This window comes from Bdellovibrionales bacterium, assembly GCA_018266295.1.
Taxonomy (GTDB): domain Bacteria; phylum Bdellovibrionota; class Bdellovibrionia; order Bdellovibrionales; family Bdellovibrionaceae; genus JACMRP01.
This window is the reverse complement of the sequence record JAFEAQ010000019.1, coordinates 114,906-448,368: the sequence shown is the minus strand read 5'-3', so window position 1 is coordinate 448,368 and position 333,463 is coordinate 114,906. Positions and strand designations below refer to the sequence as shown.

The following is a 333,463-nucleotide window of genomic DNA, read 5'->3' as shown; positions in this document are numbered from 1 at the left end:
TATAACACAGGTTTTTAGAGTGAATTTCCGAGCTCAAGCCTAACGCGAATCATATCACTCATCAAAGAGCGTAATCCCTTCGCCCCGAAGAGATCTCTTGCAGAAATCAAAATCCAAAGCCCCACGTAAAATCTCCCCGCATAAGCGAAGCCAAGCACCCCAAAAAACCACGTCAATACTAAATTCAACAATTCGTATTCCGGACGAAGATATGTGGCTTGGGGGTATTCGGAGGCTCGGGCGAATATGCACGCGGGCCGCGGGCACCTAGGAGCTAGCGTTGGGCAACGGCTGGAAACTTCTTAGTTTCTAGCCATGCTCGGAATTCGTTGATGACTTGCTCTGACGTTGTCGGAGCAACTTCGGCGCGGAATTTGTCCTTCTTTTGGTCTTCCGCTAAGAAACAGGTGAATTCAAACATCTTTTCTGGCGTGTTCAACACAACCGTGAAGTAGCCCGCCACCCAGTCCGGCAACTTGTCTTCAAAACAAAAGCCGCCCTCGGACATATCCAATGTACTCGTCGAAAAGGTGTTTGAACCAACAACGATTTCCACCGGCACTTTGGCTTCGTAACGGGTAAATTTACGCGCAATCAGTTCACGCTTCTGCACGCCCACCGTGACCATGCGGACCTGCGTGATTTCGTGATCGTCTTCCTGAGTGATTTGCGGCACCGCCGGCAATTCGCCGTGGGCACTGTCTTTATAGCCAAACAGATCGTGGCATTCAGGTTCGCTGAGCGGCTTCCACTCGGTCCAATTCTCGTGGTGCGCCCAGCTCACTTTCACTTCTGCGTCCGTCATCGACGCCACCAAAAGCTGGCACTCCCGCATGCTCAAGCCTGCGAGAGTCCAAGATTTCAGTGGGTTATGAATGGCCCAAGGCCGGCGAACGAAGAGCGAAAACATATATCATACTATTTGTTAACGCAGTTCTGGTGCATATAGCCTTCAGGGCTATTCACTTGCACCCACACACCTTGCTGGCCAGTGATGCTCACATTAGAGCCCTTCTTAGCCACGCCCACTTGCTTACCAGTTTCAGGTTTTGTACGAACCACACAGTCTTTAACCAATGTTTTCGTGCTTGCACCCGTGCTACCTGTCGCAGATTTTTTAATCGCCGCGATACCAGACACGTTCAAACCCGCTGTCTCAGCTCTGATTTTTGCAGTTTCCAACATTGATTTTTCAGTTTCAGCCTCTGCTTTTGCCGTATCGACGCGGATAGAGTGCTCATCCGCCTTTGACTTTGCCTTTTCGAGGGCCTCTTCGATAGCTTCACGTTCTTTTTTAGCTTTTTCAGCTTCAGCTTTTAAACGAGCAAGCTCAGCATCGGCCTTTGTTGATTGAGCTTCGAACTCAGCAACAGCCTTTTTAGCTTTACCAGTTTCGAAAGTCGCTTCAGCAGTGGCTTTTTGCAACTCAGCTTTAGACTTCTCGAGATCTGTTTTAGATTTTGCAAATGCCGCACGAGCTTTTTCTTCGTTAGCCTTTGCTTCGTCAGCTTTTTTCTTTTCTTCTTCCAAAGACGACTTAATTTTCGCAAAAGATTCGGCCGCGGCCTTTTGATCTTCTTCCAACTTCTTTACAGAAGCGTCAGCTTGAGCATGAGCTGCTTGGTTTTTCTTAATGTCAGCCTCCGCGCGAGCTTTGTCAGCCTCGATACGAGCCATTTCAGCTTTTACACGGGCCTCAGTCGCTTTACCTTGAGCAACTGCTTTTTGCGTATTTAATTGAGTCTTAGCCATTTCAGCTTCAGTTTGTTTCAACTTCAACTTAGCATCTTCAAGTTCTTTCGTCGCTTTAGCTGCTTCGTCCATGGCTTTTTGGCCTTCTTTTTCAGAATCTTTCGCTTTTGAAGCAACGTCTTCAGAAGACTTCACAGCCGCTTTACGTTTTTCAATAGCTTGTTCTTTAGCCGCTTTCGCTTGAGCTACTTTTTCTTGAGCCGCTTTAATACGAGCTTCAGCCTGAGCTTGTTGTTGCTCAGCTTGCTTTTGTTGCTTTTCGTTTTCCGCAGTCTCTTGCTTTGCACGCGCTACTTCACGCTCAGCTTCGGCTTGTTCTTTTTTCGCATTTGCTTCTGCAGAACGAGCTTTTTCTAGAGCGGCTTTAGCCTCCGCACGGGCTTTATCAAGTCTTTTTCTCTCTTCCTCTGCTCTTCTTTTTGCTTCAGCGGCATCAGCTTTTGCGCTTTCTGCGTCGGTCGCAGCTTCTTCAGCATCTACCTGGGCTGAATCAACAGACTTCGCATGTGCTGAAGTCATAAGACTTGTGGAAGCAAGCAATGCAATTACTAACAACAGTGGTTTCAACGTCCCCATGGCGGTTCCTCCTTAAATATAAAATCTAACACTTGGCGTATCGGTCAGAGACCTTTGCAAATTAACTGGATTGAGGTCGCGCTCAGCGTTTCTTTCTGGAACAAACAACAGCTCATCGAAACAGTGTTTCAAAGTGAGAACTGTCAGTTGCTCCTCACACAGATGTCAAAAGGCTAGACTGGTTTTTAGTCCCAGTTCCGTCGTGGTTCACTTAGCGTGGCCCCGTTTCTGCACCATAATAAATTGAACGTTTACGTTTTTTTCTTTTCATTGTGGGGGGAACTCAATGAATGCACGGAAGAACAGTAAGTTAATGCCTGCTTTGACGGTGATGGTGCTCGGCGGATTGATGACCTTTGGTTATCAAAACTGTTCGCGAGCGAAATTCACCATCGATGAAGCAGCTAAGGCAGAAGCTTTAGGCAAGGAAGGCGTCTTTGGCACTACTCCAGGAGATGACGGGAATGTCGCGGGGGTTCGTCCGGGCGATGACTCCAACACCGGAGGTAAAACTCCACCAAAAGGTGACGACTCGAGTGTCGGAGGAAAAAATCCTCAAGGGAACGATTCCAACACACCAAAAACAAACGTGCCTGTGAATTTCTCATTTGAATGTTCCAACATGCACAGCGATGCGGCCGGCGGTAACGTTTTGACTGCTGCTGCGTTGAAAATCGTGATCGTTGATAAAACGAATAAAGTTGTTTGCGAACTCAGCGGCGACTTTAAGTCTCAGATCCTAAATACTAAAAAAGTCAGCTTCACTCCGTGCCCAGAGCTCCCAGCTGGAAAATACGAAGCTCATATTATGGATGCCACCGCTTCTTCTTCGGCTTTCATTTCGAAGGAGTTCACTCAAAGCGATATCCAGTTCACGAAAAATGCTGACGGCACTTACACAACGAGCAGCAAGAAGATCGCAATCCTTTACGATTTCAACAAGCAAAACAGCCAGTACAGCAGCGTGAATAAGAAATATGGCAATACCAGCACAGATGCGACACAAGCAAATTGTGACAGCCGCGTATCTCCGCTCATCGTGAGCATGAACTCAGAGTCTCGCGGCATCCAGCTGACTTCACCACTTGATGGTATTCAGTTCGATATCCTCGGCGAGAATTCATTCCCGAGGGCTCATGATAAGAAGCAGATTTCTTGGCTGACTCCAGAAGATCAAGAATACTACTTCATCGTACTCCCTAACAAACAAGGTCGCGTCTTGGGTATTGACGAAATGTTTGGTGATAACACCAAAGGCCCAGATGGTAAGTTTGCTGCTAACGGTTATGCAGCATTGGCAAAATATGATGACGACAAAGACGGTTTGATCACAGAGGATGATGCGATCTTCAGCGAACTTCGCCTGTGGAAAGATAGCAACCGTGACGGCGTTGCGGATCCAAACGAGCTCTATACACTCCAAGAAAAAGGCCTTACTGTGATCGACCTTCATTATGACAAACGTTATAAAGAAACGGATCAGTACGGTAACCAGACTCTCATGAAGTCTGTGGTAAAAACAGAGGACGGAAAACTGCACCTCGTGTTCGACCTCTGGTTCCGTTACCTCAACATCACCAAATAGGCGATGCTGATAACAAGGAGATGTGTCGAAGTTTAGCTTAACTTAAAAACATACTGCGGATAGAAACCAACGGAGCCCAAGGGCTCCGTTTTTTTTGGTGCCAGGCCCTCTTTCCGGACTCATCGCAACAAGAAACAGGGCCTGGCACCTGTTGTGACCGCCAAAAGGGGCACCGTCAAAAGGCTCTACACCGCAGGAGCGAATATATCCGTCCCCGACCCTCCGAAGGGCTGGCACCGCCATTGCTCTATAGATAAGTACCCCCCCATGGCGACTAGGCCCTCCCCCCCCACCTGGTCGCCGTTTTTTTTTGTCCAGCTTTTATTCCTCGACTGTCTCCCGAAAACAAAAAACCTTAAACTAGATTCATGCATAAGCTCTTTCACCGCTTCTTTCTCGTTGCCGCTCTGACAGCCATCTCCATGAATGCCAAAGCCCTGCAGGTCATGATCGACCCTGGCCACGGCGGAGTGGATTCAGGGACGTATCATTCTGGATTGAAAGAGAAGGATCTCGTTCTGAAAGTGGCCGGTTATTTAAAAACCCTGCTCGCCGACAACCCGCAATTCAGCGTCCAAATGACCCGGGAAAAAGATCAGCACCTGTCACTCCCCGAGCGCGTGAAAAAAGCCGAGACCGCGCAAGCAGATCTGTTCATCAGTCTGCACGCGAACTCAAACCCCGATCGTCGCGTAAAAGGGACCGAGCTCTATTTTCAGAACTCGCTACCCCCCGATGAAGAAAGCTTGATGCTTGCGGATCAGGAAAATCAGGCCGAGAAATCGGGAGCCGACGGCAAAACCCACTCTGCTGCTGCAGAAGCCCCTTCCAAAAAAGGGGATATCATGGCGATCGTGGATGATCTGCATCGCCAATATCGCGCCAAGAGCAGCTTGAAAATGACCCAACTGCTGTCGACGGATTGGCCTCATTCGGCGATCCGCCAAGCCCCGTTCTATGTGGTTTCAAAAACCACCATGCCTTCTGTGCTCGTGGAAGTGGGCTTCTTAAGCCATCCTGAGGAATCTCAGAAGCTAAACACGGTTAAATACCAGCAAGAAATTGCCCAGAAAATCTACAAAGCCGTTCTTCAATACAAAGAAATGATGGACAAAATTGAGGGCCAAGCACTAGAGTAAGTCCTTTCATTTCAAAGGATGTCTCATGCGCGCTCACGGCCGTCTGCCCCATCAATTACGCCCAGTAAAAATCACGTCCAACGTTTCTGAATACGCCGAAGGTTCTGCCTTGGTGGAGTTCGGTAGAACCCGCGTTCTCTGCACGGCAAGCTACGAAGCAAAAGCTCCGCAATGGCTTGTCGGTTCTGGCGAAGGCTGGATCACGGCAGAGTACGGCATGTTGCCGCGTTCAACTCACCAACGTATGAAGCGTGATAAAACTTTGAACGGCGGACGCACGCAAGAAATTTCACGCCTGATCGGCCGTTCTCTGCGCGCGGCCGTGGATTTGAAACTCATGGGCGAAAAACAAATCACCATCGACTGTGACGTGATCAACGCGGACGGAGGCACGCGCACGGCTTCTGTGACTGGCGGCTTTGTGGCGCTCGCGCTCGCACTTAAAAAGTTACACGGTCTCAGCGAAATCAAGAATATGCCCTTGATCAATTACGTCGCTGCCATCAGCGTCGGCATTCAAGGCAGCGACATCTTGCTGGATCTTGATTATGACGAAGATTCTGCCATCGGAACAGATATGAATTTTGTGATGACAGACAAAGGCCACTTCGTAGAGGTTCAAGGAACCGCCGAAGACGTTCCATTCACTCGCGAGCAATTGAACGCGATGATGGATGTCGCACAGAAAGGCTGCTTCGAACTTTTCAAAGTCCAAGAAGAAATCGTCGGTCCTATTTTTAAACGCACTCAAATCAGCGGAATGTAATTGTCATGGAATTGTGGATCGCAACCGGCAATAAAGGCAAAGTCACTGAATACAAACTCGGCTTGAAAGAGTTGGCAGAATTAAAAATCTTCACTCAAGCCGACATCCCTTCTTTCACTCCCCGCCCTGAAGACGGCAAGACGTTTCTTGAAAATGCGCAGATCAAAGCGCGCACACTCAAGGCCGTTAAGACCGGCGTATGGGTTTTGGGCGAAGACTCTGGCCTTGAAGTCGAAGGACTCAACAATCTTCCAGGCATTCACTCGGCACGTTATGCGGGCCCAAAAGCCTCTGACAGTGAAAATATCGCGAAGCTTTTGAAGATGATGACAATTCGCCCAATGGCGAATCGTAATGCGAGGTTTGTTTGCTCGACTGTGGTTTTTACTCCCGACGGTGCCGAATGGCACTTCGAAGGCGTGATGAAAGGCACTATCTCCCAAAAACCTGTGGGACAATTGGGCTTTGGCTATGATCCTGTGTTCATTCCAGAGGGACAAAAGCAAACCCTCGCGGAGTTAGGCCCTGGATATAAAAATCAACACTCTCACAGAGCGCAAGCCCTGAAAGCCTTTCTGGAAAAGCTAAAGGCCTAGATTCAAGGAAACCTCGAACTAAACAGTGACTTCACTCTGCGGTTCGATAACCTTCTCGTATGAGACTACTTCCAGCTCTTACACTCACGCTGTTGGCCTCTTTGTCATGGGGTAAGGACGACCCCGCTGACAAAATTTACTTCGGCATCAATAGCAATTACTCAATGCCGCTCGTTGAGATTCAAAATCCACTCCACAAGCCCGAGGTAGAGCGCGGTCTTTTGAAAGATCTTGGCGAAGCCATTGCCGCGGAAATGAAACTAAAGACAACATGGATCTTGCTGCCAAAAAATCGTGTGGCTCCGAGTTTGCTTTCTGGCGATATCGATATCATCTGCCACATTCACGAAATCTGGCAGCCCGCAATCCGTAACGATGTTTTGTGGACCTCTGAACTCTATCCCAGCGTCAACGTGATCGTATCGGCCAGCAAAAAAACGATTCAAAAATTGAAAGACCTCCACGGTGAGCGCGTCGGCACCGTCGTCAACTTTATCTACCATGATTTAGAGTCTGAATTTTAAAGCGGCGAAATCACCCGCGAAGATGGCGCCAGCAATCAAAGCAATATTCAGAAACTCATCCATGGCCGGCTTGATTACATCGTGATGTCAGACCTCGAATACGATTATTTCAGCCATATCTACCCAATTCTAAAAGAGTCCGAGTTGCAAATGGATCGCGTTCGCACCAAATGTGCAGTCTCAAAAAAGTCCAAATTGCCTCTTACTCAGATTAATCGCGCGATTGAGAACATTAAAAAGAACGGAACTTATCAAAAAATCCTCAAGAACTACACCGATGCTCGTTGATTTCGCTCGCTAAAGCTGCGTTTCAAACATGAGTGAAAAAAAATTATATCTCCGTCATTCAGTGACGGTACAACTTCACCACCCCTTTTCTCGGTTTTTACCAAAGATCGCTCCGAACGAAGAGCTCCGTAACTTGCTGAAACACCGCTAGAATTACTTTCCATAAACTGTTCTAAAATTATAATCAGAAACTCTCTAGTCTGGCATGGACAAGCATTCGTTCATCGTTTTGCCTAATGCGAGCGTAGGTGACTTTGAAAATGACCGAAAGGGCCTACAGAAAGTCGCGAGGAACAACTATGAGCTTAAAGATAAAGATGATTTTAGCATGTTTGACCATCACCGCGACCGGCCTTGTCGTTGCTTTGGTCGGATCCTATTCAGTAAACTCTGTGACAGATTCCTACAGTCCGATTGCCAAACAAAGTCTGCCACTCGTAAAAACCCTCGGCGACCTCCGCGGGGAATTTCGCGAGCTCCGTATTCAGGTGCGAAGCATTGCCTTCATCGGCACCGAGAAAAAAGATGTCGAGCACTACACTGCGGCCGCCCTTCGCCAAGCAGAACAGGTCGCGCGCCTGTTAAAATATTATGAAGAAGTCGATCTTTCAGCGAAGGACCGCGCCAGCTATAAAGAACTGCAAGCAGCTTGGAAGGACTTCTCTGCTTTCGGTGCCGAGCTCATCGGTAAATCTAAAGATTACGAACAAAATCAGACCGAGATCGTTCGCATGATCCGTGAAGTTTGCCCCGCCAAAGCCGACGTCTTTTACAAAGCGCTCCGGACCGAGACGGAATTGCAACTGGCTCAAGTCACAGCCAACACCAATAAAGCCATTGAAAATGAAAACATGGCGCGTGTGCTGATGCTCACTTTCAGTGTGATATCTGTACTTTTGGCGCTGGTGATCGCTTATGTTTTCTCTCAACGTCTTTCAGATTCAATTACGAAAATTGCGGCTCGCCTTGCAGAAGCCAACACTCAGGTCACAAGTTCCATGGACGTAATGACCAGCTCCGGAAATAGTTTGGTGTCATCATCGACTCAGGCGGCATCGACCCTGCAAGACACCGTGGCTTCGCTGGAAATGCTTTCAGCAATGGTGAAAGTTAATTCTGACAATGCCAAAGAAGCTGCTTCGATTTCCATGAACTCGAAAGACTCCGCTGAAAAAGGCGAAAAAGAAATCAAGGCTCTGATTCAGTCGATGAACGAGATCTCAGAATCTTCGAAGCGGATCGAAGCTATTATCACCGTGATTGACGACATCGCCTTTCAAACAAACCTGCTCGCACTCAATGCTGCTGTTGAGGCCGCGCGCGCCGGCGATCATGGCAAAGGTTTCGCCGTGGTGGCGGAGGCCGTCCGCGCCCTTGCTCAACGCAGTGCCTTGGCGGCGAAGGACATCTCGGGCCTGATTAAGGAATCGGTGCAAAAAATCTCTCAAGGGAGCCAAATCGCCGACCGCTCCGGGATGGTGCTAAATGCCATCGTCGGTTCGGTGAATAAGGTCTCAGAACTCAATAACGAGATCTCGACGGGCTCTTCGGAACAGGCCAATGACATTCAGCAGATCAGCAAGGCCATGTTTCAGCTCGATCAGTCCTCCCAAGAGAACGCCTCGTCAGCCCAAAAAATCGCCACAGAGTCCAATGAGGTCAATACTCTAGCCCTCGATGCGCTGGAACTGAGCCGAGAGCTCAACCAGATCATTCTGGGAGATCAAAAGGCCGCGTAAAAAATCGGCATTTCACTCCGAAAAGTGGACAAAGCTCCCACCCCTTGCTAGCCTCCTGGGGCGCAACTGAAGTTGCTTCCTGCGCAAACGCACTTTTAACTCAGGAGACTACGAGTGATGAAGGGCCTAAAAATCTTTTCGGGGAATTCCCACCCCCAACTAGCCAAAAAAGTGGCCGAAGCAGCCGGTGTTGAACTTGGATATTCCCAGGTAAGCTCGTTTGCCGATGGCGAAGTACAAATCGAGATCCATGAAAGCGTCCGCGGTCAGAACGTGTTTATCGTTCAAAGCACCTGCCCGCCTGTGAACCAGAGCTACATGGAACTTTTTATCATGGTGGATGCGCTCAAGCGTGCCTCTGCCGCCCAGATCACGGCCGTGATTCCTTATTTCGGATACGCCCGCCAAGATCGTAAGGTGGCTCCCCGGGCGCCGATCTCTGCCAAACTGATGGCGGATCTGCTGACCACCGCCGGCGTGAACCGCGTGGTTTCCGTGGACCTCCATGCCACCCAGATCCAGGGCTTCTTTAACAGCCCGGTGGACCATCTTTTTGCCATTCCAACCCTGGCCCGCGCTTGGCGTGAGCAGCTGGGAACAGGCTCTGATTTTGTTGCGGTGAGTCCTGACGCCGGAGGGGTCGAAAGAGCCCGTGCCTTTGCTAAGAGAATTGAGAGTTCACTGGCCATTATCGATAAACGCCGGTCCGGCCCGAACGAGGCAAAAGCTTTGCACCTTATCGGGGATGTTTCGGGCAAAACCGCTGTGATTATCGATGACATGATTGATACGGCTGGAACCCTTACACAAGGGGTTGACAGCCTTATTAAGAATGGGGCAAAACGTGTCTTCGCCGTTGCAACGCATCCGGTATTATCGGGCCCAGCGATCGCCCGATTGAAAGAAAGCCCTATCGAAAAGGTTTGGGTGACAGACACGATTCCGCTGTCTGAAGCCGCCAAAGCTTGTGGCAAGTTTGAAGTCGTCTCCGTAGCACCTTTGCTCGCAGAAGCCATCAAACGCATCCACGGCAACGATTCGGTAAGCTCGCTCTTTGATTAAGTAACAAGTGACCAGTATCCAAACGGAGATGGGTCTAACAGAAGGAAGATGAAATGAAACAAAGAATTGAACTCACTATGGAAGCTCGCGAAACTGGTAAACACAACAGCCGTGCACTCCGCAATGCTGCTAAAGTTCCAGGCGTTATCTATGGTGCAGTTGAGAACACAAACGTGTTCGTCGATGTTCGTGATGTTTTGAAATACAACACACGCGCTTACGAGAATGCTCTTTTCAACGTAAAAAGCTCTATCAACAAAGCTAACGGCAAAGTGGTTTTGATCAAGTCAGTAGACGTTCACCCTTTGACTCGCCGTCCAGTTCACGTTGATTTCTTCGCTCTTGATATGACTAAAACTGTCCGCGTAAACGTAGAAGTTCGTTTGGAAGGTAAACCAATCGGTTTGTCTGAAGGCGGTTTGTTGAACGTTGTTCAACGTCAAATCGAGATCGAATGTTTGCCAACTGAAATCCCAGATTTCTTCACTGCAGACGTTTCTAACTTGGGCGTAGGCGATGCTCTTCACGTGTCTGACTTGAACGTAGGTAACGTTAAAGTTATCTCTCGTCCAGAAGACACAATCGCGGTTGTTGCGGTTCAAGAAGAAGAAGCAGCAACTCCAGCAGCGGCAGCAGCTCCGGCAGCAGGCGCAGCGGCTCCTGCAGCAGCAGCTCCGGCAGCGGGTGCAGCGAAACCTGCAGCTCCAGCGAAAAAATAATTGGTCTCATCGACCTACTCAAAAAGCGGCTTAAGGCCGCTTTTTTTGTTTGTGATTTTGAGTTTTGTGGCTCACTTCGTTTTGTGGCTTGATCGCCCAGTAAGGGAAACAGCGAAGGCCATCCGTCCATGAGAACGGGGCCAGACGACCATCGTGGTCGCCTGGGAATGAAGACTGAAGACAAGTACTAAACTCTGCAAATGTCTTCAGATACAGAAACCTGACGGCACGGACGGCCGGCAGGAAGCGGAGCTCGAGGCGGAAGCCTCGATTATCAGGATGTAGAAAGAAGTTCGGAGACAATACAAATGTGGCTCATCGTCGGCCTAGGAAATCCAGGAAATCAATATGCCCTCACCCGGCATAATATTGGCTTTATGGGCGTGGATTACATGCTCAAAGGTTTGGGCAATCCCCCACAGAAAAATCAATTCAAAGCCGAGATCTTTCAAACCAAGATCGGCGAGCATCCAGTTATTTTTTGTAAGCCGCAAACTTTTATGAATCTCTCGGGCGAATCCGTGCAGCCCCTGATGGGCTTTTATAAGATCGCCATGGATCATCTCATCGTTATGCACGATGAGATCGATCAGCCGTTTGGCCAAATGAAAATCCAGAAGAACCGCGGGCACGGCGGCCATAACGGTATTAAAAGCATTTCCGGTTTGTTGGGCTCTGCCGACTACATTCGCCTCCGTTTAGGCGTGGGTCGCCCCGAGAACCCCAATATCCCAGTGGCTGATTACGTATTGAATAAATTCACCCAAGATGAGTTCGCGAAAATGCCGGATTTCCTTAATAAAGCGGGCGATGCGGTTGAAAGCATCATCTATGACGGGATCCAAAAAGCTTCGACGAAGTTTAATTCTTAGGGTAAGGTAGTTTTTTAATTTTTATTGGCGCAGTCCAGTTGCGGCCGTCCCGGCCTCCACCTCCTGCGCCGGAGGCGCACACATGGCACTTCAAGTTGGTATTGTTGGTTTACCGAACGTAGGTAAAAGTACTCTTTTCAACGCCCTCACGTCTGCAAAGGCCGAGGCTGCGAACTACCCGTTCTGTACAATCGATCCTAACGTCGGCGTTGTAACAGTTCCAGATCCACGCATGGATAAAATCTGTGGTTTCGTAAAACCTCAAAGCATTGTTCCAACAACGATGGAGTTCGTAGACATCGCCGGTATCGTAAAAGGTGCCAGCCAAGGTGAAGGCCTCGGCAATCAGTTCTTGAGCCACATCCGCTCAACAGACGCGATCGTTCACGTGGTTCGTTGCTTCGACGACCCAAATATCATCCACGTATCTGGTTCTGTTGATCCAGTTCGCGACATGGAAATCATCAACACAGAATTGATGCTTGCTGATTTGGACTCTGCTGAAAAACGCGTTAAGCGCGTTGAGAAAACGGCAAAGACCGGCACTGATAAGAAAATCAAAATGGAATACGAAGTGGCTCGCAAAGTTGTTGAAGCCCTTGGTAAAGGTTTGCCAGCTCGCTCAGTAGCGATTGATGATCAAGAAGCTCCTTTCTTGAAAGAGATGCACTTGCTCACTGCTAAGCCGCAATTGTATGCGATGAACGTGTCTGACGCGGATTTCGCAGCCGGCGGCAATGATTGGACTCGCGCTGTTGAAAAACGCGCCGCTGAAGAGGGTAACACAACGATCTTGATCTGTTCTGCAATGGAAGCTGAGATTGCTCAGTTGCCAAAAGAAGAGCGCAAAGATTTCTTGGATGCTCTCGGCGCTGAAGAGCCGGGATTGAATCGTTTGATCCGCGAAGCTTACAAATTGTTGGGCTTGCAGACTTACTTCACAGCGGGTGAAAAAGAAGTGCGTGCATGGACGATCCGTGCCGGCATGAAAGCTCCGCAAGCAGCCGGCGTGATTCACACGGACTTCGAACGCGGTTTCATCAAAGCTGAAACTTATCACTGCGAAGATCTCTTCACTTTGAAGAGTGAGCAAGCCGTAAAAGACGCGGGCAAGTACCGTGTCGAAGGAAAAGAGTACGTCGTGAAAGACGGCGACATCTTGTTCTTCAAATTCAACGTTTAGTTTCTAAAAAAACCCCGGCAAAACCGGGGTTTTTCTTTTCTCTCTAGCAAATGCCTTTCTCTGCTCCATCGTGAACCATGAACTCAGAGTTCGTCCGCGGTTTCACAAAGACCACTATTTCACAGGTCCTTCGGCGCTTTTTGAGAATTGAAATTGTGACGAAAAAGAACTTCGATACCCTGAATAGAGTGAAGTTCACCATACGTTTCTTTATCTTTTCACTCCTCTTTTGCTGTGCTGCTGATGTGAGTTACTCCCACATTATACCATTTGCCTTTTTTCGCGTGCCACCGCCGGTGCTGAACTGGGATTTCACGGCAATGAGCTCGCTGCCTTCGACATTGACGTTTACACGCACTTCGACGGCGACCTACTTTGATAGTTCGGGGGTGATGCAAACCGCTGCGGCGGGCACTCCCCGCTTTGATTATGATCCGACGACGCTGCAGCCACGCGGGCTTTTGCTAGAACCTGCGGCAACAAATATCAACGTCTGCAGCGAAAACATTGATCTTGCGACTTGCTGGAACACCGAAGGCGCAACACCCATGCTGGTTGCAAAAGACGTTGCAGTCGCACCGGATGGAACGATGACAGCCGATCGTTTGACTCAGCAAGGGGATTCATGGACCTATGGAACTCTGCCGACAACCTCCGCCAACACCTCCTATGTTTTTAGCGTTTATGTGAAATCTCTCAGCACCAATGGCACGATTCGCCTCGCGATGCAAGAGGCCACGGGAGCTTATCAGCTCTGGGTGACTCAGGATGTGAACGTCACGACAAACTGGACACGGGTTTATATCACAGGACAGAAAACGAACAGCAACGTGATGCGCTTTATGATTTATATGGGGAGTGGGCATCTTTCGCAAATCTACGCCTGGGGCGCTCAAGCAGAACTAGGCACTATGCCCACCAGCTATATTAAGGTTCCGAGCACTTCGCCCGTCACTCGCAATGCCGAGACGCTGATCTTCAACTCACTGGCGTGGCTGGATGGCACACAAGGCACGCTGTTTGCGGAGTACATGAATACGCGTAATGAAAGCAGCGCCACGTACCGCGTGCTGGGGCTCTTTGCAACTAATGTCTCTGGAACTTTTGCGCAGAACTCGATTGAGATTTCTGATAACAACACCACCGTCACAAGTGGCGTCACCGTCGGTAGCACTTCGCAGTTCAGCCCCGGTGGTGCGATCACAACGGCGGGAACTGTGAACCGCCAGGCCATCACTTACAAAGCCAATTCGTTCACAAGCTCCATCAATCGTGGGGCGATCACGACAGATACTTCAGGCACGCTTCCGACGATCAACTATGGCTATATAGGTTCACAGCCCGACGGTAATCAACGAAGCCGCTACATTCGCAAAATTCAATATTACAATTCAACCGTGCAAGCGGCCCATTTGATGGGGCTCTAAGGCGGAAAGATTCTACTCGGTCCCATGGGGCCTTATTTACAAGCACTCGGACTTGGTCTAAATTCTCCGTCATGAAATACCTCATCAGTCTTTTCATTTTTGTGACTCTGTCGGCCCAAGCTCAAACCACCAAGCCCGTTCTCATTAGCGGCTTTGATGACGTTCTTCGCCAGGCCGAAAACACGGGCCTCACGAAGTCTGCGGTGAAGATTCTTGAAAAAGATAAAACCTTTGCCGGCATGCCTGAGCTCTATCAAGCGATCACCAGCGACGAGACCACTCCTGTAAAATTCACGCTTGTGAGCGGTATTGCAACCTGGTTTGAAGGACGCATCCGTGGCTTTCTAAAAGAATCGCAGTATCCCACGGCGGACTTGGCTTTGCGTAACTGGATCACCGAGTGGTCGATTGAAAAATTCAAAGTAAAACACCTTGAAAAAATTCTGGCCGCTCACCCGGGCCGTCACTTCATCGTGATTTTTGATAACTCCGAGCCAAGCCTTGAAATCGCTGAAACTATTCGCGCGCAATATGGCGATAAGATCTCGCCGGTGTATTTGCACGAAGTTCTTTTCCGCGCTGAGCGCCCCGGCACTGTGAATTACATCACAGCCATGGATATCGCGCTGAATGAACATCAGTACGGCCGCCTGACTGCTGCCAATGTCGAGAAAGTGGCTCAAGCGATTCTTGCTGAGAAAGACGCGGAACTCATTATTCCGGAATATGCTTACTGCCCGACTCAATACGATGCTTGCAGCAAGGCTCCTCGTGAACTCTCAGCCACCTGTGCGCAGGTTCAGACTAAAATCATCGAGATTTGTAAGAATAGAAAAAACAACTAAGGCCGGCGGTTCTGCGCGGCCTCGCAGCCCATGAGCTCGCCTTGGGCGATGTTCTCATAGTAGTCGCTCCAATTTGCAGGCGGCGGATTCATCAACGACTGATCGCTATAAACGAAGCGGCTTGCCACATATACTTTATAAGTGCCTGGCGCTCCGACAAATTTCTCGAGCCACTGCTTGAGATGGACCGGCTGGCTTTGCGTGGACGGATCTAAGATCACCCACTGCGCATGTTCATCAAGCACCGCGGGCGCCACGTGAAACTCCCAGTGAACCGGGCCATATTTCGGCGAATTATAATTAAGATCACCAAGAACGAAGATCTTGGCATTCAGGACTCTTCGCGCTGCCATCCACTCAGACATCAGATAGGCCCGTGAGTGACAGCAATCTTTTGGATACATAAAGGGCAAATTCGAAAGCTGGAGCCATGAAAATAGCGTGCGACTTCCAACCGAGGACATCCTTGAAACCTTGAGCGTATCGCCTAGATGGTCTTTAACTCTGGACTCGCCGATGGGGCTTGCTTTTAAGGGTTGATTCGATGGCACAAAGAGATCGCCATAGTCAGGGATTTCATCCCGGTAAGCCCGGGCCTGTGAGAAACCAATCAGAATGAACATCAAGAGCAGAGCGCGTTTCATCAATAAAAGTCTGATGCATATTCTAAGCCATAGCAATCAGAGACTTTATGACACTCCGGTCTTAACTTCATTCAGCGACACTACTTCATTGCGCCGCTAAAGAAGGCCATCGCAAGGCAGGCAAACCAACCCATCCCATTCATCCCCGTCACATCACAGCCCTTTTTGACGTTATTAACAGTGGTGTTGTTCACCAATGTGGTGCTCTGGTTGATGGTGTTATTTACCACCTGAGTGATTTGATTGTTAATGATCGTCACGGCCGCGTCCGCAGCCGCATCCGTGTCGGTATAGCAGCCGTTCACCTTGCCGTTAGCGTCTAAGAGAACCCGGATCGGGAAAGCCCGTGTGAAGGTCTTGCCGCCGTAGCTGGTTTTAACCCGCTCGCCTGAAACGATGAGGTTCCCCATAGTGACGGCGCCTTTGGAGTTCGCCGGTAAACTGCCTTTCACGCTTTGAAAGTTCGTCCAATCCTGAGACTCGATATGAAAGCCCAGGCCGGTGATTTTAAGGCTCCGGTTGCCAATCGTATCGCCGACACTCAACATCGGGCGACCATTGCTATCTATGACAGTATTGAAGTTATCAATCCCCATGATGCTATTAAGTGCGTTCACTGCGGTGTTCGTAACTCCGCCGAGAACACTCATCACAGGATTCAGCAAAAATCCGTATTTATTTGGATCAAGCAATTGAATCTGTTTGTCTTTGAAGTTCTGCTCACAACCGGGCTTCAGACTGAGCTGCATTTGCAGCTGACGAGCCATTTCGATTTCTTCGAATTTGGATTCGGAGTAATTGGTGGCGTTGATAGAATCCTTCATCATCTGCGCGAGAGCCATAGAAATGACTGCAACAATTCCGAGCGCCACTAATGTTTCAATGAGGCTGATGCCTCGCTGATTTGAAATAACATTCATGCTTCCCCCGAGGCTTTATTGTAATAAACAAAAAAAGATCTCTCAAATTTCACGAAGCGAAAACGCCCGAAACGAGTCGAAAATATAACGAGCATCTCGTTTTGGAATGTCTTGCTGACCCGAGGAAACAGAAAATAAAAAAGCCCCGGTGTGTTGCCGGGGCTTTTTGGTATAGATTTTTTTTCTGACTGACTATTTCGCGTTTTGATTAATCCAAGTCACGGCTTCGCTGACCTTGCTGTAAACGCCTGGCTTGTTCGCACGAGCGCAGCCCTCACCCCAGCTCACAACACCGATCAAGTAGACTTTGTGATCGTCAGCAGTCGCGACCAAGGGGCCGCCGCTGTCGCCTTGGCAAGAATCTTTACCACCTTGAGCATAACCCGCACAAAGCATACGATCAGTGATGCCACCACCGTAGTTTTTATTGCAGACAGCCTGTGGAACCAAAGGCACTTCTACTTTTTGCAAACGAGCCGGCAATGTTTGGTTCGTTTCTTTCGTTGCACCCCAGCCAGCAACCGTCGCCATGATTTCTGGACCGCTTGCAGGAACTGCGATATCAGCAGTGTTCAAATCAACGGGCTGATAACGAGAGTTTTGGCTGAGCTCGATCAATGCGTAATCGAAATCTGTTGTTGATTCATTGTACTTTGGATGACGGATGATTCTTTTTGGCTTGATGATCTCGGCATTGCGAGTGTCATTCAAGTTGTGCAAACCGATAACCACTTTACCGACACCGTCTGCTACGCAATGACCCGCCGTCAAAACCCAGTTCTGACGAATCAAAGAACCACCACAGAAGTGACCCATACTGTCTTGCAAAGACACGATGAACGGAAACTCACCCATGGAAGCTTCAACGCCACCCACGATTTTAGTTTCAAGTTGACCTGCGAACGCGAGATTGGATGCGAAAAGCATCGCTACAATACTGACATAAATTTTCATAGAAAATTCCCCCCGAGAAATAGCTTTCTAAAGTCTGGGGAGTTGCTCAATTCATTTGCAAATTTCTAAACAAAGGTCGAGCTAAAGAGTGGTGTCGTTTCTAGTCCACTTCCTGCAAAAACTTTTCTGGTGGGCGATTATGGAAGATAAGATGGAAGGCAAGGACCGTTAGAAACAAAACTAAAGCCGGGAGCAGCAGCAAGTGCGGGAACTGAGAAAGAGATCTCCACCCTTCTTGCAAAAGAATTCCCCAGCTGACTTGCGGCGCCTGCAAGCCATAGCCCGCAAAGCTAATCATGCTCTCGTACAGAATACTTGCCGGGATTTGCATCACGAAAAGAGTGAGCAGCGTGCTCTGCATGTTCGGCAGAATGTGCTTTTGGAAAATACGCAAAGGCGTCGCCCCTAAGGCGCGGGCGGCTTCGACGTAGTTTAATGCTTTGATCTGCTTTGTCTGCCCACGAGTGATCTTAGCAACATTAAACCAGTGCACCAGTGAGATCGACAGGGTCAGCGCCAAAAGAGTTCGCAGATTAAAGTCGCCGACCTCAAAAAGGCCTTGCAAGAACAAACACAGCAGCGACACGAGCAAAAAGCTTGGAATCGCCTGCAGGACATCCAAGCAGCGAATGAGAAGCCTTTCGCTGAAGCCCTCAAACCACCCGGCCATTGCGCCAAAGGCAATTCCTAAAAGCATCGTCAGACCGCTTGAGAAAACCGCAACAAAGAGTGAAACCCGGGCGCCATAGAAGACTCTGGTAAAAAGATCGCGACCGAGGGAATCCGTGCCAAACCAGTGATGGGCCCCCGGCGGCATCAGGATGCTCTCGGTGTCTTGATGATCAAAGCGCACGCCGCTGATCTGCTCAGCGAACATCGCGAGGATGATCATTGCTAAAAGAAAGCCAAGGCCGACGTGACGCGAGCGAATCTTCATCGCTGCCCCCGGATTCTTGGATCGGCCCACATCGCCATCACATCAAACACATTCGTCAGCACAATCATGCTTGAGCCATAGAGAAGGACCAAACCCATCACAACCGGATAGTCGCGCAGGTTGAGGCTCTCGACGAATTGCTGGCCAAGGCCGGGAACCGAGAAAAGAACCTCCACCAGGAACGAGCCTGAGATCAAGCCGACAATCAGCGGCCCACTCATTGAAAGAACCGGCATCAAGGAGTTCTTATAGGCATGGCCGGTCAGAATTTGAAACTTTGAAAGGCCCTTTGCTTTTGCCGTGCGAATGAAATCAAGCTGCAAAGTTTCTTGCAAGGAATTATCCAGCAGCATGTGCAGCTGCGCCCAAGGACGGATGCTCAAGGTCAGAACCGGTAAAATATAATGCAACGGACTTGAAAGAAACGCCGTCGGCAGCAGGTTGAGGTAAAACCCGAAGAAATAAATCAGCACCGGCCCCAGGAATAACGACGGCAATGAAATCGCAAGAATATTCAACGAGCCAATCCCGCGACTCAGTAAAGAGTACTTGTTTGCCGAAGTCAGAAAGGTCGTTGCAAAAGCCAAGAGATATGAAACCAGAATCGCCAGCACATTGAGGACGACCGTTTGCGAAAAGCCCTGTGACAGAATTTCACCCACAGTCTTCCCGCCTTGGTGCATAGAGCTGCCGAGATCACCCTTAAGAAGGCTTTTAAAATAAGCAAGGAACTGAGTCCCGACCGGCTGATCGAGGGCCCAGGTGCGAATCAGATTTTCTTTTACTTGGGGATTTAGAGAGACCTCATCATCGAAAGGCCCCCCCGGCATGGCATGAAGAAACAAGAAGCTAACAAAAACCAATGCTAACAGAGCCGTGAGAGTTTCAACGAGCTTACGCAGTATATGAACTCTCACGTCCCCACTAGATGTCATCCCATGATTCCTTTTGTACCATTTGGCCGTCGGTCTTAAATGGTACAGGATCTACGAGATAAGCAAAGAGATCTTTTTTATTTCCGTAAAGTTGTGAGTACACGTAGCAGTTAGAAACAACTTTCTTCACGTAGTTACGGGTTTCCAAGAAAGGAATGTGCTCAATGAACTCATCCGTCTCAAGGTGGCCGAAAGACGCAAGCCAATTCTTCACTCTGTGAGGGCCGGCGTTGTAACCCGCCGCCACGAGTGGAATCGTGTTATCAAACTTCGTCATCAGGCGCGCAAGATAACGGCTGCCCATTTTGATCGCCGCACTTGGTTCAAGCAACTGACGAGGCTGGAAGTCCTTATCACCAAGCAAATTAGCCACACGATAACCTGTGAACGGCATCACCTGCATCAGGCCCAAAGCCCCCACCGGCGAGATCGCATCTTTGCGGTACTGGCTTTCTGCGCGCATGATCCCCCATACAAGCTCACTCGGAACCGAGAAGTCTTTCGAGTAGCGGTCGACATACTGAGAGAACGCCTTTGGATAAGCAAACTCCCAGAAGTTACGACCCACATCGACGCCATTAGAACGTTGGCCTGAAAAGTAAACTTGGCCAATATACGAAGAGCGATGGTAGTAGCCGACAGAATTGTATTCCGTCATCAAAGACTTCATGAAGTCCTTGTTGCGGGTCTTCTTTTCAATATCGTAAAGATCCCACTTCGCCCAGTCCTCAAGACCGACTTGCATCAGGTCGCGGGCTTTTTCAAAGCGCTTCACCAGTAATGGATTTGCGCCAACTTCTTTATTGAGTTCTTCATCAGCAACATCGACTTGCTTATCGTCCGTGCCGTCCGCCGTATCGGTGGCTTCAGACTCCTCAGAGTCCCCTCTGAGTTCTTGCATTACGAGCCCCTCTTCGGTCTCAGAATCGAGCGAGCCCATTGGCGGCATTGCTTGATCGTCGACCGAAGGAATCATGAATTCACTCGCCGGCATTCTTGAAACCCAGCGCATGGATACGTCTTGAACCGAGCCGCGGTTTGCAACCTTGGGCTGCATCGACTGCATCTTCTTCAAACGGTACTGAGCCGCGATGGAGTAGTAACCCATCAATGGATCGCGAGCGAGTTTTTCAAAGTTTACTTTTGCTTGATCGAATTTTTCCTGACGATATAGACTCATCGCCATCCAGTAAGTCATACGATCCGCCGGATAACGAACGCGATGACGGCGGCCACGGCCTTTTTCAGACTGAAGCTGCGCAAACGCTTTGTATGCACCTTGGTAATCGCCTTTAAGATATTTAATCCAAGCTAGCTGCCATTTTGCATCTATGTTCAATGCCGAGTTCGGATACACCTTCATGAACTCTTTAAAGCGGCGAGCAGCTCCGTCGTAATCCTGGAATTGGTAGCTTAAAAACGCCGACTGATAAAGAGCTTCTTTGGCCTGCTTCGCACGCGGGCTCATCTTGTAAGCCGCGTAATAAGAACCCACAGCCGCTTGCACTTCACCGGCGCGGGCGGACACGGACGCAAAGCTCATTAAATAACCGAAGTTATTTTTCTTTGCTTCGTAGTATGGTTTTAACAAGTTGTAAGCTTTTGTGAGCTCTCCTTGTTGGGCAAAGAACTGAGCCTGAACTTGGTCTGCCAAATACGGATCTTCTTTGTTGAGGCGCTCGCGGATACCGTTGATTTCATCTTGGGCTTTTTTATCGTAACCGGCAAAGATCAAATAACGGATGCGAGTTTTGAAATCATCAAGCTCTGAAGGACATTGGCTTGGCTTCTCGCCGATTTTATTTTCAGCAAGATCAAAACCCCAGTCCTGAACTTTTGGATACGTTGGATAGCGCTCGTAAAGCTTTTCGGCCCACTTGCACATTTGTTTGTGACTGCCGCCGCCCTGCTCTGCCAAAGCCATGAAATAAAGAACTTCAGGATACTCTTCGGTGCCGCGAGTTCGCTTTTCGATTTTTTGGAAGTTGGCTTTAGCTTCTTTATAATTGCCGTGCTGAAGCGCGATTTGGCCAAGCATTGAAATCGAATCGATTTTCAGTTTCGCGTTCGGCGAAAGCGTGTCAACGCGTTTGAACTCGGCCTGAGCTTCGGCATATTTTTTCAAATTGAAGTACGCCATGCCTTTATAGAAATACCCATACTCTTCGAGGTTGGATTTTCCTTTCAAAGCAGCATCAAAAGCAGTGATCGCTTTTTCGTAGTCACCGGCGTTGTAGTAAAGCATTGCGAGTGTGTACGGCAAAAGTTTTTGATCTTCTCCGGTCGGATTTTTTTGCAACTCTTTTTGCACGAGCTCGATGGCTTCGGTTTGTTTGCCATTCTGCTTAAGCTCGCGGATTTTTGCCTGGAGCTCCGGGCCTGCGAGTGCCGCGGAACTTGCAAGAACCACCGCAGTACCAACGAGAATGCTTGAGAGAGAGTTTGAGAATCTGCTTCCTGAGGGATTTTTCGTTTTGGCAGTCTGTTTAAGCAAGGGCTCCTCCTGAGACCTTAAATATTTGTAATGCACCTTAAATAATGATACCGAATAATCATGGCAAAATCGAAGAGCAAAACACTTTATGTCTGTCAAAATTGCGGGGCGCAACGTACGCGTTGGGAAGGTAAATGTACCGACTGCGGAGCCTGGAATACTTTCGTAGAAGAAATCCAGGCCCCCGAAGCCAAAACCAGGGGCTGGTCTGTCGGCAGCGATGAGCGCGCGACGGTGTCATCGAAGCCGGTTTCCCTAGACCAAAGACTTGAGGAGATGCATCTGACTCGTTTCGATACGGGTTATGGCGAATTAAACCGGGTTTTAGGCGGTGGTTTAGCAAAAGGCAGCTTCGTTTTGTTGGGCGGATCTCCTGGCGTGGGCAAAAGTACTTTGCTTTTGCAAATGGCCGGAGGACTGGCTGAACACAAAAGCCGTGTTCTTTACATTTCCGGCGAAGAAAGTGTTGCACAGACTGGATCCCGTGCTCACAGATTGGGCATCAAATCTCCTTTGATTGAGATCGGCAGCGAAAGCAACCTGCATACGATTATGGAATTGGCTCGCCACAAAAAGCCGGATGTGTTGGTCGTCGACTCGATTCAGACCGTTTATCTTTCCGACCTTCAGGCCGCTCCCGGGTCCGTGTCACAAGTGCGTGAGTGCGCGGGGCATCTGATGGGCCTTGCTAAACAAGAAAACATCACGGTCATCCTGATTGGTCACGTCACAAAAGATGGCAGCATCGCGGGACCAAAAGTTTTGGAACACATGGTGGACTGCGTGTTGTCTTTTGACGGTGACGCTTCTTACAACTTCCGTTTACTCCGCTCCCTAAAAAATCGCTTCGGCGCGGCCCAAGAGCTCGGCGTATTTCAGATGAACGCCAAAGGACTTGAGGAAGTTTCGAATCCCTCAGAGCTTTTCCTCGAGGAACGCGGCAACCAATTGATTGGTTCTGCAGTTTTTGCATCGATGGAAGGGACAAGACCGCTTTTGTGCGAGGTTCAGGCGTTAACGCTCTCAAGTCCGATGGCGATGCCACGTCGAACAGCCCTTGGAATCGACGTGAACCGCTTGCACCTGCTCACCGCGGTCCTAGACCGACACCTTGACATTCGCCTCAGCCACAGTGACATTTTTATTAATGTGGTTGGAGGACTGAAGCTGGTTGAACCGGCGGCGGACTTGGCAGTGGCAGCTGCGATTCTTTCGACGGAAGGCCGTAAAGAGCTTGATGCGAAAACGGTGTTCTTCGGAGAGATCGGATTGACCGGCGAAGTTCGCGGAGTTTCATTCGTGGAAACACGTTTGAAAGAAGCCGATAAACTGGGATTCACTCATTTTGTACTTCCCTTCTCCAACAAGCGTCACTTAGGAGATTTCAAAATCTCTAAGGATAAAAAAGTGAGCTACATACGCAACGTGCACGAACTTCAGAAGCTGATATAGAACGTAGGAGGGAAGCTTCAAATGTCGACGGAAACAATTGCAACCAGTGGAACAGCCATTGTTCGCGAAACCTATGCGCCTAATGACTTTATTTTTTTCGAGGGCGATATCGAAAGCCACTTCTACATCGTAGAAACTGGCCAAGTGAAAATCTTTACTAAAAACAAACTCGGTAAGCGCATCGACATCATGACCGTCGAAGAGGGCGAGTCCTTCGGTGAGTTCGCGCTGCTTGATAACAAACCCCGTTCGGCTTCTGCACAAGCGATCACAGAGACTTCTGTGATTAAAGTCTCTGCCGAAGGGTATGAGCAGTTGTTGTCGGAGCTTCCGGTATGGGCCGCTTGTATGATGAAGTCTTTCGTGGTTCGTCTTAAAAACATGACTGATCAATTGCGTGCAAGCGATCAGTTCCTTGAGCGTCAGAAATAGGAATCAATATGAAGAAAATGATTTTCACATTGGCTTTGCTTCCTTCTTTCTCTTTTGCGGCCACAGAGACTTACAAAATCAATAGCGATCTCAGTATCAACGGCAAGTACGTTGCAACCGTAAAGATCATCACCAACGCGGGCGAAGAAGCGATGGTCACGCAAAAAGGCGACGATGGCCGCGAGACTTTCATCGCCGTGACTCCGAGTGAAGGCCAAGGCCAAATCAAAGGGCGCAAAGCAATTTTGATGAAATTCATCGTGGGTGTGATTGAAAACGGCGAGCGTAAAGTTCTAGGCCAGCCGCAAATCATGACGGCTGAAAACAGCAAAGCCGAAGTTGCCGTCGGCCGCCCTGGGGACGTGAAAGATTCATTCAGCTTGAGCGTTGTTGCAGAACGCGAATAACTACTGAACCGAATAAAGAATTTCTGCATCAAGAGGGATATTTTTACCTCCCTCTTGAATCTTTAAGGGTGTGCGGCCCTTAAAGTAAACGAGCCTTTTTCCCTCATAACTAAATTCGAGACGAATCGGATCGACCAGCATCGCGATCAAGAAATTAGCCGGCCTCATTTGAACCACTAAAACTTTTTGCCCGCCACGTGAGCTGTCCGCCTCTTTCTTAAATTCAAACGAGACTGGTTTTTCGAGCTCAAGCACACTCAAATGAGCCTTGACCGTCTTTCCTTCAATCAGAGTCTGCCAGTGTTTGACAATGAAGAGTTCAATCATCGGTCCATTGATAAAGTCTTCAGCCATCTCGACAGAATTTTCGCTGGTTTTATCCCTAGAGCCGTCGCCCTTCAGCTTAAAACTTTGATAAGTGGCTTTCTTTGCTTGAACGGCTAAATCCCAGGCTTGAGAAGTTTGTAGCTGAGTGACTTTTTGAGAAACCAAGGTCCCTTCTTTCACCACCACCACTTCTGTCATCATGATCTGGCCTTTGGCATCTTCAATGCGCGCGTTGGAAGTGAAAGACTCCGGACCGTTTTTTTCAATTTGAGTGGTTTGAGTGTACAGAGGCTTTTGCTCCGTCTGGCCAATGGGAAATAAGCGAGACACAATCGTTTCACTGGCCGACCAAACCGTCGCCGAAATAGAGAGCAAAAAAGAAATGATCAACGAATAGAATTTCATTTCGGGCTCCGTATTTTTTGCGCTTTATCGATTAAATATTTCATCACAAAGCGTGTGATAAGGACGATGAACGGAGCCACCACAATCCACGCAAGAATGGCCTGAAGCCCTGCCCATCCGTAGTCGGCCAGAAACTTTCCAGGACTAGCCCAGAATTCAGCGATCATCGTTTGAGGGTTGACTGAGACCGCCGGCACCCGGCAAATCCACGCCCCCAACTTTAGAAAAAATGGAATCAACAGAAGCTGGAGTGGCGCTAACGCATAGTTAATCACTTGAAGTGCAGGTTGATTCAATTTCAAAACAACACCCGCGAGAAAACAAAGCAAAGTGGTCGCGCCGAGAGTCGGAAAAACTGCAATAGCTGCTCCGACGGCAATAGTGAGAGCCAAAGCCTGGGGGCTTGTACCCTGGCGAAGTTGATCCTGCAAAAAAGTCTGCACTCGTTTCATCATCAATGAGGGTCCTTTTTCGGAAACCATGGGACAAACATTGAAGTTGTTTGCTGATAACGACGGTACTCCTCACCGCGTTTTTTCAAAGCAGCGGCCTCCGATGGTGGTACTCCAGTGACCTTCAAGAGCAAAAATAAAATAATCAAAGGCGCATAGACAGTGTAATAAGCGCCGGCAGCACCGATTGCAAAGAGGTAAAATCCCCACCACACACAGCTTTCAAAAAAATAATTCGGGTGACGCGAGTAACGCCAGAGCCCCACTTGGCAGGTTTTATTTTTATTCTCGGGATTCTGCTTAAATTTCTGTGCTTGAGCGTCTGCGATGCTTTCGCCGATCAAAGACAAGCAAATCAATAAAAACCCGGCGATCTCAACACCGCTTAAAGAGCCTATGTCCGACCGAAAGACTTCTAAAAAAGGAATCGCCAACAAAACAACACTCAAAGCCTGATATTGAAAGAATAAAAAGAACCGCGCCGGTGCGTGCTTTCCGTACTCAGCCCGGAGCTGCTGATACCGAGAGTCCTCCACCGGATGATGACTGCGAATCCGGCGTGTTAGAAAAATGGCTAAGCGCAAACTCCAAATTCCCACGGCAAAAAGCATGAGAGTTTTCCGTAGCAGCAACCCGGGCTGAGTCAGGGCAAAAAACAATGCGATGATGGCAAAAGATCCTGCCCAGGCAGCATCGACAATGCTGTAGTTATCCCAGCGCTTCGCCAATAGCCAAGTGACAGACATTACCACCAGCATTAATACAACTGCGGCGACAATCGACAGTGAGAAATCCATCTGAACCTCCTATCTTTTCACGAATCGGTAATGAGATACGCCCCATTCTCTTCCCTGACGATAGCCAAAGAGCTCCGCGCAAGACATAAAGAATACTCTCCAGCGTTCCAGCCAGCGTGAAGCTTCGTTTTCGCCATAGACCTTTTTAAAGATTTCCAGAATTTGGCCCCTATGCAGATCCATATTCCGTAACCACGCTTCAGAAGTCTTCTGATAATGCCGACCACTCCAAGCCCATTCGTCCTCAAGAAGGAGATGTTTTTGAAAGCGAGTCAGAAGATGGTGGCTCGGCATTTGCCCGCCGGTGAAAAAATATCTTCCCATCCAGTTATCCTCACCCTCGACGTCAAAGGGGTAAGCATGCTGACGGTGAGAAAAAATATGAACAAACATTTTGCCGCCGGGCTTAAGCCAACCGCTGATTTTTTCAAAAAGGGCTTCGTAGTTGCGAACATGTTCAAGCATTTCAATACTCACCACCCGATCAAAGGTGGATTCCCAACCTTGACCGGCGAAAACGCTGATATCACCAGTCACGACTTGGATATTCATAAACCCACGCCGCTGAGCTTCGGCCATGATAAACTCCCGCTGCGATGAAGAGTTTGAAAGTGCTTTTATATTCGCATTCGGGAACATTTCAGCCAGTTTCAAAGTCATCGAGCCCCAGCCACAGCCCAAATCAAGGATGCTCATACCGTCTTCGATCTCGGCCCGTTGAATGGAAATTTCTAAAGCTTGATCTTCAGACTCGGCGAGACTTTGGCAGTTTTCAGGCCAGAAGCCGGAACTATATTTGCGCCGTGGTCCCAGAACAAGATTATAAAACTCAGCTGGGATTTCATAGTGCTGCTGATTGGCCTTCTGAGTAGCAAAGGCAATGGCCGACTGCTTGAGTTCTTGAATGTAACGAGAATCCCTCTCTTGTTCCTGTTCGGGATTGTCACTGGCAAGACTCTTGAGGCGCGTGTGACAGAGATGACGAATTCCCCAACGAATGCAAGACTGAGGTAACAATCCCCTCTCCATTAAATCGATAAAAAATCCGAGAACCATACAACATCCCCCTTTTATTTACTTTTGCAAATGATAGTGACCGACATTGATTCGCCCCGCGCGGAAGGCTCCTTCACAATAAGAAAGGTACAAGCGCCAGAGACGCATGAAATGATCATCAAATCCCAGTGCGCGGACGTCTTGTTCTTTGTCGTTGAAGCTTTGAAGCCACCGGTTCAGAGTCTCGGCATAAGAAAGACCAAACTCAAAGGGCGCTGCCACTTTCAGACCGCTGTTCCCTCCGTAGGAGTTAAACACCTTAGGCGCCAAAAGCATTCCTCCCGGGAAAATATAGCGCTGGATAAAGTCCGTTTTTTCGCGGTAATTATCAAAGAGAGAATCTTGAATGGTGATGGACTGAATCATCGCCTGCCCTCCTGATTTTAAAGAGGCCGACACTTTATCAAAAAAAGTTTTCCAGTAAGTCTCACCGACGGCTTCGATCATTTCAATAGAAACAATCTTGTCAAACCGGCCTTCGATATCGCGATAGTCTTGCTGGCGAAGCTCAACTTGTCCTTCAAGGCCTTTGCGCGCGATCATCTCACGGTTGTGCTTAGCCTGAGCCGGTGAATTCATCACCGCCGTGACCTTACACCCCGTGCGTTCGACTGCTCGACTGAAAAACCCACCCCAACCGCAACCGATCTCCAGAATATGATCTCCGGCATTAATTCCCAGCTGATCAATAATGCGATCGTATTTCTGCAGTTGCGCCACCGTTAAATCTTGATCGGCCTCCGTATATAGCGCCGATGAGTACGTCATGGTTGGATCGAGCCAAAGTTTATAGAATTCATTTCCTAAATCATAGTGAGCCATGATGTTGCGTTTAGCTCCGTCACGGCTATTGCGAGTCAAGACCCGGCGGAAGCGATCGGCCAAAGTTCCATACCATGTCCCATGGATGAATCTGGCAAGGTCCTGATCATTGCGACAAGCCCACTGAACCAGCTGGCTGACGTCGCTCACGACAAGACGGCCCGAGATGATCGTCTCCGCAAGGCCAAGATCCCCTTTATCAACCATTTCATCAAAAACTTGCCAGTCACGGGCCTCGACAGAGACTTCCGGAAGTCCCGCGCCAAAAATGTCTTGGGTGCCGTCTGGGAAAACCACGCGCACGGTACCGCCTTTGGTATTTTTTAAAAGCCTTAAAAAAAGTCTGGCCTTAATTGAAAGACTTTTCATGTGATCTCCTTGGTCGGGGGTTCTGGTTTTGAAAAGAATGAAACTCGTTTGCACCATAGCTTCAGTGCCTGCCAATGAATGCGTAAGACCACAAGCGGGGTCATCCAGCCATAGCGCCATAGCAATGAAAACAGAGTCTGCTTGGCCTGTGGTTTAAGATTTCCTTTAATCCATGTGATCAGGCGAATCTTGCCGGCTTCTGAGAAATAAACAATATCAACCCGTGATTTCTCTCCGGTGAATTGAAAGCGAAACTCATAGTATCCATCCACGGGGTAAAAGGGACTGACGTGAAAAACTTTTTCAGCGCGCAGCCACTGAAATGGATGAATCATTTCTCCAGGCTTATACAGCCAGTAAAAATGTCGTTCGCCAAATGTATTGTTAACCTCAACAAGAACGGCCTCGAGCTCTCCGTTTCTTTTACAGAACCAGAAGCTCACGGGATTAAAAACATAGCCGAACATTCGTGGGCACGTTTGCAGCCAAACTTCTTCAACCTCATATTTGCAATGAATCTTTAAAAACTCGCGAATTCCTCGATCGAAAGACTCAGCCTGGCCGTCTAAATAGTCCCTGGCTCGCAGGCCGAGGACCCGATGAAATCTTTGGCGTAATTCTGAGGATATCGACTCTTCATCCCGACAACAGAAAAGATAATTAAAAATCGGATATCGGAATCCATTTTCTTTGATTCCTAAGCGGGAATGCCCCACATGACCGTGCAAGAAAAAAGCTTGGCTCATAACCGTTCCCACCACTGTGGCTGAATGCCGAAAAGCTCTGCCACTCGGACCGCACTTAAGAGGCCGTCTTCATGAAATCCATAGCGAGTCCATGCACCCGCAAAATAAACGCCCCCTTGCCCTTGAATTTCCGGCAATAAAGTCTGTGCTTCAATCGCTTTTTGATCAAACTGTGGATGAGCATAATCAAATTCACCCAGGGGTTGATGAATTTCTTTCCGTGGATTCAAGGTGACAAAATAGTTCTCAGGCGTGCCCAAAGGCTGGAGCTTATTAATAAAATAAGTCAGAGATACGGCCTCATGCTCTTCTTGGGGTGGAGCACTTAGAACATTCCACGAAGACCAACACTTCTTTCTTTCAGGCATAAAGCTTTCATCCTGATGAAGGATGGTGCGATTGTTCTGAGTTTGAACTGCGCTCAAAACCTTTCGTTCAAGCGGGCTCTGACCACGCAAAATCCTGCTGGTGACCGGAGCGTGAGTGGCAAAAACCACCGCATCAAAGTTCAGGCTCTCGCCACCGACTCGAACCTGCACTCCCTGAGACTGTCTTTGCACCTCAGACACAGCTACGCCAGTGTGAATAAATGGAATCTTCGCGGCAACTTTTTGGACATATTCAATCGAGCCGCCTTTGACGGTTCGCCATACCGGGCGTTCGTTGATTTGCAAAAGCCGGTGATTAATAAAGAAAGCTAAGAAGGTAGAAGCCGGGAAACTTTCCATCCCTTTCTCTGGAGTCGACCAGATTGCCGCACCGATGGGTAAGAGATAATCTTTACGGAAAGCTTCGCTATACTTTCCACGCTTCAGAAGTTCACCGAGGGACCAACCGAGCTGCTGGGCCTGACGAAGATTTTCTTCGGATTCACGGTGAAAGCGTAAAATATCCGCCAGCATTTGTAAGAAGCGCGGACGCAAAAGATTTCTTCGTTGAGCAAAGACCGTGTCGAGGTTCGTGCCCGCCCACTCAAGGCCCTGGTATAGGGAACGAACCGCCAAGGACATGTCTGATTCAACAGTTTCAACTTGCAGCTCTTTAAAGAACGAACGCAAATGTGGGTAAGTCAGATCATTATAGACCAAAAATCCCGTATCCACAGGAACTTTTCCGGCCTGCACGCTTTGTACTTGCACGGTGTGAGCGTGTCCGCCGAGACGGTTTTCCGACTCAAAAAGATGCACTTCGTGTTTCTGGCTCAGAATCCACGCACTGCCAAGACCACTGATTCCCCCGCCGATCACCGCTATTTTCACGATTCACCTCGCCCGTAAGGGAGTTATATGATGTGACTGATATTGTATAGAATTTTCTATACAAAACCAAGTCCGTGATTTATTATTAGAAATATGTCGAGTCGGCCCAAAGAATTTTTCTCTATACGACAGCTTATTGAGATCACTGGACTTTCCGAGTTCACCTTGCGTGGCTGGGAAAACCGTTACCAGGCCTTTAACCCTCAAAGAACTGACACGGGCCGCCGCCTTTACACTTTGCAAGATATTGAAAAAGCCCGGCTCTTGGATGAACTCAGCACAAAGGGCCATCGCATCGGCGATATTGCGGGTCTTTCTTTAAAGGAACTTAAAGCCCTTGTTCCAGAGACCGAAACTTTGTCTTCCAGCAACGAAGAGCGTGTTCAAGATGGTTTTTTAAAAACCGTCATGGGAAAAGCTCAGCTTTTTTTGTGGGATGAAATCAAAGATCTTTTAGACAAAAAAAGAAGTGCTATGAAGGCCGAGCCGTTTATCCAACAAACATTGATGCCCTTAGTGGGTCACATGGGTTACCTGGTGGGCGAGGGTCAATTTACCGTAGCGCAAGAGCATATTCTTTCAGCCCTCGTCAAAGAGCAGCTTGTGCTGATGCGTGCAAAATCTCGCAAAGCAAAATCAGAATCCCGTCTGGTGATGACAACTCCCGAGGGAGATCTACATGATATGGGGATTGTGATCTCTGCAACCCTTGCCGCCGAGAATTCAGTGAAGACTCTTTTTTTGGGCCCTAGCACTCCGAAGATGGACCTGTGCGAGAGCTGCATTCGCTATAAGGCCACTCACCTTCTTCTTGCAAGCACGGTTTCAGAAAAAGAAGGTGCAAAAGAAAGTCTTTACTCCTATGTGAATTTTCTCGACAAGAATTTGCCAAAGAAAGTTCACATTCTTATTGCTGGCCGGAACACTTTTGAGTTTAAAGCTAAATTGGAGCGACCCGTGACATATTTGAAGTCCATGGAAGAGTATATTGCTTACCTTAAGCAGCTTGAATAAGGAGGTTTTATGAAAAATCTCAAAGTCCTCTGTTCACTTTTGTGTCTGATTTTTTTACTGGGAGGTTGCGAAACCATGAAACACACCGAACCGCTCAAAACAGTGAGTTATGTCGACATTCCGAAATTTATGGGGCCATGGTTTGTGATTGCCAATATTCCGACCTTTGTTGAAAAGGGCGCGACCAATGCGGTGGAGGCTTACACTTGGAACGAGAAGGAAAAGCGCATTGATGTCGATTTTCACTATCGCAAAGATCACCCGGGTGGAGAACTTAAAAGCTATCCCCAGAAGGCATGGATCTACGATGAAAAAACCAACGCCGAGTGGAGAGTTCAGCCGTGGTGGCCGCTCAAATTTGCCTATCTCGTGATTGATTTAGCCCCGGATTATTCTTACACCGTGATCGGCGTACCAAGCCGAAACTACGTCTGGATCATGGCACGTGGTAAAACTCTGCCGCCCGAAACTTTAGACGCCATCTATAAAAAACTTGAAGCCATGGGATATGACATTAATAAAATCCAAAAGGTGCCTCAGTCTTAAGAGCAGAAGCGAAAGACACTATGGAAAAATTCAAACAAAAAAGCAAAGTCGAATGGCTATGGCTCGGTAAGCCGGTTTCGGGCACCGTCGAAGAAGTCTATACGGAGTCCGTGACCAAGGAAATCAAAGGTAAAAAAATCACCCGTCATGGAACTTTAGAAAAACCGGCCTATCTGGTCCGTTCAGAGGCCGGCAATCTGGCACTGAAATTGGCCACCGAACTTCGCAGCCCGAAGGCCACGAAGAAGTTCGACATCAAACTTTTTAAGTAGGGACTATTTGCAAGAACGTCTTGAAACCACGTCACTGTTTGTCGAGTCTGATTTTCCAGGATCAGATTCACAGCGAGTCAGACGGTAGTAATCACACACTTGCTGCATATCGCGACGAGCATCGTAAGAATCACCACCGCGGCCTTCGAACTTCGCAATGCGTCCGTAAACATCATAGCCTGTGCCGTACACAACCACGTCGGTTGCTGTGCAAGTTTCAATGCACTCACCGTGTTTCTTCAAGCACTCACCGCAGCTGCCGTGCCCGCCCCAGTGCTCTTCCCAGCCCTTGTCGGTTGCTGAGCAAGAAATTTTCTGATTGCCACGGTTTGAGAACGGATAGCTCAAGTACACCACTTCTGGCGGAGTCGGCGTTGGTGGAGGTGGTGGTGGCGGCGGAGTTGGTTGTGGGTAGTATGGCGGTGGCTGAGGCGATGAAGGCGGAGCTGGGTTCAAAGAACCGGAGCTATCTTGCGGAATCACCGCCGAGATTTTAGGTGCACCATCTTCCGAAGCCACGCGCAAGCGCAAATCTGCAACGGCACCGAAAGATTCTGCTTGAACATCGACAGCGATGATCAAGTCATTGCGATTAATATATTCAGAGACCGCGCTCTTCCCGGCTGGGATCACAGCGGTCTCCTGCAAGTTATAAAGCGGAATGCTCGCCATGGATGCAGTCACGATGGCGGCGTCATGGATTTTGGCTTTCGCCGAAAGAACATCAATGGAAACACGAGAAAGCGAAATCGGACTAGCTAAGTAAGCACGATAAAGTTGGCCACCAGATTTACGCGTCACTTGATTGATGCGGGCTGAACCTTCAAGCGCAGCCAAGGAAGGGTTACTTGCCACCAGCGACGAAAGCGCCAGTGCCGCTGCCAAAACTCTTTTGGTAGTTGTTAACATTCTACGATCCTTTACTTTGGAGCCAAAACGGCTGGTTAAACTCACCGTTTTTCTCTAAAGCAAGTTCCGTGCTCACCGAAACAGGCGCAGATTGGCTCTAAATGACAGGATCAGCAAAGCGCGTGATGTAATTGCAGCGCTGGCAGAGTTTTTCAACGAGTTTATTATCTCGGAAGCCTTTGAGGATTTTTGTGGAACGCTCGTTTGCAAGAATATCTGTGATCGGCGCTTCTTTCACATTGCCGAGCGGAATCTTGCCTTCTTTATCAAGACAGCATGGCACCACCGTGCCGTCGGCGAGAATTCCGAAATGACTTGAAAGTCCGTAACAAGTACCGCGGCCACCAAGCAAAGGTAGATCGAGGGCGGGCCATGTGAACTCGGTATCAAAGTGCAAGTGCAAGCGGTTCTTGATGCGCACACTTTTATTTTGGCGCACATCAATCTGGCGATTGAATTCATAATTAAAGTGCTGGCACACGCGTTCGAGCATCGAGCGGTTCTGCGCCCCGACTCCGACCGGAGCTTCGAGATTCCACAGGCGGTAGTTGATGTACAACTCGGGACGCTCAACAAAAGCGCGTTCGGTGAATTTAAAAATCTTGCCGAGATAAATGCTTGGATCTTTATCGCCGTAATTATCGTGAAAACTATGCAGCGAGAAATTAACTTGGCGGATGATGGGATTTAGTAACAGCTCTTCGCGAACGGTGTTGAGGAGAACTCCGTTGGTCACGAAAAACACCGGCACTTGAAAGCGTTCGCAGACTGTCAGGAACTCGGCAAGCTTTGGGTGAACTAAGGGATCGCCCATCAGGTGCAGGGTCACTTGTTCTGTCAGAGGGGCTACTTGCTCGATGATCGAGGTAAACATCTCAATACTCATCATGGCCTTCTCTCGCTCCACGGGGGGACAGAAGCTGCACTGAAGATTGCAGATATTGCCGATTTCGATGTTTACCTTATTGAATTTTCCCACAGGCCCGAGATTAGCGCCTGTGGCGGATTTTGGCGAGGACTATTTATGAGGCCTAAAGCGTTTTAGACCAATACTGCCCGTTGAGTTTTTTTCCAAAGCTTGTGTGCTTTTCCTCTTTCTCTAAAACAAAGCCTTCAGCTTCATAGATTTTTCGGGCTGAAGTCAGAATATCATTCGTCCACAAGGTGACTTGCTTATAGCCGCAGCTTTTGGCAAAGCGAATGCATTCTTGAACTAAACGGGATCCCAACCCAAGGCCGCGCGCCATCGGATCGACAAGCAGAATTCGAAGCTTTGCTGTTTTAGCGTCCTCTTTTACTAAAAAGACGCAGCCTAAGCGCAGTCCTCGGGCCTCTGCAATCCATGCCCTCTCAAACTTTGGATCATTTTTTTGCGCAAACCGGCTGGCGATGTCAGCCACTAGAAATTCGAAGTCGATAGTCCAGCCATACTCAGCCGCATAGATCTCGCCATGGCGAGAAATAACCCAGCCAAGGTCGCCGGGTTTTAAATCACGAATTTGTACTTCGGAAATATCGATTTTCTGTTTTGGATCTAAAATGAGTTGCGCGGCTGCCAAATGCTGATTCAGTTCAGAACGCTGAAAGGGCGAAAGGTGCTGCAAGACTTCTTCGGTTCTCTCAATAGAAATTCCGTCGATCTTTTCAAAAAGCTGCGAGCCCTTCTCGGTCAGGCTGAGCCACTTTTCCCGGGTGTCTTCGGTGCCTTGATGCTCGGTTAATATCTTTCTCTTTTTCAAAGAAGCCAGAGCTCGGCTGAGATATCCTTTATCCAAACTTAGCAAACCCAGCAGATCCTTCGAGCGAAGCTGTTGATGCTGAGCGAGCTCATACACAATCCGGGATTCCGTCAGGTTTAACGATGGATCATAGGGCTTTTCATTGAGGATTCCGAGTTTATCCGTGTAGCTACGGCTGAAACTGCGGATCGTAAAGACGTTCTTTTGCAGGTTCTTTTTCATGCGACCTGTGTAATCAACATAGTTGCTTTTGTCAACTATGTTGATTCAACCTGCCAAAGCGGCCTGGATACCGTTTATTTACATCTCGGAATCAAAGACTCTTGGAGATCGTCGCCACCGTCGCCGATGGAAGACAGGATCAGGATCGATTCTCCTTGGCCCTTCCAGTTTTTCCAGAGATCAGAGCCATTTAAGAAATCCTGAGTGTCTGAATCAGTGAGGTCTGTGTTTTCGTCAATCGCCGTCGCCGTTTGCTTGTACTTCAACGCAAACATATTGAGCTGGTCGGAGTAACCGATATCGATCAAGCTTCTGATCGCGTCTGGCACTTCCGTTGGGTTGCCGGTGTAGCAAGTTTTCGATTGAGCGGTGTCGATTTCCGTCGGGAAGAGACCTGTAACGAAGCTCATTTCATTGGGATCTTCACCCAAAGATTGCAGGATCTGAGCGAGCTTCTTTTGAGCAGCATCAAAGGTCTGATAACCAGTGTCTGCGGTGATATCGAGTGATTCCGGGAAGCCTTGGATGCCTTTAGCTGCGAGCTTGGCATTGAGGGCTGCGACAGGAACATTCTTATCGCTACGGCCGTCATTCAAGAGCAATGGAACGCGGAGAGTGGCCGCCGCGAAAACCTGAGTACTAAATAAAACCGTGGTAAGGACAAGACCGAGTTTTTTCATAAAAACCTCATTTGTGAGTGAGCTAGTTATAAGCGCTCTAGCGAGAGATTACCGAAAAAAGCGACATCCGCACCCAATCCTAACGATTTTCCCCGGCGAACAGGCGCTTTAATTCAGGAACGTCTACTGTATAGACGAATGTGGAATGGGAGTGAAATGAATAGGAGGAGGGTTATTATGCGGCGGGGGAATGAGGCATCTCGCGATTTGCCTCATCTTCGTCCGATGCCTTCATGAATAACTACAAAAACTCTCTCGACGGTATTTGTATTGATTATGCTGAGCGCAGAGCACCTGCAGGTTTGAAAGATCATTGCTTCCCCCAGCCCATTGAGGCCGCCTATGATCCACCTGCAAAAAGCGCTTACTCCCACAGACTTTACCCGAGCTAGGATCTCTAAACTGACAACAAGCCTGGCGAGCAAAAACTGACTTTTTCACAGCCTGAGTCAGCGGTTTTCCAACCACCGTGGCGGTTGTAGAATCGGCTTTTAGGACACATTGAGCAGGCGCTCTCTTCCTCAGAGCGGTCCTACGAGTGATTTCTTTTTGCGCTAGGTAGCTGAATACCTGACTCCAGTTTTTATCTGGAACTGCGTGCGAAATTAAATTCCGAGCATGAGTCAAAATCTCCATCTGTTCTTTAGTGAGGTGAATGGTTAAAGTCACAGACTCATCCGCATGATGTCTTTGCTTACATACAGTCGTGATGGGAATAGAAAGTTTCTGGTTCAGGATCACTTGCGTTTGCTCTTGGGTGGTATTTTCAATAAGAGCAATAAGCTCAGTCTTTTCCTGAGTATCCATCTTTCTCTCTTGAGTTTTTTGCACCACTCTCACTGCCTGCTGTACTTTCGAGAGCTGAGAAAGGTTAATAGCGCCGCTTTCAATTTTTACCGCCACCTCAGGCACTTCCCGCAAAAGCCTTGCAGACTCTATTCTCCTCACTGCTGCCGAAGGGCTATAGCCAAATTCTTTAACCAAAAATTCATAAAGACTTGGATAGGCCTTCTCCAAATAAAGGCGTCGCGTATCAATTTCCGCAATACACTCTAAAACCAGATGAGTGATTTTCCTTTCAGTTTGCACAAGTTTATTAAAGCGCAAAAGCAACTCTGAATTTGAAAGGTGATTCACTCTAAAAGATCTTTGCATACATTACCTCCGTAGCGGATGTAAAATTTCAGAGGTAATCTACCACGGGTTTTTGAGATTGAATTTTAGGTTTTTTCTATTAGACAAGTGCTATTCAGAGCAAGATCTTGAAGGTGGCTAAAACGCGTTTATCTCCTCTGAGAACCGCGATCAGGTCTTTCGCACCATCCATCACAAGGAGGAAATCAAAACGCAATTTATGCAGATTGAAAGAGCCAAAAATAGGCTGCAAGAGAATTTTTCTTCTAATACGAAAATAAAAAAACGAGTTCTTTTCAGAACTCGTTTTCAAATTGTGAATTCAAAACTCAAGAAAAAGTCCTAAGCCTTCTTCACCGCTTTTTCCCAGCGATCAAGACGCGTCTTACGATCCTTCGCCGCCATTTCGACTTTGAAAGCTCTATCGCTCTTCCAGATCTTTTTGATTTCATTCACATCTTTCCAGAATCCAACACCGAGACCCGCAAGATACGCGGCACCGATCGCCGTGCTTTCGACGATCTGTGGGCGCACCACTTCCGTCGCCGAATAGTCAGCCTGCATCTGCATCAATAAGTTATTCGCCGAAGCACCACCGTCCACTTTGATAGAACGCAACTTCTTACCAAGATCCTTTTGCATTGCCGTCAAGATGTCGACATTCTGCAAAGCCATCGCTTCCAACGTCGCGCGCGCGACATGCGCCTTCGTCGTACCGCGGGTCAAACCCCACAACACGCCACGGGCCTCTGGGTTCCAATGTGGCGCACCCAAGCCTGTCAGTGCCGGTACGAACTCGACGCCTTCACTACTTGGCACTGAAGCCGCAAGTTGCTCCACTTCCGAACTATGCTGAAAGAATTGCAAACCATCGCGCAGCCACTGAACCGCAGCTCCGCAGATGAAAGCTCCGCCCTCTACAGCGTAAGTCATTTTTTGATCACGCAGTTTCCACGCAATCGTCGTGAGCAATCGTGATTTCGATGCCACGGGCTTCGAACCAGTATTGAGCAAAATAAAGCTGCCCGTGCCGAAGGTACATTTCACATCGCCCGCATCAAAACAAGTCTGTCCAAACAAGGCCGCTTGCTGATCACCCGCAATACCCGCGACAGGGATTCCATCTGGAATCACATCAAGGCCCTTCGTCACACCGAATTCACCGCTTGAAGGCGCGATCTCTGGCAACAAAGACTCTGGAACTTCGAAGAGCTTCAGCAATTCGTCGTCCCACCAGCCCGTGTGAATATTCATTAGCATCGTGCGCGAAGCATTGCTGACATCCGTCTTGTGCGACTCGCCGCCCGTAAGACGCCACAGCAAGAACGTATCAATCGTGCCCGCCGCAAGTTCACCCTTGCGAGCACGCTCTTTGGCGCCTGGGACGTTTTTTAAGATCCATTGGATCTTTGTCGCTGAGAAATACGGATCGATCACTAGGCCCGTTTTCTTGTTGATGACTTTTTCTTTATTATTACGTTTCAATTTCTCACAAACGTCCTGCGTCCGACGACATTGCCACACGATGGCGTTGTAAATCGGCTTGCCGGTTTTGCGATCCCACACAACCACGGTTTCTCTTTGATTCGTAATGCCGATTGCGGCAATCTGATCCCCGCGAATGCGAGTCTGCTCCATGGTTTTCTTCAGAGTATTGAGCGTTGTCTTCCAGATATCTTCAGGGTCATGCTCGACCCAACCCGGTTGCGGGAATATTTGGCGGAAATCTTCGTTCTGCTGACCGACGAGACCTCCGGCTTGGTTCACAATCGCTGTACGCGTGCTAGTTGTACCTTGATCAATGGAAATGATATAACGAGACATAGACAAACTCCCTGGGCACCAACCATCATGATAAATTTTTTTAGGAAACCCAACGAAAAAGTTTTTAATCTGAAGAATCTCGATCGGGATGTGTTGCTCTTTCGCGTTCTTCCGCGTTGGCTGATGGAGCTCGTCCGTAAATATTTCCGCTTGGAAATCGAGGGCCTAGAGAACATACCCCGCAAAGGACCTGTGATTGTCGCCCCCAACCACTCGGGCTATATGGGAATTGATGCGGCACTTCTTGCGCACATCCTCGCACAGAACGCCAAGCGCATTCCCCGCGTCCTCACCCATCATTTCTGGTTCTTGACGAAGACCACCGCCCTGCCCGCACAGAAAATGGGCTTTACCGAAGCCACTTACAGCAACGGCGTAGCGGAGCTAAAAAAGAGCCATTTGATCGTGATCTTTCCAGAGGGCGAAGCTGGCAACTTTAAACCGACACAAAAGATGTACGAGCTGCAAGAGTTCCGTCGCGGTTTTGTGCGCATGGCTTTAGAAACCGGCGCCCCCATTGTTCCATGTCTGGTGATCGGCGCTGAAGAAAGTCAAATCAACTTGAGCCAGCTTAAGCTCACCAAATTTTTAAAAGGCCTGGTGATTCCACTGCCACTCAATGTAGTACCACTGCCGGTGAAATGGAAAATTATTTTTCTTGAGCCCATTCAGCTTCCGTACGGCAAGAAAGCCACGACGGATATGAATCTCATCCGCGATATTTGCGATGAAATCCAGGAAAAAATGCAAGCCGCTCTTCACAACGAGCTTCGCAAAAGAAAGTCTTTGTTCTAATCCCCATCCGTCATGATATCAGCCAAGTGGTGAATTCTGACTTGCACAGGAGGAGCCGCCTTCTGAGTTTTCTTTCGTGGCGGAATCATCACTCGCGCCGTAGGGTCTGCGTGCTGTATCAGTCCGAGCTGATCCATAATTTCAACTTTACCGGACATAGCAGGAACTTGATCCAAACGATCGTCAGCGAAACTAATACCCGTAATAAGAAGTGCAATAACAACTAAAGTTACGATCCGCATAGGAACCCCCTTTTGAGAGCTTCCTAGATAAGACGAGTTTCGACGGTGAATCCTCTCGTCCCAAGATGACCTACTTAAAAGTGCATCGATTTGAGATGACGTTATCTTCCACTATTCCTTAGTTTCTCAAATGATTCGCTTAGAATCAAAACACCCTTCCATAATTGTTTTTTGCTGGTGCCATTATGCTTGGCAAATGAACGCACACTCACGAGAATTCTGGAAGTGATTCCACCATTGTTTCATTGATTCAACAAAAGGCCCTTTGCTAGAAAATGAACGTCGACAAAATTTGTCGCACTCAACACCAACCAAGGGGAACATGTGAAAAAATCTTTCTTAGCCGTTTTCTTGTTCGTGACAGCAATGAGCGGAGGCGCTTTCGCTTTCGACGCTTTCCGCCCACCTCATCATGGTCCGCATCGTCCACCACCTCCTCCTCCACCGCCACATCACCCGCACCATCCAATTCACGGCCCAGGCCATGGCCCGATCATGCCAGGCCCACATCACGGTCGCTAGAAAGCAAAAAACCCCGATCACTCGGGGTTTTTCTTTATTCACGAAGAACTTGAAAGTCCGTTTCTGTGGTTAAATACTTTGCATGAAGACGCCGATACATTCGTAAGCAAAACTGGCGCGCAGGTTCTGAAAAATACTCCGCTATCAGAATTGATATTACGAGAGTTATTCCCCACACCAAAAAGAAGAAAATGTCCACTGCTCCTTTAAAGAAGTCTGTGGAATTCAACTCTGGAAAAACATAGTGTGTCGTCAATTGAATCACTACAATGTGAAGCAAATAGATTTCATAGCAATAAAGGCCCATTACCCGCATCAACCGAGAGAACCATCCTGTATACATTTTAGAGTCTCCTTGAGGAGCCGCGGAAAGAATGAACAGTACAACCATTGGACCGAAGACACTTGAGCCCCACACTTCCCACTCACGATCATGATGAGAAATGTAAAATATGATCATGCAGATAAGTGCAAAAATATTTAACCAGGGCTTTTGCATCTTCGTCTTAAATTTCGGAAATCTATTCTGAAAGATCGCAGCGAGAGAGCCAAAGGCAAGCATATCAAAACAACTAAAATACCCAAAGAAGGTTTCAGGATAAGATGTTTGATACCTGTGAACTAGTGCATACACAACAAGGCCAATTAGCGATGCAACCAGCACTGCCAGTTTTCTAGTAATTTTTGCGAGAATAGGAAAGCCCACATAGAAAGCCTCCTCTATAGACAGAGACCACAAAACTCCGAGCCCAAGTCCGGTGACGGACGGGCTCCAATAGAGATTCAGACGCATTGTGACTGCACCCACAAAAATTTCCCATGCGGCAAACTTATCGAGGTTCTGAATCTGAAATCCCGGCTCATCAAGATAGTACAGTAACAAATTCACACCTACTAAAAGCAATAAGGGCGGAGCTATTCGTGCAAAGCGAGAGCTATAAAAATCGTCAAACTTGATCAGAGAAAGATCTTGAAAACGAGCCAATGACCTACTTGTGATTAAATAACCTGAGATGACAAAGAATGCAGAAACTCCGAGATAGCCATTTCTTGCAAAATACCCCCAATATGCAAAAGAAAAGACTCTGGGAACCCCTGGAACTTCTGACGTATAATACATTCCGAAGTGAAGCAGAACGACAACGAAAATTGAAAGACCGCGGAGGAAATCGATAGCAGGATTTCGTCTTTCAATTCCAAAATTTATACGTGTGAGAATATTACGTATCACAATTACATTATCCAATGAGTGGACAATGCAACTCAATGTTTACAAACAAGAATATGTATATATCTAGACTTAAACCTTAAAACCGGTTCGGATTCAACACACCCATATCAACGAACGGCGTTTTATTTTCAACCACATCCGCAACGAGTAAGCCCGTGCCCGATCCACTTTGCAGGCCGAGCATTTGATGCCCTACTGCCAGCACAAGGTTATTGATCCGGTCATGACGGCCGATCAATGGCACACCGTCTGGCGTGCATGGACGAAGTCCCGCCCAGAGCTCTTGCACTTGCAACTCTTCCGGCAGATGCAGGAATTCACGGGCGCCACGCTTGATGTTTTCAACGCGCTTTTGGGTGATAGAGAAATCCTGATCGACGAGCTCCAAAGTCCCGGCAATGCGCAACGTGTTTTGGCGAGGCGTGATCGCGATCTTTTTTTCAACCAGCATCATCGGATACTGCGGTTGCTTTTCAAGTTTCGGAACGATCATCGCATAACCCTTGCCACCCAAAATCGGCACGCGAAGGCGCAGCATCTTTGCCATGCTCTTCGACCAGCTGCCGGTGGCGACGATGACTTGCTTTGCATGGATCTCGCCTGCCGAAGTTAGAACTTTTTCGATCTTGCCGTTATTCACAACCATGTCGTGAAGTTCGGTGTTTTCTAAAATCTCACCACCGTGGCTGCGGATTTCTTGCGCCATCGCTTGCACAACCAAGAAAGGCTCCGCCATCGCTTCGTGCGAGAAGTATACGCCACCCAAGAGCGGCGCCTTCAAGGCCGGCTCCATCGCTTGAATGTCATCGCTATTTAAAACTTTTCCCGGCACGCCGAGGTTTTTCACATAATTGAGTTCTTCGACGGCAGAAGCCACACCAGCTTCCGTACGGCTGACCATCAAGAGGCCTTTTTGTTCAAAGCGGATCTCGGGATATTTCTGCCCGAGCTTCTGGTATTCTTCGAGGCTCTTTTGCGACAACACCACCAAGCACTCCACCGCGCGGCGGGCTTGTGTTTCGTTCATGGCTTTAAGAAAGCTCATCATCCACGAAGCCAAGTCCCACGAGAAAGAGGGCTTAATATACAGCGGACTTTGCGGGTCCATCAGCCATTTCATAGATTTTAAAAGCATGCCCGGCATCGGCAGAGGCATCGCAAAACACGGAGTCATCCAGCCTGCGTTTCCGTAAGAACAACCTTTGCCGACGGTGCCTTTATCGATGACACAAACCTTTGCGCCACGACGAGAGAGCTCCGCACCAATAGAGCTGCCGATGATGCCAGCTCCGACAATCAAGATATCCACTTGTTTTATTTGCATGACTTTATTTGATGAAGTTTCCGGCGGAAAAACAAGGCCTATTTCATAACAATGCATTTCCAGTTTACCGCCGTCATCGTGCAGGCACTGGTATTATTATTACAACCCACCCGGATGGTGATGCTACCCGCGGTTGCAAAGGCACTCCATTGGACTTTAGAATTTGGATCTGCGCTCGGTGAACACTGGACCAAGTCCCCGGCGTTCACATTCGCCGCCGTAATCGCCGTGCAGTTGGCCGTTTGATTTGCCGTCACCGAAGTTCCACAACTTAAACTAGAAGCTGTGAAGTAAAGATCCGGAATATCCACAACCCAGTTTGTGCCATCATATACAGCCGTCACAAAGCTGCCAGAGACCAAGTCTCCTGCCGACACGGCCACACCACGACGTTTGCTGAAAAGACTCTTTGCGCCGGTGCCATCGACGTTCAATGTCGCCGCTCCAGTGTTGGTTGTATGAAACTTAAAGCTGACCATGGTGCCCGCAACCGGTCCTGTGGCAATGCCCACTGTGTTCGTCAGAACATACGCGGTCCCACTCCCCGTGGTTGCCAGAGCCACTCGCGAAGAGGCCTGGCGTGCGACCCCGGTCAAATTTCCAGTGACGTTGCCAGTGAGGTTCGCACTCAGAGTTCCTGTCACCGTCAGTGTGCCGCCGATCGTAGCATTATTAGTGACTGCTAAAGCAGTGCCTGCTCCTGTTAAAGCCACGGAGGTAATATCGGTGTTGGCACCTTTTGCAGCCGCATTCAAATTCCCCCGAGCAGTGGCTGCATCGGCAAGATCTGAAAGATTATTCGCTGATTGTGCAAACGCAGTTGCTGTCATTGTCGCCGAAGTTCCAAGGCCGCTGACATCCGCCGTTGTCAGTGTCACAGCCCCTGTACGGCCTGCCACACTCGTCACCGGCGCACTGGCCGGAGTTCCCCAAGTCCCATCACCTTTCAAATACTGAGTGGCAACACCGGAAGTATTCACGGTGGCAAGTGAGCCCAAGCCCAAAGCCGCTCTTGCAGCCGCCGCCGTCGTTGCTCCCGTACCCCCATTGGCTAAGGCCACGGTGCCGGTCACATTACCTGCCGTCGTTGCTGTCGTCGCCGTTGTTGCATTCGTCGCATTGGTGGCATTGGTGGCTGTCACCGCAGTGAGTGCCGAATTCGCAGCATTCGCATACATCGCCATGGGTGAAGAGACGATATCAATCCCCGCGAACGTGGCATCATCCGCGCCGCCAAAGCCGTCTTTCAAGATATCAACCACCACATCAAAGGTGAAAGTATCTGTGTTCGCCGTATGTGAAAACACCGACGGGCTCAACGCCGCTGTTAAAGAGTCACAATTCGCATTGCCAGATAACACCACATTGAAAACACCATTCACCACCGGCACTGACGAAGAAGATGTCTGGCACCAAACCTCTGTCGTTCCGCGCTTCACAATAAAGCGCATCGGAAAACCAGCTGTATCATTCAAAGCCGTCGTACCTTGTTTCAGATAACCTTGTACCACTGCGCGATTATTAAAATACTGCGCTGATGCAGACTGAGCGGCGAAAATAAAAGTTAAAAGAAAAAAGAATTTACTCATGCACAACTCCCATTACGAAGCCCGTATCCATGGTATAGCCCGTATTTCCCGTCGACGTGGTTTTCTTAGCTGCGATATTCGTCATAACGACGGTGCCATTGGTGGTTTGCTTACCAGCTGCAACAACCTCAAAACCCGTGTTGGGATAGCGCGGATGTCCGTAGCCCAAGGTTTTCGTGGCCGTCATTGCCGCCACTGACACAGTCAATGGCGAGCGAATCGCCTTGCCGTCTTTGTCATAGGCCGTGATCGTGATCGCCGCCGCCACTCCAGGCGACATACACGCCGTAAAAGAAAAACTGCCTCCCGAAAAACTCGAAGTCGCATCCACACCCGTCATCACAAGATTAAAAACTTTTTCAGGATTGTAGCCGCCGGAGAAGACGACCTCCATCGTGTTCCCCGTGCAAGTCCCGGTCGCAGCATCGGCAAAGATCGCCTGAGTCACCAGGTACGGTGGCATCAACTCTTCTTTCTGACCATTGAGCGTGTAAGTGATGCTCACCCAATACGGCACGATCTGCGCCAGCAGATCTTCAGGATGAGGATTTTTCCCCGTCCCGGCTCCGCACCCAGCCATCATCATAGACATTGAAAAAAGACAAACAAACCGACGCCAAAACATATAAACTTTTATCGGCCGGAAAAGATTTCTTAACAGGCCGGGAGTGCAAATTTGAGAAACTCCAAATCCTACGTCGGGGAATTTCTACGACGAAGAGCCGGGTCTTTGTTCGATTTTTTATAACTAATTAGATTTGTCAGGAAGATCGCTGCCGATCTCTTTGAGAATATCATCCCATTTTTTAATAAGAACTCCCGGAGAGTCCGGGTCGCGACGCACGAGTTCCTTCGTGATCAAGGCCGCCACCGCCACAGCGATGACGAGGAGTAAAACGTACTCCACCACCACTTGACCGCGTCTGTTTGTCAGGGATTTTGTTTTCATTGAATTAAGCTTCGTGCTGAAGCTCAGAGACCGCTTTGAGAGAAGGTTTCCAATTTTGAATCGCTAAACCGATGGTTTCAACCAAAAGATCGAGATGATTGTCTTCCAAAGGGCCTCGAAGGCCCACAACCACATCTTCATTCCACTTTTCTAAAGCCAGTGGATGAGCCGTTTGATTTTGACTTTCAAAAGACATGAGGAAGCTTTCTTCAGAAGGATAAACCATCACAAGGATATTTGCGCCGGTGGCCTTTGAAATCTCTTTAGCGCGCGCCACTTCGTTATTCAGCTTCTGTTGGATCATGAAGTAGATCTTCAATGCCAAAGATTCGTGGAATTGAGCAAAATAGATACGAATCGGTCCGTCGAAGATGGCTGAATTGAAAGCCGGGTTAAAAAACTTCGACTGCATCAAAGTAGAATAAGACGACTTCATGATTATTTTTCCCCTCTAGAAATATCTTTCAATTTCTAAGACTAGGAATACTTGGTTCCCTTTTTCAAACCTTTTTTAAGAATCTTAAATTTTAGGAATCAATGCGTTATTTAGTTCTGTTAAGAATTCTAAAAGATCTTGTTTCCACTCTGGTAGACCAAGGTCGGGGAACGCTCGCCGATGGAGTAAAACAACTGCCGCCAGTCAGAATCGATGCACATAAAATCAGCACTCTTGCCAAGCTCCAAAGAACCGACCTCAGATTGCAGATTGAGCGCATAAGCGCCGCCCACCGTGTAGGCCGCGATCACTTCAGGCAGAGTCATCTTCATTTCTAAGCGCGCCAGCAGCCCCACCAGGTTCACATCCTGCGTGGGAGAGGTCCCCGGGTTGAAGTCCGTCGCCAAGGCCACGCGCGCACCGCTATCAATCAACTCACGCGCCGGTGGATATTTACATCTCATATATAAGTCTGCCGCCGGCAACAAAACACAAGTCACCTGTGACTTGGCAAGTTTCTGAATCTGCGCATTCCCAATCTGAATCAAGTGATCGCCCGACAGAGCTCCCAACTCCACACCAAGATCAGCTCCACCACTGAGAGTGAGCTGATCGGCGTGCATGAGAACTTGAAAACCCAAGGATTGAGCTGCTTTTAAAAACTCGCGGGAGTCGTCTTTATCGAAGAAACCGTTTTCGACATAGATATCGACGCGATTTGAAAGCTTCTGCTTTTTCACCTGAGGCAGAACTTTTTCTTTCAAAAAATCCAGATAAGCCTTGTAAGAGTCAAACTCGGGAGGTTTTGCGTGCGCGCCCAAGAAGGTCGTCACAATCCGCGGGCCTGCAAGCGACTTTGCCACCTTTAAAACTTTCAATTCGTTTTTTTCATCCAACGCATAGCCTGACTTGATTTCAAGAGTCGTCACACCTTGACCGGCAAAGATATCCGCGCGCTTTTGCGAAAGCACTTTCATCTGCGCTACGGGCATTGCACGGGTTTGCTTCATCGTTGAAAGAATGCCGCCGCCTTTTTTTGCGATTTCTTGATAGCTCACACCATTATTGCGAAGCTCAAACTCAGCCGCACGGCTGCCGGCAAAAACCAAATGAGTATGACACTCGACAAGGCCCGGTAAAACGGTCCTGCCTTTTGCGGAAATTTCTTTAAGTTTCTTCTTGGCTAAATCTTTAGGAATTTTCTTGTGAGGACCGATCCAGGCGATACGGCCCTTCTCAATATACATCGCTTGCTGTTGCGCAATTCCCAGATCAGACTCGGTGACCTTGCGGCCTTCCTTTGCCATCGCTGGGGCTAGGGTCAATAACTCGCTGATATTTGTCACAAGTAGATTTGCCATAGGTTTTTTGTAGCCCCATGGCAAAACCCTGGCAACTCTTAAATCTCAAAATCCCGCGAGTCCGTCAGTTTGTTGGCAAAGCCTAAATCCACAGAAGGCTCCCGGTTCACCGAAGTGCTTTCCTCGGCTTCGATCGGTGCGCCCTCTTTTTCTTTTTCAATAAGCGCATTGCGTGGGAAGACCAGCACAGGGCACGGAGCCGCGCGCACGACGTTACGGGCGATACTGCCGAGGAGCGCGACCTTAATCGGCCCACTCTGCCCTTCCATGATGATGAGATCGGAACCTGTGGTCGTCGCTTGACGGCAAATCAGATCGTCGACTTGCTCACCGACGGTTTCGATGAGAATTTCGCATAGCACGCCTTCAGACTTCGCCCAATCGGCCCAGTTCTGCGCACGCTTCTTTTGATGATCCGCTTGAATGCGCAAGAAGTCTTCGAGCGAAACCATTTCACCTTCAACACCGTAAAGCGAAGGATAGTACCCCGAATCCATCACGATACGCGCCGGCATCGGCACTGCATGATAAATCGTGACAGACGCGTTCATTTGTTTTGCCGCTGACACTGTTCTGCGAAAAACTTCCCGCGCATAATCGCCGAACTCCGTCGGAAAAAGAATTTTACTAAACTGCGGCTCCATTTTAATCCCGGCCCCGATCACCAAGACAGGCACTGAGGAGTGAACCAGCAAGGTCTCAGCAAAACTTCCTAAGAAGAACCGATCAAGGCCTTTTCGCCCGTGACTGCTGACAATAATCATATCGGCGTGTTGCTTACTAGCGTAATCCAGCAGTGTTTCAACCGCCGCCGCCGTTGAAGCCAAAGGTTCCACCAGAATCTTCGGAGTCAGAATGTGCGGAAAGCCGGTCGTGAGCAGCACCTCTTCGAGGTGCACGCGCAGGTTTTGTTGAAACTCGCGCATCCATTCGGTGCTGTAATCCACCGGCCAGTTCATTTCTGTCGAGCCCAGCACAAACACCGGCTCGATTTGCGCGTAAGTCTTATTCTGGAAGACCCCCAGGACCCTTGCTGCTTTCTCCTGAAGGTCTTCTTTTTCTTCAAAAGCATCAATGGACCAGATTATTTTTTTCATTTTAAATCGATCGTTCAACATAGGTCTCTCCGTTGTTATATAACTTTGATTTCTTGAAACTCCGTGAGATGCAGTTTTGGCAGCAGTACCCTAAGGACGCCGTCATCAAAATGAGCTGTGATCTTGTTGGTATCGATATTGTCTGGAATGGTGAAGCTTCGTTGAAACTTCCCGTGTGCGCGCTCGTAGTAACTTTCATTGTCGGCATGGGTGGCGCGTCGGCGTTCGCCGGAGATTCGCAATTGACTGCCACTCAAGTCAATACGGACCTCGTTGCTTTTCAAGCCAGGAATATCCACTGTGATCAGAAACATCGTTTCTGATTCTTCAACATCGACATCGGGGATAAAGGCGCTCAGAGCTTCGTTCTCATGCTCAGCGAGTTCTCGTTGATGATCGAAGTAGGCTTTTTCAAAGCGATTAAAAAAATCATCAAAGCGTGCCAGGATTTTGTGACTGCCCGAACTGCTACGCCCGGAGCGAATCGTGGGCATGTATCTCATAAGAACCCCCAAGCAAAAGCACAGCTTTTAACACTGTTATTCTACGGGTGACTTATGACTAAGAATGGGAGGAATTAAGAAGATATTGCGAAAAAAAACACGGCCCTGACGAAACAACATACAACTTCAACATCCGTATACCACTGAAACCGTATCCAACTTCCGCTTGAACATCTACTCTGCTGACAGGGCCGTAACCTAAAACAACACCAAGGAGACAGTCACAGTATGCCTGTCTCTTCCGAATGAAACTAGCGAAAAAACACAACGCGAACGTTACTCTTATTCATGTTAAGAAACTTTGTTATCGAACGAAGTGCGATAATGTGATTGTAGCAAATAGGAGACGATTTCTGTCACTTGTAGGTGCAATAAAGAGGCTGTTGTTTAGAATCTTTAACACTTATTTTGCAACGCCGAGGTACGCGGCCTTCACTTCGGGATTGGTCAGCAGATCTTGCGCGGGTCCCTCGAGGCGTATGAGCCCTTGCTCTAACACGTAACCACGATCAGCAACACTGAGCGCACGATATGCCAGTTGCTCAACGAGCAGGATTGAGACCTCTTTGCGCGCTTTGATTCTTTCGATGACATGAAAGACCTCATCAATAATCACCGGAGCTAATCCCATGGAAGGCTCATCCAGCATCAAAATTCGTGGCTTCAACATCAGCGCCCGGCCAATCGCAAGCATCTGCTGCTCGCCACCGGAAAGAGTTCCCGCAAGTTGCTTTTGGCGCTCTTTGAGTTTTGGAAAGATCGTAAAAATCTCTTCAATTGTTTGTTGGATCTCTTTCATTTTCTCTTTTTTGGTGCGGATGTAAGCGCCCAAAACAAGATTGTCGTAAACAGACTGTTGCGCAAAGACGTGCCGAGCTTCTGGGCAATGCGCAAGCCCCCACTCAACTCTTTTGTGGGGTGGGATTTCTGCAACAGATTTACCAAACAGAGCGACAGTTCCCTCGCGCGGAGTGACAAGTCCAGAGATGGATCTAAGCAGAGAAGTCTTTCCGGCCCCATTGGCCCCAATCAGTGCGACCAATTCTCCGGGCTGAACCCAGAGTGAAACTCCTTTGAGCGCCTGAATGCCGCCGTAGTTTACAATCAGATTTTTAACCTCCAGCATGCTCGGCTCCTTCTTTTCCTAAGTAAGCCTGAATCACGAGGGGATTTTTCTGAACCTCGCGAGGAGAACCCCCGGCGATTTTTTTGCCGAAATCCAGTACGGTGATTTCATCTGAAATCTGCATCATCATCTCCATATGATGTTCAATCAAAAGAACCGCCATGCCTTCTTGTTTCACTTTCATGATCACAGAATTGAACTCCTGGATCTCTTTCGAAGTAAGTCCCGCCGCCGGCTCATCAAGCAACAGTAACTTCGGCCGCAAGGCTAGCGCACGGGCGATCTCAAGCCGTCGGGCCTGCCCATAGGCAAGATTCTTGGCTTTCTCTTCCGCCAAGTGCGCGATGCCGACAAACTCAAGCCATTTGTAAGCTTCCGCTTGATAGCGCAGTTCTTCTTTACGCACCTTCGGAAGCCCCAACAAAATCGCCCAGAGACTGGAGCGATAGTGGTTATGCAAACCAACAAGCACATTTTCAAGCACCGTCAGATCGCCAAAGAGTTGCAAGTTCTGAAATGTGCGAGCCACTCCCAAAAGCGAACGCCGGTGAGGGCTCACCTTGTTCACGCTTTCACCAAAGACCAGCACCTGCCCCTGCGTCGGCGTATAGATGCCAGTGATGAGATTCACAGTCGTCGACTTTCCTGAGCCATTCGGACCCATGAGTCCGTGAATCGTCCCGGGACTGACGACAAGATCGAGCTTATTTACGGCGACGAGTCCGCCGAAGCGCATTTCAAGGGCCGTGAGCTTCAGAGGCTCTTTGCCTTTTTCGGCTTTTTCCTGATTAAAAAGCTGCACGCCTTGGCCGAGCTCTTTGAGTTTTTCGAAATCATAATGAGTGCGAAACCCGGGCCAGCGCTTTTCTAATTTCAAGCGAATGAGACCCGCAATCCCCGCCGGCAAAAAGAAGAGCGCCAGCAAAAGCAATATGCCAAACACCATCAAGCGATAATCTTTAAACCACGTAAAGAGATCCGGTAAAATCACCACGAGGGACATCCCGATAAAGTTCCCCAGCGTTGAGCGAACCCCGCCAAAGATCAACGCCATCAACGCAAGAATCGAAAAATCGAGATTAAATGTATTGGGTGCAATATAGTTATCTAAATGAGTAAAGAGTGCACCGGCAAGCCCTGCGATACTGGCCGATAAAACAAACGCCGCAATTTTGAAATAAAACCGACTCACTCCGCAGCTCTCAGCGGCTATGCTGCTGTACTTAATGGCTTCAAAAGCGCGGCCCCAGAAACTGCGTGCCAGATTGCGCTTAAAGTACATCACTAAAAGCAAACACGGATAGATCAGCCAGATAAAATAATTCCCGCCCAGCGATAAGCCACCGACGGAAAGGTTCGACATCTGAATGCCCTTCGTACCATTCGTCAGCAGTTCTTGCTCATTAATCACTGTATGAATAATGATTCCGTAAGCAATGGTGGTCACAGCAAGATAGGGTCCCGAAGCTTTTAGTGAGGGAAACCCCAGTAAGAAACCGAAAAATCCCGCAGCAACAATAGCCGCCATCATCGAAAGCCAAAAAGGCCATTCATAAAATGTCGTGATCGAGCCGCCTTGATTATCCGCCGCCCGCGCACTCAGAATCGCCATCGTGTAAGCGCCCACGGCAAAAAGGCCCGCGTGACCGATGGAAATATCACCGATGTAACCCGTTACCAAATCCAGCGACACAACCAAGATGGTATAAATAATAATCCGCCCGAGAATGCCATGGACGTAGTACTCGTTATCAACGAAGACCGGTAACAGCAGCGGCAAAAGATACAGAATGCACTTCAACAAGGTCAGCAGCTTCGGATTCATGTCTACACCTTTTTGATGACCTTTCTGCCGAAGAGGCCGCTGGGTTTTACAAGGATCACAAGAATCAGCAAAATGAATCCCGGCAGCTCTTTATAACCACTCGAAATATACCGGGCCGTCAGAAATTCTGAGATTCCCAAAATCAATCCGCCAACGACAAGTCCCTTACCGGATTCAAGACCGCCGATGATCGAAACCGCATACGCCTTGATCCCAATTCCCGTTCCCATCGAAGCCGACACGAAGGTCAGCGGCGCAATCAAAAGACCCGCCATCGTCGCAATGCAGCCACTCATCATAAAAGAGATCCGAACCACTTGGCGCTGGGGAATTCCCATCAGCATCGCGGTCTCTTTGTCCTCGCTGACGGCTTGGATAGCTTTTCCGTAGATCGTGTACTTTTTAAAAGCCTCGATACTAAAAACAATCAGTGTTGCCACCACGACCGTTAGAATTTCCTGAGGATAAATACCCACCCCCGCAAAGCGAAGCGGATCATCTCCCAACGGCGAAGGAAAGCGGTAATCCCCCGTGGACCAGAGCTGCTCAGCGCCGTTACGGATAATAATCCCGAAAGCAAGCGTCGCAAGCACCCAGGTGTATTCTGATTTGAGTTTGAGCGAAGGCTCCACCGCAAAGGAGTGAACGGCAGCTCCGGCAATCACACCGGCAACGAGGACTGCGATGATCGGAACAATGTAAGGTGTTCCAATCAGTGCGCCAGATCTAATATCAACATAGCAGGAAAATCCCACCACGCCGCCTAACATGATAATATTGCCGAGAGAGAAGTTAATCGTTTTTGAAGTTGAGAAGGTCAGATTGTAGCCAAAGGCAATGAGGGCATAGATAATGCCAAACACACTGCCTGTGACTAAGATCTGGAGAATCTCTGTCATAGCGGACTACTTTTTATCCGCTTGAATAACGTTTCCGTCCTTCACCATTCCGAGCATCACGTTGGCCTCTTTAATCGCTTCGTGGTCCGTTGCAGAGAACGGCTTATTGTAAGTGCCTGTGATGCCTTCGTAGGTCCCGTTCAGGTTCTCAAGGGCGTCCTTGATCTTTTTACCGTCGGTACTGCCTGCTTGCGTGATCGCCAACTTTAAGAGATACATAGAGTCATAGCCTTGCGCTGCTGAAACGGCGGAGGTGATTGGCGACTCGTTGAATTTCTTTTTGTAATCTTCAATGAATTTTTTCTGTTTTTCGGTCGTTGCGGCCGCTTCAATAAATGTTTGAGGCATTTTCGTGCCGTCGCCGTTTTTACCGGCATTCGTGATGTAGTTAGACATTGCCAGCGTCCAGCTGCCGATCATCTCAGGCTTCCAGCCGATACGCACCATCGAATTTGACACCGCCGCAAGCTCAGGGCCGATGCCGTAAGCCAAAATCACATCGGCCTTTGCCGCTTTAGCCTCTTGAAGCTGAGCGCTCATATCTGTGTCTTTGATTTTAAACTTTCCGACATACACGGGTTTTACATTGGCTGCGGCAAGGGCATTTTCCATTTTCTCGCGCCCGTTCTGACCGTAGTTCGTGTCATCGCAAAGCAGGGCGGGCCTCTTATAGCCGCGCTTTAAAGCTTCGTTCACGATCACCTTGGATTGGATGTCATCATTCGCAGCGATGCGAAAGACGTAGTTCTCTTTGCCACCGGCGAAGAGTTCATTCACCTTGGCGCCGGCGCTGACATTGATAATCTGAGGCACTTTCTTTTGGTTCGGGTACTGAGTGCTGGCATCGGCAACGCCGGTGTTGATAGGACCAAGCACCGCGACGACGTTTTCTTTATCGAGGAACTCTTGCATGATCTGGCCGCCGCGCTCGTTCTTGGCCTCATCATCGCGGTCCACCATGACGACTTTTTTACCCAGGATGCCGCCGCTGGCGTTGATTTCATCGGTCGCAAGTTGCACGCCATTTCGCATGGACAGTCCCATCGGAGCCGAACCACCCGAGAACGGACCATATACGCCTATTTTAATTTCATCTGATTTTTTAGTGCAGCCAAGCAGAGAGAGTACGACAAGGCTTGAAAGCAAGATTCCTAATTTCATCGAATCCTCCAGAGTTGCTTATTTGCTCTAGAGTTTTCGTGGGGGCCTTCTTAAAGTCAAAGTGCTTCGTAGAACAGAACGGAACCCCTGCAGCTTAACATTGCAAATGGAAAAACCGCAGAAGGTTCCTAGATAGAATCTTCTTACTTGGAATCAGCGATCGTATGACCGCTGCCAGAGTTCTGACTGGTCTTTTGTGACTTATTATTCTTATTGTTGAATTTGAAAGTATACTCGACAACCGATTTTTTAAACTTATCCCCGCGGGCGTCGCTAAAGTCAAAGTTTGCGGCCGCGCGCTTAATGCAATCGCGGATCGCGAGATCACCGATATCGGTTGAAGTGATTTTCGCTTCTTGAACTTTCCCCATCGGAGAAACCATCCAGCGCAAAGTCACATGCGTCCCACGGAAGTTCTTATTATTACGTGTAATGCACGACTTCACCATGCTGGCACCCTCGGCCAGCTCTTTACGAATGGCTTTTTGACGGCGTTGGTTGTCCAAAGCGAGTTTCTCCGCATCCGTCATTGTCTGGTCCGGAGTCAGAAGTGACGGCTCTGCCTGGTTCATTTCGATTTTCATCACCGTGTTGGCTTTGTCGGTATTGGCAACCGGTGCTTTCACCTGGTTGTCCTGAAAGGACGAATCCAGCTCGTCGACTTCGTACGGATGATTCTCGGCCTGAGTCAGTCCAAGATCTAAATCCTCACCGGCGTAGGATGCTAAGGCCGCAAAGAACATCAGAAAATAAAGTGCGAATTTCATGATGACCCCCGTGTGCGTTTAATACCTCCTCAATATAACTGAGAAATCCGGAGCAACAGGTGCGTATTTATGGGAATTTTCGCAGTCGCTGTGGAATCCTCCTAATGCTAGTCAGCCGTTGAACGACTCGACACCCGTCAACGGGAACAACAGGACCCGATCTCACATCGGGACGGGCTCAGAGTCATGTCCGTGAACACAACCCACATTCGACAGTGCTCACTCCCTTTTTGTATTTGGAAGCACGCTGCGCTTATAAAGATATGCTTGCAGGAAAGAGCTTTCCTAGATTTGATATCGGGCAATAACAACGGAGGTTCTCAATGAAAGCTATGTTGGCTTTGGCTCTTACATTCGCAGCGGTTTCTGCTCAGGCAAGATGGTTCATGGACAGTCACTACGGTAAGTTGACTCAACATGGAGCAAGCTACTCTTGTGATTTCACTAACAAGTCCAATAGTCCTTTGGATATGAAGTATGTTGAATTCACTTTCGTGCGCGTTGGCGGTCACGGTGATGCTGATTTCACAGTGACAAACCGTATTGATAAATTGGTTGGCCCTGGCCAGTCTATTTCTACATCTGTACGTCCGAACTTCGCACAGTCTGGCTACGTTTGCCGCTACATCTCTAGAAACTAGTTTTCTGCGAGCCCAAGGTTCATTCATGCCCTGGGCTCTATTCTTCACTGCTCCCTTTTTTTCGAAGTCTATACCCGAGAGCTTCTCGTCATTGGCTTGCTACTTTCTCTAAGGTCCTTGAATATTTTCACCAAAAAATATGAGAGAGTCCCGCGTTCAACACATTGTCTTGTTTACATTCGTTTCAAAGGCTAACTTTCGCCTATGCAAATAATCAATTTTCGAAAGGAACTTTTAATGAAGAACTTCATCGTGTTCACAACAGTCGTTTTATCAGGCTTTTCTGCATTGGCTGGGATTCCTTCAGATTTACAGGACCTCATCCCCTCTGGCAAAAATACCGCTTCACTGTCGGGCAAAACCCAAGACAACAAACCTTGCCAAGTGGAGCTTAGCGCAAGCAATACCAGCTTCAGCGCGGCCCTTTCGGTCTTAAAATCCAATGGCGATTTAGACTCTCGACGCTCAGGTGCATTCCAGATTGGCTTCGGCTATACTCTGCAGAGTATCTCAAGCCAAAATAATATCGTCTCAGCTGTTTCTTTTCATAAGGCAGAAGAACAATACTCAAGCGATGCCCGCACTACTTTGCACGTAGCAAAGAATCAAGGGGCCATTCAAGCTGTTCAAGTTATCGTTGAAGAAAAAGGCTTCTTCAAATTTAAGACTGTCATCAAAGAGACTTGCTCTATCAAATAGACTCGCTGCGGGAGCTGAGTAACTATCTCAGCTCCTTCGCCAAGGCTCGGCTTAAATCCATGCACTTCGTATCCAGCGCACTCATGAACTGCCGGCCTTTATGGATCAGGGCAATTTCGCAGCCGTGCTTAAAACCAGCGGTTGATATTTTTTTGAGCGTATTCTGAATCATAAAATCCGGCACAAGACAGGTCCCCGACAGTGTTTGTGCGAGCTTCAAAGCCAGCGTCCAACTTTCAACTTCAATATGCCGCTTTATTTTCTTATTCTTTGCCGCCAAATACCTGCGAGCCGTCGCCACTTCGGGGCGATCTTCAGTGGTGATCAGCAAATCCGAGAACTCCCCGCTCTTTGAGGCAAAAAGGAATTGGCCTTTGTAAATGACTTCCCTTTCAAGCCGGGAATCATCGACATTGTCGATCACAAGCCCCAGGCGGATTTCATCTTCGTGCAAAAGATGGCGAATGCGTAAAGAGGGACCGACTTTGATTTTTGCTGTCTCAAGCCCCTCGAGAGTTTTCAAAACCGGCGTCAGAAAAGTATCAGCCAAACTTGCCGAGCAGCCGACTTTAATGCTGCCCGAGTCTTGGACTTCCTTAGAAAAGACATTTTCCATTTGCTGAAAAGCGCCCTTGGCATAGCGATAGAAGTTCTCGCCGTTTTTTGTGAGCTGAAAGAGCTTTTTCTCATGAGTGACGAGCGCAAACCCCGCCCAGTCTTCGAGACGCTGGATGGCCTTACTGACCGCGGGCCTAGAAACGTGATTGATCTCCGCCGACCTTGTCAGGCTTTTGCTCTCAACCGCATCAATGAAATACTTTAGATAGGCTAGGTTCAGATTCTCAAGCTTCATAGTAACTATTAGTTACTCATATATCAGTTATAAGTCACTTTATTTATGCCTGTTTTTTAGCTAAGATGGCTTTAAACAAAGGAGAGATCTTGAAAACTGCACTGCTTATGACTTTCATCCTGTTTCCCGCTTTAACGTGGGCCTCTCAGGTTACATATACCAACACTCGTGTGCCGTTTTCATGCAATGACAGCGCCTCATTTGAGATCGCAAAAGACTCTCTGGCGAATTCTTGTAAAGAACAGGGACTGGTACTGACAGGTGCGTCTTCAACAACGTGTGAAGATGCCGGTGGCGACGGCGGCTATGTAGAATATTATGCCGTGACGTACGTGGGAACTTGCGAAACCGCGCAAGCAGCGGCTACTCGATAAGATTGCCGGCTTCCGCCCCGGGGACCCGCCGCAAACACCAGCTCGCCGCAGTTTTCAATGGCGGCAAAGAGTTTGCGCTGTTTTTCCGAGGCGAAGGTGGAAGCCATTACTTGGCTTTCCCTTGGTTGGCGACCGCGTCCATCGCAGCTTTGACTTCTTCTGGATCGCCGACGAACTCTTTTTTGAGAACTTTGAAGTCTTTGTCGAGTTCGTAGACCATCGGAATGCCTGTCGGCATATTGACGCCCATGATCTCATCAGGGGTCATGTTTTCTAAGTGCTGCATCAAGGCTCGGAGAGAGTTTCCGTGGGCCACGATCAGAACTTTTTTGCCGGCTTTGATTTCAGGAGCGATGGTGTTTTTCCAAAGCGGCAAGAAACGAGCAACGGTGTCTTTCAAAGATTCCCCGCTCGGAAGCTCATTTGCTGGAACGCCTTTGTAACGTGGATCGTGTGAAGGATGACGAGGATCGTTTTTATCCATTGGTGGAGGTGGAGTGTCATAGCTACGGCGCCAAATTTTAACCTGCTCTTCGCCGTGTTTTGCGGCAGTCTCAGCCTTGTTTAGCCCTTGCAGAGCGCCATAGTGACGCTCGTTGAGACGCCACTCTTTGTGGACAGGAAGCCACACTTGGTCCACCTGATTAAGGACATAATCAAGAGTGTGAATCGCTCGCTTCAACACGCTGGTGTAAGCAACGTCGAATTTGAAGCCTTTTTCCTTGAGAGCATTGCCGCCTTTTAGTGCTTCAGCTCGACCTTTTTCAGAAAGATCGACGTCTTGCCAGCCCGTAAAGCGGTTTTCTTGATTCCATTGACTCTCGCCGTGGCGAATTAGCACCAGTTTGTACATTCACATCTCCCTTGCGTGGTCCGAAAGTTGAGGGGTCTAAAAGTTTAGGAAAACTTTGCCTCAAAAAGAGCATCTACTTTAGTCTCCCTTCAGGCGTTATACCGGTTCTCCTTTGACTGAAAAAGGATTATCATAAGGGGGTTCGGTGTTCATCAAAAGCTTTGATTTTTGCCACGCATTAGTCAGTGACGACGACTGAAGATTTTGAAAAAACATTGTTCATCAATACGCCCAACAAAAGGAACCGCCGTGAACCTTGCAAGTCGCGCTAATTTAGAAATCATTGAGGATCTCTACAAACAGTTCAAATCCAATCCGGAAAGTGTCGGTCAAGACTGGCAGTATTTCTTCCAAGGTTTGGAGTTCGCTCAAGATGGCAGCCTCGGTCTTTCTGAGAAAGAACTCGATGTTTACCACTTGATCACTGCTTACCGTAACTACGGTCACTTCGAAGCACAGCTCGATCCACTCACGAACACTCCGTCTCCATCGGATCAGTTGGCTTTGACTCGTTTCAATCTTTCTGACAAAGACCTGGAACAGAAATTCCAGATCGGTAAAATCATCGGCAAACCAAACGCTTCTTTGCGTGAGATCATCGCTCACCTTCGCGCTTGCTACTGCGGCAAGATCAGCGTTCAGGTGGCAGAAGCTCTTCCAGAAGTTCGCAACTGGTTCATCAAAGAATTCGAAGCTTCTCAGTTCAAACTCACAAACGAAGAGAAAAAAGCCACTTTCACTTCTTTAAACCGTACAGAGTCTTTGGAAAAATTCATTCACACTCGGTACGTTGGAACGAAGCGCTTCTCGATCGAAGGTGCTGACGGCATGATGCCAATGCTTGAAACATTGGTTCAACGTGGCACTGGTTTGAAAGTGCAAGAAGTGATGATCGGTATGGCCCATCGTGGTCGCGTGAACGTTCTTGCAAACTTCATGGGTAAAGCGACAGAGTACATCTTTGCTGACTTCAACGGTCCGACAGAACTGGCAGTTCCAATTGATGATTTCGACGGCGACGTAAAATACCATTTGGGTTACGTTGCACAAAAAGACACTCCGAACGGCAAATGCCAAGTGACTTTGGCGTTCAACCCCTCTCACTTAGAAGCGGTGAACCCAGTTGTTTTGGGAATGGCTCGCGCAGCTCAACGTCGTCGCAAGGACACCAAAGAGCGCAAATCCGTGATCCCAGTTTTGATTCACGGGGACGCGGCGTTCTCTTCTCAAGGCGTGAACCTTGAGACTTTCCAAATGTCCCAAGTCAAAGGCTACACGGTGGGCGGTACGATCCATATCGTTGTCGACAACCAGGTGGGCTTCACCACAAATCCAGAAAACGGCCGTTCTTCTCACTATGCTTCTGACACGGCAAAAGTTTTGGCAACTCCGGTGATCCACGTGAATGGCGACGACACTGAAGCTTGCGTGCGCGCGATGGATATCGCTCTTCGCTTCCGTCAAGAAAGCGGCCGCGATATCGTCGTGAACATGATCTGCTACCGCAGATTCGGTCACAACGAAGGGGACGAACCTGCATTCACTCAGCCGTTGATGTATGACATTATTAAAAAGCACCCGACTCTCCGTGAAATCTACGGAAAGCAATTGATCCGTGAAAACGTGATCGATCAGAAATTCTACGACGATTCTTTCCAAGAACGTATGGATGCTCTTCAAAAAGTTTACGAAGAAACTAAAAAGACTCCGCCGAAAATCCAGCCATTCAAATTCGAGGGTTTCTGGAAAGGCTTGCGCAAAGGTTCTGGCGACGATCTTTTGAAACCAGTAAACACGAAAGTGGATATCAAAGTTTTGAAAGATGTCGGTACAAAACTTGGTGAATACCCTGCGACCTTCACTCCGCATCCAAAACTCATTAAACTTCTTGAAACTCGCAAAGCCATGGCTGCGGGTAAAGAGCCTATCGACTGGGGCATGGGTGAACTCTTGGCTTACGGTTCTCTGCTCTCTGAAGGCACTTCGGTGCGCTTGACAGGTCAGGACTGCGTACGCGGTACATTCACTCACCGTCATGCGGGTTTGTATGATGTAAAAACAAATGAATCTTACTTTGCTCTTGATCAAATCAACGGCGATAAAGTGGAGTTCTGTGTTTATGACTCTATCTTGTCTGAGTACGCGGTTCTTGGTTACGAGTACGGCAATGCGATCTGCGACCCTACATTCCTGACTTTGTGGGAAGCTCAGTTCGGTGACTTCGCCAACGGCGCGCAAATCATCATCGATCAGTTCCTGACTTCTGGCGAATCAAAATGGCAACAGATGTGCGGCTTGGTACTTCTCCTTCCTCACGGATATGAAGGCCAAGGCCCTGAGCATAGCTCAGCTCGCATGGAACGCTTCCTCCAGCTTTGCGCTCAGAACAACATGCAGGTTGTGAACCTTACAACTCCGGCGCAGATCTTCCATGCTCTTCGCCGTCAAATGAAGCGGGACTTCCGTAAGCCGCTCATCGTGATGAGTCCTAAGAAATTGCTCCGTTATCCAAAAGCAGTTTCAACTTTGGAAGACCTGGCAAACGGCCAATTCCAAGAGGTGATTCCTGACACAGTCGACAAGTCGAAAGTAGACACTGTCGTATTTGTCAGCGGTAAGCTGTATTATGATTTGCTCGAAGAACGCGAAAAGAACAAAAAAGAAAACGTGGCTTTGGTTCGCTTGGAACAGGTCTACCCGTTCCCAGCAAAACAAGTTGCGGACGTGCTGAAGTCTTATCCGAAGTTGACGACACTCATCTGGTCTCAGGAAGAGCCAAAAAATATGGGCTCTTACCAGAACGTGTACTTCAAGTTCTTCGAAGTCTTGGCACAAGAAGGTCTGACAATAGATTTCAAATACGTTGGCCGCCCAGAGCGCTCTTCGCCAGCGACAGGATCTATCTACAGACACCAAGTTGAACAAAACGAAATTATTCAAGGATGCTTTAAGGGGTAACAACTATGAAAATCGATTTAAAAATTCCCACTGTTGGTGAATCTATCAGTGAAGCTACAATCGGTAGCTGGACTAAAAAAGACGGCGAATTCGTCAAGCGCAATGAAATCTTGATGATGATCGAGACCGACAAGGCCAGCGTTGAAGTTGTTGCCGAAAACGACGGTGTTCTTCACATCGCGACTCCTGCAGGCCAAACCGTGAAAATCGGTGCGGTTGTTGGTTACATCGATACAGATGCCAAACCGACTGCAAGTGCGAACGTGAGCGCGGCGGCTTCTGCAGCGGCAGCGGCTTTCGATAAGCCAGCAGCTCCGCCGACAACGCCTCCACCGTCTGCGACGCCACAAGCTCCAGCGGGTGCTTCTTCTCAACATTTGTCACCTGCTGTAAACCGCATCGTGACGGAAAAAGGTTTGGATCCTTCAACGATCGCTGGCACTGGCAAAGACGGCCGCCTGACAAAAGGTGATGTGTTATTTGCTTCTCCTGGCGCGGGCGCGGCTCCAGCTGTTGCTACTCCAGCACCGGCTCCGGCTGCAAAAGAAGCGAAAGCTCCTGCGGCTCCAACAGTAGTTCCAGTTCCTCGCGGTCCCTCTAAGCAGGGCGATAAAAAACTCGTTCCTATGACAACGATCCGTAAGCGTATCGCTGAAAAGTTGGTTCAAGCTCAGCACACAGCTGCTTTGCTCACGACTTTCAACGAAATCGATATGTCTAAGGCAACGGAGCTTCGCGCGAAGTACAAAGACAAATTCAAAGAAAAATACGGCGTGAACTTGGGTTTCAACGGCTTCTTCGTGAAAGCAGCGGTTGAAGCACTCAAAGAATTCCCTGCTGTGAATGCATGGATCACTGGCGGCGATATCGAGTTCCATAACTACTACAATATCGGTATCGCGGTATCGACTGAAAAAGGCTTGATGGTTCCAAATATCAAGGACGCTGATAACTTGTCACTTGCAGGTGTTGAGCTTGCAATCCGTGATTTGGCAACAAAAGGCCGTGACGGCAAGATCTCTATTGATGATCTCAATGGCGGTACTTTCTCAATCACAAACGGTGGCGTCTTCGGTTCTTTGATGTCGACTCCGATTTTGAACGCTCCTCAGAGTGCGATCCTTGGCTTGCATAAAATCCAAGACCGCCCTGTTGCGATCAATGGGAAGGTTGAAGTTCGTCCAATGATGTACGTGGCTTTGACTTACGATCACAGAATTATCGATGGCAAAGAAGCTGTGAGTTTCCTCGTTCGTATCAAAGAGAACGTTGAAGATCCAGAGCGCCTCTTGCTTGAAGTATAAGGCTCGAAGTCTAAAAAAAACTTCAAAAAGCCCGGTGATGAACCGGGCTTTTTTATTTACGCACAGCTATTTCGAAAAAAGCCCGTACAAATATTTATGAATAAAATAGGCTACACCCAGGAGAACGAGGCCAGAGCTATAGCAGACCCAGAACGACAGCTTCAAACGCTCTGACAGCAAGAATGGGATAAAAAATAACAGCGATGCCGGCACCGCGATGAACACGCTTTTCGCGAGTTCTACTCCATTGCCACTATCCCCGCTTTGAATTTGTGTCAGAGCTAAAACCAACAATGTTGAAATTGGCAGAGAAATCACAAAGCCGGCAAGACTCGGCGAATTTTTCGCCAGCCACACACAGAAACTAATCACACCCGCAGAAATAATCATATTCACGATAAAAGGCATGAGCGAGCTTCGAATTCTGAATCCCCAAAGTCAATTATGAATAGAATCTGCATGAGTTGCGCCGCAACAAGAAACAGGGCCTGGCACCTAGGGGTGGAGCTCTGGTTCGGCGGGGGGCTGTTGCATCAGGCGAAGGACTTCGCGGTCTGGGACCTGAGGAAATTCAACGTACCATTCACCGACGCCATAAAAATGAAAGGGCGTTTTTAAACAGATCACGCCGTCAGAGGCTTTCTCGAGTTCTTCAATGCTTGCCACAGGGGCTACAGGGGCCGCCACGATGATTTTCTCAGGATTTTGCGCCCGCAGTAAATGAATTGCCGCCAGCAATGTGGCTCCTGTCGCAATGCCGTCATCGATCAGAATCAAGGTGCGTCCCGCAACCGGGATCGCCGGGCGCGAGCCGCGCAAACGCCGCGCTTGCGTGCGAACCTCTTCGCTTTTCTCATCGGAAAGTTCCTTGAGGGCCGCGGTTTTAATTCCGAGCAGACTGACAATCCGGCTATTGAGCCAAGGCCTGCCGTCTTCACAAATAGCCCCGATCGCAAGCTCCGGATTCGTCGGAGCTCCGATCTTTTTCACAAACATCAAATCCAAATCCGCCCCCAGCCGCCGAGAGACCTCGACAGCCACAGGAACACCGCCTCGCGGAATCGCGAGAATCAGCGGGTTGTCTTTTTTAAAAACCAACAACTGCTCTGCAAGCAGCTGCCCGGCTTCTTTGCGGTTTTGAAAACGATCCATATCTTCCTAAGTCAAAGGGCCCTTTAGGGCCCTTCTCATTTAGTGTTTTTCTTTCTCTTTTGTTTTTTCTTCGGTTTTCACAGTTTTTTCTCTGTGTAAGAAACGATCAATCAAACCTTGGGGCTGACCCGATTGAACCTTGATCTCTTGAGAACCTTTAACCTCTGTTTTTGGTAAGACAATTCTCAGAACGCCATCTTCGAAATTCGCTTCAATTTTACTCGCATCCACATTCTCAGGCAGCGTAAAGCTACGAGAGAATCTGCCAGAAGAGCGTTCATAATAGCCCTCCTCTTTGATCTCACGCTTACGCTCACCGCTCACGCGAAGCATATTGCCATTCAAATCAATTTTTAAATCTTCTTTTTTAACGCCTGGAATATCCGCGGATACCAAGAACATTTCGTCGTTCTCTTCGACATCCACGGACGGAGAAAAATCCGTTCGCTCCAGGTCCTTCTCTAAACGCTCAAGACCGCGGCCTTGAAAGATATCTCTGTCCCAGTCGTTGAAAAATTCATTGAATCGGGACATCAGATCACGACGATCTTGAAATGGTGAAAGTTCACGGCGATTTCTTTGGATTGGGGTACGCATAATGACTCCTTAGATGAGTTATGTTTTGTATGGTCCCAATACTTTCCGTAAGGCGTTTGAATCGCAGATTGTTTTATTATGAATTGTAAGTGAAAATTCGTTCGTAAAACCGTCCAAGGATGACAAAGAACAATCTAACGCTTTTGGGAAAGCGTGAGTTCCAGCATTTTCGCCAAAGGACCGATCTCTAGAGCCGGATCTTCATTCGCGGCACTGATCAGCAAATCCACTTTAGGGAAGTACCGAATGACTATTTTACTCTCGAGAAACTCACAGTTTTCAGGTGCTGACGTGACAGAATGACGGCGACACATGACCGGACGGTTTTCATAAATTCGGCAAGCGCCTTCGTGATTCAGAAACACACATTTGTTGATTTCATTGCGCATGCCCTTACGCCACTCAGGATCTTGCAAGGCTCTTTGACTTTGCTGCTGCAGGCGATCGCGATCAATCGACATCCCATCTTCAATCAGGTGCTTTAACACTTCAGCCTCATAGCTGGTGATTTCGACTTCCATATGACAACACGCCGAACATCCTTTTGCGCAGCTCACTGGAATGTCCGAGCCTTCGGCGATCTCGGCATCAACAAGCTCTTGCAGCTTCAGGGCGCGCATCACACCAGGAGAGCTTTCTGAGAGTGCATGCGAAGCATTTTGCAGCTCTTCATGCAGATTCTCAAGAAACTGTTCAAAGATCTCCGTCGCCAGTTGTTCTTCGTAATCAAGAATGAACTTCTTCAAAGAGCGTGTGAGCTTTGTGTGTTGATTAAAGAACGTCGTCTTTGTCACAGGTTATTTCGGCTTCGCTGAAGCTGTGCAAGCTGACATCGGCAAATCTGAGAACACATACGGCCCCGTGCCCGCGACGACGGTTTTTGTTTGCCCCTCGATCGTCAGTTCGAACGTCACTTCGGAAAGATCTTTAAGGTTTGAATTGATCACGACAACCGCGAGACCGCCTTGGTCCGTTTGTGTGATGCCCTTATCGATATTCGTGGTTGGCGCCTTTCCTTTGATTCTCCAGGTAACATTTTTAAACTTCGCCGGGATCTCGCCCACAACTCCCGCGCCAGAACACCCAAAGGACCAGCGAAGATCATTGGTAAAATTCATTCCCGGTTCCGAGTTCTTCATGAATCCACCAGAACCTGTCAGACGGCTTTGGGTTGGATAAAATCCAGGGCCATTTTCCTGAGCCGGCCATGAATTTCCCAACTGGGGGCGCAGGTGCATGCCGCGCTCTCGTTCACGCTGGATTTGGTCTTGTTCTTGGCGTGTTTCTGCAATGACACGTTTTTCTTCCTGCGCGTGCACGACGGGACTTAAAAGCGAAAGAAGCAAAATCAAACGAAGCATTTCAAACTCCTAGTACAGTAAATACTTTTTGCGGGTCTTCGCCCACGCCTGCTCGTCTTTTTTTAGAGCCTTATCAAGGTCTGCCGGTTTTGCGTTGGGATTCTCGATCCATTCACGCAGCTCGGGACCACCGTTAATCACGTCAAAAGCAAGCTTCCCGACAGTGTATTCGTAAGCAAAATCACGATAGAGATTGTACTTCGGATAAAGCTCACGAATGCACTTCATCATCAATGCGATTATTCGGTAAGGCTTGAACTGCTCATGTTTGTACTCCGGTAAATCCGTATGAAACATGAAACCATGACAGAGTTTTTTCTCGTGCTTATGGAAAGTCGGCTCAAAATAACATTCACGAAGCACAACCCCCTTGAGCCATTGCGGAGCTTTCTTCTGCATGAGCTTTAACACTGCTGCATAGTCCACATCACTGGCACCGACTTGTTCGAGAGCACGCGTGGTTCCGCGGCCTTCGCTTAAGGTGGTGCCTTCGATCATCACAGTGCCCGGGTAAGCGCGTGCCATATTCAAAGTCGGCGCATTCGGTGACGGATTCACCCACGAGCGATCCATCGGCCAGCCAAAGCCCGGTTTCTTATCTGGGCTATAGCCTTTCATTTTGATGATCTTTAAATCCACATCGAGATTGAACCGATCTTTGTAATATAAAGCCATTTCGCCACAAGTAAGACCATGGCGCATCGGAAACTCCGCAGCGCCGACGAAAGATTCCCAGCCCGGGCGCAAAGAATAACCCTCAATCGGGCGCCCCGCAGGATTCGGGCGATCCAGAACGATGATTTGCTTTTTGTACTTCGCACATTCTTGCATCACATAAAGCAAGGTCGTGATGAAGGTGTAAATACGGCAGCCAAGATCCTGCAGATCAAAAAGGACGACGTCGAAAGTTTCCATCATCTTTGGACTGGGCATGCGCACTTCGCCGTACAGTGAAAACACCGGAATCTTGTACTCCGGGTGTAAGAAGTCCGAGCTCTCAATCATGTTGTCTTGTTTTTCGCCCTTCACGCCGTGCTGAGGACCAAACGCCGAAGCAAGACCGATCTTTTGGTGAAGCACATCAAAGCTGTGGCGAAGTTTACTGTCGACACTCGCCGGATGGCAAACAAGCGCCACGCGTTTTTTCTTGAGACTTTGAACTACCTTTTTGTCCTCTAAGAGAACTTCCAAACCCATTTTCATTGTTATGATCCTCGTTGCAGAATAAAGCTTTCAGATAGATGGAAATCCGGTTTCGGTCCTTTGTGCGCGACTGCATAGTAATGTTTAATGCCAGACTTTTCTTGCAAGATCGCAGTGAGGCCCGCTTGGAATTTCGTCGCACCACTTTTGTTTTCAAAGCGCACGATCAAGTGTTTTTGCTCAGAGTTCCAGCTCATCGCTTTCAAAACAAAATCCGCTGTGGCCTTGGGAGGCTGCGGCTCGCGATAAGCGGTAAACTCATAGCCATTCCATGCCGGATTCAGAGCAAAGTTGAATTCGTAGTACTTCGCCTGCCCTGAGGGTTGCAAAAAAGCCTCAAAACAGGTCGCTTGCCAGAGCCCGTCTTGGCGCGCCACTTGCGATCGGCTCCACGCAGCCGTCGTTTTAGGCAGTTCGAAGAGCCCTTGAGGGTCTTTCAAACTAAACTCGAGCACAAGCTCTGGGCCCGTGAGGTGAATATCAGCCTCCAAAGAGAAGGAAGCCTTGTCATTTGCATTGTAAGAAATCAGTTTTTGCACACTCAAAAGTCTAACAAGAGCCTGTGGGCTTGGGAACAGGATTTGAGTTGAGGCCTAGGTCCCGTCGAGGCCGAAAAACCCGTCTCCCCACAAGTCTGTAATGCGAAGCTTCCCGCGTGCCAAAGGGGTGCAAATAGCGTATACCGGAAAGGTAATCTTCACTCTAAAAAGGGAACTACTTATGTCGGACTCTACTCAATTTGATCTTGTCGTTATCGGTTCTGGTCCTGGTGGCTATGTCGGTGCTATCCGTGCTGCACAGTTGGGATTCAAAGTAGCAGTGATCGAAAAAGACAAAACCTTCGGCGGCACATGCTTGAACGTCGGTTGCATCCCTTCTAAAGCGTTGCTTGAAAGCTCTGAGCACTATGAAGCTGCTCAGCACGATTTCGCTGGCCACGGTATCAAGCTCAGCAAAGTGGAACTTGATTTGCCGACGATGATGGCTCGTAAAGACAAAGTGGTAAAACAAAACACCGAAGGTATCGCTTTCTTGTTTAAGAAAAACAAGATCACCTCTTTCCAAGGCTTCGGTAAAATCTTGAAGGCCGGTTCTGTTGAAGTGACAGCGGCGGATGGTTCAAAGCAAGTCCTCACAACAAAATTCATCATGATCGCCACAGGTTCTGTTCCTGTGGAATTGCCATTCTTGAAATTCGACGAGCAGAAAATTGTTTCTAACACCGGCGCCTTGGCTCTTTCAAAAGTTCCAAAGACGATGATCGTTGTCGGTGGCGGCGTGATCGGGCTTGAGCTTGGTTCTGTATGGCAACGCCTCGGTTCTGAAGTGACAGTGATCGAGTACGCAGATCGTCTCGGCGGTGCGATGGACCAAGATTGCATGAGCGTTCTTAAGAAGAACATGGAAAAAGAGGGCGTGAAATTCTTGCTTTCGACAAAAGTCACGGGCTCAAAATCTTCTGACAAAGGCGTTGAAGTGACTTACGAAGCTTTGGCTGACGGTAAATCACAAACAATGACCACAGACGTGGTGCTTGTAGCGACGGGCCGTAAGGCCTTCTCGACAGGTCTTGGTTGCGAAGAAGTTGGCATCCAAAAAGATCCACAAGGCCGCATCGTGATTGATAAGCATTACCAAACAACCGTTCCAGGCATCTTCGCCATCGGTGACGTTGTTGCCGGCCCGATGCTTGCCCACAAAGCAGAAGAAGAAGGCGTTGCCCTTGCCGAAATGCTTGCTGGCAAAGCGGGTCACGTGAACTACGACACGGTTCCAGGTATCATCTACACTCATCCTGAAATCGCTTCTGTCGGTTTGACTGAAGAGCAATGCAAAGCTCAAGGCATCGAATACGCTGTTGGTAAATTCCCATTCTTGGCAAACGGTCGCGCCCGCGCGAAAGGTTTCACCGAAGGTTTCGTGAAAATCATCGCTGACAAACGCACCGACAGAATTTTGGGCGCGCACTTAGTGGGCCCAGGCGTTTCTGAGCTGATTCATGAAGTCGTTGTGTGCATGGAATTCGGCGGCAGCAGCGAAGATCTCGCAAGATCCTTCCACGCCCACCCGACTCTGAGCGAAGCGGTTCGTGAAGCGGCTTTGGCTGTGGAAAAACGCCAACGTCAGATGTAATTGCGGATCCCCGCGAAATAAAAAATGCGCTGATTTTTTTAAGTCAGCGCATTTCTAAAATTATTTAAGCTAGTTTAAAAGTGATTTAGATCCCCTAGTGCCTTACTGTGCCTAGATTTTCCTTCGGAGAAAGACCTTTCAACGTCTCTGGTGATGGTTCCCCGTTTTTTAACCAAGCAAGAGCCGCTGCCATATCATTGTAAAATACTTTGACGTCACCTTCGCCAAAGGCAAGCCGAGCCAGATAAGCTAAGCGCGTATTTGGAACGACCACTGCACGACGTAGGTGAACTGATGAGACCTGCTCATCCAATTTCCACTGGGCAATAGGCACTTCGACTTGGGGAGTTTCCATTTCAAGGCAGTCATGGAGGATCAAACCCTGTTCCGTGTCCTTGACGAGATTGAGAATTCGCTCCTGGCATTCCTTGAGGAGAGCCTCCGTCGGAACTCCGCGCATTCGCGCAATAATAACCCCACCAACCGGTTCAATCCAAAGCTGATCTTTCATCTGGCCTCCTCACTATCTACCGCAAAAAAAGATAGCGAAGTCCACGGATCTGATCAACAAAGAAATAGTTTACGGCCACAGGGCTGTTTTTAGAATCCTAGGTAGGGATACCATTTTTGGAATTGGTCCGCTGAGAATTCTTGGCCCGTCATGAGAGGCCAGTGGTATAAGAAATAAATCAAAGACAATCCTGCCCAGAGAACTAAAAAGCTCTGGGCTTTTTTATTCGTGAGCACTCCTCGTTTGACGAAAACGTCAACACCAGCAACCAGTGCCAGCGCGAGGAATACAGAGGTCGGTAAGAAATAATAGTAATAAGTCACTGGCCTTGCAGCGATCGCCCATACCAGCCATGGTGCGACTGCCATTGCTGGCAACCATGCATTCACACTATTGAGTTTGAAACGATTTTTCGCAGCCACGAAAACACAGGCGGCCACACCGAGCCAGCCCGTCCAAATTACAAACGGATTTCCGAAAATCATGACACCCAAGAATTTTCCAGACTCGTGGGCTTCATTCGGCAAAACCGCGAGCCACATCGGGTGCGTGTCGAAAGTCCATTCCCACCACTGCGATGTACGCTCCATGATGTCGCTCTGGTAAACCTCGGGGTAATGGAAAGCCCACATGGCCTGATGCTGACTCCACACCGACATGTCTGATTTCAGCAACAAGAACGGCGCAAAGTAATAGAGCACTACACACAGAGCAAAAAATCCCCACTGCGAAAGACTGAACCTTCTCAGCCACACTCCCCCGCCAACGCAGAGGACGATTGGCACCAACGCCGACCACTTCGCTGCGAGGGCGAGTCCGAATAGTGCTCCTGGTATCATTAGTGCCTGGATTGCAGAAATCTTTTTGCCATAGATACGGTACATGAAAAAAGTGAACGCAATAAAGCTAAGACCGAAGGTGAAAATCTCCAGCAGAGCGAGGCGCGACAGAGTAAAGAAAAGCCCATTCGTGAAAACCAACAACACCGCGACCCAAGCGCTCAACGGACTCGCAAATAATAAAACCAAGTAATAGACCGCGACCAGCGTGGCAGCTCCCATCACAACACTCGCAAGGCGCCAGCCCCAGGACGTGTCGCCAACCGCAGCCATACTCACGGCCACGAGTTCTTTTGCGACTGGTGGATGCTGAAAATTTGGATCTTTGCCCGTTTCATGAATGCTGCGAGCGGCAGGGACATAAAACTGCTCATCGAAAATCAGGCGCGAAGGCCGATCGAGAAAAAGAGCCAACGCCAAAAATGAAAAAACAAAGATGATCGCCGCATTCCGAAGATTCAAGCTGCACTCCGCTGATAACTCCAGTATGAAAGAGGCCCTCGCGAGAGTGTATCAAAATGGGACAGCACCTAGCCCATTCGGAACACATTCGTCCCCATGTCGACCCCCTGAACAGCGAAGAGCGTAAATGCGCCCGCCCTTTTTCACCCAACCTGAGATGCATTCAGGAGCCGCTGAGCCCCTAGGGGCCTGGCATAGTCCTTGTTATAAATGATTATTGTCCCGGAAAATAAGTGATTTAGCTCCAGTAGAGAAACTGGAGAACAAGACAAAGGATGAAAAGTAATACAAAACCCGCTTTAGTCCACATGCAGGTATTATCGTTTGAAATTTTGAATTTCTTAACGGTTTTTTAACTGCCCGGACCAAAGAGTTTACCGAGTCTTTGCTTCGATCAGGAATCTCAGTCAAGACTCAAAAATGGCTCAAGTAAAATCACAGTGGACAAGGACTCGAACAAGTAATTAAGTACTCTGCCAAAGGAGCAGCTTATGAAAATCAAAAACCTTTTTACTTCCGTTCTATTGTCCATGGCAATCTTTGCCCCTAGTGCAAAAGCTGAAGTGTGGACTGCAGTGAATGAATGGAATGACCAATGGGAAAAAGGCTACGCAGAGTGGGTTGCTAAGAACTGGACTGCCGATTTCTTCGCTCGTCAGACGCTCCCAAACGGCCAGGCAAATCCATACTATGGACTCCGCGCAGATTGCGCTGACACCGTGTACTCGATGCGCTTAATTTACTCTTACGAGAACAAACTTCCTTTTGCCTTTCAGGACCCGACAACTCGCAAGCGCTCGCTGATCACCAACAAAATGCAACGCTGGGATAAATATTCCGACGAGCTTCGCCGTTTGAAAAATTACCTCGTGTATGTTTTCAATATCGTGAGTACGCACTCTTTGCCGAACGATACTTATCCAGTGGCGATTAGTCGTGATACCATTCATTCCGGCGGCTTAATCCGCACGACGGAAGTCAATCACCACTCTTGGACGATTAAAGAAATCCAGGCGATCGGCGTTCCACATTTGATCTTTAACTCGACCGTAGGCCGTCAGTCCGGCTTCGGTTTGCAAGAGCGCGTTTCTTGGCCAAACCCTGCGTGGGTTTTCGAAGGCAACTTCACGCCTGAAAGCGAAGCGGGCTTCCGTTACTGGAGACCGATTGAGTTCATCAATCTTCCGGCGTGGCAAGTTCCCGGCTACAGCGAAGAGCAATTCGCGATTCCATTAGACGTGTGGCAGAAGACCGTTCAAAAGAAACTTGCACTGCGTGAAGAGACCGAAGATCAAATGATGCGTCGTCTTTCTCAGACAGTGTGCGAAGCGACTAAAAACCGCATTACTTCAGTGAACGATGGAGTTAATTTCCTCCGTAGCATGCCTGAAGGCGCTTGTATGGATTTTAGCAATTACGATACTTACTCGACGCCGAACCGCGACCACCGTTTATTCGATGATATTGCGGCCCTTCGCCGCGCGTATAAGGATATCCTTAAAAGTGGACATGAAAATGCTTTGACCGACGATATGAAAATTCAGTTGAATAAGGTATTCCCATTTATTCAGCTTTCGGCAAAGGAAGAGACGGATAGAATGCAAGCCTCTCAATTAGATGGCTCCTCTTGGTGTGCTATTGAGTATGCTCCGGGTAAGAAAATCGATCTTGCTGAAGTGAAACGCAGAATCTTCGCTGGTCGTTTTTCAAACAACCCGATGGACGACGTGGAATACCGCTGGGGTTCCCTGGCTGGTCCTTCACAACGCGCACAAGCTTGCCAAAGCTGGGATATTTGGAAACCAGATTTGAAACAGGCAGACTAAAACTATGGATAAAAATAAGCAAATCCGCTGGGGCCTCATTATAGTGACTCTCTTTTTCGTAGGCCTTGCGGTGGACCACTTCTTTCTGCACATTCTCTTTCAAGAAAAGTTGAAAGAGCAGCAGAGACAAGAGGAAGTCATTCCAACGACTGAAAAGCCGGAGGCTCTCAAATTAGAAACTCACCCGTCTTCTCCGACGGCTGTTCAACTGGAAGATTCGCAATCAACCGCAGGATCCCAGGCTGGGTTTCAAGAAAAGGCCACGGCCTGTATGGGGCCGGAGCTTGGTAAAAGTGCGACTCCGGATGATCTCGTGAGTGAGCTTGAGAAAACCAACCCGGTGGTGAAAAGCCAGTTTCAGCTTGAGAACACTCACATTCAGCTCCCCGATGGCAGCCAGCGCCGCTTGCACATGATCATTGCGGATAATACGAATCATAAAAACGCCCGTGAACTTCGTTACTATAAAATGGATGCGGATGGCTTGCCTGAACGTATCGATCTGAAGCCGGAGCAGACTTACAATCCAAAGCCTGAGTTTGTTCAGTCCCTGATCAGCCAAGGCACGATCATTTATCATGAAACAAAAGACACCAAGACTTTGAAGGACGGCACGAGCATGGTTCTGACAAAGATTAACGACAAGGTGTTTGAGTTCCAAATTTTCAATCCCGGTGGCAAAACCCTTTCTTGCCGCGAGATGGCCTGCCTCTGCCGCTAATCAGGTGCCAGGCCCTGTTTCTTGTCGCCATGTTCCCAGAAAGAGGACCTGGCACTTTCCAAAATTTAAGACTTGTCCGTCCTAGATTCCGGAATCCGCCGGAGTCCCGGACAGTTTAATTCGATCTGAGGTCCGAAACCTGTGGTATCGGCCTTGCTTTAGTGGGCTCCCGTCAACTTTGAATAGGGGGACTCATGAAAAGAATGATAGGCACTCTCGTGCTTCTATTAAGTCAGCAAAGCCTGGCCGGACTCGGAAACTGCCCGGCCCACGCACTGGCTGATCAAAAAGACCGCCGTATGATTGAATTCCTGCAAGAGATGCAGGGCCGCTATCAACTCGGCAGCTGTTACGTGGAAATTCAAACTTGTAACATGAACGGCGGCGAAGAAGAAAATCGCGAGAACATCGTCGCTGACATGCTCATCGTCGATAAAGACGGTTTTGAAAGATATATTCCGTTCTATGTTCCTGAGTTTAAAAGCTCAAAGACCCGCCAGATCGAAATGCAAAACGCTCGCATGCTTCACTATAAATTCCAAGACACTAATTACGATCAAGCCACTGGCCACGATGAGCGCTGGGCTGTGGAATTCGTAAAGACCTCTGATTTGAAAAAGCTGGAATATATTGAGGTCGGCTACAGCAGCGAAATGCAAAGAGCCAAGAAGATCGCGAAGAAATGGATCATCTGCGGTACCGAACGCGAAAACGAAGTCAACGGCCATCCAGTCAAACACAAAATCAAATCCTGGATGCATCTACTTTATAACTAAAACTTAAAAATACTTTAAGGAGAATACTACATGAAAAAACTAATTTTAGGCACGGCCATCGCATTGTCTACAATGCCAAAAGCTTATGCCGGTCCTGAAGAAGGTCAGTTCGCGGTTCTTAAAACTGAAAAAGCTTGTGACATCAATGTTCCGCAAGGTCTTAGCAAATCACAAGTGTACTTCAGTAAGGACTGCAGCACGGCTTTCATTTTGCCACCACAGCAGATCTCGGCGATTATCTCTGCCCCAGTAATGCTTGCAGGCTCTGACAATGGTTTCTGTACGGCTCTGGATCAACAATCCGCTTCGCTTGCGAACTATCGCTCTAAAATCACAAGCCTCGAAAACCAAGTTGAAGCGGCTGTCGCTAAGCTCGGTAATGCCAACGCCGAACAACAAAAAGCTCTTGAAGCTCAGATTAAAGAAGCCCGCCTTCAGATCGACAAATACAAAAAAGAAATTCGCGGTATCTTTAAGCCTTATGACGACATGGCTGCGGTTCGCGTAAAGTATTCTCTGGCTAACAATGTGATGAACAGTGTGCTTGCTTTCCAAACGGCGAACCTTGTTCCAGGTCAAAACACCGGCGCAACTTATCCGGTTCGTTTTATGCCGGCGCAGCTTGCTGATTCAACGCTGGTTATTTCTAATCCAGATGCCGGTAGCTACGCGGGCCGCGCGGTTTTGAAAGTGAACTTCCCTGGTTACAAACCCGCCTCAACAAATGTGGCATCAGAAGATCCCAACGCGACTTACGTTTCAATGGGTGGCGGCTTGAGCGGGATCGTAGACATCTCAACCTCGGTTTACTGCCGCAATAGACAAAAAACAGCCAACATCAACGACATCATCTCTCAGTCGGTGGCGATTAACATGTACTACAATGTGAAAGTGCAAACCGGTATCAAGCTTTTCGTTGATGCGAAAATCAAAACAGCGGACTTCCTCAGAAATATCAGCAGCGTGATTCAAAAAGGCAAATTCCAGCGCCGCGAATTCACTGAAGATGTTATCACCGGCGGTCTTGAAGGCAGCATCAACATCTCTTTAGATGACAAAGGTAAAGAGTATGACTTGATGAGCCTGATGACAAACACTGAAGACGGCGAAGTCAGTCCGGTTTCTGCCTTGGTTGCTAAAGTGATCAAAAACTACTTTGAACGCGCCGAAGACAAGTTAAAGCAAATGGGTATCTTCTCGGACGACCCGGCCCCTCGCGCGAAAGAAGTTGCGAATGGATCTGAGGACGTGGTTGTTGGCCAACGCCGTGTTTGCCACAGCAACTCTGGCTTCTTGGGTATCGGCGCAAGCTCGAGCTGCAGTACGCAGCCAATCATCGTGCAAATGGACCGCGACGGTGTCAGCCAATTGGCGCAAAACCAAGCGGATAACTCTTACATCGAAGAACAAATCTTGTTTGAGACAAACCAAACAAGCACTGTTCTGCACTCTTCAACCTTTGTGTACTAATGAACGGAGCTTAGAATGAAAACCACTCTTATTATTTCAACATTCCTTGTCAGCTCGGCCGCTTTTGCGACCGACTGGCAAAACCTGATCGACCTTGCTCCGAACTTGAAAAAAGAAACGATGACACTGGATAGCGGCGGCTACATCAAGGCGGACGTCGTGAAACTTCCGAGCGGACAGTATCGCTTCTTGGGTTTTAATACTTTTTTAGCTGCTAAAAGACCGGTTCTAACTGTCGAAGCCGACGGCAAAGATACGAATGACCTTTGCCAAAACGCGGTCTTCCTCGATAAAAAATTTAAGGCCCAACTTGTAGTTCAAACCAATCCGTTGATCACAAACAATAAGCCTCTTTTTGGCCCGGATATGAACAGCTTTGAAAACCCTGTGACGATCGGCCCAGCAAAGATCACCTTCGATAAAAAAGGGGCCGTTTGGTCTATCAATGACGTCGATGCGATTTCAAAGTCCAAAGGCCGTTTGCTCACGGACTACTACGAAGAGATCATGAATGCTCAATTGCAGCAATCTGCCGATGGTGTTTTGCGTATGGATCTTTCTAACATGAATGCATTTGCCTGCGACCTGATGCAAGGAAAGCTTGTTTTCAGTGTCACTCGCACGGCGGAATTCGAACCGGGCATGCCTGCGAAAGAAACGTGGTTGGCGCTGGATCAGTTCACTTCCATCTTTCAATCTTTCTGGAGATTGCAGCCCCAAGTTGTGGACGCACGCTTAAGCCAAAAACAGAATGAGCTTGCTGAAGCAGTGACTTTGGGTGTGATTGCTCGCACGAAAGTAACCGGTGAAGAGATTTTGAAATCCCCTTCCCGCCTGCAGAAGTTTTTGGCGTCTGTGAAAATGGACGCCAAAGGATTAAGCCCGACGCAAAAAGCAGCGGTTCGTTCTACGGAAGTCACTGACAACTGGATGCAGAACACCGAATTCACAAAGCCAGCGGCCGCGACCGTCAAGCAGAACCTGACTGTCGGCAGCGATCCTGTTTATTCAAACTTCAAGGACTAATATGAAAACGCTTTCGCAACTTCTAGTGCTTTGCTTGATTTTTACTGCCTGTGCTCAACCCGGCAAAGACACTTCTTCGCCGGCAGCTCCCGTTCCTCCGGTATCGTCTGACGATATTGACTACAACGCAGGTCTTTTAAGTCAAACTTACGCGACCTGGAAAAGCGAAACCGCAGCACTTGCTTGGAAAGAATCGGATCCTCACGCCTACGAACTGGCGGAGGCTTACATCTTAGGCCTCCGTGGTCCGAAGTATTTGGGCCCCACCCGACCGGCAACTCTGCTTTGGCTTTTAGAAAATTTTAAAACCCTTCAAAACCCTGCGCCGGATAGCTCTGAAATGAAGGCACTGGCAAAGGCCTATATCAATAAGGATCTAAATCTATGAAACACTGGGCTCTCTTTTCAATTTTGCTTTCCGGCTCAGCCATGGCGGCAGGGCCTCAGTTCTCAACCACTTGTGAGGTTGCAAAGGACGTTCGCGTTCCCGGCAATAGCCAGGGCTTCTTTATGAGCTCTGACTGCAAAACAATTTTTGTTCTGCCGCCAGCCCAAGGCACGGAGACGGTTACAGGTCGTACCAGCGGGAACTTAGATCGTTGCCAAGAAGTACGCACGCTGAATAAATCTTTGGGTGAGATCAATAAACAAATTCAAACCGCGATCAAAGGTAAAATCGAAGACGCTGTGCTGACGGATCTCTATAAAAGAAGAAAACAGCTTCTGTCTGAATACGGTGATCTTTCAAACACGCTTGGGGCCTCTGTTGAAATCAATTTCGACATGGCCGTGGATGCGAACTTGCAAAAATTCCGTCAATACAATGACGGACTTGGTGTGAACATCGTTCCTGTTTCATTGAAAGAGCTTAAACTTAAATGGAATCAGAAGCCTGATCAGGATCCCGATATGCGTGTTGCATTCAATCAGGATTTGCCTGTGGCAGATGCCAACAATATCGGCTCCGGCAGCTTCTCAGCTCGTTTGGACTTGAGTCTTTTTGGCGCCTGTCCGCTTCGTGATCCCTTCACCAAAGAAATGCCGGAGCGTATTCGTGCCAGCGACCTTGCAGGCCTCGTGACTCCGAATGTGTCTTACAAATATGAAGTCGGCGCGAACTACACTTATGTGGCTCGTTATAATCGCGGTGCTTTAGCAAGAAAAATCCGCGAGAGCTCGTCTTCCGGTGGATTCTTTAAAACCAGCACCTCTTCTTCGTTGATTGAAACAGCGGAATCGACCGGCTGGTTCAGTCTTGAAATGAAGTGTGATGACTCCCGCGTTTGCGATCAGGCAAAGACTGAAACCGCTTTGCAGATCAAACAACGTTTGATGCAAGAAGTTCTCGATGGAATTGCTTTGGCAAAGTTTGGTGTGCCGATGGCACCGGTTGAGTCCGGAACTCCAGGTAAGAATGGAGCTTCGACGGCGGCCGATGGCCTTCGTAAGTGTGCTCATCCTTACTGTCAGGCTGGCGCGGTTATTTTGGATATCGCTTCGGCCACTTTCGGTGGCAGCTCGAAAACGGATACCTACATTTCAACCAATGATCATGTGTCTGAAGAACGCGTGGACGTAACAACTCCGGTCGCATTCTCTGGCATCATGGGCTTTGGCAAGTAAGAGGACGACGGCGATGAAAGCAATTCTTTTCATGCTGAGTATCTTATTGGGGGCGCAGGCCATGGCAGAAAACATCGTGGGTGGTTTGATTGGTCAAACCGCCCAAGTTGTCGGCGAAACCGGCACTCCGACGAGCTGCCGTCTGTACCGCAAACGTGTTGAGCAATTTCTTCAGCGCGTGAATGAAGCGGCTGTTGCGGCCGCAGTCCATGAAGACCGTGTTAGCTTGAATGACACTCGCCGCGTTCTGGATCTTCTTCAACGCGCTGATGTGCCACTGGAGCTTTTGAAAGAAAACATTGTTTGGACTTTGGATTTCGATACTCGCGCGGCCATGCCATTCTTTGAGCAGCCTCCGGTTTTGGTTGAAATCAATTCGACGTACTTGCAATGGCAGACAGATCAAGGGCTGTTCCCGGATCACATGGCTCTAACTATGAAACCTGACATGAGTGTCGCTCGTTTGACCTACAAAATGACTTACATGGAGGCTTGCTTGGCCCCGGTGAATGTCGCTCTCCGATTGACGAATGACCATGGAGACACCCTCACGATGCAGGCCCAGCTGAATCGTAACTTGCTGTGACTTCGTGGCATAAACATTGCTAATTTAAGTAGGATAAACAAAAACGAAGTCAGAATGACTCTATCTCTTTGAAAAAGGATTCTCATCTCTCATACGTGGGAGCTGAGGACTAGAACCGCTATGTTAAGAATATCCTCTAAGAATGCTTTGAAAAAATATTCAATCGCCCTGCTTTTTTTTACTACGGCTGCATTCGCGGTTGCGACAACGGACTGGCAGAAGCTCGCTGAAATCGCCCCTTACTCAAAAAATGTTCAATTGAAGCTCGATAAAGACGGACACATTACTGCGTACGCCCTGAAAATGCCGAATGGGCACTACCGCTTAATCCGCTTCCTCGATTACATGGCGCCGTTGAAGCCACGAATCTACATCGAGAATTACCAAGGGCCAGACTCTGTGGCCAAGCTCTGCAAAGAATCCACTGAAAACGGTAAAACATTTAAAGCAAAAATGAAGTTTACGGTGGATGCCTGGGCCCATAACCAAGCATCTTTGCAGAACATGATTTTTGATAATCCTTTTAGTTTCACCCCAGTTCATGTGGACTTTGAAAACACGAAACTAAAATACAGCCGTATTCCAGGACGCCCCGACTATGATCGCCCCTTTGCTTGGGAGGTTTTGGACTACTACCATGATCTTCTGAATACCGAAGCTGCGAAACCAAATCAAGTTCAGGCCTCTATCGATTTATCTGATAAAAACGGCTTTGCTTGCGACATTATGACCGGAGGGCTGGCGATTAAGATCACTCAACAGGCGCTCTATGAAACCGGTGCGCCGAGAAGATCCGATTGGCTCAACACGACTGAGTATCTTGAATTACTTAAAATCTATTGGCAAACAGAGCCTCTCTTTTTCAATGACTCAGCAAATGTCAGCGCGGAGGATCGCGCATTTATTTTGGGCTACAAATCCTCACTGGATTTTGCAAATCTCGTTAAAGGAAAACCCACACGTCTCTCGCGCCTGATGGAATCTTTGACTGTTAATATCGACAAGCTCAAAACACTCTCGCAGGATCAATGGACGACTTTGAATACGGAAGATAACAGAACTATGACTGCGGAATTCTCGGTCCCTAATCAACGCAATGAAAAGCAAGATCTTGTTATTCTAGAAGCCTATGATGGAATCGCCATCCGCCCCATGAGCGAGGAGCAGTAATCCATGAAACAACTCTTGATTCTTTTAATTTTATCTTTTGTATTCGCGGCTTGTACAAGCTCCACAAGTTCAACATCTGCGGATCCGACAGCTCATGGGCAGGACAATCCACCGGCGGGTCCCACACCTTCTCAGCGACTCGCGGAAGAGCTAACAAAAACTCTCGCGTCCAGCTACGCAATTTGGCAGGAGTCAGTCAAAGCTGAAAGTACGAATCTTGAAATGGACTATTTGCTAGGATTTGCACTCAGACAGTTAAGATATATGGGCGAGCCGGAAAAGCTCTTGATGGTGCGAGCAGATTTCAAAAATCGCCAGGGCCCTCAGTCTGAAAAAGACTTCTTGCCGCTGGCGAAAAAGATTTTAGAAAAGAACTAAACCCAAAGGCTCTTAACACCGCGTTCGCGAGCCACCGCAACCGCGTCTTCGTAGCCGGCGTCGACGTGACGGAAAACACCCATTGCCGGATCGGCAGTCAAGACGCGCTCGAGGCGCGCCGCTGCTTCCGGGGTTCCGTCAGCAACGATCACTTGTCCCGCATGCTGGCTGTAACCCATGCCCACACCACCGCCGTGATGCAAGCTCACCCAAGTCGCGCCGCAAGCCGTGTTCACCATGGCGTTCAGCAAGGCCCAGTCACTCACAGCATCCGAGCCATCTTTCATCGCTTCAGTTTCGCGGTTTGGACTTGCCACAGAGCCACAATCCAAGTGGTCACGGCCGATCACGATCGGCGCTTTCACTTTGCCTTCAGCAACGAGTTTATTAAACATGAGACCCGCTTTTGCGCGCTCGCCGTATTCGAGCCAGCAAATACGTGCCGGCAAACCTTGGAAGGCAATGCGCTCTTCGGCCATATCCAGCCAACGGAGAAGATCTTTCTTGTGCGGAAAGAGTTCGCGCATGGCTTGGTCTGTCACTTTGATATCATTTGGATCGCCTGACAAAGCCACCCAGCGGAATGGACCGCTGCCTTTACAGAAAAGTGGACGGATGTAAGCTGGAACGAAGCCTGGATAGTCAAACGCATTTTCAACCCCGGCTTCCTGCGCACGGGCACGGAGGTTGTTACCGTAGTCAAACGTGATTGCGCCTTTGTCTTTCATCTTCAGCATGCCACGCACGTGTTTTGCCATTGATGCGTAAGCTGCTGCCAAATAAGCTTTTTGATCTTTCTTACGGAACTCTGCTGCGGTTTCTACAGTGTAACCTTCAGGAATGTAACCCACGAGTGGATCGTGCGCCGACGTTTGATCCGTCAACAGATCAGGAGTGTAGTTTTTCTCGATCAGCTGCCAGATCACGGTCGCCATATTGCCTTGAACGGCGATGGATTTTGCTTCGCCTGCCGCCGTATATTTTTTGATTCTCGCCAATGCATCGTCGAGGTCCGTTGCGACTTCGTCGATGTACTTTGTTTCAAGACGTTTTTGAATACGAGTCGGATCGATCTCTACCGCGAGCACGCAGGCACCGGCGAACACACCCGCAAGAGGTTGCGCTCCGCCCATACCGCCCAAACCCGCTGTCAGGATCGTGCGGCCTTTGAGGCTCCCGCCAAAATGTTGTCGACCCGCTTCGACGAAAGTTTCGTACGTACCTTGGATGATGCCTTGAGTGCCGATGTAGATCCATGAGCCCGCCGTCATTTGGCCGTACATCATGAGACCTTTTTTATCGAGCTCATTGAAAACTTCCCACGTCGCCCATTTCGGAACGAGGTTAGAGTTCGCAAGCAAAACACGCGGAGCATCTTCGTGCGTTTTCAAAATACCGATGGGCTTACCGGATTGAACCAGCAACGTTTCGTTGTTTTCGAGAGTTTTCAAAGCTTCCAAAATTTTATCGAAGCTCTCCCAGTTACGTGCTGCTTTACCGATCCCGCCATAGACAACAAGATCTTCGGGACGCTCAGCCACCACAGGGTCCAAGTTGTTTTGGATCATGCGGTAAGCAGCCTCTTGCAGCCAGCCTTTGCAAACAAGTTTATTACCAGTAGGTGCGCGCACCACGCGGGATTGTGACATGGGAATTTCCTCCGATTAGGAGGAGAAAATACGGAGTAAAAACTCACTTTTCAAGAAGTACGGAGGCCTTTAAACAGTGCGCCGCAACAAGAAACAGGACCTGGCACTTTTTAGCTGCCGAAAACAAACGGATATGTGACGGGGAAGGTCTTTCCTTCCTCGGCTGGAGGGAATGTCCAATTGATGACCCGCTCAGTAACACAGCCTTCGAGAGCTTGATCTTTCGAGGTATTGTCCTTGATCGTCAGATTTTGCACAGCCCCTTTATCGTCGATATCCCATTGAGCCGTGACTTTGCCCTTTGTCGCCATGCCCTCGATGATCAAATCGGTGTAGCACTTTTGCACTTCAGTGAGGTGGCTCTTCACCACTTGCTTCACGGCATTGAGATTTAATTTCTCAGGACCTGCGGATTCTTTTTTTGTTTTGGCGGAGGCTTCTAGGCTTAAACTGGAAATACAAAGAAGTAGACTCGAGAAGAAAAGGAGCCTCTTTAAAATTCCTTTTTTCATAAGACACCATCCTGTGGATATTATACAACAGGACCGCATCGCCCCCTACGAGAAAATGAATTGCCGATTTTTTGAACAGTATTTCAACGAAAAACTGGACTCCGCTTCCTTACGAAAGCCCAGCCTCTATGTTCCCGTGGACACTATGGAAATCAGACCACAATGGAATCTAAGACTTTTTGAAAATGTGAAATTGATAGACACCTGTTCCATCGATTTTCTGAGCCCATAAATCTTTATCTCGGCAGTCCTGCCAGCCCTTCAAATCCGGAGCCGTTGGCGCGCGCATGAACGAACGAATCACCATCTGTGATCCGGATTTCGTTTCCGCGTGCAGACGCTGTAAAATCTGATTGGCGTCTTCTTGCGGAAGGTAAGAAATCGTGTCCGACAGCGAGATAAAATCGTAGTTCTTTTTCGGCAAATGCTCGAGCAGATTTCCGAGCAAGTAATTCACTTTTGTCGGCGCCGTTTTGACTCGCTCAAACACATGCTGATGTGCCTCGAGGGGAAGACCCTCTTCGTAGGCGATTTTTCCGAGGAAAAGAATCTGCATGAAATAGTTTTTACGAACGAGTTGCGTCCGGAAAATACGGTCGAATTCCTGAGTGACAAACTCCCAGGGAGCACGCGCTTCGGTTTTTGCCTCACTGCGGCCGCTGAAGTGGCCCTTGTAGAGGAATTTATTAAATACATATTCACTGGCCGCCACGCGAATGAAACTCTTCCAACGGACGTGAGGCCAGTACTTTTCATACAACTCAACTTGTTCCGCGAGAGACTGAGCTTCAAAAACTTTTGAGAAATCGCATTTAAGAACTTCACGGAAAAGAAACCCCAACTTTTGGAAGTGAGATTCCCAACGTCCTAGCAAAATGAATCCGCGCGGGGCCCAGCCGGCACTGCGTTCACTCCAGTATTTTTTCGCCTCGGGGCTGAGCGGAACTTTTTCGAAAACCGCTTTACGATCATCACCTTCTTGTGGACTCGACTGAAGCGCCCCACGATAGCCCATCAGGAAGAGATACTCTTCGTAACTCAGGACTTTCATCGCCTCAAAACGCAATTCACAGAGATAATTCTGACTCACCGACATATCAACAACGTCGAGTTCTTTCGGATGTTTGGCAATGAGAGGCATGCAACGCGCACCCGATCCCGCGATACTGAAAACTCGGGACACTTTTTCTGGCAATAAGTCGAACTCAACACGGGTGTCTTCATTGGCCAACGTATAGTTTAAATCCGAAAAATACTCTTGAGCCACAAGGGTGTCCTTTCTAAGGTCAGATAAGGCAATTTCATAGTGATCTAGTCCACGATCTTGCCTATAATACTCTAACGAGAGAATTTTGAAAAAGCATCTCGGAGAAAGACCAGATTCATGAGTTTGCGTGCACTTCTTGTCACGTCGCGAGTGACTTTTGTACCGGAGAATTACAATCAGCTTGTCTGCGGACTTGCTGAGGCTCCGCATATTGTCGGCTGCATGATCATCGACAACCGCGATTGGAAAATGGTTCTTCAAGGTTTGGCCTTGGTGCTGACCGGCGCCGGCCCACGCATGGGCCTGCAGCTTTTGAAAAACTACTTCAACGATCTTCTTTCTCATAAAGAATCAGCCTACACGGGTCATTCTAAAAAATTCTTTATCGTTGATGATCTCAACTCTGAAGAGGCTCTCGAGATTCTTCGTCGCGAAAATATTGATTTGATTCTGAATGCGCGCACTCGCACGTTCTTTAAGAAAAAACTTTTGGCGACTCCCCGCTTGGGTTGTATCAATATCCACCATGGGCTGCTTCCAGACCAACGAGGACTCATGTGCGACTTCTGGGCGCACTTGGAAAAAACACCTTCCGGCTTTTCGATTCACCAAATGACTTCAAAGCTCGATGCCGGAGCGATTCTGAAGGTGGTCGAAGTGAAAACCGCAAAGACCGACTATCTTGAGTCGATCTATCATGGCTCAAAGCAAGAGGTTCTTGCCGCGAAAGAGGTTCTCGCGGATATCGCCCAGGCCGGAGCCGTCACTGGAATGGAAAATAATAAAACAGAGAAAACCATTTACCGCTCAAACCCTACGATCTTGGATTTCTTTAAGCTTAAATTCAAAGGGACGAAAATATGAAAACCATTATTGCCCTGCACGGAAACCCCGGTTCTCCGGCCGACTGGAACATTTTACGCGACAAAATCGGTTCACAATTCCAATTCAAAGCGGTCGACGCTTACAGCGATGGCTGGAAACAAGAAGTCACTCGCGGAAGTGACAAGAAAATCATCGTGGCCCACTCGTGGGGCTCTTATTTGATTTTGAAAAATCTAAAAGAGCTTAAAAACCACATCGAAAAAGTAATTTTGGTGGCTCCCTATGTAAAACCCGAGCGCACACTTTCGGGACTCGCGACGACTTTGCTGAAAATGCCAGGCCTTGGCGATACTTTGATTAAATCCAACCACAAAAAAGCTAAAGACGCTTTTGTCAGTGACCTGATTCACCCAAATACGCTGAAAGACCTTCCTTACTTTCAGACTTTGCACAATCACTTTCAAGACTGGACGGTTTGGCAAAAGACGGTCGTCAACAAAATCAAAATGCAAGACAACCCATGGCGTGAAGCGGACATCACCGATGTTCCACTCACCGTTTTGTACGGAGAGCTTGATAAGATCTCTAGTAACGAGATCCAAACTGCCGTGCTGGGTAAATACCCACAGGCGAAGATGAAAACCATTCCTGCGACGGGCCACGGACTCCTCTGGAGCCACCCTGAGAAGATTATTTCTGAAATTTCCGCTGAAGGAGCCACTGTGAGCACTAGCAATCAAAAAATCGGTTACTACCCTGGAAGTGATGAACGTAACAACGTCATTAACTACATGGAAAAGCATTTGCGGGAGTTCCCGGACCGCGTCGCTCTTCGCTGGGCCAACCGTGAATCCATGGCCCAATGGGACGGTTCACCGAAAACTCCGATTAAACACGATGAGATCTCTTACAAAAACTTTGCCGCCAGAATTAATTCTTTTGCCCAAGGACTGCTGGATATCGGTATTCAAAAAGGTGATCGCGTGATCATCTTCTTGCCGATGAGCCTTGATATGTACACGGCGATGTTCGCGGTTCAGCGTATCGGCGCGATTGCCGTGTTCTTGGATTCTTGGGCGCGCAGCCACCACTTGGGAGCTTCTGCCGAATGCGTGGGCCCGAAAGCGATGATTAGTTTCCAGCAGGCTTTTGCGCTCGTCGATCAAGTTCCAGAATTTAAATCAATGCCCATCCGTGTTCTCTACGGCCCGGGTGACAAGTGCACTCACCGCTTCCCTGAATTATTGAAACCAACGGCTTCGCCGATTGCCTCGGTTGAAAGTGAGTTCACAGCTTTGATTACTTTCACAACTGGTTCTACAGGGAAGCCAAAAGGCGCCAACCGCACTCATCGTTTCTTGTCGGCTCAGCATCACGCGCTTTCTCACGTCATTCCTTACACAGAGAAAGACAAAGACATGCCGGCATTTCCGATCTTCAGTTTGAACAACTTGGCAAGCGGTGTGACGACGATCTTGCCAGCGGTTGATTTGGCGGCCCCTTCCGAGCGCGACTCGGCGATCTTGGCTTGTCAGATTATCAATGAAGGCATCAATTGCACGACACTTTCACCGAGCATGCTTGTGGGCTTAGCTCGTTACTGCAAAGAAAACGGCATTAAACTTGATAAGCTCCGCCGAGTTGTTACAGGCGGCGCACCGATTTCTAAAGATGACGTTAAGAACTTCTATGAGATCGCACCCCAAACAGATCTTTGGATCCTGTACGGTTCGACAGAGGCAGAACCGATGGCTCACATCGAAGGCCGCGACATGCTGAAAGAGAATCCTTCAGCGGATCCTGAGATCATCGAGGAAGGCGTGAATGTAGGTCATATCAGCGAAGATATCGATTACAAATTTATCCGTATTAAAGACGGTCCGGTTGAGCTCAAAGGCTCTTCTTGGTCACAAATCGAAGTTCCCAATGGCGAAGTGGGTGAATTCATCTGTACGGGGGACCACGTTTGCCGTGATTATTACAATAATACCGACGCGTTTAAGACCACTAAAATTATGGACGGTCAAAACCGCGTTTGGCATAGAACCGGTGATTTGGCTTATATCGACTCTAAGAAAGATCTTTGGATCGTCGGCCGCACGAACAACGCGATTGAGCGTGGTGGTAAGTACTACTTCCCGGTTCGCGCCGAGGTCTTGCTGAAGCGTATGCCGTTTGCTTATCGTTGCGCGTTCCTTGGTATGGATGACAAATCCCTCGGCCAAGCGACTTATGCATGTGTGGAGCTGAAAGCTGACATCGACAAAGCGACTTTTGATTTTGAAGCGGCAAAAAAAGAAATCAACCGTGTTTTTGCCAAGAACAAAATCCCGGTAGATCAAATCAAGTTCGTCAAAGCGGTTCCAATGGATCCTCGCCATCACTCGAAAGTGGAATACAAAGTTTTGCGTGATCAACTGAAAGACCCGGGAGCGATCATTGCGTAACTGGCTGATTCTCATCAAAGAGCGTTTTAGTCCCGGAAGTTACCTTCCGATGATTTTCATTTTTACTCTGGCAAACGGCCTGTACTTGTCGAAGGCCGCGAGCTACACCTTCGACACCGGCCGTTTTATTTGCGTGCTGATGTTGATGCTGAGCTTTTTCTTTCGTATGCGCTGCTTTGATGAAATCAAAGACTACGAAGTGGATCTGAAAGTAAACCCCACCCGCCCCCTGGCCCGCGGAGTGCTGACTGTGCCGCAAGTTAAAAAGGGCCTCTTCTGGATGATCCTTTTTGAAGTGGTCCTTGCAGCCTTCTTGGGTTTCTGGCCGTTCTTAATCCATGTGATGGCCATTGGTTACAGTTTGCTGATGTACGAAGAGTTCTTTATCGGCGATATCCTGAGACCTCACTTGACCACTTATGCCGTGACTCACACCTTCGTCAGCGTTCTTTTAGGAGTTTCCGCAGCCACCGCGATCGTGAACTTCAATCCTCAAAAAATTCAATTCGCAGATGTTTGTTTCTTCTTGATGAACTGGTGTTTCTTTAATTTGTTTGAATTTGCCCGTAAAACCTTCGCACCGAACGAGGAACGCCCGCATGTTCCTAGCTATAGCAATATCTTTAATCCTAAAGGTGCTTGGTTGCTGTCGTGGTCGCAGGTTCTGATCGGCATTATCCTTTCTTGGGTCGCGCTCAGCAATCACTCGCGCTTTTATTGGCTGATTGCCGGGGCTGTCCTTTATACTTTAATGAGCGTTGGCTATGCGCTGAATCCCCAATTGAAGATGGCTAAAATCTTCCGTGACGGCACCGGGGTTTATCTGCTTTTACATTACGTTCTAATCTGTTTTGTGATGGGAGCTTAAGATGCTTGTAACGAAAAACTCCACGCACTTCTTTGCCAAAAATGAATCCGGCGGTAAGGGCTTTAACCTGTACTTGATGACGAAAGCCGGGATCCCCGTGCCTGAGTGGGTGGTTTTTGGCCGTCGCTACTTCCAAGATTTTGTGAAGAGTGCCGGCATCCATCAAGATCTTTACCAGTTGGTAGAAAAGTTCGTTCACGGCCATATCACTGCCAAAGAGGCCGAAGCCGCAATTGAAAAACTCTTCGCCGATAGCAATACAACCGCCATGCTGTCTTCGAGCATCGATCAGGCGTTGCAAATGCTGGGAGCTGATAAAATCTTTTCTGTGCGCTCTTCGGCGGCGGACGAAGACGGTCTTTCGCACTCCTTTGCCGGCCAGCTCTCTAGTTTCTTGTACGTCAATGGCAAAGAAGACATTTTAAGGTACATTAAAAAGTGCTGGGCTTCAGCGTTCTCTGAGCGTGGTCTTATTTACCGTAAAGAAAACAAGATCGATCCGCACAAGATTTCGGTTTCAGTGGTTCTTCAACGCATGATTGATCCGGAAAAATCCGGTGTGATGTTTACCTGCGATCCTGTGACCGGCAAGCTTGATAACTATGTAGTGTCCTCTGTGTATGGCGTTGGTGAAGGCCTTGTCTCAGGCGCTCTGGATGCGGATTCTTACTGGTTGCACCAGCACACCGGTGATCTTGTGAAATCTGAGATCATCGAAAAGAAAGAGATGATGAAGAAATCAAGCTCTGGCCACTGCAGCTTGCATCCTGTGTCCGCAGAGCTCGTCCTTCAACCGTCTTTAAATGACAAAGAACTGCGTGGTTTATATAAGCTCGGTCATTTGATTCATGAACAGTATCACCGTCCACAAGATATCGAGTGGGCGATTGAAAACGGTACGTTTTATATTCTGCAAACACGTCCTGTGACAAACTTGAAATCAGACCTGGTTGGTTATCCGAATCTTTGGGACAACTCCAATATCATCGAATCATACGGTGGTTTGACGTCACCGTTGAGCTTTAGCTTCGCGCTCAGAAACTATAAAGCCGTTTACGTTCAGTTCTGTGAAGTTTTGGGCGTGCCGAATGAAATCATCAAGGACATGGATTCTTATCTCAGCTACATGTTGGGAAGTATCGATGGCCGCGTTTATTACAATCTCTTTAACTGGTACAAACTGGTCGGTGTTCTTCCGGGCTTTAAACAGAACCGCGAGTTCATGGAAACCATGATGGGCGTTTCTGAAGGCCTGACGGATGAAATCGCAAATCGTATTAAACCCCATCCGTCTTGGGACACTTTCACGGGCAAACTCCGTAAAATGGTGACGGGCTTTAACTTTATTAAGTATCACTTCACGATCCAAACGGTGGTGGATGACTTCCTAAAGACCTTCCACCGCGACTACGACAAGTACCGTGCGATGCCGCTGGCAAGCATGCGCGGAGATCAGCTCCTCCGCGTGTACTTGGATGTCGAGCGCAATATGCTCGGCCGTTGGAAAGCACCGATCATCAATGATTTCCTTTGCATGGTTCACTTCGGTCTTTTACGTAAGCTCACGACCACGTGGTTGTCAGAATTGGATTCGACCATCCAGAATGACTTGCTTGCGGGTGAAGGCGGGCTTGAAAGTGCGGAGCCGACGAAAGCTTTGCTACGTTTAGCCGCGGAGGCGATCAAAGATGCGGATCTGAAGCGAATCATCGAAACCACAGATCCAAAAGATGGCCTCGAAGCCTTGAATCAATCGAAGCACCGCAATTTCTATAATATGGTTCTCGACTATCTCGATCGTTTCGGTTTCCGCTGCATGAGTGAGATGAAGCTCGAAGAAATTGATTTGCTAACCGACCCGTCTTACTTATTTGTCTGCCTGAAAAACTACCTAAAGGCCGGCAAAGTGGAAGTCCACGATGATTCTCGTGAGAAATCTCTGCGTGCGGCCTCTGAAAAGAAAGTCGAAGAACATCTCTCGGGAGTGCGTAAAAAGATTTACTTCTGGGTTCTCAAGCACGCCCGCAAGGCCGTGAAGAATCGTGAAAACACCCGTTTTGCTCGGACACGTATTTATGGAATTGCCCGCACGATCTTCCAAAATATCGGCGAAGATTTGGCGAATCTTGGCGCTCTTCAAAACGGTCGCGATATTTTCTGGCTCACCATTGAAGAGGTCTTCGGGATCTATAATGGAACATTGCCCTCTTACAATCTTCAGGCCTTTGTAAATTTGCGCAAAGCGGATTACGCGAAGTTTACAGAGGACACAGATCCACGCATTATGACTCGCGGAGCGGTGTACTGGAACAATCCTTTCGTGAAAGAAGAGGAAGTTTCAATGACGATTGCTGAAGGCGAAGACTGCGATCTGAAGGGATTACCGTGCTGCCCGGGTGTTCTCGAAGGAACTGTGAAAGTGATTTTGAATCCAACAGATAATCTGGATCTCAACGGCGAAATTCTCGTAACAGCGAGAACAGATCCAGGATGGGTCCCACTCTACCCGGCCATTTCTGGGTTGCTTGTGGAACGCGGAAGTTTACTTTCACACTCCGCCATCGTCGCCCGTGAAATGGCAATTCCTGCCATCGTCAGCATTCCCGGTCTGACAAAGACTTTGAAGACGGGCATGCGCATTCGTATGGATGGCAAAGCCGGTACCATTAAAATTTTGGAGTAATTTAGGAGCGTGTGAATTGCATGTGATGATGTTGTTCACACGCCGAAATATTTTTCCGTGAATCCTGAAATGCAAATCGCGTTTCAATGTTTGATTGCACTTTCAACAACACAGCTTCGCAAACAATCGAAACAAGGAATAAGCTCTCCCTTAACCTAACAAGGAGGGTTTTCCAATGAAGAAGTTATTAGTACTCGCACTAACGCTTGCATGTGGTATTGGCTTCACACACAAAGCAGAAGCAGCGGAGGCCGGCGGACCTCTCTGGGTTTGTCAGATCGGTTTCAAAGGTGAAGCAAAAGGTTTCAAAGTTCTCTTCGGCAAATATAAATTCGAAGCTGCCGGTAATATGAACTGCGTAAGCATCCTCGGGCACACAGTTCACTATCCTGTGTGGCTCACCATGAATGCATTGCCGCTTTCACCGGGCGTCGCAATCGGTAAATATAAAGTCTACGGTCAGTCCGGAGAGATTTCTCTGTTTAACTGCGATCCAGATGAATTGCTCGGCAAATATATGATTGGACAAGCTCATGCGACTATTCTTGGCGGCGTTGGTGCAATTACAGCTGTGAAATTGGGCAATCCTCAATTAGCTCTGGCACTTTCTATCAACGTGCAAAAAGGTTTCGGCTTTGACCTCTCTGTCAATCAACTGAGAATCACTCTTCGCGACGACAGCAACCCAGTTCAACCAGACTAAGTTTTATTTTCAGCAACGCTCCTTCATTTACTGAGGGAGCGTTGCTATTCACGGATCGTGATGGATCAGAATCCAAAAATACTTTTTGCAAACTGAAATGAGAACAGCAAAGCTAGGTCAACGTCTTAGACTGCATTTCAAAAAAGGTGTTAATGGATTACCGCCGTTTTTTAAAAGAAGAACTTTATAAGCGACAACAAAAAAACCGTGCCTACTCCATGCGAGCCTTTTCGCGGGATATCGGCATTGCCTCTTCTCGCCTGAGCGAAATCCTGCATGGCAAAGTCGGTCTTTCCGAAAAGAAAGCCGCTGCTTTGGCGGAGCGCCTTGAGCTCGATGAAGCAACGAAACATCTTTTTATCGACATGGTTGAAAGTGAACATTCACGTAGCGCTGTAGTGCGTGCCGCGGCAGAAATTCGCGTGAAGGCTCGTTTCATAGAGGCTCCCGTGCTTAAAGAAGGCGAAATGGATTTGCTCAACGAATGGCATCACCTGGCCGTTCTGGAACTCCTTTTGCTTGAAAACCTCGAGCACTCTATTCCCGCCTTTGCCCATAAGTTGCAATTGCCAGAAGAAGCTGTTGAAAAAAGCATCCATCAGCTGACAGAAATGGGATTCCTCAAGCGCGAAGGTTCACGCTGGATCGCGACTGAGCCAGATTCGACAACAACCCGAGAAACTCCTTCAGAGACCATCCGCAAATTTCATGCGCAGATGCTCGGGAAAGCTCAAGAAGCTCTTCACCACGATTCGGTGGAGAAGCGCGAGTTTTCTTCGATGGTCTTTGCGATGAACTCAAATCAGCTCGCCTATGCCAAAGAAAGACTGCGTGAATTTCGCAGAAGCCTGGTAAAGGAGCTCGAAAGCATCCCGGGGAAAGATAAAGTTTATTGCCTATCATTAAATATGTTCTCACTCACGGAGGAAATTTCGGAATGAAATGGATTTTGACTGCCACTTTTCTATGTCTGCTTGGACTGCAAAGCTACGCGGCCCGTGAAGTACAAAATGGCGGCGGTGGTATCAGTATTAATGGCTCTTACCTTACTTACTACTCCGCCACCGGCAAGACTCTCCGTCAACCGGTAGAAGCTTCACAGAACATCCCGGGTCTCGATCTTTTACTTCGTGAAATAGTCTCTTTGCCTCTTTCCACCGCTGCAAAGAGCGATATTCTTAATGTCATCGACAATTCGCCTTATCATCAGTACTACCGCCTCCAAGGAGATCTCGATCTAGAAATTCGTAAGGAAATTGTGAGCGAATATTCACGCTTGTATAAGATCCCTCAAGAACAAGTAGTTATTTTTGCCGTAACGAATGATCAAGAAAAAGCCACGGTCCTTTTGCCGGAGTTCTATACTCTGCGCACGGCCGAGCAATCAGCGATCTTAATGCATGAGTCTTTGTGGCTTTCCGCGACGTTTACGACTTATAATGATGTTGTCGATGGGGAACAAATCACTCAAGCTTACTTGGAAAATAAAAGCAGTCCTGACAAGTTTTATGCGTTCCTCGGAGTTCTGAATAAAATCCGCACCGACCGTTTCTTGACTCTGAAAGCGTCTCTTGCTTTTGATCTTCAGAATCAAAGATTTCCGGCGCCTGTGATGGCTTCGAAAAAGATGCTAGCTAAAGATTTCTTTGGCGAGAATTTTATGAAAAGCATCATTTGTACCAATGCAGGCGCATTGGACTCTTTCAAACGCATCAGCCGCGAGCTGTATTTTGAGATGCGCTTTAACTATACTCAAAAGCAAAATTCGCTTTTTTATAGGGCCCTCGCTGATGAACTTTCTCAGCCGCTTTATAGCATTTGGGCAAATTGGACCGAGCCCGGTCTCTGCGATCGGAATAATCCAGAAAAACTGATCAAAGATCTTTATATTGATTTCGGCGCTGCTCAAAATTTTGAAGACATCTTTGCCCTGCCGCTTTCAAACAGCAAAGGCAAACTCATCGGCTATTTTTCATTCTAACTTTTTGCGCGCAGGCGCGAAAGTGCAAGAGATCGAGTGAGCTCGATCTCTTTATCTGAGACGATGCCCATATGGCCCTGAATAGCAGCGAGTTCCACGCCATGCTTACGGGCCATTTTGTAGATGCCCTTTACTTTATTCCACTCAATATCGCGGCCCATGGTGAAAGACTCAAACTGTCCTTCGAGTGCAAGTAACGCCGTTTCAGCTAAGCACGCATAAACCGCTTTACCTGGAAGACCCAAGTCACAGTTGATTTGCGCCGGACCCGGCAGAAGCACTTCACCGGATTCAATAATCAAAACATCCGGGCGCTTCTTGGCGTCTTCTTTATCAAAATCCAGCGGACGAGAACAGTCACAAACCACACAGCCCGGTTTTAATCTCATGACATCAATGATCTTCTGATCAAACGCCGATGTGGCTGTCACCAGCGCATCTGCTTGACCGGCCAGTTCATTCGCATCCGTCGCCGTCAGGATTTCACAGCGTGGCGCTAGTTGACGAATCTCTGCAGCCAACTCATCCAAACGGTTTTGGCGAGGCGCCACCAAGCACACTTTCTTAAACGTCAAAGCCAAGAGTTTTGCAGACACTTTGCCAATAGAACCCGTGGCACCGATGACCATGGCCATCCCGTCGACCAAGCCTGTATTCGGGTCGCTCTTAACAAGGTTCATTTTTTTAACGACTTCAGCTAAAGCCCACAGCGTCGCACTCGCACTAAGACTGTTGCCTGTGGTCACAGGAATTGGCGAATTGCGATTGATCGTCACACCCGCATCACCCACGACTTTCGTGTAAGCTCCAAGACCAATGATCTTTGCTCCACGGTTCGCGGCATCGTAGCAGATCTTTTCGATTTTCGCGTAGGTGACCTCGGGATCTTCTTCCTTCAAAACCTTTGGCGTCGAGAAAAGACCATAGATCAAACCATTTACTTCGCGGCCTGTTTCTTTACTGATCACATGCTGAATATTGCCGTAAATAATCGGCGGAGCCTTTGAGACAATACGATCAAAAGGATCGTTGAATTTCTTAGGCATATTATGAAGCAGATTCAAGCCTGGAATACGCAATAAATCGCGATGGGAAAGTGCATGAATCACGAACGCAAAGTCCGGTTCTTTTTTCTTCAATAAAACATTTTTTACACGATTAATACCATGAGAGATCTTCGCTTGCGTCGACGTACGATGACTGACCGTGTACTGACGAGTCATCTGACGGACCTCTGTGCGTGGGTTAATCAGCTGTTCCCACTCAGGCACCGACAATGGCGCCGTCTTACCGTGCACTAGGCGCAGGGTCGCATCCAAGACAGAGTAATTCATATACGGACTCATCTTGTACTCTTCCGGGAAGAGATTAATCACAGAGCGCGGACCGTATTTTTGCGCTTCTTTTTCCGCTGCCGGATGATGAGACCAAACAATCAGGTCCTTTCCGCGAACAAATTCCACCGCGGAATCAAAGAGCAATAAGAAAGGATAGTCGCTGGCCACATACTGAACTTTTTCAACTTGTGAGGCCAAAACCGAGCGTCCCATTTTCTGAATCTGCGTTTCCGCAAGCGGAGTGTTGTTACGCAGATCTTTAAAATTCGCCACATTCAGCGCGAGCTTTGAGAACGCCATCAAACCCGGTACCGGAGCCTTAATCATCAAGGGCAAACCCAGCATCGAGTACGCATCCCCGATGAAGACTTTTCCAGGATAGGACTTACGCAAGAACTCTTCGAGTTCCGTGCTGAGCATCGCCGCCGGGAAGAAGACGCCTTCTTCCGGGCTGATTTTGCCGGATTCAATCAACTTAATAATAGAATTCAGATTTGAAATTTCGCGAAGGCCTGTACCGTCGCACAAAGGCACAGAGCTAGGCATCCCCATAATCTCAAGATACTGGCGATGCACGTAGGTTTTTTCGTCGAGTTTAATCACCGGCGGCAGGCTGCTGAGGGCAAAAGCATCGACATCCGTGCGCAGGTCTTGAATGAGTTTTTTTACAAGATCCACCGAGAAATTCACGCCAAAGCGCTGAACTTCAAAACGGTGTCCCGCATATTCATAGCTAAAAGAATCATCCCAGTGAGAGCGTCCGAAACTAATCTCAGCGATTCGAAATGTACTCATTGTAACCTCGCCAGAAAGATTTTTCGTAACTGTCAAACTCAGGACACCAGCCTTCACCAAGTACATCGCAGGTCGAGGCCGAGTCATACTTCGGGAACATCAAAAGATAATTCAATTGCTCTTCAGGGAACTTCACGGCCCACTTCGATACCTTTGTCAGCAAGGTCTTCGGCACGCGATTCACGAATGTAATTCCACGATGTGGAATAAAAAGATGCTTCAGAGTTTTGAGATATAAATCCCGAGCGATCAAACCCTCTTTTGGAGTGACATGAAAACTTTGATAACCAAAAGCCTCCGTCTCTTGCGACCACTTGGCAAAGCCTGCAACGGCTTCGGCAGCTTTATCCACCGGCACCAGTGGAAGACGGCCCAGTTTCTTACCCGGCAACGGGAAAGACGCCGGAAAACTTTCAATAAATTTACGAACTCGCTCCAGAGCTTGGGGCGCGTGATATGGTCCATCGATACGTTCGATCTTGCCATCGGTCGTATCACCGACAAGCACACCTAAGCGCATATTAATGCACAGTTTGAAATGCTGAGATTGATTCAGGATCATTTGCTCGCCCAGGGCCTTGCTTTCAGAGTAAGGATCCGGAAAAGGGCGGCTAAAATTTAAATCAAACGGACGAACCACCTTCAGGGGCGAATTCACCGCCGCCGCCACCGAGCTTGCGTTCATGAAAACCGGGATTTGCAATTCCCGCGCGATTTTCAGAGCAGTCCCCGTTGCCACCACATTCTGCTGGAAAGCATCCATGTGACTGGCGCCAAGATCATACAAACCGGCTAGGTGAATAAAGATATCGTAGTTTTTCTTTTTAAGAACTTCGAGATCCAAGCCCGCGTTCCAGCGAGTCAGATCACCGCGCACCTCTGCCTTTGCCGAGCGCGAAATCACATCGACGTCAGCAAACTCACGCAGCTTTGGCAAAACTTGTTTGCCAAGGAAGCCCGTTCCACCTGTCAGCAAGATTTTTACTTTTCCCATGCTGGAGAGCCCACGACGACGGGAAGGCCTTTGTGGAGGCATTTTACGGATAATTCAGCCACGTCTTTAAAAAGGATCTCGCCATCGCCAAAGAAAGTGATCGGACGGCTCGGATTTTTAGAGCGGACTTTGAATTCAGTGATTTCATAGGAAGTGAAACGGTCCGACTGGCTGACGGTTCCGTTTCTTAAATGCAAGAATGAAGAAAGATGTTCGCGAACGCGGCGGCCTTCGGCCAACAGCAAGTTCACAGTGCCATCCGTATTGGAAGTAAATGGTGCCGGTAAGAATTTATTGCCGATGCTCGGTTGATTGTTCACAAGTACGATCGGTGCGTTGGTTGCAAATTTCTTATCGCCTGGAAGTTCGAACTCAAGCTCCCAGCCGTTTGGATCCCAAGTACGTAGAGCTTCAGCCACCATCAACGAGTAAACGCCGGGGCCGATTTTTTTGATCAGTTGGTAACTGTTTTTAGCAATCGATTTGAAGAAGCCGGCGGTTTGCGGGCAGTTCGCTACTTTTTGCAAACTGAAACGCACTTGGTTGGCCAAATCCGCTGTCATCGCAGGAATCCCGAGGCCTCCGTTTGTCAGCATGAACGCTTTTTTATCGCCAGAAGAAATTTGAATGATGTCGATGTTGCGAACAGAACCTTCAAGAATATTACGAACCGCTTGATCGATACGGCGGCTGATGCCGATTTCGTGAGCCAAGTCATTCGCTGTTCCCGAGCGCACAACCGCGATCGGTGGAATTTTTGTCAGGTCCTCTTCCGCGCGAACAAGGTATTGCAGGCACGTGTTAACCGTACCGTCGCCACCACAAATCAGGAAAAAGTCGGTTTTATGAGCGAGCTCTTCGCACAGGAACTGGTCCATCTCTTCGAGAGTCTTTGCCTTCGAGAAAACCAAATCGCAGCGAAAAAGAGCCGAACGGATCTTTTCCTCGATCAGACCTGGATTTACGGACCCTGCTTTCGGGTTGATGACAACGGAAACTCTCACTGGACACATCCTTCCATAAGGATTATTAGCAATCAATATTCCAGTACTCAAGCCACCCTGCTACACTCTGGCCCTCTCTTAGAGCTCCTAGACCGTCCATAGTTTAGACAAAGGCCCCAGAGTGGCTCTAAAATCCTCGAATATCTGTTCGAAATGCTCAATTAGACAGGTTGTTCGTCGGGAGCATACTTAGAGGTGTCTCAAGATGAGATTCTTTCTAAAACTATCATAATTTCAATAAGATCACTTAAACAAATCTCCACAATTCACCGAAAAGATCTCTAGTGGAGTCGGTTTAATGCTATCAAGAACGTGGGTGAACATTCAGGTCTTTGCATTTGCAATGCTTTTTCAAAGCATCGCGTTTGCGTCGCCGTTGACCTTCAACGTTGATGGCGTGATCTCCGACTCTAGCAATCAACCTCTCGAATCAGCCAGCGTCACTTTCCGAGTCGACGTTCAAGACTCCACCGGCACTTGCACTCTCTATCGCGAAGAATTCCCTGTCAGCATGACCGGCTCCAACGGGTATTTCTCTCTCGTGATTGGGAAACAAACAAACATGGTTCCCAGCGGCGGAACTCTCGACAAAGTTTTCTCGAACGATGGCTCGACCATCACAGGCAGCAGCTGTACTTACACGCCATCTTCCAAAACCGAAACTCGTAAGATCGTCGTGTCGTTCAACGACGGCACTACTCAACAACTTTTCAGCAGCCAGGATATTCAATCCGTTCCTTACGCGATTGAAGCGGGTCAGGCTCACCGCCTGACCACGGCGCTCAGCGGTGACGTCAGCGGCACGCAGACGGCTGTCGTTGTTGATAAAATCAAAGGCGTCCCTGTCGACATGACCGGAGCCACCAGCGGAAAAATTCTGAAATACCAAAGCGGCACTTTCGTGATTGCCGATGACCTCGTGGGCACAGGACTGACTTCACTCAATGGCCTGACAACCACGACGCAAACTTTCGGCGCTGTCGATACCGGCAACTCGGTGACAGCTCCCGCTTGGAATTCTGCCACTAGCACGCACACTCTGAAAATCCCGATGGCTTCAGGCACAGGCGTCACAGCCGGTCTGATCAGCAATACGGAATACGCGACTTTTCTGAATCGCATCACGAGCCTGACTGGCGACGTGACTGCCTCTGGCACAGGTGCTGTGAATGTCACGATCGGCGTCGGTAAAGTGACGTCATCCAACATCCTTGACGGCACGATCATCGCAAACGACATGGACTTCACTGGCACAAATGCCGCAACCACCGGCGTGGTTTTGAAAGATGCCTCTGGCAAATTCATGAATCTCACTTGTGCAACGACGTCGGAAGTTCTGACTTGGACCGCAACAGGCTGGGCTTGCCAAGCACCGGCTGCCACCGGCATCACCAGCCTGAATGGCCAAACCGGCACGGCTCAAAACCTCGCGGCGGCTGCGTCTGGCACTGCCACCGCTTTGAACTACACTTTTGCAGCAAACACACACACATTGAACATCCCGATGGCGAGCACGGCTTCGGTGACTGCGGGTCTCGTCAGCAACACCGATTATGTTTCATTCAATAGTCGCTTACCATTGAGTGGCGGCACGATGTCCGGTGCCATCAACATGAATAGCAACAACATCCTCAACGCCGGCAACATCGTTATGGTGCCTGGCGGATATTTAACTCTACCAAACACGACGGCAGCAAGCTCAACGGCGGGCCAAGTTTGGTATGACGGCGGCGTGATCAAGTACTATGACGGCTCTGCGGTGAAAACTCTCGGCACTTCCGGTGGCGGCATCTTGAGCTTCAATGGCCTCACAGGTTCAACCCAAACTCTAGCGGTCAATACGACGGGCACCGATCCTGCGTTTACCTCAACCGGCACGACGCACACATTGAATATTCCGCTCGCAGGCAACGCCGGAGCCAACGCCGGTTTAATCAGCAATACGGATTATTTGTTCTTAAAATCCCGCCAAGCAAATACACTGGGTGCGGGTCAAGTATGGGTTGGTAATGCTTCTGGTTTCGCTGAAGCCATGACCCTGTCGAATGATATTTCTTCGATCACCAGTGCGGGTGCCGTCACTGTCACCAGAACAACCACCGGTCAGTCGAATAAGATCTTGGGCCTTGATGGCTCCGGCGTCGGGACAATGGCGGGACTAGCGCTCGTGAATAGCGGCGCCGTGACCCTTCAAGCCTCAACGGCCTCTAATAGCTATACTTTGAAACTTCCTGCGACGGCGCCGACGGGAACACAAATTATGCAAGTGGATGCGACAGGAACTCTGAGCTGGATTCCGACTCCTTCGCTTTCACTTCCTGCCTTATCGCAAGGTAAAATCTGGATCGGTAATGCAGCCAACGGGTTGCAAGCTCAGACCATCGGAGGAGACGCCACCATCGACTCTTCGGGCGTTCTGTCTTTGAAAAATACCGGCACGGCAGGAACCTACTTTAAAGTCGCAACCGATGCTCAAGGCCGCGTGACTTCAGGAAGCGCCCTTCTTTCAGCCGACGTCGTATCCGCATTGGGTTTCACACCAACGGCGGGAACAACGGCTTATGTGAATGGCGGAAATTTATTTGGTGCCGCCGCGACAATTGGTCTGAATGATAATTACGCTTTGGGATTCAAGACAAACGGTGCAATTCAAATGACCATTGCCAGCGGTGGAAATGTTGGTATTGGAACCACCGCGCCAGCTTACACCTTGGATCTAGGCTCAAAAACAGACGCGATTCGTCTGCCTTCGGGTGCGGATGCGGCTCGTCCGACAAATGCGGCGGGTCTGATTCGCTACAACACGACATCAAATGTTGTCGAATACAACAACGGCTCTGGATGGAACTCCGTGCAGCCATCTTTGGGTTATACACCGGTCAATAAAGCCGGCGATGTGATGAATGGCGATCTTTCGATGGCCGCCGGTAAATATATCGGCCTCGGTTCAACTAGCACTGCCGGAACAGTGGCCGGTCAAATGTGGTACGACGCCGGTCTCATTAAATATTGGGACGGCTCTGCCACAAAAACTCTCGGAGTTGCAGGCGCTGGAATCACTAGTTTTAACGGTGCGACAGTAAACACACAAACTCTCGCCATCGGCTCAACCGGCAACCTGCCAAGCTGGTCAAGCAACACTAGCACGGGCACTCATACGCTGAATATTCCAATGGCTTCTGCTTCTGGCACTGTCACTGCAGGTCTTCTCAGCAATGCTGATTACGTCTCAATGATGGGTAAGCAAAGCTCTGTGCTTGCTTCTGGCCAACTCTGGGTTGGTAATGCCTCAGGAGCTGCAGAAGCTCGCACACTTTCAGGTGATGTGTTTTCTGTTTCCAATGCAGGCCTCGTAACAATTGATAAGACAACAACCGGAGCTTCGAATAAAATCTTGAGTCTTGATGGCTCTGGTGTTGCTAACGTTAAAGGTTTGAATGTTCAGACCGGCTCAGGCAGTGTTACTCTGCAAACAGCAGGTGCCTTCACGAACTACGTACTGACATTGCCAAATACTGCAGGTTCAGCAAACCAAGTGATGGCTACTGACGGTGCTGGCAACCTATCTTGGGTTACTCCCCTATCTTCTTCAACTGGCTTCGTTAACGGCGGTAACTCCTTTGCGGGCAATGCGACCATTGGCTTAAAAGACAACTACAACTTGAACTTCGCAACAAACAACACGACTCGAATGACGCTGACAAACAGTGGTAACCTTGGAATTGGCACCACAAACCCAGGTACCTACAAAACCCTTATCCAAGGAACTGCTAACACCAATATACTTGGTGCGACTGATGGCACTGCGGCTGCTGCAATTTTTATCGACAACACCATTAGCGGAGGCCCCCAAGTCCAGTTCGGTTCCGTCACGAATCATCACATCGGGTTCTTTACAAACAATGGCACCCCGACGATGACTCTGAGTACGGGTGGAAATGTTGGTATTGGGACAGGGATTCCAAATTACGCTCTGGACATGACTGGCCGAACGGATGCAATTCGTCTGCCTTCGGGTACGACGGCGCAGCAGCCTGGGGTTGCTGCGGGCTTATTCCGATATAATACCTCTAACAACTTAGTTGAGTACACCAATGGCTCGACGTGGAATTCCCTCGTAGACTATGGTTCAAATCAAACAATCACTGGAAATAAGATATTCAATGGTGCGACGACTATTTCAAATGGTGTTTTTGCCAATACGAGCATTGCATCTGGCGCAGGCGCAACTGTAATAAGTGCTGGAAATGGCAATATCGCCGCAGGTGGTGGAGGAACGAGTTTATCCGGCGGCGGTCAGATTTATGCCGGTGCTTACTCTTCAACTACTAATACTATCGACTTTAATAAAGGGAACACGCAGATTACCAGCTATGACTGTTCTGCCTCGATAAACCTTTTAAATATGCAATCAGGTGGTAACTACACGGTGGTTGTCACCGGCGCTACGACGACAAAGTGTACATTTCAGGATGCTGGATCTACTTTGGCTGATGGAGTATTTTCTCCAATCAACGGCACTCGGACTGCGAGTTCAACAACAGTGTATCGATTCGTTAAAGCCGGCACTTCCGTATACGTCGATTGGGGCACACTCGGACTGTCCAACACGGCTAACGCCTTCGTCAATGGCGGCAACAGCTTCGGAGCCAATGCTACGATAGGTTTAATTGATACGTACAGTTTGAACTTTATGACTGGTGCGACCTCTCGCATGACGATCAACTCTGCAGGTAACATTGGTATCGGCACCGCGTCCCCGTCCTACTCAATGGACTTCAATGGTAAGACTGACGCCATTCGTCTGCCTGCAGGGACAACCGCCCAACAGCCTACCAGCACTGCCGGCTTGATCCGCTATAACACGACGAATAGTAATGTGGAGTTCAACAACGGCACTACCTGGACGGCTCTTGCTGCAGCCGGCGCAGGCATCACTTCATTAAATGGATTAACGAGTGCTTCTCAGACATTTGCAACGCCTGGCACATCCGGCAATGCTCCCTCTTGGTCCTTCGCGACCTCAACTCACACGCTGAACATCCCGATGGCTTCAGCTTCGGGCACAGTGACAGCCGGCTTGCTCAGCAATGCAGACTACGTAACCTTCAATAATAAAATGAGCACCTCACTGACTGGCGGTCAGATCTGGGTTGGTAGCGCCTCTAACGTCGCTCAAGCAACGTCTTTGGGTGGTGATATTTCTTCTGTATCTAACACCGGCTCTGTAACAATCAATAAAACAACAACAGGCCAATCCAATAAAATCTTAAGCCTTGATGGTTCGGGTATTGGTACAATGACGGGCTTAAGTCTTGTCAACTCCGGCACGGTGACTCTGCAAGCACAAGCGGCTTCTAGCAGTTACGTCTTGAGATTGCCGGCTTCAACTCCGGCAGCCAATCAAATCATGGTTTCTGATGCCTCAGGAAATCTGAGCTGGTCCGCAAATCCATCACTCGGTTATACTCCGGTGAACAAAATCGGCGATACGATGACCGGCACGCTTGAAGTTGCTGGAAATATTCAAACGAATACCGGTCAGATGTATGCTTCTCAATACATTGTAAGCACAGGCGCCACGGTCGATTTTAATAACGGTAACGTCCAAGTCGTTCAATCGCCAGGATCTTCAAGCTTAACATTGAACAACATGAAAGATGGCGGCTCTTACACATTGATTATTACCGACACGACGGCTCGCCAGTACACCTTTGCTAATTGTACAAATTCAAAATATGTACCGGCGAATGATGTAACCACTGCTGGTTCACAATCTATTTATACGATTTTAAAAGTGACTGTCGGAGGCTCGGCCTACTGCTACATCACTTGGGTGACTGGATTCTAACCATGAGAGCATTGGTTTTCTTATCACTGCTGCTCGTGTTTTCCTCTGCCAAAGCCGGCTACTACAATCTCGGCGCAATGATTCAAGGACCACGACTCGTCTTCAGCACAATGCCCTCTATGACCGCCATCACTGGCGCCGCCTTCACCATTCAACCGAGTGTCTCTGTTGTAAAACCTGACGGCAGCCTGGTAAGCACTGCATCCGATGCGATCACTCTGACTGCGTATTCAGATCCGCGCTGTACAACAGCCGCATCAAGCAGTCTCAGCATCCCGACCAATCCTAAATCCGCAACTTCAGGGACAGCGACATTTTCTCTTGTCAGTTATAATTACGCCGAAAAAATCTATATTAAAGCCACCGCACCCGGGAAAAAACCCGTTTGCTCTCCGGCGATAATTGTCTCAATGCCTGTATCTCCCTCACCGACGGCTTCCCAATTTAAGCTCGCGATTCTTGGGCCCACGGCTCTGCCAACAAGTGTCTGTACGGCTTACAATATCGCCTTAAGAGATCAGTTTGATGGTGTTGTTACACCGACAAGCACCCTCAGTGTCAAACTCTCCGGTGTCGGCTCAGGATCTTTTTACAGCGATAGTGGTTGCAGCACGACGATAACCTCGACCTCTATTGCTGCAAGCACAAGCCAGACGACGGTGTATTACAAAAATGCAATGGCACAAACATTCGTTCTTCAGGCTAGCGATAGTGCAAGTCAAGTGGTGGACGGATCTTTGTTGGTCACAGCAACCGCCTATAAACTCACTCTCACCGGCCCGCAAACCGCCGATAATGGTTCCACTTGCGCTGGTCCTTATACAATTAATTACCTGACGGCGGCCGGATCCACTGCGGGCGTTACGAACGTAGATATTAACTATGGTGCCACCGGCACTCTTTATTCAAATAGCGGCTGTACGACGACCATTTCTGGTACGGGACCCGTTGCAACCAACGCGTCGGGATTAGCAACATTTTATTATAAAGGTCCGGCAACCGTGCCGACGGACCCGGTTATTTTCACGGTCTCGACAAGCGGAGCTTCTTCAGCCTCACTGGCCGTTGGTATTTCTACTGGCACAGTCACAAAGCTGAGCTTGTTCGGATCTTTGAGTCCGACAACAAGCCGCTGTACGACTTATACAGTTTATACTCAGGATGCTTCATCCAACAATCAACCGGTCACTTCAGCGACGGCTGTCACACTGACAAAAACAGGCAGCACTATTTTATATTCAGACAAAGGGTGCAAAATGACGATCGCAGCCTTGTCGATTCCAGCCGGTTCAAATCAGGCGACATTCTACTTGAAGGACACCGTCGCCGAGTCAGTCACGTTGACCGCGCAGGCGTCGGGTCTCACACAATCACAACTCACTCTCACCGTGAGTGCGGGATCCACTCCGGCAGTAGTCGCTGGTTCTAATCACGCCTGTGCTCTTCTTTCTGATCAAACCGTGAAGTGCTGGGGTTCCAATGGTTCAGGCCAACTCGGAAATGGCACTTACGTGGACTCGAGTGTCCCAGTGATGGTCTCGGGTTTAACCGGTGTTACCGCCATCGCCGCCGGAGGTGATCACACCTGCGCGGTGACTTCGGGCACTGTGAAATGCTGGGGCGCGAATACTTATGGCCAGCTCGGAAATGGAACAACAACGACGTCACCAACTCCGGTGGCCGTTTCAACGATTACCGGGATTACAGGTATTTCAATAGGTCTCTATCACAGTTGTGCTATTTCCTCATCCGGTGGTTACTGTTGGGGAATGGGCAGCAGCGGACAGCTTGGCAATGGCGGCACGACCAACTCGTCAACTCCCGTCACGGTCACTTCGTTAGGAACTGCCACAGCGCTCGCCGCCGGAGACAATCACACCTGTGCCATCGTCTCAAGCAGTGTCAAGTGCTGGGGGTCCGGAAGCAGCGGACAAATCGGCAATGGCAGTACTTCCAATGCAACCACTCCAACCGCAGTGACTTCATCAACGGGTGCAACGGCGATCGGATCCGGTTCAAGCCACTCTTGCATGATTGCAAGTTCGACTATGAAATGCTGGGGAGGCAACTCCAAAGGACAAATTGGTGACGGTTCGACCAGCAATATCACCTCGCCGAGTGGATCTCTTGCCGTCACTTCACCGATTGGCCTTTCTTTGGGCTGGGCTCACACCTGCGCCATACTCTCTACGAAGGCGATGAAGTGCTGGGGGCTCAATGCTTCAGGCCAGCTTGGCAACAATACAATGACGGACTCCACCGTCCCCATAGATGTGAGCGGTATTACAACAGCTTCCTCAATTGCTGCCGGTGGTGATAGCAGCAATGGTTTTACTTGTGCGCTTCTGACAGATCAAACAATTCAATGCTGGGGAAATAATAGCTCGGGTCAGCTCGGTAACGGCTACAATATCAACGTCCCTGTCCCTGCGTCTATTTCAAACCCTACTTCGATTTCAAACATCAGCCCAGGCAGTGGTTTCACCTGCGCAGCCTTAACAGATAAAACCGTGAAATGTTGGGGGGTCAACGGCAACGGGCAACTCGGCAATGGAACACTCGTCGCGACAGCTATACCTGGTACAGTTCCTGGAATTACCACGGCAACCTACGTATCTTCAGGAGCAAGTTTCGCGTGTGCACTGCTGAGTTCAAAGGCCATCAAGTGCTGGGGATACAACGCTTTTGGCCAGCTAGGGAACAACTCCACAACCCAGTCCCCAACTCCTGTTGATGTCAGCGGTATCTCAACCGCTATCGCCATTGCGACGGGTTCGAATCATGCTTGTGCTCTTTTGGCCAATCAAACCGTGAAATGCTGGGGCTCCGGCACCAATGGTCAGCTAGGAAATGCCGCTTCAGCGAACTCAAGCATTCCAGTCGATGTCTCAGGTATCACAAATGCAATCGCTATTGTTACAGGTGGCAATCACTCTTGCGCTCTCTTATCGAATCAAACTGTGAAATGCTGGGGCATCAACAGCTTGAATCAGCTCGGCGACGGCACGGCCACCACTGCGAACTCACCTGTCAGTGTCAGCTCACTTTCAGGAGTTGTCGCCATATCATCAAATGCCCTCAGCAATCACACCTGTGTGCTGATGCCGAATCAAACTCTCAAATGCTGGGGCTACAACGTCACCTATCAGCTTGGCAATGGACTGACAACCAGCGCTCCGGTGCCTTCAGATGTCTTAAACATTTCAAACGCCATAGCCGTTTCAACCGGTGGCTCCCACACCTGTGCATTGCTTTCTGATAAAACCATCAAATGTTGGGGACTGAACTCAAATGGTCAACTCGGCCTCGGTCATACTAACAATTCACCGGTACCCGCCAGCGCTTTGAGTGCGACAACCTTCAATGTCCTCTCTACGGGCCCGGCGAATACTTGCGGAATTCAAGCCGATCAAACTGCGAAATGCTGGGGATCTAACTCTTACAATCAAACGGGAGTGAGCAATTTGACTCCGGGCTATGTGTTAAATATTCCGAACTAGCGATCCCAGTTTTTTTTCGTAGTGTCTAAGCTTTTGACAGCTGTTCAGAGTTCCGCAAAGTGTTGAAATTGTTCGCGATAACAACAATAGTCAACGTATCTTATAGATCCATAAACCAAAACATATTAGCGAAATTAGGTCTGTGTACGATATTCTTTTATTATTCCGGGGGGAATGAATGAAGTCTACACTTGCAATCGCATCTCTGTTTTTCTTTGGCCTTATCTCACAACAATCTTTCGCACAAACTACCACGACACTCACTTTCGATACCATCGCTGATGATGTGGCAATCACTAATCAGTATTCCGCACAAGGTGTGAGTGTTTCTGGAGCCAACGCAATCAATGCTGCGGTTCTCGGCTTTGCGTCTCATTCTGGGACACAAGTCGCCTACGCACCTAACGGTCTGATGAATATGTCTCTTTCGATTGCCAATGTGAAAACGGTTTCAGCCTATGTAACGGGGCCACAAGACGTCGGCATCTATGCTTATGACGTGAGTAACAACCTCGTGGGCCAGGCCGTCTTACCTGCAAATGCACCGGCAAATACTTTGCTCTCGGTGACTTCATCAGGGGCGGCTATTACAAAAATCTCCATTCATGATGGCGGCGCTAGCTTCGCTATCGACGACCTCTCCTTTACGACAGCAGCACCAACAGTGCCAGCTTGTCGCAGTAAGGATCAAGCACTCTATGATGCTGTGAATGCTCTTTCGAGCAGCGCCTTCGTTTGCTCTAAATCCGCAGCAAGCAATAAATCTACAATTCTTAAAAAGATCGCAGATTTTGAAAAGCTACGAGCAGCGGCTGCCGGCCAAAAGAAATTGCTGACAGCAATGCAAGACATTCAAAAAGAAGTGAAGTCCGATATCAAAGCAGCTAATGCGAAAGCAATTCTGCAGCAAATCGACGATCTCATTGCACTGATTAAATCAAACGGTTGTTAACAAATACTGACTCTTAATTCGGAGGGAACATGACAGCACCATTTGGAAAGACTGTAACTGTTGTAAAGAGCCATTGGATGAAGGCTCTCCGATTGACCAGCATTGTGCTAGTGGGGCTTTTCGCTCAAGGATCTCTAGCACAAACCACAACCACATTGAATTTTGATTCTCTCGGAGAGGATGCGCCGATTACATCGCAATATAGTGCGCAAGGAGTGTCGTTTTCTGGAGCAAATTCAGTAACGGCGGCGACACTCGGATTTACCGCTAAGTCCGGTGCGAAAGTCGCGTACGCGCCTTCTGGACTTATCACTTTATCGGTCAGTATAGCAGACGTTAAAACCGTTTCTGCCTATGTGACAGGCCCTGTGAACGTAGGAATTTTTGCGTACGACTCTGCCGACAATCTTTTGGGTCAGGCATTGCTACCCGCAAACGCCCCTGCTAATACATTGCTTTCGGTGACTTCTTCAGGAGCTCCGATCGCTAAAGTGGCCATTCATGATGGTGGTGCATCCTTCGCGATCGACGACCTGTCCTTCACAACGGCTGCACCGGTGCCGCAAGTGCCTTCATGCCGTGCTGCCAGCGAAAGCCTTTACAATATGATTTCGGCTCTCCCGGCTTCGGCTTACATCAGAGCAAAAACAGCGACCCTCGATCGCATTCGTTTGCTTGCTGAAGTCGTAGCCTATGAGTTGCTTCGTACTTCGAACAAAGCAACCCAAAAAACGTTGCAAGCCGCTCTGGTTGTTATTCAAGCAGACGTTGTGCTGAGCATCCAGCCAGCAAGTCGCACGGCGATTGTAAGCCAACTGACCTTGATGAATAGTTATGTAAAAAACAACTCTTGCCAATAAGGAGAGCAAGATTCAAAAACAAAAAGGCCCCACCGGGGCCTTTTTTTATTTCTGTGTCTTGTAGTTTTTTTGGAAGGTCGCAAACTTCAGAGTCACACTCTGACAATCCGCGAACTGCTTTAAGTCCATGAGAGCATAAGTTAAAATGTACTTATTGCCCCGCTGATAATCGAAATCATCGATGTTCGGGCTAAATTTCTTCAATACCACCCGCTGATTGCCTTGAACTCGCTGCCAGTAGATCTCCATCGTATATTTGTGATCTCCCGTATTCTTGCAATCTTTGGGATAGAGCCGCACCTGCTCCAATGTAAAATAAAATGTGCCGTCCTCGTCAGGTGCGTATTTAAAACTAAAATAAGCGCGCTCACCTTCAGAAACTCCCAAGTTCATAATATTCATGAACTCGGATTCATCTTGAGTGGGCCGTTGAAAGATCAGATCTCGCGTTCCTTCAACGATTTTTGCAGGCGACGGCTTTGGCGAATTCGGATTGTTGCTTTGCTGACCGCCGGAACCGTTGTCTCGAGCCGCTTTGGATTTGCCATTGTCACATCCAGAGAGTGACGCCAGCAAACCCAGCACTAATAGAAACTGAAAACATCTCATATCTCTATGAGACTTTCAGCTTTGCCCTTTGGCAAGTTTTATCTCTTCGAGATTCGCTTTGCTGTTCTTTGCGTCAAACGCATGGGCTTACCAACTTTTTGAATACCAGGAGGTTGCCACTCCCCACTCAAAGCCGCTTGCTTCGGCCAGTAAAGTCTCATCATCAAATTAAATTCGCCCTTAGGAGCCGGCAGCCAGTTTGCCGCTTTCGCTTTTCCAGGGTTTGCGTTTTGAATCAAAAGACTGATCGAGCCATCTTTATTCTTTTTAAGCTTATCGCGACTGCTGATCGCATAACGATGCATTTGATTGGCTACCAAGCCCTGCTTGGAATCATACATCGTCACAGACCAAAACCCATTCACCGGCGGCATATTGCCCTTTGAGAATGTCAGAATGTATTTATGAGCACCGCTCAGACGTGAGCCATTCGCATCCACGTGCGCAGTTGGGTAAATCGCATCTTCCGGCAGATTGGCGCCAAGACCAAAATAGGCAACACCGGCACGGTTTTCATAATCCGTTCCGTAGTCGCCGACGCCCTCATGCATCACCCAGCCATTCACCATACGGCCCGGAGTATTTTTCGCCAGATCTTGAACACGTTTATAACCGCCACGAACTGCTTCATCCAAAGAATTACGGATATCAGCAGGCAAACTGTCGTAATCGACGGTATGACCAGGACTCACTCCGATCTTTGCGAGCTTCGCCAACATCGGCGCATCAGCCGCCGCCGGAGGATTATCCTTCATCAACTGACTAAGCTTCATAAAGAATGTTTTTGCATCCAACGACTCGACCGTCGCATTGGCACTGGTTTGCAACTTCATTTTTACTTCCTCAACTGGTTCACCTTTCTCTGGGGCCGCTGCTGCCGAAGTATAACTGCGATCAAACTGACTCAGAGGAATCAAACGATAGCGATCTTGAATTGCGTGAACGACTTCCAAATCCTTCGCCCCTTTGGTGTATGTTCTGCCAATGATCCAAACCATATTAGTTGGCGCTTGAATTCGGCGTAAGTTCGCCGGAAGCTGACCATCCCAATGAGGACCGACCAAGGCAAACTCCTCAGCCCCGGTGCCTGTCGTGCGGGTCCCCGGCGTTGAGATCACATTGGTCCAAGCGTCCAAAATTTCTAACATGTAAAAACGATTGCCGACCGCCGGCACCGTTAGCACCAGAGGCTCTTTGCTAAGATCCAGCCAAGCTGTCGAGTAGAGAGTATCTACGTTGGGACTGACGACCTCACGAAACTCGGGCTTTGGAAATTGGCGTAGATGAGTGAATTGATTGAGCGTGCCCTTGTGCGGACTCGGGCTATCGGGGTTAATCAGAATATCTTTCGTCGCATCCATAACGACAAGCGGATAACCATAGACAACACCCTCTTGCACGAGGTTACGAAGTTCTTCTGGCTTTAGCTGAGTAAAGAGTTTTTTCTCAGCATCTTTTTGCGCCTGAACGGCGGCGTCTTTACGAGCTTGTTCTTCAGCCGCCGCTTTCTTTTGCTGTTCTGCATTTCTTTTTTCGGCAGAGGAACATGCCGCCAGAGTGGCGGCTAAAACAAATGACGAAACCAATAACGACGATCTAGAAATCATATCGAAACCCCTCTTCGTGTTTTGTTGAGTGGTTCAACTTTCTTACAAACACGGAAGGGTTCAAGATGTATAAAGACAAAATGGCGGGTTAAGATTTAAAAAGATAAGGGACGTAAAACGCCCGTCACAAAAAATCGCGACAGGCGTTCAAATTCAATTACCACTCAAGCTCACCCACAGCTGACTTTGCAGCCGCGAGGATTTCGTTTCGAGTGATCATATTTCTAATAGCTTCAACATCTTTGGCGAAGTAACGGTCTTCTTTTGCAAACGGCACTGTCTTACGAATCTGATCGTAAGCCGCTTTCACCGCTGCACTTGGTTTCAACGGCGCCAGCAAATCAAGGGCTTGGCACGCGGAAAGCATTTCCATCGCCACGACGTTTTCAGCATTGCGCAGAATCTTTTCAAATTTACGAGCCGCAATCGTTCCCATGGAAACGTGATCTTCTTTTTCAGCCGATGTCGGAATAGAGTCCACAGAGGCCGGATGTGCCAAAACTTTGTTTTCACTGACTAGCGACGCCGCCGCCACTTGCACGATCATGTGGCCTGAATTCAAACCACCGTTCGGAGTCAAGAACGCCGGCAATTCGCTCATCTGATGAGAGATCATTTTAGAAATACGGCACTCACTAATGCTTGCTTGCGAAGAGATCGCAATCCCCGCGAAATCCATCGCGTGGGCCACGGGCATTCCGTGGAAGTTCCCGCACGAAAGGACCTTATTGTCGTCTGCAAACACCAGAGGATTATCTGTGCTGGAGTTTGCTTCGGTTTCAAGAACTTTTACAACATAGCGAAGAGCATCCTTAGCCGCACCATGAACCGCCGGCATACAACGAAGGCTGTAAGCATCCTGGACGCGGTGATCTTCAGACAAATGGCTCTGACCGATTTCACTCATTTCACCCGCGAGCTTTAGCAAATTGCGGGCTGTTTTTGATTCGCCTGGATGAGGACGTGTCGCACTGATGAGTGGATCAAACGGCTTACGTGACCCACGCAGGCCTTCCAAAGACATCGCTCCGGCAAGATCGGCCATCCACAACAGGCGACGGGCTTCCCAAGCCGCAAGCAAACCAACAGACGTCATCACCTGACAGCCGTTGATCATCGAAAGACCTTCTTTGGCTTTCAAATCCAGAGGCTGCATTTTCTTTTCAGCCAAAACTTTTTGCACCGGAACGCTTTGACCATTCTGCCACACTTCGCCTTCACCGATGATTGCCAAAGCCAAATGCGAAAGCGGAGCTAAGTCACCGCTCGCTCCCACAGATCCTTGGGATGGAATCACAGGTACGATGTCGTTATTCAAGAATTCCAAGATTTTGTCGACAACCGCGGGACGGATACCGCTATGACCGCGGGCCAAAGCATTGGCACGCAAAACCATCATCGCGCGGGATTGAATTTTCGTGAACGGCTCGCCGATCCCCATAGAGTGGGAACGGATCAAGTTTCTTTGCAATTGCTCGATCTCAGAATCAGAAATACGCACTGAAGAAAAGGCTCCGAAACCGGTGTTCACGCCGTACATCACTTCGCCGTTTTTAATGCGGCCTTCGATGTAGTCACGGCTCTTTTGCATGGCTGCGCGGGCGCCAGCACCCAGCTCGGCCTTGATTTCAGAGTTATTGGCAATTTCGTATAGATTTTCGAGGGTGATTGACTCACCAGTTAGAACGAGTGTTTTCATTCCTGGGAACCTAGCAAAAAAAGCCCCTGAAAGGCACGCTGGAACCTCAGAGAATGCCTCGCGTTACGCGAGGACTTCGACGGAACTTCCCGGAGTAATGCGACCGGTGTTTTCTGGAATCCACAAAACACCGAAGTTCACTTTATTGCCGTCGCGACGATAGCTCGACAGAGTTTTCAAAGGCTCTGGAGTTGGTGACTCGCCGGTCTTTTGGTCTATCGTGATGATCTTGCAGCGAGAGCATTTCTTTGGCTGAGCAAAGGTCACCTCACCAATGCGAATGCGCTGCCATTGATCTTCTTCGAAAGCGGCACTGCCCGTAAAAACGATGTTACCGCGAAAGCGCTCTATCCCCACAGGAGTTGCCAGTTTAGAATTCAAATCTTCGAGCGATTTCGTGTTGAGCAATAACAAAGGTCGGCCATCGGCAAAGCGCACTTCCGGATGCCAGTCGGTTTGTGAAGCACCAGACTCTTGCTGCCAAGGAACCATGCGTTTTGATGTCGGCGTGTAGCGCACCAAATGGCAATTCACACCGAGGTACTGAGACAATGCTTGCGAAAATAAATCCGGCTCCAGGGCGGCTTCGACTTCGTCGTTCCAGACTTTCACACGGATCATACGCTTAAAGGAATTGCTTTTAGGAACCACAAAGAACTGCTTGCCGATCCCAATGCTGAGGCCTGAATCATTCACCAGCACTTGCACCGTCGCAAGCTTCGGCACAGTTCGCTGAGTCAGGAAGCCGCCATTTTCATCAACGAGCATCCACTGACGGTCGCCTTCGGGACCTTCCAAGGTGATATTCATCTCTTTCACAGGCTGCCCTTGGCAGGATTTGATCGGATAAATATTCAACTCTTGAACGGTTCCGGCGAATGTCACTTCTTAGGTCCTTGTTTTTTATTCTGTTGAGCCAGTTTTCTGCGCTTGAAAAAACTTTGTCGCTTTTGCGGTTTTCCGTCTCCGCCTTGACCACTTGCTTGTTGACCGCCGGGGCCTTTGCCGCCCCCACCGCCACCTTTGCGTCTTCGTCCACCAGGTCTGCCACCTGAACCGCCACCGCGGCCACCATGGTGCTGTCCCTGTTTTTCGATCGCCGCTTTGGCTTTACCGACGCTCATCACAGAAGCCGATGCACTCGCATCGGAATGGAAGGGGTGATCCTCGACAACCGTCACTTTTTGGCGAGTCGTTTTCTCAATCGCGTAGAGATATGATTTCTCTTCCGCTGTACAGAAGGCAATAGATTTTCCTTCAGCACCGGCCCGCGCCGTGCGGCCGATACGATGGACGTAGCTGTCCGGTAAATGCGGAAGCTCGAAGTTAATCACATGGGTGATGCCATCGATATCCAAGCCACGGGCGGCAATGTCCGTCGCCACAAGGACACGAACTTTACCGCTGCGGAAATCTTCAAGAGCGCGCTGACGAGCTCCTTGAGATTTATCACCGTGAATACCCGCTGCTTGAACTCCCTGTTTCGTGAGTTTATCAACGATACGATTCGCTCCATGCTTCATCTGCATAAACACAAGGACTTTGAAAAGACTGTTATCCTCAAGAAGGTGCATCAGAAGATCAAACTTCTTCGCTTTCTCGACAAACATCACGGACTGATCAATCTTCTCAGCCGTTGTCGCCTGCGGAGTCACTTCAACTTTCAAGGGTTCGTACAAAATGCGGGTCGCAAGCTCTTGCACTTCTTTCGGCATGGTTGCTGAGAAGAACAAGTTATGACGCTTTCTCGGAAGAAGCGGCAAAATGCGTTTAATATCTTGAATGAAGCCCATGTCCAACATACGGTCGGCTTCATCCAAAACGAAGATCTCAATCTTATCGAGGCGCAAGTGCTTTTGATGGAAAAGATCCATCAATCGCCCCGGAGTCGCCACGAGCACATCCACGCCCCCGGCAAGATCACGGACTTGGTTGCCTTGCCCCACGCCGCCAAAAATCACGGCGTGCTTAAGCTTTAAGTGCTTGCTGTAGGTTTCAAGATTTTGGTGGATCTGAATCGCCAGCTCACGCGTCGGCGTCAGAATCAAAGTACGGGGGCATTTAGGTTCACGGCGAATGTGGTTTTTAGCCAAAAGCTGCAGAATCGGCAGACAGAAGGCCGCCGTTTTTCCTGTTCCCGTTTGGGCCACGCCCAAAAGATCGCGGCCCTCAAGGATCAAAGGAATCGCCTGGGATTGAATGGGAGTCGGAGTTTCATACCCAGCTTCTTTGAGTGCGAATTGAAGCGGGGCAACGAGTGGGAGGTCGGTAAATTTAGTCATTGTGTAATCTTGTAACAAGTCCCCATCGGGCTTTCAAGGAAAAGACCTCCGTGATATAGACGCCGGATGAAATTTTCCTGGTTTTTCGCCATTTTAGGGGCGGTTTTGTTTATCGTATTGGTCGTGATGCTAGAGTTGGGAGTTTGGAAATGAAATTTATTCTGTCGTTGATGCTATTGATGACTCCCCTCATGGCTGCCGCTGATTGCCTGCCTTCTTCTCAGGCGGATGAGTTCTTTAAAACCTTCAAAGTTTTTAAATGGTCCCGCGAACAAGCAAGCTATGTTCCGGTTCGCGGCATTGCCAATCTCTGTGATAACAACGACCTCAGCGTGCGTATCGCAAAAGCTGTTCAGTTCATGAATGGCCTCAATAGCCAGCAAGATCCAAAGTCTCCTTCGGTGGTCACCCGCGAAGGAGCTGGCCATTACTTCACAAAACGCATCGCTCGTATCGTGATCGAACCTAAGAACGGCTTCGGCTGCCCATCGGGCGTGATTGCCTATGTCTTCCGCGGCGAAAAAGACATCATGCACATCTGCACGGAAGGCGTCACTGGCATGGACTCCCCGCTGATGATGAGCTGGGTGCTTGTCCACGAAGCCCGCCACACCGAGGGCTACAGCCACGTTCACTGCACCCATGGACTCTACTTAAACTCTGACAACGACCACACCAGCACCGGCAGCTGTGATGATAGTTACGAAACTCAAGGCTCTTACGGAGTGGCTGCAGGATTCTTAGCTGAAGTTCTGCGCACGACAAAAGATCCCGTGCAAAAACAAGCGGCGCGCTCACAGTATGTGGTCGACCTCATTCAGCGATTTAATAAATTACCATTAGATATCAAACCAGGCTTCGTTGCCCATAACGAAAACGGCGAAGTTTCATTCTATGACGGCGCTAACAAAAGCACTCTGTTTGTGACCAGCACGAAGGCTTTCCTGACTTCGCGCCAAGATCTGCCGACGGTTTTTGATCCGGCTGGCAGCGTGAAGAGTTACTACTTCAACAAAATCATGCAAGACACTCCGGGCGGCTATGCCCGTGACTATGCCGAAAAGTACGCCCCTTCTCAGCGCGAAAGCCTGCGCGACACTTACTATGGCACGGCTCACGATTACAGCTGTTTGCTGTTTGATACAAAACTTCGCTGTGGTGATAACTACGCCGCAGATCCAGATATCGATGTCCCAATCAGCATCCGCCCCGTCCAGTTCTTGCTGACTTCGAAATCCGAGTTCGTTGAAAACAACGTGCTCTATGTTGTCGGCGATGACGGCTATGTCTACCCACTCCCGAAAGACTGGAAGAGTTTCAAAGATTGGTCTAAGAGCGGCCAGCTCGTGCGCAGTTCAAAGCAGTACAATCTCTTGAGCCTTGCCAATATCACCGGCGACTTAGAATACGCCGTGACTTTCGAAGGTCAGCTCGTCAAGCGCGCAAAGCTCCTCAGAACATGGGCTCCGCTGCGCGAATACAAGGGCGAGAAGATTCAGAAGATCGTGGCGCCTTTCTTCTGGTCGAAGACACTGGACGGGATTTAGCTTCCTGCGGTCCGTCCAGGCCGTCAGTTTCTTGTCACCTAAGGACCCTTTAGAACGAATCGTCTATAAGACGACCCGGTCGTATAATAGACCATTTGATGGGAAGACTCTTTAATCAATCCTTCAATTGAAGTACTTGTCTTCTGTCTTCATTCCCAGACCTACATCCCATTACTTTTCAACTTGCAGAACGCACTTAATCGGCAGGTGGTCCGAGCCTAAATCCGTCAGGCGCTCACGCTCGACGATGGAGAAACTGTTTGAGACCAAGCAGTGATCGATGCGGATCCCCAACAGCGAAAATAGATTCACCGACAGCGCAGGCCAGGTGTTCGCCCATGGCGAAATCCCCGCGGTGTCACGCAGGCCCGTGTTTTTCACAAGCTTCAAAAAACGATGCGATGTCGGCGTGGTATTTAAGTCGCCCACCACAATGGCCGGAAACTGCTTGTCATGAATCTTCTCTGAAAGCTCGCCTAAAATCGCTTCGTGTGCGTTTGCCAATTGCGGAGCAAATGGCGGTGGCGCATGCAAAGCATAGAGTAAGAACTCGTCACCCACAGGACGTTTGATTTTAAGTTCATACTGCTGAAAGCTGCCACCTTCGGACTCAAAAGATTTGTTTTCAGTGATTTCCCAGCGACTTAACACCGCCATACCGAATGGAGAGTTTTCCAAATGCGTCGCCTGATAGGGATATTGGGATTTGAGTTGCTCCAGTAACGGCTCAAAGTGCAAACCTGCCTCGAGTAAAACAACGACGTCGAACTCTCCGGCGTGAACCGGCAGCCAGTTTTTCAGAACTTCGACATTTCCTGAAGTGTTAAATTCAAAAATACGCACGCGTTCGGATTCCTTCGGAATCTTCACCATCGGCGCACGGCGATCGACTACATTGGCCAGCATGATGCAGGCATAGATAAACGCAATCAACGCGATGTAGGTGTTATTTTTCTGCTTCTTAACACGGTAAAAGATCGCTAGCAGCAAGGCCAAAACCGCATATTGCAACATAAAGTGAGAGAACAGATCCAAAAACCACTGACTCTCTCCGAGAGCGGAAAGTCCCATACAAAGAACTAAAAGTGCTAAGAGGATATTGGCGATCTTCATTCTTTCAAATTATACCTTCAAAGATTCGATAGCTTTTTTGTAATCATTGCGGAAAACGTAGCTCCCCGCAACTAAGACATCGGCGTCTTTGCAATACGCCAGCGTTTTTTCATTCACGCCGCCATCGACTTCGATCAGATATTTCAAACCACGACGTTCGCGCTCTTCGCGCAAAGCTTTCATCTTTTCAACTTGATCCATCATGAAGCTCTGTCCGCCGAAGCCCGGCTCGACCGTCATCACCAACACCAAATCGCATTCACCCAAATAAGGCATAATTTCACTCAGTGGTGTGCCCGGACGCAGAGTAATCCCCGCCTTTGCACCCAGCGAACGGATCTTGCGTAGAACCTCGTGTGGTTTCTCAGTCGCTTCCACGTGAATTGTTAAATAATCACTGCCCGCTTTGACGAAGTCTTCGACATAGCGCTCAGGTTTTTCAATCATCAAGTGAACATCCAAGGGAAGTGAACTGACTTTTTTAAGAGACTCAACAACAGGAATTCCAATGGTCAGATTCGGAACGAAATGGCCATCCATCACATCGACGTGCACCCAATCGGCTCCGGCCACCGAGATTGCTTTCAATTCTTTTTCAAGGTTAGCAAAATCAGCTGACAGGATACTTGGGGCAACGAGCTTAGACACCGATGAAATCTCCCTTTTTGAGCGGATGACCTTTTAAGAAATCACTGACTTTCATACGATTGCGCGATTCCGGCTGAACTTCAAAGATATTTAGAATTCCGCCGCCACATTGCACAGAAATGTATTCGTCATTGGCATCGTGGATAAAGCCGGCCTCAGGATGAGAACCGCTTTTTTCACTGACACGCGTTTTATGCAACTTCAATTTCTTACCACCGAGCCAAGTATAAGTCCCCGGGCCCATGGTCAAGGCGCGAATCTTGTTATGGATTTCCACCGCTGGCAGCATCCATTTGATCTCACTCTCGGCTTTGTCGATCTTGTGAGCGTAAGTGACTTGCGCTTCATCTTGCGGATGCGGCACCAAGTTGCCACGCACATAATCCATCAATTCCACGCGCAAAAGATCCGCCCCCAACACTGCGAGCTTATCGTGCAACTCCATCGCCGTGATTTCATCGTCTAAAGCCACACGACGAATACCGATGATATCACCGGCATCCAATTTTTTAACCATCTTCTGCAGAGTCACGCCGGACTCTTTATCGCCGGCTTCAATGCCCCGTTGAATAGGAGCCGCTCCACGCCAGCGCGGCAGAATACTGCCGTGCACATTCACAGCGCCATACGGAAACATGTCCAAGAATTCCTGAGTGAGGATTTGGCCAAAGGCCACAACGACAGCGACTTCAGCTCCCCAAGAGCGGATTTCATCAAGGCGTTGCGGATTTTTTTTCAGGGATTCAGGAGTGATCACATGCATGCCATGATTCATGGCGAGCATTTTGACTGGCGAAGGAGTGAGTTGCATTTTGCGGCCGGCAGGACGATCCGGCTGTGTCACCACACCGACGACTTCAAAATGATCGTCGTCGATGAGGGCCTTGAGGGAAGTCACGGCAAATTCCGGAGTTCCTAAGAAGCAAACGCGAACCTTGCTCACACTTTAACGCTTTCTTTTTCATCTTCGGTCTCAACTTCCTCGTCGGCGCCTTCTTCTTGATCATCGTCAGCCTTCGGAGTTGGGTAACCGTGTTTCTTGATTTGGTTTTTAATTTTATTGCCCTTGATAAAGCTCAAATGGTCGATGAACAAAGTTCCTTCCAAATGATCCATCTCATGCTGCATGCAGATCGCGAGCAAACCATCGGCTTTCACCAAGATCTCTTCACCCTTTTCATTCAAAGCCTTGATTTCAACGTAATTGTAGCGCTCAACAGTTTCATAGTAGCCAGGAACGCTCAAGCACCCTTCGTCGAAAGTTGTTTTACCTTCGCCTTTAACGATCACAGGATTGATCAAAACCAAAGGTTGAGTCACAGATTTTTCAAGCTCTGTCATTTCATCGTAGTTATAACGGCGGCCTTCTTTATCGCGAGGACGCGTGTCGATCACGAGCATACGAATCAACTCACCGATTTGCGGAGCCGCCAAACCGATGCCGCGCGCGTGGTACATAGTTTCCAACATGTCTTTCGCAAGCTGAGCATGCTTTTCAGTGACTTTGTCGACAGGTTTACAAACTTCACGCAAACGAGGATCTGGGAATTTCAAAATTTCGAGGACCATGATGACGACCTCCGAGAGTCAGATAGCATTATACACCAAAGGGTGCCTTTTTGCACCGCATCTTTGATGCTAAATAGCGGTAATACCTCATTATCTTTTAAGCCGCAACAGAAAGAAATATGCGAGACCAGCCATCAATAGGTTAGGAGCCCATGCCGCCACAATCGGGTTGAAATGACCGTGGGTTCCGAGGGTTAAACTGGAGCTTAACAAAATCCAGTAGGCAAAAACCAACAAGATGACAATACCGAAATTCGCCATCGTCCCGCCGGAACGGGCTTTACCGACGCTAAAAGGAATGCCCAAAAGACACATCACGAGTCCGGCAAACGCATAGCTAAACTTCGAGTGATAATCGACCTCGTAACGAACGGTATCGAGCCCCGCCTCTTTATTGCGCTCAATAAACCGAGCCAATTCCGACTGACTGAGAGTATCAGAGGTCTGTCCGGTGGACTGCAGATCCTGAGCATCCTCCCCCATGGCGATCTTCTTGGTTTTGAACTGACTGGTCAGAGGAAAGCTCGAATTGCCGGTGAACAAGGTGACGGAGCCATCAAATAACGTCCACGTTTGCTGCCCGAGCTCTACCCGGTCCGCGGTAATCATCTGGAGCAAATCCCACTCGGGGCTAAAGAAGTACAAGGTCAGACTCTGCGCTTTGTCGCCCTGGGCACTCAAAGTTTTGATATTGAAAATGGCGTTTTTCGAACGGTACCAAATCTTATTGGTCTTCACGACCGAGTACATCGACGGCTTCTTTTCGATGTCGTTATAGAGAATGTAGTTCTTCTTGCGGTTCATGGTCGGACCTAAGCGGTCCATCGCGAAGAACGCCACCCCCGAAATCACCATCACCCAAATCAACAGCGGCAAAGTGATCCGAAACAAACTCATCCCCGCTGCAAACAGAGCGACAAGCTCGTTGGCTTTATTCATGGCCGAAATCGCGAGAATCACCCCCAACAAACAGGCGATCGGCAGCAATTTATTGAAGATCTCGGGAACGTAGTACAGATAGTAATTTGCAAGAACCGTAAGGCTCAGATCCTTGTGACTAACCATGGTGCTCATGGCATCGACCGCCAAAAAAATAGTCACGAAGACAAGGCTGCCACCAATAAAAGAAACCCAGAATAAGCCAGAGACGTAGCGGTCGATACGATTCATAAAACTATTATTGTTGACTCAAGTCTAAATTCCTACTTTACTTTCATTATGGCTTTACGCGTCTTACTAGCGGATGAGAGTTCTACAATTAAACGAGTTATGCAACTGGCCCTCCAAGATTTTGGAGTGGAGGTGAAAGCCGTTCCTGTGGGTCTCGATGTTCTGCCGGTCGCCAAAACTTTCCAACCTGACATTGTGTTTGCCGATGTTCTTTTAGTGAAAAGAAATGGCTACGAAGTTTGTGCGGACTTGAAAGCCGATGCCGAGACGCAATCGGTGCCTGTTGTTCTGATGTGGAGCAGCTTCATGGAAGTCGACGAAGCAAAGCTCAATCAATCCGCTCCGGATGCCCGTCTTGAAAAGCCTTTCGACGCTGAAGCTCTCCGCCAACTGGTTCAGGATTTAGTTCCAAAAACTCAAAGCAATCCGATCAGCTCGTACTTGCAGTTCCCAAAAATGCCAGAGTTCAAAGAGACGCCGCCGTCACAGGCTTCGGCGCCTAAGGCGGCTTCAACAGGTGCTCCTACGGGGGCGCCAAAAAACGCGATCCCAACAAAGCCGCAAGCCAAGTTGCCGGACTCCGCACCTGTGAATTTTGACAACTTCGACCCGAACGGCCTGGAAAATGATGATGTTTTCAGCATTCCGGAAGAGAGCACGAACTCCGGCATTACTCGCACGGGTCATGCATTGCCAATGGTCGACAATCCGGATGTAAACCCTGATGAGGAAGAATTCGCAGTCGTTGCGGATGATGAAGAGTTTGCGTCTGTTCCGCTAAACTCTTCTCAGCAAAAAGACCAACTCGAAGATGACGGTTGGCAACGCCAAGATATTAAAAAGTTCAAAATCGACATGCCTGTTGAGGCCGTGTCTTCTCCGAATTTCACCAACGACGACGATTTTGCTAAAAAATTCGTCATTCCACAGGATGATATTGATAACGCCCATGTGGAAGTTGAAGGTGAATTCGAAGAAATCCACTTTGGCGACGATTTGGCAGCGACCAAGGTAGCCCCACTCCCGCCAAAATATGCCGACGATCTTAAACGCCTTTCTACTGAGGCGATGGAAAAAGTTCACACTAAGGCCTCTCCCAAGAAGGCCCCTGCCGTTCCAGCTACGGGTGCTGCCGGCGATGCGGAGATGATTGAGCGAGTCATTCGTGAAGAAGCTCGAGAAGTCATTGAAAGTATCTGCTGGAAAGTGATACCAGAGATAGCTGAAAGAATCGTTCGCGAAGAGATCAATAAGATCCTCCGCGACGTCGAAAAATCAAACTAGTTTTTGGTTTGAAAACAGCTCCCATTTTGTGAAAAAGAGGTTTGTATGACACTCCTTGATTTGATCCGTGCTGCGATCAAAGAAGACATGCCATCTGGCGATGTCACAACCGAAGCTTTGGCTTTAAAGCCCCGTCATGGCCGTGCTCGCTTAAAAGCAAAGGAAGACATCGTGCTTTCTGGCGCCATGGCCTTTGAACAAACAATGTTGAGCCTTGAGCCGAACTCGAAAGTGAAATGGCACTTCGAAGAAGGCGAACAAATCTTGAAAGGCCAAATCCTCTGCACCATCGAGGGCGACCTCGTTCAGATCTTGAAAGCAGAGCGCGTGGCTTTGAACTTCCTTGGCCATCTTTCTGGGATTGCGACATTCACCCGCCGTTTCGTGAAAGCGCTTGAAGGCACTCGCACCAAGGTTTTGGATACTCGTAAAACCACTCCGGGATTCCGCGAGCTTGAAAAGAAAGCCGTTCTTCACGGTGGCGGCGTGAATCACCGCATGAATCTGTCCACAGCGATCTTGATCAAAGACAACCACATTTCTGTGATGGGCGGCCTGGCTGAAGCCGTCAGCCGCGTGCGTGAGCACAGCCAGCTGCCGATCGAAGTGGAAGCCCGTACTTTGGATGAAGTGAAAAAAGCCGTAGAGCAAAAAGTTCGCCGCATCCTTCTCGACAACATGGATAACGATATGCTCAAAAAAGCCCGTGAGCTTGTGCCTGCTGAGATCGAAACAGAAGCCAGCGGCAATATGACTCTGGACCGCGTTCGCTCTGTCGCTGACATCGGTATTGATTTCGTTTCTGTGGGCGCTTTGACTCACTCTGCACCTTGTGCCGACGTGAGCCTGGTCTTTGACTGGGAGGACTAATGCAGGACTCTCCGGTCACAGACATCCGCCTCGGAGATGTCACGCAGAAGTGGGCCGCGAATAATCATATTTACGTTCACTACGAAACGGCGATGACCAGCACGAGCGATCTTGCGAAGGCGAAAGCTTTCGACGAATCGCTGCTGGAAGAAGCTCTTTGCGTTTTTCTGACGGATCATCAAACGGCGGGCCGAGGCCGCGGTAAAAACATCTGGGTCGATTCGAAGCCCGGCAGTACGTTACTAAGCTCTTGGAGCTACCTGCTGAACGCAAAACCACAGCCGACAACTTCATGCCTTGTGGGACTTGCGGTGTACCGCGCGCTTTCAACGACGTGGCCTTTTCTGGCTTGGAATATCAAAGCACCTAATGACATCTACATCGGTGATAAAAAAGTTGCCGGCATTTTGCTTGAATCCGTTATTCAAGGTGACGAAGTGCGTGTGATCATCGGCCTGGGCGTCAATGTTTTATCATCACCATCCGAAGTCACAACCTCAGGTTCGATTCTCGAAAGCTTGCCACCGGGAGTGCCTCTTCTCGGTCAGGATTGGACGGCCTGCTTGGATCGCCTGCTGTTTGAAATGACCGATGCAATTTCTCATTGCGAAGATTCTCTTTCTCCGTCAGATCAGTATTCACTGTTAATGGCGCTGAACGAACATCCATTACTGGAAGAGTCTTACATTGGCCTCGAGCCCAACGGAACATTGCGCACGCAAAGCGGTCAAAAAATCAACTGGTGGGAGCTTTAAGATGGCAACGACGATCACTCCGTTTCCGGATATTGGCCTCAATATTCCTGACTTCAGCCTGAACTCAGTCGAAGGCAAGGCTTACTCACTCAAAGATTTCGGCCAAGGAACTCCACTGGTTGTGATGTTCATCTGTAACCACTGCCCGTATGTGCAAGCGGTGGAAGAACGTCTCATTCAATTGGGCCATGACCTCAAAGCGCTCAAAATTCCGGTGATTGCAATCTGCTCGAACGATGAAGAAACTTATCCAGAGGACAGCCTCGCGAATCTCAAAAAGCGTGCTGAAGAAAAAAACTATCCGTTCGTTTATCTGCACGATAAAACGCAGGAGGTGGCAAAGAAGTTCGGCGCCTTGTGCACTCCGGATTTCTTCGTCTATGATAAAAACCATCAACTTGCTTACCGCGGCCGCCTGGATGATTCCTGGAAAGACGCAAGCAAAGTAAAAAAACGTGAACTGTATGAAGCCGTAAAAATCCTCGCTGCGGGACAACAGGCTCCACAACAACAGACTCCTTCAATGGGCTGTTCAATTAAGTGGTTGTAATATGAAATTATTAAGAAGTTTTTTAGTCGCTGTTTTGCTCGTTGTTGTCACTATCGCCGTATGGTTGTTCTATTACCTTGGTGCTTTCAAATCCGTCGACATCACTGAAACCGAGCGCGGTCCGATGAAAATGATCTACAAAGATCACACGGGTTCTTATCACAAAATCGTGACTGTGATTGAAGACGTTGAAAAGTGGGCGAAGTCGAAAAACATCGACTGCTCAGAATCCTTCGGCGAATACATTGATGATGCGAACGTGGTTGAAGAAGCGCGCCTCAGAAGTCGCGGTGGCTGCATCGTCAAAGACATTCCGGCAAATCTTCCGGAAGGATTTAAATCCCGCGAAATTCCGCTGCGCAAATATGTTCAGGCAGTGTTTGAAGGCTCGCCAGGTATCGGACCGATTAAGGTGTATCCGAAGGCCGAGACTTATTTGAAAGACCGTCAATGGGCCTTAGATGGCGCCGTCATCGAGATCTACGTGATCCACTCAGAAAAAGCGATGACGACGACGTATTTGTTCCCGTACGCGATTCCTGCAGCGCCGGCAACTCCGGCAGCCGCAACACCCGACTCTTCTCCTGCCCAAAAATAAGAACTAACGGCGAATCGTTCACCTCTTAGCTACATAAGTGTCTTCGTTCGCCCAGTACCAGTTGGGCGAAGGCCGTCCGTCCATGTGAACGGGGCCTTCCGACCATCGTGGTCGGAAGGGAATGAAGACTGAATACAAGTACTGGTTTGATATTTCGGACAGAGAGTCTTCAGGACAAATGGTTTATAAGACGAGTGTATCGTATTATAGACGATTCGCCTTAGCGAGATATGAACATGAGGTTGGAGGAATCCTAAATCTACAGGACCCTGACGGCCTGGACGGCCGGCAGGAAGCGGGGTTCGGGGCGGAAGCCCCGAATATCAGGATGTAGGAAGAGGTGCTGAGCCACCACCAGCCAGCGAAAATCAGTTACGGCAAGAAACCATCAACGCTTCGTCCACCGTCGCGTAGTAAGTAGAAAACTCTGAAGCTTCGGTCGCGGGCAAAGAGCGGCCTGAAGACAATGTCACATCCGTCAAAGGCAAGCGCACAGAAACGCCGATACGACCCGCCGTGTTCTCACAGGTAAAAGCCACAACGCCAAAATCTTTTGTGCCAAGAACTTTAAAGTCTTTTTGTTCGCAGTTCAAAGTCACGGCTGCAACAGAACGTGCGCCAGCATCTGTGAGCTGAACGAAGTTACAGGCAACGAGTGTCGGTTGGGAAGTGAACGCCGAAGCGTAAGAAGCTGCCAAAGAGGCCAAAACAAAGATCATTTTTTTCATGAAAAACCCCAGTTGTTTTAATGAGGACTTATTTCTAAGCCCTCATTAAAAACTCCACAAGGGGTCAACAGCCGATCAAGTAAATTATTCCCCCGGCTGTCGCAAAGAGGCCTCTAACGCCGGTTGTACCCAGACGATTGCGGGCGACGCCCTTCAGTTGTCGACCCTGTGGTCGTACAGGCTGTAAATACCGTTATTGCCAGTAAAAATAGTGAAACTCGAAAGATGACAGACTCTGTAACCGTCATAAAACCCCCTATCAAAAAGACAGAGGGGGTGTCGTAAAAGGTTAACTCGTTACAGTCTAGTTTTAGACCGGAGTTTCATTCAAAACCAGCCAGTACAGGCCCAACTGCTGAATTGCGGTCGTGAACTGATTCATATCCACGGGCTTACAGATGTAGCTGTTCGCCCCGAGTTTATAACCATTCAACAAGTCTTTTTCTTCGCGTGAAGATGTCAGAATCACCACCGGCAAGGATTTCGTCGAGTCTGTTTCGCGGATCTTTTTAAGCACCTCTAGACCGTTGATTTTTGGCAACTTCAAATCCAGCAGCACAACCTGTGGACGCTGAGACACATCACGGCCGACGTAAGCGCCCTGAGCAAAGAGGTAATCCAAGGCCTCTGCACCATCGCGCACCACTTGAATGTCATTGCTAATATTGCCCTTACGAAGCGCGCGCACCGTAAGATCCTCGTCATCTTTGTTATCTTCGACAAGCAAAATGTATTTTGATTTCTTCAGTGAATCCGGCATGTGTGATCTCCTTTATGAGCCTAATGTAAAATAAAATGTGGCACCCTGATGAACCGCACCTTCCGCCCAGACTTCGCCCCCATGGAGGTGAGCGATTCGGCGAACCGTCGCAAGACCGACGCCGGTGCCTTTAAATTCCACCTCGGTGTGGAGGCGCTGAAAAGTTCCAAACAGTTTCTCGGCATAGGCCATATCAAAGCCCGCACCGTCGTCGCGAATAAAAAAAACGGTCTGCCCGTTTCTAACGAGCGAGCCAACGTGAATATGGGCGAGCTCTCTTTTAGATGTAAACTTCCAGGCGTTGGCTAAAAGATTCTGCATCAGTGCACCGATCAAATCGACATCTCCACGCACTTTCATTTGCGGTTCAATCACAACCTCGACCCGACGCTCAGGCTCAGCAACTCGGAGCTCTGAAATCACCTGTTCGGCCAAGACTGCCAAATCGACGTCTTCACGGCGCACCTGACGACGCGAGATTCTGGATAAATCTAAAATGCCGTCAATCAAGCGAGCCATGCGATCTGAGGCAGCGATAATTCGGCTCAGATACCCACGGCCGGTTTCGTCGAGTTTATCTTTGTAGTCCTCAATAAGGATATTACTGAATCCCGCCATCGCCCGCAGAGGGGCCCGCAAGTCATGGGATACCGAGTACGAAAAAGATTCGAGCTCTTTATTCACCACTTCAATTTCATGCAGTTTGCCTTCAAGCGTTTTATTCAAGTGGCGAACCTCTTCTTCTACCCGGCTGCGTTTTAAACTGTTACGCATGTACAAGTTCAAACATGCCAACAGTAATATCGTCGCAAGCAAACTGCCGACAGTGATGGAACTAATCGTTTTCGCCGTTTGACGGCGGTTTTCGTCCTTCTGCTCAGACAACAATCGCAACTGATCGTCTTTGATAAACTGCGTGCGCTCGCGAATAATAGACATGGCATTGCGCCCGACATCTGAACGAACAACTTTGTTGGCCGCGGCAAGGCCTTGGGCTTTACGCCAAACAATTGTCTCTCCGAGTTCATGCAGCTTTACTGCCGCAGAGTCCTCGATGGTTTTAAAGGCTTCGCTGTACTGGGGGTTTTGATGAATCCATTCTCGCAAATCGTTGCGGGCCTGCTCGAAGTCCTCGGATCCATCAAAATACGGATCAAGATATTCATCTTGGCCCGTCAGCAAAAATCCGCGCTGCCCAGACTCTGCGTTCAACAAACCCATCATCAGGCGATCAAGCTCTTCGATATGCGCCTGAGTTTCAGCGACATCTTGAATGGTGCGGATCAGGCTATTCAAACTCTGGCTGGTCGCAATCCCCGCGACAATAAACACAGAGAACACCACCAACAGACTGGCATACAACGGGCGTTCGCGGACTGTATTCTTGTCCTGCCAAAACCGAATCGGTGACTGCCAATGAAATCCAAAGGGCGGATCTGTGCTGATAAGCCCTATGTACATCACGGTGAACATCGTCGCCGTCGCCGCAGACATCTTTAGAAAAACCGGCATTTCATACAACGACGAAGCTCCATAAGCGTAAGCTCCGAGCATCAACACCGCGATCGCAAGCACAAATAAAGAAATAAATGATTTTAAAACTCCAAATCGTGGTTTCGCGAAATCAGCGATAAACCAAAAACCCGATAAGAAAAAACTCAGCGCAGTCGCCGGAGCCATCAGACTTTTGTATTCAACGCCCATTTCCTTGGCCGCGTCCTTGAAAATCAAAATATCGACGGGAATTTCCAAGTGCAGAAGGTGGCGACCTAATATAATTGCGCTCGTGAGTAACACGGTGCCGGAGAGGCCAAGAATAACGCCCTCCTTACCTACTCCGGTCCGCTGGAGAGGACGTGGCATTATCAGCATCAAAATGCCAATGCAAAAGAAGTTTAGCGCAGATAGCGGCGCAACAGGGGGCCAAGCTTCTTTAATCGTAATGAGAGCCGATATATGTAGCGACCATCCTAAAAAAATGATCACGGATACAAAAATTAAAAAACAACCCGCAAAACGACGAAATGCGACGGAGGGAGGACGAGGGACCGCTTCTGCTTCATCTTGAAAACTATTTTTATTATTTGTTTGAGGCAACCTTGATTCTCCCATCCTGCTGTGTATAAACTATCGATGTTTATATTTCAATTGGAAAGCGTGAAAAGTGTCTGAATCATTGAAAGTACTAATAGTCGAAGACTCACTCGATGATTGCGATTTACTCGTGCGAGAGCTGAAAAAAGAATTCTCTCCCGTCGATTATCGTCGCATTGATACTCGCGAAGCCATGCTGGAATGTCTTAAGGAAACTTGGGACATCGTCCTCTCCGACTTTTCAATGCCTAACTTTTCAGGTATGGCTGCCCTTGAAACACTGAAGTCGACCGGAATCGATATTCCTCTGATTATTGTCTCTGGAACTATCGGCGAAGAAGCCGCCGTGGACCTCATGCGCGCCGGCGCCAGTGATTATGTTCTCAAAAGTAAAACAAGTCGTTTGATGCACGCGATTCGCCGCGAACTCCAAGCCAAACAAAAACGCAGGCGCTTGCACGACGCTGAAGAACAGCTTCGTCATATGCAGAAAATGGAGGCCGTCGGCCAGCTTGCCGGCGGAGTCGCTCACGATTTTAACAATATGCTTTCTGTTGTGCAGATTTACTGTCGCAAATTGAAAGAATTCGACAATCCGCAAGTGAACTACTACGTCGACAAAATCCTCGGCGTGCAAAACCGCTCGGTGTCTCTGACCAAGCAGTTATTGGTTTTTAGCCGCAAACAAACTGGAACTGCGAGTGTGATCAATGTCAGTCACGTTCTGCAAGATATGCAAGACATGTTGCAAAGACTGGTCGGCGAATCCGTCGAGCTCGGACTTGATGCCTTCAATGACTTGTTCAACGTTAAAGCGGACCGCGGACAAATTGAACAAGTCATCATGAATCTTGCTGTAAATGCCCGCGATGCGATGCCTGACGGTGGGCGCATGTGCTTTTCAACCTCTAATATTCATTTTGCCGAGCCGCAACTTATAGGCGCGGAATTTCTGACTGGGAACTACATTGTCCTTGAAGCCACCGATACCGGTCATGGTATGACCAAAGAAATCCTGAACCGCATCTTTGAGCCCTTCTTCACGACCAAGTCGGCGAAAGACGGCACCGGGCTGGGGCTCTCCATCATCTACGGAATTATTCGACAAAGTAACGGAGAAATTGCAGTGTCCAGCGAAGTAGGCCGCGGTACGACTTTCAAAATTTATCTACCAGAAACCCTCGAGCGCGAGCAGCCACAAAGCCTGCCCGTCAAAACTGAAACCAGCAACGGCGGCAAAGAAACCATCTTGCTGGTTGAAGACAATTTCGAATTGCGTTCACTTTTTGTCGAGACTCTCGAAGCCAAAGGCTACGATGTGATAGAGGCCTCTGATGGCGTCGCTGCTTTGCAAGTGCTCGAGAAAAATCCTAAAAACATTCACCTTGTTATTACTGACATGGTGATGCCAAAGATCGGCGGACGCGAACTCTATCGCCGCGCTTCGCAACTCGATAAAGATATTAAATTCATCTACATGTCGGGCTACTTCGAGGACGCCTCGGTCACCGATGCGAGATCGCTTGAAAGTTTCTATTACTTGCAAAAACCATTTTCAGAAGAAGCCCTCCTCGAAAAGGTTCGCAAAGTTTTAGATTCTTAAAACGTCCCGCCACCGCTTAAAATAAGCGACGTCTGTGTTTCTTCGTTCGGCAAATCCCGGCCAAAGCGATCTTGGCGGTCTTGCATGTAATAGAACTGCTTCACGGCCCCGCCCACATATAGGCTTGCAAGTTTCAATGTCACACCCGCCTCTAAGAAGCCGGCGCTGGAATCACGTGTCGCAAAGCGGGCTCCCGGCGCCGCATACAGCTGCACTCCAAAGTTCGATCCCGGCTTGATCAGATTCATCTCACCGCGAATGGACGTATCCAAGCCAAAGATCGAATCGTAATTATTGCCAAAGCGGGTAAAGAGAGCATTTCGCCACGCTAGCCACTGGTTCTGATGCCAGTTGGCGCCGATTTGAATCTCGGTGTAATTGCCGAGCTGATCCGTCCCCACAGCCGCGCCCACATCGTAAGTCCATCGCGCGGTGGTCACAGGAACGACCCAACTGCTAGTCCCTTGAGCTGCCGCATTCGCTGCAAAGCCGCTTAAAATCAACATAAAAAGGTATTTTCCCATAGGAAAAGTATTCGCGCCGCCACGGCGAATAACAAGTGACGATTTCGTCGCCTGTCCGAAGCTCGGACCAGCCCATTTTATTTGCAATCCAAAAAAGGACGTTTTAAAAATTTATTAAGCAACCAGGAGGGAACATGAAGTCCATCATCATCACGCTTTTGTTATTGGGCACACAAGCCCATGCACAAATGAAAACACCATTTGATACACTCCGCGAGGCCTTTATCAACGCCAGCGAACCGGCAAAGATTCAGGATTTTGACGAAGGCACTTGGGATAATTGTATTTTCTCAGATGTTGCGAGCCCCATGATGACCCGTCAGACAAAAGTTCGCACCTTGCAATACATGACAAACGGAAATAACGGTCCGTTATTCCCTGGGGGCGGTGATTACCGTATCGATGTTTTCAATGATTACAGTTTAAATAACAACATCGTGTCTTTCTTTCAGCACTCTGTTGTTCAAGATGGCCCAACGGAAATTAAGCAAATCATCGATGGTCCACCGTGGAGAAGAATGAATGTCTACGGCCGTATCGACGAAACCAACGATCCAATGTTGTTGTTCTACGTTGAAGTGAGCGACTACTATGGCCCTATGGCGCCAATGTACCCGCGCGTGTATGGCTACTGCTGGAATAATGCTCCCAGCAGCAACAACCCGCCTCTGCCGATTCCGCCAAATCCAAACTAGTTATTGGATTTCGTACTGAGCCGTTACGTCGACGCGGACTTTCACTTGGCCAGCCATGACCTCTGTGTTAGCTCCGCCGCCGGCATCGAACGCCATTGCTTTCATCATTCCACGCACCGGCATCGGTGGGGTTGAAGAGTTCACACCGTGACTGAGCATAGAGACTCCCTTGATGCGCACACCCGCTGCTTTCGCCAGTTCATCCGCCTTTGCGCGGCCGTTCTTCACAGCATCCGCTAACGCCGACAATTCGATTTGCTGACGTTTATCCGTGTCCCAGTTGATCGAGTTCACATTCGTACCCGATTCGTTCTTAGAAGCTGAAGAAACCACCGCATCTAAAAAAGCACCGAGGTCTTCAGTTTTATGCAAAGTGACTTTCATGATTTGCAAAGCGCGGAAGCCGACCATTTTATTTTGCTGAGTTTTCTGATCGTAAACGTACTCCGGGTTCAAAGAATAAGTATCCGTTTGAATGTCTTCTTTTTTGACCTTGAACGCTTCAAAGTTCTTTTTCACCTTTTGAAATTCAGCGGCGTTCAAAGACTGCGCCTGTTTTGCGGAGTTTGCTTTACTCCAAACTTCGATATTCAAAGTCACCATATTTGGCTCAACCGCTTTTTCGGCAAAGCTAGAGACGATGATGAGTTTATCATCCGCGTATGAAGAGACCGACGCGAGAAATGCAAAAAGAAGAAGAAATTTGTTCATGAAAACCTCCGAGTCTCGATTGTAAACATTGGAGATATGCCCTCGACAATCCCTTTGTTCATTCTTTTTGCCCTCGAGGCCTCAGCTTCGATTTACAGTGTCCTCATCGATCACCGCGAAGCGTATTAGATATGCATGGTGTATTGTGGGTCCGGCAGCGCCTGGCCTTTAAAAAGATGACGGAGCTTGTCCTCTTGCCCGCCAGTAATAGACATCTCAACAGCGCGCCCTCCATGCTCCGTCATGGCTTTTATCAATGGGGCCGTATTGTTATTTCGGACATGCAGAAAGAGCACTGAGTTGCGTGGCGACACTTCGGTTGTCATCGTACTAATAAAGTTTTGGTCGAGGGAAATTTCTTGCAAGGTCCTTTGCACGGTATCGTTCACCGGATGCTGCGGATGAAAGAAAATTATGCCGATGAGCGCTGGCAAGAAAAGACCACTCGTGCTTCCCACTAGCGGCACTGTCATAGCTTGCTCGAACTTGATTTTACCGTTGTCTTTGACTTCGACCTCGGTGAGGTCGATCAAATCCACTAAACCCGCATTTTTCATGCGGCGAACTTCGGCGTAAATCTCAGCCGGGATTTGTGTATCTGCGTATATTAAAGCAATGACCTTAGACATAAATTCCCCCATTGCTTATCTTAAAAATGAGATGTCCCAGGAATGTCCTCGAAAGATGAAGATACGTTCATATTCACAACTAGTTTTAGGCAATAAAAAACCCGTACAGCTTTCGCGGTACGGGTCTTAAATCTGATATTACTATCAAGAACTACGCTTTGTTCGCAGCGCGGATCAAGTTCAAGGCAGAACCTGCTTTGAACCAGTTGATCTGTTCAGCGATGTAGCTGTGTTTCAACTCGATGGTCTCTTTAGAGCCATCTTTATGTTTGATTTCCATTTTGATGTTCTTACCTGGAGCCATCGCCGCCAAGTCCAACAATGAAACGTGATCGTCTTCTTTGATTTTGTCGTAGTCCGCAGGATTTGCGAACGTCAACGCCAACACACCTTGCTTTTTCAAGTTCGTCTCGTGGATACGAGCAAAAGACTTCGTGATCACCGCAGTACAACCCAAGAATCTTGGAGACATCGCCGCGTGCTCACGAGAAGAACCTTCACCGTAGTTTTCATCACCGATGATCACCCAGCCCTTGTGAGCTTTTTGATATTCACGAGCGATTTTCGCAAACTCTTGACCTGTTTGACCAGTGAGTTGGTTTTTACCTTTACCGATTTCGCCTGTGAAAGCGTTATCCGCACCCAAAAGCATGTTGTTAGAGATATTGTCCAAGTGACCACGGTATTTCAACCAAGGACCGCCCGGGCTGATATGATCTGTCGTGCACTTACCTTTTGCTTTCGCCACAACCAATTGATCTACGAAGTCTTTGCCATCCCACTTAGTGAACGGTTGCAATAATTGCAAACGATCTGACGTTGGGCTCACAGCGACTTTTGCTTCGCGACCTTGAGGTTTTTGGTAACCTTCAGTGTCTGGCACGAAACCTTTAGCTGGAAGCTCAGGAGCCTCAGGCGCTTTCAATTTGATTTTGCCTTTTGGAGTTTCAAGCTCTTCCGTCATTGGATTGAAATCCAAACGACCTGCCAAGCCCAAAGCCATCACCAACTCAGGAGAGCCGATGAATGCCAAAGTCTCTGCATTTGAGTCATTGCGACCGCGGAAGTTACGGTTGAAAGAAGTCACGATGGTGTTCTTCTCGCCGTTTTTCACGTCGTCACGTTTCCATTGACCGATACAAGGACCGCAGGCATTCGCCAATACAGTCGCGCCCACTTGATTGAGGACCGCCATTTGGCCGTCACGCTCAATTGTGTTTTGGATTTGTGTTGAACCAGGGCTTACCAAGAAGGGTTGTTGCATCTTAGTGCCGTTGTCCAAAGCTTGTTTTGCTACGAAAGTGGCACGACCGATATCTTCGTAAGAAGAGTTCGTGCATGAACCAACAAGTGCTGAAGACAATTTTGTCGGCCAGCCTTTTTCTTTCGCTTCTTTTGCAATCGCAGAAATCGGACGAGCGATATCTGGAGAGTGAGGACCCACCAAGTGTGGCTCGAGAGCTGTCAAATCGATTTCGTAAACTTCGTCGTAGAATTTTTTAGGATCCGCGAACACTTCCGCATCGGCAGTGATGAGGTCGATGTTTTGATCAGCAACCGCTGCCAACTCTGCACGCGCTGTAGAGCTCAAGTAAGCTTTCATGCGCTCATCGTATGGGAACACAGAGCAAGTCGCACCGAGCTCAGCACCCATGTTACAGATCGTTGCTTTACCAGTACAAGAGATCGATTTAGTGCCTTCACCGAAGTACTCAACGATTTTGTCAGTGCCGCCTTTAACTGTGAGCATTCCGCAAAGTTTCAAGATCACGTCTTTTGCAGAAGTCCAGCCGTTCATTTTACCTTTCAAATGAACACCGATAAGTTTTGGATTTTTAACTTCCCATGCAAGACCTGACATCACGTCAGAAGCATCAGAGCCACCCACACCGATCGCACACATGCCTAAGCCACCCGCATTTGGAGTGTGAGAATCCGTCCCGATCATCAAACCACCTGGGAACGCGTAGTTCTCAAGGATGACTTGGTGAATGATACCAGCGCCTGGTTTCCAGAAGCCGATGTTGTAACGAGAAGTTGAAGTCGCGAGGAAGTTGAAAACTTCTTCGTTCACTTTGTTCGAAGCAGCCATGTCTTCTGCTTTACCGTGGTAAGCTTGGATCAAGTGATCGCAGTGAACTGTTGAAGGAACTGCGGCTTCATCTTTACCAGCAAGCATAAATTGCAAAAGCGCCATTTGCGCTGTCGCATCCTGCATCGCTACGCGGTCTGGACGAAGTTGCAAGAACGAAGAACCGCGAACGAGTTCTTGGTTTTGCGGATCATCCAAGTGACCGAAGACAATTTTTTCAGCCAAAGTCAGAGGACGGTTCAAACGCTTGCGAACGATCGCCAAACGTTCTTTAGATTTTGCATACACATTTTTGACCATCTCAGGAGTGGTCTCGATTTTTGCTGACATGATGAGCCTCATTTCAATGATTTTTTTAGCGAATTCATCTTAATGAAAATCAGCTGAAAGCTCAATCCTTAGCAGGACTTACGCAATCCGTCGAGGCTCAAAACCCCACCTTAGACATAGTTTTGATATTCAGCGATAGCCCCAATAATGTGATAGAGCGAGCTCGCCTTGGCATTTTCGCCCTTAAACGACTTATCCTCGGCCATACGGTCAAGCCACAAACCTCGCACAGGAGTCTCGAAGAATAGAGTTAATGCTTCCATAGCTTCGGTGGCCTCCGGAAAAGCACCACGGTCCGCAGCACACTTAATGCGCTCACACTGAGTCCAAAAACGCGAAGACTTGGTCTTTGGACTGAAGTCACTCCAGAGCTCGTCGTACACGACTTTGCGCTCAGGACAGACGCCGAATTTCTCTGACAACTCAAAAAGCTTCCCACGGACGCGGCCGAGATCCACACCCGTGAGCTTTTCGTACTTCGACATGAGCCACGACCACTCATAGTGGTGACCAGGCTCCAGCACCGAGCCACGCTCTTGCAGCACCGGCGACCACAGGCCGTCGAAGTGCTCGCTCAACCCGCCCGTCTTGGCATCGATGAATTTCGTCAGACACAAATCCAGAATCGGCTCCGCGAGATTTCTCCAGAGAGGATCTTGGCTCACGGTCATCCACGCAATCGCCGCTTCAAACAAGTGCATCAGGGGATTGGCTTCGTACATCACGCCCGCAGAACTCAGTTCAGTAAATCCACCTTGCGGTAACGAGCGCTCTGAATTCAAATAATTCACCAACGCTTTGGCCCGTTCTTCAAGTTCCGGCACCGGATTCATCGCATAGCTATGCGCAAGACCAAACAGTGCAAAGGCCTGACCGTACAAATCCGGAGTTCTATTTTCAGGAAGACCTTTTGGCGAAACCGAATGAATGAAAGCACCCGATGGCAACGAGTAGTGATTCAGCAAAAATTCCGTCGCGCGCGCAATGATATCTTGAGTGCGTTTTTTCTCGATGAGACCCAAATCACAAGCAGTACGGAGACTGTAAATCTGGCGAGCTTGCACCATCGCCCGGCGAGGCAAATCAAGAGGCGACCCGTCTGCGAAAGAGAGAGCTTCAATAAAGCCGCCGTTGGACGCATCAATGCCTTTTGCCAACCAAAGAGGCAGAACATCATTTTTTAACCACTGAGTTGCTTTCATTCCACCAAACTCGGCGAAATCAAAGCGCTCGTCAAGAGGGAGTGCTAAATCCTAGCGGAAATCACTGAAATCGTCGCCGAAGTCAGAATCTGGCATTGGCGGCGGTGGAGGTGGGAAGTCACCGAAGTCCGGAGCCGGTGGCATCGCATCGTTATGGAAGCTCGGCGCTGACGGAGCACCGAAGCCATTGTTCCCGCCACTGAAACCAGAGTCCATATGAGGAGCTGACTTCGCACGCGGGAAAGACGCGATCGCACTGGCATGAAGCTTTTTAAGATCTTTACGGAGTTGAGGGCAATTGGCAGGCTTTTCCATCACTTTGAAAAAGTCTTTGGCGGTCACGAGTCTCATTTCGTAGGCGGCTTGAAGATCTTGAAAAGCGGATTTGGTTTGTCTGTCGCCATCGATGCATTTCATCGATTGAGCATCTGAAAGCTTCGCCTGGGCCATGGCTCCGGCAAACATCAGCGTCATACCAATCATCAGCTTTTTCATACGGACCTCCAACAACGGACTAGTGATTCCGCGGATGTGTGGAGCAAATTAAGTGCTATCCCCAAATAAAGCAAATGCCTTTTCAGCGACCAAAGGGTGTCTAAATTTGGGACATGTGACGAAAAAATGCATTGTTTTACGCACCTTGGAGCATCCGGCGGGCTATAAGGCCCCCTCAAAACACGGCATTTTGGCCATAGAATTGCAAACGGACCCAAGCATGAAAACAGCGCTTTTTTGCTTCATTTCGTCTTTATTGCTTTTAACCCAGGCTTTCGCGAGCTCACCCGCTCCGGAGACCACGTCCCTCTTTAGCCATAAAGTCGGCTCTGCGTCCCTGTATGACCGCTTAAAAGATCAAGGCGTCCCTGAAGAGGCCATTTCGCGCAGTTTCGTGTTCCTGGATGCCTATGCCGGCAAAAGTCTCATCGTCGATAAGAAGATCCGTCCGAAAGGTGCGCCCGCCTACATGACCCGCGGCCCGATCACCATCCAAAGCAAGTATGCGGCAATTATCGATTACTCGCGCCCGTCGACTTCAAAGAGACTCTACTTAATCGACCTCTCAACCGGACAAGTTGAAAAGTTCTATGTGGCCCACGGTCGTAACTCCGGCACTCTCGTGCCGACGGAGTTTTCAAATATCAACATGTCAAAGATGACCTCCCTGGGAATCATGGTGGGGGGCGATACCTATGTTGGTGGCCACGGCCGCTCGATGAATCTCTATGGCCTTGAGCCCACCAACAGTCTCACTGCCGAGCGTGACATCGTCATGCACGGTGCGGATTACGTGTCTGATAGATTTATTGAGACCAACGGTCGCCTGGGTCTGAGCTGGGGTTGCCCGGCAGTGGAACCACGAGCTCTGCCGAAGCTGATTGAGACTCTGAGCAACGGTTCCATGATCTATCACTACTATCCAGGCCTTGAAAAAATCGCCGGTGAAAATCCTTTGCGTCAGGAATTCGCTCCGGTCCCTGAAAATTCTGCATTCCCAATGATGGATTTGCCAGGCGAAGAAGAGGATTTCCAAGCCCACCGCAAATAAGAACGACCTGAACCCCGGAACGGCCCGACATAAGCAATTCTTATGGGACCGATCCAAACAATCGTCTTCACTTCATTCTGCTTTCTTGATGAAACAGATGACGGGAGAGGGAGGGGTTCATGACAAAATCACTTTTAACATCAACGCTACTAGCGAGTGTTCTGGCGCTCACAGCTTGCTCTAAGATGCATGCGACTGGGGACGAAGTTCTCAGTGGTGATCAGTCCGAACAAACAAGCGGCATCGTCGGCGGTTCTGCTGTTGCTGCCACGGAAGACATCGCAAAGATCACAGTGCAAATCTTTACTCTGCAAACAACGGTGGATCAAAACGGTCAGGTCAAAGTTGCAGGCATCGCGGGTTGCACGGGCTCATTGCTTGCTAACAACATCGTTCTGACAGCAGCTCACTGTACAGCTGCAAATCCAAATTATATCTTCTTGTACTTCTCGTCGAAGTCGGCGGATCTGAAAACACTTTCGTTGAAAGATCCTCTCGTTCGTCGGGTGGTCGGCGGCAAAGTCGGCAGCGCGTGGCCGAAACTGACTCAGAATCAACAATCCGATTGGGGTGATATCGCTCTCTTACGCTTCGAAGGGGGACTTCCAGAGGGATATCAGCTAGCGCAGCTTCTACCTAAGGAACAGGAGCTGAAGGCCCAGCAGACCGTTACTCTTGCAGGTTTCGGTCTGACTGATGGCGTCCACAATGTCCAAACGGACAAGCTTCTCAAAGTGGATATTCCAATCGCAGATCCGAACTACAGCCGCAGCGAAATGCTGGTCGACTCTGGTAATGGCAAAGGCCCTTGCCACGGAGACTCCGGCGGTCCTGCTTACGTGACGATCAATGGCCAGCACTACGTTGCCGGCACAACAAGCCGCGCGGATAGCAAAACGGATCCTCTCGGACAATGTATCGGCGACACTGTCTACACGAAGGTGCAACCATACTTAACTTGGATTGCAAATTCGATGAAAGCCTTGCAGTCACCGACTTTCAAGCCCGCAGCGATTCCACAACCACGCGGCGGCTAAAGCTTCGGTCTTAAAAAAACAAAAACCCGGGTCTCCCCGGGTTTTTTTATTTTTACGACTTCTGCCGACTAAACGTAAGAGCCGCGTTTGATCTTTTCGAGAATGATCTTCTCGGTTTTGATTGGATCTTTTGGATCGACAGAGAAATAGCTCTGTTGCTCGCAACGAATTTTCTCTTTGATCAAGAAGCGCAGAATATCCGCCAAGTCTTTGTTCTTCTTATCCAAGAAGAACGGATCGTTTTCTAAAACGTCTTTGGCTTTTTTCAAAGCGCGCGCTTCCGCAGGATCTGATTCCTTCACTTTGTAGTGAGGAAGATCGTATTTTTTGATATCTTCTGGCAATACGCCCAAGAATCTTACATTCGGAGCCGAGAAATCGGCATTACGAATCAAAGAGGCTGCAGAACCCGCTTTCAGCGTACGATAGATGTTTTGCATCGTGTACGCATCGAGATCTCCGAAGAAGTACATCGGAACATCGAGCTGCTCTTGGATCAATTTACACCAACCGCGAACACCGTTTGATGGAACCCCTTGGGCACCCATCAAGATACAGTTGTTACGCTTAGTGAAACCCATCGTCGCCAATGTATTCGCCGTACCTTCTGACTCGATCACCAAGCAGAAATCGATTTTCTTCTTAGCTTTCAATTTCAAAGACTGTGGTTTGTTCTTTGGCTGGAATGGCGAAGTTCCGAGCGTCGAAAGATCGATCACCGCTTTGTCCCCGTCTGCCAAAGTCTCAGTCACAATCAATTGCTGAGAGTAAGTCTGTCCACCGCGGTCATTGGCGAAGCAGTTCAATTCTTCACGATACACTTCAAGCATATCGCCGATGAAATCGATGATCGCATCAGACTCAGGTTGATCTTCGAAATCCAAAGGTTTCAGCTTTGAGTTTCCTTTAATCAAACCTTTTGCCATGTAATAAAGCTCACGCTTCGTATTCACGGCTTCGATTTTCAAGTTGTTCAACAGGATTTCCAAGATGAACACAACACGCGCCAATTTTTGCACGGAAGAAACGTTCAACTCAGTACGAACCACTTTATCACCCGGAGTGAGGTAGCCCACTTTTGGATTGTAAAGCGAGTTATCCAAAGAAGTTTTCACCGCTTCCAACACTGGGCGCTTAGAGTTTTCTAAGTCTTTCAGCATTTTTTCCGCGAGAAGTGCCGCTTCTTTAGGGATATCAATTTTCAGTTCACGAACGGCCATTAACTTAGCCATTATTTACCACCCTTCTTTGTACCCGCTTTTTTGGTAGTAGCTTTTTTTGTCGTGCCTTGCGGTTTTTCTTGGCCCTCAGACTCCTCACTCAGGTCTTCTGAAGAAATCACATCTACTTCGATATCTTCTTCATCATCATGAGCGATGCCTTTTTGGCGTTCTTTTTTCTTTTGAGCGAGCAATTTGCTCTCTGCTTCTTCGAGATCTGCGATCGCTGCCTCAGAATCACGGCCGAGGAGCTTTTTCAAACCCTCTTCGGCTCTCTTCTTACGAGCTTCATTCGCGCCAACCATACGAGCCAAGTGCTCTACCAAGATTGGACCGAACTGCTCGATGTGAGCGAGTTTTCTCTCGAGGTCTGCTTCTTTGAACTCTTTTTTGATATGACGAGAAAGCTTTTGGCCGGCTTGGATCAATGCCAAGCGGATTTCGGCGACGAGCTCCTCAGACGCATCAATGGTTTCTTTCGAAGCATTCTTAAACTTAATGAACGGAGAAACGACAGAAACTGCAAAGATGTAAGGCCCCAATGGCAAGCTGTCTTTCGGCTGGGCAAGACCGTACGTTTTCCAGTTTACGGATTCAATCGCCCATGTGATCGCACAACCCGATTTATCGAATTGCAGCGGAACGCGGTTGGCGAAACGAAGCAATTGCACCGGAGAATCGGCTTCGGTTTGGCGGGTTTTGAAACGTGCCAACGCAACTTCAACAACAACAGGCTTAAAGTCACAAATGGTTGGCTTACGAGTCACAACCGCAAAGAAGTCGATTTCACCCAGACGCAAAATAGATTTAGACAAAGACTCTTCGCCCACAGTCAAAACAGACTTCGTCGAAGGAGCCATCAATTCCGTTGCTTGCACAGCTTGGAAAACTTTTTTGAAGTCTTCTTCGCTCAAAGATGTCAGAGGTTTTTCAACCAAAGCCTTTGGTAGACCGTTTTTCACGAAGTCTTTGATCGACTGATCAGAGATACGAGAAAAGCCGGTTTTCAGGAATTTCGATACAGACACTTTACCGAACAAAGTCGCATGAGTGATGAACTCACCGAGTTTGAACGTATGAGGATGCGGCAATGTCGCCTCAGGCAACTGAGGAACTTCATTGCTCACGCGCGTGACCGTGACGAAGTCGTTTTCTTGCAACTTATAAGTGATGGTCATGTGCGGATTAACGAGCACAGTTCCTTCAATATAAGTCACGAGACCGCCGTCACCATTCATTTGGATACGGCCATCAAGCAAGAACTCGACGCGAGTTCCGTGCGCACGATCCCAATCCATCGTTTCTTTATTCTTAAGAACACCGGTGTTGGATTTGATATCCACGTCGACTTGCGCCGACACAGCTTTACGCATCGATTTTGTTTTTGAAATGACCTGAACACCACGTGCATTGGTCATCTGCGCCCATGTTGTCGCCGCAGAGATACCAATACCCTGTTGACCGCGAGAACATTGCCCACGACCGAATTTAGAAGAGGCTAAATACTCACCGTAAACCTTCGCGAGGTCATCGGCTTCGATACCAGGTCCGTTGTCTTCGACAACGATTTTAATCAGATCCGTGTTCTTCGTTGAGCCAGTTCCTACTTTCGTAACTTCAACCAGAAGATCTGGTAAAATTCCTGAGGATTCACAGGCATCCAAGGAGTTATCGACGGCCTCTTTCAAAGTCGTTAAAACGGCTTTCAAAGGGGACGAAAAACCCACCTGCTGCAGGTTTTTTGCAAAGTATTCCGCTGTACTGCTTTTGGTAATTTTACTCACAGCAACTATATTCCTTTGATTTCAATAGGTTATATCTAAGATCAACAGACGATCTCGAGACGATATATTTCTAGGTTAAGCCTATTGCGGGGTGTTAAAGCAAGACTTTTGAAGGGTTGGCTGGTTTTTTGGGCATGCACCGCGTCCTAATCGATGTCGTCGTCCGAACGCTTTTTGGTCTCTTCGGCGATGTTTTCCATGGTGAGCTCAACCGACATTTTGTACCCTTTTTTAGAGTTACACTCCTTACAAGAAGGTACGCAATTCTTCTTGTTGGACTTTCCGCCACGAGCAATCGGAATCAAATGATCCATCGTCAGCTCTGAGGACTTGAACTGACCCTGGCAGTGATAGCAAATCCCCGGTCCTACTTGCTGGCGCCACCATTGAGATTGGCGCAACTCGCGGGCCTTTGCTTTTTCACGTTTTTGATGTTCCGCACTTGCGGCCTGAAAGAAAATGTTCATATTGATGGAAGCTTTATACCACAAGGAGACCCTATGGCCAAAATAGAAGTTGCAACACTCGCAGGCGGCTGCTTTTGGGGCATGGAAGATTTACTGAGAAAACTTCCGGGGGTTCTAAACACAGATGTCGGATACACTGGCGGCACGACCTCCAATGCGACCTATGAGCAAGTTAAAACCGGGAAAACCGGCCACGCTGAGGCAATTCAAATCGAATTTGATCCTGAAACCCTCAGCTATGAGAAGCTCTTACTGTATTTCTTCAGAATCCACGATCCGACGACTGAAGATCAGCAAGGCAATGATATCGGCAGTCAGTATCGCTCAGCGATTTTCTATCACACTGAAAGTCAGCGTGAGACGGCAGAAAAAGTCATCGAGCGCATTGAAACTTCGCATGCTTGGAAACATCCGCTGGCAACTGAGATCGAGCCGTTTGAAAAATTCTGGCGCGCCGAGGATTATCATCAAGATTATTTAGAAAAACATCCCAATGGCTATACTTGCCATTTCGAGCGCAATATCGAGTTTTAGCGACTTCCCGGCGTTTGAAGAAAACATCCATCCATGATGGAGCTGTCCTTGATATAATTGAAGGCACAGCGAAGGAGTTCTTCTATGATGAATTCCACTATCATGGTTTTGGTGTATCCCACTGAGAAAATCGCCGACGACGTCATGGACACCGTCAAGCACTTGCAAAGCAGGGGTCTGATTGAGATCGAAGACGCCTGCGTCGTTGTCAAAGACTCCTCTGGGCGAATTAAAATTCATCAAAGCCACAATTTACCCCTCTTGGCGGCTGCCGGGGGCGCGGTTTTAGGGACTCTGGTGGGTCTGTTATTTGCCGCTCCTTATGTCGGCGCCGCTGTGGGCGCTACGGCTGGGATCATGGGCGGAACGCTCGCAGACATCGGTGTTGATGATGACTTCATGGCCAGCGTGGGCAACGAGATGAAAGCCGGCACTTCTGCTTTATTTTTACTACTGCATCATATAACGATCGACAAAGCGATTCCCGACCTGGCTAGACACGGTGGACGTATTTTGCACACATCGTTTTCGAAAGCCCAAGAAGAGCGCGTCAAGAAGATGTTTGAAAGCAACGCCCACCTTGGACAATAAATCCGAAAAATTCAAAGAGCGATTCTAGTATCGAGTCGACGACAACGACGTTGAACCATCGCTAGAGACGACTGTCACCATCATATCGGCGTAGCCCCCCATGGATTCGATGCGCAGATCAATCGCGATGATGTCTTCGTAGATGTTCAGAATCTCGGACGCTCTTCTTGATGAGAACGTGCCTGTGCCGCTCAGTTCGCGCACTTGGTAACGGGCTCCACTACGAGTTGTTACGTAAGCTTCGTGAATTTGCGCCGAATAGCTGAGCATCTGTGTTTGGATGTAATCAATGCGAATTGGGTAATTCAGCGTGATACGGTGCCATTCACCACCCGCACGGCGAGTGATCTGATTCAACACAATGCTACTCTCGTTGTGAGTAGATGGTGGTGGGTTATACACTGGAGGCGGATTGTAAGGCGGCCGATACGGTGGATTGTATGGAGGGTTGTGACGCGGCGGCGGATTATACGGCGGGCGCGGCTGTGGACCTGGGCGATAGCCACCACCATGGCGATCATCGCCATTGTTGCAACGAGGATTGCGAGGGTCACGACGGCACTCATCCTCTCCGCCACCGCCCGGGCCTGGGCGAACTGGCCCTGGGCCGCGATCGCCACCACGCTCGGGACCACCGCCACCTCTTCCTCCGCCACCGTATGATGGACCCGGATAAGGTGCTGGGCGACCGCCCATTTGAGCTTGAGCGATGCCACTCACTAACAAACTAAGAACAACAAAACTTTGAAGTAATTTTTGACCAGACATGATGGCTCCTTTTTCTTGAATGCTAAGAAACCAGTTCAACATTCATGCCCGCTCTCTATGAGTCACTCTGACACCAAATTGCGTTGCACAAAATTTTGAATTACAAGGACTTCACTCTGCTCTACTCCAGAAACACTGCGTATCCGCAACTTCCCAGAGCCTTTCAAAGAAAGTATTTCCTTCGGTTTCATTTGTTCAAAAACCTCAGGCCCATGAATCATCACATGTCCACTGACCGCGATAAAATCATAGATATAGTTTTTTTGCACTTGAACATGCCGCCACTTCCGCGGCGAAAGCCTCACAAAAAAAATCTTCGGCGACTCTGAAAACTCTTTAGAAAACTTAAGATCCTCTTTCTCGATAACGGCCCTGCGCATCTCCGCCTTAATCTGAATGCCCTTGGGCACATCCTCACAAAGCACAGCCACCTTCACCCCAAAAAAGTTTGCCAACGTAATTAAAGTCTCAAAAGAGGTTTTTCCAAAACCACGCTCAATATGGCTAATTTGATCTATTGACAGCCCCGTTTTTTCGGCCAATTCGCCTTGAGTAAGGCGATGTGTATGGCGCATTTCCATTACATTCCAAGCCAACACTCGAAAAAACTGCGAGTTTATCTGCAATTCACTCATATTCATACGATCTAAGTGAGGTGAATTTCGAGAGCCTTGATTCATAGGTCCTTCCAACCAAATGGTATAATATACGAATGGGTCGTATATTATACCATTTGCAAGAAAGGACCCCTGCTATAGGGAGAGTGTATTTAAATCTAGCCTTCGAATTGCCCGGGGCTCGGCCGCGAAAGTTCGCAGCTCGTCCAAATTGCCAGAAGAACCTTTATTTGCCGCTTGGGTAGTAGAGGCGGTTGTCCCACATGCCTTCGTTGAAGTATTGGGCGGCGGCTTTGACTCGGTTTTCGAGATTCAATTTGTGGTCCGCTGGCTCTGTGAGTGGGTGCTTTTCGAAAGAGTCTGTGATGGCGTACATTTTCATGTCGGCGCCCACCAGCCAATCAATGAAATAATCTTTGTCAGCAATGAAGTAGCGGCCATCCAAGTACATTGTGGCTGTGCGCTCGCCCGGAATAAACACAGAGCGTGCGAGGTAGTTCACCTCTTTGGTGTTTTCAATTCCCAAGAAATCCATCACCGATGGCAAGACGTCGATTTGTTGCACGACTTGGTCGCGATCGATTTCTTTGGGCCACTCGTAACCCGGATGGAAGAAAATCAACGGCACACGGAAGCGCGAAATTTCGTTTTCGTTTTCAGGCCGGTAATTAAAACCCGTGTGATCGGCCGTGATTACGAATAAAGTGTCTTTGTACCACGGAGACTTCTCGGCCTCTTCGAAGAATCTCTGCAATGCATAGTCGGAGTACGCGACGCTTTCCAAAATTTCGTGCGGGCCCTTAGGAAATTTGCCTTTGTACTGATCCGGAATGCGGTACGGATTGTGCGAACTCAATGTGAAAACCGAGGCAAAGAACGGCGGCTTCATCTCATCGAGTTTAGCCTTCATGAACTGCAAGAAAGGTTCGTCGAAAATGCCCCACGTTCCGTCGTTGTCTACCGGGTTTGGATACTCGTTGGCACCGTAGTATTTTTCAAAGCCGGCACTTTTGGCAAAGACGTCAAAATACATCGTGCCGTTGTTGCCGCCATGGAAAAACGCCGTCGGGTATTTTTGCGCCGTCAGCACGCTGCCAAGACCTACGAAATAGTTGGAAGAAAAGTGCGAAGAAATAAACGGTTCATTCATCATCGCCGGAATCCCGGCTGTCACCGCGGCAACCCCTTCGATCGATCTGCGAGCATTGGCAAAACCATTCTTAAAAAACAACCCTTTGTGAGTCAAAGAATCCAGAAATGGAGTAAAGCCTTTGCCGCCATTCACTTCACCCATGTATTCAAGGCTGAAGCTTTCAAGAATAATCACGACCACGTTTTGTGGGGTTTTCAGGCGATGTCCTTCCAGTAAGGAGGGGCCTTTCACCGAGCCATTGAGGTGGCTGAGCATTTCATTGCGGTCTGAAAAGTACACTTCGTGGGACAGCGTTTCGGCTCCGTAGCTTTTTACAAAGGTGAACGTTGAGTTCAAAACAAGGTTGTTCAGAATCGGTGCCGCAAATACGTGCGCGTTCACGATATTCATCGGCTTTTTCTGAAGGCCCCCGCGAAGTCCAATCACAACCAACGCCAGCACCACAAAAACACCGGCGGCGTAGTAAGGAATTTCGCGTTTGCCCGAGAGTAAATAAACACGCTGGGACGGACGGCGCAGGATTTTCCAGCCGAACCAAAGCACCAGGAACATCACCGAAAAGTTAATCAGTGCCAAGTGCCAATAAGAGGCCAAAATATTGCCAACCTTGCTGTCCATTTCGCCGACGACAAACAAAGCATCATAGGAAAAACGGCGCCCCACAAAATTGATAAACTCCGAATCCCCGAGGTTCATCATCATGAAAAGAAAGAAAAAAGGAGCCCACATCCAGAAAGCGACGGTCTCCCACAGGCGATGACGCTTTTCAGACCATGGCCAGAAGCTCCAGAGAATCAGCGGTGTCAGACTCATGCAAATGGCTGAAATATCGAAGCGAAACCCCAGCAAAAAAGCCCAGAGAATGTCGGCGGTTTCCTTTGAGCGGTAGTGCGCCCAGTTCCAAACCAGGAACTCGAGCCTCGCAAAAAGGTAAAAACCCAACGAGAGGGCCGCTAAACCCAAAAGCTTCTCAAAACGACGTAAAAATTCAGCCATTCCCAGGTCTTACCCCTCTGGAAGCCAGCTGTCACCTCTCAGTTAGCACTTGCGCCAAAACTAGTGCTCTGGTATCCCTTTCCCCTATGACATCACAAGAAATGAAAGACCGTTTAACCACCGCTTATCCTGATGGAACCATTGACGTTGTCGATTTGACTGGTACTGAAGACCATTGGGAAGTGTTCGTTGAAAGTGCGAAATTCGCGGGACTAAACCGCATTCAACAACATCAACATGTTATGGCTGTTTTTGGACCGGAGCTTAAAACCGGCGAAGTCCATGCACTTTCAATCAAAACTAAAGTAAAATCTTAATCTGTGAGCCGAAAGCTCGGAGGAATATAAATGTCTACTACTCATGAACGTATTGAAAAACTTTTGAACGATAACAAGATCGTGCTTTTCATGAAAGGCACTCAAAGCTTCCCTATGTGCGGTTTCTCTTCTCGCGCATGCGCTATCTTGCAAGACATCGGCGTGCAATTCCACGACGTGAACGTGCTTGAAGACGAAGAAATCCGTCAAGGCATCAAAGAATACGGCAACTGGCCGACAATCCCGCAACTTTACATCAACAAGCAACTTGTTGGCGGCAGCGATATCATGATGGAAATGTATCAAAGCGGCGAACTTCAAGAGATGTTGAAAAACTAATGAGATGTAACGTCGCCCTCTGGGACCGCATTATCCGCTTTTTCGTTGGCGTGGTGCTTTTCACCTACGCCATTGCGGGCGGTCCTATTTGGGCGTTCGGCGGCGTGTATTTTATCTTTACCGCGGCCTGGGGCTTCTGCCCGATCTACGCGACTCTGAAAATTCGCACTCTGCGCGAAGAAAAAAGAGCTCCCCGAATCAATCCTTTTGAGGAACAATCTTAAAAGACGGTTTTTCAAAACCGGTCATCGTAGGAAAGGATTCCAACAAGATGAGCATGCTTCCAGAACTTTCGACACTTTTGCCGGCTGACCAAATCAAGACGGATTCCGATTCTCTCAAATACTACGGCAAGGACTGGACCACTTACTTCGATATCAACGCTTCGGCGATCCTATTCCCTCGTTCTACGGACGATGTGGCTAAAATCGTGCGCTGGGCGCGCAAACACAAAATCGCTTTGGTTCCTTCTGGCGGCCGCACAGGTCTCAGTGGCGCTGCGGTGGCAACCAAAGGCGAAGTGGTGGTTTCTTTCGAGCAAATGAATCAGATCAAAGACTTCAGCCCGACCGACCAAACTGTGGTCTGCCAAGCTGGCGTTGTGACCGAAGCTTTGCAACAATTTGCGACTTCTAAAAACCTCTACTACCCGGTCGACTTCGCAGCGACGGGCTCTTCACATATTGGCGGTAACATTGCGACCAATGCCGGCGGGATCAAAGTTCTTCGCTATGGTCTGACTCGTGAGTGGATCGCGGGTTTGAAAGTTGTCACTGGTACTGGCGATATTCTGGAACTCAATAATGGCCTCGTGAAAAATGCGACGGGCCTCGATCTTCGTCATCTTTTTATTGGCAGCGAAGGGATGCTTGGTTTTGTGACTGAGTGTACGATCCGTTTGGCTCCGCCGCCGCCGCCACTCAAAGTGATGGTTTTGGGTGTGCCAAACCTTGATGCTGTGATGAAGATCTTTGCGCAGTTTAAAATGAAAACCACGGTTGTGGCTTTTGAGATGTTCTCGGATAAAGCACTCAAGCGCGTGATGGAAAACACCGGTCTACCGCGTCCGTTTGAAACCGATACTCCGTTTTATGTTTTGGCTGAAGTGGAAGGCCGCTCTGAACAAGACGAAGCTCAAGCGCTTGAAGTGTTTGAGAAGTGCTTGCTTGAAGGCTGGGTTGCTGACGGCGTGATTAGCCAGTCTGAAACTCAGGCGACAAATTTCTGGCGCCTGCGTGAAGATATCAGCGAGTCCCTCGCGAAGTTCTCTCCGTATAAGAACGACATTTCTGTGGCGATCTCGCAAGTACCTGCTTTCATGAATGAGCTTGACGGAATTTTATCGAAATCATACCCAACGTGGGAAGTGGTTTGGTTCGGTCACATTGGTGACGGAAACCTGCACATCAATATCCTGCGCCCTGAAGGCATGACGAAAGAAGAATTCGTTAAAGAATGCCGCAAGGTCGACGTACTGGTATTTGAAGCGATCATGAAGCACAAAGGTTCGATCTCGGCCGAGCACGGTGTGGGTCTGACGAAGAAGCCATTCTTGCGCTTCACCCGCTCGCAGGCTGAAATCGATATGATGAAAGGGATCAAGAAAGTCTTCGATCCGGATAACATCATGAACCCAGGTAAAGTGATCGACCTCTAAACCTTTCGGAGGCCCTATGAAATTGACTCTGTTGGCGGTTTTTCTTTTTAGCGTGACTGCATCGGCGCAAAATATTACGCCGGGCCTTTGGAAAGCAAAGACCAAGATCACTCTGGGGGGTATGTCGATGCCGCTTTTTGATGTCGATGATTGCATCAGCCCCGCTGAAGCCAAAGACATCAAAAAATACATTCAAGAAAATCTGATTCCTGAAACTCAGTGCACGGTGAAGACCTGGGATTATAAAAAGCCCGACCTCAAAGTCACCCTGACTTGCGAAAACAACCAGTACAAAGCTAAAGGCAATCTCAGCGGCAAAGTCACCGATAAAGAGTTTAAAATCGGCGGCACTCTGCAAGGCACCCACGTTGTGATGGGTGATATCAGCGTAGGCGTTGATTACGACGGCAAGTACACGAAAGCCTGCAAATAGCTGAAAGACCCCGAATGAAGAAAGTCCCTAAGAAATACCAACCGCGCGGATTCAATATTATTCACGAAGATATCGATCTTATCGTGGGGAATAAAGCTCCGGGCGCGTTGACTGTCGCTGCGAAATGGAATCGTGATGAGACCATTCACAGCGCGCTGAACCAGTACGTGCGCAAAGGCAATCCCCGTGCGACAAAATCCGTGTACGTGGTTCATCGCCTGGATCAAGCGACTTCGGGGGTTTTAGTTTTTGCAAAGACCGAAGAGGTCATGCACTTTCTAAAAGACAACTGGAAATCAACGATTAAGAATTACTACGCCATCGTTCACGGCAAAATGCCAAAAAAGAGTGGCACGATTGAAAGCTATCTCGAAGAAGACGAAAACTACGTCGTTCACTCGAGCAAAGACAGCGACAAGGGCAAGCTTGCGATCACAGAATACGAAGTTTTGAAAGAAACCGAGCAATTCAGTCTTCTGAAAATCAACTTACTCACTGGTAAGAAAAACCAGATCCGTGTTCATCTTGCCGGCGAAGGTCACCCGATCGTGGGCGATACCAAGTACGGCAAAGCCAATGACAAGCATAAAGATCTGCGCCTGCACTCAGCGGTCTTAGAATTCACCCATCCGTTTAATAAAAAACGCATGCGCTTCACCGCTCCGGTGCCGGCTTATTTTAAAACTCTCATCGACTACAATTATTAGTGATTCAGCGGGCGCTGCGGATGAATATCCGGAATGCCTTCCGCAAATACCTCGATCATCTTGCGATTAAACGCAGGAATGTCGGCGGGTTTACGGCTTGTGACTAAGCCTTCGTCTGAGACCACTTCTTTATCGACCCAAGTAGCTCCCGCATTCAGAAGATCCGTTTTAATAGAGCGCCACGAAGTCAGAGTTTTACCGGCAACGAGTCCGGTTTCGATCAAGACGGCCGGAGCATGGCAGATCGCTGCAACAGGTTTGGCGTTATGAAAAAAGCCTTCAATGAATTCAATGACATTTTCATCGCAGCGAAGTTTGTCAGGATTCATAACACCGCCAGGAATCATCAGTGCATCAAACTGATCGCTGTCAGATTCACTGACGAGGGCATCGACTTTGATGCTCTTTCCCCAGTTTCCTTCGTGCCAGCCTTTGATTTCACCGCCGTGCAGGCTGACGACCGTGACCTCTGCTCCCGCTTCGATCAGCGCTTTTCTTGGTTCAAAAAGTTCGGACTGTTCAAAACCGTCCGTCGAAAGAATTGCGATTTTCTTGCCGTTGAGTTTTTTTGCCATGATGTCACCTCTGGCCCCAGGTTAAAAGTGCCTCTTGAAGCTTGCATGAATAATCTGTGAGGAAGCCTAAATATGTCGAAAATCAATCGCCGGTGGTGGCGCGGAATTCGCCTTGTTGAGAGCGTTCTTGCTCTTCCATGACTAGGCGGGAGATTTCGCCTTTGAGCTTGTTAAAAGACATGTCGGCGGGATCGCGCGGATGTGGCAGGTCGACCATGATGTCTTTTTTAATGGTGCCCGGTCGGTAGGTCATCACCACGATTCTGTCTGCTAAATAAATCGACTCTTCCATGCTGTGGGTGACGAAGATCACGGTCTTTTTATTTTCTTGCCAGATTTTTAGGATTTCATCTTGCAGACTACGACGAGTGAGCGCATCGAGGGCGCCGAAAGGTTCGTCCATCAGCATGATGGGTGGGTCGAGTGCCAAAACTCTGGCGATGGCTACGCGCTGGCGCATTCCGCCCGACAAGTCTTTTGGGAATCTGTCTCGGAATTCTGTCAGCTTGAGTGTTGCGAGTAAGCGGTCCACTGTTTTTTGGATTTCGCTCTCGTTTGTCTTCTTTAATCGCAGACCGAAAGAGATATTATCTTCGACCGTCATCCACGGGAAGAGCGCGTATTCTTGAAAGACCATGCCGCGATCTGGGCCCGGATGAGTCACGGGCTTACCGCTGACTTTGATTTCACCCGTTGTCGGCGATGAAAATCCAGCGATGCCGTTTAATAATGTGCTTTTCCCGCAGCCCGAGGGGCCCAGCAAGCAGACGAATTGGCCGGCGGGGATTTCTAAGTTGATATCACGAAGAGCGACAACGTCTTTCCCCTGCCCTCGGAATGTTTTTGAAACGTTTTTGACTTCAACGTTGGCTGCCATAGTTATTCCATTCCTCTATTCTAATCCACGGTGCCAACGCAGTAAGTAGTTATTGATTTTATCGACGACGAAATCAATCGCCAGACCCAAAAGTCCGATCGTGAACATCCCTGCAATGATTTTATCTGACCAAAAATACTCTCGAGCTTCGAGGATGCGATAACCAAGACCGTTATTCACGGCAATCATCTCTGCGACAATCATACAGATGAAACCCGTACCGATGCCGATACGAATGCCGCTCAAAATATAGGGCATCGCTGCCGGCACAATCACTTTCACAAACATAGTAAAAGGCCTTGCACCCATGTTAAGGGCGGCGCGAATGTAGATGCTGTCAACCGAACGCACTCCAACGATGGTGTTCATCAGAATCGGAAAAAAGGCGCCGAGTGCAATCAAAAAAACAGCCGGCGGATTCCCCAAGCCAAACCACAAAATCGCCAGTGGAATATAGGCAATCGGCGGAATCGGCCGCAGCACTTGCACGAGGGGATTCATGTAATCATAAACGCGGCGGCTTTCGCCCATCACTAAGCCCAATGGCAGCGCGAGCCCTCCGCCGATCAGTACTCCGACCAGCACGCGATAGAAGCTGGCCCAAAGATCATGTGGCAATTCACCTGAAAAAAACCACTGCCAATACGGCCCGCTCTCGGCAGTGTACGGCTCTAGCGGCTTGAGGTATTGAATCCATTTTGTGATCACAGCCCACGGTGACGGTAAGACTTGAACATTGAGCCACCCGGCATCGGAAACTCCTTGCCAGATTAGCACCACTAACAGCGGCACCCACACACCTTTTAGGCGGCCCAGAGTTTCTTTCAAGTGTCCTCCGTTATTTGATATTCAAAGCCTTCTTCGCGTCGTTCAAAAGATCGAGCTTCACCCAGTCGGTGGCTTTCGGTGGTTTCTCCATGCGGCCGACGCCGTATTTTTGCATCATGTCCGTTGTGATCTGAATATGCTCCGGGGTGATATCGTACGTATAAGGCGAATTGCCGATGGCATCCTTGAAATCCTGCGGAGTGATTTGGCCTTTAAACATTTTTTCAATCACATACTTTTCAGCAACCTCGGGTTTTTCGATGAAGGTTTTTGTCGCTTCAACAAAGCACTGCATGAATTTCTCAGCCACGGCTTTACGGGTGTTGTACATTTTCTCGGTGATCACAAGCGCGCGGATCGGTTCGCCCATCGGCGTGTTGTAGGGCTTCATAAGCTCTTTCCCCCAGCCTTTGTTGATGGCCTGCGAGGATTGGGGTTCCGACTGAACCATGGCATCGATGTTTTTAGATTGCAGTGCCTGATTCAAATCAGCAAATGCCATGTAGACGATCTGCACGTCTTTTCCGGGTTTATCTGACCAAGTTAGATTTTCTTTTGAAAGCTCCGCGAGCAGTAATAATTCCTGAGCGCCGCCGCGGGCGACGCCGACTTTTTTACCTTTGAAATCTTTGATGGACTTAATCGGCAGATCCGGGCGAATGACAACGCGGGCTCCGCCTTTGGCAAAACCGGCCACAGCATAGATCGGCACACCACTCGCGCGGCCAGCGATCGCGGCATCCGCGGCACTGGCTGCCGCATCGATTTCACCGGCGATGATCGCCGGCATAATATCGATGCCTTTGGGGAACACGCGCTCTTGGACTTTTAGACCGTACTTACCGCAGATCTCTGTCATGTAACTGATAGCTCCGTAGTGCGCGAACTTCAGATTTCCGACACGGACGACTTCATCGGCGGCATAAGTTTGAATGGAAAGGCCCAAAAGAACAGCAAATATAAAGATCACTTTTGCCATAAAAAGAACTCCCTTGAGGACTTTATCAGACCCCCGGGAAACCCGTAGAGCAAGTCCTCAAGGCTGCTTTTGGCAAATGGCAATGACGTTGGAAGATTTAGTAAACGACCCGCGTGCGGATGCTGCGACTGAGTTTTTGGATATCATCCGCGAGCTGCTGAGCGTGCGGTGAGCTCAGATCCATGACCATGTAACCGATCTTGTCGTCGGTCGATAAATACTGTGCTTCGATGTTCGCACCTTCGCGCGAGATAATGCCGTTGATTTCACCCAAGACACCCGGCTCATTGCGATGGACATTCAAAATACGAGAAGTCCCTTGCTTCACCGGCAAATCTACGTTCGGAAAATTCACGGCGCCACTGCTTGAACCGATTTTCAAATAACGGCGGAAGCTTTCAGCCACTTCGATGCCGATGGCGAACTGGGCTTCTTCCGTGCTGCCGCCGATGTGCGGAGTTAGGATCACATTCGGAAGATTCTGCAATGGAGTCACGAACTTCACTTTGTTTGAAGCTGGCTCTTCGGGGAAAACGTCAATCGCGCAACCCGCGATGTGTTTAGATTTCAGGGCCTCAACGAGGTCTTCGATCACAACCACCGTGCCGCGGCTGGCATTGATGAGATGCGCCCCTTTTTTCATGTGCTTAAATTGTTTTGCACCCATCATGTCTTTGGTTTGCGGAGTCTCAGGAACATGCAAGCTGACAAAGTCAGAAACTTTTAAAAGTTCATCTAAAGAAGACTTCGCCTGGGCATTTCCGAGGGGGAGCTTCTTCACCACGTCATAAAATACTACACGCATCCCTAAGTCTTCAGCAAGGATGCTCACCTGACTGCCGATGTGGCCGTAGCCGACAATGCCCAATGTTTTGCCGCGCACTTCGCGCGAACCGTCGGCGCTCTTCATCCACTCTCCGCGATGGGCGAGTGTATTGCGATCCCCAAGCTGACGAGACAGCGCGATCATTTCAGCAATCACGAGCTCGGCCACGCTTCGCGTGTTGGAGTGAGGCGCATTGAAAACCGGAATGCCCTCTTTGCGAGCGGCTTTCAAATCAACTTGATTGGTGCCGATGCAAAAAGCCCCGATCGTGAAAAGATGCGGATTATTTTCTAAAACTTTGGCGGTGAGTTCCGTCTTTGAGCGGATGCCAAGAACTTGATACTGAGGCAGAACTTTCAGAAGCTCTTCTTCGGAAGGGGCATAAGAGATCAAATCGACTTTGAAGCCCTCTTCTTCCAATCGTTCTTTGGCAACTTGGTGAATATTTTCGACTAACAGGATTTTCAATGAATTTGAGCTCATAGAGTAGACTCCTAGCTAAAAAGTCTACTCGATTTTCTGAGTTTTACCAGGCCTTAAGACCTTGGGAAGTGTTTTTATATTTCTTCCCCTGCTCAAGTCGAGGATCGCGCTCAATTAAAAAGCGCAAATAGTAAGCAGCATCGCTCGGCGCACTGTCTGGGATCGCATGAGCAGAATCCGGGAGCCAAATAAGACTTCCTTGAGAGCGAGAATCCGTCCCGTCAAAGGCCGCAACTTGATCTTTAAACGCTCCCTCCTCGTCTTCTTGAGCAACGAAGTAGTGAACTGAATTCGGCGCCAATTTGCTGAATTTATATGTTTTCAAGTCAAAGTCACGAACCGCACGCACGAGGAAATACAAGCTTTCGCGGTACGTATCTGGGATCGCTGCCAAATGCTCCGGCACGCGGTCTTCTGTCACGCGGTCACGCAAGTAGGTGCCATAAATTTGGCGATAGGCGTACTCGTAGAAGTAGGGTCCCCACATCATCTTCACCCACATCAGATTCCAATCAAGCCACTGCCCTTGTGGTTGGTACTTCTCGAGCGGCACCACGAGTGGCGCCATAAAGACGACTTCATCAACACTCGCCGGATATTGTTCGGCGAAGGTCGCTGCGATGTGCGCGCCATAGGAAAGACCGACGAGGATCACTTTGTCGTTGATGCCGGTTTTCGCGAGAAGTTCATGCAATTCATCAGCAAAGTCCTTGCGCTCAAGGCCCGTTTTGAAGAAAGCCGGCTGCTGAGAAGATTGTTCGGCCTCGCGAGCCAGAGTCAGATCTTGGCCGCGGAAATAGTAATGGAAAATGCCATAGCCTTGAGCGATGAGCTTTTTATCGAGATCGCCCCAGCGCTCGATTTCATACACAAGACCGTTGGTGAAAACAATCCAAGGCTTGCCCTTTTGGGGCTTGACGTACTCGACGTATCTTTCGACACCGTCATCAAGCTTGATGAATGTGCTTTGGGGCCCTTTTGCAGAAGCCGCCAAACAAGTAACGGAACAAAAAAGAAGGCTGACAAGAAAGTAAATTGTTTTCATACGAGGGTCCTACCATAACGTCATGCAAAACAGGTAGCCAAATCTCTGTTTGAAAGAGATGCTTTCAGAATGAAAAGTACTAGAGCATTTCATCTATTGGTCGTTGATGATGATTCCTTAATTCACCAGGCTCTGAAGCTGTGCGTTCCCGCGCCGTGGAAGATTGTTTCTGTATCGAAAAAGGAACTCGTTCCGTACACAAACTTCTTCCACGCAGCGATGGTTGACATGCATCTAACTCCGGGAAGCAACGAGCCTGAAGGTGTTCAAGTCATCGAAAAGTTGATGAAGCACAATGCTCAGCTCGAAGTCGTCGCGATGTCCGGAGATCTCAATCGCGAGACCATGGAGCAATGTTTGAAAGTCGGCGCGCAGAGATTTCTCGCAAAGCCGCTTCTCGCTGAAGAAGTAAAACTCGTGCTTGATAAAATCGAAGCTTACTGGAGCATCCGCAATCTCGATACAGCCGGTAAGAACATCGCGTGGGTTGGCGTGAGCTCAGCTGCGCAAAAAATCAGAAAGCGCATCGCCGATCTGAAGGGCGAAAGCAACACGATCCTCATCGAGGGTGAAACCGGTTGCGGTAAAGAAGTCGCGGCACGTCTCTTAAATCAGCAAGAAGACGAGCGTCCGTTCATCACCGTGAATATTTCCAGCATTCCTGAAAATCTTTTTGAATCAGAACTCTTCGGTCATACGAAAGGTTCATTCACAGGTGCGGATCAAAACAAAATCGGCCTTGCAGAAGCCGCTCACGGTGGGGACTTGTTCCTCGATGAGATCGAGGCATTGCCACTGACTCAACAAGTGAAGCTTCTTCGTTTCTTAGAGTCCGGCGAAGTTCGTAAAGTCGGCTCTAAAGACGTCACTCACGTGCAAACACGCGTGATCGTGGCGAGCAATCAGCCGCTGAAAAAACTGGTGGCTGAGGGTAAATTCCGCGAAGACTTATACTTCCGTCTTTCAAGTCAGCGTATTGAGCTGCCACCATTAAGAGATCGCAAAGAAGATATCGCAGAGCTTGCGAGAAACTTCCTTGAAATGGAACGCCCGAAGCGCAACAAGCAATTCACTGATGACGGCTTAAAAGCACTCGAAGCTTACAACTGGCCCGGCAACGTGCGCGAACTGAAACGCGTGTGCGAGCAGATCAGTCTGGTATCGCCATTGCCATTTATCCGCGAAGACGACGTCGAGAATCTTTTAAATCCGGGAGCTGCGAAAGCCAAAACGGAATACTTAAGCCCGGCGTTTAAAGACATCGACTTCTCGAAAGGTTTGAACTTCTTGGTTGAAGAATTCGAAGCCAATCTTATCCGCGCGTGCTTGAAAGCGCACAAGGATGTCGAGGAGGCTTCGAAGGTTTTCAAAGTTTCGCGCTCGAACCTGTATAAGAAAATCAAAGACTACAACATCGATGAGGACGCATTATGATCGGCACATCCTGGTCCAGCCCTGTCTATCAGCAAACAGTGATCATCGTCTTGAGCATCATCTTCGGCTCGGGCTTGATCGTGTACTTCCTGAGACAACAGAACTATTACTTCACTTCGAGCTGGGCGAGTATTAAGAGCTGGCTCATTGTCGCTCCGGTGTTATTTATTTTGATGGGTCTTCCGGATCCATTCCCACTCCTCGTCCTTACGGCGATTGCGATTATGGGCGCAAAGGTTTTCTTTCAGCTCATGGGGATGTTCCACCGCAGTTATTTTGTTTTAATCTGCTATGCCGGGATCGCAGCTCTGGGAGTGTGCGCGTACTTTAATCGTGTGGATATCTACAACGTCATGCCGATGGCAGTCCTCGGTGTCTCGTGCTTAGTTCCGATGTTTAGAAATAACTATAAGCGCATGATTCAGTACATTTCGCTGACTCTTCTGGGATTTATCTTCCTTGGCTGGTCGTTCATGCACTTGGGTTTGATCATGCATCTTGAGAACGGTATTTACCAAGTTATCTACCTCATCATCCTGACTGAGTTCTGCGATAACACGAACTTGGCGCTGGGAAGATATTTCGGAAAATTCAAACTCTTTCCGAAATTGAATCCGCGCCGTACGCTTGGTGGTTTAGGGATTTCGATCTTGCTAACTCTCGTCCTTGCCGGAGCAATGCGCTTCTTGTTGCCGGATCGTTCAGACAAGTACTGGCTGACGGCAGGCTTAATCGCGTCGCTCGGTGGCTTTATCGGTGACCTAGTGATGAGTGTGATCAGAAAAGACGCGGGAGTAAAAATCGTAGGTCCCTTCATTATTGGCCGTGGTGACTTCTTATCGCGCATGGATAGATTGATCTTTGTGGCTCCGATTTACTTTTACGTGATGCTTGCATTACCGGATATTTCATTATGAAGGATTGGAAGTACGAAAACGAACAGTGGACGAAGCTACCGACTTATTTAAAGCACTTGCCACTCTTCACCAGACATATCGACTTGTTTAGCGCTTTCTGGCGCTATGTTTGGAGTATTTTCCTTAAAGACATCGCTTTTAAGTTTTACATCCGCCTCAAAGTCACCGGCGGCAGTTTCGCGCAAATTTACAAAGAACACCCCCGCCTGATTGTGATTTCAAATCATGCGAGTCACTTAGACGCGGTTTCGGTGGCGGCTTCCATCCCCCGCCGTTATTGGCTCGATCTGTACATCGCAGCGGCGAAGGATTACTTTTTCACGAATCCTCTTTTCACGTTCTTCTCAAAGCACTGTTTAGGGGCGATTCCGATTGACCGTAAAGACCGCCGTGGCGAGGCCATTAACCTCATTATCAAGCTCCTGAACGAGCTTCCACGCATGTGGCTGATTATCTTTCCTGAGGGCACAAGATCGAAGACAGGCAAGATTCAGGAGTTTAAACGCGGTATCAGCATCTTTGCTGAGCGCACGAAGACGCCGATTTTGTTTTTATACCTTGAAGGCAATGCGGATTTGTGGCCGAAGGGGAATTTGCTGCCAAAACCTGGTAAGCTAGTAATCCATGTAGGACCTGTTCATCCTCCGGCTGATATCAAGACCGTGTTTGCGGCTTACAAAGCGTGGGTGATGACGATCAATCCTGATGCATTCCCGGCGGCAAATGAAGAACAAGCACCGGGGGAGGCAAGCAATGACGACCCAACATTTGAAGCTTAAAATCGGCGCCTATGAAGTCTGCCCGATTCCGACAGGAATCTTCGGGCTCGACGGCGGCGCGATGTTTGGAACCGTACCCAAAGTTCTGTGGGAAAAAACCAACCCGCCGGATGAGAAGAACCGCATCCAGATGGAAGCTCGCGGTTTGCTGCTAAAATCCCGCGGTAACAATATTCTCATCGACACCGGCAATGGTGGCGACTTCGTCACCAAGTACGGTGACAAGCTCGGACCGAAATTCGCTGAGATGTACAACATCGATGACAGTGGACCGAGTTTGCTAAAATCACTCAAAGCGCATGGCCTCAATCCCGAGGACATCGATCATGTGATTCTGACTCACCTGCATTTTGACCATGCCGGCGGCGCCACCACAGAGCGCGATCACAAACTTGTACCGACCTTTCCGAAGGCAAAGTACTACGTTCAGCAGGCAAACCTCGAGACCGCAAGTACGCCGAATCTGCGCGAACGTGCCAGCTACTACCCGGCGAACTTTCAGCCGTTGATTGATAACAATCAGCTCGTGATTTTGAAGGGACCTACGGAAAATCTTCTTCCGGGAATTTCAACGCTGATCTCGAATGGTCATACGCAGGGACAGCAGATGGTGAAAGTTTCCGACGGAAAAACGACACTGCTCTACTGTGGCGACGTCGTCCCCACCAGCACGCACGTGAAAATCCCGTGGCTCATGGGCTATGATCTGCATCCGCTCGTGTTGATGGAAGAAAAACAAAAGTACTTGTCTGAGGCCGCAGACCATAACTGGTACTTGTTCTTCGAACACGATCCGTACTGTGATTCCGCACTGATTGAGAAAAAGGGCGCTGACTTTGCAGTCAAGGAACGATACTGGTTATAGGATGAAGATTAAGTTTCGCACACTTTCGCGCATGTACTCTCGCCGCCTCTATTACATGGGGAAGGATTTGATGTACCAACTGCGCGACGGAGAAATCCAGTTGGTGGCAGCGAGCTTGTCGTTTTCGACTCTGTTGTCTGTGGTGCCCTTTCTTTCGGTGATCCTGGCGACTTTTAAATTCTTGGGCGGCGATGATATTCTGTACTCGCGAGTTGAAAACTTGCTGCTACTTTATTTCAAGGAAGCGGCGGGGGCTGAGTTCACGCTGGTAATTAAGACTGCGATTCGCAACATTCACGCCGGCGGCCTCGGCTTTATCGGTGCTACGTTCTTAGTGATCACGAGCTTTCGCCTGATGCATGATATGGAGTTCGGGATTCACCGCGTGTGGAATCAGCGCAATACGCGCCCTCTTCTGAAGCGCTTCTTTATTTACTTTTTCTTGGTGATCATCCTGCCTGTTTTCTTGGCAATTTACGTGGGTTTTACGACTCTGGTGCGCATGGAGTTCGGCAAGCAGTTCCTGCCGGGCACAGCGACGGGAGTCAGTACGCTGATTCTGGTGTTGTATTTGGTCTATAAGTACGTGCCGGATCTGAAGGTCAAAGCCAAGTCCGCGTTCTTTTCGGCGTTGCTCGCGGCCTCGGGCCTGTGGGTGGTTCAGAACACATTTACCTGGGTGACAGTGAAATTTTTCCGTATCAGCAACATCTACGGGAGTTTCGCGGCCGTGCCGATCTTCCTGATCTGGGTTCTGACCGTGTGGTACGTGATTTTAGGGGGCGTTGCCATCTGCGCTTCGACCCAAAGACGGCAGCTACTGGAAGATGAGGCTGAAAACACTGGGGTTTTGTAGCCTGCGGCACCTGGTTTTCCCCTTGACTTAGAGCGTCCCAATTCTTAAAACCAATGGGCTATTCATACCGTGGTGCTGTAGCTCAGCTGGATAGAGCAATTGCCTTCTAAGCAATAGGTCGCACGTTCGAGTCGTGCCAGCATCACCAATTTTCCCTCTTCCCAAATACTCAGACAGTCCTCGCTCAATGTTGGTTCGTTGTGGCTTCGCATGCGCTTTTCGTTCGCTGCGGAACTCGCATTTGGGAAGAGGGAAAATTGTGCACCGGGTGGGTGCGCCGTGGGTGCCGGTGGACTTGTTTAGTGGCTGGTGTTAGATCCCGGTTATGAAACAGACTTTTTTCTTTTTTACTTTCTTTGTCGCTGGTGTCTTTGCTCATGCCGCTCCCTATGCTCTTGTTAATATGGGGCCCGAGTTTAAAACTTTTGTTGGTCAGTACCGTAATTCTTCTTCGGACGAGAAGTGGGCTGGGTGGAAAGCGTTTGAGAGTAAATACCCAGTCTATTTTGATGTTGGACTTTGTCCGGCTTCGGATTCTGGTTGTGAGCTGAAGAAAAAGACTCGGCTTGATATGTTATTTACTGAGATGCCTAAGTTTGAATCTCAGATGTGGGATCTGTTTGATCGTGCCGATGCGTTGACGGCGGTTCAGTTTGGGCGCTTTAAAAATGCTTTTCCTGATCTCCAAGAAGATACTCCGATTGTTTTTATGCCTTCTCTGCTTTCATTTAATGGCAAAGGTGTCGACCTTCCTAATGGCAAAGCGGCGCTTTTGATTGGGGTGGATTTTACGTCAATGCGTGGCCATGATTTGGATGTGCTGTTCTCGCATGAGTTTTTTCATGTCTATCAGTTCGCGAAGCTTCAAGGTAAAGAGAAGTTTGTCACCATGTCTTCGCCACTGTGGTTTGAAGGATTTGCGACTTGGATTAGTACTTACTTAAATCCAAATGCTTCCGAGGCTGCCGTACTTATGAATACGGAGCTTGCAGATTACTGTGTTACTCCTGGAAACATAAAAAAAATGGCTCAGGAATATCTCGGTTTGTATCTAGTCGGCCATGACGATCAAAAATACTCAGATACTTATAAAGAGTGGTTCACAGCTAGTGGCACTATTCAACCCCAACGACGTGGCTATTGCTTGGGGCTCGCAGTGATACGTGAAGTGATGAAAACAAAAAGCTTGGCTGAGGTCACAGGTTTAGACGAAAAAGGCTTTAACCCTCTGGTGGCTAAAGCCCTCGCCGATTTAGCAAAATAACAAGTCTATTACTTAGCGCAGCTGAATTTTGATGAGCCCAATGTCACGAGGCCCAGTCCTTTTGCTTTTGTTGCAGCTCTGACTTCGACCAGCTCGCGGCCATCATATTTCAACTGAATGGCACTGAGGATCTTAACACCTTTGAAGGGGTTGTCCCCTGGGATGTCATTGGAATCCAAATTAAAGGTCTCTCCGCTGCCCAAAAGATCATTGCTGTGAGTGAATAAACCAAATGCTGCCGGATCATTTGCTGGAAAAATCTCACGACCGCCATCCGGGCGCATTTCCGTTTTAGGTCTGACACTACTGCCTACGTCCGCTAGGATTTGAAAAACTTCTGAAGCTCCGGTGAGTTGAACGTCAATCAGCTTATCGCCATCACGGGTGATAGAAACAGCGCAAGGCTTACCATCAAGACCTGTTCCCTGTATGCTTTGCTTTACAGTGCCGGCAAAAGATTGCGCTGAAATCAAAAGTACGAAAAAAATCATCTTTTTCATAAATGCCTCCTACGTTTACTAACGAAATAAAAATCTAGTGATAAAGCGCACGCAATTTCTGGATGAGCTCCGTGCTGTCCACTTTAGGAACAATTGTTTCACTCCAGATTTTTGTGCTGCCACGTTTGAAGGTGTCGACGATCACGCCTTTGTCTTCATCGAAACTAAAAGACGATGAAAGGAAGGAAGCCTCAGGGCATGATGCGACGACAGGGCCGTGGCCACGAGGACCTTCCAACAGCGCCAGCATCACTTTGTAGTCATTCACTAAAGAGAACGTATTTAAATCCGTCAAAAGGAGGTATTGCTCCTCGCCCGGAGTTGAAGCACCCTCATCAATAGAAACTTGAGTCAAAGCAAATGGGCACTGGCCAGTTGTTTTGAGGATATTCGCCAATGGAATCTTCATTTGTTTTACCAAGATTTCGCTATCAATAAATCCGCTGCGAATCGGTTCAACATACACCGTGTAATCGTGGAAGGGATCAAATGCGGCCGCGATACCGCGGATTTCGCCGTACATCGCTGCGGCGATGTCTTCATCTTTCGCGGCATCCATGGCTGCTTTTAACTTGAGAATTTTTGCCAGAAACTGTTTCACGTAGGTCGCGTAAGATCCATTCTCAGAGATCAGATCCAGGGCTTTTTGTCGGCTGTCGACAGTAAAGCCATTCGACGGAACAGCACTGGCTGTGTAGACATTGGAATTCAATACGAAATAGGCGGCCTTTTTATAGAAGGTCTTAAAGGCTCCATTCGGCTGCCCGTATTGATCTGCGATGGCATTTAAACGAGCGGCATATTGCATGCGAGTATCGCTGGGATGTTTAAGTTGCTCGCCCAAAGTGGCCGAGTCTTTCGCGTTTTGAGCGATAAAATTCTGCGCACTTTCGATGATAAAACCCACACGTCTATCACGCTCTGCCTGCGGAATATGATTCGCATCATCCGTAAGGCTTTGGCTAATCGGCAATGGATCCAGGGAATAGCTCCCTGCAAAGGCTACCGAGGCATTTAAAACCGAAAGAAAAATGAATAAACTCGTTTTGGCAGATTTCATAAGATCTCCTCCGGCAAACCTTCTATCAAAACCCGTGCCCGCCCTGTATTGATTCTTAATCACTATTGGCGGCCCCAGCCCGCCTATGTTTTGAGCACAGAGCTGAATTTGTCCCTGCTAAAAATGGATTTTTGGGAGCACCCCATTACTCTTAAAACTGGTTTTCGAGGATATTGATTTTCAGCGTTGGAATCATCTTACGAGGCAATGGCTTCGTGATTTGGGCTGATTTATTGACGTAGGAATTGAAAATCTGTTCCATGTTTTTTACGACGTCGGCGTCGTTGATCAGGAAGCCGTTTTCGACGTCTTGAATGAAACTGCGGCGGCTCAAATTGACCGAGCCAATCATGGCCTTTGTGCTATCAACCAAAATAAATTTTGAATGCAGAATCGAGTCTTCCTTCCACTCGTAGATCTTTGCCTTTTGGTAAAGCGTATTGATGCTCTCTTTGTTCGCCTCTTCATAAAGCTCCGACTGAGTGTCGCCTTTGAGTACTACGCGGGTTTGGATTTGGACATCGACTCCCCGTTTTGCTGCGCGCTCGATCGCCGCTGTGACTGCCGGAAGGGGCCTCAGATACGGACTGGATATTTTGATCGAAGTTTTGGCTGAGTCGATGAGTTTCACGTACTCTTTTTCAAGGGCATGATCATCGACGTACGGAACCGAGATAAAATGCTGAAACGTATCCTCAGTCGGTGCTTGGCTCGGCTGACACCCTTGATTCGTCGAGAACGGCACCATCTTTTGAGTCTTCTTATCACGCGAAATAAAGCGCTGCAGATGAGCCGCTGTCGATTCTGCTAGTTCCTTTGATGTGACTTTCGCTTCGAAATCATTCCAATGAACAAAGTCATCGTCTTTACCCGGGCCATATTGCACAAGCTGCGGAAAGCGCGAGTGATCCGGCAATGTTTTATAAAGAAAGAAATTCCAAACGCGAAATCCGTGGCGCAGGTGATGCTTGCGATCACTCGTAATGCCAAAGGCGATGTGGATACGATTACCAATAACGCCACCAAAGCGGGCGGTAAAGCCGATCCGAATCCTGTTCAAGATCATGGCTTCATGTATAGCCGCAGTTTCGAAGATCTCGACGGCCACATCTGGGAATCGGTGTGGATGGATATGAGTGCCGCACCTCCACCGCAATAGCTAAAAACCACCGAGTCTTCAGAGGGAGCGCTGCAGGTTTGCAGCGCTTTTTCTTTTTGTGGTAGCACCTCGCTAGGAGTCCGGAAAGACTCAGCAACAGCGGTTTTCCTGTCGCTTTCATTCTCAAATTGAAACCGGGATGGCCGCAAACGACCTCTTGGACGCCATCAACAAACCGATATGTACCGTGTATTGAGGTCGTCCGTGAAACATCTAGAGAGTCAGAGTGGATTCAGCTTGATTATGGCATTAATGGCTATCGCCGTCGTCGGCGCTTTGTCGATGACCATGATGACTATCTTTAGAACTTTCAATGCACAGTCACGGCACTTTAATTCGATGGTGGGAACTCGCGCGCTGTTATCGACGCTGCAAGGAATTGTCGCTTATCCGAATTTATGTATCGCGAACCTTGCCGACTCGTCGAAGAACTTTAGCCCCACGCAAGCTGCCACTGAAGACGGAGTTCCCATCAGCCTTTATATGGGTGGCGGCCCCACGGGACTCAAAGCTCAAGCCGGAAGTTTTCTGATGAGCTACGATGTATCGATTGAAGCGCTGACGTACAGAAACGCGCACTCTATCGGGACAGATCCAGCGGCTCCGGGCAATACGCTTTATTCCGGTGAGTTGGTTTTGCGGTTAAAAAAAAATGGCCCGAATTCGGAAGTGGCCGGAGGAACATCTCTCAGAGAACGCAGCGTTGGCACGATGACAGTGTCTGTAAATCCGGCGACGAACACCATCACCGGCTGCTATGCGCTCACAGACGCGCGGCAATCTTGTGTTGAGGTCGGCGGCGTCTACGATGATACGAGTTATCCGAAATGCAAAATGCCCTACCCTTGTGCGGGCATACCCAACGCCGTTTTTCTTGGTTACTCGAGTACGGGATCTCCGCAATGTCAGACGATGGCACAAGTCGTAGGATCTATTTGTCCTGCGGGTCAGTACATTGTTTCGAATGGTTCTGGGAGCGTGAGTTGCAAAACTCCTTGAGGAAATCTTCCGAGTATCAATGAGACAAAAGAGTGGAGAAATTTCCATTTTCGAAAACAACAGAATATAATTTATATATATGAACGTAGCTCGAGAGTTTTCTAAAAAAATATTCAGCAATCAACGGGGGCAAAGTCTTGTCTCTGTGATCACGGCCATTCCGGTGGTTGTGGTGGTCTCTTTGGCGGTCGGCACGATGGTGCATGCGACCTATAATGAGGTCTATCGCTTTAAAGTCAGAAGCGAAGCAAACTCTCTTCAGCAAGATCTGCGTACGACGCTAGACTCGCGCGCTTCCTGTGCGTCAAGCTTAGCGGGCGCAAGTCAGTTTAATAGCACCGATGCCGCGTCGTCTGAGGGCATGGATATGACCTATAACCTGCCTGATGGCACGGTGGTTGGCTCAAATGTGATTCTGCCTAAGTACGGGATCCGCGTGAACTCCTTAAAGTTTAAAGCCTTCACCAGCGGTGGCATGGACTTCGCGAATGACCCGCGGATTCCGGGCAATCAATTGCAATATGGTGAGCTCATGATCCGCACTGAGGATCTGAATAGTGATTCTAAAATTGCCTACCGCGATCAATCCCTGGGGGGCGTGGTGCTGTCGGTGGACTCTGACGGCGGGATCTCTCGTTGTTTTCTTTTAGATCAGGGCTTTGATATGTGTACTGAGTCCGGCGGTACACCGGATGCGAGTGGTAACTGCGTGTTGCCGTCGCTCTGCCCGCTTGGCAAACTCTATAGCGGCCTCGATAGCTCGGGGAATCCGATTTGTGTGGCTCCGGCGACGTTGATTGCGAACTCCTGTCCTGCGGGTATGTTGCTCGTGTCTAATGGCGCCGGCAATGCTTCGTGTGTGGTGGCGCCAACGCCGACTCCGGCTCCGACGCCAACTCCGGTACCGAGTCCTTCGCCGACTCCAACACCGACCATCACTCCGGTGGTGTCGCCAACTCCGACCGTGACACCAACAGTGACGCCGTTTGCAACACCCACGGTCACTCCGACGGTTTCTCCGACGGTGACACCGACGGTGACTCCGTTGCCAACGGCGACGCCGACGCCGGTTCCGACACCAACTCCGTCGCCGACTCCGACACCGGGGCCGCTAGATCCGCAGATTATTTATACGCAACAGCAGCTCGCGTATGCTTCCAGCGGCATGAGCATTAAGTGCAAAAACTTCTTAAGCGTTACGACGCCGATAGATTACACAGCGACGAACGACGTAATTTTATCAGGAGCGAAAACTCACTACGTGCTGAATTCAGCCCGCAACTTTACCGCCGACGGCGTGGGTGCGGTGGATGTAACGGTGAATAGCGCGATCAACGTGCCGCTGTTGAAGGGCGCGACGGACTTCTTTATTCGCACGCAGTATTTAGATACGATGTTCTCGGGCGGCGATAAGTTCTTGTACGTGCTTAAAAATATCAAAGTGATTAATACGAGTGCCGGCCCGATCTGCGCAACGGCGGAAACGATCGAGCTGATGGACGGCATCGCCGGCAACCACCAAATCATCGCCAAGAGCATCGGCATGATCGATGGCGGTACTGGAAGTTTGGCTATCTACGGTGCGACGGTGAACACGGTGAAAAACTATACGGGCGATCTTTGCCTGTTTAATGGGGCGAAGATCTTGAACTTGGTGAGCGCACCGCTGGCGAAAGTCAGGACGGATTGCCCATAACTAACAGGCCGAGCCCATTCCAACCTAGACAGCGTTACGAAATTTAAGTATCGTCGCCTCTATATGCAAGAGATCTCAAAAGACGGCTTTCTTCTGACGACGGATAAATCCAAATTATCGCTAGATACGATTTGCGGTTTTCTAGCCCGCAGCCACTGGGCTGCGAATCGCAAGCGTTCGACGGTGGCCAAGAGCATCGAAAATTCTTTATGTTACGGAGTTTTCTTTAATGGTCGCCAGGTGGCTTTTGCGCGGCTTGTGACGGACTACAGCACTTACGCTTATCTCTGCGATGTTTTTGTCGACGAAGAGTTTCGCGGCCAGGGACTTTCGAAGTGGATGATGGAAGCGATCATGAGCAATCCCGAGCTTTCGGAGCTGCGACGCTTTACTCTATTCACAAAAGATGCCCACGGTTTGTATGCGAAGTTTGGCTTTCAGCCACTCTCAGCAGAAGAAAATCGCCGATTTATGTCGATCCTAAAAGAAGGCGTCTAGGCCTGATTGCCCTTAAGGCTAGCTGCACTCAATTCCTAGTAGGCTTCAAAAAATGATTATGACATCCTCAATGATGAAGAGGTGTCTTATGTTTATGAAGCTTGTAACCGCTGCTTTTTTAATCACTCCCTGCTTAGCTTGGTCGCAGACTGAGTACACAGTTCGCGAAGGCGATACGCTGTTGAAAATCGCGGATCGGTCTTTGGGGAGTACGGATAAAAAAGATCCCCGTCGTTATGAGTATGCGAAGAATTTAGTTAAATTAAATCCAAAGCTGAAAAATCCAAATGCTCTCGTGCCGGGTCAGACGATTCTGTTACCTGGCGATGCTCCTTCGATGAAGGAGGCGGCGGTGAAGGAAACGGCACCGGCAAACGAAAAGGTCGGTTCGTTGAAACCTGTTGCTGCCGCAGCGGCAGTGATCGCAGCGAAGCCTGAACCGCACGTAGCGGCACCGGCAGCGCCGGCGGCTCCCCTGCCTGCACCATCACCTTCAGCGGAAGTAAAACCTGAAGCCGCGGCTAAAGAAGCTCCAGAAAAGAAAGAAGAGCATGCAAAAGAAGCGCATTCTGCAGAGGCTGCTCACCATAATTTCATTTTCGTTCAGCCGCGCTATCAAAGCGTGAAGCTAACGTCTGAAGATGAAGCAAATCACACGGAAGCGACGATGAAATCCAACAGCAGCGTGGGTTTTGATTTGCAATACGGTAAGATCATCAACGAGCGCTGGCATTTACTTTTTCAAGCGGGCCTGACAAGCACGCGGTTTGGCGAAATCGAAGACGGTGCGGGTACGAACGTAGGTCACAAGTCTGAAACATTGAAATCATTTGGGGTGGGCGTGGCTTACGAGGCGACTCCGAGCCTGCATGTGGATTTAATGGCGTTGTACACGGAACAGAGCTTCTTGCTGCCGGAAGCGACTTTGGGCGAATACAGGCTGGAAGCGATTGCCTTTCCGGGGGTGGAGCTCAATATCTCTTGGGACATTTACTCAGGAGCAAGAAACATCGTGGGTCTGTCTGTGATTGGCGAGTACCTGGGCAATGCCACGAAGGACGGTGTTGAGTACAAATCAGCGCTGGAGCCTTACGGAGCTCTGTACTGGAAATCGAACCTTGGAGCGGATCGCGTGAACTACAAGGTGACTTTGACTTACAAGCACGGCCACCAGGAGACGAGCGTGAACAAGAAGAAGGAAGATGTTGGTACTGTGGGCGTGGGGTTTTATTTTTAGGGGTTTAGTACGTTTTGGGAGTTTCAAGAAAGTCTCGGGATATCCTGGGGCTTTTTATTTCTCTAAGAGTAGGTTTACCCACAGGCCTTAGCATTTACCACAGCCACAAAACGGTCATAAGAAAGTTAGAAAGAAGAATTACTTTCTACTTACTCAACTTTTGCTCTCGCCAACCAATTTTAACCCTCAATCTGCAGGTCTAATTTTTTTAACTATTCTTTGCCAGTCGTCTATTTAAATGTTTTTATAAATAACATTTTATCTACAAAAAGGCGCCGAGGTATCATCGTATGTGGTATGAAGATAGAGAAGAGATGTTGGGAATCACCAACAATAAAACCATATTAAGGTATATGCCAGCAGATAAGGTTATATATCTGCTTCGATACAAAAAACTTTATCTTCCCACAGCAGTAAAATACGAAGATTCTGATTTGAATGAAGCAAGATTCTCCCGATCTTATGTAAACGTCGTAAGAAATTGGTTCCGAAAATCATTTAAGGACGACGATAGTACTGACTTATTCTTTACATCTACAATTTCAAATCTTCTTGCGGCAAGAGAAGTTTCATTTATTTCATGTTGGACACATAAAGATAAAGAAGATGCTAAGCTGTGGGAATACTTTGCAAATGATTTCTCTGGTGTTGCAATTTATTCGACCATCCAAAAGGTAAATGAAGAACTTTTCAATTTCTGCGAAGAAAATTCCCCATTTGATGTCAGATCTAACGCCGTTACATATGACCGAGAAAATGCGCACACATATATTGATGGCGCCAATGAAGTCGACGACTATCACCTCCCTTTCTTCTTTTTAGATGGCGACAGCGATCCCGATACCGACTTTGAACATGAGCAAGAATATCGTTTTATTTTGTATAATGCCGAAGAACTTCAAAAGACATCTGAACGCCTGTTTGTTACCGATTCCGTGAGTTTTGACGGGAATCATATTAATATTAGTAAGTTTCGGAGAAGGGTTAATACTAAAAAACAAAGAGGAAAATCTATTAAAGTTCCTGTAGATCTATCAAATCTACTAATCAAAATTTCTCTAGGATCAAGGATATCAAAAAAGAATGAGAAAATAATAAGGAGACTTATAGAGAGAAACTGTCCCAATGTGTTAATAGTAAAATCTAAATGTTTACCTAAAGCTTGAAAAAAAATCATCCTGTCCGAGGACTATACTTCAGCAAAGCCTTACTTTTTGAATAGCAAATGCTATTGGAGACTTTAGTGAGTTTACCAAATTCTCGTTACAAATATTCTACCTATATAATTGCTTTTCTAGACGTCTTAGGCTTTCGCGAGATGATACAGGAAAATCAGGATGAAAAAATAAATCAGTATTTTAAAATTTCAAAAACTGTAACAGCACGCTTAAGAGAAATCTATATTAAAAAAGATATTCAGTTTATTAGTTTCAGCGATAGTATCGTTGCTTTTATGAAAATGGACTCATCAAAGCGCTCGCAAGGGAATCAAATTAAAACGAAAGAATTTCTTATTGCACTTTCCCTTTTACAAGCAGAACTTGCTTTATATAATGTTTGGCTACGAGGTGGCGTTAGTGTCGGCGAAATGACTTTTAATGAAGAAAGTCGTACTATATTTGGTCCAGGTTTTATTCGAGCATATGATTTGGAAACCAAACACGCAAAATTTCCACGAATTATTTTAGATCAAAATATAATTTCTTACCTAAACTTTGATAGTGCGCATAGTTTAATTCAAAAAATTAATCAACCTACGGGATCTTGGAATCATAGAGTGCTTTTTCATTGGAGACAGAATCTAAGCAAGTTCGGATCATTTCAAAAAGACTACCCGCTATTCGTAGACTACCTTTCACAATATTTTAGTCATGAGAATTATACAAAGCTGGAAGTAATTGCACACAACCTAAATGAAGCGTCACAAAAAAATCCTATTGCGTATGAGAAATTTCGTTGGGTTGCCGATTATCTTGCCGTCTCTAATAAAATGGCAAAGGCATTTGGCCCTACCATAGAGGAAATTAGTAATGATGATCTTTCAAATAAACTTGAAAGATTCTAATTTCGTATATGAACTATGCTAGAATTTCTTTTCCACCGCATAGGTGTAATCAGCATTTGTCTAGACTCAATAGTAATTCTCTCTTTTTTGGATACATACTATTTTAAATTTTTCTTAAATAACACCTTATTACCTTAGGCATGCTTACTAAGCATCTAGAGACTAGTGCCTAGACCAAATTCTGGTTGAATGGCTTTTTCTGATCGATTACTCCCTAAGGCAACTAATCTTAGTTTAAGATTAAACTATATTTATTTATTGCAGTAGTTCAAACTAAAGTACAAGCTAAGGAACCATATGAGTTTTCAAAACTTAGAGGCTGAATTCAAAAAAATTGAGACTCAAATACCGACAGTAGAATCAGACCTTCCATTTTATGCATTTGAAAGAATCAAAAGTAATTCACTAAACGAACAATCATCTGCAAATCAAGAAAGTAAAATCTTAGACGGCCCCTTGCAACTAGTTACACAGAAGAAAAGTTTACGACTAGAATTCAAGAGGCCGGCATATATTCACACCATTAACCTCCATAACAAAGGCGCTCTCGGAACCCGCCGAGTACAAATAATTTATTACGGCTGCGATCCAAGCAAAAGAAATTCAGAATTTAAAACTATAAATCCGTTTAAGGAACAAAAAGAGATAGTCGTTAATGGGGTAGTTGTCGCAATCGAAATCAACACGACTAAACCTTTAGCTGAGATCATTAGCGAGATTGAAATACATGGCGACCTAAACTTTGACCCTTCTGACTTTCAAGATAAACTTTCAAACTATTTTCAAAACCTGTCGACTTCTATACAAGCATTCAGAAAGAACTTGTCCCAAGCACTAGTGCTCACAAATTCAGGCGTGAATCTGGAAAATAATATTTCCGGATTAAAGACCGAAGAGGGGCGCCTGCATAAAATTAATGAAGATTTATCGAGCAAAAAACAAGAATTAGAATCTAATCTTGAAGAGCTGATGAAGAAAAATGAATCTCTTAATACAAACTTAAATAGCTTAAGAGGAGAATATCAGGCACTAGACAATAATATTAATAATTTAAAGTCAGAAATTGCAACAAAACAAGACGAGAAATATAGAGCTCAAATTGACCTAGACAACATCTTAAATAAAAAAAATTTCTATAACTCGACACTTGAAGGATTTAAAAGTGAAACTCGGAAAAATTTTGCAATTAATTTAGCACTTTCACTTCTCCTAATTGGCCTCGCAAAAGTACTATGTCAAGGTGCTATGACGTATTATGAGCATGCACTTGAGCAAATACAAAATACTACAGAACCTCATCAACTGTATACAATCACAGCGCTACGACTTGGGGCAGGGGCTATATTTTTAACCGCATTTTACTGGCTGTTCGAACTTATAAAAAATACTGTCAAAAATACGCTAAACTTAGTAACCGACACCAGGAATATTGAGGCAAAATTAATTCTTGCCAGAAATACCGCTGAAACGGTGCTCAAAGGCGAGCCTGACTCTGAGAAAAGAAATTACGCTTCTTTTCTCTCATTTGTAGTTTTAAAGAACCATTTTATGAATATGTCCTTTGAATCGCTATCTTATGACCTAGAGATAGATGCAAACACCTTAGACAAAGTCGCCCCAGTATTGCCAGAAAAATTTGGTATTAAAGATATAATTAGTAGTGTAACAACAATAAGCAAAAAATCCTCGCAATCAGCCGAAGAGACCATCAACTAGATGCAATCATATAAAACAGGTAGAATAATTTCAGATCGCGAGAGTCATAATGCTTGGGATTGGCTCGAAACTTATCGAAGTGTACCATATGTTACAAACCTTCTAATGAAATGGCACTCAGTCCCCAAGAATCAAAAAGGAAACGTTCAAAAGCAAGCTGAACAAATCCGGTATTGCATTCAACAAGCCAAAGAATATAGAGATGCATCAAAAACAGTCAGCTTGGCTACCAAGCCATTATTGCTCTACTACTCATGCATGTGCCTAGCACTCGCTGAGATATTGGTGAAACAGGATGGCACCAGTAGCCTAGATGTCGCGCGAGAAAGTCACAGACATCACGGACTACTATTTTCCGAAAATATACAAAAACAGCTAACAGTCGAAGAGAAGTTTTCAAGTATTAGAGCAAAACCCATGATTAAAGACGGTGCTAGAATGGGTACCTTTGAACTTTGGAGACGCACTGCTCAATACGCTTCTCTGATAGGTCTGCATACTACACAATATCATGATACTAATGTCTCCAATAAGAGTACTGAAGTGCTCCTAACCGGCTCCAATATTTCTGACTTCCCATTACAAGGCCTAACTTTACTAGAATGCTTTACCCATTTACCATGGCTGCAAAGAGAATTATCAACGTACAACATTAGTGGAAAGGTTGTACGTGGAGTTGTAATCCAGGAAACTAGCGTTCTCCCAAATGATAACTTCAATTCGCGCTTAAAGTTTATCACGCATCCAACAACTACAGCACTATTGTGGGAAGTGTTTGATCATTTCAAAATCGAACCTTGGGCATGGAAGCAAGTAGATATAAGCGAATCTCCTGCGGGGGGCTTCGTGGTAACTATCAATGGTGGCAAAGGAGTCTCTCCACAATTGTCGGTCCCAGAATGTTTTCAAAAGTCGGTAAGTGAAGTCGGATTTCTTCCGCCATTTTGCCTAAATGAATTTGGTACTATATATGTAAGCTTGTACATAATTGGAAACTTAGCTCGGTATTTTCCTGATAAGTGGATTTTAGAAATAGAATCGTCCAGCGAGTTTTCAGTATTAATTAAATCGTTTCTAAACAACATTGAAGATCGCATGGCCCTCCTAACATTGGGAGAATTGTCCAATAGTGTATACGCAATATCAGATTAGTAAGAGCGTAGTTACAGTGCGTATAATGATCCTATTGTGATATTAACACCCCGCCCCCACACCCCACTCCCGGCATTGACCTTGACTCTACGTCAACCCCCAGTCTTAACTCGGAGGCAATGATGAAGGACTGGATTACTATCGGACAACTGGCTAAGAAGACCGGGCTCACCGCGCGGGCTATTCGCTTTTATGAAGCTAAGGGCTTACTCAAATCGCATTCTAGAGGCGATAATGATTACCGCTTTTACTCGAAGTCCGAAGTGACCCAAGCCGAGAGAATTAAAAACTTCAAAGACTTTGGATTCACCCTCGGCGAAATCGCTGAGCTGTTGGCGCAGGACCCCACTCTCACCACAGAGAATCTTCAGAATTCCTTGAAGAAGAAATTGAAAGCGCTCAAAGCCGATCACGTGCAGGCGGCGGCGCGGATTCAAAAGCTCGAAGCCCTCATTGCCTCCTTAAACACTGCTCACAAACTCAGTGAGCCACAAAGGAGGATCATCATGGAAGAGCTTGTCACCCAAGCAAAGCAAAAGATAAAAGCCCGCGGCGTCGCCGTCTCGGGAGACCTTGAACGCAACCTGCGCCACGAACTCAAGGCCGCCGAAAGCACCCACTTCACAAAAATGATGGAGCTGCTCGATATCATCAAAGACGTCGCCGACGAAATGGGCACCACGATCGGCCCAGGCCGCGGTCCCGCAGCCGGTAGCTTGCTGCTTTATTCAAAAGGTTTTAATCACAATTACTCCCAGCAGTTTGATCTGCTGCCGGAACTCTTTTTCCATGCCGTGAAGCCACTCATCTGGGTCGATGTGGCCTACGATGAGGGCCCTGAGTTTTTAAACCACCTGCTAAAGAGAACAACGCTCGAAGAACTGCGTGAAGCAAAGATCTTTATTTTCCAATGCCCCTTCCTGAGCGTGATGGCCCAAGTTGAAAAACAAGTGGGGCCTATTAACTACGATGCAATCCCTGATCACGACACGCGCGTCCTTTCAAGCTTCGTCAAAGGCCAAGTGGAACAGATCTTCTTATTTGATGCTCCGGAAAAATCCATCATGCATGCAAACTCTGCATTGGAATTCTGGCAAAAAGAGAACGAAGTAAAACGCGCGATCTGGAAGCAGCTAGAAACATACAAGGTCAAAGATGCAGAAGACATTTTAAACCTCTGCACACTTGCCTATCCCATCGGGAATAAGATCGCGATGTTGGAAGAGTATGTAAACCACGAAAAGCTCGTTCCAAGCGCTAAGAAGCTGCCTGTGCAGATTCAAAAGATCTTGGCGAAGACAAAGGGTCTTCTGATGTACCGCGAAGACTTTATCCGTATCTTACAAGTCTACTTGGACTGGTCAGTTTCAGAATGCAATCAGTTCTACTCTTTTAAAAATGGCCGATTGAAAGAATTCCCACGAGCGGAAGAATATGAAAAACATGTTCCTGCAGAAATTCGAGAATTACTAGACACTGAAGCTAAATCCGTGTTCCTGAAGAGCCATATGGTCTGCATGTGGTGGTTTATCAAGCGCAGTGCTGTGATGAATTCGCTTTATCCGAAGGAATACCGCGCGGCTTTAAAGGACTGGGAAGACAATCACCACTCCGCTTGGTCGGATCTCGGATTTATCGATAAAGATTTTAGACCGTTGGCTTTGTATTTCTAATTGCATGGGCTCCTCTATTTGAGGAGCCCAATAATGTCTATTACTCTCTCGGAAAATCATTAATAACTTCTACTAGTTCATTCTTGGCCTTACCAATAGCATCTAGCGGGTCTTTACTTGACCACCAACCCCTTTCGGTAAAATCAGCTATATCTCTCCAAATCGCCTTACCGCTATTGTTGTGTCCCATACAAACGCTGCCAGTCACTTCAATAATCCAATCCTCAGAGTTCAAAATGGATGGGTCATTAAAATCATAATAGTCAACACCATCAAAATTATTGCCACCATAATTTAATTTCATGGTCGTATTTACTCGCACATTTCCTACGACAGTGTCATGCGATAGGTTATTCAGGCGCTCACTCAAGTCTTTCATATGATTTTCAAAAACCTTCTTAGCCCCCATCAAAATTCTCTTTCGATGCTGAAACGACAGGACTCCCTCAAAATTTTCAGCCAATTGGAAAATATTTTGAACCATCTTCCAAACTTTTGAATTTGCGTCATCAAATTCTTTATCATCCGCGTAACATGAGACATCTAATAAATTTTCGGCCTCAAACTCAACTAACTCAATAAGGCCATCGAAAACTCCTCTCGGAATTGCCAGTGTCTCAGATAGAAATTCTTTTCTATGAACATTGATAATATTTTCTTTAGGTATATGAACCGAGAATGTCTCTTGGCCAGGTGGGACAGAAATTGTAGAATCAATCAAAGTCCAATATGAAGTTTTTGTTTTAAGGTCAACGGCAACCAAAAGAACAGGAATTCTGAATCGACTCCAATACACCAAATGAGGTTCGTCTACTGGCACCTTTATATTATCTAAGTTTTTAATTTCCTCCGAAGTCTTTACCTGCACCTTAGCTAATACCGCTTTACTATGATTTTTTTCATCTAGTATTTCAATTTCGCCATCAATTCCAATGTCAGATTCAGGCTGGGGACGATAAATCCAACCAATATCATTGAAAATTGTCGATTTTAAATGCGCTTCGCCTTTTGCTCCAATATGTGATTTCTTCGGATAATACATTTCAAACCTCTTAAGGAGTACGTCTATTTATAATAAAAGAAGCAACAGATGATAGCTCTGGAAACAATGACAGTTGATGAACACCAACATTTTCTAATTCGAAAAGCAATTTAGCTCTCAGCCATTTCAGCGAACTACTTCTGACCGGCTCTAGAACTATTTTTCTATATTTAATAGATTTGGATTCAAAGTACTTTTCAAGGCAATCTTCATAATGACCATGTAGTGTAAACGCACCACTTTGAGCAATTATTCTTGGATTTGTATACCTAACATATGTAGCAATTGGATACTTCCCAGCTTCATTGAACGAAGGCTTTTTCTCTATCAGATGCTTAACAGCTCCTTCAATTCTTAGACTTTCAGGAAGCCAAGGAAATAATCTAGAACCCCAAGCAAGCTGGATATTGTCATCGTCAATTGATTTAAGGTTTAAAGCATACGGATCAATAATCCATATCGTAGGAAAATCTTGCGGACTCTCACCGTCCTTTAGGGCGAAGTAGAGCGCAACTAAGCTGCTTTCAGTCCAATCCAAGAGCCTCGTTGGCAAGCCATAGTGCTGCATTAATGCTAGCCAATCCCAGCCATCCAAGTTCTCTCGCTCAAGGAAGTTATTTGACAGCTGAAAAAATTCGATAATTGGAGACTTTTCATCGCGTTTAAGATGCTTATTGGACCTTCGATAGATTCCAGGTACCAAACCGAGTTTATCTGATCTTTGGCCGCGAAACCACAGTGGCGATTTGGTCGCGAATTTACCAGCTTTTGAAATTATCTCTAGGTATTGGGACAAACTATTTATTTTATGCCTATATTCCATAGCAATTTTCGCCGCCTTGCCGATTTACTAAAAACATGTGAGGACAATTTATTTTATTGCCAATAACTCCAAAAACAAGAAAATATTTATAATATATGAAGACGCTGAAATACGAAGACCTCATAGTTTGGGAAACACGCTTACCACGCAAATCTCAATGCAATGCCGTCGGCTTTGATCACAGACCGAATCCTTTAATTGTTGGGAATATGGTTATCTATGATTCTTTCTCACCGGGTAGGCTCATCGCTCTGGACAAAAAGAATGGCAATTTGCTTTGGAAGATAAAACTTAACTATCTTGGTGGACATAACATTGTTTGCCATCAAGGGCTCCTTTACTCAGGAACATCACAGGAAGTTTTATGTATCAATCCAAAGAACGGAAAAGTTATTTGGCAGTTCGCTCCCTATGGCCTATCTTATGAACATTTTTACTCCGGATATACTCTTGATAACGGAAGATTGTACTTAGGCGATCGCAAAGGCTTCCTATATTGCCTCAATGCTAAGACCGGCGAAGTTCTATGGAAACAGCAGACAGGATCTGGCAATAGAAATCAACTTAACGCAACTCCAATAATCGATGGGAGTTTAATTTACGCTGTAAATATTTGTTACAAGCTCTCAGTTTTCAATAAGAACACAGGAGCAAAAATATGGGACTGCAAAGTAAAGGACGGCAGCATCTACCCACCAACTATCACAAAAGAGTGTATCTATATTCAAAGCGATGAAGGACTAACAACCCTTTCAAAAAAGAAAAGACAAGTTGTAGCCAGAGAAAAATTCAAAGGGTTTAAGATAAGCGGCTTTATCGTTATTGGTAAGAACAAATTTCTTCTGGTCTCAAAGAAGGATAGAAAAGATGACAAAATAACTTATATCGCCGAGTACAGAGAAGGAAAGCTCATCAACAAAATAAAACTCGGTGAATATATATTTCGCCTAGGAGAGGTTGACAGAGATCTCTTCTCTATTGTTGGCTTTCACGATATCTTTCTTTACTCATCTAAGAAGAAGAAAATGGTATTAAATATTAAATGGGATAAAAAAAATAAAAGATTTCCATGGCCTAACACTCCTTCTTTTGAAGGAAATAAAATGTATATCGCAGAATTCACTGGTTATGCCTCGGTCCTTAAACTACCTTTTGCTATTAAGTGAGATAACATCTTACAGTCTTCTATTTCTATTGCACTCGAATTGTGGAAACAATACGATATTTACTCCGACTTACTAAAACAAGTTGCCTACAGGAGTCCGTGTGAAGCTTTCGAATGTTTTCATCGTGTGTTTTTCATTTTTAACTCTCGTCAGTTGTACTCGTATTGAAACAGGGGAAGTTGGTGTTCGGATTGGCTTTGATAAACAAATCAGCCCCGGAGAACTTCTTCCAGGAAGCTTCAACCAGACGATCATCGGAAGTGTTCTCACCTTTCCAGTCAAAGATGTGAGTGTGCGTGTTGAAGATATGACTCCCCTTGCAAAAGATAACAGTACTATGAAGGACTTTGATGCCATGGTTGTCTATAGCATCAATCCTCAATCCGTTAGTGAATTGTATGTTTCGAAAAACAGATCCTTTCACTCCGAGCACGACGGCGACATCTATTTGATGTATAACTATATCCATCAAACTGCGCGCAATGCGATCTATAAGTCAGCCCGTAAGTATGATGCCCTTGATATGAATGACAATCGTCAAGCTATTGAAACTGAAGTTAAAGACTTGATGATTCATAGCTTAGCTGAAGAAAAGCTCGACACTGCCATCAACATCAGTCAAGTTCTGGTCCGCGTGATCTTGCCTGCAGACTCTGTCGTTGCCTCAGCCAACGAACTCGTTAGAGCAAAGAATGAATACAAGCAAAAAGAAGTCGAAGTACAAACAGCCAAAAAAGAAGCTGAGCGTATTGCTGCTCTTAACGCCAACAAAGGTGCTATTGAATATATGTCAGCAATGGCAAACATGAAGGTAGCTGAAGCTATTGCTAATGGAAAAGTTCACACCATCGTTGTTCCTATGGACTTTAAAGGAATGCTCAACGTCGGAAAATAGAAACATCTGTCTGCTTGGTTTTGCTAGCAAGAGCTTTAGACCTCTTGCTCTATACTTTTAAAAAATGAGAAGGCTGCGAAATTTGCACAGCCTTCTTTTTTTGAACAGTTAACTCTTTTCGCTCGCGCTAAAGAAAGTCTAGATTCATACACAAGAAATTGTTTTATATAGTCTCAGAAATTCCTCCAAGATAATTTCGTCTCCACAACAAATTCCAAGGAGGAATAAAATGAATAGATTGTGGATATTGGGCATGGTGCTCACAACAGGAGTAGTTGCATCAGCACAAATGGCAGCAAACGGATTGGGACTAGTGGCGCCAACCTCAGATGCACTGGCAAATATTTCTCAGCCTCAAACTGGCGAAATCGTTTTCAACAATTCAGATTCAACATTCTACGGAAATGCCGGAACCGTCGCTTCTCCAACATGGGTTGCGTTTGCAGGCTCGGGTGTAAAAGTAGCTCCATTAACTACACGGTACACTTCTGGTAGCGGAACTCATACCTTGACTGGCTCACCGCTCTATATCCGCATACGCATGGTGGGTGGCGGTGCTGGAGGAAATGGCTCCGCAGTAGCTAGCGGTGGATCAAACGGTGGCGCAGGTGGTGGTGGTGGAACTACCACCTTTGGATCTCAACTCATCGCTGACGGCGGTAATGCAGGCAATACGGGCGGTAATACTTTCGCTAATAGTCCGGGAACAGCAACTTGCGGAACAATTACGGACTGTAAAGCCACACGTGGCGGATATGGTGCCGGCGTTAGCTACCAATCCGCAAACAATGAATATTCAGGCGGCGGCATGGGAGGAGTTTCTCCATTTGGTGGAGCAGGCTCTGGCGGTTCTAATGGTGCCGGCTCTTCTGCAGCTGCCAACACCGGATCTGGTGGCGGCGGCGGTGGTGGCCCATCTAGCGCGACTGGTTCAGTTGGTGGCCCAGGAGGATCTTCTGGTGGCTATGTCGAAGCTACTATTGCAAGCCCAGCTTCATCTTACACTTACTCCGTAGGAGCAGGCGGTTCAGGTGGTTCTGCGGGCACAAGCGGCTACGCAGGCGGCGCTGGAGGAAGTGGCTACATCGAAGTTACTGAGTACTATCAGTAGCAACGAAAGGGCTGCGAACTACGCAGCCTTTTTTATTTTAACTAAACGACTACAAGAGAAAATAAGAATAGAAAAGCCAGGAAAAATGTTAAGAAAAATACTTTCTTTAAAGAAGATCTGCCTTTTCGCCAGTCAACAATCAACATGACTATCATCACAATGATAATTAAGAAAGGGGCAAGTCTCGCAGGAAGAGTTTCCCAGAAAGCATGGGGTGGCCGGGGTAGGCCCTTCATCGTAGCTCTCATCCGCGCACTCTCTGCACCTAATGTAAGAGCTTTAAGATTAAATCCGAGAAAAAATAGAAGGAAGTATGTTAGATAGAATTTCATAATATTAGTTTTTGTTCTTACTCGTCCAAGACGGCATTATATTACTTATTTTACAACGACCGGGACAAATACGAGATTAAAACTATTATGTTCCGGAATATTAAAGTAAATCACTTTCCCATCGATCTTAGTTGGATTGATTTCCTTCCACCCTTGAGTATTTTCATCAAAGGCCAAGATCAACACTTTGCTCTTCTTGAGGTCGATCTCATTCCATTTACGACCATTCTTGAACTCCCAGTCTTTTACTGGGATGGGTATGCCTGAACCTTCTCTAGGAAGATTTGTCTTAGCTAAGAGTTTGAACTCAACGCCTTTCCATGTGGAAAGGTTCTCAATATTAAATCGGGTCAAAGCGCCCAAAAGAATGAACTTTTCTGTGTCGACCTCTGTATCAATTCTTGTTGGAACTATCGTGATATGAGATTTCTCACTTGTGCTTTTACTAGGAATAAAAACACCGGCCATATCAATTTCAGTGACGGGCATCTTGGCTTCGATATTTTGATCGATTTTTGAACTTATCTCTTTAATGAATCCATACTTTTCAGCAGAGCAGCAAAAAACACTAATAGTTTTTTCTTCGGCGGTTTTCTTTCCATCATGCACTGAAAACTTGAGCTTGCTTTCACCATTTAAAGCTAATTCACTCTGATCAAAGGTCAGCTTAAACTTTCCGTCTTTAGCAATTTTAGCGGAAACTGATTTCCCATCGCCGGTACCGACAGAAAGAATAACCAGTTTAATATTAGAATCGGCAAATTTTTTCTCTACAGAACCGCTTACTACGATATCTTTTTTTCCTTCACTTCCTGAAAGCCATTGATTGTTTGATAAGGTATCGATGCGAATCTCAGCATTGGCTGCATTTAAAAGAAAAAAAGAAAGCATCATTATAACTATACGCACCTTATTCTCTCTTTTCTGCTTAGTCGGATCTTAGTTCATCGACGAGGATTTTAAATCTTCTTGCTCTATGCATTAAAAAAACCGAAAGATCTGTGAAATTTTCACTGCCTTAACCTTTTGAAAACCGCTCAGAAGGAATTCTTACATTGGCTCGACTCGATTTCACACTCAAAATACAAGTTATGACCAGCCTTTATTTGATCTTCGTTCGTTCCAACACGAATTTTTTTACCATCATTTAGATACTCGAATGCCTTCCCCGAACCGTCTACCGGAAACTTTTTAAAATAAGGCCAATGCATACTCTTTCCTTGGCAAGATCCATTTGGCTCCACCAGAGCTTTTAATCCTTCACTCTGAGTGGGAAACTTCCCACAATCTTTCTTGTATGCAACCAAAGCAGATTCCAACTGCTCCAAAATAATAACGGTTGCTTTTTTTTCTTGGCGAGGCTCCATTGGGCCTCGCTGAGTCATAGCTCTTGTACCAATGAGAAGTACTAATATTAAGAATATGCCACCAATGTATTTTTTCACACTAAAAAACCTTTCACTTCATTGAACCGGGTGATGGGCAACCAGGAGATTTCCTGAGCTGATTGTAAAAATCCATGTATTTTTTCGCATAATCTAAAGCTTGATTGTCTAGCCCTTTGTGAATAGCACCAGTGTCATACTCACCGGCTTTTATAGTTGCTAATACGTCTTGATAAAGCTGAAGAGTAGAGTCCGAATAGCTTTGTCCCGTGTGCAACGCCTCATGAAATACAACTTGAAGTAGCGCTTCCGCACTTGAATTCGATAACGAACCACTATTCATATCGAAAACTTCAGAAATTGTGATTGTTTTTGTCACCGGATCATATTCGCCAAGAGTACCAGGCTCCAACTCGCCAGTCACAAATTTTACCCCTTTTAATTTACTTCCCATAGCAGTCTGAACAATCTTAATTGCAGAATTAATATCATCTTTGTTTAATCCTTGCGGATCAATGAAATTTATTGGATCGTTTGAAACATACCCATATAAATTCGAATCGCCACCTTCAAAGCCAATCGGATCTTTACTTAAGAATCTCCCAGCCAAAGGATCATACTGACGAGCACGATAATAGTACTTTCCAGATTCAATATCGTACTCGCGACCGGTATATCCGTACACCACTGGTTCTGAGTGACGGTTTATCGAATTAACAACTGAGAAACTTGCTCCAAATGGCGTATAAGCTCGAGCACCAGCAGCTGCGGTTGAATTCAATACGGAACCTTGATGATCGGCTTGATATGCTTTACTACTATTAGAGCTTACCTCTCCAAGGTGCTCATCCATGCCAGCATCGGCACCTTGACGATCTAGGTACAGCGATAAATCACCATCTCCAGCCTTCGCCATTAAGATCTGCTCACGATTACCCAGATACAAATAGCTCTGGATGAAACTAGAGGCTACTTTACCCTTAGCTTTGATCTGAATCTTCTTAGCCACCCGTCTTCCCAAAGCATCAAAGAAGTACTGCGCAGACTGACCGCGGATACGGTTGACGTTGTCGTGATCATGATTACAGAAATCCGAGTGACGATGATTGTCGTCAAAGTCATCATCGTTCGGAGTCGCGCCAAGAACTCGTTCGAAACCCGACAACTTGCCATCGACCCGGTAAGTGAATCTGTCCTGATAAGTTCTATTCACGTCAGTCTCCGCAACCAAATTACCACTACCCTCCGCATCCGAAGCAAATGAGTGCAGTTGATCCGCCAATATTTGGTTCGTAGCGAACTGTCCTTGGCCTGTGAAAGAGTCAAAGGTGTGGTTGCCGTTAAGATCGTATTGCAAAGCCTGACTAATCCCGCCGCGGAGTCCGTTTGCTGAAATCAAACGGTCTGCTTCATCATACGCATAAGTCAAACTGCCTGAGTTATGACGGCGTTCAGTGATATTTCCGTTGAGATTATAGGCCAATGATTCATTTAACTCTGCCGCGTTGTCGCGGTAAGCAAGGCTTGTTAACTGATTGGCAATGTCATAGCTAAATTTAGTAACCAGGCGGTCATCAGCATAAACAGCTGACTTGCGGCCGTAAGAATCATAGCTCAATGCAAACTCTAAATCATTGCCACTGAGAACTCCGCGCATATGCTGCATACGTCCCGCGCTGTCGTAATCAGCGACAACAAACGGATTTTTACCTTTTTGAGCAATGGATGCGATATCAGCACTCTGTGCCGCCGAGATAGCATATTCACCCTCGATCAAACTAAGAGGATTACCCGCTTGAGCAGCTTTTTGCGAGAACGCTACGAGGCTATAAGGAGGCAGAGCCTCATTGTTAAACTCATTCAGCGCAACCCCGTTATAAGCGGATTTTAACTGCTCTGGTAAAAGCTGACTTTGATAAGCAAAGTTTGAACTATCTTGCACTTCAAGTACGGTGCCATTCTTTTCCTTCTTCATTACACGGGAAATCAAGCGTCCCATAACGTCATATTTGAATTCACGCACGCTTAATACCGCCGCTGAACCCTGCAAGCCCGAGGATTCACGCACGACTCTGCCCGCGGCATCGTACTGATACTTGATTTCTTTTAATGTCGACGTTGACGAACCATCACTGTTGGTGATCGTCACAGGCTCTAAGCTCTGAACGACACGGCCGTTGCCGTCGCGTGTGTAAGTCGTGCGGTTGCCGACAGCGTCTGTCAATGCAATCAGATCGCCACGCATATTGTATTCATATCGTGTGACGGCACCAATCGCAGACACCTTTCTTACAAGTCTATTGCGAGAATCGTATTCAAGGGTTGTCACACGTCCCATAGGATCTGTGATTGATGTTGGTCTATCATTCTGACGACAGCCAAGGTTGGCAAAGCCATAACCATACTTAGTAATGCGTCCCAGGGAATCTGTCACAGAGCTAATACGATCGCGATCGTCCCAGGTATATTTTGTGATTTGTGAAGTCACACCATCAGTCACTGTTCTTGATACGAGGCGATCACCAGCATCGTAAACATTGATGACGCTTGGACCTGCGGAGTCGTCAACGCGGGTCACGCGATCCAAATTATCGTACTGAATAGACAGTACGCGGCCTGAGCTGAACTTACGACGAACCAAGCGGTGGCGTGAATCGTAAGTGCGTGTTTCAGGATTACGGGAGTCGAAAACTCTTGTCAGCAAACCATCGGCATCAGTCTGGTTAGCAAAGCTGCCGCGATCATTCGTAAATTGAATAGCATGGCCAAATTTATCGTAGGCCATCGAGAGGCTTAAAAGCTTGCTGCCATCCGAACGTTGAATCTTAAGCACATCGCCCTTAGCCGAATCAATCGTGTAATTGAGCGGAGAGCCCGCAAGCGGCGCAATAGACTGCAGCTTATCAAAAGTCGCATCGTACGTCATCGTCGTTGGCTGGAGATCATTCGGACGTTGGAGACTGATCATGTTTCCACGTGCATCGTACTGCATCTGTGTCACATAGCCGAGCTCATCGATTTTTTGTGCAAGCTGATTGGAGTTATCCCAAACTTGCGCAATTCGTCCACCGTCAGCCGCCATAATCTCAGTGAGACGGAAATTACTGTCAAAACGGTAGTCCGTCGACTCACCATCGGTATCAAGAACGCGGGTATTAATATCACCTAGGAATGGCGAGTAGAAATAACTGCGATGGGCATTCCCCGGCTCGACCTGCTCAAAGACTTTACCATTATCATAGTATGAGAAATTAATTTTTCTTCCGAGGGGGTCCGTCAATACTGACATAAGACCGTTGGCCAAAGTACCTACTTGGCCTTGATTGTACTCATAGGTGTAACTTCTTCCGGTAAAGTCAGTTGATTTCGAAAGCTTACCATCAGCCCCGTAAGTGTAAGTATAGACGAAGTTCTCACGTTCACGGAGAATCTGAATTACACGGTTTTGCGCATCGTAAGTAAAGCTCACTCCACCAGTAAATGAGTTATAGATGCGCGAGAGCAATTGATTGGAGCCATAGCTGAGAACAATTTTTTCGCCATGAGGATCGGTAATTTGCGTGAGACTACCAAAAGGAGCCGCATTCGAGCGAGAGAACGTAAGTACGACGCCGCCTTTTTTGCGAAGTTCGTAGCGGTCACTAAATTCACTCAAAGTCGCAAACTGTCCCGGAGGAAGAGTAAAGCTTCCGTTAGAACTTTTTTGATAAATCCACGAACCCCCGTTTTCATCAAGCCAGAAGACGCTTCCAGCTGGATACTTCGCCGGGTTTGCGAGGTACATGTGTGTTCGCCAGTTGTCATGCCAGTTTGGACCAAGCACTTTGCTTGCCACAAATGGGCGCGCAAGGTAGGTGCGTTGATAAACGATATTCGTTTCAGGTGTACGACCCATCAGTTTAAAGTCAGTCAATTGATGCCACATAGCCCCTGTGCCCACGTCAACGGGACTCGGACAAGTGGCCCCAGTATTGTCAGATGGAGAACCCTGCCCATCACCTGCCGGTGCATCTGATGCTAAAGTTGGAGATGCAGCATTTGATCCGCCTCCGGCTGTAACAATTGACGAACCACCAGAGGTTGATCCTTCACTAGAGGTGCCGGCTGACACCACTGCTGTATTTGCCGCAGCCAAAGTTTGATCTGGCGCCAATAGATCAAGGTTTTGTTGATCTGATGGCAAAGGCGCTGGCAAGTCTGAGCCTGCAGCTGCTTGGGTGTACTGAGTGATAAAGACATGGTGATAGTCACTTGGTGTATCCGTTGCAAGCACAATGGCAACACCCACCCAACCCGAAGGCAAAGTGAGTGAATCCGTTAAACTGTACATCCTCTTATTCGTGTTGATGTAGCTATCTAAGAAATCTACCTGCTCAAGCATGCCTGGGCCAAGTTGTGCGATGATGCTTGGACGATTGGCCGTCGTCAGTGGCACATTTTTAATAAATTTATATGAACCCGGTGTCTGCGCGTTGATCTCAGAGGCTTTTTGTAAAACGCGGATTGCAGACATTGAAGGCACGCCGTAAAGTTCTTCCCAAACCTCGGCCTCAACTCCAGAAGCTGTTAATGCAAGATCATTACGTGCCTGCATAAAGTTTTGGTAATTAGCAAGGCTAGCATAGTCACCGGCGGCAGGATAATCGCGGAATTGCCCTGACTCGTCGATATACACTCCTGATGGAATCACGCCAAGAGCACGATCGCCAGCAGCAATGACACGGGAAACAGCACTAGATGCCGTAAACGCATACATACCTGTGCCGCCTGTTGCTCGAAGGCGGTGCATGTCCCGTTCAGATTCACCGTTACGTAGCATATTCATCTGAGCAGCCAAACGCAAAAGACCCGTCATGATTTCTTGGCGTCTTGTTGCTGGATTTGCTCTTAAAGCTTGAATGCGCTGAACTTCGCGGTTGATTTCGGCTTGGTTCACAGGCGACATAAAGCGATTTATGACTTGCACTTGACCTGCACGTCCTTGCCATTTGCGGAAATCTACAGACTTATAGTATTTCTCTGGGTCACGGAAATAGTGAATGTAATCATAGGCATCTTTGAAAGCCATCGGTGTTGACGCAAGGATCTGATCGCCGAGGCGAATTTGCAGATTGCCATCAGCCTGACTGCTACTTTGGCCAATGACACCTGTCGTATGTGAAATAGCCAATGGCAGATCACGAATTTTTGGTGAAGGCATTTTTACTCTTAATAAAGAGTAAGTGGTATCGCCCTCATGACCCAAACGAAGTTCTGAAAAGTACTGATAGCTATTTGGAATACTGTTTGCTTGCTCATAAATGCAAGGCTGGCGGACTCCGGGTAGGTTTTGTAGCAGCTTACTAGAAGCCGGCACAATCATCGCACCGTTATCGATAATACCGATATCTGAAAGGCTCGCATTTGCGCCAAGCACACCACGGACAGCACTATTTCCACGGCGCATAAGCTCATCAGTTAAACTATAGTTTTTAACATAGAGTCCGTTGGCATCCGGTAAGAAAAGCCATTCGTTAGTCGAATCACCAATCGGAATCTGAGTGATTTTGCCAAGGCTTAAATCATGTGGCAAAGACATTGGATCCAATTGCAACCATTTGCCGTCGATGTAGGCGCGCACCCACACTTGCGGCAAGTGATAAATGTTTTGTCCATTTTCGCTGTGAGCGATGCGATTTAAATCAAAGTTGCCATTGGAGTCTTGGAAATACTCAGCCAGAAGCTCATGAAACGCCCAGTAAATTGGCTTATCACCAACAACATGAAACACACTGTTGGTATCATGGCTATTAAGGAAGACTTCACCCATCACATAGTGGGCCGGAATATTTTTAGCGCGTAACAAAGCAATCAGAAGCGTCGCTTTATCAGCAGACGAACCGGTTCCAGATTGAATAACCTGGGTCGCAGTTTGTGTCGCACCAAAATGCGGGATAAATTGAATTTGATCACGGACAAACGCAAACACGGCCTCTGGCGAGCTGAGTTGTTGTGCTGCTGCCATGACCTCGGTACTTCGCTCAGTATAGAGGTCGCTTCCCGTCAACGCTTCACCTGTTGGCGATGGATCAACAAGGTTTACAGGTGTACAAGTTACTGTCGCTATAGCCGCAGCCTGAGCAGCTGCAGGAACAACTGGTGGAGGGTTAAACAGCGCTTTTCCGCGAAACTTTCCTCCTCCGTAACTATACGAACTTCCATGCCACTCATCTTTTTTCGATCCCTCAAGTCCTGGCACAACTTTAAAATCAAGTATAGCCGGTAATACGGCCATCTTTTCTGAACTTGAAATATTTGAAGCCAGCGTTACTGCTTGCTTAGCAAGATCGAGCAATTCAGGTTTGACAGCTTTAGCTAATTTAGGTTGGCGAGAAATCGCATCTATGGCCGCCTTAAGACTTGCTGATGTAGACCGAACCGTCGCGACCGCGAGAGTTTTCGCATTCGCATCTGTCGCATTCTGAGCTGTACGATATTTTTCGCCGAACTCCATCACCTTCGCCAGCAACATCGCATTTGGATCATGCGCCGCTTGCGACTGAAGCGTCGGCATTAAGCCTTGAATAAATTTAGCATCTTCCGGCTTGAGGATCGGCTGATGTCTTAACGCATTCTCAGGTGAGTTTGACGCCAAAACTTTGGAGTCCACAGGCGTTGCATATTTGGCCTGATAAACCATAAATGCGCCACCGCCAATGGTCGCTGCTGCCATGAATGCGAGACTGGTTTTAGTTGAAGATAAGGAGATTACTTTGTGCAAGATCGTACGTGCCACGGTTGCATCCTCTTTATAGATAAGATCAAACTTAATTTGTTTAACTTATCGGAGGGTGCTGCCCAGACTAAAGTTATATTGTTTAACTTGATTTACTCAATGTTTTCCTGATTTCAAAAATTCTAAGGACACGATCGAGCATCCATCATCTTAGAAAGATGTTCGATGATTAATGATGCGATGATTTTACATCGTGTCTTTCTGAAACGAAGGTATAAATACATTTTTTCTTTTGGCAAAATTATGGCATCGGAGTCTTAGTTTTTTCGATGAGGACTTTAGAACAATGATTTCATACTTACAAAGAGAAATGGCCGTGATTTTTTCACGGCCTTATTTTTTGAACTAGTCTTCTTTAGTACCAACTTCGCCGGTGTAAGGATTCACATTTCCTTTGTGTGACCAGTTATCAAGTTTTGTATTGTTAGGCGCTGATCGTTCGTGCGGAGCTACGTAGGTTCCGTCTTTCTTTGTATATCCGTTCACATGAACTGACCTCGGGTTTGAATACGAATGGGAATATGAGGACGCGCTGCTGTGATGCCCGCCACCACCGCGAGCGTTTGCCTCCACAGTCACTCCAAATACCATAGCGGAAGCAAGAATGGACCTTACTAAAAATCTACTCATAAATTTACCATCTCCCATCAATAAGTTGTTAGGTTGCTGCATACATATAATAAGAGACTAAAACCTAATGAACTATGGAATTAGAAATTCGTATCAAACTAATACGTATTTATAAAGATTTGGACGTTCTTCTCAAGAAAATACTAATATGAAAGATGCAATGAAAAGCATCCTCTCAGAGCCCATCTACATAGCTACACTCGTTATGGCCGGCATTACCTGCTTGGTTGTTTTCACCACATATCCACACAGTCCTTTACGCGAGGAGCCCGCAAGAAAGCCTGAGCCACAGAAATTTGACTTCCTGGATCGACCTGACGTCGCTGACAAATTGGAAATGTATTTTAATACTAGGCATTGATAAATCCGTTCATTCTTGTAACGATGTAACGGATGAAATCTACAACTTCACTAGAAAAACAACTCACCGAACGCTTCTTCCGCTATCTAGCCGTGAGCTCACAGAGCGATGACAACATCGCTAACCTCCCAAGCACCCCGGGTCAGCAAAAGCTCGCGGAACTTCTCGCGGAAGAACTCAAAGCTCTCGGGCTCAAAGACATCAAGATCGACCAACACGCTACCGTCACCGCCGTTAAGCCCGGAACTAAAAAAGGCGGCCCCCGTATTGGGTTCATCACCCACATCGATACCGTCGACGTGGGCCTTAGTCCCCATATTCATCCGCAGATCCTTACCTTCACCGGTGACGACGTTTGCCTGAATCAAAAAGAAAACATCTGGCTGCGCGTTTCCGAACATCCTGAGATCCTTCCCTATAAAGGTCAGCAAATCATTTTCAGTGACGGCACCAGCGTCCTCGGCGCTGACAACAAAGCCGCCGTCACCGTCGTTATGACCTTGCTTGCGAATCTGCGCAACGACCAGGAATACGGCGATATCGTCGTTGCCTTTGTCCCCGATGAAGAGATTGGACTACTCGGAGCTAAAGCTCTGGATCTTGCGCGCTTTGATGTGGATTTTGCCTATACCATTGATTGCTGCGAACTCGGTGAAGTGGTTTATGAAAACTTCAATGCCGCCACCGCCGATATGACTTTCACCGGTGTCACCGCACATCCTATGTCCGCCAAAGGTGTCTTAGTAAATCCGATCCTGATGGCGCAAGATTTTATCAGTCACTTTGACCGCTCGGAAACCCCCGAAAACACCGCCGGCCGCGAAGGCTATATCTGGTTCAATGGCATGAACGCCACTCAACAAGAAGCCAAGCTGACCGCTTCTATTCGTGATTTTGATCTCAAAAGCTTTGCTGCACGAAAAAAGAAAATCGAAGAAGTTACAAAGACCATCGCCGCCAAATATCCGACAGCGCAAGTTTCAACGAAAATCACCGATACCTATAGCAATATCAGCAGCGCCATCGGCGAAGATCGCCGAGCCATTGATTTGATTTTTGCCGGCCTTAAAGAAATCGGTGTCGAACCGAAAGTCATTCCCATGCGCGGTGGCACCGACGGCGCCGCCCTTTCTGCAAAGGGCATCTTAACGCCTAACTACTTCACCGGCGCTCTGAATTTTCATTCGAAGTATGAGTTTCTGCCACTTCAATCTTTTGTGAAGTCCTACGAGTTGACAGAGAAAATTTGCCTGCTGGCTGCAAATCTGAATTAAGGATTCACAATAGAATTGGCAAACGTCGTTTTACGCAAATCCAGCTGATGCTGAACAAAATAAAGCTTATCCGCAAACGGACTTGGCGTCAGTGCTGACGTCAATACGATTTCGCCGAGGATAAATCTCTTCTTCGCTTCGGTCTCTGCAATCACATAGTACATGCGATCGTTTGGCTTTAACGATGTCAGCTTGTAACGGAAATCCGTTTCCACTTTGCCTGGCTTATAAGGAGCAGAACTTGTGACCGCGGCTTTACGAGCCGCTGGCAAGTTGTCTAATGCCGGCTTAAACACCAAACGCCATGGACGCTTCTGTGCTGCTGGCTCCACGGCGTGGCCCTTGCTGTCTGTTTGCGCGAGACTCTGAATCGAAATCACAAACGGATGCGGGCCCGCGTTTGAGTGTGGATCGATTTTATCCAGCGGAATCCCCGTCACATCCGGAATCACCTGGAAGAATCTCTTTCCAACAAGGTTCATCACATAGTGGTTCACGGCATTTCTGTCGTATCTATCCATCATTTGTTTTTTCTCTGCCCCCTCAGCGGTATTGAAACCTGACGGCGCGTGCTTTGAAAAGTCCGGAGAGAATTCGTATTTGAAATAATTCTGATCCGATCCTTGCCCTGCAAGAGATTCCATGGCAACGAGGTCGACGCTGCGCTGACCATCGATCAGGAACTTTAAACCCAATCCCGGAATGAACTCGAGCAATAAAGATTTGTTTCCGACTTCGATGGTTTCAGCGACTGGATTTGCCACAGACACTCTGAGGAGGAGCGGAATGCCGTTTTCATTTCCTTGAGGTTGCAATAAACCCGTAAACGGATTTGCCGTTTCGCCCGTCACTTTATCATTCGCATCGAGAGTTTTTAGTTTTGGGTAAACCACCATGCGCGCTGTTGCGAGGGATCCCAACGCATGAACCTTTTTTGCCGCCGGTTCTTCAAAGAGCTCGCACTTTCTTGAGAAGGTCGTGCGCAGGCTTTTATAGCCCACGGAATCATTTACTGCCGGCACAAGGAACTTCACTGTAGCTTGAACAGCTTCTGTCGCAAATCCCAAACGGTGTTGTGGATAGAATGCTTCGCGAACATACTTTTCATTCGCTCCGTCCTGCCCTTGGGTCACACCGTCGACGGTGACAGAAGAAATCGCCGGGCTTTTACTTTGGGTGGCCACTTCGTTAATGGATCGGCGCTGATAATCTAAAAAAAGATTTTGCTTGGCTTCTCCTGTAAGAGAGCTTGGCACTTCACACCCAGGTTCGCTCGCAGCTCCACTTGCCACTTGGCGCTCGGAGTTGGTGTCTGTTGTCGTTGCAACTTTTGAAGTCGTACACGCTAAACACATTGCCGAAAGAGTCAGAATCGCACCCGCACCAAGTCTCATGGACGTCTCCGTTTTCAGTGAAGTTCTTTTAATAAATTAGCACCAAGAAAACCCTTTCGCCTGATATATTTCGAAGCCTGGGCGTTGGTCTCTAACACCTGAAAGCCTTGATCGAAATCGCTACGCAAAACCGGACCGGCGATAAGAACGATCGGAAATGATCGGTAATTCAGTTTTTTTTCCGCAGACGTTGCAAGCACTTACAAGTCGTCGAAACAAGTCCAGTGTCATTTTGATTTTCCACTTGAGATCTGTTTTGGACGAAGTCGGAACGACGCCCTAGTCTTTATTTATTAAAAATAAGTAAGGACTACTAATGGCGAATCGGCGCGAATTTTTGGCTAGATTTTTACAGACGTTTTTATTGTTTCTCTTCCCGGAGAAAATTTTCGCACAACTCATCCCCTTTGCATTCTTCAAAAAATACACTCCACCTGTGACGCTTTGGGGCTGGGCCGCTAATGCGACCGGCGTGCTGGGGGATGGGACGACCACCGATGTGGCTGCGCCAAAACAAATCGGCACTGACGGCAACTGGCGCGATATTTCGACCGGAACAACAACTACTCTGGCCATTAAAGAGCCCGGCACTCTGTGGAGCTGGGGCGCCAACGACGTCGGTCAATTGGGCGCCGGCACCTCCGGCGCTGCGACCTATCGAAGTTCTCCAGTGCAAGTGGGAACTGCCACCGACTGGAGCGCGATCTCGCTCGGGGCTTACAATTGCCTCGCCCTAAAAACCGATGGCTCGCTGTGGTCGTGGGGCGGTGGTACCGATGGAGCCCTGGGGTTTGGCAACTCAACGGCGAAAAGCACTCCCACTCAACTTGGAACAGACACGGACTGGGCCACAATTCGCAGCGCTTATCATAATTGCTTCGCGATAAAAACCAACGGCACTCTCTGGTCCTGGGGTTTGAACGACACAGGTCAACTTGGTTCTGGCACAACGGCAGCGCGCAGTTCTCCGGTTCAAGTCGGAGCCCTCACCGACTGGGCCCAGATTTCCAGCTGCGGAGCTCGTGCTTTCGGAATCAAGACCGATGGCACGCTGTGGGCGTGGGGAGAAAATGGCCGTGGTTCGTTAGGACTGGGCGATATCGCACATCGCAGCTCGCCCGTGCAAGTCGGCGCAGGAACGTGGCTGAAAGTTTCCGCTGGCGTCAGTCACACTCTGGGCATCATGTCGAATGGGACACTGTGGGCTTGGGGTGCCAACGGCAGCGGCCAGCTCGGCACTGGCAACGTGATCAACCGCAGCTCGCCTGTTCAGGTGGGAACAGCGACGGATTGGAAAGAGGTCGCTGGCAGCGAAGGCAACACCTTTGCAATAAAAACCACCGGCACTCTGTGGGGCTGGGGCATTAACTCCTCCGGAGAACTTGGCTATGGTGACACAAACAATAAAAGTTCGCCTGTCCAAATTGGCAGTGCCACGAATTGGAAGAAAATGGATGCCGCAGCATTGGACACGCATATTCTTGCGATCCAAGCATAGTCCGGCGACAATAAATCCATGGCAAAAAAGAATCCCCAAATCGATGCATACATTAAAAAATCACCGGACTTCGCAAAGCCGATCTTAAAGCACCTGCGCAAGGTGATTCATAAAACCTGTCCTCAAGTCGTTGAAGAGATGAAATGGAACTCTCCGTTTTATCTTTATCAAGGACGCATTCTTTGCGCGACGATGGCTTTTAAAAAGCACTGCGCCGTGGTGTTCTGGAAAACTCCGCTGATCGTAAAGAAAAAAGGGGCTAAGGCCAAAGCGCACATGAAACACATGCGCAAGATGACGATGGTCGAAGATCTTTTGCCCGATAAAGAATTTGCCGAATACTTAAAGCTTGCGATGCATTTCAATGAGCCGACGACGAAGCTCCCGCCGCGCGAGAAACGCACCACCGTCGTAAAGCCGCCAAATGATTTAATGGATTCCTTACGGGCAAATCCAACGGCGCTTAAAAATTTCAATGCTTTTACGCCTTCTAAACGCAAAGACTATATCTATTGGATCTTGAGCGCGAAAACAGACCCAACTCGCGAAGCGCGCATCGAGACTTCCATCGATTGGATCAGCGAAGGCAAATCGCGCAATTGGAAATACGAAATGACCAAGAAAAAGAAGAAATGATTATTTAAATTCCCGAATCTTAAGGGCCTGAGCTTCATTCGGGCCTTCACCGCTGCCAAAAAGACGCGGATCTTCCACCAAGCGCCCCAGCAGATCTTCCATATCGTCTTCGCTAAAAGGCGCCGAGGCCAGAGCCGCCAGCAACGGCAATGCCGTCTCTGCCGAGTACTTACAATTCACAAAATGAGCCAGCAATCGCTCCGACGCCACGTCGGTGTGCTCAAAATGAAGTTCCGCCTCGGCAAGCTCCATCAGCTGTTCATAGTTTTTAAACCATTCCGTCTCTGAATGGCGTTGATACACCTGATCTAAAATAAACTCGGCCATCCCCTCATTCAAGCTGTAGGCGCCGCCGGAAATCTCCTCGCAAAGATTCATCTGCAGCGAAAGATCCGTTTGATCCAGGAGCTGACTCAGGAACTTCATCCCTGTCGTAGGATTTTGTCCCATCAAATACTGAAAGTAATAAAGCGACTTAACGAGTCCGCCGGAAATCGATCGCTTCTGAATCGCCAGGCCGTTTGGAAAGTAATTCCATTGACGCAAAGACGGCTCATTAATCGTCTTTACACAGAGTGTGACCGTGGGATTTTCCAAGTGAATCACTCGATGCGTGAGATCTTTTCCCGGCGCAATGGTGCGCACATCCCCCGGGAACAGTAAACTCATTTCTGGTGTGCCCAGTTCCGTCTGCTCTGTATCCGGTGCGTATGTTTTTAAAGTCTTTGGTTTAAAATCCTCTTGCAGCGATTTTCCGTGCAGAACTTTGAAGGCTCCGCGGAATCCATGGCTATGAATGGAGGTGTCGAAGTTGAGCCAAATATAAATATCAACAACGAAGCGGCCATTATTGAAAACCGTCACCGGAGGTTGGCCGAAAGTATTATGCACATTGATCTGCTCAGGCAGAGGCTTGGTCTGCAATAACCACTCAGACAGAGCCTTATCAAACTCATCTTTCGAGAGACGGTATTTGAAATCCTTCAGCGCTGTGGTGGCTATTTCGGGAAAAGCTGCCAAGCTGTGAGCGGCTTTGCTCCATTGGGCTTCAACATCCGTGGCGAGGTCTGCAAAGATTTTCATTCAGGCGGCACTCTTTGTCAGGCGATCGTACTCTTCTTGGACTTCTTTATAAAAGACCTGAAACACCTGTTGGGCGGCCGTGACTTTGCCCGCATCCATCACCGGCGGCGTGGCCCGGCAGCCGGCTTCGATCTCGGCAAATTGAGCAGAAAGGCCCGCAGCCCCCAGTGAAGCACAGGTGGACTTCAATGAATGAGAATAATGACGGGTTTTAGCGACATCTCCGGCGGCTGAGGCCGCAAGAAGCCCTTGCATATGGGTCGTTGACGCTGTGAGGACCGTGCTCAACAATTCTGTAAAGAAGCCCTCAGAGCCTTCTGCTTTTTCGAATTCACGAAGACCCTCCCAAACGGATTTATCGATAACCGGTGTTTTCATTAAGCCGCCTTCTGCTTCTGGGTCCACTTCATCAAAACCGCTTGCAGTGCATTGGGTGTAATTGGTTTTGAGATGTAATCATTCATTCCCACTTTCAAACACTGTTCGCGATCACCATCCATCGCGTTCGCGGTCATGGCAATGATGGTGATCTGCGGATTCGGCAGAGTTTTACTTGCACGAATCGCCAGGGTCGCTTCATAGCCGTCCATGATCGGCATCTGACAGTCCATTAAAATCAGGTCATAAGGACGCTCATTCAAAGCATCCAGAGCTTCCTTACCGCTCGCAACGGCATCGGCATGGAAACCCATGTGTTTGACGAGTTTCAAACTGATCATTTGATTCACCGGATTGTCTTCGGCAATCAGAATACGGATATTCGTATCGACCTTCAGGGGTCTCACGCTGTCGGCTGCTGAGTGCAGATCCTGAGGTTTTACACCGGCTTTAAAGCGGACCGTAAACCAGAAGTTCGAACCTTCGCCTTCACGGCTTTCAACACCGATGGTACCGCCCATGCGCTCTGCCAGTCTTTTAGAAATCGAAAGACCCAAACCGGTGCCACCGAACTTTCGTTTCGTCGAAGAATCTGCCTGATGGAATTCAGTAAAAAGCTGCGGCAAGAGCTTTGCCGGAATACCGATCCCCGAGTCCTTAATGGAGAATTTCAATTCTGCCACATCGGCATTTTCGTGCTCGCAAACGGCCTTAATACTCACGGCCCCTTTGTTCGTAAACTTGATCGCATTTCCGATCAAGTTATTCAAAATCTGGCGCAGGCGGTACGGATCCCCTTTCACATAAAGCGGAAGCTTTTTATCAATATCTAGATGGAGCTCAATCCCCTTCATCTGCGCGCCGTAGCGGAAGGACTTTGTCACGTCCTGCAAAGTGCTGACGATATCAAAATCGAGTTCTTCCATTTCCAACTTGCCGGCTTCGATCTTCGAAAAATCGAGAATGTCATTTACGAGGGATAAGAGCGAATCACCCGACTGTTGCAGTGTGCGCGTCAAATCAGATTGCTCCTCCGACAGCGGGGTTTTCATCAGCAAGTGAGTCATGCCGAGAATGCCGTTGAGCGGGGTGCGAATTTCGTGACTCATATTTGCCAAGAACTGAGCTTTGACCTTCGAAGCCGCTTCGGCTTCTTCTTTGGCCTTGTTCTTTTCGGCAAACTCGTGCGCACGGCCCAGAGTCGCCGAAAGCAAACTCATCATCAGTTCCAAAGAACGCTTCTGAGCTTCGCCGAAACGATGGGCTTCTGAGGCCGCCACTTTCAGAACCCCGATACTTTGATTATTATGAGAAATCGGCGCCACCATCATCGAGCGCACATTCGTCTTGCGGCAGGCCTCGCGGTTTACACGTGCGTCGCTTTCAGTGTCGTAGCATATTAAAAGGCGGTCCTGCGCAAAGGCCAAGCCCGAGAAGCTGCCTTGCATTTTAATTCTTAAACCGTGATGAGGTTTTCCGAGACCACTGGCAAAGCGATAAACCAATTCGTCGCCTTCAAGCATTTCGATGATCGCACCATCGGCCGAGGTCAGCTGCGCGGCCTCGCGAACGATGAGCTCCATGATCTCTTTGGTTTCAAGTCCAGCCATCCCGAGACGGTTTTGCATGCGATTGATGGCTTTTAAGTTTTCACTCTGCGCTTCAAGCTGAACATTGCTTTCTTTCAGCTCGCCTTCCACCCGCATGCGGCGGCGGTGGGCCATCTGAACCAAGAAGATTGCAATCACAAAAAAGCAGATCGAAGCAAAACTGCTGGCAAGGACGATCTCCATATGAATACGCAGAACCTTGCTCGTTTCAATATTCAGCCCGGCGACGATATCCATCTGCGTGCGTTCCATTTCGCTGATGATCTCACGAATTCTTTCCATCAGGGTCGCGCCACGGTCCGTCTGAACGATCTTCTTGGCTGCTTCAAAACCTTTCGTCCGACGGGCTTCAACCGCATCATTCAGCTCATTGAGCTTCATTTCAATAAGCGGTTCCAGCGCCATCAAACGACCGACTTGATCTGGCTGTGATTTTAAACTTTCTTTGAGGCGTTGAATTTGGTTCGGTATGCTAAACTGAGCCGATTCATAGGGTGTCAGATATGTTTCTCGGCCGGTAATGATATAACCACGTTCGCCGGTTTCAGCATCCTTAATTTTGGAATGCAGAGTTTCAAGCTCCACCACTGCTTGGCGCGCGCGGGCCCGCTCTCCGGTGCGTTCTTCGATATGACGGATTGAAAGTTGCGAATACAGACTGGAACCAACCACGAGACTCGTAATTAGTAACAGAATAAAAGAGCTCACCCAGTGGCTCTGTGTTGCGATCTTGCGAATGTTCTTTTCCAACTTCTAACTCCGCTATTTGACTCTGCTTCTTTTCGGTTTAAAGCTGTCGTGATTTAAGTTGGAATGGGCTCAAGAAAGGCCTTTCTAGTCCTTACGCGGGTCCTGCTTTTTTGCCTCCCAGACCTGGCCTTTGGGTGATTCCACAAACCCAGCCTCGAGTTTTCGAAAAAATCCGTCGAAAAAAAAGTTGAGGGAAGAGCATGAACACCCATCGTATTCTTTTAGTTGAAGACTCCGCGGACGTTCAAGTGATCGTCGCGGCGGCGTTGAAAAGAAAATTCGATCTGAAGATCGTTTCGACGGTTGCCGAGGCTTTGCAAGAACTTGCAAAGCAAACCTATTCCTTGCTCATTTTGGATGTCGAGCTGCCTGACGGCGACGGCTTTAAAATCTGCGCACAAATCAAACTCGAAGAACGCCATCGCAACACTTCCGTGATTTTTCTGTCCGGCCGCGGTCAAACAACAGACAAGGTGATGGGCCTGACTTTGGGCGCTGACGATTATATCGTAAAACCCATTGATCCTTTGGAATTCCAAGCCCGCGTTGAAGCTCGCCTGCGCAATGTGAGTCATTCGCTTGAACACAACGACGTCCTCCGTGTGGGCCCGTTCCGCCTTCAAGCCCTGCAACAGAAAATCTTCCTCGTCACAGACACGGGGGAAACGGATCTCGAATTAAAAACGATGGAGTTCAAACTCTTTTCGTACCTGCTTCGACACGAAGACCAAGTCTTGAGCCGCGAGCAGCTTTTAGATGCCGTGTGGGGCCAGGCTGCAAATGTCACCGACAGAACTGTGGATACTCATATCTACACGATTCGCCAGAAGCTCAAAACCTATTCAGGTTGCATCCAATCCGTGCCGCGCGCAGGATACAGATTCACGAGCAAACCAGAGACTTCGAAGAAAGCTGCTTAAGCGGCGACTACATACAAATCTTATTCAGCTTGTCTTCAGGAAACTCGTCAAAAGGTTGCATGCCGAGGTCTTTGATCGTTTTACCGCTGCCGCGCAGAACTTGATACTGAAGCTCGCCGCCCCACTTGAGTGTCACGCCGGGATCGATTTCGTAAATCGGATCCTTCACCGCTTCAGCAAGCGGAATGAATTCAACGCCTTTCTTTTCGTAGTTCGTGAGCATTTGATCTAGCACTTGAATGTCCAAAGCTCCGACGTGCATCAAGAGAATGTGGGGAATTTGTTTTTTGAAAACCTTCTTCGACACTTCTTCGGAGTGCAACATATTGTCCGTGGCATTTTGTAAGTAAGACTCTTTCAGCCACTCGATGGATTTCTTATCGTTCTTTTCCAGGCAGCGTGCGTAGGGGTTGTTCCAAGCCCAGTCATTGAAGTCGATAGTCACTTGCGCGATCTTGTAACCCTTCTCTTTAAGATGAGCGCGAACTGCATTGCGCTTTTCTAGGGTATCGCCTTCGTGCAAGTTCGGATAACGGAAGTACTTCCAATCTGCTTTGCCGCTGACGCCTTTTAAGTACTCGTCATTCAAATCAATCGCCTTGATGAAAACGTCTGCCGGATTCTTATTCAGGCTCGGATGATCCCAGGTGTGATTCCCCAAAGTATAACCGGCGTCCTGCCACACCTTGATGGCTTTAAGTGAATCCTCGGAGTCATCACCGCGGCCTTTGTTCACGAAGGCGTAGACCCCCGGGACTTTGTGCTTTTTCAGAATATCGACGTACTGTTTAGCGATTTCATAGCGAGTCATGCCCTTTGGAAGATTTCCATGCGCCGGAATATCATCCACCGTGATCGCGATTTTAATTGCCGCCTGCGCGTTTAAAGAAAAAACCACCGCCAAAAATAGAACAAACTGTTTCATCATGACCTTCCTTGGAATATTCAGCCTAGTCTGAACAAACTTCCCGATCAATCACACTCTGCAGCGGCCTTATCTGTTTTCCAGTGTTTCACGAATTTCTCACTCAGTGAAACATTGCTTTCCCCGCCGTTCCTGTTAGTTTCTGGGTATCGGGAGTTATCGTGAAAAAAAATAAGCTGTATGCACGCATCTGGAGATGGCATTTCTATGCGGGCCTTCTCGTCATTCCTTTTATGCTCATTCTGGCCGTCACTGGCAGCATTTACTTGTTTAAGCCGCAGCTCGATCCTTTGGTTTATCCGCAACTCTTAAAAGTAGCACCCGCCACGAACACACTCGCTGATTCTGAAATTGTGCAGAAAGCCAAAGCCGCTTACCCGTCTGCCACGGTTGAAAGTTATTTTGCGCCCGCGACAACTGAAAGCAGCGCTGCGATCGGCATGTCGGACTTGGGTCAGAAATTCAATGTCTACGTCAATCCTCACGACGGCCAAGTGCTCGGCATGCGCGATGAAGCGAGCTACTACCAAAACGTGGTTAAGAAAATCCACGGCGAACTTCTCGCTGGCACGATCGGCGATCGCCTGGTTGAAACCGTCGCATGCTGGGGTTTGATTTTGATTTGCAGTGGCCTTTACCTGTGGTGGCCTCGCGGTCAGAAATTCTGGGGAGTTTGGTTGCCACGCTGGAATGGCGGCTCGCGCATTTTCTGGCGCGACCTTCACGCCTGCCTCGGGTTATACACGGCGATCCTTATTAGTTTCCTCATTATCACCGGCCTACCATGGACCGGCTTCTGGGGTGAGCGCTACGCGAAGGTTTGGAATAGCTTTCCACCCCACGCATTTGCTTCAACTCCTGAATCCAAGATGCTGACAGCAGAACTGAATAAGGGCCAAGAGCAAATGGTTCCGTGGGCCGCAGAAACGGCGCCAATGCCGACATCGGCTCATGTGCATGAGAAGTCCGTGAAGAGTGCCTCAGCAAATCAAATCAGCATTGATCGCGTCACAGAAATTGCGCGCAAAGAAAATCTGCCGGGTGGATATAAAATCGCCTACCCTCAGGATGAAATGGGAGTCTTCACTTTGTCCTCGTTCCCCGGCGATCCTCGCCTGGAAAGAACGATTCACATCGATCAATACAGCGGCACTGTCGTCGAAGAAGTCAGCTATGCCGACTACAATCTTTTTGCAAAAACGGTTGAATACGGAATTTCATTACATCAAGGATTGGTCTTTGGCTGGCTCAATCAGTTGCTCGCACTGATTGCGTGCTTAGCACTCATCGGACTTTGCGTGAGTGGCACCGTGATGTGGTGGCGCCGTCGCCCCAAGGGTGGCCTCGGAGCACCTCGCAAAGTCGAGGGCCGAAGCCCCCTGGTGATTCTTGCCATTATGGCGATCTTTGCAATCGCACTTCCGATGGTCGGCTTATCACTGATTGCTGTTTTGGTCGCGGATTTCGCTGTGACGAATATCACCACCTAGGTAAGACGTCCTTGCAAACACGGTGGAGCCGTGAATCGCCGCCACGAGCAAAATCCATTGCAATGGTTTAAACCATTTTTGTTTCTTGCGGGCAGCCCACTCAGTGGCGATCGCTAAAACTGCGATCAAGATACTAGAGCGGAAAGCCCAGTCCGCCGCTTCCTCATGGGGTTTAATAAAGACCTTCACACCGGCATCGAGGGTTTTAAGAATATCTTCAGCCTGTTCGCCCGTCTCCATCGCGATCCAACCGAAAATGCCGGCGATCACAAAAAGTGCCACCGCAAGAACTCGAAGGTCGGCTGATTTTCGTATCATCGAAAAGATCAAAGCCGCGACTCCGATAAAGATACAGAAAAGAGAAACATGGTTTACAAGCAAATGCAGATGTGCGCCGTTCATAAATACTCCCTTTGAGAGTATCGTATCCAAACCAAACGGCGCGGGCAAGCTTTCCCGCTAGAACTTCACATACCATTGCATGGGTGCATTCACTGAGCTTGAAGGTTCCTTGTAAACGAGCATACCCGTCGTGAAGTACACGACCCCGCCGATTCCTGCGATCACCGGAGTATTCCAATCCGGAATCCCCACGCGAGACGAGCTCAAGCAAGCCAGCTTGCCGGAGTAACGAATGGTTGAAACGCAGCTTTCATAAAAACCGTCGATGCCCGGGGCAAAACCTCCGGGAGGCAATCGGACTTTGACCTGCGCCCCTTCTTCGATGTAACCGATCAAGGTATTCACGTTACTGAATGTCGGAGCCCCGCCCGCGGTGTGAGAATATGCCATATGCCAACGGCCGTCTTTCATGCAGGCATCTTTGCTTGGCCAGCCTTTGGCGGCGAAGTCAGCGCAGTTCTCGGACCACACGCCTTGCTGCGATCCATGAGCGACTTCAGAAGCGCGGCTGCAGGCCGTGATATTACCACCTGGATCAGTTGCAATTTGCAACGGGATGCTGCGATTGAAATACAGATTGTAGCCCGTACTGCCTTTCAAGCTCATCTTCACCGAACCCAAATAACGATTGGCACCGAGAGTGTTATCAGCACTCAAAACAATCGACTCGACCTGAAGAACGTTTTGATATTTCTTGCCGGCCGTAATGATCTCATTATTGCCAAGCGTTCCCGCCGGAGTCACGTCCTTGAAGACGACGTTTTTATCAATGGTTGCTGGCAAGGAGCCGGCAATTTTTTTACCTTTAAAATGAAGTGCGCAGTAATCAGGATCTCCGAGCATTCCCGAGACCAGCCCCGAGATATCTTCAGCAAGAGCCACGTTGCGCATATGAGACATGCCATCGATGCCCCCTGTGACGGTGGCAGCAATCGCTAGAGCCACCACTGAGACTATACCTACACCCACCAAAACAGACGCAAGAGAGAATCCGGCATTCGATTTAAAGCCGCGCATGACAATCCCCTTTTGAAACTTATCGAGAGTTCCACGTACAAACTTATCGGAGACCGCACCAAAGTGAGCAAGCAGCCAAGTCTCATAGAGCGAAGATGGCTAAAAATATGTTCCCAGTTCGGAGTCTTAAAAAAATGAAACCGCCCGCGTCCAAAAAAGGGATAAGGACACGGGCGATGGTTGAATATATTAAAATAGTACTAAGCGGCTTCTTGAATTTCCTCAAGACGGTCTGAGACAAATGCCGACTTCACATCCACTAACAAAACCACATGCTGCTCTAGTTTGCCGACACCTTTGACAAGGTTTCCGGTGTTGGTGCTTGTTAGGCCCGGAGTCTCAGAAATCTGCTCCGCTGCAAGATCAATCACCTCTTTAACAGAGTCGACGACGATTCCCACTTGGCCTGACAGCGTGTCGATCACAATAATGCAACTCTCTTTTGTGATCTCCTGCTCTTCCATGCCGAACTTAACTCTTAAGTTCACGACCGGAATGATTTTTCCACGGAGATTCATTACGCCCTTCACGGATTCAGGCGCGTGAGGGACCGGAGTCACCTCGCCGTGCTGATTAATCTCGCGAACATCGCCAATCGGAATACCAAACAACTCGGATCTTAATTGAAACGTCAGATACTGTCCCATCTTAAAACCCGCTCGCATCACCGATCTTGCCGCGGGGATCGCCATCTTCGTCAAAAGGGATCTTTGCCGCTGCCGATTCCGGAGCCGGTTTTTTCTTATGCGGAATCACCTTAGCCATCGACGCCGATTTGCGCTTCTGAGATGGACCGGCAATCACCGCGTCCACATCGTCTGAGGAGCCACCGATAACGATCTTATTCAGATCGACCGTCAACGAGTGAGTCTTTACTGCCAAATTGCTAATCTCGCCCGCCGTTGCCGCAATTTCTTCGGCTGAAGCGGCGTTGCCTTGACCTGCTTGATCGAGCTGACTCATAGCCTTATTAATTTGCTCAATTCCTGTCGCCTGCTCATGGCTTGCAGACGCAATCTCGTTATTGAGATCGGAAACCTTCTTAATAGACTGAACGATATTTGACAACGTCGTACCGCTGCGATCCGCAATCACGCTGCCGGATTCAACTTGCGACACGGATTCTTTGATCAATGCTGAAATATCTTTTGCCGAAGACGCACTTCTTTGCGCCAGCGAGCGAACGGCTTCTGCAACAACCGCAAAACCTTTTCCTTGCTCACCGGCCCGAGCTGCTTCTACTGCCGCATTCAATGCCAACAAGTTCGTCTGGAAAGCAAGATCGTCGATCACAGAAGTGATTTCTTCGATCTTCTTAGAAGACATTGAAATGTCTTGCATAGATTTAATCAGGCTCTGAATTTCTTGAGCACCTGTTTCAGCCGACTGGCATGAAGACTGCGCCAACGCGGCCGCTTGTCTTGCATTGTCGGAACCCATTTTCACCATTGAAGTCATCTCTTCTAAAGAAGCCACGGTCTCTTCCAAAGAAGCTGCCGCCTCTGTTGAAGACGAAGAAAGTGTATTGCCGGCTTCGTTCAGTTGTTCTACGGAAGAAGCCACATCACGAGCGGCATCCGCCAGACGCTGAGAAACCGCACTCACACTTGATGACACAGTTTGTGCCAGCCACAGTAAAATACTGAAAATAAAGAGCGATGCACATGTTGATACCAGGACCACTGTGGTTGTCACTTGGCGGCGAGTATCAATAGCCTCTACAGACTGAATTTTTGCCTGCTCGCGATAAAGTGTAATCACATCCACCATGAATTTTTGAGCTGCGGTGCCGTCTTTAGCAAACGGGCCGGTCAACAGGCCCTTAGCCTGTACCGTCTTTGCATGATCCTTAGCATCTAGAAGATCTACGATTTCGCCCATGATTTTTGCCGTAGCCTCAATCGCCGGCTTACCCGCGGTTTGAAGCTCGATCTCTTTTTGAAGTGAAGGAGCCTTTAAGTAATTTTCATATTGTCTTTGAAAATCGCCATAGGCAGTTTTTGCCTCCGCAACATACTCTTCTCTGACCTTCGAGCTCTCTTCCTCGCCCATAGCTTGCACTGATCTAAAACCAAAACGATTACGCGCGTTTCGCATGGCTCCGATGCTGTCAAGATTTGGTATAAGACTGTCATGTGCAGTCGAGATAATCTCTGCATCTTTGTTGAATCCTTGATTAGCAGTTACAAAGAGGATTCCAAAACCAATTAGCGGAAGAACCGCCGCGAATAAAAGTTTGCCTTTAATCCCTTTGAACCAAGATGCTTTCACTTCCCTAGACATTTTTCTTTTCTCCCTCGTTTAAAATTCATCATCACTAAAAGAATCGGCAAGCTTTTCGGTCGTACAATTTTCACCAATAGAGGGTCCGTGAAATTTCACGCTGCAAATGATCCTTTGTTTTTGCAGCACTCATCCCGCAATGTGCTTATAAATTAAATTTTTATGAATTTGATATTGGACCAGATTTTTCTAAGTGGCCTATTCGATTTGAAAGTTTTGACGATACTACTGTATACTCAACACAAGTAATGCAAATGACGAAAGTAGATGTCTAAAAATCGCCATAAGCCTTTCTTTTTAGTAAAGCTCCAAGACCTATTCAGACACCGAAAAGAAAAAAATAAACATTATTCTCTCAGACAATATGCCCAGTTTTTGAATCTTAATTCAGGAACTCTCTCTGCCATTCTCAGTGGCAAGCGAACCATTCCTTCGCGCAAAGTGGAGACAATCATTAAGAAGCTCGCCCTCTCCGAAGCGGAGAGCAAATTATTTTTATCAAGCCTGACGATCGCCCAAAAATTCAAAGAAGCCTACTTTGAAATCTCGCCGGATACCCACGGTCATCTCTACGAAGAGCTGGAGTATTTTATAATTCTATCTCTTTTTAAAAGAAGCGGCTTTAAAGCTTGCCGGCAAACCATTTCCCAAAAGACCGGAATCGGTATCGACAAGATGGAAAAGTATATTAACGAGCTGCTCGTCGTTGGGTTTTTACAAGTGACCGAGGACGGCCGACTTCAGCGCTCCTCTAATCCTATTCATGTGGTTCAAGAGGGACACTCACCCTCTCTTCGCGTGAATCACCGGAACAATCTGAAAATGTCCCTCGAGAACTTAGAAAAGTTATCCGCCGAAGAGTATGAGTACTCTCACGTGACTCTTCATCTAGACCAAGAAGGGTTTGAGTCTTTAAGAAAGGACTTGCGCCTGGTACGAGATAGAATCAAAGACCGGAAACAATCCGACGAAGAAGGACACCTTTATCGCGTCGCGATTCAGATCTTTCCGATTGCAAAAAAATTAATCTAACTCGCTCCACCACTCGCTGTTGCGATAGCTGTCACCGACAGCCACAATTTCGCCAAGCTTTGGTGTGACGATGTTCACACCGCGCTCCTTTGAAAGTCTCAGCAACTCATCCACAGGATGGCGCCAAGAATGGAGCGACAGAACAAACATGCCCCAGTGAATGGGAAAGAATCTTTTTGCTTTTAAATCAAAATATGCCTGCACGGATTCCTCCGGCAGTTGGTGAACCGCGCGCCACTTTTGGTTGTACTGACCGTTTTCGATGAAGGCGATGTCAAACGGACCGTACTTATCGCCGATGGCTTTAAAGTGCGTGTCGTATCCTGAGTCGCCGCTAAAGTAAATATTGTGCTGCTGATTGCGGATCACCCACGAAGCCCACAGAGTTTTATTGCCGTCAGAGACTCCCCGACCCGAGAAATGCTGAGCCGGCGTCGCAATAAATTCAACACCGTCCATGATTTTACTCTGCCACCAGTCAAGTTCGGTGATACTTTCGGCTTTAACGCCCCATCCGCGAAGATGCGAACCCACACCGAGGGGCATGATAAATTTCGGATTCTTTTTTGCAAAGAACTTCATTGTCTCCATGTCGAGGTGATCATAGTGATCATGGGAAATCAGAACGATATCAATCGGCGGCAATTCTTCCAGCTGCAAGACCGGCGGCTGAAAGCGTTTCACCATAAAGCCCACCGGCGAAGCACTGCCAGAAAATACCGGATCGACGAGAATAATTTTACCTGAGAAATTCAGCATGAACGTCGAATGACCAAACCAAATGACTTTGACTTGCTCCGAGGCCTTAAGAAACTCCGTCAAATCCGGTTTTACCTCCGGCAACGGTTTTGCGGGTGTACGCGCTTCGCCTTCAAACAGCCACTCTTTGATCGTGGCAAAATTAAAAGCCTCTTTGCGCATTTGCTCGAGAACCTGTGGCAAACGATTCACAAAGCGTCGTTCTTGGTGATTGTATTGCGGAGAAGTTTTAAATTTTTCAACTTGTTCTTGATCAGGACTGGAACCAAACACCGGCAACATAGAATGGACCTCTGGAGAACTTTTCTGCTAAGGACTCAATCTATCAATGGCCTAAGGGTAAGTCACGATCATATAGCCATTCCCGCCGGCAGTCCCGGTACAGGAGTTGCCGGAGTTTGCTGGACCTCCGGCCGCATTGCCATCCGCCTGCGCACTGTTGCCTGGAGTTGCACCAGACCCCGCGGTGCTAGTCGTGCAAGCAGCACCACTGCAACTGCAAGCTCCGCCGCCGCCATCCACGGCACCGGAGCTATCGACTCCACCACCACCACCGCCGCCAAATTTTCCAGCGCCACCATTATAGCCACCGCCGGCTCCGCCCGATCCGCCAGCTCCAGTACCGCCACCGGCCGATCCCGCCGCGCGACGACCGCCGCCTTTTCCGCCGTTGAATGAACTTGTCACTCCGACACCTGCGGGGCCACCTGAACCACCGACGGTGCAATTAGAGCCACCGCTTGCAATAAAGACATTGTAGACCGTGCTCGGGGTTTGCCCCGAGAAAGTTTGATAGGCGTAACCACCACCACCGCCCGTGGCTGACGTGCCGCTGGCTTTTCCACTGCCGGCACCGCCGCCGCCCCACGCCTGCACCTTAAAAGAGGTGCAGCTCACCGGCAGAGTGAATGTCGCCGCACTCCCAGTATATGTAAACGTCTGCGAACCCGGATTGCATATCGGCGTCCGCCAAAATGTGAAGGGGATCATGTGTGCGTGTGTCGTCCGGTGAGCAAAGAGAACAATGAGAAAATGAGAGAGGACTTTTAAATTGCAAAAATGAAATTTTGCGAAGTAATAAAAATACCTGTGCATTATATAAATAGTCGGTTGTAGAGAGTCCGTGCTCAAGCATTAGCACGTGGAGCTGGCTCTATTCTCAGTCCCAAGTAAATGTGGAACCGTTCCTTTCAAACAAACTTCAAGTTTAGATCAGTCGATCTCCTCCGAAAATTTCCGAGCGCACGTGCCGCAAAAATGCGGCGGGTAGAATTTTTTTCGTCGCTGATTAAACACGGTCTACGCTGCGAAGATACGACGTTTTTTTTCTCTGCATATGCGCGCATTGGGCTGGTCCGTTTCGAATGCCTGCAAACGCTTGGTGAACGCTTTAAAACGCGTTTTGGAGAGGGACTCAACGATACTTAAAGAATTTTTTAAGCCCAGCGCACGCTTTTTAAAACTTATTTCTCGAACACGGCTCTTTGGTGCTATCGTTCCTACACAGACGAAGAGGCTCCCATGAATTATACTGTCATCACAGAAAAAGAACTCGCACCACTACTCTCTGAACAGCGCAGTGAACTCAGTGGCTTTGACTTTAATGAACTCAATTTGACGGACGCTTCACTGAAGGGTGCTGTCTTTCTCGACTGCAAGTTCACGAACTGCAATCTTGCCAACGTCCCGATGACCAACATCGTGCTTCGCAATGTCTTATTTGAAAACTGCAATGTGATGGGAATTAACTGGATCGAAGTGCGCGCTAACGGCGACTATCATTTTTCGGGCTGCAAACTCGACTATGCTTGCTTTCAGTCCGTAGATCTTCGTGGAATGAGGTTTGAAAACTGCTCGATCCGCGAAGCCGATTTCTCGGGCGCGAATCTTTCAAAAGCGAGCTTTCGCTCATCGACTCTTTCAGGAACTTCGTTCGCAAATTCAAATCTTGAAAAAGCGGACTTCCGCGGCGCCCGTCACTACTTCATTGATCCAAAATTTGCCAAATTGAAAGAGGCCAAGTTCTCATTTCCCGAAGCCGTGGCTCTGATTGAAGCCCTCGGCGTCGAGGTTGAGTATTAACGGCAGCTCACTGCTGAGAAGCGAACAACGTCCGCCAACTTCAAAGACTGCTTCGTGCTCGCCACGATGAAAGCACCTTCACCGATGTTTGCGATCGACTTCAAGTACTGAGGTGCTGAAGCGTCGACTTTCTTGGCTGAGTAATACACGCTGTTTAAAGTAATACGCTCTGGTGCAAGGTCTTTAATAGAAGCCGCATCCGGAATCACGTCATGGGCATTCTTGTAATCCGTTGCATGGCCGTCAGAGACCATCACAACTGCATAAGTCGTGTTGTCATTCATATGCTGCTCAAGATCCGCCGCGATGATGTTCTTCGCCATTCTGAGAGCCGCTTTGTACGGAGTGTTGCCGCCGTCCTGAGTGCTCAAGAAAGATCTAAAGCCTTCAGAAACCACCGCTCTGTCATTCGAGAAGCCAGGCTCGCCGTTGACTTTGATTTTTGCAACGGACGTTGTTCCTTTAAAGAGAGTCAAACCATAGAAGAAGTTTGGCTTATTCACGTTCTCAGTAATGAACTGACGAAGAGTGCTCGTACGCCATTCTTTCGCAGGATCGCTTGGCAGTGAACCGTTGGCTCCGAAGTTTGAGCCCGAACCGTCGACCACGAAAAGAACTTTCACGTTGTTCGTCGTTTTCACGTTCGCAGCCTTGCAAACGCCATCCGTTGGTGCCGGCACAGGGCCACGATCACGTGGAATGTCAGGAGTCTTCGGACCTTGCGGCGGCAAGGATTCAGGGCCTTCGCCTCTGCCGAGAGTCTGAGCTTGGCCATTGCTAGGGTTGTTCGGCTCAAGACGAGCGCGATTACAGTTCACCAGCAAAGTGACAGCTAAGATAAGTCCCAAGGGACCGAAGATGGTTTTCATAAAGCCTCCTGTGGCCTTTGATAAAAAATGACGACCAAGAGGCTTATGCAAAGACCATGGGAGCTAATAGCGAACCAATGGGACCTGAGGGACGTCCCGATCACACTTCGCTGGACAAGTCTGTAATTCTTTCCGGGCCTGCCGGATCGGAAAAGTGCCGACTTTGCAGGCACTTATAATTATCAAGACATTCTAAAGATCGTACTAAGCGTTTGACCCTCGTCCCTGGCACGCTAAACTAAAAATTATGGGGTTAAAAAAGCAAATTCTATTTTTGGATGACGACACCTCGTTTCTGGAGAAACTCTCATTCTCTCTCGAGCCTTTCTATAGTGTGGTAAAAGCTCATTCGATCCAAGATGCGCAAACCGCTTTAGCTCATGAAAAAGTCGATGCCATTGTTCTGGATTACTATTTGGGCCTTGGTGAAAACGGCCATGACTTTCTCGATTACCTCCATGAGAACTACAACACTCCGCCTGTGATTGTGATTTCGGGCCAAGTGGACCTGCCGATGACCATTGGTTTTCTAAAACGCCAGGTGCAGGACTTTCTTGAAAAACCATTTACTCTGACGGAGCTTCTGGTTTCGCTTGAAAAAGTCTTGTCGCCGAAAAAAGCCGGTGGGGTTTTGGGTTTTGAAATTGATATGAACACCCGCAAGGTCACCGTCGATGATCAGGAGATCGTCCTCACACCAACAGAGTTTGAGATTTTGAACTATTTTATTCTTCATCGCGGTCAGAGAGTTCAGCGCGCAGAAATTGTGAGTCACATATGGGGCCGCAAGCAAGTCAGCCCGAATGCTTTTGACACGCATTTGTTAAATTTGAAAAAGAAACTTCCTCCCTTTGCTCAACACCTGACATCAGTCTACGGATCCGGCTATTGCTATGAACCTTAAAAATATATCCTTCGTTACGATCGCAGCGCTCTTGCATGCGGTCGTTGCGATTCTGACAGCATTTACAGAAATGTCGCGCGTCTATCCGCCTTACCAGGAATTCTATTTCTGGGTGAAAATCGCCTATGGCGTTTTTAGTCTTGGTCAGGTGATATATTTTCATAAACGCGGCCTGAGTGATCTATCTGCGGCGATTTTATTCATCAATATGGTCACCTACTGCTGGATCATGATTTGGTTCGCCCCAGTCTATGAGGTCGCCTACTTCCAGTGCGCCGTCGGATGCTCATTCTTAAAACTGAGACGCGCTTGGATTTTTCCACTCATCTATGGCGTTGGACTTTTAGGTTATTTCGTCACCTACCTCATTCAAGACAACATGGGCTGGACACTTCCTCCGATTGAGCGAGCCGATTGGTATCTCATCATGGCGGTGTTCTTCTTGCTTTCATGGTGCATTCAAAAATACGCAATCGGCGCTGTACAGGTTCAACAAGATAGGCTCAGTCGGTTTAGCCTCATCGGGCGCGAGGCAACCCGCCTTACTCATGATATTAAGGGCCTGCTCTCGTCCCCTATTTTGGTGATTGAGTCTTTACGCAATAAAGACCGCAGGCTTTCCCTTGAGGACTATGAAAATCAAATGGTACTTCTTGCTGAAGATATGGAGAACGTCCGTGATGTTCTAAAATCCATTCAGCGCCTGGTTTCTGTCGAAGACCGCGTCAGCGAAGTGGACGTCAACGAAACCCTGCAAGGATCTCTGAAAATATTTTCACGAAGGCTTTCAAAAGTAAAACTCACTCTTCCGGAGCCAAGAATCATCACGGCTCATCCGGATCGCCTTCACTCATTGTTTTTTAATTTAATTCTAAATTCCATCGAAGCTTTTGAAAGAAAATCGGTTTCGGACCCCGTGATCGAGATGAGCTGGAGCGAAAACGTCTTCGTCTTTTCTGACAACGCCGGGGGCTTTGAAAGCACCGCTAAAGACGCTCCGAAATCCAGTAAAGGCTGGGGCTCGGGGCTTGGCCTTGATATCGTAAAAACCGACCTTGCCAAGATGAATGCGAATCTGGAAGTCAAATCCGAGCCCCCAAGGACTCGGATTCAAATTCGCTTCAGAAATATTTAGTAAACCGGACTGATCAAAGTCGCAGAACCCACACTCGCCCAATTCGTAGCGCTTGATGTGAGCGTATTTGGAATACCTGTGACCGTGATCGAAGACGTCGCCATGCTACCACAAGAACCCGGTGAAGAAGCGCCCGTCGTCGCGTTTAAGCATGAGTCGGTCGTGCCGTCGTTAAACTGGATCACGTTCTGGGTCTTGCTGCCGACAGCTTTGTAAGTTGCGCCACCAGAAGCCAAAACGATTTCGAAAGTGTCACCGTCGTTTGTTTTAAACCAAGCCGCATAGTTCGTACCGCTACTTTTTACGATCATTAAAATACGGATGTGATTCGTTGTACCCTTTTCAAACCAAGAATTGAGCTGAGTCGTGCCGTCTTTTCCGATCACGCGTGCTACCAGTGGATTCGCATCCGTGCCAGCACCACATGCAACGTCAGCTTGAATAGTTGCTGTGTTGCTTGACGCGATTTCAGCAGACAATGCCTTTGCCATCGCCGTTGTCGTAAAGTCAGATGGAGCTGTTGCCGAAGACGCCGCCGTTTTCGCATTGTAAACCACACCATTTGCCGAAGTCTGACCAGAGAAAGAAAGCGAAATATCATCGCAGCTTTCCGCACCGGCATTCGCAACACCTGTTTCGATGATGTTGATAATGTTATTCAATGCAGGGATCATCTGCTGATTGAAAGCATCATAGAAAGTCACTGCGTCTGAGACCGACAGAGTCGTGATCGGTTTTGTGATCGCGCTCAAAGAGCCTCCACCAATGCAGGCAGCGCCGGAACAAGACATCTTTCTTGATTGAAGCATGCTTGTTGAAGTCGTGCTGCCACCAGAACCGGAGCCGCCTCCACTTGAGCAAGCAACGACTGCTGCTGTTGCAATACCAACAAAACCCAAACCTACGAAATTCATTTTCCCCATTTTTTCTCCTCCTCGTTGAGAACAAAATAAGGGTACGAAGAGAAGGGCTCAAAAAAAACTCAATACATTTTCAATTAAGTCTAGGTTCTGACTTTGTCCTAGTGAATGGTCCTGTGCTTTGCTTATTCGCGGAGTTCCACCTTCTGGCAGAAGGCGCTCGGAAGCTTGGTGAGCTTAAAGACATCGTCACCGCCCGGAGTCGGCGGCAGCATCACGCCATCATCTTCACCCTCACCCCCGCAACCGCCTTGGATGATGAAGCCATTGTTTGTGAGCTGCAGACGTCCGTCACTCAGCAGACTTAACTTTGCCGAGCCGCCATCGCACTCACCGAAGCAGTCATCGTTCTGATCGCAGAAAAGCATCGCGCGATAATTCTTGTAACGATTCTTTACGCCTTTCAGAGTGATCTCGATATTCAGAATATTCTGATTGTATTGAGTATCTTTTTCGAGCTTCGCCTGGATCTTTTGGACCGTTTGCTTCGGGTGGGCTTTCATCACAACATCACTGTACTCACGCCCATAGCACAAGGGCTGGTCGCCGGTAACTTTATCAAAGACCGAAGCGGCCGAAGCCGCCATAGGAAAGACAAATAAGAAGAAGATACTTAAACGTGCAGCCATGGGGCCCCCTAGTAACTATTATATATATCACCCAGTCCTCAACATTATCCCGTGAATTTCCTGTTCTCATGATAACCCGTGAGCCCCCCGCCTTTTTTTTGTTTGCCATGCTCCATGATCGGGCGTAAGACCTCTTCCGATGCGCAGTGCTTGGTTTATAATTTTATTACTAATTCCATTTTCGTCTTTCGCAAAGACCCGCATCGCGTTTTTAGAAAACTACGATAGCCGCGGCAATCTCGTGCAATACGAACCCGGCGGACGCTTCTCGCACTCTGCGGTTCAATTTGATGACATCGGTGATAAGTGGCTCAATGCCTACCCTGGCGAAGGGGTTGCGATCATTTCTCTGAGTGAGCTCCAACATCGCGGCGTGATCGCTGAGATCGTTGAGACTCCGCAAACGATTCGCATGTCTCAAGTGCAGCCTTATATGGGACTGCCATTTGATTTCTGGTATTCATGGACTGATGACGCGATTTACTGTTCTGAGCTCATTGGCAAGCTTCTGGGGATTCCCCCGCATCCTATGAGAATTAATCGCGCTGTCTGGCCGAAAAACTACTGGCAGCTCGAAGGAAAACCGGGTCTTTCTCCGGACTCCCTCTACGAATGGGCGCGTTCACAAAAGTAGCAAACTACTCGTGGAATTCCTCGATGGAGTTGTCGTCGCGGATATCGAGTTTAAAATCAAGACTCACAAACATCGCCGCTTCGATCACACCAGGAATACAATGCTCTGACATCGACTCATTGAAGGCTTCTTCGTTAGAATCCACCAAGTCCCAATCCAGTTCACAGGTGCTCGTATCAAACGCCGCCTGCTGGTACACCACGCGGTAGGCGATTAACTTTTTAGTCTTTTTATCGAAAGTCTTTTCGACAGAATTGATTTGAATCTTTGAGCCCGGAGCCAGCGAGTAAGAACCTTCCAAAATAGTATCAGCCCAGATGTAAGACGCTTCGACGGCCTTCTGCAAAATTTTTGCCTGCATGTCGGCTGGGATTATTCTTAAGTCCATCTCTTGCAGCGTGTACTGCTGCTTTCCGAGAATGTCGTAGATATTCGCGACGAAGCTGTCCTGAGCTGCTAACGCGTTAAAAGAAAAAACTGTGAAGAGGATAAAACTAAAGAGTCTCATACAATGCTCCTTGCATGAGACTCTTCTAGGGCCCTGGGCCGCAAAAGTAAACTGCATGTCCTATATTTATATATGCATGCAATGTATGTCGGCCTTAGCGGTTGCTCGAGATCATCGCTTCGGTCTCGACGTCTTCCTCGATGATCTCCTCTTCAGGAGCGTCCGAGCCGCCGAGATCGTTTAATTCGTCTTTGAGACGCAAAAACTTTAAGGCAAGCTCTTCGCGGTCCTCAAGTTCCGAGTGATCGCGGAAATTCGGAAGTAAATCAGACTCTTCTTCCTCGATGTGGTTTTCAACCAGGTCTGCTAAAACTTTTACACGCGCGGACCACAAATCATCATCGTCCTCAGTGCGTTTGATCTCTTCAACCAGCTGATCGGCAAGTCCATGCTCGACGTCGCCTTCAAAACCGAGCTCGCGGATTTCTTCGTCGCCCTTCATGAAGTCGTACATCGTGCGCTCTTCAGGTTTTGCATGCAAAGTCAGTAAGCGCGCGAACTTCTCAAAAGCCTCTTGACGGTCTTCGAGGTCGTGCTGCCCGACATTTTTCATCACCTTGATAAGGTCCTTCAACGGTCTGTGATCATCAAGAATCAAATCGATAATGTCTGAGTTTTTATCTTGAACAACGATCTGCGCCTTCTTCGCCATCACCTTCGTTGTTTTAGGACTGCTGAGAGTGGCTTTCTTTTTTGCCACCATTTTCGGCGCAGCCACTTTTGGCTTAGCCATTTTAGCTACTGACTTCGCCGAAGCGGATTTTGCTTTCACCGCTGTTTTAGATTTCTTGATGGGTGCTGCTTGTTTTTTTGTTTTTACTTTTGCTTTAGCCATGATGTTCTCCTTCACGGGCCGGTTTTTGTCCGTTGTCGATGGTAATTGCAAACCAACTGATTTAAATTTCGGTTTTAAGATTTTTTGGTAACTTCAGTTTGAAAGTCTCTTACTCAAGTCCCGCGGCCCTCTCGGCACTCTGTCGGGATTCTTTACCGAGTCCCAAGCTGGCTTGTGCCACCGAAAGATTATGCCAAGCTTCCATCGACTCCGGATGACGGCGCACACTTTCTGTGAGGAGCTGCAGGGCTTCTTTCGCTCTGCCATGGCTATAGGCTATGTTCGCAAGGCCAATTCCCGAAACCAAACTCTCTGGCCAGCGCCGCAGAATCGCCCGATAAGCTTTCTCCGCTTCCGTGGTTTTACCAAGGCTTTCGAGGGCGGAGGCCGCTTTGCTTTGCTCATACTCGCTGGCACTGGCTGCGAGCTCTCCGGGTTTAAGAAGAACCACGCCCCAGTAATCGGCGAGCATCCAAGATCGTTCAAAGCGTCGCAGATCCCAGCGTTTAAAGGCCTCAGGCCCGGAGTGCATCGTCACCGTCTGTGTGTTGAGGTCGTAACCAAATACCAAAGCGTAATGCCATTGCGGCAGCCACGAAAGCGCCAGGTTTTCAAAGACAATCACCGGATGGCCAGCAGTGACTTCTGCCAGTAAGGACTCCATGCCTTGAATTTTCACTGTCATGAAGCCTTGGCGGCGCCCGGCACTGATCATGTCCTCTTGCAAAGTTCCTTTGAGGCCCGGAGTATAAACCAGCGGCCCGACCTCTTCGGGAGTTGTCGTCTGCCCTTGGCTACTTAACGCCATAGCAAGAGTTGCCGGGCCACAATAACCGGCGGTTTGCTGCAGAAACGGCACGCCCTCTATCTGATGAGCCCTCGGCAAATTTCTAGGGGCTGATAGTATCGAGTCACTCTGTGGAGTGGTACTGGCGCACGCAATAAGCGTCAACGCCAGTAAGAGGAAAAAAATCTTTTGCATTGGTTCTACAGACGTTTCACCAAGAAGATGATGAGAACCACCAATAAAATAGTGATCAAGATATCACCACCGGCACGGGCTTCTTTTACTTGCCCCGCTAGTTGGCGAAGCTCAGGCTCCGAAAGACTCGCAAGGCGCGACGAAACTTCGTCCGGAGAAACCCCGCGCTCAATCATCGCTTGCTTCACGTCTTCACGTTTCAAGAAATTTTCAACTTCATTCTGAGCTTGGGTGCGATCCATCTTTTCAACCACTGTGTGAGTGGAGATCATCTGCGGAATTCCCGCAGCCAACGTCGGTACATCGCTCATAATGGTACTCATAAAGATGCAGCAGGAAACAGTGAACGGTCTTGAGAACTTCATAGTTGGACTCCTCCATGTTGAAACACAGCCAGAGTCAAAAATAACACCGAGTTGCGAGAACTTTTATTCGGTGATGTGCTTTTTTAACGATATTTGTTTTTCTACAAAAGAATCTCGTCGCCGCTAAGCGGGTTCACTGGGGCTTTGCGTTCCTTCAGCGCCTTCTTCCACATGGCTTTCGATGGCTTTCTTTGCAACAGCGCCAGTGATGCCGACCCATTCTGGTAAGAAGAACATCAGTACGACATAGACCAGAATCGAGGCCAAAGAGACGGCGATAATTCCTACTATAATCCAGCTGTCCATAAGTTCCCTGCCTTTGGGAAAAGGATACTCTGGGCGGATGATTCTTAAAAGAGACCGACTTCGTCAAAAATAGCACAAACTTCCCGTTTTTTCGTATTTTTGGCTTATTTATGCTATTATGAGGCAGGAGAAACATCATGCCTTCACGGAATACGCAAAAGCTTTACCCTATGCAGGACTTTGGCATCGTCACGAGTCTCAAGACGACTCTGCGGGTGCAGCGCTTTGCCGATCGCCTGACTCCGCTGATTCCCTTTCCGCATAAGCATAACTTTTATCATCTTCTGGTGGTGACGGCAGGAGCCGGCTGGCACGAAATCGACTTTGCTCGTTACCCGCTTGAACGCGGGCGCATCTATCTGATGAAGCCGGCGCAAGTGCATTCCTGGCAGCTTGAAAAGGGCGCGCAGGGTTATGTCATTGAGTTTGAAGAAGAGCTGTTTAAAATCCATCCGTCGTTTGCGGGAAAAATTCAAAATCTTTTTCAGACACTCCCCGACAGTTTTCAAATCACTGATAAAAAAGAATTTTCAGAATTGGCGGATCTTTGCGAAAGCCTTTTAAAAGAATACGAAACCAAAGCCACGGACTATGAGCTTGTCACGAGCCTGGAATTATTTAATTTTCTGATTCGCCTCTCCCGCGTGAAAAATCTCAAACTGAAGGAGCCGCCAGCCGTAGAATCCTTTGGCGAGCGCTTCGAAGCCTTGATTGAAAATCACTACACCAAACATCACGACGTCGAGTTCTATGCGGGAAAGCTCCATATCAGCGCCAAAGCCCTGACCATGAAAATGACCCGCCTGTCGGGAAAATCTGCGCGCACCCTCATTCAAGAGCGCCTGATCCTCGAGGCCCGCCGCCTGCTGGCTTATTCCGAAATGCCCATCACCGAAATCGCAGCTCACCTGGGCTTTGAAGACGCAAATTACTTCTCGCGCTTCTTCAGACTCAAAACGAAGCGCTCTCCGGGAGCCTTCCGCAAAAAAGCCAAAGACCTCGCTTAGCGCGTTTTCTTGCTGCGCGGTTTTGGCGAAAGACAGTTTTTCACAAGCTGTTCCCACACCGCGCGGGCCACTGGGCCCATGGGTTTGTGTTTAAGGCGCATGATATGCAGATCCAAAACAAACGGCTTCAGTTGATCATCGTGGATTTGAATGAGTTCGCCTTTTTTTAGGGCGCCAGCGACTTCATTCTGTGCGAGACGTCCCCAACCAAAGCCATTCATGATCATTCGGTGTTTCAACGAGTGATCCGTCACAAAGCACTTGCGCGAATCCGACATCACGCCTTTTGAATCCCGCTTCATCGGATCTTTGCGGCCCTCGGCCTGCTGAACGACGACTTGCGGAAACTGCTTCAGCCACGCGTAGTTCACCTTGCCCGCGCCCTTGGCCAGAGATTTCGCTATCACCGGAATCATTTCAATCTTATCAAAGGCCATGCTCTCGATGTCGTCGTTATCCGCAGCTTTGGTGGACACTGCAAAGTCCGCCTCACCAGAGAGGAGCAGATCATAACCGCCACTCATAATCTCTGAACGGAAAGTCACTTCCGTTGGATGTTTGCTCATCACAGTCTCGATAAACACACCTTCAATCGCTTCGAAGCGTGCGAGGGGGTCGAGAACGATCGTCAGAAAGGGCTCCACTTTCTTGGCGCCCAACTCCTGTCCGACGGTTTGCAATTCGCGGAATGTGAAAAGACATTGCTTTGCCCAGTTGTAGAAGATCAATCCTTCGGGTGTTAGCTTCGGCCGGTACTCTTCGCGATTAAAGAGCTGCAAATCAAATTCCTCTTCGAGCTTCTTGATGGCAACGCTCAGACTTGGTTGCGTTTTATAAAGGGCCTCGGAGGCCGCCTTAAAGCTGCCTTTTTCCACAATCATTTCAAGGGTTTCAAGCTGGTCGATGGTCACTGTCAGGTCTCACAAACTATATAAATTTGTATTATAATGTTGATATATTAATAATAATTTTCTTTAAAGGCAATAAGTTCGATACTGTATTCACTGAGGCACATAGAGAAAGGAACAAGTTATGATGTTAGTCAGAAAATCAAACGAGCGTGGTCTTGCAGAACATGGATGGTTAAAATCCCGCCATACTTTCTCATTCGCAGAATACTACGACCCAAAATTCATGGGCTTTGGACCGTTGCGTGTTATTAACGAAGACCGCATTCGTGGCGGCACTGGATTCGACACTCATCCTCACCGTGACATGGAGATTATTTCATACGTGATTTCCGGGGGACTTAAACACAAAGACTCCATGGGCAATGAAGCTGTGATCAAACCGGGCGAAGTGCAACGCATGAGCGCCGGCACCGGCGTCAGACACTCTGAGTACAACGAGAAAGACGGCGAAGAGGCTCACTTCTTCCAAATCTGGATTATGCCCGATAAACAAGGCGTAGAACCTGGCTATGGACAAAAGTCTTTTGAGAAAGAATTAAATTCTCAAAAACTCGTGCACGTGATTTCGCCGAATGGTTCAGACGGCTCTATCAGCATTCATCAAGATGCGAATATGTATATCTCGCGCTTGAAAAAATCTGAAAGCCTCGACTTCGCGGTAAAACCAGAGAGAAAACTTTGGATTCAATTGGTCAAAGGCTCTGTGCGAGTCAATGGCGAAGAGATCCAAACAGGCGACGCGATCGCCGCGAAAGACATCGCCAACGCGGCTATCACGGCCAGCGAAGATTCAGAAATGATTCTTTTTGACCTGCCTTAGTGTCTGTAAAGGCAATGCCTCTTACTTCGGAAAGAGCGTCACGCCCGAGAGCTTCTGAATGTCGGCCACCGTGGACTTGTATTGTTCCCAGTCATTGGAACGACCGCCACGCTGGTCTTCTGCAGAGCTCTTACAAAGAGCATCTTGGTTTTGGTCAGGACGGCTGCCATCTTCGAGCAGATTCGGCATGATCACCGCAATCGTTTCGGTCTGATCGGTGATGTCAGCTGGAGTCTGACCTTGATCTAAAAGCACGATCACTTTGAAATTCTTAGATGGAACCTGAATATCATTGTTAGGACCGATCTTGCCAAAATCCTGATCGTAAATCGGGCCGGCAACGATGTAGGCAATCTTGCCTTCTTTATGAACGAGGTCTCGCGTGTGTTGTTCAAGATGCATCCACACCACGCGATTCAAGTATGGCGTCTGCGGCAGCATATTGCTCATCATGAAAGTGGCTTCGTTGTCTTGAGTCGTTTCAGAGCGATCTGCAGACGGCGTCTGGTGACCGCGATCGTAACAGCTGCCAAAATACTCTCTCGGTTTGACTGCGTGCTCGCCAGGTCCATCCTTTAGCAGATATTTTTCCAAATCACTGTCGGCAGTAAATTTATCCGTGCGGCCGACATTACCAAGTTCTGTATTGTCTACTCGCCACGCAACCCAGTTCGGATTGCGGCGTTTCTTGTTGTAAGAGATGACGTATTGATTGCGCGAGATAATGATTTCAGATTCGTTGGTGGTCGGTGGGTTGATGGCGATGTTGGGATTCTTTTTGAGATTTACATCGCCAATGATCGTCTCAACTTTTGCAATCGAGACACTGACAACGAAGAACGAAAAGAAGACACTTAGAAGTAGCCCTGCTCTCTTCTCACTTTTGCGCATCATAAATCCCCCTCTAGATTTACTAAGCTCGTTGAGACCGTCTTGGGAGCGATCTCTGCAAAAGGCTAGCTGTCATTTATCGCAAGCGCAAGATTTCTATTTTCAAAGCAAAGGCTCTGTGTCACTTATCTGGCATGAGAAAATTTTAATAATCATTACAGCAGGATTACTTGCTGTTTCGGACGCTTTGTCCCCTCTTGGACCAAACCTTAAATGTAATTAATATGCAAAGGAGGCCCTGAGGCCCGCGTCATTCCTAGGTAACTCCCGGCAGCGGACGCCGCCGGAACGGGGATGCTCGCCATGAAACGACTATCGCCCTTTATAATTTTTTTAGAACGTCATCGACAGATCAAGGTGGCTGCGATCGTACTTCGTCGGAGCTACATCAATAGCGTTTTCATTGTTATAGACCGTGTATTGCATCGTTACTTTCTTTGTGAACTTGTAAGCAAGACTCCATACTTGACCGCGGCTTGAAGTGACTCCGCCGCCAAAATCCGAATCCGTGAAAAGTCCGACAACCGCGTCCTTCTGAACCTCTTCGTAGCTCCAAGTAAAGGCCCAGGCTTTATATCCAAGTTGCACGCCGTAAGTGTGAGCCACGTTCAGCGCATCGGCATCGGTATTTTCAAGGCGCTCAAAGAAAGCAGTCACGTCCACCGTGCCTACTTTCTTTTTCACTTCGAGGAACTCCTGTTGAATATCGAAGTTCGTCGGGTAGTTGCCGTTAATATCTAGTGTGTTGCCGTTGGCTTTACCACTGGCCGTGATGTTCGTTGGCGGAATGTCTTTAAGACCTGTAAACGCAAAGCTTCCATAGCCGACAGTCACCGTCCAGTCATTTGGCTTCCACAAAAGACCGAGCTGGCCGCCGTTGAGCATATTGTCGGTTTTCTCTTCGCCGAACTGGTCGTCATAGTTTTCGCGAATCCAAAACGCGCCCCCTTGAACAAAGAAATCCAATTCCCTCTCGATGAGACCGACGCTGTACTTTGCAGCCAATCCTTCGGGAGTCACATCGCGATCCAGCAGCATTTGATTTTTGCCGGCATAGATAAACGGCTGTGGCATCTTACCGCCATAAAAATCTAAATCCTTGATCGCCATGTAATCAAAATACGCGAGGTCTACACCGATGGTCCGACGAGGCATCCCCGGTGCTTTCTCATCGCCCAGAGTCTGATTGCCGCTGGTTGCTCCACTGCCCGTCATGAGTCTCAGTGTGGCTTTGAGATTATCTTCGACCTGGGCGTTCAATCCAAGGCGCGCTTGCAAACGTTCCAAATCGCGCTCTTGCTTGGGTTCTTGAGTCTCGGACTGATGGCGGTAACGAAGATCGCCAAAGACCTTGATAGACTCAATCCCCGTTGCTGCCGGGACAGGAGCTGGAGCAGGAGCCGCCGTTGGTGCCGGTGTTGGCAACGGAATAGTTAAGTTGGTTGCAGGTTCAGAGGTCGGGGTTTGTGCAAAAGCCAGTGACGAAGTCTGTCCCAAAATCACGATCAGAGACGTCGTTAGAATTTTTGCAGTCATAGTTGCTCCTAAAGATAAAAGTGCGCGACCAGCCACGCTTTGGTCTGATACTCATCAAGCTCTGCCGAATCTTTTTGCTTCGAGAGGCTGCCTGACAGAGTAAAGTTTGGAAACGGAAAGTAATAAGCCTCAAGGCCGTAAGATTCCAGATGCGGATCTGTCTTCTGCGTGTCTGAATTCGAGTACTGTTGAAAGAGCGCGACCTGCAGACCCGTCGTCCACTCGTAACTAAATTTAAATAAATCCAAGAAACCCGTTGAACCGTCCGGCATGTGTAAACGGTCCAATTGAATCAATGTCGTGACCTTTTCATTCCAACCAATCAAGGCAAAGAGGCCTTCGAAAGATTGCTTCGTATCAACGCCTGCTTGGGTCAGAGTCGAGCGATATATATTCACGCCGCCGCGCGAATTCTTACCGAAAACTTTGGAGGCCTGAAGAATATAACCTTTTTCAGGTACATACTCGTTAAACTGCGCTCGCTGGAAAAGCACCGTGCCGGTCACTTGGTATTGCTCGTCGGTCCAAGTTCCCTCAAGCGCCACACGTTCTTGCCCCGGGTTAAAGGCAAGGCCTTTGCGAGTCACAAAGTTATGCTCCGGAATCTGAATACCATAAGCCGGAAAGAATCGGCCGGCGCGTATAAAGCTCACTTGCGAGCCGCCCCAGTTTTCTTGGTACTGAATCCACAGGCGTGGAGAATAAATAAAATCCTTCCACGTCGCATCGGCTTTTGAAGGCTCAAAACGCCCGACCGAGGCATAGAGCTTCACTTTTTCTTCGAAAAGTTTCACGAGCGCATCAATATCAATCTGCATGATGACGAACTGCGCTTTAGAAGCCACTGAACTTTCTGAGAAGGCTTGTAAGAAGCGCGCGCTGGCTCCAAGGTTCAGCCATTCCGGCGTTTCGATCTCGAGATATTTTTTTTCAGACTCTGAAGATTTGAAAATCGAATCATTGCGGCTCAGGAGTTCTTTACCCAGCTCACGCCCGTAAAGAGTCAGCATATCGCCACCCTGCGGGCTGTTGTGGCAGGCCATGCAGTTCACATAACCATGGCGAACCATCTCTGGATACGCTTCTGCGACCAAAGACGACAGAACCAGAACGACAAAAACAAAAAACTTCACTCAGGCATCCCTTGTGAGATCCACTTCATCAACGCTTGCTTATGGGAATCCGACATTGCAGCATAGGGCTCCAACGGCATCGTCTGTTTGACGATGGTGGATTCAAAAATGCTGTTAATATTTTTTCTAACTGCTTCCAAGGACTGAAGATCCAACCCTGCGTCAGGCTTGGCGCCGGAATGACAATCCAAACAACTCGAGGCAAAGACCTGATCACGGATCACAAGCCAAGTGATCGGACCCTTGATGGGCGGAGAAACTTTCGCGCCCATGTTTCTTTCAGGTGCGCCGGCTTCAATCCAGGCTTTTAGCAGTTCTAGCTGACTCTGTGGCAAACCTGCTTCTGGCATATCGCGCTTTTCGACCGCGCGGTAATAGATCGCGTTCATGCTGGCGCGGACCTGCTGATAGGTTTCAAGATTCAAGCCCCCTTTGCTGCCCCCCGCAGAAGAATGGCAGCGCAGGCATTGGGGACCCAATATAGAAACTTGAACACTGGCATAATCCAAACTCGAAAGAAGGCTCAAATCATTCACGCTGCTGTCTTTAACCGGAGCTTCGCCATGCACCCGATTGTAGTTGCAGGCGCTCAGCAAGGTTATCAATAGAGGAACAAACAGCAACTTTCTCATGATCTAAAACTTCTCCACATCCGTCGTGGTTGTCACCTCGACTTGATCTGCAACCGTGATTCCAGCAAATGCCGGCACATTGATTGCGAAGTCAGAAAGTTTCAAAGGAAATTTAGCATTCACGGAATACCCGCCACCCGCCGAAGCCGGCTTGACGGTGAACTCGCCCTGCACAGGCTTTTGAACTCCATGCATATCCAGCACCGCAAAGAAAGTGGCTTTTGTCTCTGGATTTTTCTGCAAATCCTCTTTGACGAGATAAATATCTTTAAGATTCAGAGTTGCGGTTTGGAATTTCTCGACCTCGAGGTATTTTTCTTTCATGTGGCGATCGCGCAGTGAAATTCCAGTCGCGTAACTTTTCATATCGACCTTCAAAGCACCGCTGATGACAATATTCTTGCCCTCTTCACGAGTTTGCAGACTGCCTTCAGGCCCTTCGCCTTTGCCTTCGATGCGAATGGCACTGGGGTTCCCGATCGCCAAGAACTGCGAGTTGCCTTTATCTTTGGCAAAGTTGACCGCAGCAAATCCCGGTTTCAAAGGCGCAACAATAAATAGTGCCGTCATCAAAATCCACTGTCTCATGGGTTCTCCTTTTTCGGATAAAGCACTTCACATTGATCATTGCCCGGATGGTTCACACCCATGGACATGTCTTTTAAATAATAGAAAATCGCCGAGCCGACGTTAAAGGACGCGCGATCCAGCCACTCTTCGACTTTTTCCGGGTGCAGGGCCTTATTGGTGTTTGGATCAAACGCCAAACCCGGATCGTCCTTCTGCAAGTTGTTCACGAAACAGATTTTGCTAAAGACTTCGTGATCCATGAAAATCGGCGACGATGTTTTATTCGTCGAAATCTGATTCAAGCACTTGTCACGCATTTGATTGAGCATCTGCGCCCCATGCTTACCTAAGAAACTTGAAAGCTCCGGCGGGAACTGCACGCGCGTTCCTTCCATCGCCATCCAGAACAAGTACTGAGGCGCATAGTTCTTGCCGTCAGCATCAAACGTCTTAAGATTCTCACCCTTGTTGCCAAACATGCCGTGAAGCAAATCCGCCACACGCACTTTACCACCCGACCACTGCAGGATGCCGCGGGCCAGGGATGAGTTCCCATCCGCATTGGCTCCGTGGCACTTCATGCAAGATGTGCGGAAATACCAAGAGCCCGGAGTTGTGTAATACACTTCGCCGTAAGGGCGCTTCGGCTGATCACCCTTCATCATCCAAGGTCGACGGCCATCCGCTGCGAGATCTTTATTCGGGAACTCGCAAATGTCTTTTTTATTCCAGTAGCCAACCGCGACTTCTTCGTTAATTGCCTTCTGCAACTCGGGAGTGAGTTCCAAATTTTTAAATGTCGAAGGCATTCCTGCCGCCGGATCATTCCAGTCAGGACGGCGCGGAACATAGGCATCACTTGTCACTGTTGTAAAATCCTGATCGATCCATTTAAACTCAGGTTCTTTTTTGCAGTTTGGTTCGTAATCTAGCGCCGCCTGATCGCTTTCAAAACTGCGAATCCATTTGCCCACAAGGCGAAGCGCGCGGCAGTCTGGGCCGCCTGGCGTATTCATCGGCATCTGGCTCGTGAGCCCCAACTGCTGAGAACTGTCGGAAATTTTTCTCCAGATGTGGCTTTCATCCAGCGTGCCGTTTTGATGGACCAACAAGCGTGTCGGAATCTGCGTCGAGCGCACTTTGGTGTTAAAGCCAAAGATCGATCCTGCTGTCAGATTCAGAGTCACACCATTTTCTTTGGTGAATGCCAAACCATTCGGGTTATGACAATGAGCACAGTTCCCGGCCATATAACCTGAAGCGCGCAGTTCATGCTCATTGCGAGCACGGCTGGTCCCCATGCTTTCAAGCACCGGCCAGTCTTTTTCTGCCGGAGAGTTCTCGATCAAACCGTACTTTTGAAAACGCTCGACCTGATTGATTTCATTCATCACCGTCGGAGTTTCGCGACCACCTTCACCAAAACCACGGCGATGCAATTGCAATGGACTGAAGCCAAGAACAAAGTTCTGGCCCTCAGAACCCATGTGACAATCAATACAGCGCTGACTGCCCGGGATCGCGTAGTCGCGGGTTTTCTTTTCAACTTCATCAACCGTGAGCTTAAACACAGTGTCTTTGAACGGAGTTCCATCGCGGTACGGAGTTTCTACGAGGGTGGCGCTTTGCTCGCTCTCGTCCCATTTGTAAGTCCCGAAAAGACTTTGGTTCCAAGGCTTACGCACAACAATGATACGTGTTTCAACCCGGCGATAACGGAGACGGCCGTTCGCCATTTTGACTTTTTTGTAGAAGAACTTATAAAGACGCGTGTTCTCAGGCATTTCAAAGAAGTTTTTGCCCTCAGCGTATTTCGCTGTCTGACGAACAAGTTTGAGTCCGTCAATTTTCATTGGGAAATGAATCCAACGGCCTTTGCTATTATTATCAGCCCACAGTGGATATTCCACCGAGTAAGCCACAGTCCCCTTCTTCGCCAGCTCATAGGCATCGAGCGAGAAAAGATCTGTATCCGCCAAACTCTGCGGGAGTTTTTCCATATTCGCGAATTCGCGGTCTTTCAGGTAATCAAAACCGATGATGTCGGCATTCGGAGTGCAATTGCCGTTTTCACTGCCGCGGAACGAAGGTTTCTTCGGCGTTGGAGCCGGCGCATTCGGATCTAACGAAAAACTGCCGTTCGGTTTACCGGCGTTGATCCATGCTTGGACTTGATCGCCGAGCGCCCAGAAAGTTTCAGGACGTTTTGCACGGCGGTCTTCAGGAGGCATACGTTTTTTCGGATCGCTGTGGTGAGTGTACTCTACGACTTTGTCGGCGATTTCGAAAAGTCCTGGATAAAACTGATTCTTGCCACCGATAGTGCGTATTTCACCTTGGTAAGAATCGATGTAAGTGAATCCTCCGCTATTTGCCGGCGCCTGATGGCAACCCATGCACGCAGAGTTGAGGGAATCTTTCATATCAGAGAAACTGATGCGCCCGTCTCCTTTACCGCCGTTGTATTCAATCTCATCGTAGCTGTAAGTCTTCTCACTCGATGGGCATTGCATAGCGCGGAGGGCGGAGTCCTCGCTCGGAGAATACTTTCCTCCGCAAGAACTGAGCAGGAGCGCAAACAGGCACAGGCCGGCATATTCTGCCAGCCTGTTAGAAGTTTTGATGAAGCAAGGGGAAACAAGCTTCTTCATATTCTATTAATCCAAAGTTACGAAATCGTGGTCTTGAACGATTGGATCCAAGAAAGAACGATCCAAAAGCTGTTCTAACAATTGAGCTTCAACAGCGTTCGGAGTGCGAGCACCGGTCGCTTCATAGATGAACAATGAACGAGCTAGTGGGTAAGTTTTATTACGGATCGTAGCCACAGTTGGTTGAACGTAAGCATTGCCTGCTTTAGAAACGCCCAACTCACGGTTTTTATCAGTTTTACCGCTCAAACCAGCGTAGCCAACAGCATCCGCATCGACACCTGTTTTTTCAGCGATATCAGCAGTTTCAGCGAGTACAGTGACACAAGCACCGAAGTTTTTAACACCAACAAGGTTTTTGAAAGTGTCCGTCGTGCCTGATTCGTCGTTACGACGGAAAGCGTGGATCGCACCGCTCTTACCAGAACCTGGAACTTGGGCCCAAGAAGTGATTTCGCAAGTGAAGATCTTAGCCAAAGTTGTCAAATCTACGCCTGCAGTCGCGTTAGCACTGTTCACGAAGATAGAGATACCATCCAAAGCCACCGCGTGAGCAACCGGAATCACACCAGCAGCTTGCAATTGAGCTACAACCTCTGGCTTCATTTCACGAGACATTGCCGTGATACCGATTTCGCCGTTAGCGAAAGCTTTTTCACCAACAGATGAACCTCCGCCAACATAACCGATAGCTTGGTCCATGCCAGCTGCGATGATCGCATCTGTCATAACGCCGCCCATAGTGTCTGAGCCGGAAATGAGTTGTTTTGATTGAGCGAAAGATACAGAAGAAATGAGCAATGTTGCCACTGCCAACATATTCAGTTTCATGGGTTGACTCCTTAGTATTCTGAAACATTCCAGAATTAAATTTGAGCCAACTTTAAATACGAAACTTCCTAAATAGCACGTTGTGGTTTCTACAGAGTTTTGTCAGAGAATCATTTAGACTCTAGGTGCCACCCGGGCTTCCGACTTTGCGCTCAAGATCCAATAGCGCCTGTTTTGCAGGCAATCCTCCCGCGTAACCCCCAAGAGTTCCATCCGAAGCAATCACCCTGTGGCATGGAACGATAATGCTGATCGGATTTCTACCGTTCGCTGTGCCAACGGCGCGAACTCCTTTGGTTTTAAGGCTGCCGGCGATTTTCTTATAGGACGTGGTTTTGCCGTACGGAATTTTCGCGAGCTCTTTCCACACCTTCGATTGAAACTCAGTCCCTTCCACATCGAGCGGAATAGCGAAAGAGGTTCTTTTTCCGTCGAAGTACTCAGTGATTTCACGGATCGTTTGGCGCAGGAATTCCGCCTGCGGAGTTTTTTCACCGATGTCCTTAATATATGGAGCGGCTTGCTCTTTCCAGATCAGGGCTTTCAATCCCTTTTCAGAAGCCACAAGATAGATATCACCGATTTGGGTTTTCATTTTCCATTGAGCGAGTTGGTTTTTCATTTTGTGCCTCCTTTGGGTTTCTTAAGAGTTCCGGTATATGAGCGCCACAAGAGCGATGCCACATAACCGCGCCACGGGCTCATTTTATTAATGACCTCTTCGGGATGAAGTTCCAAAGCTCGCGCCAGAATCAAATCACTTCCCGGGAAGGTGTCGGTGCTCCTCAGAGCTTTCAATGCAATATAGTTTGCCGTCCACGGTCCGATTCCACGCAGATCCAGGAGCTTTTTCATGAACTCGTTCACATCTTGAGTCGGCTCAAGAGAAACTCTGCCCTCGGCGATGGCCCGAGCAAACTCTTTGAGAGTCTGTTTGCGAATGCCCGTGGTTTTGAGTGTGGTTAAATCTGCCGCAAGGATTTGTTCCGCCGTCGGAAAAAGCTTTACGTTTCGTCCTTCGCGAACCACGCCGGAATCCGTACCGGCGAGCTCAATCAGATCATGCACAAGTGCGCGTCCCCGCTCGATACTGACAAGCTGCCCGAGGATCGCGGCAATCGAAACTTCAAACGGATCCCAACCCGACGGCAGGCGAATGCCCGGAAACTTTTTAAGTAATTTTTTAATTTCTGGATCGGCTTCCAGCGCGTTGGCAATCACGACGGGATCCGAATCTAAATCAAACATCCCTCGCACACGCGAGACAATGTGTTGAATTTTTGCAGTGTCCGGAAAATCGATTTCAATAATCAGCGCCGCTTGCTCCGCGTCGTTGGCAATACTCACCTGTCCCGTCTTGCCATCCATCGCAATCAGGCGATGCATCTTTCCGTCACTGAACCACTCGAGGTCGCCCATGCGATGATTCTCATAGGACGTCATGAGCCCGGCAAAATCAAACGGCGGTCTGTAAGGTAAAGAGATCTTCAATGCCCCCTCCGTTTTTGATTTATGTCGGCGCACTTCGCTGGGTGATTTTTTAAAACGCTCTTTGAAGGCGTCGTTAAAACGGCGGATCGAAGAAAATCCCGCACCAAAGGCGACCTCGGTCACCGGCAACGATGTTTCTACTAAAAGTTTGCGTGCCAGATTCAGGCGGTTTTCAAACGCCAGCTGCTTCGGAGTTTTGCCGATCTCATCGACGAAAAGTCTTCGCAGATGACGAGCACTCACGCCGAAAAGTCCCGCAAACGCATCTTCGTCAAAGTTCACCGCTTGCTCGGTGTGCAGAACCTTCACTGCGCGCTGAACCACCGCCGATGTCCCGATCCAGGCCGGCGACTGCGGCGCACTCTCGGGACGGCAGCGCAAACAAGGGCGATAGCCCGCCTTTTCGGCCGCAAGATGATTAGCAAAGAACTCCACGTTTTCGCGCTTTGGCTTTGCCGGGCAAATCGGCCGGCAATAGATCCCTGTCGTCTTCACACCGATGAAGAACTTGCCATCGAATCGATGGTCTCGGGCGAGCATTGCTTTATAGTAGATGTCCTCTTTTGCCATGGCCCGACTATAGCGCTTTTTCGGTCTTTTACTAGCCATTTTCGGACATCATCATAGCTATTGCCACCTTCAACGATTAAATCTATATTTGTGGCATGTTACGAAATCTTTTGTTTTTCAGTTTATTGAGCCTTTCCGGCGCCGCAAGCTTTGCCGCGGTGGACTTGCACATGCATCTGACCATCGATGTGCCACTCTCGCCGTTTTATTCGGGAAGCTTGAATGAAACTGTGCGTGCCAAAGACTGGGATTCGCGTTTCAAATCAAAGCTCGATTACGACACGCTTGAGAAGTCAGACTTAAAACTGATTGTGGCTGTGATCTATATCAATCCCATCTGGGGCGATATCGAAAAGCAGTTCGATGCACAAATGGCCGAGATTCAAAAATTCTGTGAACTCCATCCGCAATGGAAGATCGTCAAAGAGCCTCGCGAAGCGCAGGAAGAAATCGCCAAAGGGAATAAAGTTTTTGTAATTTCGTCTGAAGGCGGCTGGTTCTTTAAAGAAAAGGAGCTTTTTGATAAGCTCATGCAAAAATACAATGTTCGCATTTTGACGCCTTTACACTTTAGCGATCTGGGCCGTCGTATCGGAAAAGCGGCAAAACAAAAGGGTCTCTTTTCGCCGATCCAGGCGATCCTTGATTTCTTTAGCTCGAATAAATACGAAGGTCTTACGCCGATGGGCGAAGATCTGATTCAGTATCTGCTCGACAAAAAAATCTGGATCGATCTCAGCCACTCTTCCCAGCCGGTGATTGATCAGTTTTTAAAAATCCGCCCGAAAGGCTATCCGATTCTGATGACTCACACGGTGATGAAGAAGTACTACGGCACTGAGCGCGGCATCGACGAGAGCTTGCTAAAAATAATCGGCGAAGAAAATGGCGCTGTAGGGTTGCTCCCGTCAGCAGAGATGCTTACTGGCACTCCGACCAAAGATACAAACTGCGAAGAGGACAATCCCTACCTCGTTCAATGGAAAGAAGTCGTCGCCATTGCCGGAGCTAAGAACGTGTTTTTAGGTTCAGACTTGAATTCGCCGATTAAGGGACTTCCACCGGCTAAGAGTGGCTGCCCGGTTTTTGCTGAGGGGCTTACGACCGCGGCGGATTTGAAAACGCTTGCGACCGTTCAGGATAAGGACGCTGTTGGCAATTTCTTAAAAGAATGGGAGCTTGTTCGCCCCTCCCAGAATTAGATCACTTGATATTTCGCAGCCGTTTCTTTTTGTGGATCTGCTGGGAGCCCAGACCTTGGTCTCAGCGATAAAACTGTGTTATAGTCAAATTCATGGATAATCTGTCCCGTCGCGAAATCGAGTTTATTGAATCTGCCGCAAAATTTTTGGAGCACCCGAGCTTCATGATCCGAGCAGCAAATGCTGTGGGAAAACCTTTAGAACTCGCACAAAAAGCGCTGCCACAAAAAGTTCAAGAGAAGATCTCTGAAGCCGTTCAGAAATCTCTGCATAAAACTTTAGATATTTCCATTTCAACTCTTCCCCCTGTCGAACGTGAAGAGCTGCCACGCCGGCCACTCACCCAAGGAAAAGGTCATGCGGCGGCGGCCGCAGTCACCGGTGCCCTGGGCGGTTTTTTTGGACCGCTGGCCCTTGCGGTGGAACTCCCGGTGACAACAGGAATTATGTTTCGCTCGATTGCTAACATTGCCCGGAGCTTCGGTGAAGATTTGAATGATCCCGATGTGCGCATGGAGTGCCTGCAGATTTTTGCAATGGGATCACAACAAAGCTCCGCCGACGATGCGATGAAGTCCGCATATATTTCACAGCGAATCGCCTTTAACTCTTTTATCAAAAGCACTTCTGAAAAAGGGGCCGCCGCTCTGCTGACCCGTCTTGTTGCGAGTGTCGCTTCAAAGTATGAAGTCGTCGTTGCCGAAAAGTTCGTGATTGAGTCTTTGCCGTTTCTCGGTGCCGCAGGAGGCGCCGTCATTAACACGGCCTTTACCAATTATTTCAACGAAACAGCCTACTATCATTTTGGGCTTCGCTATCTCGAAAGAAAGTACGGAATTGAAAATGTGCAAAAGATCTATTTAGAGAAAATTCGTTGAGTGTTTGTTGATTTTCTCTGTTCAATAAGCGTCTCGAACAGGACTCTTAAACGAATCAATATTTGAAAAAGCCCAAAAATCCTCAAGGACCTCACTTTTATCAAGTACTTATCCGAAAAGAAATCGTCACCAGGTTAACGGAGGATAAGTTCATGAAGATGTTCCAAACACTCAAAGGCCGATTAATTCTTATCTGCGCTTTACTTTCACTGGCTCTCATAATTGTAGGATTAACTGGTTATATTACACTCCAGACCGTCTCTGAAAATTACAGTCATGTGGCGGAGATCAATCTTCCAAATGCGAACACGCTGCAAGAAATGTCGGTCTCAACCGGCAACGTCATCCGTCAAGTGATCCGCATGGGCTACTCTGACATCAGCGAAGATGAAACCAAACATCTTTTAGAAAAATTCGAAGAATACAGCAAACGCTATTCAGAGGCTGACAAAAGATATCAGGACGTCCCTTTTGTAGAGGGTGAATCAGCTCTGTACGATCAAGTTGCTAAAAACTGGGAGCTGACTCTCAAATCAGGCCGCGAGGCCATGAATGCACGCCTTGCCGGCAACCTCGCTGATTTTAAAAAAATTCTCGATGGTGACTTCCGCACCAATTACAATACTCACGGCAAAGCCCTGGAAACTTTGATTCAATTTCAAAATGACCAAGCACGTACATGGTCGGGCAAAGCCCAAACTACAAAAAGCTTGGCGCAAAAATTATTGGCTGGTATCAGTCTGATCGGTTTATTCCTAGGGGCCCTCGTCGGCTATCTGATCTCTGCGAGTCTGCAAAAAGATCTTCGTCAAATTGCAACGGCCGTTGCCGAATCCAAAGAGAGTGTTTCACACGCCAGTGAGCAACTCAATGCCGCAAGCCAACAGCTCGCAAACAGCTCAACAGAAGCCGCCGCTTCGCTCGAAGAAACCGTTGCTTCCATTGAAGAACTCACCAGCATGGTCAAATTGAATGCCGGCAATGCCACTGAAGCCAGTCGCCTTTCGCAGCAAAGCCAGGACACCGCGGTTCGTGGCAACCAGGAAATGGAGCAGCTCATTGTCGCTATGGATGGGATCAACAGTTCGTCGAAAAAAATCCAAGAGATCATTTCCGTTATCGACGACATCGCCTTCCAGACAAATCTGCTGGCACTGAACGCGGCGGTTGAAGCTGCCCGCGCCGGAGAGCAAGGCAAAGGCTTTGCCGTCGTTGCCGATGCCGTCAGAACCCTCGCTCAAAAATCAGCCATTGCCGCGAAGGAGATTTCAGCCCTTATCAATGAATCCGTTTCACAGGTCGAAAAAGGCACTGAAATCGCCGACCGCAGCGGTCAATCGCTCAAAGACATTATGAAGTCGGTCAAAACCATGACGGATCTGAATGCCGGGATCTCCTCGGCCTCAACAGAACAGTCCCAAGGAATTAGTCAGATTTCGCAATCGATGAATCAATTGGATCAGGCCACGCAAAGTAACGCTGCTTCCGCGGAAGAAGCCGCGGCCTCCTCCGAAACATTGCTCCGTCAAGCAAAGAGCTTAGCGGAACAAGTGGAACATTTGCGTAATCTCGTTGGCTGATTTTTAGACACCTCAGTACATATTTCATAGGGGCTGCGGCCCCCATAAAAATCCCCACAATATCCCCGTCATTTTGTGATATACCAAGGGCTCTTTATATAACCCAATGGAGCTCTTCAATGAAATCTGCAATCATCAGCCTTTTGATGCTTTCTTCTGTCGCAGCCAGTGCGAACTGCCTTGGCGAAGCTCAAATCTCCGCTAAAGTAAAAGACGTTAAATCTTGTGTGGCAACTTTAGACCCGCAAAGCATCCGTCACTACGCTGAAAACATCACCTGCCCGCTTTCTTTGAATGATGTTTTGAACCAAGGCATCCAAGACTGCACACTGCGCGCAGGTGATACTGTCAGCGGCGTGATCGTGTTGACTGACGACGGTAAAATCATCCGCGATTAACACTCACTCGAGGGATGCTCTGATGAAAATGCGCGCGCTTTCACTGACACTTGCAGCACTGATGACTTGCCAGTTCCCAGTTTGGGCGCAAAGCTCACGCACAGACGGCATTGGTGATCAGCAAATTGCGCTTGCTCAGCAAGAGATGGCGATCATTCGCCATGATCTTGAGCGCCTCAAAGCATCTCTGACTGAAACCGAAACAGCCCTTCGTGATAAACAATCTCAGTGGCGCGTTTCAAACATCCTGTCTGTCGGTACGGCCACCGTCGGTCTGAGTTTGGCTGCTTTAACAGCGACTTCTACGCTCACAAGCGGCAAGGTGAAGTGGACGATCGTGACAGTGAATGCGGCTCTTTCTGCGGTTGCGGGTTACATCGACTACCGTGAAACTAAGTATCTGCCGACGGATGCGGCTGACCGCGCTGTTATTAAAGCCCGCCAAGAAATCATGGCAGCCCGTGCTTCAGGTGATGATGGCAGCACAGAGGCTTTGGATCAGCTGGATCAGTCTCTTGAATCTATTCAAACCGCTTTGAATGACTACCGCAAACACCAAACCGTGAACCGCCGTATCCATCTCGCCGGAACGATCTCACAGACGGCAGGAACCGCTATGAGCATCGGCCTTGCGCTGGGTGTGGTTCGTCAAGCGACCCTCAGCCGCCTTCTGATGGCTTCAGGTAACATCGCTACGATCCTCCAGGCACTGACTCCGGCGAAGACGGAACAGGTCCTTGCTGAGATCGCTCAGACACGCGAGGCTGTCAATACTGCTCTCGAAAACCTTTGATTTAGGATCAAGCGCAATCTCAAAGCGAGACTAGACCTCGCTCCCGTGGGATCTGCTTCTGAAATTCCACATTCTCAGTTATCATATATGTATGTTTCGGGTGGGGATTGTTACTTCTATTTTTATAGCGATTTCAGCCATCGCATTTAATAACTGCTCTTCGACGGGTTTTAACCTCGCCGAAAATGCCATCAACTCCGCAAGCTCTCTTTGCCGAACCAAAATCATCGCTTCCGCAAAAGCCGAAATTTTTAATGGCGGCGCTCTTTGTGAAAACGCCGCAAACTATGCCTGCGATCTGCGCCACTTCCGTAAAGGTGTCGGCACGGCCCGCTCGCAAGAAAAGACCTGCACCAATATCGCGGGCCTTGGCGAAACATGTGTGCCGGTTTCGGTTTACAACTTCGATACCAGTGCTCAACAGCAGACAGCTGATGCCAGTGAGCTTGTCGAAGGCGGAGCCTACAACCGCGACGAGGTCAGCTGTATCAATACTCAAATCATCAGCCAGCAAGTGCCTGTGGTCCAAGAAGAAGGCTCCACGGTGGCTGAAGCTCTCGAACGAAGTATCGCGAGCTGCCGTCAAAGGAGCCGCCAATGAAAATGATCATTCTGTCTTTGCTGTTGGTGAGCTCTGTGGCTGGTGCGCACTCTCGTTTGAAACCTTCCACTGGAATTAACACCCGCTCCACTGATCCTGGCGTGAAAACCGGTCCGTGCGGCGGTTATGCGAAAGTCACTCCCGCGGTTTTGACCAGCGGTCAAACTTTGACTGTGACTTGGGAAGAGACCATTCACCACCCTGGCCGCTTCGAGTTTTATTTCTCTCCCGCGGGCGAAGCAAACTTCCAATTGCTAAAGACTGTGGAAAATACTCAGAATGACAACAATGTGCCTCACCAATACAGCACAACAGTGACACTCCCAAATGTCACTTGTGATGGCTGTACATTTCAAATGATTCAAGTGATGACAGAAAATCCGGCGGCCCCAACGAATTACTATTCGTGCGCGGATATGCAGCTGAAAGCCGCAGGCACGGCGACACCGGCGCCAACAGCCACTCCTGTTGCGTGCCCTTAGTTATCGTTATCGGCACGAACCTTGGCCATGTCGACTTCTTTGGCCTTGGTAATAATTTGCTCTAGAATTTCTTCCGAGACCGAACCTGGCTGAAGCAGGATCAAATCCTGTTCTTTGATCACTGCAATCGTTGGAATCGAGCGAATCTCAAAAGCTGCCGCGAGCTCTTGCTCAATATCGGTATTCACCTTAACGAATTTTACATCGGGATGGCGAGCTGCCACCATTTCAAAGATCGGTCCGAAGCGCTTGCAGGGCCCACACCACTCCGCCCAGAAATCAAAAATAACAATTTGGTTTTTTTCGATCGTTTCTTGGATATTTTGGCGAGTAGCATCGATGACATTCATGGGGCACCTCTTAGTTCTCTATTATAGGCCTTGTTCTTAGCGAAATCAATGGAGCCTGTTCCTTGTCATGCCTCACAGAGAGGTTGAATCACAATGATAATCCTGATGTATTTCCGCAGCTTAACTCTGCAAAACTTGTCCCCAGCGGCAAAGCGAGCGAGCCTTCACATTCATCGAGATCAAGGGGGAAACAATGTTGAAACTATTCTTCTCTATGACTGCTTTTGTGTTCTTAGCAAGCAACGCTCACGCCGAGGTTCAGGCGATGCTGACTGACGGGCAAATCATCCAACTGATGCTGACAGCGGATCAATCACAAATCGATGCCGGCCTTGCCGCCCGCGATCAAAGCAGTAACTCCGATATTTCTGATTACTCCGAAGATTCCATTCTGGCATTTACAACCAACATGAATGAAGTCAATAAACTGCAAATCAGCAACGGCCTTAAACTAGAAGACAGTGAAGCCAACAAAGCTTTGAAAGATGAAACAGATAAAAGTCTGCAAGATCTGAAATCGCAAAAAGGGGTGACGTTCGATAAATCCTACGTCGACGGCCAAGTAGAAATGCTACAGAAATTCGTCGAGGCCATGGATCTGTCGCTCATTCCACAGGCGAAAAAAGTGGACCTCAAAAAGTTTCTTCAAGAATCCCGCAAGGCCCTCGAACAGCAGTTAAATAATGCCAAGGCTCTTCAGGCTGGACTTGTGAAAGCCTCTCCTCGGCGCTAGCATGAGGTATGCGGATTTCACGGCAGATTCTTGCCCTCATCACTTTGTTCTGTTTGTTCTTTGAGCTCTGTGAGCCATCGACGAACTTTATCCGCACCTCTCCGGTTTCCCAGCAGCAGCAACAAGATCACGACCATGGGCCGAGCCTTAAATCCATGGAGACCCATGCGGCGCAAATCGTCGTCAGTTTTCACTTCGAGTTCACTCCGGTTTACGACATTGTTTATTTCAGTCATATTCAAAGCATCGATTTAGACGAATACAGCAACTCCATATTTCAGCCTCCCAAAGCAGCCTAAGTACGAATTTCTATTCTGTATTTAGAATCACTATTGCTGAGGAGGATCTATGGCGAATCCCATCGTCATCTCTGGAAACTATCAAAATGGACAAATGTTTTTTAAAATGACTTTGCAAAACGGCGTAAAACACGGCCCGTTCTGCATCTATCACGAAAATGGTCAGATCATGATGGAGAGCTATTGGCAAAATGGCTGTCTCGAAGGCCCTACGATATTTCGAGACACACAAGGAAATATCGAGCAAGAGGCTCATTTTGCAGCGGGATTATTGCTGAAACCAAATTGAGATTTCTCAAGCAAAGACTGTTCAGTTCTTGAAAGTCCACTTCTGAAACTGCTCCGTCTCAATGAGACTAGGTTAAGACCTTTGTCGTGTCCTCCGAAAAGTATAGTAGCAGGAGAGAATATGACAAAACAGGCACAATCATTGATGATCGTTGTCGCGGTATTGGTTTCTAGCATTGGATGCGTTCAACTCACTCACCGCATGGGCCGGCCGAGTGTCACCGGCTTTGCTGACTCGCGCAAAGGCATTGCTGAGACTCAGTTCCGCTACAAAGTGGCGACCTTGAACTTAGACCGTTTTGTGCGGAAAGAACTCTTGGGCCCAGAGTCGCCACCGGATTACTACCTCCAGGCCTTCGATCAGCTACAAAAAATCGAAATCAAAGGCGTCACCGGTTTTCAGGAATTCAATCGCTTGCAGAGTATTCTGAACAGCTATCATTCCCAGCGCCTGGCCCTCGGGATGAAAGCCCGCCAAAAAACACCTTTGCAGATGCACCGCTTTTTAGCGGGCCTGAAACTCCACGAAGATCAAGTCGCCGAACTCCAATCGGAGTGCTTTTCTCTGTTGCAGCAAAAGCAAGACCATCAAGTTGCTTTTTTGTTTGCGACCGACTCACCCTAAGTTTTAAACTTTGAGGGTGACGTCGGGCTTTTCTGAGCCCGCAGGAAAGGCAGTTATGGCAAAGACCCGCCGTTGGGTGATTAAAGCTGGTAGTAAAATGGTTTGCGACGGGGGGCCTCTTCTGATGCGCGCATGGATGCAGCAAGTGGCCATGCTGCGCAAACGCTATGGTGTTGAAGTGATCTGGGTTACTTCTGGTGCCATTGCCTGGGCCGTGGCTCGCACAGAGTTTCATAAAGCCAAACGCACTCTTCCACAAAAACAGGCCTTGAGCGCCATCGGTCAACCACTGGTGATGGATCAGTATAACTTGGCCCTGCAATCAGCGAATCTTTTAGGCTCGCAAGTTCTGCTCACCGCAGGCGATATGAAAGATCCGGTTCGCAGCAAGAACTTGCAAAATACTTTGACCGAGCTTTTGAGATGGAAAGTGATTCCTATCTTGAACGAGAATGATGCCGTCGCAACTGAAGAGATTAAGTTCGGTGATAATGACTCACTCGCCTCAAAAGTGGCGATCATGATGAAGGCCGAACGTTTGGTTTTGATGACGGACGTGGATGGCCTTTTTGACTCGGATCCGAATAAGAATCCAAAAGCAGAGCTGATTCCTTATCGCAAGAAAATCACGAAGGCAGAATTCGGTCTTGCCGACCGCAAAGCGATTTCAAAAGTCGGTACGGGCGGCATGTATTCCAAACTTCTCGCGGCCGATGCTGCGAACAAAGCAAACATCACGACACACCTTGTGCGTGGAGATGCGCCAAACAACTTGCTGCAAATTGCCACAGGCATTGCCGTCGGCACACAATTCGGAGGCCGTCATGAACTCGCAAAATGAGGAAATGCTTAAAGGCCTTCGCGCCGCCGCGCGCACTCAGCGCAAACTCAGCTCGGCGGAAAAGAATAAAGCCCTTCTGAAAATTGCCGAGAACCTTGGGAAGCATTCCAGCGACATTATCACCGCAAATAAAAAAGATCTGCAGGCATTGCCAGCAGATACAGCGGCGGCTTTCCGTGACCGCCTGACTCTGACAACAGAGCGTATTGACGGGATGATCGAAAGCTTGAAACAGGTCGCAGCCCTTCCCGACCCTGTCGGTGAAGTGATCGATAGTCAGATTTTAAAGAACGGTTTAAAGCTCAATAAAATCCGCGCGCCTCTCGGCGTGATATTCATGATCTTTGAATCGCGTCCGAATGTGATCCTCGAAGCTTTTTCCCTGGCATTTAAATCCGGCAATGTGATCCTGCTTCGTGGTGGATCGGAATCCCGCCACAGCAGCGAAGCCATTTACAAGCTGATGCGCGATAGCCTGCAAGGCTTTGCCAACATGCCCTTTCACGGTCTTGAAGATTACGATCGCGGCCTGATCGAAGAACTTCTGAAACGCAAAGACATGATCGATATCGTGGTTCCCCGTGGCGGCGACAAGCTCATCGACTTTGTTCAGCGCACGGCCCTCATGCCGATTATCAAGAACGACCGCGGCCTCTGTCACACTTACGTTGAAGAAGACGCGGATCTTGAAATGGCCGTAAAAATCGTAACGAACGCCAAAACTCAACGCCCGGGCGTGTGCAACGCGCTTGAAACAGTCCTAGTTCACGAGAAGGTCGCAGCGAAGTTCTTGCCGATGCTTTACAAAGCGACCGAACCAAAACATCTGCAATGGCACGTGGACGAAGCCTCGCTGGGAATTTTAAAGGGCGAGGGCCGCGTAACTCCGGCAAAAACGGCCGACTGGGATACAGAGTATCTGGATCTGATCATGAACTGCAAAGTGGTGAAGAATCTCGATGAGGCTCTCGCACATATTGATCAGCATGGCTCAAAACATTCTGAAGCCATCGTGACAAAATCCGAAGCCAAGGCCCGTCTCTTCCAACAAGAGATCGACGCCGCCGCAGTTTACTGGAATGCCTCAACGCGCTTTACAGACGGCTTCGAATTCGGCCTAGGCGGCGAGCTCGGCATCAGCACGCAGAAGCTCCACGTCCGCGGCCCCGTAGGCCTGCGTGAGCTCACAAGCCCGCGCTGGCTCATCGACGGCACCGGCCAAACCCGCGGCTAAAAGTAATAATGCCCCAACAACCACGAAACGGTGTTGTAAGCATTGATTTCAGCAACTTCGCTGTAATCGACTTCGGCCATCAATTCAAAGTGCGGGCGCGGATACCACAACACTCCTAAGCCCGTGCTATTCACACGCGTCCGAAGCTGCGTGAAATCCAAGTACGAAAACTGATGCAATAAATAAGAATGGAAACCCTTGGTCCATTCGTACTGAAGGCGGCTGTAAGTCACAGCCCCTTTCTGCGAGCTCTTCGTCGGACTCTCGGTGACCTTTTCCTGGTAATCGTATTCACCAAGGAAAATCCACTTCGCATTGAAAGCCCAAAGAATCTGCGGGCCCAAAAGGTACCTATGAGTTTTCGCAGTATCGTTCTTTAAATACGCAAAACTTCCCATCAGCTTATGGGTATCACCCAAGTTGTAAGCCATTTGGAAAGAGGCTCCGCTCTCAAGATCCACATTGCGGTTGTCTTTGCGGCCGAAGCTCAAAGCGCCGATGAAATTCCATTGCTCACCAATCGTGCCGGCGTCGATGTTATAAGTTTCTTGGCCTTGGTCAAAACCCAGGTTGCGTTTGATGAAGGACGTGTGATCCGGAATATTCAGACCATAGGGTAAAAGGTATTTCCCTGCACGGGTGTAAGATTCCTCGGTTGGGTTGTACATCGCATAGTAAGTATGAGCAACAAACTCGCCCTTTCCTGGTGCCCCATCCGGTCCACCTTGCACCCCTAAGCTTTGCACGTACCAGAACTTACCGAAATTCAGACCGAAGTCGAAATCCGTCTGCATCGGAAAAGCCGAGGTCGCCGTGGCCTGCGCATTGTCGACATAAGTTTGAATCAATCGGATATCACCGCCGATTTTAAGCCACGCCGGAGGCTCCGGCAAAAAACCGTGACCTGGAAGCTCTTCTTTTGGAGCCGCCCAAGTACTGAGTGCCTCCGAGGAAATAGAGCGGCCATAATCTGTCAGAAGGCGCCCTCCATTCGGAGCCACGTGACAGGCTGTACAGTTCACATACCCCAAGCGAATCATTTCTGGAAAAGCATTGGCCGATGCCGCAGCAAGTATGATCAATAACCAAAAAACTACGCGAACTACTTGCATGTCCAGTCAAGCTCCACGGTGTTTTCAACTTTGTCAGCCACTTTAATTCCGAGGTAAACCGGAATCTCGATACCGTAATCACTGATATTAGAATCAAAATGTACTTTGCTATTACCCGTGCCCGCTTTTGAAGTCAGATCGAAATCACCTTTCACTGGTTTTTCAACGCCGTGAAGTTTGAGAGTTCCTTCAAACGGAACTTTCTCGGTCTTGATGTCTTCTTTGCAAGGATCTTGCGCTAAAGTCACCGGCTTCAAATCAAGCTCTGCGTTTTTGAATTTACCCGTCTCGAGGTATTTTTCTTTCATGTGATTGTCGCGAAGATCAATGCCCGTGTTCAAAGAATCCAAGTTGAAGGTCAATTTGCCTGTGACGGTTTTATCTTTCACCTGTAATTCGCTTTTGAGGTCATCACCTTTACCACGAATTTTGATCGCGCTCGGTTTACCAACAGCGAGGAACTCCACATGACCTTTTGTGGTTTGCACAGTCGCCGCTTGAGCGCCGGCAAATCCAAGAAGTGTCATTACTGCCAATACTGTTTTCATAGCTTAGTCCTTTGCTCCGTTAAGAATCCAAATTCGAATCGCTTCTTTTTCTTGCTCTGACAATGTCATGCCTGTTTTCGCAGGCGGCATTGTTTTCTTATCCTGGCGAGTGATCGCGATGTAAATGTCACTCTCTTCAGGTTTGCCAGCTTTGACCAGCAGATTCGCCTCGTCAATGACGTAAGCACGATCTGTCAGCGGATAGTCCTCCGCCTTTTCACCGGCCTGATGGCACTTGACACATTTCGGTTCAAGAATGTTTTTAGAAATCGAATCCCACGTCGGATCAACAATCACCGGATTCACAACCGGCGTCGGTGTAACCACAGGAGTTGGCGTCACAACTGGTGTTGGCTCAACAACGGGAGTAGGAGTTGGTACAGGCTCTGAAGCTGCGTCTTTCGGTGCACCGGCATCAATCCACAGTTTCAGAACGTTTTGCTCGAATGCTCCCAAAGGACCGCCTGCGCGGCGCGGAGGCATTGATTTTTCAACAAGTGCATCGTTCTCAACATCTGTGAGATGCGCGATCACGTTCTCGTAAGTTTCAAGATTAACGTCGCCCTTGTTACCGCCGGCAGAACTATGGCAGCGGACACATTTCGGCTGAAAGACTTTCGCATTCACGAAAGCATAATCAATCGCCGCCGGAATGACAGTGCTGCCATCTTCCGTTGGTTGGAGTTTCGACTTATAGGAGTTGCAGCCTGCCATGGTAAGCGCTGCGAACAGGATCAGAATTAACGGTCGCATGGACCCTCCCCGCTCAAAGGCTGAGCATTTATACATAAAGGATCTTGCCAGTGTCATTTGGATTCTTCCACAAAGGTCCCCTTAGAAAAAATGACGGGATTTGAGGGGCTCTAGATTCCTCTTTCTTAATATAAAAAATATAAGATTTTCCACCGCTTGCAATTAGCTTTCATTTGACCGAACCCGCCGCTAAAACCAATGACATTCCTCGGGTCCTTGACTACTTAAAAACCACTTTAGGGGGGATTCCTATGACGAAACTCAGTCTCATCATCGCGGGCTTCATTTTCATGCCGTTGGTCTCTACGGCCGATGTCGCTTGTCCGTTGGGAGCCAAAGAGGATCACCTCACCATCAACCGTGTGATGAGAAACTTCGGTCGTTTCATCATGTATGCTGACGGTGTTTGCGTGAAGGCACAAAACCCTTGGGAAAAAGATCACATCACAGATCAAGAAATCACAGAAGCCATCGGCAAAATGGATCTCGTCGTCGCCTGTGCTGAAGCAGTCTTGAAAGACCCGACAGGCGATGTCCTTCCGGGCAAACTTTTGTTAATGAAAGATGAAAAAGAAAAAGCGGAACTCGTTGATGACTACGTTTATTTTATGACGGACTTCAAAGACGCCGTGATCGAGTACCGCGAGTTGTTCAAAAAGCTGCTCACGCAGAAAGCTGCGGACAGAAACTATGACGAAGTCAATACGAAGCGCCAAGAAGTGGATGCTCTCGTTGAGCGCGCTCACAAGAAATTATAATCAAAATCATTAGGAGATTTAGACTATGCGTAAGTTTTTTGCTCTCACATTGATGACACTGACTATGGTAACGACTGCTGCTTTCGCACAAGATGCTGGGCCAGCAGCTGGCAGCCTAAAACACAACATGAAAGAAGCGGGCACTCTCTTCAAGGCGATCGGCGCAACAATCGCCGACACGACAAAGAACGCGGACAACGCACAACGTGCGGGCCAAATGGCGGATTTGTTCAAACTCGCTTTGAACCAAACTCCGGACCATCTCAGCGAAATCCCAGAAGCTCAGCGCGCAGAAGCTTTGAAAGGTTACCAAGAAATGATCCAAAAAGTGATCGACCACTCCCTGGCGTTGCAACAAGCTTTTTTGAACAACGACAACGCAACAGCAGCGACAATCTACAAAGAAATGAAAGAGCTCAAGTCCGACGGCCACGATCAGTACGATCCGTAGTCTTAGACTTAGACTAAAGCGAAAAAGCGAAGCCCACAAAGCTTCGCTTTTTTTATGCCTGCGGGGGGCTGGCGTCGGAGTCTGTACTGGCTCCGCAGTTCTTCCTACATCCTGATAATCGAGGCGTCTGCCTCGAGCTCCGCTTCCTGCCGGCCGTCCAGGCCGTCAGGTTCCCGTACATTAGGACCCTTTAGAGCGAATCGTCTATAAGACGACCCGGTCGTATAATAGACCATTTGATGGAAAGACTCTTTGCAATCAAGCCTTCAATTCGAGTACTTGCCTTTAAGGCTTCATTCCCTCCTGAGCACGATGCTCAGGAGGCCCCGTTCTCATGGACGGATGGCCGTCGTGCTATCCTCGACTGGGCGAACGTGCTCAGAAAGGGGCGCAAACCACCTACCGAGACTGCAATTCCGCCATCGCCTTACGGAGCATCCCTCGGAAAGCCTTCATCTCATCCCCCTGAAAGCCGGAAAAGATTTTGTGATCGAGAGCTTCGAACTCCTCAACATGGCGTTCGTAGAATCGCTCGCCTTTGGCAGTAATCGAAACTAAGTGGGAACGTTTATCCTCAGGATTATCGCGCTTCTTCAGATATTCCAAATCCAGCAGAGCCTGCACCACGCCCACCATCGTCGCGCGGTCGATCCACAAAGCATTGCAGATCTGCTGCTGGGTCATTGCTCCCTCGCGTGCGAGGACGCGCAGAACGAGGAAATGGCGAGCCTTCACCGGGTCATCGCCGAAGAACTCTTCGAAGGTTTCTTGGACGTATTGGGCGAGCTTGTAGACCATGAAGCCTGAATAGCTCATAGCACTTTCCGAGGGTTGACCGCGGTACATGCTACAGGTTTTTTTAACAGGCTCTTTGGACATTAATGGGCTCCTTCTGCTCCGGCGCCACCGGCACCGACCTTGTCACACAACAAAATTAAAACAGAGCTGAGGGCTAAGGCAACTGCTACAAATAAAAAACAATCGTTAAAGCTCATAACATTTGCCTGCTTTCGAACAGTCACGTCCAAAGCAGCGATCGCCTTCTGGCTCGCAGTGGCCGCATCGAAGCCCTTTGACACGAACAACGCCTTCATCATCGCCAAGCGCTCTTGGGTTTCGTGCGAATAGATCGTAACCCCTTCGACAAGTTTCGCTGAATGAAACTTCTCTCGCAGACTCATGAGTGTTCCCAAAATCGCAATCCCCACCGAACCACCCAAGTTACGGAGCATATTGAATAAGCCCGATGCCGAGCCTGCCTGCTCACGCTTGATCAGACCGTTGGTGATGGTCGAAAGCGGGACCATCAACAGCGGCTGCCCCATGGCGCGCACGATCTGTGACCACATCAGCTGATCATAACCAAATTGGGCTGTCATATGACTATTCATAAAACAGCTAATACCAAAGATGTTGATTCCCGCAAAAGCCAGCCAACGGCCGTCAAAGCGCGCGAGCAACTTCGGCACAAACGGAATGATAAAGAGCTGAGGTAAACCCGCCCACATCATGGTCTTTCCGATATCCACCGAGTTGTACCCTTGAATCGTCGACAAGTACAAAGGCAGCAAGTAAAGAGCGCCGTACATCGCGAGACCCACGACGAAATTCACCAAGCAACCAAACCCGAAGTTCTTTTGCCTGAGCAGACGCAAATTGATAAACGGATTCTTGATCGTCATTTCGATAATCAAGAAAGCGACAATAAAAATCACCGACAAGAACGCCAAGATCACTATGGTTGAATCGTTGAACCAGTCCTTGCGCTCCCCTTCTTCTAAGAAGATCGTCAGCGACGACAGACCGATCGTCATCGTCAAAATCCCCCAGCGATCGAGGGTCTTAAACAGATGCAAATTCTTTGGCTCTTTATCGATGCCGTAAAAGATCGCCGCCATCAGGAAAATCCCCGGCAGCAAGTTCATATAGAACACCACAGACCAGTGGAAAGCTTGTGTCAGATAACCACCCACAGTCGGGCCGATGGCTGGCGCAAATGTCGCTGTCACCGCAAACAACGCCATCCCCACCGTGCGTTTTGACGGCGGCATCGACAAGATCACTTGGAACGCGAGCGGAATCAGCGCTCCCCCCGTCACCCCTTGCAGAGCGCGGAAGATAATCATGCTTTCTAAGTTCCACGAAAGCGCGCAGCACACAGAGAACACCAAAAACAAAGCAGAGGTCCACGTTAAGTAAGTACGGAGTGAAAACACCCGGGTCAGCCAACCGCTGATCGGAATGATCACAATCTCGGCGACAAGATACGCAGTTGAAATCCACGAGGCTTCTTCGATGGTGGCTCCAAGACCGCCGGTGATTTCTTTAATGGAAGCATTGGTAATCTGAATATCGAGGACCGCCATGAAGGCGCCGAGAATGGCGCCAAACACCGCCACCCAAGCGCGAAAGGTCATCTGCTGTTCTTGATGTTTGGTTTCCATAGAAACCTCTACCAGGTTTTAACTGTGACTTCGGTGGACATCCCTGAAACAAGACGGTCTTCGCATCCTTTCAAAGACTCTTTATCGATCACGATCTTCACCGGAATCCGCTGAACGATTTTCGTGAAATTACCGGTCGCATTGTCAGGAGGCAAAAGAGAGAATGTGGAGCCCGAGCCCGGCGCAATACTCTCGACGTGGCCTTCGAACTCATGACCCGAGATCGCGTCGACTTTGATTTCCACTTTTTGACCAGGACGGATGTGCGCGATCTGGCTTTCTTTAAAGTTGGCCTCAATCCAAGGCTCCGGCTCAACCAGCGCCATCAATGCCTGGCCGCCTTGAATAAGTTCTCCAGTTTCCACACTTCGTTTACCGATCTTGCCGTCTTCTGACGCGCGGATCGAAGTGTATTCCAATTGCAGCTGAGCTTTTTGCAACTCGGCCTCGGCAACAAGGGCCGCGGCTTCGTATTGGTCAAAAACCGGGCGCTCGGTCGGACTCAAGTTTCCGTAACCTTGGAAACGACCGATGTCCTTGTGGGTTTTACTGTAGTTTGCCTGAGCGGCTTTCACCTGAACCTCGTAGTCACGAGGATCGAGCTTTACAAGGATGTCGCCCTTCTTGACCAATTGGTTGTCGTTCACAAGGATTTCTTGCACGGTGCCAGTGATGCGAGAACTCACCACGTGGACATGGGACTTCACGAAGGAGTCATCGGTGCTTTCCGTCCAAAACATATGGTAGGCGCCGCGAGCGAGCAGCAAAATAAAGAGAACGCTCCCAACCTGGATCAAGCGTTTCTGTTTCGGCGTCGGATTGAACTTACCCAACGGGCTATTTAGCAGCTTTTGCCCGAGGGGGCTGTTTTTAACTTTCTGCAACAAGGAGTTTTGACGAATGAAGGCGAAGGGACTTAGGAAAGTGGAATTAGTGAGAACAGCTTTCACAGGAAACCTCTGGATGAATATTGTTTGTTATACAAACAATCTCGCAAAAGTTCAATCTGTAATAATTACGCGACGCTTTTAGGCTTTAAACTCCCGCTAAATGATTCTAGCCTTATCGCACATCAAGGAGAACCCTATGAAGACTATCTTTTCAGCTCTGACATTGGCTTTGGCTCTAACTGCTGTCACAACAGCTCATGCTTCCGACAGAAAGATCGGCAACGTGATCGCGGTTGAGCGCACGATCGACGACGTTTACCAATCATGTGTTGATCAATTGAAAGACGTTAAGGGCGATGGCTCTTTTGCTTCATGCAAATTCGACGCTAAAAAAACCAACGCCGATTTCACTCAAGGCACGCAAAGAGTTCTGACTCTTTGGAAAGACGGCTGCGAAGTGGAAGGTTCTGCAATGAACGGAACAGTACTTGTGACTTTCCAAGCTACTGGCGCAAAAGCGACTCTAGACGATTCTAAAGCTTGCTTACGTAAAGCAATCGATGGCAACCAAACCAAAGACAGCTTCAAGTTCATCGTTTACACAGTTGAGTAAATTGACGGAGTCAGACCTAGGTCTATAACCGCTCTGTCACGGCAGAGACGTTTAGCCTGAAAGCCCGGCACAGCTTATCCTAAAAACCTCACGGAGGATTTCAGGATGAAGCTTTTTGTGACCGGGCTTTTGTTTTTTTCGAGCCTTCAATCTCACGCACTCACTCCCGACTGGAGTGAGAAAGCGGCCCCTCAAGGACCCAACCCTTATCAAATTTCAACAAATGATTTTACACCGGTTCGCGATGCGGGAAAAATTCACGCGCAAATTTATCCTGTCGGCATCACCGGGATTCTTCCACCCTACGAACCGATTCGCCATCTCATTGAAGACAAATCTCCGAATCCGCTCCGCGAGTTTCTGAATACACTTTTCCGCTCCGCTTCCGGTTACGAGTCTATGGATGATTTTTTGAAAGATCTCGGTTTGCATGAATATCCAAAAGCATCCGACCAAGGAGTTTACTCTGTTCCCTACCCGGATGGCATCCGACCTGATTACCGCATGGGTTTTGGAGCTATCGACAGTTCCATGGGCGTCGGTTTTAGCTTTAGCTGCGCCGCCTGCCACTCTTCAAATCTTTTTGGCAAAACCGTTTTGGGCCTGACCAACCGCTTTCCGAAAGCCAATGAGTTTTTCATTAAAGCAAAGAGCGCCTCTGAATTGATTCAACCGACGTTCTTCAAACTCTACACAGGGGCCACCAGTGGTGAGACGGAGATGATCAAGATCTTCAAGAAGAATATGCACTCTGTCGGCCTCAAGCAGCCGCTGGCTCTGGGCTTAGATACGTCGCTTGCGCAAGTCAGTCTGTCGCTCAATCACCGCAATCCCGATGCATACGCATCCTTTAGCGATCGCTTCGCCAATAATCCCCGCCCTGATGCTATTTTAGACCGCAATCCGGCAGATTCAAAACCTGCGGTGTGGTGGAATGTGAAATACAAAAACCGCTGGCTCTCGGATGGCTCGGTGGTGAGTGGCAATCCGATTTTTACAAATCTTTTGTGGAATGAAATCGGCCGCGGAACTGATCTTGTGCAACTCGAATCTTGGTTACAGCAGAATGAGAAAACAGTTCAAGAAATCACAACTGCTGTGTTCTCATCAGAAGCCCCTCGTTATACGGACTTCTTCCCCGCGAGCAAAATCGATTTGTCTTTAGCAAAACAAGGTGAGCAGATTTTTAACAATACCTGTGCCCGCTGCCACGGAAATTATGACAAAGCCTGGAGCCTGCCGAACGCGGATCAGCTTTCACCGGAAGAAAAGCTTCGCACTGTGAACGTGCGCTATAAAGCACAAACGCAGGTCAAAGATGTCGGCACAGATCCTTACCGCTATCGCGGCATGAAGTCGCTCGAGCAACTCAATAATCTCGCGATTTCTAAAAAGAACGGCATTTTGATTCGCGCGCAACAAGGCTACGTGCCACCACCTCTCGTCGGGATCTGGGCCCGCTGGCCGTACTTCCACAATAACTCTGTCCCAAGTCTGTGTGCCGTTCTGACGGCGGCGAAGGATCGTCCAAAGTTTTATTACTCCGGCGAAGCTCAGGATCAGGAAAAAGATTTTGATTCTGAATGCAATGGCTACCCGCTGGGCAATGCAACTCCGGACGCGTGGAAAACTTCAGAGCACCTGTATGACACGCGCAAAGCCGGAATGGGAAATATGGGACATGATGAGGACATCTTCCTCGAGAATGGCAAAGAGCTCCTTCTGCCGGAGCAGAAAAGAGCTCTTATCCAGTTTCTGCAGACTTTGTAAGATCTAGAGTCCGTTCAAGAGATCTTGCAAAGCTGTTTGGTCTTTCACTCCGTGGAACTTCAAGTCCACACGACGATTTTGTTGCATATCTTCTGGCAACAATGATTTGTAAAGAGGATTTTCCGCGCCCTTCCAGCTGGTTTGAATTTTACTAGCTGGCAAGCCGCCGGCTTCCAAAGTTTTAGCTACTTCTTTAGCTCTGTCTCTGGAAACTTTCATATTTACTGCTCTACCACCTGTTTGGTCGGCAAAACCGATGACCTCCACTTTATCAAAAAGATCCGATCTGTCTTTCAAAGCAGCACCTACTTTTTGTACAAACTCTTCATTGGTTCCTTGGAAGGAAGCATGGCCTGTATCAAACTGCATGCGCGCATCGTTTCTGAAAGTGATCGCATTGTTTGCTGGATCCGTTTCAATCACACGACGAGAGTTCGCAACAGTCGCACCTGCAGCGGCAGCAGCGGCCTCTTGACCCGTGAGATCGGATCTCATGCTATCACTACTTGTCGTCGCAGCGACATCGCTTGCAGGCATTTCTGCTTCAGTCACTTCTGGCGCTTTCTGTTCGGAACCAAAGCCCCATTGCAGATCCAAAGAAACCGTATTGATGGTCGCATTTGGAATGCTCAAGTCAGTGAGGGCCTTAATACCCACACGGAACATATTAGAGCCCTTCACTGGGAACTCTTTTAAGAGTTGCAGACCACCAAAGCTTGTCCACGTAGGGTCCGTAGATCCCATACGGTTACCGCCGCCGATATACGCATCGACAATAGGACCGATTTGCCAACGGCTTGTTGAGTTGTATCTCCATGCCGTCTCAGCAATACCACCCGAAATGAAGTTATCTTGTGTATCTGATTTTTGCGTAAAACTGTTTGCCATGAAACCAAGACCGAAATCGAAGACACTGTGTCTGCCTTCACTAAAATAAGAACCTAAAAGTTTTAAATCTCCCGGAACACCTTCCGTCTTCAAAGTATCGTCAGGTGACATGTAACCACCCGCTAAGCCGATAAAGGGGAACCAGCCAACGGGGTCATTCACATTCATATGTGTTGGTTTTGGTGCCGCCATTTTTGAGGTCTGAGATTCATCCTGTGCCATCGCTATCGAAGCTATCAAACTCACAATCGTGAGCGAAGCTGCCATCGTTTTTTTGACCATAAAGCCTCCCTTTGGAATGGCTTTATTTATAACCAAGACCTGTGGAGGCGCCGTGAGGAAGTTGTGAAAATATTAAGATTTACTTTTAAATACAAAAGAAAAAACCCAGAGCGGACCGATGAACAAAAACTGCAGATCTTCGAAAAATGATGGCTTCTTACCTTCAATCTTATGTCCAATGAATTGGCCGATCCATGCAATAACGAAAATAGCCAGATTTGGCCAGAAAACAGTTCCGGCGTGCTCACTCCAAAGCGTGAGTATGACAAAAGACACTGCCAATTGAAAGAGCATCAACAAAGAGGCCTTCACACCCAAGCGGACATAGAACATCATTCCTAAAATCGCGAAAACGTACGACAGCCGTAAGTCCATCACCTTCCAATCCCAAAGCATTCCGAGCACACTAAAAAATATTAGCGGCACACAGATCTTATGAAAAATCTGATTGGTTCTATTTTGGTGACTGACGGCGTACTGATCGAGCCATTGTTCGAGTGTCTTCATGCTTTCATTATATAGAAGTGGGGGTTTACTTTGACAAGAGTTTAAAACAGGCTCTTAATAATCCACTGAGGACGCCATGAAACCCATCCTTGTACTGCTCTGCTTATTATTGGCCTCTAGCTCCGCCCTGTGCCAGAAGATGGAGACTCTGAAAATCGCGATCTACGATTTTCGTCCGCATGTTTTTGTGGACGCCGGAGAAACTGTCCCGACAGGGGCTGCCATTGAATTTTTAACTGAGACTCTGGACATCGATGGACAATATCAAATTCAATGGGTGGTTTCGCCGTTTTCACGGTTTCTCGCGGATATGAAGTCAGGCAAAGCTGACATGGGAATTTTTTTAGCTAAAACCCCGGACCGCGAACAAAGCTTTCGTTACTCTGATCATTCCATCTTCACGACGGACTCTGGTATTATTTTACCAAAAGACGTGGCGTTCACAGATCTTAAGAGCATCAAAGGACAAGTTCTCGGACACACGCAGGGCTCTGTGGAGCCGGACTACTTCAAGGGTACGGAAATCAAATTTGACCGCCTCAGTGGCGAAGATGTGATTGAAAGAAACTTGCGCCGCTTGAAACTTCACCGCATTGATGGCGTCTATGTTCCGACTTTTTCCAATGGAGAGTTCCTTTTAAAGAAATTGTCGATGGAAGATCAATTTAAAATCGTGAAAATACCGAACACTTCGCTTGAGCTCTACTTTGTGTTCCGCAAAGACATCGATGCGAAAACCTTCACCACTATTAACGATCTTTTGAATAAGCATCGGACCGCCTACACGGCACTACTGGAAAAATTCATGAGCCAGCAGAAGACGGCCGCAGTAAAACCCGGACCTAAGTAATATCTCAAATTGAGACTCAACCATCCCCCCTGAAAAGCCGATAAGTTTCGGGTAAGAAGACAACCTTAACAAAGGGGTATTTACAATGGGTTTTAACCAACAATATGATGTGCCGGGACTTTTTGATTTCCTCACAAACACTCCAGAGTCTGGCCTCAGAAAAATGCTGGTTGACGGCAAAACCTTCACGAATGAGCACTTCGGTCTCATGATGAAAGTTGTGCGCGCTTGTGACGAAGCTAAATTCTGCGATCACGCGGAAAAAGCCGATTTCCCAAAAGTGAAATTCGGTCCTGCTGAAATTAAACTCAAAGAAAAATTCTGGGGCGACTGCTTTAACTGCTTATCAGCTAAAGGCCTTTTGAATCCAGCGCAGAAGAAGCACGCTGCTTAATTGCCGTGTTTGCCTATCTCGCTTTTGAAAATTTCAGCGACGAGCTCGCAACCGAGCTCAAAAATAAGAAGGCGATCTCAGATCGCCTTTTTGTTTCCGAGACTCTCCAGAAATGCATCTGGGCGCAGGTCATTTGGTATGACTGCGAGATCCTCGAGATCGAGTCCGTCGGCGACGCTGTGAAAGCGTTGAAAGCCCGTGGCAAATGGTGGGCCCTCTATTCTTTTGATCACCACCGCCGCGCTCAACTTGTTCAAGATCAACTGCCGAAATATAAAATGCCGCCAATGAAGTTCCTCGGCGAAGTTCCGACGCAGCCAATGGGCGCGTGGACGATGATTGAGAAAAATAAAATCCTGGTCGCGGCAAAGACCTCGAGTCCTTTTCCGCTGGGTGAAATTCATTTTGATGAAGACAAAGAGACTCCGCCTTCGCGTGCCTATCTTAAACTGTGGGAGGCTTTGACGGTTGAAAAAACTCTGCCGGCGAAGGGTTCTCTATGTATGGATCTCGGCAGCTGCCCTGGGGGATGGACCTGGGTTCTGCAACAGGCCGGCGCCCGTGTGATCAGCGTCGATAAAGCGCCGCTGGATCCAAAGATCGCGCGCCTTCCGAACATTGAATACCGTAAGAAAGACGCCTTTGCTTTGAAGCCTGAAGAGATCGGCCCGATCGACTGGCTCTTTTCAGATATTATTTGCTACCCACCTCGCCTGCTCGAGCTTGTGCAGGAGTGGCGTGCGAGTGGCCTCTGCAAAAACTTTGTCTGCACGATTAAATTCCAAGGTGAAACCGACTGGGATACGATGGCGAAGTTCCTCGAAATCCCCGGCTCGCGCATTGTGCACCTTTTCGCGAACAAACACGAAGTCACCTGGATATTGACGCAATCCGCTTAACTTGAAATTTACCTAGAGTCCCATTAGTCTGGGATCCTTCTTTCCGGATCCGAGCGCGGGTGGTGGAATTGGTAGACACGTAGGTCTCAGAAGCCTATGGGAGAAATCCTGTGGGGGTTCAAGTCCCCCCTCGCGCACCAAATATAAAAATAATTCTATTAGAAATGTTCATCTGGACCCGTAGCCAAATTCTTTCACTCCAGAAAGTAGTATATATATCGCGGCTTCCTGCTATCATTTCTGAATGGATGGAATTGTCTCTCAGGATTTTATGATTACGAACGAAGACTCAAAACTTCGTCTGTTCCTCAGAAATAAGCACCTACAAAACATGAAATCTTTCTCGGCGGATAAAACTGTTCTTTATGTTCATGGGACCACTCAACCGTCAGAGGCGATCTTTGATTTGCCGATCGATGACGTGTCTTTTGCCGATCATCTTGCCAGCGAAGGTTATGATGTTTGGTATTTGAATATCCGCGGCTATGGTCGATCCGAGGCGCCCAAAGTGGTTAAGAAGTATTTCGCCACAACGGACGAAGCTTTGAGCGATCTGAAGTGCACAATCAAGCACATTTTTAAACTACGCAAGATTAAAAAAATCAATCTGATGGGCTGGTCCTGGGGAACAATCATCATCGGCGCCTATGCTGCGGAAAACCCAAAACAAGTTTCAAGATTGGTCCTTATGGGTGCCCCCTGGGTCACGAAAAAAGCGGATCATGACGAAAAACTTGATGGCAAATTCTGGCAAGAATGGACTGCCGGAGAAATGCTTCAGAAACTTCGTAGTGGCGCTCCTCCGGGATCAAAAAATTTCTCTCGCGCTACACGCATTGCCTGGGAAAAAGCCCTCGTCAAAAGCCAGCCTGAAGCCGCGAAGCAATCACCGGTAAAATTTCGCTCTCCTACCGGAGTGCTCTTTGATGCCGCGAAGTTTTGGCGTAACGGAATTGCCTACTATGACCCGGCAAAAATCCTCGCGAAGGTACTGATCTGCTGTGGAGCCTGGGATATGAACGCGCATATCTTTGAATCACAAGACTTGCTGGATAAAATGACCCATGCCGCGGCAAAAGAGCTGCGCGGCATTCCAAAGTCCACTCATATGATGCAAATTGAAGCCAACCGCGCCGTTTTATTTCACTACGTCCAAAACTTTTTAGAGTCTTAGCCGTTACTTTACCGTGTATATCACCGAAACGCAGGTATCACCCAGCTGACGTATTTCTTTGATCTTGAACGCAGTGTCCGTTCTACGCGCAAACATTTTTTTTCCCTCGTTGAGGAAAACTGAAACAGTTTGAACATTCATTTCATCAAGTAAGCCATGATCAAAAAATTGACCGACGAGGTCTCCTCCGCCCATGAGCCAAACATTTCGTCCATTCGCGAGCTTCACAAGCTCCTGGTGACGAGTGACGACATCGCCTTGAACAAATCGGATGTCGGCTCCTGGAAAGGCCGGAAATTTTCTATGAGTGAAAACAAAGCAAGGAACGGAGTAAGGCCACGATTCCTTCACATTATCAAGAAGCCATTGATAGGTTCCCGCCCCCATGGCAATGGATCCCACCGTCTTAACAAACTCGTCGATAAAACTGATATCCGTCGGACCATTTTTGAAAAGCCACTCCAGAGAGTGGTTATTATCAGCAATGTATCCATCCAAACTCGCGGCAGTGAAGTAAATGGTTTTCATACAACAAGCTTAACAGTTAAATTCCCGACATGAAAGAGCCATTTGGAGCCGAAACTCCCGGATTCCCATCAGGCATTTTGCCGACAACGAATTTCGAGAACGGATAAAGAGGATGCGGAACCGGACCCGGAGTGATCTCCCAGACGCCCCCGGCCTTTCTCTTGACGATCACGTGCACACCCAACTCCGAATAAAAACATCCCATTCCGCCGACCGGCGGAGTTTCAAGACTGATAGAAGGCCCCGCTCCAGGAAAACTCAAACTGCTTGTGCAACTCACAGGACCGCTCGGTGGTGGCGGCGGCGGCGGAATGACGACGGCCGTTGGATCTGTCGGTGGAATGGACGGCGGTGGCCCTCCGATCGGTGAACAGATAGCGCCCCCTGCCCCGTTAGATACCAGGAACTGATTCGCAGGACAGCTTTCCGCTACGAGCGAGTCCAAGCCTTTACAAATAGCATTACCAAAACCGTCGAATCCAGAGAGCAACTGATTCATGCACGGACTTCCGGCATAGCAATAGGTCTTTCCACCTGTCGCATATAAGTGCCCGCCGACGGCACCACATAAATCATAGGTGTCGTCCAAAATAAAACAGCGTGAGATTCGACGATTGGGATCAACCGACAGAACAAGCCCGCTCAAAATTTGCGGAGCGTTCTTAACTTCCGCGCCGTTACTGATTTTCGAAGTCTCGATCACCGCCAAACCATATTGCAATGTATTGCCGGAGATGAGCGGATCCTGCATGTAATTCACCCCCTCAGGCAAAACTCGGTACGTGAGTGAATCCACGCGAAGGCCATACTTGGTGAGAACTGCCCCCGTCTGCGCGACATCACTCCCCTCATCCAACGAAAAGGCCAGTTGCAGCTTTCCAACCCCGGCAAGACTTGGATTATAATTGCGAGTCGAGTTTTGCAAATGCGACGAACACGTCGCCGGAGTCAAAAAAGAATTTCGTAAAAAATCCTGTGCCATGAGGCTTTCGCTCTTCGCTTTGAGGCCCTGAAATTTTTCAAATAATTCCTGAAGCGCCACGGACATACCAAAGACGATCAACAACGCCAAAGGGATCACGACTATCATTTCCATCAAAGTTGAACCACGTTGACTCGAGAGCCGCATACATTCTCCTTCTAGAGACTTTGGCAGCGAGCTGTTCCATCTCCATTGGAAACCAAGTAAGTATTTGCAGGACATGTTTGTCCGATCAGCTGAGCCGCCGTATAACAATTGGGACTGCCATCAGTTTGATAACCCATAAAAACTTTGCCGCTACCAGAACCGCAAGGATACGGAAGTTTGCATTGAGGACTTCCGCCTGGAGTATAAGTGCCGCCCATATCCGTACAGGCCTGCTTTGCCCCCGAGATCGCGTAGCAGCTCGTGATTGCGTTGGTTGAAGGGTTCACCGAAAGCACCATGGTGCCGATGATTTTCTTTTTCATGTCAGAGCCCCCCAGATAGCCGTTCGGATCTCCTACTTTTGTCATGGTAATAAAGAGGGAGCCGGAATAAAGTTGATTCCCCGGTGTGGCCGTATCCGGCGAGGGCGGACCTAATGTGCGAAACCGTAACAAATTAATACGAAGACCATATGCAGGAAGAGTCGTGCCGTCCGAAAGCACTCCAAGAACGTTGCCGCCGAGGAAGGCGAGCTTCATTCCATCATCGCTATCGGCTTCCGTAGGAATATATGTCAAGGTGCTAGGTTGAAGACTTGCCTTACAAAGGTTCGGATACGCAATAACACCCGTGAGGATGTTCACCACTCCACGGCTATTAGAAAGAGCATTCACGTTAGCACCATAACGGAACATCGACTGAGACAGTCCCGCAATGATCAGAGCCAACACGCTGACAGAAGCAATTCCGATGACGACAGTAATTAAACCGAAGCCGCCATTATTGCGTGCAAATACACACCCCATACTAAACAATATAGAATAGTTGTCCGCACCAAACAATTCAGCGGCCTCAGTATTAGACTCAACATGAGATGTTGCCCAAAAATTTTGTTGCCCAAGGATAACGTTATTGGCAATGACCGCTCTTTATTCGATTCAGAGCAGTTTTATTCTCTCGAAAACTAGTTCTCGAGGTTGTGTTCGCGCTCTGGAAATCCGTCTTCATCTTCTTCATCGACATAGGCATTCACTTCATTTTTGAAAACTTGCACCGGCAGAGCAAAGCCAATGCCTTCTTGTGTAAACTTCTCGATCATTGAGAACAAAATTTCTTGCTGGAGATTCATATAGATTTGGTAATCGGAGTTATTAACCCAAAAGATTGTCTCAAATGTCAGCATCGAATTTCCATATTCAGATAAATGGGAACGCTCAAATGTCAGATCCTGCATACTTTTGATCTTATCTTCAAACCACTTCGGAAGCGTTTTCAATTTATCCAAGGGCGTATCATAAGCGACATTGATCTTGAGAGCCACACGTCTCTTCCACATGCGTTTAAAATTCTTTACCCGACTTTCAAGAAGATCTTTATTGGCAAAGATCAGCTCTTCTCCCGTCAGGCTGCGAACTCGCGTGGTCTTAATACCGATATTTTCAACGGTCCCTTGATCATTTCCCACCACGATGTAGTCGCCGACCACAAAAGGCTTATCCAACACAATCGAAAGAGAGGCAAATAAATCTCCGAGGATATTCTGAGCAGCCAAGGCGATAGCGACACCGCCGATACCAAGACCTGCCAGCAAGGCTCCGATATCAACACCGAGATTACTGAGGCAAATTAAAAAAAGGGCGACAAAGAAGAACGCATTCATTGTCGTTGAAATTAACTTCATAGCGGAAGCACTGCTTGCATCCGCCTTCACGCGTCTTTCAATGTAACTGCCTTCCCAGAACTTTAGAGCGTCGCGGCCCCAGATGCCAACCTGGAGAGTTGTTAAGATTACGACGAAAGATCGTAACGCTTTTACTAGCGATGGGTCCGGCGTAGCAAAAGATGACAAACCGTAAAAGATCCAAATAAAAATAGCAAAAGACTTTGTATCAGCCAGGCCCAGAGCTAAAGCGTCGTCCAACTTTATGGCTGTCGAGTGGGCATACTTCTGCCATCTCTTTCCGAGAGTATGCACAATGGTTTTCACCAGGATCGTCAGTAGCAAAGTCCCGGCGAAAACAGCAATCCAAGCAAAAAGAGGCCGATTTTCGGTGATCAGCGGATCATTTAAGAGATCTTTCACAGAAATTCTCCTCTTCAAGGGTCGTTTCACCTGTTTGTCGGCTGTACTGAATCAGCGCGCGGAAGAAAGGCGCCACCTCTTCCTGACTGCGAAGACGGAAACGGGCCTCAGTTTTTTCTCGGCCAATTTTAACCGAAGCTCCGGTATCGCCGAGAACTCTAAACATATCTTCATCCGTTTTATCGTCGCCGAGGCAAAGACAGGTATAAGTGTTTTCGGTGTCCGTCTGTAAAAGCCAACGGAGCAAAGAGCCCTTGTTACACTCAATAGCCCGGGCCTCGACGATTTTAGCGCCCATCATAATAGTCACCGGTTCATTGGATAGTCCGACTCGCAACTCATCGGCCAGTTTTCGGGCCTGAAATTCCGCGAAATCTTCGGGCGACTCGCGATAATGCCAGACAAGAGAAGCCTCTTTGGTCTCTAAGAAAGAAAGAGGTACTTTTTCACAGTATGATTCCATTGCCTTCTTCACGTTTCCATACCACGCATTAATATCGGAGGTGACGCGACTTTCCCATTCTCCTTCGGGCTTTTTGAAATAAGCTCCATGTTCTGCTGACAAGAAAACCGGCATGCCGCTAAACTGACTGTCGAGAAATTCTCTGGAGCGGCCACTGAGCACATAGACCTCCATATATTCACAGAGCTGCAACAAGAGAGCTTTCGTCTCTTTCATCAGCAGAGCCCGACCCGGTGTCCGGGCCAGTGCCACGACAGTGCCGTCGTAGTCGAGCACCATGCGCAATTTTTTGCCTTTGATGTACTTTGTGAATGAATGCGGCCACAAAGACGGGTCTGCCGCCAACAGCTCCACGCGACGAAGCACCACGGACTTATCAACGGCTTCAAGATCATCCAAGAAAGCTTCCGCCCATTTGGTCGCCGAATAGCGGAGTAAAATGTCCTGCGAGTGGTGCAACCTTTCATAGCGTTCTTCCTCACTCATCGTATACGCGCGATAAATGGCGTCGGCGATGGCATCTACGTCCCATGGATTAATGATCAAAGCATCACCGAGTAAAGAAGCCGCCCCCGCGAATTCGCTTAAAATCAAAACTCCCGGAGTTTTGAGGTCCTGCGCAAGCACATATTCCATCGCCACTAAATTCATGCCGTCGCGTTTGCTTGTAACGAGAACGGCATCTGCGCGACGATACAGCGCGAGCAACTCTGTTTCAGGAACCGAGCGATAAATATATTGAACCGGAGAATAATTAGGGCCGCCGAATTGACCATTGATTGCGCCGACCAAGCGATCGACGACTTTCTTAAGGTTCTTGTAAGCAGGCACACGTTCGCGTGTCGGGACTGCGACTTGCAACAAGGTGATTTTACCAATGAGGTCAGGGTACTTTTTAAAAGTCTGCTGTAGCCCTAACAGCTTGAGGTCGAGTCCTTTGGTGTAGTCAAGCCGATCCACGCCCAGAAGCATATACGGAGCGACGCTTTGCTCGCGGTACTGCTGAGCTTGCGCCACAACCTCTTCATGCTCGGCTTTCTTCAGATAGCCTTCGGTATCGATACTGATCGGATAAACACCGAGATTTACTGTGTGTCCTTCCATCTCCGCTTTAAAGAGCGACGACTCAATGCCGAGAATCGCCTTTAAACAAACATCGAAGTGGCGAAGATAAGAATGCTCATGAAAGCCAATTAGATCACATTGCACAAGAGAGGACAGAATTTCTTCTCGCACCGGCAGCTGACGGAACAGTTCTGCACTTGGAAATGGGATATGTAAGAAAAAGCCAATCTTGAGCTGTGGTTTCAAGTGACGCAAAAATTTCGGCAATAACATAAAATGAAAGTCATGGACCCATACCGTGTCACCCGGGTTCGCTACGCGAGCAACACCTTCTGCCATTTTTAAGTTGGCTTCGACATATGCGAGCCAATTGTCCCGATCGAAATTGGCGAAGTGTCCTTCATAGTGGAAAAGCGGCCAAAGAATATCATTTGAAAAACCATCGTAGTATTTTTCATAGATGTCTTTCGATAGCTGAATAGGATAGCACTGTAAATTCTCGACGTGTTTGGAGGCTTCTTCCTGAATTTTTTTAGCCGCCTTCGGATCGCTTTCAAAACCTACCCACGCAAATGGCTCATGGAGACTCACTCCTAGCAACGCCGACACCAAACCACCACTGCCACGCTTAAGGTCTCCTGTTTTAGGATCTATGCTAAAAGGCAATCTATTACTCACAAAAATTCTTTTAGTGTTTGGCATCAGGGTTTCCTTCTGTATACTACGGAGGTCTTATCAACTCACCCCACGAAGCCAAAAAGGTTTACGAATGAATAATCATCGTTATGACATGGGGCTGATCGGCAATTGTGCTTATTCAGCACTCATTGATAAAAATGCAAATGTGCAGTGGCTATGTTGGCCACGCTTCGACTCTAGTTTCATCTTTGGAGGACTCCTCGATCAAGGCAAGGCGGGTCATTTTAAAATTTGTCCCTCGACAAAAAACTACACATCAACGCAAAGATATCTCGACAACACAAATGTGCTAGTCACGCGCTTTGAGAGTCCTGAGGGCGTTTTCGAGGTTATTGATTTTGCTCCGAGATTTTTACTTTTCGAGCGTCAGCATAAACCCCTTATGCTCTTTAGAAAAATAAAAAAAATTTTAGGTTCCCCAAGGATTCTTGTCGACTGCAGTCCCGTGGGAGATTACGGAAAATTAACACCTTTGCATATGCAAGGAAGCAATCACATCCGTTACGAGGGACTTGAACAGCCTGTGCGTTTGACGACGAACGCTTCACTCACCTATTTGGTTGAGAAACGTGATTTTGCTCTCAGTGAAGATCTTTATTTTGTCCTTTCTTGGGGAATTCCTCTGGAAGGTCCCCTCGAAAGCACCTTTGAAGAATTTCTCAGCAGAACAACACGCTACTGGATGAAGTGGGTTGAGTCTTGTACGCTGCCAAGTATTTTTCAAAAAGAAGTGATTCGTTCCGCACTGACCCTGAAGCTCCATCAGTATGAAGACACCGGGGCAATCATCGCCTCTTGCACGACGAGCTTACCGGAAATTCCGGGTGAAGGACGCAACTGGGATTATCGCTTTTGTTGGCTACGTGATACCTACTATACAATTTCGGCACTGAACTCCCTCGGTCACTTTGATGAGATGGAGCGGTACGCGCACTTTATTGAAAACCTAAATCTCGATCAGCTTGAAAGCCTGCAACCAGTCTACCGCATTGATGGATCACCGGAGATGACCGAAATCGAATTGCCCATGGAAGGTTATCTTGGCAATCAGCCTGTGCGCATCGGCAACCAGGCCGCTTCACAAATTCAGCACGATGCCTATGGGCAAGTGCTTTTGGCGCTCTACAGCCTTTACACTGACGAACGCCTGATTGATCGTCATGTTCGCTCTTCAACACAAATGATGAAGCGGGTTCTAAAGTATTTAGAGAAAACGATGGAAGAGCCAGACAACGGCGTCTGGGAATTCCGCGGAAAACGCGCCGTCCATGCTTATACTCTGCTCTTTCACTGGGCCGGAAGTGCGGCGATTCTTAAAATCGCCCGCAAAATCGGTGATGGCGACCTCGAAGCCCGCGCGCTCAAAAGCCGCGACCACGCGGCAAGCTTGCTTGAAAGCTGCTACGATTCAGAGAAGAAAGCTTACACTCAAGCGATCGGCTCTAAGGACCTTGATGCAAGTATGCTTCAAATGATTACTCTGGGTTTTCTGATCGATCATCCTCTCGAAAGATCCATGGGACATCTCGCAGCCATCGAAAAGGAACTCGAGCTCAGTCCGGGCTTTTTACTCCGCTATCGCCATCAAGATGATTTTGGCCTGCAAAAGTCGGCCTTCCTGGTTTGCAGTTTCTGGCATATCGAAGCTCTGGCCTCGCTCGGTCTGGGCGATCGCGCCGAAGAGCTGTTTAAACGAGTTCTGGTCGCCCAGAACCACCTTGGCCTGATGAGCGAAGACTACGATCTTGAAACCGGCAGCCAATGGGGGAACTTTCCGCAGACTTACAGTCATGTCGGACTCATCAACTGTGCTTTTGCCATTGATAGGGCCCGTCGCAAACCCGGCTTTTTGTAAACTGGTGAAAGCGCTTCGATTCCCGTTGGAACCATGCTATGGTCACGCTCCTTAAAGGACGTGGCCATGAAGCAAACTCAAATCGTAAAAATCCTTGCAGCCGAATTCGGAACTGTCGATGTGAATGAGTTAAACAAACTCTTTCGTCAAAAAGACGCACCCAAAACTAAGTACCGCCTTTCTGGAGAAAATCTCGGCCACATCGGTGTGACCGGCTTGATTAAAATGATCACCACTGACGGTGTGAAAGTGATCGGCGAGACCCGCACGACGCTTGTTCGTTTTGATGATATCGAAGGCTTCGCCAAAGCAAAGCCTCGCTCAGAGCGCGCCGTTCACACCAGCCCTAAAAAGAAAGTCACCGCAGTAAAGAAAAGCGCTTTAGAAGAAGCCCTTGAAGACGATGACGAAGATGATGGCGATTACAGCGACCTTCTTCCAGAGGTGGTCACTGTGCCGAAAAAGAAACGCCGCCCGGTAAAACCTATTGGTAAGTCCGGCAGCAAATTCATCCCAAAAGAAAAGAAGTAACCGTCTCAAACCGAGACGCCGTGTTTTCCCTGGGTGCCTAGCAAGAAACGGCAACCCGGGACGTTCTGCCCTTTCAATTCCCTCTTAAAAGCTCCTCATCTGGTATATCCCTTGCTCTGTTTAAGTCGCAGAAATGAGGTCAAGCATGAGAGCTTCCAAACTATTTTCAGTGCTTTTCACTTCGGTCCTGACAGCAACAGTTTCTTCCGCATCGGCGGCCCAATACTGTGCTGCGATTCGCGGTAACGGTGAGCTGATGCCGGCGCACTGGGGTGCAATGTCGAGTATCGTTGAAGAGCAAGGCCTTCCAGCAGCGATGGCCGGTGGAAGTTCAGCCAGTATCACGATGTTCCTGCTCGAAAGTATTTCTCTAAATCCCCTGGCCCAAACCAATAGTGAGCGAGCGCTCTTAATTAAGTCTTTCCAAGGCTACCTCGAGGCCCTGACACAAACTCCCGAAGGCAAAGCAATTCAAGCCCTGCTCGCGGATAAAGGTGCCTTCCAAGCACTACTGACGACGGCACCTAAAATAGAAGATGCTATCAAAAGTCCAGCAGCGAAAGCCTTGCTGCTAAAACATCTCTCTCAATTGCAAACCCTGATGAACTCAAACGACCTTAAAGAAGTCATTAATCCTGAGTTCATTCTTTACGTGCAAAGAACAGCGAAACTGGCGATGCAACAAGACGCTGCGGTGATGCCTCTTTTGAGCTATCGTAGCAGCCAGATTTCCCAGGCGATTCAAAACTTTGGCAAGTTTGATGCGCAAACTGATAAAACTCTTTTTGTCCGCCCTGGTTTAATTGATTTTAAAAAGCTCGCATCGATCCTCGGTCAAATGGGCAATTTCTATGCGAATTACAATAACGAATCCGGCAAAGGGCCCCAGATCGAGCAACGCATGAAGGACTTCTTAAAAGCCTGTACGCCCGGTTCGCAAAACCTCTCTTGGCGTGAACTCAATGAAAAGCGTCCTCAATGTCGTCAACTCATTGGCAGCGCAGCTTTGATGTATCGTGAATCCGCTGCCCGTGGCAAAAATCGTGTCGATGAAAACGTCGGCGCTTACATTCCGGCATTCCCGACGACTTCCGTCTTAACCGGTGCCGCCGTTGAGCAGTTCACGAAACTCTACATCGACTATCAAACGACCACCGACGAAAATTTCGGTGATTTCTCTGTGAATCCAGAGGACCTACATTTCGGTTACTGGGGTAAAGATGACGGTCTTACAAAAATTGAAAATCAATTCAAGACAGTTTCAGAATATAAGAACGATAGAAAATCTCAGAAATTTATGTCTTTAGGTGAAAGCGCGTGGATAAATGTGATTTCAACTTCTCCGGCAGAGCCAGGTCTTTCTCGCATCCAAGCCTTATCACGCACGCAGCTCTCGGCGGGCGGCTGGAGCGACTTGCATCCGGTTCTTGTTCTGAAAGCTTTCGGCTGTGACAATATTGTTTATGTCACTCGCAAAGGGGAAGAGTCGAAGTTTGCCCAAGGGACCTTCCGTCGCCTCACGCAAGCCGATGATAAAACGATGGATCAGTTCTATAGTATCGCAAATCCGCAGAGCTCGATCATGCTTTCACAGAAGAATGCGACAAAGATCAAATGTACTGATTGGAATAGCTTTGACGTGACGAAAGACCTTAACGGCCTGGTGGAAGAATCGATGAGAGCTCCCCTCATCGATCCGCCAAATTGTAAATAGTTAGAACTTAAACTGTAGCTCGAGGCCCCAGAACCCACTCTTTTCGATATTCGGGCCCGAGCCATAGCTGCGCTGACGCACAACCCAGTTGGCGCGCGCATCTTGAACAACCTTCTTGCCAAACACATTATTAATCTCATCGCTAATAGCGCCCATTGGGTTCATAACGATCATTAAGAAAGAACCAAATTTTTTTGAGCCCAGAACTTTTCCGTCGTTTGCGCGGATCCTCATTTCTGTGCGATAGAAGATCTCGCCCATAATCGATCCAATGACCGGTGTAATGATCAAATCCTGAATCGAAGGAACTTCCGCAAAGGCTTCAACACCGTATTCCCAGAAGAATGTCGACATCACAACCGAATAGCCAAAGGAGCCCCAAGGCCCTAAACCTGAATGGCGGGCAATTTGATAATAAGCCGCACCCGAGTAAGGATGGCCGATGAAGTTAATAGCCCAATCGTCTTTATCGACGACGGGACCTGCCTTCACGTTGTCGCGCCAGTTCTTACCGAGATTCTTCATTTTACTTTTATCCCACTTGGACACGCTCTCTGGCATCATATATAGAATGCCCGCGACCCCCACTGCCGCCAAAGAAGCATTGCGTGTGCTGGTATAAATGTTTCTTTCTGAAGATTTCAGCCGACTAATGTCGATTTCACGACGCCATTCAGTTTCATTGGATGGGCTTAAAATCACAACACTCGTCAGTGGATTCTGTGGATCTTGATCACAAAGTCTGCGCGGATCGTTCACTCCCATCATAGGTGACGACTCGAGCTGCTTTTGAATGAGTAAGCAAGACTCTTGGTCCCGCGTATCGATGGTAATCACCTGGCCTTTGGCCATTCCCGAAGCACGGCTTCTTTCGGTTTCGATTTCACGGTTGATTCGTTCGATGTCTTTACGTGTGTAGTAACGACCGTAAGGATTTTCAATCGCCTCCTGAACAGGATCCGGCGTCGGCGAAGGCTGAAAAGCCCACTCAAAGGCATGAGCCTGAATGGACGAGATCAGGAGAGCGGCAACTAAAAGTGAAGGGCGCAATTTCATATCAGTTTTCTCCAGAATATAGGTGAACGATTCTTATAGCAGAGAGCGCTCGATTTTTCAGGGGGAGCATAAGGGAACTTGGAAAGACTTCTTACTTGTCAAAAATTTGGACAGTTCAGAGCTTTCCATTCTTGAGCTAACGCCACATACGCAGATTTGGCGGCAGCACTTCAAGATCAACAACTTTCACTTTTTTATCTAAGCGACGCACTTCTTCAGAAACTCTATGGCGATGACAATCAGACGCATCGGCTTCAAAACATAAAAGACAGGTGTTCTTTTCCCGGAGAAGTTTTCTGATAAGATTTATGTCCTTACGCTCTTTCGGCAGAATCTTTTTCACGTAGTCTTGAAACATTTTATTCCGGGTTATGAGCTTGGCCTTGGCTTTGTGGCGCCACTCCACCGGCACTCCCAGACTCGGCAGGTGAAGATACTCGATTCCCTTCTCCGAAAGATTCTGAGCCAAGCGGTTCTTAGAGAAACCTTTCTTTCGGCTCACAGGATTTTTCCTGACATCGACGACGATCTCGATGTCTTTCTTGGCTAGAAACTCGACAAATTGATCTATGCTTGTGCTTTCATAACCGACCGTAAAAAGCTTCATACGAAAACGCTAACAAAAAAAGGACGCCGGAGCGTCCTTTTCAGATCTTATTTCAGAAATTTGCCAAAAGCCGGTTTATGCCGCGGCATTTATCTTCTCAGGCAGGCTGCGAAGATTTTTCTGCGCCATTTCTTCTGGCGGTATAGCATGCTCCGTCTTGGCGCTGGCTCCCTTAATAGTTTCTTCCAGCAAAATCACCACGTTCGAAAGAGATTGAGCTTGAGCTGAGAGCTCTTCGGCGGCTGCCGCCGCCTCCTCAGAAGAGGCTGCATTCACCTGCGTCGTTTGATCAAGCTGATTTAGCGCTTTACTGATCTGAGCAATGCCGTTGGATTGTTCCTCACTTGCGGACGCGATCTCGTTATTCAACTGAACGACCTTTTTCACTGAATCAAGAATTTCAGCAAGCACGGCGCCACTCTGATTGGCTTGAGAGCTCCCCACTTCAATCTTTGTGACACTGCCCTTGATAAGGCCCGCGATGTCTTTAGCTGCAGACGCGCTTCTTTGCGCCAAAGCACGGACTGCATCTGCAACCACGGCGAAGCCTTTACCCTGCTCACCGGCACGAGCTGCCTCAACCGCGGCATTCAGCGCCAGCAAATTTGTTTGGAATGCGATATCATCAATAACATTGATAATTTCTTCAATCTTTTTGGAGTCCGAAGAGATCTCATTCATCGAGGTCACAAGATCTCGGATCTCTTTTTCACCACGAGCCGCCACGGCGCCCGTTGAATTTGAAAGCTCCGCGGCTTGGCGGGCATTCTCAGAATTTACTTTCACCATAGACGTCAGCTCTTCGACCGAAGCAACAGTTTCCTCCAATGACGAAGCCTGCTCTGTAGACGCTTGAGCCAGACCTTGAGAAGCAGACGAAATCTGCTGGGCCGCCAAGTTCACCTGATCGCCATTGTGGCTGAGGTCAGTGACAACGCGGTTAATAGTGCGACTGAGCTTCACAAGAACTATCGCCGCCAAAGTAATACCAAATAAGATCGAGAACAAACTGATCGCCATCACGAGGCTGCGTGAGCTCAGATAGAGCTCGTGTGCTTCTTTGGCTTCACGGTCCATGACTTTCTGATTGCGATCGGTCGTACTAAGAATGTACTTTTCGGCCTCTGCCCGGAGACCTTTGGTCACACTACGGCTCAGTTCAATGGCTTTGGCATCGTCGCCGTTCCAAGCATGAGCCTGAACTTCTTCTGATTTTTTGAACCAAGCCTCATAAGTTTCGAGGAACTTCGTGATCTCTTCTTTGCCAAGTTCAGTAGAAATGGCATGGAGATCCGCACAGAGTTTCTTCACTTCCTCATGACGTTTGTCCATGAGATTGCGGACTTGTTGCATGCTCTCTTTCGTGTCTTCGAGAATAAATGTCTTTTCATTCATTAACTGCAGATAAAATAGTGATTTAATTTCAAGTGCTATAGCTAATCGAGCAGCATTTTTTCCAACAATATCATTTAATGCATCGTTGATGGAACTCATGCGCGATAAACCCAGATAAGAAATAAAAACCATTGTGGAAACCAAAACAGCGACAACAACGCTGATCTTGAGATTCAAACTCCACTTCCCCATACGCCCCCTTTTGCGTCCAGTGAATCGGACGACACTCTATCGGTTGACCGCACAAGTACTTTAAACAAATTTGGCAGATATACTAAAGCAAAAACAATTTATGATGTAGTTCCGCATAGATAAGAAAGCTGTGTACAAAAAATTCTATAGGAACGTCCTATATATTGGACGCGATGAACTTAAAATTACGTTTATAATTTGAACACTATGAAAAAACTCAAGGCACGTGACAACCGCAACCAGAAATATCTTCTTGATCTTGGGAAACGCATTCAAACTGCCATTATCTTGGCTGGATATGCTTCAGTGTATGACTTTTGGATTCATTGCTGTGAAGAGAATGGCATTGCACGATCGACATTGAACTATATCGTTGCCGGACAAACAGACCCTAAGATCACGACCTTAAGAACCATCGCTGAATGTTTGGGGGTTTCTATCACTCAGCTACTTGGTTAAGAATCTGTCTGCCGGTTGATAAATTAATAGCAGTTAAGACTGATCCCACGTTTGCGATAGGACGATGTCAATGTTACTGATTCTACGCCTTCAGCAGTTGAATAGTTAGCACCTGCATGAATACCCGCATAATAGTTCCCATCCACTTCGCTCACAAAAACTTTGAAATCACCAAAATTCTTGTCCATTACATATGAAGCGATATCAGCACCTTCGATCACTCGCGGAGTTAGAATTTCCGTAGAACGAGTTTCTCCAGAAAGCGTGGTTAAAACGACATCGCATTTTTTTTGTGTAGCAAATGCTGGAACAACCCCGAAGAAGACAACGAATGGAAGAAAAAATTTCATTTGAATCCTCACTTTTTTGATGGGACCTCTTATACACAGCTTGTCATAATATTAAAAATGGATTATATATATTTTAATTATAATTTTTTATTATTATGGCAAACGAACCGAATATCTATCATCTCAAGTACTTTAAAACAGCCGCCGAGCTCGGTGGCATTGCGGCTGCCGCCAAAAAGCTCGGCGTCAGTCAGCCGGCGATCAGCCAGGCGATCCGCAAGCTTGAGGAAGTTTTACAATGTGAGCTGATGATTCACACCAGGAACCGCTTCAAACTCACGGAAGAGGGCAAGCTCCTGGTGAAGAAGGCGGCAGATCTTGAGAGCTTTCTCGAGAATCTCAAGAATGATCTTCGCGGATTGCAAAGCGAGCCCACAGGCCCGCTAACGATTGCGACGTCTTCCAGTGTGGCTTTCTATCTTCTTCCGGCCCTGCTTCGTAAGCTCACGGATAAGTATCCAAAGGTTCTGCCCAGTGTTCAGATCGGCAACACGCAGGAAATTGTCACTAAAGTGAAAGCCGGTGAATGCGAGGTCGGTATTCTTTTTGATGACGGGAGCCCCCTTGCGCTTGAGAAGAAAATCCTTCACCGAGGCAACTTTCGCTGCTTAATCGCTGAGGATCTCTCGGTAAAATCCGAGGAAGGCTTTTTAGTCACCCGCGAAAGCCCCGGAGTTTTCGATTTGCAAAAAGCTTATCGCAAGCACAGCGGCAAAGAGGCCGCTATTCGCATGGAGATTGAAAACTGGGAGGTGATCGCAGAAATGGCCCGCCTGGGTCATGGCATTGCTTTTCTGCCCGACTTCATCGCGAGCCGCCAAGCCGGTACCAAAATCATTGCCTCTATGAATGCCTGGGCCCAAAAGGTCGATTATCGCCTCTGCCAAGTCCATCAAGGAAGTCACCAGCTTTCAAACGTAGCTCAGATTTTCATCAAAGAACTATCCACTAACTCATTTCAGTAAAGAAAAAAGCTCTGTCAGCTTTTCCCAACGGCGATTATTTTCATCTGAAGCAATCGCGGTCTGCAGAGCTTGAGGCTCAGCCACCAAAAACACCAGCTCTTTCCCACGAGTCACCGCGGTATAAATCAGGTGCCGCTGCGCCAAAGGCAAATGCTCCGAGGTTATAACCACAATCACCGCACGATACTCCGATCCCTGGGACTTATGAATGGATATTGCATACGCTAAGGTCAGGCGATCCAGTTCTTCAAAATCAAAACGAATGCGTCGGTCATCGAACTCTATATCTAGATACTGCTCGAGATGATGGATCGTTCGAATAAAACCAATATCGCCATTAAAGAGATTCTTTTTATAGTCATTCTTGATGACCATCACTTTGTCACCCACAGCGAAGTTTTGCTCAAACCCCAGAATACTGCCCGAAGCTTTGTCCGCATCAGTGTAGAGTTTCTGCAACTCTTGATTAAGCTTCTGCGTTCCCAGAGCTCCCGTATTCAGAGGCACTAGAATCTGCACCTGCTTCATGTCGGTAATGCCATATTCTGTCGGAATCACACGCGTCGCGAGGTCAAAAACCATGCGCTTTGCTTCCTCGCTGCCATGAACCGGAAGGTAATTGAAATCGGAATCGAGGCCGTCCCCTTTGAGAGGCATCTCACCTATATTGATTCTTTGGGCATTGATTTTAATAAGACTCTTCTCGCTCTGTCTGAAAATCTCTTTCAGGCGAACAACCGTAAATTTCTCGGAGTCGATCATACTCTGAAGAATATTTCCTGCGCCGACGGGCGGAATCTGGTCCGCATCGCCAACTAAAATCAAAGCGCAGTGATCAGGAAGAGCTTCCAGCAGATGATGCATTAGTGCGATATCCACCATTGAAATCTCGTCGACCAGAACAAGATCCACATCCAAAGGGTTTTCCCGATTGTAGGCGAACTCTCCCGTCAGACCGTTAAGTTTGAGCAGACGATGAATCGTCTGCGCCGGCTGCCCGGTGGTTTCTTCAAGTCTTTTTGCGGCTCTTCCCGTCGGCGTACAAAGCGCAAACTTTAAAAACTGGGTTTGCAGAATCGTTGTTAACGCCCGCACCAGGGTGGTTTTTCCCGTTCCTGGCCCACCGGTAATCACCGTCAACGGCGAAGACAGCGCGGTCTCAATGGCCTCTTTTTGTAATGGCGCCAACTGTAAATTCAAAATGTTCTGAGACCAGGTCAAAACTTTTTCAAGATTAAGCCAGCCCCAGGGAGTGTCTTTGTATTGAAAGGCCTTCAACATCTGGGCGACTTCTTGTTCCAGTCTCCAGACATCATGCAGATAGATACACGGAACTCGGCCAATGGTATCTTCTACAAATTTCTTTTCGATGAGCTCTATCTCAAGAGCACTCTCTAAAGCTTCACGAGGACAATTCAATTTTAAAACAGCTTCCTCTAAAAGTTTCGTTTCAGGATAGGCGCAGTGGCCATGCTTGTAATATTCTTGTAACATATCCCCTAAGGCGCAGCGCAGACGTTCTTCGGATTCAATCGAAAATCCGCGGCGAAGAGCATAGGCATCTACGAGATCAAAACTGAGTCCTCGTTCGCGAGCCAAAGCATAAGGGTTTCTAACAAAATTTTCCTGCGCCTCAGCCCCAAAGAGAGGCCATAGCAGCTCGGCCCATTCCAGCGGCAAGTGCTCTGCAAAAAGAAACTTTTTAAACTTGTCCAAAGATTTAAATTTTTCCCAAGCTTCAATTATTTGCTGACGGCGTTTTCCGCCGACACCCTCGGCCTCACCGAGGCGTTTTGGATCTAGATCCATAATGGCAAATAAATTCTGTGGAAACTTATCGACAAGAGCCTTTGCGATACTCTTGCTGAGTTCCCCCATCGCCGGAGATTTCAGAAATTTCCGCATCGTTCGCTCGATAAGCGGCGGCCCGATCTCCAGCGAAACAGCCGGGAGAGTTTTCACCTCGCCCTCTTGAACTTCGCGCGCGATTTTCACAATGACACTTTGACCTGGAAAAGCCGAGGCCGCATATCCCGCCACCATGAAGTGACCTTTCACCGGCCCCTCGGGTTTAACATCTAACAAACACTGCCCGGTCACGGGATTTTGAAAAACTATTTTCTCGATGTGACCACAAATCAAACCTTGCTGTAGATTCGTGACAAAAGAAGGCCGCTCCCCCGCAAGAGGGGAACCGGCCGGATTCTGAGTATCGGGCGCTTCAAAGGATAGCTGGCTCATCTTTGTGCCTTATTAGTGCTGTGAAGCACCTTCCGCATTGTAGAACCGGTTATAGGCTTGTTTCAAAAACTGCACTTGGCGTGAAACCGGAGCACCTTGCTTGTCGGCACTCGACTCAAGCCATTGAATGTAGCTTTCAAGCTCCCCTTTAGGAATTTCTTTCAGCTTTTTGCCTTTATACTTCCTACCAAAAGCGATCATGTAATCACCGGGCTCTGTGGAGCCTGTGCTGGCGCTCTGCTCTTCTGTTTCAGGTGCAGATTCTGCTTCGCCGTCAGGACCTGCTTCAAGCTTCGGAGCTCTTGCAATCCTGTCATTCGGAAAGTTATTCGCACGCTGAACACGAGCCGGAGTCGCCGGCGAATCTACGATGCGCTTGCCTTCATCTAGTTCATCGGCACAGAACTGTGTTCCGTAACCAATTAACGCCAAAGCACGGCCAATGGCGCCGGTCTCCGCTTTCTCGATGAAGTCGGGAAATCCCTGAATACTCTCGTACTTGTGGGAAGTGGCAATAATTCTTCCTTTATCATCACGCACTGTTGCTTTCGCGTAAGCTGAAACATCAGTGACAGATACAAGCTCCGTCTCGATCGACCAATCCGGATGATCTTCGCGGAACCACACGAGACGATATTTCACCTCCAAATATTCCTTCCCACGAAGGTTCAATAGAGGCAGTTCGGTTCCTTTGGTTGTTTTGTAACTACGCATGGTCATTTTTCTTCCTTTGAAAAAAGGCACGCTCGGCTCGTCCATAAACACGTCGTGCGAAGTTTATAAACACCAAATCCGATTTTTACAGGCTGAGGATCTAAGAGGCTTGTCAGACTTGACCATTACTACTCACAAAAAAGAATCAGTGAGCAACCCATCTATATTATACATCGGCTAGACTTAGAGCAAGGAATGTATCGTGACATCCGCAGTCCAAACAAATAAACGAATCAGATTTCAGTAAGACTGCAGACTCCGGCCACCGAGCGCGCCTTGAGCCGCATTGAATCCACACATGCCATGGACTCCCGGTCCCGGCGGAGTTGATGACGAACAAATATAATATTTTTCAACATCCAGACGATAAGGATTGAGTTTAAATCCCGGTCGGAACAACAGCTGCTTCAGACTCATGTCCCCGCCCGAAATATCTCCACCGATAAGATTCGGATTCATCTTCTCAAGAGCTGACGCATTCAAAACGCTTCTCGCAAGAATCGCCTTCTTAAATCCCGGCGCAAATCTTTCGATTTGATTCTCAATGATCGCGGTGGCGTCGATCTGCGAGCCCTGCGGAACATGGCAGTAAGCCCAGGCGACGTGTTTGTCCTCTGGCGCGCGTGATTTATCAAACAAGCTTGGCTGGCTCAGCAAAACAAATGGTTGCGGCTTAATTTCACCGCGTGCAGGCCCTTCTTCAGAGTGAAATATATCTTTTGCGTGATTTCCTAGATGCACCGTTGCTGCATCAAAACAAGCAAGGTCCTTCCAGGGAATCGGCTGTGAAAGAGCCCAGTCCACTTTAAAAACTCCAGGTCCATAACGAAAATGAGAGAAATTTCTCCGCTCTCTTGGATGGAGCTCTTGACCGAAGAAGTGTAGAATCTGTCTCGGTGTTAAATCCAAAAACACATAGCGGCTCGCCGGCAACGAAGCCGGTCCCGAGACATGATACCCGAGTTCCACCTCTCCACCGAGTGCTTGAAAGTATGCAACCATTGCTCTAGCAATCTCGCGCGCACCGCCGGCTGGAATAGGCCAGCCTTGCATATGCGCCGACATATTTAACATCAGCCCCACCGCCGTCGTGCCGTAGCGATCCAGTGGAATATTCGAATGGGCCGCAATCCCTGCAAACAAAGCCCGCGCTCGAGACCCACGAAAGCGCAGTCGCGAGAAGGTTTTTGCCGGCATCAGTGCACTCATCCCAAAACGGGCCCACACCGCGGGAAATCGGGGCCAATGCAATGCCGGCCGAAAGATGTCGGCAAAAATCTCATCACTATACTTAGTCATCGATTCAATAAAGCGAAGATATGTTCCTGCATCGTCTCCGAGATTCTGAGCTGTATCTTCCGGAGAGACTTCCACTTGAATAGCCTCATCATCCAAAAGCGGATGCGCTAGAACTAAAGGAGAATGCACCCAGCGAAGACCATACTTGGCAAGTGGCAATGACTTGAAAAAAGGCGAAACCACAGCTAACGGATGAACCGCCGAACAAACATCGTGCAAGAAACCGGGAAGTGTCAGTTCAGCAGTGTGCAGTCCTCCCCCCGCGAAGTCTGACTTCTCAAAGACTTTCACGGCAAGGCCGGCGCGAGCTAAAGTAATCGCTGCTGCAAGGCCATTTGGCCCCGAACCCACGACAACGGCATCATAGTTCTTCACGATTCCACTCCATCGTGAAAGTTTATGGAGGTGCTTTGACCAGGCCCCCCACAAAGAGCCGACAAATTCGTCACTTGATGAAATTAGACATAAAAAAACCGGACCTCAATGAGCCCGGTTATAGACTTTTAACAAAATTGCCCAGACTAGTGCAATTTTACGCCGTTAGCTTCGAAAGCTTTTTGAACTTTACGCATAAGCTGTTGCTTTTGCTTTTCAGTCTTGTAGTTCGCAGCATCTTTACCACCGATCGTTGTAGAATTGGTGTTGAAGTTGCCGGAATCGATCGCCTGATTGATGTCACCCACGAGGAAGATACCGCCTGGGATTTGCTTGCCATCAACAGTCGCTGGGCCGAAAACTGTGAAAGAAGCGAACTTCTTATTGTCATTTGTGAAGAAACTTTGAGTGATCGTCACTTGTGGGAAGTTGTTTTTAATATTTTCGAACTGAATCGCCACACCTGCCAACTTCTTAGCATCTGAACCCGTCAAGTTGCTGAAGTACGCATACACAGTGTATTGACCGGGAATAGACTTCACAACGTACTGGTATAGTGAACCGGATACGATCGCTGGGAAGCTCATGCCTGTTGGCAATTTAGAAACTGGAGTCAAGTTGATGTCACCGAAGAGGTTGAAACTTGCTCTCAAACCAACGTGGAAAAGTCCTGCGTCGTCTTTATAAAAAGCCACTGTGCCGTATTTGCCGATGGGGAATTCAGCTTCCATATCTACTTCCACGTTCTGACTGAAAGTCGTGGAGTACTCAAAAGTTTGAGCATCTTTCGAAAGCTTAATGTGTTTAATGTATTCAGCAGCATCAGAACTTGTTTTACAAGCTGTCAGAGAGAGAGCTGCTACAGCCAAAACGGCTACTGTTTTATTGAAGAGAGTTGTCTTCATAATGGTTCCTCCTTGTGTTTTTGCTGTTTTATTGTCGATGCAAAAGGAGGCAAATTCGAGTCGAGGAATAGTCCTGATTCGCACACAGAATCGTTCCGAAACGCAATTCTGCGGCGGATTCCAGGATCGGAGCAGAGAGCAAATATTCTATCTGGCTATTAGTATGTGATTAAAATGTTGTCTACTGATATCGCCGAGCAACTTCGTTTTTCGCAGTAAAAAGATCTTTTTCCGCAATGACTGACACAATCGCGCATTGTTGGGATTGACCGTGTTGTCCTCGGGCTATTTAATAGCTGCGTGCGAAAAATCCAGATCGACGCCCGACAATTTTCTGTCCCCTGCCCTCGGGTAGGAAGCATCGAGGTACACTCGGGCTACGGTGCCCCTCCGCTCTCCGGCCAAGAAATTCACCAGCAAGTTCAGCTTCGCCGTATGCGTGAAGTCGAGGGCTATACAGCGGAAAAACGCTTAAGCCATGCATTTGATTGTGCTCCATATACTTTTGTTGTTTCCGGCCGCGCCGATGGGATCATCGAAAGTGACGGCACAACGATTGAAGAAATCAAAACGACTTTCGATATCGACGAACTCTATAAGAAGCTCGCAAAAGATCCAAATCATCCTTATGTGTGGCAGCTTCGTACTTATGGTTATATCCAATACAAGCAAACAGGGTTGATTCCCGAGTTGCGCCTGCATTTGGTTTCTTCTCGCAACTTCAAGTCTCATGATCTTGTCGTAGAGCTTGATGTCGCCGGCTATGAAAGCTGGCTGACACTTCGCTTGGCGGAACTGGTTGAAGAAACCAAAATCCGCGAGAAGCTTTTTAAAAAACGCCAAAAAAGTGCAGAAGCTCTCGAGTTTCCTTTCGAAGCACCGCGCCCAGGACAAAAAGAACTCGTCGATTGCATCAGTGAAAACTTAATAGAAAAAAACCCTCTGCTCGTCCAAGCCCCAACAGGTTTGGGCAAAACTGTGGGCGTGCTTTATCCTTCGCTGAAAGAGGCTTTGGCCCGCGGCCAAAAAGTCGTTTACGTCACACCTAAAAATTCCCAGCACCAAATGGCCGAAGAGGCTTTAGAGCTCTTGCAAGAAAAAGGCTCTAAGGTGCGCGCGCTCACTCTGAATGCCAAAAGCAAGATGTGCCTAAAGGCCGAAGTCATGTGCAATCCGCAATACTGCGAATTCGCCAAAGACTATTACAAAAAACTGCAAGAAAACGATCTCATCAACAAACTCGGAAAAATTCGCAGTCTCAGTGCAAAAAAACTTAAAGGCCTTGGCGAAGAATACCAAGTCTGCCCATTTGAACTTTCGGTCGAAGCGATTGAAAGAGCGGACGTTGTCATTGGCGACTACAATTACGTCTTTGCTCCCCGTGGCCTCATTGGTCGCCTTTCAGAACCATTAATGAAGCCCTCAGAAAAGGCCAATCTTGTTATCGACGAGGCCCACAACCTGCCATCGCGAGCCCAGGACTACTTCTCGCCCGCCATCACCGTCGAGCAATTACAAGCCTTTGAAAAAGCTTTCTCGGCGATTGATATTCGCTTTGTCAAACAGGGCGGAGAACTCCTCGATGAGGCTATTGCGCTCATCAAAGGGTATAGCGAAGGCGGTCCACGGAAGATCAAAATTGATCCGGAACCGTTCGCCGCGCTTGAGAAAAAAATCCGTGACTTTACTTTACGCTATCTTGAATCCGACGTGGAAATTCAGCCACAGGATCCGGTGCTTCGCCTTTCGAATACTTGGTCTGATTTTATGGCGGCACTCGAATTTGTCGGACCGGCGTTTTTTCAGACTTATCAGCGCAACTATCTCGGCGAGATGCTCAAAGTGACTTGCTGTGATGCCTCTGAGCATCTGAAAAAGGTTTATAAAGAATTTCAGAACGTCGTCGCCTTCTCAGCCACACTGAAGCCTTTTGATTACTATCAAACTTTGATGGGCCTTACTCTGCCTAATACAAAGACAGTCGAGTTCACCTCACCATTCCCGACAGAGAATCGTAAGCTCCTCATCATTCCACAGATCTCAACCAAGCTGAGCGCCCGCGACTCCAGCGCCCCTCGTATTGCGGATGTCATTCAGCGCGTGGTGCGCCTCAAGCCTGGTAACTACATCGCACTCTTTCCAAGCTTTGATTTCCTGTTTAAGGCTCGCGCACTCTTGAATTTGCCGGAGTATCAGATTCTGCAGCAAGGCCGCGAAATGAAACCATCCCTCGTCAAAGGGTATCTAGACGAACTCAAAAGTGGTGATAAGCCCACTCTGCTCCTCGGAGTTCAAGGGGGCATTTTCTCGGAAGGTATTGATTATGCAGGTGATATGCTGATTGGGGCCTTTGTGATAGGCCCGGCACTGCCGACTTTTGACTTTGAGCGTGAACAAATAAGATCCTATTACGAAGCCGCCTATGGTAAGCACAAGGCCTTTGATTATACGTATGTCTACCCTGCCATGGCGAAAGCAATTCAGTCTGCCGGCCGGGTGATTCGCTCTGAGAAGGACCGTGGTGTGATCGTGATGATGGATCCGCGCTTTTTACAATCTAGCTACGCCCAGTGCATGCCGCAGGGTTGGTTTGATGAAAGCCCGCAGGAGCTCGTCTCACAAAGTATTTTGTCTGACATCACCGGATTCTGGGAGGATTCTCCATGAGCTTCCAGGATTATTTCTTTCTCGATCTGCAAACGACTGGTGCTAAACCTGACAATAGCAATGTTCTGGAAATCGCCTGGGGCGATGACAGTTCCACAAAAAGCTTTTTGATCGCACAGCCAGAGGGCACAAAGGTGCCTTACCGCATTCAAGCCATCACCGGTATTACTGATGAAGACATGGAAGAGGCAAAACCTCTCGACGAGGTGTTAAGCATTTTCGCTGAAGACCAGCAAGCTGTCGCCATCATTCACTTCGCCCAGTTTGAAAAACCTTTCCTCAAGCACATCTTCGGCGAAGAACTTCCCTTTGAAGTCATCTGTACACATGAAATCGCTAAGCGCCTGATGCCGAATCTGCCGAGTCGAGGCATCAAGGGGCTTGCAGGATATTTTGGCTATAACGCGGGCGATGTGAAACGCGGCCAAAGCTACATCAACGCCACTCGCGTGATCTGGCAGGGCCTCACCAAAATGCTTGCGGAAAAAGGCATTACGAATTTTACCGAGCTTCGCGCTTGGCTCGCGGAAACGCCCAAAGAGAAACGTACAAAATACGAATACCCACTTCCGAAAGAAAAGCGTCTCAGCCTGCCCGATCAGCCTGGTATCTACCGCATGATCAGCCAGTGGGGAGAAGTTCTCTACGTCGGTAAAGCAACCTCGCTCAAAAGCCGCGTGAACAGCTATTTCCGCGGACAAAAGAATCGCGATCCACGCAAGCTTGAAATGCTCACGCAAACTTGGGACCTGGTTGTTACTCCATGCAATAGTCCGCTGGAATCAGCCCTGCTTGAAACGGACGAGATCAAACGGCTGAATCCGCGTTACAATATCAGTCTTAAAACCGGCAATCGCGCTTTGGTTTTTTTTAATCGCGATTTTACCTCGATCAGCTTTGCTCAAGACAAAGAACACACTCTTGGGCCCTTTTCGAGTGCCATGGCTTTTGATTCGATGCTAAAACTCGCAGAATCTCTGCAGCAAAATGATTTCAATACACTGATGTTCTATGAAGAAATGGATCCAGAGCTTCTCAAAGAGGGTTTTAAGATCTTCTGCGAACGCCACGATTTTGAACCGTATATATTTAGCTCGATGCGCTCGATTCTCGCAGTCGGTCTTTGGTGGTACCGAAAGCAACAAGAAGAGGAAATCTTAGAAGACACCGAGGAAGAAATCCTCGAAGAGGAAGAGAACGAAGAAATCCCGCTCACTGCAGAAGATGTTGCCGATAAATTCGAGCGTCACTTTATCCGCGCAGGCGCTACCTACAATCGTGTACGTCGCCTCACGACGCTGCTAAATTCGGATATCGACTTCCAGCTCGCAAAAAGTAAAACAAGTTACCGTCTGATCATTCGCGGCGGACAAATAAAATCAGAGGCAGAGCCAAATCGAGATCCCGCCTCTCATTCATGGCAAGGTCTTGCCACTGATCATTACATTGCTACCTATGACCGTATGTCCGTGCTTCAGAGCGAGCTTGATAAAATCAAAGCTCAGAATGGCACGGTTCACATTCACAAAGTTCATTAGTTCGCACTGCAGTCCTTTGCACTTCCAGCAACGCCATACGCTTTTGGACAGCCGTCTTTAACTCCTGGCTCTGCTTGCAAAGACTTATCTTGGACAAAAGCTTTGACGTTCCTGCCGGAGGAGTCCTTTTCTTCGCATGTCATATAAATCCATTGCTCGCTAAAGTTGTCATCCGCGGAAATTTTTTGAAAATCTTTATTCTCCATAAAGAATGAACATGCTTCATCAATAGAACGAAGTGTTTTACCGATTTTAAGCGTGGCTGAACAATACCCTTCAGAGCCATAAACGACGTTTGTGATCAACGCGCCCTTCGGAATCTTCATCTTAATTTCTTTCTTTTGCTTGTAGGAATATGCACTATACGTTACATCACGAAGTGCCTTGTAATCCTGGACATCACTCAAAGTATAATAGTTCGCCGCCGATGGATCGTTATTTGACCAAGGATGGTAGACGCCGTTCTTAATCGTGCAAGCAACCTTATCCTGCTCTCGAGGATTGCGTAAGTTCGTGTAGGCGGAAATCTTCGTCGTTCCAGGAAAATCCGACAAAACATCTATCATCGGCATAGGCCATTCGCCAACCCAATAGCTGCTAGCCACGCGAGTTGTTTGCTTGCCATTTCGAGTAATGGGCAATTTATAACTTACAATGGTGCCAAACTCTGACATCTGAGAGGAGTCGACGTCGCCAGTCCCTGCCGGAGCTCGTAATTCTGAAACATTCATTTGTGTCGAAGCACATCCCACCAGCGAAGAAACCAAACCCATTGCCAACATATAACGAAACACGAAGCACTCCTTTGATTGTATGTTTAAATCACGGAGTCAGTATCGCCGGTTTGGTATCTGTTTAGAAGTCTAGGCCTGATCTCACCCTTGAGAACACGTCTCGGTCGACTCGTGCTCAGAATTGTGAGCAGCATGCTTTTCGGTCACGGGATGCAAATTGATGTTCATCTTGTAAAGGCGCTTGCCTTCCAACTTCTCGCTATCGTATTTAGCCACACTTTTTGAAATCAAAGACTCAATGTCATTCAAAAGCTTCTCAAAGCCCTCTTCTTCCAAAGGTAATAACAAGCTTCGGAATCGGCGAAGATGCGGCGGCAACTTTTGTGCTTCAATGGCCTCCAAAAGAGATTCATTATGGTAATGAGTCAGCGCTCTATTTGAAAAGCTCTTCGGCACTTTGAAGTTCTTCTTTGTTGGCTCCCATTGGCCGGTGGTTGCATTCACAGAAGCCAGCTCAAGCTTTCTCAATTTTGCGAGGTTTTGATCCACGTGTTCGACGGACTGTTTTAAGAACCCCGCAAGCCCCGCCGGTGATTTATCAAGATCACTAAAACTTAAAAGAACCAAAAGCTTTGGCAACTCCTTCGAAGACAGAAACTCATTGTAGTGCACAATCTCTGTTAAATCACGGTGCTGTCCAAGATTTTCAAAAATCTTTTCAAGATAGAGTTCTTTTTCTTCATTATCACGAGCTTGGCAATAGCTCACAAGCAGGCGGAAGTAAGAGCGCTCCTCCATTGAAAAAGAAAAAGCATCACACAAGGTCTCTGCTGTAGGAGCGGTGATCGCACGCTCGCCATCAATAAGCATTTTCAAAAAAGACCGGCTCTTAAAACCAATCTCCGCGGCCCAGCTCTCATAGGAGAAACCGGCATTCAGAGATTTTCTATAGAGGTAGATATCTTGCAGAAAGGAAGTAATAGAAAGATAGTTTTTGATCTGAGGGACTTCATCGTCTTGTTTTGCCATTTTCGCATCCTTGCTGAAAATAGCCTAAACAACCGCTCAAAGAATCACAAGTATCTTTTAGCGGTGGCTTCTTGACACCGCTCTACGCGGCTCGCATTTTCGCGCGGATCCAAAGGCGCAGCGGAGTCAGTTCTTTTTCACTGAGGCCCACGAAGTTCCCTGTAAACTTACGGAAACCATCGGCACTCGCCGCCTCTTCGACAGAAATAATTCTCAGAGTAGGATTCGCAATACCAATGTCTTTGAAAACATCGCTATGAATTTTAATCACGGCGCCAGGTGAAGCAAAGACATTCGATTTCAATGTGCAGCCCAATTCAGAAATAGAAATGATATCGGTTTTAGTTTCCATCTCAGCCTTCATGTTTACGGCGGCCTCCGCAAAGCGTGGTGCTGCCTGAACAGAACGGGACAAAATATCTTTGATCTTCGCCAGCAACAACGCCGGATCAATAGGTTTTACAACGTAGTCATCCGCACCGGCCTGAATACCTTTTTCAACATCCGACTTCTCGCGCTTTCCGGTCAACAAAATCACCGGAATCTTCGCAATCTTCGGCTGCCCACGGATGGTGCGAAGAAGTGCAAGCCCTGTGCCCCCAACAGACATCACCACATCAGAGATCACCATGTCATAAGGTTCTTTATTCAACTTATCCATGGCATCGATTGCATTGGTACAGGCAGTAACAAGATGATTATCGCTCTTTAAAAGAGCTTCCAATGTCATCAATACGCTTTGTTGGTCGTCGACAATAAGAATGTGCGCCATACTTACTCCTCTTACGCCGCTGCCCGAGTTGAGTATTTTTGCAACTCGGCCAGACTTTTCTTTAATTGTTCATCCACACCGGCAAATAGCGCCTTGGCTTCATCCAAGTCCGACGCATCTTCAATGCGCTCGCTGAGCCCCGCTAAAGCTGTCGCTCCCAGCGTCGCGCTGGTTGATTTCAACGCATGCGCCGCCGATTGAGCTTCTTCTAAATTCCCGGAATCTAAAGCTGTTCTCATACTTGCGACCAAGCCTGGAGCCGTATTCTGAAAGTCCTCAATCAAGGCTTCAGTCAAACTCTTGTTGTTCACAACGTATGATTTTAATTTTTCCAAAGCCTTTAAATCTAAAATAGGTGCATCGGTTTTAATCCAGCGATGCAAAGCCCCGATCAAGCGTTCCAGCTCCAGAGGCTTCGTCAAGAAGTCATCCATCCCGACCTCAAGGCAAGTATTGCGCTCACCGCTCGTTCCCTCTGCCGTCAACGCGATAATCGGAGTCCGCTCGCCCTGCTGTTGAGCGCGAATATTTTTTGTCGCATCATAACCGGTCATCACAGGCATCTGACAGTCCATAAAGATCACGTCGTAACGTTTCGCCAGGGCCTTCTGCACGGCAATCTGGCCATTTTGCGCGACATCCACTTCAAGCCCGAGCTTCTGCAAATAGGTCACGGCAACGCGCTGATTGACCGGCTGATCTTCTGCCAACAAGACATGCCCCTTGAAGATGGCGGCAAAAGTACTTTCTTGCTGTGCTGGAATCTGCTGAATCGTCGTCTCCGGTAAATCTAACGTAAACCAAAATGTCGAGCCTAAGCCCAATTTACTGCTCAAACCGATCTGCCCTCCCATCAACTCTACGAGCTGACGGCAAATCGACAGACCTAAACCGGTGCCGCCGAACTTCATTCCTGACTTTGTCTGAACGTATTTTTGGAAGAGCAACTGACTCTCTTCTTCGCTGAGGCCCGCCCCTGTATCCGTCACCGAGAACTTCAAAGAAGATTTTCCGGCATAGGACTTCTGACACTCAACCACCACGCGCACATAGCCTTTTTCTGTAAACTTCACTGCATTACCGATCAAGTTCACAAGGATCTGGCGCAGCCTTTCAGGATCTGCGACAAAGGCCCATTCTTCGCGGCCCAGATAACTAATTTCAAGGCCAATATTTTTCTCGCGAACTGCGGGATGAAAAAGCTCCATAATATCTTCACACATCTGACGTAGATCAAATGGACGAGGATTAATCTGAATTTTGCCGGCCTCAATTTTTGAATGATCCAAAATATCATTAATCAGACGCAGCAGTGCTTCCGCAGAACGTTTAATTGTCCCAACATAGTCTTTCTGTTCTTCAGTCATCTTCGTCTCTGCAAGCAAAGTCGACATCCCGATCACACCATTCATCGGAGTGCGGATCTCATGGCTCATCGCCGCGAGGAAGTCAGATTTTTTACGAGCCGTTTCTAAAGCGGATTCACGCGCGCGCAGCCATTCCTGCTCCGTCGCTTTCCGGCGGCTAATGTCGCGGAAAACCGCAAGCGCTCCGTGAATACTGCCGTCAATATCACGCAAATAGCGGCTACTGATACTGATATACATTCCCTGTGGATTCGCTTCGTTATGAACCATGATCTCGAGGTCTTCGACCTGCTCTCCTCGAAGCGCCCGAGCAAAAGGCAGTTCGTTCACGGACAGTTGTTGCATGGTATTCACATCAAAGAAACCAAAGTCCTGAGCATCCTGCTCGGAAGAAATACTTTTTGTTTTGTTGCCGATAATTCTCTGCGCAGCCGTGTTGTAACGCGTGAAGCGCCCCTGATCATCAACAACTACGAGGGCTTCGCTAATACTATTCAGGATACCATCCAACAGGATCGACTGAATTTTTAGATCCGAAATATCCTTCTTCTGCTCCTCTTGAAGAGCTGTCTGAAAACGATAACTCATCAAGATTGAGTACACCGCAATCACCATGCCCACTAGGTAATACCACAAGGACAGCGGATAAGTTTTACCCGCGACCGTCAACGGCTGCAGAGTATTGTCGCGAATATCCCGATTCATAACATCGATCAGATTCAGCACTTCATTCAAGCCATCGGCATTGGCAATTTCGCGGTCTCCATGACCAACGCCACTGCGCTGACGTTTCTCAAGGCGCTCATTCATCGCAACAAAATAAACCCGCGTCTTTTTCTGAATTTCAGCGAACTTCTTTTGATGATCCGGAAATTTTTTAAGCCCATCCGCAAGCTCACTGACGACTTTTCCCATCTGCACGATAGATTTGTTGTACTCATCAAGATCTTTCACTTTGCCCGAATTGAGGTACTGCTGACTTAGAAAGTTCGCCTGCTCGACGGCTTGACGGGTTTGCATGAGCATCGCAAGACTATAGAGATCTTCCTTGGAGGTATTTCCCTGGAAATAGTAAACGCTGGAAGCAATCAGGAGGATCACCCCAAACTGCGTTCCGAATTGCCTTAATAGAAAATGGAATAACGAAGACTTATCCATCAATTACATATCGGGCCAATGGGGTCATTTTTTAACGAGGAACGCTCCACTTCACTGCTTTGGTCCAGCAAATCGCGCTCAGAAAAAGCCTACTGCAGATAGCCCCAAATATTTCCGCTTTTTGGAGCGTTTTGGTTCGAGATAGTTCCCACTTTTTTCAATTTAGCAATGACGCTCCCAGAGTAAGCACGACATGTGACGATTCTTTCTAAAGGGTGTTTTTCACTGTAATTTTTCCCAAAAAACGATATAAACCATGGGACGTTTTGCGATTCGACATATCCTGAACTATGACACACAAAGCAGGTTAAGATTGTTGCTGTTATTGAGCGCAAATTATGAAAATTAAATCTCTCTGGCGAAACCTATCTGTCTCGAACAAGCTATACATCGTTGTCGGTGTTATGGCTTTCCTGGTTATGTCAGAACTCTTAACGATGCTGTTTGCCATGAACACGCTGTCGACCGCTCGGGCCTTCGTCAATGGCGAAAGCCTCTGGTCTAAAGCTCAAAAAGAAGCGGTGATCAGTCTCTTCGACTATGCCCGCACCAAAGATCCAAACTACTACGAAAAATTCTTTAATGAGATCGATGTCATTCTCGGAGACCGAGCCGGCCGCCATGAAATTCTCGAAAACGACCCCTATAACTATGAAACAGTGCGCGGCGGATTTTTACAGGGTAAGAATCACCCGGATGACGTCGAGGGTCTCGCGAAACTCATCGACCGTTTCCGCAACGTAAAATATATCGCCGAGCCCATCGCTTTGTGGACTGAAGCAGACGCCATGGTAGACCGCCTCACGATTCTTGGTCAGCAACTTCACCAGCAGATCTCCTCTAACTCCAGCAATGGTGAGATCCTCGCGACGCTTGAAGAGATCTCACAGATCAATAACGATCTCACAGGCATGGAGTCTCGCTTCTCCACGGCTCTCGGAGAAGGTTCACGCTGGATGCAGCATATGTTGCTGCTAACACTGTTTCTCGCCGTACTGACCGTTGAAACCACAGGTCTGATTTTAACCTTCTCGATTTCCCGCAGCCTTACTCTTCGCTTGCGCGAACTGAAAGTGGCGGCTGAAGCCCTGGGTTCCGGTAATCTTGAACATGAAATTCCCATCCGTACCGGTGACGACCTCGCCTCATTAGCTGAAACTCTTAACAAAATGGCCGGAGACTTGAAGAACAGCGAAAAAGCCAATCGTTTAAAGAGCCTCTTCCTCGCTAATATGAGTCATGAGATGCGGACTCCGCTCGGCGCGATTCTTGGTTTCACCAAACTCTTACAAGATCCGAACCTGTCAGAAAAAGACCGCACCGAGTACGTCGGAATTATCGAAAAAACCGGCGAGTCTTTAACCAAGATCATCAACGATATTTTAGACCTCTCGAAAGTAGAGGCGGGCTATCTAGAGATTGAAAAACGTGATTTCTCTTTGAAGACATTGCTCAAAGAAGTCCGCGTCCTTTGCGAAGCAAAACTCGGCAAGAAACAAGTCTCAGTCATTGTCGATGTCCAGGACTCATTCCCCGACTACGTTAATACAGATCCTCAGCGTTTGAAGCAAATCCTGATGAACCTCTTAGGAAACGCCATCAAGTTCACAGATTATGGACATGTGGCCATTCGTTGCGAAGCTCAAAATGACCGCCTCATTTTCAAAATCAAAGACAGCGGCGTCGGCATCCCGATCGATAAGCAACATTTGCTATTTAAAAGCTTTAGCCAAGTGGACAATTCCTTGTCCCGCAAACATGAAGGAACCGGCCTTGGCTTGGTTCTCTCCCGCCACTTGGCACGGATGCTCCAAGGTGATGTCGTGCTTGAAAGCAGCATTCCTGGCAAGGGCAGCGTGTTCACCGTCACAATTCCTTTCGAAACTCCGAAGGGACCTAAAAACGAAAAACTCACTAAAGAGGAAACTGCCCGGGCTCTCTCACGGGTTCAAGGCAAGTCCGTTCTCCTCGTCGATGACTCGGAAATTAACCGTCTGCTGCTGAATCGCATTCTTTCCAATCAAAATATGGTTGTCACATTGGCTGACAATGGTGAAGAGGCGATTAAAAAAGCATCTTCTTCTGAGTTTGACGTGATCTTGATGGACGTACAAATGCCGGTGATGGATGGACGAACTGCCACAAGAACTTTACGTCTTGGCGGTTACAAAAAACCTATTATTGCACTCACAGCTCACGCGATGAAAGAAGATCGAGACCGCTGCATTGAAGCGGGTTGCAACGACTATCTGACAAAGCCTGTCGATTTCGAGGTTCTCTTCCAAACCCTCGCGAGATATGTCTTCGAAGAATAAGCACCCTGACCATATACAGTGACGCGATTTGAATTTTTCTTCGCAAAAACTTTTCCAAACAAAGATCTGACAAGCTCCTCTAAATGATTCAACGTTAAGAATGTTGAATCGACAAAGGAGACATACCATGGAACTTGTCAGCGCGCTTAAAAGAGATCATCAAACGATCAAAAAGCTTTACACCGCAGGTCTACAGAAAAAGACGACTTTTGAAGCGAAGAAAAGACTCTTCAAAAAAATGTCTACCGTGGTGCCCGCCCACGCACAAAGTGAAGAGGTCGCCCTCTATTCTAATGTCACAGATCTCAGCAAAGTAAATCACTTTGCATTCGAGGGCTTCGAAGAACACGGAATCGTCGATCATCTTTTGAGAGAACTGAAGACCGTCAGCGAACAGCATGTCTGGGAAGCAAAATTCACCGTCGTGTGTGAGATGCTTAAGCACCATATTGAAGAGGAAGAAAAAGAGTTCTTTCCAAAACTATCAAAAATGCTGAGCTTGGACATTCGCAAAGATCTCGGAGAGGAATACAGCTCCAGATTCAACGAGCTTCTGAAGGGGCCGCGCTCGGAACCAGAAAGCCGTTATATTCCAAGTCACGTCGCCCACTAGGGCGCCTGGGGAAGAGGGCGGTCCACCTCCGTTCTCTTCCCCGTCTCTCTACTTTCTTTCGCCAACAAAAATGGGCTAAAATAGCCGTATGCAAAACTCAAAGCCCAAAGGAACCATTCTTGTCGCAGGAGCCACCGGTTTTATCGGCCAGCGGCTGCTTTTGGCTTTGAAAGACTATAAGGTCATCGCTCTTCAGCGCTATCAAAATATTCCTCCGGCCCTCAAAGATGCGACTCATATTGAGTGGCGTCAGTGTGACCTCTTTTCACTCTTACAAATCGAAGAGGCGAGCGCTGGCGCAGACACAGCGGTGTATCTTGTGCATTCGATGCTCCCATCAGCGCGGCTGAGTCAAGCAAACTTCAGCGACACGGATCTGATCCTCGCTGACAATTTTGTTCGCGCTTGCCGCAAAAATGGAATTCAGCGGATCCTTTACCTGGGCGGCATCATTCCCTTCGAAGAAAGCCTCTCACCACACTTGCAAAGCCGCTGGGAAGTCGAAGAAACTCTCCGAGCGAGCGGTATTCCCCTGACAAGTTTGCGCGCGGGTCTGATTATTGGCGCAGGCGGATCATCATTTGAAATGATGTACCTTTTGGTAAAACGCCTGCCATTCATGCTCTGCCCGCATTGGACGACTCACTCTTTACGACCCATCGACGTTCGCGATGTCATTGCGAGTTTGTGTTATTGCCTCGATCATCCCGAGACTCAAGGCCATACCTATGACCTCGCGGGCCCTGACACCTTGACGTATCGCGATCTCATGCTGAAAACAGCCGAACTCCTCGGAAAAAAACGCTGGATCGTTGCGGTTCCCTTTTTCAATCCACGGCTGTCGGTCCTCTGGGTTCGCATCATCACCGGAGCAAGCCCCACATTGATCAAACCTCTGGTCGAAAGCCTTCGCAGCAATATGCTACCGGATGCCCGAAGGCAATTGCTGATTCCCTACTATACCTATCAGACTCTCGATGAGTCTTTAGCGCACGAGATGAAGGAGCTTAAGCCCACGCTTTCAAAAACACATAAGACCATCCGTAAGCGCTCTCACGAAGCTTCTCTGGTAAGATCAGTTCAGCGCCTGCATTTGCCGGCAGGACATAATGCGGAGTGGGCCGCGCATGAATATTTGCGATGGCTCCCCCACTTCTTTTTTCCATTTCTTATGGTTCAATCCGACGAAACGATCTGTCGCTTTCGATTCTTCTTTTTACGAAAGAGCTTGCTAAGACTAAAACTTTCAACAACCCGAAGTTCCCCGGATCGACAGCTTTTCTACATCGTCGGCGGTTTACTGGCTTCAAAAGATAATCCGAAAGATTCCCGGCTTGAGTTCCGCGAGGTTCTGAACGGAAAGTACATCCTTGCCGCCATTCACAATTTCTCGCCGAGCCTTCCCTGGTATATCTACAAATACACTCAAGCCGTTATTCACTTATGGGTCATGAGGCGATTTGACTATCATCTTCAGCACGGGCCTCGCTCAAAGTGGAGCAAACAGGTCCCCGGTTATTCACAAAAATAATATCTTACTCTTAGAATGTAAGAGAACTTTCTTCCATTTCAGGTTTATCACCCACCATGATCTTACGAGCGACACGGATGACGACCCGGCGGTTTTTCGCACGGCCCTGATAGTTCCCATTATTCGCGATAGGGCGGGTTGGACCATAACCGATCGCCTGGAAGTCCACTTTGCTCATTTCAGGCATGTGAGTTTTCAAGTAGTCTTTTACAGTCGTCGCACGAGCCTGACTCAGCTTCTGATTGTAAACGATTGAACCGACTGAATCCGTGTGTCCTTCAATCGTAATCTTTTGAACATTCGGAGTTTCACGCACCATCTTCACGACGATATCAAGATTCTTGTATGAACTTGGATCAAGCTCGGTCGAGTCGAATTTGAAACGCAAGAAAGTCAGAGTGAAGTTTTGAACCTTCGGCAAAGTCTTCACGTCACGTCTTGGTTCCACAGCCGGCGGCCAATCTTTCTTACCCCAAACCGGACCAAACGCGTAGTTAATACCTGAATACAAACGCCACGCTGGAGTTCCCGTTCCGTGATAGATCTCAGTCCCGCCACCGAAGTGAATCGCAAGATTCGTATTCCAGTCGTACTTCATTCCCACGAGAGTTTCGAGCGAAGATCTCTCACGATCCGATACGTTCTGAGTGATTGCATCGCTGCTCTTACCATCAGGATAGCTTCCGTAAAGTTCCCAGATCAACTTCGTATCAAGGCTCTTCAGCAAGTAACTCGCGGCCATTGAATAAATCCATTGATTCGGCAACGGAGAAATTCCGTAAATTGAAGCCAGACTCGTCCCCGGAGAACGCCAGCGATGACCAAGGTTAAAGCCCAACAAAACTTCAGAAAGCATCACATCCGTAGCGACTTCCAAGTTGAACGTTGGTCCTGGGTTCTCGCCCGTATAAGGATTGTTCTCAACCAAGCTCTTATCCGCAGAGGCAACCACAGCCCAGCCCCAAGTGTCGCCATTATAAAAGCGATACTTCGTGTTCATGCGCTGACCGGTAATGCCCGTTTGGCTATAACGGCTTAGCTGACTGCCATCTTCTACGTTTTGTGAAATCAAATAGGGAAAAGAAAAACCGATATCCCAGTTGTCCGTCAAACCGACACCGAAATTCAAGTCCGATGAAAAGAGCGTATCATTAAACTTCGTGCGCGTTTGCCCGGCGCCACTCACGCCATAGATATATGGCAAAGAGTTCACCGCGTAGTTCAAGAAGAAACCGATATTCACAATCCCGGGATCCAATGTCGCCGAGGAGTGAACTGTCACGAAATCGAGGCCATTCGTTGTCGGGTTAAAGGTTTGCGCGTCCATCCCAAGCACATTGGCTTGGGAAAACTGACACTGAACAAGGACACCCAAAATCACGAGAAGTTTTTTGTAAAAGCCCATGAACAAAATTTCACTAAACTTTTACCAAACAGTCACGCGTTAAGTTTGCTTATGTTCTCTTATAATCGTCCTGGTATCGAACGATATCGTCTTCACCGAAATAAGAGCCCAGCTGTACCTCTACGAACTCAAGAACAGTTTCAGAGGTGTTACGCATGCGATGCTTCGCTTGTGTTGGAATATACACGTGGCTGCCCGCTTTTACCGGGATCACCTGGTCATTCAAAACCACTTCCCCTTCACCGCGAGTGATAATCCAGTGTTCAGCACGCTTGCTATGAGACTGATATGAAAGCTGTGACATTGGATTCACAGTAATCACCTTCGATTTGAAGTGTTCTGTATCACGCAAGATTTCAAAGGCTCCCCACGGACGCTTTTCAAAAACATGGTCTTTAACTAATGAAGATCCCTGTTTCTGCAAAGCCTCAACGACCTGTTTTACTTCCTGAGATTCACCCTTCTTCACGACCATCAAGGCATCTTCCGTATCAACGACAATCAGGTCATCCGTGCCTACGAACGAGTACATTTTGTTTTCGCGACCAAAGACGAAGTTGTCATGGCCCTTTACTTCGAGTGACTTAGGACCGTGCTGCCCGTCGTTTACTTGGGCAACAGCATCCCATGAGCCAACATCACTCCAAGCCATGTCCGCTGGAATACACGCGAGTTCATCAGAGCTCAATTTTTCCATCACTGCGTAGTCGATAGAAATGCTCGGGAATTGAGCATAAACCTCATTGAGGTTGCTCATATCCGCTTTCAACTGAGAAACGATTTTATAAATTTCAGGCTGAAGCTTCTGGAATTTCTCCAGCATCGTCTTCGCCTTAAAGATAAACATACCGGCATTCCAGAAGAAATCGCCCGAAGCGAGAAACTTCTCAGCCGTCTCGAAAGAAGGCTTCTCATGGAACTTCAAAACTTTATTAGAACTTCTATCTTTTTGGATGTAGCCATAGCCCGTCGCCGGATGATCAGGCTTAATACCCAAAGTAACAACAAAACCCTTCTGAGCGAGTACTTCCGCTTCAGCAACAGCATTGTAAAAGGCATCGGTATTTTGAATCAGATGATCTGACGGAAAGACGCCGACAATCTCTTCGCCCATTCCGCGCTGAACAAGAACATACGCCAACACCGCCACTGCAGGTGCCGTATTTTTCGCAACCGGTTCATAGATCGTCGTTACGTTTTGTAAATGGAGGTCTTTAAGGTTCGCTTCCGTCAAGGTTTTGAGAGCCGCCCCAGTCACAATCCACGGCGTTCCCAACTTTAGCGAACGCTTAATTGTCAGACTCTGCAAAGAGTCGTCGAAAAGATCACAAAACTGTTTCGGAAAATTAGCTCGAGATACGGGCCACAAACGCGTGCCACTGCCACCTGATAAAATTGCTGGAATCACGACGGATCCTCCTGACCAAAGAGACATACAACCAAAACGCCCCAAAATCGTCTACAAATAGCCCAGATTGATTCGGAATGTCATTCGCCTTTTCCCTCTGCGTAAAGCCGAAAAAATCTAGCAAACTCCGCCCCTATTCGTTTAGTCTGCCTCCATGCAAAAAAAGGCCAAAAACTTTCTTATTCAAGCTCTGAAAATCGTCTTTTCCGTAGGCCTTATCTACTGGCTCGTGCAATCCGGAAAATTGAACTTTAAAGCCCTCGCGAATTTGCTTCAGCCTCAGTACCTGATTCCAGCATTCCTGCTTGTGGGCGCCAATATGTACCTTACCAGCGAGCGCTGGCGCATTTTGCTTCAAACTCAAAGCCATCACCTGCCATCTTGGAGAACTTTTAAGCTCACCATGATCGGCATCTTCTTTAACTTCGCAGTGCCAGGTGGCGTCGGCGGAGATTTGGTAAAGGCCTTCTATTTCGCCAAGGACTTCCCAGAGTCCCGCATGGCAGCAGCAACCAGCGTTCTCATGGACCGCGTGCTGGGACTTTACGCGATGATCTTGATGGCCTTGCTCGCGATGCTTTTTGACTGGCAGCTCGTACAAAGCAACAGCTCTTTGCATGTTCTTTTCCTCGTGATCGTGGGTCTTTTCACGGCAGCCACATTGGGCCTTGGACTCGTCTTTTCACAGAAGCTGCACAAACGCGGCAGCGTGAACCGACGTTTGCAAAAACTGCCGGGAGCTTCAAAAACCACACGCATATACGAATCTCTCCACCTCTATGGCCGTGACTATAAAAACCTCCTTGGCAGCATCGCAATCAGTCTCTTGGCTCAGACATTCTCGATCATGTTTATGATTCTTGCCGGTCACGCGTCTGGCTTGGGTGCTGAGATGAACTGGTCGACCTACTTCCTCGTCGCGCCTCTCGGTTTTATGGCGACGGCGATTCCGATTTCTCCTGCCGGCGTCGGCGTGGGGCAAGCGGCGTTTTATTTCTTGTTTAATATTTATACCGGTCACGCAACAGATTTAGGCCCAACGGTGATCACCGCGCTTCAGGTAGCTCAATTTGTATTCGGACTGTTCGGGGCCTTCTTCTACATGCAAAGAAAAGAGAAAGTGCCATATGAAGTCAACCAAAGCTAGTCAACGTACGCGCGCCATTCACGGCGCTTCGACCACCAAAGCCTGGGAGTTCGGCCACCACATCGTGCCGCCAATGACCGCATCAACATCTTTCCGTCTTGGTTCACTCGAGCGCGGTGCTCAAGGCTTCGTCGCTTTTGGCGAAGAACGCAAGGCCACTGACAAACCGATCTGGATCTACGATCGCCTCGAAGAGCCCACGACCAAGATGCTTGAAGAGCAACTCGCTCTGATGGAATCCGGCGAATGCGCTGTCAGCTTCGCCAGCGGTATGGGAGCTATCTCCACAGCGATCATGTCCTGCATGCAAGCCGGCGATAAGATCCTTGCTCACCGCACGCTCTACGGTTGCACCTATAGCCTCATCACAAACTGGCTTCCTCGTCTTGGCATTAAAAACCACATGATGGATCTCAACGCCAAAGATCTTGAAAAAGAAATCCAGGATCCTACAGTTCGCGTGATTTACTTCGAATCTGTTTCCAATCCAAATCTTGAAATCATCGACATCGAAAAAATCGCAAGCCTGGTTAAAAAGGCCAACGAAAAGCGCGCTGATGATAAGAAGATCTTGATCCTTGTCGACAATACCTTTGCGACTCCTTGGGGTCTTCGCCCCCTCGAATGGGGCGCGGATATGGTGATCCAAAGTTTGACGAAAAACATTTCGGGCTTCGGAACCGAAATGGGTGGAGCAGTCATCACTCGTAAAGAGTTCGACACTCTTCTAAGAATCGGCCGCAAAGACTTCGGCGCAATTATTCACCCCTACTCTGCGTGGCACATCTTGGTTTACGGGATCTCAACTCAGTCATTGCGCTTTGAAGAGCAACAGAAAACGGCAATGAAAGTGGCTCAGTTCCTAGAATCAAATCCCAAAGTTGAAAAAGTCACTTACCCGGGCCTTGAATCTCATCCACAGTATGAGCTTGCGAAGAAATATCTCCTCTCTCCTGAGGAAGAATTTTCTCCAGGCACGATGATTTCATTCCAGCTCAAAGGCGACCTCACCACTTGCCAACAGTTCGTGGATGATATTGCCAATAATTCTTACGCGATCACTTTGGCAGTGAGTCTCGGCTTGAACAAAACATTGATCGAAGTGCCGGGCTACATGACCCATTCAGCAATTCCTTCTGACAAGCAGGATGAATCTGGAATCGACCCACGCGCGATCCGCTTGAGTATCGGCCTAGAAAAAGCCGATGACATCATTCAAGACTTAAAAACCGCACTAGCAAAAATCTAGTATCTAGTTAGAAAACGATCTCGGAGAAATCCGAGATCAACTGGTATTTAAACTGAGGATGGGCCTTCTGATGGCTCTCCAGCTTCTTCACTTCTTCGGCCTGTTTATCCGAAGCCACGAGATAAAGCTTACGAATCCCCGACTGAAACGCTGGAATCAGATCCGTCGCACTGTCACCCACCATAATTGATTTTGAAAAAGCCACGCCGAGTTCTTCTTCTGCATGTTTAAACATACCAACATCGGGCTTACGGTAGTGAGGACGAGCCTGGGCTTGCTTGAACTCGGTGCCCTCATAGAAAGGTGCACACAAAGCAAGATCGACCCATTCGCCCTGAGCGGCTAGTAGCTGGCAAATACGCTGATGTACTTGGCGATAGTCATTCCAGGAAAAGTACCCACGACCGAGACCCGATTGATTGCTCACAATCGTCACCCACATGCCCATCTTATGAGCTTTTTGAAGGAGCTCAACGATACCGGGCTTTAGCTCTACTTTTTGTGGATCTGTATTGTAAGGGACATCGTGAACAATCACACCGTCGCGATCCAGAAACAAACACGCCTGCTCGCCAAAACCTGCCAAAGACTTTTCACTCATACTTTTCACTCACTCTCGAAGTGTTATGTTACCAAAGCCCCTGTTGAGAAGCACGAGAGTTTTGCAATCTGCTCTCGTCGTTTCTCTTTCATTTTCGCTCATACGGCGAATATTTACTCTCTTATACTCACTGCGAAAAATCAAAAGATTGCCAATGCTTAGAGGCCTTTTTACCCTGTTGAAGACCCTAACCCCAATCAGGAGAAGATATGACTTTGCTGTTAAAGCAGATATTCGCGTTCTTCCGGTTACTGAATTCAGAGACTGGAACCAACCAACTTGCTTCGGGCCTTGCCTGTGGATTGATCCTGGGATTTTCCCCGTTTTTATCCATTCAGACATTCCTGATTCTGTTTTTAATTTTCTTCTTCCGTATTCAGATGGGCGCTGCTTTCCTCGCGGCGTTCTTCTTTAAATTCGTGGCATTTCTTTTTGACCCTGTTGCAGATCAGTTGGGCCGTGCAGTTCTCGAAACTCCGTCACTACGTCCACTCTTCACAGAGTTGTACAATATGCCGCTCGTACCGATGACCCGTTTTAACAACTCGATTGTTATGGGCTCAATGATCGTTGGCCTGATCTTGGTGATTCCAGCATTCTTCATCTTCCGCTCTTTGATCCTCAAATACCGTGTGACGGTTGTGGCTCGCTTTAAAGGAACAAAAATCTGGAAGAGCTTTGCGGCTACAAAAGTTTATAATTGGTACAACAAATATCAGGATCTCTACGGGTAATGAACATGGCTGAAAAAACAAAAACACCAAAAGTAAAAGGTCCTATTCGCTGGAATGCAGTTGTTCCCTTCGTGATTGTCTGCGTTCTTATTTTTGCTTACTTCCACTTCTTCTTCGACATGCAGTTGCGCGCCGGAATGGAGTGGGCCGGCTATAAAGGTGTCGGCGCTGAAGTGAATATCGCCAAAGTTGAAACGAGCTTCTTCAATGCAAGCCTTCGCGTTCAAGGAATTCAAATCACAGACGCTGAGAAACCAACTCAGAATGTGATTGAAATTGGCGACGTCCGTTGGGGCATGTCTTGGGACGCGCTTCTTCGCGCGAAGATCCTCGTGAACGAGGCTGTGATTGAAAACATTCAATTCGGTACTGCTCGTAAATACCCAGGTAAAGTCGCTCCACCGCCGCCTCCACCAAAACCAGGCCCTGGCATGGTTGAACAAGAGGCTCAGCGCTTAAAAGAAGAGGCTCTCGCAAAAGCCCAGCAAGAGTACGCTGACAATATGCTCGGTGACCTTGCGGCCATCTTGGGCGGTACAAACGCCAGCGCTCAGCTAGGCAAAATCGAAGGCACGCTCGAGTCCAAAAAGAAAGCAGCCGAGATCGAAGCCAACCTCAAGGAACGACAAAAGTACTGGGACGACAAACTGAAAACTTTACCTCAAGGTAAAGACATCCAGGCTTTGAATGACCGCCTTGGTAAAATCAAAACAAAGGATTTCAAAACTCCACAAGAGCTCCAAGCTTCATTGCAGGAGCTCGATGCGGTCCTCAAACAAGGCGACGCCTACTACAAGCAAATCGGTTCTACAGGCCAAGAGCTTGAAAAGGATCTCAAGAAGATCGATGCCGACGTAAAATCTCTCGATGCTTTGATTAAGGCCGACGTGAAAGCACTGGAAACTCGCTTCCGTATTCCTTCGATCAACACCAAAGAACTTACGCGTGCCTTGTTCAACCGTTACCTCGGCAAATACATGGCGAAGATCAATCGCTACCGTGCGATGGCTGAAAAGTACGTACCACCGAAGTACATGAACAAAATCACCGGCAAGGATAAAAACAAACCGGTGGATCCTGATGATGTACCAATTCAGCCGCACCCTCGTGAAAAAGGGATTACATATGAGTTCGGCCGTAAGAACTCTTACCCACTCTTCTGGGTGAAGAGAGCTGCGATCAGCTCTCAAGCAGGCATGTCGCCAAAAGCCGGCAATATCAAAGGTCAAATCCTGGATATCACTTCCAACCAAGCTTTGGTGGGCCGTCCGACAGTGGCCACTCTTGAAGGTGATTTCCCTGCGGATCAGATCAAAGATTTGCTCTTGAAAATGACTGTGGATAACACCAAAGAAGACAGCCTCATCACTTACCAGATGGCGGTGGGCTCCTACCCTATCAATGCGGCAGAGCTCGTGAACTCTTCGGACGTGACGATCAATCTGAACTCCGCAACGGGCAAGCTCAACATCGATGGAACGCTGAAAGCGCTGCGCGATTTCAAAATGAATTTGAACAATCAGTTCACAACAGCCAATTTCGAAGTGTCAGCAAAAGATGGCAACATCAACAGCATCTTGAAGAACACTTTTGCAGGATTGCCGGTGATTACCCTCACGGGTGAAGCCTCTGGTTATTTGCCAGCGGTGAGCTTCGATGTGACATCAAACTTAGGCAGCGAGCTCGAAAAAGGTTTGCGTAAACAGGTAGAGGCAAAGATTGCAGAAGCCCGTAAGCAAATCGAAGAGTACGTGAACAAAGAAATCGGCAAGCAACGCGAGCAGATTGACAAGCAAGTGAAGCAGATCCGCGAACAATTCGACGGAGAAGTGAAGAAGGCTCAAGCCCAGCTAGACGCCCAAAAGAAACAAGCTGAAGCCAAAGCCGATCAAGCCAAGAAGGACGCCGAGAACCAAGGCAAAAAAGAAATCGAAAAGCAGGGCAAAAAAGCCGTCGACGACCTAAAAAAGAAATTCGGCTTCTAGTTTTCCAACTTCGTTGTCCAACAAAGCAAGGATCATAAAAATAAAAAAGGCGCTGAACCCAGCGCCTTTTTTATTTTCTAGACATCCGCACATTTTCGGTCGAAAAACAAATTTTGTTTAAATTTATTAATAAAACGCTTATGATTGTAGGTTATGAATATGAAAATCGAACCGGAACTATCCCAAGAAGATTTGATCGAATTTGCCTCTAGTTGGGTCAAACGTACTATTAATGCGTTAATAGATTCGCCAGACTTTCAGGCAAATGCGAAATGGATATCCGAAAGATTAAACATTTCCATGGACCACGCCAGCGAATCATTTAGCTGGCTCTTAAACAAAAACCTAATTCACAAAACTGAATTTGGATTTCGCACCAATGAAAAGCTCATGGATATCGGGGAGAACCACCTAACAAGAAAGGAAATTGTTGAGCTTTATATAAAATCTAGAGCTGAGTTGAGCACAAAAATAGTTTCTGGCGTACCAAACAGTCTTGGGGTCATGTTAGCTGATGGCGAAATTATTAATGATTTTCTGAAAAAATATAACGCTCTTGTCGATGCAGTACACGAAGCAGGTCTAGCTAAAGGATGCACCAACGTGTTTGCCTTTGATCTTTGTATTCCTAAGCTGACAGTTACAAAAAACAAACAATCAGATATATTGCAGGAATCACTTTTTCAGGCCGCACATGATATTCGAGGTCCTTTGTCTGCTTTAAACATGATAGCGCATGCTTTAAAAAATGAGAATTCATCTAATGAGCTGTCAGATTTTCTTAAAGAAACTGTTGCAAGTATAAATATGATTGCCAATGGAATATTGAATTTAAAAAAAGAATTCCATATCAAGCAGCCGGACGACACGAATGCTTACTTGAACTTTGAGTTTTTTGAAAAAGAGCTTGAAAAGAGTTTCTCAAGCGAGAAAAGGATTCAAATTTTCCATAGCATCGGAAGCAAGAGTGCTTCTAAAAAATTTGCATCTGGAAACTCGTCCCAACTTCACAGAATTATAAAAAACCTTATTCAAAACTCAATTGATGCCAAGGCTACTGAAATAAAATATCAAAGCTATATTGAGGAAAATTGCATAAGAATAATTCTAAAAGATAATGGCCAAGGATTTTCATCAAATATTAGAAATTTACTCGGCAAAGAAGGGTTTACCACTAAGCCAGAAGGAAATGGACTAGGACTGTATTACGCGATTCAAAATATTGAAAAGTGGGATGGAAAAATTCAATTTACTGACGTGCAGAACGGAGCTTGCATTGAAATTAGCCTAAGTTTAATTTGCAGCGAAGAGTAGAAAAGGCACTAAACTCAGCGCCTTTTCTACCACTAACTATGATTTCCTTTTATCGAACCTGCATTCCACCCATTTTATTGAGGATGGTGCGATTCATATCGATCTTAACAGGAAGATTAACATTCTCCCATTTCTTAGATTGCTGAGAGCGTTTCAATCCATCAATCAAACCTGAATCCGCAATCTCCTCAGGACGCAAAGACCGAATCTCAACCTTATCATCCCCACCGTTATTAGTGGCAAACTCAATCTCAGCCTGTTTCTTACCCATATAATAAACCTGCCCCGGGAACTTCTCAGTTAATACATCCGTGTTCCAAGTTTTGTTTGCGCGGTAGTAGCTATCGCCGCTGGTTCCCGAGCCTGAACCTTTCGCAAAGCAGTTCAAACTTACAAAAATAGTTAAAATTGAAAGTAACGTCTTCATTGGACACCTACTCTTTCGTGCGCGAAATGCGCGCCAATGATAATTCTAATGCAAATACTTCGTTAGACTCTTTGTCTTCCGCACTCTTCTCTGCCAACTCAGCAACAAGTGCTGAAAATTTTCTGTAGAATTCGTTCATATACTTACCTTTTGTAAGTACAATCGCATTCGAATAAGAATCTCTATGGGTCATCTTCTCAGAAATTTGATTTTTAATTTTAGAGTGAATTTGAAAGAGATCCGATCTCTCCAAATCATTACAATTAGCTTCGATAAATTCAGCCCTACTCTGAATACCATCCGTAGTCACGGTAACTAACCCAATCCGAACAAGCCCCTCGAGAGCATCTTTCGCTGCTTCCGCGGAGATATTCAGACGATCCGCGATCCATACAGGATCAGGATTAAAATCTTTGGCTTGGACCAGAGCTTCAACAGCCCTCCAAACCCAATTTCCACTAAAATGAATCAAGTCACTGGTTGCGATGTTCTTCTTAGTTGCAGTTTGCTCACCAGCGGTATAGCCATTAACGTGCTTCATTATTCCTCCGCTTGTTATCCCGGGCCTTTGAGTTTTCAGGCTCGAAATAGGCTTTCTTTATAAGGGATTTCCGAGGAAAACTCCGAAAACAAAAAATGTTTATGGAAATAATCAATGCTTGTTTAATCCTTAGACACTGCCTTCACTGACGTTTTTCGGCCATTTTTCCCTTCACCGGAGCCCCTTGCCCCGCGACTCAAAGAACCTCCAAGACCGCACTGTTAAAGCTTTGGACGGCCCTTGAAATAAATTAAATCGGTTTAGGGGGCCCTTTTTAAATTTAAGTCCTTATGGCAAAACTAAAGACCTCAAGCGGGAGTAAAAATAATGGGTCTCTTTCTTCGGACTTACTTTGAGGAGCCAATGCCCTCAATCCAGCCACCGGCGATCAGCATGGAATCTTTCTTCCGTGCCGCCCACGATTTGAGAAGCCCACTGTCCGCCGTAAATCTGACGATCCACCACCTGAAGCAAGCAAGCCCCGACTTGGATCACTTAGGCCTTCTCGATGAGGCTGTGAAGCGCATTAATAATATCGCCGAAGAAATCCTTCAGGCTCGTAAGCAAGCCCAAGGCCCGCAAAAAGCGAAGCCAGTGGAATGCTTTGATCTTTGTGAAGCGATCAAATGCTTTGCCCGCGAGGCTAAATTCCAGCTGCAAAACTCCATGGAGCTTGAGGGCTTTCACAAAAACCTCCCCCAGGACGTTCAGGCTCTTGGCAATATAGGAGACTTCCATCGTATCCTTTGGAATCTGATCCAGAATGCGAAAGAAGCCGACGCCACTTGCTGGTCCCTCACTTGGAAAGAGACCTCTGAGCAGATCATTTTAAAAATCCGAGACAATGGCGCCGGAATCCCGGCTAGAACGCTTAAAAAGATCGGCCAAGAGGGATTTACCACCAAGAAAAAGGGCAACGGCCTAGGCCTTTATAGCGCGATTCAAACGATGCACACATGGCAAGGCGACCTGACTGTTACAAGCCAGCACCACATCGGCACAACAATCGAAATTTCTTTTACAAAATCGTAGACTAGTTTTGATCCTCAGGAGTTTTCCCTGAGTCTTCATCCTGCGAAGTCCCAGCCCCTGTTGCAGGACCCGCCGCCGGCGCCTCAGTTCCTGAGATAACTTGCTTAATATAGGCAATGGCATCTTCAGTATGCCAGTCGATCGTTCCAGAAATCTTCTTAATCAACTTAAGATCCTTATTGAGCAGGAACGACTCCGGCAGGCGATAGATCTGATACTTCTGAGAAAGGCTTTTATCTGCATCCCAAACCACATGAATATTAGGCAAAGTCTTCATCTCGGGGAATGACTTCATGAAGCTATCAATATCGGCCTGATTCGAATCCCCAGAGATAGCAATGAGCTCTAAATCATTTGGAAAGGTCTTAAGGAGCTTAATCAGCGAAGGTACCTCTTCAATACAAGGCCCACACCAAGAAGCCCAGAAATTCACGACAACAACTTTTCCTTTAAATTGAGAAAGTTGAATCTCTTTCCCGTCCAAAGCTTTCGCAGTAAAGGGAGGAAGCGGCTCTTTCAACTGAACCATCTTCTGAGCATTTGCCTCAGCATCCGCCTCAGCCTCCATACGGCTTTGTCCTTTGTACGCTAAAACAGCGACTACAATGAGAACAGCCAAACCACCAACAATCAGTAATGCTCTGAGATGCTTATTCATACGTCCCTCTCGGGGCCTTAAAAACAAAAAGCCCAGGTTTCCCTAGGCTTTATGTTAATCATTTTTAAAAAGATTGGGAGCTTAAATTAAGCTCTTGCCGCAGTTCTGTTTTTCTTCTGGATCTTTTTAACTGATTTCTTTTTAGCTGCTACCAACTTCGCTGAAGCTTTTTTAGCTTTAGTTGCAGTTTTCTTAGCGCCTTTTTCGTCTGCTTTAGCTGCAGTTTCTTTAGCAGCTTTATCAGCAGTCTTAGCTTCGAAATCGTAGTCTACGAATTCCAAGAAAGCCATCTCAGCAGTATCGCCCGGACGACGTCCGATTTTGATGATGCGAGTGTAGCCACCAGGACGAGTTTTGAAACGAACTGACAAGTCAGTTACGATAGCATTAACAACGTCTTGATTTGGAATTCTAGAAAGAAGCAAACGACGAGTAGCTAAATCACCTTTTTTACCAAGAGTGATTGCTTTTTCGATGTGTCTTCTTACTTCTTTTGCTCTGTCTACAGTCGTAGTGATACGGCCATGCTCAACAAGTGAGCTCATAATGCCTCTCAACAAAGCTTTACGAGGACCTGACTTACGACTGAATGTTTTAACTCTTCTTCTGTGTGAACTCATTTTTTAACTCCGAGAAATATTACTGAGCTTCTCTCTTTTGAGGTGGCTGGTTAGGATCCCATCCTGGAGGTGGCCATCCTTCGATCTTCATACCCAAGCCAAGACCCATTTCAGACAAGATTTCTTTGATTTCATTCAAAGACTTGCGACCGAAGTTCTTAGTCTTAAGCATTTCAGCTTCAGAACGTACAACCAACTCACCGATGTAACGGATGTTCGCATTCTTCAAGCAGTTAGCACTACGAACAGAAAGTTCGAGGTCATCAACTGATCTGAAGAGGTTTTCATTCAATGTAGGAGATGAAGAATCTCTAGTTTCTTCAGAAGGCTCCATTGTTTCATCGAAAGTAAGGAAGATTTGGAGTTGTTCTTTCATGATTTTAGATGAAAGAGCTACCGCTTCTTCAGGCTTCAAAGAGCCGTCAGTCCATACTTCCAAAGTCAAAGCATCGTAGTCAGTTCTTTGACCAACACGAGCATTGGAAACGCTGTAGTTAACCTTGCTGATAGGGCTATAAAGAGCGTCAACGCCGATGTAGCCAACTGGGAATTCTTTTTCTCTGTTTTCCGTAGGAACATAGCCACGACCGAATTCAACGATGATTTCAGCGTTGAAGTTCGCGTTTGCACCCAAAGTAGCGATGTGCTGGTCTGGATTCAAAACTTCAACTTTGTCAGAAGTTTGGATATCAGCAGCAGTTACTTTGCCTGGACCTTTTTTAGAGATCTTCAAAGTAAGGCTATCGCTAGTGTATTGACGGAAACGAACTTGTTTAAGGTTCAAAATAATATCAGTAACGTCCTCAAGAACGTCAGTGATAGTGGTGAACTCATGAAGAACGCCTTCGAATTTAACCGCAGTGATGGCAGATCCCATCATTGAGCTCAAAAGAATTCTTCTCAAAGAGTTACCAAGAGTTACGCCAAAACCTCTTTCGAGGGGGCGAATAATAAATTTTGCGTAATCATCACGAAGAGTCTCACGATCAACCTCAAAACCTTTAGGTTTGATCATCTCTCTCCAGAATTTATAATAGTGCTCTTGCATAAGCTCCCCCGCGATCAATTATCTTGAGTAGTATTCTACGATCATGTTCTCTTCAACTTGAAGTGTAACATCGTCTCTCACTGGAGAGTCTTTTACAACACCTTTGAAGTTTGCATGATCAGCTTCAAGCCAAGATGGTACAGATCTGCGAGCTACGGATTGCATAGCTGCCTGGATTTTAACCACTTCTTTGCTTGCTTCGGTAACTTGGATCACATCACCTTTTTGAACCATCATGCTTGGGATGTTGGCTCTCTTGCCATTCAAGAGGAAGTGATTGTGCTTAACAAGTTGTCTAGCTTCACGACGGGAATTTGCATAACCCAACGCGTAAACTACGTTATCCAATCTCATCTCGAGATTTTTAAGAAGCGCTGTACCAGTCAATTCTTTAGAACGGTTGGCTTCTTTAACGTATTTCACGAATTGGCTTTCAGAAACACCATAGAATCTTTTTGTTTTTTGCTTTTCGCGCAATTGAAGAGCGAACTCGGAGAATTTCAAACGAGATTGTCCGTGTTGGCCTGGAGGATAAGGACGACGCTCAAATGCACACTTATCAGTGTAGCAACGGTCACCCTTAAGGAATAACTTCATATTTTCGCGACGGCAGAGTTTACATACGCCTTGATTAATGCAGCTCACGACAAATCTCCTTAGATTCTTCTACGCTTAGGTGGACGGCAGCCGTTGTGTGGAACGGGAGTTACGTCTTTGAGGGTAAGGATTCTCATGCCTGTAGCAGCCAATGCTCTGATAGCTGGCTCACGACCTGCACCAGGACCTTTAAGATAAACGTCCAAAGATTTCATACCAGCTTCCATAGCTTTTTTTGCTGCATCTTCTGCTGCAACTTGAGCCGCGAAAGGAGTGCCTTTACGGCTACCTTTGAAACCTAAGTGACCTGCAGATGACCAAGAAACTGTGTCACCATTTGGATCCGTGATAGTTACGATAACGTTACCGAAACCAGCTTGGATGTAGCAGTTCCCTTGAGGAACGTTTCTTTTAACTTTCTTTTTAGTAACAGGCTTTTTTTCAACTGTATTCATTTAATTCATCCTAACTATACGGCTTTTTTCTTGTTAGCCACGGTCTTCTTAGGTCCTTTACGAGTACGCGCATTAGAGCGTGTATTCTGACCACGAACTGGCAAACCTTTACGATGACGGATACCGCGGTAGCAGTTCAAATCCATCAAACGTTTGATAGCAAGACCGATTTCACGGCGGAGGTCACCCTCAACCTTGAAGCTTGATTCAATGATAGAACGCAATTTAGCGATTTGTTCGTCAGTCAGGCCTTCAGTTCTCAAAGTTTGAGGAATACCTGCTTCTTTAACAAGTTTACGAGCGCGAGGACGACCGATACCATAGATATAAGTCAATGCGATCTCAACGCGTTTGTTTCTAGGTAAATCGACACCAAGTAGACGTGCCATGATTAGCCCTGCCTTTGCTTATGTTTAGGGTTTTCGCAAATTACGCGAATCACGCCTTTTCTTTTAATAATCTTACACTTATTACAGATTGCTTTTACTGATGGTCTAACTTTCATACTTATTCCCACGTCTGTACTGAGAGCGAAAAGCCCTCGAATCAAACACACATAAACACAAATGCGGTCCGGAAAAGTAACACTGAGGTCACCCCTTGTCTAGGGTAATTTCGAGTATTTTCAGATTCTAAGAAATTAACTTCTTAATATCTGAAAAAACTGCTTCAGTATCTCTATTTCCGTTTATTTCAACGTATTTGTGAGCCTTGGTATAATAGTCCTTCAATGGGCTAGTATACTGATCGTAAACATCTAACCGCGCTCCGACGACCTCTGTCTTATCGTCATTGCGCTGAACTACCTGGCCGCCACAGTTATCGCAAACACCTTCTGTTTTAGAAGGTTTATTGACTATGTGGTAGACAGCCCCGCAATTTTTACATACCCGTCTGCCAGTCAAACGACTCATCAGTTCTGCTCTAGGCACTTCCAAGAAGATTGCCTTAGAAACAGAAAGGTTGAGTTTTTTGAGAAGCTCATCAAGAGCTTCGGCTTGAGGTACGGTTCTTGGGAAACCGTCTAGTATGAAGTTCTTAACGCCGCTTTTAAGAACCTCTTCAACCATTCCAATAACAATAGAATCGGGCACCAATTGCCCAGCATCCATATAGGACTGAGCTTTAACACCTAATTCTGTTTTATTTTTAATCGCAGCTCTGAAGAGATCTCCAGTGCTGATTTGAGTCATGCCCAACTTCTCGACCAACAGGGCTGACTGAGTGCCCTTACCTGCTCCTGGTGCTCCGAAAAGAATGATGCTCAAAACGTAACCCTTCTACTTCTAATTTTAGCCCCTTTAAGGAAGCCCTCATATTTTTGGGTGTAAATATGAGATTGAATTTGTTGAGCTGTATCCAGTGCAACACCGACAAGGATCAACAAACTAGTTCCACCGAAATAGAATGGAACATTCAATTGGCTAGAAAGAATACCTGGAAGGATACAAACTACGCAGAGGTAAATACAACCCGCTACGTTCAAACGATCCAACACACGTTGAATGTACTCAGAAGTGCTCTTACCCGCTCTTACGCCAGGAATGAAGCCACCGTACTTTTTCAAGTTATCAGCCACTTCACTCGGATTGAAAACGATCTCAGTGTAGAAGAATGAGAAAAACACAATCAACGCTACGAAGATGATGTTATAAAGGACACCTGAAGGATTCAAAGAATCCTGGAGGGATTTCAGCCAAGGTGAGCTCACGAACTGAGCCGCCGTCGCTGGGAACATCAAAAGAGAGCTCGCGAAGATCGGAGGAATAACACCTGAGAAGTTAATTTTAATAGGCAAATGGCTGCTTGGAGCTTGCATAGACTGCATGCCTGTACCCTGTCTTTGAGAGTACTGAATAGCAATACGTCTTTGCGCAACTTCCATGTAAATAACAGCGGCGATGATCGCCACCATTAATACCAACAACGCCAAAGCTACGATCGCGCGCATTTCATTAGAAGTAACAAGCTCCCAAAGCTTATGCGCACCGCTCGGAACTGCCGCCGCGATACCTGTAAAGATAATCAAGCTAGATCCATTACCAATTCCACGTTCAGTGATTTGTTCACCCAACCACATAACGAAGCAAGTACCCGCTGTTAGCGTGATGATCGTCATGATCTGGAACGGCAAAAAGCCGATATAAGGAGACACAACCAATGACTGGCCAGAAGGACTTGTTGAGTGCAACAGGTATGAGCTGATGCCGTAACCTTGGATGATCGCCAACACGACAGTCGCATAGCGCGTGTATTGGTTGATCTTCTTAGTCCCCTGCTGACCTTCTTTTTTCAATGCTTCCAAATAAGGAACAGCAGATGTCAAAAGCTGGAAAATGATAGACGCAGAAATGTAAGGCATGATTCCCAATGCAAAAATACTGAATTGGGATAATGCACCACCCGTAAAGGTGTTAAATAAGCCGAAAATTCCAGCACTTTGAGCCTGGAAAAAGGATAGAACAGCGCCACCATCAACACCTGGAGTTGGAACGTGAACTCCGATGCGGTACACAGCTAGCATCGCTAGAGTGAAAAAAATGCGATTTCTTAGGTCTGAATTTTTAGCGATGCTATCTACGGCTGACACTATTTAATTACCTCTACTTTGCCACCAGCAGCTTCGATCGCTTTTTTAGCGCTTTCGCTGAACTTGTGAGCCTTAACAGTCAAAGCTTTTTTAAGTTCGCCGTTGCCGAGAACTTTAACCAAGCCTTTACCAACAAGACCAACCTGGTGAAGGGTTTCAGGAGTTACTTCGCCAGAAAGTTTAGCCAATTGGCTGAGATTTACAATGTCATATTCAGTTGCGAACGCGACGTTGCTAAAACCAAACTTAGGAAGTCTTCTGTGCATAGGAGTTTGACCACCCTCGAAACCACGACGAACAGTGCCGCCAGTACGAGCGAGTTGACCCTTATGACCCTTAGTAGCAGTTCCACCCATACCAGAACCGATACCGCGACCGATTCTTTTTGGATAGTGTTTAGAACCTTCTTTTGGAGCAAGTGTTTTCAAGAGACTCATAATTACCCCTTAACATCCACAGTGATGAGGTGCTGAACTTTCATGATTTGGCCACGATTAGCCGGAGTGTCTTTTACTTCAGCACTCTGACGGATCTTCTTAAGACCAAGGCATCTTACAGTGTCCTTCTGGTCTTGAGTCGTGCCAATGAGAGATTTCTTTAATGTTACAACAAATGTCTTTGCCATTTTCTACCTACACGTTTTGCAGAAATTAGATCTGCTTAGACTGTTTCAGTTGGTTTAAGCCATCGATGGTAGCTCTTACCGCATTGTGTGGGTTACGAGTACCAACACATTTAGTAAGGATGTCTTTAACACCAACAGACTCAAGAACTGCACGAACTGCACCACCAGCGATTACGCCAGTACCAGGAGCAGCTGGTTTCATAATAACTTTAGCAGCGCCAAATTTACCGATAACTTCGTGAGGGATTGTGCCCTCTTTCAAAGAGATAGATTTAGAATTCTTTTTAGCTGCGCGGCTTGCTTTACCAATAGCTTCTGGAACCTCACCAGCTTTACCAGAACCAAATCCGATATCGCCTGTGCCGTTACCTACAACTACAAGTGCTGCGAAAGAGAAACGACGACCGCCCTTAACAACTTTTGTTACGCGGTTGATGGCTACTACGCGCTCTTCGAATTCAGCTGCTGTTTGAACTTTCTCCACAATTTACTCCTTAGAAATTGAGGCCGCCCTCACGCGCGCCTTCTGCAAGAGACTTAACTCGACCATGATACAAATAGCCGTTTCTATCAAAAACGACACTCTTGATGTTCTTAGCCAAAGCTACTTTAGCTACCGCCATGCCTACTTCTTTAGCGAGGTCTTTACCAGAGTTTTTGGTATCGATGCTAACAGAAGAAGCTGCTGCGATTGTGTGACCATTCACATCGTTAACGATTTGAGCGTACATATGCTTGCCGCTTCTGAAAACGCACAAACGTGGACGCTCTTCAGTTCCGTGAACTGTTTTTCTGATTCTGATTTTCTTAGTGAGGCGGTTTTGCTTGCGTTCACTAGTGTGTTTGCTCATCTTTAACTTCATCATAACTCACCTCAATTATTTACCAGCAGATTTACCAGCTTTACGTCTGATATGTTCACCAACATAACGAACGCCCTTACCCAAGTAAGGTTCTGGTGGACGGAAGCCACGAACTTTAGCAGCTACTTGACCAACAAGCTCTTTGCTTGCGCCAGTGATGCTGATGGTAGTTTGCTTATCTACTTTAATTTCAATGCCTTCTGGGATGTCGAAGATCACAGGATGGCTGAAACCCAAAGAGAGTTCCAACTTCTTGCCGGCTACGTTCGCACGGTAACCAACCCCGTGAAGTTCCAAAGACTTCGTAAAGCCTTTAGTAACACCGATCACAGCGTTTTGGATAAGTGCTCTGTACAAACCATGAAGAGCTTTTGCTTCTTTAGTGTCATCAGCACGAGTCAAAACAACTTTTTTACCATCGAGCTTTGCAGACACTTGTGGCTGCATAGCAATGTTCAAAGAAGTTTTCGCGCCTTTAATGATCACTTCATTTTTTGGAGTGACACTCACTTGAACTTTATCGTCAAAAATGACTGGGGCTTTACCGATACGAGACATATTTCACCTACCAAACAGTGCAAAGAAGTTCACCACCGAGATTTTTCTCAGCAGCTTGCTTGTCACTCATGATTCCTTTGCTAGTGCTCAAAATGCACATGCCAAGACCAGATCTTACTTTTGGAATCTGAGTTGCTTTTACATACAAGCGACGACCTGGAGTACTAACTTTATCAATTGAAGTGATCGCGTGTTGACCATCTTCAGAGTATTTCAAGTAAACACGCATGATACCTTGTTTTGAATCTTTAGCTACTTTGAAGCTACGGATGTAGCCCTCGTTAGCTAAGATTTGAGCGATACCAGCTCTTACTTTAGAAGCAGGCAAGTCAACTTTTTCGTGTTGAGCTGTTCCTGCATTACGAATGACTGTAAGAAATTGTGCAATTGTATCCATAGTATTCCTCTTACCAACTTGCCTTAGTTACGCCAGGCAATTTTCCATCAAGGGCCAATTGTCTGAAAGCAAGTCTTGAAAGACCAAACTTTTTGTAGTTACCACGTGGACGGCCGCTGAGTTCACAACGAGTTACAACGCGGTTAGCGTTTGTATCGCGTGGCAATGCTTGCAATTTCTTGCGAGCAGTTGCTCTTTCTTCATCAGAAAGCTTCATGTCTACAGCTTTAGCGCGAAGCTCTTCTCTATGCTTGAAGTACTTTTTAGCGAGAGCTTTTCTTTTATTATTTTTTTCAATACTTGCTTTACGAGCCAATTGACACCAACCTTTTATTTTCTGAATGGCATGCCGAGTGCTTCAAGAAGAGCTTTTCCGTCAGCATCGTTTTTAGCAGTTGTACAAACAGTGATATTCATACCGCGAACTTTGTCTACGCGGTCGTAGTTAATCTCTGGGAATACGATTTGCTCTTTCAAGCCCATGTTGTAGTTACCACGGCCATCGAAACCTTTATTCGGAAGACCACGGAAGTCTCTTACGCGAGGAAGAGCCAATGTGTTCAAACGATCAATGAATGACCACATTCTGTCTCTTCTCAATGTCACGCGAACACCGAGAGGGATGCCAGCTCTCAACTTGAAGTTAGAGATAGCTTTCTTAGCTTTAGTGATAACTGCTTTTTGACCAGTGATTGATGTGATTTCATCAACGACTGTGTTCAAAATTTTTGGATTTTGAACTGCTTCGCTCAAAGAAACACTCAATACAATTTTCTCTAAACGAGGAACTTGCATTACGTTCTTTGCGCCCATTTTTTTCATCAAAGCTGGAGCGATTTCTTTGTTGTATTTAGATTGTAAGCGATTCACATCACACCTCTTAGAGAACTTCTGGAGCTAGAGAAACAATCTTAACGAATTGTTTTGCTCTCAACTCTCTCGCTACTGGGCCGAAGATACGAGTCCCGATTGGCTCTTTAGAAGCATTGATGAGAACTGCAGAGTTATCATCAAAACGGATGTAAGAACCATCTGGACGGCGCAACTTGTGAACAGTTCTAACAACAACTGCTTTAGCCACGTCACCTTTTTTAACTTTTGCATTTGGAAGAGCTTCTTTAATAGAAACAACAATAATGTCTCCGATAGAAGCTACACGTCTCTTAGAGCCGCCAAGTACTTTGATACAAAATACTTCTTTGGCTCCAGAGTTATCAGCTACGTTGAGTCTTGTCTGCATTTGAATCATAACTGCACCCTAGCCTTTTGCCGTCTCTACGACTTCGCTAAGCGCCCAGCGCTTAGTTTTGCTCAATGGGCGAGTTTCGTAGATTTTTACTACGTCGCCAATTTTCGCAACATTCTTCTCGTCATGAGCTTTGAATACAGAAGTCTTTTTAACGTACTTACCGTATTTTTTGTGTTTAACCATTCTGAAGATCAATACAGAGATAGTTTTATCCATCTTGTTGCTGATCACTTCGCCTACGACTTCGTTTCTACGTCCTCTAGAATTTTGTTCCATAGTCTTCCTCAATTACCGAGCTACTTTTTTAACAATAGCCGTATTGATTTTAGCAATATCACGGCGAAGGTTTCTGATTTCAATTGGGCTCGAAAGTTGACCAATTGTGTTTTTAATACGAGCCTGGAAGAGCTCTTCGCTCAAACCTGCTCTTTTCTTTTTAAGTTCTGCTACAGACAGATCTTTAATTTCAGTAAATTTCATGACTGTTACTCCCGAGCCAAGAATCTAGTTTTGAATGGAAGTTTGTGTGCTGCGCGCTCAAAAGCTTCTTTAGCTTGCTCACGTGTAACACCGTTCATTTCAAAAAGAACTTTTCCAGGCAAGATACGAGCTACCCAGTACTCAGGATTACCTTTACCGCTACCCATACGAGTCTCAGCAGGCTTCTTAGTTACAGGGATGTTAGGGAAAACGCGGCACCAGATTTTACCACCACGCTTAACGCTTCTTGAAATAGCAATACGAGCTGCTTCAAGTTGACGCGCAGTCATGCGGTGTTCTTCTGTTGCCTGAAGACCGAAGTCTCCGAAATCCAAGTTAGAGCCGCGAACTGCGAAACCAGTTGCACGACCTACGAATTGCTTACGCCATTTAACTCTCTTAGGACTTAACACGGCCAGCCTCCTCAACTTCACGAGCGCTCAATACGTCGCCTTTATAGATCCATACTTTAAGACCGATGATACCGTAAGCAGTCAATGCTTCAGCAGTACCGTAGTCGATATCCGCTCTCAAAGTGTGCAATGGAACAGACTTCTCGTTGTACCACTCTGAACGAGCGATCTCTGCACCATCAAGACGGCCAGAAACGCGGATTTTGATACCTCTTACGCCACCTTTGATTGCTGCAGCGATTGATTTCTTCAAAGCTCTTCTCCAAGAGATACGTTTCTCAAGTTGAAGTGCGATGCTTTCAGCAACCAATTGTGCATCCAAATCTGGCTTACGAACTTCTTGAATGCTCAAGAATACTTCGTTTGGAGTCAATTTTTGAACATCAGCTTTAAGAGCGTCGATGCCTGTACCTTTTTTACCGATAACAACACCAGGACGAGCTGTAGAGATGATGATCTTAATTTTTTTAGCAGCGCGTTCCATTTCGATTTTCGCAACGCCCGCGTGCTTCAATTTCGCTTTCAAATATTTTCTGAGGCGAATATCTTCGTGGAGGTTCTCATAGTATTGTTGGCCTTTTGCGTACCAACGAGAATCCCAAGTTCTGATAACTCCGACTCTAAGTCCAATTGGATTAACCTTTTGTCCCACGACTATTTCTCCTCGAGAACTACGTTGATATGGCTGGTTTTCTTGTGAATACCATAAGCACGACCTTGAGCGCGAGGACGGAATCTTTTCAAAGAAGGTCCTTGATCAACCCAGATAGACTTAACGTAGAGGTTATCCACGTCCATAACTTTTTTATATTCAGCATTTGCAACCGCAGACTCGATAAGCTTTTTAATGAGACCAGCAGTTTTCTTGTTCAAGAAAGTGAGAGTCTTTACAGCCTCGTTCACATCTTTTCCACGAACTACGTCAGCAACCAATCTTGCTTTTTGTGCGCCTACTCTTGCGTATTTCAAACTTGCTTTAACTTCCATAAATCACCTTTATTATTTCTTTGCCGCAGGAGCCGCTGCTGGAGCTGCTTTTTTCTCTGCGTGACCATGGAAGGTTCTAGATGGTGCAAACTCACCATACTTGTGACCAATCATGTTCTCTGTCACGTAGACAGGGACAAATTTTCTTCCGTTATGAACTGCAAAGGTAAGACCCAAAGCTTCTGGAAGAATGGTAGAGCGACGTGACCAAGTTTTAATAACTTTTTTATCGTTTTTTTGAATCGCATTGTCGATCTTTTTAAGCAAATGATCGTCGATGAACGGTCCTTTTTTCGTTGAACGTGCCATTTTTTAATCCCTACTTGCGTCTCTTAACAATTGAAGAGTCAGTACGTTTATTGTGTCTAGTCTTGTATCCCTTACAAGGTTGGCCCCATGGAGTTACAGGATGATGACCCTTACCCACGCCTTCACCACCACCGAGAGGATGGTCAACTGGATTCATCGCCATACCGCGAACTCCTGGACGGATACCTCTCCAACGAGAGCGACCAGCTTTACCTAAAGAGATGTTTTCGTTATCAGTGTTACCCACTTGACCAACTGAAGCGCGGCAAACAGTCAAAACCTGTTTCAACTCGCCAGATGGAAGACGGACTTGGCAATATTTCTCGCCTTTACCCGCCAAAGTCGCACTTGCACCAGCACCGCGGCTGATTTGACCGCCTTTACCAGGACGCAACTCGATGTTGTGGATAGTTGTACCGAGAGGAATCGCACCAAGAGTCAAAGAGTTACCTGGTTTGATATCCGCTTTATCGCTAGACACAACAGTGTCACCGACATTCAAACCAACTGGAGCCAAGATATAAGCTTTTGCTCCGTCAGTGTATGAAATCAAAGCGATACGGCAAGTTCTGTTTGGATCGTACTCGATCGCAACAACTTTTGCTGGTACTTCAAGTTTTTCACGTTTGAAATCAATCAAACGATATTTTCTTTTGTGACCGCCGCCGATATGTCTCATGGTGATTTGACCATGATTGTTACGAGCAGCTTTTTTGCTCAAAGGAGCTGTGAGTGATTTCTCTGGAGATGTTTTAGTGATCTCTTTGAAATCGAAACCAGTCATTCCTCTTCTGCCATCAGAGCGTGGGCTAAACGTCTTGATCCCCATCTCTATACTCCCTCAAACAACGCGATTTTCTCACCAGCGTTCAGCTTAACGTAAGCTTTCTTCCAGTAAGGAACCTTTGTTGCGCCAAATTTAGTGTTTTTAGAGTGACCTCTGCAAACGCTAGTTCTGATGCTATCAACTTTAACTTTAAAATTCTTTTCCACAGCAGCTTTGATTTCTGTTTTTGAAGATTTCAAATCAACTTCGAAAACATAAACGCCAGCAGCGTTGTGGTATGTGTTCTTCTCAGTAATGAGAGGTGCTTTAATGACTTGTTTCATTACGCATTCTCCAATGAACATCTGTCGATGATTTTTGCTACTGAGTCTTTAGTGATAACAGCAGCATCGTATTTCAATAGGTCAAACACGTTCAAACCTTCAACTGGGAAGTATTTGAATGCATTTAAGTTGCGGCTTGCACGGCTGAAGTTCTCATCAACGTTAGCGTCAATCAAAACTGCTTTGTTCAAACCGAAAGACTTCAAACGCTTTTCGAGTTCGTTAGTTTTACCTTCAGATTTCATGTTCTCAACTACGAAGAGCTTACCTTCACTGTGCAAGTGAGAGAGAGCCATGCTGAGACCTAAGCGACGTACTTTCTTAGGAAGTACATACGCATAGCTGCGCGGTTGAGGACCGAACATAGTACCACCGCCAGGCATCAAAGGAGAACGGCTAGAACCTTGACGAGCTCCACCAGTACCTTTTTGTTTGAATGGCTTTTTACCACCACCGCTCACGAGACCTTTTGTTTTAGTCATGTGAGTACCTTGACGACGACTAGCCAATTGCCAATGAACTACGTTGTGCAAAACTTCCTTTTTAACAGGAGCTTCAAAAACATTCGCAGCCAATTCAACTTGACCAACTTTTTCTTTTTTCCAATTAAGAACGTTAACTACTGCCATAACTATTCTCTCACCAATTTCACTAGAGTGTTTCTGGCGCCAGGAACTGGTCCTTTTACCAAAACAACGTTTTCAGTAGTGTTGATTTCAACAACTTCAACGTTTCTTACAGTTACTGTTTCGTTACCCAAATGACCTGGGAACTTCTTACCTGGCATTACACGGCCTGGCCATGTTCTGTTACCAGAAGAACCCGGACGACGGTGGAAGTGGGAACCGTGGGTTGCAGGACCGCCCGCAAAATTCCAACGTTTCACAGAACCAGCGAAACCTTTACCTTTTGATTTAGAAGTGATTTTTACGAAATCACCTTTAGAAAGACTTTCGATAGAAACTTGCGCGCCAAGAGCTGCACCCTCAGGGAGAGCTTGACGAAGTTCTTTTACGAATTGAGCACCGTTCTCGAAACCAGCTTTAGCCAAATGACCTTTTTCAGACTTGTTTGAGTTCTTAGCTTTTTTAGGGTGGCAAGCAACCTGAACAGCTTCGTAACCGTCTTTGTCATTTGTTTTGATTTGAGAAATAACCCAAGGTTCATAACGAAGAACTGTTACTGGAACAGCTTCACCTTGGTCATTGAAAATTGTAGACATACCTTCTTTGAACGCGAAAAGACCGTTAAGTTTCAGTCCTGCCGCAGAGGTAGTGTTTTCTGTTGTATTTGTAGCTTCGCTCACGACTTACTCCTATCAGATCGCTGACAGTTTAATTTCAACATCTACGCCAGCAGAGAGGTCGAGTTTCATGAGCTGATCGACAGTTTGCTGTGTTGGTTCTAAAATATCCAGCATGCGCTTATGCGTTCTTACTTCAAATTGCTCACGTGATTTTTTGTCAACGTGCGGCGAGCGCAGGACTGTATAACGGTTAATGCGAGTTGGCAAGGGAATTGGACCAGCAACTTTTGCACCAGTACGGCGAGCCGTCTCTACGATTTCTTTCGTAGATTGGTCTAAAAGTTTATGGTCGAAAGCCTTCAACCGAATTCTGATTTTCTGACTTTGCATAGGACACTCTTCTTTTTGTTAAAGTATCGTAAATACTAGTAAAATCTGGTTAACATACGCACCTTCGTCCCATCGAAAACCGCCTCTGGTGGGCCCTTGCGGCCCTGGAAATACCCTGATTCAGAGAGTTTTTTGTAAACTTAGGTGTACAGGTGCGCGAGTATGCACCGATGAAACAAATAATGTCAAAGGCAAATCGAAAAAAAATTAATTAAAATCGACCTAGCTTTGTCAAAATTTCAGTCTTCACTTTTGGAGGCACGATTGCGTACGCCAAAAACTCAGAACTGAAGCTCGCACGGCCCTGGCTTAAGCTGCGAATATCGGTTGCATAACCGAATAGACTCGCAAGCGGCGCCTCGGCCGAAATGATTTGCCCCCCGCCGGGCTTTACATTCATAGAAAGAATCTTTCCACGACGAGAGTTTAAATCTCCAACAACATTGCCCACGAAATCGTCAGGGCATGTAATTTCCACTTTAAAGATAGGCTCCAAAAGCTCTGTCCCCACCTTTTTAACGGCCTCACGGAAAGCCAGGGAGGCTGCAGCCTTGAAGGCGATTTCATTTGAGGACTCCTGACGAGCCTCGACGCTTTCAAGGGTGCCTTTGATGCCGATCATTGAGTAGCTCGCCAGAGGACCCACTTCTGCGGACTCCTTAAAGCCATTTTCCACAGACTTGATATAGCCTGGCTGGATCAATGAAGACGGCTGAACCTTTGAGACGAACTGAACGCCGTCAGCCAATGGAATTGGCTCGATTTTAAGGCGGACAGAAGCAAAATGCTCCTCCCCTCCTAATTGGCGTTCGTAAACATAATCGACGGTCGTCGCCGATGTAATAGTTTCACGGTAGGAGACCTGCGGTTTACCCACGTTCGCCTGAACTTTGTATTCACGCAAAAGGCGGTCAACGAGGATTTCCAAATGCAGCTCACCCATACCGGACAACAGAATCTGCCCTGTTTCCGGATCTGTTCTAAGTTTACAAGAAGGATCTTCTTTCTCAAGTTTGGCTAAGCCCTGAAGCATCTTTTCCTGATCAGCCGAAGATTTGGCTTCGATAGCTACGGAAATAACTGGCTCAGGGAACGTGATAGACTCCAAAACCACAGGATGAGAAGATTCACAAAGAGTGTCACCTGTCGCAGTGAATTTCAAACCAACGACCGCACCAATATCACCGGCCTTGATGGATTGAATTTCTTCGCGAGAGTTTGCATGAAGCTTAACAAGCTTTTGAATACGTTCTTTCTTTTCAGTACGAGGATTCAAAAGCTGATCACCGATCTTGATTTCGCCCGAGTACACACGCACGTATGTGAGAGTGCCGGCAAATGGATCGTTCGCAAGCTTAAATGCAAGAGCCGCTGTGTGCGCTTCAAAATCAGTTTTACAAACGATTTTTTTGTCTGGTTTCTCAGGGTCATGCCCCTCAATCGCAGGAATATCCAGAGGAGATGGGAGATAATCAATCACGCCGTCTAACAAAGGCTGAACGCCTTTATTCTTGAAGGCAGCACCACAGAATACAGGAACTGCTTTCAAAGCAAGAGTTCCTTTTCTGAGAGCTTGTTTTAATTCAGGAACAGAGACTTCTTCCCCATTGAGATATTTTTCCAAAAGGGCATCTTCGAATTCAACGATTTTCTCGACAACTTCTACGCGGTATTTATCTACCTCCGCTTTCATGTCATCAGGAACATCGATTGTTTTGAAGGCTTCGTCTTTACCGCCGGTATCCCAGACATAGGCTTTATTTTCGAGAAGATCGACGACACCACGGAAGGTATCTTCGATTCCCACTGGGACTTGCACGGCAATAGGATTTGCGCCGAGCTTTTCCTTGATTGAGTTCAAACTCATCACAAAGTCAGCACCTACGCGGTCCATTTTATTTACGAAGCAAATACGAGGAACATGGTATTTATCAGCTTGGCGCCAAACAGTTTCAGACTGTGGCTCAACCCCATTCACACCATCAAATACAGTCACGGCACCATCGAGGACGCGCAAAGAACGCTCCACTTCGATAGTGAAATCTACGTGCCCCGGAGTATCGATGATATTAACTCGATAGTCCTTCCAAAAGCACATCGTGGCTGCAGAAGTGATCGTGATACCACGCTCTTGCTCCTGAACCATCCAGTCCATGGTGGCAGCGCCATCATGAACTTCTCCGATTTTATGACTTTTACCTGTGTAGTAGAGAATTCGTTCGGTGGTGGTCGTTTTACCGGCATCGATGTGAGCCATGATGCCGATATTACGAGTATACTTTAAATCAGCTACAACTTTGGGATCTTTCGCTGACATCAGGAAGGATTACCAATTGTAGTGAGAGAACGCCTTGTTGGCTTCAGCCATTCTGTGGACGTCATCTTTTTTCTTAATGGAGTTACCACGATTGTTGAAAGCATCCATCAATTCACCAGCAAGACGCTTAGAGAAGTCTTTCTCACCGCGCTCACGAGAGTAAGCGATCAACCAACGCATCGCCAAAGCAAGGCGACGAGAAGGACGAACGTCTACAGGAACTTGGTAAGTAGCTCCACCAACGCGACGTGAACGAACTTCGATAGAAGGCTTCACGTTCTCGATAGCTTTTTTCAAGATAGAAATAGGTTCTTCATTTGGTACTTTTCCTTTGAGTTCATCAAGAGCTCCGTAGAAAAGTGCTTGAGCAGTACCTTTTTTACCTTGGATCATCATTTTGTTAACGAATTTCGCAACAACGAGATCTTTGAAAACTGGATCTGGAATAATTTCTCTTTTAAAGGTCTTTTTACGACGTGACATTTCTATAACCTCTTAATGACTATTTCTTAGGTCTCTTAGTGCCGTATTTAGAGCGTCCACGAAGACGTCCGTTAACACCTTGAAGATCCAATACACCGCGAATAATGTGGTAACGAACCCCTGGCAAGTCTTTCACACGACCACCACGAATCAAGACAACGCTATGTTCTTGGAGGTTATGACCGATTCCAGGAATGTAAGAAGTCACTTCGTAACCGTTAGACAATCTAACACGGGCTACTTTACGCAAAGCTGAGTTTGGCTTCTTTGGAGTCGTCGTGTACACGCGAGTGCAAACACCGCGGCGCTGAGGACAAGAAGTCAAAGCAGGTGACTTAGTTTGGTTTTTTTGAACAATACGCTCACTTTTGATGAGCTGATTAATTGTAGGCACTTCGAACCCCTTATAACAATTATTCCCAATATACGGATGCAGGAACCTAACCCTCGAACTTTGGCGGGTCAAGCCCTAGTTTATAAATTTTGTATACAGGGAGCTGATTTCAGCTCCCTACCCTTTATTAATTACACGCTTATTACGGCGTCGCTGTAGCGGACATACCAGGGAGAGATACAAATGGAACGTCTTCATCTTCCTTCACAACCACTTTCCAGCGTTTGTAAGAAGTCAAACCGGTACCGGCTGGGATCAAGCGACCCATGATGATGTTCTCTTTGAGGCCTCTGAGATGATCTGTTCTGGAGTTGATTGCAGCTTCAGTAAGAACCTTAGTAGTTTCTTGGAAGGAAGCAGCAGAAATCCAGCTGTCAGTGCTCAAAGACACTTTTGTAATACCGAGGAGCAATGGCGCATAAGTCGCTGTTTGACCACCCTCGTTTGTCACGCGAGTTGTCTCTTGCTCAAAGGCATATTTCTCAACCTGTTCGCCTGCGAGGAAACGTGTATCACCTGGATCACGAACCTCTACCTTACGGAGCATCTGACGAACAATCACTTCGATGTGCTTGTCATTGATACCCACACCTTGAAGTCTGTAAACTTCTTGGATTTCGTTCACAAGGTATGCAGACAACGCTTTTTCGCCAAGAACCGCCAAGATATCGTGTGGGTTTGTAGGTCCATCCATAAGGGCCTCACCGGCTCTTACGTATTCACCTTCACGAACGGCAACGTGCTTACCTTTAGGGATGAGGTATTCTTTTTGCTCACCCACTTCAGGAGTCACGATTACGCGCTGTTTACCTTTAACGTCCTTACCGAAAGTAACGTAACCATCGATCTCGGAAATGATTGCAGCTTCTTTAGGTTTACGAGCTTCAAACAACTCGGCAACGCGTGGAAGACCGCCCGTGATATCCTTCGTTTTAGAAGTCTCACGATGCATTTTCGCGATCATATCACCAGAGTGAACTTCTTGTCCGTCAGCAACGAGTAGCTGAGCCCCAACAGGGATCAGATAACGGGCAGGAATATCACGACCTGGCAATGTCATTGGTTTACCATTAGCATCAGTCAAGAATACTGTTGGTTTCACATCAGAAGATTTACTTTCAGTAATAACCTTCGTCGCGAAGCCTGTTACAGCATCCACTTGCTCAGTCATGGTCGCGCCTTCTTCGATATCTTGGTAAGCGATCTTACCAGACAACTCGGCGATGATTGGGTTGGAGTAAGGATCCCATTCTGCAACGGTAGCTCCTTTTACAACCTTTTCACCTTCCTTGAAGTTCAGGACGGCACCATAAACAAGCTTAAATCTTTCTCTTTCACGGCCAGCTTCATCGATCACCAAAGCTTCACCGTTACGATTCATAACAGTGAGTTTGCCTTGACGATTAGGCACAGCGTGAACGTTTGTTAACTTAATAGTTCCATCATAACGAGTCGTGTGAACAGATTGTTCAACCGCACGAGAAGCCGCACCACCCAAGTGGAACGTTCTCATCGTCAACTGAGTACCAGGCTCACCGATAGATTGAGCTGCGATGATACCTACAGTTTCACCCATGTTCACAGTCGCACCACGAGCCAAGTCACGGCCGTAGCAACGGATACAAACGCCGCGGTTCGATTGGCAAGTCAGAGCAGAACGGATCGTTACTTTATCGATACCGAGAGCTTCTACTTTTTTAACGTCGCTTTCTGTGAACTCATGGTTCGCAGGGATAACTACGTTATTAGTGTATGGATCCAAAACTTCTTTCAAAGCTGTACGACCCAAGAGACGCTCACCGATCGGCTGGATGATTTCACCGGCTTCGTAAAGCGGTGTAACTTCCAAACCGTCTGTCGTACCGCAATCTGTCTCGCTGACAACAACGTCTTGAGCAACGTCAACCAAACGACGAGTCAAGTAACCAGAGTTCGCTGTTTTCAATGCGGTATCGGCCAAACCTTTACGCGCACCATGCGTAGAAATGAAGTACTGGATAACTGTCAAACCTTCACGGAAGTTAGCCGTGATCGGAGTCTCGATGATCTCACCAGAAGGTTTCGCCATCAAACCACGCATACCACCCAACTGACGGATCTGATTCGCGGAACCACGGGCTCCGGAGTCAGCCATGATGTAGATCGGGTTGAATGATGGACCAACGGTCTCTTTGCCATCGATAACAAATTTTTGTTTCTCGATCGCATTCATACCTTCTTTAGCAACGCGGTCTGCGGTTTGCGCCCAGATATCCACTACTTTATTGTAGCGCTCACCATCTGTGATCAAACCTTCGTCGTACTGTTGCTGGATCTCAGTTACTTGCTTTTCAGCATCGGCGATCAAAGTCGCCTTCGCAGCTGGGATAACCATGTCATCGATACAGATCGACATACCTGCCGCTGTAGAATATTTGAAACCGAGTTCCATGATCTTATCCGCGAGGATGCAAGTCGCTTTCGCGCCGGCAACACGGAATGTTTTATCGATCAAGGCAGCGATTTGCTTCTTGTTCATTACCAAGTTCACTTCGTTGAAAGGAACTTCGCGAGGAACAGAGTCAGACAAGATCGCACGACCAACAGAAGTCTCTTCGAGCTTACCGTTGATACGAACTTTACAAAGAGCTTGCAAATCTACCAAGCCAGTTTCGTAAGCGTATTGAGCTTCAGAAACGCTAGAGAAGATTTTGCCAGTGCCCTTCGCGCCAGGACGGACACGAGTCAACCAATACATACCCAAGATAATATCTTGAGATGGATTGATGATCGGCTTACCAGACGCTGGAGAAAGGATATTGTTCGTAGACATCATCAAAACGCGAGCTTCTACTTGCGCTTCTACTGACAACGGAACGTGAACGGCCATTTGGTCACCGTCGAAGTCGGCATTGAACGCCGTACAAACGAGCGGATGCAATTGGATCGCTTTACCTTCGTGCAATACCGGTTCGAAAGCTTGGATACCAAGTCTGTGAAGAGTTGGAGCGCGATTCAAAAGAACTGGATGTTCTTTAACCACGTCAGAAAGGATATCCCAGACCTCAACGGCTTGCTGGTCTACGATTTTCTTAGCTTGCTTAATAGTTGTCGCAAAACCTTTTTCTTCGAGCTTGTTGTAAACGAATGGTTTGAACAACTCGAGAGCCATGGCCTTAGGAAGACCACATTGGTGAAGCTTCAAAGTAGGACCTACTACGATCACAGAACGACCAGAGTAGTCTACGCGCTTACCAAGAAGATTTTGACGGAAACGACCTTGCTTACCTTTGAGCATGTCAGAAAGTGAGCGAAGAGGACGTTTATTTGGACCCGTGAAAGTCTTACCGCGACGGCCATTGTCCAACAATGCATCCACAGCTTCTTGAAGCATGCGTTTTTCATTGCGGATGATGATGTCTGGAGCGTTCAACTCCTGAAGACGTTTCAAACGGTTGTTACGGTTGATTACGCGGCGATAAAGATCATTCAGATCTGAAGTCGCGAAACGACCGCCATCCAATGGAACCAATGGACGAAGATCAGGAGGAAGAACCGGAAGCGCTTCCAACATCATCCATTCAGTTTTATTGATGGAATTTTTGAAAGCCTCTACGACTTTCAAACGTTTAGACAATTTTTTGATTTGAGCCTCAGACTTAGTCTCTTTGATCTCCATGCGGAGTTTACGAGACAAGTACTCAGGATCGATTTTTCTCAAAAGCTCACGAACAGCTTCACCGCCCATGCCCGCTTTGAAAGTAGGACCGAATTCGTTCAGAGCGCCTTGGTAAGCTTCTTCTGAAAGAACCGTGCCTTCTTCAAGAGTGGTTTCCATTGGGTCGATAACAACATAAGCTTCACAGTACAAAACCTTCTCAACGTCTTTCAAAGAAAGGTTGAGCAAGTTACCGATACGAGAAGGAAGTGAACGCAAGAACCAGATGTGAGCAACAGGAGTTGCCAACTCGATATGTCCAAGTCTTTCACGACGAACTTTTGTTTGTGTAACTTCAACGCCGCACTTCTCGCAGATCACTCCACGATATTTCATACGTTTGTACTTACCGCACAAGCATTCGTAATCCTTAATAGGACCGAAGATTTTTGCACAGAACAAACCGTCACGCTCAGGTTTGAAAGTACGATAGTTGATTGTCTCAGGTTTTTTTACTTCACCAAATGACCAGTCACGGATCATTTCAGGCGACGCCAGAGATACTCTGACGGCGTCAAAACTAAGTGGATCTTTTGGTTTGTCAAAAAAGTTCAACAAGTCTCTCAAGGCTCACCCCTACATTTTCTTGTTGTTATTAAATTAATTCCTAGTGTTGATTACTGCCCGGCTCTTCCGGAGTCGGAATAGCTGGAGCTGCAATCACCTCTTCAATTTCACCCTCTTCAGAATCTTCGTCTTGATCTCTCAAGATGTCGGACTCCATCAACTCAACATTCAATGCAAGAGATTGAAGCTCTTTCACCAATACGTTGAACGACTCAGGCAAGCCTGGTTCGAGGATGTTTTCACCCTTCACGATGCTTTCATACATGCGTGTTCTTCCTGCTACGTCATCGGACTTAACAGTGAGGAACTCTTGCAATGAATAAGCGGCACCGTATGCTTCGATCGCCCAAACCTCCATCTCCCCGAGACGCTGACCACCGAACTGTGCTTTACCGCCCAGAGGTTGTTGGGAAACGAGTGAATAAGGTCCAATTGAACGAGCATGGATCTTTTCTTCAACCAAGTGATGCAGTTTCAGCATGTACATGATGCCCACTGTAACAGGGTTCGTGAATGGCTCACCAGAACGACCGTCAAAGAGGATAGCTTGTGCGCGCTCAGGAAGAGCTGCTTTTGCCAACAAGCCCTTCACATCTTTTTCGCGAGCACCATCAAATACAGGCGTACCAACGTGCACACCGTCTTTCATTTTCACGAGCATTTGTTTCAATGAATCGTCGTCTGCTTTGTCAATTTTCGCAGAGATATCAGAATCATCGAAAACGTCTTTCATTGCTTTACGTGCTTCATCAGACTTGAAGTTTTGGATGTACGCTGAAAGCTGAGTACCCAAGTTACGAGCAGCCCAACCCAAGTGAACTTCCAAGATCTGTCCGATATTCATACGCGAAGGAACGCCCAGTGGATTCAAAACCATGTCTACTGGAGTACCATCTGCCAAGTAAGGCATGTCTTCCAAAGGCAATACTTTAGAGACAACACCCTTATTACCGTGGCGGCCGGCGAACTTATCACCGACTTGAAGCTTACGTTTAATCGCAACGTAGACTTTAACCATTTTGATAACGCCTGGAGGAAGCTCGTCACCTTTACGGAGACGTTCAATCTTCTCATTGAATACCAACTTAACAGCATCCAATTGGTTACGAGCGCCATCGATGATCTTGTTTACTTGGAACTCAAGATCTTGCTCAAGAGGGATATAGCTCAGGAGCTCAAATGGAATAGTTTCAAGGTCCGCCTCAGTGAGGTTTTGACCTTTATTCAACAATTTTTGGCTACCGTCTTCATTCAAAAGAACGCCGGTAGTTACTTTGCCTACCAAGATGTCGCGGAGTTTAGAGATCGCGTTATTTTTGATAACGTTCTGCTCAACCGCCAAGTCTTTTTCAAGCTTGCGTTTTTTCTCTTCGATGATTGAAGACAAACGCTCATCGCGGTCTGCGCCTTCACGAGAGTAAACTTGAGCATCGATCACTGTACCGTAAACACCTGATGGAGCACGGAGAGAAGTATCACGAACATCGCCGGCTTTTTCACCGAAGATTGCTCTTAAGAGCTTTTCTTCAGGAGAAAGTTGAGTTTCACCTTTCGGCGTTACTTTACCAACGAGGATGTAACCTGGACGAACTTCAGCACCGATACGGATGATACCTGAAGTATCGAGGTCTTTAAGAGCCTCTTCACCCACGTTCGCGATATCGCGTGTGATTTCTTCTTTACCAAGTTTTGTATCACGAGCAACACACTCGAACTCTTCGATGTGGATTGATGTATAAACGTCCTCTTTCAAGAGACGCTCAGAGATCAAGATAGAATCCTCGAAGTTGTAACCCATCCAAGGAGTGAACGCGACCAAGATGTTTTGACCAAGAGCCAACTCACCGAGTTCCGTTGCCGGACCGTCAGCGACGATATCGCTCTTAGAAATGCGATCACCTACTTTTACGATAGGTTTTTGATTGAAGCATGTGTTCGTGTTTGTTCTTTGGTACTTCGTCAAGTTGTAGATATCTACGTTCGCACCGAGCTCACCGCCTTTTGCAAAACGGCGGATCACGATACGAGAAGCATCCACTTCTTCAACGATACCGTCGTTCAATGCAACGACAGACGTACCAGAGTCACGAGCAACGAGTCTCTCAACGCCTGTACCAACGAGTGGGGCGCGAGAACGGAGCAATGGCACCGCTTGACGTTGCATGTTCGATCCCATCAAGGCACGGTTGGCGTCATCATGCTCAAGGAATGGAATCAAAGAAGCCGCGATAGAAACGAGCTGAGATGGAGAAACGTCCATCAAACCAACTTTTTCTTTATCAACGATTTCGTACTCACCATCACGACGAGTGATAGTGGTTGGAGTTTGAATTTCTTTGTGACCAGCTTCATCGCGCGCAGCTGGAGCGATGTAGTGACCCGCCTCTTCCAAAGCAGATAAGTAATTGATGCTTGAAGAGATCTTACCGCTTTCAACTTTACGGTATGGAGTCTCGATGAAACCATAGTTGTTGATACGTGCGTATGTTGCCAAAGAAGAGATCAAACCGATGTTTGGACCCTCTGGAGTTTCGATAGGGCAAATACGACCGTAGTGCGTAGGATGTACGTCACGTACTTCGAAGCCGGCACGGTCACGAGTCAAACCGCCGGGACCGAGAGCTGACAAACGACGTTTGTGAGTAATCTCAGACAACGGATTTGTTTGATCCATGAACTGTGACAATTGAGAAGAACCGAAGAATTCCTTAACAACCGCGTTCACTGGTTTAGCGTTCACGAGGTCATGAGGCATCATCGTCTCAACGTCTTGAAGAGACATACGCTCACGAATCGCACGTTCCATACGAACGAGACCGATACGGTATTGGTTTTCCAACAACTCACCTACGGAACGAACACGGCGGTTACCCAAGTGATCGATATCATCGATCACACCGCGACCATTCTTAAGGTCGATCAAAGTTTTAATAGTAGAAAGAATATCTTTGTGAGTCAGAGTTCTGAACTCAGGAGGGCATTCTTCCATAGAGATACCGAATTTATGATTGATCTTGATACGACCTACTTCAGAGAGGTCATATGTCTCAGGATCAAAGAACAAGCGATGGAAGAATGTCGTAGCAGCTTCCAATGTAGGAGGCTCACCAGGACGAAGACGCTTGTAGATCTCGATCAAAGACTCATCTTTGTTGTTAACTTTATCAACAAGCAAAGTGTTTCTGAGGTAAGGACCAACGGTCAAACCGTCGAAGAAGATCATGAAGAAACGATCGATACCCAAAGCGATTGCTTTTTTGATCAAGCTTGCGCTCAACTCAGCGTTCGCATCAGCGATGATTTCACCCGTAGATTCGTCGATCAAAGGCTTCGCAAGAACTTTGCCGTCCAAATCTTCTGGATTTACTTCAACTTCAGTCAAGTTGATGTCTTTGATTTTCTTAACAACAGCACGAGTGATACGACGACCCGCTTTAACGAGTGCCTCACCAGTTTTAGGATCTACGATGTCAGCAATCGCACGTTGACCAGACATTCTTTCGATGTCGAGTTTTCTGTAGAGCTTGCCGGATTTTACGTAAACTTCATCGAGATCGTAGAAGTATTCGAGAAGTTTTTCAGTATTGTAACCAAGAGCTTTCAAAAGGATCGTCACTGGGAATTTACGACGACGATCGATACGTACGTGGATCAAATCCTTTTGGTCAAACTCAGCATCCAACCAAGAACCGCGATAAGGGATCACGCGTGCAGAGTAGATGAGTTTACCAGAAGTCGCGTTCTTACCACCATCGTGGTCAAAGAAGACGCCCGGAGAACGATGCAACTGAGACACGACAACGCGCTCAGTACCATTGATGATGAAAGAACCGTTCGCAGTCATGAGAGGGATTTCACCGAGATATACTTCTTGTTCTTTTACATCTCGAATACTGCGTGCTTCAGTTTCTTCATCAACGTCGAATACGATGAGACGAAGAGTCACTTTGATCGGAGCTGCGAAAGTCATACCACGCTGACGACATTCATCAACGTCGTACTTAGCTGGCTCGAGAGTGTAACTCACGAATTCCAAGCTCGCAGTGTTATTGAAGTCGCTGATTGGGAAAACGGATTTGAAAACTCCGTTAAGACCAGCTTCTCCACGACGATCTGGATCTGTATCTTTTTGCAAGAATGCTTCGTAAGAAGATTTTTGCAATTCAATCAGATTTGGAATGTCGATAACTTGTTTGTTTTGAGCGAAAGATTTTCTGATGCGCAGATTTGAGGCCGTGATTGGAGTTTTATCCATCTAATCTCCCTTAAAGATCAAACCATCTAAGTCGTTGAAACCGTTCTCATGTTTCAACACTAGAAATACACTGGGATTGGGGTAAACCTATCCCGTCGGCAAAAGCATAGCCGAAAAAATATAATCCCCCTACGTCTAGGGGTCAATGTTGCTTTTCAAGAAAAACGCAAAATGGCCTCTTTTTTGCATTGCTGCTTAAAAAGAGGCCATAAGATCATAAAATGATTACTTAACTTGAACTTTCGCGCCGGCTGCTTCAAGAGCCTTTTTGATTTTCTCAGCGTCTTCTTTAGTCGCGCCTTCTTTAACAGCTTTGCCGCCAGCTTCAACAAGTGCTTTAGCTTCAGCAAGGCCCAAACCAGTCAAGCCACGAACTTCTTTAATAACGTTGATTTTGTTAGCGCCCGCGTCAACAAGGATAACGTCGAAAGCAGTTTTTTCTTCAACAGCTGCAGCAGCACCGCCGCCACCAGCCATCATTACAGGAGCAGCAGCAGAAACGCCCCATTTTTCTTCCAACATTTTAACAAGTTCAGCAAGTTCAAGAACAGTTTTAGTCGACAATGCGTCGATCAATTGATCATTAGTCAAAGACATAAAATCCTCCGAAATAAATTTTTAAAAAATAAATACAAATACTAGCTTCACAATTAAGCTTGTGGAGCCGCTGCAGCAGAAGCATCTTCGCCGCCCAATTTCTTAACGTATTCGTTAATGCAACGAGCAAGTTTTGCCGCTGGCGCATTAAGAGTAGCCAAGAATTGTGCACGAAGCTGATCTTTACCAGGAAGAGTCGCCAAGAAATTAATCTTCGCAGCGTCCATTCCTTCGCCGTCCATTACACCAGTTTTGATTTGCAAAACTTCAACGTCTTTCGCGAAGTCTGCCAAAACTTTAGCAGTGGCATTAACCTCACCATAAGAGAACACAATTGCATTGGTTCCTTTAAGGGAAGTCGTCAAAGCTTTCTCTACGGCCGGGTGATCTTTTAGCGCTCTTTTCGCAAGAGTATTACGAACAACCTTCATCTCAGATTCAGAAGTATGAAGTTTTTTACGGAGAGAAGTAACCTGCTCCACTTTCATACCTTTGAAATCTACGACGAAGGCCCCTTTTGACTTGGCAAGTTTGTCAGTCAAAAGCTTAATCTCTTGTTCTTTATCAGCACGAGTGATCATCATATAAGGGCCTCCTTTCACTAGATTTATGTGCGAATCAGGTCGGTTTCGGGAGGGTACTTTGGGAAGTAAACTCTTTTTGCCTAATCTCGGTAGGATCCATCTGGAATTAAAGTCCCCGGTGGTTAAGCTGGGGACGACCTACTGTCTCTGATCGCAATAGTTTTCTTTAATAAATTAATTAAACGCTAGTTGCAATGCTAGCCGCTTGGTTCGTATCCAATTTCATGCCTGGGCCCATTGTAGAGGACACAGCAATAGATTGAAGATAGATACCTTTTGAAGAAGCAGGTTTTGCCTTCAAGATAGCTCCCATCAAAGTGAGGAAGTTATCGCGAAGTTTAGCATCGCCCATAGATTTCTTGCCGATACCAGCGTGAACAATACCCGCCTTATCAACACGGAAATCCAATTTACCCTTCTTCTCGGCAGTTACTGCTTCACCAACAGCCATAGTAACAGTGCCAACTTTTGGATTTGGCATCAAACCACGAGGGCCAAGGATCTTAGCAACTTTAGAAACAGTCGCCATCATATCCGGTGTAGCAATACATTTGTCGAAGTCCAACCAACCGCCTTGGATTTTAGCCACGAGGTCGTCAGCGCCCACGAAGTCTGCGCCTGCGTTTTTCGCTTCAGCCTCTTTAGGACCTTTTGCGAAAACAACAACCTTAACGGTTTTTCCAAGACCATGAGGAAGCGCAATCGCGCCACGAACTTGCTGGTCAGATTGTTTTGGATCAATACCAAGGCGAAGAGCTACGTCGATAGTTTCGTCGAATTTTGCTGTCGCATTTTCAACAACCATTTTGAACGCTTCGTCTACAGTGTATTTTTTTGTAGAATCAACTTTTTTAGCAGCTGCTTTGAATCTTTTATTTGCCATACATCACCACCTTAGTCCGCAAGCTCAATGCCCATGCTTTTCGCAGTACCAATGACTTGCGACATAGCGGACTCTACTTTCAAGCAGTTCAAATCTGGCAACTTAGTAGTCGCGATTTGCTTAACTTGATCGTTTTTAATTTTTCCAACTTTATCTTTCTGAGGCATTTTGGAACCTGATTCCAATTTCAATGCTTTCTTAATCAGAGAAGACACCGGAGGTGTTTTTGTGATGAAGGTAAACGATCTGTCTTGGTAAACTGTAATGATGATAGGGATGATGCTATCACCCAATGCTTGTGTACGAGCATTGAACTGCTTACAGAATTCCATGATGTTTACCCCATGCTGTCCGAGCGCCGGTCCAACGGGAGGAGCTGGATTAGCTTTCCCTGCCGGTATCTGCAGCTTGATCATTCCTGTAACTTTTTTTGCCATGACCCACTCCTGCAATAGGGTTGTTATTAATAATTCTCTCTAAAGTTTAGAGAGTTAAAAAACTAGTGCTTTTCCACCTGAATGAAGTCCAACTCCACCGGGGTTGGTCTTCCGAAGATGCTCACGAGAACTTTCACTTTCGCTTTGTCCTCATTGATCTCTTCAACAGTTCCACTGAAGTTAGAGAATGGACCGTCAATAACAGTCACGTTCTCGCCCACAGAGAATTTCACCTTAGGTTTTGGTTTCTCGGCAACGCCAGCCATTTGCTGAGTTACGCGCAAAACTTCGGCCTCTGGAACTTCGGGAGGACGAGTTTTAGCACCCCCAACGAAGCCTGTCACCTTTGATGAATGTTTTACAAGGTGCCACGTCTCGTCATTCAAGAACATTTGAACGAACATGTAACCTGGGAAAAATTTACGGGATTTTGTTTGTTTTTGGCCTTTTACCAGCTCCACAACGTTTTCAGAAGGGATCAGGATTTGACCAAAGAACTCTTCCATCTTCTGAGAGCGGATACGCTCTTCGATGGCAGTTTTAGCTGTTGATTCACAACCGGTCTGAGTATTTACGATGTACCATTTTTTTTCCATGGCCACTTCCTATCTCATGAGGGAGTTAATAACGTATCCAGACATCAAATCGAAAGAACTGATAATCACGCTGGAAATCAAAACCATGATGATCACAACGATCGTCATCGCAGTAGTGTCTTTACGAGTTGGCCATACTACTTTGCGAACTTCAGCCACAACCTCGTCAGCCCAAGCGACGATTTTAGAGTTAAATTGGAAATAAGCAAAAAGACCGAAGCCAACAATCAACGGCAAACCGTGACGGAAGAGGTCTGAGTCAGCTGCGCGAGCAACGACCGCAAAGGCACCAGCAAATGCTTTAATTAGCAAGCTTACTACGAGACCAGACAAAGCGCCGGCGATAGCAAAGCTGAGAGTGATAATTTTTGAGTTTGTCTTTTCCATTGTGCTCTCTACTTCCACAAAAGAGTTAAGCTCATCATTAAATTGGCAGGGGCGGAGGGATTCGAACCCACGACCTAACGATTTGGAGTCGTTCGCTCTACCGCTGGAGCTACACCCCTGCACCAAAAAATTTTAAGCCCTAAATAAGCCGAAGGGGACAATCTCGTCGAGATGTCCCCTGGCTGTCAATCTTCAATTTAAATGAAGACGCGATTACTCAAGGATTTCAGTAACAACGCCTGCACCTACTGTACGACCACCCTCACGGATCGCGAAACGGAGTTCTTTTTCCATTGCGATTGGAGCGATAAGTTCTACAGAGATTTCAACGCGGTCACCAGGCATAACCATCTCAGTTCCAGCTTTCAAAGTACAAACGCCAGTAACGTCTGTAGTTCTGAAGTAGAATTGAGGGCGGTAGCCGTTGAAGAATGGAGTATGACGTCCACCTTCTTCTTTAGTGAGGATGTAAGCTTCACCTTTGAATTTTTTGTGAGGCTTGATTGTTCCTGGTTTAGCAAGAACTTGTCCACGCTCAACTTCTTCTTTTTTAGTACCACGGAGAAGAACGCCGCAGTTGTCGCCCGCTTGACCTTCATCAAGAAGCTTACGGAACATTTCGATACCAGTAACAGTTGTTTTTTGTGTAGGGCGGATACCAACGATCTCAACCTCTTCACCAACTTTAACGATACCACGCTCAACACGGCCAGTAACAACTGTACCACGACCAGAGATAGAGAATACGTCCTCGATTGGCATCAAGAAAGTCTTATCAACTGCACGAGCTGGAGTTGGGATATAAGTGTCGCAAGCTTCCATCAATTTCATGATAGATGGACGACCGATTTCAGAAGCATCGCCTTCCAAAGCTTTCAAAGCCGAACCTTTTACGATAGGGATTTCGTCGCCAGGGAATTCGTATTTAGACAACAATTCACGAACTTCAAGCTCAACTAGTTCAAGAAGTTCTTTATCGTCAACCATGTCAACTTTGTTCATGAATACAACGAGAGCAGGAACACCTACTTGGCGTGCCAAGAGGATGTGCTCACGAGTTTGTGGCATAGGACCGTCAGCTGAAGAAACAACCAAGATCGCGCCGTCCATTTGAGCGGCACCAGTGATCATGTTTTTTACGTAGTCAGCATGTCCTGGGCAGTCAACGTGTGCGTAGTGACGTACGTCTGTTTCGTACTCAACGTGAGTTGTAGAGATAGTGATACCACGCTCACGCTCTTCTGGAGATTTATCGATTTGATCGTAAGACATAGCTTGTGCTTTACCAGCAGCAGCCAAAGTCGTAGTGATCGCAGCAGTCAAAGTAGTTTTACCATGATCGACGTGACCGATAGTGCCGATGTTTACGTGGGGCTTATTACGTGAAAACTTCTCTTTAGACATTATTTCCTCCTGAAGAGATTTTTATTAATTTTGTAAAATTCAAATTCAAATCAAAACAAACTTCAAAACAATTCCAACAACCTGGTCCTAATAACTCTCAGAGACATATTGATGGAGCCCTTGATCGGAGCCGAACCGACGACCTCACCCTTACCAAGGGTGCGCTCTACCACTGAGCTACAAGGGCGCTTAGTTTTGGAGCGGGAAACGGGTCTCGAACCCGCAACCCTCTGCTTGGAAGGCAGATACTCTAGCCAATTGAGCTATTCCCGCCCGACTCGATCTCCCTAAGCGAATGTTCGGCTCGCGCTTTGCATTCCCTCAAGTTTTTTGAACTACATGTTATCTAAGATGGTGGACAGGGAAGGATTCGAACCTTCGTAGTTGTGAAACAACGGATTTACAGTCCGTCCCCTTTAGCCACTCGGGCACCTGTCCGTTCTCACAAGAACGTGCACTTCAAAAAACTTGGAGCTGGTTATGGGACTCGAACCCGCAACCTGCTGATTACAAATCAGCTGCTCTACCAATTGAGCTAAACCAGC

326 protein-coding genes, 7 tRNA genes and 2 pseudogenes are annotated in these 333,463 nt (G+C 47.8%); 136 read left to right on the top strand and 199 right to left on the bottom strand.

Annotated elements, in window-relative coordinates:
* Positions 1-274: 274 nt before the first annotated feature.
* Positions 275-910: a PilZ domain-containing protein gene (locus tag JSU04_19445; protein MBS1972490.1), complete on the bottom strand. Its 636-nt coding sequence runs from the start codon at positions 908-910 to the stop codon at positions 275-277.
* Positions 911-918: 8 nt separating this feature from the next.
* Entirely contained in the window at positions 919-2,328 is a 1,410-nt protein-coding gene (locus JSU04_19440) for a hypothetical protein (GenBank protein ID MBS1972489.1), read from the bottom strand.
* 286 nt (positions 2,329-2,614) lie between these two features.
* Here JSU04_19440 and JSU04_19435 point away from each other — a divergent pair, with 286 nt between their 5' ends.
* From JSU04_19435 to JSU04_19375, 13 genes are all read left to right on the top strand, one after another.
* Complete coding sequence (locus tag JSU04_19435; GenBank protein ID MBS1972488.1) at positions 2,615-3,913, top strand: hypothetical protein; 1,299 nt, start codon at positions 2,615-2,617, stop codon at positions 3,911-3,913.
* Between the two features lie 368 nt (positions 3,914-4,281).
* Positions 4,282-5,052, top strand: coding sequence for an N-acetylmuramoyl-L-alanine amidase (locus JSU04_19430; GenBank protein MBS1972487.1), 771 nt, complete (start codon positions 4,282-4,284; stop codon positions 5,050-5,052).
* Positions 5,053-5,077: 25 nt separating this feature from the next.
* A complete protein-coding gene (gene rph, locus JSU04_19425; protein MBS1972486.1) occupies positions 5,078-5,818 on the top strand; it encodes a ribonuclease PH in 741 nt (246 codons plus the stop codon).
* 5 nt (positions 5,819-5,823) lie between these two features.
* The gene (gene rdgB / locus JSU04_19420; protein ID MBS1972485.1) at positions 5,824-6,414 is read left to right on the top strand and encodes an RdgB/HAM1 family non-canonical purine NTP pyrophosphatase; all 591 of its coding nucleotides are present in this window, start codon (positions 5,824-5,826) and stop codon (positions 6,412-6,414) included.
* 59 nt (positions 6,415-6,473) lie between these two features.
* Positions 6,474-6,938, top strand: coding sequence for a transporter substrate-binding domain-containing protein (locus JSU04_19415; protein ID MBS1972484.1), 465 nt, complete (start codon positions 6,474-6,476; stop codon positions 6,936-6,938).
* Between the two features lie 9 nt (positions 6,939-6,947).
* Positions 6,948-7,226, top strand: a complete 279-nt coding sequence (locus JSU04_19410) for a transporter substrate-binding domain-containing protein (protein ID MBS1972483.1) — start codon at positions 6,948-6,950, stop codon at positions 7,224-7,226.
* A gap of 731 nt (positions 7,227-7,957) precedes the next feature.
* Positions 7,958-8,965 (top strand): hypothetical protein, encoded by a 1,008-nt coding sequence (locus JSU04_19405; GenBank protein ID MBS1972482.1) that lies wholly within the window; start codon positions 7,958-7,960, stop codon positions 8,963-8,965.
* A 117-nt stretch (positions 8,966-9,082) separates the two neighbouring features.
* On the top strand, positions 9,083-10,027 hold the full coding sequence (locus JSU04_19400) for a ribose-phosphate pyrophosphokinase (GenBank protein MBS1972481.1): 945 nt from the start codon (positions 9,083-9,085) through the stop codon (positions 10,025-10,027).
* Between the two features lie 53 nt (positions 10,028-10,080).
* Positions 10,081-10,746: a 50S ribosomal protein L25 gene (locus JSU04_19395; protein MBS1972480.1), complete on the top strand. Its 666-nt coding sequence runs from the start codon at positions 10,081-10,083 to the stop codon at positions 10,744-10,746.
* 308 nt (positions 10,747-11,054) lie between these two features.
* The gene (locus JSU04_19390) at positions 11,055-11,618 is read left to right on the top strand and encodes an aminoacyl-tRNA hydrolase (GenBank protein MBS1972479.1); all 564 of its coding nucleotides are present in this window, start codon (positions 11,055-11,057) and stop codon (positions 11,616-11,618) included.
* A gap of 82 nt (positions 11,619-11,700) precedes the next feature.
* Positions 11,701-12,801: a redox-regulated ATPase YchF gene (gene ychF / locus JSU04_19385; GenBank protein ID MBS1972478.1), complete on the top strand. Its 1,101-nt coding sequence runs from the start codon at positions 11,701-11,703 to the stop codon at positions 12,799-12,801.
* A gap of 320 nt (positions 12,802-13,121) precedes the next feature.
* Positions 13,122-14,228, top strand: coding sequence for a hypothetical protein (locus tag JSU04_19380; protein ID MBS1972477.1), 1,107 nt, complete (start codon positions 13,122-13,124; stop codon positions 14,226-14,228).
* A gap of 71 nt (positions 14,229-14,299) precedes the next feature.
* Complete coding sequence (locus JSU04_19375) at positions 14,300-15,073, top strand: DUF2183 domain-containing protein (GenBank protein ID MBS1972476.1); 774 nt, start codon at positions 14,300-14,302, stop codon at positions 15,071-15,073.
* Here JSU04_19375 and JSU04_19370 read toward each other — a convergent pair.
* The 6 genes from JSU04_19370 to JSU04_19345 form a co-directional block, all read right to left on the bottom strand.
* Entirely contained in the window at positions 15,070-15,717 is a 648-nt protein-coding gene (locus tag JSU04_19370) for a hypothetical protein (GenBank protein MBS1972475.1), read from the bottom strand. The genes JSU04_19375 and JSU04_19370 overlap by 4 nt on opposite strands.
* An 80-nt stretch (positions 15,718-15,797) precedes the next feature.
* Positions 15,798-16,637 (bottom strand): prepilin-type N-terminal cleavage/methylation domain-containing protein, encoded by an 840-nt coding sequence (locus tag JSU04_19365; protein ID MBS1972474.1) that lies wholly within the window; start codon positions 16,635-16,637, stop codon positions 15,798-15,800.
* Positions 16,638-16,829: 192 nt separating this feature from the next.
* Positions 16,830-17,591: a serine protease gene (locus JSU04_19360; protein ID MBS1972473.1), complete on the bottom strand. Its 762-nt coding sequence runs from the start codon at positions 17,589-17,591 to the stop codon at positions 16,830-16,832.
* Between the two features lie 100 nt (positions 17,592-17,691).
* Positions 17,692-18,528: an ABC transporter permease gene (locus JSU04_19355; protein ID MBS1972472.1), complete on the bottom strand. Its 837-nt coding sequence runs from the start codon at positions 18,526-18,528 to the stop codon at positions 17,692-17,694.
* On the bottom strand, positions 18,525-19,373 hold the full coding sequence (locus tag JSU04_19350; GenBank protein MBS1972471.1) for an ABC transporter permease: 849 nt from the start codon (positions 19,371-19,373) through the stop codon (positions 18,525-18,527). Before JSU04_19350 ends, JSU04_19355 begins: the two co-directional genes overlap by 4 nt.
* Positions 19,374-19,452: 79 nt before the next feature.
* The gene (locus JSU04_19345) at positions 19,453-21,957 is read right to left on the bottom strand and encodes a transglycosylase SLT domain-containing protein (protein MBS1972470.1); all 2,505 of its coding nucleotides are present in this window, start codon (positions 21,955-21,957) and stop codon (positions 19,453-19,455) included.
* A gap of 60 nt (positions 21,958-22,017) precedes the next feature.
* On the opposite strand from JSU04_19345, the gene radA reads away from it, so the two are divergent.
* Genes radA through JSU04_19330 form a run of 3 tightly spaced genes read left to right on the top strand, consistent with a single transcriptional unit; the run spans position 22,018 to position 24,248 of the window.
* Positions 22,018-23,409 (top strand): DNA repair protein RadA, encoded by a 1,392-nt coding sequence (gene radA, locus JSU04_19340; protein MBS1972469.1) that lies wholly within the window; start codon positions 22,018-22,020, stop codon positions 23,407-23,409.
* Between the two features lie 21 nt (positions 23,410-23,430).
* Positions 23,431-23,841, top strand: coding sequence for a cyclic nucleotide-binding domain-containing protein (locus JSU04_19335; GenBank protein ID MBS1972468.1), 411 nt, complete (start codon positions 23,431-23,433; stop codon positions 23,839-23,841).
* 8 nt (positions 23,842-23,849) lie between these two features.
* Positions 23,850-24,248: a hypothetical protein gene (locus JSU04_19330; GenBank protein ID MBS1972467.1), complete on the top strand. Its 399-nt coding sequence runs from the start codon at positions 23,850-23,852 to the stop codon at positions 24,246-24,248.
* Here JSU04_19330 and JSU04_19325 read toward each other — a convergent pair whose 3' ends face one another.
* The 7 genes from JSU04_19325 to JSU04_19295 are packed head-to-tail and all read right to left on the bottom strand — an operon-like array spanning position 24,249 to position 30,481.
* Entirely contained in the window at positions 24,249-24,980 is a 732-nt protein-coding gene (locus tag JSU04_19325; GenBank protein ID MBS1972466.1) for a hypothetical protein, read from the bottom strand.
* Complete coding sequence (locus JSU04_19320) at positions 24,977-25,438, bottom strand: DUF2062 domain-containing protein (GenBank protein MBS1972465.1); 462 nt, start codon at positions 25,436-25,438, stop codon at positions 24,977-24,979. The genes JSU04_19325 and JSU04_19320 overlap by 4 nt, the downstream gene beginning before the upstream one ends.
* A complete protein-coding gene (locus JSU04_19315; protein MBS1972464.1) occupies positions 25,435-26,229 on the bottom strand; it encodes a DUF1295 domain-containing protein in 795 nt (264 codons plus the stop codon). The genes JSU04_19320 and JSU04_19315 overlap by 4 nt, the downstream gene beginning before the upstream one ends.
* A gap of 9 nt (positions 26,230-26,238) precedes the next feature.
* Positions 26,239-27,285 (bottom strand): class I SAM-dependent methyltransferase, encoded by a 1,047-nt coding sequence (locus JSU04_19310; protein MBS1972463.1) that lies wholly within the window; start codon positions 27,283-27,285, stop codon positions 26,239-26,241.
* An 18-nt stretch (positions 27,286-27,303) separates the two neighbouring features.
* Positions 27,304-28,476 carry a class I SAM-dependent methyltransferase gene (locus JSU04_19305; GenBank protein ID MBS1972462.1) on the bottom strand — a complete coding sequence of 391 codons (1,173 nt, stop codon included), beginning with the start codon at positions 28,474-28,476 and terminating at the stop codon, positions 27,304-27,306.
* The gene (locus JSU04_19300) at positions 28,473-29,222 is read right to left on the bottom strand and encodes a DUF1365 domain-containing protein (GenBank protein ID MBS1972461.1); all 750 of its coding nucleotides are present in this window, start codon (positions 29,220-29,222) and stop codon (positions 28,473-28,475) included. Before JSU04_19300 ends, JSU04_19305 begins: the two co-directional genes overlap by 4 nt.
* The gene (locus JSU04_19295) at positions 29,219-30,481 is read right to left on the bottom strand and encodes an FAD-dependent oxidoreductase (GenBank protein ID MBS1972460.1); all 1,263 of its coding nucleotides are present in this window, start codon (positions 30,479-30,481) and stop codon (positions 29,219-29,221) included. The genes JSU04_19300 and JSU04_19295 overlap by 4 nt, the downstream gene beginning before the upstream one ends.
* A 93-nt stretch (positions 30,482-30,574) precedes the next feature.
* Here JSU04_19295 and JSU04_19290 point away from each other — a divergent pair, with 93 nt between their 5' ends.
* The 3 genes from JSU04_19290 (at position 30,575) to JSU04_19280 (ending at position 32,313) form a co-directional block, all read left to right on the top strand.
* Complete coding sequence (locus JSU04_19290) at positions 30,575-31,495, top strand: MerR family transcriptional regulator (protein MBS1972459.1); 921 nt, start codon at positions 30,575-30,577, stop codon at positions 31,493-31,495.
* A gap of 75 nt (positions 31,496-31,570) precedes the next feature.
* Positions 31,571-32,041, top strand: a complete 471-nt coding sequence (locus tag JSU04_19285; protein MBS1972458.1) for a lipocalin family protein — start codon at positions 31,571-31,573, stop codon at positions 32,039-32,041.
* Positions 32,042-32,061: 20 nt separating this feature from the next.
* Positions 32,062-32,313 (top strand): DUF2945 domain-containing protein, encoded by a 252-nt coding sequence (locus JSU04_19280; GenBank protein ID MBS1972457.1) that lies wholly within the window; start codon positions 32,062-32,064, stop codon positions 32,311-32,313.
* 3 nt (positions 32,314-32,316) lie between these two features.
* Here JSU04_19280 and JSU04_19275 read toward each other — a convergent pair whose 3' ends face one another.
* The 6 genes from JSU04_19275 to glpK all read right to left on the bottom strand — a co-directional run bounded on the left by JSU04_19275 (position 32,317) and on the right by glpK (position 38,821).
* Complete coding sequence (locus tag JSU04_19275) at positions 32,317-33,222, bottom strand: beta-sandwich domain-containing protein (GenBank protein MBS1972456.1); 906 nt, start codon at positions 33,220-33,222, stop codon at positions 32,317-32,319.
* Positions 33,223-33,319: 97 nt separating this feature from the next.
* Entirely contained in the window at positions 33,320-34,201 is an 882-nt protein-coding gene (locus JSU04_19270; protein ID MBS1972455.1) for an SPASM domain-containing protein, read from the bottom strand.
* 52 nt (positions 34,202-34,253) lie between these two features.
* Positions 34,254-35,183, bottom strand: a complete 930-nt coding sequence (locus JSU04_19265; protein MBS1972454.1) for a MarR family transcriptional regulator — start codon at positions 35,181-35,183, stop codon at positions 34,254-34,256.
* Positions 35,184-35,257: 74 nt separating this feature from the next.
* Positions 35,258-35,863 carry a hypothetical protein gene (locus tag JSU04_19260; protein MBS1972453.1) on the bottom strand — a complete coding sequence of 202 codons (606 nt, stop codon included), beginning with the start codon at positions 35,861-35,863 and terminating at the stop codon, positions 35,258-35,260.
* A 231-nt stretch (positions 35,864-36,094) separates the two neighbouring features.
* Entirely contained in the window at positions 36,095-36,970 is an 876-nt protein-coding gene (locus tag JSU04_19255; protein MBS1972452.1) for an HNH endonuclease, read from the bottom strand.
* Positions 36,971-37,339: 369 nt separating this feature from the next.
* Positions 37,340-38,821: a glycerol kinase GlpK gene (glpK, locus tag JSU04_19250; protein MBS1972451.1), complete on the bottom strand. Its 1,482-nt coding sequence runs from the start codon at positions 38,819-38,821 to the stop codon at positions 37,340-37,342.
* Positions 38,822-38,848: 27 nt separating this feature from the next.
* Between glpK and JSU04_19245 the strand changes: the two genes are divergently transcribed.
* A complete protein-coding gene (locus JSU04_19245) occupies positions 38,849-39,616 on the top strand; it encodes an acyltransferase family protein (GenBank protein ID MBS1972450.1) in 768 nt (255 codons plus the stop codon).
* Here the strand turns inward: JSU04_19245 and JSU04_19240 are convergent.
* Positions 39,613-39,858, bottom strand: a complete 246-nt coding sequence (locus JSU04_19240) for a hypothetical protein (protein MBS1972449.1) — start codon at positions 39,856-39,858, stop codon at positions 39,613-39,615. The genes JSU04_19245 and JSU04_19240 overlap by 4 nt on opposite strands.
* Before the next feature lie 324 nt (positions 39,859-40,182).
* On the opposite strand from JSU04_19240, the gene JSU04_19235 reads away from it, so the two are divergent.
* Positions 40,183-40,380 (top strand): hypothetical protein, encoded by a 198-nt coding sequence (locus JSU04_19235; protein MBS1972448.1) that lies wholly within the window; start codon positions 40,183-40,185, stop codon positions 40,378-40,380.
* A gap of 34 nt (positions 40,381-40,414) precedes the next feature.
* On the opposite strand, the gene JSU04_19230 is transcribed toward JSU04_19235, so the two are convergent.
* From JSU04_19230 to JSU04_19165, 14 genes are all read right to left on the bottom strand, one after another.
* On the bottom strand, positions 40,415-41,611 hold the full coding sequence (locus JSU04_19230; GenBank protein MBS1972447.1) for an acyltransferase: 1,197 nt from the start codon (positions 41,609-41,611) through the stop codon (positions 40,415-40,417).
* Positions 41,612-41,687: 76 nt separating this feature from the next.
* Positions 41,688-42,935, bottom strand: coding sequence for an FAD-dependent oxidoreductase (locus JSU04_19225; GenBank protein ID MBS1972446.1), 1,248 nt, complete (start codon positions 42,933-42,935; stop codon positions 41,688-41,690).
* Between the two features lie 38 nt (positions 42,936-42,973).
* On the bottom strand, positions 42,974-44,524 hold the full coding sequence (locus tag JSU04_19220; GenBank protein ID MBS1972445.1) for a hypothetical protein: 1,551 nt from the start codon (positions 44,522-44,524) through the stop codon (positions 42,974-42,976).
* Entirely contained in the window at positions 44,517-45,110 is a 594-nt protein-coding gene (locus JSU04_19215) for a hypothetical protein (GenBank protein ID MBS1972444.1), read from the bottom strand. Before JSU04_19215 ends, JSU04_19220 begins: the two co-directional genes overlap by 8 nt.
* A 162-nt stretch (positions 45,111-45,272) precedes the next feature.
* Positions 45,273-45,473 (bottom strand): hypothetical protein, encoded by a 201-nt coding sequence (locus tag JSU04_19210; protein ID MBS1972443.1) that lies wholly within the window; start codon positions 45,471-45,473, stop codon positions 45,273-45,275.
* A 4-nt stretch (positions 45,474-45,477) separates the two neighbouring features.
* Positions 45,478-45,909, bottom strand: a complete 432-nt coding sequence (locus JSU04_19205; protein ID MBS1972442.1) for a hypothetical protein — start codon at positions 45,907-45,909, stop codon at positions 45,478-45,480.
* A 128-nt stretch (positions 45,910-46,037) separates the two neighbouring features.
* A complete protein-coding gene (locus tag JSU04_19200) occupies positions 46,038-47,270 on the bottom strand; it encodes an imidazolonepropionase (GenBank protein MBS1972441.1) in 1,233 nt (410 codons plus the stop codon).
* Between the two features lie 38 nt (positions 47,271-47,308).
* Entirely contained in the window at positions 47,309-48,388 is a 1,080-nt protein-coding gene (locus JSU04_19195) for a universal stress protein (GenBank protein MBS1972440.1), read from the bottom strand.
* A 14-nt stretch (positions 48,389-48,402) separates the two neighbouring features.
* The gene (locus JSU04_19190; protein MBS1972439.1) at positions 48,403-48,870 is read right to left on the bottom strand and encodes an Hsp20/alpha crystallin family protein; all 468 of its coding nucleotides are present in this window, start codon (positions 48,868-48,870) and stop codon (positions 48,403-48,405) included.
* Positions 48,871-49,273: 403 nt separating this feature from the next.
* Positions 49,274-49,996, bottom strand: coding sequence for an ABC transporter ATP-binding protein (locus JSU04_19185; GenBank protein ID MBS1972438.1), 723 nt, complete (start codon positions 49,994-49,996; stop codon positions 49,274-49,276).
* Positions 49,983-51,821: a branched-chain amino acid ABC transporter ATP-binding protein/permease gene (locus JSU04_19180; protein MBS1972437.1), complete on the bottom strand. Its 1,839-nt coding sequence runs from the start codon at positions 51,819-51,821 to the stop codon at positions 49,983-49,985. Before JSU04_19180 ends, JSU04_19185 begins: the two co-directional genes overlap by 14 nt.
* Before the next feature lie 2 nt (positions 51,822-51,823).
* On the bottom strand, positions 51,824-52,720 hold the full coding sequence (locus JSU04_19175) for a branched-chain amino acid ABC transporter permease (GenBank protein MBS1972436.1): 897 nt from the start codon (positions 52,718-52,720) through the stop codon (positions 51,824-51,826).
* A gap of 6 nt (positions 52,721-52,726) precedes the next feature.
* Positions 52,727-53,881 (bottom strand): ABC transporter substrate-binding protein, encoded by a 1,155-nt coding sequence (locus JSU04_19170; GenBank protein MBS1972435.1) that lies wholly within the window; start codon positions 53,879-53,881, stop codon positions 52,727-52,729.
* A gap of 143 nt (positions 53,882-54,024) precedes the next feature.
* Positions 54,025-54,648, bottom strand: a complete 624-nt coding sequence (locus tag JSU04_19165) for an AgmX/PglI C-terminal domain-containing protein (GenBank protein MBS1972434.1) — start codon at positions 54,646-54,648, stop codon at positions 54,025-54,027.
* Between the two features lie 323 nt (positions 54,649-54,971).
* Between JSU04_19165 and JSU04_19160 the strand changes: the two genes are divergently transcribed.
* Both JSU04_19160 and JSU04_19155 read left to right on the top strand, forming a co-directional pair.
* Positions 54,972-55,289, top strand: a complete 318-nt coding sequence (locus JSU04_19160) for a hypothetical protein (protein MBS1972433.1) — start codon at positions 54,972-54,974, stop codon at positions 55,287-55,289.
* A 237-nt stretch (positions 55,290-55,526) separates the two neighbouring features.
* Positions 55,527-55,988, top strand: coding sequence for a hypothetical protein (locus JSU04_19155; protein MBS1972432.1), 462 nt, complete (start codon positions 55,527-55,529; stop codon positions 55,986-55,988).
* Positions 55,989-56,010: 22 nt separating this feature from the next.
* On the opposite strand, the gene JSU04_19150 is transcribed toward JSU04_19155, so the two are convergent.
* On the bottom strand, positions 56,011-56,841 hold the full coding sequence (locus JSU04_19150) for a LysR family transcriptional regulator (GenBank protein MBS1972431.1): 831 nt from the start codon (positions 56,839-56,841) through the stop codon (positions 56,011-56,013).
* Between the two features lie 89 nt (positions 56,842-56,930).
* Between JSU04_19150 and JSU04_19145 the strand changes: the two genes are divergently transcribed.
* Positions 56,931-57,215 carry a hypothetical protein gene (locus tag JSU04_19145; protein MBS1972430.1) on the top strand — a complete coding sequence of 95 codons (285 nt, stop codon included), beginning with the start codon at positions 56,931-56,933 and terminating at the stop codon, positions 57,213-57,215.
* 106 nt (positions 57,216-57,321) lie between these two features.
* Here JSU04_19145 and gpmA read toward each other — a convergent pair whose 3' ends face one another.
* Complete coding sequence (gene gpmA / locus JSU04_19140) at positions 57,322-58,068, bottom strand: 2,3-diphosphoglycerate-dependent phosphoglycerate mutase (GenBank protein ID MBS1972429.1); 747 nt, start codon at positions 58,066-58,068, stop codon at positions 57,322-57,324.
* 249 nt (positions 58,069-58,317) lie between these two features.
* On the opposite strand from gpmA, the gene JSU04_19135 reads away from it, so the two are divergent.
* Entirely contained in the window at positions 58,318-61,026 is a 2,709-nt protein-coding gene (locus JSU04_19135; GenBank protein MBS1972428.1) for a 2-oxoglutarate dehydrogenase E1 component, read from the top strand.
* Positions 61,027-61,031: 5 nt separating this feature from the next.
* Entirely contained in the window at positions 61,032-62,330 is a 1,299-nt protein-coding gene (odhB, locus tag JSU04_19130) for a 2-oxoglutarate dehydrogenase complex dihydrolipoyllysine-residue succinyltransferase (protein MBS1972427.1), read from the top strand.
* A 66-nt stretch (positions 62,331-62,396) separates the two neighbouring features.
* Here odhB and JSU04_19125 read toward each other — a convergent pair whose 3' ends face one another.
* The 7 genes from JSU04_19125 to JSU04_19095 all read right to left on the bottom strand — a co-directional run bounded on the left by JSU04_19125 (position 62,397) and on the right by JSU04_19095 (position 67,182).
* The gene (locus JSU04_19125) at positions 62,397-62,738 is read right to left on the bottom strand and encodes a hypothetical protein (GenBank protein ID MBS1972426.1); all 342 of its coding nucleotides are present in this window, start codon (positions 62,736-62,738) and stop codon (positions 62,397-62,399) included.
* Between the two features lie 87 nt (positions 62,739-62,825).
* On the bottom strand, positions 62,826-63,482 hold the full coding sequence (locus JSU04_19120) for a hypothetical protein (GenBank protein ID MBS1972425.1): 657 nt from the start codon (positions 63,480-63,482) through the stop codon (positions 62,826-62,828).
* Positions 63,483-63,521: 39 nt separating this feature from the next.
* Positions 63,522-64,079 carry an Hsp20/alpha crystallin family protein gene (locus JSU04_19115; GenBank protein MBS1972424.1) on the bottom strand — a complete coding sequence of 186 codons (558 nt, stop codon included), beginning with the start codon at positions 64,077-64,079 and terminating at the stop codon, positions 63,522-63,524.
* Positions 64,080-64,213: 134 nt separating this feature from the next.
* A complete protein-coding gene (locus tag JSU04_19110) occupies positions 64,214-64,873 on the bottom strand; it encodes a YkgJ family cysteine cluster protein (protein ID MBS1972423.1) in 660 nt (219 codons plus the stop codon).
* A 3-nt stretch (positions 64,874-64,876) separates the two neighbouring features.
* A complete protein-coding gene (locus JSU04_19105; GenBank protein ID MBS1972422.1) occupies positions 64,877-65,440 on the bottom strand; it encodes a hypothetical protein in 564 nt (187 codons plus the stop codon).
* A gap of 9 nt (positions 65,441-65,449) precedes the next feature.
* On the bottom strand, positions 65,450-66,643 hold the full coding sequence (locus JSU04_19100) for a DUF1343 domain-containing protein (GenBank protein ID MBS1972421.1): 1,194 nt from the start codon (positions 66,641-66,643) through the stop codon (positions 65,450-65,452).
* A 2-nt stretch (positions 66,644-66,645) separates the two neighbouring features.
* Positions 66,646-67,182: a hypothetical protein gene (locus JSU04_19095; protein ID MBS1972420.1), complete on the bottom strand. Its 537-nt coding sequence runs from the start codon at positions 67,180-67,182 to the stop codon at positions 66,646-66,648.
* Positions 67,183-67,363: 181 nt separating this feature from the next.
* On the opposite strand from JSU04_19095, the gene lpdA reads away from it, so the two are divergent.
* Positions 67,364-68,776, top strand: a complete 1,413-nt coding sequence (lpdA, locus tag JSU04_19090; protein ID MBS1972419.1) for a dihydrolipoyl dehydrogenase — start codon at positions 67,364-67,366, stop codon at positions 68,774-68,776.
* A 94-nt stretch (positions 68,777-68,870) separates the two neighbouring features.
* Here lpdA and JSU04_19085 read toward each other — a convergent pair whose 3' ends face one another.
* Positions 68,871-69,287: an STAS/SEC14 domain-containing protein gene (locus JSU04_19085; protein ID MBS1972418.1), complete on the bottom strand. Its 417-nt coding sequence runs from the start codon at positions 69,285-69,287 to the stop codon at positions 68,871-68,873.
* An 89-nt stretch (positions 69,288-69,376) separates the two neighbouring features.
* A complete protein-coding gene (locus tag JSU04_19080; GenBank protein MBS1972417.1) occupies positions 69,377-70,588 on the bottom strand; it encodes a glycosyltransferase family 39 protein in 1,212 nt (403 codons plus the stop codon).
* A gap of 530 nt (positions 70,589-71,118) precedes the next feature.
* On the opposite strand from JSU04_19080, the gene JSU04_19075 reads away from it, so the two are divergent.
* The 10 genes from JSU04_19075 (at position 71,119) to JSU04_19030 (ending at position 80,164) form a co-directional block, all read left to right on the top strand.
* Positions 71,119-72,414, top strand: coding sequence for a hypothetical protein (locus tag JSU04_19075; GenBank protein MBS1972416.1), 1,296 nt, complete (start codon positions 71,119-71,121; stop codon positions 72,412-72,414).
* Between the two features lie 4 nt (positions 72,415-72,418).
* Positions 72,419-73,135 carry a hypothetical protein gene (locus JSU04_19070; GenBank protein MBS1972415.1) on the top strand — a complete coding sequence of 239 codons (717 nt, stop codon included), beginning with the start codon at positions 72,419-72,421 and terminating at the stop codon, positions 73,133-73,135.
* A 194-nt stretch (positions 73,136-73,329) separates the two neighbouring features.
* A complete protein-coding gene (locus tag JSU04_19065; GenBank protein MBS1972414.1) occupies positions 73,330-73,911 on the top strand; it encodes a hypothetical protein in 582 nt (193 codons plus the stop codon).
* Positions 73,912-73,941: 30 nt separating this feature from the next.
* The gene (locus tag JSU04_19060; GenBank protein ID MBS1972413.1) at positions 73,942-75,381 is read left to right on the top strand and encodes a hypothetical protein; all 1,440 of its coding nucleotides are present in this window, start codon (positions 73,942-73,944) and stop codon (positions 75,379-75,381) included.
* Positions 75,382-75,396: 15 nt separating this feature from the next.
* Complete coding sequence (locus JSU04_19055; protein ID MBS1972412.1) at positions 75,397-76,407, top strand: hypothetical protein; 1,011 nt, start codon at positions 75,397-75,399, stop codon at positions 76,405-76,407.
* A 1-nt stretch (position 76,408) separates the two neighbouring features.
* Positions 76,409-76,795 carry a hypothetical protein gene (locus JSU04_19050; protein ID MBS1972411.1) on the top strand — a complete coding sequence of 129 codons (387 nt, stop codon included), beginning with the start codon at positions 76,409-76,411 and terminating at the stop codon, positions 76,793-76,795.
* Entirely contained in the window at positions 76,792-78,030 is a 1,239-nt protein-coding gene (locus JSU04_19045; protein MBS1972410.1) for a hypothetical protein, read from the top strand. Before JSU04_19050 ends, JSU04_19045 begins: the two co-directional genes overlap by 4 nt.
* 13 nt (positions 78,031-78,043) lie before the next feature.
* On the top strand, positions 78,044-78,616 hold the full coding sequence (locus JSU04_19040; GenBank protein MBS1972409.1) for a hypothetical protein: 573 nt from the start codon (positions 78,044-78,046) through the stop codon (positions 78,614-78,616).
* Positions 78,617-78,763: 147 nt separating this feature from the next.
* Positions 78,764-79,786: a hypothetical protein gene (locus JSU04_19035; protein ID MBS1972408.1), complete on the top strand. Its 1,023-nt coding sequence runs from the start codon at positions 78,764-78,766 to the stop codon at positions 79,784-79,786.
* A 3-nt stretch (positions 79,787-79,789) separates the two neighbouring features.
* Entirely contained in the window at positions 79,790-80,164 is a 375-nt protein-coding gene (locus JSU04_19030) for a hypothetical protein (protein ID MBS1972407.1), read from the top strand.
* Here the strand turns inward: JSU04_19030 and hutU are convergent.
* The 3 genes from hutU to JSU04_19015 all read right to left on the bottom strand — a co-directional run bounded on the left by hutU (position 80,161) and on the right by JSU04_19015 (position 83,592).
* Entirely contained in the window at positions 80,161-81,819 is a 1,659-nt protein-coding gene (hutU, locus tag JSU04_19025; protein MBS1972406.1) for a urocanate hydratase, read from the bottom strand. The two genes, JSU04_19030 and hutU, sit on opposite strands and share 4 nt — an antisense overlap.
* A 104-nt stretch (positions 81,820-81,923) precedes the next feature.
* Positions 81,924-82,325 (bottom strand): AgmX/PglI C-terminal domain-containing protein, encoded by a 402-nt coding sequence (locus JSU04_19020; GenBank protein MBS1972405.1) that lies wholly within the window; start codon positions 82,323-82,325, stop codon positions 81,924-81,926.
* A 169-nt stretch (positions 82,326-82,494) separates the two neighbouring features.
* Positions 82,495-83,592 (bottom strand): DUF3419 family protein, encoded by a 1,098-nt coding sequence (locus JSU04_19015; GenBank protein MBS1972404.1) that lies wholly within the window; start codon positions 83,590-83,592, stop codon positions 82,495-82,497.
* A 123-nt stretch (positions 83,593-83,715) separates the two neighbouring features.
* Between JSU04_19015 and JSU04_19010 the strand changes: the two genes are divergently transcribed.
* From JSU04_19010 to JSU04_18980, 7 genes are all read left to right on the top strand, one after another.
* Positions 83,716-84,456, top strand: coding sequence for a hypothetical protein (locus tag JSU04_19010; GenBank protein MBS1972403.1), 741 nt, complete (start codon positions 83,716-83,718; stop codon positions 84,454-84,456).
* A complete protein-coding gene (locus tag JSU04_19005; protein MBS1972402.1) occupies positions 84,453-86,864 on the top strand; it encodes an alpha/beta fold hydrolase in 2,412 nt (803 codons plus the stop codon). Before JSU04_19010 ends, JSU04_19005 begins: the two co-directional genes overlap by 4 nt.
* A gap of 49 nt (positions 86,865-86,913) precedes the next feature.
* Positions 86,914-87,732 carry a UbiA family prenyltransferase gene (locus tag JSU04_19000; protein MBS1972401.1) on the top strand — a complete coding sequence of 273 codons (819 nt, stop codon included), beginning with the start codon at positions 86,914-86,916 and terminating at the stop codon, positions 87,730-87,732.
* Between the two features lies 1 nt (position 87,733).
* On the top strand, positions 87,734-90,415 hold the full coding sequence (locus JSU04_18995) for a phosphoenolpyruvate synthase (GenBank protein MBS1972400.1): 2,682 nt from the start codon (positions 87,734-87,736) through the stop codon (positions 90,413-90,415).
* Between the two features lie 175 nt (positions 90,416-90,590).
* Complete coding sequence (locus JSU04_18990; GenBank protein ID MBS1972399.1) at positions 90,591-91,118, top strand: hypothetical protein; 528 nt, start codon at positions 90,591-90,593, stop codon at positions 91,116-91,118.
* A gap of 152 nt (positions 91,119-91,270) precedes the next feature.
* On the top strand, positions 91,271-92,059 hold the full coding sequence (locus tag JSU04_18985) for a TIGR02147 family protein (protein MBS1972398.1): 789 nt from the start codon (positions 91,271-91,273) through the stop codon (positions 92,057-92,059).
* Complete coding sequence (locus JSU04_18980; protein ID MBS1972397.1) at positions 92,056-93,099, top strand: hypothetical protein; 1,044 nt, start codon at positions 92,056-92,058, stop codon at positions 93,097-93,099. The genes JSU04_18985 and JSU04_18980 overlap by 4 nt, the downstream gene beginning before the upstream one ends.
* On the opposite strand, the gene JSU04_18975 is transcribed toward JSU04_18980, so the two are convergent.
* From JSU04_18975 to JSU04_18965, 3 genes are read right to left on the bottom strand one after another with little or no spacing between them, the layout of a single operon-like run.
* Positions 93,096-95,231: a dehydrogenase gene (locus JSU04_18975; GenBank protein MBS1972396.1), complete on the bottom strand. Its 2,136-nt coding sequence runs from the start codon at positions 95,229-95,231 to the stop codon at positions 93,096-93,098. The genes JSU04_18980 and JSU04_18975 overlap by 4 nt on opposite strands.
* Positions 95,209-96,225 carry an SDR family oxidoreductase gene (locus JSU04_18970; protein MBS1972395.1) on the bottom strand — a complete coding sequence of 339 codons (1,017 nt, stop codon included), beginning with the start codon at positions 96,223-96,225 and terminating at the stop codon, positions 95,209-95,211. Before JSU04_18970 ends, JSU04_18975 begins: the two co-directional genes overlap by 23 nt.
* Positions 96,213-97,229 carry a kinase gene (locus JSU04_18965; GenBank protein ID MBS1972394.1) on the bottom strand — a complete coding sequence of 339 codons (1,017 nt, stop codon included), beginning with the start codon at positions 97,227-97,229 and terminating at the stop codon, positions 96,213-96,215. The genes JSU04_18970 and JSU04_18965 overlap by 13 nt, the downstream gene beginning before the upstream one ends.
* A 298-nt stretch (positions 97,230-97,527) precedes the next feature.
* Between JSU04_18965 and JSU04_18960 the strand changes: the two genes are divergently transcribed.
* The 4 genes from JSU04_18960 to JSU04_18945 all read left to right on the top strand — a co-directional run bounded on the left by JSU04_18960 (position 97,528) and on the right by JSU04_18945 (position 108,392).
* Positions 97,528-103,080 carry a hypothetical protein gene (locus JSU04_18960; GenBank protein ID MBS1972393.1) on the top strand — a complete coding sequence of 1,851 codons (5,553 nt, stop codon included), beginning with the start codon at positions 97,528-97,530 and terminating at the stop codon, positions 103,078-103,080.
* 2 nt (positions 103,081-103,082) lie between these two features.
* Positions 103,083-106,580, top strand: a complete 3,498-nt coding sequence (locus JSU04_18955) for a hypothetical protein (GenBank protein MBS1972392.1) — start codon at positions 103,083-103,085, stop codon at positions 106,578-106,580.
* Positions 106,581-106,758: 178 nt separating this feature from the next.
* Positions 106,759-107,532, top strand: coding sequence for a hypothetical protein (locus tag JSU04_18950; GenBank protein ID MBS1972391.1), 774 nt, complete (start codon positions 106,759-106,761; stop codon positions 107,530-107,532).
* A gap of 29 nt (positions 107,533-107,561) precedes the next feature.
* Complete coding sequence (locus tag JSU04_18945) at positions 107,562-108,392, top strand: hypothetical protein (protein ID MBS1972390.1); 831 nt, start codon at positions 107,562-107,564, stop codon at positions 108,390-108,392.
* A gap of 45 nt (positions 108,393-108,437) precedes the next feature.
* On the opposite strand, the gene JSU04_18940 is transcribed toward JSU04_18945, so the two are convergent.
* From JSU04_18940 to JSU04_18920, 5 genes and pseudogenes are all read right to left on the bottom strand, one after another.
* Positions 108,438-109,001 (bottom strand): hypothetical protein, encoded by a 564-nt coding sequence (locus tag JSU04_18940; GenBank protein MBS1972389.1) that lies wholly within the window; start codon positions 108,999-109,001, stop codon positions 108,438-108,440.
* 38 nt (positions 109,002-109,039) lie between these two features.
* Positions 109,040-110,608 (bottom strand): DUF1254 domain-containing protein, encoded by a 1,569-nt coding sequence (locus JSU04_18935; GenBank protein MBS1972388.1) that lies wholly within the window; start codon positions 110,606-110,608, stop codon positions 109,040-109,042.
* Positions 110,609-110,765: 157 nt separating this feature from the next.
* Positions 110,766-112,307: a histidine ammonia-lyase gene (gene hutH / locus JSU04_18930; GenBank protein MBS1972387.1), complete on the bottom strand. Its 1,542-nt coding sequence runs from the start codon at positions 112,305-112,307 to the stop codon at positions 110,766-110,768.
* Between the two features lie 63 nt (positions 112,308-112,370).
* A pseudogene (locus tag JSU04_18925) lies at positions 112,371-113,090 on the bottom strand (MOSC domain-containing protein).
* Positions 113,091-113,188: 98 nt separating this feature from the next.
* Positions 113,189-114,589, bottom strand: coding sequence for a DEAD/DEAH box helicase (locus JSU04_18920; protein MBS1972386.1), 1,401 nt, complete (start codon positions 114,587-114,589; stop codon positions 113,189-113,191).
* Positions 114,590-114,738: 149 nt separating this feature from the next.
* Between JSU04_18920 and JSU04_18915 the strand changes: the two genes are divergently transcribed.
* Complete coding sequence (locus JSU04_18915) at positions 114,739-116,136, top strand: hypothetical protein (GenBank protein MBS1972385.1); 1,398 nt, start codon at positions 114,739-114,741, stop codon at positions 116,134-116,136.
* Positions 116,137-116,307: 171 nt separating this feature from the next.
* Here JSU04_18915 and JSU04_18910 read toward each other — a convergent pair whose 3' ends face one another.
* The 5 genes from JSU04_18910 to lptG all read right to left on the bottom strand — a co-directional run bounded on the left by JSU04_18910 (position 116,308) and on the right by lptG (position 120,636).
* A complete protein-coding gene (locus tag JSU04_18910) occupies positions 116,308-117,249 on the bottom strand; it encodes an endonuclease/exonuclease/phosphatase family protein (protein ID MBS1972384.1) in 942 nt (313 codons plus the stop codon).
* Positions 117,250-117,258: 9 nt separating this feature from the next.
* Positions 117,259-117,897, bottom strand: coding sequence for a ribulose-phosphate 3-epimerase (locus JSU04_18905; GenBank protein MBS1972383.1), 639 nt, complete (start codon positions 117,895-117,897; stop codon positions 117,259-117,261).
* The gene (locus JSU04_18900; protein ID MBS1972382.1) at positions 117,890-118,840 is read right to left on the bottom strand and encodes a methionyl-tRNA formyltransferase; all 951 of its coding nucleotides are present in this window, start codon (positions 118,838-118,840) and stop codon (positions 117,890-117,892) included. The genes JSU04_18905 and JSU04_18900 overlap by 8 nt, the downstream gene beginning before the upstream one ends.
* Positions 118,837-119,466: a peptide deformylase gene (def, locus tag JSU04_18895; GenBank protein MBS1972381.1), complete on the bottom strand. Its 630-nt coding sequence runs from the start codon at positions 119,464-119,466 to the stop codon at positions 118,837-118,839. Before def ends, JSU04_18900 begins: the two co-directional genes overlap by 4 nt.
* Positions 119,467-119,556: 90 nt before the next feature.
* On the bottom strand, positions 119,557-120,636 hold the full coding sequence (gene lptG / locus JSU04_18890) for an LPS export ABC transporter permease LptG (protein ID MBS1972380.1): 1,080 nt from the start codon (positions 120,634-120,636) through the stop codon (positions 119,557-119,559).
* Positions 120,637-120,684: 48 nt separating this feature from the next.
* Here lptG and JSU04_18885 point away from each other — a divergent pair, with 48 nt between their 5' ends.
* Genes JSU04_18885 through JSU04_18865 form a run of 5 tightly spaced genes read left to right on the top strand, consistent with a single transcriptional unit; the run spans position 120,685 to position 124,693 of the window.
* Positions 120,685-121,920 carry a response regulator gene (locus JSU04_18885; GenBank protein ID MBS1972379.1) on the top strand — a complete coding sequence of 412 codons (1,236 nt, stop codon included), beginning with the start codon at positions 120,685-120,687 and terminating at the stop codon, positions 121,918-121,920.
* 45 nt (positions 121,921-121,965) lie between these two features.
* A complete protein-coding gene (nadC, locus tag JSU04_18880) occupies positions 121,966-122,790 on the top strand; it encodes a carboxylating nicotinate-nucleotide diphosphorylase (protein MBS1972378.1) in 825 nt (274 codons plus the stop codon).
* Positions 122,790-123,545 (top strand): biotin synthetase, encoded by a 756-nt coding sequence (locus JSU04_18875; protein ID MBS1972377.1) that lies wholly within the window; start codon positions 122,790-122,792, stop codon positions 123,543-123,545. Before nadC ends, JSU04_18875 begins: the two co-directional genes overlap by 1 nt.
* Before the next feature lies 1 nt (position 123,546).
* A complete protein-coding gene (locus JSU04_18870; protein MBS1972376.1) occupies positions 123,547-124,095 on the top strand; it encodes a thioredoxin family protein in 549 nt (182 codons plus the stop codon).
* Position 124,096: 1 nt separating this feature from the next.
* Positions 124,097-124,693, top strand: a complete 597-nt coding sequence (locus JSU04_18865) for a GyrI-like domain-containing protein (protein ID MBS1972375.1) — start codon at positions 124,097-124,099, stop codon at positions 124,691-124,693.
* Positions 124,694-125,061: 368 nt separating this feature from the next.
* On the opposite strand, the gene JSU04_18860 is transcribed toward JSU04_18865, so the two are convergent.
* The 3 genes from JSU04_18860 to JSU04_18850 form a co-directional block, all read right to left on the bottom strand.
* Entirely contained in the window at positions 125,062-125,421 is a 360-nt protein-coding gene (locus tag JSU04_18860; GenBank protein ID MBS1972374.1) for a hypothetical protein, read from the bottom strand.
* Positions 125,422-125,731: 310 nt separating this feature from the next.
* Entirely contained in the window at positions 125,732-126,181 is a 450-nt protein-coding gene (locus JSU04_18855; GenBank protein ID MBS1972373.1) for a response regulator, read from the bottom strand.
* Between the two features lie 12 nt (positions 126,182-126,193).
* Complete coding sequence (locus tag JSU04_18850) at positions 126,194-128,044, bottom strand: CHASE3 domain-containing protein (GenBank protein ID MBS1972372.1); 1,851 nt, start codon at positions 128,042-128,044, stop codon at positions 126,194-126,196.
* 313 nt (positions 128,045-128,357) lie between these two features.
* On the opposite strand from JSU04_18850, the gene JSU04_18845 reads away from it, so the two are divergent.
* Entirely contained in the window at positions 128,358-129,878 is a 1,521-nt protein-coding gene (locus JSU04_18845) for a response regulator (protein MBS1972371.1), read from the top strand.
* Here JSU04_18845 and JSU04_18840 read toward each other — a convergent pair.
* Complete coding sequence (locus JSU04_18840) at positions 129,875-130,402, bottom strand: hypothetical protein (protein ID MBS1972370.1); 528 nt, start codon at positions 130,400-130,402, stop codon at positions 129,875-129,877. The genes JSU04_18845 and JSU04_18840 overlap by 4 nt on opposite strands.
* Positions 130,403-130,536: 134 nt before the next feature.
* Here JSU04_18840 and JSU04_18835 point away from each other — a divergent pair, with 134 nt between their 5' ends.
* A complete protein-coding gene (locus tag JSU04_18835; GenBank protein MBS1972369.1) occupies positions 130,537-131,097 on the top strand; it encodes a hypothetical protein in 561 nt (186 codons plus the stop codon).
* On the opposite strand, the gene JSU04_18830 is transcribed toward JSU04_18835, so the two are convergent.
* The 5 genes from JSU04_18830 to JSU04_18810 all read right to left on the bottom strand — a co-directional run bounded on the left by JSU04_18830 (position 131,098) and on the right by JSU04_18810 (position 136,556).
* Positions 131,098-131,808 carry an SIMPL domain-containing protein gene (locus JSU04_18830; GenBank protein ID MBS1972368.1) on the bottom strand — a complete coding sequence of 237 codons (711 nt, stop codon included), beginning with the start codon at positions 131,806-131,808 and terminating at the stop codon, positions 131,098-131,100.
* 125 nt (positions 131,809-131,933) lie between these two features.
* A complete protein-coding gene (locus JSU04_18825; protein MBS1972367.1) occupies positions 131,934-132,437 on the bottom strand; it encodes a DUF1269 domain-containing protein in 504 nt (167 codons plus the stop codon).
* 151 nt (positions 132,438-132,588) lie between these two features.
* Positions 132,589-134,859 (bottom strand): aconitate hydratase, encoded by a 2,271-nt coding sequence (locus JSU04_18820; GenBank protein ID MBS1972366.1) that lies wholly within the window; start codon positions 134,857-134,859, stop codon positions 132,589-132,591.
* 110 nt (positions 134,860-134,969) lie between these two features.
* The gene (locus JSU04_18815) at positions 134,970-136,061 is read right to left on the bottom strand and encodes an AGE family epimerase/isomerase (protein ID MBS1972365.1); all 1,092 of its coding nucleotides are present in this window, start codon (positions 136,059-136,061) and stop codon (positions 134,970-134,972) included.
* A gap of 51 nt (positions 136,062-136,112) precedes the next feature.
* The gene (locus tag JSU04_18810) at positions 136,113-136,556 is read right to left on the bottom strand and encodes a hypothetical protein (GenBank protein ID MBS1972364.1); all 444 of its coding nucleotides are present in this window, start codon (positions 136,554-136,556) and stop codon (positions 136,113-136,115) included.
* A gap of 220 nt (positions 136,557-136,776) precedes the next feature.
* Here JSU04_18810 and JSU04_18805 point away from each other — a divergent pair, with 220 nt between their 5' ends.
* Positions 136,777-137,607: a murein L,D-transpeptidase catalytic domain family protein gene (locus tag JSU04_18805; GenBank protein MBS1972363.1), complete on the top strand. Its 831-nt coding sequence runs from the start codon at positions 136,777-136,779 to the stop codon at positions 137,605-137,607.
* 119 nt (positions 137,608-137,726) lie between these two features.
* The gene (locus tag JSU04_18800; protein MBS1972362.1) at positions 137,727-138,644 is read left to right on the top strand and encodes a trypsin-like serine protease; all 918 of its coding nucleotides are present in this window, start codon (positions 137,727-137,729) and stop codon (positions 138,642-138,644) included.
* 68 nt (positions 138,645-138,712) lie between these two features.
* Here JSU04_18800 and JSU04_18795 read toward each other — a convergent pair whose 3' ends face one another.
* The 3 genes from JSU04_18795 to JSU04_18785 form a co-directional block, all read right to left on the bottom strand.
* On the bottom strand, positions 138,713-139,876 hold the full coding sequence (locus JSU04_18795) for a DNA topoisomerase VI (protein MBS1972361.1): 1,164 nt from the start codon (positions 139,874-139,876) through the stop codon (positions 138,713-138,715).
* Positions 139,876-141,648: a DNA topoisomerase VI subunit B gene (locus JSU04_18790; GenBank protein MBS1972360.1), complete on the bottom strand. Its 1,773-nt coding sequence runs from the start codon at positions 141,646-141,648 to the stop codon at positions 139,876-139,878. Before JSU04_18790 ends, JSU04_18795 begins: the two co-directional genes overlap by 1 nt.
* Before the next feature lie 146 nt (positions 141,649-141,794).
* A complete protein-coding gene (locus tag JSU04_18785) occupies positions 141,795-142,115 on the bottom strand; it encodes an HNH endonuclease (protein ID MBS1972359.1) in 321 nt (106 codons plus the stop codon).
* A gap of 33 nt (positions 142,116-142,148) precedes the next feature.
* Between JSU04_18785 and msrA the strand changes: the two genes are divergently transcribed.
* Together msrA and JSU04_18775 are read left to right on the top strand one after the other, a co-directional pair.
* Positions 142,149-142,649, top strand: coding sequence for a peptide-methionine (S)-S-oxide reductase MsrA (msrA, locus tag JSU04_18780; protein MBS1972358.1), 501 nt, complete (start codon positions 142,149-142,151; stop codon positions 142,647-142,649).
* Between the two features lie 84 nt (positions 142,650-142,733).
* Complete coding sequence (locus JSU04_18775) at positions 142,734-143,240, top strand: DUF1269 domain-containing protein (GenBank protein MBS1972357.1); 507 nt, start codon at positions 142,734-142,736, stop codon at positions 143,238-143,240.
* Between the two features lie 24 nt (positions 143,241-143,264).
* On the opposite strand, the gene JSU04_18770 is transcribed toward JSU04_18775, so the two are convergent.
* The 3 genes from JSU04_18770 to JSU04_18760 form a co-directional block, all read right to left on the bottom strand.
* Positions 143,265-144,008, bottom strand: a complete 744-nt coding sequence (locus JSU04_18770) for a beta-sandwich domain-containing protein (protein MBS1972356.1) — start codon at positions 144,006-144,008, stop codon at positions 143,265-143,267.
* Positions 144,009-144,070: 62 nt separating this feature from the next.
* On the bottom strand, positions 144,071-144,688 hold the full coding sequence (locus tag JSU04_18765) for a helix-turn-helix transcriptional regulator (protein MBS1972355.1): 618 nt from the start codon (positions 144,686-144,688) through the stop codon (positions 144,071-144,073).
* Positions 144,689-144,851: 163 nt separating this feature from the next.
* A complete protein-coding gene (locus JSU04_18760) occupies positions 144,852-146,774 on the bottom strand; it encodes a sulfatase-like hydrolase/transferase (protein MBS1972354.1) in 1,923 nt (640 codons plus the stop codon).
* Positions 146,775-146,860: 86 nt separating this feature from the next.
* Here JSU04_18760 and JSU04_18755 point away from each other — a divergent pair, with 86 nt between their 5' ends.
* From JSU04_18755 to JSU04_18730, 6 genes are read left to right on the top strand one after another with little or no spacing between them, the layout of a single operon-like run.
* Positions 146,861-147,091, top strand: a complete 231-nt coding sequence (locus tag JSU04_18755; protein ID MBS1972353.1) for a BolA/IbaG family iron-sulfur metabolism protein — start codon at positions 146,861-146,863, stop codon at positions 147,089-147,091.
* A 30-nt stretch (positions 147,092-147,121) separates the two neighbouring features.
* Complete coding sequence (grxD, locus tag JSU04_18750) at positions 147,122-147,430, top strand: Grx4 family monothiol glutaredoxin (GenBank protein MBS1972352.1); 309 nt, start codon at positions 147,122-147,124, stop codon at positions 147,428-147,430.
* Positions 147,430-147,654: a DUF2892 domain-containing protein gene (locus JSU04_18745; GenBank protein MBS1972351.1), complete on the top strand. Its 225-nt coding sequence runs from the start codon at positions 147,430-147,432 to the stop codon at positions 147,652-147,654. The genes grxD and JSU04_18745 overlap by 1 nt, the downstream gene beginning before the upstream one ends.
* 47 nt (positions 147,655-147,701) lie before the next feature.
* The gene (locus tag JSU04_18740) at positions 147,702-149,087 is read left to right on the top strand and encodes an FAD-binding oxidoreductase (protein ID MBS1972350.1); all 1,386 of its coding nucleotides are present in this window, start codon (positions 147,702-147,704) and stop codon (positions 149,085-149,087) included.
* Positions 149,088-149,103: 16 nt separating this feature from the next.
* Entirely contained in the window at positions 149,104-149,520 is a 417-nt protein-coding gene (locus tag JSU04_18735; protein ID MBS1972349.1) for a DUF3617 family protein, read from the top strand.
* Positions 149,521-149,534: 14 nt separating this feature from the next.
* Positions 149,535-150,227, top strand: a complete 693-nt coding sequence (locus JSU04_18730; protein MBS1972348.1) for an RNA pseudouridine synthase — start codon at positions 149,535-149,537, stop codon at positions 150,225-150,227.
* Here JSU04_18730 and JSU04_18725 read toward each other — a convergent pair.
* The 6 genes from JSU04_18725 to JSU04_18700 all read right to left on the bottom strand — a co-directional run bounded on the left by JSU04_18725 (position 150,224) and on the right by JSU04_18700 (position 155,840).
* On the bottom strand, positions 150,224-150,802 hold the full coding sequence (locus tag JSU04_18725; GenBank protein MBS1972347.1) for a type 1 glutamine amidotransferase: 579 nt from the start codon (positions 150,800-150,802) through the stop codon (positions 150,224-150,226). The two genes, JSU04_18730 and JSU04_18725, sit on opposite strands and share 4 nt — an antisense overlap.
* A gap of 82 nt (positions 150,803-150,884) precedes the next feature.
* The gene (locus JSU04_18720) at positions 150,885-151,679 is read right to left on the bottom strand and encodes an ABC transporter ATP-binding protein (GenBank protein ID MBS1972346.1); all 795 of its coding nucleotides are present in this window, start codon (positions 151,677-151,679) and stop codon (positions 150,885-150,887) included.
* 15 nt (positions 151,680-151,694) lie between these two features.
* On the bottom strand, positions 151,695-152,507 hold the full coding sequence (locus JSU04_18715) for an ABC transporter permease (protein MBS1972345.1): 813 nt from the start codon (positions 152,505-152,507) through the stop codon (positions 151,695-151,697).
* A 10-nt stretch (positions 152,508-152,517) separates the two neighbouring features.
* Entirely contained in the window at positions 152,518-153,486 is a 969-nt protein-coding gene (locus tag JSU04_18710) for an ABC transporter substrate-binding protein (protein ID MBS1972344.1), read from the bottom strand.
* Positions 153,487-153,583: 97 nt separating this feature from the next.
* Complete coding sequence (gene serA / locus JSU04_18705) at positions 153,584-154,795, bottom strand: phosphoglycerate dehydrogenase (protein MBS1972343.1); 1,212 nt, start codon at positions 154,793-154,795, stop codon at positions 153,584-153,586.
* Between the two features lie 43 nt (positions 154,796-154,838).
* Complete coding sequence (locus JSU04_18700; GenBank protein MBS1972342.1) at positions 154,839-155,840, bottom strand: alpha/beta hydrolase; 1,002 nt, start codon at positions 155,838-155,840, stop codon at positions 154,839-154,841.
* 69 nt (positions 155,841-155,909) lie between these two features.
* Between JSU04_18700 and JSU04_18695 the strand changes: the two genes are divergently transcribed.
* The 7 genes from JSU04_18695 (at position 155,910) to JSU04_18665 (ending at position 161,955) form a co-directional block, all read left to right on the top strand.
* Positions 155,910-157,274 carry a sigma-54-dependent Fis family transcriptional regulator gene (locus JSU04_18695; GenBank protein MBS1972341.1) on the top strand — a complete coding sequence of 455 codons (1,365 nt, stop codon included), beginning with the start codon at positions 155,910-155,912 and terminating at the stop codon, positions 157,272-157,274.
* Positions 157,271-158,191: a phosphatidate cytidylyltransferase gene (locus JSU04_18690; GenBank protein ID MBS1972340.1), complete on the top strand. Its 921-nt coding sequence runs from the start codon at positions 157,271-157,273 to the stop codon at positions 158,189-158,191. The genes JSU04_18695 and JSU04_18690 overlap by 4 nt, the downstream gene beginning before the upstream one ends.
* Positions 158,188-158,970: a 1-acyl-sn-glycerol-3-phosphate acyltransferase gene (locus tag JSU04_18685; GenBank protein ID MBS1972339.1), complete on the top strand. Its 783-nt coding sequence runs from the start codon at positions 158,188-158,190 to the stop codon at positions 158,968-158,970. The genes JSU04_18690 and JSU04_18685 overlap by 4 nt, the downstream gene beginning before the upstream one ends.
* Complete coding sequence (locus JSU04_18680; GenBank protein MBS1972338.1) at positions 158,945-159,835, top strand: MBL fold metallo-hydrolase; 891 nt, start codon at positions 158,945-158,947, stop codon at positions 159,833-159,835. The genes JSU04_18685 and JSU04_18680 overlap by 26 nt, the downstream gene beginning before the upstream one ends.
* A gap of 79 nt (positions 159,836-159,914) precedes the next feature.
* The gene (locus JSU04_18675) at positions 159,915-160,691 is read left to right on the top strand and encodes a YihY/virulence factor BrkB family protein (GenBank protein ID MBS1972337.1); all 777 of its coding nucleotides are present in this window, start codon (positions 159,915-159,917) and stop codon (positions 160,689-160,691) included.
* Between the two features lie 71 nt (positions 160,692-160,762).
* Positions 160,763-160,839, top strand: a tRNA-Arg gene (locus JSU04_18670).
* 177 nt (positions 160,840-161,016) lie between these two features.
* A complete protein-coding gene (locus JSU04_18665) occupies positions 161,017-161,955 on the top strand; it encodes a hypothetical protein (GenBank protein ID MBS1972336.1) in 939 nt (312 codons plus the stop codon).
* Positions 161,956-161,963: 8 nt separating this feature from the next.
* On the opposite strand, the gene JSU04_18660 is transcribed toward JSU04_18665, so the two are convergent.
* From JSU04_18660 to JSU04_18650, 3 genes are all read right to left on the bottom strand, one after another.
* Positions 161,964-162,455, bottom strand: coding sequence for a hypothetical protein (locus JSU04_18660; protein ID MBS1972335.1), 492 nt, complete (start codon positions 162,453-162,455; stop codon positions 161,964-161,966).
* Between the two features lie 34 nt (positions 162,456-162,489).
* Positions 162,490-163,515: a hypothetical protein gene (locus tag JSU04_18655; GenBank protein MBS1972334.1), complete on the bottom strand. Its 1,026-nt coding sequence runs from the start codon at positions 163,513-163,515 to the stop codon at positions 162,490-162,492.
* 151 nt (positions 163,516-163,666) lie between these two features.
* Positions 163,667-164,401: a phosphatidylserine/phosphatidylglycerophosphate/cardiolipin synthase family protein gene (locus tag JSU04_18650; protein ID MBS1972333.1), complete on the bottom strand. Its 735-nt coding sequence runs from the start codon at positions 164,399-164,401 to the stop codon at positions 163,667-163,669.
* A gap of 18 nt (positions 164,402-164,419) precedes the next feature.
* Between JSU04_18650 and JSU04_18645 the strand changes: the two genes are divergently transcribed.
* The 10 genes from JSU04_18645 to JSU04_18600 all read left to right on the top strand — a co-directional run bounded on the left by JSU04_18645 (position 164,420) and on the right by JSU04_18600 (position 175,710).
* On the top strand, positions 164,420-164,674 hold the full coding sequence (locus JSU04_18645; protein ID MBS1972332.1) for a hypothetical protein: 255 nt from the start codon (positions 164,420-164,422) through the stop codon (positions 164,672-164,674).
* Between the two features lie 204 nt (positions 164,675-164,878).
* Positions 164,879-165,673, top strand: coding sequence for a hypothetical protein (locus tag JSU04_18640; protein MBS1972331.1), 795 nt, complete (start codon positions 164,879-164,881; stop codon positions 165,671-165,673).
* 79 nt (positions 165,674-165,752) lie between these two features.
* Complete coding sequence (locus tag JSU04_18635; GenBank protein MBS1972330.1) at positions 165,753-167,369, top strand: hypothetical protein; 1,617 nt, start codon at positions 165,753-165,755, stop codon at positions 167,367-167,369.
* Between the two features lie 63 nt (positions 167,370-167,432).
* Positions 167,433-167,867: a GNAT family N-acetyltransferase gene (locus tag JSU04_18630; GenBank protein ID MBS1972329.1), complete on the top strand. Its 435-nt coding sequence runs from the start codon at positions 167,433-167,435 to the stop codon at positions 167,865-167,867.
* A gap of 88 nt (positions 167,868-167,955) precedes the next feature.
* Complete coding sequence (locus tag JSU04_18625) at positions 167,956-169,104, top strand: LysM peptidoglycan-binding domain-containing protein (protein ID MBS1972328.1); 1,149 nt, start codon at positions 167,956-167,958, stop codon at positions 169,102-169,104.
* Positions 169,105-169,394: 290 nt separating this feature from the next.
* Positions 169,395-170,270 carry a DUF2971 domain-containing protein gene (locus JSU04_18620; protein MBS1972327.1) on the top strand — a complete coding sequence of 292 codons (876 nt, stop codon included), beginning with the start codon at positions 169,395-169,397 and terminating at the stop codon, positions 170,268-170,270.
* 77 nt (positions 170,271-170,347) lie between these two features.
* The gene (locus JSU04_18615) at positions 170,348-171,169 is read left to right on the top strand and encodes a hypothetical protein (protein ID MBS1972326.1); all 822 of its coding nucleotides are present in this window, start codon (positions 170,348-170,350) and stop codon (positions 171,167-171,169) included.
* Positions 171,170-171,466: 297 nt separating this feature from the next.
* Positions 171,467-172,885 carry a hypothetical protein gene (locus JSU04_18610; GenBank protein MBS1972325.1) on the top strand — a complete coding sequence of 473 codons (1,419 nt, stop codon included), beginning with the start codon at positions 171,467-171,469 and terminating at the stop codon, positions 172,883-172,885.
* Positions 172,886-174,037, top strand: coding sequence for a hypothetical protein (locus JSU04_18605; protein MBS1972324.1), 1,152 nt, complete (start codon positions 172,886-172,888; stop codon positions 174,035-174,037). It begins immediately after the preceding gene.
* Between the two features lie 122 nt (positions 174,038-174,159).
* Positions 174,160-175,710 carry a MerR family transcriptional regulator gene (locus JSU04_18600; protein MBS1972323.1) on the top strand — a complete coding sequence of 517 codons (1,551 nt, stop codon included), beginning with the start codon at positions 174,160-174,162 and terminating at the stop codon, positions 175,708-175,710.
* Between the two features lie 40 nt (positions 175,711-175,750).
* On the opposite strand, the gene JSU04_18595 is transcribed toward JSU04_18600, so the two are convergent.
* A complete protein-coding gene (locus JSU04_18595) occupies positions 175,751-176,752 on the bottom strand; it encodes a DUF4365 domain-containing protein (protein ID MBS1972322.1) in 1,002 nt (333 codons plus the stop codon).
* Between the two features lie 10 nt (positions 176,753-176,762).
* A complete protein-coding gene (locus JSU04_18590) occupies positions 176,763-177,575 on the bottom strand; it encodes an FRG domain-containing protein (GenBank protein MBS1972321.1) in 813 nt (270 codons plus the stop codon).
* Between the two features lie 95 nt (positions 177,576-177,670).
* Between JSU04_18590 and JSU04_18585 the strand changes: the two genes are divergently transcribed.
* From JSU04_18585 to JSU04_18575, 3 genes are all read left to right on the top strand, one after another.
* A complete protein-coding gene (locus JSU04_18585) occupies positions 177,671-178,741 on the top strand; it encodes a PQQ-like beta-propeller repeat protein (protein MBS1972320.1) in 1,071 nt (356 codons plus the stop codon).
* Between the two features lie 100 nt (positions 178,742-178,841).
* On the top strand, positions 178,842-179,636 hold the full coding sequence (locus JSU04_18580) for an SPFH domain-containing protein (GenBank protein ID MBS1972319.1): 795 nt from the start codon (positions 178,842-178,844) through the stop codon (positions 179,634-179,636).
* A 229-nt stretch (positions 179,637-179,865) separates the two neighbouring features.
* Positions 179,866-180,747, top strand: coding sequence for a hypothetical protein (locus JSU04_18575; GenBank protein ID MBS1972318.1), 882 nt, complete (start codon positions 179,866-179,868; stop codon positions 180,745-180,747).
* Between the two features lie 377 nt (positions 180,748-181,124).
* Here JSU04_18575 and JSU04_18570 read toward each other — a convergent pair whose 3' ends face one another.
* From JSU04_18570 to JSU04_18555, 4 genes are all read right to left on the bottom strand, one after another.
* Positions 181,125-181,973, bottom strand: a complete 849-nt coding sequence (locus JSU04_18570) for a hypothetical protein (protein MBS1972317.1) — start codon at positions 181,971-181,973, stop codon at positions 181,125-181,127.
* A gap of 143 nt (positions 181,974-182,116) precedes the next feature.
* Positions 182,117-182,524 (bottom strand): type II secretion system protein GspG, encoded by a 408-nt coding sequence (locus JSU04_18565; protein MBS1972316.1) that lies wholly within the window; start codon positions 182,522-182,524, stop codon positions 182,117-182,119.
* A gap of 13 nt (positions 182,525-182,537) precedes the next feature.
* The gene (locus JSU04_18560; protein ID MBS1972315.1) at positions 182,538-189,239 is read right to left on the bottom strand and encodes a hypothetical protein; all 6,702 of its coding nucleotides are present in this window, start codon (positions 189,237-189,239) and stop codon (positions 182,538-182,540) included.
* Between the two features lie 345 nt (positions 189,240-189,584).
* The gene (locus tag JSU04_18555; protein MBS1972314.1) at positions 189,585-189,869 is read right to left on the bottom strand and encodes a hypothetical protein; all 285 of its coding nucleotides are present in this window, start codon (positions 189,867-189,869) and stop codon (positions 189,585-189,587) included.
* A 393-nt stretch (positions 189,870-190,262) separates the two neighbouring features.
* Here JSU04_18555 and pepT point away from each other — a divergent pair, with 393 nt between their 5' ends.
* On the top strand, positions 190,263-191,504 hold the full coding sequence (gene pepT / locus JSU04_18550; GenBank protein MBS1972313.1) for a peptidase T: 1,242 nt from the start codon (positions 190,263-190,265) through the stop codon (positions 191,502-191,504).
* Here pepT and JSU04_18545 read toward each other — a convergent pair.
* On the bottom strand, positions 191,501-192,898 hold the full coding sequence (locus JSU04_18545) for a hypothetical protein (protein ID MBS1972312.1): 1,398 nt from the start codon (positions 192,896-192,898) through the stop codon (positions 191,501-191,503). The two genes, pepT and JSU04_18545, sit on opposite strands and share 4 nt — an antisense overlap.
* A 316-nt stretch (positions 192,899-193,214) precedes the next feature.
* Here JSU04_18545 and JSU04_18540 point away from each other — a divergent pair, with 316 nt between their 5' ends.
* Both JSU04_18540 and JSU04_18535 read left to right on the top strand, forming a co-directional pair.
* Positions 193,215-194,396, top strand: a complete 1,182-nt coding sequence (locus JSU04_18540; protein ID MBS1972311.1) for a hypothetical protein — start codon at positions 193,215-193,217, stop codon at positions 194,394-194,396.
* 18 nt (positions 194,397-194,414) lie between these two features.
* On the top strand, positions 194,415-195,032 hold the full coding sequence (locus tag JSU04_18535) for a YdeI/OmpD-associated family protein (protein MBS1972310.1): 618 nt from the start codon (positions 194,415-194,417) through the stop codon (positions 195,030-195,032).
* Here JSU04_18535 and JSU04_18530 read toward each other — a convergent pair whose 3' ends face one another.
* From JSU04_18530 to JSU04_18520, 3 genes are read right to left on the bottom strand one after another with little or no spacing between them, the layout of a single operon-like run.
* Entirely contained in the window at positions 195,033-196,115 is a 1,083-nt protein-coding gene (locus JSU04_18530) for a hypothetical protein (GenBank protein MBS1972309.1), read from the bottom strand.
* Positions 196,116-196,493, bottom strand: coding sequence for an Hpt domain-containing protein (locus JSU04_18525; protein MBS1972308.1), 378 nt, complete (start codon positions 196,491-196,493; stop codon positions 196,116-196,118).
* A complete protein-coding gene (locus JSU04_18520; protein MBS1972307.1) occupies positions 196,493-198,853 on the bottom strand; it encodes a CHASE3 domain-containing protein in 2,361 nt (786 codons plus the stop codon). The genes JSU04_18525 and JSU04_18520 overlap by 1 nt, the downstream gene beginning before the upstream one ends.
* A 200-nt stretch (positions 198,854-199,053) precedes the next feature.
* Between JSU04_18520 and JSU04_18515 the strand changes: the two genes are divergently transcribed.
* A complete protein-coding gene (locus tag JSU04_18515; GenBank protein ID MBS1972306.1) occupies positions 199,054-199,773 on the top strand; it encodes a response regulator transcription factor in 720 nt (239 codons plus the stop codon).
* 7 nt (positions 199,774-199,780) lie between these two features.
* Here the strand turns inward: JSU04_18515 and JSU04_18510 are convergent, their stop codons facing one another.
* Complete coding sequence (locus tag JSU04_18510; GenBank protein ID MBS1972305.1) at positions 199,781-200,701, bottom strand: polysaccharide deacetylase family protein; 921 nt, start codon at positions 200,699-200,701, stop codon at positions 199,781-199,783.
* A 158-nt stretch (positions 200,702-200,859) separates the two neighbouring features.
* On the opposite strand from JSU04_18510, the gene JSU04_18505 reads away from it, so the two are divergent.
* Entirely contained in the window at positions 200,860-202,188 is a 1,329-nt protein-coding gene (locus tag JSU04_18505; protein ID MBS1972304.1) for a PepSY domain-containing protein, read from the top strand.
* On the opposite strand, the gene JSU04_18500 is transcribed toward JSU04_18505, so the two are convergent.
* The 4 genes from JSU04_18500 to JSU04_18485 form a co-directional block, all read right to left on the bottom strand.
* Complete coding sequence (locus JSU04_18500; GenBank protein MBS1972303.1) at positions 202,135-202,590, bottom strand: hypothetical protein; 456 nt, start codon at positions 202,588-202,590, stop codon at positions 202,135-202,137. The two genes, JSU04_18505 and JSU04_18500, sit on opposite strands and share 54 nt — an antisense overlap.
* Positions 202,591-202,647: 57 nt before the next feature.
* Entirely contained in the window at positions 202,648-203,607 is a 960-nt protein-coding gene (locus tag JSU04_18495) for a hypothetical protein (GenBank protein MBS1972302.1), read from the bottom strand.
* Positions 203,608-203,807: 200 nt separating this feature from the next.
* Positions 203,808-204,272, bottom strand: a complete 465-nt coding sequence (locus JSU04_18490; protein ID MBS1972301.1) for a purine-binding chemotaxis protein CheW — start codon at positions 204,270-204,272, stop codon at positions 203,808-203,810.
* Entirely contained in the window at positions 204,256-205,890 is a 1,635-nt protein-coding gene (locus JSU04_18485; GenBank protein ID MBS1972300.1) for a chemotaxis protein, read from the bottom strand. The genes JSU04_18490 and JSU04_18485 overlap by 17 nt, the downstream gene beginning before the upstream one ends.
* Positions 205,891-206,157: 267 nt before the next feature.
* Between JSU04_18485 and JSU04_18480 the strand changes: the two genes are divergently transcribed.
* On the top strand, positions 206,158-206,922 hold the full coding sequence (locus tag JSU04_18480) for a TIGR02147 family protein (GenBank protein MBS1972299.1): 765 nt from the start codon (positions 206,158-206,160) through the stop codon (positions 206,920-206,922).
* On the opposite strand, the gene JSU04_18475 is transcribed toward JSU04_18480, so the two are convergent.
* Complete coding sequence (locus tag JSU04_18475; GenBank protein MBS1972298.1) at positions 206,914-207,963, bottom strand: MBL fold metallo-hydrolase; 1,050 nt, start codon at positions 207,961-207,963, stop codon at positions 206,914-206,916. The two genes, JSU04_18480 and JSU04_18475, sit on opposite strands and share 9 nt — an antisense overlap.
* A 51-nt stretch (positions 207,964-208,014) precedes the next feature.
* Positions 208,015-208,671 (bottom strand): hypothetical protein, encoded by a 657-nt coding sequence (locus tag JSU04_18470; protein MBS1972297.1) that lies wholly within the window; start codon positions 208,669-208,671, stop codon positions 208,015-208,017.
* Between the two features lie 531 nt (positions 208,672-209,202).
* Between JSU04_18470 and JSU04_18465 the strand changes: the two genes are divergently transcribed.
* Positions 209,203-209,763 carry a pentapeptide repeat-containing protein gene (locus tag JSU04_18465; GenBank protein MBS1972296.1) on the top strand — a complete coding sequence of 187 codons (561 nt, stop codon included), beginning with the start codon at positions 209,203-209,205 and terminating at the stop codon, positions 209,761-209,763.
* Here the strand turns inward: JSU04_18465 and JSU04_18460 are convergent.
* Positions 209,760-210,632 (bottom strand): VWA domain-containing protein, encoded by an 873-nt coding sequence (locus JSU04_18460; GenBank protein ID MBS1972295.1) that lies wholly within the window; start codon positions 210,630-210,632, stop codon positions 209,760-209,762. The genes JSU04_18465 and JSU04_18460 overlap by 4 nt on opposite strands.
* 247 nt (positions 210,633-210,879) lie before the next feature.
* Here JSU04_18460 and JSU04_18455 point away from each other — a divergent pair, with 247 nt between their 5' ends.
* Together JSU04_18455 and JSU04_18450 are read left to right on the top strand one after the other, a co-directional pair.
* Positions 210,880-211,536 carry a response regulator transcription factor gene (locus JSU04_18455; protein MBS1972294.1) on the top strand — a complete coding sequence of 219 codons (657 nt, stop codon included), beginning with the start codon at positions 210,880-210,882 and terminating at the stop codon, positions 211,534-211,536.
* The gene (locus JSU04_18450) at positions 211,526-212,671 is read left to right on the top strand and encodes a HAMP domain-containing histidine kinase (protein ID MBS1972293.1); all 1,146 of its coding nucleotides are present in this window, start codon (positions 211,526-211,528) and stop codon (positions 212,669-212,671) included. Before JSU04_18455 ends, JSU04_18450 begins: the two co-directional genes overlap by 11 nt.
* Here the strand turns inward: JSU04_18450 and JSU04_18445 are convergent.
* Entirely contained in the window at positions 212,668-213,594 is a 927-nt protein-coding gene (locus tag JSU04_18445) for a hypothetical protein (protein ID MBS1972292.1), read from the bottom strand. The two genes, JSU04_18450 and JSU04_18445, sit on opposite strands and share 4 nt — an antisense overlap.
* 122 nt (positions 213,595-213,716) lie before the next feature.
* Positions 213,717-214,220, bottom strand: coding sequence for a hypothetical protein (locus JSU04_18440; GenBank protein MBS1972291.1), 504 nt, complete (start codon positions 214,218-214,220; stop codon positions 213,717-213,719).
* A 139-nt stretch (positions 214,221-214,359) separates the two neighbouring features.
* On the opposite strand from JSU04_18440, the gene JSU04_18435 reads away from it, so the two are divergent.
* Positions 214,360-214,854 carry a hypothetical protein gene (locus JSU04_18435; protein ID MBS1972290.1) on the top strand — a complete coding sequence of 165 codons (495 nt, stop codon included), beginning with the start codon at positions 214,360-214,362 and terminating at the stop codon, positions 214,852-214,854.
* A 4-nt stretch (positions 214,855-214,858) separates the two neighbouring features.
* Here JSU04_18435 and JSU04_18430 read toward each other — a convergent pair whose 3' ends face one another.
* The 5 genes from JSU04_18430 to JSU04_18410 form a co-directional block, all read right to left on the bottom strand.
* Positions 214,859-215,362 (bottom strand): hypothetical protein, encoded by a 504-nt coding sequence (locus JSU04_18430; protein MBS1972289.1) that lies wholly within the window; start codon positions 215,360-215,362, stop codon positions 214,859-214,861.
* Positions 215,363-215,456: 94 nt separating this feature from the next.
* Positions 215,457-216,197 (bottom strand): hemerythrin domain-containing protein, encoded by a 741-nt coding sequence (locus tag JSU04_18425; GenBank protein MBS1972288.1) that lies wholly within the window; start codon positions 216,195-216,197, stop codon positions 215,457-215,459.
* A 109-nt stretch (positions 216,198-216,306) separates the two neighbouring features.
* On the bottom strand, positions 216,307-217,056 hold the full coding sequence (locus JSU04_18420) for a PA2778 family cysteine peptidase (protein ID MBS1972287.1): 750 nt from the start codon (positions 217,054-217,056) through the stop codon (positions 216,307-216,309).
* Between the two features lie 128 nt (positions 217,057-217,184).
* On the bottom strand, positions 217,185-217,544 hold the full coding sequence (locus JSU04_18415) for a PA2779 family protein (protein ID MBS1972286.1): 360 nt from the start codon (positions 217,542-217,544) through the stop codon (positions 217,185-217,187).
* Between the two features lie 123 nt (positions 217,545-217,667).
* A complete protein-coding gene (locus tag JSU04_18410; protein ID MBS1972285.1) occupies positions 217,668-217,850 on the bottom strand; it encodes a hypothetical protein in 183 nt (60 codons plus the stop codon).
* A gap of 137 nt (positions 217,851-217,987) precedes the next feature.
* On the opposite strand from JSU04_18410, the gene JSU04_18405 reads away from it, so the two are divergent.
* Positions 217,988-218,857 (top strand): helix-turn-helix domain-containing protein, encoded by an 870-nt coding sequence (locus tag JSU04_18405; GenBank protein MBS1972284.1) that lies wholly within the window; start codon positions 217,988-217,990, stop codon positions 218,855-218,857.
* On the opposite strand, the gene JSU04_18400 is transcribed toward JSU04_18405, so the two are convergent.
* Positions 218,854-219,768, bottom strand: coding sequence for a LysR family transcriptional regulator (locus JSU04_18400; GenBank protein MBS1972283.1), 915 nt, complete (start codon positions 219,766-219,768; stop codon positions 218,854-218,856). The two genes, JSU04_18405 and JSU04_18400, sit on opposite strands and share 4 nt — an antisense overlap.
* Before the next feature lie 121 nt (positions 219,769-219,889).
* Here JSU04_18400 and JSU04_18395 point away from each other — a divergent pair, with 121 nt between their 5' ends.
* Complete coding sequence (locus JSU04_18395; GenBank protein MBS1972282.1) at positions 219,890-220,588, top strand: pirin family protein; 699 nt, start codon at positions 219,890-219,892, stop codon at positions 220,586-220,588.
* Positions 220,589-220,609: 21 nt separating this feature from the next.
* Here JSU04_18395 and JSU04_18390 read toward each other — a convergent pair whose 3' ends face one another.
* From JSU04_18390 to JSU04_18350, 9 genes are all read right to left on the bottom strand, one after another.
* Complete coding sequence (locus tag JSU04_18390; protein MBS1972281.1) at positions 220,610-221,482, bottom strand: DNA/RNA non-specific endonuclease; 873 nt, start codon at positions 221,480-221,482, stop codon at positions 220,610-220,612.
* 330 nt (positions 221,483-221,812) lie between these two features.
* The gene (locus JSU04_18385) at positions 221,813-223,015 is read right to left on the bottom strand and encodes a putative porin (protein MBS1972280.1); all 1,203 of its coding nucleotides are present in this window, start codon (positions 223,013-223,015) and stop codon (positions 221,813-221,815) included.
* Between the two features lie 8 nt (positions 223,016-223,023).
* On the bottom strand, positions 223,024-224,148 hold the full coding sequence (locus JSU04_18380; protein MBS1972279.1) for a hypothetical protein: 1,125 nt from the start codon (positions 224,146-224,148) through the stop codon (positions 223,024-223,026).
* Positions 224,145-224,780 (bottom strand): hypothetical protein, encoded by a 636-nt coding sequence (locus JSU04_18375; GenBank protein MBS1972278.1) that lies wholly within the window; start codon positions 224,778-224,780, stop codon positions 224,145-224,147. Before JSU04_18375 ends, JSU04_18380 begins: the two co-directional genes overlap by 4 nt.
* 3 nt (positions 224,781-224,783) lie before the next feature.
* On the bottom strand, positions 224,784-225,368 hold the full coding sequence (locus JSU04_18370) for a YceI family protein (protein ID MBS1972277.1): 585 nt from the start codon (positions 225,366-225,368) through the stop codon (positions 224,784-224,786).
* A complete protein-coding gene (locus tag JSU04_18365; GenBank protein ID MBS1972276.1) occupies positions 225,365-228,001 on the bottom strand; it encodes a hypothetical protein in 2,637 nt (878 codons plus the stop codon). Before JSU04_18365 ends, JSU04_18370 begins: the two co-directional genes overlap by 4 nt.
* Before the next feature lie 6 nt (positions 228,002-228,007).
* Positions 228,008-228,832 (bottom strand): substrate-binding domain-containing protein, encoded by an 825-nt coding sequence (locus JSU04_18360; protein ID MBS1972275.1) that lies wholly within the window; start codon positions 228,830-228,832, stop codon positions 228,008-228,010.
* A gap of 121 nt (positions 228,833-228,953) precedes the next feature.
* Positions 228,954-229,454 (bottom strand): methylated-DNA--[protein]-cysteine S-methyltransferase, encoded by a 501-nt coding sequence (locus JSU04_18355; GenBank protein ID MBS1972274.1) that lies wholly within the window; start codon positions 229,452-229,454, stop codon positions 228,954-228,956.
* Positions 229,451-230,893, bottom strand: coding sequence for a DNA-3-methyladenine glycosylase 2 family protein (locus tag JSU04_18350; protein MBS1972273.1), 1,443 nt, complete (start codon positions 230,891-230,893; stop codon positions 229,451-229,453). Before JSU04_18350 ends, JSU04_18355 begins: the two co-directional genes overlap by 4 nt.
* Before the next feature lie 95 nt (positions 230,894-230,988).
* Between JSU04_18350 and JSU04_18345 the strand changes: the two genes are divergently transcribed.
* From JSU04_18345 to JSU04_18315, 7 genes are all read left to right on the top strand, one after another.
* Entirely contained in the window at positions 230,989-232,095 is a 1,107-nt protein-coding gene (locus tag JSU04_18345) for a membrane dipeptidase (protein ID MBS1972272.1), read from the top strand.
* A gap of 92 nt (positions 232,096-232,187) precedes the next feature.
* Complete coding sequence (locus tag JSU04_18340; GenBank protein ID MBS1972271.1) at positions 232,188-232,973, top strand: EcsC family protein; 786 nt, start codon at positions 232,188-232,190, stop codon at positions 232,971-232,973.
* Positions 232,974-233,563: 590 nt separating this feature from the next.
* A complete protein-coding gene (locus JSU04_18335) occupies positions 233,564-234,553 on the top strand; it encodes a hypothetical protein (GenBank protein ID MBS1972270.1) in 990 nt (329 codons plus the stop codon).
* A 119-nt stretch (positions 234,554-234,672) separates the two neighbouring features.
* Entirely contained in the window at positions 234,673-234,951 is a 279-nt protein-coding gene (locus JSU04_18330; GenBank protein ID MBS1972269.1) for a hypothetical protein, read from the top strand.
* 22 nt (positions 234,952-234,973) lie between these two features.
* Positions 234,974-235,744: a hypothetical protein gene (locus tag JSU04_18325; GenBank protein ID MBS1972268.1), complete on the top strand. Its 771-nt coding sequence runs from the start codon at positions 234,974-234,976 to the stop codon at positions 235,742-235,744.
* 100 nt (positions 235,745-235,844) lie between these two features.
* Positions 235,845-236,345: a hypothetical protein gene (locus JSU04_18320; protein MBS1972267.1), complete on the top strand. Its 501-nt coding sequence runs from the start codon at positions 235,845-235,847 to the stop codon at positions 236,343-236,345.
* Complete coding sequence (locus JSU04_18315; protein ID MBS1972266.1) at positions 236,342-236,827, top strand: lytic polysaccharide monooxygenase; 486 nt, start codon at positions 236,342-236,344, stop codon at positions 236,825-236,827. Before JSU04_18320 ends, JSU04_18315 begins: the two co-directional genes overlap by 4 nt.
* On the opposite strand, the gene trxA is transcribed toward JSU04_18315, so the two are convergent.
* Positions 236,824-237,177, bottom strand: a complete 354-nt coding sequence (gene trxA / locus JSU04_18310) for a thioredoxin (protein ID MBS1972265.1) — start codon at positions 237,175-237,177, stop codon at positions 236,824-236,826. The two genes, JSU04_18315 and trxA, sit on opposite strands and share 4 nt — an antisense overlap.
* Positions 237,178-237,370: 193 nt before the next feature.
* Between trxA and JSU04_18305 the strand changes: the two genes are divergently transcribed.
* The 6 genes from JSU04_18305 to JSU04_18280 all read left to right on the top strand — a co-directional run bounded on the left by JSU04_18305 (position 237,371) and on the right by JSU04_18280 (position 241,197).
* On the top strand, positions 237,371-237,910 hold the full coding sequence (locus JSU04_18305; GenBank protein MBS1972264.1) for a DUF4142 domain-containing protein: 540 nt from the start codon (positions 237,371-237,373) through the stop codon (positions 237,908-237,910).
* Between the two features lie 8 nt (positions 237,911-237,918).
* Positions 237,919-238,209, top strand: a complete 291-nt coding sequence (locus JSU04_18300) for a hypothetical protein (GenBank protein ID MBS1972263.1) — start codon at positions 237,919-237,921, stop codon at positions 238,207-238,209.
* 49 nt (positions 238,210-238,258) lie between these two features.
* Positions 238,259-238,498 (top strand): hypothetical protein, encoded by a 240-nt coding sequence (locus JSU04_18295; GenBank protein ID MBS1972262.1) that lies wholly within the window; start codon positions 238,259-238,261, stop codon positions 238,496-238,498.
* 120 nt (positions 238,499-238,618) lie between these two features.
* A complete protein-coding gene (locus JSU04_18290; GenBank protein ID MBS1972261.1) occupies positions 238,619-239,122 on the top strand; it encodes a hypothetical protein in 504 nt (167 codons plus the stop codon).
* 55 nt (positions 239,123-239,177) lie between these two features.
* Positions 239,178-239,963, top strand: a complete 786-nt coding sequence (proB, locus tag JSU04_18285) for a glutamate 5-kinase (protein ID MBS1972260.1) — start codon at positions 239,178-239,180, stop codon at positions 239,961-239,963.
* A complete protein-coding gene (locus JSU04_18280; GenBank protein MBS1972259.1) occupies positions 239,947-241,197 on the top strand; it encodes a glutamate-5-semialdehyde dehydrogenase in 1,251 nt (416 codons plus the stop codon). Before proB ends, JSU04_18280 begins: the two co-directional genes overlap by 17 nt.
* Here JSU04_18280 and JSU04_18275 read toward each other — a convergent pair.
* From JSU04_18275 to JSU04_18265, 3 genes are read right to left on the bottom strand one after another with little or no spacing between them, the layout of a single operon-like run.
* Positions 241,194-242,309 carry a hypothetical protein gene (locus JSU04_18275; protein ID MBS1972258.1) on the bottom strand — a complete coding sequence of 372 codons (1,116 nt, stop codon included), beginning with the start codon at positions 242,307-242,309 and terminating at the stop codon, positions 241,194-241,196. The two genes, JSU04_18280 and JSU04_18275, sit on opposite strands and share 4 nt — an antisense overlap.
* Positions 242,300-242,857 carry a YceI family protein gene (locus JSU04_18270; GenBank protein ID MBS1972257.1) on the bottom strand — a complete coding sequence of 186 codons (558 nt, stop codon included), beginning with the start codon at positions 242,855-242,857 and terminating at the stop codon, positions 242,300-242,302. The genes JSU04_18275 and JSU04_18270 overlap by 10 nt, the downstream gene beginning before the upstream one ends.
* Before the next feature lie 3 nt (positions 242,858-242,860).
* Positions 242,861-243,610, bottom strand: a complete 750-nt coding sequence (locus tag JSU04_18265; protein MBS1972256.1) for a hypothetical protein — start codon at positions 243,608-243,610, stop codon at positions 242,861-242,863.
* A 251-nt stretch (positions 243,611-243,861) separates the two neighbouring features.
* Between JSU04_18265 and JSU04_18260 the strand changes: the two genes are divergently transcribed.
* Together JSU04_18260 and JSU04_18255 are read left to right on the top strand one after the other, a co-directional pair.
* A complete protein-coding gene (locus tag JSU04_18260) occupies positions 243,862-244,368 on the top strand; it encodes a hypothetical protein (protein ID MBS1972255.1) in 507 nt (168 codons plus the stop codon).
* A gap of 25 nt (positions 244,369-244,393) precedes the next feature.
* A complete protein-coding gene (locus tag JSU04_18255) occupies positions 244,394-244,819 on the top strand; it encodes a hypothetical protein (protein ID MBS1972254.1) in 426 nt (141 codons plus the stop codon).
* 399 nt (positions 244,820-245,218) lie between these two features.
* On the opposite strand, the gene JSU04_18250 is transcribed toward JSU04_18255, so the two are convergent.
* Genes JSU04_18250 through JSU04_18240 form a run of 3 tightly spaced genes read right to left on the bottom strand, consistent with a single transcriptional unit; the run spans position 245,219 to position 248,213 of the window.
* The gene (locus tag JSU04_18250) at positions 245,219-245,698 is read right to left on the bottom strand and encodes a MarR family transcriptional regulator (GenBank protein ID MBS1972253.1); all 480 of its coding nucleotides are present in this window, start codon (positions 245,696-245,698) and stop codon (positions 245,219-245,221) included.
* Positions 245,698-247,263: a DHA2 family efflux MFS transporter permease subunit gene (locus JSU04_18245; GenBank protein MBS1972252.1), complete on the bottom strand. Its 1,566-nt coding sequence runs from the start codon at positions 247,261-247,263 to the stop codon at positions 245,698-245,700. The genes JSU04_18250 and JSU04_18245 overlap by 1 nt, the downstream gene beginning before the upstream one ends.
* Positions 247,264-247,271: 8 nt before the next feature.
* Positions 247,272-248,213: an HlyD family secretion protein gene (locus tag JSU04_18240; protein MBS1972251.1), complete on the bottom strand. Its 942-nt coding sequence runs from the start codon at positions 248,211-248,213 to the stop codon at positions 247,272-247,274.
* A gap of 136 nt (positions 248,214-248,349) precedes the next feature.
* Here JSU04_18240 and JSU04_18235 point away from each other — a divergent pair, with 136 nt between their 5' ends.
* Together JSU04_18235 and JSU04_18230 are read left to right on the top strand one after the other, a co-directional pair.
* Positions 248,350-248,766: a hypothetical protein gene (locus tag JSU04_18235; GenBank protein ID MBS1972250.1), complete on the top strand. Its 417-nt coding sequence runs from the start codon at positions 248,350-248,352 to the stop codon at positions 248,764-248,766.
* A gap of 105 nt (positions 248,767-248,871) precedes the next feature.
* Positions 248,872-250,536: a hypothetical protein gene (locus JSU04_18230; GenBank protein MBS1972249.1), complete on the top strand. Its 1,665-nt coding sequence runs from the start codon at positions 248,872-248,874 to the stop codon at positions 250,534-250,536.
* Positions 250,537-250,539: 3 nt separating this feature from the next.
* Here the strand turns inward: JSU04_18230 and JSU04_18225 are convergent, their stop codons facing one another.
* Both JSU04_18225 and JSU04_18220 read right to left on the bottom strand, forming a co-directional pair.
* Positions 250,540-251,706, bottom strand: a complete 1,167-nt coding sequence (locus JSU04_18225; GenBank protein MBS1972248.1) for an OmpA family protein — start codon at positions 251,704-251,706, stop codon at positions 250,540-250,542.
* 72 nt (positions 251,707-251,778) lie between these two features.
* Positions 251,779-252,213: a DUF962 domain-containing protein gene (locus JSU04_18220; GenBank protein ID MBS1972247.1), complete on the bottom strand. Its 435-nt coding sequence runs from the start codon at positions 252,211-252,213 to the stop codon at positions 251,779-251,781.
* 76 nt (positions 252,214-252,289) lie between these two features.
* Between JSU04_18220 and JSU04_18215 the strand changes: the two genes are divergently transcribed.
* The 5 genes from JSU04_18215 to JSU04_18195 all read left to right on the top strand — a co-directional run bounded on the left by JSU04_18215 (position 252,290) and on the right by JSU04_18195 (position 255,530).
* A complete protein-coding gene (locus tag JSU04_18215; protein ID MBS1972246.1) occupies positions 252,290-253,063 on the top strand; it encodes a transporter substrate-binding domain-containing protein in 774 nt (257 codons plus the stop codon).
* An 85-nt stretch (positions 253,064-253,148) separates the two neighbouring features.
* Positions 253,149-253,457 carry a hypothetical protein gene (locus tag JSU04_18210; protein ID MBS1972245.1) on the top strand — a complete coding sequence of 103 codons (309 nt, stop codon included), beginning with the start codon at positions 253,149-253,151 and terminating at the stop codon, positions 253,455-253,457.
* 5 nt (positions 253,458-253,462) lie between these two features.
* Positions 253,463-254,356, top strand: coding sequence for a hypothetical protein (locus JSU04_18205; protein MBS1972244.1), 894 nt, complete (start codon positions 253,463-253,465; stop codon positions 254,354-254,356).
* A 53-nt stretch (positions 254,357-254,409) separates the two neighbouring features.
* Positions 254,410-254,496, top strand: a tRNA-Leu gene (locus JSU04_18200).
* A 131-nt stretch (positions 254,497-254,627) separates the two neighbouring features.
* Entirely contained in the window at positions 254,628-255,530 is a 903-nt protein-coding gene (locus tag JSU04_18195) for an alpha/beta fold hydrolase (GenBank protein ID MBS1972243.1), read from the top strand.
* 3 nt (positions 255,531-255,533) lie between these two features.
* Here JSU04_18195 and JSU04_18190 read toward each other — a convergent pair whose 3' ends face one another.
* The 5 genes from JSU04_18190 to JSU04_18170 form a co-directional block, all read right to left on the bottom strand.
* A complete protein-coding gene (locus JSU04_18190) occupies positions 255,534-256,058 on the bottom strand; it encodes a dihydrofolate reductase family protein (GenBank protein ID MBS1972242.1) in 525 nt (174 codons plus the stop codon).
* Between the two features lie 16 nt (positions 256,059-256,074).
* Entirely contained in the window at positions 256,075-257,187 is a 1,113-nt protein-coding gene (locus JSU04_18185) for a hypothetical protein (protein ID MBS1972241.1), read from the bottom strand.
* Between the two features lie 11 nt (positions 257,188-257,198).
* The gene (locus JSU04_18180; GenBank protein MBS1972240.1) at positions 257,199-257,993 is read right to left on the bottom strand and encodes a hypothetical protein; all 795 of its coding nucleotides are present in this window, start codon (positions 257,991-257,993) and stop codon (positions 257,199-257,201) included.
* Between the two features lie 158 nt (positions 257,994-258,151).
* A complete protein-coding gene (locus tag JSU04_18175; protein MBS1972239.1) occupies positions 258,152-259,270 on the bottom strand; it encodes a mechanosensitive ion channel family protein in 1,119 nt (372 codons plus the stop codon).
* Entirely contained in the window at positions 259,251-261,500 is a 2,250-nt protein-coding gene (locus JSU04_18170) for a bifunctional alpha,alpha-trehalose-phosphate synthase (UDP-forming)/trehalose-phosphatase (protein MBS1972238.1), read from the bottom strand. Before JSU04_18170 ends, JSU04_18175 begins: the two co-directional genes overlap by 20 nt.
* Positions 261,501-261,567: 67 nt before the next feature.
* Here JSU04_18170 and JSU04_18165 point away from each other — a divergent pair, with 67 nt between their 5' ends.
* The 3 genes from JSU04_18165 to JSU04_18155 all read left to right on the top strand — a co-directional run bounded on the left by JSU04_18165 (position 261,568) and on the right by JSU04_18155 (position 265,597).
* Positions 261,568-263,352, top strand: coding sequence for a glycoside hydrolase family 15 protein (locus JSU04_18165; protein MBS1972237.1), 1,785 nt, complete (start codon positions 261,568-261,570; stop codon positions 263,350-263,352).
* Between the two features lie 66 nt (positions 263,353-263,418).
* Positions 263,419-263,883, top strand: a complete 465-nt coding sequence (locus tag JSU04_18160; protein ID MBS1972236.1) for a hypothetical protein — start codon at positions 263,419-263,421, stop codon at positions 263,881-263,883.
* Positions 263,884-264,028: 145 nt separating this feature from the next.
* Entirely contained in the window at positions 264,029-265,597 is a 1,569-nt protein-coding gene (locus JSU04_18155; protein MBS1972235.1) for a hypothetical protein, read from the top strand.
* Here the strand turns inward: JSU04_18155 and JSU04_18150 are convergent, their stop codons facing one another.
* From JSU04_18150 to JSU04_18140, 3 genes are all read right to left on the bottom strand, one after another.
* The gene (locus JSU04_18150; protein MBS1972234.1) at positions 265,598-266,653 is read right to left on the bottom strand and encodes a DUF3943 domain-containing protein; all 1,056 of its coding nucleotides are present in this window, start codon (positions 266,651-266,653) and stop codon (positions 265,598-265,600) included. It lies immediately after the preceding gene.
* A 136-nt stretch (positions 266,654-266,789) separates the two neighbouring features.
* Complete coding sequence (locus tag JSU04_18145) at positions 266,790-267,260, bottom strand: DUF488 domain-containing protein (GenBank protein MBS1972233.1); 471 nt, start codon at positions 267,258-267,260, stop codon at positions 266,790-266,792.
* 75 nt (positions 267,261-267,335) lie between these two features.
* Positions 267,336-268,847 carry an MCP four helix bundle domain-containing protein gene (locus JSU04_18140; protein MBS1972232.1) on the bottom strand — a complete coding sequence of 504 codons (1,512 nt, stop codon included), beginning with the start codon at positions 268,845-268,847 and terminating at the stop codon, positions 267,336-267,338.
* Positions 268,848-269,045: 198 nt separating this feature from the next.
* Between JSU04_18140 and JSU04_18135 the strand changes: the two genes are divergently transcribed.
* Positions 269,046-269,306, top strand: a complete 261-nt coding sequence (locus JSU04_18135; protein MBS1972231.1) for a helix-turn-helix transcriptional regulator — start codon at positions 269,046-269,048, stop codon at positions 269,304-269,306.
* Positions 269,307-269,329: 23 nt separating this feature from the next.
* On the opposite strand, the gene JSU04_18130 is transcribed toward JSU04_18135, so the two are convergent.
* The gene (locus tag JSU04_18130) at positions 269,330-269,656 is read right to left on the bottom strand and encodes a hypothetical protein (protein MBS1972230.1); all 327 of its coding nucleotides are present in this window, start codon (positions 269,654-269,656) and stop codon (positions 269,330-269,332) included.
* A 95-nt stretch (positions 269,657-269,751) separates the two neighbouring features.
* Between JSU04_18130 and JSU04_18125 the strand changes: the two genes are divergently transcribed.
* Positions 269,752-270,621, top strand: a complete 870-nt coding sequence (locus JSU04_18125) for a LysR family transcriptional regulator (protein MBS1972229.1) — start codon at positions 269,752-269,754, stop codon at positions 270,619-270,621.
* Here JSU04_18125 and JSU04_18120 read toward each other — a convergent pair.
* The 4 genes from JSU04_18120 to JSU04_18105 all read right to left on the bottom strand — a co-directional run bounded on the left by JSU04_18120 (position 270,610) and on the right by JSU04_18105 (position 276,155).
* Positions 270,610-272,862, bottom strand: coding sequence for an AAA family ATPase (locus tag JSU04_18120; GenBank protein MBS1972228.1), 2,253 nt, complete (start codon positions 272,860-272,862; stop codon positions 270,610-270,612). The two genes, JSU04_18125 and JSU04_18120, sit on opposite strands and share 12 nt — an antisense overlap.
* A 12-nt stretch (positions 272,863-272,874) precedes the next feature.
* Positions 272,875-273,582 carry a hypothetical protein gene (locus tag JSU04_18115; GenBank protein MBS1972227.1) on the bottom strand — a complete coding sequence of 236 codons (708 nt, stop codon included), beginning with the start codon at positions 273,580-273,582 and terminating at the stop codon, positions 272,875-272,877.
* Positions 273,583-273,816: 234 nt separating this feature from the next.
* Positions 273,817-275,250, bottom strand: a complete 1,434-nt coding sequence (locus JSU04_18110; protein MBS1972226.1) for an NAD(P)/FAD-dependent oxidoreductase — start codon at positions 275,248-275,250, stop codon at positions 273,817-273,819.
* A 146-nt stretch (positions 275,251-275,396) separates the two neighbouring features.
* On the bottom strand, positions 275,397-276,155 hold the full coding sequence (locus JSU04_18105) for a hypothetical protein (GenBank protein MBS1972225.1): 759 nt from the start codon (positions 276,153-276,155) through the stop codon (positions 275,397-275,399).
* Between the two features lie 300 nt (positions 276,156-276,455).
* Between JSU04_18105 and JSU04_18100 the strand changes: the two genes are divergently transcribed.
* Both JSU04_18100 and JSU04_18095 read left to right on the top strand, forming a co-directional pair.
* Positions 276,456-278,822 (top strand): ATP-dependent DNA helicase, encoded by a 2,367-nt coding sequence (locus JSU04_18100; protein MBS1972224.1) that lies wholly within the window; start codon positions 276,456-276,458, stop codon positions 278,820-278,822.
* Positions 278,819-280,360, top strand: coding sequence for a GIY-YIG nuclease family protein (locus JSU04_18095; protein ID MBS1972223.1), 1,542 nt, complete (start codon positions 278,819-278,821; stop codon positions 280,358-280,360). Before JSU04_18100 ends, JSU04_18095 begins: the two co-directional genes overlap by 4 nt.
* On the opposite strand, the gene JSU04_18090 is transcribed toward JSU04_18095, so the two are convergent.
* The 4 genes from JSU04_18090 to JSU04_18075 form a co-directional block, all read right to left on the bottom strand.
* On the bottom strand, positions 280,357-281,154 hold the full coding sequence (locus JSU04_18090; GenBank protein MBS1972222.1) for a hypothetical protein: 798 nt from the start codon (positions 281,152-281,154) through the stop codon (positions 280,357-280,359). The genes JSU04_18095 and JSU04_18090 overlap by 4 nt on opposite strands.
* An 81-nt stretch (positions 281,155-281,235) precedes the next feature.
* A complete protein-coding gene (locus JSU04_18085) occupies positions 281,236-282,123 on the bottom strand; it encodes a TIGR02147 family protein (GenBank protein ID MBS1972221.1) in 888 nt (295 codons plus the stop codon).
* An 82-nt stretch (positions 282,124-282,205) separates the two neighbouring features.
* Positions 282,206-282,895, bottom strand: coding sequence for a response regulator (locus tag JSU04_18080; protein ID MBS1972220.1), 690 nt, complete (start codon positions 282,893-282,895; stop codon positions 282,206-282,208).
* Positions 282,896-282,906: 11 nt separating this feature from the next.
* Entirely contained in the window at positions 282,907-285,420 is a 2,514-nt protein-coding gene (locus tag JSU04_18075; protein MBS1972219.1) for a response regulator, read from the bottom strand.
* A gap of 338 nt (positions 285,421-285,758) precedes the next feature.
* Here JSU04_18075 and JSU04_18070 point away from each other — a divergent pair, with 338 nt between their 5' ends.
* The 3 genes from JSU04_18070 (at position 285,759) to JSU04_18060 (ending at position 289,879) form a co-directional block, all read left to right on the top strand.
* Entirely contained in the window at positions 285,759-287,735 is a 1,977-nt protein-coding gene (locus JSU04_18070; GenBank protein MBS1972218.1) for a response regulator, read from the top strand.
* A gap of 127 nt (positions 287,736-287,862) precedes the next feature.
* Positions 287,863-288,348 (top strand): hemerythrin domain-containing protein, encoded by a 486-nt coding sequence (locus JSU04_18065; GenBank protein ID MBS1972217.1) that lies wholly within the window; start codon positions 287,863-287,865, stop codon positions 288,346-288,348.
* An 88-nt stretch (positions 288,349-288,436) separates the two neighbouring features.
* A complete protein-coding gene (locus JSU04_18060; protein MBS1972216.1) occupies positions 288,437-289,879 on the top strand; it encodes an NAD(P)H-binding protein in 1,443 nt (480 codons plus the stop codon).
* A 10-nt stretch (positions 289,880-289,889) separates the two neighbouring features.
* Here JSU04_18060 and JSU04_18055 read toward each other — a convergent pair whose 3' ends face one another.
* Positions 289,890-291,284 (bottom strand): OmpA family protein, encoded by a 1,395-nt coding sequence (locus JSU04_18055; GenBank protein ID MBS1972215.1) that lies wholly within the window; start codon positions 291,282-291,284, stop codon positions 289,890-289,892.
* A gap of 49 nt (positions 291,285-291,333) precedes the next feature.
* A complete protein-coding gene (locus JSU04_18050; GenBank protein ID MBS1972214.1) occupies positions 291,334-292,719 on the bottom strand; it encodes a mannose-1-phosphate guanylyltransferase/mannose-6-phosphate isomerase in 1,386 nt (461 codons plus the stop codon).
* A gap of 127 nt (positions 292,720-292,846) precedes the next feature.
* On the opposite strand from JSU04_18050, the gene JSU04_18045 reads away from it, so the two are divergent.
* Together JSU04_18045 and JSU04_18040 are read left to right on the top strand one after the other, a co-directional pair.
* Positions 292,847-293,839 (top strand): flippase-like domain-containing protein, encoded by a 993-nt coding sequence (locus JSU04_18045; protein MBS1972213.1) that lies wholly within the window; start codon positions 292,847-292,849, stop codon positions 293,837-293,839.
* Positions 293,820-295,088 (top strand): aminotransferase class I/II-fold pyridoxal phosphate-dependent enzyme, encoded by a 1,269-nt coding sequence (locus JSU04_18040; GenBank protein ID MBS1972212.1) that lies wholly within the window; start codon positions 293,820-293,822, stop codon positions 295,086-295,088. The genes JSU04_18045 and JSU04_18040 overlap by 20 nt, the downstream gene beginning before the upstream one ends.
* A 7-nt stretch (positions 295,089-295,095) precedes the next feature.
* Here the strand turns inward: JSU04_18040 and JSU04_18035 are convergent, their stop codons facing one another.
* Positions 295,096-295,689, bottom strand: coding sequence for an HAD-IIIA family hydrolase (locus tag JSU04_18035; GenBank protein MBS1972211.1), 594 nt, complete (start codon positions 295,687-295,689; stop codon positions 295,096-295,098).
* Between the two features lie 209 nt (positions 295,690-295,898).
* Here JSU04_18035 and JSU04_18030 point away from each other — a divergent pair, with 209 nt between their 5' ends.
* From JSU04_18030 to JSU04_18020, 3 genes are all read left to right on the top strand, one after another.
* Complete coding sequence (locus tag JSU04_18030) at positions 295,899-296,423, top strand: TIGR03546 family protein (GenBank protein MBS1972210.1); 525 nt, start codon at positions 295,899-295,901, stop codon at positions 296,421-296,423.
* Positions 296,423-298,408: a TIGR03545 family protein gene (locus JSU04_18025; GenBank protein ID MBS1972209.1), complete on the top strand. Its 1,986-nt coding sequence runs from the start codon at positions 296,423-296,425 to the stop codon at positions 298,406-298,408. The genes JSU04_18030 and JSU04_18025 overlap by 1 nt, the downstream gene beginning before the upstream one ends.
* A gap of 159 nt (positions 298,409-298,567) precedes the next feature.
* Positions 298,568-299,722, top strand: a complete 1,155-nt coding sequence (locus JSU04_18020; protein ID MBS1972208.1) for a DUF4423 domain-containing protein — start codon at positions 298,568-298,570, stop codon at positions 299,720-299,722.
* A 49-nt stretch (positions 299,723-299,771) separates the two neighbouring features.
* On the opposite strand, the gene JSU04_18015 is transcribed toward JSU04_18020, so the two are convergent.
* Both JSU04_18015 and JSU04_18010 read right to left on the bottom strand, forming a co-directional pair.
* Entirely contained in the window at positions 299,772-300,149 is a 378-nt protein-coding gene (locus JSU04_18015) for a hypothetical protein (protein MBS1972207.1), read from the bottom strand.
* A gap of 7 nt (positions 300,150-300,156) precedes the next feature.
* Entirely contained in the window at positions 300,157-300,690 is a 534-nt protein-coding gene (locus JSU04_18010; GenBank protein ID MBS1972206.1) for a DUF4423 domain-containing protein, read from the bottom strand.
* A 327-nt stretch (positions 300,691-301,017) separates the two neighbouring features.
* On the opposite strand from JSU04_18010, the gene JSU04_18005 reads away from it, so the two are divergent.
* On the top strand, positions 301,018-301,722 hold the full coding sequence (locus JSU04_18005; protein MBS1972205.1) for a HAMP domain-containing histidine kinase: 705 nt from the start codon (positions 301,018-301,020) through the stop codon (positions 301,720-301,722).
* Between the two features lies 1 nt (position 301,723).
* Here the strand turns inward: JSU04_18005 and JSU04_18000 are convergent, their stop codons facing one another.
* From JSU04_18000 to JSU04_17775, 46 genes and pseudogenes are all read right to left on the bottom strand, one after another.
* Positions 301,724-302,380 (bottom strand): TlpA family protein disulfide reductase, encoded by a 657-nt coding sequence (locus tag JSU04_18000; protein ID MBS1972204.1) that lies wholly within the window; start codon positions 302,378-302,380, stop codon positions 301,724-301,726.
* 86 nt (positions 302,381-302,466) lie between these two features.
* Positions 302,467-303,000 (bottom strand): 50S ribosomal protein L17, encoded by a 534-nt coding sequence (gene rplQ / locus JSU04_17995; protein MBS1972203.1) that lies wholly within the window; start codon positions 302,998-303,000, stop codon positions 302,467-302,469.
* 19 nt (positions 303,001-303,019) lie between these two features.
* Entirely contained in the window at positions 303,020-304,048 is a 1,029-nt protein-coding gene (locus JSU04_17990) for a DNA-directed RNA polymerase subunit alpha (GenBank protein ID MBS1972202.1), read from the bottom strand.
* Positions 304,049-304,066: 18 nt separating this feature from the next.
* Positions 304,067-304,693: a 30S ribosomal protein S4 gene (rpsD, locus tag JSU04_17985; protein ID MBS1972201.1), complete on the bottom strand. Its 627-nt coding sequence runs from the start codon at positions 304,691-304,693 to the stop codon at positions 304,067-304,069.
* An 11-nt stretch (positions 304,694-304,704) separates the two neighbouring features.
* Entirely contained in the window at positions 304,705-305,100 is a 396-nt protein-coding gene (gene rpsK / locus JSU04_17980) for a 30S ribosomal protein S11 (GenBank protein ID MBS1972200.1), read from the bottom strand.
* Positions 305,101-305,114: 14 nt separating this feature from the next.
* Positions 305,115-305,489 carry a 30S ribosomal protein S13 gene (gene rpsM / locus JSU04_17975; protein ID MBS1972199.1) on the bottom strand — a complete coding sequence of 125 codons (375 nt, stop codon included), beginning with the start codon at positions 305,487-305,489 and terminating at the stop codon, positions 305,115-305,117.
* A 2-nt stretch (positions 305,490-305,491) separates the two neighbouring features.
* On the bottom strand, positions 305,492-305,605 hold the full coding sequence (rpmJ, locus tag JSU04_17970; GenBank protein ID MBS1972198.1) for a 50S ribosomal protein L36: 114 nt from the start codon (positions 305,603-305,605) through the stop codon (positions 305,492-305,494).
* 127 nt (positions 305,606-305,732) lie between these two features.
* Positions 305,733-306,368: an adenylate kinase gene (locus tag JSU04_17965; protein MBS1972197.1), complete on the bottom strand. Its 636-nt coding sequence runs from the start codon at positions 306,366-306,368 to the stop codon at positions 305,733-305,735.
* A complete protein-coding gene (gene secY, locus JSU04_17960) occupies positions 306,365-307,690 on the bottom strand; it encodes a preprotein translocase subunit SecY (GenBank protein MBS1972196.1) in 1,326 nt (441 codons plus the stop codon). Before secY ends, JSU04_17965 begins: the two co-directional genes overlap by 4 nt.
* Positions 307,690-308,127 (bottom strand): 50S ribosomal protein L15, encoded by a 438-nt coding sequence (gene rplO / locus JSU04_17955; GenBank protein ID MBS1972195.1) that lies wholly within the window; start codon positions 308,125-308,127, stop codon positions 307,690-307,692. The genes secY and rplO overlap by 1 nt, the downstream gene beginning before the upstream one ends.
* Positions 308,128-308,129: 2 nt before the next feature.
* Complete coding sequence (gene rpmD / locus JSU04_17950) at positions 308,130-308,315, bottom strand: 50S ribosomal protein L30 (protein MBS1972194.1); 186 nt, start codon at positions 308,313-308,315, stop codon at positions 308,130-308,132.
* 25 nt (positions 308,316-308,340) lie between these two features.
* Complete coding sequence (rpsE, locus tag JSU04_17945) at positions 308,341-308,802, bottom strand: 30S ribosomal protein S5 (protein MBS1972193.1); 462 nt, start codon at positions 308,800-308,802, stop codon at positions 308,341-308,343.
* A 7-nt stretch (positions 308,803-308,809) separates the two neighbouring features.
* Positions 308,810-309,178 carry a 50S ribosomal protein L18 gene (locus JSU04_17940; GenBank protein MBS1972192.1) on the bottom strand — a complete coding sequence of 123 codons (369 nt, stop codon included), beginning with the start codon at positions 309,176-309,178 and terminating at the stop codon, positions 308,810-308,812.
* Between the two features lie 15 nt (positions 309,179-309,193).
* Positions 309,194-309,736 carry a 50S ribosomal protein L6 gene (gene rplF, locus JSU04_17935; GenBank protein ID MBS1972191.1) on the bottom strand — a complete coding sequence of 181 codons (543 nt, stop codon included), beginning with the start codon at positions 309,734-309,736 and terminating at the stop codon, positions 309,194-309,196.
* A 7-nt stretch (positions 309,737-309,743) separates the two neighbouring features.
* Entirely contained in the window at positions 309,744-310,133 is a 390-nt protein-coding gene (rpsH, locus tag JSU04_17930; GenBank protein MBS1972190.1) for a 30S ribosomal protein S8, read from the bottom strand.
* 10 nt (positions 310,134-310,143) lie between these two features.
* Positions 310,144-310,449, bottom strand: coding sequence for a 30S ribosomal protein S14 (gene rpsN, locus JSU04_17925; GenBank protein ID MBS1972189.1), 306 nt, complete (start codon positions 310,447-310,449; stop codon positions 310,144-310,146).
* Between the two features lie 14 nt (positions 310,450-310,463).
* On the bottom strand, positions 310,464-311,003 hold the full coding sequence (gene rplE, locus JSU04_17920) for a 50S ribosomal protein L5 (GenBank protein MBS1972188.1): 540 nt from the start codon (positions 311,001-311,003) through the stop codon (positions 310,464-310,466).
* Between the two features lie 10 nt (positions 311,004-311,013).
* On the bottom strand, positions 311,014-311,382 hold the full coding sequence (gene rplN, locus JSU04_17915) for a 50S ribosomal protein L14 (protein MBS1972187.1): 369 nt from the start codon (positions 311,380-311,382) through the stop codon (positions 311,014-311,016).
* Between the two features lie 9 nt (positions 311,383-311,391).
* The gene (gene rpsQ, locus JSU04_17910; protein ID MBS1972186.1) at positions 311,392-311,658 is read right to left on the bottom strand and encodes a 30S ribosomal protein S17; all 267 of its coding nucleotides are present in this window, start codon (positions 311,656-311,658) and stop codon (positions 311,392-311,394) included.
* Positions 311,659-311,670: 12 nt separating this feature from the next.
* On the bottom strand, positions 311,671-311,862 hold the full coding sequence (gene rpmC / locus JSU04_17905; protein MBS1972185.1) for a 50S ribosomal protein L29: 192 nt from the start codon (positions 311,860-311,862) through the stop codon (positions 311,671-311,673).
* Between the two features lie 5 nt (positions 311,863-311,867).
* On the bottom strand, positions 311,868-312,275 hold the full coding sequence (rplP, locus tag JSU04_17900) for a 50S ribosomal protein L16 (GenBank protein ID MBS1972184.1): 408 nt from the start codon (positions 312,273-312,275) through the stop codon (positions 311,868-311,870).
* The gene (gene rpsC / locus JSU04_17895; protein MBS1972183.1) at positions 312,262-312,927 is read right to left on the bottom strand and encodes a 30S ribosomal protein S3; all 666 of its coding nucleotides are present in this window, start codon (positions 312,925-312,927) and stop codon (positions 312,262-312,264) included. Before rpsC ends, rplP begins: the two co-directional genes overlap by 14 nt.
* A 2-nt stretch (positions 312,928-312,929) precedes the next feature.
* Positions 312,930-313,262: a 50S ribosomal protein L22 gene (rplV, locus tag JSU04_17890; GenBank protein ID MBS1972182.1), complete on the bottom strand. Its 333-nt coding sequence runs from the start codon at positions 313,260-313,262 to the stop codon at positions 312,930-312,932.
* Between the two features lie 12 nt (positions 313,263-313,274).
* Complete coding sequence (rpsS, locus tag JSU04_17885; GenBank protein MBS1972181.1) at positions 313,275-313,571, bottom strand: 30S ribosomal protein S19; 297 nt, start codon at positions 313,569-313,571, stop codon at positions 313,275-313,277.
* 10 nt (positions 313,572-313,581) lie between these two features.
* Positions 313,582-314,400 (bottom strand): 50S ribosomal protein L2, encoded by an 819-nt coding sequence (gene rplB, locus JSU04_17880; GenBank protein ID MBS1972180.1) that lies wholly within the window; start codon positions 314,398-314,400, stop codon positions 313,582-313,584.
* Between the two features lie 2 nt (positions 314,401-314,402).
* Entirely contained in the window at positions 314,403-314,681 is a 279-nt protein-coding gene (gene rplW / locus JSU04_17875; protein ID MBS1972179.1) for a 50S ribosomal protein L23, read from the bottom strand.
* A complete protein-coding gene (rplD, locus tag JSU04_17870; protein MBS1972178.1) occupies positions 314,681-315,310 on the bottom strand; it encodes a 50S ribosomal protein L4 in 630 nt (209 codons plus the stop codon). The genes rplW and rplD overlap by 1 nt, the downstream gene beginning before the upstream one ends.
* A 2-nt stretch (positions 315,311-315,312) precedes the next feature.
* Positions 315,313-315,987 (bottom strand): 50S ribosomal protein L3, encoded by a 675-nt coding sequence (gene rplC, locus JSU04_17865; GenBank protein MBS1972177.1) that lies wholly within the window; start codon positions 315,985-315,987, stop codon positions 315,313-315,315.
* A 12-nt stretch (positions 315,988-315,999) separates the two neighbouring features.
* Complete coding sequence (gene rpsJ / locus JSU04_17860; protein MBS1972176.1) at positions 316,000-316,317, bottom strand: 30S ribosomal protein S10; 318 nt, start codon at positions 316,315-316,317, stop codon at positions 316,000-316,002.
* 211 nt (positions 316,318-316,528) lie between these two features.
* Entirely contained in the window at positions 316,529-318,634 is a 2,106-nt protein-coding gene (gene fusA, locus JSU04_17855) for an elongation factor G (protein MBS1972175.1), read from the bottom strand.
* Positions 318,635-318,643: 9 nt separating this feature from the next.
* Positions 318,644-319,117 carry a 30S ribosomal protein S7 gene (gene rpsG, locus JSU04_17850; protein MBS1972174.1) on the bottom strand — a complete coding sequence of 158 codons (474 nt, stop codon included), beginning with the start codon at positions 319,115-319,117 and terminating at the stop codon, positions 318,644-318,646.
* A 19-nt stretch (positions 319,118-319,136) separates the two neighbouring features.
* On the bottom strand, positions 319,137-319,511 hold the full coding sequence (locus JSU04_17845; protein MBS1972173.1) for a 30S ribosomal protein S12: 375 nt from the start codon (positions 319,509-319,511) through the stop codon (positions 319,137-319,139).
* 142 nt (positions 319,512-319,653) lie between these two features.
* Positions 319,654-323,775, bottom strand: a complete 4,122-nt coding sequence (gene rpoC, locus JSU04_17840; protein MBS1972172.1) for a DNA-directed RNA polymerase subunit beta' — start codon at positions 323,773-323,775, stop codon at positions 319,654-319,656.
* Positions 323,776-323,920: 145 nt separating this feature from the next.
* Positions 323,921-328,030, bottom strand: a pseudogene (gene rpoB / locus JSU04_17835) (DNA-directed RNA polymerase subunit beta).
* A 225-nt stretch (positions 328,031-328,255) separates the two neighbouring features.
* A complete protein-coding gene (gene rplL, locus JSU04_17830) occupies positions 328,256-328,621 on the bottom strand; it encodes a 50S ribosomal protein L7/L12 (GenBank protein MBS1972171.1) in 366 nt (121 codons plus the stop codon).
* 59 nt (positions 328,622-328,680) lie between these two features.
* Positions 328,681-329,208: a 50S ribosomal protein L10 gene (locus tag JSU04_17825; protein ID MBS1972170.1), complete on the bottom strand. Its 528-nt coding sequence runs from the start codon at positions 329,206-329,208 to the stop codon at positions 328,681-328,683.
* 181 nt (positions 329,209-329,389) lie between these two features.
* Positions 329,390-330,094 carry a 50S ribosomal protein L1 gene (locus JSU04_17820; GenBank protein ID MBS1972169.1) on the bottom strand — a complete coding sequence of 235 codons (705 nt, stop codon included), beginning with the start codon at positions 330,092-330,094 and terminating at the stop codon, positions 329,390-329,392.
* Positions 330,095-330,105: 11 nt separating this feature from the next.
* Positions 330,106-330,531 carry a 50S ribosomal protein L11 gene (gene rplK, locus JSU04_17815; GenBank protein ID MBS1972168.1) on the bottom strand — a complete coding sequence of 142 codons (426 nt, stop codon included), beginning with the start codon at positions 330,529-330,531 and terminating at the stop codon, positions 330,106-330,108.
* 62 nt (positions 330,532-330,593) lie between these two features.
* A complete protein-coding gene (nusG, locus tag JSU04_17810; protein MBS1972167.1) occupies positions 330,594-331,127 on the bottom strand; it encodes a transcription termination/antitermination protein NusG in 534 nt (177 codons plus the stop codon).
* A gap of 9 nt (positions 331,128-331,136) precedes the next feature.
* Positions 331,137-331,514, bottom strand: coding sequence for a preprotein translocase subunit SecE (gene secE, locus JSU04_17805; protein MBS1972166.1), 378 nt, complete (start codon positions 331,512-331,514; stop codon positions 331,137-331,139).
* 43 nt (positions 331,515-331,557) lie between these two features.
* Positions 331,558-331,633: transfer RNA gene (locus tag JSU04_17800), tRNA-Trp, on the bottom strand.
* 94 nt (positions 331,634-331,727) lie between these two features.
* Positions 331,728-332,918, bottom strand: coding sequence for an elongation factor Tu (gene tuf, locus JSU04_17795; protein ID MBS1972165.1), 1,191 nt, complete (start codon positions 332,916-332,918; stop codon positions 331,728-331,730).
* A 112-nt stretch (positions 332,919-333,030) separates the two neighbouring features.
* Positions 333,031-333,105 (bottom strand) — tRNA-Thr (locus JSU04_17790).
* Between the two features lie 9 nt (positions 333,106-333,114).
* Positions 333,115-333,191: transfer RNA gene (locus tag JSU04_17785), tRNA-Gly, on the bottom strand.
* Positions 333,192-333,270: 79 nt separating this feature from the next.
* Positions 333,271-333,356 (bottom strand) — tRNA-Tyr (locus tag JSU04_17780).
* A gap of 31 nt (positions 333,357-333,387) precedes the next feature.
* A tRNA-Thr gene (locus JSU04_17775) sits at positions 333,388-333,463 on the bottom strand.

Excerpts from the sequence above, each read along its gene's own strand:
- JSU04_18435 (MBS1972290.1), top strand. The coding sequence starts at position 214,360 with ATGCGCAGTGCTTGGTTTATAATTTTATTACTAATTCCATTTTCGTCT.
- JSU04_18370 (MBS1972277.1), bottom strand. The coding sequence starts at position 225,368 with ATGAGACAGTGGATTTTGATGACGGCACTATTTATTGTTGCGCCTTTG.
- rplN (MBS1972187.1), bottom strand. The coding sequence starts at position 311,382 with ATGATTCAAATGCAGACAAGACTCAACGTAGCTGATAACTCTGGAGCC.
- JSU04_18680 (MBS1972338.1), top strand. The coding sequence starts at position 158,945 with ATGACGACCCAACATTTGAAGCTTAAAATCGGCGCCTATGAAGTCTGC.
- JSU04_18970 (MBS1972395.1), bottom strand. The coding sequence starts at position 96,225 with ATGGGAAAAGTAAAAATCTTGCTGACAGGTGGAACGGGCTTCCTTGGC.
- JSU04_18255 (MBS1972254.1), top strand. The coding sequence starts at position 244,394 with ATGCGTAAGTTTTTTGCTCTCACATTGATGACACTGACTATGGTAACG.
- JSU04_18415 (MBS1972286.1), bottom strand. The coding sequence starts at position 217,544 with ATGAAGTTCTCAAGACCGTTCACTGTTTCCTGCTGCATCTTTATGAGT.
- JSU04_18375 (MBS1972278.1), bottom strand. The coding sequence starts at position 224,780 with ATGAGAAAGTTGCTGTTTGTTCCTCTATTGATAACCTTGCTGAGCGCC.
- JSU04_19225 (MBS1972446.1), bottom strand. The coding sequence starts at position 42,935 with ATGCAAATAAAACAAGTGGATATCTTGATTGTCGGAGCTGGCATCATC.
- JSU04_18990 (MBS1972399.1), top strand. The coding sequence starts at position 90,591 with ATGAAGAAGTTATTAGTACTCGCACTAACGCTTGCATGTGGTATTGGC.
- rpmJ (MBS1972198.1), bottom strand. The coding sequence starts at position 305,605 with ATGAAAGTTAGACCATCAGTAAAAGCAATCTGTAATAAGTGTAAGATT.
- JSU04_18760 (MBS1972354.1), bottom strand. The coding sequence starts at position 146,774 with ATGGCTGAATTTTTACGTCGTTTTGAGAAGCTTTTGGGTTTAGCGGCC.
- JSU04_18975 (MBS1972396.1), bottom strand. The coding sequence starts at position 95,231 with ATGAGTACATTTCGAATCGCTGAGATTAGTTTCGGACGCTCTCACTGG.
- def (MBS1972381.1), bottom strand. The coding sequence starts at position 119,466 with ATGGTCCTCGAAATTTTGAAATTCCCAGATCCTCGTTTGCGTGAAGTT.
- JSU04_18775 (MBS1972357.1), top strand. The coding sequence starts at position 142,734 with ATGATGAATTCCACTATCATGGTTTTGGTGTATCCCACTGAGAAAATC.
- JSU04_18635 (MBS1972330.1), top strand. The coding sequence starts at position 165,753 with ATGAACGTAGCTCGAGAGTTTTCTAAAAAAATATTCAGCAATCAACGG.
- JSU04_18385 (MBS1972280.1), bottom strand. The coding sequence starts at position 223,015 with ATGACTGCAAAAATTCTAACGACGTCTCTGATCGTGATTTTGGGACAG.
- JSU04_17825 (MBS1972170.1), bottom strand. The coding sequence starts at position 329,208 with ATGATCACTCGTGCTGATAAAGAACAAGAGATTAAGCTTTTGACTGAC.
- rph (MBS1972486.1), top strand. The coding sequence starts at position 5,078 with ATGCGCGCTCACGGCCGTCTGCCCCATCAATTACGCCCAGTAAAAATC.
- JSU04_18325 (MBS1972268.1), top strand. The coding sequence starts at position 234,974 with ATGAAAATGCGCGCGCTTTCACTGACACTTGCAGCACTGATGACTTGC.
- JSU04_18935 (MBS1972388.1), bottom strand. The coding sequence starts at position 110,608 with ATGATTTCTAGATCGTCGTTATTGGTTTCGTCATTTGTTTTAGCCGCC.
- JSU04_18940 (MBS1972389.1), bottom strand. The coding sequence starts at position 109,001 with ATGAGATGTTTTCAGTTTCTATTAGTGCTGGGTTTGCTGGCGTCACTC.
- JSU04_18015 (MBS1972207.1), bottom strand. The coding sequence starts at position 300,149 with ATGAAGACGTTACTTTCAATTTTAACTATTTTTGTAAGTTTGAACTGC.
- JSU04_19440 (MBS1972489.1), bottom strand. The coding sequence starts at position 2,328 with ATGGGGACGTTGAAACCACTGTTGTTAGTAATTGCATTGCTTGCTTCC.
- JSU04_18150 (MBS1972234.1), bottom strand. The coding sequence starts at position 266,653 with ATGAAATTGCGCCCTTCACTTTTAGTTGCCGCTCTCCTGATCTCGTCC.
- JSU04_18515 (MBS1972306.1), top strand. The coding sequence starts at position 199,054 with ATGAACACCCATCGTATTCTTTTAGTTGAAGACTCCGCGGACGTTCAA.
- JSU04_19000 (MBS1972401.1), top strand. The coding sequence starts at position 86,914 with ATGATTTTCATTTTTACTCTGGCAAACGGCCTGTACTTGTCGAAGGCC.
- JSU04_18095 (MBS1972223.1), top strand. The coding sequence starts at position 278,819 with ATGAGCTTCCAGGATTATTTCTTTCTCGATCTGCAAACGACTGGTGCT.
- JSU04_18210 (MBS1972245.1), top strand. The coding sequence starts at position 253,149 with ATGGGTTTTAACCAACAATATGATGTGCCGGGACTTTTTGATTTCCTC.
- JSU04_18405 (MBS1972284.1), top strand. The coding sequence starts at position 217,988 with ATGCCTTCACGGAATACGCAAAAGCTTTACCCTATGCAGGACTTTGGC.
- rplQ (MBS1972203.1), bottom strand. The coding sequence starts at position 303,000 with ATGAGTTCACACAGAAGAAGAGTTAAAACATTCAGTCGTAAGTCAGGT.
- serA (MBS1972343.1), bottom strand. The coding sequence starts at position 154,795 with ATGAGCTCAAATTCATTGAAAATCCTGTTAGTCGAAAATATTCACCAA.
- JSU04_18660 (MBS1972335.1), bottom strand. The coding sequence starts at position 162,455 with ATGAAAAAGATGATTTTTTTCGTACTTTTGATTTCAGCGCAATCTTTT.
- JSU04_18600 (MBS1972323.1), top strand. The coding sequence starts at position 174,160 with ATGAAGGACTGGATTACTATCGGACAACTGGCTAAGAAGACCGGGCTC.
- JSU04_18655 (MBS1972334.1), bottom strand. The coding sequence starts at position 163,515 with ATGAAATCTGCCAAAACGAGTTTATTCATTTTTCTTTCGGTTTTAAAT.
- rpmC (MBS1972185.1), bottom strand. The coding sequence starts at position 311,862 with ATGAAATTTACTGAAATTAAAGATCTGTCTGTAGCAGAACTTAAAAAG.
- JSU04_19215 (MBS1972444.1), bottom strand. The coding sequence starts at position 45,110 with ATGATGATGGCTGGGTGCGGAGCCGGGACGGGGAAAAATCCTCATCCT.
- JSU04_19195 (MBS1972440.1), bottom strand. The coding sequence starts at position 48,388 with ATGTTGAACGATCGATTTAAAATGAAAAAAATAATCTGGTCCATTGAT.
- JSU04_18740 (MBS1972350.1), top strand. The coding sequence starts at position 147,702 with ATGAGCATGCTTCCAGAACTTTCGACACTTTTGCCGGCTGACCAAATC.
- tuf (MBS1972165.1), bottom strand. The coding sequence starts at position 332,918 with ATGTCTAAAGAGAAGTTTTCACGTAATAAGCCCCACGTAAACATCGGC.
- JSU04_18000 (MBS1972204.1), bottom strand. The coding sequence starts at position 302,380 with ATGAATAAGCATCTCAGAGCATTACTGATTGTTGGTGGTTTGGCTGTT.
- rpsQ (MBS1972186.1), bottom strand. The coding sequence starts at position 311,658 with ATGGAACAAAATTCTAGAGGACGTAGAAACGAAGTCGTAGGCGAAGTG.
- JSU04_18875 (MBS1972377.1), top strand. The coding sequence starts at position 122,790 with ATGCAGGACTCTCCGGTCACAGACATCCGCCTCGGAGATGTCACGCAG.
- JSU04_18365 (MBS1972276.1), bottom strand. The coding sequence starts at position 228,001 with ATGAAGAAGCTTGTTTCCCCTTGCTTCATCAAAACTTCTAACAGGCTG.
- JSU04_18225 (MBS1972248.1), bottom strand. The coding sequence starts at position 251,706 with ATGGTCAAAAAAACGATGGCAGCTTCGCTCACGATTGTGAGTTTGATA.
- JSU04_18535 (MBS1972310.1), top strand. The coding sequence starts at position 194,415 with ATGGCAAAAAAGAATCCCCAAATCGATGCATACATTAAAAAATCACCG.
- JSU04_19150 (MBS1972431.1), bottom strand. The coding sequence starts at position 56,841 with ATGAAGCTTGAGAATCTGAACCTAGCCTATCTAAAGTATTTCATTGAT.
- JSU04_18840 (MBS1972370.1), bottom strand. The coding sequence starts at position 130,402 with ATGGGAAAATACCTTTTTATGTTGATTTTAAGCGGCTTTGCAGCGAAT.
- JSU04_18060 (MBS1972216.1), top strand. The coding sequence starts at position 288,437 with ATGCAAAACTCAAAGCCCAAAGGAACCATTCTTGTCGCAGGAGCCACC.
- JSU04_19065 (MBS1972414.1), top strand. The coding sequence starts at position 73,330 with ATGAAAAGAATGATAGGCACTCTCGTGCTTCTATTAAGTCAGCAAAGC.
- JSU04_19330 (MBS1972467.1), top strand. The coding sequence starts at position 23,850 with ATGAAGAAAATGATTTTCACATTGGCTTTGCTTCCTTCTTTCTCTTTT.
- JSU04_18425 (MBS1972288.1), bottom strand. The coding sequence starts at position 216,197 with ATGGCTAAAGCAAAAGTAAAAACAAAAAAACAAGCAGCACCCATCAAG.
- JSU04_18540 (MBS1972311.1), top strand. The coding sequence starts at position 193,215 with ATGGCGAATCGGCGCGAATTTTTGGCTAGATTTTTACAGACGTTTTTA.
- JSU04_18025 (MBS1972209.1), top strand. The coding sequence starts at position 296,423 with ATGAACATGGCTGAAAAAACAAAAACACCAAAAGTAAAAGGTCCTATT.
- JSU04_19060 (MBS1972413.1), top strand. The coding sequence starts at position 73,942 with ATGAAAAAACTAATTTTAGGCACGGCCATCGCATTGTCTACAATGCCA.
- JSU04_18500 (MBS1972303.1), bottom strand. The coding sequence starts at position 202,590 with ATGAACGGCGCACATCTGCATTTGCTTGTAAACCATGTTTCTCTTTTC.
- rpsJ (MBS1972176.1), bottom strand. The coding sequence starts at position 316,317 with ATGCAAAGTCAGAAAATCAGAATTCGGTTGAAGGCTTTCGACCATAAA.
- JSU04_19165 (MBS1972434.1), bottom strand. The coding sequence starts at position 54,648 with ATGAAATTCGCACTTTATTTTCTGATGTTCTTTGCGGCCTTAGCATCC.
- JSU04_18590 (MBS1972321.1), bottom strand. The coding sequence starts at position 177,575 with ATGGAATATAGGCATAAAATAAATAGTTTGTCCCAATACCTAGAGATA.
- JSU04_18575 (MBS1972318.1), top strand. The coding sequence starts at position 179,866 with ATGAATAGATTGTGGATATTGGGCATGGTGCTCACAACAGGAGTAGTT.
- grxD (MBS1972352.1), top strand. The coding sequence starts at position 147,122 with ATGTCTACTACTCATGAACGTATTGAAAAACTTTTGAACGATAACAAG.
- JSU04_18145 (MBS1972233.1), bottom strand. The coding sequence starts at position 267,260 with ATGAAGCTTTTTACGGTCGGTTATGAAAGCACAAGCATAGATCAATTT.
- JSU04_19070 (MBS1972415.1), top strand. The coding sequence starts at position 72,419 with ATGGATAAAAATAAGCAAATCCGCTGGGGCCTCATTATAGTGACTCTC.
- JSU04_18870 (MBS1972376.1), top strand. The coding sequence starts at position 123,547 with ATGGCAACGACGATCACTCCGTTTCCGGATATTGGCCTCAATATTCCT.
- JSU04_18910 (MBS1972384.1), bottom strand. The coding sequence starts at position 117,249 with ATGAAGATCGCCAATATCCTCTTAGCACTTTTAGTTCTTTGTATGGGA.
- JSU04_18585 (MBS1972320.1), top strand. The coding sequence starts at position 177,671 with ATGAAGACGCTGAAATACGAAGACCTCATAGTTTGGGAAACACGCTTA.
- JSU04_19200 (MBS1972441.1), bottom strand. The coding sequence starts at position 47,270 with ATGGCAAATCTACTTGTGACAAATATCAGCGAGTTATTGACCCTAGCC.
- JSU04_18620 (MBS1972327.1), top strand. The coding sequence starts at position 169,395 with ATGTGGTATGAAGATAGAGAAGAGATGTTGGGAATCACCAACAATAAA.
- rplV (MBS1972182.1), bottom strand. The coding sequence starts at position 313,262 with ATGGAAGTTAAAGCAAGTTTGAAATACGCAAGAGTAGGCGCACAAAAA.
- JSU04_19430 (MBS1972487.1), top strand. The coding sequence starts at position 4,282 with ATGCATAAGCTCTTTCACCGCTTCTTTCTCGTTGCCGCTCTGACAGCC.
- JSU04_18305 (MBS1972264.1), top strand. The coding sequence starts at position 237,371 with ATGTTGAAACTATTCTTCTCTATGACTGCTTTTGTGTTCTTAGCAAGC.
- JSU04_18700 (MBS1972342.1), bottom strand. The coding sequence starts at position 155,840 with ATGAAAACAATTTACTTTCTTGTCAGCCTTCTTTTTTGTTCCGTTACT.
- JSU04_18595 (MBS1972322.1), bottom strand. The coding sequence starts at position 176,752 with ATGTATTATCCGAAGAAATCACATATTGGAGCAAAAGGCGAAGCGCAT.
- JSU04_18195 (MBS1972243.1), top strand. The coding sequence starts at position 254,628 with ATGATTACGAACGAAGACTCAAAACTTCGTCTGTTCCTCAGAAATAAG.
- JSU04_18235 (MBS1972250.1), top strand. The coding sequence starts at position 248,350 with ATGAAGACTATCTTTTCAGCTCTGACATTGGCTTTGGCTCTAACTGCT.
- JSU04_18065 (MBS1972217.1), top strand. The coding sequence starts at position 287,863 with ATGGAACTTGTCAGCGCGCTTAAAAGAGATCATCAAACGATCAAAAAG.
- rpsG (MBS1972174.1), bottom strand. The coding sequence starts at position 319,117 with ATGTCACGTCGTAAAAAGACCTTTAAAAGAGAAATTATTCCAGATCCA.
- JSU04_18010 (MBS1972206.1), bottom strand. The coding sequence starts at position 300,690 with ATGAAGCACGTTAATGGCTATACCGCTGGTGAGCAAACTGCAACTAAG.
- JSU04_19160 (MBS1972433.1), top strand. The coding sequence starts at position 54,972 with ATGAAAGCTATGTTGGCTTTGGCTCTTACATTCGCAGCGGTTTCTGCT.
- JSU04_18155 (MBS1972235.1), top strand. The coding sequence starts at position 264,029 with ATGAGAGCTTCCAAACTATTTTCAGTGCTTTTCACTTCGGTCCTGACA.
- JSU04_19405 (MBS1972482.1), top strand. The coding sequence starts at position 7,958 with ATGATCCGTGAAGTTTGCCCCGCCAAAGCCGACGTCTTTTACAAAGCG.
- JSU04_18020 (MBS1972208.1), top strand. The coding sequence starts at position 298,568 with ATGAAAATCGAACCGGAACTATCCCAAGAAGATTTGATCGAATTTGCC.
- lptG (MBS1972380.1), bottom strand. The coding sequence starts at position 120,636 with ATGAATCGTATCGACCGCTACGTCTCTGGCTTATTCTGGGTTTCTTTT.
- msrA (MBS1972358.1), top strand. The coding sequence starts at position 142,149 with ATGGCCAAAATAGAAGTTGCAACACTCGCAGGCGGCTGCTTTTGGGGC.
- JSU04_18985 (MBS1972398.1), top strand. The coding sequence starts at position 91,271 with ATGGATTACCGCCGTTTTTTAAAAGAAGAACTTTATAAGCGACAACAA.
- JSU04_18070 (MBS1972218.1), top strand. The coding sequence starts at position 285,759 with ATGAAAATTAAATCTCTCTGGCGAAACCTATCTGTCTCGAACAAGCTA.
- rplF (MBS1972191.1), bottom strand. The coding sequence starts at position 309,736 with ATGTCTCGTATCGGTAAAGCCCCAGTCATTTTTGACGATAAAGTTCAA.
- JSU04_19210 (MBS1972443.1), bottom strand. The coding sequence starts at position 45,473 with ATGAAAACAAAATCCCTGACAAACAGACGCGGTCAAGTGGTGGTGGAG.
- JSU04_19170 (MBS1972435.1), bottom strand. The coding sequence starts at position 53,881 with ATGAAATTAGGAATCTTGCTTTCAAGCCTTGTCGTACTCTCTCTGCTT.
- JSU04_18355 (MBS1972274.1), bottom strand. The coding sequence starts at position 229,454 with ATGAAAAACCAACTCGCTCAATGGAAAATGAAAACCCAAATCGGTGAT.
- JSU04_18115 (MBS1972227.1), bottom strand. The coding sequence starts at position 273,582 with ATGACCATGCGTAGTTACAAAACAACCAAAGGAACCGAACTGCCTCTA.
- JSU04_18920 (MBS1972386.1), bottom strand. The coding sequence starts at position 114,589 with ATGACTAAATTTACCGACCTCCCACTCGTTGCCCCGCTTCAATTCGCA.
- gpmA (MBS1972429.1), bottom strand. The coding sequence starts at position 58,068 with ATGTACAAACTGGTGCTAATTCGCCACGGCGAGAGTCAATGGAATCAA.
- JSU04_18185 (MBS1972241.1), bottom strand. The coding sequence starts at position 257,187 with ATGCGGCTCTCGAGTCAACGTGGTTCAACTTTGATGGAAATGATAGTC.
- JSU04_19100 (MBS1972421.1), bottom strand. The coding sequence starts at position 66,643 with ATGAAAATGGGTTTGGAAGTTCTCTTAGAGGACAAAAAGGTAGTTCAA.
- glpK (MBS1972451.1), bottom strand. The coding sequence starts at position 38,821 with ATGTCTCGTTATATCATTTCCATTGATCAAGGTACAACTAGCACGCGT.
- JSU04_18470 (MBS1972297.1), bottom strand. The coding sequence starts at position 208,671 with ATGATCCCCTTCACATTTTGGCGGACGCCGATATGCAATCCGGGTTCG.
- JSU04_18140 (MBS1972232.1), bottom strand. The coding sequence starts at position 268,847 with ATGGGGAAGTGGAGTTTGAATCTCAAGATCAGCGTTGTTGTCGCTGTT.
- rplW (MBS1972179.1), bottom strand. The coding sequence starts at position 314,681 with ATGAAACAAGTCATTAAAGCACCTCTCATTACTGAGAAGAACACATAC.
- JSU04_18410 (MBS1972285.1), bottom strand. The coding sequence starts at position 217,850 with ATGGACAGCTGGATTATAGTAGGAATTATCGCCGTCTCTTTGGCCTCG.
- rdgB (MBS1972485.1), top strand. The coding sequence starts at position 5,824 with ATGGAATTGTGGATCGCAACCGGCAATAAAGGCAAAGTCACTGAATAC.
- rpsK (MBS1972200.1), bottom strand. The coding sequence starts at position 305,100 with ATGAATACAGTTGAAAAAAAGCCTGTTACTAAAAAGAAAGTTAAAAGA.
- JSU04_18610 (MBS1972325.1), top strand. The coding sequence starts at position 171,467 with ATGAGTTTTCAAAACTTAGAGGCTGAATTCAAAAAAATTGAGACTCAA.
- JSU04_18005 (MBS1972205.1), top strand. The coding sequence starts at position 301,018 with ATGGGTCTCTTTCTTCGGACTTACTTTGAGGAGCCAATGCCCTCAATC.
- JSU04_19315 (MBS1972464.1), bottom strand. The coding sequence starts at position 26,229 with ATGGATTTCTCACTGTCGATTGTCGCCGCAGTTGTATTAATGCTGGTG.
- odhB (MBS1972427.1), top strand. The coding sequence starts at position 61,032 with ATGAAAATCGATTTAAAAATTCCCACTGTTGGTGAATCTATCAGTGAA.
- JSU04_19190 (MBS1972439.1), bottom strand. The coding sequence starts at position 48,870 with ATGAGATACATGCCCACGATTCGCTCCGGGCGTAGCAGTTCGGGCAGT.
- proB (MBS1972260.1), top strand. The coding sequence starts at position 239,178 with ATGGCAAAGACCCGCCGTTGGGTGATTAAAGCTGGTAGTAAAATGGTT.
- JSU04_18300 (MBS1972263.1), top strand. The coding sequence starts at position 237,919 with ATGCGGATTTCACGGCAGATTCTTGCCCTCATCACTTTGTTCTGTTTG.
- rplD (MBS1972178.1), bottom strand. The coding sequence starts at position 315,310 with ATGGCAGTAGTTAACGTTCTTAATTGGAAAAAAGAAAAAGTTGGTCAA.
- JSU04_19120 (MBS1972425.1), bottom strand. The coding sequence starts at position 63,482 with ATGGATCGTTTTCAAAACCGCAAAGAAGCCGGGCAGCTGCTTGCAGAG.
- lpdA (MBS1972419.1), top strand. The coding sequence starts at position 67,364 with ATGTCGGACTCTACTCAATTTGATCTTGTCGTTATCGGTTCTGGTCCT.
- JSU04_18290 (MBS1972261.1), top strand. The coding sequence starts at position 238,619 with ATGACAAAACAGGCACAATCATTGATGATCGTTGTCGCGGTATTGGTT.
- JSU04_18995 (MBS1972400.1), top strand. The coding sequence starts at position 87,734 with ATGCTTGTAACGAAAAACTCCACGCACTTCTTTGCCAAAAATGAATCC.
- JSU04_19050 (MBS1972411.1), top strand. The coding sequence starts at position 76,409 with ATGAAAACGCTTTCGCAACTTCTAGTGCTTTGCTTGATTTTTACTGCC.
- JSU04_18345 (MBS1972272.1), top strand. The coding sequence starts at position 230,989 with ATGTTACGAAATCTTTTGTTTTTCAGTTTATTGAGCCTTTCCGGCGCC.
- JSU04_19395 (MBS1972480.1), top strand. The coding sequence starts at position 10,081 with ATGAAACAAAGAATTGAACTCACTATGGAAGCTCGCGAAACTGGTAAA.
- JSU04_19105 (MBS1972422.1), bottom strand. The coding sequence starts at position 65,440 with ATGCTTCGTTTGATTTTGCTTCTTTCGCTTTTAAGTCCCGTCGTGCAC.
- JSU04_18850 (MBS1972372.1), bottom strand. The coding sequence starts at position 128,044 with ATGCCACGTCCTCTCCAGCGGACCGGAGTAGGTAAGGAGGGCGTTATT.
- JSU04_18810 (MBS1972364.1), bottom strand. The coding sequence starts at position 136,556 with ATGAAAAAGCTGATGATTGGTATGACGCTGATGTTTGCCGGAGCCATG.
- JSU04_19375 (MBS1972476.1), top strand. The coding sequence starts at position 14,300 with ATGAAATACCTCATCAGTCTTTTCATTTTTGTGACTCTGTCGGCCCAA.
- JSU04_19020 (MBS1972405.1), bottom strand. The coding sequence starts at position 82,325 with ATGAAAAAAGGAATTTTAAAGAGGCTCCTTTTCTTCTCGAGTCTACTT.
- JSU04_18170 (MBS1972238.1), bottom strand. The coding sequence starts at position 261,500 with ATGCCAAACACTAAAAGAATTTTTGTGAGTAATAGATTGCCTTTTAGC.
- JSU04_18770 (MBS1972356.1), bottom strand. The coding sequence starts at position 144,008 with ATGTCTGGTCAAAAATTACTTCAAAGTTTTGTTGTTCTTAGTTTGTTA.
- JSU04_18865 (MBS1972375.1), top strand. The coding sequence starts at position 124,097 with ATGAAATTATTAAGAAGTTTTTTAGTCGCTGTTTTGCTCGTTGTTGTC.
- secE (MBS1972166.1), bottom strand. The coding sequence starts at position 331,514 with ATGGAAAAGACAAACTCAAAAATTATCACTCTCAGCTTTGCTATCGCC.
- JSU04_18160 (MBS1972236.1), top strand. The coding sequence starts at position 263,419 with ATGAAGCAAACTCAAATCGTAAAAATCCTTGCAGCCGAATTCGGAACT.
- JSU04_19085 (MBS1972418.1), bottom strand. The coding sequence starts at position 69,287 with ATGAAAGATCAGCTTTGGATTGAACCGGTTGGTGGGGTTATTATTGCG.
- JSU04_18795 (MBS1972361.1), bottom strand. The coding sequence starts at position 139,876 with ATGGCTAAGTTAATGGCCGTTCGTGAACTGAAAATTGATATCCCTAAA.
- JSU04_18440 (MBS1972291.1), bottom strand. The coding sequence starts at position 214,220 with ATGGCTGCACGTTTAAGTATCTTCTTCTTATTTGTCTTTCCTATGGCG.
- JSU04_19380 (MBS1972477.1), top strand. The coding sequence starts at position 13,122 with ATGAGCTCGCTGCCTTCGACATTGACGTTTACACGCACTTCGACGGCG.
- JSU04_18860 (MBS1972374.1), bottom strand. The coding sequence starts at position 125,421 with ATGAAAAAAATGATCTTTGTTTTGGCCTCTTTGGCAGCTTCTTACGCT.
- JSU04_19175 (MBS1972436.1), bottom strand. The coding sequence starts at position 52,720 with ATGACAGAGATTCTCCAGATCTTAGTCACAGGCAGTGTGTTTGGCATT.
- JSU04_19445 (MBS1972490.1), bottom strand. The coding sequence starts at position 910 with ATGTTTTCGCTCTTCGTTCGCCGGCCTTGGGCCATTCATAACCCACTG.
- JSU04_19005 (MBS1972402.1), top strand. The coding sequence starts at position 84,453 with ATGAAAACCATTATTGCCCTGCACGGAAACCCCGGTTCTCCGGCCGAC.
- JSU04_18835 (MBS1972369.1), top strand. The coding sequence starts at position 130,537 with ATGAAGTCCATCATCATCACGCTTTTGTTATTGGGCACACAAGCCCAT.
- JSU04_18040 (MBS1972212.1), top strand. The coding sequence starts at position 293,820 with ATGAAGTCAACCAAAGCTAGTCAACGTACGCGCGCCATTCACGGCGCT.
- JSU04_18245 (MBS1972252.1), bottom strand. The coding sequence starts at position 247,263 with ATGGAAACCAAACATCAAGAACAGCAGATGACCTTTCGCGCTTGGGTG.
- JSU04_18745 (MBS1972351.1), top strand. The coding sequence starts at position 147,430 with ATGAGATGTAACGTCGCCCTCTGGGACCGCATTATCCGCTTTTTCGTT.
- JSU04_19240 (MBS1972449.1), bottom strand. The coding sequence starts at position 39,858 with ATGCGGATCGTAACTTTAGTTGTTATTGCACTTCTTATTACGGGTATT.
- JSU04_18130 (MBS1972230.1), bottom strand. The coding sequence starts at position 269,656 with ATGAAATTTTTTCTTCCATTCGTTGTCTTCTTCGGGGTTGTTCCAGCA.
- JSU04_19155 (MBS1972432.1), top strand. The coding sequence starts at position 55,527 with ATGAAGAACTTCATCGTGTTCACAACAGTCGTTTTATCAGGCTTTTCT.
- JSU04_18555 (MBS1972314.1), bottom strand. The coding sequence starts at position 189,869 with ATGAGTAGATTTTTAGTAAGGTCCATTCTTGCTTCCGCTATGGTATTT.
- JSU04_18450 (MBS1972293.1), top strand. The coding sequence starts at position 211,526 with ATGAACCTTAAAAATATATCCTTCGTTACGATCGCAGCGCTCTTGCAT.
- trxA (MBS1972265.1), bottom strand. The coding sequence starts at position 237,177 with ATGAATGTCATCGATGCTACTCGCCAAAATATCCAAGAAACGATCGAA.
- JSU04_18605 (MBS1972324.1), top strand. The coding sequence starts at position 172,886 with ATGCAATCATATAAAACAGGTAGAATAATTTCAGATCGCGAGAGTCAT.
- JSU04_19275 (MBS1972456.1), bottom strand. The coding sequence starts at position 33,222 with ATGTTAACAACTACCAAAAGAGTTTTGGCAGCGGCACTGGCGCTTTCG.
- JSU04_19300 (MBS1972461.1), bottom strand. The coding sequence starts at position 29,222 with ATGAGCCAAGCTTTTTTCTTGCACGGTCATGTGGGGCATTCCCGCTTA.
- JSU04_19245 (MBS1972450.1), top strand. The coding sequence starts at position 38,849 with ATGATAAATTTTTTTAGGAAACCCAACGAAAAAGTTTTTAATCTGAAG.
- JSU04_19335 (MBS1972468.1), top strand. The coding sequence starts at position 23,431 with ATGTCGACGGAAACAATTGCAACCAGTGGAACAGCCATTGTTCGCGAA.
- JSU04_18125 (MBS1972229.1), top strand. The coding sequence starts at position 269,752 with ATGGCAAACGAACCGAATATCTATCATCTCAAGTACTTTAAAACAGCC.
- JSU04_18485 (MBS1972300.1), bottom strand. The coding sequence starts at position 205,890 with ATGTCTAGGGAAGTGAAAGCATCTTGGTTCAAAGGGATTAAAGGCAAA.
- JSU04_18260 (MBS1972255.1), top strand. The coding sequence starts at position 243,862 with ATGACGAAACTCAGTCTCATCATCGCGGGCTTCATTTTCATGCCGTTG.
- JSU04_18945 (MBS1972390.1), top strand. The coding sequence starts at position 107,562 with ATGACAGCACCATTTGGAAAGACTGTAACTGTTGTAAAGAGCCATTGG.
- JSU04_18665 (MBS1972336.1), top strand. The coding sequence starts at position 161,017 with ATGAAACAGACTTTTTTCTTTTTTACTTTCTTTGTCGCTGGTGTCTTT.
- JSU04_18105 (MBS1972225.1), bottom strand. The coding sequence starts at position 276,155 with ATGAAGACAACTCTCTTCAATAAAACAGTAGCCGTTTTGGCTGTAGCA.
- JSU04_18120 (MBS1972228.1), bottom strand. The coding sequence starts at position 272,862 with ATGAGCCAGCTATCCTTTGAAGCGCCCGATACTCAGAATCCGGCCGGT.
- JSU04_18250 (MBS1972253.1), bottom strand. The coding sequence starts at position 245,698 with ATGTCCAAAGAGCCTGTTAAAAAAACCTGTAGCATGTACCGCGGTCAA.
- JSU04_18350 (MBS1972273.1), bottom strand. The coding sequence starts at position 230,893 with ATGGCAAAAGAGGACATCTACTATAAAGCAATGCTCGCCCGAGACCAT.
- JSU04_18690 (MBS1972340.1), top strand. The coding sequence starts at position 157,271 with ATGATCGGCACATCCTGGTCCAGCCCTGTCTATCAGCAAACAGTGATC.
- JSU04_18465 (MBS1972296.1), top strand. The coding sequence starts at position 209,203 with ATGAATTATACTGTCATCACAGAAAAAGAACTCGCACCACTACTCTCT.
- JSU04_19040 (MBS1972409.1), top strand. The coding sequence starts at position 78,044 with ATGAAAGCAATTCTTTTCATGCTGAGTATCTTATTGGGGGCGCAGGCC.
- JSU04_18730 (MBS1972348.1), top strand. The coding sequence starts at position 149,535 with ATGAAGAAAGTCCCTAAGAAATACCAACCGCGCGGATTCAATATTATT.
- JSU04_18815 (MBS1972365.1), bottom strand. The coding sequence starts at position 136,061 with ATGAAAGCAACTCAGTGGTTAAAAAATGATGTTCTGCCTCTTTGGTTG.
- JSU04_18495 (MBS1972302.1), bottom strand. The coding sequence starts at position 203,607 with ATGCGCGGCTTTAAATCGAATGCCGGATTCTCTCTTGCGTCTGTTTTG.
- JSU04_18180 (MBS1972240.1), bottom strand. The coding sequence starts at position 257,993 with ATGGGGTGTGTATTTGCACGCAATAATGGCGGCTTCGGTTTAATTACT.
- JSU04_19285 (MBS1972458.1), top strand. The coding sequence starts at position 31,571 with ATGAAACACACCGAACCGCTCAAAACAGTGAGTTATGTCGACATTCCG.
- rplO (MBS1972195.1), bottom strand. The coding sequence starts at position 308,127 with ATGAGTCTCTTGAAAACACTTGCTCCAAAAGAAGGTTCTAAACACTAT.
- JSU04_18455 (MBS1972294.1), top strand. The coding sequence starts at position 210,880 with ATGGGGTTAAAAAAGCAAATTCTATTTTTGGATGACGACACCTCGTTT.
- JSU04_17820 (MBS1972169.1), bottom strand. The coding sequence starts at position 330,094 with ATGGCAAATAAAAGATTCAAAGCAGCTGCTAAAAAAGTTGATTCTACA.
- JSU04_19355 (MBS1972472.1), bottom strand. The coding sequence starts at position 18,528 with ATGAAGATTCGCTCGCGTCACGTCGGCCTTGGCTTTCTTTTAGCAATG.
- JSU04_19180 (MBS1972437.1), bottom strand. The coding sequence starts at position 51,821 with ATGAATCCGAAGCTGCTGACCTTGTTGAAGTGCATTCTGTATCTTTTG.
- JSU04_18765 (MBS1972355.1), bottom strand. The coding sequence starts at position 144,688 with ATGAATCAAGGCTCTCGAAATTCACCTCACTTAGATCGTATGAATATG.
- JSU04_19435 (MBS1972488.1), top strand. The coding sequence starts at position 2,615 with ATGAATGCACGGAAGAACAGTAAGTTAATGCCTGCTTTGACGGTGATG.
- JSU04_19075 (MBS1972416.1), top strand. The coding sequence starts at position 71,119 with ATGGCAATCTTTGCCCCTAGTGCAAAAGCTGAAGTGTGGACTGCAGTG.
- JSU04_18030 (MBS1972210.1), top strand. The coding sequence starts at position 295,899 with ATGACTTTGCTGTTAAAGCAGATATTCGCGTTCTTCCGGTTACTGAAT.
- JSU04_18220 (MBS1972247.1), bottom strand. The coding sequence starts at position 252,213 with ATGAAGACACTCGAACAATGGCTCGATCAGTACGCCGTCAGTCACCAA.
- JSU04_18785 (MBS1972359.1), bottom strand. The coding sequence starts at position 142,115 with ATGAACATTTTCTTTCAGGCCGCAAGTGCGGAACATCAAAAACGTGAA.
- JSU04_18755 (MBS1972353.1), top strand. The coding sequence starts at position 146,861 with ATGACATCACAAGAAATGAAAGACCGTTTAACCACCGCTTATCCTGAT.
- JSU04_19055 (MBS1972412.1), top strand. The coding sequence starts at position 75,397 with ATGAAAACCACTCTTATTATTTCAACATTCCTTGTCAGCTCGGCCGCT.
- JSU04_19260 (MBS1972453.1), bottom strand. The coding sequence starts at position 35,863 with ATGAAAAAACTCGGTCTTGTCCTTACCACGGTTTTATTTAGTACTCAG.
- JSU04_18340 (MBS1972271.1), top strand. The coding sequence starts at position 232,188 with ATGGATAATCTGTCCCGTCGCGAAATCGAGTTTATTGAATCTGCCGCA.
- JSU04_19125 (MBS1972426.1), bottom strand. The coding sequence starts at position 62,738 with ATGCCTTTTATCGTGAATATGATTATTTCTGCGGGTGTGATTAGTTTC.
- JSU04_19045 (MBS1972410.1), top strand. The coding sequence starts at position 76,792 with ATGAAACACTGGGCTCTCTTTTCAATTTTGCTTTCCGGCTCAGCCATG.
- JSU04_18855 (MBS1972373.1), bottom strand. The coding sequence starts at position 126,181 with ATGCCGGATTCACTGAAGAAATCAAAATACATTTTGCTTGTCGAAGAT.
- JSU04_18545 (MBS1972312.1), bottom strand. The coding sequence starts at position 192,898 with ATGAGACTTGGTGCGGGTGCGATTCTGACTCTTTCGGCAATGTGTTTA.
- JSU04_19265 (MBS1972454.1), bottom strand. The coding sequence starts at position 35,183 with ATGAAAAAGAACCTGCAAAAGAACGTCTTTACGATCCGCAGTTTCAGC.
- JSU04_18685 (MBS1972339.1), top strand. The coding sequence starts at position 158,188 with ATGAAGGATTGGAAGTACGAAAACGAACAGTGGACGAAGCTACCGACT.
- JSU04_19185 (MBS1972438.1), bottom strand. The coding sequence starts at position 49,996 with ATGCTGGAGGTTAAAAATCTGATTGTAAACTACGGCGGCATTCAGGCG.
- JSU04_19370 (MBS1972475.1), bottom strand. The coding sequence starts at position 15,717 with ATGAAACGCGCTCTGCTCTTGATGTTCATTCTGATTGGTTTCTCACAG.
- JSU04_19360 (MBS1972473.1), bottom strand. The coding sequence starts at position 17,591 with ATGAAAATTTATGTCAGTATTGTAGCGATGCTTTTCGCATCCAATCTC.
- JSU04_18480 (MBS1972299.1), top strand. The coding sequence starts at position 206,158 with ATGTCTAAAAATCGCCATAAGCCTTTCTTTTTAGTAAAGCTCCAAGAC.
- JSU04_18275 (MBS1972258.1), bottom strand. The coding sequence starts at position 242,309 with ATGCAAGTAGTTCGCGTAGTTTTTTGGTTATTGATCATACTTGCTGCG.
- JSU04_18825 (MBS1972367.1), bottom strand. The coding sequence starts at position 132,437 with ATGTCTAAGGTCATTGCTTTAATATACGCAGATACACAAATCCCGGCT.
- JSU04_18735 (MBS1972349.1), top strand. The coding sequence starts at position 149,104 with ATGAAATTGACTCTGTTGGCGGTTTTTCTTTTTAGCGTGACTGCATCG.
- rpsH (MBS1972190.1), bottom strand. The coding sequence starts at position 310,133 with ATGGATACAATTGCACAATTTCTTACAGTCATTCGTAATGCAGGAACA.
- JSU04_19205 (MBS1972442.1), bottom strand. The coding sequence starts at position 45,909 with ATGAAGTCGTCTTATTCTACTTTGATGCAGTCGAAGTTTTTTAACCCG.
- JSU04_18830 (MBS1972368.1), bottom strand. The coding sequence starts at position 131,808 with ATGAACAAATTTCTTCTTCTTTTTGCATTTCTCGCGTCGGTCTCTTCA.
- JSU04_18980 (MBS1972397.1), top strand. The coding sequence starts at position 92,056 with ATGAAATGGATTTTGACTGCCACTTTTCTATGTCTGCTTGGACTGCAA.
- ychF (MBS1972478.1), top strand. The coding sequence starts at position 11,701 with ATGGCACTTCAAGTTGGTATTGTTGGTTTACCGAACGTAGGTAAAAGT.
- JSU04_18035 (MBS1972211.1), bottom strand. The coding sequence starts at position 295,689 with ATGAGTGAAAAGTCTTTGGCAGGTTTTGGCGAGCAGGCGTGTTTGTTT.
- JSU04_18725 (MBS1972347.1), bottom strand. The coding sequence starts at position 150,802 with ATGGCAAAAAAACTCAACGGCAAGAAAATCGCAATTCTTTCGACGGAC.
- JSU04_18165 (MBS1972237.1), top strand. The coding sequence starts at position 261,568 with ATGAATAATCATCGTTATGACATGGGGCTGATCGGCAATTGTGCTTAT.
- JSU04_18430 (MBS1972289.1), bottom strand. The coding sequence starts at position 215,362 with ATGAGACTCTTTAGTTTTATCCTCTTCACAGTTTTTTCTTTTAACGCG.
- rpmD (MBS1972194.1), bottom strand. The coding sequence starts at position 308,315 with ATGGCAAAGACATTTGTTGTAACATTAAAGAAATCTCTCATTGGCACG.
- JSU04_18490 (MBS1972301.1), bottom strand. The coding sequence starts at position 204,272 with ATGCGAGCGGGTTTTAAGATGGGACAGTATCTGACGTTTCAATTAAGA.
- rpsM (MBS1972199.1), bottom strand. The coding sequence starts at position 305,489 with ATGGCACGTCTACTTGGTGTCGATTTACCTAGAAACAAACGCGTTGAG.
- JSU04_18820 (MBS1972366.1), bottom strand. The coding sequence starts at position 134,859 with ATGTCAGCAAAAATCGAGACCACTCCTGAGATGGTCAAAAATGTGTAT.
- JSU04_18395 (MBS1972282.1), top strand. The coding sequence starts at position 219,890 with ATGATGTTAGTCAGAAAATCAAACGAGCGTGGTCTTGCAGAACATGGA.
- JSU04_18710 (MBS1972344.1), bottom strand. The coding sequence starts at position 153,486 with ATGGCAAAAGTGATCTTTATATTTGCTGTTCTTTTGGGCCTTTCCATT.
- JSU04_18215 (MBS1972246.1), top strand. The coding sequence starts at position 252,290 with ATGAAACCCATCCTTGTACTGCTCTGCTTATTATTGGCCTCTAGCTCC.
- JSU04_18445 (MBS1972292.1), bottom strand. The coding sequence starts at position 213,594 with ATGGGGAAAATGAATTTCGTAGGTTTGGGTTTTGTTGGTATTGCAACA.
- JSU04_18805 (MBS1972363.1), top strand. The coding sequence starts at position 136,777 with ATGAAAACAGCGCTTTTTTGCTTCATTTCGTCTTTATTGCTTTTAACC.
- JSU04_19115 (MBS1972424.1), bottom strand. The coding sequence starts at position 64,079 with ATGCGTACCCCAATCCAAAGAAATCGCCGTGAACTTTCACCATTTCAA.
- JSU04_19030 (MBS1972407.1), top strand. The coding sequence starts at position 79,790 with ATGAAACAACTCTTGATTCTTTTAATTTTATCTTTTGTATTCGCGGCT.
- JSU04_18315 (MBS1972266.1), top strand. The coding sequence starts at position 236,342 with ATGAAAATGATCATTCTGTCTTTGCTGTTGGTGAGCTCTGTGGCTGGT.
- JSU04_19220 (MBS1972445.1), bottom strand. The coding sequence starts at position 44,524 with ATGAGTAAATTCTTTTTTCTTTTAACTTTTATTTTCGCCGCTCAGTCT.
- JSU04_19280 (MBS1972457.1), top strand. The coding sequence starts at position 32,062 with ATGGAAAAATTCAAACAAAAAAGCAAAGTCGAATGGCTATGGCTCGGT.
- JSU04_18230 (MBS1972249.1), top strand. The coding sequence starts at position 248,872 with ATGAAGCTTTTTGTGACCGGGCTTTTGTTTTTTTCGAGCCTTCAATCT.
- JSU04_18630 (MBS1972329.1), top strand. The coding sequence starts at position 167,433 with ATGCAAGAGATCTCAAAAGACGGCTTTCTTCTGACGACGGATAAATCC.
- JSU04_18625 (MBS1972328.1), top strand. The coding sequence starts at position 167,956 with ATGTTTATGAAGCTTGTAACCGCTGCTTTTTTAATCACTCCCTGCTTA.
- JSU04_18270 (MBS1972257.1), bottom strand. The coding sequence starts at position 242,857 with ATGAAAACAGTATTGGCAGTAATGACACTTCTTGGATTTGCCGGCGCT.
- rpsS (MBS1972181.1), bottom strand. The coding sequence starts at position 313,571 with ATGGCACGTTCAACGAAAAAAGGACCGTTCATCGACGATCATTTGCTT.
- JSU04_18950 (MBS1972391.1), top strand. The coding sequence starts at position 106,759 with ATGAAGTCTACACTTGCAATCGCATCTCTGTTTTTCTTTGGCCTTATC.
- hutH (MBS1972387.1), bottom strand. The coding sequence starts at position 112,307 with ATGAAAACACTCGTTCTAACTGGTGAGTCAATCACCCTCGAAAATCTA.
- JSU04_18050 (MBS1972214.1), bottom strand. The coding sequence starts at position 292,719 with ATGTCTCTTTGGTCAGGAGGATCCGTCGTGATTCCAGCAATTTTATCA.
- JSU04_18885 (MBS1972379.1), top strand. The coding sequence starts at position 120,685 with ATGGCTTTACGCGTCTTACTAGCGGATGAGAGTTCTACAATTAAACGA.
- JSU04_18265 (MBS1972256.1), bottom strand. The coding sequence starts at position 243,610 with ATGCGACCGTTAATTCTGATCCTGTTCGCAGCGCTTACCATGGCAGGC.
- JSU04_19290 (MBS1972459.1), top strand. The coding sequence starts at position 30,575 with ATGTCGAGTCGGCCCAAAGAATTTTTCTCTATACGACAGCTTATTGAG.
- JSU04_18530 (MBS1972309.1), bottom strand. The coding sequence starts at position 196,115 with ATGAAAATCTTTGCAGACCTCGCCACGGATGTTGAAGCCCAATGGAGC.
- JSU04_18510 (MBS1972305.1), bottom strand. The coding sequence starts at position 200,701 with ATGATGAAACAGTTTGTTCTATTTTTGGCGGTGGTTTTTTCTTTAAAC.
- JSU04_18525 (MBS1972308.1), bottom strand. The coding sequence starts at position 196,493 with ATGAAAACACCGGTTATCGATAAATCCGTTTGGGAGGGTCTTCGTGAA.
- pepT (MBS1972313.1), top strand. The coding sequence starts at position 190,263 with ATGAAATCTACAACTTCACTAGAAAAACAACTCACCGAACGCTTCTTC.
- rplB (MBS1972180.1), bottom strand. The coding sequence starts at position 314,400 with ATGGGGATCAAGACGTTTAGCCCACGCTCTGATGGCAGAAGAGGAATG.
- JSU04_18075 (MBS1972219.1), bottom strand. The coding sequence starts at position 285,420 with ATGGATAAGTCTTCGTTATTCCATTTTCTATTAAGGCAATTCGGAACG.
- JSU04_18045 (MBS1972213.1), top strand. The coding sequence starts at position 292,847 with ATGCAAAAAAAGGCCAAAAACTTTCTTATTCAAGCTCTGAAAATCGTC.
- JSU04_18080 (MBS1972220.1), bottom strand. The coding sequence starts at position 282,895 with ATGGCGCACATTCTTATTGTCGACGACCAACAAAGCGTATTGATGACA.
- JSU04_19400 (MBS1972481.1), top strand. The coding sequence starts at position 9,083 with ATGAAGGGCCTAAAAATCTTTTCGGGGAATTCCCACCCCCAACTAGCC.
- JSU04_18475 (MBS1972298.1), bottom strand. The coding sequence starts at position 207,963 with ATGTTGCCGGTGTTTGGTTCCAGTCCTGATCAAGAACAAGTTGAAAAA.
- JSU04_18390 (MBS1972281.1), bottom strand. The coding sequence starts at position 221,482 with ATGATGCGCAAAAGTGAGAAGAGAGCAGGGCTACTTCTAAGTGTCTTC.
- nusG (MBS1972167.1), bottom strand. The coding sequence starts at position 331,127 with ATGGAAAAAAAATGGTACATCGTAAATACTCAGACCGGTTGTGAATCA.
- nadC (MBS1972378.1), top strand. The coding sequence starts at position 121,966 with ATGACACTCCTTGATTTGATCCGTGCTGCGATCAAAGAAGACATGCCA.
- JSU04_18085 (MBS1972221.1), bottom strand. The coding sequence starts at position 282,123 with ATGGCAAAACAAGACGATGAAGTCCCTCAGATCAAAAACTATCTTTCT.
- rplK (MBS1972168.1), bottom strand. The coding sequence starts at position 330,531 with ATGGCAAAAAAAGTTACAGGAATGATCAAGCTGCAGATACCGGCAGGG.
- JSU04_18960 (MBS1972393.1), top strand. The coding sequence starts at position 97,528 with ATGCTATCAAGAACGTGGGTGAACATTCAGGTCTTTGCATTTGCAATG.
- JSU04_19310 (MBS1972463.1), bottom strand. The coding sequence starts at position 27,285 with ATGGTTCTCGGATTTTTTATCGATTTAATGGAGAGGGGATTGTTACCT.
- JSU04_18695 (MBS1972341.1), top strand. The coding sequence starts at position 155,910 with ATGAAAAGTACTAGAGCATTTCATCTATTGGTCGTTGATGATGATTCC.
- JSU04_18055 (MBS1972215.1), bottom strand. The coding sequence starts at position 291,284 with ATGGGCTTTTACAAAAAACTTCTCGTGATTTTGGGTGTCCTTGTTCAG.
- radA (MBS1972469.1), top strand. The coding sequence starts at position 22,018 with ATGGCAAAATCGAAGAGCAAAACACTTTATGTCTGTCAAAATTGCGGG.
- JSU04_19415 (MBS1972484.1), top strand. The coding sequence starts at position 6,474 with ATGAGACTACTTCCAGCTCTTACACTCACGCTGTTGGCCTCTTTGTCA.
- JSU04_19365 (MBS1972474.1), bottom strand. The coding sequence starts at position 16,637 with ATGAATGTTATTTCAAATCAGCGAGGCATCAGCCTCATTGAAACATTA.
- JSU04_18330 (MBS1972269.1), top strand. The coding sequence starts at position 234,673 with ATGAAATCTGCAATCATCAGCCTTTTGATGCTTTCTTCTGTCGCAGCC.
- JSU04_18280 (MBS1972259.1), top strand. The coding sequence starts at position 239,947 with ATGAACTCGCAAAATGAGGAAATGCTTAAAGGCCTTCGCGCCGCCGCG.
- JSU04_19390 (MBS1972479.1), top strand. The coding sequence starts at position 11,055 with ATGTGGCTCATCGTCGGCCTAGGAAATCCAGGAAATCAATATGCCCTC.
- JSU04_18915 (MBS1972385.1), top strand. The coding sequence starts at position 114,739 with ATGAAATTTATTCTGTCGTTGATGCTATTGATGACTCCCCTCATGGCT.
- JSU04_18955 (MBS1972392.1), top strand. The coding sequence starts at position 103,083 with ATGAGAGCATTGGTTTTCTTATCACTGCTGCTCGTGTTTTCCTCTGCC.
- JSU04_18720 (MBS1972346.1), bottom strand. The coding sequence starts at position 151,679 with ATGGCAGCCAACGTTGAAGTCAAAAACGTTTCAAAAACATTCCGAGGG.
- JSU04_17940 (MBS1972192.1), bottom strand. The coding sequence starts at position 309,178 with ATGAAGTTAAAGATGAGCAAACACACTAGTGAACGCAAGCAAAACCGC.
- JSU04_19305 (MBS1972462.1), bottom strand. The coding sequence starts at position 28,476 with ATGAAAAGTCTTTCAATTAAGGCCAGACTTTTTTTAAGGCTTTTAAAA.
- JSU04_17990 (MBS1972202.1), bottom strand. The coding sequence starts at position 304,048 with ATGCAAGAGCACTATTATAAATTCTGGAGAGAGATGATCAAACCTAAA.
- JSU04_19325 (MBS1972466.1), bottom strand. The coding sequence starts at position 24,980 with ATGAAATTCTATTCGTTGATCATTTCTTTTTTGCTCTCTATTTCGGCG.
- JSU04_18295 (MBS1972262.1), top strand. The coding sequence starts at position 238,259 with ATGGCGAATCCCATCGTCATCTCTGGAAACTATCAAAATGGACAAATG.
- JSU04_18460 (MBS1972295.1), bottom strand. The coding sequence starts at position 210,632 with ATGAAAACCATCTTCGGTCCCTTGGGACTTATCTTAGCTGTCACTTTG.
- JSU04_18800 (MBS1972362.1), top strand. The coding sequence starts at position 137,727 with ATGACAAAATCACTTTTAACATCAACGCTACTAGCGAGTGTTCTGGCG.
- JSU04_18360 (MBS1972275.1), bottom strand. The coding sequence starts at position 228,832 with ATGAAACTGAATATGTTGGCAGTGGCAACATTGCTCATTTCTTCTGTA.
- fusA (MBS1972175.1), bottom strand. The coding sequence starts at position 318,634 with ATGTCAGCGAAAGATCCCAAAGTTGTAGCTGATTTAAAGTATACTCGT.
- JSU04_18190 (MBS1972242.1), bottom strand. The coding sequence starts at position 256,058 with ATGAAAACCATTTACTTCACTGCCGCGAGTTTGGATGGATACATTGCT.
- JSU04_18570 (MBS1972317.1), bottom strand. The coding sequence starts at position 181,973 with ATGATGCTTTCTTTTTTTCTTTTAAATGCAGCCAATGCTGAGATTCGC.